The following is a 461,373-nucleotide window of genomic DNA, read 5'->3' on the forward strand; positions in this document are numbered from 1 at the left end:
TACATCCGCAGCGGCTACTTATCGCAGGATGAGCATGGGATGCTGTTTCTGGATTGGCGCACCCGCGCGGAAGTGGATGAGAAGAAGCTGATTGAGATGCTGCTGAGCGCGGAGAAACAGAAAGCGCTCGCAGAGTTGCCTGTGCAGGATAGCGAGGCTGAAGAGGCTTCTGGCACAGAAGAAGATAAAGAATAACCCTTCTGTTTGCCCAACTGTTATCTTAGGTTAATGCCCATTTGGGGTTTAGCTGCGCGTATGCTTGGTGATGCACACGGTATACGTCTCCGTTGCCAGCCCAGATTATGACTAAAAGCTCTGTGACGCTGCCGGGCCATGTTCCGTTAAGGGGCAGTGTAACGCTCCAAGCGGGACACAAAACATTGCCTTCCCTTACAGTGGGCCCCAAACTTGCGGTGATCTTGTTTTCTGTGACGTTAAAGCCCGATACCACCCAATCATCTGACATACGATAAGAATAGTTTTTTATGGCTTCCATCGCGATTGCTACGGCTTGCTCTTTCGAAACGTTCACCGTTGTGTCACCTATCTTGTCGCCTCGGCGGTCAATAAAGCCAGAAAATACGCCGTCAGTGAAGGCTGCGTTTATGACAAGGTATTCGCATCCGTTGATGACGCGGACCCAACGGAAGCCTACGGAGTCGCCGAACGCTGTGCCTGTGAGGTCTTTATGGGTAACGGTGAGTTTTAGGTCCCCTGCGGTTATGGTTGGATTCTGGGTTGGATCCACGTTTGCTAGCATGGCTATCATTTCTTTTGAATCTAAGTTAGAGTATGCTTGGTATTTTTCTAGGAAGCTTTGGGCTGCTTGGGTTATGTTGGGATACGTTTGGTCAGTTATGATTGAACCCTTGATGTCTAATTGGCAATGATAAACTACTCCGTTATCGAGCGTTAAAATGCAGGTTAAGGTGGAGTCTTTTGCTTCCAGAAGATATGTTTCTATCCCTGGATCGGAATCGGCGCCTATGACTCCGCCTAAGCTCTTGTTTGAGGAGAACGGAGGCTTAAACGTTATGTTATACTGTGAACTGTCGATTGGCAATACGTTTTCTATGAAAGCCAACGCTTCGCTATGCTCGATCGGAGCGGCTGATTGAACAGGGGACCTTTCGAACGAAAAAATTAAAGTGGCCACTAGGGTGCAAAGAGCCACTAAAGCCAAGAGTAATACAATAGCTCGTCTCACTCTAATTCGCCAATTTTGTATGAGCATAAATTTATGATAAAAGCGTTTTCGTCAAACTTTCTTGACTAACCCCGAAACCTTCAAGTCAAGATTTCTTGACCAGCAAAATCAGAAGCGACTACTTCAGACCGAATGAGCATGCATGCTGGGATTGGCGCAGCGCGTGGAAGTGGATGAGAAAAAACTGATTGATCGGCTGCTGTCGGCGGAGAAACAGAAGGCTGAAGCCGCTGCTGAGGCGATTGAACCCAAAGAAGAGGAATCTGAAACCAGTCAAGAAGAAAAAGATTAGCCTTAGTAGAAACTGCGGGGTTACTATTTTTCTTGTCTCTTGTTTGACCCAATCGTTAACCCGAAGAATCCGACAAAAAACATGTACAGCGACCAAAGCGACATTGCAAGGCACGGAAAAAGCAGTTGGGAAACGAAAACCTCTGGACTAGAAATATACCAGCCTAAATCGTAAGGGTAGATTAACTTGTGATATAGCAGAACAGACCCCATAACTCCCAGAAGGTAACCCACATACGTTACACCTATCCACAAGGCGATAAATCGCTTATGTTCCATGCTTATTTTTTTATTTTTTCCAATCCAGTAGAAATAGACAAGCGGAGTTACCGTTGAAAGCAAAATGGTAACTATTATTTCTGAAAAAAAGTATCCGTAGGTAACACCCCAAACGACCGTGTTGAGCCCCAATAAATCGATTATAAATTGCCAGTTTGCAGTAAACCCAACGGCAAACGAAACCAAAAAAGCAACTGATAAGATTTTTAGGTGCAGCTTCATGTTTTTTCTTCCTCGTTTGCAAATGTGTGAGTTTGCGAGGTTTGTTTGCGTTTTTTTCTTTGGGCGCCTAATACTAGGGCGCACATTCCGGCAAAGAACAGGTAGAGAAACGGCAGATAAAGAAACACATCTGGGAATACCTGCATGGGTGTAAATGATAACAAGCCGAGCGCAAAAGAATTGAGGGGTTCAGAAAAGAAGTACTCGTACAAAACTGCGGATAATGCTTCCCCAATAAAGTAACCTGCTATAGTGGCTAAGAAGAAACCCATCGCTACCGCCTTGAGTTGAGGCAAAGCATTCGACTTCCAGCCGATAAGATAGAAAACGCTGAATGCAACAAAATTGTTAACTGCAAAAATTACCAATCCCCCCGTTATCCAGCTACCTGAAAGGGCATTACTAATTAGCAGAGTATTAGAGAATAACCCTGCAATAAAGGAGAGTGACAGCCCAACAATCGCTGCTTTCACTGAGGTGCTTAACGCCAAACACCTGCTGTTCTTTATGGTTTTTGTTGGAAGCGCAATAACTACAACCAACAATGCCCCTATAGAAGCAAATATGCCTATTACCGCGATTTGAAATCTGGTTAAACCAAATAGAAGAATAACTGTGGGGTCAGATGGCGCTGGCGTCGGAGTGGGATTCTGCGGCGGCGGAGTAGGCGCGCTAAATTCGGGGTTACCTATTGCATAGAGTCCATCCGAAGTACCGATGTATAGTACTCCATAAGCCACCACAGGGTTTGAAGTTATGCCCCATTCCGTGTCAGCTAGCAGGGTGTAATTCCAGATTTTTGCACCGTTGGCTGCGTTCAAAGCATAAATGCTGCCGTCTCGCCCCCCGCAATAGATGATGTTGCCTAAGGCTGCGGGACTTGAAGTTAACCAACCATCGGCAGCAGCCCAAATTACTTCGCCATTACCCGCGTTTAAGGCATAGAAGGTCCCGTTTCTTGCGCATATATAGACTATTCCGCCAGAAACCGTCGGTGATATGATTGCCGAATACTCACTTCGATAGTCAACCGCGATCAAACTCCAAAGCGGCGCACCGTTATGCGCATTTAACGCATAAAACCCCTTCTCAAAGGCAATATATACCACCCCGTTAGCTACCGCCGGGTCGCCTGCAAACACTAGAATGTTGGACTCAAACATTTCATTAACCGTGTAGCTCCAAACAAGCGCTCCGGTATCCGCGTTTAGGGCGTAAACTCTGCCGTCGTCAGAGCCAATGAAGAGAATTCCTTCCACTACCGCTGGCGACGACTCAATCGTGTTCTCTGTACTGTACATCCAAACTCTTTCGCCCGTTGTTGCATTAAGTGCATAAACGTTCCCGTTTTTTGAGCCAACATACACAATGCCGTTAACCACAGCCGGCGAGGAATCTATTGCTTCAGAAAAGCCTTCCCCTTCATCTTTATATGATTGATAATCCCAAAGCAAAACTCCATTAGTTGCATCTACAGCCAAAACGTCGCCGATATAGGTGCCAACGTAAACAACCCCTTTTACTACCGCGGGCGAGGCAGGAAAGAATGAGTCTGTCCAGTAACTCCAAAGTAGCGATCCGTTAAGGGCGTTAAAAGCAGTCAAGTTCTCATTATCACAGATTACATAAACTACTCCATCGGCTACTACAGCAGAAGATGCTCCCTCAAGCATGGTATAATTCCAGATTAGGTTTGGCGAGATTGGGTCACCGCTTCCAAGCCCTGTTCGGGCGCTATTTTGATGAAACATAGGCCACTCGTTGGAGGATTCTTCTGCTTGAGCAGGCATGGTTTGGGTGATAAGTATAGCGGAAGTTAAAACTGATAGAATTAAAGTAAACACTATCAGGTTAGCCATTGTTGGCTTCATCAACTGATATTTTGCCGAGGCGGATATATAATTTTGTGAAAATGCGTTAGGCGGCTTTTTCTAGTGCATGGGAATGGTCTTGGCAAAACAAAGGTATACGGCGGGTGATGTTTTGGCTTGATGTGTCCTCAACAAACTGCATATTTAGTTGCCCTTATAGCGTTTCCGTCAATGTTTCTTGACTAACTCTGAGCCTTCAAATTTTTTTTTGACTTCGCCCGGGACTGCAAACCCGCCTGCGGCAAACATGCAGCCAAATCAAGCCGCAGCCAACAGTTTCCTAGAGAAGCGCGCCTCTGCTCTGCAGTTGTATATGGGGTTTGGCCTGTGGGCGGCAGATGTTGAGTCTATAAATAGAGGGGGGGTAGATTGGCGCAAGCAACAGACACTCGCCAAGGATATGGCAAACCTTAAAGCCTCAGAGCAGCAACTAAGCAAGCATGACCCAGAGCACGCCTAGAAAACGTGATAAGGCCTTAACTTTCTGGCTTATCCTAATTTTGGCTGGGAACATCCTGTTCTTGGTTTCTCAACTCGAGTATGTCTGGGAAGACTTCAGCTTCTTTTTTTGGCCCCTAAAACTAATTCTTTTTCCGTTCTCTGGGGTCTCCCCAAGTATCCCTATTTGGGGCACCGCACTCTTCCTCGTTTACTCATCAGTCAGCGTCGGCGCCGTTGCCGCGCTTTTCAGCTGGCGCAAATGGGGCTTTTACGTGCTTTCTGCGGTGGCGCTTGCCGCTTTAGTCACATGCCTTTTCATCGGCGTTTTAGACTTAGCCGTACTGGTTAACTTGGGCGGCATGCTTTTCCTTGGTTTTCTGCTGTACACAAGCGTCAATTCAAAAAACCCCTCCCAGACAAATTAGCGCCCTAAGAATGGTTATTACTAAGAGGTAAAGCCGCATAATCGGTATCTGAAAAAAGGGAAGGGTTAGGGTCGTTTTATGGGGGCAAAGCTGATTTCGATTTCGCCCCATCCTGCTTCTGATGCAGACTGAGTTGCTGTTTGGGCTCCACTTGTGTCTGTGGCTGTAGTTGGGGTTTTGGTTGTTGCTGCGGCTTCTTCTTGGGGGTTGAATGCAACGCGGACTTTGCTGGTTATGCTGAAGTTCTTGGGCAAATCCCGCTCGATCACAAAGCCTGTGCGGGTGGTGAGTGCTTTACGAATCTGCGTTTCAGTCAGTGGGGTTGTGGGCAGGGCTGTGAGTTTCTTTTTGTCTGCTTCTATGCTGACTTTGATGGGTAACTTTACACGGAGATGCTCGATGCTTAGCAGCGCGCTGCTTTTGCCCAGATCGGTGCCTTCGGTGCTTGCGACGCTGGTGATGTAGTCGAGTGCGCTCTGCACTTCGTTGTGGATGGCAAGTATGGCTTCGGTGAGGTAACTGGCGTTTTTCTCAGTTGCTTGACTCATGGAACCACCGTCTTGAAGGTTATTTCAACCTCGCTTAAAACGTCGGCTTTAAGCGTTAGAAACTCTGGTTTGCTGGCGCTTATGGGCTGAGCAAACACTCGTCTGATGCCTAACCCCGCGATTTTGGAGCCTGTTGTTGATGATGCTGTTTGGGTGCCTGCTTCAAAGCGTAGGTTTAGTTTTGATTTTATGTGGCCGTTGTCAACGTAGACGCGTGGAATGCCCCGAGCAACTACGGTTTTAATTATGTCAAGGTGCTGCTGCGCCAGTGTCAAACGGGTGGCAGCCAATATGTTGGCGTAGCCAGCGGTGCTGATGACTGTTTTGCCTTGGCTCAGCGTCAAGTCCCCTCGAGTCATTCGGTAGCCGACTGCGCTGAAAACCGCAGGTGACTCTACGCCTTCTTTGGTTCTGCTGTAGGCTTCACCTGCATCCACTGCGCTCTTCTCTGTGTTGTCGGCGCTGGCAGGGAAAAGCCTGATTACTTCTTGGCGGACAAGGTCGTCAGTGAGGTTTTCTTTGGCATACTGCTCTGCGGATTGCTGGGCCTGCTGCTGCATTTGTGCAGCCTGTTTTTCCTGTGTCAGGATGGATGTTACGACTGCGTTTAGGGTTTCGGAAATAAGGGTGGAGGCGAACTCAGCAAAGCCAAGTTCGGTGGAGGTAGCGTTGCTGGCTGCCATATCGATGCGCCTAGGAGGTCATGGGTTGATAGTCGGTTTTGAAGTCGATTTGGACGTGACCGTAGATTTGGACGCTGCTGCCGGAGATGTCGCGGTTGCTTTCTTTAGCCGTGGAGACATTAAGCGATGTAAAGCTTGTCGACGCAGACGCCTTAACCCAGAGACTGGCTAAGCCGCCTGTTTTCGCGGATGCACGGACTGAGAAGGCTTTGCTGTTGTAGTTGCTTTTGGTGGATTCATAGAAAGTTGAGCCGTAGGTGGTGAAGGTCAGCTTGGTTTCTATGACGCCATGCTCGACCACTAATCGAAGCACGCCCATTTTAACCATCTCTTTAAGCAGCGTGTACTTGTCCGCCGCGATTCTTTTAGCTACAGCCATAAGGATTGCATCTAAAGCGGTTTGGTCGCTGATGGCGGCTGCTGCTATGCCTGGGCTTTCCTGGACTTCGGGGACAGTTAAGGCTTTGTTTAGGGTTTCCGCTTCGGTTGAGGAAAGTGTTGCGCCGACACGTACCTTGGTTCCGCTTTTATCCTCAGCGTCGGGGAGGACTTTTGAGAGGAACTGAAGAATCATCTCGCCGCTGATGTCATCTTTGGTTTCGTTAACATATTCAGAGACCGATTTGGAGACCGCCTGTAGAAGCTCCACATATGCCTGTGTCTGGCGTATGTTGGCAGATATGAGTGCATCGAAGACGTCGGTGATGAGTTTGGCTGTGAATTCGGGGAATTGTATTTCGCCCAGTCTTGTGGCTTCGCTGACTGCAACTGAGGTGCCGCTCATTTAGTTCTCCTCCGGGCGATTGCTGTTTTTGCTGTCTGGATGGTGTTGATGATGCATGTTTTCTTTGATTGGGGAATATTTTTCATAATGAAGTCACTGTGCGCTTCTAAGGATTTTCGGTTAATAAGACTTGCTAAATAGCGTGGATTAAGGGGAATTGTTGGACAAATGGCGATCTGTTGCACAGTTAACTGTTCTGTTGTACAGTTCATCAGCAACGCCTCTGGAGCGAAGGGTCACTTGCCAAAATAACTCTTATGTACTTGTTTACGTCATACTGCAAAGCGATAACCATGTCAACTGAAGCTGAAGCCAAAATAAAACAGGACCTCCTCGCTGAGATCCAAGTACTGGAACAGAACTACCGCCTAATCAACCAGTTCGTAGCTGGAAAGGACTATGACCCCGCCACAGTCGGCAACAGCATCCAAGTCTTCAAAGACAGCCTCAGCCGCGCCAGCGCCTATGTGCTTGCCCTCTATAACCTCAAGGGCAAACGCGTCAACATACCCTGGGAGCCACTCTTCACCAGCCTAGACTATGCGTTGGCGACGCTGTCGGTCTCAGCTTCCGTTAAGCAGCGGGATGCAGTGCGCACGATTCTGGCGATGTCACATGAGCAGATGGGACAGGTCCTCTCTTATTTCGAGGCGCTCAAGGAATCCCTTAAGTAAACAGTTCACTCCTCTTTTTCTTGGTTAGCTCTGAAGAGCATTTTTTTATCTGACTAGACGTTATTGATACATGTTTTTCTCAATCTAATTTCTGGGTGAAAAGGTTTGAAGCGAAAAGTTCTTGCTTACGAGTTAGTAGGCATAGCCTTCATTGTTATCCTCGGAAGCCTCCTGCACTTCACCTACGAGTTGTCAAGTGACAACCTTTTAGTCGGGGTTTTCTCCGCGGTTAACGAAAGCGTCTGGGAACACCTTAAACTTGCGTTTTGGCCCGCTGTGCTCTTTTCCCTAATCGAGTTAGCGCCGCTTCGAGGTACCGCTAACAATTTCGTTTTAGCCAAAACCGTCGCAGTCTACGTCATGGTGGCGCTTATCCCCGCTATCTTCTATGCCTACACTGCATTTACAGGCGAGAGCATCTTTGCAGTGGATGTAGCATCCTTCGTGGTTGCGGTTATAGTTGGGCAACTGATAAGTTATAGGCTGTTGGTTTATCGACAGTTGTCTTCCAAATTGATGTGGCTTAGCTTGGTTTTTTTGGTTGCCTTAGCTGTTTTGTTTGCTATTTTCACATTTATGCCGCCGCAGACTGGATTATTTCAGGATTCCATCACTGGAAAATATGGGGCTGCCTGAGCCTTTAATAAAAAGAACGCAATCATTTGAATTTGCGTGTTAGACATATGGCGTATCTGCGTGATGAAAGCGACAAATTCGAGATCGATTATCCTTTGGAGAAGGTTTGGGCAGCCATACCTGGCGCCTTAAAGATGCTTGAGTGGACCATCGAGGAAAAAGACGATGCCGCCTACAAGCTCAAGTTCAAAACTAAAGGCGCCTTTCTTTCCTACAGCACCATGATGTTTGTGGAGGCTGAATTGGTAGATGAAAAAACCACGCGCCTCAAAGTTAAGGCTGAGACACCCGTAACCACCATAACATCCATGATTGATTTCGGCAGAACCCGCGACCGCGTCGACACCTTCCTCGAAGCTATAGCTAAACAGATGGAGAAAGGCAAAAAAACTAAGCCCAAGTAGCCTACTCGGAGATTTCCCAGCGCTTAAACATGATGAGCGCCACCATTAATAAAACCTCGATGTAGAGCACCGCCACCACTATGGAGCGCAGGGCAATGTTACCTATGGTTTCGGTGTATAGCAACTCTGGCATCGCGGTTAAGTTGAAGAGGTCTCGGTGGTAGAAGCTCACTGTTGAGTTGGGGTAGAGGATGGCTCGTATGATGTTGCCGCCTATGCCGTCGGTTCCCGTGGAAACCGAAGAGAACGTGTTCACGGTTACGTTGGCGATGGTTATGTTAGTTCCCCCCGCGATGTTCATGGTTCCGCTGGCGCCGCTGCCTGGAATATAGCTCAATCCCGCGGGGTTGGTGGAAAGCTGCGAGACAACTCCGCCGCCCACCAGCAGAGCAGCAAATAAGCCGAAGGCAATGATGATGGAGAGTATCGAGTTTTTTGTGATCGCGCTAGCTGCCAAAACCACACCGACCCAGATGAAGGTTGCCAGCAAATCGCCGATTAAGGATAGCGGCGCAAGGTAGAGGTCGTTTTGGGGTCCATAGACGAGTATGCCGCCGACGACGGTGTAGGTGAACAGTACCGTATAGGTGATTAGAAGCACCAAAAATATGGCGAAGAGTTTGCCTAGGAAAACCATTGTTCTTGAAACAGGTTTTGTTAGGAGGGGAACAAGTGTGCCTTTCTCGTATTCGCCTGAGAGACTATACATTGAGGTCACGATGGCGAAGAGCAGAAAAGTTATGCTTCCCGCGCTGAATGTCACGGCGAAGTAGGGGTTCTCTTGGACGCCTAGCGCGGCGGGCAAGGCAAGGTTCACTGTGGCAAGGATGAAGGCGATGACTAGCGCGCCTATGAACATTTTTTTGCGGATGTTCCAGAGCATCTCGTAGCGGACGACCGCCCAGAACCTTGTCAGCCAGCTTGGACGTTGGGTAACCATTACTGTTGGCCTCCTTGGGTTTGATTTTGGGGATTATTGATTAATTGGATAAACACGTCCTCGAGGCTATGGCCCTTCTGGCTCATGCCCACGATGACTCCTCCCGCCGATGTTATCGCCTGCGAAACCTCCGCTCGGACATCCTGGGGGGTTGCAACGGTAATGTTTAATGTGTTGCCGCTTTTGGTGGCTGACTTAAAGAAACTTAACCCCTTAACCGCAGCTATCACTTTATCGGTGAGTTTTGCAACTTCGACTTGGATGGTGGCTGGACCAGAAATCATGCCGGAGACCGCTTCAAGCGTGTCGGAGACGAGGGCTTGTCCCCGGTTCATGATGGTGACGTGGCTGCAGATTTGCTCGACCTCATAGAGCAGATGCGAAGACACAAGGACAGTCATGCCTTCTTTTGAGATGGCTTTAACGAGTTCGCGAACCTCCACCATACCCACGGGGTCTAACCCGATGCTTGGCTCATCGAGCACCACCAACTCGGGGGTGCCCAAAAGCGCCTGCGCGATGCCGATGCGTTGCTGCATGCCCTTACTGTATTTTCCAACTAAATCTTGTTCCCTGCCCTTTAAGCCCACAAGCTCGATAAGTCTGGGAATCTGCAGGGCCAAGTCCTCTTTGGATATGCCGTACATTCTGCCATAGACGTCGAGGAGCTCGGCGCCTTTAAGATGCTTAGGAAACCTTGGCAACTCGGGCATGTAACCGATTTTCAGGCGGGCATCTGCATCGTCCACGTGGACTTCTTGCCCCAAAACTTTAGCGGTGCCCTCAGTGGCTTTAAGCAGCCCCACGAGGATTTTGATGGTGGTGGATTTGCCTGCGCCGTTAGGACCCAGAAAACCATGGATGCTGCCCCGTTTAACTTGGATGTTAAGTTTGTTGACGGCAACCAATGAGCCGTACCGCTTGGTTAAGTCGATTGTCTCAACAGCATACTCCACGGTTAAGCGCCTCCCTGAGTGTTAGGGCGCGTTTTAATATAAGTTAATCGGCTTTCCGCCTGCAACCTCTGGCGCATAAATCTGGGAAGGAACCGTTGCTGCTGCATCCAACCACCTATCCCCCCTCTATTTATAGGAACACAGCATGGGCTTCTGCTGCTCAGAGCGACTCTCCCCTCCCTTATGTCAGTAAATCAAAAATTCTGCAGAACGGTTTTTGTGTAGTTGTTGCTGTGGGGACCCCTCTTTATTCAACAACAACCTGTGGTTTGCCTAAAACAACGATTTTTGGCGCATTGCAGACGGGTTGTGCAATCTGCAACAAGCCAAACAGACAAAAATTGACGTAACTGACAAGAACGGTGGCTGTAAACGGCTGCTTTGGGTTTGATTTTTTCTTTGCCTAGGGGGTGTGGAAGCGATTTTCTTTCAATTTACCCTGCACATGCCTTCATGCACTGGGATCCCGGCGGTGCTGGTGTGGATATAATAAAAGGGTGAAGCGGAAAAGAAGCTACTGCAGCCTTATTAGCTGTGTTTTTGAGATTCGGGCTCTGGCAACCTTATCGTTGCTATGATGCTTTTCTGCATGCAGCGTTAGGTGCAGTTTCGCATCTTCTTCTCCAAAGGGCGTTTTAACGGTAAAACCGCAAACAGGGCAGGTAACTGAAACGCTCATAGTATCAACCGCCCTTAGTTCGCAGTTTCCATCTAATATCGTTTATCCCTCAGACCCGTCAGCTTTGACTTGTAGATCAACTATACATCCAACTAGGCCACGGTTTGACGCTGATATGGTTTTTATTTGGGCTCGCCATCACCTTATAGCTACAGAGAGGCGTACTTTGGCTTGAATGGTAAACCACTGGTCAGCATAATCGGCGCTGGCATGAGCAAATTCGGCAAACAAGACGGTCTGCTTGGCAGAGAAATCTTCGGTCAAGCCGCCGCGGAAGCGTTTAGCCGCTGCCCCAAACTTGACCCCAAAACCGACGTTAAAGCCATGTTCATCGGGCACATGGGTGAATCCTACGAGCATCAAGGCCACATGGGCGCAACCATCGCTGACTGGATTGGCCTGCGAGGCATCGCCGCTACCCGCGTTGAAGCAGCATGCGGCAGCTCAGGCGCCGCGCTTCGCACAGGCATCTACGCGGTACTATCAGGCTTAACTGACGTGGTCATCGTGGGCGGCGTGGAGAAGATGACGCACCGCACCACCGCAGAAGTCACCGAGTACCTTGCCATGGCAGCGGATTACCCCTTTGAGCAATTCAACGGCATCACCTTCCCCGGCTTATTCGCCATGATGGCAACCGCACACATGAACGCCTACGGCACCACCGAGGCGCAGTTCGGCAAAGTAGCCGTCAAAAACCACCACCACGGCACATTAAACCCTAAAGCCCACATGCAAAAAGAGGTGCCTCTGGAAACCGTTTTGGGCTCAAAGTATGTGGCGTGGCCCCTGAAACTCTACGATTGCTCACTGATCACCGACGGCGCAAGCTGCATCATACTTACCACGCCTGAACTTGCCAAAAAATACACTGACCAACCAGTACACATAGTTGGAAGCGGTCAAGCTACCGATGCCATCGGGCTCTATGAACGCGACAGCTTTACTTCACTTAAATCCACAAAGATAGCGTCCAAAGCTGCCTACGAAATGGCAAACATCAAACCCGAACAGGTCAATCTGGCAGAAGTCCATGACTGCTTCACCATCGCCGAATTAATCGCTTACGAGGACCTTGGCTTCTGCAAAGCCGGCGAAGCAGGCAAACTCATAGACAGCGGCGCCACCACGCTGGGCGGATGCATCCCCGTTAACACCAGCGGCGGCTTGAAAGCCAAGGGGCACCCCGTCGGCGCAACAGGCACCGCTCAGGCATACGAGATGTATCTGCAACTCACCGACCAAGCTGACAGGCGCCAAGTTAAGGATGCGCAGGTCGGGTTAACCCATAACATCGGTGGCAGCGGCGCAACCGCGGCTGTGCACATCTACAGGAGAGACCAACCATGAGCACCCCACAACCATTCACTATCGAGCAATTCTACAAGTATCTATCACAGGGCAAACTGATGGGCGGCAAATGCGTAAAATGCGGCAAAATCCATCTTCCACCCCGCCCGCTATGCGATAACTGCTACTCCCAAGAGTTCAGCTGGGTTGAGGTTTCGGGCAAAGGCAAACTGCTCACCTACACCGTCATCAACGTGGCGCCCGCGCAATTCCAAAACCTCGCACCCTACGCTGTAGGAATCGTTGAATTCGAGGGTGGGTTGAAGATCCCCGGGATGATTCAGGCATCGCAGGAGCAACTGAAAATCGGCATGGAGCTAAAGCTGGATTTCGGCACATGCAGTGCGCCGCAGCAGTGGCCGGCTTGGCCAAGATACTGCTTTAAGCCCTCGTAGTTTTGCAGCTGTTCTCTTTTTTTATCTGCCCTTCTTTTTGGTGGTACCGAATGGTGAAGTTACTATGTGGTTTCATAGAAGCAGTATTCGTATGTCATGTCGCCTGAGAAGGTAGCTGTACCATACATGCCCTTTGACGCGTTGGTTCTAAGCGCCATTTCGTAGGTGCCGGGGTCAAGTGTTATCGTTACTCTGTTTGCTTGCTCACGTGCCTTCATTATACCCAGTAAATCATTTGGGTTTAGAATGTTTATCGAAGAATTCGGTGAAGCATCAATCACTACCATCTTTGTGACGGACCCCTTCAAATAAACTGTGAGCGGGTGAGGCGAGTCATTTATCACCGTAACCTGCGTCTTCCCATTCAGCTGCGTCGGAATAGTATGATATGCCGAGGAAGAAAAATCTATGAATTTTCCCTGCTGAGAAATCTTTTCCAATTCTAGATTTATTATCGTTGTTTCAGCCTCTGAAGTGTACTGGCTGTCGGGGTAGTATTTCACGAGCGCTCCATACACTCTTATTGATAAAGTTGCGTTTTGCGTCTCAAGGGTTTTTGCCCAAGCGTACAGGACCTCGGGGGGCATATCCTTAAGGACAATGTCTCGCTCCACTGTAGCTACGGCCACCGAGTAGCTGCTTAAAAGTTGTGTGTACTGTTGCTGGGCAGCGTCATAGTTTTTGTCGCTTATCGAACTTGAAATACAGAGGTAGCGGCAGTTAAGCACCTCATCATAAGAAATCACTGCATAGTAGCTGCTGGGGTAGTTGCTTTGGAGACTCTGATACTTCGTTAGGGCTTCGCTGTATTTGCCTTCGCTTTGCAGACGTTTGGCTTCATTGTAGAGGGTTTGGTCCGGATTTAGAAAGTAAGGCTCAATGACAAAAACAACGCCCACAAATACTATCGCTGCTACGAGGACTATAGTAACTATAGTGTACCTTTTTTTCACCTATATATCCTCAATAAATAGGGGGTCAAAGCAGCACTTTAGGTGTATGTGGGTGGCTCAATCCAGTCACGAAGAAACATAACATGCAGCCACCTAAAGAGACAAACCAAGTTTTGATTCACAGAACATCAAAACGCTCTATAAACGCAAAGGTGGTGAGGCTCAGCGTAACATGGAAAAAAACCTCTTATTCAGGAAGAGAGGAATCCTACATGAAACGCTGGAGCCGTCACCATCGAGTAATTGCTAGCTTGGTTGATTTAAGTTTTGGGTATGTACACTGCTTTGCTCGGCGGTTTTGGATGTTTGTCCAGAAAAAGCTATCTACTATCGTGGACACTTTTTTGGGTGTTGACGGCTATGGCGGCTCAAAAAACCAAGGTTTGCCTTATCAGCTGCAGTGTGCTTAAACGGGAGCTTAAAAAACTCAAAGCGGAGGGCAAACTTGACGCTGAACTGGTTTTGGTAAGCAAAAACTTCCATGTGGACTACAATCAGCTAGAGAATAACCTGCGCAAAGTTCTAGAACACACCAAAAAAAGGTTCAGGGGCAAAATCGTGTTGGTCTACGGCGACCTCTGCCTTGGACAAAGCGGCGAAATGAAGCAGTTGGCCGACGAATATGGCGTTGTAAAGGTGGATGCACTCAACTGCATCGACTGCCACCTCGGAGGAGGCGGCAAATCAGAAAGCGCCGACCCAGACCACAACCTGATGTTTATGGGTCCAGGCATGATAGAGTTCTTCGCTGACATGCGGGAACACCTGCGCCGCGAAGGCATCGATGAGGCGGCGTATGCTGGCATGTTCAGCGGAATCAAGGGATTTGTGGTTTTAGATACCTGCGGCGAGAAAGAGCGGCTTGTCGAGGCCCTAAAGCAACTGCAGATGGGTGTGGAGGTGCTGGAGACCCGCGAAATCGGCGTCGACAATGTGCTGCGGGTAGTTTTGGATGCAATCGAGCGCGCTGAGGGGTCGACTTAGCCTGTTTTGGTTTATTTGCTTGTGTATTTGATTGGTGAGTTTTTGGGGGCTTTACCGTAAGTATTAAAGAAGCAGACAGACAATAAGCTAAACGAACCTGATGCGGATGTGCCTTCGATGACTGAACAATATGAACCTACCCCTCCCTCCTCACCTATGAAGCGCGTGGACGATTGGAAATCGCGCCTCATCGATTTATCCAGAAAAAACAACCTGCTCTACTTCAAGAAAGCCAAACGCGGCAACCTCGCCATCACGGCGCCCGAGCCGCAGAGGATCTTTGAGCAGCTAGTCAACAAAAAGAACCGCCTCGAATTCTTCTCGCCCCCACAGGAACCCAAAGCGGAAGCCGAGGAACCCGCGGGTCAGGCGAAGGCTAAAGCCAAGGGCAAAAGCAAAGCCAAAGCCAAAACGGCTAAAACCGCCAAAGCCCCCCTCCAAACCGCAAAGGTGGAAGAACCCAAAACCCCCACCGCGAACCAGCTGGTCTGCGGCAAACTTACCCATGCGGAGCTGGAACGTAACCTAAAAGCGCTGGAGCGGCGTTCGCTGCTTGATTACCGCGAGCGGGGTGTGCGTATTCTCTACGCGGCGTTTGGCACCCTTAACTGGGTAGACTGGGAAACCAAGGAGGCCGTGCAGTCGCCGCTGGTGCTTGTGCCGCTGGAGCTTGGACGCGAAACGATTCGATCGCCATATGGCATCGAGGTGCCGCCTGTGGAGGATGAGGCGGTTCTGAATCCTGCCCTGCAGGCAAAGCTGCATAACGACTTCAAAATCAATCTTCCCGACTTGCCCGAGGATTGGGAGGAACATACCCTCGCCGAATACTACGGCCAAGTTGAAGAAGCCGTGGCGGAGATGGGCTGGAAAACGCAATCCACCGCTGATTTAGGCTTGTTTTCTTTCCAGAAGCTGGTTATCTACAAGGACCTTGAAGCCAACGCGCCGCTGGTCACCCAGCACTCCATAATCAAAGCCATCGCGGGCATCCGCGACGAAAACCTCATTGTTCCAAGCTTGCCTGAAGAAAAAGACGTTGACAAAGTCGAGTCACCCGCGAAAACCTATCAGGTGCTCGACGCCGACAGCAGCCAGCGCCTCAGCATCGAGTATGCGCTGCGTGGACAAAGCTTTGTGATGAAGGGTCCGCCGGGCACAGGCAAAAGCCAAACAATCGCCAACATAGTTGCGGAATGCATCGCTAACGGCAAATCCGTGCTTTTCGTCAGCGACAAAATGGCTGCACTCGAAGTCGTGTATAAGCGGCTAAGCGAAGTGGGGCTGGCGCATTTCTGCCTTGAATTACACAGCAGCAAAGCCAACAAGCAGCAGGTCGTGGCGGAGCTTAAACGCAGTTTAGACGAGAACATGGTGCCTCGCAAGTTACCCTCGACGCATGAGTTTGAGCGGCTAACTGAGTACCGCGATGGCTTAAACGGCTACGTCAATGCCCTCCATCAGAAGCGCCCCTATCTGCAGCGCAGCGTCTATGAGGTGCTCAGCATCATCTCGAGCCTTGAGCGGGTGCCTTTTGTGCCCGTGGGCTTAGCGGATGTGGGCACGCTTACGCCCCAGAAGATGCGGGAACTCGAAGAGCTTGTTTCGCATCTGAGCAAGGTCTGGATGGTTGTGGAGGAACCTGATTTTCCCTGGCTGGGCTACCGCGCAGACAAATACAACCTCGAAATCCGCAGTGAACTCCTCACCGCACTCGAAGGCATCAGCACAGCGCTGCGTGAACTGGAGAGGGAAAACGAGGATTTCTCCGCCCGACTCGGCGTGTTTCCCCCTGAGAACTTCACACGCATCCAGTGGCTGCTGGATGTAAGCGGCTTCCTATTTGAGAGTCCCATGCCCGAGCAGGCCTGGCTAACAAGCCCAAGCCTTGACAAGCTGCTAGCCGAAGCCAAGGCATACCTGGAGACTACCCAGTGGATAGAGCGGACCCGCAAGAGCCTTATGGAACGCTACCAGCCCGCCATTTTCGAGTTAGTTTTAACCCGCTCACAGGAGCTCAAGGAGGCATTAAACAGCCTCTCAAAAATCGTCGGAGAAGTCAACGTTTCCGAGGGCGAATTGCTCTCCAAACGCGAAAAATACCTGGCATACATCAAAGCAACGCAGCTTAACGCAAGGAAATGGGTGGAAACCTCTCAGGCGCTTGCGCCAATGCTGGGTTTGGATGGCCACGACTTAACTGTGACGCAGCTCCGTCAACTCTTGCGGATGGCGCTGCTTTGTTTTGCGGAGGATAAGCCTGAGCCGCAGTGGTTTGAAGCCAACTACCTAGAGCAGGTGAAGGAAACCGCCAGCAAAGCCAAGCAGCAATACCTCGACTACAACCTGCTAAAGAGCCGCCTAGACGAGACCTACAGCGACGAGTTCTTCCTGCTGCCCGACCTCGACGAGCTCATCGCCAACTACAGCGGACCCTACCAGAACGGCATAAAACTCTTCAACAGCAACTACCGCAGCGACCAAAAACGCCTCGCGAAACTAACCAACAACGGCAAAGTCCCCGACAGCATCCTCCAAGACCTCATCGACGCCCGCAAAGTAAACAAGCTTAAAGCCAAAATCGATGTCTCAGCCGAAACCGTCCGCACCCTGCTGGGCCACTACTACCATAAGAGCCGAACTGACTTTTCCGGGGCAGAAAAAGCCCTCTCCATAACTGAGGAAATCAAGAAGCTCTCGTGGGCAACTCAGGTTCCTGAGCAACTCATAAAGCTCCTCACGGCATCAGCCAGTCCCTCGCCGATGATAAAGAACCTCGGAGAGGAACTAAAAGGCAATGTGGAGAAATGGATAGGTCAAACAAGCGAGCTCGGAGCGCTTATCCCGGCGGCTATGCCTAAATCCGGCGAATCCATCCTATCGACGCCTCTTTTGCTGCTTGAGGAATGGGCCGCCGAAGTGGAGAAGCAGCTAACGCCCCTCTACAACCTCACCAAAGACACCCTCACAGTCGCCAAAACCGAGCCGCAGAACTACACGCAACTCATCGGCGACCTCAAAGACGCAGAGGAAATCCGCAAAAAAGAAGCCCAAATCGTCGGCGAAAAAGCCCTGCTGGCCGAGAAATATGGTCGACGCTTCGTGGAGTTGCAGACGGATTGGCAAGACATCGTGTCTGTGCTGGAGTGGACCCAAAAGGTGCAGCTTGCCTTCGGCGACATCCCCGTGCCCGAGGCCTTCGCGGAAATCGCATCTCAAGGCCCAGCTGCAGCGCCTCCTAACAGGGAACTGGTGGCAAAACGCGACATGGCCTTGACGGTTCTGTCTGGTTTGCAGACGCGTTTTGAATCAGAGATGCGCTACCAAAACCAGAAACTCGTCGACTTAGACATCCAAATCATCGACGAACGAATCTTGGCGCTGCGTGACCGCGTGGATGACTTGCAGGTGTGGATTGACTTTAAAGACGCTAAAAACCGCTTCACGCTGCGGGGACTCGACCCCTTCTTTGGGCGCCTAGTTGAGGCGAAGTTGCCTGCGGCGGATCTGGTGCCGCTGTTCCGCAAAAGCGTCTACCAGGAATGGATAAACAACCTCTACACTGAAGACATGCAGCTTGGCCGCTTCCGCCGAGAAAACCATGAGCAACTCATCGTGGACTTCCGCAGACTCGACCAGGACCTTATCCGCTTAACCTCCGGCATGGTTATCGACGCCGCGAACAGCCGCAAACCCCAAGACATCCTTATCCAAGCCGCCGACGCCGAAGCCGGTATCCTCAGCAAAGAAGCCGCTAAAAAACGGCGTCTCATGCCGCTACGGATGCTTTTCCAGAAAATCCCCAATTTGCTGGTTAAACTCAAGCCCTGCCTGCTCATGAGTCCCCTCTCTGTTAGCCAGTTTCTGCCGCCTGACACCAAGTTCGATCTGGTGCTCTTCGATGAAGCCTCACAGCTTGTGCCCGAGGATGCAATCGGAGCAATTTACCGGGGCAGAACCATCGTGGTTGCAGGAGACAACAAGCAGCTGCCGCCCACCTCGTTTTTCCAGAAGAACCTGCTCGATGACACCGACTGGGATGAACTCGCAGACGAGGACGTGGAGGTCTTCGACAGCATCCTTGACGAGTGCCTCGGCATAGGCTTGCCCGTTAAGACGCTGAAGTGGCATTACCGAAGCAAACACGAAGCATTGATTGCATTCTCAAACAAGCAGTTCTACGATGGCACCATGATTACGTTTCCCTCAGCCAAAGCCGACACCGACAGCTTAGGCGTCAAACTAGTCCATGTCCCCGACGCCATCTATGACCGAGGAGGCAAACGTGACAATCCCCTGGAAGCCGAAAAAGTCGCCGACCTCGTCTTTGAGCACTTCAAAAACTACCCCAAAAAAACCCTCGGCGTGGTCACCTTCAGCATCGCCCAGATGGACGCGGTGGAGGAAGCCATCGATCGCCGTCTTGAAGAGCACCCTGAATTCGACCAGTTCTTCAAAGAAGACCGCCTTGAAGGCTTCTTCGTCAAGAACCTTGAGAACGTCCAGGGTGACGAACGCGACGTCATATTCTTCAGCGTCGGCTACGGCTACGATGCACAGGGCCAAATCGCCATGAATTTTGGTCCCCTCAACAAACCCGGAGGCGAACGGCGCCTAAACGTGGCTGTGACGCGTGCCCGCGAAAAAGTTGTGCTTATCACCTCGATTAAGGGCTCAGACATTGACCCCGCCGCCCAAGCCCTAGGCGTTCAGACTCTTCGCACATACCTCGACTACGCTGAACACGGCACCGACTGGCTGAAAGGCAAATGCAAAGACGGCGGCGGCTTCGAATCCGCCCTAGACGAGGACGTGGCTAACGAAATCCGCAAACTCGGCTACCAAATCGTTCCGGAAGTTGGATGCAGCGGCTACAAAATCGACATAGGCGTTGTGGACCCAGTTAGCAAGGGCTGTTTCCTACTAGGCGTGGAATGCGACGGCGCCACCTATCAGTCCAGCAGCAGCGCACGCGACCGGGATAGACTCCGCGAGCAGGTGTTGCGGCAGCTGGGCTGGCGTATCCACCGCATCTGGGCGCCCGCGTGGGTTGCAAGACGCGACAGCGAAATCCGCCGCCTAAAAGACGCCCTTGAGCAAGCCAGCAAACAGCAAATCGAAAAGGACTCCCAAAAACCCCTCGCCGCCCCCGCCGCCGACGTCCAGAAGAACCAGTATGGCGGCATCGAGAAGATCGGTGTCCCCTACAAGGTCTATCCGCTACGCGCAACATATAACCCATACATCAAAGTTGCCACTGCCCGCGCCACCGTGGACTCGAAGCAGAAAAACGAGTTCCATTTCCCAGAGAACCGCGAAAACCAAACCAAACTGCTTGCTGACCTAATCGAAAACGAGGGGCCCGTCCACTTTGACTACGCCGTGGAACGCCTCGCTGCCACATGGGGCATAAAGACGGTTACGCCTAAAATCAGCCATGCCGTTAAAGAAGCCCTCAATAATCTTCTCCGGGAACAGAAAGTCGCCATAAAAGGAAGCTTCCTGTGGCCAACCGGACTTAAGCAGACCCCGATTCGAATCCCCACGCAGGGCGTACCCGAATCCAAACGCAAAGCCAAATACATCGCTCCTGAAGAAGCCGAAGCCGCCATGACTCAGGTGGCGCAGTACGCGCTTGGCATAAGTGATGAGTCCCTGATTTCTGAGACCGCCCGGGTGTTTGGCATAAATCATGGTGGAGAAGACGCAAAAGCGGTGTTCGCTGAAGTGCTCAAGCGATTAATTCGCGAGCGGAAGCTGGTCTGCAAAGACGACGGTGTAGTTACCGCCGCTTAAGCTTCCTCTTTGTTTTCTTTCTTTATCAAAACGGGCAAATCAACAAGCGATGTTATGAGGTAGTTGGCGCCGTGGCTCATCAGCTGCTTGGGCACAGAGAAACCTGTGGGTAACCCGACTGCGACGGCTTTTAGCTCCTTAGCGGATTCCATATCTACGGTGCTGTCGCCCACAATAACCGTGTTTTCCGCGTGGACACCCAATGTTTTGAGCGCCAGCATAAACTGTTCTGTGTCAGGTTTCACCCGTTTAACCTGCTCGCGAGGCACCACAACCCCAAAGTACTCGGCGATTTTGAAGCGTTCCAGAATATAATTCGCCGCCTTCTGGCTGCTGGTGGTGCATAACCCCAGCTTCAGGTCCATTTTTTTGAGTTCCTTTAGGGTTTCAACTGCACCGGGCAAAAGGCCTGTGGCTTGAGCTGCTTCCAACTCGTACTTCTCCGCGATTGACAAGGTGCGCTGGCGGATTTCGCTGAAGGTGCGTCCGGCTGGTTTGCTGCTTTTTTTGAAGTACAGCTCGGCTTTTGAGAGCATGTCAAAGATGCTTTCGTTGACTTTCAGAACTGAGGCGGGGACGCCGCTTTGCATGAGGTACTCTCGGACTTCAGAGCGCAGGGCTTTGTAGTCTAAGTTAAAGGTGGCTAGGGTTCCGTCTAAATCGAAGAGGACTGCTTCAATGGGCACAGTGATGGCTCCTTGTGAGTTTGGGGGTTTACACCTCGCGAGTAGAAATATACTTTGCGGTAAAAGCCGAATCTTAGCGCTTATGACGTTATTACCACTTTGAGTGTCCTCTCCGCGGGGTCTTCAATCGCCTCAAGCGCCTTCTCGAACTCACCAAATCTGAAGCGATGCGTAATCAGCCCTTTCACATCCACCAGTCCTCGGGCGATAAGCTCCACCGCCGACGGATACTCCACAGGCGAAATATACATCGTGAAAAACAGTGCTTCATCAGCATCCTCCAAATTCAAAAAGCCCTTCGATTCGCCCACGAGCGCCACTTTGCCGGCTTTACGCACCAGAAAAGGCGTCTGCTCCACCGTTGCCTGTGTCCCTGCGGCTTCAATCACGAAATCTGAGCCGTGTCTTGTGAGTTTGCGGACAGTTTTGGCTGCGTCCTCCTTTTTGGCGTTGATGGCGGCGTCGGCGCCGTATTTCTCGGAGAGCTCCAAGCGATAGTCTTCGATGTCGACGGCTATGACTCTGCAGCCCTTTAACTTGGCTACCTGCGTCATGAGCAAGCCGATGGCGCCTTGCCCCACCACGGTAACCCAGTCGCCCAAACTGGGCTGCAGCTGATCCAGCACACGCAGGGCAAGGGCCACAGGTTCCACTACTGCGGCTTCTTCATCACTCATGTTTGGCGGCACGGGAATGAGGCTGCGGGGCAGCATGGCTTTGCGTTCTGCAAAGAAGCCATCGCGGGTTAACCCGAAGAATTTGCCTCGGATACAGTAGGTTGGCAATCCACGCTGGCAGAAGTAGCAGTGGCCGCAGTTAACGAGGGGAACCATAACCACGCGTTCGCCAGTGTCATGTCGGATGCCGCAGGCGTCATGCCCGATGATTCTGCCCTTGCGCATCCATCGCCAGTCGCCACGGTAGAAGTGCATGTCGGTTCCGCAGATGCTGCCTGCCCTGAAGTCAACTATGGTTTGGCCTGGTTTAATTTTGGGTTCAGGGGCATCTTCGACTTTGATGCTGTGGGGTCCATGGTAGATGGCGGCTGTCAAAAAGGGTTCCTCAGCCTTTAGGTGAGCTGCTGGGCAGATTTATCTTTACTGTTTTTATCCAAGCGTGCAGTAAATAGGTGGCTGTCGGTGTTTGGAGTGAACCTGGAGGAATACAGTAAAGAAAGGCTTTGGCAGCTGCTGGTTGAGGCTGTCCACGTATCGGTTATGTATCCAACTCATAAAGCCTACACCCGAGATACCCTGCTGGCGGAGAAACCTGAGCTTTCAGCTGCTGAGCTTGCGGAGAGGCTGGGGCTGCCGCTGGGCGAAGCATTGGTTATCCTTGATGAGTTGGCAGAGGCAAAAAAGAACTCAGTTTAAGCTTGTTTTCCGTTTTTAGCTAAGTAGCAGGCTGTTACGGTTGCGCATATACAATTTTGTATATATATACATTTTTGTATATGCCAGCTTTTATGCCGCCCAAATCGGCGGGAAAAGAGAAGAAATTAAAAAATAGCCTAAAAATAGGCTTATTCGACAACGTATCGGTAAGTGACGTGTTCGCCTGCAGTCTGGCTCTTGCGCGTAATCTTGAGAATATCGCCTGGCTGCGCACCGATGGCTTTCACTGCGGGGTCACCGGATTTGATCTGGGGCATCTGATACGGCTTGACCTTAAACGCTGCGAGCAGTTCCTTCTTTTCTTTCTCGGTTAAAATCTCGTGGAAGGGCACTAGGGCATGCTCGAAGATGTTGAAGACGGGGAAGGATTTTGGCAGCAACTCGACGTTCTTCTTTTTTGCGCCCAGCTTCACGGCGTGGGTGTAGCGTCCCTCGGTGACAACGATGGCGCGTTCGAGTTCTTTCTCTTTCATGATTTTGTAGAGGGTATTCATGGCTGCAATGCCCACGGTTGCTTCGCCTAAAATGCACCAGACGATGGCGCGTTCTTTATCCTGTGGAATATCAATGATGAATGCGTATGCGCCTTCATACTTCTGTTTTTCCACAAGCTTGTATTTTCTTAGTTTAATGAGGACTTCTGCTTTACGTTCTTCAATCGTTAACATGTTAGTGCTCAAACCACAAACCCCGAATATACGGTACTCGCAACCCTAAAAATAATCATTCGCCCTTAAACTTTTCTCTTAAAAAAAGGGGCAAGCCAAAAGAAAAATGGCTTTCGCTACAAAAAACAAGTGCTAAAGCGAGGTTTCCTTAAAAATCCGTTGCTGAAAGATGTTTTTCGGGGTGGGGCTGCTTATAATTTCAGTTTTTTCTTAAGCTTACCCATTTCCTCTTCAGTTTTCCCTGCAGCCTGCTCCATTTTGCCCTTCGCCTGAGTTCCCGTGTCGCCAGTGACTTTGCCGCCTGTTTCCTGCATTTTTCCTTTGGCCTGTTTTGCTTTTCCTTCAATTTCCTCTTTTGTCATAGGATGGTTATGGTTCATGTAATATAGAAGATTAATGGCGGCTTAACGCAGGGCTTTTCAGGTGCCCAGCAGCCTGTAGCCGATGTTTGTGCCCCTGCCGAACTTGTAGGCAAGGTTAATGATGAGTATTCCCATTGCTTCAAGGTACCTTGCGGACTTCAATGAGCCACAGTCAACGGGGTCAAAACCCATGTCGCGGGTTAACTGCATCACGGTCTGTTTGGCTTGGGCGTCGTCGCCTGCGATGAAGGCGGTTAGCTGTTGGTTTCCTATTTTGGCGGTGGCTTGGTTGGGTGCAAACACGGTGTTGAAGGCTTTCACTACATGCGCCTTGGGCAGTTGCTTTTGGGTTTCTTCTGCGGTTGAGGTTGTGCAGCTGATGCCTAGGTCCATGTTCTCGCCGATTGCATTCATCACGTCGATAACTACTTTGCCGTCAACATAGGGTTTTATGGTTTCTCTTGCCTGCTCTGCGCTGCCGTGGGGGACGGCTAGGATGATGACTTCGCCCCATTCTGCTGCTTGCTCAACTGGCTCTTGGGGGTCTCGGTGACCAAATTTGGTTTGGTGCCCTGCACGGCTAAGTCCCTTCTGGAGCGCAGTGCCCACATGTCCTTTCCCGATGATTCCGACCTTCATGGTTTATCCTCAGGAGGGGAGTTTTTGGGAGGCTTTTATGGCGTTGTTGTTGTATATTGCCTACAACATGGGCTTCTATGGGAAGCATAGGGGTCAACGGGGTCTCTGACGTGCGATTCTTACTCTACCCCCCCTCTATTTATAGGCTCAACACCTGTTTAGTCCCGACGCATCTACGTAGGCGTTTGCTGGGTTTATCCGTACTGTTTGGCTGGTTGTAGGGGAACTCTTTTTTCTGCTGGGCGTTTGCCGCTTGAAAACGCTTATTTGCCCAGTTGCCTTTAGCTCTATGTGATATTTTGGTAGATGACAAACCTGGCGACAGCGCCCTCTCCGCCAGCAAATCCGCCCTATCCGTGCTTTTCTCCGTGGTTTTCCTCGATAACTTAGGCTACGCCATAGTGGTCCCCTACCTCTACTTCTACGTGCAGGCCCTGGGCGGCGACACCTTCCTCTACGGCATACTGCTGGGCGCCTACAGTCTGATGTCCTTTATCTTTACGCCTCTAGTCGCGAGGCTAAGTGACCGCTATGGCAGAAGAAAAATTCTCCTCGCCGCCTTGGCAGTGGCATGCTTTAGCTACTTCATCTTTGGCGTCGCCTCCTCGATTTGGGTGCTGTTTTTAGGCAGAATGCTTTCGGGAACCACCGCCGCCACCGTACCCGTCGCGCAAGCCTACGTTGCAGACGTAACCTCCAAGACGGCGCGGCTGCGTTACCTGGGCTTGCTGGGCGCCGCGGCGGGCATCGCGTTTGTCTTCGGCCCAGCCATCGGCGGAACCCTTAGCGCACTCTACGGGTATGGGGTGCCCTCGTTTTTGGCTTCTGGTCTCGCCCTCGGCAACTTGGTTTCTGCATATTTTCTGCTGCCTGAACCCACCAGCTTCAGCATAAAAAGAACCGTCGTCACCTCCAAAGCACTCCTCGACGCTCTAAAGCAACGCCGCATAGTGCTGCTTCTCTCGGTTTACTTTCTGTTCTTTGTAGCCTTCGTGTTTATGCAGTCGACGCTTTCGCCTTGGTTGCAGCTGGTTTTCGGTTTTGGCGCCTTCCAAACGGGCCTTGTCTTCTTTTTCTTCGGAGGCATCAGCGTCTTAACGCAGGGTGTGCTTTTGCCTGTTTTTAACAGAAAACTGGGTCAACTTGCCTTAACACTTCTGGGAGTAGCTATCTTTGTTGGGGGGATGCTGGTTTTGTCGGCTACATCTGATTTAGCGGTGCTTTTAGCCCTCGCCGCCGTTTTGTCAGTGGGTTTTGGAATCCAGTTCGCCAGCATTAACACTCTGATTTCGGTGAATACGCCTGAGGATGCGCAGGGCGGCGCGTTGGGGGTGGCTTGGGCGATTGCGGGGGCAGCGCAGACGGTGGCGCCCGTTTTGGCGGCGAGTGCCTTCACGTTTGGGGCTTCCGTGGGGTTTGCGGGGTTGGCTTTTCTGGTGTCGGGGCTGGTTTCGGCGGTGACGCTGCCGCTGCTCTGGGCATTTAAAAAATCTGCTTAGCTCTACCCAGAACCTTCTCTCGCTGAATTTTTTTGAGTAGTAAGAGGTACCCTGCTTTCTCCATTTCTTTGGGAAATAGGTGTTAGCTTTTTTGTGTAAGACGCGAATCAGGATTGATACGTTTAAAAACGCTCATTTCGTTCAAAATTCTGTTTTCGCTTTTGCATTTCAGAATATCTGATGAGATTTGCGATAATTATTATGATGAATCCGATTGTGTGAATAGGTATAAACAAGAAATAGCCTTGGCGTATATTCAAAAAAATGGTCATTCCCCAAAGTGACCATCCAACGATTAAAACTATTAGACCCATAATAATTATTTTCGTGTGCTTTGTCACCATATTGATCGCCCAATATGTGTTTGGCTGACCTAACTTTTAACCTTTTTGCATTTAAGGTAAATTTATGTTCAAATTGAATCGTTAACTTATATGTAATACCAAAAAGCGGGGTGGTTGCAAAAAGAAATAGGCTGTCCAAAGACGGAATAAAATTTATTCTTTTACCTCAGTCGGAGAAGATTCGGACGCTTCTTTTCAAGATATTGCTGAATTGTTGTAATTTATCGCCCTCTATAGCTATGAAAAAATGTCCGTGCAATTACCTTTAGAAGCGCGAGCTATGGCTGCTTGTATGTTACGTGGAAGTTTGCTGGTCCCCCTGGGGGCAGCACGAAGAATACTGTGTAGCTCTGCTGGGTTTCTTCGCCAAATGTTGCGGTGTAGGGTTGGCCGGCTTTTATGGCGAAGTCCGCGCTTTCGATTTCGGGCAATATCGTGTAGATGTCGCCTGCTTTGCAGGTGTGGTTTGCTCCGCCGTTCCAGTAGCCGCGGTAGAGGTAGACGTCGGTCCAGCCGTTGGCGCCGCCGGGCATCTTGGTGGCGTTGATGGTTAGCTGGCACTGCTCCCCTGCGGCGACTGTGAAGGGTACATAGACGGTTTGCACGGAGCTGTTGAGAAAGCGCAGGCAGTCGCTGGCGCCGCCGACGGTGAAGTCAAATTCGCCGGTGGGCGTCTGGGGCGTTTCTTCCTGTGGCAGTGGAGCCATAATTGAAGCTACTGCGAAAACGATGAGTGCACAGACAAAAACGGCGGTTACGATTAAACCTGCTAGTTTTGATTTATTCATCTGCCCCTTCCTCTGTCCTGATTGTTGATTGCGATGTGACTGCTAAGGCTATTATAGTTTACTGCAAATCACCTGTTTGGAACAGAAAACCTTCAATATCAGCCATCGAAAATTTAAAAAGCACACTAAGAAGTGTAGATGTATGAGGTATTCTTTCAAGATAGGGTCAGCATGGGGAATACCCATCGAGCTGCACTTCACCTTCCTGCTTCTCATAGTGGCGGTGCTGGCTCTCTCCATCTACAGCCTCAGCTTCTACACCTTCTTCATCGTGCTGTTCCTCTTCATATTCGTGTTTTTCCATGAACTAGCCCACTCAATCGTCGCCCGCCGCTACGGCATCAAAGTCCGCAAAATCGTCCTCTACCCCATCGGCGGCGTCTCGGAAATCGAGGAGATCCCCGATAATCCCTCGCAGGAATGGCGTATGGCAATAGCTGGGCCCCTGACTAGCCTGCTTCTCGGCTTAGCCCTGCTGACGGCTGCCCTGATTTTATCGCCTCAGCTTCTTCCCTACGTCGTCACTTTAAGGGTCACCGGCAGCTTCCTCTTTGACCTCGCCATCCTAAACGTGCTCTTGGGGCTATTCAACCTGATTCCAGCGTTCCCCATGGATGGCGGCAGGGTTTTCCGCGCGTTGCTGGCGGGGCGCATGAAGTACTCTGATGCTACCCGCTGGGCCGTCAACTTGGGCAGGGTGCTGGGAATCGCCATGGTTGTTGTCGGCTTCATCTTTCCCGATTACTTCCTGTTAATCATCGTTGGCTTATTCGTCTACATCGGCGCCAGCGAGGAAGGCGAACAAACCATCATATCCACCAAGCTGGCAGGCATCCGAGTGAAAGATGTTATGCAATCCGAAGTAGGCTACGTCTACCCCGAGCAAAGCATAGCTGAAGCCTTAGAAGTCATGTTTAAAAACCGCTACCACGACGTCCCCGTCATGAAAGACGGCGTCTTCATTGGCCTCGTCACATGGACCGAGCTTATGAAGGTGCAGACTCAGCAGCGGGAAAGCCTAAAAGTGGCGCAGATGCCGCTGATGAAAATCCATGTTTACCTTGACGACTCGATTCTGGAAGCCAACAAAATCATCATCCGCGAAAAAATCGACCTTATACCCGTCGTGGAGAGGGAGAACCCTGAGAAAGTGGTGGGTGCCCTGACAAGCGAAGCCATCGCCAACGCCTACGAGCAAGCCCGAAACCGCTAGGGCTTAGGCGCTTTAGCTGGAGTGCGTCACTTCTGCAATAGACAAACCCTCTTATCCGAAAAAGCCGCATCTCTATTCGTTCACGCGTTTAAGGTAACTAGTGATTATTCATCGAGGGACTGAGAAATTGGGAACTGAAATACGCACCTTCACATCCATCAAGGACATCGCCGAGTTCGTAGCGGGCCAAACCGTACAGTACAAGGCACTCTACGAGGATTACAGCCAATGGTTAGGCACCGTGCTAAGAGACTTCGAAAGCAAACATAAAGCAGAAGAATGGTTCCAGAAATCAGCTGCGCTCCAGAAAACCCTTAAAGCCCAAGCTAAAAAGCCCCCTGAACCCGACAAATCCAAAAAAGGCGGCAAGGGCGCTAAGGGAAAGCAGGAGGAGACCCCGTGGATTCAGACCGGTGATGTTTCGATTTCCTTCACCGAGCAGGGGGAAACCGAGATTCTTTTTGAAGCCATCGAGAAGATTCGAATCAAAATCTCCGAGTTCGACAAATTCAAGCTTACCGTCGCGCAGCTTACTCGGCTGGGTCTGGGTCAAACCGTCAACTACATCGTTTATCTCGAAGAGGATATTCCTAAGAAAATCGTGCTGAAACAGAAAGCCGACGCTAAGGGAGATGGTTCATTCAAGTTTAACACGGAGCTTTCGGTGCCTGCGTACTTCATGAGCCCCGAGACTCCGCTTCCACCGTAAACCGCCGTGGTCACATGATGGTTAGCTGTGGGGGATGCAATACAAAAGTTAAATATGAAATAACACTAAACACACATGATTAGAGAGGGATTAGCCGTCAACCCGCAGTATTCTGTTTCAGGAGTCAGCGTTTCGATAAGCCTAAACAGCCTGCAGGCTGAACGCAGCGGCATAATCGTTGCAGCCGACGACCTTTTCTTTGATGTGAACGCTAAAATTGAGGAGCAGAAAAAAGAAGCCAACCAGGTCACCTTGAGTTTTCAGCTGGCAATCTCCACTAAACCCAACGTCGTCAAATACGCCACGTCGGGAACCGTTGTTTTAGCAGGTAAAAGCGACGACATCAAAAAGAAGCTGGAGGTTAACCCTAAAACAAAGATACCCCAGATTCTCTTCACCATCTACCAGCATGTGTTCAGCTCCATCTACATGCTTTCCTCCAATCTAGGCACGCCCTATCCGCCGCCTGACCTGCTTCATCCGATGGCTGAGAAAATCCAGATACTGGCCAGCACCGCCGCCTCGGAGCAGGAGAAAGACCCGGCTGCACCTGAGGCCGCCCCCGCTCAGCCTGCATCTGGGCAGGGAACCGCTGAAAAGAAGGCTTAGGCAGTAGCGCATCGATAGGTTTTTTTGGGGACATGTGTCCAAGCCCGTAACGTTTCCTCCGCTGGAACTAACCACTTATACATTCCCGGCTATATGATGTCTCGAGAAAGAAGGAGGAATTTTTTTGCAATCAAGTGTAGCCGCGCTACTTTTAGTAACTTCAGCAGTTGTATTGTCATGTGTTACGGTCACCTACTCGGTGGAGTTGATGCAGCAGTCAATATCCGCTGACACCGCCCAGATGGATCTGTTAAACACCCTTCAGGATAGCCTCCTGAATCAAACCTCAATCATAAACGGCACCGTCCCCGGCTTACCCAGTGAACCCGCGCCAACGCCGCTGCCCGATGAGTTGCCTGATCAGTAACCTTCCCCTTTAATCGAGCGTCTGCTCTCTTGCGTTTTTAGGATTGTATACTGGTAATCTATTTTTTGGCTTCATAACCCCTAATAAGCATTTAAGCATCAATTCTGAGTGAAGATTCATGTCCCTGAGTGCCCCTGAGGTTTCACCAGAAATTTCACGCTTCGACGCGGAGAATGCGACCGCTTTGACAGCGGACTTCCTCAAGCGCCTAGGCTACAAGGGAACATGGCTGCCGATGAAGGTCTCACTAGACGGCGAAGTCTACGTGGTGGAGATGTCGATGCAGCGGAAAATGGCGAAGGTGCAGATTAACTCCTCCACCAAAGAGATCCGCGAGTACGAGTTTGAGGAAGAAGAGAAATCAGGCGGCGGAGTGCCGAAGGGCAAACTGGTGTTTTTGGTGGCGGCTATCTCGGTAGGTATCCTATTAACTAAGCTGATGGGCGTCTTTTAGGTATCCCTGGGCTCTGGGCCTCCTTAGAAGGGCAAGGGCAGGGCGAAGCTTGCAATTATGGTTATAGCGTAGATCAGCATGGAAAGATGCAGCATCGGCAACGCTTTAAGAGCAGACGCAGCGTCCTTGCCCCTTAAAACCAAAATGTTAGCCACCGTAAGCAAACCGAAACTTATTGCAAACCCGCCGACTGCAAGATAACTGCCCAAAAAGTAGAGGAAAACCACCGCGAAGGCAAAGTGGACCACGGTGAAGCCTAAAACCCAGTAGGCAGTCGCGTTCATGCCGTAGAGGGTAGGCGGCGTATTCATGCCTTTGGCTTTATCGTTGGCTACGTCGACGAGGTCGTTAACTCCCAGATGAGCCAGCGCCAGCGGATAGAAGAAGAGGAACAGCGCCAGCGCATAGACGTCGGGGGTGCCTACGACCAGGTAGCCTGCGACGAGGAAAAGCGCAAAATCCACGCGTCCAAGCAGCTGCGCAAAGGGGAACTGCTCGTTTCGCTTCTTTACCTGATAGAAAACCTCCAGTCCATAACAAGCTGCCATCAGGGCAAACACGTAGAGGCTATGCGGATAGGGCAAGGTGACTATGACGGCTATGGTGGCGGCGACGAGCACAAAGAAGAGCAACGCGGCGTTGCGGGGCGAAATCAATCCTTGAGCCAGCGGGCGCTCGCCGAAGGGACGCCAATACTTAGTTAACCGCTTATCCTCAGGCAACTCTTTCTTGTCAAGGTTAGCGTCTACGATGTCGTTGAGGACCAGCCCGGCTTCGAAGCCTAAGAAGGCAATCAGAACCGCCTGCAGAATCAGCGTCCAGCTAAAACCGCCATTAAAGGTGAAGCCCACAAAGAGCCCCGCTGAGAAGAGCACTGGCCAAACGAAAAAGAAGTGGAGCCGCAGCAAATCCACGTAAGCCCTGATTTTTTCGCTCATACTTCCACGCTTGTTTTATTTCGGCCATTTAAATAAATAAGCTTATGCGCCATAGAATAGCGATGAGAAGATAATTGTATGAGCCAAAATGCAGCTTTAAACCTGCTTAGGGTTATTCGGCTACATATCGTGGCGGGCGGAGCTTTAGCCTTCACGTTAGGGGCGCTTTTGGGGCTTGCAGGCGGAGGAAGCTTCAACCCCTATGTGGCGGTGCTCTTCTACTTGATGGTGCTTCTGGGGGATTTATCGACGCATTACAGCAACGACTACTTCGACGTCGAACAGGACAGAGCGGTCGAATCAAAAAAGTTTTTCATGGGAAAACGAATCCTCGTCAAACATCCCAGCCTGCTGCGTCAAGCACGCCAAATAGCCCTGGTTCTGCTTGCCGCCTCAATCCTGCTGGCTGCCCTCGCCTACGCCTTTAAAGTAGCCTCCGCGGAGCTGCTGCTTATCGTGGTTGCCGCGAATTTGTTGGGCTGGTTTTACTCTGCCACGCCGCTTAGGCTGGTCTGCAGGGGGTTAGGTGAAGCCGCGATTGCCCTAGCGGCGGGGTTTGCCATACCCGCCACCGGTTACCTTGCGACGCGGGGACAACTGGATGGGCTGTTCTGGCTCTTTGCGCTGCCCTTTGTGCTCTACGGATTCATGCTTGCCCTAAGCCTTGAAGCCCCCGATATAGAGGTTGACCGAAAAAACCATAGACGCAGCCTAGGCGCCCGAAGAGGCATACGCGTGGTTTACCTTGCGGTTTTAGCTGCTGCCGCCGGCGCGTTTCTGTGGCTGCTCTTCTGCGGCTACCTGCTGGGGGACGTGCAGCTTTGGTTTTGGGTGGCTGCGGCTCTTGCAGCTGTGCCCTTGGCCGCGGCGGCTATGGGATATTATGTTGGAATTAAAGCCAACAAACCAGATGCCTTTAGCGCAGTGTGCATCTTTTCGCTGTTCATCTTCAATGCATTGATGGTTGCTTATTTTGCCCTGGTTAGCTTGTAAACCCGGCGGCTTCTGGTGCAAAAATATGGATTGAAAGATAATACAGTTTAAAACGAATTTGCACCTGATTCAACACGGGTATGGCATATCCAAAACGGTGGGTCATGGGCATAACTGGAATTGCATCGAGGGGGGCACTTACGTGTCAATAATTGTTTTTTCGTTAATTTCGTTACTCTCAGCCATAATAAGTTTAGGCCTCGCCTTCTTTGTCCTCCACCTAAACCTCAGCAACCGCTTAAACCGTATCTTCTTCATGACGGCTCTGCTTGGATTTCTCTACTCCTTTACAACTGTGATAATGTGGATGTCACCCGACGCCTACACAGCGCTTGTATGGCATAAACTGGGGACTTTATGGCCGTTTTTTATTGCACTTGTGCTCCACTTCGCTTTGGTGTTCACGGGCAGCGGATGGCTCAAAAACAAGAGCCGCTACCTCATCCTCTACGGTCCCGCCGCCGCTTTCTTCTTAGTTGACCTATTCACCACATACATTAACACGGCTCCAACGCTGGAATACTGGGGATTCAACGACCAAGCCGGTGGAACATGGGTTTGCGGAGTATCGACGGTTTGGTCTGCTGGGTTGCCGCTTTTGGCGTTTGCCCTCTGCTTTAGGTATTATCGCAATGCCAAAGAGTACACGCAGCGGCAGCGGGGCAAATTTGTGACTATAGGCTTAAGCATCCCCATTATAGCGTTCATCGTCACTAACATGTTGGCGCGCCTTTTAGACATCGGCGTACCCAACCTTGGGGTATTCTCAACTTTATTTTTCAGCATATTCGTCGGTTATGCAGTGGCAAAATACGACCTTTTCACCATTGACGCAGCCCTAGCTGCAGAAAACCTCTTCGCCACGATCCCTGACCCGCTTATCCTGTCAGATATGAATACGAACATGATAAAGGTAAACGAGAGGCTGACTGAGTTTTCAGGGTACAATAAAGATGAGTTAATCGGTGAACCAATCAGCAAGCTCTGCGGTGAAAACCAAGAGCAATGCAATCGACTATTGGATTCCCTAGAAATGGAAAGGATTATCCGAAACCGGGAGATGCAGATCCGAACCAAACAGGGGGCAAGACGCCATGCACTTGTTTCGGGATCTATGGTGGAAAACAAAAAGGGGCGGCCTCTGGGGTTAACTTTTGTTATCCACGATATAACCGAACGCAAGATTGCTGAGGAGGAGTTGGCAACCACAAAAAGCTACCTTGAAACCATACTTAATTCTATGCTCTCTGCCATCGTCATAATAGACGCTGAAAGCCACATGGTTATCGATCTAAACAATGCTGCTCTTAGGATGCTGGGGACCCAGCGGGAAGAGGCAGTTGGCAAGGTCTGCCACAATTTCCTCTGCCCCACCGAAAAAGGAAGATGCCCCATCACAGACCTCGGCTTAACCATGGAGAGCCAAGAGAGAACCCTCACGAGAGCGAACGGAGAAAAAATTCAGATCCTGAAAAACGTGGTTAAACTTGATTCCCCCATAGGCTTGTTGCTTATCGAGAACTTCATCGACATAACTGAACGCAAAAAAATTGAGCAGCAACTGGTTAAAGCTCAGCGTTTGGCTTCGATTGGCGAGTTGGCGGGGCAGCTTGGGCATGACCTGCGTAACCCGCTTGCAGGCATAAAAAACGGGGTTTACTATGTCAAGAAAAAGGGGAATTCCATCTCGGCTGAGCAACGGGAAGAAATTTTGAAGATAATTGAGGTAGCTGTTGAGGATTCAAACCGCATAGTAACCAGCCTGATTGATTACTCAAGTGAACTGCATCTTTCCTTAGGCGAGACTACTCCCTGCTATATTGTAGCTAAGGCGCTGGCTAAGCTTGAAGTCCCACAGCGCATAACCATCCAAAACCAAGCAGCCGACGACACCGCCCTTCGGGTTGATGAGGCAAAAATCGAGGATACGGTGGCCCGAATCATACAGAACGCCATCCACGCTATCCCCGAGGAGGGAACCATCCGGATTTTGAGCCGACAAGAGGGCGCAAGCATCAAATTATCCTTCACCGATTCAGGCATAGGCATCCCCCAGAATGTAATACCTAAACTTTTCACGCCTCTGTTCACCACCAAAGCCAAGGGGATGGGGATGAGTTTAGCAATCTGCAAGCGGGTGGTGGAGGCGCATGGCGGCGCAATCACGGTTGAGAGCACCCTGGGAAAAGGCACCACAGTAGTGGTTTCTCTGCCGCACAAGCAGCAACTCCAGACTGAATTGGCGGCGGCTTTAATTGCAGTTTAAATATTCACTTTGAGGTTCTGCTTGACGCGGAACCGCACGATTTCCCCTATCAGCTCCAGCGGCAGCGGCTCAGAGAGGGGGAAGCGGATGGCTCCTTTGCTGGTTTTGTATGCCTGCAGCTTCTCTTTGAAGGCTTCTACGCCCTCTGGGGTGGGGAAAAAGCCGATGTGACTCTTGAAGGCGGCGAAGTAGACGAGGATGCCGTTTTGGCGGTAAGCGGGCATCTGGTAGCTGATGGTTTCCTCCGCTTCGGGTGCGGCCTTTCGGATGGTCTGGCGTATCTGCCGCAGGGGAACTTGTGTTTTCTCTGGAAAGAAAGCGATGTATTCATCGACTGTCTGGATTTGAGTTTTCATCTGAACTTCCTATTTCATAAGATAGTCGAGGTCATGTTTATGTTCTCCTCTACGATGCCTTCAGGGCCTGGCTTAGGCTAAAATCCGCGATACCTGCAGAAACTTGCGCTTCACTGCCTCTTTGTGGGCGGCGAGGGTATGTAACAATCACTTATACCCCGCCGAGGCGCTATAAACTGCGGAGAATGCTATGGTCGAAGTCATAGTTGAATGGTTTTCGAGCTTCCAAAACGTGCTGGGCCTAGTTTTAATCGCCGGTTCCATAGCGATACTGCTGGCGACGCTGCAGCTGTCCAGCAAAAACTTTGAAACTTACTGAGGGCCTCTTAGAGCCCCCAGGTTTGGGTAAGGGACTTTGTAGGCTGCTCCTTTTTGCTTTTCTCCTTCTTCTTCTCGTGGCTTTTGAAGCGGTTAATCTTCACGGTTGATGCTTCAATCGAAACATAGTGGGTGAGGTTTAAGTCGCGGTGGTAAATGTACTTCTTGACGGCGTGATGAAGCTCCGAAAGAGACGCCTCCTCAGTTTGCGCCACAATGAGTTTGCCTTTTTCTTGGTGGACCTCGGTTTTTAGGCGGGTTTGTAGAAATTTAGATAGATTATCTGCTTCTTCTTTTAGGTCTCCTGGGTCGACTTGGAGTTTCTCTTGGGGTTGTTCTTTATGTTTAAACAGCAAAGGGTTACCCCCATACAGCTTAGACGCTTATGATATTAAAGTCTTAAGCAAAAAAGCCCTCGCAGGCAGGTTTGGTGGGGCTTCCCGGATTTGAATGCGGTCAATTCCATGGCCGACAAACCTTAGCTTATACCACTGGTAATCTTTTTATTCCCTCTATCTTGCTAAAGTGATCGTCAAAGGAGTAAACTTCCGCAATACCGTTTTGGCGCATCACATCCAAGGCTAACGCGTCGTTGGGGTCAAAACTGTAATCCTCACTTAACTCGACAGCAGCAAAATAGCCGTCGCGTGTTACATCCACGATTTTGACGTTGTCAAGCATGAAGAGTCCCAGAATTACCCGTGTCAAAGAGTCTTTGGGCATACCATGTTTTAGGATGTTTACAACTTCGGACAGTTGAACGACGGTGGTTGTGATTTCTTCTTTGCCCTCAGAGACAGAGCGAATTATGTTTTGGGCCTGTTCTTTCATGGCTTGTTCTTTTTGGCTAAGCGGCTTTTTGGCCTTATAGTAGGCGTAGACAAAGATGTTGGCGTCTAGGAACCTCATGGGTGTCTGCCAGCGTTTTTCTTTTCAAACTCTGTCCAGTTGCCAATGGAATCGACGCCTAAGTCTGCTTTGTCGAAGAACTCGGTTAAGTTAACTTTGCGTTTGGGAATCAGTTTTAGGCAGCCTTTTCGTTTTACAACGTAGACTTCTTTGGTTTCGTTAACTTCGGATTCGCGCCAGTCAGCGGGTAGGATGATTCGGCCTTGTTGATCCAGTTTTTTGACTTCAACACCAGATTCCAATGTTTTCACCATAATATCGATGGATTAACCATAATTAAAATATTCCGACAATCAACAAGGTTTTCAATGTTACATGCAGACCAAGCCTATGCGAAAGTGGTGGGGCTTCCCGGATTTGAACCGGGGTCTACATGTTAAACCTCAATCGTTAGGCAGACGCTGCATAGTGCTGTCACTCAGTGTGTGGTCGATGAAAGAAGAATAATATTATGATAGTTTGCAGACTTGTTATATTCGATTTCTGTTTTTACTTTAAAAACCTGTAAAATATTCTCAGGCGTCAAGACCTCTTTTGGGGTGCCTGCCGCATAGATTTTGCCACAGTGCAATAGAAGCAATTTATCGCAATATCTTGAAGCGAAATTAAGTTCATGCGTAACCAACACGGTGATCAGTTTTTTTTCGCGGGTCAACTTTTGAATCAACGACAGCAGGTCCAATTGATGATTGACATCTAAGTGCAATGTAGGTTCATCAAGAAGAAGAATTTGCGGTTCTTGAGTAAGTGCACGCGCGATGATTACACGTTGCATCTCGCCCCCGCTTAATTCAGTCACTGGTCTTTCTGATAAGTGCTCTATGCCCATCTGCTGCATTGCTTCTTCTACCGCTTTCAAATCCGTCGAGGTTTCTCCGCCTAACCTTTCAATGTATGGGGTTCGCCCCATCAGTATAGTTTCAAATACACTAAATGGGTAGAGCGAGTTTTCTTTCTGGGGCACAAGACCAATCTGCTTTGCAATTTCTCGCCTATCACTTAAGAAAAGATTCGCTTCATTGAGAAGAATTGATCCCTTTTTTGGTTTAAGCAAAAGATCGATGCATTTGAGCAACGTGCTTTTTCCTGAACCGTTAGGTCCAAGTATCCCAAACAAGTTGCCTTCTGTTACGTCGAACGTCACATCTTGGAGGATTTCGCTACTTTCATAAGTGAAAGCCACATTTTTTACGCTTAGCTTCAATTTTTAAGCCACCTTTCTGTCTTTTTGAAGTATTATTGAGACGAAGAAGGGTGCGCCCACAAGGCCCATTATTACTCCTACGGGCACTTCTACAGGGTAGGTTATTGTTCGGGCTAATGTATCTGCTAACACAATCAGAATTGCGCCGCATAACCCTGATGCAGGCAACAAAACCCTATTGTCAGGTCCAACTAGTCTGCGTGTAATATGTGGTCCTACTAAACCTACAAACCCTATACAGCCACTTACAGAAACCGCTGCAGCGGTAATTAACGAAGCGGTGAACAGCAGTATTTTGGTTACATTTGAAACGTTTATGCCTAAACTCAGCGCCTGTTCTTCCCCGCTTAGAAAAACGTTGAGATCAAAACTAAAAATCATTGCCACAACGAATCCTATGGCAACCATTGGCAAGATTGTATAAAAGTCGGTCCATGTTGCAGACCATAACCCGCCAATTGTCCAAAAAACTATTGCGCGCAACTGTTCATCTGCTATATACATCAGCAAGGAGACAAGGGATGCAAAAAACAGGTTAATCGCCATGCCCACAAGCAGTACCGTGTTGATGCTCAATTTTCCTTTTTTCCGAGAAATCACGTAAACCAGAAGAGTAGTTAGTAACGCAAAAAGAAAAGCCATAATAGTTAACGTAAAAGTTCCAAACACAACAATGTTCAATACAATTGCCATTGCAGCGCCAAAAGATGCGCCAGACGATATCCCCAAAAAGTAGGGTCCCGCTATTGGATTTCTGAATAAACCCTGAAGGATGCAGCCTGCAGCAGCTAACGCAAAACCGACCGCTACACCCAGCAGTATCCTGGGCAACCGGACAGTTAGAATTATGGCTTCTTGAGTTGGTGTCCAATTCGGCTCTATTAAGTTTGAGATACCGGGAATTTTGCTCAAAACGATTTTTGCGGCGCTATCGATGGACACATCAGCAATTCCTATACCGATTGTCCCGATTATCACCACGAACAAAATTATGCATAAAAGGATTATTGTTGCTGATTGCTTATGACGTGTATTCAGATATTTCTGTCTACCATTAAGAGTCATTGTTAAACCTCAGTAAGCTATGTTTCCATTTTTCTGAACAGAACTCAACGCATACATTTTGTCCCCATTCCGAGCCAAGATCAGTTAACTCTATTGTATCGTTGTTAACAGCAATCAATTTCTTGTTCAGTAATCGGTTGAAAACTTTAGGTAATGCCTGTTCCGGAGAAACACCGAATCTCTGTTGAAAATCCCTTTTATCGATCTTCTGTAAGGCAAACCCTCTAGATAGGTACCTCCGTATCTCTTCTTGCGGAGACAACTCCACTACTTCAGTAATGGGACGTTTGTTTCCCTTTATCATTTCCATGTAAGTGTGGGTTTCACCCGTATTGCGGTAAACCAAGTTGCCTAGATTTCCATTGCTCGAAACCCCCAAAGCAAGACAATCCATAGGGCTTACTCGCAGTTGCTCGTAGATGCATTTAGCTGTGGGTCGGGTAAACTTGGCAATTATTGATTCTTGAATGTATCCTGCTTTGGTTAGTAATTCGACGGCCTTTTGATACATTGCCACCTCCATCGCAGGTTTGCCCACACTTAGGTTACCGGATTGAATTTGCGTTTGTAGGCGAGTATGAGGTTCAATGTGAAGTGCAAAGAAGCTGATGCTTTCAATTTCTAAATCTATAGCTGTTTGAACATCTTCCCCAAAGTCCTCAACTGTTTGACCGGGTAGATTATACATTAAATCTATGTCGATGTTCGTGAAACCGATTTGATGGGCAGAGTTTATCCTTGAAATAACTTGTTTTTTTGTATCGGTTAGATTTAGCAGGCGCCGAATTGAATCGTTGAATGTTTGAACACCAAAACTAATTCTGTTAACTCCGGCATTTTTGGTAGAATTAAGCTTTTTTTCATCATAATTATGCGTGCATCCTTCAAGGGTTATTTCTGCGTTTGGTAAAAGATCGAAAATGCCCTTTGAGTGGATCACTAAATTGCATAATTGCTTTTCATTCAGAACTGTCGGTGTACCTCCCCCAATGTAAAGTGCACCAAATTTGGTTGAACAAATATAGGGAGACTTCGCGTATTCAGTTAACTCGTTTGTTAATGCTGTCAGGTAAGCTTCAATATGTTTGTCAAGTTTGAAAATTTTTGGGATAGCGCAAAATGAACAGAAAGAATCACAAAAGGGTATGTGAATGTATATTGCAGATGGGTTTTCTGGAAATTGGTTTTTGGTTTCAAGTAGTTTGTCAATGCAAGAGGTTTTTTTTGTTTGTTGAATAGGTGAGGAAGTGAATGGTTCTAGGGGATATAAAGGAAAAAATGCGCCTTTAATTCGGCGCTTGTAGGGCAGTTTAGGGTTAGCCTGCAAGTCGGATTAAACCCCGAAGAGTTCAGGATGACACCATTTAGCGAAGGCATCTACACCGTCTGCTACCGAGGGGCCCCAACCGTATTTGTAGAATTCGATTACATAGATACGGTCGTTCTTTACTGCGTTTATGTTGCTCCAGCCGGGTCGCTCTTTTATTGTTTCGACCGTTGTTCCGTATTCTTCTTTGTTTAGGGCGTCGAGGATTATGACATCAGGATTTTTGTCAAGTACATATTCTGCGCTAACAACTGGGAAACGAATCGCGCTATCACCGTAAATGTTTATGCCGCCTGCCCAAGAAATCATTTGATTCTGCATTGCTTCCTGGCCTACGCTTACCATTTCTCCTTGCAGTGAACTTTCAAAATAGACTGTTGGGCGTTCGTCTGAACTGAGGTTTTCTGTTAACGATTTGACCTCGTTGAATTGTGTTTCAAGATCTGAAGCAAGCTGGTTTGCCTTGTCTGTTTTATCCATGATTAAGCCAATCTGTTGAATGTTTTTGGTAATGTCATAGAGGGTCTTTGTGTCGAGGGTTACGATGGTTATTCCTTTTTCTTCGATGGATTGTGTTACTTCAGGGAACAGCGGGAGTGTAAAAATTATATCGGGTTTTAAAGCGACTATTTGCTCTATGTTAACTTCCCACATGTAACCCACATCGGGTAAATTTCCTATTACTTTCCAGACTTCAGGGGTATAATGTACTGCTGTGAAATCTTTCCCTACTATGGTGTCTCCGCATCCTATTGCACATAGGATTTCGGCCATTCCAGGCTGCAATGCGATTGTGCGTTTGGGTGTTTGGGGTATTTCTACAACTCTTCCAGCAGCATCCACTACTGTTAACCCTTCCGAGTGGGCATTTACTGTTGAGTTTAGCGCTGCAAATAGCGCGTAGCTACTTCCAAATGTTATGGCTATCAAAAGAATGACGGTTAGGTAAAGTACATTTTTTTTCATTTTTTCTTTTTATCTCCTTTCTAGTAATACTTTTTCAAAAAAAAGTAACACTAGAATAAATCCCTTCCGCACCAACAAGCGCTATCTTCTGGTTCAACAGCTCAACTTCCGCAAAAAATAGATTAAAAATTCCATTCAAAAAAGCACGATCCTCTTACAGGATAACCGAAAATGAATGGTGGGGCTTCCCGGATTTGAACCGGGGTCTATAGCGCCCGAGGCTACAAGCCTGGACCAAGCTAGCCGAAAGCCCCATGCATCGGTGGACGCGGTTATTGTTATTTGTTGGGTTGGCTTTAACTTTAGCGGTCAAAACAGAGCCATGGCGCAAGCATGTTCTGGCGCCTTTAAATAAGGGGAGGGAGGCGGCGGCAGAGGGCAACGGCGCAGATGCGGGTTGCAAAATTTATATAACCGCATAGGGCATGGTTAATTGAGGAATCTCTTTGTCGCAGTCCACATGGAAAAAACCGGTAATTTGTATTTTCAGGGAACGCAACGTCAACCCCGAATCCGACCCCTTCGTGGTGATTATGGCACGCCAAATAACCCTCTCGGCGGGTGAGAACCCCAAATTCGCCGGCGCCATCGACGACTTCTTCACGCTCATGGGCGACACAGATTATCTGTCCTCCGTTGAGGGCAAAGCTGACCACTACGTGATGTGCTGGTTTGACAACGACGAACCCGACATGTCCAAGGACCTGCGGCGGCTAAGAGGCGTGCGCTTCACGGGGGACGTGGTTTGCAGCGAAAGCCCCAAAACCCACAAGCGAACCTACAACGCCACGTTTAGCGCTGAGCAGGGCAAAACAAAGTAGCCCCTTAACAGTTGCCACGCAGATGAGCGGTGGCTGAGGAATGCGGTATTTCCCTGTAATCTATTGAGTTTATGGGGAAAAACTCGGTTATTTTGAACTTACTCTTAAATATAACTGAATAAATTTCTATTGGATAAGGTCGTAGACCATGGTGGAGCAAAAAATACGGGCAACCCTCATTACTGGAAGAACTATCGATCAGGGTGTAGGAAAGGAACTGGGCAAGGGCTCAAAAGAATACTACGATAGCGCCGCAGTATGTTTTCTAGACAAAGCCGACATCGTCAAGCTCGGCTTGAAGGGCGGAGCAAAAGTTCGAGTGACCTCCAAATTCGGCTCGGTGGTTGTTAAAGCCAAAAAGTTCCCCAACACGATGACTAACATGGTTTTCATGCCCTGTGGCCTTTGGGCTAACGCAGTAACCGGCGACGACACCTACAGCATGGGTATGCCCCTCTTCAAAGGATTCCCCGTTGAAGTGGAACCAGCGCCCAACGAAGCGGTCTTGACCTTAGATGAGCTTTTACTCAAACAATTCGGAAAGAAGGGAATAACTAATGAGTAAAGTACATGAAAATGTCGTTTGTCCCATCTGCGGTTGCCTCTGCGACGACTTAGAAGTCACCGTGGAGAACAACGAAATCGTCAAAATGAAGAACGGATGCTCCGTCTGCGAAGCCAAAATGGTGCATGGCTACAAAAGCGAAGAACGCATCCTAAAACCCCACATCCGCAAAAACGGGGAACTCGTACCCGTCTCGATGGATGAAGCCATCAAGAAAGCCGCTCAAATCCTAACCGACGCCAAGTATCCGCTGCTGTTCGGCTGGAGCAGCACAGTCGGCGAAGCACAACGCATCGGCGTTGAATTAGCTGAGGAACTCGGTTCAGCGTTGGATAACTGCTGCAGCGTCTGCCATGGCCCCTCCGTTATGGCCACCCAAGAAATCGGTATACCCGCTGCTACTCTGGGCCAAATCAGGCACCGCGCAGACTTGATTGTTTACTGGGCATGCAACCCCTGGGCTAGCCACCCCCGCCATGTAGAGCGATACACAGCTTTCACTGACGGACGCTTCGAAGGAAGCGAATGGAAGGACTTCATGCAGAAAATGAAGGCCGGTGCAAGCCGCAAAAAAATGGAGGTTGCCTCCAAACGGATCGCCCGCACTGAACCGCCTATCCGCCCCGCCGTATGCTTCAATGGTCCGCCTCCACAGACCCTGCAGAAGCATGGACGCAAACTAATCGTGGTGGATGTCCGCAGAACCATGACTTCGGAGGCAGCTGACTACTTCCTGCAGATTGAACCCAACCGCGACTACGACGTCATCGAAGCCCTGCGATGTCTTGTTCAGGACCAAGAAATCGACGTTGACAAAGTCGGCGGCATACCCGTTGATTACCTGCGTGACGTCGCAGACGCCATGATGGGCTGCGAATTCGGCGTCATCTACTTCGGTTTAGGCATGACTCAGAGCCTGGGCAGATTCCGAAACATCGAAATCGCCATTGCCCTCGCACGTGACCTTAACCGCAAAACCAAATTCATCATCTCTCCGATGCGTGGCCACTTCAACGTTACAGGCGCCAACACTGTGTTTGCTTGGCAAACCGGTTACCCCTACGCAATCGACTTCTCACAGGGCTACCCCCAGTATAACCCCGGCGAAAACACCGCCATGGACCTGCTAAAACACGGCGACAACGACGCAACGATGGTTATCTCCGCTGACCCCGGCGCCCACTTCCCCAAAGTCGCCATACAGAACATGATGAAGCATCCACTCATCACCATAAACCCCGACTGGAACGCGATTAGCAGGCTAGGCGACGTGGTGTTTCCGACGCAGTGGTGCGGCATCGAATACGAAGGCACCGCTTACCGCATGGACTCGGTTCCCATAACGCTCAAGAAAGTGGTTGAGCCACCCAAGGGCGTGTTAACCGACGAGCAACTCCTAAACCGCATACTTGAAGAGGTCCGCGCCATCAAAGTTAAACGTGGCGAAATGGTTGAACAGGCCGAAGTGAAGGTTGCGCATAAAGAGGCAACTGAGGCGCCGATGGTCTGCAAGGCTCCGGTTAAACCTAGAAAAGCAGTGAAAAAGAAGGTGGCGGCTTAATGACTGAGGTTTTAATCAAAAACGGCTTCGTCGTCGATCCTCTGCAGAAAATTAACTGTGAAAAGATGGATATAGCCATCAAAGACGGCAAAATCGTCTCGAAAGTCAGCGGCAAAGCCAAAGTAATCGATGCATCAGGCATGACGGTTATGGCTGGCGGCGTAGATATCCACAGTCACGTAGCCGGTGCAGAAGTTAACATGGGCCGAATGATTCGCCCCGAAGACCACTACAAAGATGTCGTGGCAAAAACCGCCATCACCCGCGCGGGCACAGGTTACTCTATTCCCTCCACCTTCGTCACCGGCTACCGCTACAGCACCATGGGTTACACCTCGGTCTTTAACGGCTCCATCGCCCCGCTTAAAGCCAAACACTGCCACGAAGAACTAAACGATATTCCATTGATGGACAAAGCTACCTATGTTCTGATGGGTGACTGGTGGTTTGTTCTGGAGAACCTCGCTAAAGGCGACATCGACGAATGCGCCCGCCTCGTAGCTTGGCTTATGCATGCCTCAAGGGGATACGCCATCAAAGTCGTTAACCCCGGCGGATTGGAATCCTGGGGTTTTGGCCGCAACGTGCACAGCATCGACGATCAGGTGCCAAACTTCTGTATCACGCCCCGAGAGATCATGCGTGGCTTAGTTAAAGTCAACAAGAAACTCAACCTGCCCCACACCATTCACCTGCACACTAACAACCTCGGAGTCCCCGGCAACTACCAAACCACCCTTGACACCATGGCGGCGCTGGAGGACCTCTCAACCGACGGCAAACCAGTTGCCCATATTACCCATGTTCAATTCGCCGCGTTTAAAGGGGAAAACTGGGGTAAATTCAAGTCTGGCGCGGAAGAAATCGCCCGGTACATGAACGGCCACACCCATATGACTCTAGATATGGGTCAAGTAACCTTCGCCGACACCACCACCATGACAGCTGACGGACCCTTCGAATTCAGCCTCTACGAACTCGGCGGACACAACAAGTGGGTTAACAGCGACGTGGAAACCGAAAGCAGCGGCGGCATCATTCCCTTCCACTACAAGAAGAAAAGCCCCGTTAACGCGCTACAGTGGAGCATAGGCTTAGAAATTGCTCTCCTCATAAAGGACCCCTGGAAAATCTTCATGACCACCGACCACCCCAACGGCGGACCCTTCTACGATTACCCCAAAGTGCTGGCTTGGCTATACAGCAAAAAAGCCCGCGAAGCCACCCTGGCAAAGTGCCACAAGAGCGCCCGCAAAAAGAGCCTGCTTCCCTCCATAGATCGGGAGATGTCTCTCTACGAGATCGCCATCATGACCCGCGCTGGCACAGCAAAAGCCTTGGGCTTACCTAACAAGGGTCACCTCGGCGTAGGCGCAGACGCGGACGTAGCGGTCTTTAATATTAACCCTGAAACCTTAGATATCGCAAAGAAATTCCGAACCGCACGCAAAGCCCTCACCGACGCAGCCTACACCCTCAAAGACGGCGTAATCGTCGCTAAAGCAGGCCAAGTCGTCGACAGCACTGTGCCGGGTAAAACCATTTGGCTTGATGTCCAAACCAAAGACCCCTGCAGAATCGATGATGACATGAAACGCAAATTCAAAGAGTACTGGACTATCGAGTACGAAAACTACCCCGTCACGGACCATTACGTTAAGGTTCCAGACAAATTAACCATAAAGGCAAGTGTTTAGACATGATAACCCTAACACCCCTCAAAGCATTCGACGTTCCCATCCAAGCCCCCTGCATTACACCCGACAACTTTGCAGGCAAAACACCCGCGGAAATCGCCAAGCTCCCCCTCACCGAAGGCAACCGAAACCTCACAGTCGGCGACCTCTTCAAAGTCGAAGAGTCACCTCAAGCCTCCCCAAACATCACCTTAAACGGCGACTTCAGCAAAGTCAAACGCATCGGTCAACGCATGAAAACAGGCGAAATCCTCTGCAGCGGCAACATCGGCATGCACACGGGCGAAATGATGGCGGGCGGCAAAATCACAGTTAACGGCAGCGCAGGCGGCTGGACAGGCAGCGAAATGAAAAAAGGCTCCATCGAAATCCACGGTGACGGCGGAGACTACCTTGCTTCGCCATCCAGAGGCAACGATGCAGGCATGAAGGGCGGCTTAATCATCGTTGACGGCAACGTCGGCACCGATGTGGGCTGCTACCTTAAAGGCGGCATCATAAAAATCAAAGGCTCCGCAGGCAGATTCCTCGGCTACCACATGTCTGACGGCGCAATCTACGTTGAGAAAGACGCGGATGTCCGAACAGGCGCATGCATGAGCGGCGGAAAAATCGTGGTCGGCGGCAAACTCGAAGTACTGCCCTCTTTCACCATCGACAGCGTTAAACCCAAAGTCAAAGTCGACGACGCAACCAACGTGCCAGGTCCCTTCTACGTGTTTTTAGGCGACCTCAGCGAGCATGGCACAGGCAAAATCTTCGCCAACAAAGCCGCGAACACAGCCATGAAGTTCTACGAGAAATACCTCTAAAACAAGGGTTAACCCCCTGCTTTCCCTTTTGTTTACTTGCATGTTTAAGTCTTAGGTGTTCTGCCGAATCACTTATCAACTCCTAAGGATTCAAACCTCAAGGGCACAGGTGATGTTATGCGGCAGGTTGACATGACACGGCTTGACTTATCCGCGGGAGCAGCCACAGCGATGCGTGACTGGGTCGCCGAGGAGGTTCCGTTGAAAATCATCATAAACGATGCTTATACCTTCATTATCTGGTGCTCGCCCAGCCAGTATAAGGAACTTGCCGTTGGGCACCTCTACGCCGAAGATATTCTGCATTCAATAGACGAGTTAGAATCCATAACATCCGACCAAACACAAAACGTCTGCCATGTGCAATTCAAAGCTGACATCAACATAGACGAGCGCATGGAGAACCGCCGTCGGGGAGCCCGCATCGTGCCGCTTCTGAAAGCCAGCACCGCAGCTTACCAGAAAGACCACAAACTCGCGGTGGTAAACTCGGATTTAACCGTTAAAGCCCAGGTTATTTTGGATGCTGTAGCGCAGATGAACCAGAAAGCCACTGGGTTCCGGGAAACCGGCGGCTTGCATGACAGCGGCATCTTTACAGCCGACGGCACAATGGTTGCATTCTCCGAGGATGTGGGCAGACACAACACCGTCGACAAAGTCATCGGTGAAGCATTACTTAAACGCCTTGACTGTGGCGGATGCTTCTTGGTTATCACGGGCAGGGTGCCTGGCGACATGATTTTTAAGGCGGCTAAGGTGGGGTTGCCTATTTTGGCGTCGGTGGCGGCGGTGCTTAACTCAGGCGTCGCCTCAGCGGAGAAAGCCAACGTTTGCGTCGTGGGGTTTGTGCGGGGTAAACGCATGAACGTTTACACTTGCCCCCAGAGAATTCTGCTCTAAGTGGTTTGCTGCTGCTTTTCCAGCTCTGCTTCAATGAGCCCAATTAATTTCATGCCTTCCTGGGGAACCTTAATCAGTGGGATACCTTCAAAGCAGCCTTCGCTTGATGTCTGCGCAACCATTCCCGAGGCAGCTAGAATCGGCGGCACGGTTCTCTGGAGGGTTCTTTCCAGCTCCGCTGTGTCCTTCGCGGTTACGATTTTTAGGACGTCTCTGCGTTTAGCGATTAAGCTATGGAAGCCCTCGATGAAGATGATGTCGAGTTTTTCCCTCTCCAGTATCCCCAAGATGTTATCTAAATCCCTAAGTTCCCGCCGCGTTTTTCTGATGACGTCTATTTCGTGGGGTGAAATAGCTACGACGAATTCAGAGCCCGCCTGTGCATAACGCCATGTGTTGGAGCCTTCTTTATCCATCGAGAAGTTTTCGTGATGAATGTGCTTCACGGCGCCGACGACGCAGCCTTGGCCTGAAAAATGCGAAATCAAGTATTCTAATAGAGTTGTTTTCCCCGAGCCACTACAGCCAACCGCGGCAACTAATACGACCGTATGGTTTCCTCCGTCGGTGACTCAAGCACCCATGCTTATTATAAATTATGCTTCGCTGTTTATGTTTCCATTGAATATCATTAATACTCAAAAATTGAATATGAGTAGAAAAAAAGCTGCATATTTTAAGCAATCCCCCAACAGGCGGCCGCCGTCGCCCCGCAGAATTTCAGTCGTTTCCGCATCAATTACTATTTTTTATATATTAATCCAAGTGGCATCTGCCCGTTGCACCGCAAGCTAAAATTAGCAGTGCACCGTTACGCTGGGAAGGTAACTGGTACATCAGCATGGACTTAGAAAAGAAAAAACCTTTAGTGCTGCTCTTGGTGTTCGTTTTGCTATTTTCCGGAGTAAGCATCCTCGGCTTCGCCCTTAACGACTTGTCCCCTGATAACTTGCGTGTGGCATGCGTCGGCGACAGCATCACTGAGCGAAGTGGATACACCACCAAACTTCAAACGCTCCTCGGAAAAGACTATTTGGTAGGTAATTTCGGCGTGTCCGGCTCAGCAATCTGTGGCTGTTCCCGTTTGCCCTACATCAACCAGTTCCAGTTTAGCCGTGCTGTTGCTTTTAACCCAGACATAGTGTTGATTATGCTGGGCACCAACGATGCTAACCGCGAATTAACCGGCAGCGACCAGAGTTTAGAGGAAGACTACACACGGTTGATCCAATCCTTTCAGTCCTTGCCCAGCAGCCCCAAGGTGATAATTGTGAAGTCACCGCCGATTTTCACCAGCGAAGGCGACGCATACAACAACACCAACCTCGTCACGAACGTGAATCCGCGGGTTTCGGTTTTGGCTGCCCAGATGAATCTGCCCACGGTTGACATGTATGAAGCATTCGGTAATCACTCCGAGTTCTTCGCTGACGGTGTGCATCCCAACGATGACGGCGCGGCTCTTATCGCCTCGACAATCTGCGACGCCATAACTGATTATCCATACTAAGCTACCCTGTTCCTAGACTGAAAGTGTTATAAACGTAGAGGGGACATATCAGACTTAGCTAGTTATGTTAAGGGACCGATATGGATCCTGAGAGCTCGGGGACCTCTCTTCCGGTAGACCTGATACGAACCGTCGCCATAGTTCTAGTTATCTTACTCCATGCCGCCATCGAACCCAACCCTGCACTCAGCCAGATGTCACCGGAGGGTGTAGCGCTCTGGTGGACCTCAGACATCTACAATTCCATCGCAAGAGTCTGCGTTCCCCTCTTCATCATGCTGACCGGTGCGCTTCTGCTGCAGCCCAGCAAAACCAATGAGCCCCTGGGGGCATTCTTCAAGAAACGCTGGAACCGCATCGGCATACCAGTGCTGTTTTGGGCAGGGCTCTATTTTATCTGGGACTTTCTTGTCCGCGGAGAAGCCTTAACGCCCACTTCCTTTGTGCAGGGTCTCCTAGCTGGACCCTACGTTCATTTCTGGTTCATCTACATCCTAATCGGGCTGTACCTAATCACACCCTTGGTCCGCGTATTCGTCGCATACGCCAGCTGGAAAGTTATCCGGTACTTCTTTCTGCTCTGGATCGTGGGGACCGCGGTGATTCCGCTTCTAACCCTAATAGCAGACATCAGTCCGGCGGCCACGTGGTTTGGAGAAAGCGTCTTCCTCTTAACAGGATTAGTGGGCTACTTTATTTTAGGTGCTTTCTGGAGTAAACTTAAGCTGCGCATCTGGGTTTTAGCAGCGATGTTCACGTTAAGCACACTTTGGACGATTGTTGCCACCTATTTTCTGGTGGGCGCCCTAGGCGAGAGCTACAGCCAGTTTTTCCTAGGCGCCACCAGCTTCAGCGTAATCGTGGCTTCCGTGTCGCTGTTTGGCATCTTAGCCTCCACCTCCAACGTAGCCCTCCAAACACGCTATCCCAACGCCAGCCGCGTCTTGGCAGTCATCAGCGCAAACACCCTGCCGATTTACCTCCTCCACATCATGGTTCTGGAGACGCTTCAGAGGGGCTATTTGGGGTTCCAGCTTAGCGTCACCACCCTAAACCCAGTTATCGAGATTCCCCTGGTGACGGCGTTGACCCTGCTGATTTGCTTAGCCATAATTGTTCCGCTGAAAAAGCTGCCCTATGTCGGGCGAATTATAGGTTAGCAGGCTGGATAATGCAAAAATTTAAACCCCCAAGCGCTGCCTAAACAATAGAGACTTTTGACCACAAACGTCGTGTCCCCGCAAGTTTCCAAAAGATATCTGAGCAGACACACTTACAGCCGATCATCCCTGAAGGCGCTGCTAACCACGTATTATCCGCTCATATGCATCTGCGTCGGCTACCTTTTGGTTGCCTTCTCCACGGGGCCCTACCATAACGGCGACACCTCCTGGGAATACGACGCCGTAGCGGGGGTACGCCAATACGGCATGCCCTACGCCAACGGCATGTACCTGATGGATCAGCCGCCAGTTGGCTTCTACATCCAAGCTGCCTTCTTCGACTTGGTCGGCGCGTCTTTTGGCAACGGCGCCGCTTTGGTGACGCTGTTTGGTTTAGGCTGCGTGGCTCTGGTTTACTTCATCGGCAAAATCCTCTACAACCCCACAATGGGCTTTTTCGCCTCGCTGCTCTTCGCCTTCAGCCCCTGGCACCTTGTGCTTTCCCGTAGCTTCCTCATCGATGTCCCCTGCCTCTTCTTTAGTCTCCTCAGCCTAGCCGTAGCCACCGTTGCCGTCCGCCGAGGCTCTTTTTGGCTTTTCGCAGCCAGCGGAGTCATCTTCGCCGTGGCCTTCAACACCAAACTCTACGCCGTTTTCGTCATTATACCGTTGATAGCGGCGTTTCTGTATTGGCGCCGCGGAGGCATAGGACGCATGGCGGGTTGGCTAGCGGCGTTTTCTTTGCCTGTGCTTGCCTTCTCTTTTATCTGGTATAACTTAATCGCTAAAACGGGGTTAACCTCGATTTTTCTGCATTCCGACTTCTTCACGCAGAGCGTGGATTTGGTGCCCTCATACTTTTTTGTCCCTAACTTTCTGGTAAGCTACGGGCTAGGTTGGCTATTCATCGACGCCGCTTTGCTCTCGGTCTTTTTTAGTTTGGCGTGGCGGGGGGTGCTGCGTCGCTACCTGGTTTTTGATGCCGTATGCCTAGCTTTAATTGCCAGCGTAATCGGCGTTAACACGTTTCTGGGTACAACTCTGGACCTTCATGCCCCCTACATGAATGCAATTAAATATGATTATCAGGCGCTTCCTTTCTTTGCGCTTCTGGTGGCGGGGCTCGTGTCAAAGGGTATGGTACTGTATAACTTGTCTGCAAGCAAAGCAAAGTCTCTGCTGTTCAAGGCGGCTGCAATCATCGGCTTAGTTCTGGCGGCTGCCGCAGTCCTCTATAATATGCAGCGGACTAATTTGTTCTCGACTGTGGAATACCTGATTTTTCGTGTGGAGCCAACCGTGGATGCGGGTTACTCCCTCTTCAACTTCCACCCCACCGCCGCCGGCAGCGCTCTGATGGCTATGCAGTATCTGGGCTATGCAGTGGCGCTTTCGGGGCTGCTCTGGATAAGCAGACACAGAATAGGCGCTCTGGCGATGCGGCTGACAGGAAATAAACCGTGAGAAAACTTGCGCCTGGTCCAGCGGTTCTATGCTGTGAACGGCAGGAAATACACAATTAACGCTAACAGCACAAACAGCACCGCCAACATAATGATGGAGTATGTCGAGCGCCGTTTTGCCTCGCCCTTCTGGTAATATTTGCTCGGCGAGACCCCCAGAAGCCGCAGCATCAATGTGCAGCCGAATTCTAGCCCAAGCAGGTACACCAGCGTTAACACGAGGGCGCTGACAAAGAATATTTCGTTTGCCAATGCCAACTCGATGCCCGCGACGGTGGCGGGGGGAACAAGCGCCACCGAAATCACCACGCCAAAAAGGTTCTCCGGTAGCTCCGTGCGGAGTGCAAGCCCCGCTGCTATGCCGATTACCAACGCGATGAGCACGTCGAATATGCTTACGTGAACTTGGATGAGTATCTGCTGAGTGGTAGGCAGCGAGATAAATTGGGACGCGATGAAGGTGGTAAGCGCCGAAAGCAGAATCACCGCGGCGAGCAGCATCAGCACGATGGCTTGGCTGTTTAAGAGCTTTTTTGGATGCCCCAAATTCGCGTTCACCGCCAAGGCATTCACGGGTCCAAGCAGCGGAGGAATAAGCATACCGCCTATAATGATGATGACGTTGTCTAGGAAAAGCCCCGATAGAGCAATCAACGTTGCCAGAAGCGTCGTAGCCAGCAGGTCCCAGGTTAGATGGGTGTAGCGTTGGGTGCTCTCGACGAGTTCCTCGGTGGGGTTAAGGGCGGATTTGGCTTTCGATGCCTTTTCCTTGAGGCGCTCGATGAAACTCGACGTTACCCCCTCGACGACTAACATGCTGACCATGTTATTTTTATGCCGCAGGTCAATCACTGATGAAACCTTATCCATGGCTTTGGCGGCGAACTCGTCTGGTATCAGCGCGGAGTAGCTGCTGCATTCCTCATCTTCCACCAAAACCTTGCTGTGGACGTAGAGGAGCCCCATGTGTTTTAGGGCTTTTTCGCCGTCGGGGGCTTCCTTTGGGGTTACGATAACCTCGATTTTCTTCAAAAAACACCAGACCAGCTTGGAGAACAGCTAAAATACGCGTTATCTAGACTCTCAGGGAACCATAAAACGCTTTCCCATCTACAATCAGCCTAAACGCTGCTGCCGCGTTTGCCCTACCGAAAGAGGTTTTTCGACAAGAAACCTTGACTAACCCCGAAAAACCCAGTCAAAGAAATTTGACCCAACCACCGAAAAGACTGAAAAGCAAACAGGTTAATACAGAAACCCTGAAACTTTCCCCGGCAGATGCCTAGCCAAACCAGCCAGCAACCAACAAATAACCTCCCATAGCCGCCCTGACCCCGCAGCTGCACAGCCAAACCGCTGCGGCATCAGCAAGCGTTGAGCCTATAAATAGAGGGGGGTAGAGTTTGGCAAGCAACAGCGTGATTAGCTATTCCCAGGCTTCAATCAGCGCCGCCACCGCCTTTGCCTTCGCTGACTCGCCGAAGCGGTAAAGGTGCACGCGGCCATACACCCGAACCTCCAAGATGCCCTCTGCCTCCAGCAGCCGCAGGTGCTCTGCTGTCGCCGAGTAATTCATGTTTATTTGGCTGGCGATTTTCGAGACGTTTAGCTGCTGCATCTGATGGATGAGTTTGAGGATTTTCATGCGGGGTTTAGATGAGAAAACCTCTTCCAGCTCCACTAAGGCTGCCTCCGCATCGCCTCTATGCTGTCTGCCATCTGCCTCTCAAGTTCCTCCGCGGGGATGGTTGGCAGCGAAACCCTTGTGCTGCGTCCCCGAGATTCCCCAGACGCCACCTCCGCCTTAAGCACCCCCAGCCTGGAGAGGTACACGGTGTAGCTGTAGACTTGGGTGTGGCTGTTGGGTTGCTCATCGTATTCCTCGCACACCACCGCGTAGGCCCCTTCAAGCTCAGTTAAACTTGCGTAGACCTCCTCGTTTTCCTTAAAGTACCGCGCCACCGCCAACAGAAACATCTGCCCATGCAGCCCAAGCGAAGCAAGCTCGCTGCGACGCAGACTAGGCACGATGCTGGAAACCGCCTGCCGCACACACTCCGCCTCAACCGAACCCGTGTCCCCTGCGTCAGCGTATTTTCCGGCGCGCCAAAGCAGCTCGATGCCGAACCGCGCATTCCCCGTTTGGCTGTAGGCAAGTTCAGCGATTAAATCCACCACGTCCTCGCTTACCGCGCCCAACTCGAAGGCTAAGGCAACGCGGGCACAGAGGATGTCGATGAGTTCTGTTTTTCCGTAGCGTTGCAGGCTTATGATGCTGCGTTGAAGGGTGCTTTGGGCGCTTTCGTCGAGTTTTGCGGTGGCGTCGAGGTTGCGCATGATGAAGATGAATGAGAGTCGCTGTGACTGGCCCTGCCGCATCTCCTGCAGCCTAGTTAGTTTGTACACTGCATCGGAGCCCTCCTTCTCGATGAGGCTGTCGAATTCGTCGAGCGCCAGAATCATGGTGGCGTCTTCCTCGTCGAGCACCTGCATAAGCGCAGAGAGGATTTCTTCGGCGCCGTAGCCACGGGCGGGAAAGTTGGGGCGAAAAACCGAGACTGCACGATGCAAAATAGGCTGCAGCGCACCGCGGAACTCGCGGCAATTCACGTGAACATAACGGAATTTCAAGCCGCGCCTGTTAGCTTGAGAAGTCAGGTTGGCACCGAAATTCTGCGCCAACGCCGTTTTGCCCGTGCCCACGTCCCCAGTCAATATCACCCGCTGCGCCATCCGCTGGGGACACCGCAGCACAAACCCGAAAAACTCCATTAGCAACCGCTGTTCTTTTTCGCGGTGGGGCAGCTCCGCTGGGATATAGTTAATGTCCAGTTTGGATTCGTCTTTAAATACGGTATGCGCCGCCAATTGTTGCCCTTCGAATATGCCCAAATATGTTTTAGGGTTAATATTATGTTTTGCAGTCCCAGGCGCCTTTAGGTATCGTGGAGGTTGACTGGTAAGCTGTAAGATTTATAACTACTTCCTACACAATTCATTGAGCGTAACGCGCAACCGATAACCTGTGATGCCCTTGGTATATTCAGAGTGGGTTAGACGAAAACAAAGCGAAGTGTTAAACTGGCAAATCAACAAGCCAAATGACGATGACGATGGCGGTTTCTGCGCGGAAAAACCCCACGACGTCGGCGGCGTTTGGACCACCGCGGAAACCCTCTTCATTCTCCTAAAATACAAACTTCTCCCCCCACAAGACAGCCGCATCCAACGCGCCAAAAACTGGCTTCTGCGTCACCAAAATCTCGGTGGCGACTACGGTGATGGTTGGCCCCTGATTAACCGCGGCAACAGCTTCGTTGACACCACGGCACGTGCGGTTCTTGCGTTGTCGTTTTTTGCAGGCGAAATCGAAGTTAAAGAGGCGATTCGGCGCGCTAAAGATTGGCTCTTGGAGAACCAGAACGAGGATGGCGGCTGGAGCATCTGGAAATACGAAGACAGCCTCGTTTCAGCCACCAGCTTTGTGTTGGTGGCGCTGCGGCAGCTGGTTGATTTGTTCCCAGACGACCAAAACGCTAAACTCGCCACCTTAAACGGGGCTGCATGGCTTAAGGCGGCGCAGAACCCAAGCACGGGCCTTTGGGGCTTTGAACCCAACGGGCGCCTAGCGGAGTCGGAAACAAACAACGCCAGCACCCGCATGGCGGTTTACGCGCTTTTCATGTTAGGTGAGGATTTGGAGGAGTATTTGCCTGCGCTGAAATCCTTCATAGCAGAATTCGAAGCGGAGGGCAGATGGCGCACTATCCCCGAAACCTACACGCTCAAGTACTTTGGTGAAGGCCTTGATCAGCGGCTCTCATGGTTTAACGCGCCCTTTATGGTTATGATGCTGGTGACTTATGCACGCTGCGTGCCGGGATGCGTGGGCATTAAACCCATAATCGACGGTGCCGAGTCACTCAAGAAATTCGATGCAGTCTACCAGGGTATGGAAGTCACCGACATCTCCGTCGGCGGCAACCTCGACATCCGCCCCTGGGCGTCAGTGCAGTACCTTCGCGGCTTGCTTGAGGCAGAATCCTACCTTCAAGACCACCTCGACGAGTACGTGGAGGTTATGGGCAAAAAAGTCGCCGTCATCGAAAAAGCCGGGATGCTCAAGTCCATGCCGATTCTGATGCCTCATAAACGCACCAGCAGCGTGTATGCAAGCGGCAAATTCTACATTATGTTAGTGCCGCTTTTGGGTTTAAGCCTAATAGGCATCGCTTACTTGACGGCGCATGTGGGCTTTGAGGTTTCTGCAATCGTGGGGTTGTTTGCTGTTTACATCGTAACCTTTGGGATTCTGCTCACGGGCTTTAAGCAGAAAGTTATCTCTAAATCAAAATTCTGCTTCATGTACTTCCCCATCTGGGCGCTGGCAGTCGCGGGGACAGTGCTCCTGTTCCTCGGTGAACACATCGAGGGGCTTGTGGTGCTGCTGCTCATTGGGTTCCCTGAGTTGCTTTCGCTGGTTATGAATAAACTCGGCAAAGAAGAACACGACAACAAAGAATAGGTAGCTACAATTTGCCCTTTTTTTAATTTCTTAGTTTAATTTGTAAACAAAACCCTAATAAATGAATACTGCAATCCATATTTTCCGAAACCAAACATGATACCAAAGTACTTCTTCTTCACAAAAGGAGTTGGAAAACACAAAGAGCAACTCCAATCCTTCGAATTAGCCCTCCGAGACGCAGGCATCCAAATGTGCAACCTAGTCAGCGTGTCAAGCATCGTGCCCCCCGGCTGCGAGCAGCTTACACGCGAAAAAGGCTTAAAGATGATTCAGCCCGGAGAAATCACCTTCGTAGTCATCGCCCGCAACGCAACCAACGAGCCCCACCGCCTCGTCGCATCCAGCGTAGGCGTCGCCATCCCCAGCGGCAAAAACCAGTACGGCTACCTGAGCGAGCATCATAGCTTTGGGCAAACCGACGAAACCGCAGGCGACTACGCAGAGGACCTTGCCGCCACCATGCTTGCCACCACGATGGGTATACAGTTTGACCCCGAAACCGCCTGGGATGAACGCAAAAAAATCTTCAAAACCACCGGGCTCATCATAAAAACCGCTAACAGCACGCAGTCGGCGTCAGGCGACAAAAACGGGCTCTGGACCACCACAGTGTCTGCAGCGGTGTTTGTGCCCGAAGAAAACAGCAAATAACGCAAAAAATGAAAGTGAGCTAAGCAAGTTCCTTTATGGCTTGCTTCCCTAATTGTTTGAGGTTTTCTTTTAAGGCGTCGCCTTAGGCTCTGAGTTACTTGTGCAGAATTATGCCCATTTACTTCTTGAATTTAAAAAACAAAAATTGTGGCTAAGAGAGAAACGGTATGCTAACCTTTTGGGGTTGTAATAGGGGGAAGGGGGGAGTGTTTAGTATGGGTCTTTTTTGCCTGTCATGTATGCCCAGACGCCGACGAGCACGACGGTTAGGGCTGCTCCTGCGAATCCCGAGATCAGGTAGTTAGTTGCGCCGCCGAGCAGGGGCAGGACTGTTACGAGCCAGGGGATGACGATGGTGGCTGTGAGTTGTGCGATGATGCCTGCGAGGAATCCCAAAACGGCTATTATGCCAAATACTTTCAATCTACTGTTCATTATGTTCACCTTTGGTACTTGGTTGGTCAACGCATCATTTTAGTGTAACTAACACGTTTATGTATAAAACCATCAATCCGCAGTACCCCTTTTACTGGCAAATTTTAAACAAGCATGGACAATTGCTCACCACGTATATCCGTACATATATACGTACATATTTCCAACATATTAACAATGCATAATTCGTTTTCCAGCACTCTAACGCGGTATAGAGGTAATCAAATTGTCAGAACGATTCGCTAAAAAGTGGGAAGCAAAACGTGATGAGCAAGCATTCGGGGACCGCATAAAAGACGCAGTAAAACCGCCGGGACCACTCAAACCACGTCTTGACTTCGCAGTCAGACGCATTGAACTCCAAGTCCAAAAACTCGACCAGGCAAACGAAAGATTCAGCCAACGCGACAAAGCCATCTTCGCACGCATCGTCGACGCATACACAAAGCATGACAGTGCACGCGCAAACGTCTTCGCAAACGAACTTGCAGAAGTTAGAAAAATGTCCAAGTTAATCATGAATGCTAAACTTGCTCTCGAGCAGATTACATTAAGATTACGAACTGTATCAGAATTAGGCGACGTAGTCTCTACACTCGGCCCAGCTGTCGGTGTTCTACGCTCGGTCAGATCAGGCTTAGTCAGTGTATTTCCAGAGGCAGAAAATGAACTTGGCGAAATCGGTAACATGCTTAGCGGAATCATGATTGAAGCTGGCCAAGGCAGCGGCATGACCCTCAACTTCGACACAGTCAACGAGGACGCATCAAAGATCCTAACTGAAGCAGCAACTGTTGCAGAGCAGAAAATTAAAGACAAGTTCCCAGACCTACCCCCAGGAATGCCATCGACCCCTGCTTCTCAGGCAGAGAAAACAACATTCTAAGATAAGGAGGAAAACAAAAAATGTCCTACTCCAATCTTTTTCTCTCTATCGGTAAACCCATCAAGAACGAATACGGACGAGTAATCGGAAAAGTCGCATCATTTGCGCTCTCACCAAACGGCAAATTCGACGCAGCATACATCGAATTTGGCGACGGCCAATTCTCCAAGCAGCCCATGGAAAGCCTACGTTTCAGTGGCGCTGAAATCACATTCATCTCAAAAATCAAATCACAAGCAGGCATCCTTTGTGATCACATACCCCTCATCTGGCGCAAAGACGAAGCCCTAAAGGATCTGGTGGATAAAAAGAAAATCACCCCTGACGTTTACCAGGAACTCCACAGCAGCTTCGAAAGCGTCCTCTCCCAGCTTAAGAAGGAAGCGCAAGTAATCATCGACGAATCATCCATAGAAGTCGAGCGCTGCCAGGAAGAGATTTCCTCGCTAAGCTACGCGATTGCTAACTTGGAAATCGAGCATGAAATCGGCAAAGTCGACGATGAAAACTACAGTGCAGCCTTCGGGCTTTTGCAAGAAACCCTGCGGCGGGCAACCACCGAGAAAACTGACTATGAACTCACCAAGAGCCGCCTATCCAGTGTGCTATTGGGCGAGCAAAGCCAGCCCGCACCTAAGCCTCAGCCGGTTGCAAACAAGATTTACGCCGAGCAGGTTACTAACACAGCTACCAAGCTACCTGAGCCCCCTGTTGTCGTCTACGTGAAAGATATCGGAAAAACAAGCGCTTAAACGGGAATGGACTACACGGTAGGTTGTGGAGGGACAAGACATGAAAAGCTTCACTAACCAATCCCCTCCCCCTATTCGTGAAGTCGCCACTAAATCTATTTATACACTTAAAATCCAGCAGAACAAGCTGGAGCAAGCAAGTTTTCGCCTTAAAGAGCGGGATCGTGTTCTTTTTGAAACCTGCATGAGTGCACTTAAAAAGAACAACAAAGACAAAGCAGCGATTTGCGCCACCGAAATCGCTGAGGTCCGCAAGTTAATCAGCTTCATCGGTAACGTGCATTTAGCCATTGAACGGGTTGTTATGCGCCTTGAAACCATCAAGGAACTCGGTGACATAGTCACTGACCTTAAACCTGCACTTACCCTGCTTCAGGGTGTTTCCCAGCAGCTATTCCAGGTGCTTCCTGATGTAAGCAGCGAACTCAGTAACGTTAACTCAACTATTCAGGAAACCCTCCATGCTACCAAGCTCTCCGCCGACGAGAACCTGGTTCCAGTGGGCAAAAAAACCGAGGCGGGCGAAGAAATCCTAAAGGAGGTCTCCTGCTTTATGGAGCAAAAACTCTCCGAAGCCCTGCCTGAGCCGCCTGCTGCGGCGCCAGTCAAGGAGAAAGTAGCTAAAGAGCCTCAAACTCCCATCCGGGAATTGGTGGCTTTAACCGCGAGTTCCTCGCAGGTGTTTGGCAAGAAAACCGTTGAGGAAGCAGGGTTTGACCCCGAGAAATCCATGTTTACCTTCAAGAAATCCGAGATTAAAGAGTTCTCGCTTAAAGTTACCAAGCCAGCGTTGGAAGACGTGCTTTTAGAGTACGTGCGTAAAAGCAACGGCGAAATCGATTTAAGCCGATGTTCCAATGAACTGCAGACTTCCAACGAGGAAATTGAACGTGCCCTCGAAGCGTTAGGAACGCAGGGAAAAATCAAGATAGAGTTACGTTCGCCTGAATAAGCAAACGAGAAGGAGAGAGAAAAAATCAAATGAGTGCTTCAAACGAGTTAGAGAAAGCGGCAACAGCGTATGCTTTGGATGCTGTGCGCCTAGATAAGCAGGGGCAGAAAGGCAGAGCCATAACCCTCTACCAGAAAGCCATCGAGAGCCTCCTGCAGCTGGTGCAGCTTTATCCGGAGTATGGCCTCAATAAAGTTTACGTGCAACGCGCAATCGCCTACCAGGAGCGCATAAAGGCGCTTCAGGGAGCAGTTTCGCCGATGGAGATGAATCAAGCAGCCAACGAAGACGGCGAAGGAGGAGGAGCAGCAACCATGGATGGAAACGGATTAGCTAAACCCAACAATGAAGAGTTAGTGATCACCGAGAAACCTAAAGTTAACTGGGACGAAGTTGTCGGCTTAGACGTCGCTAAAAAAGCCGTTAAAGAAGCCATCGTTTACCCCGTGCAGCGCCCTGACTTGTTCCCGTTGGGGTGGCCAAGGGGCATCTTGCTGTTTGGTCCTCCGGGCTGCGGCAAAACCTTGCTGGCGGCTGCGGTGGCAACGGAGATCGAGGCGAATTTCTACTCGATTGATGCAGCTTCGATTATGTCTAAGTGGCTGGGCGAAGCCGAGCAGAACGTGGCAAAGCTGTTTGGTTCAGCACGCAAGAGCAGCAACGAGGGCAAACCCGCCATCGTATTCGTGGATGAATTGGACTCGCTTATGGGCGCTCACACTAACGAGGTCGGCGGCGAAATCCGCGTGCGCAACCAGTTCCTTAAGGAGATGGACGGCATCATGGATAAGGGCAAAGCGCTCCACGTCTACGTGATCGGCGCAACCAACAAGCCCTGGGACCTGGACTGGGCGTTTATTCGACGGTTCCAGAAACGCATCTTGGTTCCGCTGGCAGACCATGGTACACGCCTCAGCATGCTCAAGCTCTACTCGAGCAACCTGCAGATTAGCCCAGACGTGGACCTGCATGAACTCGCAAGGCTCGCCGAGGGCTTCTCGGGAAGCGACATACGCGATGTTTGCCAGTCTGCGCAGCTTAAACTCATCGGTGAATTCTTCGAGTCAGGCAAAGCCATGGACAAGGAAGCAAAGCCGCGTCCGTTGACGATGGCTGATTTCCGCCAGATACTGGAGGAACGCAAACCCAGCGTCTCGCTGGATATGCTTTCGATGTATAACCGATGGTTCGAGGCATTCAAGGCACTATAGGAGGCAAAGCAAAAGCAAGGGTACAGGCGGGTTGGGTGGAAAGGTTTGGAGAACAATAATTTTTGCACGCTCTCCCTTCTCCCCCCTCAAACTATCTCCAGGCCCCACAAACCCCAAAGGTCAACCCGCCTAAACCTCGCTTGCTTGCACAGACCTATCCCCCCTCTATATATAGCAATCAAAACCTGCGTTAGCTGTTTTTGTCTGGTTGTTTTGGGTGGGGCCGCTATTTTTTTGCTCATACTCACCTCTCTTAGTTTGAGGTTTGTTTTGAATAAAGTTTGCGTTAGAGCATCGCTGCTTCACTTTCGCTGTCCCCTCCACTGCCGCCGGGCGTCGTTTGGCTGATAATTTAAATAAGCAAAACCTGCCACAAAGGGGTTTTCGGGAGAAAAACATGCAGAACCTAACCTTTAAACCAGCCCTAACGCGGAACGAGCAACCAGCGCTTTCGCTGAATATGCCTCTTCTCGACGGGCTTTTCCCCGGGTTTAGCTGCGGCGACTTCGCTGTCCTCTATGGTTCCCGCTCCGTGACCTCGTTGACTTCCCTGCTTTGCGTGCGGGCGCAGTTGCCGGTGCAGCTGGGCGGCTTAGCAAGCAGCGTGGTCTTCATCGACGGCGGCGTCACCTTTCGCCTCTACAACGTAGCCCGCTTAGCCCAGCTCTACCAGCTTAACCCCGAGGGGGCGCTAAAGAAAATCTACATATCCCGAGCCTTCACCGCCTACCAGCTAACCGCCCTGATAATGGAGCGCCTCGAGCAAGCCGTGGCGGCATACAACGCCAAAGTCGTCGTTATCTCTGATTTAGCAGGCTTTTTCCTTGACAACAACATCGCCGCAGAGGAGGCTCAGCGCATCTACAGCCAACTCGCCACCTACCTCGCCAACTTCGCCCGCCAACACCAAATCGCCCTCATCGCCACGTATCTGCCTCATCAGGGCAGCAAACGGGAAAGCCTCCTCCAGGAAGTAACCGCCAAATACGCCAGCACCGTGCTGCGCTTCACCAAAACATCGCATGGCAAAGAAGTCGCCCTCGAAAAACACCCCACCTACAAGCTGGGCAGCGCTGACTTATCAGCCAAAAAACTCGCCTTAACAGATTTTATGGGTGGCGGCGTTGGGTAAAACCGTTGAATCCTACCGCATGGCAGTCGAGGATGAAATCCGCCGCTGGAGCGGCTTTGCCAAAGCCCTGCGCCGAGAAGACCGCGAAGCCTTCGACGCCCTCATGGATGCCTGCCGCAGCTACGCCTCAGCCGCCAGCAACGCCACCAAACCCATCCTCTTCGAACCCATGATGATGTCGATTGTGCTTTCCCAGCAAATCCGCATAGAGCATCTGCAGAGGGAAATCGATGACCTCAAAACCCACCGGTCCAGCAGCGCCCAGCAAGGTTAAGGGCTGGATTTTAGATGCTTACCCAACCGAAGCCGGACGCGTGGCGGTTTGGGTGATTTCTGAGTCGGGGCAACGCATCCGCCTAACCGACCGCTTCCAGCCCTGCATCTACGTCTCCGCTAAACAGGAGGACCTAGACGGGCTGCTAAGCAAACTCTGCAGCAACCAAAAAATCGCTTCGCTACGCTTCACCGAGAAGTATGCCCAGCCCATCGACAGCGAAAAAACGCGGGTTCTGGAGTTAACCGTTAGGGACTGCAGGCAGATTCCCCAGTTGACGCTGGAGGTTCTGCGTTTAGGCGATTATCTGCGTTATGAAGTCCACAACTGCGATGTCCACAGTGACCGCAGCTACTTTTTCAGCCGCGACCTGTTCCCCCTCGCCTACGTGGAGGTGGAGGCGGGCAAAGCGGGCTTAAGCTACAGGCTGCTGGACAGCGTGGAAAGCACCGACTATGCAGTGCCTGAGCTGCGTGTGCTGCGGCTAGCGGTGGATGTCGCCAAACAAGGTATCCTGCCCAGCTTTGATGATCCCATCGAGAAAATCCGCATCCAAACAGGCACCCGCGGGGAAATCGAGATAGACTACGGCGACGAAGCCACCAAGCTGCTGCAGCTCTCCTACGCCGTCGCCGAATTGGATCCCGACGTAATCCTCACCAGCTCAGGCGACTCCTTCCTGTTTCCCTACCTGATTCAACGCGCCACCGCAAACGGGGTCTTCGACGAGTTCCTCCTCAGCCGCGACAAGGTGCCCTTTAACCGCCGTTTAGCCGCGGGCAAAACCTACTTCTCCTACGGCCACACCTTCTACCGCGCCGGCGCCGTAAGGCTCTATGGGCGAATACACATCGACGAAGCCAACACCTTCATCATGAAGGAATCCAGCTTCCAAGGCCTCATCGAGATAGCCCGCACCTGCCGGGTGCCACTGCATACGGCGGCTAGGTTCTCCATCGGCTCAAGCATGTCCTCCATCCAGTTCTACCAAGCCCAAAAAGACGACGTATTGCTGCCCCGCAACAAAAAAATCCCCGAAGCCTTCAAGTCCGCGTTGGATTTGCTGGTGGGCGACCGAGGCGGCTTCGTCTTTGAACCCCGAGTGGGCCTCTACAGCAGCATAGGCGAGCTTGATTTCTCCTCGATGTATCCCTCGCTTATGCGCAAATACAATATATCCGCTGAAACGGTGCTCTGCAAATGCTGCCCGGATTCGCCGGTGCGGATTCCAGATTTGGATTATCACATCTGCACCAAACGCGTAGGCATGGTTCCTAAAACGGTGGATTTAGCGTTGACTAAACGCTTAACCTATAAGCGCCTAAGAGACGAAGCCTCCGATGGGCGGCAGCGGGAAATCTATGATGCACGCCAGACCGCGCTGAAGTGGATACTGGTCACCTGCTTTGGCTACTTGGGGTTTAGCAACTCCAAATTCGGCACCGTCGATGGGCACATCGGTGTCTGCGCGTTTGCCCGCGAAGTCTTCCTTAAAGCAGCGCATATCGCGGAGGACGCGGGGTTTGAGGTGATTCATGGCATAGTGGATTCGCTGTGGCTAAAAAAACCCGACGCTACAATGGAGGACTACCGTCTGCTATGCAGAAAAATCACAGAGGAAATCGGTGTGCCCATCAACTTTGAGGGACGCTACAAGTGGATAGCTTTCTTGCCCTCAAGACTGCATCCCCGCGTCGGCGTCCTCAACCGCTACTTCGGCGCCTTGGAGGGCGGCAAAGTCAAAGTCCGAGGTTTAGCTGTGCGCCGCCGCGACACCCCCAAATTTGTCTACGACGCCCAAACCGACATGATAGATGCGTTGTCCCCCGCCGGCGACGCCGACGAGGTTTACAGGCGCATCCCCCAAGCCATCGGGGTGCTGCGCAGCTATCGGCAGCGGCTCATAGACGGCGACGTGGCGCTCCCCGATTTAATCGTGACCAAGCATATGTCGCGCCCCATCAGCCAGTACCGCCAGCAAGTCAGCCAAGTCATCGTTGCCCAGCAGCTGGCCAGCTACGGCGTGGATTCGCAGGCAGGCAACAGCGTAAAGTTCCTCTTCACCAGCCATCAAAATAAGCGATTTATGCGCAGGGTCAAAGCGGCGCAGCTAATCGAGAAGGACACAAACCCCGATGTCAAAAAGTACCTGCTGCTCCTCTATGACTCCGCCGCTAACCTGCTGAGTTTTGCCGGCTACACCCCAGATAGCATGTATGAGGCAGTTATGGGGCAGCAGCAGAAGCGGCTTCTCTAAACTGGGGCCTTAGGTTTTTGGTTTGGAGACTTCGCATGTGACTTGGGCGGAGGAGGGCGGGGGCTGCGGCTGCGTTTTGGGCGAGGAAAGCTGTTTTCTAATTATCAGGGCAAGCGCGATGAAGAGGGCGGCGGCGACAACGGCGGCGGTGCCTCCGATGATGAACCATGCCTGCCACGAAGGAAGAAACGTCTGTAGATACCGCAGTGACCCGATGAGGAAAAACAGCGAAGCGGCACCCGCCATGGAAATCCCAATCGACATCAACACGGCGCCGGTTATGGAAAAGATGAGGATTCGTTTAAGCCGCTCCTTGACGGCTGCCTCCTGCTTGCTCAGGTACTCTTTGAGTGCTGCTTTAATCTGGTCTAGAAACGAGGTGAAAGCTTCTTTAATAGACATCTAAAAACCGACTGCCCACGACTGCCGCCGCATGGATTCACTACAGTTAACGGTCGAGAGTTAATATGGATGTGTGACTGCCCCGGTGAGGTTACAGCTAAGCAGTGCTCTTCATTTCTTCACGGAAGGTTTCCTCAAGCATCTTCTTGTTGATGCCGATTTCCTCCGCCAACCGCTTAACCTGCTTAACGTAGGTGCGAAACAGACTCTGCAAAATCTCGCTTTTCTCCTGCTCGGTGATCTCTGCCTCCTCCGCTAGGAGCAGCGCAAACCAGCGTCCAAGGTTGGTGAGTTGGTAGGCTTTGATCCAGATGATGCGGCCTTCCTTCTCGTTTTTCTCCATGCTCTCGTTGAGGACGCCAAGGGAGGTTAGGGTTTTGAGGTTTTCGATGATGGTTTTGTTGGAGTAGTTAAGTTTGGCGACGAGGTCTTTTTGGTAGATGTTTTTAGCTATGCCCTGCTTGAGTGAGAAGCGCAGAACGTCTACGCCTGCTTTGGAGCCAAATATGGCGGAGAGTATCTTATCTTTTTTTTCCACGGGAAGAAAAACTACATAGGGACGTAACTTTTCACTCAATGGTACCGCCGCTACATCCATAGGCAGCGACTCTACATTTAAAACTATTCCCCTGCCCGGCAGAGCCACAGACCCTAATTTGGAAAAACAATTTTATATCACCCCCGCATTGAACATCTAAAACAACCGCAACGGGGTATCCAAGCAATGAAAAAACTAACCGCATGTTTACTTGTCTTTTTTGTAGCCGCATCTTTGAGTATAACGCTGGTTCCAAATGGTGCCAGCCAAGCCAGCACTGTTAAAATCGTCAGTTACAGCTATTACGTAGACACTCTGGGCTACCTTGATGTCGTCGGCGAAATCCAGAACAATGGACCAAACACCCTTGACCAAGTAGTAGTCTCGGGTACAGTAACCACCACCGACGGCCAAGAACTCACCTCATCAATCAAGGCTTGGGGCTTCCAACTCAAACCCGGCCAGAAAGCACCCTTCTATCTGGAGTTCCACTCACAGGGCAGCACCGATGGAACCTTCACTGGAACCGTCGCGGATGTGTCCCTCTCGATAAGCGAGGCACCTGCAACCGCCAAGTATCAGTACCCAGACATAACCATAACCAGCCATCACCCAACCCTGACCGCGGTAGGCGAATACTTCGCTGATTGCCAGATTAAAAACACCGGCAGCCAAACCGCGACAAGCGTTATCGTTTCAGCCACCTTCTATAACTCCACCGGCCAAGTTGTGGCGGTAGGCTACTCCAACCAAACAGACCTTGCACCCGGCGCCACCGCTTTCCTTCGCGCGGGCGCATTTGACCTCAACCAAACCTCTGTACCCTCGGGCCAAAAAATCGACAGCTACAGCTTACGTCTCCAGCTAAGTGCTCCCCTGCTGGAGGGCTCCGCACCCGTAGATGTTCCTACCCCCACCCCCGGTCCCGCCGTCGTCGAGACACCTGGTCCAGACTCGGGTTCATCGGGCCCAGATAACAACAACGGCGGAGGCGACTCAACAGGCGTTATCGGCATCGACCAGAGCACGAATTTAGCAATCGGAATTGTGGTTGTCGTGGTTGTGGTGGTGGCTGCACTGCTGCTTCTTACACGGCGACGCAAACCCAAACCCGCCGCTACCCTGCCTGCTGCCAAATCAGCCGGCGGCAAAGCAAAAAGGAAACATAAGTAGCCATCGGTAGCTAAGAAAGTGGCAGTGGACTGTGCCACCCTTTAAATATTTCTTTATCCCACTGGTTTGATTATGAGCAATCGAACACCAAGAAGCCGAGCAGGCGCCAGCAAACATCCAACAAGCACCCGCCAGAAGAAAACCAAGGCCAAGAAGACACGGCAAGGCGCCAAGTACCTGCGTGAGGAAACACCGCAGGCTTCCCCACAGGAGGTCTCGCAGCGTGCCCTAGGCGGCATCACCCGATTAGGAAGCCAAATATTTGCGCTATCCCCTTTCAGCCAGTACTATGATGATTGGCTAATTAACCTGCGCCAGGTCGTAGGCGAATTTGAAAGCACCCCCGCCATAAAAGTTGATGAAACTTTCCAGAAAGCGCGGGAGCAGATTTTCCTTGACGTTGAAGCTGCCCTTGCGGAACAGCGAATTGCGGAGTCTCACTTATCTGAGGAAGCCAAAGCCTTAGCGGATAACAACCACAAAATCGCGGAGGCAGACAAAGAATACGCTGAGCAAACCCGCGACTTAAGCAACAAACGCAACAGCGACATACAGCGCCTAAGCAACAAAGTCCGCATGTTAGAAGACGATTTAGCAGCGCAGGAAGGCGTCAAACTGGGCTTTTTCAAATTCAAAGAGAAACGCTTAGCCGCAGAGAAACTCGCCAAAACAAACCAGGACCTTTCAGCTGCCAAAAACGAGCTTGAAGTCATCACATCGAATTTCAAAGCTGAGCAAGATAAACTCCATGACAACTACGAGAAGCACAAGCAGGAACTCTTCGAAACCTCCGACCGTCTCCACAAGGAACTCGAAAAACTCGAAACCGACTCCTCCGCCCAACCGCGACAAACCGCATGCAACGCACTCACCCAAGCCATAAACGCCCTCCTCCAGCGGTGCCCCCCAAGCTAAAATTGCCCTTTTCTTTTTTTATTCCAAAACTTCAGGTTCATCGGTGGTGGCTTCTTAAGGTATTTTCCACGCACATTCGCCGTGAAAAGGTAAGTTACCGCCAGGAGGCTGTAGGCTATCTCCGCAAACGCCGGTGCATATGGAATCCCCGGGATCGTCGGTAAACCAAGCACCCTTAAAGAGTCAGCGGCAAAGACAAACAAGCAAACCGCAACGGTTCCAGCCCACCCCCATCTTTTGATCTGCCAAAACCAAACCGCAAACAGCAGTGTCAGCAAACCATAGACCAGCGTGTAGACGTCATAGGCGGCGGTGGCGGGGAGCTTGGAGAAGTCCTCGGAGGCTAAAAGCAGCGCCCCTGCCCCAACGTGGATGACGCCAATGGATGCTTGGGCAGCTGTTAAGGCAGCGATGCCTAGGCTTCTGCCCTTAAATGTCGGTGGCGAAGGTTTGCTCATTTCTTTCCCATGTTGATTAGGGCGGGGCGGATTTAGCGTTTTGGTTTGTAGTGGCATAATTGGCGGCAACGCGATAAATTTACTAACCCCTGCTATCCAATACTTACCGATGATAGTATGACCTGTTATTTCCGCCACTTATACGGTGTCTTCGCCAAAGCTGGCATAGAAGTCACCAAAGAAAACAAGCGTGAACTCAACAGAACCATAAAGTCCATAGTGGGTGAGGGGGACTGCCCGCTTGTCTGGCGCCAACTAAAACAGCGCTTAGCCCAAGATGAAGAAGGCTTTGTTTTGGAGCTAAAAAACGCCTGGCAAAACCGCTCCGCCGCTATGACGTAAAGGCTTCAAGTAAATCGTTTAGCTGAGCGAATAACTCAAGGAAGCGGTAGCCCTTCTCGCTGGTAACATATTTGTTCTGTGCCTTTAGCAGCAGCCCCTGAGTGGTTAAGTTGTCCATGTGGTTTTTCAGCTGAGAATAGTTAAGGTTGGTGTTGTACATTATGCTGGTTTTGGTTTTCTGTTGCTCACAGAACAGCAATATCTCCGCGATTATGTCCAGTTTGCCCCGTCTTGACCCTTTAAGGATGCTTCTTTCTCCTTCATGACGTAGCAGCGCAAACTGGAGTTCATGCGAATTAAGCTTAACCATTCCAGGGGGGTTAATTGACAAAAAAGTTTCTTCCTTTTCGTTTTTTAGTAGGTTTAATTGGCTCTTAAACGAATGTGATTGTATACGCGCAGCAACAACCAACCTAGCCGCCGCTTGAAGATTAACTGTTTAAATAAATGGTGTAGGATAGACAGGTAAGTGATGCAATGGCAAAATTGATGATTTATACCGATGGCGGCGCAAGAGGCAACCCGGGTCCCTCTGCTATAGCGTTTATCGCCACTGACAGCCAGGGCGTAACCCTCCAGTTGGGTTCCCGCTACATCGGCATCCACACCAACAACCAAGCCGAGTACCTGGCGCTTCTCATGGCATTGCAGTACGCCCTCGACGTTAAAGCCACTGAAGTGCTCTGCCACCTAGACAGCGAGCTTGTGGCTAAGCAGCTAAACGGACAATATGCAGTTAAGAATCCCGAGTTACAGAAGCTTAACGTTCAAGTCAAAGCTTTGATGGGTGGCTTTAAAAAAATCGGTTTCGTAAACGTGCCAAGAGAGCATCCGCAGATAGCACGCGCGGACGGCTTAGTCAATAAGGTCCTCGATGAGCAAGCGCGGAAACGTTAGGTTACTCGTAGAATCTGGGTCGAGCCCGTTTACTGTATTCCTCGATGGCTTTGGCTCGCTCCTCTTCCTCTTTATCTTTCTCTTCCGCTTCTTCCTGGGCGGGTTTAGCGATGGTTTTGTCAAAGTCGCCGTCTACGTTACGGTAGCTGCCCTCCAAGGCGGTTATGTAGTTTTTGAAGTCATCTATGGTGCTTTCCGCTTGCCTATGGGAATTATGCACCTGCTCCGAGAGTAGAATTATGAGGTCAAGCATGCTGCGCAGGGTTTGCTTGTCGGCTTCCTCGGCGTGGTCGTAGTAGCGCTGGAATACGCTTAGCAAATCCATGAACATGTCATCTACCTCCTTGTTTTCCCGTTTGTAGAGATTCTGCGAGGTAAGCGACTTTGTTTTCAAATAGAGCATAAGATTCTTTAAAACTGCTGTGTCGGCATGTGCCAAAATTAAGACCCATCTTAGCTATTCGTGCTGGATGAATTATATTTTTTGGTTAAACTGCTGCCTTGTTCTTTTGGCTCCCAGACGCTGCATGCCTTGATGGTCAAAAAACCGCTTAGCTACTTGAATTGTTAGCGCTAATTTGCTTATAAAAATGCTTGGAGTAAATGTGTTATCCTCGCCACTTGATTAATAAGTATCGAAAACCCTGTTTGCATGAATACTGAATGGTAAACTAGAGCAGCAGTACCTTTTGGGCTTAAACCAAAAAGACGCGGTTGACGCGTTGAAGAACAATGCGCTTTGGAAACAAACAGTTCAGCAGCAGAGGTGGGAAAAAGACTGCGTTTAATAGGCGGAAAAACCCTTGCGTTCATGGCTATTGGTTTAGTAGCCTTCTTCCTATACCTGTACTTCTTCGTGGGCTTCGATAGTCTCATCACCCTTTTAAGCAGCCTCAACGTGTACCAGTACTCCCTCTTCTTTGCATTGGCGGTGGCTGCACTCTTCGCCGGTGTAGTGTTTGACTCGCTGATCTGGCATAGCCTGCTAGAATCCCTCTCAGTGAAAGTCAAATTCCGCAAACTGTTGCTCTTCAACTGGATTGGAAACTTTATCGAATTAATTATCCCCAGCGCCACCATAGGCGGAGAACTCGCCCGCATTGCGTTGGCACAGAAAGAAACCAAACATGACACTGGCATCGCCGCCGCCACCGTCATCGGCTCCCGATTAATCAGCACCTTCGTTTACTCGGGCGGGTTGCTGGTGGCGTTTACGCTTCTTTTGATTTCAGGCCAATTGCCCCTATACCTTGTTACCCCCGTAATCTTAGTTATGGCGGGAACCGGCGCTGCCGTAGGCTGCATCTTCCTCATAGCCTTTAGAGACGACGCCGTAGGCAAGCTTGTCTCCGTTGCCATGTGGGTAATAAAGCGGGTAATCAAGGATCCGGCTCGGCAGAAGTCGCTGGAAACCAAAATCAGCGGCGGCTTATCGTCTTTTAGCGGCGTGTTCCGCAGCTTCAAAGACCACCCCCGCCAACTCATCAAACCCGCCCTCTACGCCACGGTGGCATGGCTGTTTAACCTCGTCGTTTACTTGATGGTGTTCTACGCTCTTGACTTCACCGCGATCTCGCTGGTTGATTTGGCGACGGTGTACTGCATAATCACAACGGTGGAAACCCTAACCGCCGGCGTCCCCGTCGGCGCAGTTGAAGTCACCATGGTTAGCCTTTTTGCCCTCTACGGCGTGCCCTTAGTCATCGCGGGCGCCGCAACCACGATTGCGCGGCTGCTGACTTTCTGGGGACAAGTCATCGTCGGTTACCCCCTGGTGCAGTGGATAGGTGCCAAGTCGCTGGTGAAAGGCGGCAAGGCCAACCCGTTATCCATCAAGCCCCAGGTCTCCTCCGGAATCAACTAGACCTGCGCATAAGGGTAGGCGTCAAGTCTTAGGAGCCTTTGGAATTCTGATTCGGATATATCCCTTTTTAGGCTGCATCGGATCGTCTTTGGCTTGTTGGGCAGCAAATCAAAAAAGTTATCTGCAAACATGCCCTCCGCATCCCCGAGGCTTAACATTACCGCTTTGGCAAACAACTCAGAAGCTAACGTGACCGCGAATTCCCCGGGGGCTTTCTTTGCCGATTCAAGCCTAATCTGGCTATTTACAAGCTGCAGGTCTTTGGGTTCAGAAGCGGTTTTTGCGTCTTCAAAGAGGACTCCGCGGTTGCTTTCCAGAGTCGCTATGAAAACCGAGTTGCCCTCAATTGGTAAGCCACTCAAGGGCATCTCCAATACAAGCTGGGAGGTGAAAGTCGGCGCCTTCACAGCTACTTCTTGGCGATGCAGAACCTCCCCGCTTAGAGTCGCCAGCGTAAACTTCAAAGTCGCCGCCAACTCCGATGCCGACTCATTCACCACAAAAACCCGAGCCACCCCATCTTTAACAAGCAGCGGCGCAACAATCGGCTGAAGCATCCGCTTAACCGCGTAGTAGGCGGGCTTGGGGTTTAGGCCGTAGTCGATGAGGCTCCAGCTTATGGCGGGCCAGCAGTCGTTTAGCTGCCAGATGAGGCATCCGCTGGTTTTGGGCATGCGGCTGCGCCAATGCGCCACTGCGGTTTTGAGGGCGTCGGCTTGGTTGAGTTGGCTGTAGAGGACAAACCGCGTGAAATCGTTAGGCACCGGGTAATGTAGCGCAAGCAGCCTCTTCATAAGTTCCAATCCATCCGTCTGTTTTTGATGCGCCAAAAAGCCAGCGGAGTCAACCCGCAAATCAGCATCGCCCAGAGTCTGCTTTAGAAGCCCCAGCGTCGCCGGCGCCTGCCACCCAAACTCAGTTAAAAACCGCCCCCGATCCTCAAGGTAGCTTAGGTAATCCGCGCCTTTGCTCCACACCATCCAGTTGTGGCGTGTTCCCTGTGCTTCGCTGTTGGGGTCTTCTCCGCCTAGGGGGCTGCTGGCTCGGTAGGGCCTTGTGCCGTCCAGCCGGGCAAGAACCCGCGGAATCACCTCCTCAAAAATGGGCAGTCCCATAGGCTTCTCGCGGTCCCTCCAGACTTGATGGTGCTGCCAATGGATTTCGTTGTTGCCGCACCACACCACGATGCAGGGGTGCCCCCGTAGCCGCGTAGCCTCCAGTTCCGCCTCCTCCTCCGCTGCTTTAAGGAACCAATCGGTCTGGGGGTAGGCTGCGCAGGCATACATGAAGTCCTGCCAAACCATTAAGCCCAACTCGTCACATAGACTGTAGAATTCCTCGTCTTCGTAGACTCCGCCGCCCCAAACCCTCAGCATATTCATGTTAGCCTCAGATGCCAAAGTCAACAGGGCGCGGTAACGGTCAGCGGAGACTTTGGGCAGAAATGAATCAGCGGGCACCCAGTTGGCGCCGCGGCAAAACACTTCTCGCCCGTTAACCGCGAAGACGAAGCCTACTCCTTCATCGTCGGACTGCTGGAGCAGCTTTACGCTTCGGATGCCGCATTTTGCCTCTGCCCTATCCAGCAGCTTGCCTTGGGCGGTGATTTCCAGGGTGGCGGTGTATAGGTTTGGTTTGCCGTAGCCTTTGGGCCACCAAAGCTGTGGCTTTGAGATTTCAATTTGGGTTTCTATCAAGCTGTAACCCGCGGGGATGATGGCCGCATGCGTTTTTTCTTGTTTTTGCCCAAAGCCTTCAAACGTAAACTTTGCCTGCAACACGCAATCTTCAACGCAGTAAACTTCCCCAGACAACTTGACCGCTGCCTTCTCCTCTGAGACTTCAAGAGGCAAAACCGCCAAACCCCCCAGCGCTGCCACATCATAGCCCACCAGAGAAGCGCTGCGCCATATCCCCGCCGTCGGCAAAGTCGGAGCCCAATCCCAACCGAACATATACTGAGCTTTGCGGATGTAGGGGCGGCTTGAGCAGTTCTCGGCATGCAGGCAGCCGCATACTGCGCCGTATCGGCGTTCAAGTTCAGCGGCAACCCGGTAGATCGGCTTAAAGCACACCGCCAACACGTTTCGTCCCGGCAAAGCGGCTTCTTTTACGTTGAAGCGCCAGGGCCTAAACATGTTATCTGCTTTGCCCACGGCTACACCGTTAAGCCAGATTGAGGCAGCGGTGTCTAGCCCCTCGAAGACAAGCCAAAGCGCCTCTTTTTCGGCGAGGCCTTGGGGCAACTCAAATTCCCTGCGGTACCACCATTCCCTCTGGCTGACCCACTGTGCCGCTGATTCGTTTTCGTTCTGCAGCGGGTCGGCGATGCATCTGTTAGCCAGCAAATCCGTATGCACTACCCCGGGGACCTCGCCCAAGAGCCAGTCGCCATCCGGGTAGTTTGGCTTGTAGGCTTTTACTTGTTCTCCAGTGTCTTCCAAAAAACCGTTAAATCTCCATTTGCCGTTCAAAGAAAAATCCAAAAGAAGCCTCCACCTAAACATTTGGGCGGCGAGGCAAATATAACTTCAGCGTCTTAGCTGAGAAGGTAAATCCAGAGGCACCTGCATGTCGAGGCGGTTATGCGTAGGTTAGCGCGGAGGCTGCCGCCGATGCGTGGTCGGCTACGGCGCGGCGGAGCCTGATACTTCAATTCGCCTACTTTAAAGCCGCTTTTTTTAGCCGCAACCAACAGTTCACCCCCGAAGGTTTCGCCGCCCCGCAACTTGGCATCCACGATTGCTTCTCGCCTGAAAGCCCGGAAATTTGAGTAGAAATCAGAGACCCCTATTAATCTGCCTAAAGTTGCCGCTGCCCACCGCTCAGAAATTCTTGGCAGAACCCTGCGGGAAGCAACGGCTACGTCGCAGTCAGCGAGTTTTTCCAGCAGCGCCGGTATGGTTTCAGGGGGGTTTTCTAGGTCTGAGTCGATGGTGACTACGATAGGGTACCGGGCGTGTTTGGCAGCCAGCAGCAGCCCCTTGGTTTGTCCCTCGTGTGCTTTTCCGATGGCTACGTCGGCGAGTTGCTTGGCGATTTGGAGGGTTCCATCTGGCGAGCTATCATCCACCACCACGATTTCATGGGGGCGCCCCGCGAGCGTTTGGCGGATTCTGCGGATTAGCTCTGCAATGTTTTCTTGCTCGTTCCATGTGGTGGTGACCACGGATACGCCGTATGGGCTTGCGGTTTTAGGGCTCATCGATAGCCTATATGGCTGGACGTTGGTATTAAGCTCTGTTAGGCTGGGTTGATGCATTTGCTTTTGGCGGGTTTAGAGAATTTTTAGTCATAGCCTGAGGGTTGGTGACACAATAAGCTTTTAATAACTGGAGGACTGATGTGTTAACGAATTTCAAAATTAGGATAAGACTAATAGAAGGAAATGAACATGAGCAAAAGTGATAAACCCCACCTAAACATCATTATCATGGGGCACGTTGACAACGGCAAATCAACAACCACAGGCCACTTACTGTACTTGGCAGGCGTTATCGATCAGCGCACAATCGACGCATTCAAGGAAGAAGCCGAAAAAATGGGCAAAGGCACATTCCACTTCGCGTGGGTTCTCGACAACCTAAAGGAAGAGCGAGAACGCGGTGTCACCATCGATCTTCGATTCCTCCAGTTCCCAACAAAGAAATACAACATGACTGTCATCGATGCACCAGGCCACAGAGACTTTATCAAAAACATGATTACTGGCGCAAGCCAAGCCGACGCAGCTGTCCTCTTCAGTTCAGCTAAGAAAGGCGAGTTCGAGGCAGGCATCGGCGCAGGCGGCCAAACAAGAGAGCATGCATTCCTTGCTTTCACCCAAGGCATCCGCCAACTAATCGTTGCCATCAACAAGATGGATGACAACACCGTTAACTGGAGCCAAGAAAGATATACTGAAATGAAGAACGAAATTACAAGAATGCTCAAAACCATCGGCTACAAGATTGAAGCAATCAACTTCATTCCAGTTTCCGGCTGGACAGGCGACAACTTGATCAAGAAAAGCGACAAGATGCCCTGGTATAACGGTCCAACCTTGATGGAAGGATTCGACCTACTTGAGGTCCCAGCAAAACCAACCAACAAACCACTCCGCGTCCCAATCCAAGACGTTTACACCATCACAGGCATCGGCACAGTTCCAGTTGGCAGAGTCGAAACCGGCATCCTCAAACCAGGACAGAACCTAGTCTTCATGCCATCAAACAAAACCGCTGAAGTCAAATCCATCGAAATGCACCACACCTCTATCCCCTCAGCAGAGCCAGGCGACAACATCGGCATCAGCGTCAGAGGCATCGCAAAGAACGATGTCCACCGCGGAGACGTTGCAGGTCCAGTTGACAACCCGCCAACCGTAGCGAAAGAATTCATCGGACAAATCCTTGTCATCTACCACCCAACAGCCATCGCAGCAGGCTACACACCAGTCCTCCACTACCACACAGGACAGATCGCATGCAGATTCACCGAACTCATCAAGAAAATTGACCCAAGAACTGGTCAAGTATCCGAAGAGCACCCAAGCTTCCTAAAGACAGGCGACGCAGCTCAAGTACGCATGGAACCACTACACCCAATCGCGGTCGAAGCATTCAAGGACTTCCCAGAACTCGGCAGATTCGCAGTCCGAGACATGGGCACAACTGTTGCAGCAGGCGTAATCAAAGAAGTAACCAAGAAGGGTCCATAAGACCCCTTTTCAAATTTTTTTAGTATTTTTTAGTTCTCGTTGACTAGTTATTTTTTCGCTTGTTGTTGCAGCGATGCAGTCACAAGTCCATATATCCGTTGCTGCCGAGTGCCTACATAAGGTGTGGCAGAATGGAATACGTCATCGTTAAAGAAGTGGATTTCCCAAAAAAGCAACTTCAAGGCAAAGAACATGACTCTGATTACCCCTCACTTAAGGATGTGCCGCTTGAAGTTCGGCGCAGGGAAGCCAAAAAACCGCTCTATCTAATCCGCTACGAATAAGCCCTACCTGCAAGCATTGATCACGTTGCTGATTGAGGCAGGCAGCGGATAAGCTGGATCCTCGAAGACGACGTTGACTTTTAAGCCGTAATCTTTGAGTGTTTTCTGCATCGTGTCCCAGATTCGCAGGGTTTGCTCGTCCGCGGGGTAGATGCCCCAGATTTTATCTTGCGCCCAGCGGCTTCCCCACCCATAGTTTGGGGGCAGAACCAATGCGGCGTCGGCGACGATGGAGTTTGGGCTATGTTGTCCCTCTATGATTTCGTTTTTCCAAAACGTATGTAGCGCCTCGAAATGCTCCGTTTGCATGGTGCCGTATTCGCCGCTGTCTTGGCTGTAGTAGTTGAAGATAATCAGGTATTTGGCTCCGCATTGATATGCAGTTTCAAGTTGACCCAGTATTTCTGCGCCGCTGTCTAGATAAGGCGGCGATTGATACTTCCAGGTGATAACCGCTCCCCAATCTTTATGCTGCAGGTCCGCGGCCCCCCGCAGAAAAGCAATCTGCTGATTAACACTCAAATTCCAGCCCAGCTGCCCCAAAACCACGTCGTAGCCGGCTTGGTAATCAAACCAGTAAAGCTGGTAGTCGGAGGTGAACACTTGGGTTTGCTGTTTTAGGTAACTTATTTTGTCCTTGTCTTTATCTTGAAATCTTTGTGCTGTGTCGTCGATGTTTTGGAAGGGGCGACTGCTGTTTAGTTGCTGATAGGTTTGGTAACTGAATCCCTCTTGGGCTGACCTGATTGTTTGGATTGTGCCGTCGGGGTTAAACAGTGCTTCGCTGTTTATGCCAACGCCATCTTTTTGGGGTTCAGAGAGACGTATTGCACCATCAAACTGGTAGTTGATGACTACGCCGTTGGCCTTCTCCACCACAACGTCGCCGTACTTGGTTTTGGTTATGGTGTCGCCAGTGGCTTGGTCAGTATAGGTCACGTAGTCATCGAGCATTTTTCCCCCGGGTTCATCACCATAGTAGACGCCGACTAAGTGGCTACCCCACCGCTCCTTAGCCGCCGCTAGCCACTCCGAAAAGGATTCTTCCACAAAGTTGCCGAAGTAAGGAAGAAAATACATGCCTGCGTCCACCGCGTAATCGCCCAGTTCATTGACGCCCTCAAAGTCCCGCTGCAGCAGACCCGACTGCAAAACAAACAGGTTCGAGTAGTCTTTAACGTGGTCTATAAGCTGTTTGCCCTGCGCCACCGTGTCTCCGCAGTACGCGATTCCAACATATGCAGGCGGCGGCTCAGGCTTAGCGGGGGCTCTGTTTTGTGTGGCTAAGAATCCAGCCAGCGCTACCATAGCTATTATGATTACGCACAGGGCTGTGGTGTATGCTCTTCTCATTACCTACCCCTAGCCAATACTGCCTGCCGTTGAGATAAGATTTTCCCAGTTTCTTGATGTTTTTTGGAAGCGTTGGCTATGCAGACATATGTAAAAATTTATAACAGCCATGTTACCGTTGTATGATAAGAAAACAATTGGCGGTCGAGCGGATGAAAGTTAAACTGTTGGGTCTATTCACAGCCTTATTGATTGTATTATCCGGTTGCGTTACTCTTTCAGGTTCCATGGTGCTTGCCGCCGCTCAAAGCGGCGATGTTGCCTACACGTTGCTATTCGATCCTTTCGGTTCCCCTACCCCTACGCCCTCGCCTACAGCTGAACCAACTGTTACCCCCACACCAACACCCCGACCTGAACCCACTGAGAAACCAACATTGGACATGTACTGTTTAAGCACCGCCTCAGTAAGCAACCTTAAAGTTAACGTAACGGGATCTCTGACCTACAATAACACCGCAATACCCAACGCAAACATCTACCTCGGTTATAGCGCTGACAGCGGGGACACCTGGCAAAACTTTACGTTTGTGCAAACACGCGTTGACGGCTCTTTTGGTGCAGTTTGGATTCCCAACGCAACAGGGAACTATCTGATGTGTGCCTACTGGGAAGGTAACTGGACACTCCATTGGATGAACACCACCGCAGCTCTCGCGTTAGCCCATGATTCGGCAGGTAACGTTTTCTCGGTCACGTCGAACTCAACCGTATCTGGCTTCACCTACAATGAGGATACCCAAACAGTTAGCTTGGCTACGAATGGCACCTCTAGCACGCTGGGTTATCTGCAGGTTTCTATTCCAAAGACTCTGCTAAGCGATGTTGAGACGCTGGAGGTCAACATAGATGGGAAAACAATCGAGTTCACCAGTGTATCCCAAGACGAAACCTGGGTTATCTCATGCCTGTACAGTCAAAGCGCACACACATTCACCATGCAGATACCTTTCAAGCAAGTGTTGTCTGCAAACGAAACACCCTGGATAGCCATTGTCCTCATCATAATCTTAGTGTTAATCGCTCTTGCCGCATTAGTGGTGGTTAGACGTAGACGCAGAACAGCCGCAACCGTCGCAGCTATCCTGAAAGAGAATCGCCCAGTTAACTAACCTCTAAAGGAAAACAACTCAGCAGTTAGGCGCTTACATACAAAAACAAATCACCTAAGCCCCTTTGGGTTGTGCATACGTGCAAACATTTTGAAACGAAAACCACATTAAACCCAGTGCAGTAACCGCAATCAACAGTGTGACGGCTATGTCTGGAAGCGAAACCCTTGTGCCCTTCATCAAAGAAAAGAAACGCGGCGAAGAACCCACCATAATAGTGGATAGCCGCGAAGCAAGCAGCGCCAAAAAAATCGCCGGGGGCCTAGTCGAGCGAGGCGTTGAAGTTAAAACCCAGATGCTCGAGAAAGGCGACTACATCCTGAGCGACCAATGCGCGGTGGAACGCAAAACCGTCAACGACTTCGTTTACACGCTAACGCGGCGTTACCTCTTCGAGCAGCTTTTCCGCCTAAAAGACGTTTACCCCAAATCGCTCATCGTGCTGGAGGGATACTTGCCCATCATCTACAAGTACAGCAGCATCTCCCCAGCGTCAGTGTGGGGCGCCATGTTTAACCTCGCCAAAAACGGCATAGCCATCGTTAACACCGCCAGCCAGAAGGAAACCGTTGATTTCCTCTACACCGCCGCGCGGCAAGAGCAAATCGTGGAGAAACGCAGCGCCGTCGTGCATGCCTTCAAAAAATGCGATACTCTCTCTGATGCGCAGGTTTACTTCGTCGCGAGTTTACCGGCTATTGGACGCGAAAAAGCCACGGCTATTCTGGAGTCCTACCAGACGCCGATGAATGCACTCATCAACGTAGCTGACTGGGAATCCGCGGTGCATGGGCTTGGTCCAGTGATAACTAACCGCGTTAAGGACGTGCTTAACTCGCCCTACTGCCAAAAGGAACCCAAAGAGGAAACAGAACCCTGACCTGAGCCTCTGCTGCCTCCAAGCTACCTCCCCTCCCTATCGCTCAAGGCTGCCCTGACTCTATTCTTTAGTTAGCGCCTCGTAGACTGCGCTGGCGATCAGTCGGCTTCCCTGATCGTTAGGATGGACGCCGTCGAAGGGAAAAGCCTCGGGGTGGCTGAGCAGCGCAGAATACACGTCTATGGTGGGCAAGCCTGTTTTGGCGGCGACTTCACTGATGCCTGGAAGTATATGTTGCTCAAAGAATTCGGTGCTTAAGCCGGTGCCGTTGTTGAAGATCGGCGGGGGCAGCGCAAGCCAAACCTGCGGTTTACTCTCCAGTGACTGGAACTTATCGATGAGGGCCGAATAATCCTCGATGAAGTAGGCATTGTACTTTTGGACGTCGGGGTTAGCGTCGTTGGTGCCCAGCATGATAATGACGATGTCGGGTTTGAATTCGAGGGCTTGCCGGAAAACCTCCTCGTGCATATATGGCGTGGGTGCATCAAGGGAAACCGTGGTTCCATGCCAACCAAAGTTCGCAACATCGTAGCCTCCGCCAAGCATCATGTAGAGGTCATCGGGGTAGAGGGAGCCTTCGGTTAAGCTGTCGCCGACGCATGCCACGCGGATAGGCGCACTTTGGGGTTTACTGATGGCTTGCATGAGCAGGGCTCCTCCGATTATGATGATTACTGCGGCTGCGGCATATAGCAGTTTAGTTTGCCTCTTCATCGCAGATGCACTATCGGGCTTAAGTTAAAAGCGTAATGGCTGCTGCCTGCTGTTTAAGGTTTGGCTCCACCGCGGCATAGATGGTTTCCGCAATCACTACTGCGCCGGCTACCTTGGGGTGGATGCCATCGATGAAGTAGTCTTCATGCCCCAGAAGCGGCGTATGCACATCAATCACTGGCAAATCCATCTGCCCCGCTAGCTGCCGGATGCTGGGAATGATCTTCTGCGTTAAAATTGCTTCACTGAGGTCTCCTGGGTTATGGTAAATCGGCGGGGGCAAAACAAGCCAAACCTGCGGTTTACTGTCCAGCCCCTGGAAAGCCTCTATGAGGGCGGTGTAGTCAGCGATGAATGCGTCGGCGGTTTCGTTAAGTTCGGGGTTGGCATCGTTAGTGCCCAGCATGATGATGACAACGTCGGGGTTAAAAGTTAGGGCAACTTGGAAGGCGGTTTCGTTGATGTATCCGCTGCCTGAATGCGAATCCACCGTTGCTCCCCCGATGCCGAAGTCGCCTACTACGTAGCCGCTGCCCAGTTTGCTCCAGAGGTCAATGGTGTACTCGTTGCCCCTGGTGATACTGTCGCCGATGCATGCCACGCGGATGGGTTGAGCTAGGGCATTTTGCTGGGCGGTAAGCATGTAGGCTTCCGTGGCTGCCACGACAACTATCGCTATCAGGGCAAGTGATAGCAGCTTTACTTTGCGGTTCATAGGTTTGATTTACTCATGCTGCGGATTTAAGGCTTAGCAGATATGAAGGGGCGCCTCGGGGCGCAACTGTTTTGTTGTTGGACAAGTCTATGATGTATCAGGAAATGTAGTATGGGGTTTATAAAGAGGAAGCGAAAAACCCCCTGAGGAATCTTATTTTGACGGATAAAGACGTTTTTGATGCGGAATCAATTAAAGCAGAGTTTACCCGAAGGTTAGTTTCTAATCTTTTAGACATAATTCTTCTGGCACATTTTAAGGAGGAACCCTTCAGCGGCTACGACGCAACCCAGTACCTGCACCGAAGCCTAAACGTGTTGATGAGCCCCGGGACAGTCTACGCTAACCTCTACTCGATGGAGCGGCATGGACTGGTGGAAAGCTTCCGCGGACCTAACAAAACCCTCTTTAAAGCCACAGCTAAAGGCATCTTCACCAAAGACCTGCTCACTTCACCTATGGAAATCGCCGGTTTCTTCTCTAGAATTATGGAACAGTAAAACGGCAGCATAACCAATGTTTGGTGTGAACCGGTTGAACAGTGGCCTGTGGGTGATGGGGCAGGTCTTTTTGTGGTTTTGTTGCGTGGGGCGCTGGATGCATGTATCAACTGTGTTTAATGGGTCAATAAGTTAATATCGGGCAACTTTGATTTTGAGGTGAACGAAACGGGTAAACCTCTGGTTTGCCTGTCTACAAGTTGGAAAATGCCCAATTTTTGGACAAATAACGTTTACAAATTTACGGAAGAGACTAAAGTGAAAATCGAAGTGCTCGGTGGAGCCCGAGAAGTAGGTGGCTCCTGCATCTCAGTTGAAACAGATTCAGCTAAGATAGCATTAGACTACGGAATAAAACTTGACGGCGAAGTAAAAAAGCTGCCTAAGGATTTTGATGCGGTTATCATAAGCCATGCCCATCTGGACCACACAGGCAGTTTGCTCTCGTTAAGCAAAAACAACCCCATAATAATCGGCTCCGACATCAGCCGCGACGTAACCGTTGACCTCCTCCATGACATGGTGAAGATCCAGAATGGAAAAGGCAACTTTGAATACCAAGATGAACACGCGGAACGTGTAGGCGCGTGCTGGTGGAGCCGCGACTCCGCTGCATTGCCCGGCATGAACATTACGCTTCAATCCGCAGGGCACGTGGCGGGCGCAAAAATAACCACGCTTCAGGCGGAGAAGAAAAGGATCGTTTACACAGGCGATTTCTGTCTTCATGACACCGAGATTCTGCAGGGCGCCAAACTCGAGACGCTGCCTAAGAGGCCTGATGTCTTGATTTGCGAGTCCACATATGGGGGTAAAGTGCGTCCGCCCCGAGAACAGCTTGTTGACCAGTTCATGAATCAGGTGCGCCAAACTATGCAGCGCGGCGGCAACGTGTTGATTCCCACGTTTGCGTTTCACCGCAGCCAAGAGATGGCTAAAAGACTCGACACCGCCATCGCCAACGGGCATCTGCCACGCTACAACGTCTACACCATATCTAACCTTGCACACCGCATAAACGGCTACTTCAACAAGAACAAGCCGCTGTTCACCAAGGAAATCAGGCGCCAAAAGCAGCCCTTCAACTACCGATACGTCAAGCACATCTACCGAACCAGCCAAATCGAGGAACCCGCGGTGGTCATCTGCACCTCAGGCTTTGGACATGCAGGGGCAAGCCTTAACCTGCTGGAGCTGTGGGCAAAAGACAAAGACAACTCGGTCATCTTGACTTCGGGGTATCTGCCTCCTGATAGCCCCCTTAAGCTCGCCAAGGAAGAGGGCATCTTCAAAAGTGACGAGGAAGCCTTCGCGGTGGAAGCGGAGATTAAGCAGTTTGAACTCTCCGGGCACGCTGACCAAACCGAACTCAAGCAGCTTATAGGCAAACTTAAGCCCAAGCGGACCCTTCTGGTACACGGCGACCTCGAACAGGCAGAACTGCTCTCAGAGGAAATTTCAGCCATAACCGACGTCTGCATCCCCCAGCAAAACGAAGTCATAGACCTCTAAGCCGCAGACGCAAAACCCCCTTTACTTTTATAAATGGTCTAAGGCGTAGGATTTCGAATATCTAAAACGCTGGATACATCATTCAGCAAATCTCGCTTTCAATTTTTTTCAAGATAAACTATGGAAAGTATGAGATCGGAAGAAGCATAAGTGTCTATTAGCAGTGTTACCCACTTAGGGAAGCTTGTTGTCATGCATGATTTTAAAATATATGGTCGAATAATAAGAAAAGCAATGTAGTCAAATGAGTGAGGGATTACATGACAAACTACCAAATACTGCCGCGTTTTAGAGAGATATTTGCAAGAATTTACTGGAAAACTAGATGTCTAAAAAGATTACGTCTGGCTTTCATCATAATCACTATCTCAGCAATAGCTGCTTTCTGTGGGCTTGTGATACTTGAAACAATTTTTGCACCAAGAGTAATTGGCGATTCTGGGGACATACGGTTAAGCGTTCCCATAAATGTTTCATCATCTGGATATTTTGAGTACAATGAAACTGTTGATCCAGGCTATTTTTGGAGTTCAGCTAATGCCTATGTGTACATGTGTTCGCCATATGCAGGCATTTTCAATTTTACGTTGGAATATTCCGTGGATAATAGTTCCTCATGGATTGAAGTTCCAATTGCAAAAGGTCAAGCCATTCCACAAGACCTTAATCAATATACAACCGTGGGCAGCTTTTCAATAGATAAACCAACCACCCTACGGCTTTATGGAAGATACGAATTACCCTCACAAAATGTACCCCTCCCAGCAGGCGTGACTGCAAATCAAATATTAAGAAGCCTTCATGGACAAATAGTATTTGCGGCACCACGTAATGCTATGTTAGAGATTTTGGTATTCATAACACTTTTCTCGCTTTCATTGTCGATTATTAGGTTTTTAAAAGATGAATGGTGTAAGGAGACAAACAAGACAGGCCTTCAGTAGAAATGTACCTAATTAGGTTAATGATCTCATGTTAATGGTCCTTGTTATCGTTTCACCTGGACTAGTTTTTATCTCAGATTAAGCAACAACTCTTTGCTCTGCTTCGGTATTCCCGAACCTTCTCGATGATTTGTCCTCGTCAGCTAATTCAACTGGTAATTTACCGTTGACATAACGATCTCTCAAGGGTTAATATCTTAATTTATAGAATTTTTTGATGGTGCAGGGGGTGGGATTCGAACCCACGAACCCCTACAGGATAGGCTCCTGAAGCCTACGCCTTTGACCTGGCTCGGCGACCCCTGCACACTGTAGGCACTATCCCATCTGCATTTACTAATAAATACTTGCCGACCAAAAATGGTGCACTCAATCCTTTCTGTCTATTTTTTCGGCTGCCGCTTATTTGTTTTGGCTACCTGTACCTAAATCTTTGTGCATGTTGCTCGCGGGGTAAGCTTTCGTTGCTGGTTTGTTGGGGCTTGGAAAAAAGAAATTGTATCAAATGGTGCATAAATGTTATTATTTACACCAGTTTTGTCGCAAAACTTATAGCCTGCCATATACAATTAGCTTGTGTAGGTCAGGGAGCAAGCTTTAAACGCATGCACAGCCCACAGGAAACGCGTCACCAACCCGATGGCGCGTCAAAACTCTACCTCTGTAGGGTTGTCATGCATGTCGAAGCATCTGCCCATGAGCGGTAGGTTCATGCAGCGTCTTGAATCTGCTGCGTCAAAGACATGGGTTAGGTGGGCTGCCTTCCACATTAAGGCTCAGACCTGACCTACATCCTTCCCCACTTTTTGGCACCCGCTTTTGATCGACCGCACTCTCTGTTTGCGGAAGCGTCTGTGCCAGGTTCTAAAAAACGCATTTTTAACATGCTATCGCTATCTTTAATAGTTAATTTAAACAATAATTAGTTAGGGCAAAAATGAGTTAATCACTAAATATTGAAGTACTCTATTCCTGGAGGATAGAAAATAGTGAGACCATTAAAGCTCCCAGAAATAATCGGAATTGTCGGCTTATGTTTGGCTATAATAGTACCATACTCGATTTATTGGCAATCAACATCAAAGCCCCAAGTCACCTATAACTCGACAACTACACAGACTTTCACCCCCACTCCAAAGCCTGTGCAAATAATCCAAAACTTAACAACTCTTGAAATCGCCGCCCCCCAAAGCGAGACTTCGGTACCCCAGTATTGCACCGTCGAGGGCTCCGCTGACGGCCAATTACCACCCGACATGTACCTATACGTTGTCGTGCAGTACGCTAACGAATGGTGGCCGCAGGCAAGCAATCTGAGCGTTCGTTACTCTTCGGTTTCTCAGCGCTATGAGTTCTCCGCGCCTGTCCAGTTCGGTCTCCAAGCAGACTACGGCAAATCATTCACCGCGCATTCGGTGCTTGTAGATTCGGGTGTTCATCAGAGTTTTCAAAGCTGGTTCCAAAGCTACCGAAACATTGCCGACCGCCCAGGTATCCCATACACTGACATTGCCCAGTCCGGTCAAGCCTCAATTTACGACTCTGTCACTGTAATCCGGCAACCCTAAGTTAACTGGCATTTCAATTAACGCAAACGAACCCGCTTCCCAAATCTAACACAAAAACGCCGCAACCGCCAGAGATTCCAGCGGTCACAGCAGCCAAAAGCAGCGTTCCCAGGCGACGGGAATCTTCATCCCCCTTCTTTTTTGACTAAAACAGAGCCGACTGTATGCTGAACCGTTTTGCCTATATATAAGGGGGATAGAGGTTGGTGGAGCAACCGTGTCTTGCGCTATGTCTCTGGTAGCGAAACAATTTTTTGATTAGACGCCTTATCGTTTATTATTCGGTGTGCATCATGTTTTTCCAGCGGCTTTTAAGGGCATAAACGTGAAGTACCAAGAACTCAGAGGCGTTGCCAGACAAATCGACCATTTAATAGACCACAATCTGCCCCCCAAAACCGCAGGCTTCATCAGCCAAAGCACCCTTGAATCGCTGGTAACCCAAAGTTTCCCCGACTTCTACGTCATCGCCCACGGATGGCACAAAACAGTCTTCGGCACCCGAAGCCAAGACCACAGGGTAGTCCTCAAGGTGGGTCCCCAAAAAAGCATCGAAAACGACCACCGCGCCTACAGGCAAGTCCCTCATAGCCTGCGCCACCATCTTTTCGCCCGCATATTTTGGCACACCAAATACTGTCTGCTTCAAGAGTACGGTGCACCAGCCGACATTACGTCCCAGCAGCTTAAAGAGTTAAGAGACATCGTTAACCGCTATGGGATATTTGACGTGAAAGCCGATAACCTGCGGGTTATAGGCGGCGAAGTCAAAATCATCGATGCCAACGTCACACGCCTACGCCTGTCCAGGCTGCTTAGGGTTGCCGATGAGGTTAAAGCCAGGTTTCCGCAAAAACTGCAGCTATGGATCAAAAAGGCAACTAGGCAGCTCCATGACAGGTAAGCTTCAGCAAGGTCTCACGAGCTAAGATGATGCAAAAAAGGCATCTGCCAAATAGCCATTCAGGCACCCGTTTTTTATTTAAACATGTACAGAAAAGTTATGAAGCAAATATACCCCTCTACTTTAGAGATGACGCAAACCCAGACTCCGCCCTCTACGGGACAGAACAAAAGCAACTGGCTAGAGGACATCATAAGAAAAGTCAACAGCAGCGCCCTCGAGCAGCAAGTAGTCACCCGCACCAGCAACAGCCTCTGCGTTCTATGCAAGGGCTCAAGGTTTCTCTGCGGCAAAACCCGCTGCCCCATCATGGTTAAAGTCAACAGTTTCCTCAAAAGCGCCCCGTTGATGGAGAGCCAAGACATCGACGGCGCCTCCCCGCCCAGCGTCTTCATCGGCAGAATCGGCTACCCCAATGTCTACATTGGACCCCTGGTGCCGCCGGTGCATGAAAACACAGGCATCTATGACGCACCCGAGCAGTGGTTTGGCAAACCCATGGATGAAATTGTGGGGTTCCGCAGCCTGCTTATCCGCGGCAAACACCTTGTCAACGTAACAAAAATCAGCGCGGCAGGCAAAATCCTCGACCGCACCCGCGACTTGGCACTTGCCGACAGCAGCGTAGACACCGAACTTAACCTCACCAAGAAACCACGGGGCTCCATAACCCTTAGCGATGACGTGCAGCCCTTTGGTCCCTCAGCGCCCATCCGCGACCTTCACGTGGGCAACGCACCCTACAACCAGAAAATCGAGAAAGCCTACTATGACACCGACCTGAAAGCCACCGGCGCCGTGGTTGACCTCTACAACAGAGGAGTCACCGTAACCCAGATTCAGAAGGCATTCAGCGTCGGCGCATTCGGAGTGGAAAAAAACCGGCGCCTAGTTCCCACCCGCTGGAGCATAACTGCAGTCGACGACATCATCGGCAAAAAACTCCTCGAGAAAGTGAAGACCTTTCCCGAAATCAACGAGTACCGCATCTACGAATCCATCTACCTCGACAACGTCTTTGAGATCCTGATGATTCCCGCGCGGTGGAGCTACGAATCCATGGAGGCATGGTACCCCGGCACCGTCTGGAACCCCGCAGGTTCAAGCGTTGCCATCTACAGCGACTGGGAAGGCAACAGTGGACGCAGCACGTACGCCTCAATCGGAGGATGCTACTACAGTGCACGTCTGGCAATCTGTGAATTACTGCAGAAGGAGCGTCGCCAAGCCACCGCCATCGTGCTGCGGGAAGCCCGCCCAGGCTACATTATGCCCATAGGGGTTTGGCAGGTACGCGAGAACGTGCGCAACGCCATGCGCCAGAAACCCTACGTTTTTAGGAGTCTTGCGGAGTCGCTGCAGTTTCTGGGAGGAAAATTCGAGATTCCCATTTCAAGATGGATTCTGCAGAGTGAACTGCTTAAGAGGGCGCTGTTCCAGAGACGGATAAGCGATTTTTTCGCATAAAAAGCTAAACTTAGACATCCGGCATGGTTGGGGATAACGGGAAGGTTCAGCCTAGCGGGGTACTTGGATAATTCTTAAAAAGCATGCACTTTATACCTAGCTTGACGTTGAATGTTAACTCTGCCCGTTAAGCGCTTGATGCTGCCGTTTGCGTCGCGAAAAAACGGAAACCCCCAGCTGGAAGCAGCCACCGTTTTTTCCCTCGCGATGCTTCAGAGGAGCCGGGGCAAAGGATTATTTTCCCGGCAACCCCAAGAGAAACTTTCCTTCGTCACCAGCACCGCCTATCCGCTATGGCTGTTCCCAAGAAACAACTCGGGGTTGATTTTCGATGGGTTAAAACGCGTCAGCCACAGCGTTGCATACGAGGAGGCGCCCTCCGCGTTAGCGTTCATGGATAATCTGATGAAGAATCAGCGTCCCCGAGAAACCTTTGAGGCTTTCCTCTCAGATAACAACAGCTACTTCCAGCAGCCCCCTAGAGAGAAACGATTCATTTTTCAAGGCTTAATCGCCGACCCCTTCTTCAAGGTCGAATTCAACCTCTACCGCAAAGAAGCCACCGACCTTGCCGCCCCCATGACGGTGCTTACGCCCCTGCTTGTGGAAAAACACATAACCTCAACCCTAAGTGAACTCGACAAGCTGCAGGCGCTGTTCAGAGAGGACGCGGAGAAGCTGCCTGAATGCTCACGGTTCATAGCTAAAACAACCGGCCAGTACATGACTGAAATAGACTACGAAGCCGCAGCCGCTAAAGATGAAGCGGACGCAAAAATCAAGGCGCTGGAAGAATTTATCAATCCACAGGTAGCTAAACTCAGCAAGGAGTATCACCGTAAAATCAAGGACCTAACTGAGGGCTTTGATAGGGAAATTGAGAGGCTGCAGAAGCTTAAGACAAAAACCGAGAAAAGCATAGCGTCCTCGGAGGCGAAGATTCGTCAGTACGAGCGGGAGGCGAAGGCAAGCGGCAAGAAGGGACATGAATATTATGAGAGGCACTGGAAGGACAAAACCAAGGTAACCGAGAAGGAATTATCCGCCATCAAAAAGGAATACAAGAATTTTGAGAACGAAATCAAAGGTTTATCTAAACAAAAAGGCAAAGATGCCTCCGAACTTAATTTCGAGATGGATTCTAAAATCAGGCTGATGCGTCAACCCATCTTGGATCTTGAGCAAGCCCGGGACACAAAAATCCTGGCATGTAAACAGGAAAGCAGCCGATTGCTATCAATAGAGAGACCCCTGCTGGAGGGCATCAACCGAAGCATCAGGCTGCGGGAGAAGGCTAACGCGGTATTCGAGGACTTAGGCATCCATGACCCCCAATCCAAGAGCCCAACCCTCTTCTATGTGCCTTTCTATTTGGTCTGCTACGAAATGGATTCAGCAAGACGCTACGTTTGTATCTCACCCTCCACGTTCAGCGAAGCCAATCTATCATCAAAACTTAAGGCTGCATTGGGGAGATCTAAAATCAAAGATATCCTAACTCCACGCTACCCCGCAATCGCAACCCTCATCAGCAAAGTAGAAAAGCTGCCATACCAAGACAGCCTCTTTGAAGGAACGCTCTGGAGCCTGGGCGAAAAAAATAATCTGCTAAAAAACAAAGAGTTCCAAAGCGAAGCCTCGGAGGGCTTGCGGATTCTCCGAGGGGATAACTGGCTAACGGAGCAGGAAGCCTCGGAATTAAGAAGTCAGCTGTCCAGTTAAGCTCTGCCTCAAAAAACTTATTTGTAGCCACCCGTGAAGTACTATGTGTGTCTGCCATGGTTTGGCAGATGAAGTGGTTCTATGACAACTTTTGACGAGTACATTTTGAGGGTTTCTGATGTCGGCGTGAAGATGCAGAACCAAATCCTGCTAGAGCACATAAGCTTCAAAGTCAAAAAGGGAACCACCATGGCCATTTTGGGTCCAAACGGCGCCGGCAAAACACTGCTTTTCCGAACGCTTCTGGGGCTGATCCCGCATACTGGCTCGGTTGATTGGACGGAGAAAACCAAAATCGGCTACGTTCCCCAATACGTAACCGTAGCGGATGTTCCTATTTCTGTGAGGGAATTCCTCTCGATCGGTGAGGGCATACCTGTCGAGGATGCTTTGGCGCTTGTTAAATTGAAGGATAAAAACGTCGCAGATAAAAGGATAGGAGTGCTTTCAGGGGGACAACTGCGTCGGGTTCTGATTGCCGCGGCGCTGCGGGAAAACCCCAACGTGCTCTTTCTGGATGAACCCACCACCGGCGTTGACATGGACAGCGAAGAACCCATCTACCTAATGCTAAACGACATCAAAAAAACAAACAAAATAACCATCCTGCTGATCACCCATGACATCCACATCATCCAAGAATACGCCGACGACCTCTTAGCCATAAACAAATGCGTCACCTTCTTCGGAGCCGCCGTCGAAATCGGTAAACCCGAAACCCAGCGGGTAATCTATGGAGAACCTGTCTGCGTCGAAAGCATTAAGGGGAGAACGGTAAATGGTTGAAGTCTACAGTTTGGCGCTGTCAATCTTTGTAGGCGTCGCCGCAGGCTATCTGGGGTCACTTATGGTTTTGGAGAGGATGGCACTGGTAGGCGATGCACTCTCACATGTGGCGCTGCCCGGCTTGGCCATCGGGGTTACACTGAATTTTGACCCCGTTTTAGGCGCTTTTGTGTTCTTGTTTGCCTCTGCAGTCATCATTTGGCATGTTCAGAGGGTAACAAAAATCTCCTACGAAGCCCTCGTCGGCGCCATGTTCACGTTGGCGCTGGCGATTGGCATACTGCTCTTCGGAAATAACCTGGAGGCGCTGGAGGAGGCTTTCTTTGGCGACATCTCGCAGGTAACCGCCTTCAGTGCCTTAGCATCGATTGGCATCTGCGTCTTAGCGGTGCTTGCCACCAAAGTCATCTACAACAAACTGGTTTTAGCTATGATTTCGGAGGACCTAGCCATCGCGAAAGGCATCAAGGTGGCGCAGATAAATTTGCTTTATCTCTTCTTGGTTTCAGTGGTGGTTGCCATAAGTATCCTAATCGTCGGCACCCTGCTGGTGGGGTTCCTCGTCATCGTCCCCGCGATAGCAGCCAAAAACCTCAGCAACCACATGCGACGCTACTCCATGCTCAGCGCGTTGTTCGGCGCGGTTTCGGGGTTCACTGGAGTTCTGACGTGGGACCTTTTCAATTTCGGCTTGCCTTTTCCCAGCCCCGTGGTGGTTTTTGTGGGCATAATCATCTTTGCGGTGACCGTAATCATTAATTGGAGACGCAAGATAACATCTTAGAGCTGACTTGAAATGAAGAAGTACACGGGCAAAACCTCAACCGCCATAATCCCCTACCCCAGCGGCCAGATACTGCTGATTAAACGCAACACCCGCCCGTTTCTGGGCTACTGGGCGCTGCCCGGCGGCAGAATGGACCCCGGCGAAACCATAGAGCAAACCATAGTTCGAGAAGTCAAGGAGGAAACTGGGCTTGATGTAGCCGTTGAAAGCGTCCTGGGAGAATACGTTGAATGGGGCATAAAAGATGACATCGAATACGAATATTACCCCACATGCTTTGTCGTTAAAGTTTTAGGCGGCGACTTGAAAAAGCAGGATAGCGAAATCCAGCAGATCCAGCTCTTCAGCCTAAACGCGCTGCCGCATCCGCTGGCTTTTGAGCATGACCAGATGATAAAGGATTACCTAAAAAAAATAAAAGGGTAAGGTAGATTACTTGCTGGTTTTGGCTTGAGGCTGCGGAATCGGAATCACCGAACCCTTAGCGAGGTTCTCCTGCTCGTTTAGTATCAGCGAGATTGCCTTGCCCTCGGGCACGATGATTTTGGTGTTATTCATCAGCGAGTACATGACGGTTTCAAGCTGCTTGTGAGTTACAGCGGAATCCTTAAAGTAAGTCGTTAAAGCCTCGTTTCGCAGTTTCGTGGCTTCCGCATCACCCTCCGCGATGGCTATCGTGGCGGTTTTTTGGCCTTCCGCCTGCAAAATCGCCGACTGCTTCATACCCTCTGCACGCTGGATAGACGCGTTTTTCTCGCCGCTGGCTAATGTAGCTTGGGCGATGGCGGTTTTCTCTGCTGCCTGCCGTTCGTTGTCAGCTTTAAGCACCGACTCCATGGAACTCATTAAGCCGCGGGGGGGTTCGAGGTCTTTGATTTCGGCGCGGACGATTTCTATGCCCCAGTCTCTGGTTTGCTCGTCTAGGGCTTCTTTTAGTTTAGCGTTGATGGTGGGTCGGCTGGTGTTGGCGACGGTCATGTCCATGCCGCCGATGATGTCTCGTAGCACAGTGCGTGCTAGTGTGTCTATTTGGGATTCGTAGTTGTTGACGAAGTACTGTGAGGCCTTCACTGAGGTTTCGTCGGTTTTGACTTTGTAGAAGACCACGGCGTCTACGCCCATGAAGACTTTGTCGCGGGTGATGACATCTTGCCGCTGGACGGGGGTCATGCGTTCGGTTACGTTGACTCTGATGATTCGGTCAAGGAAGGGTAAAAGCAAGGTTATGCCGCCCTCCACGAAACGGTGGTATTTGCCAAGTCTCTCAACTAAGCCTCGGTCAGTTGGCCGAACAATACGCAGTGACGAAATCACTAACACCACAACTACAATTATTGGAACGAATATCGCTAATATCTCTATTATCTCAACCAATTTGATACACCCTCTCTATATTTTGTTCTTGCTTATTGACAAGCGGCGAGATTTAAAATTTGTTATTACAACAATATGTTATCGTTAGCAGAGTAACCCATACGTGAAGATAAGGGCTCAGCTAAAGAATTAGCCATGAAGCAAGCCTTCGAGAAAAACAGGCAAAGACCTAAACCGAAATCCACTTATTGGTTTGCCAGCCTCTTAAACATCAACTCTTGCCCCTGTTTTTCCCCCCGAAAACCACCCGGCGCTGAACCATACAGCTTGTATAGAACCGCCACGAGCCCCGTCCAGCCTGTCTGGTGGCTTGCGCCTAATCCAGCTCCGTTGTCGCCATGGAAGTACTCGTAGAATAAGATGTTGTCTTTCCAGTTGGGGTCGGTTTGGAACTTTTCTGATCCACCATAAACTGGGCGTTTCCCGTTGCTGTCCCTTAAAAATATGGTTCCCAGGCGCCGGGCAATTTCGCCGCTGACTTGGAGAAGATTCATTTCTTTTCCTGAGCCTGTGGGGCATTCAACCTTGAAGTCGTCGCCATAGTAGGCATACAAGTTTATCAGCGCTCGGATTATAAGCGCGTTTATCGGGAACCAGACGGGTCCACGCCAATTAGAGTTTCCGCCGAAGGCACCAGTGGTTGATTCAGCAGGGGCATACTGTATGCTGAAGGATTGCTCGCCTAAGGTGACGTCGTAGGGGTTATCTGCATAGACGTGGGAGAGGGAACGAATGCCGTGGGGACTGAGGAACTCGTTCTCATCAAGCATCCTTGCCAGTATACGCCGCAGTTGGTCATCGGTTAAGAGGCTAAGCAGAAAAGTGTTGTTTACGCCCCGCAATCCAGGCCGATGTATATGAGCAACCAATTCGGGGTGATTCTGCACAAACCATGTTACACGCTCAAGGAAATGCGGCATTTTCTCGACTGCATCTGCATTGAATACGCTGTTGGCGCAAAGCGAAATTAAACCCACCATCGAACGCACCTTCAACCTGACCTGTCGCCCATCGGTGTGCCGCAGTATGTCATAGTAGAAGCCGTCCTCCTCATCCCACAGGCCAAGCCGCTTCTCCGAGCCGCTGTTCATCGCATGGGCAATCCAGAGAAAGTGCTCGAAGAATTTTATTGCCTGCTCCTCGTAGGCTTGGTTGTCCTGCGCAAGAATCGTAGATAAAGTCAGCATGTTCTGACAGAACATCGCCATCCAAGCGGTTCCATCCGCCTGATCCAGCGTCACCCCCGCAGGAAACTTGGCGCTTCGGTCGAAGAGCCCAATGTTGTCTAGACCCAGAAAACCGCCCTGGAAGATGTTGTTGCCGGCGTTGTCTTTGCGGTTCACCCACCAGGTGAAGTTCATCAGCAGCTTCTGGAATGAGTTCTCAAGAAAAACCATGTCGCTCTTGCCATGCAGCGCCTGTTCGAGGTTGTTGTTGAATATTACTGCCCAGGCATGGACGGGCGGGTTGACGTCGTTGAAGTTCCATTCATAAGCGGGGAATTGGCCGTTGGGGTGCAGGTACCGCTCGTTTAACATCAGGTTAAGTTGCTGCTTGGCAAAGTCGGGGTCAACCATGGAGATGGCTATTGTGTGGAACGCCAAATCCCAGGCGGCGTACCAGGGGTACTCCCATTTATCCGGCATCGAGATGACGTCGCTGTTAACCATGTGGAACCAGTTTATGTTACGGATGTCTTTCTGTTCGGTGTAGTAGTCAACCTGGTGCTCGTTTAACCATTTAGATAGGTCATACTCGTAGTACTGTTTGCTCCAAAGCAGCCCTGAAAGCGCCTGCCGCAGCACATTTCGCTCATCATCAGTTAATGCTTTGGGGCTAAGGGAATCATAGAATATGTCTGCTTCTCTTCTGCGCTCCTCAAAGGTTTCGTCGAAGCCTTCATCGAAGAGGTCTTGGTCACCGAGTTTTTCAGGCGCCCTATCAGTTAGCTTCAGCTTCACCGTTCTTGACTGCTTAGCAGGAATCGTTAATTCGTAATTCGCCGATGCCTTGGTTCCAATATGAATGGGGTTCACGGCACTGTAGTCTTTGTTTACCACGAAGTTGTTGATACCGTCCTTTACGTACGGGGTAAGGTTTGTGGTTCCGAACAGACGTTTGTTGTTGTTCTCGTTTTCGGTGAAGAGCAACGGCGCTTGGGCTGCGCAGTACAGATAGCGTTTACCAAGGAATTGATGTTCAGCCTCCACTGCACTCACGTTAGGCATAGGAACTGACTCTATCTCACATATGGTGGGGCGCTCCATGGGGACTTTGCTGCCATACCAGATGTTGCGGAACCACAAGGTCGGCAGTATATTTAATGTTGCATCCTCGTTTCCCCTGTTAAAAGCGGTTATCTGTATCAGGATTTCTTCGGGGGACTCTTTAGCGTACTCGACGTAGACGTCGAAGTACTTGTCTTGGTTGAATATACCTGTATCTAACAATTCGTACTCGAGGTCAAAGCGGCTTCGCGAGCGGTTCGTGTTAACTAAGTCCAGGTAGGGATAGGCGTTTTGGGGGTACTTGTAGAGGTACTTCATGTAGGAATGCGTGGGGGTGCTGTCAAGGTAGAAGTAGTACTCTTTCACGTCCTCGCCGTGGTTACCTTCGCTGTTGGTTAAACCAAACAGCCGCTCCTTAAGAATCGGGTCCTTTCCATTCCAGAGGGCAACCGAGAAACACAGGTACTGTTTATCATCAGATATCCCCGCTATGCCGTCTTCGCCCCAATGGTAAGCTCTGGAGCGGGATTGATCATGAGAGAAATAGTCCCATGCGGACCCATCGTTGCTGTAGTCTTCCCTAACGGTTCCCCATTGCCGCTCGCTCAGGTATGGACCCCACTTACGCCAGGGGACATGCTCTTCGCGGGCTTGAATTAACCTATCTCTTTCAGTTGACAAACTCTTACCTCAAAACTAAAAATAGCACGCTGAAAAACAGTAATAGAGCCGATTTAATATGATTGTGTGACTTCAAAGCGAAGGCACAAGTCTCTGGTCAGCCCAACAGTGGCATGCGGCGAGAGGGTCAGGGGCCCTGTTTTTTGTTCGGTTCAGCTGTTTTGGGAATCAGGATAGCTGCAACCAAACCAACCATCGCAAATGTGACCATAACAATTAATGCTAACCCGAATGATTCATTATTTGGAAGAACCGAACTGATTAGAACCGAGCCGACAATTGACACACCCATCGACGAACCCAAATTTGAGATGCTTCTAGATAAGCCTGATATTTCGCCTTGATCTTTTTCGGGGAAAGCGGACTGGACAACGGTAACTGAGGAAGTAAGCATTATTCCCACGCCGGCGCCGATGAGAAATAACCCGGGCAGGAAATAGAAAATCGATGACACTGCACTGGCCAGTGCAAGCAGCAGAAGTATACCTATGATCGTTAAGATGAATCCTCCGCGTATGTTGAGGCGCTGAGAGCGTTTCTTTGCTAATCTTCCAGCTAAAGCGGAAGTAAATAGGACGCCGATGGTGGAGGCAGTTAAAATCAAACCTGTTTCGATGGCGTTGTATCCGCGTATTGTCTGCAGGAATACTGAAATAACAAAGAAGCTTCCCTGCAAAATCAGCCATTGAATGTTTTGGGTGACTAAACCCAGGTTGGATATTTTGTTGTGTAAAATATGGGTTTGAAGTAGGGGTTCTTTGCCGATTCTTTCCCTGTGCCGAATGGAGAGGTAGAATAATATGTTGGAGGCTATTCCCGCGATTAGGAAGATTAAGAAGGGAGATATGCTGCCGGCCGGGATTATTACCGTGTTGTTTATCGTCACGTTCGCGGAGGATACAAACCAGCCGTATGTAGAGGTGGTTTGAAGCCCTAAAATAATCAGCAGAAAACCCGCCGCCGAAAGAATAGCGCTAAGGAAATCAAAATGGTGCTTGGGCCCGGTTCTGGGCGGCTCCACAATCCGCAGGCTAAGAAAGATAATCGCTATCACAACTAGAACCTGCAAAATAAAGGAGGCGCGCCAGCTGATCGCGGTCGTGACTAAACCGCCGATGAGGGGACCCGCAGCCGAGCCGATTCCAGCTGCGGCGCTGACGATGCCGAAGTTTTTGGCCCTAGCCACCCCGCTGTAGGAGACAGTGACCAGTATGTACACGGGAGGGATTAGAAGCGCGGAGCCTAAGCCTTCAAGAAGCGAATAACCAAAGATGAGGACGCCTACTACAGGCGCCAGCGCCCCAATCAGCGCCCCAGCCGCGTAGATGCTTAAGCCAATCAGGAAAATCTTTTTGCGCCCAGCTATATCGGTGAGTTTGCTGCCTGGAATCATCAAAGCCGCCATGGTTAAGGTAAAGAAGGTTATGGCAACCTGCACGCCTGTAACGGTGGTGCCCAAATCGGTGGCTATGTCGCTTATGGCCACGTTCATGTTTGAGGCGGCGTAGCTGCAGATGAACTGCGCTAGGGCTAAGGGAAGAATAATTGAACTAAACAACCCAGCTTTTTTGGCGCTGCCCACGTCTGTTGCACTGTCCTAAAAAGTAAGTTATACCTCAAAGGCCCTTAATCACTTTCAAACTAGGGACTTAACTTCTTAAGCCTATGTGAGTGTGCCTACACAGCCACTTGCTAGCCGCCCAGAATCACTAAGGAACCGATAAGGCAAGTTTTTATTAGCCTACGAGTGAGTAGGCAACCAAAAGCAAAGTATACGATATTGCCCCCGCCAAAAAAAGAGCTAAAAACCTTTTTTGGCCCCTTGTGGGAATTTCATCTTTGATAGCCATGTAGAGAATGGACCCTGAAACGAAGGCTAAAAGCAGATATGCCGCGGCTGTTTTTTCGGGGAAAACAACAGATGCAGCCCAGCCAAATAGGGGGATAGCAGAGGCCAGATACCGCCCATTTCTGGTGATATATGAGCCATAGTTATCCGCCAGGGTGTTATCGGCGATGAAGAGATGCAGAGCAACCGCGAAGGTGAAGAGTACCCCGCCGATGACGCTTGCTTTGTACTCGAAAAGCAAGATATAACTCAGCACGAACTCTAAAAACGCTAAAGCTGCAAAGTGAACAACGTAAACGCCCTTTGAACTCTTACTTTTCTGGGATGCGCTATCGATGGTTTTCTGGGAGGTCACAGCCAAATATTCAAGCGAGAAAAAAATGAGAAAACCAACAAACACAACCAGGAACAGGGATTCTTCGTAAACATATCGGGTTTGGGAGTCCGCGATTTCTTTGATGAGTTCGTTGGAGGAGGCAATGTTTGGGATTAAATCGACGAAAACGTAAGCGGCGATTATGCCGCCGAAGACGGCGATGATTCTGTCTTTTCGGCGCCCCGCGTAGAGACGGATCTTGAAGGACAACACGGTTACAAAGGCAAAGGCTACTGCGGCGAAGAATGCGGGGATTTGAGCCCAATCAGCACCGGCTATAATGGTTAAAGGGGAAAATATGGTGGTTCACCGTCAAATAATCCGTTTAGCCTTCTAGAGTTTTGAGAGTATACCAAATATTGCTCCAACTACAATGAGCCAAGCCGCAAACCAGGCGCCAAGCAGCGAAGCCACTATGCCCACCAGTAAAAGCAACAGCGCGGTTCCTAGGTGCCGAACAAACTTTGCTCCTCCCGCGGCGATTAACCCCAGTACAAAGATGATTATTCCCCAGAACAGGGCTGTTAACGCAAATGCCGGATAGAAAATCAACCAAAAGATGCCTAGTGCCGCGGCGATTCCAATGAAGATTAGGAGCAGCCCGCCTATCAGGGCTAAAATGAAGCCTATAGTGGCAAAAATACGTATCATCAATTCACCTCCACAATCTGCAGAAAAATCAGCACTATTAGACTAGGATTCCTGTCTTTTTAAGGATTTTGACCTCTCAGCAGGGTAGCTGCAAGATGCCGAGTGCCAATGCATCTGAGCTTACAGCGAAAGAGCGCCTGAACATATGTTAAAAAATCCTCATTTGAACCTGACAACTTTGGTTGTGTTAACGTTGTGAAGCAAACAAATGTTTTTAAACCCACATGGGCTGAAAGGTTAATGGTGATTATGGTTGGTAAAGCCAGAGAAAATTTTGGGCAAAAAAGTCATTACCTTCAAAGGTATGCTGATGGGAGAAGTCGCAGGCATCGAAATCGATGAAAATAACTGGGCAATCACAGAAATCGAAGTTGCACTAGCAAAGGAAATGGAAAAAATCTTTGACATAAAAAGCGGCATGATGTCCAAGTCTGTTGTACCGTTGCCAGTTAGCATGATGGGTCCAATAGGCCCCGATAGCATCACGCTCAAACAAGAAATCTCCGACCCCAAGGAACTCCTAGAAAAAGTAACCTCGGAAAGACATAAACTAAGAAAATAAGATAGCCCAATTTCTGATTCAATTCCCTGTTTCTTTAGCGTTAGCTTTAGCTACAAAGATACGGCGGAGTAGCGTGCCGTTTTTTGACTGTTGTAGCTTAAAGATGCAAACAAAGATATTTAATAACTGTTAGGCTAATGGTAGTAGGTGATTTTTTGGTCTCAGCTGAAACATTGAAAGGCAAAAAGGTAATCGGTGTTAGAGGCAGCTTAATCGGTGAAGTAGAAGGAATAGAAATCAGCATGGATGATTGGAAAGTCTCTCATTTTCATGTTCAACTCTCTGATGAAGTTGCAAAGCAACTTGGTTTCAAAACGGGGTTGATCAGCGTCAGAACCAAACCGATCATTTCTTTGCCGGTAGAAGCGATTGATCATGTCGGAGACGTCGTTACCGTGAAGAATGAGATAAAGGAACTAAAGGATCTTGAGCATGCGGAAATGAGGGTCTCCGGTCCCCCACCCGTCTAACGAGAATTTTGCCTATCTTACTGAAATCAACCATTAGATAGGTCACAGTTTTTTTAGCATCAACCAATCAGCCCAACCCAGCGCGCCACGGCTTTCTTGAAGGCGTCAAGCGTTGATGGAGATTGGATTAATCAACTCATGTCCCCTTTCTTTAATATGGAAGGGTATTTCCTCATATTTCCCGCTTAACTTATCCCTCAGAGCTTCAACTGAACGGGGGTTATCGGAGAAAAAGAAAACCGCTCCGCCCCCTCCAGCACCCAACGGAAAAACCTCACAGCCCACGGTCTGCGCTTCATTGGCCATTTCCTCGGAGCCATCCATGTAATTAGCGCTGAGGATGGTTCGGATTTCACGGTAACTACGGATGCTGTTGGCTGCTTGTGTCCAGTTTCTCAGTCGCAGGGCCTCCCTAAACTCGTAAGCCAAATGCGGGGTCTTTTTTTGAAGCCCAAAACCTTCAGGGCTGGATAATGCCTCGCGCCAGACAGAGTTTACTTTGGAGCTGTTTCTTGTTTTTCCGCTGTGATAAATAGCCATATGTGACTCCAATTCCAGGTAGCTGCTTGGAGGTAAAAGTTCAGAGCGCAATGATGCTCCAAAACCCGTAGGTGACCGGTTAGGATACCCCCAGGGGAACCAAACGTAGTCGGTGACTCCGCCGAACAGGACATTAGACTGCTCCTGCGTGCCCACAATACTGACGCCTAAATCCTGCTCCATCCTTGAAGCCAAAGCGATAAGCTGAGTTCGACTAAACGGTTTGCCAGCTAAATCGTTTGCGAGGATACATAACCCGACGGCGGCGGTTGCGGAGCCGCCTAACCCTGAGGATTTAATGTTTGGGCGCAGATTTTCAAGAACGAACTTGACGCCGGAGAGGCTGAAGGTATCGGCGATTTTAAGCAGCCAACTCTCTTTGGTGGGCAGCACCTCGCCGGCTGCTGAGACCAATTCAAAGCCGTAGTCTCGGGATTCAACGCAAATCATGCCGGCTTCAAATGGATATGCAGTAACCTTTGTCCCCGTGTCGATAGAGATAGCTATGGTGCGGGGGAGATTTCTGGTCCAAGCTAAAGACGGATCCGCTCGGATGTTTTGGGGGATTCGAGGCAGACGCCATAGGGCTTGCTGGAATTCACGCAGGTCCAAACTTGAACCGGGGCCGTCGATGCGTTGGTAGGCAATAACCGCGGGTAATAAATCGTGTTCCTGCCGCTTCTTTAGCTGACTACATAAGTATGAATCAGGTTTAGTCTCCATAGCCTTCAAAAAACCGGATAAATCGATGTTTGTAATGCCGCATTTCGACATTAAAGGCTTACGTTTCTGGGGTTATGTTAATTTGGTAATTTAGCGTTTGTAATAGGCATTATTAATCTGTTTTTACATTTTCACTAGCGAGTTTTATGAAGGTAGTCGTTTTCTGCTGGGAGTATCCGCCGAATACTAGGGGGCAGTTAGCCAATTACGTAAAGGCGATTTCGAATCAGTTAGCCGCCCGCAACGTTGAAGTCGACGTTGTAACCTACACCGACGGCCCCTACAGCCAAACAGACGAAGCGGGCGTAAAAATAATCTATGTCCCAAACCCCATCCGAACTCACCCTGATCTATTAACATGGGTTTTAATGTTAAATCAAGAGATCGAAAAAGCCGCAGCCAACATATACTATGATACAGGCGGCGTAGATGTCATCGATGTTTTTGATTGGCACTTTGTTCCAGCAGCCACCACCCTTAAGCTGGGATTGGGCATACCGTTTCTTTTCTCAGTTGACAGCATAGAGTACCATCGTGCTGCAGGCGCAAGTTTGCCGTTTAACATGGCGATCGAAAGTTTAGAGTGGCTGGGCATGTATGAAGCCGGCTTAGTGGGGGTTAAATCCGATTTGATGCGTGATGAAATCGCAAGGTTCTATCATGTTCCCAAAATCAAAATCCGCGTTGCCGACGCCAGTGTCCCCGATGACGCGTGCGGCTACGTTAAGCTGCTGGAGGAAACCAAAAACGGCTGATAACTTGACGGTTATGATGCTTTCATGGGAGTTTCCGCCTCGAGTTATCGGAGGAATCTCGCCTCACGTGTACTTCTTAGCTAGGGACCTTGTTAAACAGGGCATCAATGTCCATGTGGTAACCTGCGATTTCCCCAACGCATCAACCGATGAGGTGATGGATGGAATCGAGGTGCACCGCATCTACTCTTACAGGAATCCATCCCCCGATTTTGCCTCATGGGTTTACCTGATGAATGTGAACATGCAAAAAGACGCCGCTCGTCTGGTGCGGGAGCTAGGGGGCAAAATCGACGTTTTCCATGCGCACGACTGGCTTGTAGCCGACGCCGCAGTGGGGCTTAAACATGTTTTTAGAAAACCCCTCCTTGTAACGATGCATTCCACCGAAATCGGGCGACGGGAGAGTTTGCATACCACAACCGAAAATATGATCCATGAAACCGAGAATTGGCTAACTTATGAAGCATGGCGGGTAATCTGCTGCAGCCACTACATGATTTCGCATGTTAAGTGGGCGTTCTCGCTGCCTGATAACAAGATGGTTATGATTCCAAACGGCGTTTACGCCAAAACCTACGAGGACCTCAAAGTGGAGGAGGAGTTTAGGAGCAATTTTGCGTTGCCTGAAGAAAAAATAGTTTTATTCGTGGGAAGGTTAGTTTACGAAAAGGGCATTCATGTGCTGGTTAATGCGATGCCCCAGGTTCTAAGCCAAGTCAACGCTAAATTCATCATAGTCGGCAGCGGCTACATGAAAGAGCAACTGCAAAGCATCGTCCATGGCCTCGGCTTGGACCATAAAGTCTTTTTCGAAGGCTTCATGGATGAGAATTCGCTGCTGAAACTACAGAAGATAGCGGACGTGACGGTTGTTCCGTCCCTGTTTGAACCGTTTGGAATCGTGGCGTTGGAGGCTATGGCTGCGGGGAGCCCGGTGGTGGTTTCTGACACGGGCGGCATGTCCGAAATCGTTGAACATGACGTTTCTGGAGTGAAGGTTTACCCTAATGATGCTTCATCGCTTGCATGGGGGATTAACAGGGTTCTGCTCGATGAGGGCTATCGGGGGCGCCTTAGGCAAGAAGCGTATAGGGTGGTTACGGAGAGGTATGGTTGGGACAGGATAGCTCAGCAGACGAAACGTGCCTACCACGAAGTCATGGAGGAATATGCAAGGAGCGGCTGGTCCCCGACGAAAAGTCAGCGAATTTAAGCTCATCGGAACAGTCTGTGCCAACATATTTTATTATTAACGAAGCGGAAAAGTACTTTGGAGAGTGAAAGCTTTGGAGCTGCCCTCGATAGTGTTTAGGCAAAACGACATTTCGCAGTTTGAACAAGCCATAAAAAAAGAGTGGCTGATAACCAATGGCTTAGGCGGATATGCCTCATCTACTGTTCTGGGATTAAACACCAGAAAATATCATGCGTTACTTGTGGCAGCTCTGCATCCGCCAGGCGACCGAACCGTCATCCTCTCGAAACTCGACGAGGACATCGACGTCGACGGTAAAATCTACCAGCTTGGCGCAAACGATTTCCGCCATGACATTTATCCTCAGGGATACAAGTACTTAACCCAGTTCCAGGTTTCTCCCCTTCCAATCTACATCTACCGAGCCGGCGAAGTGGAGATAGAGAAATCCCTCGTATTGCCCTACGCAAAAAACGCGGTCATTGCACATTACCATGTGACGAATTCAAGCCAAACCGACGCGGCGATCAAGGTTTATCCGCTTTTATCGTATAGGCACTATCATTACTCCATTAACAGAAAAGAGAAACCTGTTCTATTCGATCAGAACGCAACCGAGAACACGCTTGAATTAACATTTAAAGACCCGCCCGCGTGCGTGGCAATTAAAGCGGTTGGCGGCAGCTTTATGCAGCGGCCAGTGTGGGCTGACGGAGTCTTCTATCGGGAAGAAGAAAACCGGGGGGAATCAAGCAGCGACGAAAGCTACATTCCCGGCTTCTTTGAATTCCACGCCCCAAAAAACACTACAGCCAACTTCGCCATCGCCACCGCAGTTAACAGCAGCATGCAGGAAACCCAAACAACCCTAGCTGAATTCGGCTCAGATGTTGCTTCGATCCAAAAAGTCTTCAGTGAAGAACTGGAAAGGCGCCGAAAAATGCTTGGCAGCGTTTACTCGTCATTGGGAGAGTTCAAAGCCACCGATGGGTTAAATTGGCTTCTGCAGGCCGCCAACGATTTTAACGTTAGCGGAGATAAAGACAAACGCTTCATCATCGCGGGGTACCAGTGGTTTGGCTCATGGGGCCGAGACAGCTTTATTTCCCTGCCGGGTTTGCTGCTTGCCACCGCAAAGTTTGAGGATGCCCGAAGCGTGATTCTAGATTACACTCATTACTGCCGCCAAGGCTTGGTTCCGAATCTGATTGATGACAAAACCGGCGAGCCCCTCTACAACACCGTCGACGGCACCCTATGGTACGTTAACTCGATACTGCAGTACGTGAAATACACCGGCGGCTACGAGTTCGTGGCGAAGGCGCTGTGGGGCACCCTCAAAGATATTTTTGAGAACCACAAAAGAGGAACCCTAAACGGCATCCACGTGGATAACGATGGGCTGCTAGCGCATGGGCCCCAGTTGACGTGGATGGATGCGGTGGTAGGCGAGAGCCCGGTGACTCCGCGGGGGGGAAAAGCCGTGGAGGTTCAGGCTTTATGGTATAATGCATTGCGTGCCATGCAGCTGTTTGCCCTCAAGTACCATGAGAAACAAGCTGCCGAAGACTACGCGGAGATGGCTGAGCAGGCAAGGGAGAGTTTCTGCGAGAAATTCTGGAACCCTAAAAGTAATTCGCTCTATGACCTTATTGACGATGCCGGCGACGCGGACTGGTCAACTAGGCCTAATCAGGTGATTGCGGGGGCGCTGGATTTTTCGATAATTGATAAAGAAAAAATCGGTCAGGTGGTCGATTTTGTGCAATCAGAGCTTCTCACGCCGGTTGGGTTGCGGACGCTCTCGCCTAAGGATCCACGTTACAGAGGCAGATATGAGGGCGGCAGGGAAGCTAGAGATCAGGCGTATCACTGCGGCACTGTGTGGCCCTGGTTGACGGGTCCCTTCACGACGGCGTATCTTAGGGCTAAAGGATACGCTGACTTCAACCGAGAATCCGCCTACAGAACCTTCATAGAGCCCCTCTTCGATGCCGAGTTGAGCCGCGGCGGCTTAGGAACCATCAACGAGATATATGATGGGGATTCGCCGTTTCTGCCCCGAGGCTGCATAGCTCAAGCCTGGAGCGTCGCGGAGCCGCTTAGGGCATACATTGAAGATGTGCTGATGATTAGGCCAAAATACGAGAAACAAACGGTGCTGGACCTCTCGGTTCAGACCCAATAGCCCAAAAGGATGACGAGCGTCTACGTCAATGTGCCTGCTCGACCGAACATTGCCCGCATCGCAAAATCCTTGTACTCGATTAGCCCACAGCAGAGGCAAATCCACCGCTCGGGGCCATTGTGGACGCCGTTGGGGCGATGACCCACAAGGTTGAATTGGCGATGTAAATCACAGCAGGTTTTCATTTTGCTCCCACATTGAGGGCAGAAGCGTTTGCCCAAGTTTTCGGCTCGCTCCAGGGTCTGGATGTTTTTGGAGAGTGCATCAGTCATGCAGTATCGCCTCTCCCAAAAAATGGTCCATTTGATTTCCTTGCAGACCTAAACTAAAGTGTCTGCTGGCTACTTTTGTTTTCGTTATGGTTTTTCCCCTCTCCCTTCATAGGACCGTTTGGTCTGAATCTATGCTGGTTTCTACTCTGAAAATATGCGCTAATAAGTCTTGCTTATGTTGAAGCGTTTTATTCGGGCGCAACAAACGAGGATGTAACGCTAAAATGGCGGAAAAAGAATTGCTCTTCCCGCCCTGCTGTAATGGCTACACCGTAAGGTATCAGAGCTTATCAAGTACACATAGGGTTAAGATATTGGGAAAAGAGACAAGCAGCTATAAGACTACAAAATCACCCAAACTCAAGTTCAAGTTAGTCTTGTTTAATGCTCAACTTCGGATTTGTAGCAATCTACACACAACTGGCGGTCATCAAGAAGATACTCTGGATTATCTGCACCACAACCGGCACACGCCAGCGTAACAGTTCTTTTTTGGGGTTTACATTCATTATTTTTTTCCGTTTCTTTAAAAAAGTTTTGTGGCATACAGCAACCCTAACACCTTATGGCTAAAAATGGCTTAAAAATTTTGTGAAAATTAATTAGATGCAGGAATACGAAACATTTACCAAAAATTCCGCATTGCCCGGTTCCCAGCGGAAGTTAACCCTGAAATGCGGTCCTTACTCGTTTGTTTCTTGCGCAGCTATCTCTTCTAAATCCCTATTACCGATGAGTTTCGCAAAGACATCACTTACGTCATATTGATGTAGCAGCATGCATCTGCAAACGTGACCGTCTTCTTCATGTACTAGGCTGCCTTCTGCCGCGGGGCGTGTATCATAGACTGGGCCATAGAGGGGGTGGATAAGTTGCTTAGGATAAGGGTCACCAGGGTTTACTATCCAAGTGTAGCCCTCCAGCGCCTTGCATTTTGGGCACACCTGCGAATCATCCTGTGTTTTCCATGTTATCCTAAGGGTTATGGGCATAAGCGAAACCTTGCTTGTTTCTGATTATCCTCCGGCTAAATTATGCCTTGATCCACCATGGCATCTGCAACTTTAACAAAGCCGCCGATGTTTGCGCCTTTGACGTAGTTTACGTAGTCGCCTTCTTTGCCATACTTAACGCAGGTTGCATGAATTGACTTCATGATTTGACGTAAACGCGCATCCACCTCGTCTCGCGTCCAGGACAAACGCATGCTGTTCTGGGACATTTCCAGCCCCGAAGTAGCCACTCCGCCCGCGTTAGCCGCTTTACCTTGACCGTACAAGACTTCGTTTTCAAGGAAACATTTGACGCCCTGCGGTTCTGTTGGCATGTTAGCGCCCTCGCAAACGCAGATGCAATCGTTGCCCACAAGGGTTTTGGCATCTTGTCCGCAGATTTCGTTTTGGGTGGCGCATGGCAAGGCAACGTCGCATTCGATTTCCCAAGGCCGTTTACCCTCCAAGTACTCCGTATTTCGGTATTTGGAGACGTATTCCTTTATTCGCCCTCTCTTGTTGTTTTTTAAATCCATGACGTAGGCGAGTTTGGCTCCGGAGATGCCTTCGGGGTCATAGATGGCGCCGTCGCTGTCAGATAGGGTAACTACTTTTCCGCCGAGTTCAGAGACTTTCTCCACTGCATACTGGGCAACGTTACCTGAACCTGATATAGCCACGGTTTTGCCCTCGAAGCTTTCGTTTTTTTGTTTAAGCATTTCTTCCGCAAAGTAAGTTACGCCGTAGCCGGTTGCTTCAGGCCGGATTAAGCTGCCGCCCCAGTTGAGGCCTTTGCCAGTTAACACGCCGGTGAATTCATTGTGTATTTTCTTGTACATCCCAAACATAAAGCCGATTTCTCTGCCGCCGACGCCTATGTCGCCGGCGGGAACATCGGTGTCTGGACCAATATAGCGGGAGAGCTCCTGCATAAAGTTCTGGCAGAAACGCATGACTTCGGCGTCGCTTTTTCCTTTGGGGTCAAAATCTGAGCCGCCTTTAGCGCCGCCCATCGGCAGGGTGGTTAACGAGTTCTTAAACACTTGTTCGAAGGCTAAAAACTTGAGCACACTTAATGTGACGCTGGGGTGGAAACGCAGCCCACCCTTGTAGGGGCCTATGGCGCTGTTCATTTGAATTCGGTAGCCCTTGTTTACTTTGGTTTCGCCTTTATCGTTAACCCATGTTACCCTAAACATTACTGCTCGTTCAGGCTCGATTATGCGCTCTAAGACGTTGGCGTTTTGGTATTTTGGGTTGTTTTCGATAACTGGCCAAACGGAGTTTATGACTTCGTCTACTGCTTGGTGGAATTCGGGTTGGTTAGGATTTTTTTCTTTCACGTATGCCATGAAGGCTTCGGGGGATTCGTACATTTTTTCACGTCTTTTTGGTTTATTGGTTTTTGCTGATTATTCTTATGCGGTCAAAGCTTTGTGGTGAAGTGGTGGATTGAGCGGGTGGAAAATTGATTTCGTAGGTGTCTTTGGAGCCACATGTGGGGCATGTTCTGAGGTTGAATTTGCAGTTTTTGCATACTTCGGATTCTTTTCCTATTTGGAAGAAAAGGTCGTCTTGTCCGTCTATGGTTCCGGCGAATAACCCTACTATTTCTACCCATGTTTTGCCGCAGTGGGAGCACGCGAACCTTTTTTTGAGGTTGCTTTCAAGGTTTTGCTCGATGTCTTCAAGCATTTTACCCATTTGCATGTTTAGCACCACTGCCTTAAGATATTTGTAGTTGTATATAAGATTTTGTAGAGTAATGCCCAGCCTAAACTCTACATTTTAAGATAAACACGCATTAATTTTATGTTTTTTAGGGTCAATTCACCTACAATATTATATATCAAATCGAGCTTAACATAGACAATCAGGAGAAACTAAGAGTGGGAACCCAGCTCGACAAAATAGACACCGCCATCATAAGGGCTCTCCAAAAAGACGCCCGATTCAACTTTGCTTCAATCGCGAAAACCTGCAATGTCTCAGTAGACACCATCAGCAAACGATTCCATAAAATCGCAAACAACGGCGTGGCAAGGGGAACAACTGTTCTGTTAAACCCAAAAAGTTTCGGATGCGACTGCGTGGGCAGCTTTGGAATAAGAGCAGATTTCTCTCACATCGAGGCAATAAGGGAATTCCTTAAGGGTATGCCGGAGATAGTTTTTTCTGCCCGCACCATGGGAAGGCACAGCATCTTCGCGGTTGCCATCGTAAAAAACGTTACCAAACTCAACGAGTTAAAAGAGTTAATTAAAGCACACCCTATGGTTAGGGAGATAAACACCAGCATATGGGTTAATGATATTCTGTTATGCCCCGAAAACTTTGATTTACCTAAACCCCAAGGAGAGGACATCGCTGGACAATATTGACTTGGCAATTGTGGAGGCGTTAAGCAAAAACGCCCGGACATCCTTTCGCCAAATCGCCCAAGACCTAAACGTTTCGCCCGACACCATAATTGACCGATACAATGCCCTCCAAGAAAAAGGCGTCATCCGAGGCTCAACCATCGTCCTTAACCCAAAAGAAATCGGCTACCACGCCATGGCAGTTTTTATGATTGATGTATCTCCAAGGGATAATAGCCGAGAACCCTTTGACTCCACAGTTATCCTCGAGACCCTGATAAAACTAAAAGACATCATTGTGGCCTCGAAAACCGTTGGGGATTATGATCTTATGGCGATCGGGGTGATTAGGGATTTTAAGCATCTTTTTGACGTGCGAAACCAGATTGCTGCCATTCCAGGGGTAAAAGACATGGATGTTTCCTTCTGGAATGAGATAACTGAGCTTTGCCCAAAATACTTCGTGATATAACCGCGCAAAAACAGACAAACTGGCTGCTGGAGGAAAAAATTGGTTGGAAAGCGGGCCCGGAGGGATTTGAACCCTCGATCTCCGGCTCCGAAGGCCGACACCTTAATCCGTGCTAGGCTACGAGCCCCTATCCATACTTCTTGGATGGAATAATTACATTTCCGCATCTGTCTAATATGGGTTTATTTCGTTTTTTCGGCTAGAAGCACTACAAACGGTCGGTTGCTACCAGGCGTTTTTTTCCTTGCGTAAATAGTGCCTGCCAGTGGTTCGGTTGTAGTTGTATTCTTGGTATCCTTCCGGGCCGTAGCGGATCATCTTCTCGCTGTAGTCAGGCTCAGTCTCGCAGATTTCGATGGGTTCCCATTCTTTGTCGCTGCCGTAGAGTCGCTCAGATATTGAAGCGTAGACTTTAACGTACTTATCCGTTTTAGCCCAGCAGATTCGCGACGGCATCGGAGTTGCCTTTGAGGTATCTTTCAAGCACTGCTCGCCAGTGTCGGTTGCTGTAGAAAGTAATACTTTTAGTTCGGGTATGCCTAAGCGTTTAGCTGCTGCCGCTCTTGCTCGTTAAAAGTTTTGTCCAGCGGTATCTACGTTGCTGTAGGTGAAGGTGATGTTAAGGTTTCTTTGTTTTCGGTTTCGGGCAGGTAGCGATGTTAGTTGTCTGATTTTTAGTTCTGCGAGCATATCGATGACTCCTTTTTGGTTAGCAACGCGATACTCTAAACTGCTGACCTGTTACCCCAAATCTTATTGGCTTGGCACTTCATCTCAAGAAAATTTTAACCTAACATATAGATTATTTCTCTGTTGTTAATGTTGCAATCTAATTCAGCAACCGCTTATATCTATAAAGTATCTATTGATACTCAAAAGAACCGGCGCTAAGAACGGCTGCCTGTATAGGTTTTTTCACATTTAGCCTTTCTTAGTTCAGCTACATTCTTGTTATACTTTTTTGGGAGGTGAAAAAATGCGAAAGAAAAAACTGCTCGTTGCACTGTCGCTTCTAGCAGTCCTCATACCAACCGCCCTCGGGGCTCTGGCACTAAGCAACATTTTGTCGAGCACCTTTACGCTCGCTAACCAACCATTCGTTGTGGACTGGGTAGGCGCGAATCCCAATTCGGCAACCCTTCTCAAGAACAACCAATACATATACAACATATCAGTACACAACATCTCACAAGACACATACACTTACCAGAACAGCACCTTAAAGGTAAAGATAATTCCGCCATCGCCGATCAATAGTGCAGATTCTAGTATGTCATCCCCTATTTGGCTTTTGCAATGCGAACGTAATGGCCTCGGTTGCACTCCCGTAACACCCTCAACTACAGGAAGCGAGCTAACTTATTTGCTAACTCTTCCATCAGAACTCGGTTTTGGCGCCCCGATTAACCCTGGACAAACAATTTACGTAGTTATCAGATTGACGTTAAGAGATAGTGCTCCAATAGGTCAATACATAACCCAAGTATCAGTGTCATCATGGTAAGACCGAAAATTTTCTGGTTAATATGAGAGTTGCGAATGCAAAGACGGATGCGCCTCATGCATATACTCCCCAAAATGCGGCAACGAAAACAGCCCCCAGACAAGAAAGCGGCAGGCGCCGACCACTACCCCCTATTTTTTGCTAGCATTGAAAACCAAATAGTTTAGCTTAACAGTTTAATTGGTAGATTTTGACATATTGGTCAGCATAAACTTGGGTAAATATAGCTAAATTGGAATTCATGTATAGGGTGAGTGGGGAACTTGAGAGCCAAAAAGTCGCCTTGATTTGGGGTAAAATATTAATTGTTAATACCGCAATAACGTGGTGGGATTTGCTATGGAGAAGAAGTGTTCGGTTTGTAAGAAGTCGTATACTACGTTTGATGCCAAGTCGAAGTATTGTAGCAGTGCTTGTGCCAAGAAGGGCGGCAAAAAGTAGGGCCTCGCGCTGGGTTCCTTGATTTTGCTCTTCTGAGTCTTCTTTATTTTTGTTGTGGAATCTTAAGTGGGTTTGTTTGTTGTTTTGGGGGTCAGTTTTGTGATTGGAGGTTTTGGCGGGTCTTGGCGCTGCAGTTTGGTTTCACAACCCGCAGCCACAGGTAATGCAGCCCTCCAGACAGACCCAGAGAAACAATGCAACCCAAAAAAGCAGCTGTTTCCAGCTGCCGTTTTGCCTATATATAGAGGGGGGTAGAGGTTGCTGGAGCAACTGACGTATCGCGTTTTGCGGCATTTATGCGGTGTTGGATGTTTTCGCCTATTCCAGATAGGCATTGGCGTGTTTGCGGTTTCTAGAAAAAGTAATTATGCGGTTTGAATATCTTTTGGGTATGAAGTGGTTTAGGATTTTGGTCGGTGAGTTTGTTCTTCTGTTTGCTTCTGTTTTGGTTTTTAGAAGTGTCTGGATGCTTATGGATCAGTATTTGGGGTATGAGCACTTGGTTGTTTTTCTAGTTGCCGGGGTTGCGTTAACCGCTGTGGGTTTGTTTATTGTAAATCATGAGGTTAAATGTGAGCTCCAGAAAAAGAAAAACAGCCCTTAAACGCAGTCGATTTGCAGCAGACAACCCAGTCGAAAGCCACCTAAACAACCATAACGCCCATTGCAGCTTCATGAGCCGCAGAAACCGCTAAGCCTCTAGAGAGACCACTTGCTTGTTTTTTTTTTAAAAGAAAAGAGTAAAGAAATCAGGGAAAGGGGGTGTCCAGCTTTTAGGATGATCCTGTGCTGGCTGTAGTTGCGTATGCTTGGACGTTGGCTTCTCGATAGTACATTGCTTGCGCAGTGTAGAGGGTGATGCTGACGGTTAAGCCGATGTCGTTGATGGTGATTGAGTCTGGGTTAACGATGTAGAGTATCATGCTGCATCCTGAGGGAAGCACCAGGTCATTTTTCGCCACGGAAAGCGAGTATTCTTGGGAGCCGAAGGTTACTTTGTTATCGCCGTCGCCGGGTTTCTGTTTGAAGTCAGTGATGAACTGGAAGTCCGAGGATATGGGGTCAGTTGTGATTGTGTAGAGGACAAATTTGCCATTAGGATTGTCCCAGGGAGACTCTTGCCCTCTGACCGCCATTTTATCGATAACGATGTCTCTGCCACCAGTGTTAATGACCATCAATGTTGCAATCGAGTAATCAGAGGATCCAGGTGTAGCCTCGGGGTTTAGCCATATGTGCTGTTTTGTCAGCGTTAAGCTTTCTTCTTGAACACGGGTGCTGACGACGTTAATTGCGAAGTAAGTTACGACGCTTGCCAGCAACACTGAGATGACCAGAATGATCAAGGTTGTAACGACTGTGCTGAGTGCATACTTGTTTTTCATGAATCTTCGATAGTTGTTATAGTTCATTCTTTCATTTCACCTCCAATGGTTCGCCGTTTGTTTTGTTTTGGGTTTGTGTGTTGTTTATCATGCCACTTCATCTTGGAAACCAAGATAGCGTTTTTATTATAAATGCCTTCTGTAGTAAGATTTAATACATAATATACTGCTTGATGAGCCATTTTCTCAATATGAATTAAAAATAAACAACAAAACCAACCACACAGCAAAGTTTCTCAAAAACGGCAAGCGCGCCACACTCACGTTTGTTTGGAATATGAATTGGGGCTTCATAAGCGTTATCATATCTCCCTGTCATATGTGGGGTTGCAAGTTGGCTGGGCATAGCGCATGAAGATATTCCTCCCCCACAAAACCACGTTTGCAGTAGTGGTATTATTTTTAGTAATTTGCCCCCTCTTCCTCGCGCAAGCCGCCAACTTGCAATTAACCACCACCAGCGAATACAGCTCTTTTGTGCATATCGGCAGCGGCTGCACCCAAGTTGATAAACCCATCTTTCCCGTCTGCATCAACAGTTCGCAGGTTGCAGTGGGGAAAAACTGGACCATTACCTGTCCGCTGCAGGCAGGCCACAACTATCATGTTTACTGCTACGGCGCCTGGGTTAACACCTCCTCCGCGGCTAAAACCGACTATGACATCTACGTCTATAATCCCTCAGGTAATTTGGAGAGTTCCCACACTGAAGCCGCCGGGTTACCGGAGCATCTGGGCACCACCTCCAACGATGCGCTCTTTACGCCTGAGCAGTCGGGGAATTACTCGTTTGTCATAAAGAATGATGAGCGGGAAAGCAAGGGGGCTCAGCAGGCATCTTTTATGGTTATTGAAAACTTGGAGTGTGACCGATGGTACAGTAGCCAAGCGGAAGGGAAAGTAAGCGGCAACGAATCAGGGTTCTATACGTCTTGGGCTTATGAGTTTTTAACTAATGCTTCAAAGCTTGAATTATACGTTAATGTGCCGGGGTCGCTGGACATGTATGAGGCACGACTGTACCTTATGAATAATGCTAAATCGGTGAGTATCAACTCGTTTCCGCTGCCCTGGGAGGCAGGTTTGTATGGGAACGTAAGCAGCGGGGTTGGCGGCTACAACTTTGAAAATGAGGCTTACCGGGGTGTGGCATATGCAAGTTGTGAGCATTCCGGTCAAGACATGTTCCTGAATTATTCTTCCAGTGCGAAGGGGCTTAAGCTGTATCATTTGGTGCTCATAGGCGAGGAGGGTTCAGGTAACGTGGAGTTTATGCTCAAGACGCAGTTCGGCAAAACCTCGCTTACTGCGTTGTCAACTCAGAAGCATGTTCTGCCTCAGAGCTCGCAGACCATCTCCTATTCCGCCAACATTGCCAGCCTTGAAAGTGCACAGTTATCCTACACCACCAACAAGTGGAATACAACCTCCACCCTAACGATGGATATAAGCAACCGCACCTGCAACGTCACCATACCGGGGCAATCAGCAGGCAGCTTTGTCCAGTACAAAATAGATGCAAACGACACCCTCAAGAATAGCTACACTGCCAAAGGCAACTACACGGTAAAGGCGCAGCCTAAACTCCAGTTGACCATCGAGGAAAACACGGTTACTTTAGGAAAAAATGTCACTGTCTTGGGGTATTTGGAGCCCAGCTTTAACGATTCCACCGTTGAGGTACAATTTCTCGGCGTTAACGCCTCGGAAACTGTGATCTGTAAAGTTTTCGGCGACGGCTCGTTTAAGGGGTCCTTTGCACCCTCTGCCTCGGGGAACTGGAGCGTAGTGGCTAGTGCGCCTGAAACGGGCAAGGCATGGCGTTGTGATAGCGATCAGTTTTTGTTGACGGTGAATGAGCCGCCGTTTTATGTGAAGTATTCTCTCTACATCATGATTGGGTTGGTTGTGGCTTTGGCGGTGGGCGGAGTGGTTTATTATCTTAAGTTCAGGGGCAGCTAGTCTGCGGCGGATTAGTTAGCTGCGTTTCTGTTGTCGGTTGTGTGAATTATCTTTTTTAGCGCACGGTATATATTTGATGTCTGAGTGTATTAACAGTTAATACCGTTACGTTGGGAGATGGCTATGGAACGCAAAATAATGTCACTGGGCAAATCCTCGCTGGTTGTATCCTTGCCCAAAGAGTGGATGCAGCTAAACGACCTCAAAAAAGGCGAAACCGTCAGCTTCAACATCCAAAAAGACCGCTCACTGGTCATCTATCCCAGCGCACTCAAAAAAGCCGACCTTAAAGAAATCACTTTGGCGGTGGGGCAAAACGAGGAAGAAATCTACATCACCCAGAAAATCCTTGGCGCCTTCCTCAACGGCTACACAGGCATCATGCTCTCATCCGACAACGTTTTCACGGTGCCGCAGACCAAAGCCATCCGCAACATGGCGGGGCGACTTTACCTTCGGGTTATGGAGGCAGACGCCAAATGCGTGTACATCCAGAGCCTGATGGATGAATCTAAAGCGTCGCTTGAGCAGGCGCTGCAGCGGATGCATTTGATTTCCCGCAGCATGTGCGAGGGCGCCTTGACTGCGCTTAAAGATAATGATGTGGCGCTGGCTAAATCGGCTTATTCGCTTGACGATGACGTGGATCAATTCGCGTTTTTTATTGTTAGGATTTTGCGTAATGCTGGGCAGGATCCCCATTTAGCCAACGAACTCCACATTGACCCGTTGGATTGTATGGATCACCAGATGCTCGTCACACACATGGAGCATGCCTCTGACTACGCTGCCGACATCACCCGCCACATAATCATGCTTAACGGCGCAGCGCAAACTATCCCTCAGGACGTGTTGGCGCTTATGGTCAGCGCAGGCACCGAAGTCACAGGGCTATATGTGCAGGCAGTCGAAGCCTTCTTCTCCAAGGATGTAACCAACGCGGTCCGAATTATGAAGTTCCGCCAGAAAATGGATAAAATCGACGTGGAAATCACCTCACGCTCCTTTACGGGTCCACAGAAAAGCGCCGAGTTGGTCTGCGGCATCTGCTCGATCCGCGACAACATCAAACGCATCGCGCACTGCACATTTAACATCGCCGAAACCGCGGTGAACCGAGCCTTCAAAGAGCCCAGACCAGAAAACGATGACCTAAAAATCAAAACCGACCAATAAACGGCTTTTCCACTAATCCGCGGGTATAGCACTGGACACCATAACCCATGATAGGGCAGTCGCTGTTGCTCCCACACACCTATCCCCCCTCTATTTATAGGGTCATAGCTGCGGCGTCTGCTGCACCACCACTACCTCCCTCCCCTTATAAAAAGCCAAAGCGGATTTTGCCTCTAACCTAAATAATAGGGCACCACATGGCGGCAACTAAGACGGCTTCCTTGGCGGATCAGCACATAAACAGGGGGCAACCAGAAAAAGGCATATTAAAAGAGGATTAAGCAGTCACTTTTTTGCTTTTTTGACTAAAAAAACAGCGCCAACACAAGCCAGAGCGATTACCACAGCGCAAATAATAACAAGCTGCGTCACTGGAAAAGATGACGAAGAATCCAAAGCCGAAACTGCACTGGGACTGGGGGTAAACTCAGAGGGAACATACCCAAAAGGCGTGTACTGCAGGTTAGTAGCGTACCAAGTACGCTGCGGACCATAAATCCAGTCGTCAGGATAAGTCACATAAGCCTCCGAATAACCCCCAATCACATAGATTTGGTCGTTTACTACTGCGACCGCGGAGCAATCATACCGCAGGGGGTTGACCTCGCCAGACAACCAAGTACCAGTTTCTGATCTATAAACTTGGGTGATTGGGTCAAAAATGTAAACCCGTTTGGGAGCCATAAAGTCTGTTGTAGCGCCAATTCCAATTCCTATACCGCCAGACCCACCGGAGGTTGTAGGCGGAGGAACGCCATAAGTCCAATTATCTATCGAGGGCTCATAAATTATAGTCAAACCCCATATTACATAGATCTTTTCATCATAAACGCAGGATGGACCAAAAGGTTGGAAGTTGCCGGTGTTTTTCATAGACCAAGAATCAGTTGCGGGTTCATAGACCTCGAGTACTGTTGTGTTGGGGTATCCACCTAGAACGTATATTTTTTCGCTAATAGCGTTAGCGGTTGCCCAAACCTTGGTTATAAGTGGTGATGTTTTAATTTCCCATGTATCAGTTGCCGGATCATAAACTTGTGTTTTTCCATTGCCAAAGCAGTAGATTTTATTGTTATAAACCGTTATGGCAAAAGCGCTACAAGAGGTCGGCATTGATGCCTTATAGACCCATGTGTCCGTTGCGGGATCGTATTCTTCATTTGTAGCGACTTCGCCATTTTCGGTATTTCCCCCAATAGCATAGATTTTGCCATCCACTACGGCTACGCCCAAGTCGCATCTTGCTTGCTGCATGGGTGCTTTTTCTGTCCAAGTGTTTTCTTTTGATGCAGATGGGCCAGAGTCTGCGGGGTTGTTTATTGTTAGGCTGGAGAATAATAAAACAGCTACAAGAAGGAAAAGTATGGTTTTACGCATGTTTTATTTCCTTATACGTTACGTGTGCCCTGTTTATGCTTATATTTTTTTGTTTAAGGCTCTTAGCGAAAAAACTGTTGCCCCCTTTGAGCCAGAATAGCATGCATGAAGACGCATGGCAGGAGCAATAAAAAGTCTTTTCGCAAGCATCCTGCAGCGCAGATTTGCCTCTTCATCTGCCCTCATGCGGGGCGTTTATGTGGAGGTTGTAGCGCTGTGTGAAGATACTTGCCCACGGCAGAATACCGTACCCCGAATGCAAAAACTTAAAGATTGTTTGAAAGGAAAGGTTTGGGTGCTAACCTGTGGGTTAGCGGTTTACTGTTTTTTGTCTTGTTTTTGAAGGTACTCGTGTATGGCTTTGGCTGCGGTTTTGGCGGTGCCCATGGCGCTGATGACTGTTGCTTCGCCGGTTGCGATGTCGCCTCCGACGTAGACGCCGTCGATGCTGGTCTTAAAGTTCCCGTCGCTGGCTATGATGCCGCCGCGTTGGGTCTTAAGGCCCGTGGTGGTTGCCTGTATAATGGGGTTAGGCGTGCGTCCGATAGCCACGATTACCGTATCCACATCCATGGTTGCCTCTGAACCCTCGATGGGCGCAACCTGATGGCGTCCAGTGTCGTCTGCGTCACAGAGCCGCATCGAAAGCGTCTCCATGGCTTTAACGTTGCCCTGCTCGTCGCCAAAGAACTTTAGCGGCGCCGTAAGCCACCTAAAGATTATGCCTTCTTCCTCGGCGTTCTCGATTTCCTCTTGGCGTGCAGGCATCTCGCTTTTGGTTCTGCGATAAATGATGGAGACTTCATTGGCGCCTAAGCGTAGAGCGCAGCGTGCGGAGTCGAGTGCGACGTTGCCGCCGCCGATAACCGCCACTTTTTTGCCCACACGCAGGGGGGTTTTGCTTTGGGGGAAATCGTAGGCTTTCATGAGGTTGACGCGGATGAGGAATTCGTTGGCGCTGTAGATGCCGTTGAGGTTTTCGCCGGGCACGTTGAGGAACTTGGGGAGCCCTGCGCCTGTGCCGATGAAGACGGCGTTGAAGCCCTTCTGGAAGAGTTCGTCGACTGTGAAGATTCTGCCGATGAGGTAATCAGGCTGCAACTCGACGCCGAGGGTTTTGATGTAATCGATTTCTGATTGCACGATGCGTTTAGGCAAGCGGAACTCGGGGATACCGTAGACCAAGACGCCGCCGCCAGTGTGAAGCGCCTCGTAAATGGTGACTTTATAGCCCATTTTGGCAAGGTCAGCAGCAACCGTTAAACCGGCGGGGCCAGCGCCGACCACCGCGACTTTTTTGCCGTTCCACTCGGGAACCGCCTGCGCCTTAATGCCCTTTGCCTGCTCCATGTCAGCAACGAAACGTTCCAATCGCCCAATAGAAACCGCCTCGCCCCTCTTGCCGAGAATGCACATTTTTTGGCATTGCTCCTCTTGGGGGCAGACTCTGCCGCAGATGGCGGGTAGGCTGTTTTTCTCTTTTACTTTCTTGATGGCTGCATCGTAGTCTTTCTGCTTGAGTAACGCGATGAACTGGGGGATGGGTACGCTGACGGGGCAGCCTTCGACGCATTGGGGTTTGGGGCAGTTTAGGCACCGGGACGCTTCAGACTGCGCCTGCTCCTCGGTGTAGCCGAGCACGACTTCATGGAAGTTTTTGCTTCGGGCAGCCGCGTCCTGCTTGGGAACTTCAACTGCTTTTAGGCGGCTTGTGTGTTTTGGGGCTTCTTTTATTGGCTGTGACATTTGCATGCTCCTCCTAGATCATTAAGTGAGGGATTCTTTTCCTCGGTGCAGTAGCATTTGAGCCGCTGCATGAGCTCTTTAAAGTTAACTTGGTGAGCATCAAATTCGGGTCCATCCACGCATGCGAAATGGATTCGGTCGCCGACGGTGACGCGGCAGGCGCCGCACATGCCCATGCCGTCAACCATGATGGGGTTGAGGCTGGCGATGGTTTTAATGCGATAGGGGCGGGTAAGGTCGGCGATAACGCTCATCATTATTGGGGGGCCGATGGCGAAAACTATGTCGATGTAATAGTTTTTCAAGATAAGAGATTTGAGGACGTCGCTGACAAAGCCCTTCTGTCCTTTGGTGCCATCATCTGAGGCATACCAAACCTCGTCGGAGACCGCCTTCATCTCTTCTTCGAGGATGAAGAGATCGACGTTCCTTGCGCCTATGATGGATATGACTCTGTTTCCGGCTTCTTTGAGGGCTTTAGCCACGGGGTAAGCGACTGCTGTGCCTAAGCCACCGCAGACAACGGCGGCGGTTCCGAATTTCTTGATTTCGCTGGCGTTTCCTAGGGGTCCGGCGACGCTTTGGATTTTGTCTCCGGCTTTGAGTGCGCCGAGTTCTTTGGTGGAGTACCCGACTTCTTGGAATATGTGGGAGATGGTGCCTTTTTCTTTGTCCCAGGATGAGAGGGTGAGGGGGATGCGTTCGCTGTCTTGGTGGGTTTTGAAGATTACGAATTGGCCGGCTTTTGCTTTTGCGGCGATGTCTGGGGCGTAGACCGTGATTTTTTTGGTCACGGAGTTAAGTTGGGTTTTTTCAACTATTTGGTTGAGTTCAGGGTTTTGCATGGTTTTTTCTAGCCTTCCGTTCTCCCTTTGCATATATGTTCGGCAATAATATTAATCGTATATACAATATATATGCTATAAAAGGGTTGCTAGCTAAAGCAGGCAACCGCAACATCCAAAAACACCACTGCATCCACATATAAAAACCAGAAAAGCAAAGCTTAATTCCCCAAACACCCACTAAACCCTGGTGAAAACCAATGCAGCCCCTCACCTACCACTTCAAACTCTGGATAGTAAACGAAAAAGACGAAGCCGTCTTCGGCGACGGATTAGCACGGTTACTGGAAGCAATCGACAGGCACCACTCCATACTCGAAGCCGCCAAGGAACTCGGCATGTCCTATCGCTATGCGCTTCATCGGATAACGCTGGCTGAGGGACGGCTTGAGGAGCCGCTGGTTGTGCGGGTGCGGGGCGGCGCGAAGGGCGGCGGTTCCTCTGAGGTGACGGCGTTTGGGAAGGATTTGGTTTTGCGTTTCAGGAAGACCCAGGCGCTTGTGGAGTCCACGCTTAAAGAAAAACCCTAACTGGATTTTTTTATGGCAAAGGTTTAATTTTCCGACGTTATCAATTTAGAATATCGGAGCATTAGATGAACCGGCCAAACCAACCCCTGCGCAACAGCAACCTCAAAATCGCCACCATAGACCTAGTTCTTATGGCGCTTTTCGCCAGCATGGGCTTAGCAACCAAAAACCTACTCTACCCCATCCTGGGCCCCCTAATCGGAGCAGCCTACATCCCCACCGGCGCAGTAACCGGCGGATTATACATGATGTGGCCCGTGATGGCGTTTGGGCTCATACGCAAACCCGGCGCCGCCACCATGGTTTCGCTTATCCAAGCCTGCATAAGCCTAGTCATGCCCTTCGGTAACTTCGGGGTGCTCTCCTTTGTGATTTACCTCGGACCCGGATTAGCCATCGACGCCTTCTTTCTGTTGACCCGCCATAGAGCCTGCTGCCTTGGCTGCTGCATGGGCGCCTCAGCCCTCGCCAACGTGGTGGGAACCGTGCTTGTCGGCGCCACGGTGCTTTTTCTGCCATGGATTGTGCTGACGTTTTTAGCTGTGATCGCAGCCATAAGCGGCTGCATCGGCGGATTCATCGCTAATTTGCTCCTGGTCAGAACCGCAAAACTTGGAATCGGAGGAAAAAAAATTGGATAAAAACATGAAAATCATCTTTACCGCGATAACTTTGATTGTGATTGTTGTAGCCGCCGGCGCAGTCATCTTTTATTTACCCGGCAACAGCGGTGTCCCCGCAGCTAACCCCGCTCTTCCCCAAGGCAGTCCCCCGCAGGTAGAGCTAAAAATCACAGGCGACGTCGCCGCCGAAAAGACCTTGGGCATGGCGGAGTTGACTGGGATGCCGCTGATAAGCGTCACCGCCACCATAAAAGATGAAACAGCCACCTACCTGGGCGTGACCGTAACGCAGCTTCTCAACGAGACCGGTGCCTTGTGGGATGCGGGCAAAATAAACGTCATCGCAGCCGACGGCTTCAAGCGCAGCATAAACACGTATCAGGCCTTCAACAGCACCCAATATGAAGGCAACGAATTCATCTTGGCCGTAGCTAAAGATGGGCAATGGATGGATACATCCGAGGGACCCCTCAAACTCATCGTCCCCGGCTTAGAATCCAACTACAACGTCAAAAGCGTCGCGGAAATCAACCTGCAGCCCTGGATCCTCACCGTCAACGGCTCAGTAGCCCACTCCATGGTGCTCACCGGCACCAACATCACCAACTACGAGGTTAAAACCGTCACGGCAGCCTTTGTCCCCGGCGGAGAAGCCCAGCGGACCTCAGATTGGACAGGCGTCAGTGTGCAGAGCCTGCTGGATGCAGCCGGCGTTTCTTTGGGTGCAAGCAAAATCACTGTAACCGCCATCGACGGCTACAGCAGAGAATTCAGCCTATCTCAGGTGCAGAGCACCGGCATGATGGTCGGCACCCAAGAAAACGGCGTGTACCTCTCACCCGACGGCGGCGCACCCTTCCGCCTGTTCGTGCCCACCGAGGAGTTTAAGTGGGGACAGAACTGGGTCCGATGGGTCGCGGAGATAACGGTTTCGTAGGCGATGGGATGCAGAAGAGCACAAAAATTGTCCTCATCGTTTTTTTGGTTTTAGTCGTTGCAGCCGTGCCCCTCTACATCTACACGCGCCCCGACGCAGGCGTAGAGTCGAGTTCGCTGCAAATCAAAGGGGACGTAGCCGACCCGCAGACGCTCAGCCTCCTGGAGCTTGAGGCTTACCCAGAGGTGACGTTGCAGGTCACACTGACTTCTAGCAGCAGAACCCAAGACAACGGCAACTTCAGCTACACAGGCGTGCGGCTGGTGGATTTGCTCAGTGAAGCACAGATAAACGGCAACGCCACCTCAATCTTCATCCAAGCCCAAGACGGCTACGGCACCACCCTAACCATGCAGGAAGCCCAGAGCCAAAACACCATAATCGCCTACCAGAAAGACGGCTCAGCCCTCACCCAACTCAAAGACGGCGGCGAAGGCCCCCTGCGACTCATAATCGGCGACGACCAGTATGCACAGCGGTGGGTACGCGGCGTAGCAGCCATAGAAGTCAGCTAAACACAGCGGCTTTGTGCTCCACCGTATCTGCCAATTTTTCTATTTCTCTAAAACTGCTGAAAAGCGGGATTTTTAAGCTCTGAGCTTTGGCTGCTTCCTCGTTTGAGTCCGCGATGATGCCTGAAACCGCGATGGCGCGGTCGGCGGGGTAGCTTTGGGCTTCCAGGGAGGTTTTTGCAGCGACGATTTGGGGGATTGCATCCTCGGATTCAAAGCCCTCTAAAACCACAAAATCCATGCCCCCCAGATGCGGCAAAATCTCCTTCACCGACAGCCGCCGCTTGATGAAAACCACGGTTTCCTCCCGCGGCACCGCAACCACGGCTTCTGCGCCTGCCAGCGCATAGCGGTCGGTTTCCTTGGCGGGCGTGTCGACGCGGGCGATGCGTACCATTTCTTTGATGACTCCGACGTGGTAGCCGCGGCGTTTAAGCTCAGCGGTTAAGTGTTCGATGACTGTGGTTTTGCCGGAGTGTTTTGCGCCGACGACCGCGACAAGTTTAGGCATGGCATATCAGGAAGGGTATCGGTTAAGCCGCCATATATGGTTAATGCAGATGAGGCAAGGATTGGTTGCTTGTGGGAGCGGAAACCTTATTATCCTGTATTATACACGGATTATATTATATGAGTATAATATCGAACATGGAAACAGCCATACTAGGCCTCATCTGCGAAAAACCCATGCACGGCTACGAAATCGAAAAAACCATCGAAGAACGAAACATGCGCTACTGGACAGAAATCTCCCTCCCCTCAATCTACAAAGTCCTAACAAAACTCGAAAAAAAATCCCTCATCACCTCAGAAATAAAACTCTCCAAAAACAACATAGCCCAAAAAATCTACACCATCACCCCCCAGGGGCAACAAACCCTGAAAAGCAGCCTCATAGAAATCCTCTCAAACGTCGAAAAAACCATCTGGCGAGTGGATTTAGCCGTAGCCAACCTGTGCTTCTTAAGCAAGCAAGAAGTGCAAACGAGCCTACAGAAATACATAGCATCCATCGACGAAAGCATAGCCATCTACAGGCAGGTAGAAGCGTTTTTCCAACAGCGAAACTACCCGCCAAGCGACTATGCACTCGCGTTGAGGCCCATTATGCATTTGAAAGCCGAAAAGGAATGGGCGACAAACTTTATGGAAACAGTGACTAAAAATGAGTAAACCAAGAGCCTTTGAAATCTCCCCGATTGGAAAGATAGCGCAAACCCAAGAGGGATGGCAAATAAAAATCCTTGAACCCTACCGACCTGCTCTAAAGGAACTAGAAAGCTTTGGCCACGTTATGGTTTTGTGGTGGTGCCATATGGCGGATACTGCAGAGTGGCGACAGACCCTTGCGTGTAACAAGCCATACAGGAATGGACCTGAAAAAATCGGCGTATTCGCGACTCGCTCACCCGTTAGGCCAAACCCGATAGCGGTAAGCGTCACAGCCGTTTTAGGGGTCAACCAAGAAGAAGGCATAGTTTATGTTCCATGGATAGATGCAGCGCCAGATACGCCGATTATCGATTTAAAACCTTACCATCCCTCATCAGACAGGATACGCGATGTCTCTATGCCTCAGTGGTGTAGCCACTGGCCGAAATGGGCTGAGGATTCAGCAGATTTTGACTGGAGCAGAGAATTCCTCTAATGCCCTGAGGGCTTCCCCTAACTTTTTTTGAAGACGCCGTTTCCCCAGATGCAACTTTCAATAGCCGCCATGCCTCAGAAGCTCAAAAAACGGCGCCTGAGTTTTATGCGTTTGAGGCCGGGGTTTTTGCGTTATTGCGGCTTTGTGAGGCTAAAGGTTTAAAGGCAACGTTTCTGATGTACTCGTGTCAAGGTGTAATGTATGCCAACTCACGGATCACTCTCAAAAGCTGGGAAAGTCAGGTCTCAAACACCTAAAGTCCAAGCTCAAGAACGCACTGCTCCAAGCCCCAAAAACAGAACCAGACGCAACTACGAGAAGCGTGTGATTCTGCAGCGAAAAGCAGGCCAAAACTGGATGCAATAAACATCAGTTTTCTTTAACCATTTTAGGTTTTATCTCTTCTTGTTTTGATAGGTTATATACCGTAGCAGTACATTGTTTACCTGTATGGGGCTTTAGAGATGGCGTATCCTGCAGCTTGGGAAAAAACCTATACGGCAAAAAATGGTGCAAAAATCCTTTTTCGCCCCGAAAAAGCCGCTGACACCGAAATGCTCTGGGAAATGTACTCTTCGCTTTTGGATGCAACCACCGAAAATTTGGTTCCGCCCTTCACCCGCCAAAGAATAGAGGGCTGGACCCAAAACATCGACTACAGCAGTGTCTTAGCCATTGTTGCAGTTACAGAGGATGCTCACATCGTTGCGACGGCTTCGCTTAAGTTCAGTCCGCAGGAAGTTTTTAGGCACAAAGCCGAATTGGGCATAACGGTGCATGATAGCTACCAGAACTTAGGCATAGGCACCGAGCTGCTAATGCATCTATTGAGCATCGCTAAAGAAAAACAGCTTAAAAAAATATTTTTAACCGTAAACGTAAACAACGCTAAAGCACAACGGCTCTACCATAAAGCAGGCTTCACCCTTGAAGGAACCCTGCGCGGCGAGATGCAGCTCAACGGCAAATTCATCGATGAGTACCGTATGGCGCTTTTCCTCTGAATCATTTACTGATTTCTGTTGCTTTCCGTCTGCGTGTTGCCGTCAGCGGAGTTTATCTACCCCCAAACGAACTAAGGCTATGGACGAGACGCTTTGACTCAAACTGATGCCCTGCGTGAAATCATCCAGACCCTGCAGACTATGGAGTCGCCTACCCGAAATGACGTAAACAAGCTTAAAATCCGCACCGCAGCCAAATACCGCCTCCAAAAGGTTCCCTCAAACGCAGACCTCATCAGCCAACTCACACCAAAGGAAGCAAAGCAGCTTTTGCCCATTCTGAAACGAAAAGTCACCCGAACCATCAGCGGCGTAACCGTCGTCGCCACCATGACTAAACCTTACCCGTGCCCCCAGCCTGAACCCTGCGCCTACTGCCCCGGAGGACCAGCAACGGGGTCGCCTCAGAGCTACACAGGGCATGAACCAGCCGCGATGCGGGGCGCACAAAACAACTTCGACCCGTATTTGCAGGTGAAAAGCCGAATCGAGCAGCTCACCGCCATCGGGCATAAAGTCGATAAAATAGAGCTTATCGTGATGGGCGGAACCTTCCCCGCGACGCCGCCTGAGTATCAGGCATGGTTTATCCAGCGGGCACTCGACGCCATAACCGACATGCCCTCAAGCAGCCTTGCCCAGGCCAAAGCCAACGCGGAACAAAGCGCCATCCGCAACGTCGGCATAACCGTGGAGACAAGGCCTGACTGGGCAAAGCAGCCCCACATCGACGCGCTCCTCGATATGGGCGTGACTCGTATTGAGTTGGGCGTGCAGAATCCCGATGACGAAATCTACCGCTTAGTGGGCAGGACACATACGGTTGCCGATGTGGTGGAGGCAACACGCGTCGCCAAGGATGCGGGGCTCAAAATCGTCTACCACATGATGCCCGGCATGCCCGGCTCCGACTCACAAAAGGATATCGCGGCTTTTCAGCGCATCTTTTCTGACCCCGACTTCAAACCTGATATGATCAAAATTTACCCGTGCCTAGCCATCGCGGGCACCAAAGCCTACCAGTGGCATCAGCAGGGCAAATTTGAGCCCTACAGCACCGAGCAAGCCGCAGAAGTCATCGCACAAATCAAAAAAACCATACCTAAATGGGTCCGAATTATGCGTGTCCAACGTGATATCCCCGCTCGGCTCATCGATGCAGGCGTCAAGAAAAGCGACCTACGCGAGCTTGCACAGCGCAGACTCAAAGCGGAGGGGCTCCGTTGCCAGTGTATTCGCTGCCGCGAAGTGGGACACCGCCTCGAAGCCGACCACATCCAAGCGGACCCAGAAAAAGTCAGAATCCTAACCGAACGCTACATGGCATCGGAGGGCACCGAGTTCTTCATATCTGCTGAAGACACAGAGAACGATGTGCTGCTGGGTTACCTGCGGCTACGCATCCCATCCCCGCGGGCGCATCGAGTCGAAGTCGCCGAGGCAGCATCCGCCATCGTACGTGAGCTGCATGTTTATGGCCCCCTTGTCCCCGTCGGCGGCCACAGCAAGACCGCTTGGCAGCACCGCGGCTATGGCAGGGAGCTTTTGGCGTGGGCAGAGCAGATTGCCGCTGAGTGCGGGCGGGAAAAGCTTTTAGTTATCAGCGCGTTAGGAACAAGACGATACTACATGCGCTTGGGTTACAGGCGTGATGGAGTTTACGTTTCAAAGAGGCTTACAAAGCATGAGTGAACTTGAAGCATCAGGCTACCGGGGCAAAGCCCTTGAGTTGCTGACATCAGCGAACTGCAGCGTCGGCGACATCCTACGGGTCACCAGCAAAGCAAAAACCTACGAGGGCATCTTGATCCCCCGCTTCGGCGAAGGCCAAGCCATAATCATCAAAATGAAAAGCGGCTACAACATCGGCATAAAAGCCACCGCGGAAGTGGCCGTCGAGAAAGTCGGCGTCGGCGCCAAACCCAGCTTCGCCGCGCCCCCGCTGCCCAAACAAAACCCCACGTTGCCCCACGTCGTCATCATGAGCACCGGCGGAACCATCGCCAGCCGCGTGGATTACCGCACAGGAGCCGTCCGCAGCGCAATGTCGGCCAGCGACCTCTACGGCGTCGTGCCTGAACTGGCGGATCTTGCCCGCGTGGACACCGAAATCGTGTTTAGCATCTACAGCGAGAACATGCGTCCGCAGGACTGGACCGCGCTTGCAGAGAAGGTGACGCAGCGCATCGAGGAGGGCGTGGACGGCGTAGTCATCGCCCATGGCACCGACACCATGGCATACACCGCGGCGGCCTTGAGTTTTGCATTACAGAACCTCCCCGTCCCAGTCATTTTGGTGGGTGCTCAGCGTTCCTCAGACCGCCCCAGCAGCGACGCCGCAACCAACCTCATCGGCGCAGTCAAAGCCGCAGGTGAAGCCCCCTTCGCCGAGGTCGGCTTAGCCATGCATCAAACCGTCTCGGACGCAGCCATCGTGGTGCACCGCGGAGTTAAAGTCCGCAAATGCCACACCAGCCGCCGAGACACCTTCAAATCCATAAACGGTTTCCCCCTCGCCACCATCGAAAACCATCAAGTTACCATGACCGCAGAGAGCTTTCAGAAACGAGACCCCAACCGCAAGTTAACCCTCAAACCCAGCTTCTGCAGCAAAGTTGCCCTCGTCAAGTTCCATCCGGGACTTGACCCCGCAGTCATCGACTTCTACGCTGAACAGGGCTTCAAGGGCATCCTGCTGGAGGGCTCGGGGCTGGGGCATGTGAGCAAATTCTGTTTTGACGCAATCAAACGCGCCACCTCCAAAGGCGTGGTTGTAGCGCTTGCCTCCCAGTGCATCTGGGGACGCGTCAACATGAACGTGTATGATACAGGCCGCGACCTGCAAGGCATCGGCGTGGTGCCGCTAGAGGACATGTTCCCCGAAACCGCGCTTGTCAAACTCATGTGGGCGCTGGGGCAAACCGCCGACCCCAAAGAAGCCACCGTGCTGCTTAAAACCAACATTGCAGGCGAATACTCGCCTCGGACGCTTCCCCAGGAAGGCACACTTAACTATGGAGGAAAACAGTAATGGCGATCGACTACGCAAAAGCTGGCCTTAAAGTCGGCTTAGAAATCCACCAGCAACTCAACGTTAACAGCAAACTCTTCTGCTGCTGCCCCCCGGAGCTGTTTAAGGAAGAACCCGAAATCACTTTCCTGCGGCGACTACGCCCAACCCAGAGCGAGCTGGGGCAGGTGGATCCCGCAGCGTTCTTTGAGTTCCAAAAGGGCGTGCGCATCCTCTACGAAGCCAACCGCAAAAGCAGCTGCCTAGTCGAGATGGATGAGGAGCCCCCGCATCCCATCAACCTCGACGCCGTAAAAGTGGTTTTAACCGCCTCGCTTATGATGAACATGCAGCCCGTCGACGAAGTGCATGTTATGAGAAAAACCGTCATCGATGGCAGCAACACCACGGGGTTCCAGCGCACCTGCACCCTCGCATTGGATGGCTGGATAAAAGTCGGGGAAAAAGTCATCGCCATGCAGGCGGCTTTTCTCGAGGAGGACGCCGCAAGAAAAACAGGCACCCAAGACGAGGGCAAAACCATCCGCTACCGCATCGACAGATTAGGCATCCCCTTAATCGAAGTCGCAACCGCGCCGGTCATCTATTCACCAAAGGAAGCCGAGGAAGTGGCGTTTGCCATAGGCAGAATCCTACGTGACACAGGCAAAGTCATGCGTGGCTTAGGCACCATCCGCCAAGACCTCAACGTTTCAATCGCAGAGGGCACTCTCATCGAGATTAAGGGCGTGCAGGAACTCGAATTGATATCCACAGTCGTCGACTATGAGGTGCAACGCCAACTTAACCTGGTCGCAGTCAAGCAGGAACTTGCCAAACGAGGCATCACCCCCGAGTTGCTCAAGCCAGAATTCGTTGACGTCACCGGCCTGTTTAGATCCACCAAAAGCAAAGTCATCAAAAAAGCCATAGACAAAAATCAGAAGGTCCTCGCCGTTAAACTCCCCGGCTTTAACGGGTTAACGGGCAAGGAATTGATGCCTGGCTTCCGATTGGGCAGCGAGTTGTCGGATTACGCCAAGTTCTGGGGCAGAGTCGGAGGCATCTTCCACACCGACGAGGTGCTCGCAAACTACGGCATCACCGCCGAAGAAGTCGCCGCGTTGCGAGCCGCAGTGGACGCGGGGGAAGCGGACGCGGTGGTTTTTGTCGCTGACACCGCAGAAAACACCCATGACGCCCTCAAAGCAGTGGTTGACCGCGCACAGGTCGCCTGCACCCATATCCCCCAGGAAACCCGAACCGCCAAAGACGACGGCACCACCCGCTACATGCGTCCCCGCCCAGGCGCCGCCCGCATGTACCCCGAAACCGACATCCCACCCCAAGAAATCACCACTGAACTCATCGAAGAAATCAAAGCCCACCTGCCTGAATTCGCAGACAAAAAACTCGCCCGCCTAACCAAACAGTACAGCCTCAACGAGAAACTCGCCAAGCAACTCCTCGACTGTGAATACAACGCCATATTCGAAGAAACCGCCAAAGCCTGCCAAGTCGCAGCCTCAACAATCGCAGCGTTCCTCACTGAAACCGTCAAAGCCCTCCGACGCGAGGGCGTAGCAACCGAAAATGTTTCCGACGAGCAAATCGGAGCCATCTTTGGAGCCGTCGGCGCCGGCGAGTTAGCTAAAGAAGCCGTGGCTGACGTGTTTAGTTGGCTAGCTAAAAATGAGGGCAAAACCGTGCAGGATGCCATTGAGGCTTTGGGTTTAAAGATGCTCACTGAAGTCGAAGTGGCGCCGATTATCGACCGCATAATCGCAGCCAACAAGCTCCAAATTGAGAAGCTGGGCAAAAACGCGTTTGGCATGCTGATGGGCGCCGTCATGAAGGAGGTCCGCGGCAAAGCAAACCCGGAACTCGTCGGCAAGCTGCTGCGGCAACGCCTAAGCTAAACTCTCCTTTCTTTCTTTTAGCGCAAATCCTAAAAGGTTAGCTGCCATAGCTCATAGCGAGGCAACCCCAGTGAAGCATATTGAAGCCCGAGTTAAAACCGCGTTTGGCGAAGTCGTCATCCAAGCTGACACCCCTAAAGAAATCCTTGAAGTCCTCGCGGAGATGCCGGAGGATTTTGTGGAGAAACTCTCGGATTTTGTGGTTAACCGCCTCACCCCCTCGGGCGCGCAGCTTAAGGGCATCGTGGAAGCCACCACGGAGGGCCCGGTGATTGTGACGCGGGAGAACCTGACGCATTACGAGTCCGTGGGGCTGGTGCTGTATGCTTCGGGGGATAAGCGTAACACGGCTGCGCAGGTGCAGAAGCTGCTGGAGTCCAGCGGCATTAAAGTGATGGTGCCGGCGCGGCTTAACGAGATGACTAAGCGCGGGCAAGTTTTCAAGCCTGACCCCAGCAAACCCGACTTTAAACTCACCTTGCAGGGCGAGAAATGGGTGGAAGATGAGGTTCTCTCTAAGCTTCGGGGCAAAATGAGTTAGCGCTGCCTTAGGAAAAATATATTACCGCCGTCCACTGTTTTTGTTTTGAGGAGTAACTATGGATTTATCGGTTCTTTGGATGCTAATCTACTCGGTGCTGGAAAGCTTAAACATCACAGGCTTTGACTTAACCATCTTTGTCATACTCATCATCATCGGCTTAGTTATCATTATCCTCATCAAGCTGTTCCTGGTCTTGATCCCAGCCATAATCGTTGCGCTTATCGTGTACTTCCTAACCGGCGGCGACTTATTCTGGACAGGCATAGCGTTTCTGGTGATTGCGGCGCTCTCGCTTATAAGAAAACTATAGCACCCCCATCCACCCCCATTTTTAATTAATCCTCCCCTGTAACATCAATCTTGGAGCGGCTTAGCTGTGTGGCAGCGGCATATTTTTTCAAATTCAGCCTTTTGGCGCCATCGAGCCCTTTATCCTTTATAGTATGGGAGCGCGTTTTTCATAACCCTTTTATATCTGGTAGGGAGTTCATGGATAATACAAGTAAAGGACAGGGTCATCGACATGATGATGGAACCAAGTAAAAAACCCCTAAACGTACTGATTAAGCAGTTACACGGCAACATCGAAGTTGTTCTCAAAAACGGCTATGAATACAAAGGTAAAATGATAAAATGCGACGGGCACATGAACCTGCTCTTGGAAGGCGCCACCGAATGCAAAGAGGACCAGCTCATGACCAACTACGGTAATGTGCTGCTCCGCGGAAACAACATCCTCTACATCGTTCTAAACGCCAACATACACTAAACGGGTAGCTTTCTAGCTTCCCCAGTTACATATTCACAGGCTTCTTTCACAGTTAACTCTACGCGGAATTTGCGGCTGAAATAAACCAGCACATTGCGTAAATCCCGCTCCAGAAGCTCCGCTGCGTTAGCATGGTCAGTTTTGACGGCTTGGGGCCAATCGATAATGAGCACGCGTCCATCGGGCTGCAAAACAATATTGTATTCGCTTAAGTCAGCGTGGATTAAATGGGCTTTTGTGTAAGCTTTTTTGATGTTTAGCAGAATCTCCCGCAGCACCTTTTGGGGTTTACCGATGTCTCTGTAGCGGGACAATTCTCCGCCCTCAATCATGCCCATGGCGATGACATGGCGGTTTTGGCTAATCGGCTCCGGCACCGAAACCCCGCTGACGTAGGCAAGCTTTAGCGCTTCATATTCTTTTTCCGCCGCTAAATGCGACTGAAACAGCCAAGTTGAATGCTCTCGGATGTAGCCTCTTTTTCGGCGGGTCTGGCGGAAACTGATTCTGCCCAGCCGATGGAACTTGACGGCAATACGCTTCCCCGTGGGGCTGAGTGCGTCATACACGTCGGCTTCTTTGCCTACACCCAAAGTCTGCCCAAAAGAGGCAATGATGTCGGCTTTAACCAGGGCGTTTATGGCTAGGCAGTCGTATCCTGCATAGTTGAGGGTGTGGCCCACGTAGGCGCCGCGACTCTGGTAGATTAAACCCAGCTTGTTAAGTTTACCCAAAATGAAGGTGACGCGGTCAAGGGGCACCCGGGCGTAATTTTGGATTTGCTCGGTGGGGACAAATTCATGCTTTGCCATGGCTGCCTCGATGATGTTGAGGATTCGGAGGTCCTCGCTTTCAAGTTCCCGATAGACTTGCACGGCAATTTCGGCGCTCGACATATAAACCAATCGTTTAACGGACTGTTTTCTACTAGTATGGTTGGGTTCTGGTTTAATAGAGTTTATTGAGTGGTACTTATATGTAAGAAAAGTAATTGTAGGGGCAGTGTACCAGAAAACCTCCATAAAAATCATTAACAGGTTAACGCATGGTTTTAAACTATGGCAGTAAATGAAGAGAACGTCTCAAAGGTCCTCTCGGTCCTCTCACATCCGCTTAGAAGGGAAATCCTACTGGACCTCAGCAACAACGGCGAATCCTCCTTCACGGACCTGCTCAACCTCCTAAAAGTCGACACAGGCAAACTCAGCTTCCACCTCCGCTCGCTGGCACCCTTCATAGAGCAAACCCCAAGCGGCAAATACCGCCTCAGCAGGGCAGGCGAAAGCGCCGTCCGCGTCATCCATGACGTTGAAAGCTGGGCGGAAGTTGCTGATGTGCAGGGAAAAGCCTCTTCGCTTCCACTGGCATCCACTCGAAAGCGGGCAGCCGCATATGTCATTGACTTCTCATTAATCGCAGCCATATGCCTAGCAATCACCATTATCCCGCAGTTATTCTCGCTTTCTACCGCCTTTTTAGGCGGCGAAATCAGCACGGTGCTGTTCATCACGGTGGGGCTGCTTTGGCTCTACAGCACGCTGCTGGAGGGCTTTAACGGCCAAAGCCTCGGCAAACGGCTGCTTGGACTCAAAGTGGTGCGGACCGACGGCAAAAAAATGTCCTATGACCACGCTGCCGTACGCAACTTCGGGAAGGTTTTGCCTCTGCTACCCTTCGATTTACTCTTTGGCTGGCAGAAAAAAAACCCGACGTTCATCCGCTACTTTGACAAGTTCGCAGGCACAACCGTCATCACCCTGCGTTCCTAACCCTTTTTTGTTGTTTACAAGTAAATTCTTATTTGTTAGCGCCGCATAGCCTATTTTGGGATTGTCATGAGCGAGCGGGAACTGAGGGTTTCAAAGATTCGGGACGGCACAGTCATCGACCATGTCCGCGGCGGCTACGCTTTAGATGTGGTTAAGATTTTGGGGATAACCGGCAAAGAGAAGCGTGTGATGACTATAGCTATAAACGTGCCCAGCAAACGCTTCGGCGTTAAAGACATAGTAAAAATCGAGGGAAAAGCTCTCAGCCAACAGGAAGTGAACCGCATCGCTTTGGTTGCGCCCCATGCCTCCATAAACATCATTCGCAACTATCAGGTGGAACAGAAGCTTGAAGTGAAGCTGCCCCAAACCATCGAGGGCATAGTTAAATGCGCTAACCCAAACTGCGTAAGCAACAGCAACGAACCCATAAACTCCAAGTTCCACGTGAAAACCGAAGATCCCCTGCTGCTCAAATGCCACTACTGCGGCGTCACCCTCGAGCAAACCGACGTTTTAGGGCAGATTTAACGTAACCGCTGCTTAGCCAACAGATAAAGTGCCTCAAAATCTTTCTTGCCTAGAGTTTTGCCCTTGTTTATGGTTGGGCACTCCTGTGTGTAGCTGAAGACGTGGATGCCGCGGTCGGGGTCGAATCTGAGCTCGAAGGGGTAGAAGCGGCAGATAAGCGGACGCGCAGTGTATATGCTGCAGCGGTTATCTTTAAGGAAGAAGCATTTGCCGCCCTGGGGCTTTTTCATCTCGTAAATGTAGGGTGCGTTGCCGGCGATTTCAGCGGCGAAATCCTCGATGGGCAACCCAGTCTGCGCAGATATCTCTTCAGCTTCAGCCTCCAAAAGCAGAATGCGGCGTGTTTTCTCTTCGGTGTCGCCGCAGCATAAGCCGCAGCAGTTGCATGCAAAGCCAACGTTGTCGGGGTAAGTGTACTCCATTTGCCTCACAGCATCCATGGCGTCTGGGATAGAAATGTATGTTGCTACTTTTCGGTGTTTTGCGCCTGTTTTTGGCGGTGTCCCTCGCCGTACTGGAAGGGTCGCCCCAGGTTTTTTGCGAGTTTTGACGCGAAGACCTCATCCATATTCATGTCGGGGCATGCCAGTCGGCTGGCGTCAAGGATGTAGAAGATCACGTCGATTAGTTCCTCAGCTATTTTCTCCTGCGGCATCCCCTTCTTCCATGCGTCGCTGGCTTCGCCTAGCTCGATAAAGGCGAAAAGCAGCTTTTTTGGGATATCCTCGGGTCGATTGTAGAATCCTTTGGCGATGACGAGTTTCTCGATTTCGCTTTTCATTTCTTCCAGCTGCATTGTGAACACGTCCTTGCCAAATCTATAGGCCCCTTATTTATAGGCTAAGCGGCGGCTAAAAACAGCTGCTTTTTGGGTATGCTTTGTGTTTCTTTGTCTTTGGACCGCGGCAGTGGGGCGCCTGGGTTCTTTGGCGCTTGACGGGTTACGCGGCGGGTTATTTGCTATCTTTCGGCGCTGTAGACTTTGAAGGCATATTCGCCGCTTGCCATGTTATAGGTGGCTTCTAAGCGGCCATGCGTTGCCGCCAGATACGCCATCTTGGGTGATAGCGTCTGGAACGTTAGGTCCGCCTCGACTTTTATGGTGGGGGCTGAATCAACGATTTTGCCGTCGGCTCTGCCCTTAACCATGATGGGTTCTCCATCGCCAAAAATGACTGATTTTACGTCAAATCCAACGTTTCCATCCGGCTTCATCAGCATGTAATGGGTAGAGAAGGTTTGCCCCACTATTTTTCCGCTTGTTTTCCCAGACAAAGTGATTTCCAGCTGAATCCCCTGACTAAACTGGACTCCTCGAAGAGCAAAATCCACCACTTTAACTGAAGATGCGGTTTCAACTCCCTCGAAGAGCAAATTCCTTTCTAAGGTCAATTTCTGCATAATTTAACCTCAACTAAATTGGATTTGGCTGCTGAGTTAAAGTTTTTGTTGTCGCCGCCGGATGCTACAGAAAAAGTCGTTCGGACCCGTTTTTGTTGATGTTTTCTGCGGTTTCTTCTTGATGTATTTCTCTGGGAAGGTTAAGGTTTTTATGATGGCTTGCTGTGTTTCATTTAGCTCCCATCAAAAGCATGTATCCAAATGTGGGGCCGTCGTCTAGCATGGATTAGGATACATGCCTGGGGCGCATGCGATCCTGGGTTCAAATCCCAGCGGCCTCACCATCAAATAACTTTGATGGACTTACCAAGGTTTTTTAAGTAAGAAAGTTCTTACCTTCATACAGTGAACCTCTTTGGTCGAAGCATCAACAACCACAATCTCCTCCAAAGGACAAGTCGTAATACCCTCCAACGTCCGAAAAGCGGCCAACCTGAAAAAAGGCGAAAAAATCCTAGCCATAGCAATCGACGACACAGTGATTCTCAAAAAAATCGTTGACAAAAACTTCCAAGAAACCCTAAAACCAGTATGGGATAAAGCTAAGCAGTTGGGCTTAACCGAGGAAGATGTAAACGCCCTCGTCGAAGAAGCAAGAGCCTAAGATAGTTCTAGACACAAACGTCTGGGTTTCAGCGCTGCTCTGGGGCGGCAAACCCGCAGAGATAGTAGCGGCGGCTGAACAGGGAAAAGTAACTGTGTACATCTCTGAAGAAATAGTGGCAGAAATTAACCAGGTTTTATCTTACCCTAAAATCGCTCGCGTTTACCAAACGACCACAGTTGGCAAAGAAGAACTGATTCAGCAAGTGCTGCGAATCGGCAAGGTAGTGCAGGTAACAAGCGAAGTTGACGTTGTTACTGAGCATGCTTCAGATAACAGATTCTTGGAGTGTGCTCTGGATTCAAAGGCCCATTACGTGGTTAGCGGCGATAGGCACCTTCTTAATGTGGTTGCTTTTAGGAAAATCAAGATGGTGTCTGTAAGAGATTTTCTTGAGTTAATCCCGTAATTGAGGTTCAGCGTATCCCGACACCTCGGCAATCACTCTGGAGTCTGATGTAGCGTATAATCGACAGTTATGACCGGTAGGGCGCCGGAGAGGCTCTTTTGAAAATAAGCAGTATAGCCGTCAACGCTCCAAAAATCAACGCGAGCACTGTTATGCAGCCGCCTATTTCTGGCACGGACGGTGTCGGAGTAGCCGAAGCGGACGGATTGGGTGAGGAGGTTGCTGGTTCAGGTGTATTTGCAGTGGGTGTCGTTTTGGGGGAGGTTGTTTGGGTCGGGTTATGGGTGGGAGTGGGCGTTGGGTTTGTGGCTAGCTTAAAAATGGGGTTAACTGTCTTGTTTTCGTACATAGTTAAGTATGATGGGTTGTCTGTTGCTCCGCCAAAGCTGCTCCAGGTTACAAAGGACCATCCGTCTGCCGGAACCGCGGTGACGTTAGCAGTGTCTCCTGGGAGAAATGTCCAGTTCTGTTGATTGTAGACTGTTCCGTTGACAAGGACTACGCCGTTCCCCGACACCTCCCCAACTTTAAGGCAGTATTCCCCGGCCCCGAAGCCCTCAAGTCTTACACGAAGGGCGCGTTCACATACGGGGCAATATCCCCAGTAGCTTGTTGCCATTAGACAGCTATTGTTGGTGGGGCGAACGAGGTTTCTGTACCATGCGCCCTGGAATGCGCCTGTGCCGGGGACACCCGCCCATTTACTTCCATCCCAATCAACGTTTGGATAGGAAATGTTTCCTCCTGCAGGGTAGTCGCTGTCGTAGAGTACATATTCTTCTCCAAGCCCTCCGAAGCTGTGACCTAACTCGTGCATCATGACCTCTCTACCCCATTCCTCTCCGACATAGGTAACGGCGACATCAGAAGCCCCCGAGCCGCCATAGATTTGGGTGTTAACTAAAACTATCACTACGTCGTTGGGGGCGCTGCTTGCTAAATCAAAGTTGCCAAGGGCGCCTACGTACTGCTTGACTTTTGCGTTGTTTACCGTCAGTAACCTCTCCATCGTTGGGCTTCGAGAGGCACCAAAATCTTCAGTTGTGTCCACTCTCCAGATGTTTATGGAATTTTTATATTCGCTAAAGGGTGCAACGGTGAACAGGGCTGCGGAGTAGTTTTCAACAGTCTGGCTGAAATTGGCGAGTTCTTCTTGGGTGTAGTATTGAGGGAGAAAGATTATATCTAGGGTTTCGGGGGAGGGCAGATTGTATTGTAGCGGTACAAGTGTTGGGGAAGGAGCGGCTTTAGTGTTTACAAACGGCGCATTCAAAATCGCCAGGACGGCAGTGACCGCTAGGACCCATGCTAACAGTTTTCTTTTTCTTATCGCAGCGGCCAGCATTTTCAAGTATCCCTCACACGCTTAATCCTCTGACCTGCTTTTAGTTCTACTCAAGGAACAGGCTGTTCCAGCAAAGGAACAAGTTTTCCCACTCATATAGCCTGGATTCAACTACATGCCTGGGGCGCACGGGATCATGAATTCAACGCTGTGTCGATAGTTATTGGAGAAAAACAGGGTTACCCCAAGGAGCTTGTCTGCCCCAACGGCGGTGGCGTTGTGGTTTGGGGTGCCCCGCGTAGCGCTCTTGTCGTATACCATGCCACAAACACGGAGAGGGCAGCCAACGCGAATATCCCCACTTCGAAGAGCACCACGTTGCTTTGGGCGAAGGGCACAAAGAAGTCAACCAGCCCCATCGGTAAGGCGATGATGAAGAGACTTCTTCGGTGGTAAAGCGCAGCCATCACGCAGAGGTAACCCCATGCGACATGAATCAGCATCGAGGAGACCCGCTCAAAAACGCCTATACCGACTAATCCCAAAGCGGTTGCGTTTGAGGAGAACAGTGAGGGCGCAGCTGCGGTAAGTTGGTTGTAGGTAAAATCCGCGATGGCGCCGGGGCTGGAGAGTACATAGTAGTAGGCAACCAGGTTAACCAGCGAGAGGACACTTATGAAGCCCACGTTTTCCCAAAACGCCAAGCCCGAACCATACGCCTCTGCATCCCGCCTATCCATCTTGCCGCGTTTAACCGCGTAGAGCGCCACTGCAAAAGCCAAGCCTACCTCGAAAACCATCGTTTGCACCCCATAGTACAAGCCTAGGGCGATGCTGTGTTGTCCGAAGGCGCCGATGACAAGGTTGATGGTGGGCAGCTGCACCGCGTATTTGAGGCCGATGGCGACGGCGTAGGCGATTACTGAGTAAAGCCAGACGTTTTGGTGGAAGCGGCGTTTCTTGTACCAGTAAACCATCAGGGCAACGGAGAATGCGATGACGATTATGGGCTGCAGCATGAAGAGGGGGTTGATGTTTTCCATAGTTACCGTTAACTTGGTTTGACTTAAAAAGATTTTTTGTCTTGCGGGGCTGCCTAGCTATTGGCTGCTGCCCAAGAAAACTGTGCATCCACAGGCGCTGAGGTTAAAAGGGGGCTACTTCCAGCTGCCCTCAACCCACCGGTAAAAACTCGTCGGCGTAATCTTGATGATGGGCAAATCACCCTCTTTCCAGCCGCCATCCTCGGTCCGGTACTCAGGAAACTTTTCCTTAAGCAAATCATGAGCGTAACGGTATTCCTCGCCGTTCCACATAAGCTCCGCTTCGCCTTGGATGCGAATTCCCCGGATGATGGACCAGTTGTTTTTGTCGTAGTCGTCGATGACCAGTGACACCTGCGGGTTAGCTTCGATGTGCTCCAGCTTTGGGGTGTCGGGGTCAGAGGCGATGTAGAAGTAGACTCCGTCGAAGACCGGCCACACTGGACGTACGACGGGTTCACAGTCCTCGGTTGCTGTTGCTAATCGTCCAATTGGCAATTTTTGTATGAAGGCTTTGTCAGATTTCGAAATTTTAATTCCCATTTAACCACCGATTCAAGCGCAGCGCTCTGCAAAGAATACTAATTTGTCACCCTTTTAAAACTTAATGCTTCTGTGGCACTAAAAAGGTTCCAGCCGGGCCTATCCCATTCTTTAATGCCTCATTTTTGGCAGGTTGGGCACAGATAGACCTGTCCGCCGCCTAACCCGAGCTTCGCCACTTCTCCGCCGCAGGCTGGGCAGGCCCTACCCTTCATGTTGGCGCCCATAGCCGGAACATAGCCGCCCTGCCGCCCGTAGAGGTCCAGGAACTGGTTTTTGCCTCCCAGAAGGGTGCGCTGCGTCACCAGCATTTTAACGGCGTTGAAGAGCGATTGCATCTCGGCAACCGTAAGCTCGGAGGCTTTGCGTTTGGGGTGAATGCCCGCGCGGAAAACAATATCCATAAAAGCGCTGTTGCCTAAGCCAACCACCACCGCGTCTTTGCCCACCAGGGCAGCCTTCAAGTTAACGTTTTTCTCGGCTAGCCGAGCTGCAAAGAGTTCAGATGTGAAGTCTGTATCCAGCGGCGAAGCGGTGGAGGAGAAATCCCGCCGGTAAAGGTAGCTTGCGCTGAGTTCCTCATCCGTGAGCGCCTTGATTACCCCCATCCCCGTTAAGGTAACTGTCAGGAAGGATTGGTCGGCGAAGTCCAGTTTAAGGTGATATTTGGCGGGGGCGTCTTTGCCTTGGGGGTGAAAAAGTATATAGCCGCCATATTCAGGCGCTAAAAGCAGATTCAGGGTGTTGTCGAGTTTGACGCGGATGGTGTTGCCTCGGGAAGCCACGGATTGGATTTTGCCGCCGCAGAGCCGCTGGAAATCAGAGAGGTAGGTGTTTATGAAGCCCAGATTCTGGTAGCTTGTGCAGTTTCTGATTTGGGCGGCGGCGACTTGTCTGCCTGCGAGTTCATGGTTCATTTGGTCTGATAGCAGGTATGCTTCGGGAAGCTCGATGCTCAATGTTTCACCGGTAGGGTATTGCCTCAAAATGCACTTAACGTTTGCGATGATGCGAGTTACTGCCTAATGGGCTGGAGCTTGCATTTAGCTAATCGCCGGGGCATTTTGAGTCAACGCATATCACCACATTACATAAGCCGTCTCTATGCTCGAAAATTCGGTGCCGCCGCAGCTCCTCAGAATCTGAGCATAGACGCCCACAGATGGGGCATCGGTTAACCGAAAAAAGCCTTCTCAAAACAATCTCCACAAGAAAGACACCGACGGCTAATATTAAGCCATGTTGACGCCTCGACACTACAACAACCAGCACACACCTAATCCTGCAAGCCGGCAGCGGCTATCGTGGCAGGGGCGCCGTCGAGGCAAAGCAGGATGCGTTAGCCCCAAGGGTAGTTTACCTAAATTCCCTAAATCCAACCAGCGAACCCAACAGTGCTGGGAAAAGTTTAATTAAACAATGCATCAATGGTTGTGCTGAAGCTCACAGATGAAGGTGCCCAATTCAGGCGCCAAGGCTTCAAAAATCAGGTTAGGCGCATGCGGGATTCCCCAAGCCTGGTATGGGGCAGGCCTGCTAAGTCTGTGGTCGAAAGGCCGCGTGGGTTCAATTCCCACATCCCGCGCCACACTTATTTTAAGGGTGACTACAACCTGGAAAATGTAGTCACCTCGCCTCACTTTAGTATCCCTTTGAGTGCCCTATACTCTTTGAGAATCAAATCCAAGGTCGGGCGCAGGTCGTGGGCTTTCTCGTAGGCCTGCAACGCAGCATAGTATTCTCTTCTATTTCGAAGTTCTATGTTGAGGGGCGGAAGGTTATGTTTCAGCAGAATGTTGTTTAGCAAAATTCTACCCACTCTTCCGTTTCCATCTTGAAAAGGATGAATCATTTCGAATTGGTTGTGGACTACGGCGGCTAAAACAAGTGGCGGATACTCTGTCTTATTGTCGTTGTACCACTGTGTAAGCTCTTGAAGCATTCCTGGGACTAATTCGGCGGGGGCGCCGCGGTGTATCACGTTTCCATAGGCATCGGCAACCACCACTTCGACGCCTTTTTTTCTGAACCTGCCTGCGAAAGGCTTTGAATTCTTGAAAACTATGCGATGGATATCTTTTATAAGCCCAGGCGAGATGCGCTCTTCTGTTGCTCGGATGTAATCTATTGCTTCTGATACGCCGTAGGTTTCGGCTATGTCTTCTTTGCTTTTGCCTTCAGGCCATTTATCTTCTCTTAGAATATCTCGGACTTCTTTTGACTCGATGTAGGAGCCTTCTATAGCGTTGGTGTTGTAGGTGAAGGCTTCTTTGAATTTGTCCCAGTCCAGGTCTGAGAGGTGGAGTACTTGAAGTTCCCCGTGTGCTTGAAGCGTCTGCAGTTCTTCACATTCCATGGGGGAAAGGGCGGTAAAGTAGGGGTCACTTATGGCGCGGGCTGATCTGATTTTCTCTTTTAATTTTGCTTCGGCGGTAGCTCTCTTTAGTTCAATTTCCTGCGGTGTAAGGTTCATCCCTAAGTAAACGCTGGCTTTTTTTACTTTTTTTCCAGCTCGATAAGAATGTGCTAGATAAAACTTTTTTTGGCTATTTTTTTGTCTTGTTTCTATGTGCACAACTATTTAATGGGTGACTACAAACCTTAAGTTTTTCGGTAGCGGTGACTACAATTAAGAAGTGCCAACCGCAGGCGCAGCTTAACCCCCCATAACAAAATAGGCGGCTCCGGGATTCCCCAAGCCTGGTATGGGGCAGGCCTGCTAAGTCTGTGGTCGAAAGGCCGCGTGGGTTCAATTCCCACATCCCGCGAGCCAACCCCTGATTTTTATTGTTTTACGAAGCAGTTCTTCCCTCAAGATTATACGAACCCCATAGGCTGCAATTCTTTAGAAAATCTTAAAAAGAAAACACGCACATAAGCAAGCGATTGCGATGAAGAAACTAATTCACGTCATCACCATAATCTTTTTAGTATCGGCTATTTCAAGTTGTTTTTTGGTTACTTCACAAGCGGATACTGCTAATTGGTGGGATTCTTCATGGCAGTACAGAAGGCAAGTTACAATTTCTGAGCAAAGTAAAAATACTTTGAATCAATTCCCAATTTCCATAACTTTTGACAACCCAGGAAAAATTCAGGCTAACGGAAGTGATATTAGAATTGTTGATAGTAAGAACACGGAGATTCCATTTTCTATAGAAACTTTCGACCTGAATTCTGCAACCATCCTGTTGAATATTGATCTAAGTGCTCAGGAATCCAAGGCGATTTACATTTATTATGGAAATCCAGAAGCTGAAGCCCCAAATTATCCCTTGATACCCTTACAAATTGATGAGGGTAAAACTGGCAATGCAACAATAGATAACAGCCTATTCATAGGGTGGAATAAGGTACCCTAAGGAGTCAATCCTGGAAATTACTACGTAAATAATGAAATAGTACATTGGGAGGAGGTTTACATTGAGAATAACGCCGTTACCCTTTGGACTGACTTCAAGGTGGAACAGAGCGAAGATTTGTTAACGAATTATGACCAATGGATAGGAGGAATTGGGCGCTCTCATGTGGATTTAGGCAATTTTGTTGAACGCTCATATGGACTAGGAGATTATCAGACTTATGTAAGGACGCCTAACTATGTGGATTTAGTTTTTGCAGATGCTACACTCAGAGTCTATAAAGGACAAAATTTTGTAGAAACTACCCAAGCAGACCGGATGCAGGTAGAAGCAAATACATGGGATTACCCCAACTATAAAGGGTCAACAGAACAGAACATCATTGACGCAGCAAACACTAATGGGCCCTCAAATGACCGAACTTGGAACATAATTTACAGTTCGAAAACTAACCCGGGGTGGATGGCTTTTAGAAATAGCATTAATGGATATATTCTTGGCGGAATAGGGTTCAAAGTAGACCCAACTTATCAATTTCATTTTGCCGCAAAGGAATCACATGCCTTCGACAGACAGATATTCTTTGACCATACAAACTCACAAACACAAAGCCCCAACAACCAGCCCTCTTCATGTAAAATCTATTGGTATGCTGATACCTCAAACGCATATTCAAACATTAATACAGTAGCAGCAATCTTAGGCAAGCCACCGCAGGTCTCGGTGCTTCAAGAAGAGATAATCCAAAGTGTACCTAGCCCAACAATCCCAGAATTCCCGACAATAACACTTATTGCAGGAATGATGATAGCTTGCTCAGCTAGTGCATTGATGCTGAAAAGAAGACACAATGCAACTTTGGCTTAAGCTTTTAAGCACTATTCTGAATAGTGAATTAGAATGTTGTATGCAGTCATTGGAGCTTGAGGCGTAGACAATTAATATTAAAAAATGCCTTTTTAGGCGATTTATGTAAGGGCAATTTGGGATGCTGCTGCAATCGAAAAACCGCAGGGTTCATTCCGACGGCTCTGCCATAAAAATTACTGGTTGTTACTGGTTAAACTAAAGGAGACCCATTTTGTCTTTTTATAAGGGGAGGGAGGTAGTGGTGGAGCAGCAGACGCCGCATCTATGTCTCTATAAATAGAGGGGGGGTAGATAGTTGCAAGCAACAGCAGCTGTGTTGTCTAGTTAGGATTCGAGGGCTTTTTCTGAGGCATGGGCGTATGTTGGAGCGAATTTCTTCACCAGATCCTTAGGCGTATAGATGCTTGAGTGGAGATGGAAAAAGTTGCCCATACGCTCGGTTTCCACGCCGATGCCTAGGACAATCACGTTTTTGCGCACCAAATCATCGATGGTTTCTTTAAGTGCAATCGGCATGTTGGCGTATCCATAGGGCCACCCGTCAGATATCACCACCAGCACCCGCTGCTCCTCAAAGCGTTTCGCCAGCATTTTTCCCGCTATAGTTATGGCGTCGGGAATGTAGGTTAACCCCTCGAACCGTAATCCACCGATGCGGGCACGCACACGCTTCGAATACGACTCGTTACTGTCCTTAAGTACATAGAAGCGGTCGCTGAAGGCAAAAAACGTCCAGGAAGTCGGGTCAGTCATAAGTTCCCGAGCTGCCTCCGCAACCGCAATCGCTAATCCCCGGCCGAATTCGCCTCTCACCTGCATGCTGTTGGAGACATCGAATAGAAGAGACCAGGCAAAACTCGGATGCAGAAACTCGTCGAGGTTAAACACGTCGGTGGCGGGTTTGTTTGCAGCTAAAGACTGGATGACTGCGGCTAAGTCAAGCTGCCCCATCTCTTGGCGGGGGTCCTCATCGAGGTAATTGTAGGCTGAACGCAGAATATCCAGCACTCGCCTGCTGGTTCCTTGGATGTGGACTTTGGCGCGTAGGTACTGGGTGTAATCTTCCTCGGGGATGCTGATGCCTCGGAAACGGGTAAGCTCCAGGTAGGGCATGATTTTGGAGATGATCTTTTCTTCCCGTTGCTTTTGGTAACGGTCAGAATTAAACGCCTGCAGCGCCTCTGCTTCCTGCTCAGGACGCCACAGCTGCTCAATATGGTCAACCGAGGGCACGTCGCCGCCAAGAGCCATAAGCGACTGCACAAACAAGCCCTCAAAATCCTCAACGCCGGCTTCAACATCGCTGTAGATGCTGCATCGCCCTAAACTTTCCGTATGCTTAAACGAGGGCGCCTCCAGAAAAGGACCAAAAGGCTCCAGTGCCTCCTTAATCGCCTTCACTTTCTCATCGAATAAATCATCCAGTTTGATGTCCTCGCCGCCAATCGACATCATAAACGTCTCCTTAAGAGCCAACAAATCAGCATGCAGCTCACCCACAACCTTCTCTGCTTCTGCACCCGGGGAACCCTTAAAGGCGCCAACGTTAAGCTGACTTAACAGCGCAGACATCAACTTCGTGGAGACGGTGAAGATGCGTTCTGAGGCCTTTACTTTCTGGTAGGCATGTGCGTTTGCATATGCTAAGTCAAAGAAGCGGTCAGGGTACCATGCTTGAATGTAGGCGTTGGTGTAGACGTCGTTAACTATGGATTTTGCGTATGCCTCCAGTATGCCGTCGTTTAGGTTGGGGACAACGCGGCTTTTGGAGAACGGCGCCAAGGTATGGGTGGTTAAATGCATAACCGCTGCACGAAAAACGCGTCCAACCCGGGATTTGCCGGTGCTATCACCGCTGAATTTGAGGCCTAAAAACGCTATCGTGCCATCCTCCTGCATATGGACGGGCGGAAGCTTTATGGTGAAGCCAACAGCATCGCCAAGCAGAACCGGCTGCTCAATGGCGGGGTCATGGATTATTTTTACTTTGGTGTTGTCTTTCTGCAGGGAAGTCGCCCAAGCATAATCGATAAAACCCAAAGTTCAAGATCCACCTAGCTCTTAACAAAAACCGGCTCTAAAATTCTCCGCACATCCGCTTGAACTTCAACGTTATCGCTGGTTAACCCGATGATTGTCTCCTCCGCCGCATCCATAGGCGTCATGCCGTCAGAAACAAGCGTTGCCCAATTAATCAAGTCACCCAAAGAGGGACCATAAGGCAAATCACCCGCCTTGTACTGCCGACGAAGCTCCGCCCCCGCCTGAATGATGCCATACGCGACTTCCTGCGAAACTTTGGTTCGTTTACGCAGCATCTCCACCTCGTCAGGACTGATTTTTTCTCCGACGCTTAGAAAGTCAAAGTTAATCCACACGGCCATTCGTCGGCGCATGGCTGCGTTGAGGGGTTTGGTGCCGCTGAATTCGGCGGTGGCGGGGTTCATGCTGATGATCATGTAGCCGTATTTGTGGCGTTCGATGACTTCGCTGTCTTTCTCGTTTAAGACAAGGTGGCCTCTTGTGTCAAGGACGGGGTTGAGTCGTGTGGCGACGTCCTGCTTCATCATGTTGGCTTCGTCGAGGTACATGATGCCGCCTTTACGCAGCCACTGAGTAAGCAAACCATCCACCCAGTTCTCTTTCCCTAAACCGATGAATCGGCCGATCAAGTCAAAGCTGCTGGTGGATAAACCACAGTTCACTTCCCAAATCGGCAGCCCCGTAAGCTCCGCGACCAAGTACACGATGTGGGTTTTTCCTGTGCCGGATGGCCCAATGAGGCTGCACTGCTTGAAGTAGTAGAGGGCCCGCACGATGCGTTCAACATAGTTTAAGCCGTGGTCCAGATACTCAGGGGTGCCCTTGGGGATCATGCTGTCTAGGTGGCTAAAACTAAAGTTAGGGTGCAAATCGAAGCGCTGGATGTTGTATTTGTAGTAAAGCGGCGAAGTAGACATCGGACGCTCCTTATCTAAAGAAACCGTAACCTTATACCGGTCCTTCTTGAGCGAGGAAACCTCTTGGATACGACTCGCCGCCTCTTTCTCTTTCAAACCCTGATGGCCATAAACCATAAAGTTTCCTCAACCCTACAGGGGCAGCCTGCAGCATAATAAGTGTTGTTTAACACTACTCCATACATCAGCTTCACACAAACCCCCGGATAAGCGCCGATTTTGCGGTTTAGGAATATGTTCTTTTGCTACACAAGCCTTTTATATTGTTATCGTAAATGTTACGATAACAGAGGCAACGTGGAAAATGGGAAACATACTGATAGTGGATGACGCATCCTTCATGCGCGCAGTCCTCAAAAGGATTGTGCTGCAGGCCGGGCACGACGTAGTCGCTGAAGCAGGAAGCGGCGACGACGCTATAACCAAGTTTGAGCAGCTACATCCTGACTTGGTGTTAATGGACATAATTATGCCCCCTGGACCAAAAGCCAAAGATGGCATTGAAGCGTTAAAGCAGATAGTTGCCGCTAACCCGTCTGCAAAGGTAGTGATGTGCAGTTCGATGGGGCAGCAGGCGCTTATCGCTGAGGCTTTAAAGTCTGGTGCGAAGGATTTTGTCATTAAGCCCTTTCAACCCCAAAAAGTAATTGAAGTCCTTTCAAAGTACGCTTGAGGAAACAGTGGTGCTCTTGCTTCCTTTAGGCAGCAGCCTTAGAAGAGTAGGTTTAGCTATGCCGATCCAGGCGGTTGCCTACACGCAGCTTGAGTCACCCTTCATAGTGGAAACTGACACAAACACACATCCTCAGGTGGAAGAGGTTCGAGTGGACATGGCAGCGATGAAGGTGGATTGCAGACCTGTTGAGCTACTAACAAGTGTCGGGTCATGTGTAGGCATATGCCTCTATGACTCCAAACACAAATGTGGGGGGTTAGCTCACATTATGCTTCCACACACCCACCTTGGACCACAAGAACCTCTTCCATCAAAATTTGCCGACACCGCCGTCCCCGCGTTGATCCAAGCTATCCAGGAGGTAACGGGGAAGCAGGGTCGTATTTCCGCAAGGATTGCGGGGGGCGCAAACATGTTTGCTAACACCCTTGCAAAAGGTTTAGACATCGGCGCCAAGAACGTGGTGGCTGTCCGCGAAGCCCTAAATGCCCATCGGGTTCCCCTGGTCGGTGAAGACGTGGGTGGTTCACAGGGTAGACGAATAAGCTTTAACCTTGTTTCTGGTGCAATCACGGTTAGAACTCATAATGGAGAGATAAAGAAGTTATGAACATACAGTTAAACACAGAGCCAGCGATGAAGCTCCCGGTGCAAGAGGAGGAACAAGTGGACTTAAACATCCTGCTTGAACTGGGAAGCATCGGTTCAGGGCACGCTGCAACCTCGCTTTCAGATGTATTGCAGCAGCCGGTTTCCATCGATGTGCCACGCATCCACAACGTTGAGCCCCATTTGATTCCCGGATTCTACAATCTGCATGATTTACCCATGACGGCGGTGCATCTGGAACTCACCGACCGCTATGGCTGCGATATTCTGCTGCTTTTCGAGGTTGCAGAAGCCAAAAAAATTGCGGCTATGATGACTATGGCCAGCTCAGTTGACGACGTAGACGCGGAGCTAGAGGCCTCCGCACTGCAGGAGCTCGCCAACATCCTCATCGGGTCCTTCCTCACGGCGATCTCTGACTTTGTGGGCATCGAGTTGCTTCCTTCAACGCCCGCGATGGTGACCGACGGGTTTGATGCAATCGTCGATAATTTCCTCATCAAGCAATCCATGGCCTCCGAGAGCGCCTTGATCTTTGAGACCTCCTTTAAGCGGGGCGGAGAAGATGCCAAGTCGATTCTGATGATTTTCCCAACGATGGAGCTTAAGGGTTTACTGATTGAGAAAGCCAAAAGCATGGTGAGCGTTTAGGGGATTCTTTGTGGCTCAGGTTGAAGTGGGCTCCGTCGAGGCGTATCTGGAGAACAGCGCGTATTCGAAGGTTAAGCGGATGCTTTACGAGGCAGTGGGTCTTGACTGTTCAGGCTACCGCGATGAGTATCTGCGTCGCAGATTCGAGATTCGCCTGCGCGTAACGGGGTGCGTCAGCTTTGGCCGATACATCACTTACCTGAGGCATCACCCAGAAGAGTATGCTTGTTTACTTAATGATTTAACGGTGAATTTCACCAGTTTCTTCCGGGACTCCGATGTGTATGATTATCTGGAAAAGAAGATTCTGCCTGAACTGCTGTCGAAGGGTAAGCCAGTGCGGATTTGGAGCGCCGGCTGCGCAAGCGGCGAGGAACCTTACTCGTTGGCTATGCTTATCCACAGGGTTTTAGGCGGCAAAGTAACTGGGGGCGCCGCATCTATCTATGCCTCGGATATCGATGCAGACGCGTTATCTAAGGCTAAGCGGGGGGTCTACTCTACTAGGCAACTGGGCGGAGTGGACGCGGCATGTCTGGAACGGTTTTTTAAGCCGGAAGGAGAAGGCTTCTTTGAGGTACGCGACGAGGTTAAATCGCTTATTCGCTTTGGCAAGTTTGATTTGATGCAAAAGCCGCTGCAGATGAACCTGGATCTGATTCTGTGCCGTAACGTGATGATTTATTTTAGCCGCGAACGCCAGCAGCAGGTCCACATGAACTTCTTCCATGCCCTGCGCGAAGGCGGATACTTCATCACGGGCAAATCAGAGATCCTGCAGGGCCAGCCAGCACAGGTCTTCTCGGTGGTGGAGCCAGTGGTGCGGCTCTACCAGAAAAACACCAAAGCCAACCCATCATAACGGCGCTGGGTTTCCTGACCGGATTCTGTGGCGTAACGTGATGATTTATTTTAGCCGCCAAGTCCATCGCTGCTTCGCTTTCGCTGTTCCCTCTACTGCCGCCGGGCTTCGTTTGGCTGATATCTTAAATAGGCAAAACCTGCCACAAAGGGGTTTTCGTGTGCTTGCACAGACCTACCCCCCCTCTATATATAGCGATCAAAATCTGCGTTAACTGTTTTTCTTTAGCAGTTGTTGTAGGGGGGAGCCGCCTTTACACAACACAACCCGCGGACTGAGTAAGGCATCGGCTGCTGCTCAGGGCGCCTCTCCCTCCCCTACATAAAAAGACACATAAGCAAACGTCGTTGAAGCGCAATCTAAACCCATCGCTACCAAACAGAAACGGTTTCTCTATGTGTACTTTAACTCGTAGCTATGAAACGGCAGCATTCCATCCTGACTGGACTGCTGATGCGTCGAGAACTCAAAGCTCAAAGTAAAACTCGCCTGAGGATTAGCCTGGCTTACAGTCACAGAGCCCGCTTCCTTGGGATACGCCAGAGCGCTCTGCAAATAAATCGGGTAAGGCTCTAACCCGCCCCGCGAAGTCAAAATCGACAACACAAAACGATTATAGCTCAGCGTCACCGCTTCCCCCGCATACTGTGCCTCAACCGTTAGCACAACCGTTGTGGTATCCGCTGCCTCATTGGTTTGTCGGCTGTGCTCGCTGTAGGTGACGGTCACGTTGTTGTCTGGGACTGTAACATAGGCGCCAGGCGGAGGCGTAACGGCTTGTGTAGGTAACGGGGTTGGCGTGGGCGAAGGTCGGGTTGGAATAGGGCTTGGCGTGGAATTAGGCGAGGCGTTGCCCCCGGGCGGCTGCCCATTCAGCGTCAACCCAACGATAACACCGATCCCTAAAGCTAAGACGACAAGCAAAACAACAACCAAACCAACCCAAACCCTGCGCATACAAAAGAATGAACTCTGCCGCCTAATATCGTCTCCGAAAACCGTCTGCCCAAGTAGTATAAAGCCTACTTTAACTCTTAAAAAGACAAAAAACTTATTACGCATAAACCATCATTACCTAAAACAGTGACTGACGATGTTGCCCAAACACATGCCAACCTTGGAAGGCGAAGATGCAAAAAGATTCGCAGAGCAAGACAAAAAGCCGCTAAGTAGCCGGCAGAAGGAACATTTGCAGTCATGTTTGGAGCTTTATAAGAAAAATCCTATAAAGTAAAACCGCCAATTGTGTTGTATGGCTGCGGACTTGGATTTCAACCAAATAACTGTAAGGCAACTCGCTTTTGACGATGACCTATCCGCCTTTAAATTTGATCAAGAAGACCGCTTAGGATGCGACGATTTTATCCATAAAGAGGATGAAGGTAAACTCTTTCCAAAAACAAAGACAGGGAATAACCTATCTCTTTTCGTTCCATAAAAGTATAGTGGGCTATGTCACTTTAGCGATGTCAAGTATTTCTGAGAAACGAATGGGCAAGTTAAGGGATGATGTAAGCCTGAAATTCTATCCTAGTCTGCTTATTGGCAGATTAGCAGTGGAGAATGGTTGGCGCAGAAAGGGCGTCGGAAAATGCTTATGCGGTTGGTGCTTGGGTGTAGCCATTACATTATCCGAGAAAGTCGGTTGCCGTTATGTAATTGTTGAAACTGATGAAGCTAACCTACGCTTCTATGAAAGTTGTGATTTTCAGCTGGGAAAAGCGCTCGACGAGGATAAAGGCCGAGCTATGTGGATGTACCAGCGAATCATTGACTCAAGGTAGTCATGATTTTATAAAGGAAAAAAGAGAGCCTGACGCGATAGAAGAAAGAAACCCCCGACGCTGGAAAAAGGCGCGGCTAAGTGCCTGTCCGTTTTTTTCTCTTTCTTTAGCCACTTAAATGCCTACGCCGCGTGGTTTTCCTTCGTTTCCTTTAAATATTAGACTGTTGACTATGGATGTGCAAAAAGAAGGAATATCTTAAGTATGGGTTCCAAGTCACCACGAGGCGAATTCGCCGCAAGGCAACTGAAGAAGAAGCGGAAGAATTTCCGTTGGCACGATAGGTACTTTAACAGGCGCATGTTGATGCTCGACGAGAAAGTTGACCCTATGCAGGGCGCACCGCAGGCACGCGGGATTGTGCTCGAGAAGGTCGGTGTCGAGTCAAAGCAGCCAAACAGCGCCATCAGAAAATGTGTCCGCACACAACTTATTAAAAACGGCAGAACCATCAGTGCGTTCCTCCCCGGCGACGGCGCCTTAAACGTCATCGACGAACACGACGAAGTCGTGGTGGAGGGCATCGGCGGCACCCGCGGCGGCGCCATGGGCGACATCCCCGGTGTCAGATGGAAGGTCGTTAAAGTAAACGGCACAAGCCTAAACGAGCTTGTGTACGGTAGAAAAACTAAACCGGCAAGGTAATTGGTATGGCACAAGCAACAGTAGCTCAACCCCAAGAGATTCTGCTCTTCCAGAAATGGAGCTTCAAAGACATCACAGTCAAAGACATCGGCTTGCAGCGGTACCTCAACTTAACCCCGATGGTTGCGCCCCACAGCATGGGCCGCCACGAGCACCAACGCTTCCGAAAAGCCAAAGTCAACATCGTCGAGCGCCTCATCAACGGATTGATGCGCAGCGGCAAAAACGCAGGCAAAAAAGCCAAAGCAACCAACTTCGTTAAGGAAGCATTCGAAATCATCCATGTCCGCACAGGCAAAAACCCAATCGAGGTCCTAGTGCAGGCAGTTGAGAACAGCTCCCCCGCCGAGGACACTACACGTATCAGCTACGGTGGCGTTGTCTATCACCTCTCCGTAGACGTTGCTCCCCAGCGCCGCATTGACCTTGCAATCCGCCATATAACCGCGGGTGCACGGGCATCAAGCATCAACAACCCCCGCAGCATACAGGAAACCCTCGCAGACGAGCTTATCTTAGCCTCCGCCAAAGACATCAAATCCGCAGGCGTCGCTAAACGCAACGAAATCGAACGCGTCGCGCAGAGCAGCAGATAAACAGCCATTTTTCCTTTCTTTCTTTTATTTTTAAGTTTTAGTCAACTGCATTTTCTGCAGCGTGGAGCATGCTTGACGAGGTTGACTTCTTTGGCGTAGTCAAGCATTGCCCAACGCATCATCTCGCTTTCGCTGGTGCCCAACTTTTTGGATAGTGCCGCTAAAATGTTCTTCTGCTCTTTGCTGAGCACTACCTTTACTATGCATTTCTGCATCCTGCTGCCTTTCTCCCGTAGGCTCTTCTCCTTATGCCATCCCGCGAATTAACTGCCTGTACCAGCCGCTAGTAACCTATTGTATATAATGATTTCCCGCGCTGAATAACTCATATTAAACGTCCAACAAGACTACAGCATCTATCGGGTATGGATCTCCACGATGTCGCCGTCGCCCAGTACAAAGCTAAGCCCCACCTTCTTGGGACTAAACGGCAACCGCTTAGCCCAAACCATCGCAAACAAAAAATTAGACAGCAACTCCTTATGGATGTTTTTAGCCAACTCATTTACGGTGGCGCCCTTACGCAACGCAAAAGGCCGCTCACTATGCACCTTCGCGCCGGGTTCCTTGGTGTAGATGCGGATGATCCCCAGAGAATCAAACAATGCGGCGCCCAATTCGGCAAGTCCGCTTTTTTGTTCACAGGACATCGCCACAACCGGCAGCCGGTTCCCCACATGCCGCTTAAGCCTCGTCAGGTTAGCTGCAGCGCCCGGTAAATCCAGCTTGTTAGCCACCACCACCGCGGGTTTATAGATGGTGTTTGCGTAGATGGCGTCTTCGACGTCGTCAAGCGTGACTTCGCCGCTGATATGCACGATGGCGTCGCTGATGCGGTATGTATGCAGCAGCTCCTCCACATCGCGTACGCCGCAGCCCATCAGCCTGCCAACCACGATGATGCGCAGATGGGAACCTGCGGGGCGCCGCTCGATTTCTACGCGTCCACCGGTGGGTTTGCTGACTAAAACCCGGCTTTTCTCGAGTTCAGAAAGAATCAGCTCCAGCTGCTCCACGGGGTCGCGGCTTAAATCCAGCATCAGAATCATGCTGTCGGCGTTACGGGCTAATCCCAACGTGACGTTGCCGCCGGCTTTGCCCTCCGCGGCGCCCTCCATCACGGCGGGGGCTTCCACGATTTGGAACTGCACGTCTCGGAAGCTCATGATGCCCGGCACCGGTTCATGGGTGCTAAACGGAGTGGGAGTAACGAGGACTTTTGAGTTGGTGGTGGCGCACATCAGGCAGCTTTTACCCACGTTAGTCATGCCTATCAGTGCAACCTGCGCGGAGGCGCCTTTTTCGATGAAGAGTTTGGGTCCGCCGCTGCTTTTGCCGGTGCCCTTGCGTTTTTTGTCTTCAAGGTCTGCTTTGATGATGGCGATTTTGCGTTTGATTTCGCCGCGGAGCTTCATTGTGCCTTTATGCTGGGGAACGTACTTTAGAAACTCTATCATCGCATCCATTTTTTCGCGTGGCGTGTGGGCAGCCTCTACTAGCTCCCATTTGTCCATGGCTTCAGGCGGCAGGTTAGTCGGCATAACGAACTCGCAGAATCATACGTGGGTTCGTGTTTAAGTCTATTTCTGCAGCCAAACCCAAAACTGGGCTCGTCGGCGGCTTGTGTTTGTGGCGTTGCAGTCACACACCTTTAAAGCGGTAGGCTGAACTATCAATAGTTGGCAGTTTGGAGGTGAATTGTTGGTGGTTGAGATCGAAGTACGCAAAGCTGAGCCCCAATGCGAAAGCACCCAAAGCAGCATAGACATAAACGAGATTGTAGGTAAAGTCCGGGATTTAATCGGCAACATCCGCGAGATGGGCAGCAGCGGTGAACCCATGAGCGTAAACGTGGAGGGCTTCAACGTGGCTGTGAGCAAGGACCGCGGCGAATACGAGTTTGCCCTCAAACTGAACTTGGTTTTTAAGCCCAAAACAATCGTTGACGCTAAATGCCCCGGGTAAAGGGTTTTTCTTGCTTTAAGGAAATAAGAATATGCTGTCTTCGCTGATTCTTCTGTCGCTATGTGGGGCAATCTGGTTCGCGTTCATCAACTTTTTTTCCTACAAAATCAGCAAATACGTCGGGCGCCACAAAGCAAGTGTCCTCTCGCTCTTCGGCGGCGTAACCGCCACCTACGTGTTTCTAGATTTACTGCCCAGTCTTGAGCAGAGCAGCCAATACCTAAAGCAGATAGGCGGCAGCATCCCCCTGATTACCCTCTATGAAGACGCCATTTTTCTTGTGGTGCTGGTGGGGTTTCTGCTGTTTTTTGTCCTCGAGCATGCCGCCGTAAGGTCCCGCCGGAAAACCCAGATGGCAAGCGGCGAGGGGATAATGTATGCTCAAGCCTCAAGGCGCCTCTTTCTTCTGCACTTATTCACTGTGGCGTTTCCCTGCTTCATTTTTAGTTACCTGTTCATTTTTGAGCTCGAAGCGGGGGCGCTCTCAGCTGCCCTATATTTAACGGCGGTTTCTATGCACCTTTTTATCACCAGCGAAACCATGCTTGAGCATTATAAGCGTCTGCAGGCAACCTGGGGGCGATACGTGCTCTCCGCGGTCCCGCTGGTAGGCTGGGTTGCCTCCTTGTTTTTCCCTGAATCCATCGCTGAGGCATACGTGCTGCTGGCGTTTATTTCAGGGGTCATTCTCTATCATGCCATCCGCGGAGAATTGCCCACGACGCTCAGACGGACTAGTATCGTGTTTTTCTTGGTGGGCGCCTTGGTTTATGCGGCGATTCTAGTGGGGCATGCCATAATCAGCGCTTAAATCCCAAGAGGCTTGCCTTCAACTATGATGTAGACGCAATTTTGGTCTCAAAATAACAGAAAAGGACTAAGGGCTATGGCTTTCGCTGGTAAACGGGTAATGTCGGTTTATGGGAAAACTAGGCCGCGGCTAATTCTTGTGGGCGGAGCGCTTTTTTCTCTAATTCAAAGCATTCATCGCATAAGTCAGCGTCTGGTCGAACGAGGCGTCTTCGCATGATAACACGGGGATACTGCCTGCAGCTTCTAATCCAGTGCCACCTATCCGGCTCAGCTCCCTTTACAAACTCTTCAACCATGTATTTCTCCCAAAAAACACTATGTCAACAGCGGTATTTCTAATTTTTGCAGTCGAGCGGCAACTGCACTTGCATCACCGTGCCCTCGCCAAGCTTGCTTTCCACCGCGATTTTGCCGCCGTGCGCCTCCACGTTTCGCTTGCAAATCGCCAGCCCAAAACCCATGCCTTTGGCTTTGGTGGTGAATAGCGGCGACCAAAGCTTCTCTATGGTCTGCGCTGTCATGCCCTGCCCCGTGTCTTTAAAGCAGAAAATCACTGCTTCATCGATAACTTGGCTGGTTATGGTTAATTCGCCGCTGCTGGGCATGGCGTCGAAGGCGTTTTTTATGATGTTGGTGAAGCTGCGGCATATTTTCACCCTATCCACTATGATTCTAGGTGTATCTTGGGCTAGGTTCTTGACGGTTATGTGGGGGGGATGCTGTATCAGCGTCAGCGTCTCCACGATTAAGGCATGGGGGTTTGTTGGGTCAAGTTCTAGTCTGATTTCTTTTGAGTAATCCAGCAGGTCGTTGATGATTTTGTTTGAGTAGCTGATGCATTTGTCTATGCTTTCAAACATCGATAGGTCCTCGCTGTCGAGGCGGCTTAGATGTTTACGTTTAAGGTAGTAGGATGCGCCGCTGATGCCTGAGAGGGGATTGCGCAGGTCATGCCCCAGCATTCCCGCTAACTCGCCGATGGATGCTAACCGCTCGGAACGCAGAATCTTCTGTTCCAATTCCAGACGCTCCGTTAAATCATGAAGAATAAAGGCTGCTCCCACATCTTTTCCGTGGCTGTCAACCACAATTGAGCAGGATAGGGCACAGTGTTTCTGCTCTCCTGCTTTGGTTAAAAAGCGGATTTCATAGTTTCTTATCTCTCGGCAGCTTCTTAGTTGATTTAAAATACGCGGTGAAGCATCTGATTTGTCAACAAGCTTGCTTTGCCTCATTATGTCATAGATCGATTTACCTACCATTTCCGATTCAGTGTAGCCTGTTAATTCAGTGAGGGCGCGGTTAACCTTGACTATGTCGCCTTTAAGATTTAGTAGTATAACCGAATCTGGCATGGTTGAGAATATGTTTTCTGCAGCGATTTCGGGTTTAAAAACGAATAAATCATGCCTTATCATGCCGTAGATAACAAAGAGGCTTGTTATGCTGCCTGATATGCTGCCTAGCCCCGGAAGGCTGATCTGCATTGCTGGAAAAAGCGAGTCCGTTAATACAGCCAGGATGGTGGGTACGCCAAAGCCGATGGCTACAAACTTGGTTTGGTTTTTCCTTGTTTTATCATCTACTCGCCTGTAATAGTTGAGGTAGAGCAGAATTGCCATTAGCCCCGATGCGATTGCCCATATGCTGCCCATGGTTAAAGAAATCGAGTTGGTTGACAGCACCGTCACGTATCCCCATGGCGTAAGCTCAACGGTGCCCATCCAATCTGTTGTTAAAGTCGCCAGTGAAAACACCAGAGGCGGCAAATATAGCAGCATATAGGTGAGTTTTTTCTTTATCAAGGTGTTTTCGGTGAATACAAGCGCAAAATGAAGCATTAACGCTGGAAGAAACGGCCAAAACGCCAGCGCCTTTGTCCAAAGCAAGGCATCCGCCACGGAACCTGCCTGAGCTTTCATGAAGGTACATAACGCCCAGTATCCGTTGGCAAACATCGCCACCATGAATAATCTGTTGACGCCGGATTTGCGGTTAAGCAAATATACACTTAGCCCTAGCAGAAAGGAGATTTCAGTAGCACATAGGGTTAGCAGTGCATATAGGTTCATTAACGGTTGTCTCTGTAATCCAAAGATGCCTCTAAACGTAAAATAGCTTGTGTGTGAGCCAATAGGACTGACAGTAACTGCCTTGGGAAGTTGCCGCTTGCTGCATCTAATCAGCATGCTTTTTATTTGAGGCAAAAGAACTACTGTAACGGAATAAAAAACTCATAGTAGGCTGCATCGATATGGTTGAACTTAGAGCACAGGAACAGCAGTTGCTTGCTGCCATAGAACAACAGGGCGGAAGCGCCTCGGTGGAAAAACTGGTTGATGCCTGCGGCTTTCCAGATGCAGCCGTGATGCGCTCTGGGTTGACCCTTCAAGAAGGCGGCTTTTTAACCATACAAGCCACCACGCAGAGCATAATCAAACTTACTGCCGAGGGCAAAACCTACGCCCAAAATGGCTTGCCTGAAAGACGGCTAATCCAGAAAGTAGCGGAGATGGGCGGCAGCGGGGATTTGCGGTTGGCGGCGCAGCAGGCAGGGCTGGAGCAGCAGTTTATCCAAATCGCTTTAGGCTGGGTTATCAAAAAGAAATGGGCCAGCTACAACCCACAGGGTAACATCCTAAGAATCAACGAATCCCTTCTCCATCAACTCTCGGTGCCAATGGGCTGCGACGAAACCCTGCTTAAGTACCTCTGCGATAAAGAGCAAGCGGCGCTCGATGATTTAAGCAGCGAGCTCAAAGACGCCTCGGAGCAGCTTAAAAAACGCAAACTCGCCACCATCGAACCCAAAACCACCCGCATCCTCAAAATCACTGAGGATGGCAAAAAAGCTGCGCAAACCGCCGCAGTTGTCCCTGAAGTCACTAAACTCACGGCGGAGCTCCTCGTCACGGGCAAGTGGCGGGAAGCTAAACTGCAGAAATACAACATCCAAGCCCCCGTCGCAAGAACCTGGGGCGGCAAAAAGCATCCTTACCTAAGCTTCCTCGATGAAGTCCGCGCTAAGCTGGTGCAGCTGGGCTTCCAAGAGATGACAGGCACCGCGGTGGAAACCAGCTTCTTTAACTTCGACGCCCTCTACGTGCCACAGGACCACCCCGCGCGGGAACCCTCTGACATCTACTACATCAATGAACCCAAGTTCGGCGATGTTGAAAGCCACGCCAAAGCCCTAAAACGCGTGAAGGCCACCCATGAGAACGGCGATGAAACCGGCAGCACAGGCTGGGGCTACTGCTATTCTCTTGAGGCGGCTCAGCGGCTGATTCTGCGTGGACACGGCACCTGCCTTAGCGCCCGAACACTGGAAAGCGGCGCCTACTCGGTGCCCAGCCGCCACTTCAGCATCGCCCGAGTTTACCGCCCCGAAATCACCGACCGCACGCACCTATCCGAATTCAACCAGGTCGAGGGCATAATCATCGACGAAAACCTAACCCTAAAAGACCTCCTTGGTGTCCTAGGCAAATTCGCGGTTGAAATCGCCGGCGCCGACAAAGTGCGCTTTAAACCCGACTACTTCCCCTTCACTGAACCCAGCGTGGAACTCTCCGCGTATAAGGAGGGCTACGGCTGGATTGAATTCGGCGGCTCAGGCATTTTCCGCCCCGAGGTCACAAAGCCGCTGAATGTTAAGGTGCCCGTTATCGCCTGGGGCCTTGGCGTTGACCGCCTTTTTATGATGCGTAACGGCATCGAAGACATACGGATGATTTTTAGCCAGGACCTTGATTGGCTTCGGAGGACACAGGTGAGATAATATGCCCACAATCGATGTTGACTACGGTGAACTTGAGCGTTTGCTTAACGTAAAGTTAGGCGGGGACATGGAGAAACTCGACGATATCCTCTCCTACGTCAAGGCTGAAGTGAAAGGCTACGACCAAAAAGAGGGCTCGGTAAGCATCGAGATGAAGGACACCGCCCGCGCTGACCTCTGGAGCGTAGAGGGCCTATCACGGGCGCTCCGCGGATACATCGGGCAAGAAAAAGGCATAAAACCCTACAATCTCCAGAAATCCGACGTTGAAGTCCAAGTTGACCCCCGCCTCTATGGCATCCGCCCCTACATCTGCTGCGCAACCATCAAAGGCATCCACCTCTCCGACGGCGTCATCAAAGGCATCATGCACCTGCAGGATAAACTAGACCAAACCCACGGGCGCAGCCGACGCAAAACCAGCATCGGCATCTACAACCTTGACCTCATAGAGCCCCCCATTCAGTATCGGGCAGTGAAGCCTTCTGAGGTGCGGTTTGTGCCCTTGGGTTTTGAGGAGCCGATGGATCTGGATACGATTTTGGAGGTTCACCCCAAAGGCGTCGAGTACGGCCACATCGTCAAACGCAACCCCCTCTACCCGATGCTCTATGACAGCCAAGGCAAGGTCCTCTCGTTCCCCCCCATCATCAACAGCAACGATTTAGGCAAAATCACCCCGGACAGCCGTAACCTCCTTGTTGAAGTCACCGGCACCAGCCACAGCGCAGTGCTAAACACGCTTAACTTGGTTACTTTAGCGCTTATTGACCGCGGAGGCAGCGCCTACAGCACCACCATCCACTACCCCAAGGGCGCAGGCTACTGCCAAGACACCGTGGTTACACCTGACTTTAGCAGCCGCGTCTTTGAACTCAGTGTCTTTGAAACCAACAGGCTTTTGGGGCTCAAGCTTTCCTCTGTGGAGATTGCGGATTTGCTGGCAACCGCGGGGTTAGGCATAGAGTCAATGTCCTCTGAGGCTTTGGCGGTGCTGGTTCCCTGCTACCGCATAGACGTTATGCATCAAGTCGACATCATCGAAGACGTCGCCATCGCATATGGCTACAACAACATCGAGCCGCTTTGGCGTGAACTCCCCACCACAGGCAAAGCCAAAGCCAGCCAACACCAAATAAACCTCGCACGCGAATTGATGGTGGGTCTTGGCTACCAGGAAACCCTAAACACCACCCTCACCAACCAGGAGACCCTCTTCGGCAAGATGAATACGCCCCGGGCACCCCTCGTTGAACTCACTAACCCCAAAGTCAACACCATGACGTGCCTGCGCAGCCTGCTGCTACCCAGCCTCATGGAGTTCCTCTCGATGAATCAATCCGTCGAGTTCCCCCAACGCATCTTCGAACTCGGCAAAGTCACCCAGCTTGACCCCACCGCTGAAACCCGAACACGCGACGAAGACTGGCTTGCCGCGGCGACGTCGCATCCTAACGCCAACTTCACCGAAATCAAATCTGCCCTGGATTCTCTTCTAAGTAACTTGGGTTTTGAATGGCAGATAGCCGAAACCGCGCATCCCAGCTTCATCGAGGGCCGAGTGGGCACCGTAACGGTGGGCGGCATCGAGGTGGGTGTGGTGGGCGAAATCCATCCGCTGGTGCTGGAGGCCTGGAAGCTTGAGACACCCGTGGCTGCATTTGAGGTTAACTACCTAAAGCTCCTCTCATCTAAGCCCAAAAAGTAACCTCCGCTTAGTAGAGTGAGCTGCAGCAGCGTTTTCCTTTCGTTGTAAGTAGTCTAAAATATAGCCGCTGCCTTTTTTGTTTTAGTTAACTCTTTTTTGACGTAATGTCAAGGCGAGGTTTTTCCAAAGTGGCTACCTTGAAGGTTGTTAAATTCACTGTTTCTGGTTTGTTTGTAGCTGCCATTTTAAGCTGTTTGGTTGCAGGCGCATATTTTGCTAACCCCCTCGGAACCGCCGCCGCGGCCTCCGCAAGTAACTTCTACTCCATCTCCGCAGGCGCCCCCGCCGTCGTAGGCAACCCTAACCAACGCCACGCCTTCCAACCCGTCCACAGCGACGTCATCTTGGAACTTAACAAACCCATAAACGGCCACACCTGGAAGTACCTTGCCTACGACAGTGACGTAGAGGGCAGCCAGATTCGGCTCTACTACTCCAACGACTCCGCCGCCGGCTGGACCATGTATCCGACGCCGATTCTGGGCCCCAAAGCTAACTATTACCGCTGGCCCAGCACCACCTACATCAACGGGGTCTTCTACATGTTTCTGACGAATCGGGCAGGGGGAACGCTGGAGCGGTGGAGCAGCACTGATGGCATCCACTACAGCTTCCTTGAAAACGTCAAATCTGGCGGCAACGAATACAAGAACCCCTTCATTTGGTATAACTCCAACGATAAATGCTGGTACCTCTACACCCATGACGCCCAAGCCCCCGGGGTAAACGAGGCCATAAAGGTTCGCAGTGCAGCTAGCCTAGATGGCTTAAAGGGCGCGTCGGACTCTACCCTTGCCATGCGGAGCGGGTTCTTTGGCGCTCCAACCATGATTTGCCTTAACGGGGTTTACTGGTTGATTGCTGAGGTGCAGGTTTCTTATAATCGATGGGAGATTGTAGCGTACTATTCCTCTTCGCCGTCAGCTGGGTTTGTGGCCGCCGGCAACTCTCCCGTCGTTACAACCGATGAGTCCTGTCCCGTGATTTTGTTGACTCCTGACAGGGCAAAGGCTTATCTTTATACCATAGCGTCAACCTGGGTTTGGTACATCTACAGCCATGAAGTCATGATTAACTCGGTTCCCCCAACGTCAACACCGACAGCTGCTCCAACGACTTCTCCCACCTCCACGCCCACTTCGACTCCCACCGCAACTCCAACCTCAACGCCAACCGCAACTCCAAGCCCCACACCCACCGTCACCCCAACCCAAACGCCCACGCCGACCCCGACAGCAACACCCACACCCCCCCAAACCTCCGAACCCCTGCAGATTCACACACCCCTAACATCCACAGTAACAACCCAGAACAACCCAACCGCCACACCCAGCCCTAAACCCACCCCGCAAAACAGCAGCACCCTCCCTTCGCCCACACCGACTGCGATGCCGACAAGCAGCTTGGTTCCCTCGGAGGAATCCCAGTCCAGTAAGGCCCTGTTTGGTTTGGCGCTGGGAGTAATCGTTGTTGTCATCATCGTGGTTGCGCTGGTCGTATGGATGGGGCGTGATGGCAATGCAAGGCGGAAACGTGAGGAAGCAGGCTAAGCTTTTTTGTCTTGATTTTATGCATAGCCCAGTGCATATTACCCGTTGCTCCGTAGCGGAAAAAGATGTTTTTCGGCTAATCGGTGCCAAAAAAGCCTCAAATACCCAGTGCCCTAACCCCATGGTATGCTGCCGAAAGTAATTGTGTATAACACCGTCAGCGTTGACGGCGCCATCCGGGGCTTCGACGTAAACGTATCGCTGCACTATCAGGTGCTGGGCCAATTTGGCGCCGACGCTTTGCTTGCGGGGTCAGCCACCGCCAAATCAGGCATCGAGCTCTTCTACAAAACAGTGCCGCCTGAAGAAATCGGCGACCTCCAAAAACCCCCGCCGCAGCCCAACGACGCCCGCCCTCTCTGGGTCATCGCTGACAGCCACGGAAACCTAATGGGGCTCTTGCACGTGCACCGTAAATCAGGCTACGCTAAAGACATCGTTGTCTTAGTCTCGAAAGCAACCCCCCAAAGCTACCTTGACTATCTGGCCCACCGCAACTACGATTTCATCGTTGCAGGCGACGACCACGTCGACTACCACTTGGCACTCGAGGAACTCAGCAGGCGCTACCACATCGCCACAGTCGCCACGGATACCGGCGGGGTTTTAGCGGCTTATCTGCTGGAGGCGGAGTTAGTCGATGAGGTGCAATTGCTGGTTGCGCCCGAAATCGTCGGCGCGAAAGCCACGCATCTTTTCAGGAGCCTCAAACATCGGGTGCAGCTTGAGTTTGCTCAGTGCCGAGAGCTACAGGGCCATGTGCTCCTGAGTTTTCGGGTTAAAAAGTCCGGTGCACCTTAGGCTTAAGTGTGTGGTAAGCTTGCGGAGTCTATGGTTGCCATGATTTGGGCGCCGCTCTTTTTCACTAAATGCATCGATGCATAGACGTTGATGCCCAGCGACACCCACAGCGCCATGAGGGCGGGCATTATGATGTTTGGCATTTCCACTCCAAAAACTGTGCTGTCAAAGCTGCTAAATAAAACCGCGAAAAGCACAGGCGTCAAAATCAGGGTGGCCACAAAATGCGTTAGGGCAATCACGCGGTACTTCTTCATGGTTGATAGGAGTTTGAGGAGCGCCTGCTGGGTTTGGCTGTCCCCGATTTGTTTATGCTGCAGTTTCCTGTAGATGCCATGCGAGTAGCCGATGCAGCTCCACAGCGAAGCCGTGTCTTTTGAGGCGACTGCCGATAAAAAGTAGCCGACGTAATCGTCCACGTTGGAGCTGGGTCCAACCCAGTACTTGAAGCCGTAAACAAACCCATACACCAAAACATTGTTCTCTCTATCATACTTGTCAAATAAGTATCCGCTTGCCGCTAATTGGGTAATCATGAAGGGAAAGAACGCGAACAACCCAAACGGCACATACTCCCGGCCACCTAACGCCCAAACTAAAAGCAAGGGCACCCCAAACAAAACCAGCCCCGCCGCCTCCACTTGCCAAACGATTATTTCAGAATTCTTAGATAACTTGGAAAGCACAGTTTTTGTCTCCAACAACGCCAGCAGCAACCCTATACTGACGCCCAACACAACATAGCCCATCCGCATCGGGGTTAGCCACTGCATGTTGGTAACGGCTAAATACATGAAAACAGCAACGGGCACCGCTATGCATACGGCGCCGGCAAGGCGGGTTTTACCAATCGGCACACCCAACTTTCCCAGTGACATCTAATGGCAATCACTCAATGGGAGTAAACAGCTTTGCCATAAAAGATTTGCCCGAAAAAATTAGGCAATTTGGATTTTTTTATCGATTGCCGTAGCGACGTTTCGCTCGATGGTGCGTTTTTGGTTGCTGACTTTATCCTGTATTTCCTGGTAGGCGTTGCGTTTGACGGTTTCATGGGTTTCCACGCTGGTTTTGCGGGCTTTAAGCTGATCCGCCTGCGCTTGATACTCGGTTAAGTTGCGTTTTATCTCATCCATCTTGGACGATGAAATCAGCTGCTCCCTTGTAGTCGCCATCTCTTTGCAGCGGAACTGAAGATTATCAAGCGCGTTGCTTTTGATGATGTCGTTGGCTGACTGCTCGGCTTTGCGGGCTTTATCCGCCTTAAGCTTTAACGTATCCTTCTCGATCATGACAAGCAACTTCTCAAGTATCTCCCGCAGCTCAGGATACCCCGTTGGCTCAGAAACCAACGCGTCAAAGGGCGCATCCAAATACTGATTAATCTTCTTAAGCTCATCAGGGGTGACTCCGCCTCCGCCGCCTGAAGTTGCCATCGCCTGCATCTTAATGAAGGGCTTCTGGAGATGCCGCAGAGTGTTCTTAAGTTCGCCGCTTAAATTCTCGATTTCGACATTTACGAGGTTAAGCTTGTCAATGGGGCCCTTGCTCTGCAATTCCCCGATTTTCGCTTCGAGCTCCGCGATTTCCTGCTCCAGCGGCACACGCTCATTCTCCACGCTCTTTTTATCCTCTCCTAAACTGGCAAGCTGACGCTCCAGCCCCTGCAAATCGTTAAGCTGACTTAACGCTTCCTCCAGCGTCTTGGTTTTCACGTAATCTTTGGTGACGAAGTCGTTTAGGGAATTGTAGGATTGTTTGGCGCGTTCGTAGATGGCTAAGAATTTTCTGCGGTCCATAATGAAGAAGGGTGAGATGCGGGGGAACCAGTTTTTGATGTCGATTTCTGTAACCAAGAACACTTTCTGGGTTTCCTGTGTGTACTTGTTTAAGGCGTCATAGGACATCTGCTCGGGAGCCGCCAGTTTCTTGAATCTATCCAGGAATAACCGCGCGAGTTTGTTGAGGGCGCGTGCGCGGTTGTAGACTTTCATGTTGCGTTTTTCGATTTCTTTGTTGCTGATGTCGAAGAGCATTTTGCTTACGTCTACGACGGCTTGTATGGAGGCGTCCATGTCGTCTCGGAGTTTTTTGGCTTGGGCATGGACTGGGCTTAGGATGGTGCTGCTCTGTGTTTCAAGCCACTGTTTTGCCTCGCTTGAGGTTGAGAATTTGGTTGGTGCTTCCGTCAAGGCGCTTCACTTACCTATCTTTTGGGCGTACTTGTTTATCAATTTTAGCCAGAATTACCCACGCTTTTTCGGGTAGCTACTCTTAAATAGGTAGCCGCTGCATTTGGAACCAAACAGGTAACCAAACATGAGCACCTCCAAAAACAAAACCCGCTCACTCGCCCTAATAATAATCTTTATCGCGCTCGCCATAGCCCTAAACGTTTATGGACCAAAAATCCCCTACCCCTTCGCGCCCTTCCTATTCTTCCAACTCTGGGAAATCCCCATAGTAGTCGCTTTTCTGCTCATTGGACCCCGAACAGGCCTAGCCGTCAGCGTAATAAACACCCTGATATTATTCGCTGTTTTCCCCGGTGAACTCCCCACCGGACCCCTCTACAATCTTATAGCGGTGCTAGCTATGCTGCTGGGCATCTATTTACCCTACCGTTTAGCCACCCGCGGCTGTAAAGGCGAAAACATCGGCGCGTACCTCAAAAAACACGTTCTACTGCTTACTATATCTGCAACGATCCTTGGCGCAACCCTACGCGTGCTGGTAATGACAGTTGTGAACTTTTTTGCTCTACAGCAAACCTACCCCATCGGTCTTGGCCTCAACGAATCCGCAACCCTCGCTTTCCTGCCCCTAGGCGCAGTCTTCAACGCCATAATCGCAGTCTACACTATACCAGTATCCATCGCCATAACTGTAGCAATAGCTTCAAGAGCAAAATTCCAATAAAAAAGATTTTTTAATAAAATAGAAAAAATTAAAAGCCTAAGGCTTGCGCAAGCACCTTAGGATTAACCTGCCCCGCCTTGAAGGTTCTGCCTGTCTTAGCGTTGTTAATCATCAGCACCGCTGGGGCAAACAGGCCTGTGTCGATTTTGTAGAAGTCCTTGCCAGCGTTAAGGAAGATATCTATGAAGGGTTTGCCGTAGTCTTTAGAGTTAATCGAGGGCGCATCCTTGACTAGCTGCTGCAGTTTTGCCTCATCATCATAGTCCACGGTGAGGTAAACGGTGCCGCCGTAGAGGATAACGTCGTTGGTGCGTGCCATCGCTACCTCAAAGTCGGGTCCAACCGGTGGAATCGGCGCATACCCCATCGCATAGCGGATGCATTTAGGATCCAACCCGAGCGTGTGGAGTTTATGGATGCCTACTTCCACGACGCGTCCGGCAACTTGGGTGAGACCCGCAACGGAGGCGGTTGGGGCGACCACTGCGATGATGTTTTCCGCCGCCAAGTTAGTGTTTTTGACCACTTTCTCAAAGAGGGCGTCGGAGGGCAAAAAGTTGCTTTCTAGGCAGATAACTGCTTTGTCGTTTTGGTCGGTGTAGCCGATTTCCTCGTAGGTTTCTTTGGGTTTAAGCGCTATGGCCCGGATGGGTCCGCTGCCGATGGCTATGTTGTCGCCGTCTTTGATGCGCCAACCCGCAAACTGGCTGCCCAGCATAGCTACGGCAGGGTGGTCTGAGGTGATGGTTACGGAGGGAAAATCTATGTCGCCGTAGGTTCTGAATCCCAGTTCAGCTTTGCCTGCGCCGCCTAGGCAGAGTTCAGTGAGAATTTTTCCTGCTGCAAATCCGCCGGGGGCTTTGACGCCTGCATCGATGATGGTGGCGCCCGCCGTGGATTTCGTGATGGCGACGCCGTAGAGCTGGGGGTTATCGAGTAGTTTTTGGGCTTTTTTGTAAGCCATTTGGTTGACGCTTAACTTATCCATAACTGATTCACCAAAGATGCTTAGTGGTGAGGGTTTTTGAAATATTAAAGTTAACGCATCAAATGCAGCCCCTGTAAGGTCAATATAGGGTTTTCCACAGAGGCATCCTGCGCAGAAGACCAATCATCCAAGGTGCCGGTGCCATCGTCGAAGCAGATGCCTAGGGGGTTTAGTGAAAAAACAGCAGTATATCGCTTGGGGTTGCGGCGTTTAAGTGCTTATATGTTTTTGTTGTTGTACAATGACTGTCACATTTTTTAATAAACAACTGCCGCCAAATACTAATTTAATTCAGGAGTCAAAGTTTGAGGTGTTTTTGATGGAAGCATTGATGAAACAAATTTCTCTAAGAGAACATCCAGAACAAATCGTTAACACACACAAATACATGCCAAGGGTACATGAGGTCCGTGCCCCCTGCCAGTGGCTTGAGCACTGCCACGACGGAAAATGCCCTGCGTTTGTAAGACTCAACGGAAACTTTTACTGCGCAAAAATCCGGGCGCAAACCTAACCTTCCCCCTTTAGGGGTTAATTTTCAGTTCAGCGATAGCCTGCTTAACCGCGGCAACTGACCGCTCAAACTTCAACCGCGCATCGTTTGAGAGGTCAAGCTCGATAATTTTCTCCACTCCGTCTTTACCCAGAACCACCGGCACCCCAATCGAAACACACGACTGAGTATACTCATCCTCCAAGCAAGTTGAGACACTCATCACACGGTTTCTCCCCGTTAAAATCGCATCCGCCGTCACCGCAATCGCTGCACCCGGCGCATACACAGTTCCGCCTTTAAGCTTAATTACATCCGCACCCGAGGACACTGTGCGTTTAACGATGCCTTCTATCTGCGTGGGCGAAAGCAGCTTAGTTATAGGGATGCCTGAAACCGAAGCGTACTCCACCAGCGGCACCATCGAGTCCCCATGTTCCCCAATCACCAGCGCCCTAGTATCTTCCCGCGAAACCCCCAGTTCCTGGGCGATGTAGGTGCGGAAACGCATGCTATCAAGGATGTTGCCCATGCCGAAGAGGCGGCTGCGTGGAAAACCCGTTTCTTTAAAGCTAAGATAAGTCATGATGTCCACTGGGTTAGTGACTACCATCACGACCGTTTTAGGCGCATACTTGGCGACTTCATGGACCACGCCCCGCACGATTTCTGCATTGACGTTCATGAGGTCAAAACGCGTCATGTCAGGTCGCCTGCCCACCCCCGCCGTCACAATCACAAGCTCAGAATCCTTCATGGCGCTAAAATCGCTGGTTCCCCGGATGGTTCCATCGAACTCTATGGCTGGAGCAGCCTGCATCATATCCAGCGCTTCCCCCATCGCCGCCTTCTCGTTGGTGTCGATGAGGACAACATCGCTGATTCTGTAGCGTAGAATATCAAAAGCCGCTGCGCTGCCCACTTTGCCGGCGCCAATAACAGTAATCATAAATAAGGAAAAGCGGAAAACCAAATTTAAGGCTTACCGGAGCAGTTACCGAACCACGATTACGGTGCAGTCAAGCGAATGAATAACCTTCTCGCTGATGCTGCCTAAAAAGAGCTCCCGAACCTTGCTTGCCCCCCGATGCCCAACCACAACCGCGTCAAAGTTGCCTTCTTTGGCGGCTGCGATGATTTCTGTGGCGGGTTCGCCTTCCCGCAGCAGAGTTGAAACGTCCAAGGCGGGTTTAGCGGTTTTGGCTTTCTGCATTGTTTTCTCCAGCAGGTTCTCGTGGAATCTCCGCAGGTCCCTGGCTACCACCACCATTGTGCTGTCGCCTGTGTAAGCGGTCATGCCGGTGGGAACCGAAGCCATAGCGGCAGATTCTGTTACGTTAATGATGGTTAATGCTGCAGCGTATCTTTCCGCGAATTCAGCGGCGAAATCCAGTGCTCTCTCCGAGTTCTCTGAGCCGTCCACGGCTACCAAAACTTTCCCAATCACCATTTTGCATCCTGATGAATTATGCGTGGTTAGATGCATTAAACTGTTTCTGCCACCGCTTCTGCAGGCGCTTGGCTGACAGATTCACCGGGGGAATTACCTTTAGGCATATAAGCTTAAAGTGACAATTACTTACTAATCAACCAACGTGGGTGTCCCAGATAAATAAGCAACTTCAACTATTAGCCTTCACGCTTATTGCATTAACCCTTACCTCAACGTTTGCCCTAGCCCTAACCGAATCCACGGCGCAGGCTCAAAGCAGCACACCTGAGCCCGGATGGAGCACCCTGACACCTATGCCCACAGCACGAGGCAGCTTCGGAGTAGCGGTGGTGAACGCCAAAATCTACGCGGTAGGCGGCATAAACGGCAGCGCCAACCAGCCTCTGAGCGTAAACGAGGAATACAACCCCGCCACCGACACCTGGCGCACCCGGGCAAGCATGCCTACGCCCAGAAGCGGCTTTGCCATCGCGGTTTACAGCAACAGACTCTACGTGTTCGGCGGAACATTAGGCAACGGCTACGTTGGAAACAGCGAGGTGTATGATCCCCAAGCTAACTCTTGGCAAACCGTGGCTTCGATGCCTACGCCAAGGGCTGATTTATGCGCCTGCGTGGTCGGCGACAAAATCTACCTTATCGGCGGCAAATGCTACTCCAGCATCAGCCCCTACTACGTGGAAACCGACCTAATCGAGGTTTATGACCCCGCAACCGACACCTGGAGCACCGCCTCATCTATGCCTACGGCAGTTCAAGGATGCGCTTCAGCCGTGGCAGATGGCAGCATCTACGTTTTGGGTGGTTCCCGGCAGCCCGCAGCCTCATCGGAGGCAGCTGTCGTAAGCAACAATCAAGTCTACGATTCATCACGTGACAAGTGGAGCAGCGCAGCTCCCCTGAAAGCGGTTTCCAGCTATGGTGCCGCAGCCGCGACTGAAGGCTACATGTCTCCTCAACGGGTTTACTATGTTGGAGGCTACTCCGCCAGCCTCTACAGCAACCTAACGCAGGTCTACAACGCTGCCTCTAACTCTTGGAGCTACGCAGATCAGATGCCTACCAGCAGAGCATACCTGGGTTTAGCTGTAGTTAACGATATCCTCTATGCCATAGGCGGCTACAACGGCACAAACTGGCTGAGCAGCAACGAGCAGTATACACCGGTGGGTTTTAGCACTGTGGCGCCTAAGGTGCAGATTACTTCGCCGCAGAACAAAACCTACCAGCAGGTCACTTTGGATTTCACCGTTAACCGCGCGGTTAACTGGATGGGCTACAGTTTAGATGGACATGCAAACGTGACTTTGACTTCACCCCTTAAGCTGTATGGTCTTAGCCAGGGAAGCCACTCCGTAGTTATCTATGCTAATGATAGCCAAGCAAACATGGGCTCTTCAAACACGGTTTATTTCACGCTGGATACACTGGGGCCAAGCATAACTTTGCTTTCACCGAAAAATACAACCTATGATTCCACCGACATCCAGCTTCAATTCAAAACTGACGAAGCCGCCGAATATTTAGCCTACAGCTTAGACTCCCGTGACACAGTCACCATCCTTGGCAACGTAACCTTACCGGCGCTCACCGATGGTTCACATCACTTAACTGTCTACGCCACCGACGAGTTAGGCAACACCTCCGAGGTAAACGTGCACTTCACTGTGGCGCTGTTCCCCACGGTTTTGGTGGCTGCGGTTGTGGCGATTATAACTATAGCGGTGGCTGCAGCCTACATTTTCTTTAAAACCAAAAAGTAGGTTTACCTGAGAAAATTTAATTAAACAAGCCGCAACTCAAAAAATGGGAAAGCTATGGGCTACCAAATCAGTTACCCAGCAGGCGAAGAGATGGATTGCTCCTCGCAGATAGTGATTGCTGACAGAATCTTCTACGTCAAGCTCTTCGAAAAAACAGCCTCACGGTTCTTTTCCGGCGACCAAGAAGGCATCATCCAGAAGGAAATCTCCAAAAACGAATTTGACCTCTGGGTGGACGCGTTGGCGGACAACCAAGCCGAGGCAGCGGAAATCCAGCGGCAACTCAGGCTGGGCAAAAAGTATTAGCGGCAAACATAGCCGTTTCATTTACCTTTTGTTTTGGTGTTGTGCCGGCGGGGTTCTTGACTTATGTTCTCGTCCCAGTAGCGGTCGAATTCCTTTGGCGCCATCAAATTTGCACTGTGCAGCTGCTGGCTAAACAGGTCCAGCGCGCAGGGGTTGCTTAGGTGGGCACGGTAGATTTCGATAAGTAAATCCACCGCCATCGCGGCTGACACAGGCTTCTTCGCCATAAGCGTAAGTTCCTCAGAGACACGGTTTAGGTCCTCATAGACTCTTAGAGGCAAACTCAGATTCTTCGCCATACCCCTCGCCTACTGCAGCTTCTCCGCTAAGTCTTTGGCGTCCGAGGATACCTTAGCTAACTCGTTTGCGGTGGGTCTGCCGCGGATGTCGCCGAGCCTGCCTAAAGTACTCATGTCTAACCTTCCATGGAACTCCCCCACAACATACCACTCGCCCAGCACCGCAAAGCCCCAATGCTCAAAGTACTGCCGCATCACCTTACCCGCTGGGATGGCTTCGTCAATGCCGGTGTGGGGACCCGAGTAAGTGACGAAGACAAGCGCGTTTTTGCCGGCTACCTTTGGGGCTGAGGGCAAGATTTTTTCTTGGCCACGGTAAAGATTCATTTTTGCGTTAAGCAAGTCAGAAATGGGTTTTGCGGGTTGCCACTGAATCGAGGGGGAACCAACGCAGACCAAATCGTAGAGGAAAAAGTCTTCTTCGGCGGCATCTTGGGGCTTTTTGAGGTTCACCTTAAATCCGCCTGTTTCCAATCCTTCTTTTAGGGCTTGGGCGACTTTCTGGGTGTTTCCCGTGCTGGAAGTGTAAACTATCAACGCTGACTTCAAAGATATCACCACAGATACAAAAGGTAAACAACATAAAAGCCTAGCCGCCAGGGCAACAGCGTTAAGGTATAAAAGCGCCCAAACGCTAGTTACAATAGGTGAAGTTGTTGAGGATAGGTTTTTTTGTTTATGAATATCCGCCGCAGCTTGTCGGCGGCTTAGGCACATACGCTGAGTACATGACCCGAGAATACATCGACCTTGGACACGACGTCACCGTCTTCACCCTTAACAATAACGGATTAAAAACCAACGAGGTGCTCCGCGGAGTCGAAGTCCACCGCCCCCTGATTGCCGACGCCAGCAACGTTTGGCCCTTCTTCGTTGCAGATGACCTTAAAAAATGGGGAACCAACATCAAATTCTTCAACGACATATTCCTATACAACATACTTTCCGCCACCAAATTCATCAACAGCCTCATAAGAAAAGAAGGCTACAAATTCGATGTCGTCTGCGTCCATGACTGGCTCAGCAGCATCGCAGGGCTAATCGTAAAAAACGAAACAAACATCCCCGTTGTCTTCCACGTCCACAGCACCGAGTGGGGAAGAAGCGGCGGAGCAGGCAGCGAAGTAGTGACGCATTTTGAGCGTGCAATGGCGCAGAATAGCGACAAAAACATAACCGTTAGCTACGCCATGCAGGAAGACCTTACTCGCCACGGCTGGACATCGGGCAAAATAAGCGTCGTCTGGAACGGCGTTGACGCAGACCGATATGACCCCGCCAAAGTCTCTCAGCCAGAGGCAAAGAAGATAAGAGAACAATACGGCATCCCTGAAGGCTGGAATATGCTGCTGTTTGTGGGGCGGCTTGTGTGGGTGAAGGGCGTGCGCAATCTGCTACAGGCGTTGCCGCTTGTGCTAAAGGAGTACCCTAACACTAAACTGGTTATCCTAGGCAAAGGCGAAGAACAAGCCGACATCGAGGAAACCGCTGAGAGATTAAACATCAAAAACAACGTGGTTTACCGTTTCGACTTTGTGCCTGAAAGAGAACGGATACTTCACTACGTCGCCGCTGACGTATGCGTTTTTCCCTCCACCTATGAGCCCTTCGGCATAGTAAGCTTGGAAGCGATGTCGCTGGAGAAGCCCATTGTGGTCGGCGCCAGGGGCGTAGTGGGATTTAAAGAGCAGGTTGTCAACAGCGGACCCGACCAAACAGGCGTACATGTAAACGGCGAAGACCCCTCTGACATAGCCTGGGGAATCAAGGAAACCCTCAAAGACCCCGAACGAGCGCGGAACTGGGGCATAAACGGCAGAAGACGCGTGCTCGAATACTTCACATGGCGTAAAGTTGCGGAGCAGACGCTGAAAATCTACGAATCAGCCAAAAAATAGGCGTATCATGCATTAAATCGAGAGCATCTCGGCAACTTTGAGCAGCCGCAAATCCAGCGGTTTACGCTCCTTAGTTACCTTCTCCAACTCCACGGCGCTAACTACCCCATTCTGCAAGCCCACTGCCATGTTGCCTTTACCCTGGCAAATCAACTCTACTGCCCGCTCTGCGAACAGGCTTGCCAGCAAGCGGCTCCTTGCTGTTGGGCTGCCTCCCCGCTGGGCATAACCCAAAATCGAGAGACGCACCTCCGATTCGGTTTGCTGCTGAAGCTCTTTTGCCAGCTTACTTGAGTCACCAAACCCCTCTGCAGCCACGATGATGCCTGCGCGCTTGCCCTTTTTGGCGTTGTTCTCCATGACTTTCACGACGTCACATGCATTCATCGGGTTTTCTGGGATTAAGATGACTTCGGCGCCGATGCAAATGCCTACCTGCAACGCAAGAAAGCCCCTTTTGCGTCCCATCACTTCCACGATGAAGATGCGTTCGTGGCTTAGGGCGGTATCTCGGATTTTGTCGATGGCGTCCACGGCGGTGTTGACGGCGGTGTCAAAGCCGATGGTTTCATCTGTGCCGTATACGTCGTTGTCTATGGTGGCGGGGATGCCGACCATGCGGGTATCGCTGACTCGGCTAAGGTCCAGCGCGCCCCTAAAGGAGCCGTCGCCGCCGATAACAACTAAGCCATCCACGTTGTTTGTGCTCAGCGTCTCCGAGGCTTTCTCGACGCCGCCTGGCTGCTCAAAACCGGGGCAACGCAGGGTATGGAGGATGGTGCCGCCGAGCTGGATGATGCCGCCTACGCTTCGGGGAGTAAGCTTCCTAAAGGTGTTAGTGAGTAAACCGTCCCATCCCCGCTCGAACCCGATGACGTTAAATCCGTTAGAGTGGCCAACTCGGGTGACTGCGCGGATTGCTGCGTTCATGCCAGGGGCGTCTCCGCCTGAAGTGACGATGCCGATGGTTTTCGCCATAAGTAAATCCTCCCCTAAATCGTTCTTGCTAGCACATTAAAACGTTTAGTATGGTTTCTGGTGGCTAATAATCCAAAACACATAAATTCTTACTCATTGTCTTTATGGAAACTGTCGGGAGGTAGCTCAGCCTGGCAGAGCTCTCGAGCCCCTTGGCAGTACGCCAATGGACGGAGAAGCTGTAGAGGTCTACCCATGGTGGGCTTCATTCTAGCCTGTCTAGGCCACAGATACCGAGCTGTCGCAGGTTCAAATCCTGCTCTCCCGACCAAATTTATCTTTCAAAAGCGTTTGGCTGGTTTAGGGTGTTTTTATTTTTTTAGCGCGGTAACGGTGGCTTGATTTGACTTCTCGGCCTTTATCGGTGTAGCCGTCTTCAGCATGGTCAGAAGAATTGATTAGTTTTTTTAGTGGTTCAGATAAAAAAGTGCACATACGCCTACCTACGCAAGTCTAAAAGAGGCTTTTAATAAAAGCCTATGTGACTACCAAGTAGGACAATAAAGCAAGGGTTAATCGGTGGTTTGCTCCCTCTGCGCAAACTCGAATTACTCAACCGCTTGTTCCACGCGAAAACGCTCCAGTTACCACGCCTTCACACCCCACTGCCACACCCATCAGGCCGATGCAAACTTAAGAACCAGCCCTTTCCAACCGCCTTTTTTGTTTATTTATAAGGGGGATAGGGGTTGGTGGAGCAGCAGTGTCTTGGGCTATGTTGCTATAAATAGAGGGGGGATAGACCTGTGGAAGCAACAGCAACTGCCCTTCACTTTGCGCCACCGGAACCGCCTTATCTACACAAATGGAAAAAGATCCAAAGAGGTGGTTTAAGCTAAATCCTTCCAACGACGCCCTCAGGATCTTTCGGCTGTTTCTTCCGTAACCCATTTAACCTTCTGAGAGGATTCCTAAACGTCATGTCCGATTCAACTACGCCGCCGCAACCACAAAAAGCAAAGGGCTCAAAAAAGCAGATTCTACGGTTAACAATTCAAATCGTAGCTATGGTCGCGATTGTGGTGGCTTTGTTTTGGTACATCGGGACAACGGTTCCTGCTGATTTTAAACCCGGAGAACCAGACATTATAAGAGGTTTAGCGTACCTCGCAATGGAAATACCTAAAATCAACATATGGTATCTGCTCCTTGCTTTTCTGATGTACTTCGGCATCAACGTATTCTTCACCATCCGGCTAAGACGTGTCCTAGCCAAGGACAAGGTGAAAACCGTGTTTGGAAAAACGCTCCTTGCCCAATACGCAGGCATGCTTACAAGCGACGTAACCCCCGGACGCTCAGGCTACATATTAACCCCTGTTTATCTCAGAGACCAAAATGTGCCGGCGTCAAAGGGCCTTTCTTCTATCTTAGGAATACAAACTATTGAATTTCTGGTCAAAGTAGTCGGCGGATTAGGTGCAGTAATCTTCCTGGTCGAAACCGTGCCTGCTGCCACATGGAATGAACTTATTCCCTCGTCAATCATGGGAATAAACGTTGGCATACTTCTTGCGGCGCTAGGCATAGGTCTGATGCTGGTCGGCGCAATCGTGCTTGCCGCCTTCACGTGGTCACAGAGAGCCATCGGCTTTTTCGACCGCATAGCTAACTCGCGGTACCTTAAAAGATTCACCGGCGGATTAATGGGCAAACTAGAAGAATACAAAGCAAGCGCACATAGCACTCAACGGGCGATCCCCGAGATTTTGGCTTTAACGATGGTGTGCTGGGTTCTGAAGGGGTTTGAATGGTACTTTTTAGGCTATGCCTTAGGAATCACATCTGTGCCCTGGGAAGCCTACTTCCTCATTCACCCCCTGGTAACTGCCTTAGCGTTTGTACCCATAACCCCTGGCGGAATCGGCGTGCAGGAATTCGGAATAATCTGGGTTCTTGGCCTCCTAGGTGTTCCAGGCGGCACCGCAGCCTTATTCGCGTTACTTGCCCGCGGCTTACTCATCCTCGAAGACCTCATAGGCGTTCCACAGATCGTCAAAACCACCAGCCTAGTTTTCTCCCGCAAAAAACCCAAAGAAGAACCCGCGACGCCTCCACCAGCCCCCCTTTAACATACAGCTATAAACCATCTGCCCCCATCCATTAATGGAGGATTCTGCGTGGAAATAAAAAAAGCCACCTCAGCGATGCTGCCGCAGATCAAGCAAATCATCGATCACTCGTTCCCATGGTATTATCGCTACTTTGCATGGCGCAGCGTATCAGAACCCCAAGCGCCAGTGCTCACCGCCCAGACAAACGGCGAAACCGCCGGATTCGCCAAACTCACCGCCTTCAAGATCCGCCAAAACAGCTACGGCTGCATCCTATGGATAGCGGTTCACCCCAAACACCGCCGAAGAGGAGTTGGAGAAAACCTCGCTGAGGCCGCAGCAGAATGGTTTAGGCAACAGGGCGCCGCAGCAATCTTCGCCTCTACACAGCAAGGCAACCACGCTGCTCAGGCTACTTTGGGAAAAGCGGGGTTTGTGAGGGTGGGGTTTTGGGGGCTTTGGCGTTTGTTTGGGTGGGGGGTTTTTTGGTTTTATGTGGCGATTTGGTTTGTTCCTGGTGAGGTTGTGTTTTTGCGTTTGTTTGGTTGATGGATTTTGGGTTTTGTTTTTGGGTATTTACCAGAAATATTTATATTATGTAGCGATACTTAATACACACTACAGGTTTAAGGTCTGCTAACCATGAAGCCAACTACCCGACCAATACGCTACCTAAGAAAAAACGCAGCCATAAGTACACCTATCGGCAACTTGATAATACTGCTGGCAACCGTGGTTCTCTCCACCACCGTGGTGCTATTCGCCATCAACGTCACCTCCAACCAGGTCCAAAAAGAAAGCCTCTTCATCGCCGACGTCACCTTGACAACCGAGCAGGCGCAAATCACCATCGAAAACACGGGACCCACATCGATCAGGGTTTCCCAGGTTACCATAAAAGGAGAAAAATTCAGCAACTACACCAGCTCCCCTGAAATCGGCGCCGGCCTAGCCAAAGGCAACTCCACCACATTAACCGTCACCTTGCCCGCCGAACTCATCACCATCAACGACGTAGGTCGCCCCATCACCATAGTAATCACCACCACCCAAAACACCTACTTCACCGAAACCCTCGTCCAAGCCTCACTTGCCGACACCATACAGGATAACCCGACTCCAACGCCGGCTCCGTAAGTCTAACAACCGGCTTCGCTTCCTTTTTCTCAATCATTCGGGCACGGCGTTGTTGGGTGCACACACAAGCTGCGTTGCTGTTGCTTCCACAGGTCTATCCCCCCTCTATTTATAGGAAAAAAGCGTAAGACGTTGCTGCTCCACCCACCTCTATCCCCTTATAAATAGACAAACGGAGTGTGCTATCTGGCGAAGTCTCAACCTGCCTTAAGTAACGTGATGGGCAATTTTTCGTGGGGCACTGCTGGTTTAGGCTTTGAGCATGACTTGGGATGGGTTGGTTTGGTTTATCCTTGGTGTTAGGGTCGGACGCATTCGGCTTTTGGTCTATATGGCCGTTTGGTGGTTCTTCTGCGGTGATGGTGCTCACATTCGTTGACGCGTGTAAGCATCCAGCCGTTGTCCTGGTAGATGCAGCCGCAGGGCAACTTGACTTCCTTGCCAGCATCGGGCGCAATAGAGGATTTTTTTTGGCTCATGCATCGCCAGCCTAACAGTGTTCATGCAAGCTTACAGTATTAACTTAACGATAAATTTTAAAATAAAAATAGAGGAAAAAAATGGTGCGTTTTTACACGTTAGCTGCTACTGTTGAGATATCAGCGACGTCCACGCGGTAGTTGTTGTTGAAGTCCATGTCCATGTTGTAGTTGCCCCAGCCGGGCATGGCACCATAGCATTTGCCTACTGCTTTGATGTCTGCGGTTGTGACTATGCTGCTGGTCGCGTCGTCAGTTACCTTAAAAGGGTTATGCCATCCTCTTGTTATGGTACGATAAACTGAGCCTGTTAGGTCATTCATGCCATCGAGGCTTAGAGTGAATTTGTTGTCTGCGATTGTTAATGTGCCGCTGACTCTTTGGATTTGGCTGTCCTGGTCTCGGTGGACACGAACAACTGTTCCGTTCTCGTCAGTTACGACGGTGACTTGTGAGGTTATGTTTGCCACAGCCCACGTGCCCTGAATGGAGTAGGTTAATGGGTCAGTGTTAACGTCGGTTACCGAAACGTTGGCTAAGCGTGCAACATAGTAGGAGTATGTGAAGTTTTCTTTGCTTCTAACGGATTGAATTGGTCTGGAATCGTTTTCTGTCCAGATGGCGGTTGCGGCCGCGAAGTGGTTTGTGTTGTTGCTTTTTAGCGTGGCTGTCCGGGCTTGCGTTTGCAGGACGCCTCCAACTTGGGTGTCTCCCCATTGGTCAATGACGCCGTTTAGTTTAAGCCAGCTTGCAGAGGCAACTTTGTCGATTATTTTCTGCTTTACTTGGTCGATTGGTCTGGCTGCTGCGTATTCGACTGTGAGGGCTAGGCTGCTTACGAGGAGGACTGCAATGACTGCGAGTATAAGGGGTTTGGTTTTTTTACTCATTTTTTCACCTGATTTCTAATCACCCTTAATATGGAGAGAAAATAAAAGTGTTTCTGAGCTTGTTTTTCGAAAATAGCTTTAATTATCGTTCAATTTTGTTCATAACCGTTCAGTTGCGTCCAAATCAATAAAAGGCCGCGTTAAGTGTCTTTATAATCGACAAGCCGCCAGAAGTCCCGTCCCCACAGTTCCAAAGCCAAACCCTTATCCTTCAGCCGCGCGAAGGGAAAGCCTTAAAGTAGCATGGGGCAAAATAGAGCAAAGCAGCCAAAGGAGAACCCGCATGAGCAACCATCGCATAGCCACCTGCATAATCGCAGCCGCCCTACTGCTAACGCTGGTCCCTCTATATGCAGCCAAAGGCCAAGAGTACTACGAGTACAGCATCCAGTTACAAAGTGACGGCTCCGCCTACTGGACTATAACCCAGTTCTCCAGCGCCAACGCCACCGTCGAAACCTGGGAAGGCCTGCAGCAGAAAATCTTCACTCTTGTAGATGACGCCTCAGCGCTTACCCACCGGGATTTTGATGTAGATGAAAATTCTCTGCAGATAAACACCACCCTCTCGTTTGATTCCAAAACCACCGAGTACTCTTTTCTGTGGAGGAATTTTAGCGTAAAAGAAGGCGACCGCCTGGTATTCGGTGACGTCTTTGAAGTGCCTAACTTCTTCATTCGCCTCTTCGGAGATGCCTCCCTGCAAGCCACCTGCCCTGAAGGCTACACTGTGCAATCCGTCTATCCCACGCCCCGCGAGCAAACCGACCGCGCCCTAAAGTGGGCACGAACCCAAGACCTCGCAGGCGCCGACACCAAAGTGGTCCTAACCAAAAAAACTGGCGCAGCCGATACGGGCTCATTCGGAGGTGGCTTATTGGCGGTTGGGGCTTTGGCAGCTGGGTTAGTTGTTGCATTTCTGGTTTTCCGTCGGTACAGGCAACGCCTAAGCAGCGTAACCGCAGCGGCTGTGTCGTCTTCAGAGCCTTCAGCGCCTTACCTAATCGAAAGTGAGGCGGATAAGATTCTGCGACTGCTCCGGGGACAGGGCGGCGTGATGCGGCAATCTGATATTGCTGAGAAAACTCGCTTCTCGAAGGCTAAGACAAGTCAGCTTCTCTCTGAGATGGAGAGCCAGGGTATTCTGGCAAGGTATAAGAAGGGGCGAGATAAGATAGTGACGCTAAGTGAAGGGAGAAAAGGCGAAAAAAATGACTAGAACGTGTGTTTGTAGGCTTTTACTTTCATTTCTTCTATTATCCCTTATATCGTTATGTTTAGTGCTCTCTGTCTCAGCGGAGTCGACAGCGGTGAAGGCACAGGCTTCCCAAAGCCAACTCCATGTCGGCGACACTTTAACAGTTACCCTAAAAGTGAACAATGCCCAAGATCTCTACGGAATAGACGTTACCTTAACCTGGAACCCGCAGGTGCTCCAGATACAAAACGCAACCCCGATGCTGGGCGTTGAATCCAATCCCGACGGTGTCCTCCATGAATCAGGCACTTACCCCATCGATGTCGAAGATAACAGTCAATCTGCTGGGCAATATCATCTGCTGGCAACCTCCACAGGCTCAAATACGCCTTCGTTTAGCGGCAGCGGAACCATAGCCACCGTAACCTTCAACGTTACCAGCGCCGGCGATGCGGGTCTGCAGTTGGATGCGGAGCTTGCCGTACGCGGCTCCGATGGAAGCGTAAATTTAGCTGAACCCTCAACCTCGGTGGATTCAGTTGCGGTTATGGTGCCCGAGTTCCCCGTGGTTGCTTTAGTTTTAGGTCTGTTGGTTGCAGCAACAGCCACAGTGGGTCTGGCCACAAGACTTCAAAAGCGCAAATAAGCGTTTAATTTATCTAAAAATGGCTTTTAAATCTCGCTTTATTACGTTTTTGAGGCGATCGGATAATGGTCAAAAGGAATTGGTGGGGCCGACCGGATTTGAACCGATGACCTTTACCCAAGACGACGCAATGTCTGTCTTTGCGGGTTTCTCTAAGACAGCTCCAGAGATTCGTCATCCTCCACTGGAGTCAGCAAACCCGAGATTTGCTTTCTGGAGCCCGCCGTCTTAGCCTGTCTGGACTACGACCCCACCTAAGCCCCAAAAATAAACAAACAGGTATTAAAAGAATATGGCGTCCAAAGCAACATGGCCTTTGTTGGCAAGAAAAAGATGTTGTCTAAGTTGCCGTGCAGTCCCTCAAATCAGCCGGCTCTGCCGTGTGGTATCATTGAATTTGGGTACAATTCTGTGTATTTCTGGATGCAATGTTGGAAAATCCCTTAATTAGAATTCGCCTAAGAAGCAATTAACCCAAACCAATTGATGGGAGATACAACCATGGAACAACAAACACAAACCGAAAACGAGAACTCGCCGATTCAGCCCTTGACAAACCTACAGGTGCCCCCACCTCCACCCGAACAGCCCACTTTGCAATCAGCATCCGCTGGTTACCCGCCGCCTCCACCCCATCAAAACCACCCCAAACGATCCCGCAGAAATGTCCTGGCAACGGTTCTGATAGTGGCCATGTTAGCAACCAGCCTTGTCAGCGCCGCAGCCATCTACAGTGTAATCAGTTTAAACGTGGAGGTAACTTCGCTTCAAAACCAGATAAAAACGCTGCAATCCGCCTTGAACTCCGGTGGCACAACCTCCGCCAGCTACGTGGATAGCAGCGCCGATCTCTCCGCGTTATATGACGCAGTAGAAGACTCGGTTGTCACGATTGATTGCACCATAACCCAATACTACACTAATCCCTTTAGTCGCCAGCAGCAGAGCATAACCGCGCAAGCGCAAGGCTCAGGTTTCATCTACGACTACAACGGCCAAATGGTCATAATCACCAACAACCACGTAATCGAAGGCGCAACCACAATCGAGGTTACATTCGCAGACGGCAACACCTACACCGCAAAAGTCCTCGGCACCGACGCAGCCACTGATCTAGCAGTCCTCTCAACTAACGCCCCAGCAAGCGCATACGACCCCCTCGACATCATCAGTTCATCCGCCGTAAGCGTAGGCGACTCAGTCGTAGCCATCGGCAGCCCCTATGGCCTCTCCGGAACCATGACCACAGGCATCATCAGCGCACTTAACCGCACCATAACCGTCAGCGAATCCAGCAGCACAGCCACATCCCAAATCACCGGGCTCCTCCAGACCAGCGCGCCCATAAACAGCGGCAACTCAGGCGGACCACTCATGACCTACAGCGGCAAAGTCATCGGCATAACCACCGCAATCGTCAGCAACTCCGACGGACTCGGATTCGCAGTGCCATCCGACGCAATCCTATCCTTCCTCGATCAGGTGCTTGCATAACACAGAGATTGACGCCCTGCTTTCCCCACTTCTTTTTCCATTTTTGTTCAAGGATTTTATGATCCCTTAAAACGCCAACCTGCGGCTTTTTGACCAATTGATGCTTATGAGTCTGCTTAGAGCAGAAGCCCAGATAAAATCCTGTCCAACTCAGCCCTATCTTTGACGCCGCGAAAGATTACTCTGCCACTTACAAAAAGCCGAAACGTCACAGACTCGAACTCGAGCTCAAACATGTAATTAGAAAAGCTCCGCTTCAGAGTGCATCTCGCCAAAATGGTTGAGGTGGCAAGGTCTTTGGTGTCTTCTCGAAGGATCACAACTAATTCGGTTTCTCCACCGCATACGCCATGTATGACTTTGATGAATTCCGTAAGGGTGGACATTTAGGGTCACTTTAAGAGGCATCAACGGTGATGCGCACGTTATCGGCACGGAAGGTTAATTCGGTGTTTTTCGCTTAACACTTCTTGTGGCGGGCACTTCGAGTAGCTGCTTTTCCTTCGGTTTTTCTGTTTGGGGTTCAGCTTTGGCTGCTTCCGATTTGGCTTTTTCGGCTTTGATCAAGCGCACCTCAGTGAGAATCCTTGAAAGAATCTGCTCATCGTTAAGTATGCCTTTAGGTGCATCCACGACTTTGCGCAGCATAATAGGCACAGTATCCATGCGGTAAACGGTGCCTTCGTATTCGATGCCGCACCACTGCGTTGGAAACAACACATCCCCCACCATAGACGTCGCGTTCATGTCTGGGTTAATGACTATGAGGGGATGCTGAAGCATTTTCTGCATCGAAACCTTGGGGAAATGCGCGCCGGGGTCTGAGCCAATCACCAGGGTTGCGTCGTTGTCGCCGTTTTTGAGTAAATCTATGGTTGTGTATTCGCCGGGGTTGTATTGGGGGTAGCCCTGCGAGAAGTCGATGGCATACGGGTAGCCTGTGCGCCAGGTAAAGGCCACGTTGGCGCCGGTGATGTTGAAGTGGCCCCTCATGGGCATGATGACAAATTTGGTTCTCCGATTCAAGTCCCGAACCATCTTGATAGCTAGCTCTATGTTCCTGAACCTGCCCGCGGATGCTGTTAAACCTAACCCAAAAAAGATTGCGCCGAACTCGCAGTTCACCATCAAATCCGCGATTTCCTTTAGGTAATCCACGGGGACGCCGCCGACTTTATCCACATCGATTTCTTGGTCGTTGATAAGGCACCGCAGCACCTCCATGATTTCATAGTCCCTGTTAGGTTCAACCGCAACATAGTAGTCTGCGGCTTCAGCCGTCATGGTTTTAATCGGGTCAAAAACAATCAATTTACGCCCCGCCTTGTTAAGAAGCTGCGGCGGAGCATCAACGGTGCATGTTTGTGGCTGCGGTAAAACCTCTTCGCGGATAATTCGTTTAGCGGCCACCTCCATCTTTTTGCGGCTGGCCTTGCCTTTTACTTTTTGCATGTAGCTCTTCCATCCGCTTCCCTCAAAGCGTCCCTCTGGAAACGCAGTGTAACGTTCCACGTGACGCGGATGGGATGCCCAGGGGTTGCTGCCCCAGTAAACAATCAAGTCCGCGCGGTGCCTAACCTGCCCCAGTGTGCATCCGGGTATGCCGGCTTCCTGAGTCGCCATCATCGAGGGTCCATGACAGATGCTGCAAACGTTATCTAGAGTGGACCCTAACTCTTCGGCTAACTCTACGCCGATGCCCTGTGCTTCGCCAGTGCAGCATTCCCAGCCGAACAGCAGCGGGTACTTGGCGTCGGTGAGGATTTGGGCGGCTTTTTTGACGGCTTCATCCATCGGGACCTCAACCAACCTGCCGTTTTTGCGTATAAGAGGCTTGGTGATGCGTTCGCTTTTGTAGCCGTGGACCATTTTTGCTTCGCAGACTGCGCATCCGTTTTTCATCTTGACGATTTCGTTGTTTTCCACGGTGACTTCTAAATCGTCGCATACGCAGCCGCAGATGGGGCAGACGACTGATTTGATGATTTGTGAGGGGGTTTTTTTGGTGGTTGGGTTGGGTTTGTGGGCGTTAGGCATGTTTATCCAATATCAAAAAAATAAATAGATTGTATTAAATTTTTTGATAAGCTATGCATTTTAACCCCATCAACAACACCGCAAACCGCACTGCCCAAAACCAGTAACCCAAAAAAGGCAAGCACAAACATCTAAGCCCCGCCCAAGGCACCATCAAAACAACCGCGCGAGGTAGCGGCCATGTCCTTACTGTGGCTTTAGAAACTGCTCACTGACCGTCCGCACCACGTACCCGTTGTCTTTTAGGAACTGCATCTGCGCCTCAAACGCAGCCAACGATACCGCGTTGTCTTGGCTGTCGCCGACTTTGTGGTAGAACAGTACGGTGACATCGTTGCCGGCTGTACCCTCAAGGTAACCGGCGAACTCTTCCAGGGTGGTGGCTTGGTAGATGCTGTAGGATTCCACATTGTACCTATCCAACGTGTAGAGGTCGCATTTGCCCCAATCCGTACCCCTTGCCAGCAAATAATACTGCGCCACCGCCGCCCGAACAGTATCGTTGGTTGCCGCTTCACCATACGGATAAATCAGCACATCCGCCGCGTAGCCGTGGCTGCGCAGGGTTTCTTGGCTGCCTGCCAGCTCCGCCTGCAAAGTGGCGCTATCGGTGGCTGAGAGGTTGCAGTGGGTCTGGGTGTGGCTGACTATGTCGTTGCCTTTGCCTGCGAGCTCTCGAATTTGTGCCCAATCTAGGTAGGCGGGGTACCCCACGTAGGAGGTGATGATGGCGTAGGTGGCTTTATAGTTGTACTTGTCGAGGATGGCTGCGGCGTCAAGGTGGCTTTTCCAGCCGTCGTCGAAGGCTATGCAGACAACCTTCTGATCAGCCTCAGGCACTGTGGGCCCGTAGACCTGCGTGGGCGGGGCGGGAGCAAAAAGGGCATCCATATCGGCGGTTATCGTGTATGTCAGCGCCGCAAAAAAGCAGACCAGTACAATTATCAATATGGCGGTGCCCTTGTTCTTCACTTGTTTCTCTCTCCTCTCTACAGCTTAGTGAGGGTTCTCATGCAAGATATTGTTTTTTAGCAAATCTGCTTCGCTTGTTTTGAGAGAAAAAATTCGCAGGCTTGCCAAGCCAACTTGGCAGAGCTGTTTTCCCAGCTAAGCTTGGCTCTATGTTTCTTAGGTTGGGGTGAGGTTTCTATCGGCTTTATCCACGCGGTGGATACCCTTGATTATTTCCACAGAGTATCTTCAATTCTTTATGCTGCTTTAGGATATTTTGAATGTTCTGCGGCGGATTTATCGTTGGAGTTAAATGCCTGTTTATCAATAGCTAAAGCGGTTATGCCTAGTTGCTTTCGAGTCCAAACCTCAAAAGGTACGCTCCAATCCTAATTTGCTTAGCCATTGGCATAATTCTGGTGGCCTACGTGGTCTTGGAGGTTTTGGCGGATTCCTCAAATCACTCCGGCGGAGTATCACTGACACGTACGGTTGCATCTTGGGGATACAGCGGCGTCTTCTCTTTGATGCTGCTTGAAGCCAGCTCACTGCCCATCCCCAGCGAAATCATCTTACCCTTCGCAGGTTACCTTGTCTCAAGCGGGCACCTAGACTTCATCCTCACCTTGCTTGTCGCGACAGTAGCTGCCCTAGCCGGCTCATTAATCGATTACTACATTGGATTAAAAGGCGTGGAAGCCCTCACCAAGTACCGACTTTTGGGCAGAGCCGTCTTCTCTGAGAGCCAACTCAAAGTAGCCGCCAACTACTTCTACCGCTATGGCGCAGTTATGGTTTTTGTGGGCAGACTAATCCCCGTGGTACGCACCCTGATTTCTTTCCCCGCGGGCGCCGTGAAAATGCCCCTTGCCAAGTTTGTCGGCTACACTCTTGCCGGATGCCTCATCTGGAACAGTCTACTCATCTATGTGGGCTTCTATTTGGGGGGTAAATGGCATGAAGTCTCAGATTTCTCCCACTACATTGTCATAGCTGTTGCGGTGGCTGCGGTAGGGGTGTTTGTGTGGTATCTGCTTTGGAGAAGAAACAAAAGACGAAGGGCTCAAGAAGCCATAAAATATGTCACTTGAGCAAATCGATTCGGGGCGCATCTTCGCCTGATAACCCCAATGCCTTTGCCTCAGAAACCTGCACCATACAATCAACCTGTGACGCTTTGTTAAAAACTTCCATGTCTATCGAGTGCAGAAAAGCAGCGTCGATGGAGACCGCTGAATCCGAAGCAAAAACCCCCACGTCATGCTGCACCCTTGCGCCGGGGTTAGGCAGGCAATCGCAGCCCTCAGAGATGTCCTTGGCGAAGCTCACATAGGAAACCTTTTCCGGATTAAACGTCGAGAGCACACCGTATGCGGCTGAAGCGAGTGCCCGGCAGAGGTTTTCTTTATCGGTGAAGCGGATGGCGTTGGTGGGGCAGGCATCTATGCAGACGGGGCAGCGCATGCACTTACTGGAGGTGTTATGTGCTTTGCCCTCGATGATTTCTGGGATGCCGAAGGCGCAGGCTTCTCTGCATTTGCCGCAGCCAGTGCATTTGGAGAGGTCGATTTCCAAGCCGATGGCACGGTGCTGACGCAGCTTCCCTGCATGCGGCGTGCAGCCCATCGCCACGTTTTTTATGGCTCCGCCAAAGCCGCTCAGTTCATGTCCTTTGCAGTGGGAAACAACAATCATGGCGTCGGCCTCAGCGATGGCCCCTGAAACCTCGATTTCGCCGAGGACCCCTTTGGTTTTTACGGTTCGATAGTTTTCGCTCCGCAAGCCGTCTGCGACGATGAAGGGCGCGATGTTAAAGCCATTCATCAAGGCTGTATGCATGTGGTCGACGGCGTTGTGGCGCTGCGCTAAATAGTAGGTGTTAGAATCAGTCAAGAAGGGTTTGCCGCCCTGCTCTTTGATGCGGCGTACGATGTCGTGGATAAAGAAGGGCTGTACATAGTAGGGGTTGCCTAACTCGCCCACATGCAGCTTAACAGCGACTAAATCACCTTTTTCGATGCCGCTAAACGTCTGTGCTTTGTCATAGAGGCGGCTGGCTTCTTCAAGCAGGTTACGGCTGGTATCCCACGGTAAAAGATGAACAGTCATCGGATTTCCTCTTATTGATATCTAGCAGGCATAAAAACTATAAAAGCAGTGCCCCTGCCCATCTTTTCAGCCAACAAAACAGAAATAAGCGCCCAAACCCCTCTGATAAGCAGTGAAGGTTTTTCTGTTATGTATGATGGATACGTGTTTTTCTGTACAAAAGCCAGCCAACAGCAGTGCCTAAGCTCGAAGCATTACAGCTGCGCTGAAGACCAGCCTAAACCCGAGGGGGAAATCAAGGAGGGCTCAGTGATTTTCCTCTATAACACCGACGACAGAACCCTGCTTGGGCCATTCACCGCCCTCACCGAGGGCGCAACCGAGCTTGACGCTGGCACCTGGGCTATGGATGTTGATGAGCATGTTCCCTCTGAAGACCTCAAAGTCACATGGGAAGAGCTGCATGTAATCAAAAACGCCCCCGCTGAGCTGCCCTTTTTATCTACGCCTAAAACATGCAGGCTCTCCACCCTGGAGACCCAGCGGGTTTTAGATCTGCTAAAGCAGGGCGAACTCTACTTAACCGCCAAGGAAAAACAAGAGCCTTAGCCTTGGGTGAACCTTTTTGCGTCCAACCCCACGATTTTGTGGCAGTTTAGGCACCTGGTGAAAGTAAACTCTAACCCGTTTAAGACATCGAAACGCTTCTCAGTGTACCGTTGGGTTTTTTCATGTTTACAATTGAGTTGCTTAACGAAGTATACGCTGTCCTCGCTCATGTTCCCTTCTCCACTCTACCGATGAAGGGATTGGTTAAAAAAACTATTGGAAAAAAACAGGTTTACCCCTGCATCAACATAATGAGCAGCAAAAACCAGCTAGCCCTTGATTTTCTCTGGGAAAATGCCTCTTACAGCGTCTTGGCTATTTCGCTGAAAGGCACCACTTCCCGAAGCTCCACCTTCATGGGACCGAAAAAGTCAGATACGGCCTTGGCGCTCTCGCCGTCAACGATAAAGAACCCCTTATGTTCAACGCTTTCATCTTTAGGGCAGCTAACGTATGCGCCCTCGATTTTCATGCCTGCTTTCCTCACGTTCTCCTCTGAGAATAACTGCTTCACCATAGCTTTTCCCTGCTCAGTTTTTAATGGACACTGCGCTGCGGGGTGAGTATGCACTGCTACAAACAACAAAACATTCACCTCCTACAAAAATAAAAAAGGATAACACAGCTTATTCTGTGATGTCTACTTCTACTTTAACAGGGGTTTGTTCCTGGTAGATAAAGAATACGGGGCAGCTGGCTTCGGTTCGGCGCCAAGCAGCCTCTACGAGGGCTCTGCGTGCTTTGGCAGCGATTTTTACTTTCATGGTGACGTTTGCGATTTTGGGTGAGTCAGGGACTTTTTCAGCTTCAACCTTGACTTCGATGTCGCCGGGGTCAATTTTGCTGTTCTTGCACACGTCTGCGTAGATAATGACGCCGCAGCCTGCCAGAGACATCAAGGCAAGCTCCAGCGGGGTTGGACCCGCGTTTGTTCCACCTGAAGCTTCAGGCAAATCGCAGATTACGTTGTGTCCACGGCCATTCTCTGCTATTAAGCGGGTGTTTTCAAGAAGTTTTGCTCTTCCCTTGATGATTTTTGCCAAAATATATTCCTCAATAACTTTTGGTTACTAGATGATTTTAAGGTTGCTTTCGGGGTTTAGACGGGCCTTAGCTGATTTTGGGCAGATAGGGATTGGATGCCATCTTATCCCAGATTGCACGTATTGCTTTGGCCGCCCCGCTGTCGGGTGCATACTCCACGATGGTTTCTCCGTGGACCATGGCCTCAGTGACTTGTGGGTCAAAGGGGATTCTGCCCACCGCTTCCACGGCATGCCCGCGGCAGAACTGCTCGATTTTCTGGGTGTTCTGCAGGTTTATGTCGTACATGTTCACGCAGACGTAGGCGGGGACTTTAAAGTGCGCCAGCAGCTGAAGGCCACGGTCGAGGTCATGTATGCCTGATAGCGTGGGTTCCGTGACGATTAGGGCTGCGTCGACTCCTGAGATGGAGGCGATGACTGGGCAACCGATGCCGGGGGAACCGTCGATTATGACCCTTTCGATGCCTTCTTTTTGCGCTGTGACTTTAGCGTTTTGCCTCACCAGCGTTACGAGTTTGCCCGAGTTGGCTTCGCCTGGAAAAAGCATGGCATGAGACATGAAGCCCTGAGCAATCCTTGAGAAGTAAGCGTGACCCGCGATACGGTCTACCAAAGAAATCGCTTTCGAGGGGCAGACAAGGGTGCATACGCCGCATCCTTCACAGGCTACCGCATCGATTTCTGAGGCATCGGTTACGGCGTCAAATCGGCATGCTTGCTTGCAGGCGCCGCAGCTGATGCATTTGGCTTTATCGATTAAGGCTACTTTTGAGCCGCTGAAACTCTGGGTTTCCATGACTTTTGGATGCAACAGCATATGCAGGTCGGGCGCGTCCACATCGCAGTCCGCCACCACCGCCTTCTTTGCCAGGACCGCAAAGCAGGCTGTCAGCGAGGTTTTTCCTGTGCCGCCCTTGCCGCTTAGAACAGTGAGCTGCTTCATTGCTGCGTCAGCTCCCGTATCTGGTTGTAGAGTGCTTGGAACTTGTTTTTCCACTGCGGCATTTCGGCGCTGAAGGGGATCCCATTTGAATATAACTCGGCGATTCTGCGATCATAAGGAATCTCCAAAAGGATGGGGATATCCTGGTCTTTGCAGTACTGATAAATTTTGGTGTCGCCGATGCCTGCGCGGTTAACCACCACTCCCATGGGTACAGCCATTTTCCTGAGCACCTCAACCGCGATTGAGAGGTCATGGAGCCCAAACGGCGTAGGCTCCGTAACGAGGAGACAGAAATCGCTGCTCCTGACCGTCTCCACAAAGCTGCATGAGGTTCCCGGCGGCGAATCCACGATGGCATCCTGGTTCTTGTCGATTTGCCTCTTTACGGCTTTGATGACTGGAACCGCCAAGGGCTTGCCTACCTCGAGTTCACCGTAAATTAGCGATAAATCACCAGCCACATCAAAATGCATTGTTCCGATGCGGTGTTGCTCTTCTAGGATGGCTTTCTGGGGGCAGATCCTGATGCAGCCGCCGCAGCTATGGCAGAGCTCTTGGAAAACTAGGGTTTTTTCTTTGGTTGTAAACAGGGCGTTGTAGCGGCAGAATTTAGAGCAGGCTCCACAGTGGCTGCATAGCGCTTCGTTTATGATAGGGACTGCTGCGTGGACCGGCTGAGTCCTTATTTGAGTTGAATGTAAAAGTAGGTGCGCGTTTGGTTCCTCGACGTCGCAATCTAAGAACTGCACGCAGCCCACGCCGAGCGCCATGTTCACCGCTACGGATGTTTTGCCTGTGCCTCCTTTGCCGCTAGCAACTGTTACAATCATACCATTCACCATACCTTATTTTTTTTAAGAAAAGAGGAAGCCCCTGCGGGGTGAGATGCGTTTTTTCATACGTCTGCGTCTCTCTAATGGTGGTGTGCGTCCGGGCAGCCTTCGCTTAGCTCTTCAAGTTTGCCCTGCATGTATGCGTCTACGACTTCTTTGACGGTTGCGCCTACTGCCTTGAGGACCTCGATGCCTGAACTCTGGAAAGCCATGATTCCCCGTGGTCCCATGCCATAGACTATAACTGCCTTGGGCTGCAGTCTGGTGAGGGTGTCATGCGGAGAACCTGTTCCTCCAACGTGTTCGCTGGTGTTGGTGACTGCCATAACCATAGTTACTTTGCCTCCTTCAAGGTCGACGACGGTGAAGTAGGGCGCGCGTCCGAAATGCTGTGCGAGCGGTGCATTTATGCCATCGTGGGTTTCTGTTGGGATGATTATTTTTTCGGTCATTTCTTCACCTCCCAGGGTTCCAAGTCAGTTTGATGAGCGTTGATATTTTATTCCTCCCGTCTGATACCGCCACTGTGTTCGCCGACGGTGGCGGAATTTGCTTTCCTGAGCTGCCCCGCCTTAAATTTGGCAAGTACCTCTCCTATGCTGCCGGTAGCTTCGATGTAGATTTCGATGCCTGCGGCGCGTAGCGCTCTAAAAGCGTTGGGTCCAACGTTGCCGGTTATCAGCGCCTTTGCGCCTCTGTTTGCTATGGTTTGGGCTGCTTGTATTCCTGCTCCGCCGCCTGCCGATGCTGCCATGTTGGGGAGGGCTTCGTATTGATGGGTTTCTGTGTCGATGATTAGGAGGTAGGGGCATCTGCCGAAGCGGGGGTCAAGTTGGCCTTGTGGGCTGTTTGTTGTTGAGGTTAGACAGATCTTCATGTGCTGGTTTTCCTGTTACGGTTTGCGCGGTTGCGGGTGTTTTTCTCTACCGCGGAATTATGGAAAGTTTAATAACTAAAAAATATTAATATGTTTGGTTTAGAAACTAAACAGCATGCGTGTTTCCCCATGGATGAAACCGACAAGAAAATAATCACCCAGCTCCAAGCCGACGGACGAACAACCCTCCAAGAAATCGCCCAAAACATCGGACTCACCAGCATGGGCGCCAAAAAACGCCTCCAAAAACTCCAAAAAAACGGAACCATAAAAGTCACCGCCCTCATCAACCCCAACGCCCTCCAACTTCACCCCGCCCTAGTCATGCTGGAAATGGAAAGCGCCGAAGCCATGCAGAACCTGCTTGACCGCTTCAAAGAGTGCCCCCGAGTCGTGCAGATATTCAAAACCATCGGCGGCTACAACCTCATCGCGCTGGTCGTGGCTGAAAACAAAGAAACCCTCGAAAGCATCTCGATGGAGAAGTGCTCTCTACGGTGTAGCCAGGGCATACGGCGCTCCGAGTTCTATCCCGTCACTGACACTTTCTTTTCTCCTTTTCTGCAGATCCGTGAGGGGCTCACGCATAAACATAACAAACGTGCCCCCTGCAACGTTGAATGCGACCCCTGCAGGCGCTTTGAAACCAAGAAATGCGTTGGCTGCCCCACAACTGACCATTACCGCGGTACCCTCTGAGGCAGGCATATGGCAACAAATCCCCCTTTGAAAGCAGCCCAAAAAATCGAAGTCATCAGCCTAATGGATAACACCATCGATTTCCTATCCAGCAGCAGCAAACCTGAGGTGGTGCTTCTGTGGCGTTGGACCCAGCGTAGCCAGCCGCAGCTTCCAATCGCCGAGCATGGCTTCTCAGTGCTGGTGCGGGTTCACCTTGACGGGGAAGTTTCCACAGTGCTTTTTGATGCGGGCATGAGTGCGGAGGGCGTGGTTTTGAATGCGCAGCGTATGGGCGTAGATTTAACGACGGTGGATTGGGTGGTGCTCTCGCATGGGCACTACGATCACTTCGGCGGGTTATCCTCTGCGCTTAACGCCATCGGCAAGCAGAATTTGCCTTTAATCACCCATGACTACATGTTTAGGCCCCGTGGAACCGCGTCGGCATCGGGCACCGTGCGGGTGAATCTGCCGTTTCCAAGCCCCAGCCAGCTTGCCTCAGCCAAAATCATAAACACTACACAGCCCTACCTCATCGCAAATGGCGGCGTCTGCGTTACAGGAGAAATTCCAAGAGTCACCCGCTTTGAGATCGGTTACCCGCCTAATAGGGTGCAAGTACACGGCAAATGGATCCCTGACCCCGATATCCTTGATGACCGCGCTTTGGTGCTTCATCTGGCGGGGAAGGGGCTGGTGATTATTTCGGGGTGCGCGCACGCCGGCATCGTAAACACCGTGCGCTATGCACAGAAAATCAGCGGAGAGTCGAAGGTTTATGGGGTTTTAGGCGGTTTCCATTTAGCTGGAAAAGAGAACGAGCGGCGAATAGAAGCCACCATCGAGGAGTTCCGATGCTTCAGCCCCGAGTTGATTGCGCCTTGCCACTGCACTGGGTGGCGTGCGGTGCAGGCGTTTGCCCGCGAGTTCCCCGAGGCGTTTGCCCAAAACAGTGTGGGTCATCTTTATCGAGTAAATGGAGAAAAAACATGTACAAATGTAAAGTGTTAAATACCGATTCCCCTGCATTCAGAGGTAGCCAACGGCAACAGGAGACAAACTCGTGACAAAGAAAGGTCCCCTACTAATCGTTCCATGGCGCTGCACCTTTGCCTGCGATAGCAACTGTGCCCACTGCACCTCAGCAAAGAAACAAGCTTTTCCCGATGAAATAAACACCCAGACGGCCAAACAACTCGTCGATCAAGTCAGCGAGTTCGGCGCCAGCTTCTTTGGCGTCACTGGCGGGCAGCCGTTTCTGCGTAAAGACCTCTTTGAAGTGCTCGACTACGCCACCAGCCTGGGGTTAAACACCAGCATCATAACCGACGGGCGCATGCTGGATGAGAAAGCAATCAAGAACATCATTAAAAACAAAACTAAAATCTCCGTCAGCATAGACGGCGCCGAGCAAACCAACGATGCCATCCGTGGTAAAGGCGCCTACGCCGCCGCGATTAAGGCCATTGAAAGTTTTGCAAAGGCAGATTTGCTTAATGTTTTAGTCTATACTTTCGCTAACGCCGGCGATGTCACCAACGCCAACGAGGCCGATATGGTGCATGTGATTGAACTCGCCAAGAAATACGGGGCCCGCTGGGTGGTCTTCCATGGCTTTATCCCCTACAGCAGCGATGCCAGCAGCCTAAAAGCGGACCTTACGCCTGCACAGTATGAGTGGGCATGCAACAAACTCTACGATTTAACCCAGAAATACGATGGCAACCCCGGCATAAACGTCTACATTCCCTTCTACGCGCGGGTCGTCAAGCAGCGGGGCATGATTGACTTCGAAGGCTGGTACAACAGCTTCTTTTTAGGCCGCTGCTTCTTTGGCAAATTCATGAGTATAGCCGAAAACGGCGACGTCATCCCCTGCAGCTACAACGACGTCTACCACATCGGCAACATCAAAAACCGCCCCATCAAACAGATATGGCAAGACCTGCAGGACAGCGCCTTCTTTAACAAAGTCCAGGACAAAAATAACCTTAAGGGCAAATGCGGCGTCTGCGAATACAACGACATCTGCGGCGGATGCCGGTCTGCGGCGCTCTTCTACACCGGCGACATCTTCGGCTCGGACCCACGATGCGGCTATGTGCCACAGTCACTGCGGAAATAAAGCCTCCCCTCTGCTTTATTTTAGATTCTCTTTTCAATTCCCCCCATCTTCTAGTCAACTCAGAAGGCGATGTTTTCCTATCTGCACCAGAGCACAACCGACTATTTGGCGATTTGCCGACACATATTTAATAAAAACATGAATTATATTCTTTTTTAACCATGCATCTGTGTGTTGTTTGAATCTTTTTAATTGCCAAAGCGGCAGCGGCTGATTTTGGCGAAGGCAGCGCGTCTCCGAAACCTATAATTCCTTTGTTTTCCAAAAGTATCTGTGGCAGAGGCGAGAATATGAGTGAACAAGATTTGCCTCGATGCATGTACTGCGGAAACTTTATCGACGACTGCACCTGCGTGTGCCCTTACTGCGGAGAAACCGTTAAGTGCACCTGCTGCGTCGGCGTGGATAAGGCAACCGGCGGCGGATAAGCCACAACAAGGGTTTTCGAGACGTGACGCGATATGGTAATTGAGAGTTTAAACTGGATGGCAGGTGGACCGCAGGGCAGCGGAGTTGACACTGCATCCACCATCTTTGGCAGAGCCTGCGGATACGGAGGACTCTTCGTTTTTGGCAGACGCGAATACCACTCAAACATCAAAACAATGCATAGCTACTTCCATCAGCGCATCAGCAAGCAGCCCACGCTGGCTAATGTAAGCGATGTGGATTTGCTGGCGGCGTTTGATGCGGAGACGGTGGTGCGGCATGTCGGCGAAGTCGTGAATGAAGGCGGCATAATCGTTGATTCCCGCTACCTCGACGTGAATGTATTGGACATAATCACTTTCTCTGAGGAAGAAAAAGCCGTCGTTCGCCAATTCATCAAAGACAACAACGTAGCCGGCGAAACCATCCAAGACTTCCTCAACCACGCCAAAACAAAAAACATCCAGGTTTTCCCCGTCCCATACATGGACCTGCTAAAGCAAATCGGGCAGAAACTCAACATAGAAAAAATGAGCTTACTCACCAAAATGATAAACGTTCTAGCCATCGGCGTATCTTTTGCGCTTCTAAAATACGACCGCAAACTCGTAGAGGACGCCATCAAAGCCACCTTCCACGAGAAAATCGCCGCCATGAACATAGCCGCAGTCGACGCCGCCTACGACTACACAGAAAAAACCTTCAACACCGCCAACTTTAAGCGTAAACTCGAAAAGCAACCAACAAGTGAAGCAAGAATTTTCCTTTCCGGTAACCAGGCAGTCGGCATGGGTAAAGTGGTGGGTGGATGCCGCATACAAACCTACTATCCCATCACGCCTGCGGCGGATGAGAGCGAATACATCGAAGCCCACGAAATCCTTAAAACCAAAAAGGGCAGCAAAGAAGCCGTAATTGTCCTTCAAACCGAAGATGAAATCGCCGCCATAAACTCCGCGTCGGGGGCCTGTCTGGCGGGGGCGCGGGCGGCAACGAGCACCTCGGGGCCCGGCTTCTGCCTAATGGTGGAGGGGCTAGGCTGGGCAGGCAACAACGAAGTCCCAGTCGTTATCACTTACTACCAACGCGGGGGCCCCGCAACCGGGCAGCCTACGCGTCATAGCCAGCAGGACCTGCGTTTTGCGATGCATGCTGCACATGGAGAATTCGGAAGAATCATCGTTGCCTCCGGCGACATCGAAGAATGTTTCTACGATGCAGCCGGCGTCTTCAATTTAGCAGAGAAATACCAGATGCCCGTGATTCACCTGCTCGATAAAGCTATGGCGAATTCCTCGGCTACCTATCCTACGTTTGGCTACGGCAAAGTCAAAATCGACCGTGGACTTGTTGTGGGCGAAAAAGACCTTGAAGGCAAAACTTACAAGCGGTTCCAATTCACCCAAACCGGCATCTCGCCCCGGGCTTTTTTGGGTACAAAGAATGCGGTGCAGTGGTACAGCGGGGACGAACATAACGAGATGGGTAACATTAATGAGGAGCCCGAGAACCGCCGAAAGATGCTAGAGAAACGCATCGATAAGCTTGCGTTGGTGGACAAAGAGGTGCCTATTGAACTTAAAGTAAACGAGTTCGGCGACCTTGACTCCGAGAACATAGTTGTCAGTTGGGGTTCACCTAAAGGCGCCATCGTTGAAGCCCTCAATCAACTTAAAGACGAAGGCTACAGCTTGGGCTTTATACAAATCCGTATGCTTCACCCCTTGCCCTCTGCCTACCTGAACAAGAAACTCATGGGCAAAACCCGCATCATCGACATCGAAGATAACCATGATGCGCAGCTAGCCGGCGTCATCACCCAGTACGCGCTGGTTAAACCCAACTTCTACATCCTCAAATATACGGGGCGGCCCATGACGGTCACAGAGGTCTACGGTGCCCTCAAAAATATCTTAGATAACAAAGCAGCCGAACGGCAGGTGCTCACCTATGGCGCATAAACCCTCCGAATACAAATCCGACGTGTACGTTGACTGGTGCCCCGGATGCGGCGACCACGGCATACTCTCCGCTTTCCAGATGGCGCTTGCGGAACTTGCGCTTGAACCCCACAACGTCGTGGTGGTTTCAGGTGTCGGCAACGCATCAAAGCTTCCCCACTTCGTTAAAGCAAACGGCGTCCACACGCTGCATGGTAGGCTCTTGCCCTTTGCTATGGGTATAAAGATGGCTAATCCGGGCCTTGAAGTCATTGGTTTTGGCGGTGACGGAGATGGCCTTGGAATCGGCGCGGGGCATTTTGTTAATGCTGGCCGAAGAAACATTGACATGGCATATGTTATCCACAACAATGGCGTCTACGGATTAACCAAGGGTCAAGCTTCTCCAACCCTTCGCTTCGGCGTCAAAACCAAGGGGTTGCCTAAACCCAACATTAACGAGGCCATAAACGTGGTTTCGCTTGCCATCACCGCCGGATTCACCTTTGTCGCGCGGTCCTATGCCTTTGATGTAGTTCACCTAAAAGACATGATAGTGCAGGCCATAAAGCACAAGGGCTTGGCGCTGGTGGAGTGTTTGCAGCCCTGCCCCCCCTACAATGACATAAACACCAAAGACTGGTATGCAGGCGCCGACCGACTAGACGTCACTACGGGTAAACCGAAGTCGCGCCTCTACAAGCTGGCCCAAACCGGTTTTGACCCAGTCGTGCATGACCCCAGCGAGATCTTCAAGAAAAAGGTAGCTGGCATGGAGAAGGCACTGGAATGGGGCGACAGAATCCCCTTGGGCGTTTTCTACCAGAATCCCTTTGAACCCACCTTCGAGGAACGCTTCACAAGACGCATACCCTTCTACCAGCAGTATCCGCCGGCAAAGCAGCCGTTGAAAGACGAAACAGGCGCCTCAACAGTGGATTTAAGCGAATTCATGGATGACCTAAAAACAAGCTAAAAACAAGAAGAGGGCAAGGTAAGAAGCCTCTCCTTTCTCCTCGACACTCCTTATCTTACTCCTCAAACACATTATGTTGCTTCTGCCTATTTAATCCCTGTTTCCAAACCCGATATATTTCAGGGGCCAGTGGGTTCCTCGTCAACATAGCAGGCCTCCGTGAAGCGGGGCGTACAGATACAATAGAAAACCAGGTCGCCCCCGCCGATATTGGTTATCTTCTGGGAGGTGTGGGGCGGAATAACTACCACGTCGCCCACGCTGACCTCGGCGTCTTTTTGGTCTCCGACGCATACTCGTCCTGTTCCTTCGGTGATGAGGTAGATTTCTTGGACGTCTATGAGGTGGTGTGCCTTGGTGGTTACGCCCGGCTTGACGATGGCTTGGGCGATGGAAACAGCGCAATCACCATAGTTTTCAGCGACGTAACATCGTTCAGGCGTTAAATAGGGTTTTATGCTGGCGGCTTTTATGATTTTTGGCTGCATGTTTCTGACCGCTTTATGATTTCGGTCGATTGCTATAAAAGGTAACTGTGTATTTTGGCTTGTTTTGATTATATTGTTTTCGCAAGCCTTAACCGATGTGTGTATTTGTTTGGATAGGGCTGCTTTGGCGGATTGGGGGTTGTTTAGGGTTTTTTCTTGTTGAGGTTTTTGTGTATTTTTTACGGTGTGGCTTTGGGGGTATATGTGGTTTATTGTTGTTTTGATGTAAAAATAACTTATATAGGCGCTAACTGTAGTGTATCTAATTAGCTTGTAGGCACTACACATATAATGTGGCTTGAGTATGTATAACCTATGAGATGCCCCTACTGCAACTCGGAGAATTCCAAAACACTCGAAACACGAGATTCCCCAGAGAACACCACACGCCGCCGAAAAGAATGCATCAACTGCGGCAAACGCTACACTACATACGAGTACCTCGAAACCGTCGAACTCATGGTCCGCAAAAAAGACGGCGAACTCCAACGCTTCGACGTAAACAAAATCATCCGTGGACTCCAAAAAGCCTGCGAGAAGCGCCCCGTAGCCATGGCCCAAATCAACGAGTTAGCAGACAAAGTACGCCAGGACTTGATGCTGAAAGGCACCGAGGAAGTCGCCTCAGGGGAAATCGGCGATTTAATCATGACGTACCTCAAAAAAGTCGATCGCATCGCCTACATACGGTTCGCTTCGGTTTACAAGCAGTTTGAAGAGCCTGAAGACTTCAGAAAAGTCCTCTCGGAAGTGAAGAAACAATGAAGTTTGTCCTTAAACGTGATAGCAAATTAGAACCCTTCGATCAAGAACGGATTACAACCGCTATTTGGAAAGCCGTAAAAGCGGTAGGCGGCAAAGATAGAGAACAAGCAAAACACATCAGCGACGAAGTCGTTGCTGAACTTCAGCGGATCTACGGCGAAGACGGTGTGCCCACAGTTGAGGAAGTCCAAGACCTCGTCGAAAAACGCCTCATCGAAAACGGCCACGCTCAAACCGCCAAAGCCTACATCCTCTACCGCAAACAGCACAACGACATGCGTGAACTTGCCGCGCTGTTAAGCAGCTCCGACATGGTGGATCAGTACCTTGAGGTAGCGGATTGGCGCGTTAAAGAAAACAGCAACATGAGTTACTCGCTTCAGGGCCTCAACAACTACCTCTCATCAGCGGTCATCGCCAAGTACTGGATAGCCCGCATCTACCCCGAAAACATAGCCGCTGCACACTTCTCAGGTGACATCCATATCCATGACCTCGGCGTTCTTGGCCCCTACTGTGTCGGCTGGGACCTCAGCGACCTGTTGCTGTCGGGTTTTGGAGGGGTACATGGCAAAATCGAGAGCAAACCCGCCAAGCATCTGCGGACCGCGCTTGGGCAAATTGTTAACTTCTTCTACACTCTGCAGGGTGAAGCGGCGGGTGCGCAGGCGTTTAGCAACTTTGACACCTACCTTGCCCCATTAATCAAGTACGATAACCTTTCGCAGAAAGACGTGGAGCAGGCGATGCAGGAATTCTTCTTCAACATGAACGTGCCCACACGCGTTGGCTTCCAGACTCCCTTCACCAACCTCACCTTGGACTTGACGGTGCCGGACTTCATGAAGAACGAGGCAGTTATCTTCAACGGCAAAGTCACCCAGGACACCTACGGCGGCTTTACTAAGGAGATGGAGATGTTCAACCTTGCATTCGCTAAAGTCATGGCGCAGGGCGACGCTAAAGGCCGCGTCTTTACCTTCCCCATACCCACCTACAACGTCACCCGAGACTTCGACTGGGAATCTCCGGTTTCACAGGCAATCTTTGAAGTCACCGCCAAATATGGTGTACCCTACTTCAGCAACTTCATCAACAGCGACATGAAACCCGAAGACGTGCGCAGCATGTGCTGCCGCCTACGCATCGACAACCGTGAACTGCGTAAACGAGGCGGAGGCTTCTTCGGCGCTAACCCCCTCACCGGCAGCATCGGAGTCGTCACCCTCAACATCCCCCGCATCGGCTACCTCGCCAAGGATGAAGATGACTTCTTTGAGCGGCTGGAAACCCTGATGGAAACCGCCAAAGCCAGCCTTGAAATGAAGCGTAAAGTGCTGGAATCCTTCACAGAAAACGGCCTCTACCCCTACTCACGCCGCTACCTACGCCACGTTAAGGAGGGCTACGGTAAATTCTGGAAGAACCACTTCTCCACCATCGGCATAGTCGGAGTCAACGAGGCCATCCTTAATCTGCTGGGGCAAAACATCGCCTCTAAAGATGGACAAGCCTTCGCTGTGAAGATGCTTACGTTCATGCGTAGCCGCTTAGCTGATTATCAGGAGGAAACAAGCAGTATCTACAACCTCGAAGCTACCCCCGCAGAGGGTACCTCCTATCGGCTTGCACGCCTAGATCGGAAACGCTACCGCGACATCATCTTTGCCAACCAAAAACACATCGCAGCTGAACACGCCGAGCCCTTCTACACCAACTCATCGCAGTTGCCCGTTGACTTCTCCGGCGACCTCTTCGAAGCCCTTGAACACCAAGAAACATTGCAGTCCCTCTACACCGGCGGCACCGTCTTCCACATATTCCTAGGTGAGCGCCTCAACTCCTGGAAATCCGCGGCGGAACTCATCAAAAAAGTCAGCTGGAACTCAAAGTTGCCCTACTTCACGTTGACCCCGACCTTCAGCATCTGCCCAACCCATGGCTACACAAGCGGCGAACACAAGACCTGCCCCACCTGCGGCGGACGATGTGAAGTCTACTCCCGCGTCGTCGGCTATTTGCGCCCCGTTGACCAGTGGAACGACGGTAAACAAGCTGAATTCACCATACGCAAAACCTTTGACCGCTCAACGGTCATGGCGTCCGCGCCCCTAACGGCATAGGTGAAATGCAAAAGTGAAGTTTAGCGGTTTACAAAAAACTAGTCTAGTCGACTACCCTGACAGAGTCGCCTCTGTGCTGTTCACCCCCGGCTGCAACCTACGCTGCCCCTACTGCCACAACTGGAAAATCGCCGTCGACCCCCAGCCGCCGTTTCTGCAGGAAGGCGCTGCCCTCTCCATTTTGGAGAGCCGAAAAAAATACGTTGACTCCGTCGTTATCACGGGGGGCGAACCCTGCATGCATAAGGAGCTGCCGCGTTTCATCGCTAAACTCAAAGAGCGGGGCTTTATGGTTAAGCTCGACACAAACGGCTTCTCCCCCAGTGTTCTATCTGAATGCCTCGGCATGGTTGATTACGTTGCCATGGACCTCAAGGCCAGTCCCGAAAAATATGCGCTGCTGGGCGCTGCTGACACCGCCGATTTGAAGCGTTCCATAGAGCTGCTTAAGGCAGGCAGCGTGAACTATGAATTCCGCACCACTGTTGTCCCCGAAATCGTTACGGAGCAGGATTTAGCGGCTATGGGCGAGTTGATTCGGGGCGCTAAGCTTCTTGTGCTTCAGCAGTTTGTGCCCGACAGTACGCTGGATAAGCGGTTCCAGTCTCTGACGCCTTATACGCCTGAGCAGATTGTGGCGTTTGGGAAGGTGCTGGGCGGATTTGTCGAGAAGGTTATGTTTAGGGTTTAACCCCTTTTTATTTTAGATCATTTTTGGTTCTGCTTGTGGCAGCTTGCACAACCAATCTGGAATGTGCCTTAATCCCCGTTGCCAAAACGCGTTGTTTTCCCAAGTCCGCGGGTTGTTGTTGTGTAAAGGGGGGGGGGTTCTCCCGCAACAACAACTATAGAAGAAACGGTTAGCGCCAGATTTATTTACTGGTCAATTTAGCATTTCTTGCGGCGTATGCTCTAAGACATATTTTTAGTATTTACAATAAATGCATAACACATATTAAGTAAATTTCTGCTTTAATGAATGATCAATCATAAATTTCGAGATTTACAGAACAGAAAATGGAGAATCCGCTATGACTGAGGGTACAGCAATAAAAGAGCAAACAAAAATCAAAGTCCTACATGTAGATGACGACCCCGCCATCCTGTCCATCGCAAAAGAAATCCTTGAAGCCGAAGACAAATTCCAAGTTGAATCCGCCTCCTCCGTCGAGGAAGCCCAAAGAAAACTCAAAGAACAACCCTTCGAAGCGATAATCTCCGACTACGAAATGCCCAACAAAACCGGCTTGCAGTTCCTCGAGGAAATCCGTCAGCAAAAAAATGAAATAGCCTTCGTTATGTTTACGGGGCGAGGACGCGAGGAGGTCGCGGTTAGAGCCCTAAATCTGGGTGCTGACCGCTACATCAACAAAAACGGCGACCCCGAAGCTGTCTACTGTGAGTTGTCCTTTGCGGTGGCTAAGATTGTGGAGCGCAAGAGGGCACGCCGCATGTTGATTGCTGACGCCAAAAAGATTAATCAGCTCAACGAGAAGCTGCGGGTAGTAGGAAGCTTAACCCGTCATGACGTACGCAACAAGCTATCCGCCATAAACGCCCATGTTTACTTGCTTAAGAAGAAGCTAGCCCAAGACCCCGCTGCTATGAATCATTTGCTCGCCATCGATTTATCGTCTAAGCAGATCGTGGAGTTGCTGGAGTTCTCTCATCTCTACGAGAAGCTTGGCGTCGAAGAGCTTCAGGGTGTAGATGTTGGAAAATGCGTTAACGACGCCTTGGGGTTGTTTGTGGATTTGCGGGGTATACGGGTGGAAAACCAATGCTGCGGCTTAACGGTTATGGCGGATTCCCTGCTTCGCCAACTATTCTATAACCTCATCGATAACTCTTTAAAGCATGGACAGAAAATCGCCAGCATACGCATTTATGCTGAAGAAAACGAAGAAGAAACCTGCATCGTTTACCAGGATGACGGCGTAGGCATTGAGGATTGTAAGCGGGAGCATCTCTTTGAGGAGAAAAGCAGCCGCGGCATTAATCATGGCCTCTATGTGGTGCGCCGAATATGTGAAGCCTACGATTGGACCATCAGGGAAACGGGGCAGGCTGGGTTAGGCGCCAAATTTATTTTTCATGTGCCCAAGAGCATATAGTTCTATTCTTCCTTCATTTAGTTGCTTTTTTTCTTTTTTTCTAGCACTTTTTTGCTTTTTTCCTTAATTCTACTGCAAAAAATATACATCAAAAGGTTGACAAATCTTAAATTGTGATTGATTAATAATGGCGAGTATGCGCTCGGAAAGCGCTATAATTTTAGGAGAAAAAACATGCAAAAAATCCACAAAAAAAAGTCAGCGGCAATGGCAACGCTTCTAATAACAGTTTTTGTTGTCTCAATGCTCGCCACTCTACCCAACTCAACTTCACAAACCTCGAGTAAAACCAAAACAACCTATGCTGTATGCGGACTCATGCCAAATCCTGTAGGCGTTAACCAGGAAGTACTGGTCTGGTTAGGCGTCACTGATTATCTTGAGAACGAATCGCAAGGCTGGAAAGGCTTAACCGTGAGCGTAACGCGCCCAGACGGCACCAACGAAACCCTAGGGCCCTTCACTACCGATTCAACTGGTTCAACAGGCACCGTTTATATCCCCAACCAGGTAGGCAACTACACCTTCCAAACCCATTTTCCCGCGCAGTGGTTTAACTGGTCAGCAGCTTCAATGTTTGATCCAGCAATCAGCGGCAGAATATACTATAAAGCAAGTGACAGCGACGTAGTGACACTAGTCGTGCGGGAGGAACCCGTTCCAGACTACCCCTTCACTGCGCTTCCATCAGAATACTGGACACGCCCCATCGATGCTCAACATTACACTTGGTACACTGTTTCAGGTAACTGGCTAAGCATTCCCCCCAACAAAAACGCAGTAAACAACGACCTTGCACCCCAAAGTTCCCACATCCTTTGGACCAAACCGTTAGTTCTCGGCGGACTCTCAGGAGGATTCAACGAAATACAGGGACATGAAACAGGCGACGCATATGAAGGCAAATTCGCTAACTCCGTTATCATCGATGGACGACTATACTATAATCGGTATGCATCAGGCTTCGGTGGCGGATGGGCACAGCAGGGAATATTCTGCGTTGACTTGCGAACAGGCGAAGAAGTCTGGTTCAAGAACAATAGCAGGTTAGCTTTCGGTCAAACTCTCTACTGGGACGCTTGGAACATGCACGGCGTCTTCTCATACATATACACAACCACCTCCACCTTCGACATGGCAACCTTCACTTCAACAACTACTTGGAATGCCTACGACCCCTTGACAAGCGAGTACCAATTCAGCATAAGCAACATCCCCTCAACTGGCGCAATGTTCGGTGCAAGTACACAACTAACAGGATCCCATGGAGAATTCATAATCTACAACATCGACTTGGCACATGGGTGGGTTGCAAAGTGGAACTCAACAACTGCAGTCATCGGTCCCAAACAGGAAGGCGACATGAGCGGCGGCAGCTGGGGTTCAGCAGCCAACACACAGCAAACCTTCAACGGCAACCAAGGCTATGACTGGAACAAGACGCTTGCGGCAGGTGCAGGCAACTTACCCGGCTCCATCAGTGCAGTTCTAGAGGACCGCGTGATTGGTTCAACCGCTGGGGCCTGGGCAGGTATGGGTGACAACCCAATCGGCATATGGGCTTTCAGCTTGGACTCAACGGGCAGTACTCTGCAGACACTCTACAATACAACTTGGGCGCCTCCAAAAGGCGATTTAACCGTTAGCTTCGGTGACTCAAGCTTAGCTGACAAGGTCTTCACTTTGGAAATCAAGGAGAAGCGGACAATCTACGGGTTTAACATGGATACTGGCAAACAGATCTGGGGACCAACAGATCCACAGGCTCAGCTGCAAGTCTACGGCATGTCCGGATGCATCGTTGATGGGCGACTCTTCTCAACAGGCTACGGCGGCGTAGTGTATTGCTATAACGTCAGCAACGGCAACCCCCTCTGGACATACCAAGCTAGCGACCCCTACAACGAAATCCTCTGGAGCAGCGACTGGCCTTTGCAAGTCTGCTTTGTCGCAGCCGACAAAATTTACCTCTCCCACAACGAACACAGCCCAGTTAACCCACTGCCACGCGGTGCACCCTTCGTTTGCCTCGACGTAACAAACGGAACCAAACTCTGGGATATTCCGCTTCGTGGAACCAGCTGGGGCGGAAACGCCATAATCGGCGACAGCATCATCGCAACCTGGGATTCATACGATGGACAAGTATACGCGGTAGGTAAAGGCGAAAGCGCCATAACCGTCACTGGACCCGACATCGGCATACCCGCAGCTTCCTCGGCGATTATTCGCGGAACAGTCACTGATCAATCGCCAGGCGCGAAAGGAACACCCGCAATATCTGACGAATCCATGGATGCATGGATGATGTATCAGTACATGCAGTTTGAGAAACCCGTCAACGCAACAGGCGTTCCAGTCTCCATAGACACCATTGACCCCAACGGCAACTTCCTACACCTCGGCGACACAACAAGCGACACCAGCGGCACCTACAGCTTCCGATGGGTACCCCCCTCAGATGTCCCCGGCAAATACACCATCATCGCCTCCTTCGCAGGCTCCAATTCGTACTGGCCGTCAACGGCGATAACAGCGGTTTCCGTTGATCCAGCCGCGGAACCCACAGCAGCTCCAACACAGGCATCAGAATCGGTTGCAGACACCTATATCATCCCCATGGGCACCGCCATAATCGTTGTCATCATCATCGTGGGCGCAGTGCTTGCGTTATTGATGCGAAGACGACCATAAACTCTCTTTTCCCCTTCTTTTTCTTTTTTTGCAGTTACAACTAATTATTTGGCTATCAAAACAAGCTAAAGCCATTCTATCCTACCAGGTTGGTGACGCCAGTGAGGATGTATTGAACTGCGATGGCGGCTATGAAGAGAGCCATAACCCGCGCGATAACCAAAGCGCCTGTTTTGCCCAAAAGCCGATAGAATACACCGATAAACCGCAGAATAACCCATGTAATCGAGAGCACAATCAGCACAGCAAGAATGGTGGTTAAGGTGCCGTAGGCTTGCAGGTTAAAGATGGTGGTGGTTATTGCTCCGGGACCAACTAGCAGCGGGATAGCTATGGGCACGGCGCCGAGGCTTTCCGGAGGCTCCGTGCTTTCGGTTTTACTGCCTGAAACCAGGATCCGAATAGAGATAATTAGAAGCAGGATGCCGCCTGCTATGCCGAAACTGTAGATTGATAACCCAAAGATAGCCAGAATCTCCTGCCCCAAAAAAGAAAAAAATAAAAGCAGCACAAACCCCACAACCATCGCGACGTTTATTATTTTTCTGCGCTGTTTCGCATCGGTTTTCTCAGTTAAGCCCATGACGATGGGTAGGTTGCCGAGTGGATCAACGATGATGAAAAGCGCAATGGTGGCTCTGATTAAGTCCCCTGCAAAATCAACCGTGCAAAATCCGCTCTAAACTAAATGTCTCAGGGAGAAACAAAAACTTAGCGGAAACGCTACTGCTTCACCAATGCTTCCCAACCCGCAACCCTATCGAGGAACTCCTGCACAGGCTCCCCGCCGAAACTCCGCAGTCTCTGACGCAAATCCGCTTTCTCAACCGCGGCTTTCTGGAAATCAACCATTTGCTTCTCTCCATCGACTAGGTAGAGAAAACCCTCGACTCCCCCGACGCGTGCACATCGAGTGGTAACCGTGAGTAACTCGGCGGCGGGGGGCACATCTGCTGGTAAGTCGCCTGGACCGTAAACGTAGAGGCTGATGTAGAAGGGTTTTTTGAGGAGCCTCTTGAAGCCGCGGGTCAGCATCTCCCAGTACCAGGGGGTGGCATAGTTTTTGCTAAACATCACCACGTTGAAGGCGTCAGCGTATTTGGCGGAGTCGTCAAAGTCCACGCCGTAGCGCTCCAGTGAACTGACGGGGTCAGGCTGGAGACTTAGCACCAAATCGTTTTTTACGATATCGCGGATTTGGGCAATGTAGTCGGTGACTTCTTTTCGTCGCCACTCCACCCAGCCTAAACCGCTTTTCTGGTAGCGTTCCATGCAGCGCGGGCAGGTGCAGTGGCTATGCTCAGCGAAGTACTGGCTGTTTAACCAAATCCCCCTGGATTGGCGGTCGACTTGGGCGATGTAGCGGAGTTGCTCCTCGCGGTAATCCGGCTGAGTCGCGCACAGCACGCTCCAGTAAATGTTAAAGTTATTGTTGCCGAATTTTGCTGGTCCAAGAGGCGACTGAGAAATCCAGTCGGGATGTTCTTGCCCGGTTTGGGTGTCGGCGAATACGGCTATGTTGCTGTGCATGTCTGGTTGGGGTGTTAATCGGATGCCTGTTTCGGGTTTAACGCGGAAAACGTGGAAGTCTAAGCCCGCGGGTTTTTGAGGTTGGAAGATGAGTGAGCCGAACTTCATTTGGGTCGCCTATGGGGGCAAAGAAGCGTTGTTTCGTTATAAGGTTTTTTGCGGCGGAGCCTTTTTTGTGGGTTGCTGGGTTTGAGCTGTTTTCTGATCAGTTTGGATATGTGTTAAACAAGTGAGTAGTTGGTGCAATTTTTTCTGTCCACTTGGGTAGTTTTAAATAGTGGAATGCTATACCTGTGCAAATAAGACAAGTTTTGTCTTACAGTCGTGTAACGCAGAACGCCCCCATGAAAACTGAAACGTGCGCCACCCCTACCGCACAGTAGGTAACCAAATACAAGAAGGTCTACGGTGAGAAAAAAACAAAACCAAACCGAACTCGACAAAATAGACATTCAAATCCTGCGAGCCCTCCAAGAAGATTGCCATGTAAGCTACCGAAAACTAGCCCACAAAATGGGTGTCTCAGGCGTCATGGCGTCGGCACGCATCAAAAGCCTCGAAGAGAAAGGCTTACTTAAAGGGTACTCCACGCTGCTTGACCCCATCAAGTTAGGCTACGAGTTGACTGCGATTATTTTCATCCAAACCGAAGGTGACTATCTCGGGGAGCTTTCAACGGAGCTTTCCCAGATGGCTAATGTTATTGCGGTTTATACGATTACGGGGGAGTTTGATGTGGTGGCGGTTGTGAAGCTTAAGGGTCGGGATAGTTTGAATGCGTTGATTAAGGATTTGTTGGTGACTCCCCATATCAAGAAGACTTTGACTAGCATTGCGTTGAATGTTGTTAAAGAGGACTTTAGGGTCCAGCTATAATTTTTTCCTTTTTTAGGCTTGTTTGCTTTTCTCAGTATTTTTTTTATGTTTGTCTAAATATAGTGCAGTTTATTGTGCATTTATACACCACTTCATAAAAGTTATGAACAAATCACAACTACCCTTATATCGGCTACGCCACAAGCGTTTTGTAAAATGGTGAAATACATGAAAAACAAACGAATACTTAGCAAAGCATCAACCCTATTACAATCAGCAATAGAAAAGCACTCGACAGTATTCATGACGCGCAAATTCTACGTACTCGCAGGCATACTCGCAACATGCGTCGCCCTAAGCCTAGGCAGCACCTTTGCCCAAACAACGGAAATCTCCGTCAGCATCACAGCAATCAACATGGCATGGACCCTCGCTATGGGCGCACTCGTGTGGTTCATGCAGCTCGGCTTCGCCTACTTCGGTGCAGGCTTGCTTCGAACAAAGAACCAAGTGAACTACTGGACCAAAAGCTATCTTGACTTCAGTGTCGGCGTCGTTGTCTTCGCTTTAATCGGTTTCGGCTTAATGTTCGGCGGTTCAGGCGCTTCCTTCCCCACAGGAATCGACGCTGCAGGTGAGGTTGTCTGGTCAACCCTTCCAGGTCTTGCAAACGGCAACGCATTCATAGGCTATAGCGGCTTTGGTCTAGCCGGAGAAACCGCCAACCCGTTAACGTTAACCTTCTTCTTCTGGCAGGCAGTATTTGCGGCAACCACCGTCACAATCGTGGCAGGGATGGTTGCGGAACGCATGAAGATTCAGGCTTATCTCTTCTACACCGTCCTCATCAACATCCTCATCTACCCAATCTACGGTCACTGGATGTGGGGCGGCGGATGGCTAGCAACCCTTCCCTTCGGTGTCGGCGCAAGAGACTTTGCAGGTTCCAGTGTCGTCCACGCGGTCGGAGCGTTTACTGGTTTAGCAGGCGCTATGCTGCTGGGCCCAAGAATTGGCAAGTTTGGCAAAGATGGCAAACCCCGCACTTTCCCCTATACCAACATACCCTACATCGTTGCAGGCACCATGATTCTGTTCCTCGGCTGGTTCGGCTTCAACCCTGGCAGCACCTTAGGCACCTCTGACTTCCAAACCGCAACCATCGCAGTCAACACATACCTCGCAGGCGGCATTGCAGCGACTGTAGCGGCATTCATCACGCTCTTTGACAAGAAGCACTTCAAGGGACTTGACATTGCAGCCGTATGTACAGCCGCGCTCGGTGGCTTGGTAGCAATTACTGCGCCATGCGCTTTCGTTGCACCCTGGGCCGCCATGATCATCGGCATAATCGCTGCTCCAATCGCAATCTACGGCAACTTCTTCATCGAAAGAGTGCTGAAAGTTGACGACCCAGTCGGCGCATTCGGTGTTCACGGCTTCAACGGCCTCTTCGGCATGCTGGCAGTCGGTTTGTTTGCAGACGGAAGCTACGGTGGAGTTCAAGGCATACTGGTAAACGGCGCAGCTGGCGGTGGACAGTTGATTGCGCAGCTAATCGCTATGGGAACGGTGTCAGTCTTTGCTTTCGGTATGGGTCTGCTGGTCTTTGGCCTCATCAAGTACACCATCGGTTTGCGTGCACCGCCTAAGGATGAAATTGAAGGTCTTGACCGCAGCGAACACGGTTTCCCCGCCTATCCAGAGTTGCAGACGAAGTCTGAAGCTGAGATCGGCGAACCACAACCGTAGAATCAGTTGGCTAAAATTAGCCTTTCCTTCTTTTTTTGAATGTTCATGTTTACAAATTTCCAACTTATGGTTATTTTTATTTGCGATTGTTCATCTGACTGACATTTTGTTATCTAAGTCTTTTATTTTTCATAACAATTATGAACAAATCTTAACTACCTTTATATCCATTCGCGGAATACAGAAAAATAAAAACGAGGTCAAAGAAATGTCTGACGAACTACACAGCAAAACAATTCAAATCACCGACGAAGTCTTCGTAATAGAAAGCGCAACAGAACCCTCCGAAAACGAAACCCACATGGGTACAAAATTCTGCGCCATCGCCATGAGCCTAAACATTCTGGGGCTTGCTGCAGTCTCCTTTAGCGGCGCTTCTTTTTCTGGAAACGTCGTCGTTGCAGATATTGTCCTTGGTAGCTCGCTTGCGTGCTTAGCGGTTTCTCTGGTTCGTTCAACTTTTAAAAACGTAAAGTTAGGGCCAATTAGCAAACTATTTAGCTTCAGAAGCGCCCCGGCGACACTGTCAAGTGATTAAATCACGCTTGGCCTGATTCTGCCGCCGATAAACCCGGGCTGATTCAGATAACTTATCCTGCGTAAAAGCATGGTTTTATAGAACGATGAGGAGAGGAGGGGATAGCATTGGATGAAGCCATACGAGCCATAATAACCATCTGTATCTTGGTATTCTCAGCCAAGGTCCTCGGTGAAGTCTTCGCCAAAATCAAAATCCCCGCTGTCCTAGGCGAACTTACAGCAGGCATGATCCTTGGACCCTACGCGTTAGGTGCAATCCTCACCGTTAACGGCTCACCGGTAATCGAGATAAACGAGATCGTGAAAGCTTTCGGGGAAATCGGCGGCATACTCATCCTCTTTGCAGCCGGCTTAGAGATGACCTTCTCAGACTTCCGAAAAGTCGGCGCCACAGGCTTCACCGTGGGCACGATGGGCGTGGTTGTTCCCTTCATTTTAGGCTATGGTTTATCTTCCCTGCTGGGTTTAGGTATGGAGGCGAGTTTAGTTGTTGGAGCATCGCTTGTCGCCACGAGCATCTCTATTACTGCGGTGGTGCTCCAGGAGCTTAAAAAAATCCAAACCCCCGAAGCCAAAGTCATCGTTAGCGCCGCCGTAGTCGATGACGTGCTGGGGTTAGCCATTTTAGGCGTCATCGTCTCATTCATATCGACCGCGGGCAGCATCCTAAACCCCCTCAGCATCGTAATCGTGATAGTCGAATCCCTTGCCATCTGGCTGGCTATGGTCGTTTCAGCCTCCCTGGTCATTCCAAAACTCATCAACTTAACTGCCTCTAAAGGAAAATCAGAGGAAACCGTCGAAGCCGCCGCGACCGCCTCCTGCTTTGGCGCCGCCGCCCTAGCAGCCTACATTGGCTTATCGCCCATAGTGGGTGCCTACGCAGCGGGGATGGCTATGGCGAGTTCCAAACGGATAGATAAAATCCGCCACTATAGCAAAAAAATCACAGTTATCTTCTCGCCTGTATTCTTCGCTTTGGCAGGTGCGGCATTTAACATTCAAAGCTTCCTCACAACGGATGTTTTCTTCTATGTGTTCTTCATAGCCTTAGTTATAGTGGCTGTCGTGGGTAAAGTTGTTGGCTGTGGGGGTTCAGCGGCGCTTTTTCTGCGGGATAAGGATAAGTCCCTTAAAGTGGGCATCGGCATGATTTCGCGGGGAGAGGTAGGTTTGATTATTGCAGGCGTTGCGGTTGCTTCGGGTGCGGTTACTCAGAGTATCTATTCAGCTATTATCGGTATGATTATGATCACGACGGTTATCACGCCGCTTCTGCTAAAAGTGGCATATGATAGATCATCCAGAAAAAAAGACGCGAATTCAGACGTTTGATCCCTACCAAATTTGATGTAGGGATTAGCTTGCGGGTAAGAAAGCTGAGTTTTTAGTTTACATTTGACTATTTAATGAAGAACATGGTGCCTTTTAGAGGCGCCTGTTCCTTTGGATCCTAGTCTCTTGTCTGTTTGATTTTTTGATTGGTTGGCTTCTGTTTGTTTGTTGGTATTTTTGGCGGTCTTTTGGATGTTTTTTTAGTTTGTGTTTGTTTGCTTTGCTTCCTTTGAATGAATGCTTTGTTTTCAATCGTTTTTCTGGATATCTATTTAGTAAATTGATTATAATACAATCAAACGGATAGTTTTAAATAGTTGTATGTAATACATGCACAGATATTACCAGAAAAAGTAAACAAGTGTCAAGAGGAAAATGAAAAATGGCATCAGGAGATATAGCTTGGATAATAACTGCAACAGCCTTAGTCATGTTAATGACCCCCGCATTAGGATTCTTCTACGGAGGCCTAGTCCGCAAAAAGAACCTGGTATCGACAATCATACAGTGCTTCGTCATATTCGCAGTCATAAGTCTAGTCTGGGCACTCTGGGGCTACAGCCTAGTCTTCGGAGAATCCATCGGCGGCTTCATCGGCTTCAACCCCAGCCTGCTGGGCATGGGAGGCCTGACCATAAGCTACGTGAACCCGGTACTGGCACCTGAAATACCTGAATTGCTCTTCTTTGCTTTCCAACTCAAGTTCGCCGCCATCACTCCCGCACTCATCATCGGTGCCTGCGCGGAACGCATACGCTTCAAGTCACTACTAGTATTCATGGTCCTTTGGTCAACTCTCATCTATGTCCCCATCGCACATTGGGTCTGGAACCCCGACGGCTGGCTAAAAGGCATCGGAGCCATAGACTTCGCCGGCGGCATCGTGGTACACGTCGCCGCAGGCATCTCTGCTCTCGCTGCCGCATTGGTCGTGGGTCGACGAAAAGGCGAAGGCTGCCCAACCAACGGAGGCGGAGGCTCGATTCCATGGAAAAGCGCCATGGCAAAGCTGGATGCGCCACCCCCAACCTTCAAACCCACCAACATCCCCTACGTGCTGCTCGGAGCCGCTCTGCTGTGGTTTGGCTGGTTTGGCTTCAACGCTGGCAGCTCGCTTGCCGCAAACGATCTAGCTGTCTCAGCTCTGGTCACCACCAACCTTGCAGCTGCAGGAGCCGCTGTAAGCTGGATGTTAACTGACTGGGTCGTTAAAGGTAAGCCCTCTGCAGTCGGCATCGCCATCGGCGCAGTGGTTGGCTTAGTCGCCATCACTCCGGCAGCTGGATTCGTCAGTGTCCCAGCAGCGATGATTATCGGCTTATCCGCTGGTGTCATCTCTAACCTGGTGGCTAACTGGCGGGCAGGCAGATCAAGAATCGACGACACCCTCGACGTGTTCGCGTGCCATGGCGTTGGCGGCCTTTGGGGCTCCATCGCAACAGGCATCTTTGCGTCCGCAGCGATCGGCGGCGTCAACGGCTTGATCTTCGGCAACGTAGGCCAGTTGGTTGCGCAGCTTGAGGCTCTCGCGGTGGTTGTGCCGTTTGCGTTCTTCGGCTCATATGCCCTGCTTAGGGTCGTGAACGTGTTCTCGCCGCTGCGTGTGAGTGAGAAGGCTGAGGATGCAGGCTTGGACCTTAGTGAACACGGCGAAGAAGCCTACCAGCTTGATTAGGGCGTTTAGCCCTTCTATTTTTCCTTTTTTATTTTGCGATTCTTTTTGGCATTTCTTGATGAAGTGTATTTGGGTAATTTTTTGTAGTAGGTTCTTTGTCCGTGTTATCCCAATGAAGTTTAACCTCAGTCAATTGGTTTTGTAGGCATTTCTCTGTTTTTGCTACTGTTTATTTGGCTGCTTTTGGTGAATTTTTTGGACATTCATGCTGTCGAATGGCTTCAAGCCTTGATTTATAGTATGTTTGTATTGCTAATTAGTCTATACTTGGACGTTTATCAAAAATTGTGAACATATGCCTTGCGAATGTATAGTTTATATATTAGTTTGAACAAACCACAGCAATAACAAGCAGTAAACGGGGAAACAGATGGAGAACGCAGCAGACATCGCTTGGCTATTGATGTCCACGGCATTAGTTATGCTCATGACCCCCGCCTTGGCCTTCTTCTACGGCGGGTTAGTGCGCAGAAAAAACCTCGTCTCCACCCTAGTGCAATGCATCATAATCTTTGCAGTCGTAAGCCTCGTTTGGTTTTTCTGGGGATACAGCCTCGTTTTTGGATCCAGCGTCGGCGGCGTCATCGGCAACCTGTCTCTGGTAGGATTAAACGGCTTAACCATAAGCCACATAAACTCCCTCTACGCCCCGCAGATCCCCGAAGTGCTCTTCTTTGCTTTCCAACTCAAGTTCGCCGCGATTACCCCAGCACTCATCATCGGCGCTTGCGCGGAACGCATACGCTTCAAGTCACTGTTAGTCTTTGTTGTTCTCTGGTCAACCTTCATTTACTCACCCATAGCCCACTGGGTCTGGAACGCAGACGGCTGGCTGCACGTTTTGGGTGCAATGGACTTTGCAGGCGGCATAGTCGTGCATGTCGCGGCTGGGCTATCTGCTTTGGCGGCAGCGCTTATAGTTGGTAGACGAACCGGTTGCGTTTACTGGAAAGACCAGCTTAAAGCACTTAACCGTCAAGCCCCCACCCCCTCAGCGCCCGCCTTGGGAACAGAATTTAAACCCACCAACATCCCCTACGTTATACTGGGCGCTGGGCTACTGTGGTTTGGCTGGTTTGGCTTTAACGGCGGCAGCGCATTGGCAGCTGATAACATCGCGGTTTCCGCTGTTATCGCAACTAACTTGGCTGCGGCTGCGGCGGCGGTCAGCTGGATGATTCTGGATTGGGTAATCAAGGGTAAGCCTTCCGCGATCGGCATCTCTGTGGGTGCTGTCTCCGGTATGGCGGCGGTCACAGCTGCAGCCGGCTACATTAACTTCACCGCGGCAGTCATCATAGGCTTGGCAGCGGGCATAATCTCTAATTTAGTGGCAAACTGGCGGGCCGGACGCAGCCGCATCGACGACACACTTGACGTGTTTGCATGCCATGGCATCGGCGGCATAATCGGCGCCGTAGCAGTGGGTCTGTTTGCAACCGCCGCAGTGAACCCTGCGGTCCAGGGATTATTCTACGGTAACCCCGCTCAATTGGGCATTCAGGCACTTGCGGTGGTGGTGGTTGCGGCATTCGCGTTCTTCGGCTCTTATTTGCTGCTGAAACTAGTTGATTTGTTCTCGCCTCTACGCGTTAGCGCCAAAGAGGAAGACGAAGGCCTAGACCTAAGCCAACACGGCGAAGAAGCCTACCACCTAAACTAGCAGACCCAACTGTTTCTTTGACCTACGCAACAAATTGTAGAATCGGCGAAGAGACTATCCCTAAAAGACTGAGAGGTGCTTTTTGGGTTGTGTGGCGGCTTATTGCTGCTTTATATAGAGGGGGGAGGTAGTGGTTGAGCAGCAGAGACATAGCGTTTTAGGGTTTGGCAATTTGCTGGAGCGTAGGCGTTGATGTCGTTGTTGAAGTAGCACAATACCTTCTGCGGGTTTAGCAGGCGAATTCTATTTGCCCACTTCTGCAACTCAGCGTCCGGGTAGTTGCCTCCATACCAGCCGTCTACACCGTGAAAACGAACATAGAGCCCTCCGTTGGTCTGCACTATTTCATCAGGCAGATCCGTGACGGAGACACTGCAGAAGAGAAGTTGGTGCCTATCCAGAAAATCGTAGACTTCCCGGCTCCACCAGCTCCGATGACGAAACTCCAACGCGTTAAGCACCGAAGTATCCATCTGGTCCGCGATTGTTTCAAGAAGCGCCATGTCTTTTTGGATAGAGGGCGGCAACTGGAAGAGCACGCATAGCAGCTTCTCATCGAGGAGATGGGCGAGTCTGTAGAAGGTTTCTGTAAGCTGGGGGGTGCCGCGGAATCTGCGGGTGTGGGTGATGGCGCGGTTTGCTTTTAGGGTGAAGCGGAAATCAGCGGGGGTTCTCTGTTTCCAGGATAGCAGCAGCTTCTCGGTTGGGTAGCGGTAGAAGGTGTTGTTGATTTCCAGCGTGTTAAATTGGTCCGCGTAGAATTCTAGCCATTTAGCTTTAGCTAATTCGGTGGGGTAGAACCTGCCGCGCCAGTGGTTATAGTAGAAGCCTGAGCAGCCCAGAAAAAAACCAGTAGCCACGCAATGCCGCTCCACGGCAGGAGACTGCGCCGAGCTAATAGGAGTTTGTGGTCGCCAAACGCAGCTACAGCAACTTCACTTTCACCGACCCCTCCCCGCCTGCGGCGTGACGCTTGGGCAGCCCCCTTAAAAGCAGTTCCAGCATAAACGCTGCATGTGAAACAGAATGACTCAGACACAAACCACCGTAGAACAGGAAATGCTCCTATCGTTAACTCTGCATAATTTCCCAGCGGAGATGCTGCGGGAGTTTGCCAAGAACGTTGTGAAGCCCTACTTTAATGGTAACTTAAACGAAGCCATCCGCTGCCTAATGCAGAAGGCAGTAGAGGAAGAAACGCTGGTTAATCACGCCATAAGAAAAAACCCATAAACATTTTTGGGCTGTACAGACCAAGTTCTTATATTCTCCAAAGATGCCATATCTGCTTCGGTGTACATTTGCCTGGACTCTTAACGCCGCTAACGGTTAGAGGCATCACGTTGCGTAACCGTATAGTGTATCCTCCGATGCAGTCGGGCAGAGCCAGCTTTTTAGGCGAAGTCACCAATAGACTCGTCAACTTCTACGTTCGCCGCTCCGCGTACGTGGGCTTGCCGATTGTGGAGCACGCCTATGTTTCAGCGCTGGGTAAGATTGGGCCCCGGCAGCTAGGCATCTACAGTGACGCACTCATCGGCGGCTACGAAAAGCTTGTAAAGGGCCTTCACTCAGTGGGCGCCCCCGCGGTAGTGCAGATAAGCCATGCTGGAGCGGTTGCAACCAAAAAAGTCATCGGAGAAAAACCCGTTGGGCCCTCCGAGCGGGAAAAAAGCCGTATGCTCGAAAAAACCGAGTTGCAGGAGTTAGCAGAGGACTATGGGCTTGCCGCGGACCGCGCTGTTAAAGCTGGTTTTGACGGAGTAGAGCTTCATGGCGCCCATGCCTATTTGCTCAACCAGTTCTTTACGCCGCTGCTGAATAAGCGCATCGACGAGTTCGGGGGGTCGCTGGAGAATCGGATGCGGTTTCCTCTGATGGTCGTTGAGAAGGTGCGTAGGCGCATGGGCGGGGGGCTGCTGCTGTATCGTTTAGGAGCAGATGATTTGGCGCCGATGGGGACGCATATTGAGGAGGCGGTGGAGTTTGCTAAGTGCCTTGAGGCGGCGGGCGTGGATATTCTTGATGTTTCGGGGGGTATGTGTGGGGCGATGCCTAAGCAGCTTAAGGATGTGACGGGCTACTTTGTTGGGCAAGCAGCTGCAGTTAAAGCCGCGGTAGGGGTGCCTGTAGTTGGCGTCGGCGGCATATCCGACCCTGTCTATGCGGATGATTTGGTGCAGGCAGGTAAGGTGGATTTAGTGGCGGTTGGGCGGGCGCTTTGGCATAATCCCCTCTGGGCGCAAAACGCGGCTGAAGCCCTCGCAATCCGCTAGTTGGCGGCTGATTTTTCACAGGCCAGGTCACGTATTATCAGCGCAAAGGTGCCTTTTTCGGGGGAGTAAGCGCAAACCGACAGGTGCATGTTCAGAGGCTTGAATGTGAACTGCAAATCCTCTGATTTTCCAGTTAACCCGACCCTACCAAGAGTCTCTAAAAGCTCCGGGTGGATTTTGCCGAAATCTGGAAAAACATCGCTTGCCTTTTTGCCCAGTATGGCTTCCTTGGTTAATTGAGTGCTTTTCTGGAACGCATCGTTGACCTCAAGAAAAACAAAATCTGCAGGCATTCCCTTATCGTCAACGATTATCCGGCCGTAAATGAAGCCTTCTGAAATGTAGGCGAGCAATGCATGATGGTTTTCTGCGATTTTCTGCAGAGCTAACTGCGCACGTTTTCTTTCAGTGATGTCTATGAGGATAACGTAGGCGCGGTCGAGTTCTTGGTTGGTAAAAGTTAGCCTTGCATTAACAGTTACCCATCGTTTACTTCCCTCTTTGGTTAAGATTCCAAATTCCACTTCTTCGGGTACACGTTCACCAAGCCAGCTTTTCCTAATTATTTCCTGAAACCGCATCTTGCTATCGTCGTCTAGCAGGTCAAATGGGTTCATGGATAGAAATTCTTCTTTAGAGTAACCAGAGGCTTTACACATGAAATCATTGACACTTAGAAAATGCATTGTTTTGCAATCTATTTCAAAGAAGCCTATCGGCGATTGCGTGGTGAGGTACTCATATTTTCCTTGTGTTTCCTTTAGGGCTTTTTGCGCCGTTTTTAGCTCCGTTACATCCTCCAGAATAATTGCAAAATGCCCATGTTCTAGGCTGTAAACAAGTATAGATACAGTTCGACCGGTTGCTAGAAAAAATTGTTCAGCTTTGAAGGGCTTTCCTGAAAAGACGGCTTCACCGGTTTTTTTTATTATTTCAGGCAGAAATTTCTGGACGGACGCTGGAAGACTCTTAGTGGCTTTTTTACCCATAATGGTTTGGGATAGCCCTGTAATTTTTAGGAAGGCAAGGTTCGCGTCAAGGATTATGAAATCTTCAGGTTGGCCATCTTCTCCGAATACCAATCGGTTATATGAGAATCCGACGGTTGTATTTGGAAGAAGACCTTCGATTTGGCGGCTGCTTTGAGGGGGCTGATTTTGTGTGTCGACTGTAGTTAACCATTTTGAATTGAAATAGTTTTGCCCTAGCTCTGTTACGCTGGGGTTGCTGGAGAGGACCGCGAAGGGATTAGTCATACGGTAAATTTCAGGGTTAGTTATCACTATTTCTTTTCCATCGTATATTCTAAGCCAAACGTTGGGGGCATCGTCGATGTGTCGGATGTCAAAGTTTGGGTGGTTTTTGATGGCGGTATACTGTTTGGTTGCATTTTGATTGTTAGGGTGATTGGTTATTATTCTGATGTGGACGCCTCTGTTTAGGGCTTCTGAAATATCCGAATAAGCAGTTATCCACTGTTGCAGCCTATGCCAAGAAACCACTATGAATGCGCTGTCTTGGGTATTCTCAAGTAAGCCCCGAATTTTGTTATTGATGGCTTCTTTTCCTCTGATCACAATAAACTGTCCGGGTCCACCATTTTCATTTGTGACCTTTTTATCGAACAATTTTACAAGCTCAACTGACCGCTCTGACAAGTTAAGTTCTTGTTTTCTGCGGCGGGTTTGCAGGGTTTCTATGGCGTTTGTTATGTGTACGGGGCGGTATTTCGTTGGGGTGGTTATTATTTTTTCTGCCAGTCCAATTTCGAGTAGTGCCGCTATTGCGCGGTAGGTGTCTGGGCGCGCTACCTCTGAGGCGCCTGAGATTTCTTTAATGGAGCCGGTGCCTAGGTGTAGGAGGGCAAGGTAGATTTTTGCCTGTGCGTTACTTAATCCGTAGTCTATGAGTGTTTGGATGTTTCTTTCTTCGCCGTACATTGCTGATTAACCCTGTTTTTTTGCTGATAAGCCTTTAGGTGGGGTTAGAAAAATTTTGTAGGTTGTGCAAAGTTATCATCCATTATTTAACTGCTGGTAGAACCGCTACCACCAAAATCTTATAAGCAATGCAGATCATATTCTGATTCTGAGGCAGCAATGTTTCTCGATGATTTAGATAAACAAATTATCCAACATTTAAGCATCGGAACAAGCTCCTACGAAGAACTAGCACGCCAATGCAACGTTACACGAAACACCATCTACAGAAGAATAGCTGCCCTTGAAAAAAACGGCATAATAAAAAACATCCTTCGCTGCACAGTTGACCTATCAAAAATCAACCTAACCGCTATAATGATTGGAATCACAATTCCCCAATTCAACCTTGAGCAAGCCAAAAACCGCCTAGCAGCAAACAGAAACGTAAAGTGGCTATGGAAAACCTACGGCACCCACAACTTGACGCTTGTGGCTTTCTGTGATAAAGGCAACGAAGGCGAAACCATCCAAAACATCAAAGGAACCCTGGAGGAACTGAATGCTGAACAAGTTTGCATATCTGTCGGATTTGCTTGGGAAAAAATGAGTTATTCCCCCTTCCCAGAGCAGATGGAGATGGAAACGGGTCTGGCGCAGATGCTTCGGCCCCAGCAGGAACTGAAGGATGTTTAGTGCTTAGCGTTTGAGTGCTGCAGGGTGGCTTTGAGGTCTATGAGGACATAGTACTTGAGGTCCTTGTCCGCTGCCATTTTTCCGATGACATCCACAAATAAGTCCGGAAACGTCTCCAGCCACGCCCTATAGGACTTTCGTATGGTAACATCGGAGGTGCCTAAAAGGTCCGCGAGCTCTATCTGCCGCTTAACCACGTCATAGCGGAAGCTGAGCAGGTAGAATAAGCCGCCGACGACATGTCGCGAGCTTTTTCCGTTGTAGAATGCAAACCGGCGCTTGTAGGTTTGGTTTATAAGTTGGATAGCTTGTTCTGCAATTTGGTCTGCAAGGGCAGTTTGGGGCCATATGGCGTGGGCAGCAGCGAAAACCTCGCTGGCGGGTATGCGATTTAATACACTCATGTTAAGCCAACAATCAAGTAAGCCCATTTTCTCGGGTTATCATTACTGTCTGATGCAGGCAAACATCATCTTCTATGCGAATTTGCACTGTTGTATCAGATTAGGGCTAAAAACTGGGGATTCTTACTTTTGGATGGTGATCTATGTGCAGTTCCCAGAAACATGGGCTACAACCTCAAAGCGCCCAATGTTCACTTAGACGTGTTTAGAATGATAAAACCCCTATTCGTCGGCGAGATCAGCGGCAATTTTGAGTCCAATCGCCAAAAGCCGGTTGCCTATTCATGTGTAGCCAAAGCGTCGCACACATCGTTATTACATCTCGCAGGGAACTAAAAGTCAGCACGGTGGCCTAGATGAGCGCTCAAAACCTATCCCGTCTGGAAATCTGCATAGAAATCCTCAAATCACTAGAGGAACTTGGCTCCTCTGACCTGCGCTGCATCCAAAACAAAACAGGCATAGACCCAGCCACCCTGGCAGCAGCAGTCTACTTCTTAGAGAAACAGGGCCTAATCAAAAAAGACTACATCCAAGACACCGCTGTCTATTGCACCACAGTACGCGGCGAACGGGTAACAAGATACTTCTCAGAAGCCACCCCTCAAATCCAACCAGAAGAACTCACATATTAGTTACCCCAAACTCTGCAAACAACTTTATTATAGTTGTTGTTGTGGCAGACCCCCCTTTATTCAACAACAACCAGCGGCTTATGCAGACGACTGCTTTTTGCCTTCAGAAGATTTAGGCAACTGCAGATTGGTTGTGGCGATTTCCACAAGCTCCGGCAACGGAAACCAACCGCTTGGTAAAGAAATGTGCTTGCTGTGGCTGTGAAATAGCGGATAGATACGAGCTTGTCGGAATTAGTGCAAGGCTGAACTGCTGGACATTCAGCGGAGAAATGAGGTCGCTGGTTTGTAGTTTATCTTTCATGATTTCTGCGTCATTTCAAAATGAGAGCGAATGGGGCTATTGGTGGACCGAGCGGGGTCTGAACCCGCCTCAAATAGCCTATCTAATTTTTCAGAGGTTGGTTGTTTATTCATTTTAATCCCTATATTCGTATTGCACGTATCTAATAATAAGCTTTAAATCAAGGGGCTGTTGGCGCCTTTCAGTCTCAATGCTTCAGTAATTTGTTCCCTTCTCGTTTCAATTTATCCTATTCAACTGTTTTCTGTTAGAGACTTCATCAAAGCTGAGAGGCTGATTTTGCTAGTTTTTTATGTAGTTCAGGAACCAGTATTCGAAGAATTTCACAATAGATCGAAATAAATTCTTCAGGGATTTCATTCATTTTCTTAGCGATAGCTGGACCTTGAATTTTCTTATCTTTGGGGGGCACTGGATTCAAGTATTGCTCAATATTATCCTTAGAAAGTGCGTAGACAGGTATAACCTCCCCATGTGTTTCAGGTGAAAGCTCCATCTTATTTATAACTTTAAAAACAGGGAGGTTTCCAAGCCTATTTTGGTTATACGTTTCAATCGCCTTTTGAATTTTGGTCTTTTTATCTCCATCAAAAATCAACACTGAATTATAGGGCGTTTGTGGTATTGTGTGTAAAAGGTGTTCCCAAAAATCGCCACCTAGATGATAAATTTCTACTCTATTCAACACTTGAGAAAGAGTTTGTTCAACATATCCTTGTTGCTTTGTCAATTTATCTGAAATTTCATCAATAAATTTATTGAAAAATACTTGATGTATATACACGTCATATGTGCCTTCAACGTAGATATGATAATCTTTTATGCAAGTAGTATGGGGCAAATAACCGCCAAATGTATTAGGGTCTTGGGAATTTTGATCTAAACTAACTTTGACGAATTCTTGTGCTATAATTGAGTAAATAAATATGCTAAGTTTCTCGCGACCCCATAATTTTGGATTCACAAAAGTGGGGTCATGGGTCGATATGAAAAATTGTTTATCCTGCGTATTTTCCAGCAAAAAACTAATGAATTTTCTTTTCGCCGCTTGATTTAGTCCTAACTCGGGTTCGTCTATAAGAATTATCTGTTCCTTTGCTGAAACGATATCACAAATGAGGCAAATTAATGATCTAACACCAGAACCTTGGTCTTTAATGGGCGTTGAGAACCTACGTGGTCCTCGTAAGTAGTTTAATGATGTGGAAGTATAAGTTTTGAGTTCTGAATCAATTATATCTCGCATATAGTCCTGAACTTGTTTTAACTGGTCTGCATCCATATCCTTCTGCTTAATGTAATCTGAAATTGCCTTTTGCTTGTAATTTTGAAGTCTTTCCTCAGGGCACAGAAGTAGACGGCTACGCAAGAATTGGATAAGTTCCGGTTGTATAACCGTTCCATGTTCTAATTGATTTCCTTCTGCATTTAAGTAGAGTTTGTTTACACAATTCTCCTTTATGTGCTCCTTATAGAATTCAAACCTATCTTCTGGGCTTGACAGTTGACCTGAAGCGCGTAACCTTTCAATGTATGGATTTAAAATTGAAAAAAGGTTAATGATCGTATCGTTGAATTCTTTATTCTGCCTCAGATATTCTTCATTAAACTCAAACATAAGCCGAGGCTTCCCATTGTTTTCGTAGAAATCTTCTTTCGCTGTTGTCCATTGATACTGATTCAGTTTGGGCGGCTGCCCTAGCTGATAGCTTATAATTTCCCTACAAGTCTTACATTTCAGGGATTGATGGTTCCTTACATCGATGTTTACTAGTTTATCAATTGCTTGTAAGACATTTGATTTTCCGCTATTATTTGGTCCAATAATTACATTAACATGATTTAGGTCTCTAAAGGTTGAGTGGCTGATATTCCTGAAGTCACTAATTTCCAGCCTTTCGATTATTTTCATAATAGTTTGTTAGCCTTAACTCAATATAACTTTTATTATTTTTCTCATTTTAGTTCTTTGAATATTTAATCTTAAAAAGTCCCCTTTTTCCCTACGAATGCGGGGAAGGGGATTTAGGGGTGAAGAGGGGGAACTCGTCACTATCTGCATCTTTTCCTTAGAGACGGTGGGGGGTGCCCAAAGGCTGAAACTTTAGGGGGGAGTCGGAGGTTTGGCTCTTGGTTTGTGAGGTACTCTTGTACGATTTTGGCGCCATTACAAAATTGGGCGAATGGAGACAAGAGTGGACCGAGCGGGATTTGAACCCGCGGCTTCCGCGTTGCGAACGCGGCGATCATACCAGACTGATCTACCGGCCCGTGCTGCACACATACGGCGGCGTGGGCATTTAGAGCTTTCGGTGGCTCCGGCGCCCGTTTTTGCCTCTTAGGCTGCCTGCATGTTCTGTTTTGGAATGAATTGAAAGTTCATAAATTCTTTATAACAAAAAACACATCAAAGTAATCAATTTAGAGGTTGAATCATATGAGCGCTAACGAAACCTTACAAAAACAGCTAGATGAAGCATTAAACCAAAACCTTGAATTGGAGAAAGAAAACAAGAAACTCCGCGAAATGAACGATGGGCTTGTTAAAACGCAGCTGAAAATCCTGCAGAACGCCATCCGCGGCGACCAGGAAACAGTCAAGAGCAACGAGGAAACCATCAGCAACGGCAAAAAAATGTCTGAGCTGAGCTCCACGATGGAAAAGTATGCCCAAGAAGTAGTCAAGCTTGCCATGGAAGCAACCGATGCAATCGATAAGGTTAGCCAGAGCGCAAGGGCCGTCGAGCAGGTGGCAGGCATGGTTTTTGAGCAAGCCGACAACGCCACAAAGGGCACAGCTGAGGTCTTTGAGATGGGAAAACAAGCTGCAAGCGTCTCCAACCAGATGGCGCTGGGGATGCAGCAGGTCAGCACCGCCTCCCAGCAGGTCTCCATCGGAGCCCAGAAGCTGGCGAATTTGTCCCAGAATGCTGCGAGGAGCACCGAGGCCCTCAAGAAAGTCATGGATGAAGCAGGGATAATCGCCAGGGATACCTCTAACGTAACAGTGGAAGCCCTCAAGAAGTCCAAGGAAGCTAACGAGAAGAGTCAGCGGGGTCTGTTGGCTATCGAGAATATTAAGGCTGATATCACCCGGGTTTCCGACGCCGTCACTTCCATGGTTAACTCTGTGGATCAGGTTGGACTGATGACGAATTCGGTCTCCGACATCGCAAGCCAAACTAACATGCTTGCACTCAACGCAGCCATCGAGGCGGCTCGCGCAGGCGAAGCAGGACGCGGATTCGCAGTCGTTGCCGACGCAGTTAAGGGCTTAGCGGGCCAATCTAAAGAAGCCGCCGGCTCAGCCATAAAGCTGGTTAAAACCATCAAAGAAGCAGGCAACCAAACCAGCAGCATTTCCAAACAATCTCAAACCGGCGCTGCGGAAGGCGCCAAGGTGGTTTTAGGAGCCATCCAAGAATCCGAGGGCATAGCAAGCATTATGGAGAGCATGACGGGTAAAGTAGGTACGCTTGCAAGCGGTGTGGAGAAGGGCCTTTTGGAGGTTATTTCTGTGACTAAAGTCATCGATGAAGTCGCCAGCATCGCCGAGGAAAGCAGCTCAGCAACGGAGGAATCATCATCTGCCGTGGAGGAGCAAACCGCGGCTGCCCAGCAGATGGCAAGCATCGCAAAAGAGGTCTCGGCTGTTGCTGAAAGAGTCACTGAAGCCACAAAACAAGTCGTTGAAAGCGCGGGGGAAGTCACTAACTTGGCAATTAGCGTAGGCAACGATGCGGCAATCGTGGAGAAGTCCACCCGAGACATCGCCTCTCATGCGGAAAACGTTTTGGGGGCGACGCGGACAGTGGGTGAAAGCGCGCAGGCAGTGGTTATGGCGGCGGAGAAAACCAACGATCAAGTGCTAAAACTCATACAGTCAAGAACCAATATCATCGGCGCAATCAGCAAAAAATACAACATAAACCTGGAGCAAACATAAGCAACATATCCCAGCTTATGGGCAGCGAAGATTAAGCGCTTAACTGCCTATTACAAAACCCGCCAGTAAAATGTGCCCTTCATACTCCATGGGCAAAATCACCAACGTTGACTCCACTTTCTTTTCATCTTTTCTTCTCCAAGTAACCTGCACCGTTGAGGCACTCATGTTATTTATGGCTCCCCAGTAACCAGACATGAAGGCGTTTCTGCTGGCTTCGTCATCGACGAATTCCTCCAGAAAACCCGGATTACCCGACCAATCCTGTGGGGTCTTGTAGCCTAAAAGCTCCGCGAATCGCTGGTTACAGACTTTATGGTCGTCGTTGAGGTAGATGAAAACTGGCTGGGTGGAGGAATCTATGATTCGCCTCATCCGACTATATAATCCGCTGATAAGCAGTTGCTCCGAATCGATATGATGGGTTTCTTCAACCATTTTCCTCACTGCCAACTTCAAAGTTCAAGCAGCTGTGTGGCACTGTTAGATGCTAACATAAAAGTCCTCTACGCCACTGTTTAGCTTTTTGTGGTTGCCTACGCACTACTGCAAAACCAAAAAGGCTTCAGCCCAAAATTCATCGGGCGTACGTGTATACGGCAGGTTCTCTTATGCAACCGAGGAAGCCCGGTCAACAAGCGCATTAACGGCGTTTACCAGCGCCCTGCATGCCTGCTGCCTGCTCTCCATGGAAGTATCGGCTTCTATGCTTGATAGCTCCTTGCGTAAACTGTCCACCTGCAAGGTTAACTCCTGTTTTTTAGCATCCACTTCTACCTGCAGCTTATCTCGCTCAGAGGCATAATTTTGCTTAACCGTTTCCAGGCTGTTTCTTGCATCTTTAAGGTCCTGTTTGGCCTGAGGAAGCTTATCGTCGGTCCTCTTTTTAAGAAGCTTCCGTTTGCCGTTGGTGTCTTCGAGCTTCTCAACTTCACCCTCTAATTCATGGATAATCATCACCAGCTTTAGCGTCTCTGCATCGCGTTTGGCGGCTAACTCTTTTTCTTTTTCTACATATAACGCTTCGGCGTCTGCTAGAAGACGGCTGTTTTCAGCTAAGGCCGCGTTGAGGTCGCCTGCGTTTGCCTGCTCAGCTTTCTTCTTAGTTAAGGCACCTTCAACTTCAACAACGACGCGTGAGCAGTCACCGCGGAATTCTTCATCAACCATGCCTGCGCAGTTCTCCTCAAAGCTGGAAACCAGATGCCGAACCTCAGCGAGCCAGCCGTCATAGTTTTGGCTGAATGGGGCGTCGCTGAATATCTGGCTGCCCATCCGTTCGGAGTCGCCTACGAATTTATCCACGAATCCCTTCAGGCCTAAAAGGTTAGCTTCTTTAGAGTAGGGGCGCGAGGGGTTTTTTGGTGTTCCGACCAACGATTGAAGTGAAGATAACTCTTTTCTTAACGCTGCAATTTCATCCTCAAGTGTATCGGCTTTAGCATCAATAACCCGTTTGAGGTCCTCGACCTGCGATAAAAGGTTAATTTTTTCAGCTTCCAGCCCCTTCAACCTATCCACTGTATTCTTTAAACCACTCAACCCTCTCTTCCTCCTGATATCATACTTCATAACTGTCTTAGCACTTAAGATTTATGCAAAAAAAGCCTAAATTGCACTAAAAAACCACGCAAGCGGGAGGCGCCCGGTTAGGCGGGGAAGCATTTATGGCTTGATTGCCGCTGCTGCTACACGGCTAAGCCTAAAAAATCCGTCGACGTGGCCACTGCAGAATTGCCTTTCAGGTTCAGGTCGGTGGAGATAAATAGTTGAAGTGCAATCTCACTACCACAACGGAGAAATAAAAGTTGTCTGTAGCGCAAAGAAAATACTTCACTGAAGTGGCAGCGTTGGCAGATAAAGTCGTCGCTGTCGTCACCACTAACGGAAAAACCTTCAACGGCACCCTCGTCGGCATCAACCCCGATAACCTCAGCTTATCCTTAGCAGACGTTAAAGATGAATCTGGCAAACTCCTCAACCGACTTATCCTCAACGGCTCCAGTGTCGTCCAAATATCCAGCGCCGAAAAACCCTTTGACCTCAAAGCCCTCGCGGGACGCCTAGAGAAGGTTTTCCCCACGATGGTTAAACTCTATGAGGATAAGGGCTTCATCTGGGTTATGGATAAAGTGAAATTAACCGAGAAAGGCATCGCGGAGGGTTCCGGGCCAGCCGCTGATCGTGTACAGAAAGTCTACGATCAATTCATGAGCGAAGTCAAAGCCTAAATAAACCAGCGAAGCTGCTGCTCCTCTTTCTTCTTTTCTTCTGTTATACTTCGAATAATCCCAAAGGACTCAAGCATCTTTTTGATTTCTTCGCCGCTTGCCTCAAGCCCCGACAAATCCACTTCTAAGCTTAGATATTTGCCCAGCGTCATTAATGCGTAGCGTGCAGCGTTGACGTCGGGGTTCATACCGGGGGTATCCACCAGAAGCGAGAAACCCTTAAAGTCCCTGATACGCGCCAGACCAACCGATAAACCCGCGATCCCAAAGACATGTCCCACCATGACTTTGGTGCCTAAATCCAGCGCAGCCTGCATCGTCTCGGGGTCAGTGGCGGTGCTGTAGATTCCGGGTGCACCCTGCACCTCGTCTTTCTTAAAGCCGCCGATGGAAATTACGAAGCGGCAGCCCAAGTCAGCGGTTATGTCTAGGATTTTGCCGACGAGTTCATATTGCCCCACGGTGGTGAGGGCCTGGGTGTTGCCATACCAGATGATGAGGTCGCGTCCGCTGCCTGAGCATTTGGCGTAGTAGAGTTCGTTTATCGGGGAACGTGTTGCGCCGTCCTCGGTTGTTATGGCGAAGTCCTGGAAGCTGCTGGAGAAGATTTGAGCGAACTTTTTGGCTTTGAGTTCTTTGATGAGGTGGAGCGCTGCGATGTTGGCGACAAAGCCTATGCCGGGTAAGCCTTCGATGAGGATGGGGTCGTTAAGTTGGGGCTTTTCGAGTATGTGGACTGCGCAAACCATGACGTGTGACCTTCGTGCTGGATAGTAGACGGCATGCTGATATAAAGAGATGCCTCATATGCCAAACCGTTGCCGAAGAGCATTCTCAGCAGCGCGGTGGTTCCCCTAATTTTGGAATAACCTTAAATCCAGATAGGTCTCCCTGTATGCTGGTGTTAACCATGCGCAAGCAAGCCTGCATCGTTCTACTGCTCACATTGGCGGTAACCGGATTGTTTGTCTTCCCAAACATCGGCTCCGCATACACGATAAGCGGCCACATCCAAGCCAACACAACCTGGACTGCAGCCAACAGCCCCTACAACCTCAACAACAACGTTTTCGTCGACTCCGGCGTAACCTTAACCATCGAGCCCGGCGTAACCGTCAATTTAGGGCCCTACATGCTGCAGGTCAACGGCGCCTTAACCGCGCGGGGCACAAGCAGTAACAGAATCTACTTCACGGGGTCAGGAGCTGATTCAAAAATCGAGTTCACCCAAGCCAGCACCCCCTGGAGTGACTCCTCAAGTACAGGATGCATAATCGATTATGCCCTCATATCCTCGGTGTCTGCGGTTGTCACTTTTTCTTCGCCTAAAATAAGCAACAGCTACTTCGTCGCAAGCACAGTTCTGCCCATAGCCGTGAATGGCGGCAACCCCCGGATCGTGGGTAACGTCATAAACTTCGGCACCAACACCAACGGCATCCACATCTTCAACGGTAACCCCCGCATCTCCGACAACTACATCAAAGGCCAAAACGCCAACTATGGTATATTCATAGAGGGAACCTCCACCTCCACCATAAACAACAATGACATAACAAACTGCTACACGGGCATATATGCCGTGGGAGCCGCAACTATAACTAACAACCGCATCCAAAACAACCTTGGCGACGGCATCCGAAACGAGAACCCGACATCAACAATCCAATTCAACGCCTTGGTCTTTAACCTCTGCGGCCTAAGCGTGTCGGGCAACATCCAACATAACACAATCACAAATAACATCGTTGGCGTCTGGGGCCCCCATGCAGATGCCACCATCACCAACAACAACATCTACGGCAACTACAATGCCTCGGCGGGCGCAATCCAAAACGTCCACTTAACCGAAACCGACAACCTATCCCTCATAAACAACTGGTGGGGAACCACCGATGTAGACGCCATCAACCAGACGATTCTGGACCGCAAAGCAGACCCCGTCAATCTTGGCGTCGCCAATTTTGTGCCCTTCTTAACTTCAAAGGACGTGTCTGCGCCGGATGCTCCTGCCTCGATTCCGGTGCCCACGCAGCCGCCTACCCCTGCCCCCTACACTTCAGCGGCTCCCTCCGCGACGCCCACGGTTCAGCCCACGGCGCTGCCCTACCACACTGAGCAGCCAACCCCGACCACTACGCCCAGAATCATCCAGCCCAGCAGCATCCCAGTGAACCCCCTCTTGGGCGGCGACGACCTCGGAGACATAGCTAACGTAGTGGTGATTGTCCTTGCTACCCTAACTACGGTGCTTATCATCGTGGTGATTAACCGCAGATTCCACCGCAAACCCACGGCGCCTCCCCAGACAGATGGCTCCCCGGTCTCTGTTTAAACCAACCTTTTTTATAAGCGAGATACGCTTCAATTGTAGGTTTCACCATCTTGAGCTTTGAAATCAAAGAAAAAGATTTGCTGGGCAGAATCGGCAAACTCAAAACCAAAACCGCCACAGTGGAGACTCCGCTGCTTTTCCCAGTCATCAACCCAGTTAGCCAACCCATACCCTGCCGGCGGCTCAAGGAAACCTTCGGGGTCCAAGCCCTCATCACCAACAGCTACATCAACAAGAAACGCTTCGGCGAAAAAATAGTTGAAATGGGCGGGCTCCACAAGTTTCTCGACTACGACGGCGCAGTTATGACGGACAGCGGCGCCTACCAGATTCTTGTCTACGGCGAAGTCGAGGTTTCTCAGAAAGAAATCGTCGCTTACCAGGAAGCCATCGGAAGCGACATCGCCACCATCCTTGACATCCCCACCGGCTGGAAAGTCACCAAGGAGCAGGCGCAGGTCACGGTGGCTGAGACGCTGCGTCGAGCCAAAGCTTTCTTCCAAGAGAAAACCCGCGACGACATCCTCTGGGTGGGTCCAGTACAGGGCGGGAGGCATCTGGATTTGGTGGCGCAATCCGCGGTTGAGATGGGTAAACTCGACTTTCCCATCCATGCCCTGGGCAGCCCCACCGAAGTCATGGAGAACTACCGCTACGACGTCTTAGCTGATATGATAATTACCTGCCGAAAAGGCATCCCCATAGAGCGTCCCCTGCACCTCTTCGGCGCCGGCCACCCCAGCATGTTCGCGCTCGCAGTATCCTTAGGATGCGACCTCTTCGACAGCGCCGCCTACGCGCTTTATGCCCGTGAGGGACGCTACATGACTGAAAACGGCACTTGGCGCATCGATGAACTAGATTATTTCCCCTGCAGCTGCCCCAAATGCGCCTCTGAAACCCCCGAGGCACTAAGGCGCAAACCCGCCAAGGAACGCGAAGTCTTCCTGGCAGAGCACAACCTCCACGTCTGCTTATCTGAGCTCCGCCGCATTAAGCAGGCTATCCGCGACGGAAGACTCTGGGAACACACCGAAATGAGGCTACACGCCCACCCCGCCTTGCTCTCGGCGCTCAAACACATAAAAAGCCACAGTGACTTCATAGAAAAGTACAGTCCCTCCGTTAAAAGCAGCGGCTTTTTCTACTTTGACTCCGTGGGGCTGACGCGTCCCGAAATCACCCATTACCGCAACAGACTAACCGAACGCTACACTCCCCCCGCCCCGGCGAAGGTGCTTTTTTTGGTTCCTCAGACCCGCAGCAAACCCTTCCACAAGGCGCCGGAATTCAAAAAAATCCGCCATCTCCTCAGAAAAATAGGCCCCGACGCGGTGCGAGTGCACCTCTGCGTTTTCTGCGCGCCATTTGGCGTGGTTCCACTTGACCTCGACGAGGTTTATCCGCTCAGCCAGCATGAAACCGCCCTGCCGCTTGACGCTGAAACCATAGATTATGTTGCGTCGCAAGTCGCCGCCTATATCCAGCAAAACCGCTACCGCGGCGTTGTATTGCTTAACGATAGGAAACTTTGGGGCGGCACTGTTGCGGCTGCAAGCAAGGGTGCCTGTGAGGCTAAGGGGCTGCCGTTTGGTCTGGTTGAGGCGAACGTGACTGGGACAAAAGAGATGCTGCTGAGCCTAGAAGAGCTTTTGCGTAGGCAGCTTGGCCTGTAGAGGCAAGGGCGAAATTGAAAAGGAAAAGAAGGTTTATTCGGGTAGGTTAAAGCCCAGGTTTTTCTCAACTACTTTGACTTGTTCGCTTTGAGCGAATTCTTTGAGCACAGTTACCGCTGCCATTAGGGGGCATTCTTTGCAGTGGTCGCCTAGCTTTTTTTGGCTGCATAGGCGGATGTAGAGGTTTTCGATGTGCTCCATGGCCATTGCATATTCCTTGAGGTCTATTTTTACGGGCTGGAAGTTGTTTTCAATTTCTTGTTGCAAAATATCCTTTCGCCTCTCTTCTGAAGTATGAGTCAATACTCATTTCTCATACTTTGCTATATATAAGCTTTGAGACTCAGCTCCTGAATAACCAAACGCAAGAATTAGCGAGAAATGTAGATTTGTACAACGCAATCTCAAAAAAACCCCGAAAAAATTCTCAATCGATGCAACCCCAATAACAGCCACAAAAAGCCATCCGACCCCGTTTTTGCCTCGCCTAAACCTATGGAAAGCAAATAAAAACAGCAATGAAACACAAAAAAAGCATCTGCCCAACGCTAAACAACCACGCCAAAAACCAAAAATCGCCCGCAATTCACTGCATGTTAAGAAGCTTTTTTACTTCCAACCACCATAAGCCAACACATGACCCCGCTCTACGCTGATCTTCACATCCACACAGTCTACTCAGCCGACTCCCTCATCCAGCCAAAAACATTGGTGGATATGCTGGCGCGGCACAGCTACATCAAAGCCGCCGCAGTCACAGACCACGACAGCGTCCGAGGCTGCAAAGCAACCGTCGAACTCGCCCGCGCCTACCCCGACATCCTAATTATCCCCGGATGCGAAATCAGCACACCACAGGGAGACATGCTTGTTTTAGGCACCTACGAGTTGCCGCCAAAGCCCTGGTCACCGCAAAACGTGGCGGACTTTGCAAAATCCATCGGAGGCGTCTCCATCGTGGCGCATCCCTTCCGCACCTACGGCATGGGTGAAGGCGCACGCAACCTCAAAGTAGATGCCATCGAGGTGCTTAACGGCGGCAGCAGCAAACAAGCCAACGAGCAAGCCAAAGAACTCGCACGGGAACTGGGGTTGCCTGGAACAGCGGGCAGCGATGCACATGCGGTTTCGGAGCTTTTTGCCTTCTGCAACAGGATTGAGGCGGATTTAGATGTTGACTCGGTTTTGGCGGCGATAAAGAAGGGTGCAGTGAGGGCGCAGCTGCCGATGACTCCCAAATAGCCTCAGGCAACGATGGGGCAGTTGCCTAGAAAAACAGCTGGGCACACGGCATATGCTGCGGGTGGACCTTGAATTCTCAATGGACGCATAAAATCCCCACTGGGAAGCTAACATTTGCCTTAGTATAAATAGAGGGGGGAGGTAGAGAAAGCACGCCTAACTATTCAACCCAGCAAGCCTAGCCAGTATGCGCTTAAATGAAAGCTCAAATCCATTTCCCATACATTTTTAAAACAGCTCAGGCTCCTTTTTAGCTGTAAACATAGACGTTAGGACTGGTTTGTTTGCAGGTTGGGTTTTTAGGCGGCGCAAGGGAAGTTGGCAGAATCGGAATCACGGTTAAGTCAGCGAAGACTCAGGTAGTGCTTGACTATGGCGTGATGCTTGACAACGAACCGGGATTCCCCATGCATGTCCCCCCAAAAGACGTCGACGCCCTCATCCTTACGCACAGCCACCTCGACCACAGCGGTGCACTGCCGATTTTCTACATAAACGACCAAATCCCCCTCATCACAAACAAACTCAACCTCGAACTCAGCCAACTGCTAATCCAGGACTTCATCCACCTCTCCAGCTACTACCTGCCCTTCGAGTACCTGGAACTTAAAACCATGATGCGCAACAACCACCACCTCGAATTCGGAGAGTCAACAAATGTGGGTGACATGAAAATCACTCTCCTCAACGCAGGCCACACGCCTGGCAGCGCATCGGTGCTTATCGAGGCAGAAGGGAAACGGTTCCTCTATACAGGCGACTTCAACACTGAGGAAAGCAAGCTTTTAGCAGGCGCATCTATGGATTACGGTGACCTCGACGCAGTTGTCATCGAAAGCACCTACGCCGACAGCGACCACACCGAACGCAAAGAACTCGAGCGGCAATTCGTGGATGCCTGTAACGCAGTTGTGGAAGTCGGCGGAACCGTGCTTGTGCCCAGCTTCGGCGTAGGAAGATCACAGGAGATGGCATGCATCTTAGCCGCCAACCACTTCGAGTACCCCATCATCCTCGATGGTATGGCGCGGGAAGCCAGCCGAGTAATCATGAACTACAAGGAGTTCCTCAAGGACCCCCGACTTTTCATGAACGCCATGCATTCGGTGGAGTGGGTGGAAGGCTGGCGAGACCGCCGCAAAGCCATCAAAACCCCCTGCGTCATCATCAGCACCGCAGGCATGCTTAAAGGTGGACCAGCAGCATTCTACCTGTCTAAGCTGGCTAAAAAAGCCATAAACGCCGTGTATCTTGTCAGCTACCAAATCCCCGGCACACCTGGACGCGAACTCATGGAAAAAGGCGTCTGCACCATCGATGGACAAGTCCGAAAAATCAAAGCTGCCTACCGCCACTTTGACTTTTCAAGCCACTGCGGCGCAAGCCAACTTAAAGGAGCCCTAACTAAACTCGGCGGCAAACCCAAAGTTTTCGTGGTGCATGGCGCAGAGGGCAACTGTGAACTCTTTGCGAATTGGGCGCATACGGAGTTGGGGTTGGATGCGGTGGCTCCACGGACTGGTGACCGATTCGAGATTTAATGCTCCTAAACGGGTCAGCTGGGTTTACCTGGGATTCTGGCAAACCTTATTCTGTAAGTGTGTTATCTAAAAAGGCAAACGTGCAAAGGAAACTTTGAAATGACAGAGCAGACTCAACCGACAAATAATACAAGCGAGCAGGACAAGTTCAAATTTCAACTTGTCTATTTGCTGCCGATACTGGCAAGTATGCTCTTTGGATTAGCCTGCGCTGCCGTATTGCTGCCCAAATCGGTTCCCATTACGCCAGTCACACCTATCTCACCAGACACGCCTGGCGCCGATTGGGGCAACGCAGTTTACTTTCTGGTGCTTATCGCCGCCAGCGCCACCGTCTTCTATATCCTGCTTAAACGGAAAAGCAAACGCATCATCAAAGGCTTAATTATACTTGCGTTAACTACCGCGGCAATGCTGTTATCCATCGTTTATCTAATCGCGTTATCAGAGTATGTGCCCCTCATAGCTGACTGGCTAATTATTATCCCGCTTGCCTTGGTTTTCACGGCGCTTTTTGATTTAGCCATATTCCGCTTCGGATACATACCACGCAACGTCGCAGTAGTCATAATGGGTGGTGCGTTGGGCATGTTTTTTGGCTACAACATCGCCAGCATATCGCTTTGGAGCGCCGTGCTAATTTTGGTATTCTTAGCCATCTATGACATATTTGCGGTGTATAAGGGTCCAGTTGGCAAGATTGCGCAGTCAGGGCTTGATCAACTGCAGGGACTAAGCTTCTCGTTTAAGGATATCCAGATGGGCTTAGGCGACTTGGTGTTTTACTCTATGCTTACAGGCGCCATGATTTTCGGTTTCCCCTCATCATTATATCCGGCATTAGCGTCGCTTGTCGGCATCATGGCGGGTTCAGCAATAACCCTCTACATGCTGGAAAAGAAAGGGCTCTTCCCCGGTTTGCCGTTTCCGATAATGCTGGGCTTAGCGTTTGGGTTAACTGTGGGTTTTCTGGTTTAAGCCTCTTAAAAATTTAAGAGGCACCTAACCACTCTATAGAAAGGTGACTTTATGGTGCAATCCAAAGTAGCAATCGTCCATGGCGAACGCGGCCACCAACCGGTTTTTGACGCACTGGACCTAATCGACTACAAATCCGCGCTTGCAGGCTACAGCCGTGTACTCATAAAAGTCAACTTCATAACCACAATGACCTGGGACAGCGGCGCCACAACCGACCCCATGGTGGTGGAAGCCCTTATCCTGCGCTTAAAGCAGCTGCCCGTGGAGGTTGCAGTCGTGGAATCCGACGCCAGCATGACCAGCGCCGACAAAGCCTTCCAAGCCACAGGCATGGCGGACCTCTGCAGCCGCCACAACGTGCCCTACCTTAACCTGCGTTATCAAAAAGACAAAGTTAAACTCGCCATTCCCCAAGGCGACGCCCTCAAAGACATAACTGTGCCCCGCATAGTCACCGAATCCGCCATCATAAGCGCCGCCAAAATGAAAACCCACATGGCCACCAAGGTTACGCTTGGAATGAAGAACATGTTTGGGATGCTTCCTGACAAACTCAAATTCAAGTATCACGCTAAGGGCATAAGCAAAGTCGTCGTGGACATAAACACAGTGCTTAAGCCGCATCTAACAGTTATCGATGGCTTCGTCGCGATGGAGGGTAAGGGACCCAGCAACGGCACTCCCCTTAGGATGGATTTGATTTTGGCGGGCAAAGACCCCGTTGCCACAGACGCCACCGGCGCCAGAGTCATGGGCATCGACCCGCACCAAATCAGCCACATACGAGGCGCCAGCCAGAAGGGCATAGGCGAAATCGACGACATAGAGGTTGTGGGCTGCAGCATAGATGAGGTTAAGCGGGAATTCAAACAAAAATAGCTCATGGGTGACCTCGCTGTTGCTCCCACAGGTCTATCCCCCCTCTATTTATAGCAAATTAAACTCTTCTATGTTCTGCTTGTGGCAGCTTCCACAATCAGCCTGCAATGCGCCTCAGCGCCTGACGCCAAAATGCTTTTTGTTGCACAGTCCGCTGGTTGTTGTCAAGTAAAGAGGTGTCCCCACAGCAACAACTATAGATTTGTTGATTTAGACTGGAAAATCCTGAGGGTTTTGGGTTACAAGCTCACGCAGGGCAGACAAGTATCCTCCTGTTTGTCGTGTTTTTGCCTTGCAAGTTGCGTTGTTTTCTTTTGAGGGTGCAACGGTGGTTACCAATATTGATTATGGATTCATAACAGTTAAGTTCGGTTTCTGACTATTCAAGCCCAAGATATAACGAAGGAAATGAAATGAGACACATGAAACTATTCCGTAACAAGACAGCATTCTCAGCAGTCATAGCCGCATTAATCCTCATGCTCCTAGCAGTTGCAGCCGGCGCAGTCGTATACGCATACGTAATGGGCTGGATCGGAAACACACAACAAAGCTCAACAAACACAGGCATGCTTCAAGTTGATTCAGTCACTGCAAGCGTCACTGGCTCGAAAATACAACTTTACGTCCGGAACACAGGCGGTTCAGACCTTGTTCTCGATAAGTTCTATCTGGATGGAACAGCGGTAACTAACGCCACAGCCTTAACAGACACATCAAAAGCATTGGCAGTGCAAGGCACAGCATACCTCCAATTCAATTCGGTAACGCTATCGTCAAGTCACTTCTACGAAATCAAAGTTGTCTGTCTTGATGGAACAATAGTCAGTACTTCAGTAGAGGCAAAGTAAGCCTAAGCTGACCTTTCCTTTTTTTGTTAACGGAGGGCAAACAGTGTTAAGCAGGTTCATACGGTGCAAAAGAGCAGTTGCAGAGGTCGTAGGTAGCCTAATCATTATTCTAATCGTAACTATCGCCGGTGTTGGAGTATACGCTTACAGCGTAAACGCGATCTCCCAATCCAGCGATAATTTTAACCAAAAAACAACTTATTATGCTGAACAAGCCCAAGAAAGATTTGAGATTCTACGAACCTGGTCAGGAAACCAAATTGTCAACATCACAGTATACAATTTCGGCCAGACTGATCTCAGCATACAATCAGTTTACCTTAACGGAACCGCTGTCCAGAACTACATAAGCGGTAGAGCTCAAACAATCGGAACAGGACAAATAATAAATGTGAAGTTCACTTCACCGATTAATCTCCAAGATGCTTCCTGTATAGAAATCCTTGCAGTTTCAGAAAGGGGAGGAAAAAACTCTGTTCTTTACGAGACTTAGGCGCAGTAAAAGGGGCGCTGGCTCAGTAATTGGAGCAGTATTTGTTGTCCTGATAATTCTATCTGGTTTCACCTTCTATGAAGTGTCTTTGCTAAGTATGAACAAGTACACTTCCGCCACAGCATCCATGGATGAAGCAGACAGGGATCGAAGCAGCGAAAACCTCTCTATTTCCTCGGTTCAAATTACAGGCGACAGCAAGCTAAACATTACAGTAAGAAACCTGGGCAGTGTCCAGTCTAGAGTACTCTGGATAGGACTGTTCAATCAATCCACTACACCTGAAGAACAAGGTTTCTTCAGCGTGAGCGAATCCATCTCGGTTGGGGAAACCCAATGTTTTCTTTCTCCCTTCTATGTTACCTCTGACCAGAAATACGCTGTGCAGCTTGTAACCGAAAACGGAAACGTCTTTGATTATTACCTCTCCTCAGGTAACAAAGTTAAACTTGACTTATCACTAATAGCGGCTCCTCCCACCGTTTATCAAGGGAACAATATTACCCTGCTCCTAACAGTTACAAATAACAGCACAGAGGGGCAAGCGGCTGAAAACATAACTGTGAGCCTCTCAGCCATCCCAGGCACCCTTACATCGTCTCTTACAAGTCCTGCTTCACTCTACATCGGCTCATTAGCACCCGGCTCCAGCACATTCTTCACCTGGACCTTTGGAGCCCAAGCAACAGGAACAGTGGTCTTTGAAGCAACCTATAACCAAGCGCCGGCGGGGGCTTTTGCAACCGCAAGCGTTTCCATCTTATCAGCGCCGTCGGAAAGCCAAGGGGGAGGGCAAGGGCAAGTGCTCATAACCGGCGCCGCCAGCGGGTATGCAATCTACAATCCAAGTCAATGGAGCACACTTTCCGGAACAAGTTACGTCAGCGGAACAATCCCCAACGTAGCGTCAAACGATGGAAATTCAGCGGTTTTCAGGTCCTATTACTCCGGTAACTTTGCCAGCTACAACTATTTTGTGAATACGGCAGCGGCTGGAACCGGTACACACAGCAACTTTAACGCAATGAAAAATGGACCCGACAGCACCTATGATACATTAACGGAAGCAGACATCGGAGGCGGATTCGCAAACACTACATTGCTGGAGGATGGTTTTGAAGATGGAAACTATGATAACTGGAACGGTAATGGTGTGACTACCTGGTCAGACGGCTTTGGAGTGCCAGCAACGAACTCAACTTATGGCAGCCCATGGTTAACGCATAATGGTATGTATATGGCTGACGCCGATTCAAGCGACGACGGATATTTAACTTCAGATAACCTCGACACGTCCTCGGCAACCGCGATTTACATTAGCTTCTGGTTTATGGAAGACGATGTTGATAGCGACGATAGCTTTGCACTTCAATACTTCAATGGTTTCTCCTACATAACCATTCAGAATCTTAACAACCTCTCGCCAGTAGAGGACATATGGTACCAATACACGGCTAAAATAACCGATAGTCAATACTTAAAGAATAATTTTCGAATCCGGTTTTACTCTGGAACGCTTGATACCGGTGAAGCATGTTTCATCGATGATGTTGAAGTTAACCGGGAAGTAGCGGTTCCATCAGATTATCAACTTAACCTTGAAGTCCAATGGTCAAATGTGGATTACACGCAGTCAAATCAGGTTCTGGCGATTTACCTTGGTAGCTCAACGGGGTCTGATACACTTGCCGTAGATATCTGGGTTGGCGGATGGCATAATGTGTTTTCCAGTTTATCCGCAGGCTGGAACAATGCTTCAGTTTCATCATACTTATCTTCTTCAAGCTTCACCGTCAGGTTCAGAGATTCCCAAACAAATAACCTAGTTCGGAGCACCTGGAACATCGATGTTGCACTCCTGCATTCCTGGAGCGGCTCTGACCAATACACAGCACAAGTAGAGTTCAGCGGATCCTCCACTGCAAACAGCTGGTTAACGTTCGCAGGCAACATCAAGAGCTATCTGGATGTTGGCTCTGCCTCAGTGACGATTCAATTCTTCAACTATACAAGCGGCGCCTACATGACAAGCGGAGTCGGCTATGTAACGTATACCTCCAGCGCAGCACCCAGCACCAGCCAACTTCAAACACTATCTGTTGCCTCTGATGTCGAAGACTACGTCGATGGTTCGGGACACTGGAAAGTCAAGGTTACAGCAACCAAGGACACTGCAACACAGTTCAACGTTTACTTTGACTGGATACAAATCGACCTCTCTTACCAAGCAAGTGCCGGCAGCATCCCATATGGCGGGGTGCAAACCTACACGATACGGTCTCAATCCGCCAACGGAGAACCCACTCCCTACAGCTATGTTTCAATCTACATCAACGGAACAAACATAGCATTATTCGATGTTAGCGATTCACCCCTAGCTAACCCTGCTTGGGTTCGCCTAGACGCCAATGGAGCCATCCAGATAAAGCTTCAATCAACAAATAGTACAGGCCAAACAATCGGTATCTTCGCATCCGTAGGAACAACACTTGGAGAAAAGACCATAACCCAGGAGGCGCCGTAAGTGGGGCTGAAAAAACAGAAAAATGCAGCCGAGCAGGAATCAAGGCCAATGTTTTCTCTTGAGCTCTTCAAGAGACCAAAAAAGCAATGTGCCCCCCAATCCAACAGCAAGTCAAGCAGCTCTACCTTAAAAGAGACATATGATTCCCAGTTTAGAGACTTCTATACAGTTACACCGCCTTTTGGCAACGTCGGCATCCAATCGGATAAAACCTCAGGTAGGTTGCTGTATCGCGTTATTGAGCCAGCGATGACAACATGCGAACAAGATACATTGGCAAAACTAAAGAAGATGCTTCGGGAAGAAACCAACATTTCTCTCTCTGAGCTAAAGGATGAAACCAGGCTTGACGCGCATTTAATGGCTGAAGCAAAAAAAATCATTAAGCGATTTAAACTCGACGTAACCAGCAAATCCCTGGATAAATTCGATTACTTCATCAAGAGGGATTTTCTCGGTTATGGCCCAATTGATGTTTTAATCAGAGACCCAAACATCGAGGATATAAGCTGTAACGGCACAGGCATCCCCGTGTATGTCTGGCATCGACTCTACGAATCCTTGCCCTCCAACGTCCAGTTTGATACACGCGCAGAACTCGATGCCTTCATAACCCGGCTTGCTTACCGTTCAGGCCACCAGATTTCGATTTCTAACCCTATACTCGAAGGCGCGCTCCCCGAGGGCTTCCGAATCCACGTCACCCTAGAAGAAGTGTCAAAGAGAGGCGGCACCTTCACGATCCGTAAAGTACGCGCCAACCCCTTCAACATCATCGACCTCATCAACCTCGGAACGATGCCCACACTTATCGGCGCCTACTTCTGGATATTAGTAGAAAACAAACGGTCCATAATCGCTTCGGGCGCAACGGCATCTGGGAAAACGGCGCTTCTGAATTCAATCTGCACCTTTATTCCCCCCGAAATGAAGGTTGTCACAATAGAGGAAGTTCGGGAACTGCGTTTGCACGAAAACTGGATTCCCATGGTAACTCGCCCCTCTGTTCAATCGGGCATCAAGGAGGTTACGCTCTTTGATTTGCTAAAGTCCTCTCTTAGGCAAAGACCCGACTACATCATCGTCGGCGAAATAAGAGGCGAAGAAGCCTTTACGCTTTTCCAAAGCATCTCGGTTGGACACGGCGGCATGTGCACGATTCACGCGGAGGATGTGCCGGCTGTTAAGAAGCGTCTTTTAACTAAGCCCATGGATATTCCGCCGATGCTTATTCCAATGATGAACGTGGTTGCTCAGTTAAACAGAACTAAGTTCCATGACAAAATCGTCAGGAGAATCACTGAGGTATCTGAAATCGACGAGAATGGAGAATTCAAGAAGCTTTTCGAATGGGACCCTCGAGATGACACAATAAACCTGGCGGTTTCCAACATCAAAGAAAGCCTAGTTCTTGACAGAATCGCAAATGCCAAGCATATATCAATCGAGCAGGTAGTGGAGGACCTCAAAAAGCGGGATTTAATTTTAAAATGGATGGTTCAAAACCAGATTAGCTCCTACGAGGAAGTAGCCAGCCTCATCAGAAAATACTACGTGACCCCCAAAGACATCTTCAACCAAGTGAGGTTTGGGGCTTAATGTTTAACCAACGATTTTCAGGATTAATATTGAATGCAAGCTATCGGCTATTTGGCGGTTTTGTCCCTGAACTGCCAAAAATAAAGCGAGATTTTGATAAAAGCGGCATGAAGATCGCCTTTGAATCCTATGTTGCATTAACAATCTTTGTTGGTGTCGCCGTATTTGCCGTCTCCGCACCGGTGTCGTTATCGCTTCAGCTTCTCTTCAGCGTTCCACTATCTAAGGGCCTGATAGGCGCCGTAGTTTTGGCTTTCATCGCCTGCATGGTAGCCTTGATGGTTCTGGTTGCTTATCCACTAACACGCATCAACAAGAACAAAAACGAGATCGAGTCCAATCTTATTTACACCGTGGGCTACATGAGTGTTCTCTCAGCCGGCGGAGTAGCGATCGAGCGAATATTTGAGCGCGTAGTCGAGGTTGAACCCCACCGCGCAATCAAAGAGTTGGCGCTAAGATTTACAGTCAACATAAAACTCTTCGGCGCCGACATAGGCGCTTCACTTAAAGATATTCAAGGGCGAAGTGCCTCAGATACCTTCTCGAACCTTCTACTTAGCGTCTATAATACCTCTAAAACCAGCGGTGACCTGAAAGGTCTCTTGGCATTCGAAACTAACAATCTTTTGGCCTTGAAGCGTGAGCAGCTAAAGAAAAGACTGGCAAGTATGGTGGCACTCGCGGAACTCTACATCACCGCGATGGTTATGGCTCCGGTGACTTTCATCATAATGATTACTCTCCTCTCGGTTCTAGGTGGGGCCTCGATGAGTTTATCCCCCGTTAGCCAACTTAACCTGATTGTGTTCTTCGGTATACCCGTCATTTGTGTAGTGTTCATTTTGATCTTAGACAGCACTCTGCCAAGGGAGGACTAAAATGTTCTTTAACAAGCGCTTACGAACCGCAGTTTGGGTGACCTCCATAATCGTCGGCATCCTAGTTATCCTTTCTCCAATCATAGCGGGTTCATACGTGCCCACGCAGCCCTATCTAATTCCCCTCAGCCAACAAACAAACAACATCATCACCTTCGGTTTACTGATTGCCATATTGTTCCCTGCAGTCGTTGAATACATCAACCATCGCTGGGTCAGCCAGATTGAGCGGTCTATTCCCCGTTTGCTGCGCGATATTGCTGAGGCAGTAAATTCGGGGGTAACCCTGCCTAAAGCAGTCGAGGAAGCCACCGACAAAGGCTATGGGCCTCTATCAAAGGAGCTTACCCGGGTTATGGCTTCTTTTGCGTTAGGTAACAGCTGGGAAGACTCAGTTATGTCCTTAACTAAACGCGTCAGCAGCCCCTCGCTTGCACGGTTCGCCACGATACTTGTCGAGGCTAATCAGTCAGGCGGAAAAATAAGTGAGGTGCTCGACATGAGTGTGGGGCTCTTCTCAAACATCGAGCAGTACAAGCAGGAACAGCGCAACAACATGAAGCCTTACCTCTACACCGTATATGCGGCGATAGCTATCTTCTTGGTAATTGCAGTAATCGTGCTAAACCAATTTCTGATTCCTCTTGCAGCCTCATCTAAAACATCCGGGGGCCTAGGCAGCACCGTGAACGTCTTAGACACCAACTATTACGCCTCAATACTGTTTTGGGCATCGAATGTAGAGGCCCTGTTTGCCGGTTTAATCGCAGGTAAAATCGGAGACAACTGCTACCCCGCAGGGTTACGGCATTCAGTTGTTCTGTTAATCTTATCTCTGGTTTTCTTTAACATTGTAGGAGGATTAACTTGAAAGAATTAACCGCGAAAATACAGCCAATAATCACTGACTCAACCTCATCTGAAGATAAATCGACACGTGCCTTCGTAAGAAACCTAATTCGAAAAGGGGTCGTGGAAATCAGCCCCTATCTAGACAAGGCAGGAATACGTTACCCCGATGCAGAAGACTACTTTAAAGACCTAAACTATTCAGCGCTATCTTCAATTTTTGAATCGCTGGGCAAGCAGGGTGTGCTTAAAGAGTCAGCGTCTATACGCGTCTTGACCTGTCCCCACTGCAATAGCCCCGAGGTCCACTCAAAATTTGCGTGCCCCCGATGCGGCTCAGAAGATGTTTGGTTAACCCAGCTTATAGAGCACGGGGAATGCGGTTATATTGGTGCTCGCAAAGACTTCCTAAAGGACGAGGCCATGGTTTGTCCCCGCTGCGGAACCCGCCTCGCCAAGGACGGCGTGGATTATCGGCAGATTGGCAACTTTTATGAATGCGAGAAATGCTCTAACCGCTTCGATCGACCCGACGTTATTCATCAGTGCTTAAACTGCGGCAAGGTGTCAACATATGAGGACGCGAAATACATCAAGGTTTTAGCGTATAAAGTTAACAATGCCATCTTAAGTGAACTTACAAGCGAGTTTCCAATTCTTGAACGCTTGAATGAGTTTCTTGAGGAAAAAGGCTTCCGCGTTAGGTTACATGATATGGTGTCGGGGGTTTCTGGAACTAAGTCGCATTTTGATTTGATTGCTAACAAAGACGACCGCCTAATTGTTATAGATGTGTCGATAGAGGGAAAGAAGAGCGATATGGTTGCGTTCTTAGCCAAAAAAATCGATGTTAACCCAACTAAAGCGTTGCTTTTAGATCTATCAGGCGGTAACGAGTTGACAGTGCTGGGTAAAATCTACGGAATCGATGTTTTAGGCGCCAAAGTTGATCAGGATATTCCGGATGACTTCAAAGTTCTGGTTGATGCCTTGCTTGGCGATTTAAAAGTTAAGGGTCTGGAAAAGTGATGTCTTGATGTCTGCTGATTTGGTTGGTGTTCATCTTTACGTTGAAAGGATTGAATGTTTATTACGAAATATATAGGAGAATGCTTAATAATCTGAAATAAGGCTACACCATATGGGGACAGGTAATAATCTGCGTAACTTCGACGAAGTGCTGACCCAGGCGATAGATCAAGCGCTACTAGCCATAGGTGAACCCGTTAAAGAAATCATATGTTACCATATCCAGACCAAGTATTCTCTAAAGCCAGACGATATTTCAAAGCAACCTGACCTATTTGTTTGTGCTATGAGGAATCTCCTAGGCGCAGGCTCCACCTACATTGAGGAATTGATTTTGAAGAAGGTATGTGAAAGCTACGGGCTTGATTGCTGTTTCACCGTTGGCGAAAAGTTTGAGGATTCAATAAAGTTAATCCAGCAAAAAATCAGCAAATGATCGGTGGCCAAAAGTCTCCTAAATTGACTGAGTGAACCCTGACATGTTTTTTATGATTAGGAATCGCGTTTGAATCAGACTCGATTGGGGTAAGTGCCTTGCTTATTTGCTCGATTATTTTTATGTGCCTTGTGTGCCTAGCGGCTGGTCTCTGCTTGGAATCTAAGCCTGATTGCCGCCGAGGCATTGGTGGTTGATTTAATAGCCAGTATGCAAGCACAAGGATAATATAGATAGACTTCAACACTGTTTGAACGGGACAGTGGCGCACCAGATGAAAAGCAGAATCAGCAGCATCGGATACGTAAATCGCATCCAAGAAAACATACTCTCCATAAAAAAGAAAGAACTTGCTCCTCTCTACGAGGAACTTAAAGCCGCAGACTGCGTGATTTGCGGGGGCTCCGGCCGCTCGCTTTACTCGCTTAACGCCGCCATGAGTCAAATAGCTCTTGCCCAAGCAGGCTGGCGCAACAAAGTTGTGCTTACACCTGATGACCCCGGCTTTCCAGGCAAAAGTATGTTTGATGCTGCGCCTGATTTGGAGAGGCGCTACAAGAAGACTTTGCTTTTGATGAATTCAGGCAGCGGCTATAGCGATGACCCACTGGTTATGGCACAGGACCTTGCCAAGTACATTGAAGAAACAAAAAGTACCCACTTCTCTATGGGGCTGCTGACTTCGGCTGCGGAGTCGCCGCTGGCAGAAATCAGCGGACGATACGGCAACGTAGTTTTGCTTAAAGGCCGAGGCAAACTGAAACCCAGCTTCGAATATGCCGAGACCGGAATGATGGGCGACATCTTTGAACTTGGCACCCTTGAACTTCTCAACAGCATGATTGAAGCCATCTACCGCAACCTAGAAGTCGACGAGGTTTTCCGGCTCTGCGTCGACGAATTCGAACGCATCGGCGACATGATTGACTGCAACGTTAACTCCGACACCTACACTCAGCTTGTGGATCTGCTTGAGAAGCGCACGAACCTGTTTTTGGGCGGACGCGGCACAGCCAACGAAATCGCCAAGATGACGGGAGTGCGGCTTTTCCACATCAAAAGCTTTCTAGGCGACAACGTTTACATCACTCGAGGCGTCAACACTCCGCATCCACGTGCAGGCGACCTTGAAATTCTGCTCTCCTGCTCCGGTGAGACCCGCCCCGTGATTTTGTGGGCGGATGTGCTTAAGAAATTCGCCGGCACAGTCTTCGCAATCACAAGCGATGCAGATTCCACATTGGCAAAGAAAGCTGATCTAAAAATAATCCTCCCTGAAGAGGCCAAACCCACTTTCCCACGGCGCTTCTACACTCGGGCTGCTTATGTGCTGAGTCCGTTGCCTGTAAAGCTGGCGGAGAGGCTGGGTGAGAGGGGCCTAAATCTGCCTGAATACATCATCAGCTGGTACCACAGCGTCACCCAGTAGGTTACCTTAAAAGCCGCCGAATCCATCCAGATACAGCGATACCTCATGAATCTGCTCCAAGCCATAACTTTAGGGTTAATTCAGGGCACTACAGAGTGGCTGCCAATCAGCAGCACGGGGCACCTTCGAGTCGCCGAGTACTTCTTTGGCTTAAGCGTGCCGTTGCTCTTTGACGTATTGCTGCATGCGGGCACACTGCTGGTTATCCTAGTTTACTTCCGAGTCGCCATCAAAAACGTGCTCTTGGCGCTTTGGCACCGTGACCTCAGCAGCGGCGACGGCAAACTCATCATCCCCATAATCGTCGGCAGCATACCTACAGCCGCCATAGCTGTGTTGATTGGCGACTGGATGGATGCATACTTTAGCAGCTTATTGTGGCTAGGCATATGGTTCATCATAAGCGGCTTGCTGCTGCTTGCCACAAAATTCAGCAAAGAACGCACCGACAAAATCAGTGTACGCGCGGCTTTGCTGGTGGGTGTTATGCAGGGATTAGCCATAATTCCCAGTGCATCACGCAGCGGCTTCACCATCGCCGCCATGCTACTTTTGGGCATAAAACAGGAGGTTGCATTCAAATTTTCATTTTTGCTCTCCATACCCGCAGTCATCGGCGCCTTAGGCTTAACCCTCTACCAGCAACACGACTCCCTTACCGGCGCCGGCATCGGAGGCTTGGAGATATTTGCTGCACTTGCCATTACGGTCGCTATTAGTTTTGCGGCGCTTAAAATCCTGCAGGTGAGTTTAGCTGCCCGAAAGTTCTACCTGTTCTCAATTTACTGCTTTGCAATGGGCGCAATTATGCTGGCTTTGAGTTCAATGGGCTTTTAGCCAAGATGGCTTACCCACCAAAAACTCAGTTAAAAACACGGCGAAGTCCGAGTGCTCAGTATAGAGCTTAAGAATTCCCCTATCAACCAAGACATTGCCGCCTTGAGATAGCGCCCCAGTCACCAAATCTGCCACCCCTGCCTCTTTGCCTCCGCCGACAAGTTTCTCCGCTAAAAGGGCGGCGGCGTCGGTGTATTTCCTTGGAACCTCGACTATCCAGCGTCCGTCTTCCACGTAGGGGCCAGCTATCACCTTTTGGTCGCCGACATATTTGGAAAGGAATCTGTCGCATTCTGCTACGCGTTCAAGCTGTGGTCCAAGATGCTTTTTTACGTTGGGCAAATGGCTCTGCGCAAGTTCGAAGACGATAATGCTGAAGGATTTTTCGTTGCTCCATGCCTCACTGCGTAGCACTTGAAAATCGTTGGTTTCTAGCAGCCGTTTCAGCGCGCGTTTGGTGCGGTAAAGTTGCCCCCAAAGCACGTCTGGAACCGCCTCTAGTTCCCCTATGGCGAGGTAGAGATGGGAGGTGTTTTCGCCTGAGAGGTGGCTTTCAACGATGTTAGGCGCCAGTGCATGGGTAGGCGGCGGATAGAAGAATTCTATGCTGGGGGCTGATAGGAACGCTCTTGAGGCTGCGATGAATTCGTAGAGTTTTTGGCTTTGCACCGCAGAGGCAACGTTTCTGCCTGCGTCCACGGGATCCACGATGACGAGGGGTTCGGGGAAAAGCAACTCCAGCTCCCCCGCACGTTGGCTGTAGTGGCCCTCTATGTCAACTATAACCCGTCTGCTGTAGTGGGCGAATGCTTCAACGACTCCCCTAAAGGAGCCATACTTCATAACTAAAAGTTCACAGAGGTAACCACTAAACCCCCCCACCTTAATCTCTGCGCCATACACGCCTACGCCCTGCATAAAACGCTTAAGCAGTCGAACCTGCCCATGCAGCTCCGGGCTTAGGTGAGTTTGGATGTAATTTGTATGGTAGGGGGTTCGGTCCGTTGCGCTCTGCCACTGACCAGGCTTTGCATCATAGCATGGCACAATGTCCACTCGGTAACCATCCTGGAAGATTTCAAGGTAAGGGTGCTCAGCGAAGCGTTCAAGCTGCTCGGCGTCTTGGGCGGCGGCGCGGGCGATTTTTAAGCCGACTTCACCTAGGTTTTTTCGGGGGATGCTGGTTGGTAAGCGAAGAAAAATGTCGATGTCAGGGTTCTCGGATAGCCATGTGTCTTTGGCAACTGAGCCTTCCACGCGGACTGTGGCTGTGACGCCTTCGGCTTGGGCGGCGGCTTGGATTTGAGCGGTGAGTTTTTTGCTTAAAGCATCAACTTTTCTGTACTCTTCGATTTTAGGTGTGATTCTGTCAAGAACCTGCTGGGTTAACGCTTCAAGCTCCATCTTGCTCGCCTATGGGCAATACTCTTTAAGGGTCGAGTACGTGGGTCCTCTAGGCGAAAGCTGGCTTTTCTTAAGACGTAGGCAATCGGCGCGTATGTTACCGAAGTCGTAGTTTTCTTGGCGCTGCACCAAATCCACCAACCGCTGCTTGTTGGCGCCCGATCGGACCCGTGCGATGGTTAGGTGGGGGCTAAAACCGTTGGGGTCAGGCGCGAATCCGAGGTCATGTATCTGCGGCTCAAGCTGCTCAAAAATACTTTTAAGCTGCCCTGCGCCGTCGGTGATTCCCGCCCAGACCACTCGTGGGTAATTAACCGTGGGAAAAACGCCTAGACCCGTTAACTGGATGTTGAAGGGAGTGAATTTCACGTTTCTCATCGCCTCGTAGACCTTCTCGACCATGTCGGGGTTGATGTCGCCGAGGAATCGGATGGTAACGTGGATGTTTTTGGGCTCGACCAGCTTTAGGTCGGCGTTGGTTTGGATGAGGGATTTCTGGATTGTGGCAATCCTGTTTAGGATGTTATCGTTGTTTATGTCAAAAGCTACAAAGCTTCTTATCTGTTCGGACATATGCTATCTTCGTATCTTAGAAACAGAAATCTTACATAAACCTTTTACGGTGCCTCAAATCCCCTGAGATGGTGCAGGCTGCTCGGTTTTTTCGTGGATTATGTTGGTTAAGGTTGCTTTTATGCTGCTTAGTTTCCTTATTTGCCAGGTGACTATCCGCTTGAGGTCCTCTGCGTTTTCCGAGGATACCTTCACTACAATGTCGTATGCCCCATAGACCGGCGATACTTCTTTGACGCCCTCGATTCTTCTAAGCTCTCTGGCAACATCAAACTCTAAGCCCGTTTCCGTGTTAATCAAGATATATGCAGTAGGCACAGATAACCCTCGGTTAATAATGACATGATGGCTTTAAAAAATTTGGGGCAAAATTCGACACATGTCTAATCCTGAGGCCGCAGCATGCGGTAATTTGGACAGATGCAAACAATCCACATAGGCTTCTGCTGCCACACCCCAACTCCAAACCTATTTCGGTGCAATGTAAATGCTTTTTAACAAAGGATGATATACAACCAAAAAAGGGTACGTTATGGTAGACGCTGACAAACTTGTTGTGGGGCTGGGCGGTATGCCGGGCTCAGGCAAATCATTAGTTGTAGAAACCGCAAAGCAACTTGGCTACGACGTGGTGGCGATGGGTGATGTAGTCCGCGAGCAAACCCGCCTACGCGGCTTAGAACCGACCCCGCAGAACGTGGGCAAAGTCATGCTGGAGCTACGCGCTCAGGAAGGTAATTATGTTATCGCCAAAAAGTGCATTCCCAAAATCGAGCAGCAACAAAGCAGCCGCGTCATCATCGACGGCTTACGCAGCCTCTTTGAAGCAGACATTTTCCGAGAGCACTTCCCCAGCTTCACCCTCGTCGCCGTCCATGCGCCCCCAGAGGTGCGGTTTATGCGGCTGCGGCAGCGCGGCAGAAGCGACGATCCGCAAACCTGGGAGGTTTTTCATGAACGGGACATGCGGGAGCTCGGCGTGGGGTTAGGAAACGTTATAGCGATGGCTGAGAAGATACTTATCAACGATAACAGCGTAGAAGGCTTTAAGGCTCTAGTTAAGGAGAACTTTAACAGGATTGAGCAAGCATGGTTGAAGTAGAAGTTTTTGCGGAGGCAGAAGTTAACCCCACCGAAGACGAAGCCAAAGTCCGATTGGCAATCAGCAACGTGCTGGGCGGCGCAGAATTCACATCTAAACCCGCCGCAAGAGGCAGCGTCCTTGTTGCGCATGCAAAAGGACAAGCATCCCTCATCAAGCTCCGTAACCTGATGCGCAGCGACCGCATCCGCGACGCCGCAAGAAGAGTGCTCTTCAAATCCATCCGCGGCAACACACTGCTTTTTTTCCTCAACAAGCAAGTTGCCTTTGCCGGGCACGTTTCCTTTTCGGAGGAAACCGCTGAGTCGCCCCTTGGACCCATAAGGTTCACTGTGGAAACAGATGATGCCCAGCAGCTTGTCGAGTGGCTGGCAGAGAAAACAGAAAAAGCATAGTTGAGCGATGAGTGTTGGCTGAGCGGGCGATGGTAACCAAGAATGGCGCGATTCTGCTAGGGGACTCTGTTGCCTGCGACGCATTCTGCGCTGAGCGTCCCCTGCGGGTTGTGACCCATGCCCACGCAGACCACCTCTACGGCATACGCAAAAGCGTAAAGTCCTGCGAGAAGGTCCTGATGACAAAAGCCACCCGGGACCTCACCGAAACCCTCAACGACAACCTCAAACTCCAAGACGAAAACGTCAAAATTCTCCAATACGGCAAACCCTTCCGCTACAGGGACGAAAAAATCACGTTACTCCACGCCGACCACATCTTGGGCGCCTGCCAGGTTCTTGTCGAAGACGCAGGCGGCATCCGCATTGCCTGGTCAGGGGACTTCCGCTTGGAGGGCACCGAGGCAGTGGACTGCGATGTGCTGGTGGTGGAAGCCACTTATGGGAGTCCGTCTTGCCGACGCAACTTCGATGTGGATCCGCGGTCGCTGCTGGTGGATATGGTGGAGAAGCGGCTGCGGGGCGGGGCGGTCTATGTTTTCGGTTACCACGGCAAGATCCAGGAGGTCATGCAGATTCTTCGTAACGCCGACGTAGCGGTGCCTTTTGTTATGCCTGAGCGTGTCTATGAGGTCACCCGGGTCTGTGAGCGTCACGGCATGAACTTGGGTTGCATTTCGCTTTCCAGCAGCAGTGAGGGCCATGAGCTTTTGGATGGTAACTTGCCCTGCGTGGCATTCTATCATATGAATCAGCGTTCGCATGTGGGTCTGCGTAACGCGCGTATCTGCGTGAGCGGCTGGGAATTCCAGAAGCCCTGCCGGCAAATCGGCGACCGCGAACACCTCATCGCCCTTAGCGACCACAGCGACTTCGACGGCCTCCTCGAGTACGTTAAACGCACACGCGCCAAGCAGGTTATCACCGATAACTACCGCAGCAACGGCGACGTCCTCGCTAAAGAAATCCGTCGGCGCCTCGGCATATCCGCGGTGGCACAACCTAAGCCCCTCGGAGTACCCACACAGACAACCCTCTAAGCAAGCTGCCTGCTGCCTGCCATTGCCTGATGCTTCTTTATAATAACGATTATTAGTTGGAAGCCCGCTTTGGTGGTGCAAGAGGAGAGGGCTTGGTTGCCTAGGGTTGTTTTAGTTACTGGCGCCACAGGTTTTATCGGCGGGCAGGTTTCTAGACGCCTAGCTATGCATGATGATGTACGGTTGGTTCTGCTTGTTCGCTCATCCAGCATAGATGAAGCTGTTCTGCGGGTCAAGCGATCATGGCATGAGCAGCCCAATCTGGCACGAGACGTAGGCGGCAAAATCAAAGTAATCAGAGGCGACCTAACCCAGTCCAAACTCGGCCTAGCACCAGAAGACTACCGCTGGCTTACCCTCCGCCTCACCCACATTATCCACTGCGCAGCCGACACCACACCGAACATGCCCCTCCCCCTGCTTCGTAAAATAAATGTGGAAGGCACCGCCAACGTCATCGAACTTGCCCGCGCCGTTCACCGTGACCATGGCTTGGAACGGCTGGGTCTGGTTTCAACGGCTTTTGTAGCTGGAAAACGCCGAGGCAGCATAGACGAAGAGGACCTCACCGACGCCTTTGGCTTCTCAAGCCTCTATGAGCAAACCAAGTATGAAAGCGAGAAGCTAGCCTCCAAAGCCAAAGCAGAGTTGCCGCTAACGGTTTTCCGACCCAGCTTAGTGGTGGGCGACTCAGAAACCGGCGAAGTCAAAACCTTCAACACCATTTACTACCTTCTCAGGCTCTACCTGACCGGTCAACTGCGCATTGCTCCCGCCTCTGCCAAGATGAAGCTCAATATCGTTCCCATAGACTACGTCGCCGATGCCATCATCAAGTTAACCTTCGACGAGGCAGCGGCGGGTCTGACGCTGCATTTAACTGCGCCTAACGAAAAATCTCCCTCTGCCGGGGAACTTGTTGAAGCCGTCCGGCTATGGGCTGCCCAAAGCATGGGTTTGCATCTGCCCAAAACACGATTTGTTTCCCTCTCCACCCGGACGTTGCGGGCTGGGCTTAAACTGCAGCAGGCGCTTGTGCCCTCAAACCGAAACGCCGCCGCACTTCAGACGCTGGCACCCTATTTTAGCCAAAACCAAACATTCAGCCGCAAAAACACAGACCGCCTCCTGGGCAGCTACAGCCCAGACTGGCAACGATACCTCCCCCGCCTGCTCCAGTACGCGGTCTACTATAGCTTTTTCCATCGCTCCGAACGCACGGTGCATGAGCAGATCCTGTTTCGGCTACAGAACAAATCCAAGCCAGTGCGCTACCACGAAATCGTCGGCGAGAAGGTGGTGGACTTTAGCACCGAGCAGGTACGGCAGGAGATGCTTAGGACTGCCGCCGCGCTGCGGGCGTTGGGGGTGGGTCGGGGCGATGTGGTGGCGGTGGTGGGTAACAATTGCCTGCGTTACTTGATGGTGGATGTTGCCGCTGGACTGGTGGGCGCTGTTTTATGTCCACTCTACGTTACCAGCCCCGTGGCTGACATTAACCGGGTGCTCTTGGAAGCAGAAGCCAGGGTGCTGTTTGTGGGTGCACCTAATCTGCTGGCTGAAGTCAACGCCATCTCATCTGGCGTTCCCGTCGTCAGCTTCTGCCCCGGTGTCCCCGGAGCCCCGGAGGGGGTTATGTCCTGGGAAACTTTTCTGGCTAAGGCAGTGCATACCAAGCCTCCTGCTTATTCACCCGTTGACTTTAGCGACGTAGCTACCATACGCCACACCTACGGCTCCACAGGTGAACCCAAGGGCGCCTGTCTTAGCCATGGCAGCCTACGCTACATCGCCGAAGCCCTTGCCTCCAATTTTCCCTGGAAAACCCGCACCACTCAAGCCTCCTACCTGTCCTTTCTTCCCCTAAACCACGTTGCCGAAGGCATAACTGCTGCCTACTCGCCCTACTTTTTCCCTGCAACAATGGACATCTACTATCTTGCAGACTACCAAAACCTCCCCTGTGCCCTCGCATTGGCTAAGCCATCCGTGGTGTTCTCTATCCCTCGTTTCTATGAAAAACTATGGTCCAATGTCGCGGCGTCTAGTTTGGGGCGTCAGTACCTTGCGGCCGAAGTCGGCATAAAGAAGCGGATGCTGGGGAGAATTCTGCGCTCAGCAGCCCTTAGAAAAGCAGGGTTAAACCATTGTAGCCAATTCATCGTTGGCGCAGCCTGCTCAAGCGAAGTGCTTTTGCGCAGTTTCCATGAGTTAGGCATCGAAATCTACAATGCCTATGGCTTGTCTGAGGCGCCTCTTGTAGCTATGAATCCCCTGGGCAAAAACACCTTTGACACCGTCGGTTATCCCCTCAAGCAAACAGAGCTCCGGATCGACGAGGATGGGGAAGTGATGGTTAAGGGGCCGCAGGTCATGACTGGCTATTTTAACCGTGGCGGCTTGCAGTCTTTCAGAGGCGACTGGTTAGCCACAGGCGACATAGGCGAATTAACAGCGGAGGGACGGCTGAGGATTTTAGGCAGAAAAAAACATGTCATCGTGACTTCCTATGGCAAGAAGGTTCCTGTCGAGCGGATAGAAGCCTCCTTTAAGGCGCTGCCCTTTGTCAGGGAATGCCTGGTGGTGGGGGAGAATAAACCGTTCTGCAGCGCGGTGTTTTGGGTGGATGAGCAAAAAGAAGAACATAAAACCGAAATCGAGGAGGCTCTGGCGAGGATTAACTTGGAACTGGAGGGTCCCGCCCAGATTAAACGCTGCGTTGTGCTTGTAGGGGACATCGAGGCGGCGGGTTCAGCTGAGGCACTCAAACGCAAGCGCCAAGACCTGCTCAGTGTCGCCGAAGAAGCCACCGCATTCATCTACCAAAAAGCCCAATAGCCCCTGCTCCTGTGGACACAGTTACCGACGAGTTTGTGGCGGGCTAAGTTAAAGTTTAAAAGCCCATAATCGAACACTTCTGCAAGTGAATAATATGGCTAAGTCATCGGTTATCTCAGGCTTCTACAAGCTTACACCCAAACAGCGACTTGACCTCGTCGCGGACTTCGCAGGTTTATCCATGGAGGAAGTGGCGCTTCTCCAGCAGTCCTCATCGTTGCCTATTGAGGTGGCTGACCACATGGTGGAGAACCTCATCGGCGTCTTCCCTGAACCGATGGGTATCGCAGTGAATTTTCTAATAAACGGCAAAGACTACCTCGTTCCCATGGCGACCGAGGAGCCTAGCGTAATCGCCGCTGCCAGCTACGCAGCAAAGATGGTGCGGGACGGAGGAGGATTCAAAACGTCTTCGACTTCACCGGTGATGATTGGGCAAATCCAAGTTGTCAAACTCGAGGACCCCGAATCTGCGCAGATGAAAATTTTGACTTCGCACTTACAGATTCTCAAGAAAGCTAACGAGCAGGACCCGGTGCTTAACTCGTTTGGCGGCGGCGCAAAGGATCTGGGCGCCAAAGTCATTGATACACCAATGGGGCGCATGCTCATTGTCGAGTTATACGTTGACTGCCGCGACGCCATGGGCGCCAACGCCGTTAATACCATGTGCGAAGCCGTCGCGCCCCTCATCGAGGAACTCATAGGCGGCCAAGTCATTTTACGCATAATCTCCAACTTAGCCACACGGCGCCTCGCCAAAGCCACCTGCATTGTGCCCAAGGAAGCCGTGGGGGGAGCAGCAGTCGTGGACGGCATCGCTTACGCCAGCGCATTCGCGGTCGCTGATCCATACCGGGCCGCAACCCACAACAAAGGAGCCCTCAACGGCATATCAGCGGTGATTTTGGCGACGGGCAACGATCACCGTGCCATCGAAGCCGGGGCACACGCATACGCCGCACTTAGGGGACCCTACACCGCTTTTTCTACCTGGACCAAAAATGGCAGCGGCGACTTGGAAGGCACGATAGAGTTGCCTATGGCTGTGGGGCTTATCGGCGGCGCAGTAAAAACTCATCCTATCGCAAAAATCGCCATGAAAATCCTAAACGTTAAATCCGCCAACGAATTCGCTGAGGTGCTTGTCGCAGTGGGTTTAGCACAGAATCTTGCTGCACTCCGCGCGCTCTCCAGCGAGGGTATCCAGCGGGGGCACATGTCGCTTCATGCACGCAACATTGCGGTGAATGCAGGCGCAAAGGGCGAGCAGGTTGAGTTGGTTGCGGAGCGGATGGTAAAGGAACGCAAAGTCAGAGTGGATCGAGCTAAAGAGATACTTGACGAGTTAGCAAAAAAGTAGTTTTGCACTTTTTCTTTTTGTAATCCGCGAAAACGCAACAACGAGAGTCAACTCGCAAGTGCACCCAAATTCTAATTATGCCGCGAAAAGGTTCGTCAGTTCCGCCCGAGTTGTTCTTCGCCTAAACCTCTATGGCTTTCCAATATTTGCTTTTGCGCTGAAATTTCCCGCGTTTTTTTGGCAATTAACATTGCACTGTTTGCTTTCAAAACTATTTTGCGGAGATAACTCAGGGGTGTGTAGACTCTTGAATCATTAACGTAGTGTGGTATGATTTGAACCTCAAAACCCTTTTCGTTTAGTAAATGAGTTATCGCAGCCCAATCCAATTTCAAATGGACATCCGCTAATGAGTAATCAATCTGGGGCAAGTTGAGCCCATGAAATTTTTTGTAGACCGCGCTTGTCTGTTCATCGGTGAAGTAATACAGGCGCAAAATAAGTTTACCTGCTGCGTTAAGCGAACTATCAGCGTCGGGTTGTTCATGGTCAAAGTAAAGAATTCCCCCGGGCTTAACTAAGTCTGCAAGTTTTTCGATGGTTTTTAGGTAGTTGGGTAGGTGATGGATGACGGAGTAGCTTGTTACAAGATCAAAATCGCCTGCTATCTCTGCTTTGTCGATGTTCAAGTTTAATATCTCTAAGCGTTTGGTGTCTACCATATGGTGTTCTTTTTTCTTTAGTCTTTCACACATGTCAGGTGAGATATCTATTGCTGTCACTGAATATCCAATATTCAACAGTTTCTGTGTGATGTTCCCTGTGCCTGCGCCGAAGTCTAACGCCCTGAAATTAGGTTTTTCTATTTGCGAGGTCAAAATCCTCAACAGTTTGTGTAGCCTTTTTTGCTCGCTTCGGTTCCAAATTTCGTTGTGTATTAAATCATAATATTGGGCTTCTTTCTGATGAACAGCAATATTTCCTTTTATCACTGTTTCATAATCTAACAAAAATGCTGACTCCTTTTTTCAAATCACTCTGATAGAAGTGAATCTGCATTGCGCTTATATGCCTTTCCCCTCCGAGTGCCCGAGGCTCTTAGAAAGGCAAAGGCCCCGATGGAAACGGGGAAACCAAAAAACCGCATTCAGAGAACCCCCAAAAACAAGCCCAACAGTGGCGGCCTCAAAATGAATGCATGAGGGGTTATACTGGAAATCGCCTAACCCCCACCCGAATCAAAAGTAAAAAAGCCCCCAGCAACAGTGCCCCTGCCCTATACTATCAGATAAAGAAACGCAATGCAAACCAAAGAAGCAGCCGTTTCCAGCCGCCGTTTTGCCTATATATAGAGGGGGGGTAGAGCTGGTGGAGCAACAGTGTCTTAGGCAAGGTCTGGATTTGAGACAAAAGAACCCCGCCCCTAACGAAAGAAAAGTGGGGTGGATGCTGTGGTTACTCGAGGATTATTCGTGCATCGACGGTTTTGGCGCCCTGCGGATAGGCCATGATGGGGTTGAGGTCAAGTTCCTTGATTTCGGGGTGATCCATGACCAGCCGCGAGGTGTTGCAGAGAATCGCTACGAGCGCCTCTTGGTCTGCGGGGGCTGCGCCGCGGTAACCATTAAGCAGCGGGTAAGCTTTAAGCTGCGTGATCATTTCGCGGGCGTCCTGATCGGTGAGGGGTGCCACGCGGAAGTTAACGTCTTTTAGCAGCTCCACAAAGATGCCGCCGAGCCCAAACATGAGGGTCTGGCCAAACTGGGGATCCTTAACTGCCCCCACGATGACCTCTATGCCCTGCGGCGCCATCTCCGCCACCAAAACCCCCTCGATTCGCGCGTCAGCTTTGTATTTTTTGGCGTTTGCCAGAATTCTGCGGAAGCCCTCCTCCACTTCGGCGGCGGATTTGAGGTTAACTAGTACTCCTCCAGCGTCGGATTTGTGGATGATGTCCTGTGAAACAACCTTTAAAACAACGGGGTAACCGAACTTTTCAGCCTGCAAGGACGCTTCCCGCTCGGTGGTGGCGAGGCTGAACTTGTTAACTGAGATGCCATATTCGGCGCAGATGGTCTTAGCTTCAGTTTCCAAAAGCGCGTGTCTGCCTTCTTTTTTGGCTTGATTGATGATTTTTACAGTTTGATTCATGGATAGTCTCTGCCTGATTTTCAGTGTAGAGTGTGGTATGTGGGTTTTAAAACGGTTTCGCTGCCACAGACAAAAATCGCTGCAAGCTGAGCGTTCTGTCGTTGTGTATTTTTGTTGTACACTTGATCAATATGTTGTAGTGAGACATAATACTTAATAGGTTTTGCTTGATGAAATCAATACAGCCTAAATCAACAATCATCCATCATAAAAGGTCCAGGAAAAATAACCATGATAAAAAAAGCCCTAGCGATGACAGCAATACTCCTCATCGCCATATCAACATTTGTTAGCTTCAACCTAACCACAAACGCATTAACTGCAAACCCCACCACCCTCAAACTCTACGTCAGCCCAACAAGCGTACTCGCAGACAACACCACATATACCTGCATATTTGTCCAATTAACCGACCAAAGCGGAAATCCAACCCGAGCCCAACAAGACATCACAATCAGCCTCTCCTCGAGTGCCCCCGGCATAGGAACAGTAGACCCAACCATAACCATACCCATAAACGCAACCTATGCATCCGCCAATTTCTCCTCCACCTACCTCCCAGGGACCACAACAATCACAGCCACAGCGCCTAACTACGCAACCGTAACCTCAACCCTGACCACCATCGGACCCTACCCCTACAAGACAACCGTCTACGGGTTCCCAACTGTCCTGCCCGCCGACGAAGGAACATACGCTGCAGTAATGGTTCAGCTGCAGGATTCAAGCGGTTATCCTGCCCGTGCACCAAGCAATGTAACTGTATCGCTTTTCAGCTCAAACAACGTCACTGGCTCCGTGACTCCAACCATAACAATTCTTCAAGGTCAAACCTTTGCCATCGCAAACTTTACATCTACAAATTCGGTTGGAGAGACCAATATTACTGCAGTGGGACATGGATATGCTTCTACAAAGCAACTGTTTACGACAAAAGCCCTTGCACCTCCTCAAGCAGCACAGAAGCTCATGATTTTCAAGGGCCCCTCGCAAGTCCTCGCAGATAATAATGCGTATCCACAGGTCGCCGTCCAAATGCAGGACGATTTAGGAAACCCTGTAGCGCTGCCTTCAAACACAACGGTGACCATAGCATCAGCTGATAACCTGATAGCCACAATAGACGATGAAATAACGGTACTGGCTGGCTCCTCCTATGCCGTAGCCACGCTTAAAACAACCTATAGGGCTGGTGATATTACATTGACTGCGGCAACAAACGGATTAGAAGCCGCTACAGAATATTTGTCTGCAGTCGGCTATACTCCGTCAAAGCTAGTTGTCTTCTGTGCTCCATCAGGTTTGCCTGCGGATCTCTCTACTTACCCGGTGATTCAGGTTCAACTTCAAGATAACCAAGGCCGACCCGCCAGAAACCCCGATTCAAACACGACTCTTAAGCTGTTCTCTTCTGATCTAACCGTTGGGGACGTTGATTCATCAATCATGATTCCTTTCGGCCGTACACTTGCAAGGGGAAACTTTACTTTCACTAACAGCTCGGGCACCTCAACAATCACTGCTATGGGATCCAACTACTCCACAGGACAAGCCATCATAACAGGCTACATAATTGATTTCTTCCCAATGCAGGCAACCCTGACCGTTAACCCAAGTGCCATCAGCGCTGGCGGGCAAGTTGCAGTATCCGCCTATGTATCTGACGGCGATGAACCGGTAACTGAGGTCGAGGTGACCTTCTCATCCAATAACGGCGGAACCTTCACAGCGATACAGCAAGGCGAAGGATACTACAACACAACCTTTACGGCTCCAAACCTATCCCAAACAGGTACATGCACTGTAACGGTTGAGGCTTCTAAAATCGGATGGCTCGACAGCGAGGATTCCGCACAAATAACGGTTAACCCCATAGCTACTCCTACGCCGACGCCCTCTCCAACAGCGACGCCCTCCTCTACCCCCACGCCAACTCCAACTCCCGCCCTATCAGCAACCTCCTCTACCCCTACGCCTACTCCCCAACCATCCGCTGCCCCAACCAGTGACAGCCAGACGACATTGCAGTTATGCATTAAAGATATCGAGGGTAACCCCCTTAGTGGTGCAAGTGTTTCTTCGATAGCGCAGCCTGAAGGGGCAAAAACTTTGTCCGGTGTAACCAACAAGACCGGCTACGTCAGCTTTAAGGATGCTACCAACGGATCGTACACGTTTGAATTGACTAAGGCAGGCTTTGAACAGGCCAACCGAACGATCACTTTCAATGGTCGACTCTTAGCGTATACGCTCTATTTATCAAACGGTGTGTCCGACTCTAGCGTCACCAACCCTGGCGATAATACTCCGATTTTGGTGGTGGTCGTTGTGTTGGTGGTTGTGGTTGCGGTTGTGGCTGGCGTCCTTTTGGTGCGGCGACGTTGGGAGATAAAGTTAACTTCTTAGTTTCTTTTTTTGTTTTTTCTTTTTGTATTTTTGTTGTACATATTAACAATATTGTGTAGTGTGACATAATACTTAATAGTATTATTCCGTGAGTGAATACTGCGGGTCAAAAGATGCAAAAAAAACCAGCGAAAAAGTCCTTCAAAGAACCAATCAACAAAGCAATAGCCAAAATAGAACAAACACGCAACTCCCTAAACAAGAGACTAAAAATAAAAAGACCCAAAATCAAAACTTCAAACCCTATTAAAAAAATCAAACTTCCAAAAATCTCACTTCCAAAACTTGTCGTGACCCCCAAACAAAAAACGGAAACCGACAAGCCATCCAAATCAAAGTTTCCGAAAATTGGCTTCAGAAAGAAAACAAAAGAGCAGCAAACCACCATCCAACCTGTTCCACTTCTCCCCAAGAACGTAAAAATCGTCGATAAATATCCCCTTAACGAACCTTTCTCTCAGGTCGTCATCGTGCAGGACCCCAAAACGGGCGAGCACAAATACATCCTCGATGAACTCCAGTTGGACCCAATGGAACGAGGCATATACAACCGTATCCTCGAGATATTGTTGGCTGAAATCCAGTCTCCTAAGGAAGAAATCATGGATCCTCGAAAGTTCTTCGCTGAAGAAGCCAAAAAAATCGTGGATCAATACCGCATCAGCTTAGGTTGGCTGCCCGACGTTTCATGGTATAAGATTCTTTATCATGCAGAGCGGGATCTGGTCGGCTTTGGCAAGATCGATTCGTTGATGCGTGATCCTAACATAGAAGACATTAGCTGTGACGGTGTTAATAAGCCCGTTTACATCTGGCACCGCACGTTTGAAAGTATAGAAACAAACCTGCAGTTCGAAAGTGATGAGGACCTCGATAACCTAGTCGTAAAACTCGTCCACATGGCGGGCAAGCACGTTAGCAGCGCCTTCCCGATTGTGGATGCCTCTCTACCCGGCAAACACCGCCTCGCCATCGCCTACCGACGAGAAATCACCCCGTTCGGCACTGCCTTTACCATACGCAAATTCCGTGATGACCCCTACTCGATAATCGACCTCATCAACATCGGAACCTTCACCGAAGAAATGGCTGCTTACCTTTGGATTTGCCTCGAAAACCGCGCTTCCGTGATGGTTTTAGGTGGCACAGCTGCAGGAAAAACCACGGCGCTAAACGCCCTAGGATGCCTCATCAAGCCAGGCAGCAAAATCATGACTATCGAGGAAACTGCTGAACTCAACCTTTCCCATGAGAACTGGGTGTCGCTGATTGCGCGGCAGAGTTACGGTTTAGGCGGCAGTACGGTGGGTGAAGTGGCGCTTTTCGATTTGGTTAAAACTTGTATGCGGCATCGCCCCGACCTGATGATTGTGGGCGAGGTGCGTGGTCAGGAGGCTTATGTGCTGTTTCAGGCTTTGGCCACTGGTCACGGCGGCATGTGCACGATGCACGCTGAGAACGTGGAGTCAGCTGTGAAGCGTCTCACTCAGAAACCGATGGATATTTCACCTGCATATATTCCGCTGATGAACATAGTCATGTCGGTTCAGCGTGTACATCTCATTAAAAACGGCGAGAAACGTGCTTTCCGACGTGTCCTCGCAGTTAACGAGATCGTTGACTTCGAGAATTACGTCAACCCCTTCAAGTGGGACCCTATTAAAGATAAGCAAATTATCGATTTGGACTCGAGCTTTTTGTTTACAAGCATCTCTGAGCGGCTGGGTCTTAGCCGCGAACGGCTCTTAGAGGAGATGAAGCGTCGTAGTGATGTCTTGCGGTGGATGCGAGAGAAGAACATTCGCAGCTACAAGGAAGTTGCCACGATAATTGCTGAGTACTATGCGAGACCAGATGAGATACTCGCGAAGATAGCGCCTCCGGAAATGAACGTGGCTGTGGGATTGGAGGTTGAAACCATTGACGTTTCTAAGTAAGTACCAAACGCTGAGTTTCCGTCTCTTCGGTAGGTTTGCCCCCTATTTGCTTACGAAGGTGTTTTCTTCAACTAAGGGTGCGTTGGAGCGGGGCCGCGTCAGAATATACCCTGAAACCTACATATCCATGATGCTCTTTACGGCGCTGCTAAGTGTACCCGTCTCTGTTGCCGCTGCAGCTATTGCCGTTGTGTCTGGTGTGCTGCCCCTGCTTATCCTGACGATGCTGCCTCTCTTCGTCGTCGCCGGCTTTATGGTTGTGCCTCTCAACAACGCCAGCGATCGCTCCATCGGGTTGGAACGTGAATTGCCCTTTGCAGCCGCATATATCAGCATCATGTCCTCTGGAGGCATTGCACCCTATGACAGCTTCAAACGCCTTACCGAAATTAACCTGATGCCCGCCATGAGCCGTGAAGCCCGCGATGTGGTTAAAGACGTTGAAATCTTCGGTGTCGACCCTCTCTCTGCGCTGGAGACAGCGGCCAAAAAAACGCCCCTTGACCTTTTCAAGGATTTCTTAGGCGGCTACGCATCCACAGTCATCATCGGCGGCGACATAGGGCATTTCTTGGAGCGCAAAGCTGAAGATATTTTCAAAGCTCGTGCCCTGCGTGTCAAAGCTGCAGCTGAGCGGTTAGGCATGCTTCTTGAAACCTTCATCATCGTTGAGGTGATGATGTCTCTTTGCTTCTACATCCTTTTTGCCGTAAACAATCTCCAAACGGGCACAACCGCCACCGTAGCTTCCTCCTCCGACCTATCCCAATATTCGGGTATGCTGCTATACACCTTCATCTTCACACCTATGCTTTCAGCCATGTTCATCTATTTGGCCCATAGTATGCAGACCAAAACACCCCTCACTGATATGCGCCCCTACAAGGTCCTGGCGTTTAGCAGCGTAATCGCCATCTTCACGTTTGCTCTGTTAACCAACCTATTTGGTGCAGCGCAGCTTCCAGTAATCACTCAGCTGCAAGCCATAGGCATGGATTTGCCTGTTGCCACGGCGGTCTCAATGTTTATCTGCGCTGCTCCACCAGCCATCGTACATATTAAACTGTCAAAAACCAGATCAAGCATGGAGCAGGGCGTCGCAAGTTTCCTACGCGACCTTACGGAAGTGCGCAAGACAGGGCTCTCGCCGGAGAAATGCATCGAATCCCTCTCCAGACGCGACTACGGTTCCTTCAGCAAGGAGCTTAGGAAAATCAGCTCTGACATTTCATGGGGGGTCCCCATCAAGAAAGTCCTGAATGATTTTCTGCATCGCACCCGAAGCTGGCTGGTTCAAATCGTGATGTTTCTGCTGGTAGAAACCATCGATGTGGGCGGCGGCACAATCGCAATGATTGATTCGCTTGCGCGATTCAACAACATGACCCAGGAAGTTGAAAAGGAGAAGAAGATGAGTGTGCGCCCATACGTTATGATGCCTTATCTGGCTTCGATACTGCTGGTGGCCACCACCGTCATGATGATGGGGCTCACAACAGGCATCTCAGTGCCCGGAGTGGAAGCAGCTGGACCCGACCCGCTGATGGAAACCATATTCATCACCTCAGTGATTTTCCATAGCTTCCTCATCGGCGTCGTTGCAGGCAAAATCAGCGACGACTCCGTCGCGTCAGGACTAAAACATGCAGCGATCTTGGTTATCATAGCAGTGGTTGCGGCCAAGCTGATTCCGCAGTTCATACACCTAACGTAGGGGGATAAAAAACGAAACTCTTCCATCGTCATGGTATTCGCAGGAACAGTCGTGCAGTCAGCCCCGCCTTCTCCACGATGATCCTAACTGCTGGAGTCATCGTTATGATATTGGTGGCTATGAGCTACGCTGGCAACATAATGAATTACAAGCTGGCGCAGAACGAGTTTGGCCAAACCAAACAGTTCATGCAGACTACCGCCCAGCAGCTAGATGACATCGCTTGGACGATTGGGCGCACCCAAACCGTCACGTACTCCAGCAGATTCGGGGCCCTCCAGTATAAGCCTCAAGTTCTCACCTACACCGTTAGCGTCCGCTCCAATGGGGTTTGGGATAACCAATCTCTATCCGTACAAAGCGGTATCTTACTCTATAACTTGCCCGTGAGCTCCTACTCCATGGAAGATAACTACTTCGAACGAGTTCCCTACACGGCAAGCGGAGCTTTTCTGCTATTCGGATCCTCTATGCCCGTCGCACAGGTTTTCTGCATAGAGAAGCTATCGATGAATGATGGCAGTTACCTCAGAGTCGCATTAGTCCCCACTATGAGGGTGCTTTCCGCCACTGGCGCCAACGGACAGAACTACCTTAAATTTTATTTGCCTAACCTTGCTGAGGCAAGCCGCTCCCACGGCTCCCAAGCCCTAACCTTGACGGGTGATGGCATATCGAAGATGACGCGTAGCGGCGTTGACTGCGTAGTCTTAACTGTAACTTATCCGCAGGCGGCTTCGCTTGGATTTAACCGCGAATTCTTCAACTTTGATTCTTCCTCAATTATCTTGGATTCATCATCTACACCTGCAGTTACCTCAAATTCGGTTGTAGAGATCTATGTTGGCAATGTGCAGATGACAATCGGAGCGTCTTGAGCATGCGGGAGGCAAAGGCTTGGCTCATATAACAATCGAGTACATGATTATGGTTCCGCTGCTTATTTTGCAGATTTTCCTCTTCCCCCTAGTCGCAACCGCCGTCATGGACAACTACACAGACTCCCGCCGCAGTATGCAGCTACAGGAAACCGCCTCGCATCTAGCAAGCACGATTCAACAACTCTACTACACCATCAACCATGCCTCCATGAATGGCTCTTTAACTATCAACGTTGATTTACCCTACACGATAGAGCAGTACTCCTATGGGGTAACGCTGACTCATTCCGCGGCGTTTAGCGGCGGATATAAGGTTATGAACGTAACGCTGAGCTTTCATTCAGCTGGCGGCTCAGCTTCCACGCTGGTAACACTAGGAAACAACGTAGACTGGCAGCCCATCGCCTTCAACAGCACCCAAACTAACCTCTGTTTGACGGCCTCCAAAACCGCGGATAGCATCGAGCTAAGCATCGGAGGCAGCTAGAATGGCAAACGCCACAATGGACCATATGCTTTCTCTGGTCATCTTTATAGCGGCTTTGCTTGTGTTCATTGGACTCTTCGGTAACACCATCCAAACCGGCATCGCGTATCAGCAGCACACGGCACTCTCCACCAAAACCAGCGATCTACTCGACACAATGCTGCTTAACCCCGGCTTACCAGTCACTTGGTCCATGCGTGACGATGCGCCCGTAGGCTTTGGGCTGCAGGACCCCGAATTTAGCCAGTATAAACTCAGCTCCTACTCTCCTATTCGTCTCGCCAGCAATACGCAGTCGGTGTATTACTCCGCGACCGGCAGCTACTATGGTAATCTTACCGCTGGTTTCGGCAGCTGCCTCCTTGTTCCCGAAGCCAAGACACTTAGCTACTCTGATGCGTCGAAGCTTTTAGGCATTAATGGCACCTATGGTTTTCAACTTAAACTCAATCCAACGGTAACGGTCGATATTGAAAAGATCAGTACGGGTTCTCCTCTGCGCTTTGAGGTTAGCGCATCCGGGACCGGGTTTGTGATGGCACAAGCCAATATCACCTACAGCCTAATTCTGGTTAATTCCGTGGGCGATTATCCTTCCTACTCAATTATAAGCAACAGCACCCAGGCGGATTCTGCGGGATATGCAACCATCTCGTTTAGTGGTGTTAACGGCGAAACCCGCGGCTATGCACTCATAGTCTACAGTTACCTCTATGGACTTAAGGGCATGGGCTACTACGTGCATACGCCAGCTGGCTCCATCGATTCTGTCGTGCCCCTGGTGGATAGTTTTGTAAACCGCACTATCCGCTTAGCCCACAGCAGTTCAGTAGGTAACATCCAAAACCCCATCTATCCTCCGCTTCGCTACAACAGCACCTTCGCAATCCTGACTGAAGAATACACGCTGCGCCAAGTTGTCCTAGACCAGCCCAGCGCCAAAGGAGAACTCGACGCCAGCCACCAATACAGCGCAGTGGCGGTGCCCGACAACGCAGGCATCCTAATCGTAGCCTACAAGGACGCATCTACCGGCGATTGCGGGGTGGTTTTGGCGCCCTGGGGTCTAGGCGCAATTTCATATCCAGTGACCTTCGGCGGCGACCCCACCGGGCAAACCTGGGTTACAACTGACATACGCCAAGTCACCATCGGCGGCTTAGCCTATCAGGCGCAGCTGGCGCTGTGGAACCTGCAGGGGGCGGTTGTATGATCCGCACCGTCGAGGTCCTTTTTGTCATAATTATCCTTTCAGGCGCCTTCATCGCCGCAAGCTACTTCGCTGTTTTGCCTTCCCCCCGGGAGGTCTCTCCCATTAACTTGAGGCGGCTCTCTTTTACTACTCTTCAGATGCTTGACACGGACTTTGACCTCAGCCGCGCTACCTTCGAAACCGACGACCCCCAGATTTGGGGACGGTTGCAGGTGGCTTTGGCTGCTTCGTTGCCGCCCAACATCGTCTATAACCTGACTGTCTACGACATAAACGACCAAGGAGGAGAACTCTACCAGTACGTGGACTCCTTCTCCAACGCCCAAGGCCTTGCTGCAACAAACGACGTTTCCTCATACACTGTGGCTTCTTCAAACGTGACCTTCAACGTGACACCGCAGAAAATCGGTGAAGGCAGCGGCAGCACCCTGTATATTCTCAACTGCAGTGACGCCAACGGCTGGTGGATTACTGGCTACACGGCATATACGCTGGCGCAGGACCTGTACGATTTGCTTTCGCCCTACTTTGTGAACACTGTTATGGTGCAGAGTACAAGCCAGCTTGGTCAACTCTTAAGCGGTTCGGCGCTGGGAAATGAATCCTTGAGGAATGCGGTGATAATTAACACCTTCGGAGAAGCTGTGCCGATACCAACATCCTACTGTGTTGCCCCCTACAGCCAAAACAACTATGCTTACTACAGCTATTATCTGGGGCAGCGGGTTAACCAGTACAATTGGACCTGGGCAAGCATAGTAGGATACCCCTTCTACTACGTTAGCAACACGGTGACGTTCGAGAATCAACAGAACGAATGGGGCATATATGGTATGAAAAGAACTGAAGGCGTCGGCGTAATAGCGTTTCTAAGAGGCTTAGATAGCCAAACTTACAGTACGACTGGAACAGCTGTTGATAGCACTTCTAGGCAGGCTGCCCTTTCTCAAACAGCTTTAGATGCCTGCAACTACTATGGGATCTATCCGTCCGCAAGTCAAACGGCCACCCGAACGGTTGTGGCATCTGTCCTTACAAATTATCATCTTTCATTGGGCATAAACATACTTAACCCGATATCTGCTAGTGGCTCAACCTACTATCCCGGCAGCCTCTATACCCACGGCACTGCCACAATCACGGGGTCATTTCTGGCGCTGGGTCTCACCCGAACCCCCGATATCCGCATAACCGCCCTGGGGCTTCTATCCTACTATCATCCCAGAGTCTACGCCTCTGAATACACCGCAACGGGCACATCACGCATGGTCGTGCTGCAGCTGGGTTTGGCAGGAGGCGCCTAAATGAACCAGAAAGGCCAGTTCTCCGTTATCGCCGCGCTGCTGGTTGCGGTTGTCCTAGTCGCCGCAGTCGTTACCACCTACTCCGCCATCCGCTACGGAAACTCGCAGGAGCAGCCGCAGATCCTAAGCGCCATAGACGAAACCAACCTTGGAATTAAAGAAATCCTGGGGTTCACTGTGGGCTATTATGGTTCAGTGCTTAAAGTCACGGGCAACAACACCTACGCCAAGCAACTCGCCACCAGTTATCTCAAAAGCGGCTTAGATAACATAGGCGATGTTCGGCCCGAATGGGGCGCCGTCTTCAAATTAACAAACCTAGAGCTTTCAGCAAGCTGGTTTACTAACAACAGCTACAGCCAAGGCAGCCTAAACGTAAACTACAATCTCACCGGGCTGGGAATTAAAGGGATAAGCTATGCAACCTCAACGCGGCTAAATGTGCAGCTCCAGACCTCCTCCAGCACAACCCAAGCCCAACTGATCATTCTCCGAGATGAGGCTGAACCGCTTATTAATCTGGGCAAATCAAACCTCAAACTCTACAGCTACAACTACCAAACCTCATCTTGGAACCTAACTGCCCCCGCCAGCATAGCCTCCTACGCCAACGGCACCTACGTGCTGGACTTGCCCTCAGGTGTAGATGGCAGCGGCTATATCCTTCAAGTCGAGGATTCGCGCGGACTTATGGTGGTTGCAGCCTCCTACACAAAATTAACCTCCACATTAACATGGAACAGTAGCGCCTACCGCCAAGGCGTAGATTACGTTGACGTGGCAAATCAGAATATCGTTGGCTCCCACAGCAACTTTGCGGCGCAGCAGAGTGGCCCCGACGGCGTTTATGACACTTTAACGGAGCAGGCGTCTGGTATGGCTTCGCTTAACTACTACCCCGTGAGCGTTAATTTGCTGGGGTCAACCAAGATCAGCCAGAGTTCAGGCAACATAACTGTCGATACGCAGAGTAACGACGGCAGCTACCTGTATCTTCGCTCGTATCCCTCGGCGTTTTCTTCGCAAACAAGCACTTTAGGATACACAACAAAAGGGGCTTCTACCCAAAATATTGAGGATACAATAACGGGTTCAATGTTTTCCTCTGATACTGGTGGGCAACTTCAATCCATCAGTGTTTATCTTTATTCAACCGCTGGGTCTAACCGAAACGCCAAAGTCGCAATTTACTCTGCTTCAGACGATGCTTTAGTTGCAGGCAGCGGTTCACAAACTGTCTATCCGGGCGACAACGGCTGGGTAACCTTCAGCTTCAGTAACCCAAAACCGGTGCTAACCGCTAACACAAACTATGTTTTGGTAGCTTGGTCTAGCAGTGGAAGTGGAAGCGTGAACATATATTATAACAGCGGTTCAAGCAATCAGGGATATTCAGATTCAGAAACTTTTGGTACCTGGCCTAACCCGGACCCTAACCTTACTCCCTATACATCGAGGCGATACAGCATCTACTGCACCTACACCTTAGCCACTCAGTACACGGTGCAAGCTGAGTTAATGGGCAACTCTGATTCCATTAGCTGGCAGCAGCTAACATGGGCGGTAGACAGCGCCGTATCCGCCGGCACCGCAAGCTGCACCCTAAAACTCTACAACAGCGCAACAGGAACATATCCCTCAAGCGGCGACGGCTACCTATCTGCCTCACTGGGCACCAGCGATAACCTTCAAACCCAAACCATCACCACCAACCCCACCAACTACCGCAACGCAACAACCGGCTGGAAAATACTATTAACCGCCCAGAACACCTCCGCCAGCCCATTTGACCTAAAAATAGACTTGACACGCCTCACCAGCCAGTTCCCTAACTATGCAGTTAACCTCCAGGAACAGTGGCTTTCGGTGAACGCTTCGATCCTCCGTCAGGCGCTTTGCATAAAAACAGGCAGCCTTGGCTCTGAGCCGTTGCTTGTGCAGGTTCTGCGTGGCGGCTCCTGGACCACGGTGATGACGCTTGTGCCTAACTACTTCAACAACGTTTCGCTGGCAGGGTACATAGATTCCTCGACGTTAACGATTCGTTTTGTAGGCAGCAACGATGCCGCCGATCCAGCGCCGGATAGCTACCAAATTGACTGTGTCTACATAAAGGATGAACCCGACATCGCCTATTTCATCCGCAACCAACAATCCAGCTTTACCCTTGAGGTCCTTCAGAATGGTACTATGCGTTGGCTGGGGCAGAACCTGGAGGTAACCACCCATACCCTGCCTATGCCGCCTATAGCCGTTAAAACAATACATGTTAACCAAACCATAGGCGGTGTAAGCCGCGAGGTGCCCTTCCAAATCGAGGACTGGGCATCCAACTACCAGATTCCACTGGGCTTAACCGCCAACACCACCGTGTTTAGCAACCGCCAGATGTTAGTGTTTCAACTGAACAGCTCAATAACTGATTTCACGATTTGGTGGGGTGGAATCGACGCTTCAAATCAAACAGCTATGGCATACATAAACAGGTACTTCAGCGATACAGACACCACTTTAAACAACAGTAATATACGTTTGCAGTTTGGAACCACTGGTTTTGTTTTAACTTCAACTGCTGGAACTGTAACCACCACTTCAACTCTGATGAGGATTAACGGTCAAAGCGACACTACGGATCCAGAATACGCCTACGTGATAACGAATGGTACAGTTAGGGATATTGTTCTTGGAGAAGCAGAATACAGCGGCGGCATCACTAACTGTTCAAACACCTACACGAGCATAATTATCACACTGCCTGCGGGGGTCACATACTACACCTACCAAGCCAGGTTGATGTTCCAAGAAACGACTCGTGCAAGAAACATCTCAGATTTGTGTCCAGTAAGAGTATCGACCAGTATCAGTTCACCGCAAACTCAAACCGAAAACGGCACACTCGCAGGCTTTCCAATTCTTGATAATTCCACTACAGCCTTCCTAAACTATACAAGCAGCGGGTGGACACCGCATCACTTTAGTCAACTCACAAACGGCGTAAAAGGCACAGGATTAATCTTTACAGACACCGCCAATCAGAGACTATACAGTTTTAACGCCTTTAGCGGAAGCACATCTAGGGGCTCGATCAGGACTAGCACCAACTTGATTGAATTGCTACCCGTTAGTTCGTCGCGTGTTGACTTCAAATATGCTTACGACATTACTTGGGTGGGTGCTGTGGCGACTTTCGATGGTACAACACCAATCTGCAGCCTCTATCAGGACACAACGCCTATGGGGCTCTGGATTTTAGCGGAGTACCCGCCGACGTTAACGGTGACGCCTAGGAGCTAGCGCTGTTAGGTTTTGAAGTTACCGACAAAATCTTATATGAACCAACTCATAAGCTACCTGTAAAAGAGGAGGAGCAACGCATAGAAACCCTGCAGGCAGTTCTGATGGCGTCAAGCATCGCTGTTTCCTTAGCGGTGCTCATTTACGCATCATGGCGGGACTATGTGTGCCGAGAAGTAAGCAACAAGGTCTGGGCAATCTACGCGCCCATAGCATTGGCGTTAACCCTGCCTGAACTGGTGCTCTTCGACTCCAGCCAACTGCTCCTCTACGGCATATGCTTCGCCGTAACATCCGGCATCGCCCTGCTGCTTTTCTACACCGGCGGATTCGGTGGCGCAGACTCCAAAGCCTTCATGTGCATCGCTCTTGCCTTGCCGTTTGCGCCAATCGCCCTCTTTACACCCATGATTGCCGACGCCATCTCGCCCCAGTCAACGGTGATTTTTCCCCTAACCATATTCAGTAACTCAGTGTTGTTTGCTGCTGCAAGCGGCGTGTATATGGTGCTGCGAAACATCATTTGGCACCGAAAAAACAAAACGACCCTGTTCGCGGGGTCGCTGGCTTCTGAGTCATGGGGCAAAAAAATCCTTATCCTCCTAACGGGATACAAGATGACGGTGGATAGCCTTAAGGATAAATGGCACATCTTCCCCATGGAAGACATCGATGACCAGGACACAGAAAAAAACCGGCGCTTAGTCGTGGTTCCAAGAGATGAGGGCCGGGACAAAATCGTGGAGCGACTCTCCGACGCGACAGAAGCGGGCAAAATCGACGGTTATATCTGGGCTACGCCGGGGTTGCCTATGCTGATTTTCGTTACGTTGGGATTAATTGTGGCGCTGGTTTTCGGCGATGTCGTTTGGCTTTTGGTGCGGCTGCTGATCGGCTGAGCTTACTGCAACATGTGTTTGGTTTTTTTCTGGTAGGAAACCGAGGCGGTAACCATTGAGACTGAGCCGACCCCAACGAAGGCAAGTGCGAGTCCCCTGTATGGGGAAGCCGCTGTTAAGCTTAATGCGGCGTCGGCGGGTTGGTAAGTATAGAAGAACATCGCTGCAGCAAACAATGCGATGGATAAAGCCAGTAGGCAAACTTCAACTTTAAACTTCAATTGCCACATCCTCCTCCTCTACGAGCTAACATTCATCAACAAAAGCTTATTTTAGCTTTTTGGAAGATACATCTAGGAGCCTCGGTATGTCTACAGCGTGCAAACATGAACTTGAAAATTTCCTATCTCAGTCCACGCAGAAAGAATGCGCCGTAGTGGTTGCGCCGGATTTTTTTCTCGACCGCCTCATTAACCTGCCTTGGACTGCATCGGAGTTCTCCGGTTTAGTGGCGAAGGTTACTCTGCGCAAGGGCGGCAGCTTAGACGGGATACCCCAAAGCGACCTTAAGGGCGGAAACGCCATAAACGTGGCTTCGGCGCTTGCCCGCTTAGGTGTCTCCGTGACGCCGATTGTATGCACCAGCCACCATGGGCTAGAGAGAATCAGATACTACTTCAAGCATAACCCAATCAACCTCGACCACATCAAAATCCGCGAGAAAGCCTCCATAACTACTGCGCTGGAGTTCAATGAGCAAGAAGGAAAAACAAACGTTATGCTCCGAGAGTTAGGCAGCTTAGCGGATTTCGGGCCTATTGACCTCGAAGAATCTGACTATGAGCTTTTGGAGACGGCGGATTATGTGTGTCTCTTTAATTGGGCGGGTACGCTTAGGCATGGCACGGAGCTTGCGGAATCCGTTTTTGGGCGTGCTAAGCGGGGCAGAGCCAAGACGTTCTGCGACACCGCCGACCCCACCCCCAACAGGCACGGTATAGCTGACTTGATAGCAAATGTGCTTAAAACCTCCAAAATCGACATTCTGAGCCTAAACGAGAACGAAGCAGTCACCTACGCAAGCTTTCTTGATTCCGAATTCGCTTCAAAGCGTATGCGGCTGGGCGTTGCGGAGCTGGCAATGGATGCAGCGCGGATTTTAGCCGCTCACTTCTCGGCACGCATCGACCTGCATACCACAGCCTTCTCTGCCAGCATTAAAGGCGGAAGCGAAGTTGTGGTGCCCACATTTAAAGTTAAAGCGTTGCGTGCAACAGGCGCTGGCGACTCTTGGTGTGCAGGCAACCTCTTAGGCGACCACAGCAACCTTTCCGATGAATGCCGCCTGATGTTGGCCAACGCGGTTTCCGCCTGCTACCTCTCAGGCGAGGACGGCATGCACGCCACCAAAGAAAAGCTGTTGGGCTTCCTAAAGGCACAGGTCTAGCGCAGTTATTTAAGCGGTAAATGCTTTTCTATAGTCGTGAGTTAGCTTGCTTGAAATTAGCATCCCTGAATTTGGGCACCTGCAACTTCGATACCTCGTGCTAGATTACAATGGCACCCTTGGGTTCGACGGAAAACTATCCTCTGAGGTTAAAGAGAAGTTGACGAAGTTGTCTGAGAAACTTAAAATCCACGTTTTAACCGCCGATACCTTCGGTACTGCCCGCTCCGAGCTAACGGATGTGCCATGCGAAGTGCATGTTATAGTGGACGCAGAGCAGGATGAGCAAAAAGAACTCTACGTTCACGGCCTTGGCGCCATGGAAGTGGTGGCCTATGGGAATGGGCGAAATGACAGGCGCATGCTCAACGCGGCAGGGCTGGGCATCGCTGTCTTGGGCAGGGAGGGTTGTGCGGTGGATGCGTTGCAGGCGGCGGATGTTTGCATATTCGATATTGTGGATGGTTTAGATCTGCTGCTAAATCCCACTAGGCTCAAAGCCACCCTTAAAATCTAAGTTGCCCAAACCGTTTTAAGGTAACTTGCCCTTTAACCATGAATTGATAGGTGAATTCAGTGGCTAAACTATTCGGCAGTTCAGGAGTACGTGGATTAGCAAACGTTGAATTAACCCCTGCTTTGGCCTGTAAGGTGGCATCGGCAGTGGCCACCCACGCGAAGGCGAAGCGGGCGGTTGTGGCTAAGGACACACGGGTGTCAGGGGACATGATTGAATCCGCTTTGGTCGCGGGCTTGGTTAGCTGCGGCGTGGAGGTTTCTCTTTTGGGGATGGTGCCTACGCCCGTCTGCGCATACGCCACTAAAGCGCTGGGCGCCGACGTTGGCTTCATGATTACTGCCTCTCATAATCCGCCCCAGTACAACGGAATTAAAGTCTTCGATTCCCAAGGGCTCTCCTACGCGGACGCTGATCAAGATGCCGTGGAAAAAATTGTTGCGGCTGGAAAATACCGTTTGGCGGATTGGCGTCAACTTGGATCTACCCAAGCCGTAGATGCCGTGGATATTTACCTTAAGATGGCGCAGGAAGCAGTCCAGCTTAAAAAGGCCTGGCGGGTAGTGGTTGACCCCGGATGCGGCGCCGCCTTCGATATTGGGCCCTCTTTACTTGGGGCGCTGGGCTGCAAAGTAACCGCTCTTAACGCTCAGCCCGACGGGCATTTTCCTGCCCGCAAATCCGAGCCCAACGCAGAAACCCTAAAGGACCTCTCATCCACAGTAAAGGCGCTTGGCGCTGACATTGGTATTGCATTCGACGGCGACGCTGACCGCGTGGCTTTTGTAGACGAGCATGGGGTGTTTGTGAATTTTGACCGCTCCCTAGCTGCTTATGGCGCATACCTTCTGAAGCGCAGGGGCGGGGGAGTAATTGTGACGACGATTGAGGCTTCTATGGCGGTGGAGACGATGGCGCAGAAATACGCTGGCAAAGTCATGCGGACCAGAGTCGGCGACATCTACGTTTCTGAAGTAATCAACCGCGATGGCGCAGTCTTCGGCGGCGAACCCTGCGGCGCCTGGATACAGCCTCAACTCCACCTCTGCCCCGACGGCCCCCTCTCAGCAGCCATGTTCTTGTTGGCGTTGGAGGCTGAGGGCAAAACTGTATCGGAATTCGTCGGAGAAGTGCCCGAGTACATAACCAAGCGGGTGAATTTCACCGTTAAAAACGACCAGAAGCACCGGTTGATCAATAAGCTGGGCGAGCAGTTAAAAGCGGCTTTCCCTGCCTACATTGATTTCTCGACGGTGGATGGCGCACGGCTGGCGCTGAAAGAGGGTTGGCTGCTGGTTCGGGCTTCAGGAACCGAGCCGCTTATTCGCTTAACCGTTGAGGGTGAATCTGCGGCGGCGGCGAAAGATATAACCGCCGAGGCAACAGCACTAATACAGAAGATGATTGAGGCATAACCATGAAAGCGGTACTTTTAGCGGCGGGTGCAGGCGAGCGGCTCCAGCCCATAACGGCAACTCGTCCAAAACACATAATCAAAGTCGGCGGCAAACCGATTCTGCAGTTCTGTCTTGAAGCAGTTAAGGCAGCAGGTATAGAGGAAGCCATAATCATCACGCATTACATGGGAGACGTAATCCGAAGCTACTTCGGCGACGGTGAAGCGCTGGGACTCAAACTCTGCTATGTGGAGCAACCCCAGATTTTGGGCACAGGCAACGCTGCAGCCATCGCTGAGCCCCATCTCGATGGCGACTTTGTGCTGATCTACGGTGATTTGCTTTTTGGGCAAACCGCAGTTAAGGAGGTGCTTTCAAAATTCAAGGCGGGCCAGACAGCTGCAGTGATGGCTGTTGTGCCTGTGGAGCATCCGGAAAGCTACGGCATAATCGAGCAGACTCCCGATGGACACGTTAAACGTATAGTCGAAAAACCCGCAACTGGAAAAGCGCCCTCAAACCTTGCCAACGCAGGCATATATGTTTTCAGCAAACAGGTTTTCGACAAAATCAAGCAGACTAAAGCCTCCGTGCGGGGCGAATGGGAACTCACCGACGCCATAACCATGCTTGCCGAAGAAGGCAAAACCGTGCTGGCGGCACAGCTCCGCAAGGAGGACTGGTTTGATGTGGGCCGACCCTGGGATCTGCTGGATGCTAACGTTTGGGCGCTTGGCCGCATGAATCACCGCCTCCTAGGGACCGTTGAGCCGGGCGCGCATCTATTCGGGCCCGTGACAGTTGCGCGGACAGCGAGGATACGCAGTGGAGTCTACATCGAAGGACCAGCCTTCATCGATGAAGAAGCCGATGTTGGACCCAACTGCTATATTCGAAGCGGAACAAGCTTGGGCAAAAAAACACGCGTCGGAAATGCCTGCGAAATCAAAAACTGCCTCATCATGGACGGCACCCACATTGGGCACCTCAGCTACGTCGGCGACAGCGTTTTAGGCGAAAAATGCAACCTCGGCGCAGGCACCATAACCGCTAATCTGCGCTTCGATGATGGACAAGTCAAGATGGCGATTAAGGACAAGGTGGTGGATAGTGGGCGGCGCAAACTCGGCATGATTTTAGGGGACGGAGTGAAGACGGGTATCAAAGCTTCCTTTATGCCTGGAGTCAAGGTTGGCGCTGGCACCTGGGTGGGAGCGAACGTGATGGTGGAACGCGATTTGCCTGCTGGACAGGTGGTTCTGTTAAAGCAGTCCACTGAGGTGAAGCCTCGCATTCGGGCAAAATAATTATATGATTTTCTTTCTTTCATGCGAAGCAAATATCGTTGGTTTTTTGGAATTACCGCTTTTTTTCATTAAAAAACATCTTTAACTTGGTTTTTGAGGGAAAAGCCTAAATAGTTACTCATCCGAGCCACCTATTGAGGGTTTGGAGTGCAGTTAGGTAACCGAAAGACTGTAGTTGTAGCTTTGTTGTTTTTACTAATTTCCGTTCAATTTACATCTCTTGTTAATGCACAAACACAGGATAGTTATGAACCAGACGATAGCTTCACACAATACAGCACCCTTACCCCATCGACATTAATTCAGGAACAAATCCGAAGCATCATGCCCGCGGGCGACAATGACTACATCCGCTTTTACGCAACCCCGGGAAACTATACCTTCTACACCAGCGGTTCAACAGACACCTACGGTTACCTCTATGATCAAAACCAAACCCAGCTGATAAGCGACGATGACAGCGGCGACGGTGTACAGTTCAAATTCACCTACAACATCACCCTCTCAGGAAACTATTATCTGAGGGTCAGAGGGTACAGCAATGAGACCATCGGGGACTACGCCCTCAACTACTACTATGAGCTTGGCTCCCTAAGGATCACGCCGAATTCGGGTGCAGGCGGAGTCTCGGTGGCCTTTACCGGCGAAGGTTTCCCCGCTTCTTCATCGGTAACTATCCAGTACTACGATTCATTTACCGCCTCATGGATGGCCTTCCAAACCGTGACCGCAAACGGCAGCGGATCCATCGTTTTCAATACCCAGATGCCTGACCTAAGACATGCAATGCCCTCTGGCGATAACTATGAAAACTCCGAAATCATACAGTTCCGAGCTGTAGTAAGCAGTACACCCTACTGCTATGCCGAATACACCCAATATCTACGGGGCATAAAAAGCGTCGGCGACCAAGCAGCATCGGGGCTATACGGCAACGGCACCGACTTATCCCAATCAGTCACGGTTAAAGCCGGAGAAATAATCACCATCGCCGGCAACTGGTTCCATGCAAACAGCCCCATCTACATCCGATGGGACAACACTTCCGTCGTTGGCACCGTAACCAGCGATCAATGGAGCAGCGCAACCGTAATTGGCAACTCAATCGCCAGCGCCTCAGGTTCATTTGAAGTCAACGTAACCATTCCATCAGCTGAAGTGGGAAACCACTACATAGCCATCGAGGACTCCCAAGGACGCGTCATCATCACTGTTCTCTATGCCCTTGGGTCATTGAAGCTTTCCTCCACTTCGGGCCCCGGAGGCGCCATGGTCCAGTTTACCGGTCAAGGGTTCACGCCTTCAACCCCCGTTGCCATATCCTATTACGACCCCACTTTGGGTTACTGGAATTTCTTCCAGTATGTTACAGCTGATTCAAACGGAAAAGTTGCCTTCTCAACTGAGATGCCTGACTTAAGACGCTCACTGACTACAGGTGATAACTATGATTCTTATGATGCGCTCTCTTTCCGTGCCCAAGTTAACAGTGTGACATACTGCTATGCTGAATACGACGAGTACATGAGAGGAATAAAGGTCGTGGACTCCCAGACGGCGTCTGGGCTATTTGGAAACGGCACCAACCTCGCCGAGGTCGTCAGCGTTTTACCCGGTGACAGTGTTCCTATAATTGGTAAATGGTTCCATGCAGGCAGCCCCATCTACATACGCTGGGACGGAGCCTCCGTGGTGGGCACCGTAACTGGAGCGGAATGGAACACTGCAACCATAGTGGGAAACACGATAGCTAGCCCCGAGGGGTCTTTTGAAACCACGATTACTATTCCCTCGGCTGAACCCGGCGAGCACTACGTAGCCATCGAGGACTCGCAAACCCGAGTTATAATCAAGGTTCTGCTTAATTCACCGGTGGATTGGAGCTACACCTACGGAACAACAGGCAGTGACGTGTTTATGTCAGGGATAAAAACATCCGACGGCGGATACGCCTTCGTAGGCAGTACGGTAGTGTCGTCTTCAAGTGATGTTTGGCTGGTGAAAACTGACCTCAGCGGAAAAGTCCAGTGGAATAAAACCTATGGTGGATCGGGAAGCGAATGCGGAAACAGTATCATCCAGCTACCTGACGGTAGCTTCGTTATAGCCGGCTACACATCCTCGTATAGCGGAACCAATGACATGTATCTGCTCCGCACAAATTCCACGGGTCACCTGCAAAATTTCAATGTCTTCGGGGGCAACGGAACAGACACTGCTAACAGCGTAATCGTCGATTACGACGGCAACTTCTTGTTAGCCGGCTCCACCACCTCCTATGGAGGCGGCACCAAAGCCTTCCTAGTTAAAACGAATTACACATGCAGTCCAATTTGGACAAAAACTTATGGCTTTAGCAGCGCAGATATTGCCAACTGTGTTATTCAATCAAATAACGGTTACTATGTCCTTGCAGGGCAAACCAATAACGGCACATCCAATGACTTTAGCTTGATATTAATAGATTATAACGGTAACATGGTTTATTTCAGAAGTTACGGCAGTCAAAACACCCCCGAAACGGCCTATAACCTGATTCAGACATCCGACGGCGGCTACTTGCTTTCCGGAACTAGGGGTGTTCTCTTCAACTCTTCAGTTGCCTATATAGTAAGGCTAAATTCGAATTTCGACACCACTTGGGAAACCACCTATGGCACGCCATATTATGGTATTGGATTTTCAGCGCGTGAAACATCCAGCAACGAATTTGTGGTCGGCGGAGGCATCGCCGCCCTAGGTCAAAATGCCTCTGATGTTTTGTTGCTGAAGCTTAACTCGAATGGAGCCGTTATTGCCAGCCAATCTTACGGAAGCTCCGGCCTTGACCTATGTCGTGCTGTCATAAAGAACGCTGATGAAAGTTTCGTTCTGGTAGGTGCCACCAACTCGTATGGCGCAGGCGGTCTTGATGGCTTGGCATTCAAGGTGTCTGCCCTAAGTGTTCCCCGAGTCCATAACCTCAACTCAGGCATAAGCTATAATTCCATCCAAAAAGCCATTGATTCAAGCAGCACCCACAGCGGCGACACCATACTGGTTGACAGCGGCTATTTCAGAGAAAACGTGATTATCCATAAACCTGTTCATTTGCAGAGCAACAATGGCTCCGCCATAATTGACAATGGCGGTATAGGCAGCGGAGTATACGTTATGGCTGACAACGTAGAAGTTTCCGGCTTCACCATCCAAGGCACGGGTTGGTACAGCGGCGTTTGCGGCATCACTATTGGCGCTGTCAGTGGCGCTAACATCAACTCCAACTACCTCCAGCTTAACGACTACGGAATCAAAGTAATGCACGCACGGAATTGCCAAATCACCAGCAACCACATTCAAGGTTGCACTGCTTACGGTATCCACCTCGACGGTTCTTCCCAGATTGCGTGTGCCAACAACTACCTGAGCTCCAACCTCAATGGGGGAGCAGACATGGGGGTATATGATTCCGCAGGCGTAACCATAACTAACCACGCAGCCAAAGATTCTTCACTGTATGTCAACGGCAACTCAACAGTACCCCTCTCAAATTCAGCGTTTAATTACCTGTCATCTGCTGGCTCTGCGGTGGTAACGATGCAGAATAGCATTTTAACCAACATCCTGACAGCAGGCAACTCAGTTTTAACGGTGCAGAATAGCCGTGCTAACTGGGTAAGTTGCTATGACGCCGCAGCCGTTAACCTCGTTGCCTCGAACGTATCGAGTATACAGGTAGACGGAACTGTTAATCTGCATGTTCAGGACCCAACCGCAGTAATCTCCCAATTATACGCCAATGGCAACTCAACGGTAAATGTCAATAAGGGAACCCTCTACGATCTAATCGCCTACTGCGATACTAAACTCTCCATAAGTGACGCTTCAGTAAACTGGCTTGAAGCCTACAACTTGAGCAAAACCATTTCTATGTCAAACGTCACGATCGGTACCTTTTACTTAGTGAATTCAAACACTTATTTGCTCGGCAACTTTACCGTACTCAGCCAACTCTACCTGGAAAAGAGCACCGTGGTCCGCCCATACATTGTAACCGTTAAAGACCAATCCGGCAGCCCCGTGGCGGGTATAGCATTAACCCTAAACCGGCAAGGCAGCACCTTCTGGAGCGGCACAACCAACGCTACCGGCTCTTTAGCCTTCAACATTACTTACACCGAGGCTAACTATAACTTGCCTACAACGCTTAAGGCGGGGGGCGGCGACACCTTTGCTTTGCAACAGTTTTCTTTGGTCACTAACTCTCCAATTCTGCTGACGTTACAGCAGCACACCGCCCAAGTCCACAACTTAAACACAGGCTTAAACTACTATACAATTCAAGATGCCTTAGATGCAACTCAAACCCTCAACGGACACGTTATAAAAGCAGATTCAGGCGTCTATTCTGAATGCCCAATCATAAATAAGTCCGTTAAACTGAGGGGCGCAGGTAACGCTTCAACCATTATTGCAGCAGGCAACTCGGTAAACGTAACTTCAATACGGGCAGATAACGTAGAAGTCAGCGGATTTACCATTCAGGGCATCGTTGACCCATACGTTGGCTCTTATGGCGGCGCTTACGGAATCGTCGCTGACAGATACAGTGGTGCAAACATAAGCTACAATGTTCTGGTAAACCTGCAGTATGGTGTAGCAGTCATAAACGCCACGTCTGTTAACATTTCACATAACACCTTTAAAAACAACCAGCTCGGCACCGTTCTATATTACACCAACAATAGCCAATTCACCCAAAACGAATTAACCAACAACACCCTCGGCTTTGGTTCAATATACGGCGTCTCCAACACAATCGCAGGCAACAACATACAGGGTAACTCTACCTTTTCAGCGGAGGGCTTAGTTGTGTACTTATCCACTAACAACTTAATAACCGCTAACACAGTGACAGGAAACCAAATAGGCATCTACATGTTATCAAACCAGAACAGTCAACTAACCTATAACCGAGTGGGCAACAACACTATCGGGCTTGGAATATTAAGCGCATCAACTGACATTGTCCATCATAACTTTTTCTTAAACAACGAATTACAAGCCATAACTCAATCTGGGGCCCCGGCGGCGGTCTGGGATAACGGATACCCAAGCGGAGGCAACTACTGGAGCGACTATAACGGAACCGACAGCAACCACGACGGCATCGGCGACACGGCATACACCATCGACTCAAACAACACCGACCGCTACCCAATAGTTTACTCAACAGCAACCTTCGATGCAGGCACAGTCAACGGTACACAATGCAGCGTGGAGACCCTCTCAAACTCTACAGTTGCCAACCTAAACATCCAAACCCAAAACAAAATCCTCAGCCTCGAAGTCTCTGGTACATCTGGGACAGCTGGCTTCACGTTAATCACTTTACCCAATAACCTCATGCAATCCGTCTACCGAGGCATCTTCACGGTTTACCTCGACGGCGTCGTCTGTGATTATACAAGCTGGTCAGATGCGAACTACACCTACATCTACCTTAACTACACGCATTCCCAGCATACCATACAAATCCAAGGAGACACAACCCCGCCGTCAACCGTCACCGACTATGATAACCTCTGGCACAGCACCTCTCTTGCGATAACCCTGACTGCAACCGACGCGGTTGGCATCGACCAAACATACTACAGAATCAACGGCGGCGCAACAAAAAACGTTGGCGTAGACGGACAACCCATCATAACCACGGAGGGCGCCACTAACACCTTAGAGTACTGGAGCACCGATTTAGCGGGCAACACAGAATCGCATCACACCCTTTCAAACATCAAACTTGACAAAACCGCCCCCACCGGTTCCATCCAGATAAACAGCGGCGCAGCCACAACCACCTCAACCTCCGTTAATCTTGCCGTCACCGCCCAAGATCTCCTCTCGGGCGTGGATAAGGTCAGATTCAGAACGATGGCGTTTGGGATACTGAGGCATGGGAAACCTTCACGGCAACCCGCGCATGGACTTTAACCTCGGGCGACGGCTCAAAGACGGTTTACTATCAAATCCGCGATAACTCCGGATTAACCTTTGACTTGACAGCAACGATACTGCTTCAATCAAGCAGCTCCACTCCTACACCCACCCCAGGCGGCGGTGGAAGCGGCGGAGGTTCAAGCGGAGGCGGCTCATCAAGTGGCGGGTCATCAAGCGGCGGAGGAACCCCGACCCCGACATCTAACCCCACAGCTACCCCTGCGCCCACACCAAAAGTCCCCGAGTTCAACTTGGTCATGGCGCTGCTGATCGTTGCCTTGGCAACTTTGGCTATGCTGGCGGCTTCAAAAAGAAAAGTCGCCGCGTTCAAGCCAAACCCCTAAGCTTTCGCTTGAGCCATTGCATGCTGACTCGGTTCGCCGCCAAGCCAGCGCCCTCTTTTTTGCTCTAATATCAATAAATCTGCGCAACTTTTTCTTTAGTTGTTGTTGCAGGGAACCTGCCTTTATTCAACAACAACCTATGCTTTGTGTTTAACAACGCATTTTGGCATCGGGCTTGGGGGCGCGTTGTAGACTGGGTGTGGCGAATTCTACAAGCAGAGCAGGCAGCTTTCCTGATGCTATATAAAAGGGGCCTATAGAAAGTGCATACGCGGCTATCTCCACTGCATCCTCAAGCCGCCGCAAAGAGTGCTGATTAGCTGATTGTGGTTCCTACGTTCTCGCCTGCAACCGCCAAAAGCATGTTTTGCGGCTCAAACCCGCTGACAACCACCGTTTTGATGTGGCTGCGCATAAGCACTTTAACTGCTTCAGGATCGATGATTTGGTGGATACCGGCTTTATGCTCGTTTTGCTCAAAGACCTTGGCGAGCTCCGCAAAGCTCAAGCGGTCAAGCATCACTGCGTCGGGGTGTCTGCGGGGATCTTTGTTGTAGACGCCGTTTTGGTCGGAGCCCTTGAGCAGCAGATCCGCCCCGATTTTCTCCGCCACCAAAGTGGCGACGGTATCGGTGGTTATGCCCGGTCGAAGTCCCCCCATCACGGCGATTTTGCCCTCAGATAAGCAGGATGCTGCCTCGTCAGGGGACACAGCGACCCTGCTGCATGCAACCTCGCCTAGGCGCTTAAGGAAAAGCTGCGCAAACAGCCGCGAGCAGCTAATCGCCACCTCATCCTGCGCATCCATATCCAACCCCAACTCCTTGGCTAACCCAATAAACTGCCTTGCCAGTGCGCCGCCGCCCACAACCACCGCGACCTCGTGGCCCTGCTGCTTGAGGGTTTTGATGGTGTCCGCGTATTTTCCGATGAGTTCCGTGTTGATTGGGTTCGCTACGACGCTTCCGCCTATCCGAACAACTATGCGCATATCTGTGCCTCTTGTTGTGGTGATATGGCATATGAGGGTTAAAAATCTTTAATACCTCATAAGCTGCTCTTAGCCAACCTGTAGGATTGGCTTACATGGCATTCGCTGAAGCGTTCACCTTTGAGGTTCGTGCACCGTTTAGTTTAGCGTTGTCTGCACTGGTTTTCTCAAGCGGCGACTCCCATGTCCGCGGATACGCAAACGGCGCCTTCAGCCAAGTGCTAAGCCTCAGTGAAGGGTTAGTTTGGGCTAAAGTCACTTCCTCCGGCACAGAAAAACAGCCCAGGCTGCATGTTGAGTTAAAGTCAAACAAGCCCATCACCGCCCAAACCAAGCGGGAGGCGCAGCAGGCGTTAACCTACATTTTCAGCTTAGACTTCGACTTAGCGGACTTCTACCGGGAAACAGAAACTGACCCAGTTATGAAGCGGGTTGCGGCTGCTCTCTGCGGCTTCAAGTTCCCAGTCACCCCAACCGCCTTTGAGGGCTTAGTGGACGCAATCGTGGAGCAGCAAATCTCCATAAAAGTAGCCCGAACCATCGAGGAACGGTTAGCCCTAAAACTCGGCGAGCATATAGAAATCGAGGGGGAAACCTACAGTGCCTTTCCAACGCCTCAGCAGGTTGCATCTGCAAGCATCAGCGATATCCAGGGCTGCGGGTTGAGCCTGCGCAAAGCCCAATACATCCATGGCGCCGCCAAAATGATCGCTGAAGGCAAATTGGACCTTGAAGGCATGAAGCAGAACCCCAATGCGGAAGAAATCGTTGTGGAGCTTGATGCACTCAAAGGCATCGGTGTTTGGACCGCGGAACTCACTGTTCTGCGTGGTATGCAACGCTACGATGTGCTTCCCGCTGATGATTTTGGAATAAGACGTGTAATCTCAACGTATTACTGCAGCGGCAAACCCATCCAAGCCGCGGAGGCGCGGGAAGTAGCTAAGGCATGGGGCAGATGGAAGGGGCTGGCGGCGTTTTATCTGATGGCCGCTGAAGTTAAGGGCGTAGATGCTTAGCTTGTTAGGCGCTTCTTTATCAGGTTAATACTTAAGGTAAAGAAAACAACCGTCGCCACCGACAGCCACACCAAACTTATCACAACCAACATACCTGAGCTTAAACCCAAAATCGGCTCTACGCTGCCTGCTATTGCGCCACGGGTTAGAGTAACCACCTGAGTTAGAGGCAGGAACACTAAAGCTAAACCCTGCAGGGCTTGGGGAAGCGTTGAAAGGGGGAAGAAGGTTCCTGACAGAAACAGCATGGGCGTCACGAAGAGGAATAAGGGGTAGTTGAAGAAGTCAATTGAGGGTGAAGCCGCGGTGAAGCACATGGCGATGGAGGAGAATAGCAAGCCGCCAAAGAACGCGATTATGGGGATTAGCAGGAAAAGCGGTGTAGTTATGATGGGCTCTGCAGTGAAGAGGCCTGCGGCGCCGATTACGGCAAGCACGATGGTTGTGTTTATCGTTGCCCTTGTTGCGCCCCAAAGCAGCTCGCCTGCCACAACTTCTTCGATGCTGATCGGCGTGGCGACTATGGCGTCGAAGGTTTTTTGGAAGTACATGCGTACAAACGAGGCAAAGGTGCACTCGAAGAAGGAACCGTTCATTATGGCAATCGCCACCAATGCGGGCGCGATGAAGTTCACGTAGGGCATTCCCTGTATGCTGGGGATGAATCCGCCTAAGCCGAAGCCGAAGGCAGCAAGGTAAATGATGGGTTCAAGTAGCGAGGGGAAAAAGTTTACTTTAACAGTTTTTAGGAAAACGTCGAGGTTGCGTCGCCAAACCTTCCATGCCCTATAGCTGAGGTGGGGAAGCGAGAACTTCGCTGGTGACCTGCGGATGTTAGGCTGAGTCATTCCTCGCGAAGTCCCCTTCCGGTTAATTTAAGGAAAACATCCTCTAGGTTTGCGCTGCGGATAGAAACGTTCTGGAGGTGGTGCTCTCGGAGGAATCCTTCGAAGACTCCGTGGGGTTTATCGGTGAAGATTTGCATGCGATCGCCCAGATGCTCTATCCGCGCTTCTGGAAAAGCCTCCTGAATAAGCTGGACGAGTGCTTGGTTGTAGTCAACCTCTAAAACCTCATGTCCCACGTGTTTGCGGATAAGCTCGCTTGGGCTGCCTTCCTCGATGATTTTGCCGTGGTCAACGATTAAGATGCGGTCGCAGAGGATTTGGGCTTCATCCATGTAATGCGTGGTTAGGATGATGGTGACTTGCTGCTTTTTGAGGTGCCGCACTTCATCCCAGACCAGATGCCTTGCCTGCGGATCCAGTCCAACGGTGGGTTCGTCGAGGAGCAGAATCGGCGGCTTATTGATTAATGCGCGGGCAAAGATGAGTCTGCGCTTCATGCCTGTGGACAGCGCCAAAATCGGCAGGTCCTTTTTTTCTTCCAGCTGAAAGAACTTTAGTTGCTCTGCTGCCCTTTTTTGCGCTTCCTCTTTTTCGATGTCATAGTAGCGTGCATAAACCGTTAGGTTCTCCATGACGGTGAAGTCTGGGTCAAGGTTGTCCTCTTGGGGCGACACGCCGACTTTGGCTTTGATTTCCCGGCACCTGTTTTTTACGCTTAGCCCTGCAACGGTTAATTCACCTGAGGTTGGCAGAAGAAAACAGTACATCATCCGCACAGTCGTGGTTTTGCCTGCTCCGTTTGGCCCCAGGAAACCGACGCATTCGCCGCGGTAAACTTTGAAGTCTATGCCGTCGACGGCTACGAATTCGCCGTATTTTTTGGTTAATGCCTTGGCTTCGATGAGGACTTCTCTGTCATCCATAAACGTTCACGTAAAGATTCACATGGGGCACTTTAACTGTTGCTTACTGTTTCCCCGCAAGGTACATGCAGTAGCCGTAGCTTATGGGGCCCTGCTTGGTGGTTTCACAGGGGAACTCTTTACATTCAAAGCAATACGCTACACCTTTTTGGTGGGCGCAATTGCAGATTTGACAGAACCTGTTTTCCCTTGCCACGCAGCCTACAGTCCCGTTTGGGCATGTGCCGCTGGTCATTTTTGGGCATTTCTCGCATGCGATACCGCAGACACCAACTTTCATGTCTTTGTCTCCTTTAGCTGTGAAAAAAACTATAGGCCCCTTATATAAAGGCGCATCGGCCCTCGGTTGCTAGCCGAAGATGCTTGTGTAGAGGGCAAGAAAACTCAGGATCCCCGCGATATAGGAAAGCACCCATAGAACCCAGGTTAACTTAGCCAGTCTCTTTGTTTTGGCTTCAAATGTTGTGGAGCTCGGTCGCCAGAGCAGTACCATCCACACCGCGAAGGCGATGGCGGGAATCGAGAGTACGCCATGGGAGACAAACGCGAAGATATGCATCGGCTCGTTGAAGTAGAGCTCCATGGAGCCCTCGGTGGGCGGCGTCATGACGATGACTGAGCTGAAGGTAACCAATGTGGCGCAGACCACCACGATTAAGGTGACGCCATGCAGAAGCATATTGCCCTTGCGCCTAAACCACATGCTCAAAAGAATCAGCGCGGTCCAAAGCGTCTGCATCGAGAGGTTGATGGCATGGTAGCTTGAGCTGATTTCGCCCGAGAAGTAGGTGAGGGCGGCGATGAAGCCGAGCATCACGGCAAAGACGACGGCGATTGCGAGGATTGCAAGTTTTCCTTCTGAGAGGCGAGGTTTTTTGGATGCGGGTTGGGTGGTCATATCCATCACTTTGCGTTTAGGTTTTAGCGTTAAAGGCTTTTTGGTCAAGAAAGTTTGACTGAAACTTTGGGGGCTGGTCAAACTTTTTTGACTGCGCATTACCCTAAATTTAAGCCCTAAATGTGGAGACTTCTGGGTTAAACTGCCCCAAGATTGGTCAAGGTTAAATAATCAATCATACAAAGAGAAGAAGGAAAACAAATGAGCCTGCGCCTAAACCCCATCTACGATAAACTGCTTCCCCGAATGACTGAGGAAGAGTTCACAGAACTCAAAAAGTCAATCGAAACCGAGGGGCAGCATTACCCCATCATCGTCAACGAAGACCTTGAAGTCCTCGACGGTCACCACCGCTTCCGCGCCTGCCAAGAACTCGGAGTCGAACCCGACTTCGAAGTTAAGCGCTTCGAAGATAAGCTGCTGGAGAAAAAATTCGTCATAGAAGCCAACCTGCGGCGCCGTCACCTCAACAATTTTCAGCTCGTTGAGCTTGCGGTACCATTGCTGGAAATCGAGAAGGCACTGGCTAGGCAGCGGCAATCCGTGGGCGGCAAGAATGGGCGGAACCTGCAGCTGGGGTTAGCGTCAGATGACGCGGAGCCCGAGCCGGTTTTCAAAGCCAAAGCAGCCGAGGTGGTAGCCAAAAAAGCCGGGCTGTCCACGCGGACTTTTGAGCGGGGCAAAAAAATTGTTGAGGAAGCCAGCGAAGATGACAAGCAGAAGCTCCGCGAAGGCAAAACCAGTATATCCCACGTGTACCAGGAAATCGTGGAGAGCCAAAAGCCCCCGGAGCCCGAACGTGAACTTAAAGCGCCCTCGCCATATGACCTGCAAAACCTCGCTAACCTAAAAACGCTCCTTGAACAGATGGAGCGTCATCAGCTGTTCTGTCCCGAATGCGGAGCGGCGATGTTTGAATGCAGCAAATGCCACAAGACCCTCAAGTCCCTTCTGAGAGCCGCGCCGGAGACGGAAACAGGAGCAGACACGGATTTCCAGGGCTAAATATGGCATTTGGGGTTTCTGCAAATGAATATCGCAGCCCTACCGGAGGAGTTTAATGAAAGCGGTTATTGACGCGTCCAAATGTATCTGCTGCAAAAAATGCCACGTTGCCAAAGCCTGCCCCATAAAAGCGGTTTTCCGCATCAGCAGCGACGAAGTCGCCTTCATAGACATGCACCTCTGCCACGGCTGCGGACTCTGCGCCACCGCATGCCCCGCAGGCGCCGTTGTCATGAGAGAAAGCTAACTTACTGCTCCATTAACTGCCGGATTAACCGGCGTTCTGCCTTGCGCAGGTGCTCAACCACCGTTGAATCCGCCAAATCAAGCTTTCGCGCCAGCTCCTCAGTGGTTATTTTCCTTGGGATATCATAGTAACCCATTTTGTATGCGGCAAGCAGAACCTCGCGTTGCTTCTCGGTTAACTGGTTAAGGGGGGAGGTGGGGGAAAAACTGGCGTCTGCAAGCAGCACCACTCGGTAGCGGATGCCTAAAACGCTGACTTTCTCCATGAAATCCTTGATTTGTTGCTCGCTGCCCAGAAAGGAGAACCGGATTTTTCCCTCTCCAATGCCTATGGGTGTGAAGAGGTACCCGCTTTCTATGCCAATCGCCGAGAGCAGCGACGATAAACTGGGGCCCCCCCGCATAAACATGATGCAGGCGCCGTTTTTTTGTCTCTCAAGTATTTGGGCTTCAACTAAAAAGCCGCCTTTTAGGAGCGTTTCAACTTTTAGGTCCAGGTCTGATTCAGGGTCTTTGAATTCAACTTGGGAGATGGCGGCGAATTCGTTTTGGTCCTGCCGGAGGAAATAGAGAAGTTCGAGTGATTTGATGGGTCGGAATTCTGGGAATTCGATGCCTATTTTGGCGAGTTCTTTCTCGAAGACCTCAAGGATTAGCCGTCGCATACCGAAACGGTCATTTGGTCGATGATATACTTTTCCATGAACCGAGTATATTCGGTGCAACCTTAAAGAGAAGCCGAATCATCCATACTAAGGTCAAAATTACGATAGATAACCGACTAAACAGGAGACAACCAATTTGGCTAATCATAAAGTTAATCTCTTCGGAAAGCTTGGGCGCGTAATCACCAAACGCAAGTTCTCAATAATCGCTGTTTGGCTTCTGCTTCTGGCAATCGTGCTACCCATTGTGCTGACTGCCAGCGGAGTCTCTTCACTTACCATGAACTCCTCCACGGACAACAGCATAGAATCCGCCAAAGCCAACGACATAATAAAAACCCAGTTTCAAAAGAGCGTTTCAAACGACTCCCTCATAATTGTAATTTCAACCAGTGATGCTTCATCGCTAAGCACACAGGACTTCATCGATGAACTCACACGGCAAATTAACGAATCCTCCACCATAAAGGGCGTCGAAAACATAACCAGCGTCTACTCGATTCTTATCCCCGCCCTAAACCAGACTAATCAGGCTCTTTATCTAGCCTATGATGGCGGCAACTTGACCTATAGTCTCCTCTACAGTGTCCCCACCATCTACTCAAATGTTTGGTACCAAGCCTACAACACCACCAAGGCGTCGCAGTTGATGCCGGGTCTTAACCAGACCAATCAGGGCGTTTACTCGGTCTATGACAACGCCAACATGACTTACTATATGCTCTACAGTGTCCCCGCCACGTACTCCGGCATCTGGGCAGGCGCCTACACGGCACTGGAGAACGCCAACTTAACCTACAACCTGCTCTACAGCATACCCGCAATTTATCTTAACGCTTGGCAGCAGGCGATGACCTCCACTTTGGGCAACGTAGACCAATCCAACGTAATCGCGAACCAAACCACCGCGCAGATGCTCTACGCCGCTGACCCCGCCGCGTATGCCCAGTACACCTCTCATCTGCTCCAAGCTTTCCATGGCGCATGGACCCAAAGCTACCTTAACCCCTCCACAGCGGCATGGACGCCTCTTGAACGCGCCACCTTTGCCTCAGACCAAACCAACCAGCTCTACATCAACACGTTCCTAGCCGGCGACGTCACCGCCCAAGCATTCACAAACGCACTCGCCAACACCCTTACCCTTCAAGATTACCTAACTAACACCCAAACAGAAAACAACATCGCACTCACCGACTTCATCATCCAAATATTAAACAGCATGTCAAGCGGCAGCGGCATGTCCCTTAGCGACATCCAAGCGGCGCCCGCAGCCTCCTACAGCCTAGACCCCTACACCATCGCCGCCTTCAACACGGTAGCTTATAGTCAAACTGCTGCGCTGCTTTCTCAAGCTGACCCAGCCGCCTACACAGAGTACCTTGCACCGCTGCTCTACGGGTTTAATGCCACTTGGGCAATGAGTTTCCAGAATCCCGCAACCCAAACCTTCACCTCAACCGATCGGGCATCGCTGGCAGCCAACATAACAGTGCAGAACTACATCAGCACTGCCTTAGCTGGCAACGCAACGATGCAGGGGTTTGTGAAGGCATTAACGCAGACTTTCTCACTCAACAGCTTCCTCACCAACACTGCCCAACAAAACAATGAGCAACTCCGCAGCTTCGCCATCGAGTACGTTGCCAATCAGTCGAACACCGCTAAATCTTTTGTTGCGGCAGCCTTTAATTTGGGCAGAGCCCCCTCCAGCAGCGCATTGGCTGCTTTAGCTGACAACGTGATTTGGTACTCGCCTAATTATGGTTTAGACAGTTTCATTTCGCTGTTTAACGGGATCTCCTATAACCAGACGCGTAGCATCCTAAAAGACATCGATGAATCCGCCTACACTGACTACACCTCGCATCTGCTGGACATGTTCAATGCGTCGTGGAGCCAGCGTGTTCCCTCTCAGCCTACGGCAAGTTGGATTAACCAGACTGCCTCCGCTGCCTCAAACGCCATAAACGGCAAGTTCATAGACACTTACCTAAGCGACGGCGCAGACTTCTCCAAGCAGATAGCAGCGTCCCTTACCTTGCAGGATTTCCTTAACGCCAACAGCACCTACACCAACGCCAAAATTGAGACTTTGACCCTCGACTACGTTGCCAACGAATCGGGTTTATCGAGGCAGCTTATCTCAGCGGTCTATAACATGGGCGAGAACGCATCCGAAAGCGCCCTTAAAACTTTGGCGTCAAGCGTCATCTCGGACCCTGATGCTTACAATTTAGGCGAAGAATTCAACACGCTACTTACCTCGTTTGTTTCGCCCAACAACGATGTAACGCTTGTATCAGTAACCTTTGACGGCTCACATGACGGTAACCTGCTTGCCATCCGCGGCATCATCGCTGATCTCCTCGCCCAGAATCCCAGCGACATCCAGGACGCTCAAGTCACAGGCGCCGACGCCCTCAACTATGACTTTATGCAGTCAACCTTCCAGGACCTCGAGCTTATCCTCCCCGTCACCATCGCGCTGCTTGTCATAGCGACGGCGCTGTTCTTCCGCTCCATCGTTACCCCCATCATCACTTTAGGCACCATCGGAATCGGCCTTGGCGTCTCGCAGATTTTCCCCTATCTAGTCGGCACCTACATCAACCAGGTAGACTACACTGTAAACACGATTCTTTTAACCGTGCTCATTGGGGTCGGAACCGACTATAGCATCTTTGTGCTCGCGCGGCACCGCGAGGAACGCATCAACGGCCTTCCACTCTTTGAAGCCATCAAAAAATCCATCACCTGGGCAGGCGAAAGCATCGTTACCAGCGGCGCCACCGTCATCATTTCCTTCCTGGCGCTGTCGGCAACCTCCATGATTTTCCTTCAAACCATGGGGTTAATCGTGGGCTGCGGCGTCATTGTTACGCTTCTGGCATCGCTGACTTTCGCGCCTGCCTTAGCCGCGATTCTGGGCGACCGCATATTCTGGCCCAACTCAGGCGAGCGCTTTGCACGCTACGCCGCAGGCATCACCGAGAAGAACCAGCGCAGAGGCGGCTACTTTGCCCGAAGCGGCTCCTTCTCAGTGAAACATGGCAAAGTCATCATACTCTTAGCGGTGCTTGTCACGGTGCCTGCCTTCTATGTCTACGCGTCCACCACGCCTACCTATGACATGATAGGAAGCGCCTCAAGCAGCCTGGAATCCATCTCAGCCTCGACAACGCTTACGGATTCGTTTGGTGGCGGCAGAATGTTGCCGACTTACGCGGTGGTGACGTTCTCAAGCCCGATTGTAACTAATGGCAGCTTCAACATGGGCGAGATGGCGACGCTTCAAGCCATCACCGAAAGCATCACAGGCGACGACGGCCTACAGGAAGTCACCGGACCCACCATGCCCTTCGGCGACCCCGTTGACTACCAAACAATCACTAACCAATCCGACTCCACCACCTACAATGCCATGCTAAGCGCCATAGGCGACGATAACCAATCCGCATTGATAACGATAAAATTCAACGTTGACCCCTACTCCACCGAAGCCATGGATTATGCCAAAGAAATCCGCAGCAGCCTCCACGCAAACTTCGACGACGCAGCAAACGTCACCGGCATCTATCTAGGCGGCACCACCGGCGAAACCCTTGACATGCGCAACACCTTTGAGAACCAATTTGCCCAGATATTGCCCATAGTCGCGTTGGGCGTCGGCATCGTCCTCTTCATCGTGCTGGGCTCGCTGATACTGCCCGTCTTTGCTATCCTCTCGGTGTTGATGAGCATCGTTTGGACGCTGGCAGTCACTGTGGTGGTGTTCCAAGCTGCATTCGGCTACGGACTGCTCTTCATTACGCCGCTGATACTCTTCGTGCTGCTGCTGGGGCTAGGCATGGACTACAACATCTTCATCCTCACCCGCATCCGTGAAGAAGCCAGCAAAGGCCAGCATCTAAACGACGCTATCGTGCATGCGATTCAGCAGACAGGCGGCATCATCACAGCCGCAGCCATCATACTGGCGGGTTCACTGGGCGCTATGATGCTTTCCAGCAACATGATGCTGCGTGAAATGGGCTTCGCATTCGCCTTTAGCATCCTCATCGATGCCCTCGTGGTACGCACCTACATTGTGCCCGCTGTTATGGCGACGTTTGGCAAATGGAACTGGTATAACCCCATCAAGCGGCTGCAGCGAATCAAAGGCTTAGACGGCAACGGCAAAACCAGCGTATCCACCGAGCAAAACGGCGGCGAAACGAAAACCCAGTAGAAACCTATGGGAACCACCTGGTTCCCCCAACAATCTTTTTATAAGCCATTCCACCCAATCCAAAAGATTTTGTTAAAACAAACCATCAGATGACCCGTTTATGGTTCAGTACAAGTGGGTTGCACTCTCCAACACAACTCTTGGCATGCTCATGGCATCCATCGACATGACCATCGTGCTTATCGCTTTGCCATCGATTTTCAGGGGCATCCAAATCGACCCCTTCACCAGCTTCCAGTACCTGCTCTGGGTGATGTTCGGCTACAGCATCGTCACCGCAGTGCTTCTGGTGACCTTCGGCAGACTCAGTGACATGTTCGGCAGGGTTAAACTCTACAATTTAGGTTTCCTCATATTCACCATCGGCTCCATCTTGCTCTCGATTACCCCTAGCACCGGCGATGCAGGCGCAATAGAGCTGATTATCTTCAGAATCGTCCAGGGCGTGGGCGCAGCGTTTCTGTTCTCCAACAGCGGCGCCATCATCACCGACGCCTTTCCCGAGAACGAACGCGGTAAAGCCCTCGGCATAAACCAGCTTGCCTTCCTTGCAGGCTCCTTAATCGGGCTGGTTCTAGGCGGCGTTTTAGCAGTTTACGATTGGCGTTTGGTCTTCTTGGTCAGTGTTCCCGTGGGCATCGCGGGCACCGTGTGGTCCTATTGGAAACTTAAAGAGCAGCATGTGGTGCGCCGCAAGCAGAAGCTCGATGTGTGGGGCAACATATGCTTCGGCGGCGGCTTAACCCTGATATTGCTCGGCATAACCTATGGTTTAACCCCCTACGGCGGCTCCTCGATGGGCTGGGCTAACCCCATGGTAATTGCCTTCTTCGCCATAGGCGCCGCGTTACTGTTTGCTTTTCCCTTTGTCGAACGCAAAGCAGCTGACCCCATGTTTAGGCTTGAACTCTTCAAAAACCGCACCTTCGCCGCAGGTAACATCGCCACCTTCTTGAGTTCCATGTCGCGGGGCGGCGTGATGATTATGCTGGTGGTGCTGCTTCAAGGCATCTGGCTGCCCCTGCATGGCTACAGCTACGAGGACGCGCCGTTCTGGGCAGGCATATTTATGATACCCATGTCCATCGGCATCGCCATTACGGGTCCCCTAAGCGGCTACCTCAGCGACAAGCATGGCGCCCGCACCTTCGCAACCGTCGGCATGATAATTACGGGCCTGACCTTTCTGATGTTCACGCTTTTACCCGCCAACTTCGAGTACCTGCCCTTCGCGCTTATACTGCTGGTTATGGGCTTGGGCAACGGCATCTTCATGTCGCCTAACATGGCGTCTGTGATGAACAGCTGCCCCGCTGAGCACCGAGGCGCCGCATCCGGCATGCGCTCGACGCTGCAGAACTGCGGTCAAACCATCAGCCAAGCCATATTCTTCTCGATAATCATCATCAGCCTCAACGCCAACCTCCCCGCGGCGTTATCCAGTGCGGCAGCGGATGCAGGGGCTTCACCTCAGCTTGCCGCAGCCTTCAGCGTTACACCTGCCTCAGGCGCCCTCTTCGCGGCCTTCCTAGGCTACAACCCCATCGGTACCCTGCTGCAGTCAATGGGCTCAGTTGCCTCTGGGCTGCCTGCCTCCACGTTAAATGTCCTGCAGGGACAAACCTTCTTCCCCAACGCCATAGCCGCCCCCTTCATGTCCGCGCTAACCGTGGCGTTCATTCTTGCGGCGGTACTGTGCTTTTTGGCTGCGTTGTTCTCGGCGATGCGGGGATCCAAGAGCAAAAGCGGCGCCTAAGCCCCCGTGTCAGGGCTTGATGGCGAGGAAAAGGTTTTTGCAGGCACAAATAATATAGCATAAAGGCGCCCACAGTATCCACAGTGAAATCCATGCCAGGCACCTATTCACGATTACTGGGCGTAGTAGGCAAACCTAATACGGGTAAATCCACGTTCTTCAGCGCCGCCACCCTAGCCGCGGCGGAAATCGCCAACTACCCCTTCACAACCATCAAACCTAACCGCGGCGTCGGCTACGTCCGCAGCCCCTGCGTCCACCCTGACTTCGGCGTGCAGGATAACCCAAAAAACAGCCTCTGCCTAGACGGCGTCCGATTGGTACCTGTCGAGATCATCGACATCGCAGGCATCGTGCCTGGCGCATGGGAAGGACGAGGATTAGGCAACCAGTTCCTCGACGAAATCCGCCGCGCCGACGCCTTGGTGCATATCGTGGATGCCAGCGGCGGCACCGACTGCGAGGGCAAAAGCTGCAAGCCCGGCGAACATGATCCCGTCGAGGATGTGGCGTTTTTGGAGAAGGAAATCACGATGTGGATGGTCACGATTCTCAAAAAGGACTGGGCACGTATTTCACGCACCGCTGAGCAGGACAAAAAAGGCATCGCCCATCACCTTGAAGACCGCCTCAACGGGCTGAGCATCCGCAAAACCTGCGTGAACGAAGCCATCCGCAAAGCCGGCTTAAACATCGATAAACCCGCGACGTGGAGCGATGAGGATTTCTACCGCTTCATCGACCAGCTCCGATGCATCTCCAAGCCCCTGCTTATCGTTGCCAACAAAATCGATTTGCCCACCGCTCAGGCTAACGTGGAGCGCCTCAAAAAGCTGGGGCACATCGTTATTCCAGCTTCAGCCGAAGCCGAGCTGGTGCTAAGACGCGCCGCCGAGAAGGGCCTAATCGAATACAAACCCGGCGATGGCGACTTCAAAATCCTGCAGCCTGAAAAGCTCTCATTGGGGCAGATACGTGCGCTTGAGGCAGTTAAGGAGAAAATCCTGCGGCCTAACGGCAGCACGGGCGTGCAAGCAGCCCTAAACACTGCCTACCAGAAGCTGCTGGACATGATTGTGGTGTACCCTGTCGAGGACATCGAGCACCTCAGCGACCATGGCGGACGGGTGTTGCCTGATGCATATTTGGTTCCTAGAGGCACAACCGCGCATCAATTCGCCTATGTCATCCACACCGAGCTGGGCGATAATTTCCTCTATGCAGTCGACGCTAGGGATAAACGGCGAATCGGCGAAGAAACAGTGCTAAAGGACCGCGATGTCATCTCGATTGTCAGCACCAAAAAACGCTCGTAGAAGACGATTTGGGGCTTATTCTTGCTCCTATTCTTTGCCTTCTTCGGCTCAGTCGAGTTCTCTGGAGCGCCTTTTTACGCGGGCCAATCATCTGCATGTTTTTTGTAGTGCTCTGTTTACAGCGTCATCTCTGCGAGTTTTAATGAACTGTCAACTTGGATGCCTTTTGTGCCGGTGACAAAACGTGTCAGCTTCGAATCTGCCTCCGCGCCTATGGTGAGGGCTCGGTCGCCCTTGTAGGAGACAGTTATTGTTACGCCTTCTCGACATAGATCCTCCACTATTTCCTTAACAAGGGGTCTTGAATCTCCCGCTGCTTTGATGTTATCGATGCCTTTCTTTAGGGTCTCTTTGAGGCCTCCGCTTGTTGCGCCTTCACGTGTACTGCTGATCACGTCATGGATCAATTCTTTATCGGTGATGTTAACGTCGACTTTTTTGTTATTCACGTTAATTTCCATCTGGGGAACGTTGCCTTCACTGATGGTTATTTTTCCAGTTTTCAGCATCTCAATTAAAAAAGTGGGTAATTGCATCTTTGGCGCCTACACCGTGGCTAACTCATAGAGGTTTGGGCTTCTTTGGCTAACTCTACATCGAGCACAACTGAACCGTTTAGTCTTGCCTTAAAGAATTGCGCATCAAGAGTCAGGTCTTCAAAGGTCAGCTTCAGGTCCGATTTGGTTCCCGCAAGCTTGTCTAGCACTTCCACAATTGTGTCGCCTACCGTTTCAGCGGTCTCTTGCATGACATGGGAGCCTTTTTCCATTGCCTCTGACATGTTTGATTTATTCTGCATTTAAAACACCATATCTTTATGAAGCTAAAAAGGATAAATACCAATGTGATTGCAGGATTGCAGCAACATTTCTGGCATATAGGTGCTTGTTTTATTGTATCTGCGCTGGCAACATGCGGTTGATGCTACAATAAAACACGAACATAAGTTTAATTGCCCATCAATGTCTTTTTTATTAAGTTAAGATGGATGTCTACTTTTATGGTTAGCCCTAATCGCGATTCCAATTGGTTTTATGGGTGGCTGCTTATTTCCGCAATCGGTTTTCTGATACATATGCTTGTGAATGCGGTAATCAATGGGCCGACCCCTAGCAAATCAGGCAACAAAGCATAATGGAGTGAGTGTTGACTTTGCGTTATTTGCCCATTCTGGGTAAAGCCCTTGGTCTTGCATTGATCTTTAATTCACTGCTCACGGCTGCATACGGCGTCACCCTCTTCAATATGTTCGGGCGGTTTTTTCCAGCTGGACAAGAATATTATCCCCTTTTGCTTTCAGGAAACATATTTCTGGTCGTGGCGCTTGTGGGGTTGCTTAACGTTGTGCCCTGCACGTTGCTTAGCCGAACCTTTGAAACCGGCAGGTTCCTCTTCCACCATTATGTCTACGGTGCATTGGTGATTGCTGCAGCAACCATTTACCTAATTTTTTTACCGTTTGATGTATGGACAACTTTTCTAGTCTACAATACCCAGCCTACCGTAAACGTTGCCCGCGTCCTGATTCTGGTGGGCGCCGCCATGATCGTGGATGATTTACCCGACGTGCATCCCTCCATAAACACGGCTCTGATGTGGACTAAACAGAAGGCTGCCCCCACATCAGGCGTCCTCTCTGTTCTCCATCTTGTCGCAGCCGGTGCCTCAGTATACGTTGCCGCCGTCATGGCGTTTTTGATGATTCAGCACCCATCCATGGCTAACACGGCCAACCTGATTTTAACCTTGAATCTGACCCTAACATGCATCATAGCTTTTGTTGCGCTGAAGAAGGATGCGTGGACCAAACTGAAAGACTAAAGGTGTCGTTCAGTAATCCAATAACTATTAGACTGAGGCAGATTTGAAAGCAAATGGTTAAATTGTTTAAGAGATGCAAGGAGGTGTGGATTCTTATGAATGAATATAAAGTGGTTTACTGGGAGGACGATACAGGGGAGTTTTGTTTTGGAGCATCCGTGAAATCGAGGTTCCAACAGGAAATAAATGATTTATCCCAGGAAGGTTGGGTTGTAAAATCCTCCAACATAGCCTCGCTACCCCCTACGAATACGGAAATAAGGCGAATTAGCGTATATGCCCTGCTTGAGAGAGAAAAAATTCCTGCACCTTTTAGGGGACGTTCAAAAAATAGTCTGTAGAAGCACTTAATCTTAGTTATCTACGCCTTTCTTAATAGCTCAATTGATATTTGTTCATTTTTTCCAAATGTTTAATGTGCATTGATTCCAGCAGTAAGGGCTTTCTTTGTACATACAGCCCCTGCATTCTGCCCTGTCAAAGCGTTTCTGGTTAGGTCTACTCATGAAAGCACCCTAAAAAAAGCGGGGCGGCTTAGGCTTCCTTCTTTCTAACTGTGTTTGAGAACACCTTTTTGCTTGTTTTCTTTCTGTATTCACAGTGGGGACGAACTGAAGATTTGCATCTTCGACAATTTTTAACTAAACCAACTCTTAACATACACATAGTTGATATGCCTCGTTTTTGTATAGAAAAGAATCAGTTATACAATCAGGCGATTCCAAGAGGATAAAAGAGACTCTTCATCAGTCATATCGACGCTTCATACTAATAAAGGTTGAATGTGCAGGTTTTAATATGTAAAATATCCGTGCATGCATGTTATAAGGTAAAAAATTTTTTAGCACAGAATTTTAAATGCAAAAATGAGCTGTAATGAGGCGAGAAGAATGGCATCTAAAAACAATACCCGCTGAGAGGCATTTAACGAATTGAAAAACAACCGAACGGAAACACGAGAGCATTCATCCTGAAAAAATGAGTCAAATTTGGGTTGGTGCGTAAAACGTATTGCCGTTGCGTTTTGCGTGTTTTATGATGCGTTTTCGCCAACCTATTAAGATGCTATTAGTTGATTTATATTGAATCCTATAGGGGTGGAAGATGCCCGCTGGGACAGTGCGTTTTCTGCAGTCGGAGGCGGCTTAGGTGCCGTAGCGGCGTTTACGTTTCTGGAACGTGCGGATGGCACGCAGCATGTCGATGAGTCGGAAGTCAGGCCAGTACACGTCGAGGAAAACAAGTTCGCTGTAGGCGGATTGCCAGACTAGAAAGCCGCTGAGGCGCTCCTCGCCGGATGTGCGGATAATCAGGTCAGGATCCTGCTTGGTCATATGTGAGGTATAGAGGTACTTTTCGATGGTGCTCTCGTCGATGTCGTCGGGTTCAAGCTCGCCGGCTTTCACCCGCTCAGCTACGACGCGCACCGCATCTACGATTTCGGCTCGTCCGCCATAGGCGAAGGCGAAGTTTAGGAATTGGTTATCATAGGTGGCGGTTGCCTGTTCCACGTCGGTTATAAGCTGCTGGAGGCTAGGCGGCAGCATGTTGGTTCGGCCGATGACTTTGACGTGCACGCGGTTTCTGTGGATGCGCTCATCCGTTAGGAGTTTACGGAATTCTCCCTCAGCGATCTGCATGATTTGCTCGATTTCCTTGGTGTTGCGGGCAAAGTTCTCGGTGGAAAAGCTGTAGAGCGTGACGAATTTGACGTTGAGTTTAAGGCACCAGTCTAGAAGCTGCTCGACGGTTTCGGCGCCTTTTTTGTGTCCCAGCCACGGATTCATCTCTTTTGAGCTGGCCCAGCGGCGGTTGCCGTCCAGAATTATGGCGATGTGCTCGACGGGGACACCGTTTTTCACCTGCTGCCAAAGCCACTCCTCGTATACCTTGTAGATACCAAGAAAATAGAGGATTCTTTTAAGCACCAAGTGAGCCTCGCATCGTAAAGGTCAACGTAGCGTAGTTGATATTAAGGTTAAATCTTTGCTGCTTCAATTAAAGCTTCCCCCGTCGCCCAACAACAGCTGTCTATAGCTCCTCGGCTTTTTCGCCTTTCTGTTTAAAGAAATCCCGTGAGGATTTGTTGACGATGTAGATGAGTAAAACCGAGGCTACACCGATGAGTATCCCAACGATGATCGAGAAGAGGAAATTGGCAAACATCGGGTCCGCTAAACCGATAACCGTGGATTCTTTAGTGTAATATGAGTAAATCACGTTGGCGGTGCTTTCAAGAATCCATCTAGACCACGCCACAGTCACAATCAACGCCACGTTCCGAAGCAGCCGCGAGTCCCTGTCAATGTAGAGCCGAATGCAGCGTCCCAGCAATACAATGATTATGCCCACTACCAAAAGATCCATGATGCCTTTGATGAAGTAGGTAGCGATGACGGGGGATATGGCGAGCCAACCTGCAAGATTCGCCGCGGGGGCAACGTTGATGTTTACGCTGGCTATGCCAAGATAAGCGCTGACAGCGACACAGAGGATGCCTGCGATGACGGTGTAGTTGGATATCTGCATGGGCAGCGGCGGCGGCTCGTAGTCTTTTGCCCAGTGATAGAAGTCGCGGGTGGCTTTATCGACGCCAAAGCCTTTGAGCAGCAGAAACCCACCGACCACGATGACTATGGCGATGCCGTACCAGAGGATGGCGCCTGGAATGTAAAAGTTAATGCCCCAAAGCACACCGAAAATCAAAACCAAAATCCCCGGCAACCCCAAAGCGATGCGGGCATAGCGGGGATTATCTACCAGCAGCCGAATGTACTTGGTGAAGACTGCAGCAGTTTCCTCGATGGATTCACTGTGCTTAATCACGATGCGACGCACCGAAGAAACGGGCACGCGGGATTCAACCAGTGGCAAAACCGCCTCATCCGAGAAGCCATCAGAAACCAATATGACCTCGTTGGCGCCGAAAGCCTCCTGCAGCTTATTAATTTCCCCGACGAGTTTGCGGTCCGCGCTCACCCCGCCTAAATCGGTGCCTGAGATGGTTGCCACCTCAAAGATTTCGTCGGGCTGCTTTTCTTTATCTAAGCGGTCGTAGAGCCGCACTGCCTCAAACATGGCGTTGGCGTCGGGTTCCTCGGGGTCTTTGAGGGCAAGGGAAACGGCGCCGTCGAGGTTGGCGCCTCGGCCAAGAAGCGGCGTTTTGACGGCTGCTTTGGCTTCTATATCGCCATCTCTGTCAACACATAAAATGAGGATGCGCTTTTGCGTCTGGGGCTGCGTTTCCCTTTTAGCCATCGAAATCTCTAACTCATTATTACAGGTTCTGAACTTTAAGCTTGCGTTTCTGCCTCGTCTTCATCTTCGTCTCCGAGCATCAACGCATACTCGTCCCAGTTGACTTTTTCTCCGCGGTTAAGTTTCTCGCGGGCTTCAGTGCCGATTTTCTCCTTCATGGCCTGCTCCTTCACTGCACGCTCAGCCTGCTCCGCTTTACGTTTCACTTCGTCCTCTTTGCGTCTGACATCGTCTTCTCTGCGGCGAGCCTGGTACTGCTCACGCATGCCAACGCGGATACCGGTGGATTGGGCGATTAAAACGCGGATTTGCTCGTAGGTCTGGTTGTTTTGTTCCTTGGCTTTGATGAAAGATTGGTGGAGGCTGTCGGCTTCGGCGCGGTCGCGTTTGATGGTTTCGATTTTCTCCATCATAACCGCGTGTAGGTCTTGGCTTTTTTTGGCAAGCTCAGTTAACTCTTTATGGTAAACGTCGGCTTGCTCATCGAAGACTTTGCGGTGCGCGATTAGTTCCTTGATTTTTTTGTGCTGGTTATCGATTTTTTTGTAGCCGCTGAGCTGGGTCTCTAGTTCCTTAACGTTCCCGATGAGGCGCTTTTCCTCCTGCAGATCCAAGGAGGTGGTGGCGATTTTCCATTCTATCGCTTCGAGTTCCTGCTTGAGGTCCCGTTGGCTGATGCGGGGCAGGTTCTTTTTTAGCGCCTCGATTTTCTCGTTTAAGGCGTTAACTTCATCCATGATGGGGGCTACGTTAACTCGGACTGCATCTCGCTGCGCCTTGAGCTCTTTAACCTTCTCGTTTAGAGCATCCCGCTCGACTTTAAGCTGATTGACTTCTTCACGGGTTTTACGAACCTTCTCGTGAAGCTGGTCTCTTTTCTCTATGAACTTTTTGATCTGTTCGTTAGTCTCTCGGGTATTCTCTTTAAGCTTATCGATCTGGACGTTGATGTTGCTTATTTGGCTGGGATTTTGTTTCTCGGTCAAACGTTAGCCTTCTAATTGGGAAGTTATTACTATGGTTGTTACACTCGAATTTATATTGGTTGCTTTTGTATGCTAAGTAAAACCCATAGTAACATGGTTTGCAGAGTCTATAAATCTTAAAATAGCTGCTCTAACCATGATTGGGGTGAAGTGGAAACATGACGTATAATTACGATGACCTGCTTAAACGCGCCTGCGAGCAGATGCCCGAGGTACAGGCTAAAAAAGAGCGGCTTGAGTTACCCCGCATAATGATTCAAACCGTCGGGATGCGTACAATTATCAACAACTTCAAGGAAATATCCGATGCTCTTGACCGTGACCCCCAGCACCTACTCAAGTTCCTCACCCGTGAGATGGCCACCGCTGCAACCTTCCATGATTCACGCGCCATTTTCCAAGGGAAATTCAGAGCCGACAGCTTTGAGCGTCTACTGCAAAGATACATGGAAGGCTATGTTGTCTGCCCCGTCTGCAAACGCCCAGACACCAAGATCGTCAAGGAGAAACGCCTTGCCTTTCTAGTCTGCAACGCCTGCGGCGCAAAATCCGCCATTAAACAGTTGTGAGCGAACCAACGATGGATGTGTACCTAAACGTCCGCAAGGTAGGCGAGAACGTGGTTTTAGCGGTTTGCGACTGTGACCTTCTGGGGCGGACGCTTCGGGAGGGCAAAATCGTTTTCCACATAAAAGAGGAATTCTACAAGGGACGCCAAGCAGACCTCGACGAGGCAGTGGGTTTGATAAGCAACTCCACCATCGTTAACCTCGTCGGCAAAGCCTGCGTGGAGGGCGCCATCGCCAAGGGCTATGTGCATCCTGACGCTGTGCTGGAAATCGAAGGCGTACCCCATGCGCAGATTGTTAAGCTTTAGCCAGCGCTTCAGGCTGGTTTATAATTAAGGCTTCGCTGAGGTTTAACTGGGGGTCTATTTTTTCAGAGATGTTTCCGCCTTTGAGGAGTATTTCTTTTGATTCAGCGCCATGGTTGAAGAGCAAATCAACGATGGACATGTTGGGCTGGAAGCCCTCATAGCGTTGCCTATACGTAGGATGCTCATAGCTGTGCCATTGAAGGGTAATTTTCGACGCCTCAAACTGTGCTTGGTCAACGTAGTTTCTTCCTCCTGACCCACAGAGGTAGGTGTCGGCGCCAAGAAAGCGGCACATCGAGACGAGTTTTTCGTTTTTTTCTTTGCCGCAATAGGGAAACTCTGAACTTCGCATCATCTTCGCTTTAATATCCAATAGTTCGGCAACAGCTTTTATAAGATGCAAATTTAGGCCGATTAGGAGTTCATGGTTAAAGGTTATGGCTTCTTTTATGATCGGGAAGTAATCTTTGAAGTAGGGTGTTTTCTTGTAGTTGTCGGTGAGTAATGCAAGCTGCCTGGTTTTCCATTGTTCACCCGCGATTTTGGTGTCTTTGATGGTTTGGGGGTGATTGTGGATGATGGGGACGGTGAGCCAATTCCATCCCCCTGTGGTTCGGATGCGGTTACGGTTGTGAAATCCTCCATGCTGGTATTGGGCGTCGTCGTAGATAACGTAGGTGTCGCATCGTGCAAGCTTATCAAAGAAGCCAAGCCACGGGATATACTCGGGTTGGTGAACGAAAACTATCATGCATACTCCTCAAAGCGAGAAGCTGCCTGTTCTTGCCGTTGCCTCAGCTTTTTATGCAAAGAATAGACTGGGATAGCGTGTTTCCAAGTAGGCTCGGCTACCTGAAAACATAAACTTTCAAAACAGTGCAGCCTCTAAAACAAAGAGGACATTTCACAATAATAAGCACTAGTTGCATAGAGGTGTAACTACAACACCTCCCTGCTTTAGGATGAAAGCGGCTTTTGAATGAAACTTTTCTGATGAATTCGGCGGTTTCAAGGGCCATTTGCATGTGCGGTAGTCGGCTAGTCTTATTTGCTCCATTCGCTGTTCGAGGTTTTTGGCTTTTTCTTTTGTTGTGCTGTATCGGGTTACTGAGACAAGAGAACCATAATTTAAATCGCGGCCAAAGCATGATCAAGCCGCATAGCTTATAGGGCAATTGGGTTAGCTTGAACGTGAAAACAGCGTTTTCTTCCTTTAGCCATAGGCGAATGCTGATTGTAGTTACAGACCTGTAGACACTACCCTTTATTACTTACCGCTAATACCAATTAGCAAGACTTCCCAGTGACCAAAAAAATCACCCATAAACTAACCATCCTTGCATCAATACTACTTCTGGCAACGATCCTCTCCAGCGTCGCCGCCAACAATCTGGATGCCCAACCAAACCCCCCGCATAACACCGGGGCCCAGCAAAGTCTGGGTTCATTAAATATTACTCAGCGTGAAATGACCGCGGAGGAGTTGGCGCAGTACCAGAGTAGCGTAGGAGAATACAATTCAACCGATAACTACAACCAGCCGGTTAATGGGTACGGTACAGGTCTGGCTCCGCCGACGCAGGAAGCATGGAGCAGCATCGCCGAGAACGCCTATGTGATCGAAAAGATATCTTCAGTTTATTCCGTGTCTCCTCAAGTAGATTTATCGAAGTCAGCTTTCTTCCCGCCTATTGGTAACCAAGGCTCACAGGGAAGCTGCACCGCTTTTGCCATCGGCTACTACTGCAAAACCTATCAGGAAGCAAAAGAGCATAACTGGAACCTGACTGCCGCCAAATGGACCGGTGGATACTATACTGGCAATATATCTCTGGCATATCAGGGCATGGTTATGAGCCCCGCGTTCGTCTACAACCTAATTAACAAAGGCCGCGATAAAGGCTCAAGTTTTGAGGATGCCGTAAACTTGGTCTGTAACGTGGGGATCAGTTCATGGCAGAAAATGCCCTATTACTTGCAGGATTATCAACGGTGGCCCTCGGAGTCAGCGTGGACTGAAGCTCCCCTATACCGCTCTAACAGCACCTATGGCAGCCATTACCTTTACGCTAACACCCCAACCGCTATTGAAAGCCTTAAGAACTGGTTATCCGCAGGCAACTTGGCAGTCATCGCAGTGGACGCCACAGATAACCTTTATACGCTAAAAACCAACTCGAACCTTGACCTAATAACAACAGATACCCTTATTTTAGGGGAATTAGACCATGCCGGCACCATAGTGGGCTACGACGACTCCTTCAACTATACCGAAGGAGGCGTGACGCATTATGGCGCCTTTAAAATCGCCAACAGCTGGGGCGTGGGAAGCTGGGAAGACGTTTCCGACGGCTGCTACTGGATATCCTACGATGCCATGATGGAACTCTCCGACATCGGCAACCCCGTTATACTTTTCCAGAATTTAGACAACTATCAGCCCCAGCTTCTTGTCGCATTCAAAATAACCCATGATAGCCGAAGTCAATGCACCATCACTTTGGGTCTTGGAGCCCCCGACGCCGCAGTTGCCTCAAAGAGCTTCAGCAGCTACATTCTCTCGGGCTCACAGGCCTTTCCGGATAGCAACATAGTGTTTGATATTACCGAATTTTTAGGTTACATGACAAGCCAATATAATCAAACTTTTTTCCTTACCGTGAAAGATTCCATAGCGCCCGGAAATGGAACCATAAACTATTTCGCAGTCGATAGCGTCCCTTCAAATCAAACCCCCGTCTCAATCCTTAATGGTCAATCAGTAAGCGTCACAGTAACTACTTCTCTAGCGGAGCCAACTCTGACTGTTTCGCCCTCTTCGGGTCCAGCCGGCGGAGACATCACGCTCATCGGCGAGGGCTTCGCAGGCAAAACCGTTAACATTTCCTATCTCAATCCCGTCAGTCAAAGCTGGGTATGCATCGACCCCGCCTTCTATGTTTCGTCAATGAACTTCAGCTTTGCCACCGCGGCGCCTGAAGTAAACCAAAACAACCCCGCAGGAGACGGCGCAGCCCAGTATGACAGCATCCTGTATCGGGTACAGGACACTGGCGACGGCAAAGCCTACAACAGCTCCACGCCCTACCAGATGTGGCGCAGGGGCCTGTTGCAGGTCGCCAACCAAACCGCCTCTGGGTTATTTGGCAACGGCACAGATTTCTCGACGGCGGTTTTTGTGGCGAATTCGCAATCCATAGATGTCTCGGGGGCATGGTTCACGCCGGGCTCGGTGACGTTGCTCTGGGACAGCGCCGTTATTGGAACGGCAACCGTGGACCAGACGGGTTGCTTTAGCACATCCGTTACCGTGCCCTCGACGGCGGCTGGTAAGCATCTGCTCTGGGTCAGCGACGGCGCCTCCAACGTATCCGCTGCGGTAACCCGTCTCCCCGTGGTTACCGACAACTACGTTGGCGGCTGGCACACAGAGGATTTCCCCATAATCGTAACCTCCGACTATGCTGCAGTACAAACATACTATAGGATTAACGATGGGGCAACCCGCAGCCTCGATGTGGATGGGCAGCCAATCATAAATAGCGAAGGCGCCAGCAACAAACTGGTGTACTGGAGCTTCTGGGACGTCTACGGCTCGGGTAACCGCACAATATGCAACGTGACCCTTACAGGTATAAAGCTCGATAAAACCGCGCCCTCAGCTACTCTTCTGATAAACGGCGGCGCAAGCCAAACCACCGTCACCAACGTAGCCTTAACCATAAACGCAACGGATTCTGCCTCCGGCGTTTTGGAGATGCGGTTTAGCAACGACGTCAACTTCAGCCAAACTTCTTGGGAGCCATACAACAGCAGCAGAACTTGGCAGTTAACAAGCGGCGAGGGCACAAAAACCGTTTATCTTCAGGTGCGCAACAACGCTTTTCAAACTACCTCCGTGAACACCTCCATTATCCTCCAAGCGCCAGATGCCTCAGCTTCACCGTCGCCCACATCTGCCCCCACACAGTCAACATCAACGGCAAATCCCACCCAATCTCCCACCACCAACCCAACCTCAGCTCCCACCGAATCCCAGCCTCCCCAGCCTACCCCTTCGATACCTGAATTCAATACGCTGCTCCTAGTTGCCCTTGGGGTACTGGTAGCCACAGGGATGCTTGTCATACTAAAAAAGCCTCTGTCCACCCCGCGGCTGCCCTAAACTGTAACCATCAACGAGGGCAGTTCGAAGTCTGGGCATGCGCAAGGTTTGTTGCCAAGCATCTGGCAGCTTGTACAACGAGCCATACATGGCATGTTTTGGAAAATCGCTACGCTATCAGACAAAGAAACACAAATCAAATCCAAAAAAACCGTCATAAGCTGCCCTGTAGTGCGCAAAACTGCCCGTTCCCATAAGATAATCAGGAACCCGCTGTTATGCTTTGTGAAGCCAGCCTCTTCCGCCCTTCTTTGGCTGCTGAACCACCCGTTTAGGCTGGTCGTAGCTGCGCGTGTAGGTTTGCTGGCGCTTCTGAGAGGTGATTTCGGTTTTGACGAATTTGGTCCATCCGCCCTGACTGGGGTTTGGCTGGATGTATCGATCGGGGTTCTCGACCATGTGTTCTTCGAGGATTTCTTTAAAGTTAAGCGGTTTAAAATCGCGGGATGCATGAATGACGGTGCCTCGTTCCACACGCAGAACCTCGTAGTCCTGTTTGGAGATGTCTTCGGCTTTAACGCGGTCGTTTAGGCGGTCGCTCCAAAGCTGCTTCCACTCTACCTTGATTTCTTCAACCAGCTTCTTTTGTGCCCTAACTTTGCTTTCAGTGTCGTTCACTGGGCCTGTGGCTGATTTATCGGTGGTCTGCAAACTCCTCTTTCCCTCTCTCGCTTCTCTTTCCTATTATTTTCCCTGATATTTAACTCTATTAACCTAAACCCTGCAAAGCCCAAGGGGGCTTAGCCTGAACCGGAAACCTTGATATCTAAACTAAAGTTTTCCAGCGCGCCAGTGTCCGATGAGGCATGCAAAGTAAACGTGGCTGTCACAGTTGCGCCCGGCGCCAAGACTTCGCCTTCCCGGTTCCACGAAAACGACAGAACCGAATCTGCGCCAGATGGGCTCCACGATGAGGCTGAAGCACTCAACTTCAACGTGGAGGTGCCTGTGTTCTTAACAAAGACCGAACGCGAAACCGAACCGCCTGCAACAATTTCCCCCCAATCGATGCTTGCGCATCTAGTCGTGGCTAAAGCATCCGAGTAAACTCCGATGTTCACGGTGCCCGACACCCCTCCCCCGCTGTCTCCATCGCTCACCCCGCCTCCCCCGCCGCCATTTTTGATGGATCCGGAGGCATCGATGGTTTGCTGCGAAATCAAAACGCCTGCCGTGACCGCGCTAAACAGGATTCCGACTGCTACCGCTGCTATAAGGGGGGCTAAAAGTTTCCGTTTAGTTGTCATTGTGCTCAAACAAATGCTATAGTGCATATTAATAAATAAGACATACTTATAATTCAGACCGCCAACTGTACAACAACAATACACAAACCCTATTTTGCTGCCTGCTAAACACCAACACCCTTCGGGTGCTGAAGGCAAAAGCAGCCGCCGACATTGTCCCCGGCAATGAAGACTGGACAACGCAATGCTTCAATCCAAAAATGGGGATAAAGAATTGTGTAAATAAGTTCTGCAACTGTACGCAGATGCAATGTGTTATTTGGGGGGTTTGTCCCAGAGTTCCAGTTTTTCTTTTTTGAGTTCAGTGCGTTTACGTTGCAGGTACTTGTAGACTGTATGGTGCTGGCAGCCCTCCACTATCATCTGCACCGCGTTGCGGGCGATGTCGGCTTGTTCAAAGCTGCCTATGATGCCTACGGTGTGGCCGTATACCACCACGTCGGCTTCGCTGAGCTCCTCGATGAGCTTGCGGGTTTTCCCGTCGGCGCCGATGATTCTGCCTTTGATGCGTTTTATGTCTGATTCGCTTCGTCCAAAAATCAAGCGCAAATCCACCATGTCAAATATGTCTTCTTCGTTGCGGATGAGGCGAAAAGCGGTTTCAGGGGCAAAGCCGCGTCCGATGGCGGTCACGATGTCTTTGCTGCGTAGCAGAATGGAGGGGTCAGCGGCGTTCTCATTGAGGATGATGGTGATGCTGCCTTCCGTGTCTATGGTAAGCTTCACTGGTAGTGTGTTTTCTATATACTGTTTTGTTTTGCCGTCGGGACCTATCAGTATGCCAACGCGCTCTTTAGGAATTCTCACAAACATGTCTGGACCAGGCATTATTTACCAACAACCAACTTGTATAATTCTTCATCTGGAATAACATCTACGTTTTGGCGACTAAAGAATCTATTCACGTTCATCAGGTCTCGCTTCAACATAAAATCCGCCAAGGGATGTTGAATGGAAACGGATTGCGAAACATCAAAAACCACGGGTTTACCCTTCCAAATCATGATATTGTATTCGCTCAAATCGCCGTGGACGAGCTTAGCTTTTTGATAGAGCCGCTTAAGAAAAATTACGATTGCTTTGTAAACTTTCTCGGCGTCCTCGGGCGCCTGCTCTTTTAACGAAGGCGCACTTACCCCTTTTTCCCCGATGAACTCCATAATTACAACATTGCTTTTAACGGCTATGGGCTTTGGAACCCGCACCTTTGCCGCGTATGCTTCCCCTAAATTGCGGAATTCTTTCTGCGCCCAGACAGCAATCAACGAGCGGGTATCATGTTTAACGTCTTTGAAGCGGGGGTCGCCTTCGATGTATTTGTGCATGCCCCGCTTGAACTCAGCTGAAGAGGTTAAATAAATCTTTACTGCTAAATCAACGCCTTCTTTGGTGGTGCCCCAGTACACCCGTGCCTCCTTCCCTGAACTGACGACGCCGTTGAGTTCGTATAATATGCCACTGTTCATTAAATCAAAAACCACCATTCGAGTGGCATGGTCAAAGACTTCTTCGACGGTGGCGCGTTCGTCGGCTCGGTTATGGATGAGCATTTTGTCGCGGCGCTCCACAAATTTTTCGCGGTGATTAAGGCGTTCTCGGGCTTTATGGGACATAACAGTCAACCATGCATACTCGTCAGTGGGCTATTAAAAGCAATCGAAGAGCGCTAAACTTTGCATTTCCGCATCGGTTTCGTTGGAGGGTCCTGAATCAAGCGGCGCTAATTCTTCAGTTCTACCCACATTATTTTTTGCTTCTTCTGGCGTTGCCTTCTCTGCCTATATGGCAAGTAGGCGCTAAAGCCTAGCAGAAATGCGCCCGCAAACACCTGAACAGCCATCCATACGTCGAACATAGCCCCCCATTTTGCGGGATAGGCTTATCTATTTTTCGCATCAACAGTTAAAATCTGCCCCGCTGCACAAAGGTTTATCTCACTGCATGTACCTTTGATGTGAAATTGCAGGCGGACAAACCTGTCCGTTGGGATGTGGCCGAAAGGCTGAACCGCAAACAAACACAATCGGAGAAAACATAAATGGCATACAAATACATCGCCGAAGAATGGGCATCGCCCGAGAAAAGCTTCGTCGAAGAACTCATGCGCCAACGCCTAGTACAATGGCGCAAGCAACCATCTACCCTTAGAATAGAAAACCCCACCCGCCTAGACAAGGCACGTAAACTCGGCTACAAAGCCAAACAGGGCTTTGTCGTTGCACGAACCAAGGTGCGCCGAGGAGGCTTACGTAAGATTCGCCCCAGATCTGGACGACGCCCCAAACGTATGGGTGTGGCTAAATTTAAACCGGCGAAAAGCCTCCGTTTAATCGCGGAAGAACGCACCGCTAAGAAATTCCCTAACCTAGAAGTGCTCAACAGCTACTGGGTAGGCGAAGATGGACGTCACAAGTGGTTTGAAGTTATCCTTGTTGACCCTAACGCGCCCACCATCAAGACTGACAAGGACATCAGTTGGATAACCCAGAAGCAGCATACAAGCCGCGTGTTCCGCAGCTTAACCAGTGCGGGCAAGAACATCCGTGGCTTACACCATAAAGGTGCAGGCGCCGAGAAGATGCGACCCAGCCACCGCAGAGGTGCAAGGAAGCATGGCGGCGTAAAGTTACAGCGCAAGGGAGACGGACCGTATTAATGCACCACATAAAAGCATCTATACAAAAGCCTAATGGCAAACAGAAACCCGGCAAGGGCTTCAGCGTAAATGAGCTCAAAGCAGCGGGCGTAAGCAGGCAGCAGGCAAAACAGGCCAAGCTACCTGTTGACTTGCGCCGCAAGAGCCAGCATGACGTAAACGTGGAAGCCATCAAAGCCCACGCCAAAAAGGCATAGTGAAGCCTCCTCTTCCCCAATTATTTTCTTTTGTTTATTTGTTTTCGCTGTTTTCCATGGATGATTTCTCAAGGCGCAGCTGTTTTTTCCTAAAACCCCATTCAATTAGGCAGCGGATACTTCTCAGTCAGCTAAGGGAAAAACCGTTTTTGAAACTTATCTTTTTATAGCCGATACGTGGCTATTGCCGCGATAACCTTGACTTACCGCTCCAAAGACAACTGCGGCGCAAGCCCCCAATATAACTCAAGTGGCAGCGTGGATGCTGCGCCCCAAATTACAGTCTCATCTTTGGATGCGCCTAAACCTAAGGGCTCCCGCAAAAAAGCCGCTGCTGCAAAAACCGCTGAGAAACCGGTGCTGTGCGAGTTTGATTCTGGCGCTATAAATAGAGGGGGGGTAGAGAGCCGGCAAGCAACAGAGCAGTCAAACAGTAAGCACAAGTATTTTCTATCCCAAACTGACCCCTTCAACATAAAAGGGCAGGTGCAAACAAGCAACTACGCGTCTTACCAGCGATTTAGGCTTAACCTTGAGGCGCTGCAAATAAAGCAAACCCGCAAAATCGACCGCCTAATCGCGTTAGATGCTATCCGAACAAAACTAACCCCCTACAATTTCCAGATGAAAACTGCCCTGCAGGTAAGTAGCGAAATGAACGCCAACGCCATACTCGCCGACGAAGTGGGGCTTGGCAAAACCATCGAGGCAGGACTCATCATCAAAGAGCTGCTGCTGCGCGAAGAAATCAACTCCATACTGATTGTGTCACCTAAAAGCCTGCTTTACCAGTGGAAATCGGAGATGGCAGAAAAATTCGGCGAAGCCTTCGCCATAGCCAACAACCCCCAAGAACGCGTGGATTTCGAGTGCGACGACAGAATTATCTGTTCGCATAATCTTTTGGCAAGAAAATTCGAAAAGATCGCGGGTCGAACCTGGGATTTGGTGGTGGTGGATGAGGCGCATGCGTTTAGGAACACGCATAGCAAGGGCAGGGCTTGCCTGGGTAATTTGCGGAAAAATCATCTGTTGCTGCTCACCGCCACGCCGCTGTGTAACCGCCTCAGTGACCTCTACAGCATCGTGGATTTGATTCAACCGGGCATCTTGGGCAGTGAACGCGCCTTTATCTCACGCTTTGCTGAGGATTCCAGGTGCCGTGTTGTGCGGCAAGATGAAGCAGCTTATCTGCGTCAGATTCTGCGGGATGTAATGTGCCGTACACGCCGGGAACAAACAGGTATCCCCTTCACCAAACGCATCGTAGAATCCCGAACGCTTGAAGCGAACCTGGAAGAGCGAGAATTCATCGATGAAGCCACCCAGTACCTGCGTGACGTAAGCCAAAACCGCTTCAAAACCATCGAGGCCTTAATCGCCGAAAATCCCTCCCGCAAATTCACCGCCTCGCAGAGCAACGCAATCCTTGTTTTCCAGGCAATAACCCTCCAGCAGTCCTTCTCCAGCTCACCGGATGCCTCTATAGAATCGCTGACTCGCCGACAGCAACGTTTTCCAATGGAGAAAGACGCCACAGACAAACTCCTTGAGATGGCAAAAAAAGTGCGCAGCGCAAAAATGGAACTGCTGAGAAGCGTTCTTCGGGACGCCCCAAAGGAGCAGGCGCTGATTTTCTGCCTCCGCAAAGTCACTGCCCGCAAAATAAAGGAGCTACTCGACGCCGAGTTTGGGCGCGCGGCGGTTTATTTAGGCGACATGAATCAGGCCGAGAGGGAAACGGTGATTGAGCAGTTTAAAAGCGGCGAGGTCCGCTATCTTGTCGCCACCGACGCAGCCGCGGAGGGCTTGAACTTGCAGAATTGCGCTGTCATGTTCAATTACGATTTGCATTGGAACCCCATGAAAATCGAGCAGCGCATCGGCCGCATCCACCGCTTCAAGCAGGACCGCGACGTCACCGTCTTTAACCTCTGCGTCAAAGACACCATCGACGACTATGTCCTGCATATCCTCTACCAGAAAATCGATTTGTTCACCATGACTGTGGGCAAAATGGAAACGGTGCTGGCGGAGCTCAAGGAAGGTTCACAGGACATCCAGAAAACCATCGGGGAAATTCTGCTGCGAAGCAGCAGCCGCTTAGATATCAAAAAGGAACTTGAGAAACTTGCCGCTGACCTGAATGTGTCGCGGGAAACTGAGGAGTTAGCTGAGAAATTCACAGAGGGGGTTATTGATTGAGCGCGAAGGCCGCTGACCCGCAGATACGTCGCCTCATCGGAGCCTACGTGGAAGCTAAAAAAGGTACAGTAACCGAGCAGTCAAACCAGACCCTTAAAGCATATTACCCCAACAGCGACACCTCCGAAGAATACACCTACAACCCCGCCCTAGCAAAAGAGAAAAAAATCCCCCTAATCGCACCCGGCAGCCCAACTTTTCAGCGGATAATGCATGAGTGCCTCACCCAAGGCATACTCTGCCAGGTCGCGGTTAAGCCTAAGCCTGATTTTGAGGCGTTTCTTAGGCGACGCTTCAGAGAGGGCGCTTTTGCCTGCGTTGACTGCGAAAAGGTGCATGTCGGCGGCGGAGTGGTGAACGTCTGCGTTAAGCCTTCACCCTGTTATCACCGAGTAAACAACGCTAAAATCGCCTCTATAGATGCGGTTAAAAAGGAACCTGCACGGTACTACCAGTTCTATTTCTCAATTATCCTCCAAAACAAGCTGCGACCAAAAAGCGAAGAAATCCTGACTTTGCTGCTTGACGAAAAATACAACGTTATAGCAGTCGGGGATTTCGGCGACAAGAATCCACTGGATGATGAGGCTTTAGCGGCTGAAGATGTCAAGGTCAAGCTCAGAGCGGATGTCTTTGAAAAACTCAAGGCGACGGCTGATGAACACATCGCGGGTCTTTTGCGCAGCAAACTGGTGCTCTATGATTTTCAACTTGTCAGGGATAAGAAGGCTAAGCTGCGGAGCTACGAAAAACGTCTCAAGCGGGAACGCCGCGAACAAGTGATTTCCAAGAAGCTGGCGCTGGATTTTGATCCTTTGAAGTGGCAGGCTAACTGTGAAGCGCTGCTGCAGCGGGAGGAAGAATCCTACCTCACCCATGTCACCGTCAAGTTCCTAAACTTGCTTGTAATCAACACCTCCAAAGTCAAGTTCGAAGTCACCCTCGACAACCACGCAACCATACAGTCCACGATAACCCCCGGAGTTAACCATGACATAGAAGTCGCTTGCCCGGTTTGCAAAAAACCCTTTGCGGAAGGCTTTGCCACCGAAGATGGTCTTTATGTATGCGGAGGATGCATCCGCCAATCTGTCGATACAGCCAAAATCTACTCCAAAAAGGCTTCGTTGGCGATGGATGAGACCATCCGTGAGTTCTTTGAATCGGATTCGGGTTTCGTTTGCTCGGTCTGCGGAAAAAAACACAGCCGCCTCCTCGAATTCAAATGCAGCCACGATAACTCCAGCGTATGCATCAACCACTATGACGTATGCGATGTCTGCGGAGCGGTCTTCTCTAAACTTAACCTCACCCCAACCGACGAGTTCCGCCGCCTGCTCTGTCCAAAACACGCCAAAAACAAGAAGGAGACCGCTTAACTTGACCTATGTAAAGCTTAATGGGTTAATCGAAGAGATTTTGACGCGTTACCCCGACATTGACATCGGAGAATTTTTGCAGGATAACCTGCAGCTTCCGCCCTTTAAAGCTGAAGCGTTAGCTGCCCGAATAGAAAAACAAATCTGCCCCCAAACCAGCCAAACCCCAAAGCTGACCCGAAACCTCCTGCAGAAACCCATCGACACACAGGCGCCTGCCGCGGGCTGCGACTACGCGGTTGATTCCCTCTCACCGGGGGAATTTGAGCGCTTCATCCGCTGGCTCTTAGAGACGCTGGGTTACTGCATCGAAGCTGAATCGTTTCCTGCTACATCAGGCATGGATTTAGTTGCTGACAAAGACGGCACACGCGTGGCGGTTATGGCGCGCAGATACCCCCGAAACCTCGAGGTAACCGATGCAATCATCTTAAATGCCAACGACGAAAAACGCATCTACCAATGCAGCAAAACCCTAGTCATAGCCACCGCATCCTTCACCTCCCAAGCCGCGCTTGACGCCCAAAACGGCGACATAGAGCTCTGGGACCTAGCCGCCCTCGCCGAAAAGATAGCACAGGCAGCCCAAAACGCCCAAGATAACCCGCAGTTCAGCTTTCCGCCCTTCAACGGTTCACTTCTGCAAAGCCTCCGCAAACTGGGGGAAACCAAAACCTTCCGCATCGAGTCACGTGGCCCAGAAAAATATGATTTGTACTTGCCGGGCGTGAGGTATCCGCTTTTAACCTTCCAAGTTTCTGAGGGCGCTGTGTCGAGCTGTGTTTTTCGAATTCGCTACAATGAGCCAGTGGTGGAATCCGCCGGTGAAGTGTTGATTGGCGGCGTCGGCGACGGCAGGGTGGAGCCCGATGAGGCTGATGCTTACGCTTTAATCGTTGAGTACCTTGAACACTTCATCAACTAAGCGTTTTTTTGACCCAAAAAACAAAACTTCTAAATGGTTGAGAAATAGAAGTAACAGCAGAAAGGGAACTTTATGGAGAAAACCGTTGACGCTGCCAAATCAATCGGCTACATAGATATCCGTGTCTTTGCACACGCAACCGAAAACCACGAGAAGGTCCAAGCAGCCACCAGAAACCTTTTTCCTGAAAAACTCCAAGAAACCCTGCTCTTCCAGAAAACCGCCTTAACTGGGCACTACTCCAACCCCATTACCCTCTTCACCGCCAAACTCACAGACCGCAGCCTGTTACCCTCTGCACTGGACAAGCTTGGCCAAGGCCTAAGTGTTCTTGACCGTGAGCAGCTTGCCGAGGAGATTAAGCTGCATCTGGAAAAGGGCAACCTGTACCTGCGTTTTGATAAGCAAGCTGCCTATTTAGGCTCAATAAAGTTTACCCAAACCGACCCCATTCACCTAAAAATCCACTTCAAGGACAAGACCGCTGAGCAAATCACTCAAATAGCAAAACAAGCTGGGTTGCTGCCATGACCCGCATCTTCGCGGATTTGCACCTCAACGTCAACCCAGCGGACGTAAACCTTACAACGCAGGCTATCCAAAAGGCTGCAAAGCTGGGTTACCGCGCCGTCAGCATATGCTTCACTGGGCAACCTAACGATGCTCAAGCTCAAGCCTTGAAAGCCGCCTGCACCCAATCTGGCCTCGACTATGTTTCGCGTCTGGACTGCAAGCCCCGTAACCAAGAGGACCTGATGCGTTTTCTTCGTAAGTTCCGCCGCAAAGTCGAAGTTATCGGTGTAATCTGCGACCAGAAAGAGGTTGCAAGGCAAGCCGCCAAGGACCACCGCGTTGACCTCCTTAACTTCCCCAGCCTCGATTACCATAAGCGCTTCTTTGACCGAGCCGAAGCTGAACTTGCCAGCTGCTCCCAAGCCTCGCTGGAAGTGACAACTAAATCGCTGCTTGTCCTGGAGGGTCCTGCCCGGGTGAGGTTTCTGTCGAGTTTACGCCGGGAAGTTGCGCTTGCCCGGGAATTTCATGTGCCCGTGGTGGTTTCAAGCGGCGCTGGGGAACTTCGGTATATGCGTATGCCCCGTGACTTGGCGAGTCTAGCCTACCTGTTTGGCATGGATGAGTCTGAGGCGCTTGACGCTGTTTCCTCTGCTCCAATGGCGATTGTGGATCGTAACAGGGCAAAGTTAAGCTCCGGTTTTGTTGCTCCTGGGATAAGTCTTGTCAGGGAGGGCAACGCTGTTTGAAGCGGGCTAAGCGGCGCTATTTAGCGGTGCAGCTTGAATGCGACGGGTTGCCTAGTGAACGCGAGTTTATGGATGCGGTTTGGGATTCGGTGACTGATCTCTTTGGGGAAGTGGGTGCGAGTTTAACTGGGCTGGCGTTGATTGAGGTTGATGTGGAGCGTAAGGTGTTTGTGCTTCGCACTTCTCTTGTGTCTTTGCCGTCGGTGCGGGCTTCTCTATCCGCGGTGACTTCTGTGGCTGGGGCTGGGGCATCGCTGCATGTTTTGGCTGTTTCGGGGACGCTTAAGGCGCTTTTCTCCAACTTTTAATTTTTGCTATGTAAAGGTTATATTTACATTGTGACAATACAGACCGGAGTTAAGTCACATATTCTATTGGACAATCTTACAAAAGTATTGCAGAAACGTTTATCAACATCATGTAAGCGTTAGTTAGCGTTGCAAAAACGCGTTGGGAGAAACGCAAAAACAAGACAGAGAAGAGCATAAAATGGACATAAGCGAATACTTCTTCAAAATGCCCCCTCTGAAAACAGAGGCCCTAATAGACGACACCACCCTTCGAGACGGCTTACAAATGCCCGGCTTAGCCGCAGCACCTAAAGACGCAGCCAAAATCGCGCAGCTGCTAAGCGAAGTCGGCGTTGAACGCATCGAACTATTCCACTACCAGGAACCAGACAAAAAAGCCGCTAAACTCATCAGCGACCTCAACTTGAACCTGCGGGTCGCCGGTTGGTGCCGAGCAGTCAAAGAAGACATCGATAGCGCCGTAAAATGCGGGTTCAAAGAAGTCGGCATCTCTCATCCCGTATCAGACATACACTTCAAAGCTAAATGGCCAGAAAAAACCCGCGAGCAAATACTCGCCAACGTCGTGGACGTAACCGAGTACGCGGCTAAAACCTGTGGCCTGCGTACCTTTGTCCATGGGGAAGACAGCACCCGTGCTGACTGGGCCTTTGAATGCGACTTCATCAACGCCATCGCTGATGCAGGCGCGGAATGCTACCGAATCTGCGACACCGTCGGCATCGGCTTATCTGACCCCGCTGCGCCCCTGCCCCACGGTATCCCCGCGAAGGTTCTGGCGATAAAGAAGCAAACCCGCATAGGCGCCATAGAGGTGCATGCCCACGACGACTTTGGCAACGCCGTCGAAAACACGATGGCAGCGATCAAGGCGGCTTCGGGTGTGTGGGATAAAATCTACGCCAGCACCACCTATCTGGGCATTGGCGAGCGCGCTGGGAACGCGGAGACCGAAAAAGTCATCCTTAACCTTTACCTGCACTATGGCGACAGAAAGTTCGAGGGCAAAACCCAAAAGCTCAAGGCAGCCGCTGACTACATTGGCAAAGCCACGGGGTTTGTGGTTCCGCCTAACAAGGCAATCGTGGGCGACTACGGGTTTGCGCATGAAAGCGGCATTCACACCCATGGCGTCCTCAACGACCCCTGGACCTATGAGCCTTATCCACCCGAGCTTGTCGGCAACATTCGCCGCTTAACCATAGGCAAGCAGTCTGGCAAGGGCATAATTAAACATAAAATCGCTGAGCTTGCAGGCAGCCAACCAAGCGACGAAACCGTGGCAGCGGTGGTGGAGCGCGTTAAAGCAATCTATGCCAACGGTCGTCGTGCCTCGCTTAAGGATGAGGAGTTCAAGAAGATCCTGAGGCTCCAGGGCGTTCTGCCGGAGACCAACGGTTGCCGCTGAGAAGCGAAAAAGAAAATAACCTATCCCTTCTTTTTTAGGGGCTGGGAAGCTCTATGGTGGATATTTCCTTAATCGTGATTGTCAGCAACACGCTGGTTGTTTTCGCTACTTTCGTAGCTACGCTTTATCGTATAAAGATTGAACGTGACCAAGTCCGGACGTTTAAAGAAAACGTGAATTCCAACCAGTGCCTAGACTTTTTTCGCAAATATGTTCGGGCAGAGAGGTCAGCGATTTTAAAGATGGATAAGGCTGAACTGGAGAATTTTATAGATTACCTAGAGAAGCTCGGCGAAAAGTAGCCTTGGCTTTTTCTGTTGCCTCCAGCGTTACCCTGTTGTGCCGTAGCCGCTCACAGTCACCTTCGCGCCACTTGAGCCAGATGCTGTTTTTGCGTCGACGATGATTGCCCAAACGATGCTCTGTGAGGGAAACAGGCTCTGCATTTCATCGTCGCTAAGCCACATTGAGGTGCTGTTGGTGAAGGTTTTGGTGAGCGGCGCCGAGAGGACGTTGTCGATGTATTCGATGCGTATTCGCACCACCACCGATTCGCCGTTTTGGAGGTTGCCGCTGACGGTTATTTTTGGTTTGAAGCTGTGGACGTTGCAGGCGTAGGTTTCTATGGTTGCGTTTTTGCCGAATTGTCCGCTGGTGCCCACTGGCACGTTGGTGCTTTCAAGGTTAAAGACGCTGCCGGCGCCGCTGACCCAGACAGCATAGGGATTATGCACCCGCGCGGTCCAGTTGCCAAGAAAACTCACGCCGTCATCTATGATGGGGGCTCCTTCGCATGATTCGCCCAGATCGATGGCGAAGATGTCCACGGGGTTATCGGTGAAGGATTCAAAGACCACGCCCAAGAGCAGCGTCTGCTTCATGGTGCCGTCTACGCGCATCGCAACTTGGTTGGTGTGGGGTCCTTCGCCTAGCCAGAAGCGTACGTTCTGGATTTGGCTGTCGGAGAATTCTGCGAGTTCCTCAACTTTTATGCCTACGGCGTTGTCTTGGAGGTTAAAGGAGCATCGTGTGATGGTTGAGCTGGCATAGGAGCCTGTGGCGTTTTCTCCTTCGGGAGTGCGGAAAGCGACGCCTTGGGTGCAGTTGATGAATTGGCAGTTTTCGATTTTGTTGTATTCGCTCCATGTGTTGGTGTTGGCGAATTCCAGCCCCACGCTGCAGTTGATGAATTTCGTGTCAGAAATGGTGGTGGCGAACGAGTTTTCCACGTGCACGGAGCCGCTGATGAGGGTTAAACCCGAAATCTGCATGTACTGCGAGGCGGTGTAGTCATCGCCACCAACCACGATTCGGTGGCCATTGCCGTAAATGACTGCGCCGTCGCCACAGATTTTGGCGTTAAGCTTGTTTGTGACATAGATGTCGCTTGTGAACTGGTAGGTTCCTGAGTTAAGGTAGATGGATTTGCCTTCCCTGAGCGCCGAGTTTAGAGTGTCTGAGGCGCTTTGGGTTTGCTGGGACACATAGCCTGTGAGCATGTTTTTGAGTTTGTAGCCATCGCCATCTGGGGAGAGCACAAAGTCGTAGTTCACCACGCTGGTTATCATGGATGTGCGGGTTCCCTCCAGAATAAGGTAGGTGTTTAGGATGGTGAGGACAAGCACTGCTGCCACGACGATGGTGAGAGCGCGTTTGGAGTAGATTTTTTTTAGGGTTTGCTTCATAGGGGCAGCTCAGAGGGTTTGCTAGCCATGGTGTTAGGCAACGTTAATTAAATTTGTTGAAAAAAACCATTTTGCCTTTGGGGCGGCATGGTTGCTGGCGGGTTTGGGTTGTCGCTGTTGCTCTGCCGCGTCTACCCCCCCTCTATTTATAGGCTCAACGGGTGGGGGTGTGTTTGGTTGGGTGTCTGCGTTTGCTGTGTGGTTTTGGGTTTTTGTGGGCGTTTGTTTTGTTTTTTGTTTTTCTGTTGGTTGGTTGCCGCGGGCTTGTTTTGGGTTTGTGCTTTGGTTGTTGGGTTTTTTTGTTGTTTTGGGGCAAGTTTAAATATCGCTAGTGATATCGTTGGTGATAATCAAATGTGATATCGATATTGATATCGGAATTGATATTAATGAACGACCAAGAAAAACAAGACCTAAACGAACTCAAACACCAAATGCGCGCACAAAAACACCTCATGTTCCACCGCCGCAACTGGCTCCGCCACAACGCCATGGTCCCCAAAGGCTTCCTACGCTACCACGTCCTAGAAGCCCTCAGCGACAAACCCATGTCAGGCAGCGAACTCATGGAAGAAATCCAGAAACGCGCCGGCGGACACTGGAAACCCAGCCCCGGCTCCATCTACCCCCTGCTCGCATGGCTCCAAGACAACAGATACATAGCTGAATTGCCCCATGAAAACGGGCTTAAACGCTACCAGCTAACCGCAAGCGGCAAAGAATTCTTCGAGGAACAAAGCAAAGCACGCGAAAAATTCCGCGAAGACGCCGGCTTTATGGCTTACCCCTTCTTTGGCCGCTCCTTAGGAAAGATACCTGAAGAGAAAACCAACGAGATTCGCCAATCCATGAAGCGGCTGCTTGTAGCCTCGCTTAAGCTGGGCAAAACCTTCAAGGAAAACTACTCTGAGCAGGACCTTAACGAAGCCCTCAAAACCCTAAATGAAGCCTCCGACAAGCTCGAGGCACTCAACGCAAAGCGGCAGGGCGAGAAAGCATGAGCCAAAACCGCAGCGAAGACGTCATTGTAGTTGAGGGCTTAACTAAGGTCTTCAACGGCAACCTCACCGCAGTTGACCACATAGACTTCAGTGTGAAGCGGGGCGAAATCTTTGGTTTTCTGGGCCCCAACGGCGCGGGCAAAACCACCACCATCAAGATGCTAATCACGGTGCTTAGGCCCACTGAGGGAAAAGCCTCGATTCTAGGCGGTGACATCGCTAAGCAAAGCATGGCGGTGCGCTCAGGCATAGGTGTGGTTCCCCAAGAATACACCGCCGACGAGGATTTGACTGCTATGGAGAATATTTTGCTTTGCGCTGACCTCTACGGTATCCCCCGCGCTGTCTCCAAGAAGCGCTCGCTTGACCTGCTTAACCTTGTCGAGTTGACGGCTTTTAAGGATAAGCGTGTTCAAACCTTTTCGGGTGGTATGCGTAGGCGGCTGGAGCTGGCATGCGGCTTAATCAACCGCCCCAAAGTGCTCTTCCTCGACGAGCCAACCTTGGGTTTGGATGTTCAGACCAGAGCCGCCACATGGAATTATGTGAAGATGCTCAAGAAGGAATTCGGCATGACCTTGTTTCTCACCACCCACTACCTTGAAGAGGCAGATGCCCTCTGCGACCGCATCGCCATCATTGACCACGGCAAAATCGTTGTGGTGGGAAGCCCCAGCGAGCTTAAAGACAGCTTAGGCGGAGACATAATCACGCTCTCTATACAGAAAGAACAAGAAGACATTACTGAGTTCATCGGCAAAGTGGAGCATGTTAAAGAGGTTAAACGGGAAAACGGCAGCTACACCATCACTTCAAGCAACGGAGAATTAACCGCGCCGCTTATCATCGAAGCACTCAGAAAAAGCGGACATGTAGTCACCAAGCTGGCGTTGGCAAAGCCCAGTTTAAACGAGGTCTACATGCAGTACACAGGCAAATCTATGCGCGACGAGGAGTCACATGAAGGAGTTATGTCTCAGCGGATAGCTATGCGGAGGGCACACCGATGAGCCAAGCTAATGAAACACAGGTTTCCACCAGCCGCTTCCATGGGCTTTGGGCGCTCACTAACCGGGAACTTAAGAAATGGTATCAGCAGCCCTTCGTCTTTGCCATGGGGATAATTCAGCCGGTTCTCTGGCTGGCTCTTTTAGGCAAAGCCATGAACCTGAGCTCCATGATACCCACCAGCATCCCCGGGGTAAGCTCCGATGCAATCATGATGGCGACGTTTGGCACCACCGACTACTTCAGCTTTATGGCTATGGGGATGGTGGCGTTCACCACTGTCTTCACAACCGCCTTCACGGGCATGTCGGTTGTGTGGGATAAACGATTGGGCTTCATGAACAAGGTGCTCAGTACACCCGTCTCGCGCTCCTCGATTATCCTCTCCAAGGTGTTCTCGGCTAGCATACGCGCCATATTCCAAGCAGGCATCGTTGCACTCGTCGCCTTCGCGTTGGGGCTTGTAACAGGCACCAACTTTGCATGGTGGAGCATACTGGGTGTCTTCGCGATTGTGTTCCTCATAAGCGTTGGGTTATCCTCGATGTTCACTGCTCTGACGCTGCGTGCCACCCGAATGGAGATGCCTCAGGCGCTCTTCCAGCTGATCACGTTGCCCTTGATGTTTGCCAGCAGCGCCTACTTCCCCATCGACAAGATGCCAGGGTGGCTCCAGGCCATAGCCAGCGTCAACCCCATCAGCTACACCATCGACGCAGTCAGACGCCTGATGATCTTCAGCGACGGATATGGTCCGCTGGTGCTGGATTTCGCTTTCGTCGGCGTATTCGCCGCCGTCGTCACCGTCATCTGCGTAGTGCTCTCTTGGCGCTACCTCAACAAGTAAGGCACCCCTCCCCTTTTTTGGGTATTCACCTTTTTTGTTTCACTTTTTGGCTGCTTTGTGGTTGCTGATGCATAGAGGTTTTAAGGGGGAAGCGCCATTAACCCCACGGTGTTCTAACTGAAGCGGCTCTACCCTGACCAGCCAATCGTAGGCGTCGGCATAGTCATCCTAAAAGATGGAGAAATCGCCCTGATTAAACGGGGCAATCAGCCGGCGCTGGGCAAATGGACAGTTCCGGGTGGGCTTGTCGAGCTAGGCGAGTCGCTGGAGGATGCAGCGATCAGGGAAGCAAAAGAGGAAACCTGCCTCATCGTGGAGAAGCCTCGTCTGCTGGGGGTAGTGGATCAAATCGACCGCGATGAAGACGGCAAAATCAAGTACCACTACGTCATCATAGACTATCTTGTGCGGGTGGTCAGCGGGAACATTGCGGCGGCAAGCGACGCAGCAGAACTGCGCTGGGTGACGCTATCCGAAGTGGAAAATTATGATTTGACTGCATCTTTTAGACGGTTCTTTAGGCAGAACCGAAAGAGCTTGGCTGAAGTCAGTTCTTTTTAGGTGCTTTAGGCAGGTCTTCGTGATGTTGGTTTATTTTCTCTAAAACTCTTTTCGCGGATTCGTACGTTGTGCTCACAAGAGCAGGGCCCTCGTAAGGGTCATTTTGTCTATTCGCATAATTGGTTACTGTTTTTAGAAGGTCAGGGTAAAGTTTAACCAACTCGTAGGCGACATTAATTTTTCGGTCCCAGAGCGCAGAGTAAAGCCGCGCTAATGGCTCTGAGCCGCCGCGTATCCTTTTTTCTGCAGTTTCTCGCTTTCCAGCATCCCAATCCTTTATGCTAAACATGCTTTCAATCGCAAAATCTTCTATGGCAGCGTTATATTTCATAACGTTCCGCTGAATAACACTTGTCACTTCCAGCGCAAACTCGGAGACCGCGGCATTGGAATCTATAGTGAAAGCTTTTAATTTTTTGATGGCGGAATCGCCATTTTTAGATAAAACGGCTCCTGCGGCTTCGTATAAAGCATTTTTATTTTTAAAGCTTAAGGGGTCTTTTCTCAACGTTGCAATAACGGCATCCACCGCGTATTCAGCTCCTAGGCTTTCTATCAAAAAAGACGTCTCCTGAATGCTTGTCGAAGCTTTCATTAAATCCCATATGTCCTCAGTCGCGGTGGAGAGCCCTATTTTGCTTAATATTTCAATGATGCCGTTGCGGACGGATGGGGACTTTTCAATTTTTAAGGTCGCTATTAATCTATTCAGGGTGTACCCGCCATCAATGTTAGACAATGCCTCAGACGCGCTTTTGCGTACGACCCAGTCGGAGTCTTGGAGCACCCCAATCAGGTCATCTACTGCGCGGTTGCCCCCGATTTTCCCCAGCGCCGCCGCTGCATTCATGCGGACGTAGGGGTCGGGGTCTTTTAGGGTAACCCGAAGTTTATCTGCAACCAAGTTACCGCCGATTGTGCTTAGTGCATCTCGAGCAGCAAATCGCACGGATGAATCTTCATGTTTGAGGGCATTAATCAAGCCATCTGCAGCGTGTTCATCGCCCATTTTGCCTAACACATGGGCAGCCTTTACACGCCTCTCAGGGAGCTTGCTGTTGTTAAGGATAAAGAGTACTCCGTCAGCCGAACCCGCAACCGATAGCGCGTTAATTGCCTCAGGTGTGTCACTCTTTCCCAACGATAGGGCAGCTGCTTTGCGAACGGATTCTTCAGAGTCAACAAGCGCTGCTACTAAGCCATCAAAAGAGTGCTCGCCGCCGATTTCTCCGAGAGCTGCGGCAGCTGATTCTCGAACTTTAAAATCGTCCCTGTAGGTTAAGGCTTTAAGTAAACCCTTTACGTCGCTTTTTAAAAGTAATTTTTCTACATCTGGCTTTTTAGAACCAAATAAGGGCATGATTGTTCACTATCAATAACGCGAAGTTAAAAAATAAAAGGGTTGAGGAACGTTGTTCGTTAATCGCCAATACTGGAGAAAACACAAGCTGTCAAATCTTAAATATGTGGCCCGCTAACTGGGTTCCATGCAGGTTGCCGATTTAATCCGCTACAACCACATCGTCCGCAAATCCTACCTCGACGCCTTTGCCAAGTTGCCCTGGAGCGAAGTCGCCGTTAACCGCGGCTTAAGCTGGGACAGCATGCGGGATGTGTTTGTGCATCTCACTTTGGTGGAGGACCGCTGGGTCAACTACATCATCCCGGGCCGCTTCGAAGAATGGGCAGACCCCGACTTTTCCAGCTTCACCTGCCTTGAGGACCTGCGCGTCTACATGAAGCGAGTGCATGCCGCCACCGACACCTATCTTCTTAAACTCTCCGCCGAGGACCTGGAGAGGAAAATCGAGGTTCCATGGGGTGAGCCACCGTACACAAAACTCCCCGTTGAAGCAGTCTTAACCCACATGGTGCTGGAGGACATGGTGCATTACGGCGAGTTATCAGCGGCGCTCTGGGGGATGGGGCAGCAAGCACCCTACAGAGCCTACTGGCGCTTTAAAACACAAGATCGCTAAGGCTTTGGGTTGTTGCGTTTGGGCTTTAGTTTCTTTATGCCGCCAAGAAGGCTGCCGGTGACGCCTGGTTTATGTTTCTCCTTTGCCTGCTCGTCTATGTTTTTTTCGTTTGCAGCCGACGGCTTCTTGTTGCCAATCAGCATGGTGCCAACCGTCGCCATGATGGCGGTGCTCACGATGACCACGACCGCTATGTCCACGAAGAGGTCCGAGTAGGGCAGATTGTACTGCGCAGGCAAAGTAGCTAGGACAGCGGCGGCTAACCCGCGGGTCAGCACAATCGTCATGATTTGTTGGTCGCCCTTCAACGCGGATTTCTGTGTGGAAACCCATACGGCGCCAAACCGCGTCACAAACAGGATAACCGAGAGCGTGATGCCCGCTAGAAGAAGACTTATGCTGGAAATCGACGCGATTATGCCTAAGAACACAAAGAAGAATGTCCGTATGAGGAAGGCGATTTCAGCTTGGAACCGCCTAAGACCCTTGCTTACGGTAAAGGGGACTTTCTCGTCTTCGTTTCGGTCCTCGTTTATCCGAAAGACCTTGAAGAGTTCCCGCTCGTTACCCAAGATTAAGCCGAACAGCAACGCAGCCAACGCGCCGCTTCCACCCATGCTTTCAGTGGCGGCGTAGCCAAGCAGAACCATGCCTAAAGTTAGCATGTAGGAGAAGGGCATATGGGCTACTTTTCGCAGGGCAAACAGCCAGGCAACCCCCATAGCTACACCGATTAGGATTCCGATTAAGAATTTCGCCGCTATCCCCCCAATGATGCCGCCGAAATCCGCGTGCCCCGTCACAATAACATCGATGAGTGAGAGAGTTATGACGATGCAGAGGATGTCGGTGATGGCGGATTCTAAAATCAATATGATGGCGCCTTTCTGGCTAATTTTAATCCTGCTGGCCAGCGAAATCACCACGACCGAGCTGCTGCCGCCCACGATGCTGCCGAAGAGTAAACCATACACCAGCGGCACGCCAAACACCACCACGGTGAAGGCGCAGACGCCCAGGAGGCTGAAGATGAAACCTAAAACCGCCAGCGTCACAGCGCGGGGGCTGTTATGCAGGACCCGTTTAATGTCAAGGCCCATGCCGCCGTCGAAGAGGATGAATGCGAGGGCTAAGGCTGCGATGTAGGGCGCGAAGTCTTTAACGGTGGTGGGGCTGAATATCCCCAGGATTGGGCCGAAGAGCACACCCAGAAAGATGAGGATGAGCATGTCGGGCAACCCGGTTTTCTTGAATAGGTAGTTGCCTAGAAAGCCAATTAACACGATTAGTGCACTGATTATTAGGGCTACTGAGACGCTGTCGACCAAGGGGCATCAACAAAGCTATGCCCCGTGTTGTTTTTAATGTTTTTCAAAGAATCAGCCCTAACTTCCTATGGCACGGCGCCAAAGCCACCCCAGGACTGAAGAGAGTTGGGGAGAAGAACTCAAAGCTGCCCTAATAACTGTAAATTAACTTTATAACTAAGATTATGGGGTTTGGTTAAAAATCAAATTGACTCTGTCAACCGATGAGGTGCAAACCTTGCGGATGCCTCTTTTTCCACGCTCATATGTCACGGTGATCAGGTTTAAGTCCTCAAGCTGGCGTACCTGCTCGCTGATGTAGGCTTCACTTAACTCAAGCCGTTTGGATATTGTGGTGACGTCTAGGTGCTCTGTGCAAAGCATCTGCATCATCCTAAAGGTTGTTGCGTTGAGGGCATCAGCAATTTTCAGGGCTTTTTCGCCGGAAGCGGAAATTTCTCTAGGCAGCAAGGTTTTAACCACCCCTCCGTAAAATCAATAGGGGATATTAATCTTTTACTATAATGCTTATCTACAAAAGAATATAATAAATCAGTTTTTCGCTTGGTTGTTTCTGTCACATGGCACCTATTGTGGTTAAAATAAACAGGATATATATGAAGAGGAAAACTGCTCCTTCCCGATGGCCGATTTGCCCGCGTGAGAGGAAGTACCAGAAGAACATGTTGGTGATTATCGAAAACAGGACTAGATTCTGGAAAATGCCTGTATTCATCTCTATGGGGGTGCCTAAAAGCCCCGGAATAAAGAGGGTTACCCCAAGGATTAAAGTGATGTTTACGAAGCTGCTGCCGATGACGTCGCCGAAGGCAAGTCCCGAGTGCCCCCGAAGCATCGCCCGTATATCCAGCGATAACTCAGGCAGGCTTGTGCCGATGGCGATGATGGTTGCGCCGATTATCTGCTGAGACAGCCCCGCGGCTTGAGCTATGCTAACAGCTGCCTCAACAAGGAAGTACGCGCTTACAACAACCCCCAGTGCCCCCGCCACGGTTAAGAGTATGTAGCGTTTCAGCCGGTTTTTATCTTCCTGGGTGACGGGGTCGGTTTCCTCTTGGGGTATGCGGACCTTGGAAAGCTGGTACATGTAGCCGATGAATATCCCGATTAGAACGAGCCCCACCAGCCAGGTTGCGGTGGTGAAGAAAATCAGGGCAACGGGTATGATGGAGGAGATGAAGAGACCGAAGTATATGCTGCTGAGTTCGGATTTGGCGAAGGATGGGATGATGTTGCAGTCGGGGGGATTGGGTTGACCCGCCTTTTTGGCTCTTCGGCGGCAGGTGAAGTAGATGATGACGCTGGCTAACCCCACCACAAGGCAGATGTTGACGATGTTGGAACCCACCACGTTTCCGATTGAGAGCGCGGCGCCGCCGGAAAAGGCTGCGGTGAACGCCACCGTTAACTCAGGCAGGGAAGTGGAGAACGCTAAAAGGCTAAAGCCCACTGCTGTTTTGCCCAGGCGGGTAACGTTTGAAACTTTTACTGCGTGATTGATGGTGACGCTGCTTGCGTAGTTGAGGACGACAAAGGAGACGCCTATGATTACTATGTTGATTATCATTTGGGTTGCAGCGTCTACCATAAGGTAAGCCTCCTCAAAACTGCCAGATTATACGCTTGCCACTAAATAAAACTATCATTGTATGGGATAAAACGTTTAGCTTACAATGTGTCGCCTCAGCCCTTGAAACAGACGTGTACTCAGAGCACAGCCAAAACAGCTATTACCGCTGAGGCAACAAACGGCAGCAGCATCAGTAAATCAACACTGAAAAACCCCGGCAGAACAAAACACAGCGATGCGCTTACCACAAAAACCAAAATCGCCAAGCTCTTTGCTCTGTTCCATGAAGGCACCGTGGCTACGCCTAAAAGGTCTTGGTAGAGGAGTTTGCGGTGGCTGAAAAAGCCGTAGCCTAGCGCCAGCAGGATTGCGCCTAAAACAATCGCCCATAACGCGTCGGAGGCAATTATCATGAAGCTGGTCATAACAAACGGCAGCGAATACAGCCAGAGCAATCCGTAGCCGATGATTAAGCCGCAGATGGTACACGCTAAAACAGCAAGGGCCACAAACAAGCCTATTTTTTTGGGGCTTTTCAGGTCAGGCTTTTGGTTTGTCATTGCTGCCCAGAGCTTGTAGGGTAAATATGCGATTAGGAAGTTGCCGACGAACCCAAACACGCTTATTGGGTTTAATCCACCTGTTGAGGCGTCATAGATGAGGTTGCCCACTGCGGTGCCCCAGGCTGCTGCCGGACCGAAGAGAAAAGAAAAAGCCATCGGAATACCCATGCCTAAACGGAGATAGTCGGCGTCTCCAGCGAAGACGTTGAAGTTCTGGAAGGGATAAATCAGGGCGGGATACAGCACCGCGGTAACTGCGAAGTAACTGATCATTTTGGGGTTTTTCCACATTGAAACTAAATCCAGCATACCCGTTGCCCAGAACAAGCAATGGCTGTGCAGCTTAAAAATTTTAATGCCCTCCGCGGGGTTGTGAAGGTTTGATGTAGGTTTAAATGTTAATTAAAAATAATACCTCATGGAGGCTAAGCGCTGTGTCATATGTGTTTAATATTCCCTATCGAAGCAACCTTAAACTCAAGGCGGTTATGGATAAAGTGAAGGATAACCGTAAACTCCAAACCTACTGGAGGTGCTCCAACGTCATGGCGATCGAGCGGATGGGCTACACCGACCACGGCCCCACCCATGTGAAGATAGTGGCTAACCTCTCGCTGATGCTTCTGCGTATCCTTGTGGAAAAGAAGCTGATTACCCCCAGCGTCGTGGAGAATTATAAACTCAAAAACGATGATGCAGAAGTGGTGGTGGTTCTCGGCTCTATACTGCATGATTTAGGCATGATTGTTCAGCGGCAAAATCACGAGCAATACAGCGCCTTTTTGGCTTTAGATATAATTGAAGACCTCCTCCAACCCAGCTACAACGAAGAGGAACGCGCCATACTCACCTCGGAGGTGCTCCACACCATCGTCACCCATGAGCAGCCGCCTAACCACCAAGCCGCCAACCGCGTCTTAACCAAGGAAGCAGGCATAGTCGGCATCGCAGACGCCTTAGACATGGAGTCTGGACGAGCACGCATTCCCTTCCAAGCCGGCAAAATCGACATTCACGCCGTTTCGGCGTTAAGCATAGAGAAGGTGGAGGTTGAAACATCCGAGTCGGGTCCCAAACCCATAACAATAAAAATCAAGATGTCTAATTCTGCTGGTGTCTTCCAAATCGACGAGCTCCTAAAGCCCCGTATAGTTAATTCTGGGCTGGAGCAGTTTTTCCATGTGATTGCTGAAATCACCGGCGAGAAGGAGACGCGTATTATCGAGAAATTCGAGATTTAGAGCCTTGGAGGCGCATTGGTGAATTATCAGTATGATGTTGTAGTTGTCGGCGGCGGCATCTCAGGGTTATATGCTGCCTACACCGCTGCACAGGGCGGCTTGCGGGTTGCCGTAGTAAGCAAGGTACACGTCGCCCGTTCGCATTCGGTGGCGGCGCAGGGAGGCATAGCAGCGAGCCTTGGCAACGAGGAAATGGACCGCTGGGAATGGCACTTCTATGACACCGTAAAAGGCAGCGATTTCCTAGCCGACCAAGACGCCGCTGAAGTCCTCGCAAAAGAAGCGCCCGCGGCGGTTTATGCGCTTGAGCATCTGGGTGTGCCCTTTAGCCGTGACGGCGCAGGCAAAATCGATCAGCGCCGCTTCGGCGGACACACCAAAAACTTCGGCGAAGCCCCCATCCAGCGTGCCTGCTACGTTTCCGACCGCACTGGCAGAGCCATCATGGATACCCTCTACGACCACTGCCTCCAAGCCAACGTCGTCTTCCACAACGAAGTCTACATTCACCAGCTGCTCTTTTCCCCTGACAGCTGCTGCGGCGCCGCCGGCTACGACCTGCAAACCACCACAACCCAGGTGTTCCATGCTAAGGCCGTTGTGTTGGCGACGGGCGGCTGCGGAAAAATCTACCAAACCACCAGCAACGGCTTCGCATCCACCGGCGACGGCTTGGCTTTGGCGCTTGATGCGCATGTGCCGCTCCAGGATATGGAGTTTATGCAGTTTCACCCCACCGGCATCTATGGCTTAGGCATCCTGATCAGTGAGGCAGCAAGGGCGGAAGGCGGGGTACTCCGCAATAGGCTGGGCGAGCGCTTCATGGAGCGGTATGCGCCGACGCTTCTGGATTTGGCTCCCCGAGACATCGTTTCACGCGCCATTCTCTGTGAAGTCGCTGAGGGCAGAGGCATAGACGGCAAAGACTACGTGTATTTGGATCTGCGGGGTATAGGCAAAGAACGCCTATCCCTTAAGTTGCCTGAAATACTCAGTTTCGTAAAAACCTATTTAGGCATTGACGCCGCTGAGGCTCCGATACCGGTTGCGCCGACCTGCCATTACATGATGGGCGGCATCCCAACTGACACATATGGGCATGTGCTGATGGATAGTTCAGGCAAAATCCTGCCGAGCCTTTATGCAGTGGGCGAATGCGGCTGCGTAAGCGTGCATGGCGCTAACCGGTTAGGCTGCAACTCACTCATCGACCTAGTTGTGTTCGGTAACCGGGCGGGGCAGGCGCTCATAGAGGACCTTAAAGGCAAAGCGTTTGCGCCGCTTCCCTATCAGGCAGAAAATGTTGTGGCTGACCGAATCAGCGGTCTTCTTGATGCCCAGGGTTTTGAGCGGGTTTCGATCCTTCGGGAAAGCATGCAGAAACTCATGACTGCAAACGTTAGCGTTTTTAGGGACAAACAAGGCCTCATAGCGGCGCTAAAGAAGATTCGCCAGCTAAAGAAGCGCAGTTTACACGTTGGCTTAACCGATAAGGGCACCGTTTTTAACTACGAGCTAGCAGAGGCTTTAGAGTTCAGTAACATGCTGAGGGTTGCCGAATGCATCGTTGCCTGCGCGATTTCCCGCACCGAAAGCCGCGGAGCACATTTCCGAAGCGACTACCCCAAACGCAACGACAATGAATGGCTCATGCATACCCTAATCGGCGAAACCGCCTCGGGGCTCATGGTAAACTACAAGCCCGTTTCCATCACGCAGTTTACGCCCCAACCCAGGAGGTACTAAAGTGGAAATAACCCTTAAAATCCGCCGCTTCAACCCCCAAACCGACAGCCACCCCCACTACGACAGCTTCCAAATATCGGCGGAGCCCACTGAGCGGCTGCTGGATTGCCTAAACCGCATCCGCCAAACCCAAGATAGCACCCTGGCGTTTCGCATGTCCTGTGCCCATGGCGTCTGCGGCAGCGACGGCTTAACCGTTAACGGGCAAGCGGTGCTGGCATGCCAAAAACTCGTCAGGGACTTCGATTACAGCAAAGAAATCCTCATCGAGCCGCTGCGTTACTTTGAGGTTGTTAAGGATTTAGTGGTTGACCTTGACCCCTTCTTTGAACGCATCAAATCCATCGCGCCTACTCCGCTACATGGCTCCGAGCCCATTTTCCCCGCCGCTGAGAGGCTCCAAAGCGTCGAGGAACGCAGCCGATACGACGATGCCCTCAAATGTATCCTCTGCGGCTGCTGCTACAGCGCCTGTCCCGTGCTGACTGAGCAGGATGAGGAGTTTTTGGGTCCGGCGGCTGTGCTGCGAGCGCAACGCTACATCTACGACACACGCACCGCCGACGCCTCGGAGCGCTTGGCGATACTGCAGAGGCCTCATGGCATTTGGGGCTGCAAAAGCTACTATATGTGCACGCTTGTTTGTCCAAAGAACATTAAAGTAACTGCCTCCATAGTTAGAACCAAAAAGAAAATAATAGCTAACAAACAAGCCAGTGAGACGAAAGAGCCATGAGTACACGCAGAGAAATCGACCCCTTAGGCGAGCGGTATATCCCCAAAGACGCCTACTACGGAATACAGACGCTTCGGGCAACAGAGAATTTCCCCGTCAGCGGCGTCAAAGCACCCCTCCAAATCATCAAAGCCTATGTTCTCATAAAGAAAGCTGCTGCCACAGCCAACATGCAGGTAGGCTGGCTGGATAAGAAAATCGGCGGCGCAATCGTGGCGGCCTGCGACGAGGTTCTTGAAGGCAAACTCATCGACCAATTCGTCATCGACGTGTTCCAGGCGGGCGCAGGCACCAGCTTCAACATGAACACAAACGAAGTCCTAGCCAACCGTGCCTTGGAAATTTTGGGCAAGCCGCGGGGCGACTACAAAAGCGTAAGCCCCAACGACCACGTGAACATGGCGCAGTCAACCAACGACACCTACCCCACCGCCCTGCATGTTTCAGTGCTTCTTGCACTTCAGCCGCTGCTCTCCGCACTCGACGAGCTTTCAGACGCCTTTTTTGAGCTGGGCGAAAAATACGCTCATGTCCTCAAATCGGGCAGGACACACCTTCAGGATGCCGTTCCGGTTACGGTTGGGCAGGAGTTTAGCGCTTACGGCGCAAGCATTCATCACGCCGCCGCTGAACTACGCAAGAGGCAAGAAAATCTCTATGCGGTTGCTTTGGGCGCTACGGCAACGGGGACGGGAGCTAACAGCCACCCTGACTATGAGGAGCTTGCAGTAGCGGAGCTAGCGAAGCTTTCGGGTTTTCCTCTGCATCTGGCATGCAACAGCTTTGAGGCGCTGCAGAGCCATCGGAGGGCACAGACGGTTTCCAGCGGATTAAAAGAGCTTGCGCTCGAGCTTATCCGCATCGCTAATGATTTGCGGCTGCTTGCCTCTGGCCCCACAACGGGGCTGGCTGAAATCGTGTTGCCGCCCGTGCAGCCCGGCTCGTCGATTATGCCCGGCAAAGTTAACCCCGTTATGGCGGAATGCCTCGACATGGTCGCTTACCAGGTGGTCGGCTGCGACGCCGCGGTGGGTTTAGCAGTGCAGGCTGGGCAACTGGACCTAAACGTGATGACGCCCGCCATAGCTTACAACATGCTCTTCTCAATCCAAATCCTGAGCAATTACCTGCCTGTCTTCACCGAGAAATGCGTCAAGGGCATAACGGTGGATGAGAAACGCTGCGAAATGTATCTGGAGAAGAATCCGTCTCTTGCGACGCTTCTGGCGCCTAAAATCGGGTATCTGGAAGCCGCCAAAGTCGCCAAGCAGGCGCAGGCAGAGAACCGCACCGTCAAGGAGGTCGCGCTTGAAAGGGGCTTGCTTAGCAGGGAGGAGCTGGAGAGGATTTTCAGCCGCAGAAACCTCCTAAACGAGCCCTAGGCTACTGTGCCTATTTCTTTTTTGTTCTGTTTGAGTACAAGCAGCCACAACCAGAAAGCAGATGCCGCCGCAGCCCAAACAGAAAAGCTGCCGCCCACAAACCCCGCAGGTAGTTGTTGTGTAAAGGCAGATTGCCACAGCAACAACTATAGAAAAAGAACCGTCAATCCCGATTTCACCCTATATTTTTTGTCGCGTCCTTTCCTATGGGTTTAAAGGACAGTTGTTCTTTGATAATTTTGGCGAATGCTCTGTGAAATTGGCGTTTTGGCTTCTTGACATCAACCCCAAGGTGGACAAGGATGCAGTGGAGCTTTGGCTTTGGGGCATCACCGACTCAGGCGAGCGCATATTGGTAGTTGAACGCAACTTTTCTGCCTACTTCTACGCGGTCGTCGCCGAGAACGCGGATGCCCAGCGGGCGGCGGATGAGATCATGCGAATCCAAGGCGAGGCAGTTGCCAAAACCGAGGTGGTCAACCGCCGCTTCTTCGGCAAACCCGTGGAGGCCATAAAAGTCAGCCTCAAAGACGCCACCGCAGCAGGCAAAATCGCTAGGCAGCTCCGCCAAATCGAGGGAGTAGCAGACTGCCTTGAAGATGACATACGCGCCGCCATGCGTTACCTCATCGACTGCAATGTGGTGCCCTGCAGCTGGGTCGAACTCGACGCCTCCCAAGCAGAGAACACCTGCGGCGCTCGGGTTTCCAAGGTTTATGTTGCCCATTCGCTGCCCCGCCAACTCGACCGAGCCGATGTGCCGCCCCTTCGGGTTCTGGGTTTTAGCTTGATCTGCTACAGCCGCGAGGGCTCCCCAAGACCCGACCGCAACCCCATCCTTTTGCTCTCCACAGATGCAGGCAACGGCGAAACCCGCCAGTTCATCGTGGGTGAGGACCGAAACGACCGGCCAGTCCTCGAAGAATTCATCGGGTACATCGCCGGCTTTGACCCCGACGTCATCGCCAGCTACGGCGGCAACGCCGTGGATTGGGCCTATCTGCGGGGCAGAGCCAAAAAACATGGCTTAAAACTCAGCTTTGACCGCGCCGGCGTCGAACCCCACAGTAGCCTCTACGGGCACGTCTCCACGACGGGTGTAGTGAATGTGGATTTAGCGGATTTCATGGATGTTTTTCCCCAAGTTAAGGTTAAGACGCTCTACAACCTAGCTGACCACTTAGGCGTACTCAAAGACAGCGGCGCTTTGGTGGAGGATGTGGAGTACGCTGATTACTGGGATAGCCCAGCAAGCCGAGGCGATTTGGTAAGGTTTGGGCTGGATAACGCACGCAAAGTCGCCGCTTTGGCGGGGCTGCTTTTGGGCTTTGCTATGCAGCTCTCAAACCTGACCAGTCTGCCGCTGGATCATGTGATGACGGCGGCGCCGGGTTTCCGCATAGAATGGTACCTCATAGGGCGCGCCCAGAAAATTGGCGAGTTGGTTCCCAAGAGGCTTGAGCAGCCATATGTGCCCTACACCGGCGGCCTGGTGCTTTCGCCCAAACCTGGCTTGCACGAGAACATCGCGGTTTTAGACTTCAAATCCATGTACCCCAACATCATGATAACCTACAACCTTTCCCCCGACACCTACATCGCCCCCGAGCAGCCTGAGCCGCCGGAGGATGTCTATGTGGCTCCTGAAGTGGGATACCGCTTCCGCCGCTCACCGCCCGGATTCTACAAGGAAGCCCTCAGCCACCTCATCATGGTCCGAGGCGAGATACGGCAGAGAATGCGCCAGCTCAATGGGCAAACAGTGGAGTACCGCATTTTGGATGCACGCCAGAAAGCCGTTAAAATCATCACAAACGCAGCCTACGGCTATGCGGGGTGGGTGGGGGCACGCTGGTACATTAAGCCGGTAGCGGAGGCCGCGTCGGCTTGGGGCAGGCACATTGTTTTGGCTGCTTCGCAGATGGCAAAGCAGGCGGGTTTGGAGGTGGTGTACGGTGACACAGACAGCTTATTTGTCAGCTACGATCAGGCTAAGGCTATGCAGCTACGAGCAGACATTGAGCATCAGCAGAAGCTGGAAGTGGAAATCGGCGAGGTTTACCAGCGTATATTCTTCACTGAAGCCAAAAAACGCTATGCGGGTCTGCGCAGGGACGGCAGCCTAGACATCGTGGGTTTGGAGGTTATCCGCGGGGACTGGGCGGAAGTCGCAAAAACCGTGCAGGAGCATGTGCTTGAAATCATCCTGCGCGAGCAGTCACCCTCCAAAGCGGCGCAGTACGTGCGAGACGTCGTTGCTGATTTGCGCAAAAGAAAAGTGCCCCTCCATGACCTGATTATCTGGAAAACCCTCACCAAGCCCCCCGAGCAGTACGCCATAAAAGCGCCCCATGTGGAAGCGGCAAAGATGCTAAAGCAGCAGGGCTGGCGGCTAACGGGCGGCGACAAAGTCGGCTACGTGGTTCTGTCGGGGAAGGGGCGCCTCTACAGCCGCGTGAAACCCTACGTGTTCGCTAAACCCGCCGAAGTCGACGTCGAATATTATGTGACTCATCAGGTGCTTCCTGCGGCAACAAGGATTCTGGGTATGTTTAATGTGACAGAAAAGGAATTGCTCAAAAAAGAAGCAAAAGAAAGTGAAGAAATCCGCAGCCTAATGGATTATGTTTAGGCAGACGGCATAAAGCTCTGGAAGGTAACCAGTTCCACGTTGAGTGCGGGTTTAACGGCTTCGCTTATGCGTTGGGCCACGATGCGCTTGATGTTTTTGTCGCCTGCGATGTCAACTATGCGCTGTGTAATGATGCCGTCGAATACCACGGTGTCCACGCCGCCGACCTGCTGAAGCTTCTCGGCAAGCTGACTGACTGGCAACCGCTCGATAAGCTCAAGTTTATCGTTTAGCAGAACCGCTTCAAGGGTGCCGACGAGGGCTTTAGCCGCTTGGACTATTGTATCTGGAACTTCAACCTTGGGGCGCTCGGGCACAACTGGTTTTTTGGGTACAGGCGCCGGTGCAGGTTGGGGCGCTGGTTGCTGCTGTTGAGGTCTACCCCCGCCTTCTTTAAGTTCTGAGACGGGCACGCGTCCCTCAAGAGCCTCAGTGATTTCTTTGCAGTTGCATTCCTCGATTTCTTTGCCCCTTGGTGCGCGGCCGATGAATTTGACGTTGGTGACCTGCAGAAGCTCTTTCTGGATTAGGTCGCCGCCTCGGTCGCCGTCAAGCAGGGCGGTTGCGTTGCGTTCTTTGGTGATTTTGCGGATTGAATCAGGCACCTTGGCGCCTTCCAGCGCGACGGTGTTGAATATGCCGCAGCGCATCAAGTTGATGACGTCTGCTCTGCCCTCGACCACGATGATGTCTTTGGAGCCTTCAAGTCCGGGTCCCGCTGGGAGATCTTCGGGGCCGTATTTCTCGACTTTACCGACCTTCATGGTGTCGCTGATTTCCTTGTAGACCTCATCTACGCTGGGCATGGATTCGATGTTCCATCGGTGCAGGATTTCTTTGGCTCTGTCGATGATGATTTTTCGGCGGGCTTCACGGATGTCTTCTATTCTTTCAAGTGTGACTCTGGCGCCGCAGGGGCCGACGCGGTTTATGCTCTCGACGCTTGCCGCGATTAGCGCGGTTGAGACTCGATCGAGGCTGGTGGGGATGGTTATGGCGCCGTTGGTGCGGTCGTTTTTAGAATGCAGATCGATTTCTATTCTGCCGATTCGACCGGTTTTTTGCAGTTCTCGCAGGTCCAGTTCGGGACCAAAAAGTCCCTCTGTTTGCCCAAAAACTGCGCCTATAACATCGGGTTTTTCAACGACTCCTTCAATTTCAAATTTAGCGTGTACAACGTACTTTATAGTAAAGGTTTGGGATGCTCCCGTAAGTGTGCAACTCCTATTGTAAGTTTATTTTTTTGGTTATTTTGTAATCGCATAATGCGAGTGTTCTCGCAATGATGAGATTAAATTTTATTCTAATCATAAATTAGGGGACATGCCATCTAATAATACTTGTGGTGCCCTGATACAGTACCTCACTGCAAAGCCGACACCATGATCGCGGAAGACCCATGAGCCTGCCCAAGCTTTGTTAACAGAAGAGTTTGGCAAAGCAGCCGTAACGGCGGCGGTAAACATGAAACCTTACAGGAAGAGAGGGAAGAGAGAGCAGCCGCACACCAAAACCTCCACTTTGCCAAACAGCGCGGTTCACGCATAATCTATACCGTTCCGGAAAAAAATAAAAGGGTATGTGACTGCAGCTGCGAAGTCACAGAGAATTCGAGCAGAACACTCCACGCTCCCGCATTTAGCCCTGAAAGCGAGCAGTTGAACCTGCAACCTTCAATGAACAGCCTTTTAAGCAAGAAAAAACTATTGTACACAAATCCGATTAATTGAGGCATACATTTGGGCAAGAAAAAAGTGTTAAATGAAGGCGCAATCAGCGAGATGGTTTTTCCCTCACAGGGCGAAATTCTCGGCGTAGTGACAAAGCTGCTTGGATTCGACCGCATCATGGTGAAATGCCAAGACGGCGCAGAACGCCTCTGCCGTATCCGCGGAAAAATGAAGCGGCGCGTCTGGATACGCGAAGGCGACATCGTAATTGTGTCTCCATGGGACTTCCAAACTGACACGCGAGGAGACGTTGTGTGGCGCTATACACATGCACAGGCAGAGAACCTGCGTAGAAAGGGGCTCTTAACCCTCTAACAAGCCGTTTTTCTATCGGCGGCAGTGGCTTGCCCCCTACATTAAGCCACATCTTTTTATTCTAAAAAAGCCGATACAAGTACCAGAGTGCACCCTAAATGGCCAAACCCCGCTTAGCTGTCTTTAACACTCAGCCCCCCCACCTCTACTTTGGAGGTGTCGAGCGGCGCATAATGGAAACAGCCAAGCGGCTTCAAAGTAGCGCTGAAATCACCGTTTACTGCGGCACCAAAGCAGGCTTTAGGCAACCCACAGTCGTTGACGGCGCAAGGCTGACTCCGATTCATTCAACCGACCGGGCATTCCCCATCGATAACTGGTTTTTCAACCGCAGCCTCACCAAAAAAGCCCGTGAAATCCAAGCTGACGTCTATGAAGCCCACGCCGTCAGCGGCTACTGTTTCGCCAGAAAACTTGTGCAGTTAGGCATCCAAAAGCCCTTCATCCACACTGTGCACGGAGTACTCGCCGACGAGTATGAGCAGGCAAAACTGGCCGGGTATCCCACGCTTAAAGCCCACGTGGCCAACCGCTTCATGGCTTATCTTGCCAAGCTGGAAAAGCAAACCGCCCACCAAGCCACCACAATAGTGACTATTAGCCGCTATTCACTAAAAAAACTAGAAAGCTGCTATGGTATCGACGCAGGCAAAGTTCGGATTGTCCCCAACGGAGTGGACCTGAAACGCTTCAAGCCGGCGGCGGATAAGGCAGCGGCGAGGCGGCAGTTCGGTTTAGGCGATGACCCCTGTGTGCTGTTTGTAGGCAGCTTGATTGCACGCAAAGGCTTACCGTATCTTGTTGAGGCAGCAAAACAAGTAGTCAAAGAGCGTGCAGACACAAAATTTTTAATCGTTGGAGAAGGGCCTCTTCGTCTACAGCTCGACGCATCCATAAAAGACGCAGGCTTAACCCGTAGCTTCCGTTTTCTGGGAAACCTAAACGAGGAAACGTTGGCTGCGGTGTACGGGTGCGCCGACGTCTTTGTTTTGCCTTCTATTCAGGAGGGACAGGGAATTGTTCTGCTGGAGGCGCAGGCATGTGGCGTGCCCGTGGTGGCCTTCGGAGTCGGCGGAGTTAACGAGGCAGTACATGGCGGGGAAACGGCTTTGTTGGCTGAAGTTGGCGATTGTGGCGAGTTGGCGGATTTTTTGCTTAGGCTGCTCTGCGATGGGGATTTGCGCGATAAGATGGGGGCTGCGGGGAGAAAGCTTGTTTGTGAGCATTTCAGCTGGGATTTATGTGCCCAAGGGATGCTGGATGTTTACCGTGATTGTGGATTGTAGATTTTGCTGGCAAGTTCATAAAGGATATACTTACAACGGGCAATTATTCTTCGAGGGACATGGGTGGGGTTATCGTTTAAGGGGTATCTTCTCTTTGCGGGTTTAGCGCTGCTGTTCCTGGGCGGCTACGTTGCGTTCTCAGCAAGCAATATGCCAACCCATTTTGACGCGCCCCCAAACCTGACAAACCCCGCTGTTGCTCTTTTAGCAGGCTCATTAACCGCGGTCGTGGGGGCTTTTGCTGCTGTTCATATCCTGCACTTCGATTCTAAGAAAAAACCCCTATAGCTACTATTAGGCGCTTATGATAATCGAGATGTGTTTGCACAAGCGCTGGGTATCTTTTTTACAAGCAATCTCAGGAAAACGGGAACAAAAAAAGAAAGGATAGATTTGTTTGTTAGCCCTCTACTTTTTTCTGAGGACGAGAATAGTGACAACGAAGCCTATAGCGATAACAACGATGATTGCTGCGATTCCGGGTAGCAGGTACATGTCAGCTGCGTTTGCTGGTGCTTGCGTTGCTGGTGGCTGTGTCGGCGCTGCGGGGTCAACTGCAAAGCCTGTCTCTGCGTACGCTGGCCAGTAGCCGTTGGTGCCCTGGAAGCTTGCGATAACGGTGTATGCTCCTTCTATGTCGGGCGTCCATGGTAGTAGGTATGTGCCGCTTGCATCGGTTTTTGCTGTTCCAATGTTTCGGTAGTTCCCATTGGCATCAATGACATCGATTACCACATCGACACCTGTGAAGTTCGTCGGCAACGGTTTTTGCTGGTAGATATAGCTCATCCAATCAGTCATACTCTCATCCGATACGACTGGAACGCCATGTGGGAAGCGTGCTGCTTGCTCATCCTGTTGTGTGCCTGCGGAGATGTCGGTGACTGTGCCTTTAATTACGAGACCAGAGCCGAGGGCAACATTTGCCAATGGTGCATCCACTGTTAGGGCACTTGGGCCTCTGCCTAAAGTGTAGATTTGGTTGTCGTAGCCGTTGAAGTAGTTGCAGTAGCCATCTGCGATGGCATAGCTGTAGGAGTGGAATTCACCAGTGTAAGCTGAAAGCTGCCAAAGTTCGGAGCCGTCAGTTGCATTGATTGCTCTGACTGTTGCGCCTTTGTAGATGGGTGTGTTGACGGTGTGTTCGGTGGTGACAGTGTAGATGACGCCGTTTCCGATAGCATTAATCGCCATTGGATAGTTGCCTGGGACTGCAAAGCCACTGTTGGTGCTGTTGCCTTCGCCTCCGTTACCATAAGTCCACAGTAAGTCGCCGGTGAATTCGTCGTAACAATAGACTATGCCAGAGAATTCTGAGCTATAGACTTTGCCGTATGCTATGGAGCAGACGCGGTCTTCAATGCCGGGGATGCCGTAATAGTCCAGTGCTGCTTGAGAGTCTGTTGGACCCCACATCTTCTTGCCAGTGTCAAGGTTGTATGCGTTCCACTGCATTGTTTCTTTGTATCCTTCCAGGAAAACGCGCCCGATGGGGTCAGCCCCGCTTTGTACAACGGTGATGTTGCCAGATGGCGGTTGGATTGTGTTCTGCCATAGGATAGAACCAACAGTGCCCTTTGAGGAGTTTAGGTTAACAGCGAAGTAGGTGAAAGGTGTCCAGCTAGTCATAGAGGGTAAGGTGCCATTGTAGCAAAGCATTACGTCTTCAGGCCATGCAGCAACTACTGTAGTTTGCGTCATTGTGCTGCGCCAAGTTATAGGAATGTCGTAGTCATAGCGTGCGGGGGAGCTTGCGTTTACTGTGCCAGTGTTTGGGTTAATGTCAATTGCGGGTGTGATGCCGAAGCCAGATCCCAGGCTCTTAAAGCCAACGCCAGTCCACATGTTAGTTGAATTCCACTGCATTAATCGCCAGTTCGGCTCGCTTGTTGTGCCTGCATTGGTTATTACATAGCGTATTATTTCGCCGTTTGGACCCATCGCTGATGTAACTGCGTTTGGAAGCTGTGTAACATTGAATAACAATAGACCTGTGTCTGCATCATATGCCTGCGCAAAGTTGGCTGTAAAGAGAATTGCCGGTAGGACACCGTGCTGCTGGGGGTCTTGTAGGTCATAGATCAATGCGAAGGACAACGCTGGAATGTTCTTGGACCATATGAGTTTACCCGTGTGTAAATCAACGCAGTTAGTCGCGCCATAGCTAGCACCGCCAAGCATTGAGAATTCCGAATTGATTCCCTTGGGATCAGTGTAGTAGAGTTTCCCGTTAACGATTATGGGGTTGGTGTATCGGGGGATGTATGCTGAACCATCAAAGTAGGTGTCGCCAATGATTTCAAAGTCGTCTCCGCCCACTACACCACCGTTCTGGAGGGGTTTAGTCCACATAACGTGTGACGTTAATGAGCCGACGCCGTCAGGTAGAAAACGCGAACTGTATACTCCGAACATGTTGTTTATCTTAGGCGAGCCGTTACCAAGCCAGTTGGATGAAACTGTATACCAATAAGGATTTTCGCCGTAGATTGGTCGTGTCCAGTATTCAGATGGAAGCGGGTAACTATCTGGATAAGATGCGATTGGTTCTTCTTGGACGATGAGAAGAGTTGTTGCCCTGCTGGCTAGGTAGGTGTCATTTACATAATCGCCACTAGTACCTGCATAATTTTGCCCTGGAAAGTTGAAGGTTAAGTTGTAGGTGCCGGTCTGCGTTGGAGTAAATGAGAAACCTTGGCTGGAGGTTGTGTCTTCGATTGTGGCAAATGTTTCAGTTGTCACTTCGCCGTTTGGCGCAGTGATTGTTAATTGATAGTCATGGAATCGGATGTCGTTTCCGATAGCTGAGCCGGTTTGCACTTTATCGAGCCACATGTAGATGTATGCTGCTTGGTTGACGCCGATTGGGTTAGGTACTGCCTGGATGTAAGCGTAGGTTGGTATTTGCCAACCTGGGGTATGTGCTGTGGTGCTTGGTAGAAGTACCATTGAGGCACCCATTGAGATTATCAGGAATGTCGCTAGAAAAATGGCGTATGTTTTGGTGTTTGAAGATTTCATTTTGTTTTTTCTCCTTTAATTGTAAGCTCTTTCTTGCTTGCTTTTAGTATTTAACATTTTCCTAGAATACAGTAAAAAATCGGAAAAAGTAGTTATTAGCAGTTTGATGATAATCGTTTTTTACGAAATTTTGATTTGTAAATACGAAAGAAAAAAGCGAAGCGATTAATATAGTACCGCTCAAAATATCTCATGAGATGTCATCAAGTATAGACCTAATCGACGCAGCCATCCTAAAAGAACTCCTCATCGATGGACGCCAGAGTTTCACCCAGATTGCGATTAAAAACGGCACAACGAAAGAGGTCATTGCCAATCGATACAAAAAACTAAATAAAAACGGAGTTATAGTGGGCTCAACAGTACAAACAAGCCCTGTTTGTTCTGGAAACCAATTTGTCGCTGACTTCTTTACCGTCACGAACTTTCAGAATCTAAATCAACTAATGAACCTTGCATCAAAAATCCCCAACGTAATTGCTGCGATACCAATTAGAATAAAACGTACCATCATTGTGATCGCTGCCCTGAAGGATATGCAGCAGTTAGAGGCTGTTAGGGGGCAGCTTAAGAAATTGCCTTTGGTTGAAGATATTGATGTTAGAATCATAATGGGGGTGAGAACCATGCCGCACAACCTTTCAGTACTATCAGCCATTAAGGCACCCGAGGTTAAATTTAGGCGTACTGCGGAAACCGATATAGACGAATTGGACACACGAATTGTAAATAAGCTTCTAGTTGACTGTAGGGTGCCGTTTTACAAGATTGCCAAAGAGTTTGGTGTTTCAACCGACACAATAACCCGGAGGTACCAGCGGCTAAAACGCAACTGGCTCATTAAGCCGATCATTCAAATTAACGCTACTAAAATTGGTTATTTTGCCTTCGCAACGTTTAATCTATCGGTTTCAGAAAAAAACATGCAGGAAGCTATCGATCTCGTAACACACATTGAGAACGTTAACTTACTTGAGAAAACAAGTGGAAAATTTGACCTCTACTTTACTTTAATGATTAAAGACATTGAACAATTCACAACTGTGCAGGAGAAAATTGTGAATCTACCGGGCTTAACCAACCTAGAAGTGTACGTTATGAAGATGTTTGAAATTTGGCCGCCGGTTGGGGAGCTCATTTCGAACTTCTGACCTCTACTGGCTAGATGAAACACGGCCGTGTACACCATCCTTAGCGAGAGAGAATCGTTATTCTAAAAAGCTTCAATTTTGCTTGATTGCTACATCCCGACTATCTTGTACTTCGAATTGGATCCGGTGCAAAAGGGCAAGCGTTAGACTTTCCCGGAAGAAAAGGCGGCTTCTATTAAATAGTAAAATACCCTGTTTTAACTGCTATACGCAAAAGAGGTGGTGGCGCCGCCGAAAGGACTCGAACCTTTGACCTACTGATTAACAGTCAGTTGCACTACCGGGCTGTGCAACGGCGGCAAACCATCGGTGCTTCTGCCACTTTCACATCAAAATAAGTATTTAAGCTTAGTCGTTGCATCGCAGAATTATGCCCTATTCTACTTGCCGTACTTTGTGTTTTGCAATCGCCGAGAAGCCCTTGTAGAATTCCTTCATGATGCTCTGGTACCATTTGCCTTGGAAGGACATGTCGATGAGGCTGTCGACCCAGCGGAAATCATGTTCTGCGCATTGAATTAGCAGCTGCTTGTGGCGTTCGCCAAGTTGGGTTTTGTTAAACCAGTCTCTGGATTTAAGGTGCCCCAGCGGAACAAAGAACAGCGGCACGATGAGGCTGCGCATCTCCTTGAGGTCGTCGACCAGATCCATTGTTTGGGTAATGTCCTCCTCGGTTTCCTCGGGTAACCCCACGATGAGGGTGCATGCTGGAACCAGCTTGTTATCATGCATCAACCCCATACCATCCACGACCACGTCATGCCAGTTGTCAGCGCTAAACGGATGCGCTTTTGCAGGCATAATTTTCTTCGCGACCTTTGCTGAGCCGGTTTCGATGCCGATTTCTGCGCCCCACCAAGCTTGCTTTTGTAGAATAATTTGGGAGATTTGATTAAAAAGCTTAGGTGCTGCTGCGACGGCGGCGAGGGAGCAGTGGCTCCAGCTTATGCTTTCAATGGGTGCCATCACGGTCTGGTGGAGTTTTAGTAGTTTCTCCGGGTTGGGTATGGTGTCTTTTGAGCCGTATAACATGACGTCTTCGGCGTGGAGGCAGGCGCCTTTCACTCTGCCCGAGGATAGGTTAACGGTTAATTCATGCTGGATTTTCTCGATGGGGTACCATCTTAATGGACGTAGGGTAACGTTGCAGAATTGGCAGCCTCTACAGCAGCCGCGGCCGATTTCAAGCAATCCGTTGATGGATGGCCCCACAATATCTGGGATTTCCTCAACAGTAGGCACTTCTCCAAAGTTCACTTCGTAGTGGCGGGGTAATTCCTGCCCCTCCAGCGCAGCGCGGAAAAGTTTACCGATGACGTTTTCGCCTTCGCCCTCCACAACGCAGTCTATGCCTAACTCTTTGATGGCTTTTTCTCTGTACTTAAACTGCCAGGCGCCGGGTCCGCCGACGATGATTTTTAAGCCGTTCTGTTTAGCCTGCTGTATCTCTTGGCTTGTCAGCATGGCATGGAAGTACTTGGCTAGGTAGGGTTCTTTTTTAAATAGGGCTGCCAAGGTGGTGGATGCGGGGCCCAGGCCAAAGGGATCCATGGCGTGTATGCCTAGCACTTTGGCGTCTTTGAGTTTATATTTCAGGTGGTTGGGGCTTACTGTGTCGACGTTAAAACCCTCTTTTATTAGCTGCGCTTCGGTTTTCCGCAGTCCATAGGGCACCGTTTCGGGGTTTTCGCTGGTGACGTCAAGCGGTGGAAAAAACAGGTAACTGTAGAGCCATTCGGGGATGAAGTTTGGGGGTGCGCAGGTGCCGAAGCCGAGGAATTCGTTATGGTGGTAATTACTCATTAGGGTTCGGTCGGCGGTTAAAATTATGTCAGCCTGCTTTTGATATTCCATAAGCTTGCCTCCTCTAACTGCACTTTTTAGAGGAAAATCTAGTCATTCAAAGAGGGATATAACTTTATTGCTTGCTCGCTATGTAACAACTTCTCTGCGTATAAATAGGCAGACTTTCAGGTTTAGGGACAAGTTACCCTGAAGCTAACAGTATCTATGTCAAAGCGCAAGCTAGGAAATTTTACATTAACGGAGATGTTTTTGCGTTTTGACTAGAAAAATGTATATCAAGGGATTCGTCATTTTTACTGAGACACACTTTAGAGAAGGGACTGCTTTGAACACAATGGTAGAGTTTAGATGGCACGGTAGAGGCGGTCAGGGCGCTTGGACGGCCAGTGAACTTTTGGCCAGAACTGCCCTCGACGAAGGCAAATATATTCAGTCGTTCCCCGAGTTCGGTCCTGAACGGATGGGGGCGCCTGTGACTGCGTTTACCCGAATCAGCACACAACCAATACGGTTGCACTGCGCAATCTATGACCCCGACGTTGTCGTGGTACTGGACAACACGCTTTTGAAAACGGTACCTGTAACGGCCGGATTAAACCGCGATGACGATTGTCTAATCATAAACTCAAGTGAAGACCCCCGAGAATTAAAGGAGCACCTGCGGGTTGTGAAAGGCAAAGTATGGACTGTTCCCGCAACCGAAATTGCCCTAAAGATTCTGGGAGCACCGATAACCAACACTGCCCTGCTGGGAGCAGTTGCCAAAGCCACCGATATAGTGAGTCTCTCCGGCATCGAGAAGACACTGGGGGGTCGTTTCCGCAAGGATTTGGCAGAGAAGAACTTTGCCGTTATCCAGGAAGCATACAAGGAGGCAAAATCCAGTGAGTAAAGAGAAAGGTTGGAAGGAAATCGCGTTGGCAGGCGTCTGCCCTAAATCCAGCATCGGATTCATGACAGGCGACTGGAAAACATTCATGCCTATACGAGACCTCGAAAAATGCAGCGTCTGCTTGACCTGCGTGATGATGTGCCCCGAAGGAGCAATTCGGCATCGTCCCGAGGCGGGTAAGGTAGAGTTTGATATGACCTTCTGCAAGGGCTGCGGCATATGCGCTAACGTCTGCCCCACGAAGGCAATAACCATGAAAATAGAGGAGGAAGAATAGTTGGCACAGCAAACTAAGCAGGAAACAATGGCTCTTAACGGCGACGAAGCAGTAGCCCATGCAGCTAAACAATGTAACGTCGATGTCGTCGCAGCCTACCCCATTACTCCCCAGACCATTATGGTTGAGAAATTCAGCGAATACGTCGCCAACGGCGAAGTCCAAACGCAATTCGTCTGCACCGAATCCGAACACAGCGCCATGACCGCATGCATCGCTGCCGCAGCGACGGGTGTACGCACCTTCACGGCAAGCGCCTCAGCTGGGTTGGCTTTGATGAATGAAATGCTCTTTGTCGCCTCAGGCTGCCGCACACCCATTGTTATGGCGATTGCAAACCGCGCGTTATCTGCGCCGCTCAACATTCACGGCGACCAATCTGACAGCATGGCGGCACGTGACAGCGGCTGGATGCATGTTTACGTTGAGAACGCACAGGAAGCCTACGACTCCATCATTCAAGCCTTCAAGATTGCCGAGGACCTTGATGTGTCTTTGCCGATGCTTGTGGGTTTAGACGGCTTCACTTTGAGTCACTCGCTGGAAAACGTCAACGTCTTGCCGGACGATGTGGTTGCCAAATTCGTTGGAGACCGGCAACTGCCCAAGGTGTTGACCCACGAGGGGAAAACTGTGCCGTTTAAGCTTGACCCCGCCAACCCCATGACTATGGGGCCCGTTGCGTTCCAGAACTACTATTTCGAGTTCAAGCGGCAACAGGAAGAAGGCATGGCGAACGCGCTCAAGAAGATCCGACAAGTCCACGATGAATACGCTAAGCTCAGCGGACGAAGCTACGGCAACGGGCTAGTTGACCGCTACCGCCTCGACGACGCCGAAGTCATCGTTGTCTGTGTTGGCTCAACCGCAGGCACCCTTAAAGTCATCGTGGATGAACTTCGCGGCGAAGGCATCAAAGCTGGATTGCTGCGGCTACGCACTTTCCGTCCGCTGCCTGTTGAGGAACTGCAGAATGCACTAAAGAACGCTAAAGCCATCGCCGTTATGGATAAAAGCATGAGTTTCGGTGGATTCGGAGGCGCAGTTTTCCATGAAGTCCGCCATGTACTCTACGACACCGGCGCACGGATGCCCGTCGTTAACTTCATCTATGGCCTTGGCGGCAGAGACTACAGCACCCGTGAACTCCGCAAAGTCTTCGAGTACCTAACCACCATTGCAAAGTCAGGTAATGCCGAAACCAAAGTGCATTATCTGGGACTCAGGGAGTAAGGAGGAAAAAAACCATGACTACACAAGAATGGAAATTCACCGCAAAAGACATCGCGGCAAAACCCGACCTGTTCCTTTCTGGTCACCGGGCCTGCGCAGGCTGCGGACCTGCTTCTGCACTGCGTCTGGTCATGAAAGCCACCCGTGGACCAACCATCGTCACTCAAGCAACCGGCTGCATGGAGGTTGTCTCCTCGATTTACCCCTACACTTCATGGGCTGTTCCCTGGCTGCACACTGCATTCGAGAACGCTGCGGCGAACGCCTCAGGCATCGCGGCGGCGCTTAAAGCCCTCGAGCAGAAGGGCCAACTCAAAGAGCATGTTGACGTCATCGCCATCGCCGGCGACGGCGGCACCTTTGACATCGGATTGCAGGCTCTCTCAGGCGCTGTGGAGCGGGGACATGACTTCCTTTTTGTACTCTACGATAACGAAGGCTACATGAACACTGGCATCCAGCGCAGCGGCGGCACCCCCACGGGCGCAGCCACCACCACAACCCCCGCGGGCAAAGTGATACCTGGCAAACTGGAAAAGAAAAAACCCATCGCTGAAATCATGCTGGCGCACGAAATGGAATACGTTGCTACAGCCTCGCCTTACTACTGGAAGGATATGCTGACAAAAATCCGCAAGGGCCTAGAAGTGGAGGGACCCGCGTTTGTGCATCTGTTTGCTCCTTGTCCCCGAGGCTGGAGAAGCGACCCTGCAAAAACGATGGAGTACGCTAAGCTCGCAGTGGAGTCCTGTGTGTTTCCGCTTTGGGAAGCAGTTAACGGGAAACGGCAGCTCTCGATCCCCAGCAAAGTAATCTCTATGGCGCCCCAGAAGAAGCGGCCTGTCAAAGATTACCTGGAGGGTCAGGGTCGGTTCCGTCACCTCTTTACCCCGCAGTTCAGCCACGTCCTGCAGGAGATTCAGCAGGTGACTGATGAGCGCTGGGCAAAGCTGCTGCAGAAATGTGATGGATCAGTTCCCTAAACCTTTCCCTTTTTTGTTTTCCCGATATATTATCGGTTGGTTAGCTGCTTATCGTTACCCTACACGCTTGTTTCTACTATTTGCCCCTGTGATATCTGAGGTTTACGATTTTTTACAGTGATTATTTAACTAGGAGAAACACAGCTTTCTGATTGACCGTGATGTAGTGAGCCAAAAAAACATCCTGCAGCTAAACCTCGCCAACGTCGAACAATCCCTCCTCGACGTCCAAACAAACTGGAAGAACATCGACGATGAGTTAGCCCGCAGAAAAATCGGTCGCCGCGACACCGCCTTCGATGGGGTAGTCCGAGGCAGAATGATGGCTGCCTACCGTCACCTCGACGTGCAGCTACGGCGGGGGGTTGAGCCGTTTTCGCAGGCAAGCATCCCTGAGATGCTGGAGCTCAACTGCCTGGTGCATTACGGCGTTGACTGGGACCTGCGGCTGGAGTACCACAAGGCAATAATGGCGACGTCTGAGAAATTCTACAGCCAAATCATCCCCCTCCAGAAATGGTACAGAAAACACATGAAGGGCGAACCGCATCCGCTTAAAGTCGCCGCGGAAATCTACGTGGCAATACTTGGTCACCCCCAGCTGTTCATAGAGGGCAACCACCGCACCGGCAGCATAATCTCAAGCTGGATAAGCATGTACCATGGCCGCCCACCTTTCGTGCTCAGCGTAGATAACGCAGTCGCGTACTTTAAGCCCTCTGCGGAAATCAAAAAGTTCGCTGACAAAGCCACCTGGCGTGGACGACAGCGTCTGCCCAAGTACCGCCGAAGCTTCAAGGAGTTCTGGGAAGCAAACATCGACGCCAAATACGTCGAGGGCGCCAAACCTAAAAAGTAGCTTCTGAGAGGGTCACCTTTTCGAAAGGGACGCCCTTGAAAAGGACTCAAATGAGTTTTGCCATCGGGAAATTTTTAAAGTACAAGGCAGGGATAGTAATCGGTGTGTTGTAGTACGCAGGCCATCGCTTTCCTGACTGCAGAGGTAATTATTACCTTACTCTTTGCTTTGTTTATCTCAGACTTTAGAAGCAAAAAGGGGACCGCTCCCTTAGTGAATCAGAAATTTATCACCCTAATGAAGCTTCTTTACCTGTTTCCCCTTTGCATTTCTTTCTATGCCCTCTTGTCTCTCTCATGGATATCGCTCCTAGACGTTATCGGTCTAGCAATTACAGCTTTAGGAACAGGGCTTGTTATAAAAGCAAAGATTGACTTGGGAAAATGCCATTCCTGGACGGGGTATTGCTTCAAAAATTCAAGCCTAAAATTTCACGGAGTCTACGCTTACATTAGGCATCCCCTATACACGGGTATATTTCTTTATGCCCTGGGCGGTTTGGTTATATTGATTCCGCATGTCGCATGGTATTTTTCCGCAATCGTGCTTTTTTCTTTGGCGTATATACTGCCCTTTATTGCTTATTTGGCTCGCAAAGAAACCCTCTATCTTACTGAAGCATTCGGAGCCTCTTTTTTGGACTACAAAAGTCAAGTTCACGCCTTTTTACCACTGCGAAAATATTCAACCAAACCGCCATCAACTGTTGTAGGTGGGCTCTTAGGTGGCAAATCATCTGTATAGCTAGGGACAAGCCCTAAACTTGTCATTTTCGCCACCTCACACTCAAGATCCACATCATCTTTGTGTCTGCGGGGCCAGACTCGTCATCGCCCACCCAACCCAAAACAGCCCCATCAGCCTTTAAATGTTCAGGTAGCCCCCGAAGAATCCGTTTTTCTGCATCAAAGTTTAAAGGGCGCCGAATCATCAATCATTTAAAAAATAAAGTGACCTTATGCCGTTTTGCCGAAAATGCGGACGCCGCCTCGTCGAGTACAGCGAGTGCTGCCCAGACTGCGGAACCTCCACCACCGCCCCCATGGTGAACTTCAAAAAAGCTAGCAGAAGCCATAACTTCAAGGCGCCCGAAAAAGGCAAAGTCATCAGGGCAGTTCTTCCCCCCGCCTCGCCCGTGGTCATAAAAGTAAAATCCCCCTCCAAAGCCTCCGCACCCACCGAAAAGCATGAGATAGCAGCGGAAATCCTCATTCCACCCCAAGCAAAAGCCCCCGCCCCAGCTAAACGACCCGTAAAGATTGCGCCGCCGGCGGAGGATGCGCCCATCAAGATTTTCGTTCCGCCTAAGGCATCAGCGGCGGCTAAACCTATTTTCTCCACTAAACATAAGCTAACAACTAAACGCAAAGTTACCCTGCCCCCCCGGGTCGTAATAAGACCCACTGAGGTAACCACGGAACCCCCCCTTGCGCGTCAGCCGCCTAAACCTGCAGCTCAAATCCAAAAGCCAAAACCTGAAAAGCCCCCGGCACCACCCAAACCCGCCGAAGCATCTAAACCGGTTGTCCCGCCTAAACCCGTCACGCCTGCCCCCGTTTATCCACCTCACAAAATCATAAAGAGCAACGTGTCGGTTAAAGAGGACATCTTAGCTAACCCCCATGACTACGAGTCGGAGAGCTTCGAGTTTGACCTCACATGCGAAAACGGGCACTTCTTTGCCGAGGGAACTTCTCTTCCGGTTTCTAAGGGTAAAGCGTACTGTCCCCAATGCGGCGAGCAACTGCGAAAGCCTAAGCCTAAACATGGCAGGCGCCGATACCACCGCTACTAACAGGCAGAGCGCTAGATTTTGACGCTGATTTCCACGCCGTCCCCAGCTAATTCAACGTAGCGGCTTTGGTAGTTGCCGCTGGTCCGCACGTAGCTAAGGTAATCCGCCATTTGGTCAGCGAAGACCCCTGCGTTATCCGCGAAGATTACGGCGCCGCTGCTCAGCAAAGGCTCAGCGAGCTTGAGGTATTGTAGGTACTCGGCTTTTTCTGCGTCGATAAAGGCGAAGTCGAAGGGTCCATGTAGCGTAGCTATAACGTCGAGGGCGTCTCCTACGATGACGTTGATTTTAGGGGGCACGTTGGCTCTCTGGATATTCAGGTTTGCCAGTTCTGCTTCGTCCTCGTGGATTTCTATGGTTATCATCTCTGAGTCCGCAGCCATTTCCCTGCCCATCAAAATCGCTGAGTAGCCAATCAAGGTGCCTACCTCCAGCACATGCTTAGGCTGGGCTTTGTGCACTTCCTCCGCTAGCAGCTTGCCCTTGACGGGTCCGATGATGGGTAGAAAACTCTTCTGCGAAGCCTCCTCAATCTGCCCAAGCACCCCCTCCGCCCCGCTAAGCATCGATTCTGCTGTCATAGCGGCACCTTCATTTTATCTAGAAACTTTGCTTGCAGCTTAGCCACTTTGGGTGCGATGACGGCTTGGCAGTAGGGTTCTTTGGGATGCAGCTTGTAGTAGTCTTTATGGTAGGTTTCAGCCCTGTAGAAGTGGGTGAGGGGCACCACTTCGGTGACGATGGGGCGGCTCCAGATGTCCTCGTCGTTAAGTTCATCGATAAGCTCCACCGCGATTCTCCGCTGTTGCTCGTTCTGGTAGAATATGGCGCTGCGGTACTGTGTGCCCACGTCGGCGCCTTGGCGGTTAAGCGAGGTGGGATCATGCATGGTGAAGAAGATTTCGAGGATTTCGCGGTAGCTGACGGCTTTGGGGTCAAAGTAGATTTGCGCTGCCTCCGCATGCCCCGTTTCGCCCGTGGAAACCTGCTCGTAGCTGGGGTTAGGCACGACGCCGCCGGTGTAGCCGGGCATGATGAATTCGACGCCCCGGATGATGCCAAACGCCGCTTCAGTGCACCAAAAGCACCCTGCCGCCAACGTGGCAACCTCGAGGTTCTTAGCTTCGCTTGATTTGTCACTCATACAAAACACGCCTACACCTTTAATGCTAGCAGCGGGGGCATTAATGGTTTGTGGCAGAGGGCTGGGAATGTTTTTACCCGTCAAGCTGCATCCAAATAGGCATGGCGAAGGCAATGGCTACTCCACTGAGTAAAATCAAAGTTACGCCGCTGGCATCGGAGAGCTTCGGCGTGCGCTCCATGTGCACACTGGTGCAGACCCCCGACGTAGCCGTGCTCCTCGACGCAGGCATCTCGCTTTGTCCCTACCGCTTCAATTTGCCCCCCCATCCCATCGAATTCCAAACTATCCAGCGCCTGCGCCAAACCATCGCAGCCGCCGCCGACCACGCCTCCGTCGTCACCATCAGCCACTACCACTTCGACCACCACACCCCCAGCTACACGGATTGGGTCGTAAACTGGACCGAGGATGGCGAGACAGCGCGGCAAATCTATGGGGGCAAGGTGGTGCTGGCAAAAAACGCCAAGGAGAACATTAATGCGAGTCAGCGGCAGCGGGCATGGATGTTCCAGAAGACAGGCGGCAAGTACGCGGCGTCTGTTGAAGCGGCAGACGGCAAAACCTTCCGCTTCGGCGAAACGGAGCTGCAGTTTTCGGTGGCGGTGCCGCATGGCGCCGAGGATGGCATGCTGGGCTGGGTCATCATGACGTCGGTGCAATGCGGCGGGGAACGGTTTATGCATGCCCCCGACGTACAGGGCCCCATGTCCACAGGCACAGCCAACTTGATTCTGCAAGCTAAACCAGATGTGCTCATGCTTGGGGGACCGCCGCTGTATCTGGCGGGGTTCCGCGTTGAGCAGAGCCAGCTTGATTTGGCGCAGAGAAACCTTGAGCGCCTCGCCGAGGCGGTGCCAGTTGTGGTTTTGGAGCATCATGCGCTTCGGGATGAGTTCTGGCGAAGCAAAATGGATGCGATTTACCAGAAAGCCCAAGATGCGGGACACCAAATCATAACTGCCGCCGAGTACGCAGGCAAAGAAAACCTGTTCTTGGAAGCTAAACGGAGGCAGCTCTACCATGACTATCCGCCTTCGGAGGAATTCAAGCAGTGGACTAAGACGCTAAACCGCAAAGAAATCGCCAAACCCCCCCTCTAGATGCAGCTACATTTGCCGCCGCAGAGTCTGGCTGTTAACTGCAACGATAACCGTGCTTAAAGTCATCAAAACCGCGCCTACCGCCGGGTCGACAACTATGCCCAATCCCGCAAAGACCCCTGCAGCAAGGGGCAGAGCAAAAATGTTGTACCCCGCCGCCCACCAGAGATTCTGCACCATCTTGCGGTAGGTCTTCCGCGAAAAACAGATGGCGCATGCGACGTCTTTGGGGTTGCTCTTCACCAAGATTACATCTGCGCTCTCTATTGCCACATCGGTTCCCGCGCCAATAGCTATACCTACATCGGCGCTTGCCAACGCAGGGGCATCGTTGATTCCGTCGCCCACCATAGCCACACGGTACCCCCGCTGCTTAAGCTCCACTATTTTCTGGGCTTTCTGCTCCGGCAGCACACCCGCAAAATAATCCTCGATGCCAAGCTCCACTGCAACCCTGCCCGCAACCGCCTCGGAATCCCCCGTTAACATGAAAACTTTGATGCCCTGCGCCTTCAACTCCGCCACTGCAGCCCGCGACTCAGCTCTCACTTGATCAGCCAAAGCAAAAGCCCCCGCCAATCGACCCTCAACAACCGTGAAGACAACGGTTTTCCCCGTCTGAGCAAGAGCCAAAATCTTCTCGTCGGTTACCGATATGTCCAGCTCCGACAGCAGACTGGGGCCGCCCACATAGACGGTTTTGCCCATGACAACTGCTTTGGCTCCTCTGCCTGGCAGCGCTTGGAAACTGCTGCTTTGGGGTATAGAGGTTTTTTTGACTTTCGCGTTCTCAACGATTGCTTTGGCGATGACGTGCTCGGAGTTCTGCTCCACCGCCGCCGTCAACTCCAAAAGCTCGCCCTCAGCAATCAAAGAAGCCGTGTCGGTGACGCCGAATTTACCTAAAGTCAAGGTGCCTGTTTTGTCAAAAATAACCGCGTCGATGCCTCGGGCGTCCTCGAATGCTTTTCGGTCACGGATCAAAATCCCGCTTTTAGCAGTAAGCGAAGTGGATAATGCAACCACCAAGGGAATAGCTAAACCCAACGCATGGGGGCAAGCTATCACCAGCACCGTGACGGTTCGGGTTAACGCAAACTCGACGTTACCGAGCAGTGACCAGACAGCAAACGTAACCATCCCCAAAGCTACGGCAACATAGAAGAGCAATGCGGCGGCTCGGCTAGCAAGGTCTTGTGTGCGGGATCTGCTTTGCTGAGCTTGCTGGACAAGCAAAATAACCTGGGCAAGATAGGTTTCTTTTCCTGTCCTCTCAATCTGTAGCTTCAGCGAGCCCTCACCGTTCACTGCGCCGCCCACCACCCTATCGGGTGCCCGTTTCTGCACGGGAGCAGATTCACCGGTGATTAGCGCCTCGTTCACGGTAGATATTCCCTCAACAACTATACCGTCAGACGGCACTTTCTCGCCGGGTCGAACCAGCACCAAGTTGCCGACCTGGAGCTCCGAAACCGGCATATCCATAACTTCACCGTTCATTTCCACATGCGCCACCGTCGGCATAACCTTCACCAGCTCCTCAAGCGCCCGCGAGGCCCCCATGACGCTTCGGGCTTCAACCCAATGCCCCAACAGCATAACATCGATTAAAGTGGCAAGTTCCCAAAAGAAATCCATCCCGACCGGAAAGAACACAGTGGCTGCAGAAAAAAAGAAAGCAACCGAAATCGCGGTGCCAATCAGCGTCATCATTCCTGGCTGGCGAGCTTTCGCTTCGCCGATTAATCCGATGAGGAAAGGCCAGCCACCGTAGATGTAGATGGCAAACGCTAAAGCCAGCAGGATAAAGTTTTGGTAGGGCACCATTAGCGTGAAGCCAAACCAGGTTTGAATGGTTTGGGACAACACCAATACCGGTATGGTGAGGATGAGGCAAAAGATGAAACGTGTTTTGAGGGTTTTATTACGCATGCTATGCATCATGGGCGCTTCATGGTTCATCTCGCGCCTGCTCTCTTTTTGGTGCATGCTATGGTTGTTGTGGTTCAAAAACAGGTGACCTCGCGCCTGCTGCCTTGAGTGCGCGTAAGCGGCCTAGAGCAGACCCAACACATCTATGAGTGCGCCGTTGATAATAGCTATTGCCCAGAGTAACCAGAAAAATACGCCTCAGATACCTCTTGGGATTGGTTCTGGATTAGCGCGCATGCCTTAAACATTTACCGGTGCCATCCCCATCAGGCAGGCAGATTTTGGACCCAGAGCCTGAATAACTCCCCCATAAACTGTGCTTTAACAAGTTATTTTAAGGGGTGCATCGCAAAAACCTTAACTTGCACCCTACAGCTAGATGTTCCAGTGAATGATTATGGATCGCTCAGCGGTTATTTTGGCGGGAGGACTTTCAACGCGGTTCGGCGGAGAAGACAAAGGCCTGTCCACCCTCGACGGCAAACCCATGCTTAACTATGTGGTAGACGCCGTGAAGGGTCTGGTAGATGAAATCATCGTAGTTACAAGCTCGCAGGAACGCGCGGATGCCTACAGTAAAATCGTTTCTGCCCCCGTCCGCTTCGCAGTCGACATCGAGCAGCAGAAGGGCCCCCTGATCGGTGCCTTAACAGGTTTTGAAGCCGCCGCCGGCACCTACACGCTGCTTTTACCTTACGATAGCCCATTCCCCAACCGCGAGGTCCTTGCGTTGATGCTGGATTTATGCATCGGCAAATCCGCGGTGGTGCCACGGTACACTGACCAAGAAATTGAGCCGCTGCACGCCGTCTACAACACCAAGCTGGCGCTGCAGGCTGCAAAAGAGGAGGCGGCGGAGGGCACATATGACATGCATACGCTGGTGGAGAAGCTGCACGGTGTACGTTACCTCTCCACGCTGGTTATCGAGCAGTTGGATCCGGATTTTAAAACCTTCCTCAACGTCAACCGCCCATTGGACCTTAAAACTGCGCAGGCCCTAAGCAAGCCCCGGCCAACCAAAGCCAAGAAGCGACGTTAGCGGGTTTAGGCGCCTGCTCGGTTAGCTGTGGTAGTTTGGGTGCAGTCACAAGATTATTTATGACTCCGCGCCTCCTATGGGTAATAACCGCTTTAAGATGTGATAGCATCCAAGGGCGGCAAGCAAGCAACGGTTTACCCGCCGCTTAATGGGGCAACCGATGCCTGCGAAAAATTATCTTTGGAGGAAGCAATATGGAGTTTTGTAGTCAATGCGGTTCTGTTCTAAAACCCGCCAAGATACGCGTTGGAAACCAAGTTATGTTGATGCTTGCCTGCAGTAAATGTGGGCAGAAAAAACCTGAAGCGGAAGCCAACCGCAAAGTTAACGGAAAATACATCGAGCATACCCCCAAGCAGTTTGTAGCCGTCATAGGCAGAGAAGAGCAGGAACTCACTACGATGCCTACGATTCATATGGATTGCCCCCGACGCGGAAACAACACCGCTAACGTTTGGCTGGTGCAAACCCGCGGCAGCGACGAATCCTCCACGCAGTTTCTGCGGTGCATTCGATGCGGCTACACCTTCAGAGAATACACCTAGCTCCCTAGCACTAACGGCGACGGCTTGGCGGTTGTCACAGCCATCAGCAAAGAAACGTTGCAAACCCAAAAAGCAGCCGTTCCCAGACGCATTTTGGCCTATATATAAGGGGGATAGAGGTTGATGGAGCAGCCGACGTTTGCGCTATGTTGCTATAAATAGAGGGGGGATAGAGCTTTGCAAGCAACAGCAACCGTCTCTATAACGGTTTATGTGCCGAAGAAAAAGCCACTCCAAAGAGGCGATATCAAAAACCGGGGTTAGGAAAGTTGCTGCGGATTATTGGGTAAACCCTCTTTTTCCATGTCTAGGCGCAGAAAGCGGTGTTTGCATTTGGTGTCTTTGCAGCCGTAGAGGAGCAGGTTGGGGTTGCTCTGGTTTAAAGCCAGAATCTCCGCTGCTGATTTACAGTTGAAGCAGCGTTGCCCCCGAACTTGCCCGTTAAGCATAAAGCCTTCCTCGAGCAAAACGCTCCATGATTTCTCCTTAATTGTGCTAAGCAAAAAACCGCATTCCTGATGTATATGTGCAAATGCCTTGGCGACTTAAAACATTTTGTTGGTTACCCGCAACAACCACATCAACCGCTTCAACATGGTTTTTTGAGAAGAAAACCAAGGCCCAACACAACCAAACTGGAGGCCCAGAAATCAGTCAACCAAAGATAACTGAGGTAGCCACCGCTAAAAGCAGCAACCAGCAGGTAAACCAGAAAATACGCGCCTACAAAACACAGCCCAACACCTAAAACTCGGCGGTGATAACCGGCTTTGCCTTTCATCGTTGGGAAGAGGGCAAAGAGCACAAGCAGGGCGCCTACAAGCAGGGTAATTATGGAGTTAGCTGAGCCTATAAGCAAAATGGGACTGGCTGAATCGGCGGGAAGGGCGTAGAGGCTAAAGAGGAAATGCTTGATCCACAAGGCAAAGGTGAAGGTGACGGCGCAGAGGGCAAACCATTTTTTTATGCCAAGGTTCAGTTGTGGGCTGCGGAGTTTAATGTAGAGGGCAAGGAAGGCAGGGGTGATTAGGAGGGCTTGCAGGATGTAGGAGGAAGCGGCAAGGTGATAGGCCATTGAGGCATTAGGCGAGAAAAGCTCCAAGCCTATAAATGGAATAAAGAAGAGATAGTAGAGACCTTCAAGCAGAATGGCTTTACGCAGCAGGGCAAACCGCGGAGTTCTCCGCCACAGCAGCCACATAGTAAAAGCCAAAAGCAGGCAAGCCCCGCTGAACCGCACAAACAACCCGACCTCACCCACCAACTCGGAGAATAACCAGTAAACCTTCCAAAAATCAAACCCGTGCTCGGAAACGTAGGCGGCGACAGTTTGATAAATCCGGTAATCAGCAGAAAAAGAATTCAACAGCAAGCAGAGAAGGTACACAAAAAATGCGCCGACAACAACGCATAGGAAGGGAGCTAGTTGCCTTGTGGCTTTGGTTATCGTCTGTGTGCTTTCCATAAATTGATTTTTGTGTTCTTAATATTATTATTTTTGGTTTTGAAATTGTACAGTTATTTTGCAACATACATCAAGTTATCTGTAACTTAGCCTACTATAGATTCGATGATGGGTATCAGGCGAATCAGAGGTAAATACCGCGTCTTCGAGGGTTTGCGTTAGGTTTAGAACTACTTATTTATGATTCAGAGGTTGCCTTCATAAGTCAGTTATATGGCTTGCACATATTTGGAGTACGTTAATAATTTGAGGATGTGTGTGAGTATGAAGCAATTTGCGGAAAAAAACAGAAAAGAACTTGAGGCAAAATTCGCCAACGTTTTCGATGAACAAATCAATTATTTGTCAACCGAATTGCGTGATATATTGCTAGATGACATGGTGACTGCCTTCGAAAATAGATTAAACGTGTTAAACAACATCATAGAAAAATCAGCCAACTAAACGCCACCATGGTTAATAATACTGATTACCAATCCATAAACGATAAATATAAAGAAACAAGAAAATAGACAAAAGAGGAAACACAAGTGCGCCGATCAAAACTGGAAATGTATGTCGACATTCTGACGGTACTCGCTCACCGAGGACCCTTAAAGCTAACACACGTAATGTACAAAGCCAACGTCAACTGCAGCGTACTCAAAGAATACCTCGACTTCCTAATGAAACAAGGTCTAGTCGAGGAACGTACCATCGGCAAACGCCGAGTAGTCTTCGCCATCACCCAACGCGGCATTACAGTTCTAAAGTACTTCAAGGAACTAAAACAGGTCTTGCCTATCGTCGAAGAAGCACGAAACCAAGCACCAGTTCCCTTCTAAACCCCCATCTTCCCAACAACATTTTCCTTTACTGCTTTTCAAACTAATTCCCTTCTTAACCGTCACAGTGTTTTTCTGGTTAACTTTTTTTGGTTTCATCCATCTGTAGTTCAGTATCGCAAGACTTAATAAACAGTAATGGTTTTAGTATACAACAATAGTACAGATGAAATACAATTCAGGGATAATGCGTGATAAGAAACGACCTGTCTAGTAAAAAGCCGCTGAGCATACTTGAGAAGATAGAAGAAAATCTTGTCAAGCTTAACGAGAAGATGGAAGTCATGATTGAGATTCAGAAAAACGGATCCGGGGAGACTTCTCGGGTTATGCCTAGCGTGCCTGATGCATCCTTGGATGTTATGACTCTGCTTTCTATGCCTGATCATCTGCGAAAGACCGCCATGACTATTTGTCGATGCAGCCGCGCGACTGCAGAGGAAGTTGCGGGTCAGACGCAGCGTGCCAGGGCGGTTGAGAGTGCGTATCTTAATCAGCTGGTCATTATGGGTTATGTAAAGAAGGAACGTAGGGGTAGAAAGGCATACTTTTACATAGATAGGGAAACACAGAGTTGAGTTTATGAGCAAAATCATTGCTGTTCACAGCTACAAGGGCGGTACCGGTAAAACCTCGATGTCAGTTAACTTGGCGGCGACATTTGCCAAGATGGGGAAACGAGTTTGCCTCTTTGATTTGGACTTCCGTGCACCCAGCTTGTTTGCTATCCTTAAAGCCCAAAACATCGAACACTGGTTTAACGATTACCTAAACAGCACCTGCGAAATCAACCAAGCCATAGTGGACCTTAGCAGCAGACTTACGGGCACCGGAAAATTCTATGCTTGCCTTGCCAACCCATCCACCGAAGCCATCCGCGACATGTCCAGCAAAGACCGCAAATGGGAAATGCGGGCGCTCGGACGGCTCTTGGCGCTGCGGGAAGTGCTGCTTCGGGACCAAAAATTCGATTACCTAGTCTTTGACACCAGCCCAGGTCTTCAGTACTCCTCAATTAACGCCATTGTAGCCGCAGACTTCGTGGTGGTGGCGACAACCGGCGACCGCAGCGATGTAGACGGCACCAAACGCATGCTAGCAGAACTCTACAACCTCTTCGAGAAGAAAACCGGGTTGGTACTAAACAAGGTTCTTGACCCCTCCGCGACTTCACGCAAAGCCGAAATGGCCGCAAAAATCAAAACCGACTACCAAGTTCCACTGCTAGGCATAATGCCCTGCTTCTGCGAGGTTCTACGTGCCGAAGGCAACTTCATCTTCGTCCAAGACAAACCCGATCACCCCTTCACAAAAATCGTTTCAGAGATGGCTAAAAAAATCGACACCGACCAAGTCAACTAAATTCCCGCTTGACGCTACATTCCTTTCTTTTCTGAAAAGGGCTTTTTCTTTACTATCTACTGTAGCTACATAGCGTAGTCACTGTTGCTCTGCTGCCTCTATCCCCCCTCTATTTATAGTCAAAAAAGCGGGTGGAAAAGGCTGCTTTTTTCGTTTACATTGTTTCTCTATACCTGAAAGGAAGCGGCAGAGATTTTCTAAATGCTTGTCGCTTAATTAGATAAGGTTTTTTATGTTTTATTAAAGTGGTTTCAACGGGTCGCTTGATGGCTTGGCGGCGGCATGCGGTTTAGCGGTTCATGATGTCTGCGAGGGCTAAAACGAAATCTTCGATGCAGTCGAAGGTTTGCCCAAACTGCAGCGTCGAGGTTATCGTGGTAACGGGGGTTTCTCCGCTGACGAGCATATGTGTGGCGTTCTGGTTATGTTTTAGATTCACTTTCAGGGTCGAGCCATATGATGTGAGGGTGTCTGCTGTTTTAATGGTTATTTGATGGGTGGCTACGTCTTGGCCCAGGATTTCCCAGTCGAATTCATCGACTGCTTTGTGTATCGCTTTCCACACTGAATCGAGGGGGAAATCAATGTCGACTTCCTTTGTTTGTTCCCTAAGATAAGCCATACTTATCCAGCAGAACTCTGTTTGCCCAATGTAATATCTTTTATTTCAATCCAGCCTTCGCAGCCAAATACGGCTAACCCTGTATGCATGTTGCCATTTGCCATTAGATTTTGGACACTTGTTCATACAGCATGTTGCCACATACTGCTATAAACTCCTGCCTTCCACGGTATAGTGGTGATTTTCTTGGTAGTCGAACATATGATGGAAAAAGCAAGCGGCAGAACTATGGGACCCGTGGACTATCTAATTGTGGGGTTCCCGGGAAACAAATTCAACGGCAAAATCGTGCCTGAAATGGTGGATCTGGAGAGGCGCGGCATAATTCGTGTAATCGACTTAGTCTTCGTTACAAAAGACGCCAACGGAGCAATCTTTGTTACTGAAGCAAGAGACCTGCAGGGTGATGAGGGTAGAGCGTTTGAGAAGTTAGCTGGTAACCTTAAGGAGTGGTTCTATGAAGGTGACATAAACGCGTTGGGCGAGTCGTTGCCTAATGAGAGTTCAGCGGCTTTGTTGTTGTTCGAGAACCTTTGGGCTATACGCTTTAAAGAGGCATTGATTGATTCGGATGCTGTCTTAATCGATATGGGCCGTATTCCCCCGGAGAATCTGGACAAAGTCAGAGCGTTATTCGATGAAGGAGGCGACTAATCTTGCGCGGTAGAGGATTAATGCTTGTGGGCGGAATGGCTATGGGACGAGCTTCTGCCCAGCGACAAGCTCAAGCACAGCAGCAGGCGTATAATCAGGGCGCACAGGCGCAGCAACAGCAAAGCCAGCAGGCACAGCAAGTTCCACCTGCACAACCCGCTCAGCAGACTGCACCCCAACAGGAAGATACCATTGCTCAACTGCAGAAACTAGGTGAACTGCACAGCTCCGGTGTACTGTCAGATGAAGAATTCGCTGCGGCAAAAAAGAAACTGATAGGTTAGCGCCCCAGAAGCTTGCATTATCGCCTTGTTCTGCGCAAGCTCCCTTGTTTATTTCCATTAATTTGATTTTGAAAAACGCGGAGGTGAATTTATTGACTGAACCATCGTATGAAACTACATCCACAACAACTTCTTCTGGCCGCAACATTGGCTCAGCTATGGCTTTCATCGGTAGCATAATTTTGATTATCGTCGGCGGCTTAGCGATGCTTGGGATTTTTGCTTTGATATGGTATCCGTTGTATGCTTTGGCTGCGTTCTGGTGGGGACTTGCCATTCTGATCATTGGTTTTCTGGCGCTTGGCGCGTCGAGGTGGGTTAATAATGTCGGCGCTGCGCTTTGGCTGATTCTTCTTGCTATAATCGCGGGCATTTTTGGGGCATGGTGGGGCTCATGGCTCATCGGTCTTGGAGCCATCATCGGCTTGGTGACAAGAAGATAACGCCGCCAAGCCCCCATAATCATTAACTCCCGATTTATTGATCTCAAAATTTCCTGCAGCCGGCACCTGCAACTTTTTTTGGAATTCTAGTTTTGGAAGCAAAGTATCGTTTTAACTCGTCTAATTCCCAGATGGTATGCTGCGTTTGGCAGGCGCTGGAAAACTGCTTTTTTGGGGTGGGACGGCTTTTTTGTGGTCTGTAGCTTGCTTTGGAAATGTAGAGTTTATTAGGTAGTTTTTAGTTTGTTCGTTGCGCTATACGCGGTAATAGTACAGCTTGGTTAGTACATAGGCTTGCCAAGTCTAGGACCCGGGTTCAAATCCCGGTTACCGCACTTCCATTCTTAACTCGATTTGAGTCGTTGTCTCTTTTGTCTGGCTAATGGAGAGTGGAAATCAACCAGATTTTTTTTAGTTTAGTCAAAAATGGCTATGCCTGGAAGCTTTTATCTTGGTTTAAACAAAAAAAAGAAAAGGGAAGGAAATTTTAGGGCTTTTTTCTTGTAACCAGCAATGCCAGAATAGCGCCGACCACGATTATGGTCACGATGATTCCAGCTATTCCGGGTAGCAGGTAGGTTTCGGAAGCTGTAGCAACGGGTATTGGGCTTGGTGTCGGTGTTGCTGGTGCGGGGTCCACTGCAAATGCTGTTTCTGCCTGTGAGGGCCAATAGGATTCGCTGCCTGCGAATGAGGCGTATACTACGAATTTGCCTTCTATGTCTGGTGTCCACTGGTAGCTGTATGCTCCGTTAGAGTCTGTTGTTGTAACGCCGATTTCTCGGTAGTTGCCGTTGTCATCTACGACGCTTAACGTCACTGGAACGCCTGTTGTATTGGCTGGCCGTGGCTTCTGCATGTAGACGTATTCCATCCATTCGCCCATGCTTTCGTCGGATACTGCTGGTACGCCGTTGGGGAATCTGGCTGCCTGTTCATTCTGCTTTGTGCCTGCTGCAATATCAGTTACTGTTCCGCTGATAACCAGTGATCTGCCGAATTCTATGGATGCTTTAGGTGCATCTACCGTCATTTGGCTGGGTCCTTTGCCGACACAGTATATCTGTGAGTCATAGCAGTTGAGGTAGACGAAGAAGCCGTCTGCGACAAGGTCACTTTGGCCCACGTACATACCTGTGCCCCAACCCATCATAGTCCAGATTTCTTCACCTGTGGTAGCGTTGATGCATCGGTATTGCGCGTCTTTGTAGAAGGGTGAGTCAGGCGAGTGCTCGGTTGTGCCTAAAATGATTTTTCCGTCAGCCACAACGTCCGCGAAGATCGGGTACACTCCCCAGGCTGTTTCCAGACCCGAGTAGGTTGTGTTGCCTGGTCCGCCGTTGCCGTATGTCCAAATTAAATCTCCCGTTTTAATGTCGTAGCAGTGCATTATGCCATCAAAGCCAGAAACGTAGAGGTTTCCGTAAGCCGCAATAGTGGTGCTTCGCATGGTGTCCCATTTTGCATCTTCAGGTTGCACATCCCATATCATGCTTCCATCGGTGAGGCTGTAGCCGGTGAGCCTTAGGTTCTCTTTGTCCTGCATGGTAAATACGCCTGCGTCTCCATCGATTGCCATGATTTTCCTTGTTGCGTTGTCTGGTGCTGCCTTGTAGAACTTGTTCCACAGGATTTGTCCTTGGGAGCCTTCCTTTATGCTGATTGCGGTTACGTTCATGCCTGCCTGCGGGTCTCTTGGGCCGCCCATGCTTCCTTGTGTGAGCAGCAGAAGCTGTCCTGGAACTAAATGTCTGTTCACGGTCCATGTGCCTGAACTCAGTGACGGGATCGTAACGTTCCAGTCATAACGTGCTGCGGTTCCTGCATCTATGGTTCCTGTGTTTTCCACTGTGAATACTTTGGATGAGTTCCATTGGCCTAACCATTTTCCCGCGGAGTTATAGATGTATCGTAGGACTTCTCCCTGTGATCCAGCAGCTGCAGCTAAGCTTGAGGGCACGTTTGTTATGTTAAGTCCCATGACTCTGCCCGTTGCCGGGTCGTATGCTCTGGCAAAGTTCAACGTGAATAGATAACCATTGGGTGGAACGCCGTGTTGATTCATCATGTCGTATGAGTAGAGGTAGCCAGCAACTGGTTTTCCAACTGAGGCTATTGTGGTGTAGTTAACTCGCCAAATTTCTTCTCCTGTGCGTAAGTCAACGCATATGTAGTCGCCGCCGCTGCCTGAGTTGCCCCATGGTTCAAGATAGGATAGTCTTCCGTTCATAACGACTGCTTCAGTGAATCTTACGTTGTAGGAGCCGCCCATGTAGTAAGTTTTGCCTAAGACATCATAGCTGCCACCGCCGACGACGCCGCCGTCCTGTATGGGGCGTGTCCACATTATGTGTGGGCTGTTTGGTAATGTGCCGTCTGGTTGGTATCTGCCGTAGCCGCCTTGGGTGTCGCATGTCGAGGTTGCGCCTTGTGTGCCGCTGTCTCCGATGCGGATGAATGGGGGATTAAGCCAGTTAGAGGAGATCTTCCACCAGTCAGTGTTTTGTCCTTCTATGGGCCGCGTCCAGTATTCAGTGGGTAAGGGGAAGCCTAGAATGGGTGCAGTAACGGGGTCCTCTTGTACTGTTATTGTCGTTGTGTCGTTGGCCGGCTTGAAGTAATCGTTTGTCCAGCTGCTTACCGCTGTAGCATTCCATGTGAACTTTTGGCCTTTGTATTGGAATAGCAGAGTATAGTTGCCTACTTGGGTGGGTGTGAAGAAATATGATTGTACGCCAGTTGTATCCACGACTACTGGCCACTCGGTTACTTCGGTGGTGCCGTCTGGCTTTGTAATCGTGAGTACATAGTCGTGTCGTCGGTAATCGTTGCCTTCAGCTGAGGAGGGCATGGGTGCATCGACCCACATGAAGACACTCACTTGTTGTCCTGCGCCGACTAGTGTAGGCTGTGCTACTACGAACGCAAAGGATGGGATCTCCCAGGCGGGTGAGTGCGCGTTTGTGGCTGGGAACTGTATTATTTGAACGCTGATTGTTACGATTAGAATTGTTGCAATTACTGTAGCTATTGCTCTTTTATTCGAGAATTTCTTCAATTATTTTTTCTCCTTTTATTTTTCGGTGTATCGTTGTTAGTTGATTATGTTTATAAAAAACACTCACCTAAAGTGATTCATTAAATGGTGCTATTTCGATTGGTTTATGAATATTTTTGACCATATTTTTAGATAGGTTTATGTAAAAAAAATAACGTTTTAGTTATATGAATAAAACATTAGCTGCTATAACCAGAAAACCATAAAAACAACCAAGCCAACCCCACAAACTCTGCCTGGACACCCTCCAGGTTTCAGCCTGACGCTAGACGTGGGCGACCCGCAAAGCAGCATATTTTCAAAGGCAAAATCAGTCCCAAAAATGTGTTTCTTAAGCCCGGGTTTAAATATAATCCGCGCTCAGCCTACATGATTTCCATACAAACCCACGTATCCCAACCATCAAAACCGCCAAGCTCTTTAAAGAATAATATAAAAACCATCCAGGTGGGCAAGTGCGGTTTTAACTATTTTGAGCGAACACTCTTTTATGCAAGGCGCCTCAGTGGAGTGCTGAGGAATAGCTTTGGTTAGACGTTTTGTTGACCGATGGAGTAAACCAAAAGAGGACTCGATAACTTCCAAAATAGCCAATGTTGGCAAGCCATCGGAGAACATAAAGGACCAAATCGCGCAGGTCACACAGCGCTTAGATATGCAAACAAAAACGCTTGACAGCGCAGTTCTGCGTTTCCAGAGCCGAGATGCGGAAATCTTTAATCGCGTCGTCAAAGCCATGGCTATGCATGATGGAGCAAGAGCTAACATCCTTGCCACGGAGCTGGCTGAGATTCGCAAAGTCGAGAAAATGCTCACGAATGCCTCGCTTGCCCTGCAAAGCGTTTCCATGCGGCTGCGTACGGTGTCTGAACTGGGGGACTTAGTTACGGTGCTTGCCCCCGCAAAAAGCATGCTAAACAACATACGTGGCGAGATGTGCGGCATCATGCCTGAGGCAAGCCAGGAACTGGGCAACATCGGTAATTTGCTAACCGACATAGTTGGCTCCACTAACCAAAGCAACGATATTTCTGTAAACACGATTACGGCAAACGCCGATGCCCTGCAGATTTTGGAAGAAGCCGAAGTTGCCGCGGAAAGCCGACTTAGAGACCAACTGCCCGATGTGTCCGCTGAAAAGGAAATTCGGAGACGAAGCAGCTTAGGCGCCTAAGTTTTCTATGGCTCTGACTGCTTCATCTGACGTTTTCTGCTATTTTTTCGATGATTTGCAGGATAAAATCGTCGATGCATTCCTCGGATTTGATGCATGCGCTGCAGGACTTAGGAACCACTAGTACAGCTGCATCTTCTGAGATGATATACTCTATTCTGAGTTTTCGTATTCTGCAACGCTTAATCGCTTTGTTGGGTTCAACTGTTATGATGCCTAAGATTGGTTTATCGCAGCTGACACCCTTGGTTGATTCGCCAAAAACTTTGCTACACCTACATCACTAGCTGTCATTGAATTATTTATACCCTTATTTAGGCGGTTGCACAGCGCACCCAGATAACCCAGATATGTTGAACCATAATTATACGCGGTTTATCATACAAGCATTGTCACTTAAGTTGCTGTTTGCCTACAATCACATACCGTTATCTCCCAATGTCCACTACTAACCATTTGACTTAGATGCCCGATATCATCACGGTAAAAAACTTGGTTGAAGTATACTCAGACGGTACCAAAGCAGTGGACGACATATCCTTCAACGTCAAAGAAGGCGAATTCTTCGGTTTCCTGGGACCCAACGGCGCCGGAAAAAGCACCACCATAAAAATCCTCACAACTCTGCTCCACAAAACCCTTGGCACAGTTAAGATAGCGGGATATGACATCGAATCAGGCGCCAATTCTATTCGAAAAGTAATAGGTGTTCAAAGCCAGGATACAACTGTCGATGGCGACTTAACGGGCAGAGAAAACCTTGCTTTGCAGGGGCACTTCCAGCAGATGGACGGCATTAAACTCAAAGCACGCATAGCTGAGCTTCTGCGGTTGGTGGGGCTGGAATCAGTTGCGGATAAGCGAGCCCGCAACTACAGCGGCGGCATGAAGAAGCGGCTGGATTTGGCGACTGCGCTGGTCCATGAACCCAGAATCGTTTTTCTCGATGAGCCAACCACGGGGCTAGACCCGCAGTCAAGGCTGGCTATCTGGTCGTACCTTGAAGAAATCAACAAGGCAGGCACAACGATTTTCCTAACAACCCAGTATCTTGAGGAAGCCGACCGCCTCTGCAAACGATTAGCCATAATTGATTTCGGCAAAATCGTCACCAGCGGCTCCCCAGCTGAGTTGAAACGGGAAATCGGCGCGGATTCCATCAGGATTTCGATTGATAACTGTCAGCGTGATAAAGCCCGTGCCAAGGATCTTTTGAAGTCTCTTTCAGGCGTCAACAACGTGGAGGAATTAGGGGGCGAGGAATGCCTAAACGTCTACGCTAAGAACGCTGGGCCACTGGTAGCAGATATTGTCCGCGCCTTCGACAGCAGCGACATCCGATTGCTCTCCGTGACTTTTTCGTCGCCGTCGCTTGATGACGTTTTCCTCAAACACACGGGCAGGCGAATACGCACCGAAGATCTAGTGAAGGCACCAAGCAGCAGCACCTTTGGAGGACGCCCAAGATGACCCTGCTTGCCGACACATGGTACATTTTTGTTAGATACATGAAGAAGCTAATCCGAACCCCTATCCTGCTCTTTTTTTCGCTTTTTCAACCCATCATTTTCCTGCTTCTCTTCACCCAGCTTCTAGGCAGCTTCTCAGATATACCCGGGTTTGAACAAGCCACCGGCACAAGCAGCTACGCAGTTTTCGCCGCCGCTGGGATTCTGCTTCAAAACGCCTTTGGAAGTGCTTTGCAGTCGGGCAACTCGATTGTCGCCGACATCGATTCGGGTTATCTGCAGAAGATGCTGGTTACTCCAGTGAGCCGCTACGCTATTCTGCTGGGACGGCTACTCAGCGATGCATTCCGCGTAACCATTCAATCCACGATTATAATTGCGCTTTCATTTTTGCCCTTCATCGGCGTCACATACGTTACGGGGCTGCCTGGTATTCTGCTGATTTTGTTGACGATAGCGTTTTTTGGGTTAGCATGGTCGGGGATTTCGTTGGCAATCGGCATGAAGACCCGCAACTCCGAAACGGTTTTTGCCATCGGCGGCTTCATCACTTTTCCGCTACTTTTCTTAAGCACGGCTTTGGTGCCGCAAAGTTTCCAGCCGCCCTGGATACAGACAATCTCCATGTTTAACCCCATAACCTACGCTGTGAATGCATGCCGTGTGTTGATGATAAATGGGTTTGATTGGCCCACGATTCTGCAGGCGTATGGCGTTATCGCGCTTGTGGGCATTGTGACGTTGAGTGCGACGCTTTATCAGTTCCGAAAAGTGGTCAGTTAGGAAGCGTCGGCGGCCTTAGCGCTCTCGATAATTATCGCCGTTTCCCCTATACTATATATTCTAAGCTTGAACTACGGGAAAAACTGCCCTGCCTATATAACTCTAATATACTTGAATGTCAACTATCTTTCCCCCTTGAGCAATAACCACCCTTGAAGTCAGGAGCGGCACCTTGCTAGATAAACTCTGGAACACACTCAATGGCTTATCTTCTAAAAAATCCATAAAATACACCCTCTACCTCTCAGCTGTTATCTTGTTCTTCGCCCTGATTCTCATCCCGCCCATCATCGGCATCCTAACCAAGGCGGGATCTCTTCAAAACGTCTTGGATAACCCTGAATTGATGAATGTCGCGTTGGGGGCAATCTCCGCCTCCTTCATCATTGGCCTCGTAGTCGCTGGCTTGGATTTGTTGGCTGGCGTTCCCTTGGCGTGGCTCATCGTCCGGGGAAAATCCCGTTGGTTAACCGTGCTCGATACGCTGGCTGATCTGCCCTTTGTGGTTCCAACGGCCGCTCTGGGTTACTCTCTGCTGCTTTTTTGGAGTTCCAGCGGCGGAATCTCTGATCTTTTCGGTACACCCTTCGTTTCGCCTGGTTGGATGCTGGTTATGCTTTTGCATTTCACGTTTTCGTACCCCGTTGTCGTCCGTGTTCTAGTGGGGGCATTGCTGGATTACAAAATGGAGTATGAACGTGCCTCCCGAACGCTTGGAGCGCCCCCTCTTACGGCTTCCCGGACAGTAACTTTCCCAATAATTAAGCCCTCCCTGATCGCAGCCTACACCCTTGCCTTTGCCCGCTCGCTCTCTGAAACAGGCGCCACCTTCATCGTTGCCGCCGGCGTTTTCCTTAATGGACCCGTATTCATTCAAACGGTAAGTAACCAATTTAAAAGCGGAGCCATCTCTCAAGCAACCTATGAGGGCGCCACAGTTTTTGCCAGTATAATTCTCATCACGGTGTCTTTGGCGATTTTTGCGTGTATACGCATATTAGGGCAGCGACTAAAGCTTCCCTTCGGCCATGGCTTGCCAAGCTTTGAGAAGAAGCTAAGCTACAAGAAAGGCGTTTGGACCCGTAACGGCGTCGCTTTAGCAGTCTTCTTTTTCCTCGTACTGATCCCCTCCATGTTTGTTGCGTTGCCTGCATTCCAAGCAATAACCACCGGAACAACCCTCACCGACGCATTTTCGGCCTCAGGCGTCTGGGCAAGTTTCTGGCAAAGCCTCGCCCTCTCATATGGACTGGCGGCTATAGTAACGGTGCTAGGCATCGCAACCGGTTTACCCATGGCTATCCTTATTTCTAGAAAAACCTTCGGCAAATGGATATCCGCGGCGCTTGACACCCTGATTAACATCCCCATAATCGTTCCCTCCATTGCCCTGGGCATTTCCTTAAAGTTCTTCTGGACCGGCGTGCCGGGTATCCCTGAGCTTCTTCTGCTAATCTTTGCGCATTTAGCCATTACTTATCCCTACTTCGTGCGTTCCATGTCCGCTGCCATGGAGCGTATAAGCGTAGAGATGGAGGAAGCCTCTAAAACTTTAGGTGCAAAACCCATGACTGTTTTCCGCACCATCGTGTGGCCCATAACTAAATACTCGATTTTTTCAGGCGCAATCATCGTCTTTACACGCAGCGTCAGCGAAACAGGCGCCTCTTTGGCGGTGGCATCGCAGCTACAAACAGCCCCGGTTTTGATAGTTAACTGGGTTAACTCCGTTCGGGGCGCCATTTCACCTATTGCTGGGGTGAATGCGTTAACGGTTAGTTTAGGCTGCGGTTTACTTATCCTGTTTAGCTTCATCATACTGCTGGTGCTCAGGCTTATAACCCGAAAAGGAAAAGCATAGAATGATAACCTACAAAACAATCATAAACATCACAGGAGAAAAAAGAAGCTATGCCCGACGTTAAAGTCCTAAACGTTACAAAACAATATGGCAAAGTCTACGCTTTAGACCATGTCAGCTTAACCATCCATGACCAAGAATACTTCTCGCTGCTGGGACCAAGCGGCTGCGGCAAAACCACGCTTCTGCGCCTCATCGCCGGCTTGATTGACCCTGACAGCGGTGAAATCCACATCGGAGACCGTCGAGTCGACAAGGATCCCCCTGAAGACCGTGAGATCGGTTTTGTCTTCCAAACCTTCGCGCTTTTTCCCCACATGACCGCTTGGAGCAACGTTCTTTATGGCCCAAAAGTCAAAAACTACGATGCCAAAAAAGCGGAAACCATCGGTCACGAGGTGCTTGAACTCGTTAAGCTTAGCGAGCGGCTAGATGCCTACCCCAGCGAGCTCAGCGGCGGTATGATGCAGCGTATAGCGGTTGCACGCGCGCTGGCGGCAGGCGGCAAAATATTGCTTTTGGATGAACCGTTGGGGCAGCTTGACGCTAAGGTCCGAAATGAAATTCGATACGAAATCCGCCGGATGGCAAAAGACCTCAAGTTAACGGCGATTCATGTGACTCATGACCAGGCTGAAGCCATGTCTATCTCGGATCGAATTGCCGTCATGAAGAAGGGCAAAATCGTTCAAATCGGCTCCCCAAAAGAGCTCTACATGAACCCCAACAGCCTTTTTGTGGCGCATTTCATCGGGGAATCCAACTTTTTGGAGGGCTACATAACTAAGGTTGATGGCGGCATGGCTGAAATTGAACTCAGAGAGGGTCTTAAAATCAACGCTTTCAATGAGCGTGGGATTGAGGGGGAGGAGCGGGTTGTTTTGGCTATCCGCCCTGAGACCTGTGAGATGCATCGGGGGCATAATGCTGTGGCTAATGCTCTTTTTGGGAAGGTTGATAAGACGACCTTTGAGGGTACGGTTGTGCGTTATGAGATTCGTCTTGATAATGGGGATCGCTTTGTGATTAATCGTCCTTCTTTGACTGAGGATTGGGTTAGTATCGGTGAGGAAGTGACGATTACTTATCCGCTTGATAAGGCTCATCTGTTTCCGTATCCGGCGAATGGACTTAGCGATGAGGTAGCCGTATAAATGCGATATTACTGGGCGGTAACATCAAGATTTGTGTGAAAAATCATGAAATTTCGCATAATCTGACGCTTAAAATTTAAATGCAAGTGTAGTACCTTTACTGAACTATCTCGGGGCGTATAGGAGAGAAAAAACCAATGGGAGAGACGACACTAGGATACCTAAGTGAAACCGGCTGCTCTGCACCCGCAACATATCTGTCTTTCTCCAGCAAACCTGCGCATTTGGCTAGTCACCATGTCGATAACCTTAAATACGGTTACACCGACGCTTTTGGATATAACAAGCGCCGATTCGGCTCAACCCTTGAGGTCGCCTTGATGGAAAAAATCATTAATGGAGAGAAAACCGCATGATTGTTGAAGCCCTCATCGCCTTCTTACTAATATTCATCGTAACTCTCGGAATCTATGTTATAGGAAAACGGGCCGCCCCTAAAACCGCCATAAGCGAAAACGAGCAGGCTGCCTACGCATGCGGAGAACAAGTTAATTTTCAAGGACTAAAAATAAACGTGTCCCTCTACAAGTACATCATCTACTTCGTAGTATTCGACGCCTCCGTACTTGTATTAGCCTTCGCATCAATCGCGTTGGCAAGCACCAATTGGCTTCTTTTAATCCTGTACCTGGGCATAATCCTCGCCGCAGGTGTCGCGCTTCTTGAAGGAGGAGGAAAAGATTAATGACCGATACAAAAACTTGGGCCCGCGTAAAATCCCCTTGGGTATTGCATTTTAACTCAGGCGCCTGCAACGGCTGCGACATCGAAGTCGTCGCGTTGTTAACGCCTAAATATGACGTTGAACGCTTCGGCGTAAAACTCGAGCCGTCCCCACGTCATGCTGATGTATTGCTGGTTACGGGGGCTGTTACTCACCAATGCGCCGAACGTCTCAAACGCGTCTACGACCAGATGCCTCAGCCTAAATTCGTCGTCGCCATCGGCGCATGTGCCTGCGGCGGAGGCGTCTTCGATGGTTCATATGGCGTATTGGGCGGCGTTGACAAGGTTATTCCAGTTACAGCTTACATTCCGGGTTGTGCTCCGCGCCCCGAAGCAATCATAGATGGTGTCGTGAAGCTTCTAAACGCTCTCAACCCGCCAAAACAGAAAAAACCAAAGGCTGAAGCCGCCCAAGCAGTGGCTCCAGTAGCAAAGGAGGCATAAAGATGTCAAACAGTAAGGTTGATGTCATAGGCTTAGTTGAATCTAAATTCGGCGACAAAATCCAAGTGAAACGTGGAGAATTGGAAGCAGCCGCCATAATCGCCAACAACGGCTTACACTACGATGTCCTTAAAGCCATGATAGATGCCGACGAAAAAACCGGCATAACCGCCATCACCGGCATTGACTTCGGCGAAACCATAGGCGTATACTACCATGTACATACCGCCGCTCCATTCCTCACCATCAAAGCATTTGTGCGCAAAGAAAACCCGCGGCTAAAAACAATCGTTGACATCCACCCAGGCGCCGCATTCCATGAACTCGAAGTAACAGACTTAGTCGGCGTGATATTTGAGGGCAATGAGTTCCAGGGGCACTTTGTGCTCTCTGAGAACTGGCCCGACGGTGTTTATCCGCTACGCAGAGACGTCGACGCAACCAAAGTTAAGCTTGTTCCCACACCTGAACGGGAAGCCAATGTCCCCGCAGAGGGCAGACAAGTAAAAATAATCATCGGTCCCCAGCACCCCGCGCTTTTGGAGCCCGAAAAATTCTCCGTAACCGTAGACGGCGAAACCGTCACGAAAGTTGAACCCCGCATCGGTTATGTGCACCGCGGCATCGAGAAAACCTCTGAGTCCCGCACTTACCTGCAGGACACTTATCTGGTTGAGCGTGTCTGCGGCATCTGCAACGCCTGCCATGCCTACGCCTTCGTGGCTACTGTGGAAAAAATCCTTAAAGCCTCCATTCCTGAGCGCGCTGAGTATCTGCGGGTCGTAGCCTTAGAACTCAACAGGCTGCACAGTCACCTCTTAACTTTAGGCCACGCTGGGCTCGAAATCGGCTATGAAACCCTCTTCCAGTACTTCTGGAGAGACCGAGAACCCATCATGGACCTCATCGAGTTAACCAGCGGCAACCGCGTCTACGGTTCCTTGATGACGGTGGGCGGTGTTAGACGTGACCTTAACCCAGAGAACATACCCAAAATCAAATCGGTTCTCTCTGATTTAATGTCAAAGATGCCCTTCTACCGCAAAATGTACCAAGAAGAGCCAACGCTGCGTCTGCGCATGAAGGATGTGGGAACCCTCAGCCGAGCCGACGCACTCAAACTCTCCGTTGTCGGACCCGTCGCAAGAGCCTCGAATGTCGACATGGATATTCGCTTCACTCAACCCTACTCTGCCTACGGTGAAATCCCCTTCAAACAAATCGTTTACACTGACGGCGACACCTGGGCAAGAATGAATGTGCGCCTTGATGAGGTTGAGGAAAGCGTCAAAATCATCGAGTATGCACTGGATCATTTGCCATCGGGTCCAATCAAGGTGGATTTGCCCCGAAGTGTCCCTGAAGGCGAAGCAGTAACCTGCATTGAAGCGCCCCGAGGCGAACTCTTTTACTTCGTTCGAAGCAACGGAACCGACATGCCTTACCGCGTTAAAATCCGAACACCGACGTTCGCTAACATCCCCTCGTTCCTGCAGACAGCCATAGGTGAAAGCATCGCTGATGTTCCGCCGAACTTTGTTAGCTTAGATCCATGCTTCTCATGTACGGACCGGTGATAAATTATGATCGACTATTTCCTGCTGATCTTCCGAATACTCGTCTTTCCAGGCTTCACCTTCATATTATTCCTGACTTTGTTCTGCGACTGGGTAGAGCGCAAGCTCGAAGCCCGAATCCAGAACCGAGTTGGACCCATGGTTGCTGGACCCGCAGGAATCCTGCAGCCCCTCGCCGATATAATTAAACTCTTAACCAAAGAAGACATCGAACCACGCGACACCAAAAAATTCGTGTTTCGATTTGCGCCTCTGGCAGCATTCGCCGTCATGGTGTTTGCCATGTGCTTCTTGCCCATCGACGGAGCAAGTGTCCTCTCAATAGGCGGCTTTAACGGTGACTTAATCATTATCTTGGCGTTCTCCACGATTGCTAACTTCCTATTGTTCCTCGCAGGCTGGGCATCATCTAACCCCTACGGCACCATAGGCTCCGCCCGAGTTTTAACCCAGTTCCTCGGATACGACATCCCACTGTTCCTCCTTGCGTTGTCTCCAGCATTCATCGTGGGCAGCATAACCGTCTCCCAAATCGCCAATGCCCCCTTGCCCCTGATACTGCTGGCGCCCTGGGCGTTTGTATTGTTTATAATAACCCTTCAAGCAGAACTTGAAAAAGACCCCTTCGATGTGCCCCACTCAGAATCCGAGCTGGTCGGAGGCTTAGAAACCGAGTACACAGGCGCCAAACTGGCGTTTCTGCACTTAACCCGCGACGTCCAAGTTGTGTTTGGCTCAGCGCTGGTTGTCACGCTCTTTTTGGGCGGATCCAACGGGCCAGTGCTGTTTGGTCCAGCCTGGATCTGGTACACGCTATGGTTTGTGCTAAAGCTGCTGGTGGTAGTTGTTATCAGCGAGTACATCACAACCGTGGTTGCCCGCCTACGCATCGACCAGGTGCTTTCAGGCAACTGGAAGATACTCTTGCCGGCGGCTTTGATCTCGCTAATGGTTACCCTTGCGTTGGTAACTTGGGTGTATAACCCATTGTTGGGTATAGGAGTGTAAAAAGATGGCAAACAAGAAGTCACGCATATCCCCCATATTCAAACGAGCAGTATCGCATCTATTCACTAAACCCGCCACAACCAAGTATCCCTTCGTGAAGCCCACGCTCCCCGAGGACAGCCGAGGCAAACTAGTCTACGAAATCAAATCCTGCAACTGCGTTGACTTCGCAGCTGGCCCCGACTTCGTCTTGGATGTCAAAGCAGTTACGGGTTCAAACTGCCGCGTCTGTGAACGCGATTGCCCCGCCGGCGCCATCGAAATTGTCGAGGTGGACGGCAAGATGCGCCCGCAGATTAACCTCAACAAATGCATCTTCTGCTATCAATGCGTAGAGACCTGCCCCCGAGCAGCCATCAAGCAATCTGAACTCTACGAGTTAGCCACAACCGACAAGGCAACGTTGATTATGAAACCGGAATTCAAAACCAAAGGTGACGCCCAATGATCTTTGACGTAACAATCATTTTTGACATCCTCGCAGTAGGCTTAATCATCTCAGCGGTCCTCGCGTTGTTCCTCGACGAAGTCGTCTACTCCGTCGCGGCGCTATCAGGAACATTCCTCTTCACCGCGCTGATTTACTTCCTCAACGGCGCCATCTACGCTGCAATTTTCCAGTTCGTCGTAGGCGTAGGCACTTTAGCAGTGCTGTTTCTCTCAGGCGAAATGCTCGGTGAGAAACCAACCAAAAAAGCCTCTCCGACACGCGTCGGCGGCTTAGTGGGGGCAGGCTTTGCGCTTTCGCTTCCCGCAATTTTCCTCTCAGTATCCGGTTCCCCCGCAGCGGGGGCTGATGTATCCTTCGGCGATGCCCTCTGGAACCTGCGCGGCGTCGATGTGCTGCTGCAGGCAATCGTAATTTTGACGGTGGCGGTTGGAATCGCCATTGTGCTTTATGAGAAACGCAAGGGGGCTAAATGATGGACTTTGTCATATTATCTGTTGTGATGTTGGCAATCGGCATCTATGGCCTGTTAACTAACCGCCAGCTCCTCAAAGTTTTCATATCCATTGAGCTCATCGCCACCGCAGCCACGCTTAACTTCGTGATGCTGTCCTCGGCTATGGGCATCGGTCTAGGCGAGGCCTTCCTGGTTTTAGCCTTCGCAACCGACACCGCAGTAAGCGGCGTAATCTTAGCTCTGATGGTTATCGTGTCTAAGCGATACGGCACAAGCGACATCAGCAAAATAATCAAGCAAATGCAGGAAAAAAGCGAAACCGAGGTTGAAGAACAATGATACTACAACAGTTCTCTGCATGGTTCGTCTGGATAATTCCCCTTATAGCAAGCTTATTTGTCCCCGTAATTGCTAAGTACAGCGAAAAAGCCCGCAACTACTATGTCATAGCCATCGCTTCGGTAGTAGCGGTTTTGGCGGTCAGCCTTGTGCCCAGCGTCTGGGGCAACCTTGAATCAGTCACCTCCTACACGGTAACTTGGATTCCAGGCATTGATGCAGGCGTTTACCTTGACTCGCTCAGCGTCATATTTACCTGTCTGGTAGCCTTTTTTGCACTCATCATCGCGGTTTACTCTCAGGGCTACATGAAGGGCGAAGAAGGCTTAACCCGCTACTACTATTTGCTGCTGCTCTTCATCGGCTCCATGATCGGCTTAGTTATCTCCGATAACATGCTCCAGATGTTCATCTTCTGGGAAATGGTGGGCCTATGCAGCTATGCCCTGATTAGCTTCTGGTACAAAAAACCCGAATCCATCCGCGCCGGCGTCAAAGTTTTCCTGATGACCCGCATCGGCGACATCTGCATGCTCGCCGCCATCGGTATCCTATTCATGCTGTTTGGCACCTTCAGCTTCCACGGCACCATCGCCGGCATCGAGGAAGCAGCCACAGCCGGAACCCTCAACACAGGGCTACTGGTTATCACGGCGTTTCTGATTTTGGGCGCAGCAATCTCGAAATCCGCGCAGTTCCCCCTCTTCACCTGGCTCTACAGCGCCATGGAAGCACCTACCTCGGTCAGCGCGTTGCTCCACGCCGCCACCATGGTTAAGGCAGGTATCTATCTGCTTTCAAGATTCATCCTCATCTTTGCAGCTGCACCTATGCTTATCCTGGCACTGCAGGACTACTGGTTCCCAACCATCGCCTGGGTCGGCGTCATAACCGCATTCATCGGCGCATCTTTAGCCTTAAAGACCACCGACATCAAAGGAGTCCTCGCCTACTCCACCATCAGCCAAATCGGCTTCATGATGGCGGGCTTAGGCACCGGCATGGCACACACCACCGACGTGGCACTGTCCACCGGCTGGTTTGCAAGCATCTTCCACATGGTCAGCCACGCCTTCTTCGAAGGCCTCGGATTCCTCTTGGCAGGCGGCATCATCCACGCCTTGGGCACCCGCGACATGCGCCTTATGGGTGGACTTAAAAAATCCATGACCATAACCTTCGCATTAATGGTCATCATGATCATCACCACAAGCGGCCTGCCGCCGTTTGCAGCCTTCTTTAGCAAAGGCTTAATCTTGACCAGCGTAGCCGAAGTCGGCACCACCGCAGGCCTCATCCAAACCATCATCCTCTACGCCTCCGCCGCCATCACCTTCGCTTACTGTCTACGCATGTTCAGCTTGGTCTTCATGGGCAAACCCAGCGAGCACATCGAGAAAGGCCATGTTCATGAAGCACCCAAAATCATGCTGGTTCCAGCCGCAATCCTCGCCGGTCTCTGCATTGTCTGGGGTCTATCGCAGCCGCTGGTCACAAGCTTCATGGGCGTCGAAATCGAGCAGACCCTGCTAAGCGCATTCACTTCGCTTGAGTTCCCGATCTTTATGTCTATACTGCTGCCGGTGTTTCTGCTGGCGTACTGGAGCTACTACAAGAACTTCATGGGCATACGCAACTTTGCAGCAAGCAAAAACCCACTCACCACCCTGCTGGGCCACGCCTACTTCGTCGATGACGCCTACAACGCCGTCGCCCGCGGCATAACCGCATTCTCCAACGGCTTAACCCGCGTTGAAAACGCACTGTTCTCACGCATACCCGACAAGGCAGGCAAAGACATCGGCGACGCCGCAGAGCCAGGCAAAGCCTTAACGCTCAAGAAGGGACCCTCGGATTCCTTCAGAAACTACGTAGCCGCAGCCGTGCTGGGCTTTATACTCATAATGATACTGGTAATCTTGACTTTAGGAGGAGCATAAAATGGAGTTCCCCGCGTTACTCTTGGTATTTCTGATAACAAGCTTAAGCATACCCTTCGTTTACTGGACTGGAAAGAAATCAATCAAGGGCGCAGCAGCGTTTGTTGCTTCAATCGCAGCAGTAAACATGGCTCTAGTCGCCTCCACCATCCCCACCGTCATGAACAGCGCGGAACACCAATACTTTGAAACTTACACGTGGATACCAGACATCATCAACACAGAGTTCACCTTATTTGTGGACGGCATAAGCGTTTCAATTGCCCTCATCAGCCTGGCACTCATCTTCGTAGCCTCCATATACTCCATCAACTACATGGCAGGCAAAAAGAACCTCCCCGCCTACTACGCCCTACTCACCATGCTCAGCGTAGGCTTGATCGGCGTGTTCCTAACCAGCAACATGATCCTGTTCTACTTCTGCTGGGAACTCATGCTGGTCCCCGCCTACTTCATAGTCGGCGAATGGGGCTACCGCAACAGCTACAAATCCGCGTTGAAACTCTTCATATTCACCCATGCAGGTGCAGTCTTTGTGCTGCTGGGCATCGGAGCACTCTACTGGCTAACAGGCTCCACAGATATGTTCACTGCACAAAGGGGTTTGTTAACATCAACTGTACCTGACGCCGTCAACATCGCTAAATACGTCCTTATCGCTTTAACCGCGGGCTTTGCCGTAAAGATGGCTGTGTTTCCAGTGCACCTCTGGCTCCCCGACGCCCACTCAGAAGCACCCGCACCCATGTCTGCCCTGCTCAGCGGCGTCATCATCAGCGCCGGAGCTTACGCGATACTACGTCTCTCCTTCGGCGTCGTGTTCCCCGCCGTCGGCGTGGCATTCGGCACAAATTTCCTCCATGTCCTGACAATCTTTGGCATAGTAACCGCCTTCTTTGGCTCACTGCTCTCGCTGGTCGCAACCGACATTAAACGAGTCATCGCGTACTCCTCAATCGCGCATATGGGCTACATTATGTTCGGCCTCTCACTGTTCCCAGTGGCGCTGGCAAGCGGCAACCAAGTGCTTCTGGCATCGGCAACCTCAATCGCAATCGTCGGCACCGTCCTGCACATAGTCACCCACGCAGCAAGCAAGGGGCTTTTCTTCCTCACCGCAGGAGGCGTCATGCACCAAACCGAAAAACGCGACATCCGCGAAATGGGCGGCCTCGCCAGCAAAATGCCCTTCTCCGCGGTCTCAGGAACCATCGCAGCCCTCAGCATCGCAGGTGCCCCGCCGCTGGCATGCTTCATCAGCGAATTCCTCATCTTCGTAGGCGCATTCCAAATCATCAACACACCCGGCGGCAGCTTCTACATCTGGCCCACAGCAATCATGCTCATCGCAACCGTGTTCTCCTTGGCGTACTCGCTAAGATTCATCTCCAAAGTATTCCTGGGACAATCCAAGGACGAAATGGGCCTGGTTGAAGTTGCCCACGACGCACATGGCAGCCAAAGCCCCGCAGAAGCCAAACCTGAGGGACATGGCCACAAAATCATCGATATACCCAACTACATGAAGGCGGCTCTGGCAATCTTGGCGGTGCTGGTTGTGTTAATCGGCATTTACCCAACCTTCTTCATGCAACTAATACAGACGGTGACATTTGGTTAGGTGAAAATGTATGGTTACACTAATTGACGTCATATTACCCATCTTCACTCTGATAATCGCAGCGCTACTAACCATCCCCATCTATAAGGTAATCCGCAAAAGCAGCACCCACCGAACAGCGTTGACGCTGGCATGGGTCCTCGCTGTCTTTGCCATAGCCTGCTTAACCGTCGCTAACCTTACGCTCAGCTACTACAGCGTATCCAACCCCGGCGCCATAACCTTAACTTTGGATGGCTCAGCTGACGCCGCAATCAGCACCTCCTTCCTAGTCGACGCCATATCCATCTACATGGCCATCATAATGGTCGCCGTCGCCGCAGTCGTAGTCATCTACACCGTGTTCTTCATGAACACCAACGAGCGCCCCTCAGACCGCTACCTCGCCATCATGCTCATACTCACCGCCACACTCATAGGCGCAGTCCTCGCAGGTGACCTGTTAACCTTCTTCATCTTCTGGGAAGCCGCCACCGCAGGCGCAGCGTTCTTGATGATGTACCGCAAAAACGCCTTCAGCCTAAACGCGACCCTCAAGTACCTGGTTATGGTCATCATTGCCTCAGCGTTTGTGCTGCTGGGCTTATCCATCGTTTACGGCATCACGGGCACACTCAACTACATCGCGCTCCGCGACGCCTTAGGCACAATATCATCAGCTAACATGAACTTGCTCCTAATCGCCTTCGTCTTCGTTGCCGCCGGCTACGCGATTGAAGCAGCAATCGTTCCCTTCCACTTCTGGCTCCCCGACGCATACACCGCCGCCCCCGCGCCCTCAGCCGCGTTCCTCTCAGCGCTTGTGGACCAGGGCAGCTACTACATCCTCATCCGCATCCTACTCTACATCGTGCTTCCACCCAGCCAAGGACCCATCGACTGGACAATAATGCTGGCTATACTGGCAGCGTTAACCATGATTGTAGGCAACATCTTTGCGCTTATCCAAAACAACATCAAACGCCTCATCGCATACATCTGCGTCGCAGACGTCGGCTACAACCTCGTCGCCATCACCAGCGCAACCAGCCTCGGATTAGCAGGCAACCTCTACTTCTTCCTAATCGGCGCCTTAACCACCGCAGCAGCCTTCATGGCAGTCGGTATCATGAACCGCCATGGCTTCCACACACTCGAGGACTTCCAGGGACTCGGCAAAAAGATGCCCTACTCAAGCATCGCCCTGGTTTTGGCGGGCCTTAGCTTCGCGGGTGTTCCGCCTCTAGCGGGCTTTATCGCTAAATACTTCGTGTTCACCGCAGCCATCACCGTAGACCTCACATGGCTAGCCGTCATCGGCGTCTTAACCAGCGTGCTGCAAACCGCATACATATTCCGCCTCATCAACATCATGTACGGCAAACCATCAAAAATCACCACCGACATCAAAGAAAACAAATACGTGCTCATCCCCGTCTTCATACTCGTCATCGCCATCTTCATCCTGGGCCTCTTCCCCAACACGGTGCTCCAGCTAATCCAGCCAGCAACAACACAGCTACCCTTCATAACACCATAAACCCCCGCCCTCCTTTTCTGTGGGCACCGGGCTTTCTTAATTTTCATAAACTCAAAAATGTGGGTCTAAGCCATACAGCAACCACATCGCCTATAGCAACCTCCAAGAAAGCAATAATAATGCTTTAAAAAAATCGGCTTTAAGTTGAACTATTAGTTGACTCTATATATAGAGGGGGGGTAGAGCTGGCAGAGCAACAGTTACTTCCTGATCTGTCCCTCGCCCACAACCACATACTTGGTGGTGGTCAAGTGGCGGATGCTCATGGGCCCCCGAGCATGCAGCTTCTGAGTGGAGATGCCGATTTCAGCGCCCAGCCCAAACTGGTTACCATCCGTGAAGCGCGTTGAAGCATTCCAATAAACCGCGGCGGAATCCACCTCGTGCAGAAACCGCTGCGCTTTGCTAAAGCTGCGGGTTATGATGCTGTCGCTGTGGTGGGTGCCGTATTTGTTTATGTGGGCTATGGCTTCGTCGAGTCCGCCGACGACTTTGACGCCGATTTTAAGGTCCAAGTATTCGGTGCCCCAGTCCTCTTCAGTGGCGGCTAAAACGTCGGGCACGATTCTTTGGGTTTCTGCATCGCCCCTAACTTCCACGCCGTTTCTGCGTAGCTCAGCAATCACCACTGACAGGTAGCTTGCGGCGATTTTTCTGTCCACAATTAGCTTTTCGGCGGCGTTGCAGACGCCGGGCCGCTGCACCTTCGCGTTAATCACAATCGGCGTAGCCATGGCAAGGTCGGCTTCTTCTTCCACGTAGATATGGCAGTTGCCTGTGCCGGTTTCGATAACGGGAATCCGCGACTTCTCCACAACCGTGTTAATGAGGTCTGCGCCGCCCCTTGGAACCAGCACATCAATGTACTTGCGCATACCCATCAGTTCCTCCGCGACTTTTCGGTCAGGCGAATTTATGATTTGAATCGCATCCACAGGCACACCGGTACCCGAGACCGCACCACGCAGAACCTCGCCTATGGCAACGTTGCTGTTTAGGGCATCTGAGCCGCCCCGCAGAATCACGGCGTTGCCTGATTTAATGCAGATGCCGGCGGAATCGGAGGTGACGTTGGGGCGGGATTCATAGATGACGCCGACAACGCCCATGGGAACACGGATTTGGCTGATTATCAAGCCGTTGGGGCGCGTCCAAGTGGCGAGGACTTCACCTATGGGGTCAGCTAAAGCGGCGACTTCACGGAGCTCCTTTGCCATGGTGACGATTTTCTTGTGGTCCAGCGCCAACCGATCCAGCAATGAAGCTTTAACTCCCCGCGACCGCGCGGCTTCCACATCGAGTTTGTTGGCAGCCAAAACCTTCTCCTCAGATGCCTCCAACGCGTCTGCCATGCGGCACAACGCAAGGTTTTTGGTGTCGGCGGAGAGCTTGCCCATCTCGAAGGCGGCGGCTTTGGCTTTTATGCAGATTTCCTCTATCATTTGGCTTCCTCGCTTAAGTGTATGTTTTTGTGCTCTATTACCTCTTTGGGTTTATCCGCGCCGAGTCTGCGTTGGACCTCCGATACCTGCAGCCCCTTTATGAGGTTTAGCTCTGCGCTGCTATAGTTGGGGTTGCCCCGAGCGAATCCGACGCCCCTCTCGTCTGCAAGCACCACCACGTCGCCTTCATTGAAGGTTCCGAGGACACCCACAACGCCTACGGGGAGCAGACTGGCGCCTTCCAGTATGGCTTTTTTTGCGCCCTCATTCACCTGTATGGTGCCTTTCACTGCGGCGCCAAAGGCTATCCAGCGCTTAACAGCAGGCATTCTCTGCTGAGGCTTAAAGTAGGTGCCTACCTCTTTGCCTGCTAAGATATCCACAATCACGTTTATGCGGCGGCTGTTAGCGATGACCAGGGGGATGCCGCAGGAAGTGGCGATTTCGGCGGCTTTAAGTTTGCTTTGGATGCCGCCTCTGCCCCGTTTACTTTTGCCTTTAAGCCTTGTTTTAAGGTCATCGCTGACCATATCAACGGTTTTAATTAACTGGGCGCCCGGCTCCGAAGGGTCAGCAGTGTAGAGTCCCTCCACATCGGAGAGGATAATCACCAAATCAGCGCAGATGGCGCCTGCCACAAGCACTGCGAGGTTGTCATTATCGCTAAAATTTACCCTATAGCCCTCCGCATGCAGCAATTCATCAACGGAGGTTACATCGTTTTCGTTAATAATCGGGATTACTCCCACTTTAAGTAGCAATCCAAGCACATCGCATGTGTGCACGTATGAGGCGCGGTTGGAGAGGTCCTCGGCGGTGAGCAGAATCTGCGCCACCTTCAAGTCATGTTTCTGGAAGAGCTTACGGTAAAGCGCCATCAGTACGCTTTGCCCCGTGGCTGCGGCGGCTTGCTGAAACGTCACATCCTTGGGTTTAGGGGGAATGCCTAGTTCCTCTATGCCTGCGGCGACTGCGCCTGAGCTGACCAGCACGATTTTGTCGCCTTGCCTGTTGGCTGCTTCAATTTGGGCGGCGAGGTTTGCCATTTGATCCTGGTCAAGTTTGCCGTCGCGGGTGGTTATTCCGCCGGTTCCGACTTTGACTACGATTAATCTTTGAGGCATATTTTTCACGTTTGGGGGTTCGTATTTGGTATATGTGGGGCTTGCTTAAAAATGCAATCAAGTCCCCCTCCAAAAGAATCGCTGATTATGCATCCGAGCTAGAGATTTTATCATAATTTAGCATTAAAAATGCTAGCAAATTTTATAAGGAAAATGGGCATGCGTTCATGTCCATGTACATACCCCTACAAACACTAACCTTTCTGGATAATCCAAACGTATTCTGGATTGCCCCGATAGCTGGCATAATCGCAATAATAACATCCCTTTTACTCATGCGGAAAATCAACAAAATAAGCCCCGGATCACCAAAAGCCATCGAAGTAGGCAACGCTATCCGCGAAGGCGCATATGCGTTCCTAAAGCGACAGTACAAGACCATCACTGCAATTATCGTGATACTGTTTGCTTTGATTGCGGTGGCCCTCGGCATTGGAACCGCGGTTGCTTTTCTCATAGGCGCAGTTTTCTCGTTAGCTGCAGGTTACATCGCCATGGATAACGCAACCAAAGCCAACGTCCGAACGGTTTCTGCAGCCAAAAACGGACCCAACGCTGCCCTCCAAACAGCATTTTATGGCGGCGCAACGATGGGTTTTGCTGTAGTCGGTTTATCCTTGTTGGGTGTAAGTTTACTGTTTTTAGCTTATGGCGGCTGGGATGTCCTTTTTAGCGGAACATTCCAAGTTGGCTCACAGACCGGTATTGAAGTTGCAAGCGCCATAGTCGGTATGGGTTTTGGCGCCTCGCTTGTTGCCCTATTCGCACAGTTAGGCGGCGGAATCTACACTAAGGCCGCTGACGTCGGCGCAGACCTAGTCGGGAAAGTCGAAGCCGGAATCCCCGAAGACGACCCCCGTAACCCCGCAGTCATCGCAGACAACGTCGGCGACAACGTGGGAGATAGCGCTGGACGCGGAGCAGACCTCTTCGAATCCGCGGTGGGCGAAAACATCGGTGGCATGGTTATCGGTGGACTCGTCAGCGCAGTAACAGGAAACATACTCTTCTTGATATTCCCACTGGTTGTCCGCGCCTTAGGCATCTTTGGAACCCTAATCGCCATGCCCTTCGTAAAGCTAAAGCCCAACGAAGTGCACACCCCAATGAAAGCCCTCCGCAAAGGACTCAACGCAGCCACCATCGTTTCAGGCATCATGTTCCTAGCCGCTTCCATAGCGTTCTTTGGAGAAAACTGGTACTACATCTTCGGATGCTTGCTAACTGGCCTAATTTCAAGCGTGTTAATCGACCAGATCACAGATTACTACACAGGACGCGACAGAAAGCCAGTTAAATCCATCGCTGAAGCAAGCCAAACCGGAAGTGCAACCAACATCATCACAGGCTTCGCAGTCGGATTAGAAACAACGGCATTGCCAATCATAACCCTAGTCATCGCATTACTGGTATCCTACGTGTTAGGTTCCCAGTTTGGAGCAGCCGTCGGCATTGACCCCTACACAGGCGGAGTCTACGGAACGGCACTGGCAACAATGGGTCTGCTTGCAGTCATGGGCACAGTATTAGCCCTCGACGGCTTTGGTCCGATCGCTGACAACGCAGCCGGCATCGCAGAAATGGCAGGCGAAACCTCCGGCATAGAAACCATGGAAGCCCTAGACGCAGTCGGCAACACAACCAAAGCGTTAACCAAAGGCTTCGCGTTGGGTTCAGCATTACTTGCAGCGCAGCTACTCTTCCAGACTTATGCAACCGAAGCCATGGCTAAGCTGAATCTATCAAGCTTTGTTGTCAACATCGCCGAACCAACAGTTCTAGTCGCAGGTTTCATCGGCGCAATGATACCCTTCCTCTTCAGTGCACAGGCAATCAGCGCAGTAGGCAAAGCCGCATCACAAATGGTCGCCGAAGTTAGACGCCAATTCAAAGAAATCCCCGGAATCATGGAAGGCACCGGCAAACCAGACTATGGCAAAGCAGTTGACATCAGCACCAAAGCAGCCCTCAAAGGCATGGTTATACCCGGCGTAATCGTGGTGGCAGTTCCAATCATCGTCGGTATCCTCTTAGGGCCAATTGCGGTCGGAGCACTCGTCATCGGAGCAACAATCAGCGCGGTACCACTGGCACTATTCATGAACACAGGCGGCGGCGCATGGGATAACGCAAAGAAATACATCGAGGCAGGCCACTTCGGCGGCAAAAACAGCCCCGCTCACGGCGCAGCAGTAGTCGGCGACACAGTCGGCGACCCACTTAAAGACACAGCTGGACCAAGCCTACACGTGCTCATAAAGCTCCTCAGCACCCTAAGCATCGTGTTCATCCCGCTGTTCCTTAACCTGCTACACCTGATCTAAGCAGCCAAAAGGGAAGTTTCTTTTCTTCCCACCCTTCTTTTGTTTCTGTCTCTATACGTTATCTAATGGTGTACTCTGTGGCACGGCGCCGCTGTAGCCTTCTGCTTTGGTTTTTTTTGCAATCTCCATGCCTGCGTCGGTGAGGTAGAAGAGTTTATAGCGGTTGCGTCCATCCCTTGTCGCCTTTACTTCCTCCCGAAGCAGACCCGCATTAACTAATACCTCGCATTGCAGGATATCCTTTGACCCCGTTGGAGTCCCTAAACTCTCATCCAGCAAGCTTAGGTAATGTCGCCTGCTGTCATAAACCGCGATTAAGCAGCCCTTAAGCGCTTCAGTTTGGGTTCTCATGTACCCGCAGATATAATCCTCTAAAGTTTCAACCATAAAAAACACCTAAAAACCGACATTAAGTCTAGGATAAGAAAGGATTTAAGGTTTTGTCCACTCCTGTTGTGGCAACAAAGAAGTGGATCAGCTTGAAAATCGTCGAGAAAAACCTCCATCAGGGCTTCGTTAAAGTCGTCGCGGACACCTCAGATGACCTCTGGCACCTCTACAACGTCATCTACAGAGGCGACGAAGTCTACGCTATGAGCAGCCGCGCCATCAAAACCGACAGTGAAAGCAGCCGCCCCAAAAGTGCTGAACGCGTCACCGCATTCATGGGTGTTAAGGTGGAGTCGGTGGGCTGGGACAAGTTCCTGGGGAAACTGCGTGTCCACGGCTTAATCATCCATGCCCCCGATATCATCCCCACGGGCGCCCATCATACCTTAGCCATCGCGCTTAATCAGCAGATGACCATCGTCAAAAAAGAGTGGCCCAAGCATCTTCTGGACCGATTAACTAGAGCCAGCGAAGTCGAGAAGCCCCTTTTGATTATATCCATAGACGATGAGGGCTTTGCCATAGCCGAAACCAAGCAGTACGGCTACGAAACCCGCGTGGAACAGCGTATGCGGCTGCCCGGTAAACAGGACGCTGATAAACGCGTCGAAGCCACCAAAGCCTACTTCCGGCTGGGACTTGACAGCCTCGAGAAGCTCTGGCGCGTCAAATGCAACCCCATAGTGGTCATAGGCGCTGGATACGTCAAAAACGACTTTGTGAATTATCTGCAGGACGAATCCAAGGAGCTCTTCAAATCCGTGGTGGACATCAAAAGCGTCAACAATGGCGGCACCGCAGGCATCGATGAGGCACTGCGTTCGGGTGTTCTGCTTAAGACCGCGCATGATTTGCGTATTGTGGAGGAAACCGAGGTTATGGAGGAAGTTATGAAGCGCCTAGGCAAGGGCGAGGGCACCGTAACCTATGGCCTTGAACCCGTCGAGAACGCGGTGTTGATGGGGGCCGTGGAGAAACTCATCGTCGCTGACACCACATTGCGCGACGCCGACGAGGAGATGCGGGTTAAACTCGAGGATTTGATGCGTCAAGTGGAGAAACGCAACGCCTCCGTAACCGTGGTAAGCACCGAGCATGAAGCGGGTTCTAAGCTGCTTTCTCTGGGCGGCATCGTTGGTCTGCTACGTTACCCCCTCTACCGTGAGGCAACAAGCTAAAATGGAAGCATGCCTTCAGATGGGTGATTGCCATGATGTCTCCTGACTGGAAATACGCTGAAACCGTCCAGAAACGCATAAGGATAACCCGCGTTGACCCCAAAAGCCACCACGTCGACGCATCTGACCTTGACTTCGGCGGGCACCTCTGCCTAGACGCCGACGCAGCGCTGGATCTGGGTAAGGTTAAGCGGGCAAAAATCTATGTCGCCACCATCAAGGTTTACCATGCCGAATTCACCGATGACCTGGAGCGGCAAATGACCGAGTCCGCGCTGGGCGACATAGAGCATCTGCGGGCAATCCAAGCCATGAAGGCGACGGGTTCAGCCTTAACTAAGCTGCAGTTGACGGCTCTTAAGCACTAGCCCATCCACTGCCTGCACCTCTGCCGCTTACGCACAGACCTCCCTCCCCTTACATAAAGCAGCAAGCCGTTTTTCTATAGTTGTTGTTGTGGGAGACCCCCCTTTACACAACAACAACCCAAGGTTTGTGCCAAACAATCCGATTTGGCTTCAGGCTTTAGGGCGCACTGCAGGCTGGTTGTGCAATTTGCCACAAGCAGAACACCCAAACACCACCCACCCCTCTCTCTTCCTCGAACCACTAATAGAAGCCAAATATGCCTGAACCGATCTTCCCCGCTATAGGTGAAATCAGTCATAGTAAAACTCGTTTTATGTTTAAGTAACAAACTTGGAAGAGTCTGCACGCTGAGATTTAAGGAAATGTTATATGCACAAGGGACAACAAGCCTGTATGGCTGCTTTACTTTCAAGCAAACGGAAAAAAAGCTTTATCGCTATCGCAGTTATCCTGCTTGCTTTCTCTATCCTCGTTATCGGCGGGATAGTTTTAAGTCAGTTATCCAATGCTAACTCGGAGCCTAAACCGCTTGAAATGGAGGATTCCACCTCATTTCAAGTGATTCTGCTGATAAATCAAACAAATGCATTGCAAGACGGCTATTTGCCCGCCCAGGTAACCGTAATAACCTCCGAGGAAAACGAAAACTCCTCCTTAATCTTTGAATCAAACTTGCCCGATTTAGAGTGCCAATTCAGTCCTCCAATAATTAGCTCTAACGGCACAAGCACTCTGTGGATACATGTACCCGAATCTACACCGACGGGCAACTACACCTTAACCATCACTGGCCAAAGCAATCAAAGGGCAGATAACGATTCCTGCGTCCTCTCAGTGGTTGACACGTCTGTTCTGAACCGCGCTGTCACTGTCCACGGGTTTGCCATCGATGCACGGAACCCTCATGCCGTCTTAGATTCGATACTGTTTGTAGATACTGAAACTGGTCAAGGAGAAATCCGACAAGCTATAAGTGGCAATTACGGCGCTGCCCTGTTAAATCAGCACATATACAATGTTACAATAAAAGCAACCCGAATGGATATAACGCCGCATCAACCACTCACCTATAAAACAGTGCTGTATGTTTATGCTCCCGAAGGCGAAAACTCAATGTATTCAAGCTGGTGTATCCCAGATTAGAGGATAAATTATAACGAAGCGGATAACTCACCAATCACTTTAACAACTCTCTCGTCGCCAGCTTCATTTGCATAACTACGTTTTTGTATCTCTTCGCTCTTTTGCGTTGGTGTGGTAGCTTTGAAGGTTATTCCGGTACTTGACCTCTTAAACGGCTCCGTCGTGCATGCAGTGAGGGGGCAGCGCAGCCAATACATGCCCATCAAAAGCGTGCTCAGCAAATCCGCCGACCCAGCCGAGGTTGCAGCATCATTCAAGGCGCTGGGCTTTTCGGAGCTCTACGTCGCCGATTTAGACGCCATCATCGACTGTACCCTCGCCTTCCCCGTAGTCAAACGCATCGCCGCGCAAACCGGACTCTCGCTGATGGTGGATGCTGGCGTAACCAGCCTCGACCGCGCCCAGCGGCTGCTCAGCGGCGGCGCTTCCAAACTCGTCGTCGGAACCGAGACGCTGCAAAGCAAAAGCTTCATTTCAGAAGCCATCAAGCGTTTTGGGGCAAACCGCGTCGTGGTCAGTTTAGACATGAAGGGCACTCAGGTAGTGGCTAAAGCGGGGTTTGACGGCAGCAAAGAGCCCCTGGCGCTGCTGGAGGAATTCCGTGCGCTGGGCGTGGAGGAGGTTATTGTGCTGGATTTGCTGCGCGTGGGCAGCGGCGAAGGCGTCAACGTCGAATTCATCCGCCAAGCCATCGGCGTCGGCGTTAAGGTTGTTGTGGGCGGGGGCGTCCGCGGCATAGAAGATTTAGTTGAACTCAGACAGCTGGGGGCGTCTGGGGCGCTGGTGGCCTCGGCGCTTCACAGCGGCAAAATTACGGTTGCAGACCTCAAAGCAGCCGGTATGCTGCCCTAAACCCGCCTCAAAAGGCACACGATGCCGCCAAGCTGCGTTAACCGTGCGCCGGCTCCGGATTCAGCATCTATCACGCGGGTTTTAACTTGGCGGTTTTGGGCAACCTGCATGAGGCGGTGCACCCGGTTTTTCTGGCGGCTCTCGCTCAGGTACTGGTTGGTGAGGAGCAGGTAGTCGGGCTGGGGTTTGCCGGGGAGCTGCTGGTCAAAAATGAGGTTTTCGGCTTCAACCAGCGAGAAAGAAACCAAATTCTCGTTTAATCTGCGCTCCAAAAGCTCAAGCAGATTCTCCGTTTCCTCCGCGGCGTTCTGGGCGATGAGCTCTTTGAAGCTGGGTTTCTGGGTTAACGCGGCGACCTGCGGCGGCGCCGAGGCTGAGCCGGCTATCAGGGCAATGGATACTTTGTTTGTACCCGAAAAAAGCCATGCATGATGCCCCGATAGGTGGTTTTGGAGTTCCTGCCCAAAGCTGCTGCGGGGCGGCGAGGCAATGATGATGCTTCGTACGCCTTCTTTTAGGGTGGGGCGCAGGGCGTTGATGATGGCTTCGTGGAAGTTGTAGAGGCCTTTTTGGTCGCGGCGGTCGGGCAGGGGGATTTGCTGTTGGTGTTTGGCGACTTGGCTGAAGATTTGCCAGATTGATGCGTGGTCAGCTTCGACGCCCACGAGGACCGCGACGGGGTAGCCGCGTCTGTAGCTTTTAGGTTTCATAGTTTTCAGCTTACTCTCTGTGTATGGGCTATTTTAGATGTTGCCCTGTGCATGGAACGGCACGTTTATGAAAGCCAACGCCGCCTAGTAAATGGATGCTTATGGTTAAAATCTCAACGCAGCCAGAGCTCAAAGAAGAACTCTCCAAAACCAAGACGGCGATGGCGCTCTTCTACGCCAACTGGTGCGGATACTGCATGCGTTTCCTGCCCAGCTTCCAGCAGTGGGTAGACGGGCAGAAATTCGAAGCCGTCATCTACGTGGTCCTCGACGACTACGATAGCCCACTCTGGGACGACTTCCAAATCTCAGCGGCGCCATCGGTGATCTATTTTGTCGACGGCAAAGTCAGCAGGCGCCTAGACGCCAAACTGGGCAGAGGCATAACCCAAGCTGACTTTGAAGCTTGGATAAAAGACTTCAAGCTGCAGCGTTAAGCCCTATAGCCCGAGAGCAACGCAACCTCGAGCCATTTCCAGCTGCAGTCCACATCGACGTAGCCTATTTCGCGGAGCCACCCAAGTTGCGTTTCCACATTCTGCAGCCGATTGGATGGGTCTTCGGTTTGGGGGGTTTGCCCTATTTTGGCTATGAAGCGGCTGTGCAGCGTCGGCGTGGGGGAGCTGACGTGTTCGAGGTTGCAGAAGACGCCGCCCGCGTTTAGGATGCGGTGGATTTCGCTGTAAAGCTGCTTTTTGCGTGGGTCCTCAAGGTGATGGATGGCGAGGCTGGAAACGACGGCGTCAAAGCAGCCCAGATCCGGCAGCGGCTCGCTGAAATCGTGCCTAACGATGGTTACGCGGGGTTTGTCTTTGAAGTTTGCTTTAGCCTCCGCTAGCATTGGCATGGAGAAATCCAGCGCCACCCCCTCCGCCTCAGGGTACTTAAGCAGCACCAGGGAAAGCAACCTGCCGTTGCCGGTTCCTAAATCCAAAACGCGCCTGCAGTTGGCGGGAAGCAACTCCAGCAGAACTCCCTCGCCCTCGACGCGGTGCGGCAGCTTATCTGCCCGGGAAAGATACTCTAATGCATGGTTGACGTTTTGCCATTCGCTTCCGTTGTGAGCCATAGGTTTTGCCTCAATGGTGCTTGCTGCACCTGTTTTATTATAGGTTCCCCCGTTTATCTCCTGAATTTATGATGCAGCAAAAACAAACCTTATATTTCCAGGCAGAGTTTTTATGGGGAAATATAGAGAGGGATTTTGAAGAGATGGAATTTTGTCCCAATTGCGGTTCACGCCTCGAAATCAGAAAAACCGGCGTCGGCACCAACTTTGTGCTCTGCTGCGCAAAATGCAACTACACCAAGCAGCCAGAGGACAAAAAGGTTGAGGCACGCACCGGCGCAGTCATCCAGCCTAAGCCAAAGCCCTTCATGACGGTTGTCGGCAACGAAGACGAAGTTAACACGATGAGCAAAATCAAAAAGCAATGCGAGAAATGCGGCAACTGGGAGGTCTACGTGTGGATGGTTCAGACGCGGGGCGGAGACGAAGCCATGACGCAGTTCATGCGGTGCACTAAATGCGGTCACACCTTTAGGGAATACGCCTAAAAAACGCTTATTCGTCTGCATCTTTAGAAAGATATTAAAGGCTAACTGACATAAAATCTGTACTGATGATTATGCCCAGCAAGCAAGGTAAACCTCTAACTAAAAAAGAGAAAGACGAGAAAAGAAAGGCCAAGAAAGCAAAAGGAAGCAAAACCGAGAAAAGCTAAATTAGCCTTTAAGTTAGCTTTTCCCTTGTTTTTATTTTTTTTAACCTCCAGTGATAACTCGCCTCTTTTTATGTTGTGTTTGCGGAAGACTTTTTACTAAAGCAGCCTATCATGCAAGCAACCCATAACAGGCATGTGACAGGGCATGAAGACAAAAACCAAATGGCTCCTCTCAACCGCAGCAATCCTATTTATCCTTATCAGCGCATTCTACGTGGCATGGCAAAACCAAGCCAGCGCATCCTCCGCCCCCGAGAAGGACATGCTTTTTCAGCTCTCAGCCTTCAACACCTTCTCGGCTGGCAAATACTCGGGTTTCATGAACTACTCCGATTTGGCGCAGCACGGCGACTTTGGCATCGGAACCTTCGATAGCTTAGACGGCGAAATGCTTGCCCTCGACGGCGTCTTCTACCAGATCCCCCACAGCGGCGTCCCCCGCCAAGCCGACCCCGCCCAAACCGCGCCCTACGCCACCATCACCTACTTCGATGTCGACCAAACCTACACCCTTTCAGGCGTAAACTACACGGGTCTTAAGGCTTTTCTCGACGAGAAATTAACCGATAAAGACGCGATTTACGCCCTCAAAGTCAGCGGCGACTACAGCTTTGTGCAGGCTCGCAGCCCCCAAAAGCAAAATGAGCCTTACCCCGATTTAACTGGCGCCCTCAAAGACCAAGCTGTCTTCAACTTCACCAGCGTCAAGGCAACCGCGGTGGGCTTCTGGTTTCCCCAATGCATGGATGGCGTCGACTACGTGGGCTACCACCTTCACGTAATAACCGCGGACCACGCTGCAGGCGGACACCTGCTTGACTGCGTCATAGAGAACGCATCCGTCGAGGTCGATATCATCAAAAGCTACCAGCTTATTCTGCCTCCGGCTACTGCTTGATTTTTAGGCTGGACTTAATTTTGGTTGCCAGCCAACGGTGCCTTTTCTCCCCTACATATGCCAAGCAGAATGCAACCTCGTTGGCTAAAAGCAGTATCAGCGGAAACATCACAAGGCGATCCACATCCATGTTTAATCCGTTGAGGAACAGAATCAGCGGGTAATGTATCAGGAAAAGGGTGTAGGAGAAAGCTGCTATGCCATGGCTGGTTTGGGCGACGCGTTTTCTTAGAAGCACCCCTGAGATATGGGGCAAATGGGCGTTGTTGAGCAGCAAAAGCCCCAGAAAGACGCAGCCGGACACCAGCAGCCCAAAGAGCAGGTTGAAGGATTCATGGGACACCGCATAGATTACATAGCCCTCCCAAACCACAGCGGCAAAAACCAAAACTAGAAGCGCCGCCAACACCTTGCCCGCAACGGGATTTTTAAGCTTGCTCTGCACGGCTGGGCTGCTGGCTGCAACCATCACCAAAGCCCCCAAAAACCACACAAGGATAAAGGCACTGTACTCCCAGGCTAAAACCGCCAAAACCACTCCGAAAGCACCCCCAAAGGCCAAAAACATCGCCTTCTTTGCTCTTGTCTTATCTGAGCCGGAAAGCCCCACTCCGCCAAGGATAAGCCAGCCGATGAACATGTAAATCCACCATTCCACCACCAGCGTCCAGAGCACAGCGTTAAAACCGAAGGGCCCCACATTCTGCGGCGCAACGGCACCGCCGAAGAGCACGTGGGTTGTCACGTTGAATGGGCCGCTTGGGAAGTCTTCAACCATCACTGCGGTGGCCAGGAAGCTTTGAAGCGTCGGTGCAGATTCAATTTCGCTTAGATGATTGAAGTACACGTTGTTGCTCAGGTAGATGGCGCCTGCTATGGCGGCGGTGAAGAGCATACAGGGCAGCAGGCCCGAGTAGATGCGGCTGAAGCGGTCGACAAGATAGTTGCGGAATCGGTACTGGCGGTTCTGCATCTTCTGCAGCAGCGAATACGAGATTAAAAAACCGGAGATGGCAAAGAAAACAAACACGCCTACGCCGCCGAGCATGCCGCCTAGGAAAAAAGACGTTAACGCCATGGGGCGGTAGCTGGTTATGAAGTGGCTTACAACCACGAGCTCCGCGGCGAATAAGCGTAGCACGTTGAGGTACACTGAAGCCTGCGGTGAGAGGGCATTTAGGGTGAGCTTCAACGGATTCGCCTATCAAAGCTTTGTTGCAGGCGGTTATCAAGCTTACGCAAATTCTGGGGCTTGGCGAACAGTTTTATGTTAGGCTACGCAACTTTCAGTTGCGCCGATGAAGATAATTGCACGTAAGCACTGGACTCTGTCCAGAGTGGCTGAAAATTTTAATCGGTACGGAGGCGCATCGCAGGGCTGGGGCAACGTTAATTAGTGCTCATTGGCGGTTAATGCTGTGATTGCCATGCCCAAGAACCCCACAGGTCCCTTCTGGTTCATCAAAGAAGGCAGCAGATTCATCCAAACCAGCAAAGAAGCCTTCGACCAAGCTATCCGCGAAGGCAAAAGCATCAAGTACAACGGCTACCCCAACCGGCGGACAGAAAAAATCGCGGAGCACCTTGAAGAAGCACGCGTAGCCTTTCTGGCTCAACCTGACTTGCCAACCAAATTCCGCTCATTACTAACCAACCCCCAATCAGTGATTCAAATCCAAATCATAGAGGCAAACGACCCCGAATTCTGGACTCGCGAATCAAAGGAGCCCAAGTACCAAAAATAGGGTTGGCTAACCAACTGCCGACGACTTCGCCATAATTTTCAGCTGCCTCCAAACAGCCTAAGGGTAGTGTTTAAAGCTTAAGCGGAAGCATATACACTGGGTTAGATTATGCGTGCTATTGTGCTGTATGCTTCTAAAAGCGGTAACACCAAAAAAATCGCGGACTCCATATCTGACCAAACAGGCGCTCCATCCATAAGAATCACTAAAGATTCATGTGCTTCCTCGAAGGATTTAGAGGGCTACGACCTGATTTTTCTGGGCACAGGACTATACGCGGGCACACCCAACGAAGACCTCGTAGCATACCTTAAAAACCTAAAGTTAGAAAGCACCGCGCTGTTTGCGCTTTTCATCACCTGGGGCGGCGCACCCCGAAGCGACAAGATGGCGCTGACAAAGCTTAGGGCGCTGCTGGAAAGCAAAAAGCAGAGGGTGCTTGAGGAGCATTTTGCCGCATATGGCGGATGGAAAGGTATTTTGATGAAGCGCGGTCACCCTAAAAGCGACGAGGTTGCCGCTGCGGGCGTCTGGGGAAAAAAGGTTTTCGGGGAAGTTGAGAAACAAGTAAAGCTTAAAGCGTAAGCTATCTTTTGTGCCTGGCTGTTTTAAGTTAGGCTTATCGAGCTATTTTTTATCTGTTTCTTGGCGTCGTTCGGATTCAATGAAGGCTTCCCACTTTAAGCGTTCATTGGCGATTTCTAGGGGGCAAATAACTTGGGCGATTCCTTCAACGACCCCTTCGTTGCTGCCGTGCCTGCAGACTAGGTGCCCGCCGTCGTTTATGCGTATATCGCAGGGTTTAGTGTCAAAGCAGAGGCACTCTATCTCCATTGTAGGTTTGGGTAACAAGCAAACTATCTCAGTCATGTGTCCTCCTACCTGCAACCATAATTTATCGGAGAATGCTTATAACAATTTGCTTTATCCCTCACGCAGTCACATCACACTAAAGAAAGCACCAGCTTCTCTGCTTAATCACCCCCTCAAATGCATATAAAGCCACTTTGCAAGCTTTGCGAAGTCTGCTTCGCAAGAGCTTGTTAGACTTTGCAAATTAGCGTTAATGGAGTTTTCAAAAAACCATAAAATAGATTCAGTTAATATCTGACGCAGATTCAGGAAGAGAGAAAAATGCAGAAACATATCTCCTTAACAAAAACAACGCAATTCCTCAAAAGCAGAAAAAACACCAAATCAATCGCTATTTGCCTCTGTGCACTCTTCTTGGTCAGCGCGTTGACGACGTTGGTGATGGCGCAAGCCGCATCAACACCGCTCAGCGGCGGATACTGGATCATGCCAGTTCCAGCTGACCAGAGCACAGGCAAAGTAACCCAGACAGAGCTTTCCAACGGTGTCACCGGCTACATTCCCGGCGACTGCTATGGCGCATACCCCACCATCGCAAACAAAAACGGCTACCCCTACTGGGACTTAACAAACACACCTTACCTGTCCTTTGACATCTATATCAACGAATTCTGGCAAGGCGACCTAAAAGACCACACTGGACTCTCAGTAATCATATTGGATGCAACCAACAACGGATGGAACCCCTCGCTGGAATCACGCTGCGACCTATCAACCACCTACGGCCACGCGGTCACACTCAAAGACGGCTCCGTTATGCGCGTCGCTGACTCCTCTTCACCTACACACTACACTATTGATCTTAGAAATCTAGGTGTTCCATTGAACCACATTGCCCAACTCGTCTTCAGTGTCCGTCCCGGCATGAAAGGAATCGGATTAAGTTACGAAATCACTAACGTACAATTATCCAGCAGCGGCGGCGTATCGAACCCTGCCCCAACACCTACTGCAACTGCCACACCCACACCGGCCCCAACAGCCACAGCAACTCCTAAACCCACTGTAACCCCAACAAAAACCCCCACAGCAACCCCAACCGCAACCCCCTCGCCGACCGAAGCCCCGACCCCCACACCTACCTCAGCGCAACCACCCGTCACCCGGCCTCCACACTGGCATTACCCAACCCCGACAGCTGCGCCAACCACAGCGCCAACGTCATCACCAACTCAGCAGCCTACATCTTCGCCGACACCGTCAAACACAAATCAGCCGTCTGCTCCCCAGTATAGCTGGTGGTGGAACATCTTTAGCTGGAACCGCTTTAACCTGTGGTTCCTGCGTATGTACTAAAAAACCAATCCAACTCCCCTTTTTAATTTTCTTTATCTCGACAGCGGATGCCTCAGATACATTAGCGGTTTCTTGTTGCAGATGCCTTCTCCGTTTAACCAGGCGGTGACATCGAAATATTTCTCGTACACACGGCTCTTTGTAGAATCCCAAACGCATTCGTGACCCTTAAATTCCTCAACTAATACTGCGCAGCCTTCTCGGGGCTTGGCTGAAAAAAAGACCTTGTTTTTATAAGGAAGTTTCAGGAAGCGCTGGAAATATTCTTCTTTAAAGTCATATTCTGCACCTGCCGCGACGCCGGCGCCATCTGAGTAAATGATGAATAAATCATCCCAGTTTATCCTCTTTACCCGCCGCATCCACTTATCCATGGCCTCTTGAGCTGTTGTATAATGTAGGAAATGAACTTCTATATCGCCCACGGTGGCTACGGGGTAAACATGTGTTTTTGCCATTAACTCGTTCGCTGAGGGATGCAGCACTGAAGAATTGCTGAACTTGAAAGGCTGATTAAGGTACCAGCGGGGGTTCTCTAGAAATTTTATGTAATCTTCTGAAAAAAAGAACAAGCCAATCGTGGGCGTGGTGTATTTTAAGCCAAACTTGTGGTAAATGCCGCTTGCTACACAGTTGTTACAGAGGATCGTGAAATTCCTGTTTTTCAGTTTAGCTCGCGCATTTAGTGAAAAATACTTATCAGTGAAGTTCCATGTAAACTCCTGCTTTTGAGCATTAGCAAACGCAAAAAAATCCATTCAGCATATCCCTTCGATTCTTTAGAAGTTATGGAACGTCTAGAAGTAGCCTTAATACTTTATGCCAAAAAAGTACGGTTAAACCTAATGCTTATTTTAATTTCAAAGCATAAAAGGGTCCAACAGTTGTTGCAGTATCTGGATGCTAAAGAGGTCTTCTGCCTATCCGCCTGAGCAGCAGATTGGCAACGCCAGCGACCACCAAATCGGCAAGGATCCACACCAAAAAGTCAATATATTGCAGAATGGCAAGCACAGTGAAAATTAACAGGAGTACAATCGCCGCTGCGCCGACGGCTCGTTTTTTGTTGCGTACGCTCTCGGGTAAATCAGAGGCTGACATCTCCGCTTAAGTAGGTGCTTTATAATTTTAAGGTTACCGTGAGAAGCTGCATTAATCCAACTGTTTACCTAACCAGCCTACTTCGCGGAGGTATGCTTGGAGATTTGGGAATCGATAAACGCCTGTGGCGCTTATGCCTCAGCCAAAACACAACTGACACTACCGAGGAAGCAGCCATTACTATGTAGAAGGGTGCTGAACCAAACCCAAAGAGTGCACTGCCACACACAGCCGCGATCAAGATGTCGTCTAGGGGGCTTAAGACAAATATGGCGACGACCACAGCCATGTATGATGATAGGCGCCTGTTTTTGCTTTCTTTTAACAATTTCTCAATCTGCCTATCTGGTTCTGCTGCACACTTTAGGTGGGGCAGAAGGCTTTGTTACGGGTTTCCCCGCGTCGCCTAGGGGTGGACTGAATCTTGTCTAAATCAGTTAAGTGAATGAAGCTTGTGCATCTTTTGCAGTAAAGCACCAATTCTGCAAGCTTATCGCCATGCGTGTTGACTTCCCAAATCATGTAGGTTTCTTCGGAGTGGTCGTCGGGTGAAATTTTTGCGCCGCAGCCTGGGCAAAGTAGGGTGCCGCTTGGGGTTGTTTGGGTTATATTGATCTTGTAGGCGTTGGCTTGTTGAGTTGTTTTTTGTTTCATGTTTATTCCTCGATTAGCTGGTTGCTGGGATAATATTAATTGATTTTTCAGATTTACCACAACATTGTGCCCAAATTTAGCCCAACTCGGCGGAAAGAGCTGGTTCTTCATCCAGGTTGGCTTCTGGCAGGATTCGATTTCTGTACATTTGTCCATATTGTTCTCGTTTAAAAGTAAATATTTAAACTATTGTCGTAATTTTAGGTAAAAAATGAACAAACGACAATTATTTAAGAGAGGGGCACGTATCCTAAAATGGGGATAATGAATGGAAAACAAGCATTGGGGTCCAATTCCCCACTGGAACAACTTCACCCTCGCAGACCTAAAACAAATCCTGCTGCACTGCCAAGCCCTCGAGGAACTCGGCATCGCCCAAGACACTGAACTGATGGAGTCCATCCGGCGAGACATAGCCCTGAGAAGTTAAACTGCAGTCATCACCGTAAACTCCAAGAGCAATCCTTCTTATCATAAACAGTAAAGCTTTAAAGTAAAAACCTAAGATACAGTTTCATAGGTAAACGGTGTCCTCGCAAAATTTTTCAATCGAAGTGCTAAGTAAGCTTAAAGACCCAGTAATATCTTTAGACGAGCAGTTCCGCATCGTTTTCGTCAACGAAACCCAACCGCAGATTTTTGGAATAACAAAAAACGAAATGCTCGGCAAGAGCCTCTGGCAAGTTGCCCCTAAAACCGCTGGCACCCTTATGGAGCATAAACTAAGGGAAGCTCAGCTTACCCGAAAAATCATTACGTTCCAATGGGTCGGCGCGTACACAGGAAACATTCTTGACTCAACAATTTATCCCTCCGGCTCTGGATTAACCATTATCAGCGTTGACGTCACCGAAAGCCGAAATGCCCAAGCCGCCCTTAAACAGCGAACCGAGAAGCTTGAGCAGACACAAAGAGAGCTTGAGGCATATGCCAGCCAGATGGAGCAGCTTGCCAATGAAAGAGCTAAGCAACTGCAGGAAAAAGAGCGTCTTGCCGCTATCGGCGCCACGGCGGGTATGGTGGGGCATGACATCCGCAACCCGTTGCAGGCAATCATCGGCGACGTGTTTCTTCTAAGAGATGCCTTAACCGCAATGCCTGAGCAAACCAAGCCTGAAGTCAGCGAAAGCCTGGATAGTATCGAAAAAAACATCGGGTACATCAACAAGATTGTCGCTGACCTGCAGGATTATGCTAGACCCCTAAAACCCGAGTACTCCTATGTTGACCTCTCGGAGATTATGACCTGCATCGTTGGGGACATAAGGGTTCCTGGCAACATCAACGTTATTGTAAGCTCTAATTCTTTTCAGAAGATAAAAACTGAACCGACCTTCATTCGGCGCATACTCACCAACCTCGTTATTAATGCGGTTCAGGCGATGCCGGAGGGCGGAAACCTGGAGCTGTCCAGCCTCATCGGCGAAAAAGTATGCATCACGGTTGCAGACACGGGTCTTGGCATCCCTGACAGCGTTAAACCCCGATTGTTCGCGCCGATGGTGACGACGAAGTCTAAGGGGCAGGGTTTAGGCTTAGCTGTTGCCAAGCGCCTCGCTGAGGCTCTTAGTGGCAAAATCAGTTTTGAAAGTCAAGTTGGGAAAGGCACCAAATTCACTATAGAGCTGCCCCTCCAGCAATAGGTCCTAACGGGGCATTGATGTATTAGCAAGGATGTTTGGTTGCACCCTTAGAGTTAGTCTTTCAAGGCGATTATTTCAGGCTGAGCGTCCGTTTATTCCCAACTAGCGGTCTGCCTGTCAGCTATATTGGTCGGTAGTTCAATTAGGAATTTTGTTCCAGCCCCCACTTGGCTCTCAAAACTGATTTTCCCGCCAAGTGCCTCAACTAACCTTTTCACCACCGCTAAACCTAACCCCTGACCCTTAGCTTTAGTGGTCATCATGGGCGTAAACAGTTTCGGCTGGACATCTTCAGGAATCCCCACCCCTGAATCTGAGACATAAATAACAACAGAGTCCTGTTTTGCTAGGCTTGCCAACTCTAATGTTCCTCCTTTAGGCATTGCTTGAATGGCGTTGTTGATGAGGTTGGTTAAGATTCGCCGGATAAACGTGGGGTCTGTTTTTAGCTTTCTAAAGGTGTTGGTGCTAATTGAAACCTCAATTTCTTTTGGAACCGCCAGTTCTTCAACCACGGTAGCCATAACTTCGGAGATTTCAACCTCGCTATACTCGGGCCTTAGGGGTTTTGCGTAGTCTTGGAGGTCAGCGACGATTTTATTGATGTAGGATATGCTTTTTTCTATGTTTCCGATTTCCTCCAGAAGGCTCTCTTTCTGAAACAGAGGTGAATCTAGTTCCATTCTCATAAGGTACAGGTCGCCGATGATGGCTTGCAGTGGATTACGGATATCATGCCCTACCATGCCGGCTGTTGAGCCAATGGCGGCGAGTCGTTCTTGGTCTTGTAGTTGCTTCTCTAGTTGTCTGCGTTCTGTAATATCTGTGGCTATAAGCACAATGCCTTCTGCTGAGGGGTAGGTGGTTATTAGCTTGTATCTTTCTGAGTATTGACCTAATAATTCAAAACGCTTGATTTCTCCTTTATCCATCGCTTCCCTTAGGCTTGTTTCGATGTATGTGCCTTTGTTTTGCGGGTACAGTTCCCAGAAGTTTCTGCCAACTATCTCTTTAGGTTCCAGCCCGAGTATTTTTCCGGCTTGACTGTTCGCGTAGAGATAGTTCCAGTTGTGGTCAAGCACCATCAGATCATCCGATATGCTCTCCACAATCTCATTTAGCCTCTGCTTGCTTAATCTGAGTGCCTCTTCGGTTTTTTTCCGCTCAGTTACATCCCTAAATAATATACCTACTTTCCCTTGGGCATAGGGGAAAAAGTAGGAGTCAAACCACTTATTGGAGTACCTGTTAAACGCTTCATGACGAATGGATCGGCCGGTTTCACATACCTCGCCGCTTAACGCGATTACCTCGCGTTCAAGGTCTGGAGCGGCTTGGCTTGCCCGTTTCCCTAAAACATCATCTGCCTTAGAGCCCGTCATGCGTTCATATGCAGAGTTAAGTTTGAGGAACAGAAAATCGCATGGGGTGCCCTTTTCGTCGAATATGGGTTCAAGCAGCATAAAGCCGTCTTCGCTGTTATCAAAGAGGGTGCGATAGAGTTTCTCGCTTTCTTTAAGGGCTTCTTCAGCATTCTTGCGTTCTGTAATATCGGTTAGGATAGATAGGAGATATTTTTCTCCATGAATAATAATGATTGAACTTGACATGTCCGCGGGAAAGCTGGTTCCGTCTTTTTTGAGAAAAAATATCTCTCGATTGTGAATTGAACCTTTTTGGGATAGTTCAATCATAAACTCCGTTCGGTCGCGGGGGTCTGCCCAGAAACCAAGCGATTCTTTTCCGATTGCCTCCTCGGGATTAGTGCCGAAAAGGCGGATGGCGGATTCATTAGCCTCCATGACCCTGCCGTCGCTTAGGCGTGTTAACGTGACTGCGTAGGGGCTGTTTAGGAATGCCTTAGCGAACTTGTCTTCGGATAGTCTTAGGGCATCTTCCAATTTTTTCCGGCGGGTTATGTCCTGAGCGAAAACCAGCACTGCGGAGGGTTTTCCCGCGGCAAATATTACCTTTGAATTAAATAGCCCCCATAAGGTGGAGCCATTTTTTGTTTTTACCTGCACTTCTGAGCTGAAATGTGTCTGCTTAGATGTAATTGCCTTTTGGATGTTGGCTTGGAAAACCTCCTTGCTGTCTCCGCAGAGCAGGTCAGTTACTTTTAGCTCTGACAGCTCCGTTTCAGAGTAGCCCAGCAGGCTGCTGACGTATCGGTTTGCCCATTTCAGTTTAAGGGTGGACAGGTCGAGTTCATAGATTGCAATCGGTACATCGCTGGGAATAATTAAGTTCTGATCATTGCTGAGATTATCCATAAGTATTCAGCCTTTGAACAGTTAAATAATTAACCCGTAACTGAATTTAAAAAGTATTCTATCGGAATTCTTATCCACAATTCAGTTATCGGAGTTAACGCAGTGTTTTAAAGAATAAACCTGATTTTTTGGCAAAACAGGCCCCCTTATTTTTATTAAAAAATGCAAGAAGTTACCTCCGTTGCCTTTTGAGGTTTTCAGTTAAACCTTTTAAAGAGATACATACAATTCAGCGGTTGGAGCAATAAAATGAAAAATCGGTTTGGCATATTCCTGCTGTTTCTCGCTTGCGGCATAAGCTTGCCTTCCCTTTCAGGGTTGCTTGTTTTCCCCTTTTCAACGGTTCCTTCCCAGTTCATATTGGCATACACATTGGCTCTATCGCTTATCTTCCTATCATTAGCTCTCCTCGCACGTTCCCGTAAATCCCTCAGATGCTATTGGCAAATCTTCTTTGCCTTCTTTGTTGCAGCCCTTGCCCTCTTTATTGATTTCCTATTTAACTTTCCAGCTAACACTCTGGGCGGATTTCTAATAGATATGCTGGCCAGCGCCTCGATAATAATCACCGTAATTGTCCTATTAACAAAGCTATCGGGCAACCCGGTCGGTTCCATTTTCCTAAAAAAGGGCAAATTCCGCTTAGGCGTCTTAATAGGTCTGGTCGGCTTTTTCGTTTTCGCCCTTACAGCTATCCCTGTAGCCCAGTCAATGTTCAATGGACAGAACCTCAGTACTGACCGGGTTATTGCTTGGCTGCCTTGGCTAATACCTATTGTTCTACTAAACGGAGCAAGGGAAGAACTACTCTATCGGGGGCTTTTTTTAAAGAAATACGAAGTTAAGCTTGGAGCAAAAACATCTAACCTGCTACAAGCCATAATTTTTTCGTTAAGTCACTCCGTCGCGGGGGTAATGCTCAGTACTTATACACCTTTCATTTGGGCGCTAGTCATCTTTACTTTTGCTCTTGGGCTGGCCTGGGGCTACATCATGCAACGCACCGATAGCATAATAGGGTCAGTTTTGTTCCACGCGGGAACAGACATGCCCGTTTTTATTGGTATATTCTCAAATATTTTCTAGCCCTAAAAAAGAAAGGTAAGCCGGGACTCCTCCGCTTAGATTGAAAGCAGGGCTAGTGTGTTGGTTGTATATCGCCTTTGGGCTTAGTAATTTTTTAGACTAAAAAACACCAGGCATAATCTGCCAATGGTTGAGGATTGATGATTAGAAATTGGGCATAGCGGGTTAGCTCTTGCAGGCAGGAAGTGATGTTCCAAGTAAGGAACAATTCGTTCCAGCAGTAGAACTAACAACGAGGTCACGTATAAGTGACTTGAGGGCGAATTTCCGTGAGCATCATGAAATTATCGCTAATTATCATTGCGACGGCTCTGATACTATTGACCGCGACATTTTATTTTGAATCCGCTCCACATTCCTTTTCCCCAAAACCTGTTCCGTTCGATTACAATTTGACTGTTGCAGTACCAGAAAGCAACGTGAGGCAGGGCGCTGAAATGCATACTTATCTCACCGCAACCTACATTCAAGGGAACCCTGAAAATGTAACTTTTAATATAACTGGACTTCCTGACGACGCAAGCTTTGAATTAACAACCCTACAAGGGCTACTAGCCAATAATACCGTTTTAAACAGTAATTTGACTATCCATGTTCCCACAAATGTTCCGCTTGGGAATTACACCGTATTAGTGAGCTCTGCAGCGGCGAATGGAGCAACCCATAATTTCGCATTCAATTTAACTGTTACAGACAACATCGTAGTTTCGGGCGTGATTACTACCAATTCATGGATTAATGTTACCGGAGTAGTCTTTGAGATGCAAAAGCCTGACTATACCGGTGGCGAAAAATATTATGGAACGGTTCTGTCAAGTAGCGAATTCACAGTTTATGTTCCAAACAACCATTTTTACTACGTTGGATACACTTATACAACCGCATTAAGTTCAGGAACTAGATGGTTCATATTGCCTATCTCAATTTTTGCCGCAAGTGACAAAACCGAAATCACTGGAGAACAATTCAGCATGATGTGGAATGATGACAATCCATTTTAAAATTTTTTTGATCGAACAGGCTTGCTTTTTGAATGCACGTTTTTTTCGAGTCGTGGATGCAAAAAGGCATTATGAAAAAATAAATGTGTTTGCGATGACCCTTGTGGTTGCTCAGTCTCGATTCTTTCTAAGCTCAAAGCGTTTTTTATCTGGGTAAAGAATTGGCTGGTGTGCTGGTTGTAACCCGCTTTCTGTTAACTGTGACCTTCGGCTAATCAGGGGTAAGTTATTTCTAGATGAAGCTTTTTTTGCAGTGGAACCACTTAGGAAAACGATGCGTCTTTTACTTTTTAGCTCATTTTTTTAGCTGTCTATGTACTTTAAAAATTAGCAGAACAGCCAGCAGAACTATAGCAACAGCGAAAGGTGCCAGCCCAAGGTCAGTTGAATCTACGGGGGAGGTCTCTAGCCATTCAGGCGCCTGAGTTTGAACCTGAGGGATCTCTACTGGTTTGACGAGGGGGTGATTATCATAGAAGTCGTGTTTATAGAATCGGGGACCATAAATTTCGGTAATTGTATATGGGGTATCGTAGGTTCCCGTACTGGCGTTTATTCGGGCTGCTGGATTCTGGGTTAAGTAATCGTTGTAGTAGTTGCCGACTGTCCCATTATCCCAGCTTGGACCAGTGGGGTCATAAGAAATATGCGCTGCCCTATCAAGATAAGAATTGTTGATAAAATTGTTGCAATAAAACACGTTGCTTAGGTCGACAGCTGCGGAATAGACGACCGCATGATTTTTGGTGAAATTATTCTCGGTGAAAGTACAGTTACTTCCGAGTAGCCACACGGCTTCACCGCAATCATAGAAGACATTTTTTGTGATATTGTTAAAGTTGCCGTAGTCCTCAAAGCGCGCGTTAGCGATGTAGTTCCCAACTATGTTTACATACGATGCTTGGACGCCTATGTTGTCATAGGAGACGTCGGGGCTTCGAGAATTATTCACCAGCAAGTTCCCCGAGATAACGCAGCCAGATTTGATTGAATTACTGGAGACATCAAACATCACGCCGGCGCCAAAGTTGTCTCGTATGGCGTTGTCAGAAATCAAAATATTTCTTGAACCACTTGAATGTACTGCCATGTAACTGGTTGTTGTGATGAGGTTTTGTGCTACCCATATGTATTGGCAATTGTTGAACAATATTCCTTTCTCTGCGTTGCGAATGGTGTTATTGGAGAAGGTGCAGTAGAGGGAACTATTTGATTCGATAGCGTGGCAAAAAGCATCTATTACAAAGCCCGTGACTACAACGTGGGTTTTGCGCTCAAAGGAAATCGCGGATTGATTCCTAGTTAGATCATTCAAAGCTAAAATGCTGTAACCGTTTCCCACTAAAACAACATTATCCCGCTCTATAACAATGGGGGAGGTTAGGTTTGCAGTCAGCGTGTAAGTGTCGCCATCACGGCTAATTTTGTCAGTGCCGACCACAGAGCCATCGGCGGCTATAGTTATCACCGGAACACCAAGTTGAGCGTTTATAGGCGGCAATAAAAAGGGTAAAAACGTAAAAAACACCAGCAGTAACGCATAACTTTTGTATTTTCTGTGCATAGTTACCCCGTGTAAATCTGCTGATATATAATTTACGTTGTTTTCTTTCCCTTGACAAAACAAGAATGCAAACGATTGGGCATGGTGTGTTGGTTGTAACCCGCCTTTTGTTGTCTGTGGCATTCGGCTAATCGGGCTACCCGCGCCTTCCGGTAGAGTCTTCATCGGCGTCTGTTTGCCCTTTCCACTTGCAGGACGGCCGTTTCACCGTTTCCCACTCGGCGGACTCTGCATCACAAATGCGTCATAGCCAAATTCCGGGGGGACGTTTCGTTTCTGCTCCGTTGCCAAGCCTTTAGGCCTGTACCCTGTGGGCACTGCAATTCTACATGTGGGCGGAGTTTCCTCAGTCCCCAAAGGGACCGATAGCCACACACCAACCCACCAGCCCATGTGAAAAAGCGGGGAGGATGGCAATAAAGGTACCTTATAGATGGCTTCAAATGGTTGCATTATTCTCGCCAATGCTCAGGCTTCCTTAATGCCTCGCAGGGTATCACTTTACCTGAAACCGAGCCAATTATGTTTGGGCGAAGTTGTTGAACCATCCATGCATCAGCGTCTTTTTCAGGAATCGGGTAGAAGGCTTCAAAGCCCAATTCTCCAGCGCGCATGAACCCACACCGGGGATAATAGGTTGGATGCCCAAGCACAAAAACCAAATCTACCTCGCATTGTTGGATTATTTCTAATCCTTTTTTGATTAATGCAGCGCCGACGCCTTGTCTTTGAAATTTTGGAACCACAGCAAGGGGGGCCAAGATAGAGACCTTAACGTGGGGGTTGCCTGTGAGGTGGGCAGATGTGAATAATATGTGCCCTGCAGGTTGGTTGTCTATATATGCTAACAATGAGGTAAGGGGTTGGGCAGTAGGGTCAAATAGCATATCTTTGGTCAGGTCTGCTTCTTCGTTTTTGTTGAATGCTTCACGCTCAACTAGTAGTATGTCGTTTAGATCAGCGTCGGTGGTTTGTTTAATTTGCATATATGATGCACTGTCCAATGATCGTTTTTCTCCTATATAAAAGGCAGAAAGATCGCAGGCTATCAAAACAATAAGCAAACATCCACACACTAACCCACCAGCCCCTTAGGCTGATTCAGGGGGGCAGACAATAAAGCGACCCCCCGCGCTTGCCTTATTCACAAAAAATCTCTTACTTTCAGCGTAGTAGATTTGAACGATAATAAATTAATAATATCAAGTCTATGTTTAGCCATCAAAGACTTAAGGTGTTAAACCTGTTATCAGCGGAAAAACCAAACCCGTGCAAACACTCAACCACTCGCTCCATGGAGAAGGATTGATTATGTCGGTTTTCGTGTTTGACAAAGACACCCTAGACATGCTACGTTACCTGTTAGCGATGAAGCATTTTAAAGAGTATTCCATTGGTCCACAAGGCATAGATTTGCATCTCTGCGCCCTCACGCTGGAAAGAGTATTGATCCAAACGGGGCTAAATTACCCGAAATTCCAAAAGGAAAAACCAAGCGACCTAAAAATCTTCGACATCGCCAAGTTCCTATCCCAGAAAAACATCGTTAACCCCTCAGTAGCCAGCGAGCTTATTGATTATGTAAACTTCCATGACGCCATAATGCGCACAGGAGCCCAAATCACCAACGAGGCAGCCCAGACAAGGGCCAGTCAGCTTCTGCGATTCCTCTGCACTGAAGCAGGCATAAACATCGAGAAAGAAAGTAACCGCGCCGCCTTCGAAGAGATTGTTAACCTCAGAGTTGGGTTGCCTCTTAAAGACCAGACTTTTGGAATAGACGAAACTGACTTTGACTGCCTGGATAGGCTTTTCCTTAAATCAGGTTTTATCCAGAAAGAAATCGCTAAGAAACTCGTGGTGCGTTTGAAGCCTGCGAAGGCGTCAGGTTTTACGCCATATACGGGTGGAATTCTGCTTCCATTCGTTACGGAGCAAGTTTCCGATATGCGGGGGCACATTGATAACGTGTATCTGGGGGTTATTTTTACGCCGGGCAGCATCAGAATCGGATTGGACTTCGGAGCGCAGGCCCACAAGTTCAGGGTAAAGTATTACGAGATGCTTCTAAACGGGAACTTGACCGGGGAAATTGAAACTTTAAGGCGAAAAGCCGCTGACTACTGCTTCTGCGACACCTACTGGTATTACCATACAAGGAATCTTCAGTCGCTCCAATGGGGCCTAACAGTGTATGGGTCTACAAGGTTAGCTATCGAAAACGCTATTGAAGAAACCAAGCAGATGGAGGGCACTGCCTTGTCTGGGCACAGGTACTTAATCAGCAGGGTGATTCAGAGAAGACCCGAAGACTTCACCTACATCGCAAAAGGGATAATAAACGATGCCGCACGGAACCTAAACGAGCTCTACCCAATACTAGAGTTGATCGATAAACCGCAGGTAACATAAACGAAGGCTCCCTGCCCCCCTCCGCCCCCAAACACTCGATTCCATCCCCTGTTTAGGTACCGTCCCAAAACAACTGCATACAAAACCAGCGCAGAACCCAACAAACCCACAGCCAAACAAAACCAAAACCGGCAAACAAGCAAACTTCGCTAGGGCCAATCAGCAACTGTTAAGCCTATAAATAGAGGGGGGGTAGAGATAAAATCGCACATCAGAGCCCTCCAAAACCGATAATTACCCCATGCACCCCATGTAGCCCTATGAAACGTGTTATCCTCATCACTGGCACACCCTGCGTGGGCAAAACCACCGTTGCCAAAGCCTTAGCCGCCAAACTCAACGCGCAATACATAAACCTCACCGAATTCGCCAAAGCAAATGGCCTTATTGAAAGCGAAGACAAAGAGCGATGCACCCTTGTCATCAAAGAGGAGCAGATGCAGCAGCAACTAGGCAAAGCCATAGATGATTCAGAAAGCAGCATCATCATCGTTGATGGACACTACGCAAGCGCCATAGCCCCCACTGAGCATGTTGCAAACGTTTTTGTCCTAAGAAGAAACCCCAAAGAACTCAAAGCCTTCATGCAAAAACGCGGCTACAGCGGCACCAAGCTCTGGGAGAACCTGCAGGCAGAAATCATCGACGTATGCCTAGGCGAAGCTGTACAGGTGCATGCGGGAAGAGTCTGTGAACTCGACGTAACCGGCAAACCCGTCGAGGTGGTTGTGGAGGAAATCGTTGAGGTGCTTGAGAAACATCGAACATGCATGGTTGGCGCCATCGATTGGATGGGACTGCTTGAGGCAGAAGGCATCCTTGATGAGTACCTAAAAGTTGATGTTACCTGAAGCTGCCGATTTTCTGTTTCGTGAGCAGGCTGATTTTGCGGCGGTTACTGTAGGATTTGGCGTGGTCGCTGAATTTCTCGCCGATCATAATGGGGTTTGAGAGATCCACATCTTCAGAGGCACTGTCAAGGTTTATGATGACGTTGACGCCGATGGTGCGGTTCCAATCTCGGACCCAAACGCCCTGCTCCATCCGCCCCTTCTGAACGACTAAATCGAAGTGCCGCAGAACCCCGCTGTGGCCCTCCATCCGCACGTTTTCGCCGTTGACCTTGTAGCCTTCTTTTTTGAAGTACTGCAAGGATAACTCTAACAAACGTGACCGTGGCTTCTGCTCGTCTGCGCTCATGCTCGCTCCCTACTTACCGTTTACTCCTAAACTGTTATCTGAGTGTGTGTGGAAAAGGCTTTCGGAAGCCGACCCATAAAATGGCGCCAACCACCATAGTGAAATGCCCAAAATGCAGCAGCTACATGCTTACAGGAGCAAAACAGAAAACCAAAAGCTGCCCCAGCTGCGGCGCAACCGTAAAGCTCCAAAATGCCCCTAAGATTGCATCGGCAAACAGCGCCTTTGAAGCCTCCGAGATGCTCAAAAAACTCAAAAGCGAACGAGGCTTTAGCCGCTAACGGATACTCTGCAGCAGCTCGCAGGTCTTGCATAGCTTGGTTGCAGAGGGCTCCCCGCATTCACTGCAGGTTTGATATGCATCTTTTTTGATGGTTTCCTCTATTGCTGGGCGCAGACGCTGCATCGTGCGGAAAACCGTGAATTTGGTTCCAGCATGCTTCTGCTCCATGCGGTTAAGCATCCCGCGAATATCGTTGCGTAACGCTTCACCAGCGTAGGGGCAAGGGGTATCCTGGAAAACGATTTTCTTGACGTAAGCATAAAGCGCGGATTCCCGTTCAGGGATCTCGCAGAAAGGCTTGATTTTCTGCACAAACAGCGGATGCACCTCACCCGACACAGGGTTCTCCTTAGCCAGCCGCATGATGTCGCCGCGCAGAATATTCATAAGAGCCGTTTGGGCTTCATCGTCAAGCGTATGCCCCGTGGCAACCTTATCTGCACCTACCTCCCGTGCACCAGCATTTATGGCACGACGCCGCAGAACCCCACAATACGCGCAGGCAGTCAACTCGCTTTTACCTTCCCTTCGGCTGCGAGCAATGATTTCATCGAGGCTAAAACCGTAGAGCAATCGAAAAGACACCACATGATGAGGCACACCAAGCTTACTGCAGGCATCAGCGGCGATCTCCAACGCCTCATCGCGGTAGCCCCGGATTCCCTCGTCAACGGTGACTGCGGTCAGGGTGGTTTGGGGGCGATGCTTCCTGATTTTCGCCATGATATGGAGCAGGGCAAGGCTGTCTTTGCCGCCGCTGACTGCCACAGCGAGGTGATCGTTGAATTTTAGCATGCGGTAGCGGGTTATGGTGCCACGGACTTTATCTTCGACGGATTGGGCAAAGCAGCGTTTGCAGAGGCGCTCGCCGCTGTATTGCCGATAGAAGAAGGCGATTCGGCTGTGGCATTTGCTGCAAACCACTTCAGTCATGGCAGATTCCCTGTAGCAGAGTGCTGTGTTAAACTAAATAAACGATGCCACATTAAAGCATACTTTGGCGGGCAAAATGACAGTGAAACCCCAACGGAAACAGGACCAAAAAGCAGTGGCATACACCCAAGAGCATTGGCAACAGCTCAAGCTGCTACGTGAGAAAGCCCGCATGGTTATGGCGGCGCTGCAAAAAAATCACCTGAACTGCTCAGTGCATGGCAGCGTGGCACGCGGCGATGTAAAAGCCAAAAGCGACGTGGATGTTTTCGTCTGGGAAATCCAAAGCGGTTTTAGGGTAGAATCCGCCCTGGAAGCCTCAGGTTACGCCATAGACCGCCGTATGCTGGTGCAGGCAACACCTAACTACGCCATGAAAGCCCACATAGCCCTCGATGAGCAAACCACCGTTACGTTCCCGCTTATGGAGATGCGGCGTGTGGAACGCGAGTTTTATCGTTTCGGAGGAGAAGCCACGCTCCGACTGCTTGAGGCAGATACGCGTGTGGCAGGGGTGGATAAGCGGCTTATGCTTATTGAGCCCACAGAGGCTGGCCACGTTGAAAGCAGCATAGCCGGTAGAGAGGAAAGCGTTGCTAGATTGCTTGGGATTTCATCTGCGACGGTGCTGGATAGAGTTCATGCGTTAACGCGGCGGGATGAGGTGGGCAGAACAGGGGTTTTTGTTAAAAAGGAGCTTGCGCCCGAGGACACTTTTGAGTTGGCGCTAAAAAGGTTGGCTGAGGCAAACCCTGCGGTTCGCCGCCGAATAAAGGGTTAAAAAGGGTTTAAGAGGGGTAATAGATGAGTTCTTTTTCTTCGAGAAGCTGCTGGATCTTGTCGACTGCCTCATAGACCTGCTCTTCCTTCTTTGCGCCGACACAGACCAGTTTGCCTGCGCTGAAGATAAGGAAGACCACTTTGGGTTCATCCATGCGGTAGACTGCACCCGGGAACTGCTCAGGTTCATACATGACTCGGCTGAGTTTGTACACTAAGCTTTCAAGGTCGATTTCTCCGCCCAGTTCCGCTGACGCCACGATGTTTTGGATGTTAACGATTGGTTTCTCGGTGATTTGGATGCCTTCGCCGCGTAGTTCCTTAACGACTTTCTCGACTGCGCTACGGCTTTCTTTTTCTGATTTTGCGCCTGTGCAGACCATTTTGCCTGTGCCGAAGATGAGGGTGGCGGTTTTGGGTTTTTTTAGTCGGAAGACAAGGCCTGGGAAAACAGAGGGGTTGTACTCTGTCTGGGGGAATTTCTCGACGATTTTCTGTAAGTCAATTTTCTGGTTAAGTGACACTGAAGCGACAATGTTTTGGATGCTTATGATGGGTTTTCGTTTACTCATGTCAACTCACATGCTTCCCTATTTAAATACTAAAGGGAGTATATAAAGCATCTATTTATAAATGACGATTAATGGCTAACCTGATTGAAATTTTGCACAATTTTCCAAATCCGCCGTTGACCATCCTTCCCTTTTTGCAACTTCAGTTGGGTTTGTTTTTCTATAGTTGTTGCTGTGGCAAAGCGCCTTTACACAACAACTACCTGTGGCGATTGTGGGCTGCTGCTTTTCCGTTTCAGGCATGGCAGGCAGTTGCTGGCGGGTTGTGCAGTATGCCACAAGCTGAAGGGGCTCTTGTATGGGAAAGAAGGCGTGCCCTGTAGCTTTTATCGTGGCTCTTTGGCTGGTTTCTTATGGGATGGATGCACATGATTGATGCCGATGTACATGGCTACGATGAAGAGCGAAACGAAAACAACCACGACCACCAGCACGATTGTTAGGCTGATGCGGCTCTGATCTGCCTGCTGAGGCGAGGGAAAAACAGTTACGTTGCCCCCTGTCTCCATGCCCGTGGGGTTCTGGATAACAATATTACCTAAAGGCCCCCCCGCCAACGTAAAATACACCAGGGGCACCACAAAGGCAACCGCCAAAAACACGCCTGCCAACGCAAAAACAGCCTTATTATGCAGAAAAAAATCCTCCACCATATACTTTCTCAGCCACGGTAATAAGGATAAAGGCAGACTGGTGGGCCGTACCGGATTTGAACCGGTGATCTTCGCCGCGTGAGGGCGACGTCCTAGCCAGCTAGACTAACGGCCCAGTGTGGATTCCAAATAAATAGTGTGCTTTCATAAAACCTTTCCCTCTACACCGCATAAAGATCAGGTAGGCGAAACACAAAATGATAAACCTCACACGATTAAGCGAACATAAACACGACGACCTCATAGTCCTACTGTGCTTTCTAGGCGGAGCACTCGCAGGCTTTGTCTTCATGCATCACACCGCGATTTTCGGCATCTAGCCAAACCGCGAAAGCCAGAGAAAGATTCAAAATAATAGGCATCATGTATGATGCGGTATCCCAGGCTTACGAGCCAAGGTAGCTCAGCTTGGAGAATGCTCTTTTTCTTACGTAGATTTAAAAATAGTACAGCATAATTGAAAATGTGCATATTGACGATAAAGCGCTCACATCTGGTCTTTGTGAGTTCGTTGGTTCTGTGATTGGTAATGGTAATCTATGGACAGATGGGTCACGATATAGAGTGGAAATAACTGGTGATCCCAAGTTAGACCTTCAATACTTTAATCATCTTTCGGTTCTTTGCGGCAGTTTATTTTCCAAAAAACCTTATCCAATGCGCATCCACCAAAGAGGTTTGAGATTAAGGCTGCAATCAAAGGAAGCATATAGTCTCCTCAGTGCCCTTGGGATTCCCGCTGGAAAAGCTAAATCCCACAAAGTGACAATTCCCAATCTGATATTAGAAAAGGGATGGGCTTTTTCCAAATGGACATTACGGGGAATAATGGACACTGATGGCACGGTGTTCTACAGCAAGAAAACATACGAGAAACCAGTTTATCCCACAATTGAAGTTAGAACTTGCAGCAAACCCCTTGCAATTCAAATCAATGAATTATTGCAGCAACAGACTTTTAGGCCTCGATTAAGAGGCGATGCTAACGAAGGGTACCATGTGGCTTTGTATGGAAATAATATGCTTAATCGTTGGGTTAAAGAAATCAGTTTCTCGAATTCTAAACATCTAAACAAGATACACCCGCCCCAATCAGAAAACTTTAAAATACCCTAACTTCATTTCATGTTGGTCACCCAGGATAAGTGCCGAGGTAGCTCAGCCTGGGAGAGCGCTCGACTTAGTTACTTCTCGTAACTAGGGGCGAAGCTGAAGACCGAGTCGTCGCATGTTCAAACCCTGCCCTCGGCACCACCATATTTACATTTACCTACCAAGGTGCTGGCTTTTGGAGCTCTTCTAAAAATTTTTTAGAGGTTGACTTTACCGACACGATATATCGAGAATTATAGGTATTGATCTTCGTCCATTGCCAGTTTTATTATTTTTTGGCGTGTTTTAGAGAGAACCACTGGGTCATCTAGCGGTAAGTGTTCTTGTTGTGCGGTGGCTTTTTGTGTGTCGTGGACGTATGTTTGGGCTGCTCTGCTTATGGCTTCAAGCGGTAGTTGGCCGGTGCCGTTGATGCCTGGGCAGTCGCAGTCAGCTGGCAGGTCCACTTCGATCTGGTTTTTGGTGTAGTCCCAATCTGTAACGATGAAGGGCACTATGTGGCAGATTGCGGGTTTTACGCCCTGTATTTTGCATTGGTTGGCTTGGGTTAGGAAGTAGCATCCGCCTTGTTTGCGGCTGCGGATTAAACGGGGCTCAGACAGGTCGCATAGGTCGAGGAAATCGGTGAATCCCCTTTTTTCGATGCGTTGGCGTTCCTCGCCGGTGACGTCGGCGGGTTGCTCTCTGCAGCATCGGCCGCATCCTTTACATCTAAAACCTACGCCACCGGGGAAAACAACGTTCTCGAACTGCAAACAATCGCCAAATAGGAACATAAAAGGATTGTATTTAACCTTCATCTATAGGGATTTGAAAAATCAAGTCTTCAATGCGTTTGATTTCTTTATGCCCTCGGCACCCCTCACTAATTGCTTGTTTGGCAAGCGTTAATCCCTAAAATTTTATTAGATATCCACAGGTAATTTACTTGTGGAGACGTCAATTTTGGAGACTCTTTTGTTGACCGATAACCAAGTAAAAGACCTTCTTACGATGCCCGAAGTAATCAGTCAAGTCGAGTCAGCGTTTAAGCAAAAGGCAAGCGGGCACGTGCAGATGCCGGCAAAAGCTTACCTTACCTACAGAAAATACAATGGCGACCTACGCACTATGCCAAGCTATCTTGAAGAACTCGACGTATCAGCCGTCAAACTGGTAAACGTTCACCCTGACAATCACTCCAAGTTTAATTTGCCCACAGTCATGGCTACAGTTACACTGTTTGATCCTGCAAACGGCTTTCCCCTGGCTATAATGGGTGGAACAACCCTGACTGATATGCGAACAGGCGCAGCGGGGGGTGTAGCCGCTAAATTCCTTGCCAAGAAGAACTCTAAAACCGTTGCGTTAATTGGGGCGGGCGCTCAATCACGAACTCAGTTGATGGCTCTGTTTGAAGTATTCAAGAAATTCGAGGAAATAAGAATCTGGAGCCGACATACTGCAACCGAACAGGTTTTTTTGGCAGATGCCGAGAAAAAATACGGTCACTTATGCAAGTTCATTTTGGAAAAAAATGTAGACAAAACAGTGGAGGGGGCAGACATCGTCGTCACAGCCACTCCTTCGAGGGAGCCCCTGGTTTCAGACGACATGATAGCGGAGGGAACACATATTAACACCATCGGCGCAGACGCCTTCGGCAAAGAAGAACTCGATCCGCTTATTTTGAAACGCAGCAAATTCGTAATCGACGATTGGGAGCAAATATCCCATACCGGTCAAATCGATGTGCCGCTGATGCTTAGAGATAACATAATCACACGGGAGGATGTGTGGGCTGAAATCGGCGAAGTAGTCTCAGGGATGAAGGCAGGAAGAACCTCCGATGAGGAAATCACAGTTTTTGTCTCCACCGGCTTGGCGGTTCAGGATGCAGTTACGGCTAAAATCGCTTATGATAAAGCATTAAAGAAGGGAATCGGCAGCTTCGTAAAGATAGTGTAACTGCCGTTAGCTGGATTAATGCATAAGTAAGTCATCGAATAGCCGCAGGTAGTCATGCAGGTGGCTGATTATCAGAAAGTTCTTGCGCACCCACTCCTTACCATGCAGCCCCATCTGCTTAGCTGCCCCATGGTTTCTGAGCAGATAAAGCGTCCGCTCCGCTGCCTGCTCCACCGAATCGACCAAGAACCCGTTTTGGCCATCGGAGATTTGAAGCGGAATCCCCCCTGCTTTTCGCCCCACCACCGGCACGCCCTTCCAGAGTGCCTCAGCCACCGTTAAACCGAAGCCCTCCCGCGTGGACATCTGCAGCACCACCTGGGAAGCCCGCTGCAAAGCGTTAACCTCCAAATCAGTTATGCCCCTGGAGTCAGTCAGCAGCAGGTGCACATCGGGGTCTTCGCCGGCGTGCCGCGCGGTTTTCTCGAAATAAAGCAGCGCTTCGGGGTCATCAGATGCCATGCCGCCGATAAGCAGCAGCTGAGCGGTCGGAAACATACTTTTCACTTGGCGGTAGACGTCTATGGCGGCGGAGGGGTTCTTCCAGGGGTCAAAGCGGCCCACCTGCGTGATGATGGGCTGGTCAGCTTTGATGTCGAAGCGGTCAAGGACGGCTTTTACCTCGGAGTCGGTGAGGTCGCGGTTTTTTTCGCTCAGCGGGTTAATGGAGGGGGGACGTATTGCTACTTTGGGCACGGCTAGCGAGGATATGACGTATTGTTTGGCGGTGAAGACGGCGGCGTTGTAGCCTGCGATGTAGGGTTCAATGAAGTCCCAGACGGCTAGGTTGGGGGTGGAGAGGTCGATGTGGCACTGCCAAATCCACTGGTTGCATCTGTGGGGGTAAAACTTGATGAGCGCGGCAGGTTGAGCATCATGCACCATCACGATGTCGCTGTCAAGGCTTGCTTTTTCGCTGTTACGCCTGTTGCCCTCCAAGTAGGTTTGCATTTCCGAATGGCTAAGCGCAAGGTGAGCGCCCTGCAATCCGTTGTGGATTTTTTTGGTGACGTTAAAGAAGCCCAGATCACCCCGGATGACTTCCCACCTCACATCCAAACCCGCATCCGCCATCAGGGGAACCATGCTGTGGAGGATTTCAGCTACGCCCCCGCCATACGCCGTTGAGTTCACATGGGTCACTGATTTGCCCTTTAAATGCTCACCGAGGGCACGTACACTCTGGATTTGTTCCTCCCCGACGATTGAGGTAAAATCGGATAGTTCGATTCTGCCCGTTAACCCAACATCCAACATGCAAAACACCAAAAACAGGTTCCTAAATGTAAAACTGGGACAATATTATGGAGCTGCTGCTTCAATAATAATCCTTTGATACCCCGGTGTATCTGGCGATTGCACTCTTTGGCTTTTAATCGCCTAAACCCTTGATTTAAACAACAGATAAATATGATAAACACCTATGGAAAATGGATTGAAGATGAGAGTGGGACTTTTTGGATTTGGACGAGCAGGCAAAGCGGTCGCAACGGTGCTCCTGCAGAACGAAGAAGTGTTCCTCTGCTGGGTAATTAGGAAAACAAAGAATCTGCAGCATAGATCTGTCCCTGAATTTTTAGGGATCAACAGAGACGAGGAGGAACAAGGGTTAATCTTCTCAAAAGACGAGTGGACCCCCGAGCGACTCTTCGATGAGCACCCCGTCGACGCCATAATCGACTTCTCCTCCGCAGACGCCATACACTACTATGGACCGGAAGCAGCTAAACGAGGCATAGCAATCGTAACTGCAATCTCAGCGTACCCCGCTGACACAGTGCCATTTATCAAAAAATTAGGGCAAAAAACAAAGGTTCTATGGTCCCCAAACATCACCGTGGGCATCAATTTTCTGATGCTGGCAGCTAAAATCCTAAAAGCCATCGCGCCATACACAGACGTGGAGCTGATTGAAGAACACTTCAAAACAAAAAAAGAGGTTTCTGGCACCGCCATAAAAATCTCTGAAACCCTGGATTTGCCGCCAGCCGACATAAAGTCAATTCGGGCAGGCGGAATCGTGGGAAGACACGAAATCATCTTCGGATTCCCCCATCAGACCGTCCGCTTAATCCATGAATCCATCCAAAGAGAAGCCTTCGGCAACGGAGCCCTATTTGCCGCCAAAAACTTGGTATGCCGAGAAAAAAGGGGCTTCTACACCATGGAGGACCTGCTGCTTCCCTACTTTAACCTAAAATAAACGACATTCCCGCACACCTAGCAGGTTACATGGATAATAGCCACAAACTTTCCCGTTTCCCCATTTATTTTCTCTACCAGTTCAGGCGTGGACATTATCTGGGCGTTTTTTTCCGCAAGTAGTTTCTGTGCCTGAGGCGTTAGGGGCAAAGCCGCTTGATGTCCGGTGCCGATGTATAGGGCATCATATTTTTCCTGTTCCAGAAAGGACAGTTCATGTTCTGAGAGGGGCGTGTGGCCGTAGAGGGCTTTTAGGTCTTTGGATAGCTTCTTTTTCCGCTTGGTCACTGTTCCGTCATCATGGATGATGATGTCGTTTTCGTATTTTTCGCCGTTTACCTCTATGGAGCCGAACTCTGATTCCAATACCAACGTTTTCATTATGTCCCCGTAATGATTAGGTTAAACCATAATTTTGCCTTATCCCACAATACACTGGTATAAAAAAGCAGATTCCTTTATAGCCTAAAGCCGCCACTTGCTTGATGAGGAATCCACATGGAACTTGATGTCTGTATTAAGGGACGAAGAAGCGTTCGAGCCTACACCGACCAACCCGTTTCCAAGGAGCATCTGGACGCGGTTTTAGAGGCAGGTGTCTGGGCGCCAACCGGCATGGGACGCCAACCCTGGCGCTTCATCGTAATAGAAAACAAAGAGCTAATCAGGTACATATCAGACCAAACTAAGCAGGCAGTTAAAAAGAATATGCCGTCGCTTGCTGCCCAGTACTCAACAGATAAGGATATAATATGTTACAACGCACCCATGCTGGTGCTGGTATGCGTCGAGAAGGATGCCCAGTGGGCAAGCGTGGACCTGCTGGACTGCGTTTTAGCCGCGCAGAACATGTTCCTTAAAGCCTACGAGCTCGATTTGGGCACATGCTACATGGGCTTTATCAACTTACTAAGCAGCCAACCCGAGGTCCTGCGCAGGATGGGTGTTCCAGAAAACTACACGATGATGGTTCCCTTCATCACTGGGCACCCTAAAGCTAAGCAGGGCAGCGGCAAACGAAACAAACCCAGCATCCTGAAATGGACAAAATAAGCTACACTTTTCTTTTCGGCAGCACAATGCCGTCTTTGGAGCCGCCGTAAACCACGGCATCCCCCTCCAAAAACAGCTTGCCAACATATGCGCAGGTCACCGCGTCAAGTTCATGGTCGCTGCGGCAGCCCTCCAGCCCCAAGATACCCAGCGCCTCAAGACCCGCCCGAAGCCTCTCTATGCCCCGCTGCTTACGCGCAATCCCTAAAACATCCTGTGCACCACCCGGATACGCCTCGATAACCCTAAAACCCCCTGCCTCAAAGACCCCCCGCAGCCTGATGCCTCGGACGGTTAATTTACGCATGGGACCCAAGGTAAGGGGGAAAAGTTTTATGCCCATCTTCAGCAGTGCGCGGTCGCTTTCGCGGAGGTGACTGCCGGTGCGGTCTTCGATAGTTTTTCGGTCTGCCGGCAGGGAAAGCGGGGCATCGATGGCTATGATTTTTGGGTTGGCTGCGATGGTTTTTTGGATGATTTCTTGGTCACTGTATAGGTCGCAGGTCTGGGCTTGCATATCTTGGAGGATGCAGAAGCCTGTTGGCCGATGCTCTGCGCCCGCTAAATCTAACCCGACAACTGACATTTAGAGTCAATGTAGGCATGCCGTTTTGGCTAATATTGTTTGCTTTGACTGCCCACGCAATTTGTTTAGTTACTAACATTGCTGATTTTAATTCATGATTTGTCGAGAAAAAAGAGCCTCAATTTAGCCGTATTCCAAGCAAGCGATAGAAAATGTTTTATTCTCATACATACGATACCATGACAGAGGAATAATTATGGCGAAATGCCCCACATGCGGAAAAGAAGTCAAGAACGCAAAGAAAACTTGGAAGATGGCTGGCAAACCAGACAAGAAAGGAAAACGCACACAATTAACCATTGCATTGTATGATTGCTGCGGCAAAACCTTCCGTGAAGTTTTAGAGAAGAAAAAAATCTAAACTGCCCCTTTCCTTTTTTTATTTTTTTTAGGGCTTGTGGTTGTATGTTTGCTACCACAAACTTTAAAGGCTCGGTTGCTATGTATAATGTGTAGTTTTTAATAGAGAGAGGAGTAGTAAATTTTGTCTTTTAATAGGAAACGCGATAGAATACAGATTATAGCCGAGATTTTAGGTCAATGCCGCAGCCCTCAAACGCAAACCTACGTTAGACGACAAACCAACCTATCCTACGATGTCCTTCAAAGCTGCATCATGCAACTGTTAGTGAGACAGTGGCTAAGGCAGGTAGAGGATGAGAACGGCCAAAAAAGGTACGTGACAACCCCCAAGGGCATGGTTTTTCTGGAAAAATGGTTTGAGCTCTTGCAGCTTGCAGGAGTCAGTAAAAGACCAAAGCTTTCTGTGCCGCTGCCTGATTTAGCAGCCATCAATGCGTCTTTCCGCTGATTTTCGTGTAGATGCCCTCTTGTTTCTGCAGCACCGCGGCGACTCGTTCGGGGTATAATCCGTTAACGACATAGCAGTCTATCTGTGTCTGAACGATAAGTTTGGGCAGGTACCTATCTACGCTTGTCCGCTGCTTAAAATCCGACAACTCATCAGCTGAAAGCTTGCCGATTAGCTCTGCATCCGCATGTACCTTAGGGTCAGCAGTGTAAACGCCATCTACATCGGTGAGCAGCAGCAATCTGCTTGCGCCAAGCCGCCCAGCAACATAGAGCGCTATCGAATCTGAGGTGACGTCCCAGGAATTCTCCAGTGGATCCAACCTGAACAGCATAGTTGAAGGCAAAAAAACAGGCAACCCCCCCTTATCTAGCACATCCAAGGTTTCCTCTATGCTGCCTGTGACTACTGCATTGGGAATAATATCCGCCAGCAGCAAACCATACTGATCCATACCCAAAATCGCCATCCGATGCGACGCACAATCTGAGAGCCCAAAGCGCCCGTCAAGCTGCCGCACAACATCCGCGAATTCTCCGCCTCCCCCCACCACAACTAACCTGTGATTAACCGATAATTCCCCTATCTTCTGGGCTAAAAGCCGCAGTTTCAATGGATACTCGGCTAGGCTGCCGCCGACCTTCAAAACCGCGATGTCCATGCCAAGTTAGCCCCAACAGTTTTGTTCGCAGCCATCAAAGCCACAGCAACGGCGGGAGACGCATACACAGCCTGCCTGGGTACAAGCGCGTCTAAATCGAGGATTTCATCGACCTCCAATTCCTCGGCGGCTCGGCGAGCTAAAAACTCCTTTCCAAGCCCCGTAACCACCACCGCAACCGGCTCCTGCGTTAACGTTTTAACGCGTTCAATGGATCTTTTAAGGTCATCTGCAATTTGGCGGATTTGCTCACGGTAAATGTAGACGGCTATGTCGTGGATTTCATCTTCTGAGAGCATGTCGATGTCTGCGCAGACAACCCGGGCAAGCCGCGCCATGGCTTCAGGAACCGTTTTTCCCCGTCCATCCGCCGTCTCCGAAGTGTAATCTGCCTCTGCTATGTTGCCTAAGACCACATGGACATCGCCGGAGAGCGCAAAAAGCTCCGAGGAAACCCCTGCCACGCCGCTTTCAAGAGGAATCGACTGCACGATAGCGGCGACATTGGTGCGCAGGCTACCGGTGTAGACGAGTTCGCCGCAGACCAGCTTATTAACGTCTGTTTTGCCCTGCGCTGCCAATTTGCCGTTAACTATCGGGATTATGCTTGTGCTGGTGCTGCCGACGTCAACGACCACAGCGTTGCTCTTTTGCTGTGCCACCAGCCAGCCTGTAGCAGCCCAATTCGCCGACGCAACATCTAGAGGTGACTCCAAAGCCGCTTCAATCGAGAGCAGCTCCGCGTTTGTGCTTAAGACTTCGATGGGGCTTGTGGGAAAGGCTTCTTTAACGCAGCTAAGGATATGGTGGACGCCTTCCCGTTTGGTCTGATAAGCATCGGAGAGCTCAGCAGTCATAGTTACGCCAACAGCGTCGGGGCTGGCGATTTTCAGCCGCTCTTTTAAGGCAAGAAGCACCGACGATAATTCTTTAGATTGCTTCCAAACAGGAAAATACTCTGCCTCCACCGTCACAGTTTGCACTTTGTCGTCATCTACATGCACCACTGCGGCTTTGGTGTTTGCGCCACCTATATCGTAGCCTAACACGGCAACCAAGACGTTCGCCTCATCACAATATGCCCAGCAGGCTCTTATTAGCTTCACTCAACTGCAACTGGGCCTCCGCCAAACTTGCCCCATACCCCATAACTAAGGCAGTGGCGGCTCCATTGTCATCTATGGAGAATGGGGGCGCAACAACACCGCTAATTGAAAGGCTTTTCTGGTAAGCGTTCTTGCTGGACCGGCGCGTTGAGGTTTTTTGGAAGCAGGCAAAGCCGCTGGTTTCTGGGTTCACAGGAAGTTTGCCTGCAGTCACAGATTGAATGATAGCTTCTGCAACGTTTAGGTTCGCGACGCGGCGCAGCCCCACATAGGAGGTTGTTAACCGCGCATTTACATCCACCACAAATACCGTCCCCTCACCCAAAATAACATCAACTCCTATATACCCCCGAAGGCCCCCAAACGCTTCAACAGACCGTGCTGCCAATGCAAACGCATCTGCCCTACGCGGATGCTCAAAGGGAACCGCGCCTCCCCCATAGCATGAATCGCAAGTTGCGTTTGAAAGGTTAATCTGCTGCCGGTTAAGAGTAAGAGCCACCGCTTTTTTGCCATCCGCAATCAAGCTGACACTCGCGGATTCGCCCTTGATGTATTGCTGGGCGATGAAGAGATGGCTTGATGACTCTGACTTGACCTTGTATAGGGCACCGGCGATGTCGGATGGGTTTTGAAGCAGGGATATTCCGCTGCATCCTGTTCCGTCGATGGGTTTGAAGACAGCGGGGTAACCGAGTTCCCCGTTAACGGCACGCTCAGCTGCGTGGGGGTCGTTGACGTTCAGAATCAGGGTTTTAGGGGTTGGGATGAGGCTTCTTTTCAGGGCAGCATAGAGTAGGGCTTTATTTGCCACTTCCGCAATGGCTTTGGAGCTGCTGTTTAGCACCACTTTTTTGGTTTCCTCAGCCGCTTGTACCATGCTTTGGAGGGTCTGGTTGGTTTCGGGCGCTACAACTAAAACGGCGTCGTTTATCTGTGCAGCAACTTTAAGGATACTTCTGTATTCACCTGCATAACCCGTTGGGATGGTGCAGTCGGCTGCAAGCGGGGGGTTAAGTTTGGAAATGCGGCTGTCAAGCATCACCGTAACTTCATGGCCTGCTGCCTTCAAATCCTCCGCGACGCTCCGCAGCATCCCGTATCCCTCAGCTAATACGCCCATGGGCAAAGGCTGACCTGCATATCCGCCGCCGCATACATGCTCATACAACAGAACCTTCAAGCCCTCAAACCTCCCTTGAGGGTGTTTGGAGGTTTTCTTTTTTTAGTGCCTCAAGAAAAGCCCGTATATGCCTTGCTTTAACATGCGGCATAACGACGACCCGTATGCAGTCATAGCGTGGAATATAGGAGATAAACCAGCCCTGCTTCCAGAGCCGCTGCGCCAGCTGTTTGGTGGCGCCGCTTCGGAAGGCCACGACGTTGAGGTCGGGTTCACAGACAAGACTCAGCCCCAACATATGTATACCCGTAGCGAGCAATGCCGTGTTTTTTATGCAACCAGCCACTATCTTGCGGTACCCTTCCTGTCCCAGAAACCTAAAAACGGCCCATGCAGAAGCCGCTGACGCGCCGGACCGTGTACCTACAAACGTGTATTGGGCAGCGTCGGAGAGGTAGGGGGTGTGGACTTTTAGGGTTTCAAGCATTTCGGGGTTGCGGAAGAGGATTCCGCCTGCGGGGATCGCCGCTAATCCCATCTTATGAGGATCCACCGTAACTGAAGCGACGCCTTTTAGCTGAAAATCAAAAAGGGCACGTTTAGCTTTCAGGAATGGAATCACTAAGCCGCCGAATGCCGCGTCAACATGCAAATGCACCCCATGCGCCAACGCAACCTCGGAGAGGGCATCGATCGGATCGACTGCGCCCATCTCAGCGGAGCCCGCGGTGCCCACGATTGCAACCGTGTTTTTGTTAATTAGCTCTTCCACGGCGGATGCATCTGCCCTGAAGGCGTCGTCGAGGGGTGCATAGATGGGTTTTAGGTTGGTTAGTTTGCAGATTTTTGTAAAGGAGAAATGGGCTGATTGCGGCAAAACCACCTCTGGCTCAGATAAGCCCGCTACGGTTTTGGCTGCTTGCAACGCGAGCAGGTTAGCTTCGGTTCCCCCTGAAACCACAAACCCCCCAGCGCCGCTGCAGTGAAGCAGTGAAGCAAGGTCAGCGATGACTTCGCGTTCCAGCTGTGCTGCGGCAGGGAAAAGTCCGCTGTCGCCTAGGTTTGAATCAAAGAAGAGGCGGTAGGCTTTTTTGGCTACGGAATGCGGTTTGGTGCACATGGAACAGAGAATTCTGCCCTCGTCATAGCGTGTGTCGGCTTTGCCGCGTTTTCTTAGTTCAGCAAGGACTTTACTTTTACTTTGGCCATTTTCCTGCACATCTACGCCCTCTTCAGCTTATGGGCCGCTTCAACCAGCTCGGCTACGAGTTGACGGGTTACGCCGCCGTTGTTACGGTCGCTGTCCGTGCAGACGGCACCTCGGAAACCTGCAATGTCCACGCCTAAACCGTAGAGCACAGCCAAATCCTGCTTTTGCAGCGATCCTGCCAAGGCAGCTTGCAAACCGTAGCTGTGGGCGGATTTCACGAAGGCTTCAAGCTGTTCCCTTGTCTGATAAGTGAAGAGGCTAGTGCCGTTTTTGGTGGCGGTGTCCAGCATAGCTACATCGGCGCCGGCTCTGTGAGTGACTTCGGGGATAAGGGCGGCGTCCACAGCGCCGATTAAAGAGGCGTCCGCGTAGCCGGAGGCAACCACCTTTACCTTTGGGTTGCAGTCCTTGGCCGCGCGGGTTACCTGCGTGACCAAAAAAACGGCTTCAGTGAGGTTTTTGACGCCGAAAAGCCCCACCTTAACGTAATCTACCCCCAGCGAAACCGCGCCTAAAGCCGACAACGAAACCGAGCCGGGCAGGTTAGGGGCGTCGCCGATTGCGCAGCTTACCTCCATACCCCTCGCGAGGTCCCTGATTTCCTTGATAACCCAGGGGAAATTTGCGCCTAACGCGCCCTCCTTGGGGTTTTTAACGTCAATTATGTCTGCGCCGCCCGCGATGGCTTCTTGGGCTTCCTCCGCGTTTTTTGGGCTTATGAGCAGCTTCAAGTGGCATCACAAACATGCGGCGGCTGGATGCCTTTAAAGTTTTCCCGTTGCAGCGGCGGGTTTTCAAACTGGACCGTTCATTTAAGGCGGTTATATGTGGCCAAAGCGAAAAGGGGCTCAGCGGTACGCCTAGGGAAAACGCCGTAGACCGCCCAAGTCTCTATATATAGAGGGGGGATAGGCGCTCAGAGCAGCAACGGCTACGCTTGATGCTTGTTGTGGATGCAAAAAGGTATGTTAGGAAAAAGGTTAGTCTTTTTCTTCTTCTTTGATTTCGCACTGAAGCTTCTTTATGACTTCGTCAGCTCTTAGGGTCTCGATTTTAAGGGTGTAGAGCTGGCTGGGGGTGCGAAGCTTGAGTTTTACGCCGTCTTTGAGGCGTTTGACTTGGCATTGCTTGGCTTTGGCGCTCATCGCCACGAACTTATCAACATCAGTAATTTCAGAGGGCATATCTAGTCATTCCGGTTTGGTTCGCTGTGATGGATAGCGGAGCAAGTTTTTATCTGTTTTGGTTCAACACAGCTTATATTCAATCAACCCGAAATAATACTGTGAAAGGCCAGTTGAACGCGTAAGCTGGAGAGCAAACTGGATGAAAAAAACCAGCGTCCTCGCATTTATCCTCATCGCAGTAATCTTAGCTGCCTCGGGCACGATGCTGCTTGCTCAGAACGGCAACGGCGAAAAAGCCCCCTCCGTCTATGTAGGAGTTGCCTACGGCGGCGAAACCGTTGAGGCTGCCAAACTAATCATAGATCGAACCAAAAGCTACACTAACCTCTTTATCCTTAACTCGGGATTAAATGCTATAAGCAGCAACGAAACCGCAGTTAGGGAAATCTGCGACTACGCCACCGAAGCGGGATTAAGCATTATTGTGAATTTGGGCACGCGGGAACCTCAAGTCTGGGCTTGGAAACTTGAGTTCTACCGGTCAGCAGGGGAAATCTACGGTGACAAGTTTTTAGGCGCCTACTACGACGACGAGGTCGGTGGTATCCCGCTGGATTGGGATTGGCCAACCTACTTCACCACCAACAGCTCCCTCTTCCAAGGCGCCAGCCCCTTGGACCTCACAGAAATCCACTATCGAATGCAGATGACCGAATTAACCGGCGTGGAACCCGCCAACTACACGTTGGAGGCACAGTGGGTTGTAGATGACCTTTTGGGGCGTAACCGTGGACACAACAGCCTCATCGAAAACAGCATCCCTACCTTCACCTCCGATTATGCCCTCTACTGGTTTGATTACCTGGGCAAGTACGATGTGCTCTTAGCCCAAATCGGTTGGAACCAGAGCATAAACCTGCATATATCCCAAATCCGTGGCGCAGCAACCATGCAGAACCGCGATTGGGGCGCCATCATAACTTGGAAGTACATGCAGCCGCCTTATCTTGATTCGGGACAAAACATCTATAACCAGATGAAAACCGCCTACAACGCCGGCGCAAAATACATCGCCATCTTCGATTACCCCTACAACGACACCGCCAACCCCTACGGCATAATGAAAACCGAGCATTTCCAGGCGCTTCAAACCTTCTGGACGCAAGTCGCCACTAAATATCCACCCAGCCTACCCCATGCGGAGGCAGCGCTGGTTTTGCCTAAGGATTACGGGTGGGGCATGCGTAGTGTCGACGATAAAATCTGGGGTTTCTATGGGCCAGACAGCAAATCCCCCCTTATCTGGAGTAGTCTGCAGAAGCTTCAAACCCGCTACGGTTTAGCTTTGGATATAATATATGATGATCCCAAATATCCAACAATGGGAAATTACAGTGCAGTTTACAGCTGGAACCAAACCAGCTGAAATAGCTTGAAAGAAAAGAGAAGAATGCCCTCTTAGGCTTTCTTGGAGCGGATGCCGAGTTTTAGGTTAATTTCAACCGTATATTCCTTCTCGTTTTTTCCGACCGCGAAGTTCCAATCCTTCACTTCCACTTCCATATCCTTGAATTGCTTGATGATGGCTTCTTTGTATTCCTGCGCGGTCTCACCGATTTTCTGTAGTTTCTCAGTAATGTTCACTGATTCAGGCACAAATACACCTCCTTAAGTTGAGTCAACTGTTGCTAGGAGCATGAGAGGGGTAACTGCTTTTAAGAATTTGTGGCTGCATCTATACACCAGCAAACCCTCATTAACACAAAAAGGCCAAAGGAAATTTCCTTATATGGTAGATTCCACATGAAAGTTATGGACGATGTTTTTGGCAAAGTATAAAGTTGGCATATCTGGTTCCTATGGCGGCTTAAACCTGGGCGATGAAGCCATTCTGCAGAGCATCATCGAGCAGCTACGCAAAACCGTTGATGTCGATGTGACCGTTTTTACTCGTAATGCCCAAGATACCAAGGCAAGGCATAACGTTGAGCATGTGGTTGAGGTCCGTAACTTAACCAAAGTTGAAATTACCCCTGAAATTGAAAGGTTAGATCTTTTTATTTTGGGCGGCGGAGGCATATTCTTTGATAAAGAAGCCGAAATTTTCTTGCGTGAACTAGAAATCGCCTACCAGACCAGCGTAACATCGATGGTTTATGCAGTGGGCGCGGGGCCCCTTAACAGCGAAATCAGTCGTAAACGCGTTAAGGAAGCTCTCAGCCACGCCGACGTTATAACGGTTCGGGAACGTGAAGCCAAAAAGATCTTCGAGGAAATCGGGGTTGACAACCAAATCATAGTGACCGCTGACCCTGCTTTTCTGTTAACGCCAAGGCCGCTGCCTAACAATGCCGTGGATCTAGAGGTACCGCATGGCTCTCGCAAGTTAGTGGGGATTTCGGTTCGTGAACCGGGCCCGGCGGCGCCTGACATTGACCCTAATTTTTATCATGGATTGCTGGCGAACGCTGCTGACTTTGTTATCAGTCGCTTAGATGCTGACGTTATTTTTGTCCCTATGGAGCGGCAAGTGTTTGATGTGCAGCATTCTCATGCCGTGATCTCCAAGATGCTTCAGCCTCAACATGCCTGGGTGCTAAAGGGCGAGTATTCAGCGGGGCAGCTGCTTACCTTAACCGAGCAGTTCGCCTTCACCATCGGCATGAGGCTACATTTTCTTATTTTTTCTGCATTGCAGGGTGTGCCGTTTGTGGCTTTGCCCTACGCAACAAAAGTCAGCGGCCTTTTAGATTCGCTGGGGGTGCCTATGCCGCCGCTAAACCGCGTTGACTCAGGGTTAGTTAACGCCTACATCGATAAAGCCTGGGATGAACGCAGCAAAACCAAGGAGAAAATCATCCAGTTGCTGCCTAAACTAAAGGCGCTGGCAGAGGAGAACAACCGTTTAGCCATCGATTTACTTCGAGGCGTGCGTTCTGAGGCAGCCATAACGGAGACCTACGGAGGCTAACCAGGGAGGATCAGGTTTGCCGCTGGCAAAACGAGCCATAACCGAGATAACTCTGCCCCCCAGAAACGCAAAAGTGCTTCCTCCCATCGACGTTTTGGTGGTGGGCGGTGGACCAGCAGGTATTGGTGCAGCGCTGGGAGCAGCCAAAACCGGCGCAGAAGTCCTGCTTGTTGAGCAATACGGCTTTTTAGGCGGCAGCGCAACCGCCGGGTTAGTTTTAACGCTGGCTTCATACCATACATCCGCTGACACACCCTTGAAACGTACCTGCGATTTAACAATGTTCCCAATCGATCATGGTGCTGGAAAACCAGTTATAGGCGGCGTTTTAGGGAAACTGGTGGAGCGGATGGTTTTAGCCGGCGGCGCCTTTGCTCCCTCTGCGGACACGGGGTTCATGGTGCCTTTTGACCCCGAGGTTTTCAAGGCGGTGGCTCTTGACATGATGGAGGAAGCCGGTGTGGAGCTGCTATTCCACGCCTTTGCCAGCGGAGTTATCTGTGACGATGATGGCAGGCTGGGGGTGGTTTTGGAATCCAAGTCGGGTCCACTGTTTATCCAATCTAAAGTTATCGTGGACTGCACCGGCGATGGGGATATAGCAGCGTTTGCCGGCGCCAGATACGAGGTGGGCCGAGGCATGGACCGCATGGTGCAGCCGATGACGCTTATGTTCGCGCTTGAAGGCTTCATGTTCGAGCGGTTCCGCGGATTCGTGGAGGCACATCCTGATGCCTGGAGGGGCGTAGAGGGCCTAAACGAGCTTATGGAAAAAGCCCATGCTGCTGGAGACCTGCATGTGCCCCGGGAAAAAGCTCTGATTTTTGGCAGCGTACATGAAGGCCATGTTTTGGTGAACAGCAGCCGTATTCTAAACACGCTGGGCACGGATGTCTGGGATTTAACCCGTGCAGAGCTTGTGGGGCGACGCCAGATTCTGGAGCTCACAAAGTTCTTTCGGAAATACGTGCCGGGTTTCGAGGAGACCTATGTGGAGCAAAGCGGCATTTTAACCAACGTGCGCGAGTCCAGACGCATAATCGGCGAGTACCTGCTGACGGCTAAGGATGTTTTGGAGGCGCATAAATTCGAGGACACCATCGCCCTAGCCACCTACCCCATCGACCTGCATAACCCCAAAGGAAAAGGCACCATTCTAAGGAAAATCAAGCCCGGACAAGCCTATGCGATTCCGCTGCGAAGCCTTATCCCCATCGGCGTGGAGTACCTGCTTGTGGCGGGACGCTGTATCTCAGGAACCCACGTGGCCAATGCATCCTACCGCACGATGCCCGTTTGCGTAGCCACGGGGCAAGCGGCGGGGGTCTGCGCGGCGCTTGCAGCCAGAAAACACCAAAGCCCACGACTGATACCCGCGGGTCTTGTGCAGTCTGAGCTCCGCCGACAGGGCGCTATCTTGGAAGTTCCCAAGTAGTCTCTGCTGCTCTGGGCGCCTATCCCCCCTCTATTTATAGGGACTTGTGCGGCTTTCTTTATCTTCATAGGATCGGCTGCCTGATGCTTTCGGAAGGGAAAGTGGCGGCTAAAGTAAACTATCCGTTAGCTCTTGGCGCTTGCCTTAATATCGCCATAGGCAACCATCAAACACGCCCGTATACAAAAGCATCAACAAAACACATTTTCGCCAAACCCCACAAAGCAACCCGCAAAACCGAAAACAAGCGAACCTTATATAATCATGGCGCCCCAAGTCCCGACAAATCAGCGCCGGCAAAACAAAATCATATTAATCCAATAAAAAACCTCTTCAGCAAGGCCCAAACCACCTCCAAAAAACGACGACAGCGCAACTAGAGCCACATAAACCCCTCTGGAGGTGAAATATTCTACGCTTAACCGTGAACCGTTCCACCTGAGCGCTGCTTTGGGGTTGGCGACTGCCTTTAGGCCTGTTTGTCGACCGATTTTTTTCATGTAATAAGGGCTTTTTCTTGGTTTTACCGTTGAGGCTAAGGCCTGCTTTCATGACGATTAGACGACATCAGATGTTTTTGGTCAAAGTTTGCTTTTCGGCTGAGCGAAATTAATTCGAACGGTCACTTTTTACATTAAACAGTTAAAAATTGATTGCTGCGTTATTGATAAGAGATAGTAAAAACGCATTTTTCCCATGCGGGACGCAAATATAGGCACTACGATTGGCGAAAGGGGCATCGGGCGACAAAAATTTTTTTAACTGTTTGGGCACTGAAGGTTTATGCCATGGTTTCCCATAAGGGGATGGAGGGCTCGATGAAATTGCAGGTGCATCTTGGCGAATGCTCTGGGGACCGGATCAAAAACTGTGTTTGGGAGATGCTTCTGTATACGGAGCAGCGCATATTGCTTTTTAGGCTGGGCAGCAAACCGTTTTTGCAGATACTTGCGTGGAAAACAACAAATATTTGGGGGCGTAACCGTGAGTGTTGAGCGCAACCTGCTAATTTCGCTGCTAAAATGCACCCAAAACCAGGCAGCTTTAATCGAAGATGTCAACAAACACTCGCACCTGCCCACGGCACTATGCCGAGAATTGCTGCAGACACTGCAAAATCAAAACATCATTTACCTCAAAGACGGCTCCGTCGAAATCGACAGCGAAAACCGCCTCAAAATCGCCCTCAAAGCCATCACACAAGGCGCCGACATCCAAGCCATCAGCAACCTGCTCTGCTGGCAAGAATTCGAGGAAATCACCGCCCAAGCCCTCAAAGCCAACGGATACACAGTAACCAAAAACGTCCGCTTCAAACACGGAGGCAGACGCTGGGAAATCGATGTGGTCGGATGCAGAAAACCGCTGGTCGTCTGCGTCGACTGCAAACGATGGCAACATGCCATTTCCCCTTCAGCGCTCAAGCGGATGGTCGAATCGCAGACGCAGCGCACCGTGGCACTGGCGGATTGTTTGCCTAACCCAGCCTTAAACTTGGAATGTGGCCTCTGGGAAAAAGCACGCTTTGTCCCCGCTGTGCTCTCGCTGACACAGAACGCCTACAAATACGTCTATGATGTGCCCGTGGTGCCGGTTCTGTCCCTGCAGGACTTCATCTGTCAGTTGCCCATCCACATCTGCGACGTAAAATTTTACGGCAAAACCTTCCCCAAACTAAGCCATGATGTTTAGGATCCCTGATTTTGCGAGTTTGAAGGCGGGGTAGATGCTGAAAAGAAACATTGCAGCCAAAGCAGAGCCTAAATAGAACGCAATCGCCAGCAGGGTTGCTGTTGTTATGAGGGGATTTTCCATAAGAATCAACACAGTAGCAATCACTCCAAAACTTAAACCAACTCCGAAGCTGCTCAGAAGCACCAAGCCACTTTGTATAGCGCAGGTGTGTATGATGAGGCGGGGCTTGGCACCCACCGCACGCAGCATACCAAACTCGGCCCGCTGCTCATTAACTGAAAGCATCATGTAACTCACCAGACACAGGGCAGCCGACGCCAGCGATAACAGGGGCAGAAGCATGATTGTCTGCCAGGTTCCGCCCAAAAAGGCCTGGTTCTGGTTCATAACGCCTTGGAGGTCAAAAACATCAAGGTCCGAATCAGCCTGCTTTACTATGCTGCGTATTTCGGCTATGGCGGCTTCGCGGTTCACGGTGCCGTTAAGGTCTATTATCAGCAGGTTTGGGTCACTGGTTTCTGTGGCGTTTAGCATTTTATCAATAGGCACATAGGCTACTAAACCGTTGTTTATGGGGTCAACGCAGACACCCACAATCCGGAAGGGGACGTCGGCGAATCCGAGGCTTTCAACCAAAGGATCCGACAGGTTGATTTGGTGGCGGCGGTCTGGAACATACATAGTTAGGGATAGGGAATCTCCGATGACAGCTTCAAAAGCGCCCTCCTCGAGGTCTCTGCCCTTGACTGCAACAGCGCTCTGCAGGGGGTCCACTCCGATCACAAGCACATCAGCTTCTCGTCTGCCACCAACCGATGCTTCTTTACCGTCGATAACGGTGAAATTGCTGATTTCCCGAATGTGCTCATAGCGGACAAGGCGTCTATCGAGGGAATCCACTGTGGGCAGAGCCTTCAACTTCTCTACCAGGGCTTGGGGAACCCCATAATCTGGGTTAGAGTAGTCAAAGTTGCCTTTTTCCTGGGCACCTACAAACTTTGAAAGCAACAACTGGTACTGCTCCGCTAGGTCAGGGTGGGCTATGGCGATGGCGTCGGCGTCGACGCTTCTTGACATCCACGACGTCGTTGTGTCTTTGGCTATGATTCCTCCGGCAACCGAAACAGTCAACAAAACAAAAACAATCGAGAGCAAAAACACCAAGCGTGCAATCGGAGATAGCCGCCGCGCCATGCTTCTCTGCGCAATTCTCCAGGTTAACGCGGAATGCGACAGCGCTTTCGATGCGCCGGTGACGGTTGATCCGTAGTAGCTGATGGGGGAAAGGGCTTCGATAGCAGTCATTTTTGCAGCTTTAAGCATGGGCTGCAAACCAAAAAACAGCGCCAACACGAAAAACGCCACGGCAACAATGGGGGCATACCACCAGTTTCCCAGGGTATAGCTGCCTAAAACCGTGCTTGAAGCGGCGAAGTCGGCGATAAACCCGAAAGCCACGCCTAAACCGCAGGCTAAAGTCGTCACGGTTAAGAGTTCCGTTAGGAAGTATCCGCCGATTAGGCTATTGGGGCATCCTGCGGCTTTGATTAAGCCGAAGTCGCGTGTCCGCTGAGCCATCATTACATAGACGCTAAATGAGGTTAGAATTGCGCCTACCACAAACACGAGGACGCCTATGAAGAGTATGAATTGGCTAAACACCGAAGTTAACCCCATCGTGTATGCGTTGGTGGAGGCCGCTAAACCCACGCCTATGCGGCTGCTGAAAAGCAGCAGAAACAACGTGGAAGCAACCGACAACGTGAGAGTCGCGGTCACTAAGCCTGTTTGATAGCGCCGCCTCAGCAGGTCATTAACGGGGAAACCTGCGCCGCTACTCATGCCCATTCTCCATGCGGCCGTCTTTAAGCTCGAAAACCTGGTCTGCAAGACTGCGGATAGCTAAGTCATGAGTTGAGACCACGACGGTTTTACCCTGGCTTTTAAGAAACTGGAGCACCTGCAGGATTTTCTGGGCATTTTTGCTATCTAGGTTGCCGGTGGGTTCGTCAGCGAGAATTAACTCGGGGTCGTTGGCAAGTGCCCTTGCGAAGGCGACGCGTTGCTGCTCGCCGCCGCTGAGTTGGGAAGGAAAATGGGTTTGGCGATGCTCCAAGCCCACTGTCGCAAGCAGCTCAGAGACGCGTTTCTCGATTTCGCTGGGGGGCTTTCGCAGCCACTCCATCGGGAAAGCCACGTTCTCCGCCACCGTCAAGGTGGAAACAAGGTTGTAGGCCTGAAAGACAAAACCCACATGCAAGCATCGGAAATCCGAGAGTTCATCCTCATTCTTGCCCGTCAACTCTTCGCCTGCGACCGTGACTGTGCCTTTGGTGGGGCGATCGATGCCGCTGATGATGTTAAGCAGGGTCGTTTTGCCGCTGCCCGAAGCCCCCGTGAGCACGGCGAACTTCGCGGGTGAAATGGCGAGGTTAATGTTTTGTAAAACGGAAAGTTTGCTGTTGCCGATCAGGTAAGTTTTCTCCAAAGCATGGGTTAAGACCATGGGCGCGGCGTCTTGTGTAGCCATCAATTTTACCTCACTGTCAAGTGTGGGGATTTAGATAATAACTTTGAGGTACACTCGCTTACTCGTCGCTTTCAAGGTAGCAGGTGTCGATGTTGAGGTTGCCGCGGTCACGCTTCAGAATGCGGACTTTCTCGGGGATCTTGTTTTTTTGCCAGTCTGCCCAGCTGACTTCGCGGAAAAGCCACCTTTTGCCCAGATGCGCGGCGACGACGGCGTGCTTGGTTTCGTTGCCGGTGGGGATGAATTGGTCTAGGAAGCGGAAGAGCTTGTCGATTTGGGGCAGCGGGAAGTAGGCGTAGTAGGTGGCGTTTTTGACTTCAAACGCGTAGGTGTGTTTGCCGCGTCGGGCCATGAGGTCAGGGAGCGGGTTGAGGCTGGGGTTGCTTACGGGCACGCGGACGGCGTGGTAGCCTTTTTTTTGGAGTAGTTTGACTAGGACGGTTTCGCTGTAGAAGCCGCGTTTGCGCCAGCGGCGGAGTTTGATGCGGTCGATTTCGGTTGCCAAGTTTTCCCCTCTCTGCTTGTTATGGGCGTTTGGGATAAAAAATGTTCCCTTCATGGCTGGGCCTGTGGGTTTGGGGGATGCTTTTGTATCCGGTGGCTTTGTCCTGGTGGGGCTGGCGCATGCTGGTGCATGGAAAGCCGACAAGTAATACCTAATCAACCAGCACCACAGACAAAGGATTATCCAACATCAACACACACAAAATATAGCCACTATAGCCACGTCTAACAACAACAAAAATGCAGCTCCGCAGCCAAGCCCCCGAAAACCACAACCACCCAAACACAACAAAAACGGCGCCAACACCCGCCCGTATACAGAAGCATCAACCAAACACACTTTTGTACCCACTCACCGCTGGCGGCAACACAAAAGGTCCACCAAAAGCCCAAAACAGCAAGCCCCGAAAACTTTAACGAAAAACAGCCAAGTTTCCGCAAACGGCTGCAAAACAGGAAAAAAGGCTCTTGGAACTCGAAGGCTACCCGAAAAACCCCAGTTATGCTTCGCATGGAGATTTTCGCAGGTACTTATATGAGGCCCCGATATTCTCCATGCCAAGCTCCCCTAGGGAAGCCGATGGAGGATGATTCAGGGGTATTTTGGGTTTAAAGGCTGTTTTTGAGGTTATTGTTTTGATGTTTGGTGAAAAAACCTGCGCCCATTTTCCCCCGAGGGGGTTTCGCAGGCAAACAACATTGAATAGGGCCTTTTACTGCAAAAAAAGCCGTTTTTAGGGGTTTTTGGGCTAAAAGAGCCATGCGGTCTACCGAAGATATTGTTGATTACTCAGGCGTTTTTTTCGGGTGATTCTGCAGCAGCTTTTCATCTGAGCCACTGCGAAAAGAGCAACAGCGTGTAAAGCCGCCGCATGCATGGCTACAGAGAGGGCTTGGATACTGAAGCGGTGTACCGGCTGGTCTAAGCGAGAACTGGGGTGGGAGGCGGCGGATTTGGGGTTTGGGGTCGGCTGATTTTGCCGTTTTGGCAGGTGATGCATGCGGGTGGGGGGTTGGGTCTGGTGAGGCAATGGTGGTGTCTGGGCAACTATGAGCTTAGCAATAGCTGTTCAGCTAAGAAAAAAGGGCAGAAGAAGGAAGAGGGCTTAGCGTTCCCTGTAGCGTTCTTCCACTGCTTCTGAGGGAACCCCGCCTGCGTTGACGGTGGATTGGTAGCCGAAGGATTTCCAGTTTGATGGCAACTGGTCTTCGCCCACAAAGTGCTTGTCGAGGGGACGCAAGTTAACCTGCTGCGCTAAAACTTTGTTTACGTATTCCTTGTTGGGTTCAAACACGATCAGCGGCTCGATCTTTTCGACTTTAAGTATATCGCGGATGTCTTTTTTCTCGTATTTTAGCAGCAGGTCATTGCATGTGTTGAAGTGGTCGATTTCGTGGCTGAGAAACTCTGCCCAGACGCTACGGATGCGTTCGTTGGGTTCGGTCTGCATGCAGCTGAAATAGTTGTAGGCTTCGTTTAGCTGCAGAAGCGTCATCTGCTCAAGCGCGGTTGCGTTGGGGTCGCCCACTGCCTCATACTGCGATACATGCTGCTCCTCGATTTCCGCAATCTCAGCGTAGAGTCTTCGGCCTAAATCATCATTGAGCATGCCTCCGTGGCCACGGTAGTAGAGCATAGTCTGCTGCTCACCGGAAACGATGGTGAAGTAGTTCATCCACGACTTGGCAGCAGTGTCGGCTTTGTCAACGTGAAGGCGCATTTCATCGTCGGGGTGACGGTGCTCAACGCTGGTTGGGCGCCCCGGCTTGATTTCGGTGTTACCCTGAACGATGGCTTCAGCATTTTTCTTCTCTAAAAGCGCCATTAGCATGCTGTAGCGGTAAAGATGGTCAAAGTCCTCCAGTAACGCGAAATCTAGAACCTGCCTGAAATAGTCGTTTGGCTCGTTTTTCGCCAGATTTGCGGTGAGGTCTACGGCGACCTGCTCGTAGCCTATGGTGGTTTCTATTATGCTCTGGTTGGGTGGGTTAAGCCAATCCACCGTCATCTGATGCTGCGAGTCGGCGCGGCGGATACCAGCGAGTTTTCGGTTGATTTCGTCGTTGTCAGTCATGCGGGCGATGGCGTGGGATGTTATTACGCTGTTGTTTTCGATGCCATTCATCAGAATTACCCGGGTTCGTGTGTAGGCATCCACGCGGTCTTTGTCATATGGGGTTTTTATGAGTGCAGTCCAGTTCATGAATTGTTGCTCAAGGGGGGTGCTTTTGAATTCGAATGGTCTGAAATCTTTTTGCCCTGTTGCGGTCTTGATGGTTTCCTGTACTGTGTTTCGTATTTTTTCCATTCTTTCCATGGTGCATCAAGGCAAAATGACCAATAGCGTTATTATCGATATGTGGTTCCGAACTGAAGCCACAGTTTTACCGATTACCCTTGCATGCCAGATATCGCTAGCGGTTGGTTTAATCCGTGGACTCGGCGGTGATGCCGGTCATGTTCCTCTAAGGTGTCAAAGAGCAGCCCGCAGTCGCGGCATCTGTAGTGATTACTGTCAAATGCTTGGGAGGCATCCGTGTAATCTTGAAGCGCATTTTCTACATCTTCACCTATCACTTCACGGTATCCAACGTGGGTTTTAGGTTTCATCTCAAAGTCACCTTCAATGGAGAACGCGTGCACACTTGATGAAGCGTTTAAAACTTTAAGCCTATGTGAGTGGCGCAAGACTGCAACGAGAAGACCAGCCGCGTAGCCACGGGTTTGTATACAAAAGCATCGCCCAAAACAGTTCTAGAAAGGTTTTTCAGCAAAGCTATCCGAGTAAATCATGTGATGCCTCGATGTCGGGTTTTAGAGTGGCAAGCAAAACCGTCAAGTTCACCACTAAAAACGCAATTGACTTTGTGAATCTTTCAGACAAAATCCAGGAAACTGTGACTGCATCCGAAATCAGAAACGGCATCGTACATGTCTTTGCGCCCCACGCAACAGGCATCTGCATTTTAACTGAAAACGACGCCCCCCTGCTTGAAGACATCAAAGCCTTCCTCGAGGAACTGGCGCCAAGGCAAGGACATTATTATCACCCATCAAATGCCCATGCGCATCTACGTTCGATGCTGCTGCCGCCGGATAAAACCTTGCCCGTGATGAATGGGCAAGTGATGTTTGGAACTTGGCAGTCGCTGTTTTTTGTGGAAACTGATGTGTATCCGAGGGAGCGGACCGTGATTATTCAAGTCATGGGCGAATGAGTAGCTGCGTCGGTTTTCGTTTTTCGTAGCTTTAGAAATCAGGTGCTTCCGTGAAATTATGCCATTTGAGTGCAATATCGCCTATGCCAAGAAGAAAATTTTAACTGTTTTATGTTAAAATTGTGGATTCGATTGCTTTTCGCACCATTCACCAAAGACAAATAATATCCACCGCAGCTAAAAACAGCAAAAAACCAAACCTCAAATTGACTAGACAGACCAAAACAGTCTAAAAACCCCACTTAAACCCTCTCAGACCAGCCTCAAATCAACCAAAACAGCCTCAGGAAAGCAGAAAAGAAGCCGCAGCAGAGCATTTGCTGCCCTGCCCAAGCATGATTATATAAGGTTCGTGCCCCTTCGAAAAATCAACTAATGCTCTGAAGGCAACCGCTTATTAGCTCCCCTTGACCGCATCCGCGCATGCTTCTTCTCCGCAGCCATACCCGTTGCTTGGTCAGCTAACTGGTCTGGCTCCGATTCCTCCAAAGAGAGGTCATCTGCCACCGTAAGGAAATCGGCTTCAGTAGCTAACTCTGCGCCGCTCTCCTGCATCGCCTCAACAGCGCGGTCAACATCGCCGGACTGCACATTGATGCCTAAAGTAGCATCCATCAAAACAACCGCGCCAAAACCCAGCTTGCAGGCGTCAAGCACCGTGTTCACCACGCAATAATCCGTAGCCAACCCCGCCACAAAAAGCCGCGTAACCCTCAGTTGACTTAGCTTGTCTGCCAAGAGGGTGCCGTCGAAGACAGAGTATGCTTCGCGGTTGGGGTCGGTAGCTTTGGAGATAATGAGGACGTTTTGGGGAAGGGTTAGGGCGGGGCTGAATTTTGCGCCGGCGGTGTTTTGGATGCAGTGGGGTGGCCAGGGTCCACCTTGGGCTTCAAAGGACACATGATTTTTGGGGTGCCAGTCGCGTGAGGCAATGATGGGGGCATTTGCCTTCTCAAACCGTTTGGTGTAATTGTTGATTACGGGGATTATTTCGTCTCCGCCTGCCACGGGCAGGGCGCCGCCGGGCAGAAAATCAATCTGGATGTCTGTGATGAGGAAGGCGTCTGTTCCGGTTAAGATGTAGGTTTTATCCACAGAGGTCACCATCATAGAATCAAGCGTTTGCCAATTTAAAATTGTCTACAAGAAACATAAGGTTAACCGTGGTCGGGGGAATAAACCTTTACACAGCCAAGCATTGCGTCGTGAAAAACGTAATAAGCCATCAATGAGATAATTTATTGTGGTGAAGCCGAGTTGGCAATTCTGGCATATGTCCTTTTTAAAGTGGCTTCCGGAACCGAGCGTGAAGTTGCACAGAAGCTGGTTGAATTCAGCGAGGTTTTAGAGGCCGATATTTTGTTTGGCGAATATGATGTTGTGGCTAGGCTATCGGTGGCGGATTTGTCTAAGCTGGAGGGATTTGTATCTGAGACTATCCGCACGGTAAGTAATGTGTTGGTTACGTCCACGATGATTATCTCTCGGGAGTACAAGGGAAAAAGCAGCCGATCCCCAGGCGCTTGAGTCGCGGTTTTTGATGCTGTCTTTCAGCGTAGCTTATCCTTCGCTGTTTGCAGCCGCCAAAATGCCTCTTGATGGTGAAAATTTACAGCAACCATCAACTTTACAGACTGAACACAGGGCGTTTTTAACTTTTAAATGTAAAAAGCGACCATTCGAAACTATTTCGTTCAAGCAAAACAGCAGAAAATCCGCTAACAGGAAAACTCTGCCGCCAAACCAACAAAAAACCCGCGACAACCAGCCAACCGCAGCACAAGAACTCCTCACAAGGTAACCCCAAACCCCAATTAGCCCTGCCGAACCCGCCAAAACGCCCTAAAAACCAACCGATTCAGCACCCAAACGGCAAGGAACCATCGCAAAGAAGCTCGGAGAGACGAAATCTTGCGAAAAAGGGTCAGGCAGCGTCTTCTGTGAGCCTCAGAGGACAGCGTTAAGCCGCCGGCAGGAACCTACAGCAGCACTTTTCCCTTCAGGCACCGCTCAAAAGTTTTTCAAGCGCTCTTAAGGGTTGATGATTATATAAGGTTCGCCCCGCTTCGAGGAAAAACGCCTTTTTGGCCCGTGTGAAATGGCCCGTGAGGAAAAACTGTGTTGTGGCGATGCTTTTGTATACGGCTCACGATAGCCTTATCTTGAAAGCCCAACAATACTAAAGCGGCGTCAAATATGCAAAACAGCCAGTTCATCAGCAGCCGCAACATGCGAGCCCTAGAACTTAACGCAGAATACTATGGTTTCAGCCTGCTACAGCTAATGGAGCTTGCGGGGCAAAACGTAGCTGCCACAGTGAGCAGCCGCTTCTCCAAAGACAAATCCGTCGTCATCTTCTGCGGGTTAGGCGGCAACGGGGGCGATGGCTTCGTGGCGGCGCGGCATCTTTCGGCGGCTGGTTTTAGGGTATCGGTGGTTTTGGTGGGCAGAGGCAGAGACATCAGCCACCCATCAGCGCTTAGCAACTATCAGATCCTCCAAGCCCTAAACGGAAAAATCCCCCTCGTTCAAGCATCCGACAGCTCAGATATCCCCCAAGTCTCCGCCGACGTCGTCGTAGACGCGTTGCTGGGAACAGGCACCAAAGGAAAACTCAAAGCCCCCATCGCTCAGGTAGTCGAATGCATCAACGCCATGGGGGGCTTCAAAGTCGCCGTTGACGTGCCCACAGGCATCGATTCAGACAGCGGCGAGGTTTTAGGCTGCGCGGTTAAGGCGGATTTAACGGTTACTTTCCACCGAGCCAAGCAGGGGCTGGAAAAAGCCAAGGCTTATTCCGGCGAGGTGGTGGTGGGCGGCATCGGTTTACCCCTCGAACTGGAAGGGTTTGCGGGTCCAGGCGATGTGCACTTAGCCTCTAAACCCCGTGGCTCAGCGGCGCATAAAGGCGATTTTGGGCGGCTGCTGGTCGTGGGCGGAAGCGAAGTGTTCTCGGGTGCACCCACACTGGTTGCTCTGGCGGCTCTGCGAACCGGCGTGGACATCGTTTACCTTGCCGCTCCAGCCAAGACGGCGGCGGCTATTTCCTCGATTTCACCGGACCTGATAACCATAAAACTCGTCGGCGACAACCTAAACCCCGCCAATGCCGAAACACTCCGGCCCTACTTGGGCAGCGTCGATGCAGTCGTAATGGGACCGGGGCTGGGCGTAGAAGCCGAAACAGAAAAATTCGTTGAAGCCTTCGTCTCTGAGGTGGAGGCGGCTGGGAAACCGCTGCTTTTGGATGCTGACGGCCTCAAAGCCTTCGCTAAATTCAAGCGTCCCCTCAAGGTGCCACTTGTGCTAACGCCCCATGCAGGCGAATACGCCATCCTCACAGGAGCGAAACTGCCCGAAGACCAGCCTGACCGCGTCGCGGCAATCCAGAAAACCGCCAAAAAACTCGAGGCAACCCTGCTGGTGAAGGGCAAAGTCGACATCATCGCAGGCCCCAAACAGGCAAAGCTGAATTTCACAGGTAACCCCGGCATGACTGTAGGCGGCACCGGCGACGTTTTAAGCGGCGTCGTAGGCGGCTTGCTGGCGCAGCATGCAGACAGCTTTGAGGCTGCCGTAGCAGGAGCTTATGTTAATGGCGCGGCAGGGGACTTCGTGGCGGCAGAGGTGGGTTTCCATATGGTTGCTTCTGATCTGCTGGATTGGATTCCCCAGGTGCTAAACGAGCCCATGAGCCATTTGAAGGTGCAAAAGGTCAGTGGACACTGAATCTGAGGTGCAGCCGCAGGCGCTGCCGGTTCGACTCACCATTTACCATGCGGCTCAGGATGATCCTAAAAAGAACACGGCGCTTCGGCTTAAACGGCGGGGCCTAGCCCGAATCGTCACCAGCGTGAGGTTTCTGCCTAAAAGAGCCATCGTGCTTAACCCGTTTAGCCAAATAGCGTTTTCACCCTCAGATCATGATCGGCTGGAGCAGTTTGGGTTGGCAGCGCTGGATTGCAGCTGGGAACACGCCCAGAAAGTCATGGGTGAACATGTGCGTGGAACCAGCCGCTGCCTGCCGGTTCTGATTGCAGGCAACCCCGTGAACTATGGGAAGCTAACTAAACTCTCCACTGCCGAAGCCATAGCCGCGGCGCTCTACGTCGGCGGCTTCCAGGAGGAGGCACATGCGGTTTTAGATATTTTTCCATGGGGCCACACCTTCTTTGAGCTCAACCAGATGCTTCTTGACAGCTACATCACCGCCAAGGACAGCGCCGAAATCGTGGAGATGCAGGCTAAATTGCTTGCAACCAAAAAACGCGAGTAACCTCTGGGTGATTGGGCTAATCAGAAACGTTAACGCTTATAGCTGACTTGCCCTTTTGATGGAGCGATGGCGAAGAAAGCTTGGTGTACATAACAGATTTCTACATGTTCCTCGCTTCGGTTCTACTGATTTCGCTAAGTGGCGTGCTTATGCCAGGTCCCCTCTTCGCCGCCACAATCCAGAAAGCCGCTAAAAGCAAAATCTCAGGCGCCCTCATCGCAGTCGGACACGGCATAATCGAGTTTCCCCTGATGTTTGCCATCTTCTTTCTGCTAAGCGAATTCCAGGTTCCCGTCACAGTGCAGGTGGCGGTGGGTTTAGTCGGCGGAGCCCTGATGGTTTTCATGGGGGCGCAGACTTATCGCAGCCGACACACAGTACAGGACGCTGCGGTGAGTCCTAAACGGGACTCGGTGCTCGCCGGCGCCTACACTACCGCAGCCAACGCGGGGTTTATCCTGTGGTGGCTAACCATCGGTACAACCCTGATTTTTAACGCTAAAATCTTCGGGCTGCTTGGCTTCTCCATTTTTGCAGGCGTGCACTGGTTTGTTGACTTCGCATGGTACACGGCAGCGGCGTTTCTGATTTTCAAGTCCCAGCGCTTCTGGAACGAGAGGGTCCGCATGGGAATAACCTTGTTCTGTGTGGCGGTGTTTGTGGGCTTTGGCTTGTTCTTCATGGCGTCGGCGCTCTGGACGCTGCTGGCATAGTTAAATAGCAAAAAAGCGTAGAAGTACCTATGGAATTTAACGTTGGAAACGCAACCCTACAGCTCATAGAGGGCGACATCACAGACGTAGAAGCAGACGCAATCGTTAACGCAGCTAACCAGACGCTTCTGGGCGGAGCCGGAGTAGACGGCGCCATCCACAGCCGAGGTGGACCCAAAATCCTTGAGGAATGCAAACGCATCCGCGACAAGGAGTGGCCCGACGGGTTGCCCACGGGAAACGCCGTCATCACCTCAGGCGGCAACCTCAAAGCCAAACATGTTATCCACACCGTCGGTCCAGTTTGGAGAGGCGGAGTCTACGATGAGGAGAAACTGCTTCGGAGGGCATACTGGAATTCGCTTAAGCTGGCTGCAGCAAACGGATTGAAATCTGTGGCGTTTCCTTCGGTTAGCACGGGCGCCTATGGGTACCCGACGCAGCAAGCCAGTGTCGTCGCGGTTTCAGCGATTAGGGATTACCTGCAAAAAGAAGACAAAATAGAGCGGGTTGTGATGGTGCTGTTTTCTAAGCGGGACTTTGACATCTACGCTAAAGCAGCAGAGGAAATCCTTGGCTAAGTGACTTCCTGCACTTCGGTAATCGACGCCACGGGGATATCGAGTTGCTCCTGCACAACCGCAAGCACCGCGTCTTCACTTGGGCCTTCGATGATGAATGCCGCTCGGTTCTCGCCGGTGCAGCAGTAGCAGGCTTTGGCTTCAACATCCTTGATTTTTCCTCTCGCAAGCATCTTGGCGGCGCCTTCCGCGCAGCTTTTGGGGTCTTTTCCAGAACGTAGGATGGCTGAATTTACTAAATATCTTGCCAAAAAATCCACTCCTACTATTCTAGTTGCGAGGCAAAGTTATAAAGCCTTACGGAGGCAAGTGTTGTTGAGGTTTGTAGCCACATACGAATATAACCCGAGAAACCAACGGGATAGATAAGGAGTCAATATGCAACAAGCAAACTATAAGTGTCCCTTCTGCGATGAGGCGCCGGCTTGGCGAACCCGCTACATGCTCTGGAAGCATATGCATCAGTGCCTGCAAAGGCTAAAGCAGGTTATGGAAGGTCCAGCGCCGATTGTGCCCGGTTACACAAAGGAGTTTGGCGCCGATGCCGGCAGCCCGGCGGTAGCTTCCCTCTAAAAAACCTGCTAAGAACAGCGATGGGTCTAACTAATCAAATGGAGAATAAATCAAGCCTAAATTACAGTTAAAGTCAACGTAGACTTAATGCTGCTAAGGCTGCGTATCCGCCGCAAAGCATCCTCACGCAAATCCTCCAGTGAGTCCCCGCTTATTTTAGCGACAAGGTCATAGGCTCCACGTGCAAGATACACCTCTTGGACCGCATCGATTTTCCTTAAATCCTCAAGTGCAGCGTGGGTTGAGCCAGATTCGGCGGTGATAAAAACAAAAGCGCTTCTCTGCAGCTTCAAAAGCGACGGCTGCGCATCCATTACAGAGGCGTCTATTTGGGCGCCTACGTTATCAAAAACAGATTCCATACATTATCTTCCTCAGGGTACTTTAATTTCCCAGAAACACCCTATTAAAGCCTAGTTGCTGTAGCGCTACAACAACAAACTGATATACAATTCGCTTCGGTAGCTTATTCTGCAGCTCAGATTGAGCTGGGGCTTGGCGAAAAACCGCTTTTAGCGACGTCAGAGGGCGCGACGATAGCTGGAGGCCATTCGAGTAATATTTTTCGCTGTGTCTGGGAGGAAGTGGAGGAATGGGGGCTTAACTTGCGCCGTCTATAAGCCAAGCCCAAACAAAAATTAGATATCAGAGGGCGTTTTGTAGTTAACCAGCGAGAAAACCTCGACTTTATCGCCAACGAATTTTCTGCCGCCTAAATACTCCAGCTCAATCAAAAAGCCTAAGCCCACGACTTTCCCGCCTAATTTCTCAACAAGGTCAATGTTGGCTTTGGCTGTTCCGCCTGTCGCCAGTAAATCATCGATGATTAGAACGTTTTGGCCTTTCTCTATGGCGTCCTGATGGATTTGTATGCAGTCGCTGCTATACTCGGTCTGGTAGGTAAAGTCCAGGCACTTGTAGGGCAATTTACCTTTTTTGCGGACTGGAACAAAAGCAACACCCAACTCGTAGGCTAAGGGGGCGCCAACGATGAATCCCCGGGCCTCGTTGGAGACGATGACGTCGATTTTTTTGCCCCGGTAATGGTCGGCGAGACGCTTTATTGTTTCTCTGAAGGCAGGGGGGTCTTTTAGGAGTGTGGTTATGTCCCAGAAGACTACGCCTTTAAACTCGGGGATTCTTCGGATTTTGCTTTTTAAATTGATTTTTTCACTCATAGCTCTCTCTCCTTACTATGCAAAGGCTCCCTCTAGAGCGCTGTGGCATTTGCAGCCGCAGACACTAGGGGTTTTGGCGATGGTTTCTGCGATGATGCGTTTAACGTTTTCAACGTTGCTTCGCATCGTCGTCACGATGTCCTCGACGCAGACCGCATGTTCTTTCCAGCAGTCATAGTCGGTGACTGTGGATATGTTGGTGTAGCAGATTTCAGCTTCCCTTGCCAGCACCACCTCGGGAACTAGGGTCATGCCGATTATGTCGGCGCCCCATTTCTGGTACATCCGTGACTCAGCTTTGGTGGAGAAGCGTGGACCCTCGATGCAGACGTAAGTGCCTGTTTCATGCATCTTGATGCCTAAGCCTTTGGCGACCCCAACCACGGTTCTGTGCAATTCAGGACACATGGGCTCGGCGACTGAGATGTGGCATACTTTACCTTCGGCAACGCTGTAGAAGGATTGCTCGCGCCTTGTGGTTCTGTCGATGAATTGGTCGCAGAACACGATTTCTCCAGGTGCATAATCCTCACGCAAAGAACCAACCGTGGAGGCAGCTAAAATTCGGCGTACACCTAGGCGTTTGAACGCCCAGATGTTGGCGCGAACGTTAAGGTCGGTGGGGCGTATGGTGTGCAGTTTGCCATGTCGGGGCAGAAACGCAACGGATCGGCCGCCGAGTTCGCCGACTGTGAAGGCATCCGAGGGTTTACCATAGGGCGTATCTATGGTTATTTCCTGTATGTTTTTGAGAAGGTTAGGGTCATATAGACCGGTTCCGCCGATTACTCCAAATTCAACTTGCATACCATCTAACAGCAAGCGTTTGGCTTATAAAAATAGCGAAAGCAGCCCTGTGGAAGAAGCACCGACCAATGTAATTTAGAAGCTGATAAGGAATCGTACCATAAACTCTATTTTACCAAGCTCTAGTCCGCGAAATTTCGGTCCGGAAAAAAGAGAAAATGGTTTTGTCTTTTATGTAAGGACAGGGAGGTAGTTGTGGAGCAGCAGACGCCCGCTTATGTCACTATAAATAGAGGGGGGCTAGGTCTCTGGATGCAACAGCAACTGCCCCTTAGAAGCTCAATATGCCAAAGAAAGCAATATCCAAAGTAGAGAAACGCCAAAAACGCTTTAGCATTCAAAAAAAGAAAAGAGAGGGAGTTTAAACGGGGGTAGGCTGTGATGGCGGAGGCGGATAAACTGGGGGCGGGGGAGTCTGCTCAGTAGGTTTTAGCTGCAAGAAAGCGATCATCAAAAGCACAACCGCTATCCACATCAAGATTACTCCGATGCCAATAATGGTTAAGAATGCGCCGATTAGCAGTAGTAAGCCAGCGGTTCCGAACATGCCTACCTGTGATTTTACTGAAACCTGTTTTAGAGAGCGCCGCATGAAGAAGCTTGCGATTATGGAGAATATCCACATTACAACTAGAACAGCTATGATTATGGCTACGATGCTCCCGATTATTGGAAGCATATCAGCGGGTTCGATGGTTGTGTTAGGAGTCATGTTTGATAGGTTTGGAAGCGATGACCATTCTCCATCCCAACCGGGATAGAGGAGTTGAATGAAGTCTTTGATGTTAGAGATGTTTGCGAGCAGAGCAGCAAAGAAAACCGCTGCAGTAACTATAGCGCCGACAATAGCAACGATGAAGGCTAAGAGCGCATTTTTAAAGATGCCCGCATCAGCATAGATTTTGCCTAAGCCATACAGAGCGATAAGCACCATGATTACGCCGACAAAGCCAACGATGCCTCCACCGACGGGGTGAAGAAACCCGGAAACCAGAGAACCAACGAGAATTAGCAGAGCGCCGATAAAGCCTAAGTATTTACTTGAATCTAAAGTCATAAGTTTTTCCTCAAAGCTTTCTCAGGAGACTAAACATAAAAGCTTTTGCATCCAAGCCGAACAGGCAAGCAACAACATACATGCCAAACAGAAAAAGTGCTGTTTTACTGGGCTTTAGAGATGCCGTCTAGCTGCCCCTGCAGGATGCTATAGTAGGTCTGCAGGTAAAGGCTGCCATCCGCAGTTATCACATACACTTTACGGGCACGCCCATCCTTTTGCTGTTTGCTGCTACAAACAAACCCTTTCTCCTCAAGGCTGTTTAGCGTCGGATAAAGTGCGCCATGACGCAGTCTAATGTTAAATTCACCTTCAACCTGCTTTTTTATTTTGTAGCCCCAAGTTGGCTGCGCGCTGATTATGCGTAGAAGCTGGATGTCTAGGAGGTTTCTGATGATGTGTTGAACAATTTCTTTGCGGTATGCTTCAGCCATTGTTTTTCCCTGCGGGGGGTCTGTTGGTAGTGTTTGATGATTGGATTTATTTAGGTTATGCATGGTTTTGGGTTGTATCGTATGTTATGTTATGTCTTGATATGTTGTTGATATGCAGGGAGATTTATATCGGGCTCTGGAATACATATGATTCAAGATATGTCCGATTAAAGACATATTGTACACAAGTGCAACAGCAACACTGTTGAACAAAAAAACACAAGGAGAAAAAGAAAATGTTCAAAGCATCCGAACAAAAAGAGGTTTCAACCAAACTAATGAAAGGTCTACTCGACACCGTCATCCTCCAATTCCTCAACACCGAACCAATGCACGGCTACCAAGTCATCACAAAAATCCGCAAAAACTTCGGCGTATACTTCGGGCCATCAACAATCTATCCGCTACTCGGCACCCTAGAAAAGAAGGGCTACGTCGCAGGCACCTGGAACATGGACTCTGAGCGCCCACGAAAAATCTACAGCCTCACCAACGAAGGACAAAGCATACTAAACTTCACCGAAGAATCCCTCAACATGATCTGCAGAAGAATAGCCGTAGTCAACCCAGAAGCTGAGGCCACCATCGGCATCATCGCCCCGAAAAGCCGAAGCCGCTGCGCCATAACGCTCTCCTAAAAAGGGTTAAGTAAATTTAGGCTTGATGAATACCCGAACTCTCAGCGCATTATGGGCAATATTTGCTGCTTTAAAATTCAGGTTAGTTTTAGGTTTCGGGATATCTCTTTTAAATATCCAGTTGTGTTGCTCTACGGAGGGTGATTGCCTTCAACGCCTCAAGCAAAACAGAAAATGCAGAGTTCACGGCGCAGATTTTAGAGTTCTGTCGACATGTAGCGGGGCAATCAAAAATCGCAGCGATCGCGCAGTTGGATCACCTCTCCACTAAACCCATAGAGCGCAGCACACATGAAGTCGTGGTGGTTATCCGTGATTTTCAGCCTAGACTTCTAAGCTTCCTTAAACCTGTCAAGAACAAAACCGTCTTTGTTTTTGCGGTGGACCAGTGGGTTTTTGAGCGGGACATCGATAGGGGCCTTTTAGGCGAAGCCTTAGCCAGTAAACTTATTTTTCCCCATACAGCCCTCGAAGGCCAAGCCTACCTGTACGAACGGGAGGTAGAGCTTAAGCAGCGGCTGATTCTGGAGATGCTTGAGAATTTAATCATCAACTTCCCCGAGCTTGCCCACCATATCCAGATTCAACCCCAATACTTCATGTACGAGGTGCTTCTGAATCGTCTCCGAGTTTTTCCGCTGCTTGCCTATAACCTCGGAGACTTAACCAACTACCTAAAACACAACGAAACCCAAGCGCTTGACTGCTACACGCAGGCTTTAATCCAGCTTGAAGCCCAAGGCAAAGTCAACCTTCACAATGGATATGTCTGCATCACCAAAAACTTCATTTCAAAATGTCAGGACCCGAAACTGCGGCTAATCAACTTTTCAAAGAATGCCCCCAGAAGAATCTTCACCTCGTTTTTAGGGGTACTGCCACAGATGATGGGGATCATTTCGCAGAACACTGAAGAGTTCCTGCGTACCCAGAAAATTAATTGGGCGCGGCCCTTCGAGGAAGCAGCGGATTTTGTTGACCCCCAGAAATACGTGTTCTTCCCGACTGCTCAAGGAATGGTTTCGCTTTCAGAAAAAATCGACATCAAAGGCTACACACAAAGGATGTTCCTTAAAAACGAAAGCGTCGACCTTGAGGTTAAGCATATCGGCAGCATGCTAAACGACGTTTACCTCATAAATGCGGGGGAACGCAAGGTTTTGGCTAAGCGGTTTAAGGATTGGTCAGGGTTTAAGTGGTTTCCGTTGACACTTTGGTCTGTTGGAGCGCGTTCGTTTGCGGTTTCGGGGCAGGCGCGGCTGGCAAAGGAATGCGCCATCAGCGAGTACCTGCTCAGCGAGGGCTTTAACGTCCCTAAGATACTGCATGTGAGTAACGCTGAACGCATCGTGTTTATGGAGTTTATAGAGGGAACAGACCTTAGCAGCTTCATCAAGGCTTACTCCACCTCATTAGACATCACCGTAGCGGCTAACATGCTGGATATGGTGAGAAGAGTAGGCGAAACCCTAGCGAAGGTTCATGTTCATGGCGTCACGTTAGGCGACACCAAACCCGACAATGTCCTCCTCAAACCCAGCGGCGAGGTTTTCCTCATCGATTTTGAGCAGGCATCGCAGGGCGGCGATAAAACATGGGATATAGCGGTGTTTCTCTACTACTGCGGGCACTATTTGCAGCCCTTTGACAGCACCGAAAAAGCCGAAAAAATAACCCAAGCCTTCATCGGGGGGTACCTTGCAGGCGGCGGAGAAGCTGAGGATATCCGCAAAGTGGGGTTAACCAAGTACAGGCGGGTGTTTAGCATCTTCACCATGCCATCGATTATGATTGCAATATCGAAAGCCTGCAAAAAAACCTCTGACCGATGAAGTTATCTATTAAACCACGAATATGTTATTGTGGCTTTTATGAGTGAACTCTACTTCTACAGAGGCCTCTACAAAGTTAAGGTCCTGACTAAAAGCGAGGGGTACTGGATTGTGGAGGCACAGGAGCCTTTTGAGGATTATTTGAATGACAAAAGAGTCGCGGTGGAGGTGGGTGAACAGCGGATTGTGCCGCCCAGTGAATTGCACCGCAAAAAGGTGCTTTCTCCGCCGATCCCCGAGCATGTGTATGAGCGGCAGCTGGAAAAGAAAGTGAAACGGCTCGTGGAGGAATATGACCAGAATCAGAAAAGCCCCGGAAAGTAGCTGTTGGCGTATTGGAGTAGCCACATAGGTTAAAGTGATTATTTCCGACTTCTGTTTTGGTGATGTTGTGTTAGGAGAAAAACTCTTTGAAGGCAAGGGCAAAAGCGGAGCAAGCTTCATCAAATCCGTAAATATGGAGGGCGTAAAACAAATTTACTCCTGGAGCGCTCAAGTTAAAGGGGCTGGGCGAGCAGCGGGTGCAGATTGCTTTATTGCAATAACAGCAAAGGGGCATACTCCACCGAAAGGGTTGGGTGCCGCGAAGGATCAGGGCATTTTTAGACTTGCAAGCGGCGAGATGGGTGTCATCAAAGGTTTTGATGTTTCAAAGATGGTTGAGGGCAAAGGCGTAAGCGTGGGCTTGTGGACGTTTATGACGATGACGGAGAATCTTGGCTGGCTAAACGAGTTGATGGCGATAGTAACCTTTGAAGCACTTGATCCGATGTGGCAGGAATTTAACATCACAATTTATGAGTGGACATAGGCTCACTCCATCAGCCCATATTAAATGCAGCATAACATAGGATGCGCGGCAAAAAGACAGACAGTCCACAGTTATGAAAAATACCGATTCCGCCTGCTCGTTTGCATGTGGAGGAGGCGAAATACAAAAAATGGGTTGATGGGGCTCCAGACTATGCAGGCTTAGCTGGAGAAAATCTCGTCTGTTGCCACCAAAGGTTTCTTGCAGTCCGAGCAGACCTGATCAGCTATGTTGATGCTTGCGCCGCAGTGGGGACATTTATTCTGTTTCTTTGCAAGATGTAAGCCCTGTTTTTCCTTGACTATTTTCCCATCTTTAAGTAGAAGCATGCGTTCAGTGTTGCTTGCCGCTTGAGTATCATGAGTTACCATGATGATGGTGGTTCCCTGCGTCAAGTTAAGGTTCGCCAGCAGCTTGATGATTTCCTGCTTGTTTTGGCTGTCGAGGTTACCGGTGGGTTCATCCGCCAAAATGATGGCGGGGTCATTAGCCAACGCTCTTGCAATGGCGACACGTTGCTGTTCTCCTTGACTGAGACGTTGGGGACGATGGTTTTCTCTGCCTGAGAGCCCGACTAGATTAAGCAGTTCACTTGCACGTTTCTTGCGTTCTGCGCGGGATTTTATTTTGCCCTCCATGGGTAACTCGACGTTTTCCCTTGCATTCAAGTAGGGCAGCAGATTGAAGGATTGGAAGATAAAGCCCATTTTGTCCCGCCTCAGCTTGTAGAGCTTGTTCTCAGGGGTTTTACCTACATCCACACCGTCAAGGATCACTGTGCCGCCAGTGGGTTTATCGATGCAACCGATGACGTTGAGCAGGGTGGTTTTGCCGCTGCCTGATGGTCCCATGATGGCTATGAATTCGCCTTGGTTAACTTGCAGGCTAAGGTTGGATAGGGCTTTAACTGGGCGTTTGCCCAGCATGTAGGTTTTTTCTAGGTTTTCAATCTGTAGTACGGGTTTACTCATATTTCATCGCCTCTGCGGGTCGTATTTTTGCTGCTCTCCACGCCGGATACAGTGTGCCTACCACGCCAAGTGCAACCGCGGCACCCAGCGCCTCCAAAACTAGCTCAGTGCTTAGTGAGACCGCGCTTGCAGCGGCGTTTCCCATCTGCATAAAGCCCATGGTGTTTCCAACGGTGGGCAGCAGCAGAGAGGAAAGGGTGGGCGCTGCGAAGCTTGCTATGGCAATGCCGACGACGCCGGCGATGGTGCTCAGCAGGATTCCCTCGATTAGGAACTGCCCCATCACGGCTTTGTTGCTAAAGCCGATGGCTTTGAGTGTTCCAATTTCCTTGGTGCGTTCCCTAACGGTATACAGCATCACAAACAGCACAATTAGGCTGGTTGCGGCGACGACCACGATGATTTCTTGGGTTGCCGTTGCCTGAGTGGAGGCTATGGATGCTTCCGCGCTTGATAGTGCTTCACTATATCTGGATTGTTGCTCTTGTAGCTGAGTTAGTAGATCCTGTTGCGTTGTGACCGTTAACTCCGAATGCAGCGATGAGATTTTTGAAGCTACAGCGTCCACTACATCTGCGTTTGTTGTGAAGACTCTCATACTTGTTATGTAGTCGGTGTTGTTGGTTATTCTCTGTGCGTCAGAAAGGCTCATGTAGAGGGTTTGGATGTCCTCAGTTGATGCTGGCGAATAGATGCCGACTACCGTGAAGGTTTCGTTAACTATTTCAACGCTATCTCCTACGCCTACGTCAAAGAATTTAGAGTTGTTCTGGCTTAGCAGGACAACATTGGTTTCTCCAGCCAGAAGGGTTCTGCCTGAAGTGATGTTTGACGGCAATATGTCATAGGAAAGCAAATCTGAATCTAACGGGATTCCTTCAATCGTATAATCCGTTATCAGCGTTGTGAAACTTCGCCCCATAAAAGTGATTGTCTGGTTGGTGCTGCCTTGAGAGGCCGTCAGGATATGTTCGACAGCCGCTACATCAGTTATGTAATCGATATCCTCATATAAAGTTGCATTCATGGGTGTAGATGACCCACGAGCCCCGCCGAATTGTCCACCAGTCATGCCGCCGCCGAAACCGCCGAAATTCTGAGGTATATTGGATGTGTCACCTGAAGAACTAGAGTCAGAGTTACTTGAGCCACCCGGGAAGCCGCCTCCTGATTGCTGATTAGGTATTGACGTACTGTCGGGTCTAAAGCCAAAGCCCGCGAAATTCTGCGACATACTGACATCGATTTGGCTCAATGTGGAGTTAATAGATTCGCTTGTTTGGGTGATAGTGTTTCCCAAGTTATTTGCCATTAAGCTGGTTGATTCTTGATTAGCCATCAGTCCAGCTGGAATGGAAACCATGATGGATAAAGAAACGCTTAATGCGACGATAACGAGAAGTGAACGGACTTTACGTCTTGAAAGATTCCTTATTGCTCGACTCAGTATTCCCTAGAGTTCCATGTAATTTTTAGCGCAACCAAGAAGGGACTTGAAGGGGTATTTGGGCAGTTTCTGGGCTTATGGCCAAGATTTGTTGGTTTCAAATCCCTTCTTGGCTGTCGTGCGTCTTTTAGCTTGAAGGCTTATTAAACAATTTTTCAGAATATTACCCAAATCGTACCCCAATTGCTCATTACAAAAACATTTAGCATAATAGAGAAACAGTTCGCTTAATTGTAGGCATATTGTGACAGGGGTTAGCGTGTTGCCTCTGGATTCTATTGAATACTAAAAAGCGCACATTTATTACTTAAACAAGACAAACACAGAGCAAGTAACCTTATACGCGGAGAGGTGGGAAGATGTCTACAAATGCACGTTCACTGAAATACCTGCTTGGCTGGCTAATAGCAGGTACCCGTGGAGGACCTACCCGCGCAAAAATAATCGAAGCCCTCAAGGAGACACCTCAAAACGCCAATCAGCTAGCGACGCAGCTCCAGATGGATTACAAAACTATGCGACATCACCTTGAAGTCCTCGAGAAAAACAGAATCATAACCTCCGTGGGTGACAGGTACGGCGCCACCTACTTTCTCTCTCAAGCCCTTGAAGACAACTATTGCGTGTTTGAGGAGATTGTGAAGAAAATCGGGAAAAAGTAGAAAAGGGAGAAAACAAGAATGGAATCTCAAATGAATGGAAGTAGACTGAAAATCGCTTTAATTTTCACTATCTTGATAGCGGTTGCTTTAATCACGATTTTCTGGGTCAGCACTGTCTTAAACCAGATGCCATTCGATATACGCCGCGAGCCACCGCAGGGAGGATTTGTCGCAGGCGATTTTGAATTCTTTTATCTTGCCCTCGCCGTCATCTCAACCATAAACATAGCATTGCTGGTCATAGTGCTATTCACATACATCAACATCTACCATAAAACCCGCTCACCCTTCACGGTTGGCCTTATAATTTTCGCTTTAGCGTTTCTGCTAAAAGACATCGCGTCTAGCCCATTCGTCGCGGGGCTCTTCAGTTTCAGGGCATATGGACTTGGACCCTTCGCGTTTCTCCCCGGAGTCTTCGAGTTCACAGCGCTTTCGGTCCTGCTGTATCTAAGCGTCAAATATTAGCCCTCATCAGGTGTTGACAAGTAAATAAGGGGGCGAATTCACATTACTGTGGAGACTATCTTTTATGCAGAACCCTGACCCCCAAAGGAAACCTAACCGCTTAATCAACCAGAAAAGCCCCTACCTCCAGCAGCACGCCTACAACCCAGTAGACTGGTACCCCTGGGGCGAGGAGGCATTCAAAAAGGCGGAAGAGGAGGATAAACCAGTTTTTGTCTCTATCGGCTACTCCACCTGCCACTGGTGCCACGTCATGGAGAAGGAATCCTTCGAAAACGAGCGGGTTGCGGCGGCGATGAACCGCTACTTTGTCTGCATAAAGGTGGATCGGGAGGAACGCCCTGACCTAGACGCGGCTTACATGGCTGTGTGTCAATCTATGGGTCGCAGCTGCGGCTGGCCACTCAACGTCGTAATGACGCCTAAGAAAAACCCGTTCTACGTCGCCAGTTACATTCCAGCGGATAGCCGATTTGGCAATGTTGGAATGTTGGATTTGGCGCCTCAGCTGGCACAGATTTACCGTAGCCGCCGCAGCGAAATGGAGCAGATAGGCGTTGAACTCAAGGAGCAAATTATGCCTCGGCGTCCAGCGCCCAAAGAGAGTGAACTAGGAAAAGATGAATTAGATGAGGCGTTTGATCAGCTATTCCTAGTTTTTGACCATGAAAACGCAGGGTTTGGAAACGCACCCAAATTCCCCTCGCCCCACAACCTGCTGTTTCTGATGCGCTACTACAAACGCACGGGACAAAAAGAGGCATGGAGTATGGTGGAGCGGACGCTGAGGGCGATGCGCAGAGGCGGCATCTTTGACCAGGTCGGCTTGGGTTTCCATAGGTACTCAACCGATGCTCGGTGGCTGGTGCCGCATTTCGAGAAGATGCTCTATGACCAGGCGATGCTGGCATTGGCTTACCTGGAGGGATACCAGCTTTCGGGTCAGCTAAAGTTCAAGGTCACAGCCAAAGAAACCCTCGATTATGTCCTGAGGGATCTTGCCGCATCTGAAGGCGGCTTTTACTCTGCTGAGGACGCGGATAGCGAAGGGGAAGAGGGCAAATTTTATCTTTGGACAGCCGACGAACTCAAGCAGGCGTTGCCGGAGGATCATGTGGATTTCGCCTTCAAACTCTTCGGTGTACGCTTGCAGGGTAACTATATGGAGCCCAACATGACTAAAAGCGGCAGAAACATCCTGCACTTGGAATTGACCCCTGACCAGGTTGCTTCTGAATTCAACATGACAGTGGATCAAGTCATAGCAAAGCTCGCAAAAACGGTTAGTTTGCTCTATCAGGCAAGGCAAAAACGGGTTCACCCCGGTAAAGACACAAAAATATTGGTGGATTGGAACGGCTTAACCATTGCTGCATTGGCACGGGCAAGCCGCGTATTGGGCGAAAAAAGATATTTGGAGGCGGCAGAGCAAGCAGCTGATTTCATCTTAGACAACATGTTGACTGCTGAGATGCAACTGTTTCACCGCTACGCCGAGAAAGAGCGGGCAGTTGGGGGCTTTCTTGATGATTACGCCTTCCTAATTTGGGGCCTAGTCCAGCTCTATCAGGCAGATTTCGATGAGAAGTACCTGCAAACGGCAATGTCGCTTGCTAGAGTTATGATAGCGCAGTTCGGGGATAAAGAAAACGGCGGATTCTACTTCTCAGGCAGCGCTGCAGAGACGGCGGTGCCCCAAATCAAACAGAACAGCGATGGCGCGTACCCCTCGGGCAACTCGGTGGCGCTTTGGGATTTGCTTTTGCTGGCGCGTTTAAGCGGCGAGGTCACCTTTGAACGGACTGCTCAGAAGCTGCTGGATGCCTCCGCAGGCGACATTAAGGGCTACCCGATGGGTCGCACCTTTATGCTGGCGGGTCTGGATTATGCGATGGGTCCCAGCTACAGCGTCGTTTTGGCAGGCGAGAAGCAAGCATCCGACACAGAACAGTTCCTTGAGGCGATAGCGAAAAAATATGTCCCCAACCTAACAGTAAAACTCTGGACCGCCAAAGACGCCAAAACAGCGTCGCCAAGGATTTCCTATGAGCGAATCGGCGGCAAAGCCACCGCTTATGTTTGCCAGAACCAAACATGCATGCCGCCCACCGCAGATGTCGCCAAGATGCTTGAGTACTTAGAGGCGGCTAAGTCAAGTGGATGATGGATACTTAAGGGATAAATAGCAAGTTCCCTTCTTCTGCTTCCATGAACAATTCGGCGACTCCAAAAGGGAAAGTCAGCATTGAAGTAATGACTGAGCAGGAAGTAGCGTTGGCCCTCGACTGGGCACGGATGGAGGGCTGGAACCCCGGAGTCCACGACGCAGCATGCTTCTACCAGGCGGATCCAACCGGATTCTACGCGGCTAAACTGGACGGCGAAATCGTAGGCACCATATCACTTGTCAAATACTCCCCTGACTTCTGCTTTGAAGGACTCTACATTGTGAAACCTGAGTTCCGGGGCAGAGGCATCGGCCGGCAAATACAGAAGTTTGCTTTGGATGCTTGCCGAACAAGCAATTTGGGGTTGGATGGGGTAGTATCGATGCAGCATCGATATGAACAGTATGGGTTCAAGTTTGCCTACGGCAACACACGCTATGCCGGCACCGCCCAAGCTGACGTCACAGACAGATGCTTGCCCATAAAAAGGCAGGATGTGGATTCAATCTACGCGTACGACCGGGGCGTCTTTGGTTTGGATCGTTCAGGCTTTCTAGGTTGCTGGCTTATGCAAAGCGACGCTGCCAGCATGATGGTTAAGGATGCACCGGGCGGAATATGCGGTTACGGCGTAATCCGCAAATGCACGCAGGGACACAAAATCGGCCCGCTCTTCGCCGACGACGCTGCGACTGCAGATGCATTGTTTGATGGTTTAGCCGCAACCGTAAAGGGTGAAACCATCTTTTTGGATACTCCTCAAATTAACGATGCTGCGGTAGCGCTTGCAGAAAAGAAGAAAATGACCGCAGTTTTCAGTACAGTCAGGATGTATAGCAAAAATCAGCCTGATGTTCCGCTCAATAAGGTGTTTGGGGTCACTACTTTTGAGTTAGGTTAGTTACCCAAAATGGGTCAAAATCTAGTTTTTTGGTAGCGAATATTATTTTTTCGTAAATTATAAATCCAAGTAGCAGGGCTAAGCTAGCATTTCGGGCGAAATGAACATGGATGGCGCAAAAGAAAAAGCAAAGAAATTACCTTGCGGGTACGGCCCCAAGGACATCGAAACCCGCGTTGTAAAAAACTTCCTTGACATCTTGATCCTAATCGAGCTTAAAAAGCAAACTAACCTCAGCGGCTATGACGTCACAGCGTTTGTCAACGGAAAATTCGGCGGCATCCTAAGCCCAGGCACCGTCTACGCAACCATCTATTCTATAGAGCGCAAGGGACTAATTGTGGGAGAGATTAATGGCAGAAAAACAGTTTACAGATTAACTGAAACAGGCGTAGAGGTAATCGAGGCTATGATGACGACTTTTAATAAGCAGATGACGGATTTCGTCCGCAAGTTTTTTATGATTTAAATAAAACGGGGGCCTCGGTTAATCGAGGCTGTCTTTTAACTGTTTAAGCGGTGTCTTTTGCCTTGGCGATTGTCTTTGCAATGTCTAATATGATTGTTAAGTGGTTTCCCTGTTTTCCCACGCCGATTATTGATTCGTCCAGTGTTGAGGCAACGGAGTTTTTTTCGATGTCTGGTTCCCTGATCGTTGAAACCTCAGTGACTGAGTCAACTACCACTCCGACTGCATTGTTGCCTAAGTCGATGATGATTATCTTTTCACCCGCGTTTGCTCCTAAAGATAGGCCTAGTCGTTTACGCAGATCCATCACTGTAATTATCTGTCCACGCAGATTGGTGACGCCCTCCACAAAAGCGGGGGCTCCCGGAACGGGCGTAACCGTCTGCATGTCTCGAACTTCCCGTACTTGCTCGACGGGCACACCATAGTTGACTTCGCCGATGGTAAAGTTAACGATCTGGATGTCGCCTGTATGCATTACAGTCTGCATGGTATTCGCCTGGCTAGTTCACGTTGTATTTGGATTTGAGTTCGCTGAGCAGGTTAGTGCGGAAGGCAATGAGTTTTTGCAGGTCCACGTTTGTTTTTTCTGCTGCTCCGACTGAGGCTAACGCTTGCTCGCGCACTTTTTCGGTTGCAGAAGAAACCTTTGCTATCTGCGAAGCGATTTCTTTTGCTGATTTCTCCACACTTGAAGCATCGTTACTTACGCCGACTGCAAGCTTCTCCATTTCCTCTGCGCTGCTAACCACGTTTTTGGAGATGTTCTCTAGGTTTTCTGCGGTTTCCGAGACTTCTTTAACGATTCCGGCCATCTGCTGTGCTGCGGCAGTTTGTTCCTCCACGGCGGATGATGCTTCCTCCGATGCTGAACTGCTTTCCTCGGCGATGCTGGCGACTTCATCGATGGTTTTTGTCACTGAAGTAATTGCATCAAGGCCTCTTTCTACACCGTTAGTTAGATTGCTGACTTTAACGGTCATTTCACCCATAACTTTGGCAATACCTTCGGATTCCTTAATGGCGCTCAAAACTATGCTTGCGCCTTGCTCTGCGCCTACTTGAGACTGCTTTGAGATGTCTGTGGTTTGGCTGCCTGCTTCTTTGATGGTTTTGACCAGCGTTATGGCTGAACCAGCGGCTTCTTTAGATTGACCCGCTAAACCCTTAACTGCGTCGGCGACCACCGCAAATCCGCGTCCTGCTTCGCCTGCGCGTGCGGCTTCAATGGCGGCGTTCAACGCCAGCATGTTGG

The 461,373-nt window shown here is 50.3% G+C and carries 475 protein-coding genes, 13 tRNA genes, 1 other RNA gene and 4 pseudogenes (2 of these 493 running past the window's edge); 294 read left to right on the forward strand and 199 right to left on the reverse strand.

What is annotated here, in order from left to right:
- Positions 1-195, forward strand: partial view of a hypothetical protein gene (locus tag NWE93_02035; protein MCW3999002.1) — the final stretch only. Its footprint begins 438 nt before the window's first position; the window shows 195 of its 633 coding nt (coding positions 439-633); its start codon lies off the left edge, out of view; it ends in the stop codon at positions 193-195.
- A gap of 25 nt (positions 196-220) precedes the next feature.
- Here the strand turns inward: NWE93_02035 and NWE93_02040 are convergent, their stop codons facing one another.
- Positions 221-1,084: a hypothetical protein gene (locus tag NWE93_02040; GenBank protein ID MCW3999003.1), complete on the reverse strand. Its 864-nt coding sequence runs from the start codon at positions 1,082-1,084 to the stop codon at positions 221-223.
- Positions 1,085-1,376: 292 nt separating this feature from the next.
- On the opposite strand from NWE93_02040, the gene NWE93_02045 reads away from it, so the two are divergent.
- Positions 1,377-1,499: a hypothetical protein gene (locus NWE93_02045; GenBank protein MCW3999004.1), complete on the forward strand. Its 123-nt coding sequence runs from the start codon at positions 1,377-1,379 to the stop codon at positions 1,497-1,499.
- 23 nt (positions 1,500-1,522) lie between these two features.
- On the opposite strand, the gene NWE93_02050 is transcribed toward NWE93_02045, so the two are convergent.
- Positions 1,523-1,999: a hypothetical protein gene (locus tag NWE93_02050; GenBank protein MCW3999005.1), complete on the reverse strand. Its 477-nt coding sequence runs from the start codon at positions 1,997-1,999 to the stop codon at positions 1,523-1,525.
- Positions 1,996-3,858, reverse strand: coding sequence for a PQQ-binding-like beta-propeller repeat protein (locus NWE93_02055; protein MCW3999006.1), 1,863 nt, complete (start codon positions 3,856-3,858; stop codon positions 1,996-1,998). The genes NWE93_02050 and NWE93_02055 overlap by 4 nt, the downstream gene beginning before the upstream one ends.
- Positions 3,859-4,117: 259 nt before the next feature.
- On the opposite strand from NWE93_02055, the gene NWE93_02060 reads away from it, so the two are divergent.
- Positions 4,118-4,330 carry a hypothetical protein gene (locus NWE93_02060; protein ID MCW3999007.1) on the forward strand — a complete coding sequence of 71 codons (213 nt, stop codon included), beginning with the start codon at positions 4,118-4,120 and terminating at the stop codon, positions 4,328-4,330.
- The gene (locus NWE93_02065; protein ID MCW3999008.1) at positions 4,311-4,736 is read left to right on the forward strand and encodes a hypothetical protein; all 426 of its coding nucleotides are present in this window, start codon (positions 4,311-4,313) and stop codon (positions 4,734-4,736) included. Before NWE93_02060 ends, NWE93_02065 begins: the two co-directional genes overlap by 20 nt.
- 65 nt (positions 4,737-4,801) lie before the next feature.
- Here NWE93_02065 and NWE93_02070 read toward each other — a convergent pair whose 3' ends face one another.
- Genes NWE93_02070 through NWE93_02080 form a run of 3 tightly spaced genes read right to left on the reverse strand, consistent with a single transcriptional unit; the run spans position 4,802 to position 6,751 of the window.
- A complete protein-coding gene (locus NWE93_02070; GenBank protein MCW3999009.1) occupies positions 4,802-5,284 on the reverse strand; it encodes a hypothetical protein in 483 nt (160 codons plus the stop codon).
- Entirely contained in the window at positions 5,281-5,967 is a 687-nt protein-coding gene (locus tag NWE93_02075) for a hypothetical protein (protein ID MCW3999010.1), read from the reverse strand. The genes NWE93_02070 and NWE93_02075 overlap by 4 nt, the downstream gene beginning before the upstream one ends.
- Positions 5,968-5,977: 10 nt before the next feature.
- A complete protein-coding gene (locus NWE93_02080; GenBank protein ID MCW3999011.1) occupies positions 5,978-6,751 on the reverse strand; it encodes a hypothetical protein in 774 nt (257 codons plus the stop codon).
- Between the two features lie 293 nt (positions 6,752-7,044).
- Between NWE93_02080 and NWE93_02085 the strand changes: the two genes are divergently transcribed.
- From NWE93_02085 to NWE93_02095, 3 genes are all read left to right on the forward strand, one after another.
- Positions 7,045-7,425, forward strand: coding sequence for a hypothetical protein (locus tag NWE93_02085; protein MCW3999012.1), 381 nt, complete (start codon positions 7,045-7,047; stop codon positions 7,423-7,425).
- Between the two features lie 105 nt (positions 7,426-7,530).
- Positions 7,531-8,061 carry a DUF6512 family protein gene (locus NWE93_02090; protein ID MCW3999013.1) on the forward strand — a complete coding sequence of 177 codons (531 nt, stop codon included), beginning with the start codon at positions 7,531-7,533 and terminating at the stop codon, positions 8,059-8,061.
- 47 nt (positions 8,062-8,108) lie between these two features.
- Positions 8,109-8,465, forward strand: coding sequence for a hypothetical protein (locus tag NWE93_02095; protein MCW3999014.1), 357 nt, complete (start codon positions 8,109-8,111; stop codon positions 8,463-8,465).
- A 1-nt stretch (position 8,466) separates the two neighbouring features.
- Here NWE93_02095 and NWE93_02100 read toward each other — a convergent pair whose 3' ends face one another.
- Together NWE93_02100 and NWE93_02105 are read right to left on the reverse strand one after the other, a co-directional pair.
- Positions 8,467-9,405: an ABC transporter permease subunit gene (locus tag NWE93_02100; protein MCW3999015.1), complete on the reverse strand. Its 939-nt coding sequence runs from the start codon at positions 9,403-9,405 to the stop codon at positions 8,467-8,469.
- Complete coding sequence (locus NWE93_02105) at positions 9,405-10,361, reverse strand: ABC transporter ATP-binding protein (GenBank protein ID MCW3999016.1); 957 nt, start codon at positions 10,359-10,361, stop codon at positions 9,405-9,407. The genes NWE93_02100 and NWE93_02105 overlap by 1 nt, the downstream gene beginning before the upstream one ends.
- An 850-nt stretch (positions 10,362-11,211) precedes the next feature.
- Between NWE93_02105 and NWE93_02110 the strand changes: the two genes are divergently transcribed.
- On the forward strand, positions 11,212-12,390 hold the full coding sequence (locus NWE93_02110; protein MCW3999017.1) for a thiolase domain-containing protein: 1,179 nt from the start codon (positions 11,212-11,214) through the stop codon (positions 12,388-12,390).
- The gene (locus tag NWE93_02115) at positions 12,387-12,785 is read left to right on the forward strand and encodes a Zn-ribbon domain-containing OB-fold protein (GenBank protein MCW3999018.1); all 399 of its coding nucleotides are present in this window, start codon (positions 12,387-12,389) and stop codon (positions 12,783-12,785) included. Before NWE93_02110 ends, NWE93_02115 begins: the two co-directional genes overlap by 4 nt.
- A gap of 62 nt (positions 12,786-12,847) precedes the next feature.
- Here the strand turns inward: NWE93_02115 and NWE93_02120 are convergent, their stop codons facing one another.
- On the reverse strand, positions 12,848-13,738 hold the full coding sequence (locus NWE93_02120; protein ID MCW3999019.1) for an outer membrane protein assembly factor BamD: 891 nt from the start codon (positions 13,736-13,738) through the stop codon (positions 12,848-12,850).
- A 360-nt stretch (positions 13,739-14,098) separates the two neighbouring features.
- On the opposite strand from NWE93_02120, the gene NWE93_02125 reads away from it, so the two are divergent.
- Both NWE93_02125 and NWE93_02130 read left to right on the forward strand, forming a co-directional pair.
- Positions 14,099-14,722 (forward strand): DUF1638 domain-containing protein, encoded by a 624-nt coding sequence (locus NWE93_02125; protein ID MCW3999020.1) that lies wholly within the window; start codon positions 14,099-14,101, stop codon positions 14,720-14,722.
- A 117-nt stretch (positions 14,723-14,839) separates the two neighbouring features.
- Positions 14,840-20,518: a DUF3320 domain-containing protein gene (locus NWE93_02130; protein ID MCW3999021.1), complete on the forward strand. Its 5,679-nt coding sequence runs from the start codon at positions 14,840-14,842 to the stop codon at positions 20,516-20,518.
- On the opposite strand, the gene NWE93_02135 is transcribed toward NWE93_02130, so the two are convergent.
- Positions 20,515-21,204: an HAD family hydrolase gene (locus NWE93_02135; GenBank protein ID MCW3999022.1), complete on the reverse strand. Its 690-nt coding sequence runs from the start codon at positions 21,202-21,204 to the stop codon at positions 20,515-20,517. The two genes, NWE93_02130 and NWE93_02135, sit on opposite strands and share 4 nt — an antisense overlap.
- Before the next feature lie 80 nt (positions 21,205-21,284).
- Positions 21,285-22,256, reverse strand: coding sequence for a zinc-binding dehydrogenase (locus NWE93_02140; GenBank protein ID MCW3999023.1), 972 nt, complete (start codon positions 22,254-22,256; stop codon positions 21,285-21,287).
- A gap of 87 nt (positions 22,257-22,343) precedes the next feature.
- Here NWE93_02140 and NWE93_02145 point away from each other — a divergent pair, with 87 nt between their 5' ends.
- Positions 22,344-22,577, forward strand: coding sequence for a winged helix-turn-helix domain-containing protein (locus NWE93_02145; GenBank protein MCW3999024.1), 234 nt, complete (start codon positions 22,344-22,346; stop codon positions 22,575-22,577).
- Positions 22,578-22,726: 149 nt separating this feature from the next.
- Here NWE93_02145 and NWE93_02150 read toward each other — a convergent pair whose 3' ends face one another.
- The 4 genes and pseudogenes from NWE93_02150 to NWE93_02165 all read right to left on the reverse strand — a co-directional run bounded on the left by NWE93_02150 (position 22,727) and on the right by NWE93_02165 (position 24,267).
- The gene (locus tag NWE93_02150) at positions 22,727-22,975 is read right to left on the reverse strand and encodes a DNA-directed RNA polymerase subunit H (GenBank protein ID MCW3999025.1); all 249 of its coding nucleotides are present in this window, start codon (positions 22,973-22,975) and stop codon (positions 22,727-22,729) included.
- Positions 22,976-22,984: 9 nt separating this feature from the next.
- Positions 22,985-23,266 (reverse strand): annotated as a pseudogene (locus NWE93_02155) (hypothetical protein).
- 191 nt (positions 23,267-23,457) lie between these two features.
- A complete protein-coding gene (locus NWE93_02160) occupies positions 23,458-23,628 on the reverse strand; it encodes a CsbD family protein (protein MCW3999026.1) in 171 nt (56 codons plus the stop codon).
- 57 nt (positions 23,629-23,685) lie between these two features.
- Positions 23,686-24,267, reverse strand: a complete 582-nt coding sequence (locus NWE93_02165) for an NADPH-dependent F420 reductase (protein ID MCW3999027.1) — start codon at positions 24,265-24,267, stop codon at positions 23,686-23,688.
- A 299-nt stretch (positions 24,268-24,566) separates the two neighbouring features.
- On the opposite strand from NWE93_02165, the gene NWE93_02170 reads away from it, so the two are divergent.
- Positions 24,567-25,766, forward strand: a complete 1,200-nt coding sequence (locus tag NWE93_02170; protein ID MCW3999028.1) for an MFS transporter — start codon at positions 24,567-24,569, stop codon at positions 25,764-25,766.
- Positions 25,767-26,388: 622 nt separating this feature from the next.
- Here the strand turns inward: NWE93_02170 and NWE93_02175 are convergent.
- On the reverse strand, positions 26,389-26,898 hold the full coding sequence (locus NWE93_02175) for a hypothetical protein (GenBank protein MCW3999029.1): 510 nt from the start codon (positions 26,896-26,898) through the stop codon (positions 26,389-26,391).
- Between the two features lie 142 nt (positions 26,899-27,040).
- Between NWE93_02175 and NWE93_02180 the strand changes: the two genes are divergently transcribed.
- The 5 genes from NWE93_02180 to NWE93_02200 all read left to right on the forward strand — a co-directional run bounded on the left by NWE93_02180 (position 27,041) and on the right by NWE93_02200 (position 30,250).
- A complete protein-coding gene (locus NWE93_02180) occupies positions 27,041-28,111 on the forward strand; it encodes a site-2 protease family protein (protein MCW3999030.1) in 1,071 nt (356 codons plus the stop codon).
- 127 nt (positions 28,112-28,238) lie between these two features.
- Positions 28,239-28,820 carry a hypothetical protein gene (locus tag NWE93_02185; GenBank protein ID MCW3999031.1) on the forward strand — a complete coding sequence of 194 codons (582 nt, stop codon included), beginning with the start codon at positions 28,239-28,241 and terminating at the stop codon, positions 28,818-28,820.
- 75 nt (positions 28,821-28,895) lie between these two features.
- Positions 28,896-29,429: a hypothetical protein gene (locus tag NWE93_02190; protein MCW3999032.1), complete on the forward strand. Its 534-nt coding sequence runs from the start codon at positions 28,896-28,898 to the stop codon at positions 29,427-29,429.
- Between the two features lie 124 nt (positions 29,430-29,553).
- Positions 29,554-29,796, forward strand: a complete 243-nt coding sequence (locus NWE93_02195) for a hypothetical protein (protein MCW3999033.1) — start codon at positions 29,554-29,556, stop codon at positions 29,794-29,796.
- 118 nt (positions 29,797-29,914) lie between these two features.
- Positions 29,915-30,250, forward strand: coding sequence for a hypothetical protein (locus NWE93_02200; GenBank protein MCW3999034.1), 336 nt, complete (start codon positions 29,915-29,917; stop codon positions 30,248-30,250).
- A gap of 23 nt (positions 30,251-30,273) precedes the next feature.
- On the opposite strand, the gene NWE93_02205 is transcribed toward NWE93_02200, so the two are convergent.
- Positions 30,274-31,188, reverse strand: a complete 915-nt coding sequence (locus NWE93_02205; GenBank protein MCW3999035.1) for a UbiA family prenyltransferase — start codon at positions 31,186-31,188, stop codon at positions 30,274-30,276.
- A gap of 78 nt (positions 31,189-31,266) precedes the next feature.
- On the opposite strand from NWE93_02205, the gene NWE93_02210 reads away from it, so the two are divergent.
- Positions 31,267-32,181, forward strand: coding sequence for a prenyltransferase (locus tag NWE93_02210; protein ID MCW3999036.1), 915 nt, complete (start codon positions 31,267-31,269; stop codon positions 32,179-32,181).
- A 142-nt stretch (positions 32,182-32,323) separates the two neighbouring features.
- Positions 32,324-34,447, forward strand: coding sequence for a PAS domain S-box protein (locus tag NWE93_02215; GenBank protein ID MCW3999037.1), 2,124 nt, complete (start codon positions 32,324-32,326; stop codon positions 34,445-34,447).
- On the opposite strand, the gene NWE93_02220 is transcribed toward NWE93_02215, so the two are convergent.
- Positions 34,444-34,803 (reverse strand): DUF1801 domain-containing protein, encoded by a 360-nt coding sequence (locus tag NWE93_02220; GenBank protein ID MCW3999038.1) that lies wholly within the window; start codon positions 34,801-34,803, stop codon positions 34,444-34,446. The genes NWE93_02215 and NWE93_02220 overlap by 4 nt on opposite strands.
- 190 nt (positions 34,804-34,993) lie before the next feature.
- Here NWE93_02220 and NWE93_02225 point away from each other — a divergent pair, with 190 nt between their 5' ends.
- A complete protein-coding gene (locus NWE93_02225) occupies positions 34,994-35,122 on the forward strand; it encodes a hypothetical protein (protein MCW3999039.1) in 129 nt (42 codons plus the stop codon).
- 7 nt (positions 35,123-35,129) lie between these two features.
- Here the strand turns inward: NWE93_02225 and NWE93_02230 are convergent, their stop codons facing one another.
- From NWE93_02230 to NWE93_02265, 8 genes are all read right to left on the reverse strand, one after another.
- Positions 35,130-35,477, reverse strand: a complete 348-nt coding sequence (locus NWE93_02230) for a hypothetical protein (protein MCW3999040.1) — start codon at positions 35,475-35,477, stop codon at positions 35,130-35,132.
- A gap of 127 nt (positions 35,478-35,604) precedes the next feature.
- On the reverse strand, positions 35,605-36,030 hold the full coding sequence (locus NWE93_02235) for a type II toxin-antitoxin system VapC family toxin (GenBank protein ID MCW3999041.1): 426 nt from the start codon (positions 36,028-36,030) through the stop codon (positions 35,605-35,607).
- On the reverse strand, positions 36,027-36,272 hold the full coding sequence (locus tag NWE93_02240; protein MCW3999042.1) for an MraZ N-terminal domain containing protein: 246 nt from the start codon (positions 36,270-36,272) through the stop codon (positions 36,027-36,029). Before NWE93_02240 ends, NWE93_02235 begins: the two co-directional genes overlap by 4 nt.
- Positions 36,273-36,448: 176 nt before the next feature.
- The gene (locus tag NWE93_02245; GenBank protein MCW3999043.1) at positions 36,449-37,234 is read right to left on the reverse strand and encodes an ABC transporter ATP-binding protein; all 786 of its coding nucleotides are present in this window, start codon (positions 37,232-37,234) and stop codon (positions 36,449-36,451) included.
- A gap of 3 nt (positions 37,235-37,237) precedes the next feature.
- The gene (locus NWE93_02250) at positions 37,238-38,299 is read right to left on the reverse strand and encodes an iron chelate uptake ABC transporter family permease subunit (GenBank protein MCW3999044.1); all 1,062 of its coding nucleotides are present in this window, start codon (positions 38,297-38,299) and stop codon (positions 37,238-37,240) included.
- A complete protein-coding gene (locus tag NWE93_02255) occupies positions 38,289-39,626 on the reverse strand; it encodes a coproporphyrinogen III oxidase family protein (GenBank protein ID MCW3999045.1) in 1,338 nt (445 codons plus the stop codon). Before NWE93_02255 ends, NWE93_02250 begins: the two co-directional genes overlap by 11 nt.
- 6 nt (positions 39,627-39,632) lie before the next feature.
- Positions 39,633-40,592, reverse strand: coding sequence for an ABC transporter substrate-binding protein (locus tag NWE93_02260; GenBank protein ID MCW3999046.1), 960 nt, complete (start codon positions 40,590-40,592; stop codon positions 39,633-39,635).
- A gap of 176 nt (positions 40,593-40,768) precedes the next feature.
- Positions 40,769-40,846 (reverse strand) — tRNA-Pro (locus tag NWE93_02265).
- A gap of 192 nt (positions 40,847-41,038) precedes the next feature.
- Between NWE93_02265 and NWE93_02270 the strand changes: the two genes are divergently transcribed.
- The 6 genes from NWE93_02270 (at position 41,039) to fdhD (ending at position 46,951) form a co-directional block, all read left to right on the forward strand.
- Entirely contained in the window at positions 41,039-41,413 is a 375-nt protein-coding gene (locus NWE93_02270; GenBank protein MCW3999047.1) for a hypothetical protein, read from the forward strand.
- Positions 41,414-41,561: 148 nt separating this feature from the next.
- On the forward strand, positions 41,562-41,978 hold the full coding sequence (locus NWE93_02275; protein MCW3999048.1) for a molybdopterin dinucleotide-binding protein: 417 nt from the start codon (positions 41,562-41,564) through the stop codon (positions 41,976-41,978).
- Positions 41,971-43,539: a formylmethanofuran dehydrogenase subunit B gene (locus NWE93_02280; protein ID MCW3999049.1), complete on the forward strand. Its 1,569-nt coding sequence runs from the start codon at positions 41,971-41,973 to the stop codon at positions 43,537-43,539. The genes NWE93_02275 and NWE93_02280 overlap by 8 nt, the downstream gene beginning before the upstream one ends.
- Positions 43,539-45,236: a formylmethanofuran dehydrogenase subunit A gene (locus NWE93_02285; protein MCW3999050.1), complete on the forward strand. Its 1,698-nt coding sequence runs from the start codon at positions 43,539-43,541 to the stop codon at positions 45,234-45,236. Before NWE93_02280 ends, NWE93_02285 begins: the two co-directional genes overlap by 1 nt.
- A gap of 2 nt (positions 45,237-45,238) precedes the next feature.
- The gene (locus NWE93_02290; protein MCW3999051.1) at positions 45,239-46,048 is read left to right on the forward strand and encodes a formylmethanofuran dehydrogenase subunit C; all 810 of its coding nucleotides are present in this window, start codon (positions 45,239-45,241) and stop codon (positions 46,046-46,048) included.
- Between the two features lie 117 nt (positions 46,049-46,165).
- The gene (gene fdhD, locus NWE93_02295) at positions 46,166-46,951 is read left to right on the forward strand and encodes a formate dehydrogenase accessory sulfurtransferase FdhD (GenBank protein ID MCW3999052.1); all 786 of its coding nucleotides are present in this window, start codon (positions 46,166-46,168) and stop codon (positions 46,949-46,951) included.
- On the opposite strand, the pseudogene mobB (NWE93_02300) reads toward fdhD, so the two are convergent.
- Positions 46,948-47,478, reverse strand: a pseudogene (gene mobB / locus NWE93_02300) (molybdopterin-guanine dinucleotide biosynthesis protein B). The gene fdhD and the pseudogene mobB (NWE93_02300) sit on opposite strands and share 4 nt — an antisense overlap.
- 314 nt (positions 47,479-47,792) lie before the next feature.
- On the opposite strand from mobB (NWE93_02300), the gene NWE93_02305 reads away from it, so the two are divergent.
- The 3 genes from NWE93_02305 (at position 47,793) to NWE93_02315 (ending at position 51,088) form a co-directional block, all read left to right on the forward strand.
- Entirely contained in the window at positions 47,793-48,461 is a 669-nt protein-coding gene (locus NWE93_02305) for a GDSL-type esterase/lipase family protein (GenBank protein ID MCW3999053.1), read from the forward strand.
- Between the two features lie 80 nt (positions 48,462-48,541).
- Positions 48,542-49,621: an acyltransferase family protein gene (locus NWE93_02310; protein MCW3999054.1), complete on the forward strand. Its 1,080-nt coding sequence runs from the start codon at positions 48,542-48,544 to the stop codon at positions 49,619-49,621.
- A gap of 57 nt (positions 49,622-49,678) precedes the next feature.
- The gene (locus NWE93_02315; GenBank protein MCW3999055.1) at positions 49,679-51,088 is read left to right on the forward strand and encodes a glycosyltransferase family 39 protein; all 1,410 of its coding nucleotides are present in this window, start codon (positions 49,679-49,681) and stop codon (positions 51,086-51,088) included.
- A 26-nt stretch (positions 51,089-51,114) separates the two neighbouring features.
- Here the strand turns inward: NWE93_02315 and NWE93_02320 are convergent, their stop codons facing one another.
- The 3 genes from NWE93_02320 to NWE93_02330 form a co-directional block, all read right to left on the reverse strand.
- The gene (locus NWE93_02320) at positions 51,115-52,119 is read right to left on the reverse strand and encodes a TIGR00341 family protein (protein ID MCW3999056.1); all 1,005 of its coding nucleotides are present in this window, start codon (positions 52,117-52,119) and stop codon (positions 51,115-51,117) included.
- A 394-nt stretch (positions 52,120-52,513) separates the two neighbouring features.
- A complete protein-coding gene (locus NWE93_02325) occupies positions 52,514-52,768 on the reverse strand; it encodes a winged helix-turn-helix domain-containing protein (GenBank protein ID MCW3999057.1) in 255 nt (84 codons plus the stop codon).
- On the reverse strand, positions 52,768-53,955 hold the full coding sequence (locus NWE93_02330; GenBank protein MCW3999058.1) for an ORC1-type DNA replication protein: 1,188 nt from the start codon (positions 53,953-53,955) through the stop codon (positions 52,768-52,770). Before NWE93_02330 ends, NWE93_02325 begins: the two co-directional genes overlap by 1 nt.
- A gap of 166 nt (positions 53,956-54,121) precedes the next feature.
- Between NWE93_02330 and NWE93_02335 the strand changes: the two genes are divergently transcribed.
- Both NWE93_02335 and NWE93_02340 read left to right on the forward strand, forming a co-directional pair.
- On the forward strand, positions 54,122-55,612 hold the full coding sequence (locus NWE93_02335; GenBank protein ID MCW3999059.1) for a terpene cyclase/mutase family protein: 1,491 nt from the start codon (positions 54,122-54,124) through the stop codon (positions 55,610-55,612).
- A gap of 96 nt (positions 55,613-55,708) precedes the next feature.
- Positions 55,709-56,266: an arginine decarboxylase, pyruvoyl-dependent gene (locus tag NWE93_02340; GenBank protein MCW3999060.1), complete on the forward strand. Its 558-nt coding sequence runs from the start codon at positions 55,709-55,711 to the stop codon at positions 56,264-56,266.
- 210 nt (positions 56,267-56,476) lie between these two features.
- On the opposite strand, the gene NWE93_02345 is transcribed toward NWE93_02340, so the two are convergent.
- Positions 56,477-56,701 carry a hypothetical protein gene (locus tag NWE93_02345; protein MCW3999061.1) on the reverse strand — a complete coding sequence of 75 codons (225 nt, stop codon included), beginning with the start codon at positions 56,699-56,701 and terminating at the stop codon, positions 56,477-56,479.
- 226 nt (positions 56,702-56,927) lie between these two features.
- Between NWE93_02345 and NWE93_02350 the strand changes: the two genes are divergently transcribed.
- The 7 genes from NWE93_02350 to NWE93_02380 all read left to right on the forward strand — a co-directional run bounded on the left by NWE93_02350 (position 56,928) and on the right by NWE93_02380 (position 64,165).
- Positions 56,928-57,587, forward strand: coding sequence for a Snf7 family protein (locus NWE93_02350; protein MCW3999062.1), 660 nt, complete (start codon positions 56,928-56,930; stop codon positions 57,585-57,587).
- A gap of 20 nt (positions 57,588-57,607) precedes the next feature.
- The gene (locus NWE93_02355) at positions 57,608-58,339 is read left to right on the forward strand and encodes a CdvA-like protein (GenBank protein MCW3999063.1); all 732 of its coding nucleotides are present in this window, start codon (positions 57,608-57,610) and stop codon (positions 58,337-58,339) included.
- 40 nt (positions 58,340-58,379) lie between these two features.
- A complete protein-coding gene (locus NWE93_02360) occupies positions 58,380-59,291 on the forward strand; it encodes a Snf7 family protein (GenBank protein ID MCW3999064.1) in 912 nt (303 codons plus the stop codon).
- Positions 59,292-59,320: 29 nt separating this feature from the next.
- Positions 59,321-60,502 carry an AAA family ATPase gene (locus tag NWE93_02365; GenBank protein ID MCW3999065.1) on the forward strand — a complete coding sequence of 394 codons (1,182 nt, stop codon included), beginning with the start codon at positions 59,321-59,323 and terminating at the stop codon, positions 60,500-60,502.
- Between the two features lie 397 nt (positions 60,503-60,899).
- The gene (locus NWE93_02370) at positions 60,900-61,634 is read left to right on the forward strand and encodes a hypothetical protein (GenBank protein MCW3999066.1); all 735 of its coding nucleotides are present in this window, start codon (positions 60,900-60,902) and stop codon (positions 61,632-61,634) included.
- Positions 61,627-61,908 carry a hypothetical protein gene (locus tag NWE93_02375; GenBank protein MCW3999067.1) on the forward strand — a complete coding sequence of 94 codons (282 nt, stop codon included), beginning with the start codon at positions 61,627-61,629 and terminating at the stop codon, positions 61,906-61,908. The genes NWE93_02370 and NWE93_02375 overlap by 8 nt, the downstream gene beginning before the upstream one ends.
- Positions 61,865-64,165, forward strand: a complete 2,301-nt coding sequence (locus NWE93_02380) for a hypothetical protein (protein ID MCW3999068.1) — start codon at positions 61,865-61,867, stop codon at positions 64,163-64,165. The genes NWE93_02375 and NWE93_02380 overlap by 44 nt, the downstream gene beginning before the upstream one ends.
- Positions 64,166-64,174: 9 nt before the next feature.
- Here the strand turns inward: NWE93_02380 and NWE93_02385 are convergent, their stop codons facing one another.
- Together NWE93_02385 and NWE93_02390 are read right to left on the reverse strand one after the other, a co-directional pair.
- Positions 64,175-64,567, reverse strand: a complete 393-nt coding sequence (locus NWE93_02385) for a hypothetical protein (protein ID MCW3999069.1) — start codon at positions 64,565-64,567, stop codon at positions 64,175-64,177.
- A 97-nt stretch (positions 64,568-64,664) separates the two neighbouring features.
- Complete coding sequence (locus NWE93_02390) at positions 64,665-65,144, reverse strand: hypothetical protein (protein ID MCW3999070.1); 480 nt, start codon at positions 65,142-65,144, stop codon at positions 64,665-64,667.
- Positions 65,145-65,291: 147 nt separating this feature from the next.
- On the opposite strand from NWE93_02390, the gene NWE93_02395 reads away from it, so the two are divergent.
- Both NWE93_02395 and NWE93_02400 read left to right on the forward strand, forming a co-directional pair.
- A complete protein-coding gene (locus NWE93_02395; GenBank protein MCW3999071.1) occupies positions 65,292-66,278 on the forward strand; it encodes an FxLYD domain-containing protein in 987 nt (328 codons plus the stop codon).
- A 72-nt stretch (positions 66,279-66,350) separates the two neighbouring features.
- Positions 66,351-67,193, forward strand: a complete 843-nt coding sequence (locus NWE93_02400) for a hypothetical protein (protein MCW3999072.1) — start codon at positions 66,351-66,353, stop codon at positions 67,191-67,193.
- Here the strand turns inward: NWE93_02400 and NWE93_02405 are convergent.
- The gene (locus NWE93_02405; GenBank protein MCW3999073.1) at positions 67,190-67,651 is read right to left on the reverse strand and encodes a hypothetical protein; all 462 of its coding nucleotides are present in this window, start codon (positions 67,649-67,651) and stop codon (positions 67,190-67,192) included. The two genes, NWE93_02400 and NWE93_02405, sit on opposite strands and share 4 nt — an antisense overlap.
- Before the next feature lie 117 nt (positions 67,652-67,768).
- Here NWE93_02405 and NWE93_02410 point away from each other — a divergent pair, with 117 nt between their 5' ends.
- Positions 67,769-67,993 (forward strand): hypothetical protein, encoded by a 225-nt coding sequence (locus NWE93_02410; protein MCW3999074.1) that lies wholly within the window; start codon positions 67,769-67,771, stop codon positions 67,991-67,993.
- Here the strand turns inward: NWE93_02410 and NWE93_02415 are convergent.
- A complete protein-coding gene (locus tag NWE93_02415; GenBank protein MCW3999075.1) occupies positions 67,983-68,324 on the reverse strand; it encodes a winged helix-turn-helix domain-containing protein in 342 nt (113 codons plus the stop codon). The two genes, NWE93_02410 and NWE93_02415, sit on opposite strands and share 11 nt — an antisense overlap.
- A 158-nt stretch (positions 68,325-68,482) precedes the next feature.
- Here NWE93_02415 and NWE93_02420 point away from each other — a divergent pair, with 158 nt between their 5' ends.
- Positions 68,483-68,890, forward strand: a complete 408-nt coding sequence (locus tag NWE93_02420) for a ribonuclease HI family protein (protein MCW3999076.1) — start codon at positions 68,483-68,485, stop codon at positions 68,888-68,890.
- A 1-nt stretch (position 68,891) separates the two neighbouring features.
- On the opposite strand, the gene NWE93_02425 is transcribed toward NWE93_02420, so the two are convergent.
- Positions 68,892-69,329, reverse strand: coding sequence for a hypothetical protein (locus tag NWE93_02425; GenBank protein ID MCW3999077.1), 438 nt, complete (start codon positions 69,327-69,329; stop codon positions 68,892-68,894).
- A gap of 300 nt (positions 69,330-69,629) precedes the next feature.
- Here NWE93_02425 and NWE93_02430 point away from each other — a divergent pair, with 300 nt between their 5' ends.
- Positions 69,630-70,754: a flippase-like domain-containing protein gene (locus tag NWE93_02430; GenBank protein ID MCW3999078.1), complete on the forward strand. Its 1,125-nt coding sequence runs from the start codon at positions 69,630-69,632 to the stop codon at positions 70,752-70,754.
- Here the strand turns inward: NWE93_02430 and NWE93_02435 are convergent.
- Entirely contained in the window at positions 70,751-73,240 is a 2,490-nt protein-coding gene (locus NWE93_02435; GenBank protein ID MCW3999079.1) for a hypothetical protein, read from the reverse strand. The two genes, NWE93_02430 and NWE93_02435, sit on opposite strands and share 4 nt — an antisense overlap.
- Before the next feature lie 53 nt (positions 73,241-73,293).
- A complete protein-coding gene (locus NWE93_02440) occupies positions 73,294-73,959 on the reverse strand; it encodes a glycosyltransferase (GenBank protein ID MCW3999080.1) in 666 nt (221 codons plus the stop codon).
- 189 nt (positions 73,960-74,148) lie between these two features.
- Here NWE93_02440 and tuf point away from each other — a divergent pair, with 189 nt between their 5' ends.
- Both tuf and NWE93_02450 read left to right on the forward strand, forming a co-directional pair.
- Positions 74,149-75,453: a translation elongation factor EF-1 subunit alpha gene (gene tuf / locus NWE93_02445; GenBank protein ID MCW3999081.1), complete on the forward strand. Its 1,305-nt coding sequence runs from the start codon at positions 74,149-74,151 to the stop codon at positions 75,451-75,453.
- Between the two features lie 131 nt (positions 75,454-75,584).
- Positions 75,585-75,737, forward strand: a complete 153-nt coding sequence (locus tag NWE93_02450) for a hypothetical protein (protein ID MCW3999082.1) — start codon at positions 75,585-75,587, stop codon at positions 75,735-75,737.
- Between the two features lie 3 nt (positions 75,738-75,740).
- On the opposite strand, the gene NWE93_02455 is transcribed toward NWE93_02450, so the two are convergent.
- Positions 75,741-77,090, reverse strand: a complete 1,350-nt coding sequence (locus NWE93_02455) for a hypothetical protein (GenBank protein ID MCW3999083.1) — start codon at positions 77,088-77,090, stop codon at positions 75,741-75,743.
- Positions 77,091-77,242: 152 nt separating this feature from the next.
- Here NWE93_02455 and NWE93_02460 point away from each other — a divergent pair, with 152 nt between their 5' ends.
- Both NWE93_02460 and NWE93_02465 read left to right on the forward strand, forming a co-directional pair.
- Positions 77,243-78,202: a hypothetical protein gene (locus tag NWE93_02460; GenBank protein MCW3999084.1), complete on the forward strand. Its 960-nt coding sequence runs from the start codon at positions 77,243-77,245 to the stop codon at positions 78,200-78,202.
- Positions 78,203-78,350: 148 nt separating this feature from the next.
- The gene (locus NWE93_02465) at positions 78,351-79,082 is read left to right on the forward strand and encodes a hypothetical protein (GenBank protein MCW3999085.1); all 732 of its coding nucleotides are present in this window, start codon (positions 78,351-78,353) and stop codon (positions 79,080-79,082) included.
- Positions 79,083-79,142: 60 nt separating this feature from the next.
- On the opposite strand, the gene NWE93_02470 is transcribed toward NWE93_02465, so the two are convergent.
- On the reverse strand, positions 79,143-79,799 hold the full coding sequence (locus NWE93_02470) for a GDSL-type esterase/lipase family protein (GenBank protein MCW3999086.1): 657 nt from the start codon (positions 79,797-79,799) through the stop codon (positions 79,143-79,145).
- A 19-nt stretch (positions 79,800-79,818) separates the two neighbouring features.
- Positions 79,819-80,514 (reverse strand): GDSL-type esterase/lipase family protein, encoded by a 696-nt coding sequence (locus NWE93_02475; protein MCW3999087.1) that lies wholly within the window; start codon positions 80,512-80,514, stop codon positions 79,819-79,821.
- Between the two features lie 158 nt (positions 80,515-80,672).
- Here NWE93_02475 and NWE93_02480 point away from each other — a divergent pair, with 158 nt between their 5' ends.
- The 3 genes from NWE93_02480 to NWE93_02490 all read left to right on the forward strand — a co-directional run bounded on the left by NWE93_02480 (position 80,673) and on the right by NWE93_02490 (position 83,470).
- A complete protein-coding gene (locus tag NWE93_02480; protein MCW3999088.1) occupies positions 80,673-81,014 on the forward strand; it encodes a PadR family transcriptional regulator in 342 nt (113 codons plus the stop codon).
- Between the two features lie 258 nt (positions 81,015-81,272).
- A complete protein-coding gene (locus NWE93_02485) occupies positions 81,273-82,526 on the forward strand; it encodes an MBL fold metallo-hydrolase (protein ID MCW3999089.1) in 1,254 nt (417 codons plus the stop codon).
- Positions 82,527-82,786: 260 nt separating this feature from the next.
- On the forward strand, positions 82,787-83,470 hold the full coding sequence (locus tag NWE93_02490) for a hypothetical protein (protein ID MCW3999090.1): 684 nt from the start codon (positions 82,787-82,789) through the stop codon (positions 83,468-83,470).
- 218 nt (positions 83,471-83,688) lie between these two features.
- On the opposite strand, the gene NWE93_02495 is transcribed toward NWE93_02490, so the two are convergent.
- A tRNA-Leu gene (locus NWE93_02495) sits at positions 83,689-83,776 on the reverse strand.
- A gap of 731 nt (positions 83,777-84,507) precedes the next feature.
- Between NWE93_02495 and NWE93_02500 the strand changes: the two genes are divergently transcribed.
- From NWE93_02500 to NWE93_02530, 7 genes are all read left to right on the forward strand, one after another.
- Positions 84,508-85,038 carry a hypothetical protein gene (locus tag NWE93_02500; GenBank protein ID MCW3999091.1) on the forward strand — a complete coding sequence of 177 codons (531 nt, stop codon included), beginning with the start codon at positions 84,508-84,510 and terminating at the stop codon, positions 85,036-85,038.
- 325 nt (positions 85,039-85,363) lie between these two features.
- Positions 85,364-85,942, forward strand: a complete 579-nt coding sequence (locus tag NWE93_02505) for a hypothetical protein (GenBank protein ID MCW3999092.1) — start codon at positions 85,364-85,366, stop codon at positions 85,940-85,942.
- Between the two features lie 99 nt (positions 85,943-86,041).
- Entirely contained in the window at positions 86,042-87,409 is a 1,368-nt protein-coding gene (locus tag NWE93_02510) for an Nre family DNA repair protein (protein ID MCW3999093.1), read from the forward strand.
- A gap of 111 nt (positions 87,410-87,520) precedes the next feature.
- The gene (locus NWE93_02515) at positions 87,521-89,131 is read left to right on the forward strand and encodes a hypothetical protein (GenBank protein MCW3999094.1); all 1,611 of its coding nucleotides are present in this window, start codon (positions 87,521-87,523) and stop codon (positions 89,129-89,131) included.
- A gap of 81 nt (positions 89,132-89,212) precedes the next feature.
- Positions 89,213-89,917 (forward strand): metal ABC transporter ATP-binding protein, encoded by a 705-nt coding sequence (locus NWE93_02520; GenBank protein ID MCW3999095.1) that lies wholly within the window; start codon positions 89,213-89,215, stop codon positions 89,915-89,917.
- Positions 89,910-90,701 (forward strand): metal ABC transporter permease, encoded by a 792-nt coding sequence (locus tag NWE93_02525; GenBank protein ID MCW3999096.1) that lies wholly within the window; start codon positions 89,910-89,912, stop codon positions 90,699-90,701. The genes NWE93_02520 and NWE93_02525 overlap by 8 nt, the downstream gene beginning before the upstream one ends.
- A 12-nt stretch (positions 90,702-90,713) precedes the next feature.
- The gene (locus NWE93_02530; protein MCW3999097.1) at positions 90,714-91,130 is read left to right on the forward strand and encodes an NUDIX hydrolase; all 417 of its coding nucleotides are present in this window, start codon (positions 90,714-90,716) and stop codon (positions 91,128-91,130) included.
- A 6-nt stretch (positions 91,131-91,136) separates the two neighbouring features.
- On the opposite strand, the gene NWE93_02535 is transcribed toward NWE93_02530, so the two are convergent.
- From NWE93_02535 to NWE93_02555, 5 genes are all read right to left on the reverse strand, one after another.
- Complete coding sequence (locus NWE93_02535; GenBank protein ID MCW3999098.1) at positions 91,137-92,078, reverse strand: SPFH/Band 7/PHB domain protein; 942 nt, start codon at positions 92,076-92,078, stop codon at positions 91,137-91,139.
- A 185-nt stretch (positions 92,079-92,263) separates the two neighbouring features.
- Positions 92,264-94,987 (reverse strand): glucosidase, encoded by a 2,724-nt coding sequence (locus NWE93_02540; GenBank protein MCW3999099.1) that lies wholly within the window; start codon positions 94,985-94,987, stop codon positions 92,264-92,266.
- Positions 94,988-95,114: 127 nt separating this feature from the next.
- Positions 95,115-96,569, reverse strand: coding sequence for an MFS transporter (locus NWE93_02545; GenBank protein MCW3999100.1), 1,455 nt, complete (start codon positions 96,567-96,569; stop codon positions 95,115-95,117).
- 154 nt (positions 96,570-96,723) lie between these two features.
- Positions 96,724-97,422, reverse strand: a complete 699-nt coding sequence (locus tag NWE93_02550) for a hypothetical protein (GenBank protein ID MCW3999101.1) — start codon at positions 97,420-97,422, stop codon at positions 96,724-96,726.
- A gap of 123 nt (positions 97,423-97,545) precedes the next feature.
- Positions 97,546-97,863 carry a hypothetical protein gene (locus tag NWE93_02555; protein MCW3999102.1) on the reverse strand — a complete coding sequence of 106 codons (318 nt, stop codon included), beginning with the start codon at positions 97,861-97,863 and terminating at the stop codon, positions 97,546-97,548.
- Positions 97,864-98,116: 253 nt separating this feature from the next.
- On the opposite strand from NWE93_02555, the gene NWE93_02560 reads away from it, so the two are divergent.
- A complete protein-coding gene (locus NWE93_02560) occupies positions 98,117-98,425 on the forward strand; it encodes a hypothetical protein (GenBank protein ID MCW3999103.1) in 309 nt (102 codons plus the stop codon).
- A 155-nt stretch (positions 98,426-98,580) separates the two neighbouring features.
- On the forward strand, positions 98,581-98,895 hold the full coding sequence (locus NWE93_02565) for a hypothetical protein (GenBank protein ID MCW3999104.1): 315 nt from the start codon (positions 98,581-98,583) through the stop codon (positions 98,893-98,895).
- Between the two features lie 105 nt (positions 98,896-99,000).
- Here the strand turns inward: NWE93_02565 and NWE93_02570 are convergent, their stop codons facing one another.
- Positions 99,001-100,158 carry a GHMP kinase gene (locus NWE93_02570; protein MCW3999105.1) on the reverse strand — a complete coding sequence of 386 codons (1,158 nt, stop codon included), beginning with the start codon at positions 100,156-100,158 and terminating at the stop codon, positions 99,001-99,003.
- 146 nt (positions 100,159-100,304) lie between these two features.
- Between NWE93_02570 and NWE93_02575 the strand changes: the two genes are divergently transcribed.
- The 3 genes from NWE93_02575 (at position 100,305) to NWE93_02585 (ending at position 104,299) form a co-directional block, all read left to right on the forward strand.
- Positions 100,305-100,913, forward strand: coding sequence for a glycosyltransferase (locus NWE93_02575; protein ID MCW3999106.1), 609 nt, complete (start codon positions 100,305-100,307; stop codon positions 100,911-100,913).
- Positions 100,819-102,129 carry a glycosyltransferase family 4 protein gene (locus tag NWE93_02580; protein ID MCW3999107.1) on the forward strand — a complete coding sequence of 437 codons (1,311 nt, stop codon included), beginning with the start codon at positions 100,819-100,821 and terminating at the stop codon, positions 102,127-102,129. Before NWE93_02575 ends, NWE93_02580 begins: the two co-directional genes overlap by 95 nt.
- Positions 102,130-102,202: 73 nt before the next feature.
- Positions 102,203-104,299: a glycogen debranching enzyme N-terminal domain-containing protein gene (locus NWE93_02585; GenBank protein ID MCW3999108.1), complete on the forward strand. Its 2,097-nt coding sequence runs from the start codon at positions 102,203-102,205 to the stop codon at positions 104,297-104,299.
- A 20-nt stretch (positions 104,300-104,319) separates the two neighbouring features.
- On the opposite strand, the gene NWE93_02590 is transcribed toward NWE93_02585, so the two are convergent.
- The 5 genes from NWE93_02590 to NWE93_02610 all read right to left on the reverse strand — a co-directional run bounded on the left by NWE93_02590 (position 104,320) and on the right by NWE93_02610 (position 107,273).
- Positions 104,320-104,571, reverse strand: coding sequence for a hypothetical protein (locus NWE93_02590; GenBank protein MCW3999109.1), 252 nt, complete (start codon positions 104,569-104,571; stop codon positions 104,320-104,322).
- A gap of 381 nt (positions 104,572-104,952) precedes the next feature.
- Complete coding sequence (locus NWE93_02595) at positions 104,953-105,117, reverse strand: hypothetical protein (protein MCW3999110.1); 165 nt, start codon at positions 105,115-105,117, stop codon at positions 104,953-104,955.
- Positions 105,118-105,254: 137 nt separating this feature from the next.
- Positions 105,255-105,563: a hypothetical protein gene (locus tag NWE93_02600; protein ID MCW3999111.1), complete on the reverse strand. Its 309-nt coding sequence runs from the start codon at positions 105,561-105,563 to the stop codon at positions 105,255-105,257.
- Positions 105,564-105,598: 35 nt separating this feature from the next.
- A complete protein-coding gene (gene gdhA, locus NWE93_02605) occupies positions 105,599-106,939 on the reverse strand; it encodes an NADP-specific glutamate dehydrogenase (protein MCW3999112.1) in 1,341 nt (446 codons plus the stop codon).
- Between the two features lie 19 nt (positions 106,940-106,958).
- A complete protein-coding gene (locus NWE93_02610) occupies positions 106,959-107,273 on the reverse strand; it encodes a hypothetical protein (GenBank protein MCW3999113.1) in 315 nt (104 codons plus the stop codon).
- 179 nt (positions 107,274-107,452) lie between these two features.
- On the opposite strand from NWE93_02610, the gene NWE93_02615 reads away from it, so the two are divergent.
- Both NWE93_02615 and NWE93_02620 read left to right on the forward strand, forming a co-directional pair.
- Positions 107,453-107,944, forward strand: a complete 492-nt coding sequence (locus tag NWE93_02615; GenBank protein ID MCW3999114.1) for an Lrp/AsnC family transcriptional regulator — start codon at positions 107,453-107,455, stop codon at positions 107,942-107,944.
- Entirely contained in the window at positions 107,898-108,395 is a 498-nt protein-coding gene (locus NWE93_02620) for an Lrp/AsnC family transcriptional regulator (protein MCW3999115.1), read from the forward strand. Before NWE93_02615 ends, NWE93_02620 begins: the two co-directional genes overlap by 47 nt.
- Positions 108,396-108,446: 51 nt before the next feature.
- On the opposite strand, the gene NWE93_02625 is transcribed toward NWE93_02620, so the two are convergent.
- From NWE93_02625 to NWE93_02635, 3 genes are all read right to left on the reverse strand, one after another.
- Positions 108,447-108,522 (reverse strand) — tRNA-Arg (locus NWE93_02625).
- Between the two features lie 98 nt (positions 108,523-108,620).
- Positions 108,621-108,851, reverse strand: coding sequence for a hypothetical protein (locus NWE93_02630; protein MCW3999116.1), 231 nt, complete (start codon positions 108,849-108,851; stop codon positions 108,621-108,623).
- 2,262 nt (positions 108,852-111,113) lie between these two features.
- Positions 111,114-111,752, reverse strand: coding sequence for a hypothetical protein (locus NWE93_02635; protein MCW3999117.1), 639 nt, complete (start codon positions 111,750-111,752; stop codon positions 111,114-111,116).
- Positions 111,753-112,076: 324 nt separating this feature from the next.
- On the opposite strand from NWE93_02635, the gene NWE93_02640 reads away from it, so the two are divergent.
- Positions 112,077-113,687 carry a hypothetical protein gene (locus NWE93_02640; GenBank protein ID MCW3999118.1) on the forward strand — a complete coding sequence of 537 codons (1,611 nt, stop codon included), beginning with the start codon at positions 112,077-112,079 and terminating at the stop codon, positions 113,685-113,687.
- A gap of 123 nt (positions 113,688-113,810) precedes the next feature.
- Entirely contained in the window at positions 113,811-114,863 is a 1,053-nt protein-coding gene (locus NWE93_02645; GenBank protein ID MCW3999119.1) for a phosphate uptake regulator PhoU, read from the forward strand.
- A gap of 285 nt (positions 114,864-115,148) precedes the next feature.
- Here the strand turns inward: NWE93_02645 and NWE93_02650 are convergent, their stop codons facing one another.
- From NWE93_02650 to NWE93_02660, 3 genes are all read right to left on the reverse strand, one after another.
- Positions 115,149-116,240, reverse strand: a complete 1,092-nt coding sequence (locus tag NWE93_02650; protein MCW3999120.1) for a hypothetical protein — start codon at positions 116,238-116,240, stop codon at positions 115,149-115,151.
- 318 nt (positions 116,241-116,558) lie between these two features.
- Positions 116,559-117,986, reverse strand: coding sequence for an NADPH-dependent glutamate synthase (gene gltA / locus NWE93_02655; GenBank protein ID MCW3999121.1), 1,428 nt, complete (start codon positions 117,984-117,986; stop codon positions 116,559-116,561).
- Positions 117,971-118,831, reverse strand: a complete 861-nt coding sequence (locus NWE93_02660; protein MCW3999122.1) for a sulfide/dihydroorotate dehydrogenase-like FAD/NAD-binding protein — start codon at positions 118,829-118,831, stop codon at positions 117,971-117,973. The genes gltA and NWE93_02660 overlap by 16 nt, the downstream gene beginning before the upstream one ends.
- Before the next feature lie 200 nt (positions 118,832-119,031).
- Here NWE93_02660 and NWE93_02665 point away from each other — a divergent pair, with 200 nt between their 5' ends.
- The 4 genes from NWE93_02665 (at position 119,032) to NWE93_02680 (ending at position 121,436) form a co-directional block, all read left to right on the forward strand.
- A complete protein-coding gene (locus NWE93_02665) occupies positions 119,032-119,361 on the forward strand; it encodes a LysR family transcriptional regulator (protein MCW3999123.1) in 330 nt (109 codons plus the stop codon).
- A 65-nt stretch (positions 119,362-119,426) separates the two neighbouring features.
- Positions 119,427-120,002: an ECF transporter S component gene (locus NWE93_02670; GenBank protein ID MCW3999124.1), complete on the forward strand. Its 576-nt coding sequence runs from the start codon at positions 119,427-119,429 to the stop codon at positions 120,000-120,002.
- Positions 119,995-120,921: a molybdopterin-dependent oxidoreductase gene (locus NWE93_02675; GenBank protein MCW3999125.1), complete on the forward strand. Its 927-nt coding sequence runs from the start codon at positions 119,995-119,997 to the stop codon at positions 120,919-120,921. Before NWE93_02670 ends, NWE93_02675 begins: the two co-directional genes overlap by 8 nt.
- Before the next feature lie 8 nt (positions 120,922-120,929).
- Entirely contained in the window at positions 120,930-121,436 is a 507-nt protein-coding gene (locus tag NWE93_02680; protein MCW3999126.1) for a molybdopterin-dependent oxidoreductase, read from the forward strand.
- Here NWE93_02680 and mobB (NWE93_02685) read toward each other — a convergent pair.
- A complete protein-coding gene (mobB, locus tag NWE93_02685; protein MCW3999127.1) occupies positions 121,429-121,944 on the reverse strand; it encodes a molybdopterin-guanine dinucleotide biosynthesis protein B in 516 nt (171 codons plus the stop codon). The two genes, NWE93_02680 and mobB (NWE93_02685), sit on opposite strands and share 8 nt — an antisense overlap.
- 119 nt (positions 121,945-122,063) lie before the next feature.
- Here mobB (NWE93_02685) and NWE93_02690 point away from each other — a divergent pair, with 119 nt between their 5' ends.
- From NWE93_02690 to NWE93_02735, 10 genes are all read left to right on the forward strand, one after another.
- Positions 122,064-122,606, forward strand: coding sequence for a PadR family transcriptional regulator (locus NWE93_02690; GenBank protein ID MCW3999128.1), 543 nt, complete (start codon positions 122,064-122,066; stop codon positions 122,604-122,606).
- On the forward strand, positions 122,599-123,081 hold the full coding sequence (locus tag NWE93_02695; GenBank protein MCW3999129.1) for an SAM-dependent methyltransferase: 483 nt from the start codon (positions 122,599-122,601) through the stop codon (positions 123,079-123,081). The genes NWE93_02690 and NWE93_02695 overlap by 8 nt, the downstream gene beginning before the upstream one ends.
- Before the next feature lie 201 nt (positions 123,082-123,282).
- Positions 123,283-123,447 carry a 30S ribosomal protein S30e gene (locus tag NWE93_02700; protein ID MCW3999130.1) on the forward strand — a complete coding sequence of 55 codons (165 nt, stop codon included), beginning with the start codon at positions 123,283-123,285 and terminating at the stop codon, positions 123,445-123,447.
- A gap of 98 nt (positions 123,448-123,545) precedes the next feature.
- Positions 123,546-124,085, forward strand: coding sequence for a GNAT family N-acetyltransferase (locus tag NWE93_02705; protein ID MCW3999131.1), 540 nt, complete (start codon positions 123,546-123,548; stop codon positions 124,083-124,085).
- Positions 124,086-124,178: 93 nt separating this feature from the next.
- The gene (locus NWE93_02710) at positions 124,179-125,777 is read left to right on the forward strand and encodes a tRNA uridine(34) 5-carboxymethylaminomethyl modification radical SAM/GNAT enzyme Elp3 (protein ID MCW3999132.1); all 1,599 of its coding nucleotides are present in this window, start codon (positions 124,179-124,181) and stop codon (positions 125,775-125,777) included.
- Positions 125,770-127,116: a Glu-tRNA(Gln) amidotransferase subunit GatD gene (gene gatD / locus NWE93_02715; protein ID MCW3999133.1), complete on the forward strand. Its 1,347-nt coding sequence runs from the start codon at positions 125,770-125,772 to the stop codon at positions 127,114-127,116. Before NWE93_02710 ends, gatD begins: the two co-directional genes overlap by 8 nt.
- Positions 127,116-129,014 carry a Glu-tRNA(Gln) amidotransferase subunit GatE gene (gatE, locus tag NWE93_02720; protein ID MCW3999134.1) on the forward strand — a complete coding sequence of 633 codons (1,899 nt, stop codon included), beginning with the start codon at positions 127,116-127,118 and terminating at the stop codon, positions 129,012-129,014. The genes gatD and gatE overlap by 1 nt, the downstream gene beginning before the upstream one ends.
- Before the next feature lie 70 nt (positions 129,015-129,084).
- The gene (locus NWE93_02725; GenBank protein MCW3999135.1) at positions 129,085-129,555 is read left to right on the forward strand and encodes a hypothetical protein; all 471 of its coding nucleotides are present in this window, start codon (positions 129,085-129,087) and stop codon (positions 129,553-129,555) included.
- A gap of 58 nt (positions 129,556-129,613) precedes the next feature.
- Positions 129,614-129,868: a hypothetical protein gene (locus NWE93_02730; GenBank protein ID MCW3999136.1), complete on the forward strand. Its 255-nt coding sequence runs from the start codon at positions 129,614-129,616 to the stop codon at positions 129,866-129,868.
- Between the two features lie 213 nt (positions 129,869-130,081).
- Positions 130,082-130,327, forward strand: coding sequence for a ribonucleoprotein (locus tag NWE93_02735; GenBank protein ID MCW3999137.1), 246 nt, complete (start codon positions 130,082-130,084; stop codon positions 130,325-130,327).
- On the opposite strand, the gene NWE93_02740 is transcribed toward NWE93_02735, so the two are convergent.
- On the reverse strand, positions 130,324-131,223 hold the full coding sequence (locus tag NWE93_02740) for a serine/threonine protein kinase (GenBank protein ID MCW3999138.1): 900 nt from the start codon (positions 131,221-131,223) through the stop codon (positions 130,324-130,326). The two genes, NWE93_02735 and NWE93_02740, sit on opposite strands and share 4 nt — an antisense overlap.
- Positions 131,224-131,385: 162 nt before the next feature.
- Between NWE93_02740 and NWE93_02745 the strand changes: the two genes are divergently transcribed.
- Together NWE93_02745 and pyrI are read left to right on the forward strand one after the other, a co-directional pair.
- Entirely contained in the window at positions 131,386-132,096 is a 711-nt protein-coding gene (locus NWE93_02745) for an RDD family protein (protein MCW3999139.1), read from the forward strand.
- 66 nt (positions 132,097-132,162) lie between these two features.
- Entirely contained in the window at positions 132,163-132,627 is a 465-nt protein-coding gene (gene pyrI / locus NWE93_02750) for an aspartate carbamoyltransferase regulatory subunit (protein MCW3999140.1), read from the forward strand.
- Here the strand turns inward: pyrI and NWE93_02755 are convergent.
- The 3 genes from NWE93_02755 to NWE93_02765 all read right to left on the reverse strand — a co-directional run bounded on the left by NWE93_02755 (position 132,624) and on the right by NWE93_02765 (position 134,028).
- A complete protein-coding gene (locus NWE93_02755) occupies positions 132,624-133,049 on the reverse strand; it encodes a YkgJ family cysteine cluster protein (protein ID MCW3999141.1) in 426 nt (141 codons plus the stop codon). The two genes, pyrI and NWE93_02755, sit on opposite strands and share 4 nt — an antisense overlap.
- A 44-nt stretch (positions 133,050-133,093) precedes the next feature.
- Entirely contained in the window at positions 133,094-133,423 is a 330-nt protein-coding gene (locus NWE93_02760; protein ID MCW3999142.1) for a hypothetical protein, read from the reverse strand.
- A gap of 164 nt (positions 133,424-133,587) precedes the next feature.
- Complete coding sequence (locus tag NWE93_02765; protein MCW3999143.1) at positions 133,588-134,028, reverse strand: hypothetical protein; 441 nt, start codon at positions 134,026-134,028, stop codon at positions 133,588-133,590.
- A 205-nt stretch (positions 134,029-134,233) separates the two neighbouring features.
- Here NWE93_02765 and NWE93_02770 point away from each other — a divergent pair.
- The 3 genes from NWE93_02770 to NWE93_02780 all read left to right on the forward strand — a co-directional run bounded on the left by NWE93_02770 (position 134,234) and on the right by NWE93_02780 (position 135,041).
- A tRNA-Pro gene (locus tag NWE93_02770) sits at positions 134,234-134,312 on the forward strand.
- Positions 134,313-134,383: 71 nt separating this feature from the next.
- Positions 134,384-134,632 carry an AbrB/MazE/SpoVT family DNA-binding domain-containing protein gene (locus NWE93_02775; GenBank protein ID MCW3999144.1) on the forward strand — a complete coding sequence of 83 codons (249 nt, stop codon included), beginning with the start codon at positions 134,384-134,386 and terminating at the stop codon, positions 134,630-134,632.
- A gap of 1 nt (position 134,633) precedes the next feature.
- Positions 134,634-135,041: a putative toxin-antitoxin system toxin component, PIN family gene (locus NWE93_02780; protein ID MCW3999145.1), complete on the forward strand. Its 408-nt coding sequence runs from the start codon at positions 134,634-134,636 to the stop codon at positions 135,039-135,041.
- Positions 135,042-135,108: 67 nt separating this feature from the next.
- On the opposite strand, the gene NWE93_02785 is transcribed toward NWE93_02780, so the two are convergent.
- From NWE93_02785 to NWE93_02805, 5 genes are all read right to left on the reverse strand, one after another.
- Complete coding sequence (locus tag NWE93_02785) at positions 135,109-136,386, reverse strand: M64 family metallo-endopeptidase (GenBank protein MCW3999146.1); 1,278 nt, start codon at positions 136,384-136,386, stop codon at positions 135,109-135,111.
- A 179-nt stretch (positions 136,387-136,565) separates the two neighbouring features.
- The gene (locus NWE93_02790; GenBank protein MCW3999147.1) at positions 136,566-137,369 is read right to left on the reverse strand and encodes a YhfC family intramembrane metalloprotease; all 804 of its coding nucleotides are present in this window, start codon (positions 137,367-137,369) and stop codon (positions 136,566-136,568) included.
- Between the two features lie 114 nt (positions 137,370-137,483).
- On the reverse strand, positions 137,484-137,912 hold the full coding sequence (locus NWE93_02795; GenBank protein MCW3999148.1) for a pyridoxamine 5'-phosphate oxidase family protein: 429 nt from the start codon (positions 137,910-137,912) through the stop codon (positions 137,484-137,486).
- A gap of 119 nt (positions 137,913-138,031) precedes the next feature.
- Positions 138,032-138,871 (reverse strand): hypothetical protein, encoded by an 840-nt coding sequence (locus NWE93_02800; protein ID MCW3999149.1) that lies wholly within the window; start codon positions 138,869-138,871, stop codon positions 138,032-138,034.
- An 88-nt stretch (positions 138,872-138,959) separates the two neighbouring features.
- Complete coding sequence (locus NWE93_02805) at positions 138,960-139,184, reverse strand: hypothetical protein (GenBank protein ID MCW3999150.1); 225 nt, start codon at positions 139,182-139,184, stop codon at positions 138,960-138,962.
- Between the two features lie 229 nt (positions 139,185-139,413).
- Here NWE93_02805 and NWE93_02810 point away from each other — a divergent pair.
- Positions 139,414-139,500, forward strand: a tRNA-Ser gene (locus NWE93_02810).
- Between the two features lie 48 nt (positions 139,501-139,548).
- On the opposite strand, the gene NWE93_02815 is transcribed toward NWE93_02810, so the two are convergent.
- Positions 139,549-140,385, reverse strand: coding sequence for a Fic family protein (locus tag NWE93_02815; GenBank protein ID MCW3999151.1), 837 nt, complete (start codon positions 140,383-140,385; stop codon positions 139,549-139,551).
- Positions 140,386-140,596: 211 nt separating this feature from the next.
- Here NWE93_02815 and NWE93_02820 point away from each other — a divergent pair.
- The 3 genes from NWE93_02820 to NWE93_02830 all read left to right on the forward strand — a co-directional run bounded on the left by NWE93_02820 (position 140,597) and on the right by NWE93_02830 (position 142,141).
- Positions 140,597-140,680, forward strand: a tRNA-Ser gene (locus NWE93_02820).
- 123 nt (positions 140,681-140,803) lie between these two features.
- A complete protein-coding gene (locus NWE93_02825; GenBank protein ID MCW3999152.1) occupies positions 140,804-141,274 on the forward strand; it encodes a DUF2341 domain-containing protein in 471 nt (156 codons plus the stop codon).
- 99 nt (positions 141,275-141,373) lie between these two features.
- Positions 141,374-142,141, forward strand: coding sequence for a hypothetical protein (locus NWE93_02830; GenBank protein ID MCW3999153.1), 768 nt, complete (start codon positions 141,374-141,376; stop codon positions 142,139-142,141).
- A gap of 327 nt (positions 142,142-142,468) precedes the next feature.
- On the opposite strand, the gene NWE93_02835 is transcribed toward NWE93_02830, so the two are convergent.
- Positions 142,469-144,184, reverse strand: coding sequence for a hypothetical protein (locus NWE93_02835; GenBank protein MCW3999154.1), 1,716 nt, complete (start codon positions 144,182-144,184; stop codon positions 142,469-142,471).
- A 14-nt stretch (positions 144,185-144,198) separates the two neighbouring features.
- Positions 144,199-145,221 carry a CbbQ/NirQ/NorQ/GpvN family protein gene (locus NWE93_02840; GenBank protein MCW3999155.1) on the reverse strand — a complete coding sequence of 341 codons (1,023 nt, stop codon included), beginning with the start codon at positions 145,219-145,221 and terminating at the stop codon, positions 144,199-144,201.
- Between the two features lie 187 nt (positions 145,222-145,408).
- Between NWE93_02840 and NWE93_02845 the strand changes: the two genes are divergently transcribed.
- The 4 genes from NWE93_02845 to NWE93_02860 are packed head-to-tail and all read left to right on the forward strand — an operon-like array spanning position 145,409 to position 147,902.
- The gene (locus NWE93_02845; protein MCW3999156.1) at positions 145,409-145,777 is read left to right on the forward strand and encodes a response regulator; all 369 of its coding nucleotides are present in this window, start codon (positions 145,409-145,411) and stop codon (positions 145,775-145,777) included.
- Positions 145,778-145,787: 10 nt separating this feature from the next.
- Positions 145,788-146,390: a chemotaxis protein CheD gene (locus NWE93_02850; GenBank protein MCW3999157.1), complete on the forward strand. Its 603-nt coding sequence runs from the start codon at positions 145,788-145,790 to the stop codon at positions 146,388-146,390.
- A 26-nt stretch (positions 146,391-146,416) separates the two neighbouring features.
- Positions 146,417-147,040, forward strand: a complete 624-nt coding sequence (locus NWE93_02855; GenBank protein MCW3999158.1) for a chemotaxis protein CheC — start codon at positions 146,417-146,419, stop codon at positions 147,038-147,040.
- A gap of 10 nt (positions 147,041-147,050) precedes the next feature.
- Complete coding sequence (locus NWE93_02860) at positions 147,051-147,902, forward strand: protein-glutamate O-methyltransferase CheR (GenBank protein MCW3999159.1); 852 nt, start codon at positions 147,051-147,053, stop codon at positions 147,900-147,902.
- 393 nt (positions 147,903-148,295) lie between these two features.
- Here the strand turns inward: NWE93_02860 and NWE93_02865 are convergent, their stop codons facing one another.
- Complete coding sequence (locus tag NWE93_02865) at positions 148,296-148,838, reverse strand: hypothetical protein (protein MCW3999160.1); 543 nt, start codon at positions 148,836-148,838, stop codon at positions 148,296-148,298.
- 316 nt (positions 148,839-149,154) lie between these two features.
- Between NWE93_02865 and NWE93_02870 the strand changes: the two genes are divergently transcribed.
- From NWE93_02870 to NWE93_02885, 4 genes are all read left to right on the forward strand, one after another.
- The gene (locus NWE93_02870; protein ID MCW3999161.1) at positions 149,155-149,340 is read left to right on the forward strand and encodes a hypothetical protein; all 186 of its coding nucleotides are present in this window, start codon (positions 149,155-149,157) and stop codon (positions 149,338-149,340) included.
- Between the two features lie 28 nt (positions 149,341-149,368).
- On the forward strand, positions 149,369-149,686 hold the full coding sequence (locus NWE93_02875) for a GNAT family N-acetyltransferase (GenBank protein ID MCW3999162.1): 318 nt from the start codon (positions 149,369-149,371) through the stop codon (positions 149,684-149,686).
- A 204-nt stretch (positions 149,687-149,890) separates the two neighbouring features.
- A complete protein-coding gene (locus NWE93_02880; GenBank protein ID MCW3999163.1) occupies positions 149,891-150,331 on the forward strand; it encodes a 30S ribosomal protein S12 in 441 nt (146 codons plus the stop codon).
- A gap of 5 nt (positions 150,332-150,336) precedes the next feature.
- Positions 150,337-150,927, forward strand: a complete 591-nt coding sequence (locus tag NWE93_02885; GenBank protein MCW3999164.1) for a 30S ribosomal protein S7 — start codon at positions 150,337-150,339, stop codon at positions 150,925-150,927.
- Between the two features lie 41 nt (positions 150,928-150,968).
- On the opposite strand, the gene NWE93_02890 is transcribed toward NWE93_02885, so the two are convergent.
- Positions 150,969-151,142 carry a hypothetical protein gene (locus NWE93_02890; GenBank protein MCW3999165.1) on the reverse strand — a complete coding sequence of 58 codons (174 nt, stop codon included), beginning with the start codon at positions 151,140-151,142 and terminating at the stop codon, positions 150,969-150,971.
- A 141-nt stretch (positions 151,143-151,283) separates the two neighbouring features.
- Entirely contained in the window at positions 151,284-152,468 is a 1,185-nt protein-coding gene (locus tag NWE93_02895; protein MCW3999166.1) for a TGS domain-containing protein, read from the reverse strand.
- 163 nt (positions 152,469-152,631) lie between these two features.
- Between NWE93_02895 and NWE93_02900 the strand changes: the two genes are divergently transcribed.
- Positions 152,632-152,892: a hypothetical protein gene (locus NWE93_02900; protein MCW3999167.1), complete on the forward strand. Its 261-nt coding sequence runs from the start codon at positions 152,632-152,634 to the stop codon at positions 152,890-152,892.
- Between the two features lie 31 nt (positions 152,893-152,923).
- Positions 152,924-153,703 carry a hypothetical protein gene (locus NWE93_02905; GenBank protein ID MCW3999168.1) on the forward strand — a complete coding sequence of 260 codons (780 nt, stop codon included), beginning with the start codon at positions 152,924-152,926 and terminating at the stop codon, positions 153,701-153,703.
- Between the two features lie 337 nt (positions 153,704-154,040).
- On the opposite strand, the gene NWE93_02910 is transcribed toward NWE93_02905, so the two are convergent.
- Positions 154,041-155,777, reverse strand: a complete 1,737-nt coding sequence (locus NWE93_02910; protein ID MCW3999169.1) for a PAS domain S-box protein — start codon at positions 155,775-155,777, stop codon at positions 154,041-154,043.
- 182 nt (positions 155,778-155,959) lie between these two features.
- Between NWE93_02910 and NWE93_02915 the strand changes: the two genes are divergently transcribed.
- The 4 genes from NWE93_02915 to NWE93_02930 all read left to right on the forward strand — a co-directional run bounded on the left by NWE93_02915 (position 155,960) and on the right by NWE93_02930 (position 161,545).
- Positions 155,960-157,486 (forward strand): phenylalanine--tRNA ligase subunit alpha, encoded by a 1,527-nt coding sequence (locus NWE93_02915; GenBank protein ID MCW3999170.1) that lies wholly within the window; start codon positions 155,960-155,962, stop codon positions 157,484-157,486.
- Position 157,487: 1 nt separating this feature from the next.
- Positions 157,488-159,194: a phenylalanine--tRNA ligase subunit beta gene (gene pheT / locus NWE93_02920; GenBank protein MCW3999171.1), complete on the forward strand. Its 1,707-nt coding sequence runs from the start codon at positions 157,488-157,490 to the stop codon at positions 159,192-159,194.
- Between the two features lie 137 nt (positions 159,195-159,331).
- Positions 159,332-160,744, forward strand: coding sequence for a hypothetical protein (locus NWE93_02925; protein MCW3999172.1), 1,413 nt, complete (start codon positions 159,332-159,334; stop codon positions 160,742-160,744).
- 126 nt (positions 160,745-160,870) lie between these two features.
- The gene (locus NWE93_02930) at positions 160,871-161,545 is read left to right on the forward strand and encodes a RibD family protein (protein MCW3999173.1); all 675 of its coding nucleotides are present in this window, start codon (positions 160,871-160,873) and stop codon (positions 161,543-161,545) included.
- Between the two features lie 2 nt (positions 161,546-161,547).
- Here the strand turns inward: NWE93_02930 and NWE93_02935 are convergent, their stop codons facing one another.
- Positions 161,548-162,423 carry a hypothetical protein gene (locus NWE93_02935; protein MCW3999174.1) on the reverse strand — a complete coding sequence of 292 codons (876 nt, stop codon included), beginning with the start codon at positions 162,421-162,423 and terminating at the stop codon, positions 161,548-161,550.
- Positions 162,424-162,483: 60 nt separating this feature from the next.
- Positions 162,484-163,737, reverse strand: a complete 1,254-nt coding sequence (locus NWE93_02940) for a hypothetical protein (GenBank protein MCW3999175.1) — start codon at positions 163,735-163,737, stop codon at positions 162,484-162,486.
- Positions 163,738-163,864: 127 nt separating this feature from the next.
- Here NWE93_02940 and NWE93_02945 point away from each other — a divergent pair, with 127 nt between their 5' ends.
- Positions 163,865-164,464 (forward strand): hypothetical protein, encoded by a 600-nt coding sequence (locus NWE93_02945; protein MCW3999176.1) that lies wholly within the window; start codon positions 163,865-163,867, stop codon positions 164,462-164,464.
- Positions 164,465-164,492: 28 nt separating this feature from the next.
- Here the strand turns inward: NWE93_02945 and mch are convergent, their stop codons facing one another.
- Entirely contained in the window at positions 164,493-165,452 is a 960-nt protein-coding gene (gene mch / locus NWE93_02950; GenBank protein MCW3999177.1) for a methenyltetrahydromethanopterin cyclohydrolase, read from the reverse strand.
- A 319-nt stretch (positions 165,453-165,771) separates the two neighbouring features.
- On the opposite strand from mch, the gene NWE93_02955 reads away from it, so the two are divergent.
- Positions 165,772-165,966 carry a hypothetical protein gene (locus NWE93_02955; GenBank protein ID MCW3999178.1) on the forward strand — a complete coding sequence of 65 codons (195 nt, stop codon included), beginning with the start codon at positions 165,772-165,774 and terminating at the stop codon, positions 165,964-165,966.
- A gap of 10 nt (positions 165,967-165,976) precedes the next feature.
- Here the strand turns inward: NWE93_02955 and NWE93_02960 are convergent, their stop codons facing one another.
- On the reverse strand, positions 165,977-166,894 hold the full coding sequence (locus NWE93_02960; GenBank protein ID MCW3999179.1) for a malate dehydrogenase: 918 nt from the start codon (positions 166,892-166,894) through the stop codon (positions 165,977-165,979).
- 45 nt (positions 166,895-166,939) lie between these two features.
- Entirely contained in the window at positions 166,940-167,395 is a 456-nt protein-coding gene (locus NWE93_02965; protein ID MCW3999180.1) for a universal stress protein, read from the reverse strand.
- 149 nt (positions 167,396-167,544) lie between these two features.
- Here NWE93_02965 and NWE93_02970 point away from each other — a divergent pair, with 149 nt between their 5' ends.
- Together NWE93_02970 and NWE93_02975 are read left to right on the forward strand one after the other, a co-directional pair.
- A complete protein-coding gene (locus tag NWE93_02970) occupies positions 167,545-169,161 on the forward strand; it encodes a hypothetical protein (GenBank protein ID MCW3999181.1) in 1,617 nt (538 codons plus the stop codon).
- Between the two features lie 54 nt (positions 169,162-169,215).
- Positions 169,216-169,467 carry a hypothetical protein gene (locus tag NWE93_02975; GenBank protein ID MCW3999182.1) on the forward strand — a complete coding sequence of 84 codons (252 nt, stop codon included), beginning with the start codon at positions 169,216-169,218 and terminating at the stop codon, positions 169,465-169,467.
- Positions 169,468-169,484: 17 nt separating this feature from the next.
- Here NWE93_02975 and NWE93_02980 read toward each other — a convergent pair whose 3' ends face one another.
- Both NWE93_02980 and NWE93_02985 read right to left on the reverse strand, forming a co-directional pair.
- Positions 169,485-169,766: a hypothetical protein gene (locus NWE93_02980; protein ID MCW3999183.1), complete on the reverse strand. Its 282-nt coding sequence runs from the start codon at positions 169,764-169,766 to the stop codon at positions 169,485-169,487.
- A 9-nt stretch (positions 169,767-169,775) separates the two neighbouring features.
- Positions 169,776-170,315: a flavodoxin domain-containing protein gene (locus NWE93_02985; protein ID MCW3999184.1), complete on the reverse strand. Its 540-nt coding sequence runs from the start codon at positions 170,313-170,315 to the stop codon at positions 169,776-169,778.
- A 107-nt stretch (positions 170,316-170,422) separates the two neighbouring features.
- Between NWE93_02985 and NWE93_02990 the strand changes: the two genes are divergently transcribed.
- Positions 170,423-171,664, forward strand: a complete 1,242-nt coding sequence (locus NWE93_02990) for a glycosyltransferase family 4 protein (GenBank protein MCW3999185.1) — start codon at positions 170,423-170,425, stop codon at positions 171,662-171,664.
- A 12-nt stretch (positions 171,665-171,676) separates the two neighbouring features.
- Here NWE93_02990 and NWE93_02995 read toward each other — a convergent pair whose 3' ends face one another.
- Complete coding sequence (locus NWE93_02995; protein ID MCW3999186.1) at positions 171,677-172,642, reverse strand: 6-phosphofructokinase; 966 nt, start codon at positions 172,640-172,642, stop codon at positions 171,677-171,679.
- 115 nt (positions 172,643-172,757) lie between these two features.
- Here NWE93_02995 and NWE93_03000 point away from each other — a divergent pair.
- The 4 genes from NWE93_03000 (at position 172,758) to NWE93_03015 (ending at position 175,833) form a co-directional block, all read left to right on the forward strand.
- Positions 172,758-172,913, forward strand: a tRNA-Tyr gene (locus NWE93_03000).
- A gap of 649 nt (positions 172,914-173,562) precedes the next feature.
- Entirely contained in the window at positions 173,563-174,714 is a 1,152-nt protein-coding gene (locus NWE93_03005) for a flippase-like domain-containing protein (protein ID MCW3999187.1), read from the forward strand.
- Positions 174,715-174,762: 48 nt separating this feature from the next.
- Positions 174,763-175,245, forward strand: coding sequence for a GNAT family N-acetyltransferase (locus NWE93_03010; GenBank protein MCW3999188.1), 483 nt, complete (start codon positions 174,763-174,765; stop codon positions 175,243-175,245).
- 93 nt (positions 175,246-175,338) lie between these two features.
- Complete coding sequence (locus NWE93_03015; protein MCW3999189.1) at positions 175,339-175,833, forward strand: hypothetical protein; 495 nt, start codon at positions 175,339-175,341, stop codon at positions 175,831-175,833.
- 299 nt (positions 175,834-176,132) lie between these two features.
- On the opposite strand, the gene NWE93_03020 is transcribed toward NWE93_03015, so the two are convergent.
- On the reverse strand, positions 176,133-176,312 hold the full coding sequence (locus NWE93_03020; protein ID MCW3999190.1) for a hypothetical protein: 180 nt from the start codon (positions 176,310-176,312) through the stop codon (positions 176,133-176,135).
- A gap of 92 nt (positions 176,313-176,404) precedes the next feature.
- Positions 176,405-177,202 (reverse strand): hypothetical protein, encoded by a 798-nt coding sequence (locus tag NWE93_03025; GenBank protein MCW3999191.1) that lies wholly within the window; start codon positions 177,200-177,202, stop codon positions 176,405-176,407.
- A 283-nt stretch (positions 177,203-177,485) separates the two neighbouring features.
- On the opposite strand from NWE93_03025, the gene NWE93_03030 reads away from it, so the two are divergent.
- Both NWE93_03030 and NWE93_03035 read left to right on the forward strand, forming a co-directional pair.
- Positions 177,486-178,421, forward strand: a complete 936-nt coding sequence (locus NWE93_03030; protein ID MCW3999192.1) for a helix-turn-helix domain-containing protein — start codon at positions 177,486-177,488, stop codon at positions 178,419-178,421.
- A gap of 61 nt (positions 178,422-178,482) precedes the next feature.
- Positions 178,483-179,046 (forward strand): cohesin domain-containing protein, encoded by a 564-nt coding sequence (locus tag NWE93_03035; GenBank protein ID MCW3999193.1) that lies wholly within the window; start codon positions 178,483-178,485, stop codon positions 179,044-179,046.
- 80 nt (positions 179,047-179,126) lie between these two features.
- Here NWE93_03035 and NWE93_03040 read toward each other — a convergent pair.
- A tRNA-Trp gene (locus tag NWE93_03040) sits at positions 179,127-179,298 on the reverse strand.
- 249 nt (positions 179,299-179,547) lie between these two features.
- On the opposite strand from NWE93_03040, the gene NWE93_03045 reads away from it, so the two are divergent.
- On the forward strand, positions 179,548-180,540 hold the full coding sequence (locus NWE93_03045) for a S1C family serine protease (protein MCW3999194.1): 993 nt from the start codon (positions 179,548-179,550) through the stop codon (positions 180,538-180,540).
- Positions 180,541-180,656: 116 nt separating this feature from the next.
- Here NWE93_03045 and NWE93_03050 read toward each other — a convergent pair whose 3' ends face one another.
- From NWE93_03050 to NWE93_03065, 4 genes are read right to left on the reverse strand one after another with little or no spacing between them, the layout of a single operon-like run.
- Positions 180,657-180,926, reverse strand: coding sequence for a hypothetical protein (locus NWE93_03050; protein ID MCW3999195.1), 270 nt, complete (start codon positions 180,924-180,926; stop codon positions 180,657-180,659).
- Positions 180,927-180,981: 55 nt separating this feature from the next.
- Complete coding sequence (locus NWE93_03055) at positions 180,982-182,577, reverse strand: formylmethanofuran dehydrogenase subunit B (protein MCW3999196.1); 1,596 nt, start codon at positions 182,575-182,577, stop codon at positions 180,982-180,984.
- Between the two features lie 2 nt (positions 182,578-182,579).
- Positions 182,580-182,708 carry a hypothetical protein gene (locus NWE93_03060; protein MCW3999197.1) on the reverse strand — a complete coding sequence of 43 codons (129 nt, stop codon included), beginning with the start codon at positions 182,706-182,708 and terminating at the stop codon, positions 182,580-182,582.
- 55 nt (positions 182,709-182,763) lie between these two features.
- Positions 182,764-183,549: a polysaccharide deacetylase family protein gene (locus tag NWE93_03065; protein MCW3999198.1), complete on the reverse strand. Its 786-nt coding sequence runs from the start codon at positions 183,547-183,549 to the stop codon at positions 182,764-182,766.
- Between the two features lie 329 nt (positions 183,550-183,878).
- On the opposite strand from NWE93_03065, the gene NWE93_03070 reads away from it, so the two are divergent.
- Positions 183,879-184,619: a DedA family protein gene (locus tag NWE93_03070; protein ID MCW3999199.1), complete on the forward strand. Its 741-nt coding sequence runs from the start codon at positions 183,879-183,881 to the stop codon at positions 184,617-184,619.
- On the opposite strand, the gene NWE93_03075 is transcribed toward NWE93_03070, so the two are convergent.
- Entirely contained in the window at positions 184,612-185,637 is a 1,026-nt protein-coding gene (locus NWE93_03075; protein MCW3999200.1) for a DUF362 domain-containing protein, read from the reverse strand. The genes NWE93_03070 and NWE93_03075 overlap by 8 nt on opposite strands.
- Before the next feature lie 129 nt (positions 185,638-185,766).
- Here NWE93_03075 and NWE93_03080 point away from each other — a divergent pair, with 129 nt between their 5' ends.
- Positions 185,767-186,186, forward strand: a complete 420-nt coding sequence (locus tag NWE93_03080) for a hypothetical protein (GenBank protein ID MCW3999201.1) — start codon at positions 185,767-185,769, stop codon at positions 186,184-186,186.
- Here NWE93_03080 and NWE93_03085 read toward each other — a convergent pair.
- From NWE93_03085 to NWE93_03115, 7 genes are all read right to left on the reverse strand, one after another.
- A complete protein-coding gene (locus tag NWE93_03085; protein MCW3999202.1) occupies positions 186,183-186,356 on the reverse strand; it encodes a hypothetical protein in 174 nt (57 codons plus the stop codon). The genes NWE93_03080 and NWE93_03085 overlap by 4 nt on opposite strands.
- Before the next feature lie 131 nt (positions 186,357-186,487).
- Complete coding sequence (locus NWE93_03090; GenBank protein ID MCW3999203.1) at positions 186,488-186,772, reverse strand: hypothetical protein; 285 nt, start codon at positions 186,770-186,772, stop codon at positions 186,488-186,490.
- A 40-nt stretch (positions 186,773-186,812) separates the two neighbouring features.
- Entirely contained in the window at positions 186,813-187,229 is a 417-nt protein-coding gene (locus NWE93_03095; GenBank protein MCW3999204.1) for an OsmC family protein, read from the reverse strand.
- Between the two features lie 67 nt (positions 187,230-187,296).
- Positions 187,297-188,175, reverse strand: coding sequence for a P-loop NTPase (locus tag NWE93_03100; GenBank protein ID MCW3999205.1), 879 nt, complete (start codon positions 188,173-188,175; stop codon positions 187,297-187,299).
- Positions 188,172-189,008: an ATP-binding protein gene (locus NWE93_03105; GenBank protein ID MCW3999206.1), complete on the reverse strand. Its 837-nt coding sequence runs from the start codon at positions 189,006-189,008 to the stop codon at positions 188,172-188,174. The genes NWE93_03100 and NWE93_03105 overlap by 4 nt, the downstream gene beginning before the upstream one ends.
- 83 nt (positions 189,009-189,091) lie before the next feature.
- Entirely contained in the window at positions 189,092-189,463 is a 372-nt protein-coding gene (locus tag NWE93_03110; protein ID MCW3999207.1) for a NifB/NifX family molybdenum-iron cluster-binding protein, read from the reverse strand.
- 47 nt (positions 189,464-189,510) lie between these two features.
- Positions 189,511-189,888, reverse strand: a complete 378-nt coding sequence (locus tag NWE93_03115; GenBank protein ID MCW3999208.1) for a NifB/NifX family molybdenum-iron cluster-binding protein — start codon at positions 189,886-189,888, stop codon at positions 189,511-189,513.
- A 129-nt stretch (positions 189,889-190,017) separates the two neighbouring features.
- Here NWE93_03115 and NWE93_03120 point away from each other — a divergent pair, with 129 nt between their 5' ends.
- The 6 genes from NWE93_03120 to NWE93_03145 all read left to right on the forward strand — a co-directional run bounded on the left by NWE93_03120 (position 190,018) and on the right by NWE93_03145 (position 196,039).
- Entirely contained in the window at positions 190,018-190,587 is a 570-nt protein-coding gene (locus NWE93_03120; GenBank protein ID MCW3999209.1) for an Lrp/AsnC family transcriptional regulator, read from the forward strand.
- Between the two features lie 9 nt (positions 190,588-190,596).
- Complete coding sequence (locus tag NWE93_03125) at positions 190,597-191,580, forward strand: MBL fold metallo-hydrolase (protein ID MCW3999210.1); 984 nt, start codon at positions 190,597-190,599, stop codon at positions 191,578-191,580.
- 52 nt (positions 191,581-191,632) lie between these two features.
- Positions 191,633-192,694 (forward strand): radical SAM protein, encoded by a 1,062-nt coding sequence (locus NWE93_03130; protein MCW3999211.1) that lies wholly within the window; start codon positions 191,633-191,635, stop codon positions 192,692-192,694.
- 290 nt (positions 192,695-192,984) lie between these two features.
- A complete protein-coding gene (locus tag NWE93_03135) occupies positions 192,985-193,122 on the forward strand; it encodes a hypothetical protein (GenBank protein ID MCW3999212.1) in 138 nt (45 codons plus the stop codon).
- Positions 193,123-193,155: 33 nt separating this feature from the next.
- Positions 193,156-195,084, forward strand: a complete 1,929-nt coding sequence (locus tag NWE93_03140; protein ID MCW3999213.1) for a 2-oxoacid:ferredoxin oxidoreductase subunit alpha — start codon at positions 193,156-193,158, stop codon at positions 195,082-195,084.
- Positions 195,074-196,039 carry a 2-oxoacid:ferredoxin oxidoreductase subunit beta gene (locus NWE93_03145; protein MCW3999214.1) on the forward strand — a complete coding sequence of 322 codons (966 nt, stop codon included), beginning with the start codon at positions 195,074-195,076 and terminating at the stop codon, positions 196,037-196,039. The genes NWE93_03140 and NWE93_03145 overlap by 11 nt, the downstream gene beginning before the upstream one ends.
- A 119-nt stretch (positions 196,040-196,158) precedes the next feature.
- Here NWE93_03145 and NWE93_03150 read toward each other — a convergent pair whose 3' ends face one another.
- The gene (locus NWE93_03150) at positions 196,159-196,527 is read right to left on the reverse strand and encodes a cupin domain-containing protein (GenBank protein MCW3999215.1); all 369 of its coding nucleotides are present in this window, start codon (positions 196,525-196,527) and stop codon (positions 196,159-196,161) included.
- Between the two features lie 315 nt (positions 196,528-196,842).
- Between NWE93_03150 and nrdR the strand changes: the two genes are divergently transcribed.
- From nrdR to NWE93_03175, 5 genes are all read left to right on the forward strand, one after another.
- Entirely contained in the window at positions 196,843-197,292 is a 450-nt protein-coding gene (gene nrdR / locus NWE93_03155; protein MCW3999216.1) for a transcriptional regulator NrdR, read from the forward strand.
- On the forward strand, positions 197,289-199,415 hold the full coding sequence (locus tag NWE93_03160; protein ID MCW3999217.1) for a ribonucleoside triphosphate reductase: 2,127 nt from the start codon (positions 197,289-197,291) through the stop codon (positions 199,413-199,415). The genes nrdR and NWE93_03160 overlap by 4 nt, the downstream gene beginning before the upstream one ends.
- Before the next feature lie 13 nt (positions 199,416-199,428).
- Complete coding sequence (locus tag NWE93_03165) at positions 199,429-200,106, forward strand: anaerobic ribonucleoside-triphosphate reductase activating protein (GenBank protein MCW3999218.1); 678 nt, start codon at positions 199,429-199,431, stop codon at positions 200,104-200,106.
- 340 nt (positions 200,107-200,446) lie between these two features.
- On the forward strand, positions 200,447-201,529 hold the full coding sequence (locus tag NWE93_03170; GenBank protein ID MCW3999219.1) for a hybrid sensor histidine kinase/response regulator: 1,083 nt from the start codon (positions 200,447-200,449) through the stop codon (positions 201,527-201,529).
- Between the two features lie 318 nt (positions 201,530-201,847).
- Positions 201,848-204,223: a PQQ-binding-like beta-propeller repeat protein gene (locus tag NWE93_03175; GenBank protein ID MCW3999220.1), complete on the forward strand. Its 2,376-nt coding sequence runs from the start codon at positions 201,848-201,850 to the stop codon at positions 204,221-204,223.
- Between the two features lie 76 nt (positions 204,224-204,299).
- On the opposite strand, the gene NWE93_03180 is transcribed toward NWE93_03175, so the two are convergent.
- Together NWE93_03180 and NWE93_03185 are read right to left on the reverse strand one after the other, a co-directional pair.
- Positions 204,300-204,866: a MarC family protein gene (locus tag NWE93_03180; GenBank protein MCW3999221.1), complete on the reverse strand. Its 567-nt coding sequence runs from the start codon at positions 204,864-204,866 to the stop codon at positions 204,300-204,302.
- 80 nt (positions 204,867-204,946) lie between these two features.
- Complete coding sequence (locus NWE93_03185) at positions 204,947-205,861, reverse strand: hypothetical protein (protein MCW3999222.1); 915 nt, start codon at positions 205,859-205,861, stop codon at positions 204,947-204,949.
- A gap of 300 nt (positions 205,862-206,161) precedes the next feature.
- On the opposite strand from NWE93_03185, the gene NWE93_03190 reads away from it, so the two are divergent.
- The 6 genes from NWE93_03190 (at position 206,162) to NWE93_03215 (ending at position 213,534) form a co-directional block, all read left to right on the forward strand.
- Entirely contained in the window at positions 206,162-206,629 is a 468-nt protein-coding gene (locus NWE93_03190) for an Lrp/AsnC family transcriptional regulator (GenBank protein MCW3999223.1), read from the forward strand.
- Positions 206,630-206,797: 168 nt separating this feature from the next.
- Positions 206,798-208,321, forward strand: a complete 1,524-nt coding sequence (locus tag NWE93_03195) for an ammonium transporter (protein ID MCW3999224.1) — start codon at positions 206,798-206,800, stop codon at positions 208,319-208,321.
- 208 nt (positions 208,322-208,529) lie between these two features.
- On the forward strand, positions 208,530-208,859 hold the full coding sequence (locus tag NWE93_03200) for a hypothetical protein (GenBank protein ID MCW3999225.1): 330 nt from the start codon (positions 208,530-208,532) through the stop codon (positions 208,857-208,859).
- A gap of 107 nt (positions 208,860-208,966) precedes the next feature.
- On the forward strand, positions 208,967-210,196 hold the full coding sequence (locus tag NWE93_03205) for a cation:proton antiporter (GenBank protein MCW3999226.1): 1,230 nt from the start codon (positions 208,967-208,969) through the stop codon (positions 210,194-210,196).
- Positions 210,197-210,578: 382 nt separating this feature from the next.
- Positions 210,579-211,871 (forward strand): ammonium transporter, encoded by a 1,293-nt coding sequence (locus NWE93_03210; protein MCW3999227.1) that lies wholly within the window; start codon positions 210,579-210,581, stop codon positions 211,869-211,871.
- 370 nt (positions 211,872-212,241) lie between these two features.
- Entirely contained in the window at positions 212,242-213,534 is a 1,293-nt protein-coding gene (locus tag NWE93_03215; protein MCW3999228.1) for an ammonium transporter, read from the forward strand.
- 110 nt (positions 213,535-213,644) lie between these two features.
- On the opposite strand, the gene NWE93_03220 is transcribed toward NWE93_03215, so the two are convergent.
- Entirely contained in the window at positions 213,645-214,394 is a 750-nt protein-coding gene (locus tag NWE93_03220; protein ID MCW3999229.1) for a DUF72 domain-containing protein, read from the reverse strand.
- Positions 214,395-214,560: 166 nt separating this feature from the next.
- Here NWE93_03220 and NWE93_03225 point away from each other — a divergent pair, with 166 nt between their 5' ends.
- Together NWE93_03225 and NWE93_03230 are read left to right on the forward strand one after the other, a co-directional pair.
- Positions 214,561-214,767: a hypothetical protein gene (locus NWE93_03225; GenBank protein ID MCW3999230.1), complete on the forward strand. Its 207-nt coding sequence runs from the start codon at positions 214,561-214,563 to the stop codon at positions 214,765-214,767.
- Positions 214,768-214,835: 68 nt separating this feature from the next.
- Positions 214,836-215,810, forward strand: a complete 975-nt coding sequence (locus tag NWE93_03230) for an NADH:flavin oxidoreductase (GenBank protein MCW3999231.1) — start codon at positions 214,836-214,838, stop codon at positions 215,808-215,810.
- Here the strand turns inward: NWE93_03230 and NWE93_03235 are convergent.
- Positions 215,807-217,750: a PAS domain S-box protein gene (locus NWE93_03235; protein MCW3999232.1), complete on the reverse strand. Its 1,944-nt coding sequence runs from the start codon at positions 217,748-217,750 to the stop codon at positions 215,807-215,809. The two genes, NWE93_03230 and NWE93_03235, sit on opposite strands and share 4 nt — an antisense overlap.
- 159 nt (positions 217,751-217,909) lie before the next feature.
- On the opposite strand from NWE93_03235, the gene NWE93_03240 reads away from it, so the two are divergent.
- Positions 217,910-218,425, forward strand: a complete 516-nt coding sequence (locus NWE93_03240; GenBank protein ID MCW3999233.1) for an AsnC family transcriptional regulator — start codon at positions 217,910-217,912, stop codon at positions 218,423-218,425.
- Here NWE93_03240 and NWE93_03245 read toward each other — a convergent pair.
- Positions 218,422-218,829, reverse strand: a complete 408-nt coding sequence (locus NWE93_03245) for a hypothetical protein (GenBank protein MCW3999234.1) — start codon at positions 218,827-218,829, stop codon at positions 218,422-218,424. The genes NWE93_03240 and NWE93_03245 overlap by 4 nt on opposite strands.
- A 356-nt stretch (positions 218,830-219,185) precedes the next feature.
- On the opposite strand from NWE93_03245, the gene NWE93_03250 reads away from it, so the two are divergent.
- Positions 219,186-219,464, forward strand: coding sequence for a hypothetical protein (locus NWE93_03250; protein ID MCW3999235.1), 279 nt, complete (start codon positions 219,186-219,188; stop codon positions 219,462-219,464).
- A 112-nt stretch (positions 219,465-219,576) separates the two neighbouring features.
- Here the strand turns inward: NWE93_03250 and NWE93_03255 are convergent, their stop codons facing one another.
- The 3 genes from NWE93_03255 to NWE93_03265 all read right to left on the reverse strand — a co-directional run bounded on the left by NWE93_03255 (position 219,577) and on the right by NWE93_03265 (position 222,039).
- Positions 219,577-219,768, reverse strand: a complete 192-nt coding sequence (locus tag NWE93_03255) for a hypothetical protein (protein MCW3999236.1) — start codon at positions 219,766-219,768, stop codon at positions 219,577-219,579.
- A gap of 259 nt (positions 219,769-220,027) precedes the next feature.
- Positions 220,028-221,680, reverse strand: a complete 1,653-nt coding sequence (locus tag NWE93_03260) for an AAA family ATPase (protein ID MCW3999237.1) — start codon at positions 221,678-221,680, stop codon at positions 220,028-220,030.
- A 284-nt stretch (positions 221,681-221,964) separates the two neighbouring features.
- A tRNA-Ala gene (locus tag NWE93_03265) sits at positions 221,965-222,039 on the reverse strand.
- 166 nt (positions 222,040-222,205) lie between these two features.
- Here NWE93_03265 and NWE93_03270 point away from each other — a divergent pair.
- Entirely contained in the window at positions 222,206-223,714 is a 1,509-nt protein-coding gene (locus tag NWE93_03270) for a methyl-accepting chemotaxis protein (GenBank protein ID MCW3999238.1), read from the forward strand.
- Between the two features lie 39 nt (positions 223,715-223,753).
- Here NWE93_03270 and NWE93_03275 read toward each other — a convergent pair whose 3' ends face one another.
- Positions 223,754-224,152: a PAS domain-containing protein gene (locus tag NWE93_03275; GenBank protein ID MCW3999239.1), complete on the reverse strand. Its 399-nt coding sequence runs from the start codon at positions 224,150-224,152 to the stop codon at positions 223,754-223,756.
- A 171-nt stretch (positions 224,153-224,323) separates the two neighbouring features.
- Positions 224,324-225,256, reverse strand: coding sequence for a hypothetical protein (locus NWE93_03280; GenBank protein MCW3999240.1), 933 nt, complete (start codon positions 225,254-225,256; stop codon positions 224,324-224,326).
- Positions 225,257-225,522: 266 nt separating this feature from the next.
- Between NWE93_03280 and NWE93_03285 the strand changes: the two genes are divergently transcribed.
- Complete coding sequence (locus tag NWE93_03285; protein MCW3999241.1) at positions 225,523-225,945, forward strand: Lsm family RNA-binding protein; 423 nt, start codon at positions 225,523-225,525, stop codon at positions 225,943-225,945.
- Here NWE93_03285 and NWE93_03290 read toward each other — a convergent pair.
- Complete coding sequence (locus tag NWE93_03290; protein ID MCW3999242.1) at positions 225,942-226,694, reverse strand: PAC2 family protein; 753 nt, start codon at positions 226,692-226,694, stop codon at positions 225,942-225,944. The two genes, NWE93_03285 and NWE93_03290, sit on opposite strands and share 4 nt — an antisense overlap.
- A gap of 161 nt (positions 226,695-226,855) precedes the next feature.
- Here NWE93_03290 and NWE93_03295 point away from each other — a divergent pair, with 161 nt between their 5' ends.
- Together NWE93_03295 and tgtA are read left to right on the forward strand one after the other, a co-directional pair.
- Positions 226,856-228,280, forward strand: a complete 1,425-nt coding sequence (locus NWE93_03295; GenBank protein ID MCW3999243.1) for a right-handed parallel beta-helix repeat-containing protein — start codon at positions 226,856-226,858, stop codon at positions 228,278-228,280.
- A 50-nt stretch (positions 228,281-228,330) separates the two neighbouring features.
- Positions 228,331-229,956 (forward strand): tRNA guanosine(15) transglycosylase TgtA, encoded by a 1,626-nt coding sequence (gene tgtA / locus NWE93_03300; GenBank protein MCW3999244.1) that lies wholly within the window; start codon positions 228,331-228,333, stop codon positions 229,954-229,956.
- Between the two features lie 33 nt (positions 229,957-229,989).
- Here tgtA and NWE93_03305 read toward each other — a convergent pair whose 3' ends face one another.
- Positions 229,990-230,223 (reverse strand): hypothetical protein, encoded by a 234-nt coding sequence (locus NWE93_03305; protein MCW3999245.1) that lies wholly within the window; start codon positions 230,221-230,223, stop codon positions 229,990-229,992.
- Between the two features lie 369 nt (positions 230,224-230,592).
- Here NWE93_03305 and NWE93_03310 point away from each other — a divergent pair, with 369 nt between their 5' ends.
- The 14 genes from NWE93_03310 to NWE93_03375 all read left to right on the forward strand — a co-directional run bounded on the left by NWE93_03310 (position 230,593) and on the right by NWE93_03375 (position 245,527).
- Positions 230,593-231,198 (forward strand): PHP domain-containing protein, encoded by a 606-nt coding sequence (locus NWE93_03310; protein ID MCW3999246.1) that lies wholly within the window; start codon positions 230,593-230,595, stop codon positions 231,196-231,198.
- 284 nt (positions 231,199-231,482) lie between these two features.
- A complete protein-coding gene (locus tag NWE93_03315) occupies positions 231,483-232,739 on the forward strand; it encodes an MBL fold metallo-hydrolase (GenBank protein ID MCW3999247.1) in 1,257 nt (418 codons plus the stop codon).
- A gap of 99 nt (positions 232,740-232,838) precedes the next feature.
- The gene (locus NWE93_03320) at positions 232,839-233,717 is read left to right on the forward strand and encodes a presenilin family intramembrane aspartyl protease (GenBank protein ID MCW3999248.1); all 879 of its coding nucleotides are present in this window, start codon (positions 232,839-232,841) and stop codon (positions 233,715-233,717) included.
- 51 nt (positions 233,718-233,768) lie between these two features.
- On the forward strand, positions 233,769-234,599 hold the full coding sequence (locus NWE93_03325; GenBank protein ID MCW3999249.1) for a DUF362 domain-containing protein: 831 nt from the start codon (positions 233,769-233,771) through the stop codon (positions 234,597-234,599).
- A 413-nt stretch (positions 234,600-235,012) separates the two neighbouring features.
- Positions 235,013-235,450: a hypothetical protein gene (locus tag NWE93_03330; protein MCW3999250.1), complete on the forward strand. Its 438-nt coding sequence runs from the start codon at positions 235,013-235,015 to the stop codon at positions 235,448-235,450.
- Positions 235,451-235,493: 43 nt separating this feature from the next.
- On the forward strand, positions 235,494-235,943 hold the full coding sequence (locus tag NWE93_03335; protein ID MCW3999251.1) for a hypothetical protein: 450 nt from the start codon (positions 235,494-235,496) through the stop codon (positions 235,941-235,943).
- A gap of 97 nt (positions 235,944-236,040) precedes the next feature.
- Complete coding sequence (locus tag NWE93_03340) at positions 236,041-238,467, forward strand: hypothetical protein (GenBank protein MCW3999252.1); 2,427 nt, start codon at positions 236,041-236,043, stop codon at positions 238,465-238,467.
- A complete protein-coding gene (locus NWE93_03345; GenBank protein MCW3999253.1) occupies positions 238,468-240,066 on the forward strand; it encodes a type II/IV secretion system ATPase subunit in 1,599 nt (532 codons plus the stop codon).
- Positions 240,066-240,947: a type II secretion system F family protein gene (locus NWE93_03350; protein MCW3999254.1), complete on the forward strand. Its 882-nt coding sequence runs from the start codon at positions 240,066-240,068 to the stop codon at positions 240,945-240,947. The genes NWE93_03345 and NWE93_03350 overlap by 1 nt, the downstream gene beginning before the upstream one ends.
- A gap of 1 nt (position 240,948) precedes the next feature.
- Entirely contained in the window at positions 240,949-241,818 is an 870-nt protein-coding gene (locus NWE93_03355; protein MCW3999255.1) for a type II secretion system F family protein, read from the forward strand.
- Positions 241,815-242,825, forward strand: coding sequence for a hypothetical protein (locus NWE93_03360; GenBank protein ID MCW3999256.1), 1,011 nt, complete (start codon positions 241,815-241,817; stop codon positions 242,823-242,825). The genes NWE93_03355 and NWE93_03360 overlap by 4 nt, the downstream gene beginning before the upstream one ends.
- Before the next feature lie 112 nt (positions 242,826-242,937).
- Positions 242,938-243,261 carry a hypothetical protein gene (locus tag NWE93_03365; GenBank protein ID MCW3999257.1) on the forward strand — a complete coding sequence of 108 codons (324 nt, stop codon included), beginning with the start codon at positions 242,938-242,940 and terminating at the stop codon, positions 243,259-243,261.
- 274 nt (positions 243,262-243,535) lie between these two features.
- Positions 243,536-244,690 carry an SIS domain-containing protein gene (locus NWE93_03370; GenBank protein ID MCW3999258.1) on the forward strand — a complete coding sequence of 385 codons (1,155 nt, stop codon included), beginning with the start codon at positions 243,536-243,538 and terminating at the stop codon, positions 244,688-244,690.
- 45 nt (positions 244,691-244,735) lie between these two features.
- The gene (locus tag NWE93_03375) at positions 244,736-245,527 is read left to right on the forward strand and encodes an undecaprenyl-diphosphate phosphatase (protein MCW3999259.1); all 792 of its coding nucleotides are present in this window, start codon (positions 244,736-244,738) and stop codon (positions 245,525-245,527) included.
- Here NWE93_03375 and cca read toward each other — a convergent pair.
- Genes cca through NWE93_03390 form a run of 3 tightly spaced genes read right to left on the reverse strand, consistent with a single transcriptional unit; the run spans position 245,513 to position 247,822 of the window.
- Positions 245,513-246,931, reverse strand: coding sequence for a CCA tRNA nucleotidyltransferase (gene cca / locus NWE93_03380; protein ID MCW3999260.1), 1,419 nt, complete (start codon positions 246,929-246,931; stop codon positions 245,513-245,515). The two genes, NWE93_03375 and cca, sit on opposite strands and share 15 nt — an antisense overlap.
- A gap of 9 nt (positions 246,932-246,940) precedes the next feature.
- Positions 246,941-247,504 (reverse strand): RNA 2',3'-cyclic phosphodiesterase, encoded by a 564-nt coding sequence (gene thpR, locus NWE93_03385; GenBank protein MCW3999261.1) that lies wholly within the window; start codon positions 247,502-247,504, stop codon positions 246,941-246,943.
- Between the two features lie 54 nt (positions 247,505-247,558).
- Positions 247,559-247,822 carry an Lrp/AsnC ligand binding domain-containing protein gene (locus tag NWE93_03390; protein MCW3999262.1) on the reverse strand — a complete coding sequence of 88 codons (264 nt, stop codon included), beginning with the start codon at positions 247,820-247,822 and terminating at the stop codon, positions 247,559-247,561.
- A gap of 214 nt (positions 247,823-248,036) precedes the next feature.
- On the opposite strand from NWE93_03390, the gene NWE93_03395 reads away from it, so the two are divergent.
- The 5 genes from NWE93_03395 (at position 248,037) to NWE93_03415 (ending at position 254,242) form a co-directional block, all read left to right on the forward strand.
- Positions 248,037-248,606, forward strand: coding sequence for an AAA family ATPase (locus tag NWE93_03395; protein ID MCW3999263.1), 570 nt, complete (start codon positions 248,037-248,039; stop codon positions 248,604-248,606).
- A complete protein-coding gene (locus NWE93_03400) occupies positions 248,594-249,001 on the forward strand; it encodes a hypothetical protein (protein MCW3999264.1) in 408 nt (135 codons plus the stop codon). Before NWE93_03395 ends, NWE93_03400 begins: the two co-directional genes overlap by 13 nt.
- 29 nt (positions 249,002-249,030) lie before the next feature.
- The gene (locus NWE93_03405; GenBank protein ID MCW3999265.1) at positions 249,031-250,041 is read left to right on the forward strand and encodes an MBL fold metallo-hydrolase; all 1,011 of its coding nucleotides are present in this window, start codon (positions 249,031-249,033) and stop codon (positions 250,039-250,041) included.
- Between the two features lie 96 nt (positions 250,042-250,137).
- The gene (locus tag NWE93_03410) at positions 250,138-252,879 is read left to right on the forward strand and encodes an AMP-binding protein (protein ID MCW3999266.1); all 2,742 of its coding nucleotides are present in this window, start codon (positions 250,138-250,140) and stop codon (positions 252,877-252,879) included.
- Between the two features lie 94 nt (positions 252,880-252,973).
- On the forward strand, positions 252,974-254,242 hold the full coding sequence (locus tag NWE93_03415) for a hydroxymethylglutaryl-CoA reductase, degradative (GenBank protein ID MCW3999267.1): 1,269 nt from the start codon (positions 252,974-252,976) through the stop codon (positions 254,240-254,242).
- Positions 254,243-254,337: 95 nt separating this feature from the next.
- On the opposite strand, the gene NWE93_03420 is transcribed toward NWE93_03415, so the two are convergent.
- On the reverse strand, positions 254,338-255,192 hold the full coding sequence (locus NWE93_03420) for a class I SAM-dependent methyltransferase (GenBank protein ID MCW3999268.1): 855 nt from the start codon (positions 255,190-255,192) through the stop codon (positions 254,338-254,340).
- 445 nt (positions 255,193-255,637) lie between these two features.
- Positions 255,638-256,333, reverse strand: a complete 696-nt coding sequence (locus NWE93_03425) for an acetate--CoA ligase family protein (GenBank protein MCW3999269.1) — start codon at positions 256,331-256,333, stop codon at positions 255,638-255,640.
- Between the two features lie 231 nt (positions 256,334-256,564).
- On the opposite strand from NWE93_03425, the gene NWE93_03430 reads away from it, so the two are divergent.
- The 9 genes from NWE93_03430 to NWE93_03470 all read left to right on the forward strand — a co-directional run bounded on the left by NWE93_03430 (position 256,565) and on the right by NWE93_03470 (position 270,468).
- Positions 256,565-258,739 carry a hypothetical protein gene (locus tag NWE93_03430; protein ID MCW3999270.1) on the forward strand — a complete coding sequence of 725 codons (2,175 nt, stop codon included), beginning with the start codon at positions 256,565-256,567 and terminating at the stop codon, positions 258,737-258,739.
- Between the two features lie 290 nt (positions 258,740-259,029).
- Entirely contained in the window at positions 259,030-260,676 is a 1,647-nt protein-coding gene (locus NWE93_03435; GenBank protein MCW3999271.1) for a type II/IV secretion system ATPase subunit, read from the forward strand.
- A complete protein-coding gene (locus tag NWE93_03440; protein MCW3999272.1) occupies positions 260,660-262,390 on the forward strand; it encodes a type II secretion system F family protein in 1,731 nt (576 codons plus the stop codon). Before NWE93_03435 ends, NWE93_03440 begins: the two co-directional genes overlap by 17 nt.
- Before the next feature lie 77 nt (positions 262,391-262,467).
- On the forward strand, positions 262,468-263,268 hold the full coding sequence (locus NWE93_03445; GenBank protein MCW3999273.1) for a hypothetical protein: 801 nt from the start codon (positions 262,468-262,470) through the stop codon (positions 263,266-263,268).
- A 19-nt stretch (positions 263,269-263,287) separates the two neighbouring features.
- On the forward strand, positions 263,288-263,758 hold the full coding sequence (locus NWE93_03450) for a hypothetical protein (protein ID MCW3999274.1): 471 nt from the start codon (positions 263,288-263,290) through the stop codon (positions 263,756-263,758).
- Position 263,759: 1 nt separating this feature from the next.
- Positions 263,760-264,971, forward strand: coding sequence for a hypothetical protein (locus NWE93_03455; GenBank protein ID MCW3999275.1), 1,212 nt, complete (start codon positions 263,760-263,762; stop codon positions 264,969-264,971).
- Positions 264,968-266,275, forward strand: a complete 1,308-nt coding sequence (locus NWE93_03460) for a hypothetical protein (protein ID MCW3999276.1) — start codon at positions 264,968-264,970, stop codon at positions 266,273-266,275. Before NWE93_03455 ends, NWE93_03460 begins: the two co-directional genes overlap by 4 nt.
- On the forward strand, positions 266,276-269,569 hold the full coding sequence (locus tag NWE93_03465) for a hypothetical protein (protein MCW3999277.1): 3,294 nt from the start codon (positions 266,276-266,278) through the stop codon (positions 269,567-269,569).
- Between the two features lie 104 nt (positions 269,570-269,673).
- Complete coding sequence (locus tag NWE93_03470) at positions 269,674-270,468, forward strand: prepilin peptidase (protein ID MCW3999278.1); 795 nt, start codon at positions 269,674-269,676, stop codon at positions 270,466-270,468.
- Between the two features lie 2 nt (positions 270,469-270,470).
- Here the strand turns inward: NWE93_03470 and NWE93_03475 are convergent, their stop codons facing one another.
- Positions 270,471-270,689, reverse strand: a complete 219-nt coding sequence (locus tag NWE93_03475) for a hypothetical protein (GenBank protein ID MCW3999279.1) — start codon at positions 270,687-270,689, stop codon at positions 270,471-270,473.
- Positions 270,690-270,775: 86 nt separating this feature from the next.
- On the opposite strand from NWE93_03475, the gene NWE93_03480 reads away from it, so the two are divergent.
- From NWE93_03480 to NWE93_03505, 6 genes are all read left to right on the forward strand, one after another.
- The gene (locus NWE93_03480) at positions 270,776-271,855 is read left to right on the forward strand and encodes a carbohydrate kinase family protein (GenBank protein ID MCW3999280.1); all 1,080 of its coding nucleotides are present in this window, start codon (positions 270,776-270,778) and stop codon (positions 271,853-271,855) included.
- 46 nt (positions 271,856-271,901) lie between these two features.
- Positions 271,902-272,372: an ATPase P gene (locus tag NWE93_03485; protein MCW3999281.1), complete on the forward strand. Its 471-nt coding sequence runs from the start codon at positions 271,902-271,904 to the stop codon at positions 272,370-272,372.
- Between the two features lie 59 nt (positions 272,373-272,431).
- A complete protein-coding gene (gene glmM / locus NWE93_03490) occupies positions 272,432-273,787 on the forward strand; it encodes a phosphoglucosamine mutase (GenBank protein MCW3999282.1) in 1,356 nt (451 codons plus the stop codon).
- 2 nt (positions 273,788-273,789) lie between these two features.
- Entirely contained in the window at positions 273,790-275,076 is a 1,287-nt protein-coding gene (locus NWE93_03495) for a sugar phosphate nucleotidyltransferase (GenBank protein ID MCW3999283.1), read from the forward strand.
- Between the two features lie 186 nt (positions 275,077-275,262).
- Positions 275,263-281,046, forward strand: coding sequence for a right-handed parallel beta-helix repeat-containing protein (locus NWE93_03500; GenBank protein ID MCW3999284.1), 5,784 nt, complete (start codon positions 275,263-275,265; stop codon positions 281,044-281,046).
- 65 nt (positions 281,047-281,111) lie between these two features.
- Positions 281,112-281,396: a hypothetical protein gene (locus NWE93_03505; protein MCW3999285.1), complete on the forward strand. Its 285-nt coding sequence runs from the start codon at positions 281,112-281,114 to the stop codon at positions 281,394-281,396.
- A 316-nt stretch (positions 281,397-281,712) separates the two neighbouring features.
- Here NWE93_03505 and pyrH read toward each other — a convergent pair whose 3' ends face one another.
- Positions 281,713-282,387 carry a UMP kinase gene (gene pyrH, locus NWE93_03510; protein MCW3999286.1) on the reverse strand — a complete coding sequence of 225 codons (675 nt, stop codon included), beginning with the start codon at positions 282,385-282,387 and terminating at the stop codon, positions 281,713-281,715.
- Positions 282,388-282,482: 95 nt separating this feature from the next.
- Between pyrH and NWE93_03515 the strand changes: the two genes are divergently transcribed.
- Entirely contained in the window at positions 282,483-283,406 is a 924-nt protein-coding gene (locus NWE93_03515) for a DNA-3-methyladenine glycosylase (protein MCW3999287.1), read from the forward strand.
- On the opposite strand, the gene NWE93_03520 is transcribed toward NWE93_03515, so the two are convergent.
- From NWE93_03520 to NWE93_03535, 4 genes are all read right to left on the reverse strand, one after another.
- The gene (locus NWE93_03520; GenBank protein ID MCW3999288.1) at positions 283,403-284,254 is read right to left on the reverse strand and encodes an ABC transporter permease; all 852 of its coding nucleotides are present in this window, start codon (positions 284,252-284,254) and stop codon (positions 283,403-283,405) included. The genes NWE93_03515 and NWE93_03520 overlap by 4 nt on opposite strands.
- Positions 284,251-285,177, reverse strand: coding sequence for an ABC transporter ATP-binding protein (locus tag NWE93_03525; protein MCW3999289.1), 927 nt, complete (start codon positions 285,175-285,177; stop codon positions 284,251-284,253). The genes NWE93_03520 and NWE93_03525 overlap by 4 nt, the downstream gene beginning before the upstream one ends.
- Positions 285,178-285,220: 43 nt before the next feature.
- Positions 285,221-285,457 (reverse strand): DUF3795 domain-containing protein, encoded by a 237-nt coding sequence (locus tag NWE93_03530; GenBank protein MCW3999290.1) that lies wholly within the window; start codon positions 285,455-285,457, stop codon positions 285,221-285,223.
- Between the two features lie 69 nt (positions 285,458-285,526).
- Positions 285,527-286,075, reverse strand: coding sequence for a hypothetical protein (locus NWE93_03535; GenBank protein ID MCW3999291.1), 549 nt, complete (start codon positions 286,073-286,075; stop codon positions 285,527-285,529).
- Between the two features lie 201 nt (positions 286,076-286,276).
- Between NWE93_03535 and NWE93_03540 the strand changes: the two genes are divergently transcribed.
- Both NWE93_03540 and NWE93_03545 read left to right on the forward strand, forming a co-directional pair.
- Entirely contained in the window at positions 286,277-287,080 is an 804-nt protein-coding gene (locus NWE93_03540; protein MCW3999292.1) for a ParB N-terminal domain-containing protein, read from the forward strand.
- 55 nt (positions 287,081-287,135) lie between these two features.
- Complete coding sequence (locus NWE93_03545) at positions 287,136-287,327, forward strand: 4Fe-4S dicluster domain-containing protein (GenBank protein MCW3999293.1); 192 nt, start codon at positions 287,136-287,138, stop codon at positions 287,325-287,327.
- 1 nt (position 287,328) lies between these two features.
- Here the strand turns inward: NWE93_03545 and NWE93_03550 are convergent, their stop codons facing one another.
- Positions 287,329-287,991, reverse strand: a complete 663-nt coding sequence (locus NWE93_03550) for a helix-turn-helix domain-containing protein (GenBank protein ID MCW3999294.1) — start codon at positions 287,989-287,991, stop codon at positions 287,329-287,331.
- A 136-nt stretch (positions 287,992-288,127) separates the two neighbouring features.
- On the opposite strand from NWE93_03550, the gene NWE93_03555 reads away from it, so the two are divergent.
- The 3 genes from NWE93_03555 to NWE93_03565 all read left to right on the forward strand — a co-directional run bounded on the left by NWE93_03555 (position 288,128) and on the right by NWE93_03565 (position 295,294).
- Positions 288,128-292,222 carry an MMPL family transporter gene (locus NWE93_03555; protein ID MCW3999295.1) on the forward strand — a complete coding sequence of 1,365 codons (4,095 nt, stop codon included), beginning with the start codon at positions 288,128-288,130 and terminating at the stop codon, positions 292,220-292,222.
- A 100-nt stretch (positions 292,223-292,322) separates the two neighbouring features.
- Positions 292,323-293,978, forward strand: coding sequence for an MFS transporter (locus NWE93_03560; GenBank protein MCW3999296.1), 1,656 nt, complete (start codon positions 292,323-292,325; stop codon positions 293,976-293,978).
- A gap of 92 nt (positions 293,979-294,070) precedes the next feature.
- Positions 294,071-295,294, forward strand: a complete 1,224-nt coding sequence (locus NWE93_03565; GenBank protein MCW3999297.1) for a redox-regulated ATPase YchF — start codon at positions 294,071-294,073, stop codon at positions 295,292-295,294.
- Positions 295,295-295,410: 116 nt separating this feature from the next.
- Here the strand turns inward: NWE93_03565 and NWE93_03570 are convergent, their stop codons facing one another.
- A complete protein-coding gene (locus tag NWE93_03570; protein ID MCW3999298.1) occupies positions 295,411-295,830 on the reverse strand; it encodes a hypothetical protein in 420 nt (139 codons plus the stop codon).
- A 20-nt stretch (positions 295,831-295,850) separates the two neighbouring features.
- Positions 295,851-296,093: a hypothetical protein gene (locus NWE93_03575; protein MCW3999299.1), complete on the reverse strand. Its 243-nt coding sequence runs from the start codon at positions 296,091-296,093 to the stop codon at positions 295,851-295,853.
- 347 nt (positions 296,094-296,440) lie between these two features.
- Between NWE93_03575 and NWE93_03580 the strand changes: the two genes are divergently transcribed.
- A complete protein-coding gene (locus NWE93_03580; protein ID MCW3999300.1) occupies positions 296,441-297,115 on the forward strand; it encodes a hypothetical protein in 675 nt (224 codons plus the stop codon).
- A 95-nt stretch (positions 297,116-297,210) separates the two neighbouring features.
- The gene (locus NWE93_03585; protein MCW3999301.1) at positions 297,211-297,456 is read left to right on the forward strand and encodes a hypothetical protein; all 246 of its coding nucleotides are present in this window, start codon (positions 297,211-297,213) and stop codon (positions 297,454-297,456) included.
- Between the two features lie 804 nt (positions 297,457-298,260).
- Here the strand turns inward: NWE93_03585 and uppS are convergent.
- The 3 genes from uppS to NWE93_03600 all read right to left on the reverse strand — a co-directional run bounded on the left by uppS (position 298,261) and on the right by NWE93_03600 (position 301,359).
- Entirely contained in the window at positions 298,261-299,043 is a 783-nt protein-coding gene (uppS, locus tag NWE93_03590; GenBank protein ID MCW3999302.1) for a polyprenyl diphosphate synthase, read from the reverse strand.
- A 103-nt stretch (positions 299,044-299,146) separates the two neighbouring features.
- A complete protein-coding gene (locus NWE93_03595) occupies positions 299,147-300,373 on the reverse strand; it encodes a DUF373 family protein (GenBank protein MCW3999303.1) in 1,227 nt (408 codons plus the stop codon).
- Between the two features lie 35 nt (positions 300,374-300,408).
- Positions 300,409-301,359: a hypothetical protein gene (locus NWE93_03600; GenBank protein ID MCW3999304.1), complete on the reverse strand. Its 951-nt coding sequence runs from the start codon at positions 301,357-301,359 to the stop codon at positions 300,409-300,411.
- 158 nt (positions 301,360-301,517) lie between these two features.
- On the opposite strand from NWE93_03600, the gene NWE93_03605 reads away from it, so the two are divergent.
- Both NWE93_03605 and NWE93_03610 read left to right on the forward strand, forming a co-directional pair.
- The gene (locus NWE93_03605) at positions 301,518-301,928 is read left to right on the forward strand and encodes a translation initiation factor IF-2 subunit beta (protein MCW3999305.1); all 411 of its coding nucleotides are present in this window, start codon (positions 301,518-301,520) and stop codon (positions 301,926-301,928) included.
- Complete coding sequence (locus tag NWE93_03610) at positions 301,925-302,236, forward strand: DUF424 family protein (GenBank protein MCW3999306.1); 312 nt, start codon at positions 301,925-301,927, stop codon at positions 302,234-302,236. Before NWE93_03605 ends, NWE93_03610 begins: the two co-directional genes overlap by 4 nt.
- Here the strand turns inward: NWE93_03610 and NWE93_03615 are convergent.
- Positions 302,226-302,987 carry a WbqC family protein gene (locus NWE93_03615; GenBank protein ID MCW3999307.1) on the reverse strand — a complete coding sequence of 254 codons (762 nt, stop codon included), beginning with the start codon at positions 302,985-302,987 and terminating at the stop codon, positions 302,226-302,228. The genes NWE93_03610 and NWE93_03615 overlap by 11 nt on opposite strands.
- Positions 302,988-303,539: 552 nt before the next feature.
- Here NWE93_03615 and NWE93_03620 point away from each other — a divergent pair.
- Positions 303,540-306,401 (forward strand): hypothetical protein, encoded by a 2,862-nt coding sequence (locus NWE93_03620; GenBank protein ID MCW3999308.1) that lies wholly within the window; start codon positions 303,540-303,542, stop codon positions 306,399-306,401.
- A 216-nt stretch (positions 306,402-306,617) separates the two neighbouring features.
- Here NWE93_03620 and NWE93_03625 read toward each other — a convergent pair whose 3' ends face one another.
- The 4 genes from NWE93_03625 to NWE93_03640 form a co-directional block, all read right to left on the reverse strand.
- Entirely contained in the window at positions 306,618-307,052 is a 435-nt protein-coding gene (locus NWE93_03625) for a hypothetical protein (GenBank protein MCW3999309.1), read from the reverse strand.
- Positions 307,053-307,141: 89 nt separating this feature from the next.
- Positions 307,142-307,657, reverse strand: coding sequence for a hypothetical protein (locus NWE93_03630; protein ID MCW3999310.1), 516 nt, complete (start codon positions 307,655-307,657; stop codon positions 307,142-307,144).
- A 246-nt stretch (positions 307,658-307,903) separates the two neighbouring features.
- Positions 307,904-308,476, reverse strand: a complete 573-nt coding sequence (locus NWE93_03635) for a KH domain-containing protein (GenBank protein MCW3999311.1) — start codon at positions 308,474-308,476, stop codon at positions 307,904-307,906.
- On the reverse strand, positions 308,476-309,261 hold the full coding sequence (locus NWE93_03640; GenBank protein ID MCW3999312.1) for a serine protein kinase RIO: 786 nt from the start codon (positions 309,259-309,261) through the stop codon (positions 308,476-308,478). Before NWE93_03640 ends, NWE93_03635 begins: the two co-directional genes overlap by 1 nt.
- Before the next feature lie 425 nt (positions 309,262-309,686).
- On the opposite strand from NWE93_03640, the gene NWE93_03645 reads away from it, so the two are divergent.
- The 10 genes from NWE93_03645 to NWE93_03690 all read left to right on the forward strand — a co-directional run bounded on the left by NWE93_03645 (position 309,687) and on the right by NWE93_03690 (position 318,293).
- Entirely contained in the window at positions 309,687-310,304 is a 618-nt protein-coding gene (locus NWE93_03645) for a 50S ribosomal protein L15e (GenBank protein ID MCW3999313.1), read from the forward strand.
- Entirely contained in the window at positions 310,304-310,501 is a 198-nt protein-coding gene (locus tag NWE93_03650; protein ID MCW3999314.1) for a ribosomal protein L13e, read from the forward strand. The genes NWE93_03645 and NWE93_03650 overlap by 1 nt, the downstream gene beginning before the upstream one ends.
- Before the next feature lie 177 nt (positions 310,502-310,678).
- Positions 310,679-312,706, forward strand: a complete 2,028-nt coding sequence (locus NWE93_03655; GenBank protein MCW3999315.1) for a DEAD/DEAH box helicase — start codon at positions 310,679-310,681, stop codon at positions 312,704-312,706.
- Positions 312,703-314,085: a hypothetical protein gene (locus NWE93_03660; GenBank protein MCW3999316.1), complete on the forward strand. Its 1,383-nt coding sequence runs from the start codon at positions 312,703-312,705 to the stop codon at positions 314,083-314,085. Before NWE93_03655 ends, NWE93_03660 begins: the two co-directional genes overlap by 4 nt.
- A gap of 1 nt (position 314,086) precedes the next feature.
- Positions 314,087-315,010, forward strand: coding sequence for a restriction endonuclease (locus NWE93_03665; protein MCW3999317.1), 924 nt, complete (start codon positions 314,087-314,089; stop codon positions 315,008-315,010).
- A 72-nt stretch (positions 315,011-315,082) separates the two neighbouring features.
- Positions 315,083-315,541, forward strand: a complete 459-nt coding sequence (locus NWE93_03670) for a hypothetical protein (GenBank protein ID MCW3999318.1) — start codon at positions 315,083-315,085, stop codon at positions 315,539-315,541.
- Positions 315,538-316,272 carry a hypothetical protein gene (locus NWE93_03675; protein MCW3999319.1) on the forward strand — a complete coding sequence of 245 codons (735 nt, stop codon included), beginning with the start codon at positions 315,538-315,540 and terminating at the stop codon, positions 316,270-316,272. Before NWE93_03670 ends, NWE93_03675 begins: the two co-directional genes overlap by 4 nt.
- A complete protein-coding gene (locus NWE93_03680; protein MCW3999320.1) occupies positions 316,269-316,580 on the forward strand; it encodes an Rpp14/Pop5 family protein in 312 nt (103 codons plus the stop codon). Before NWE93_03675 ends, NWE93_03680 begins: the two co-directional genes overlap by 4 nt.
- Before the next feature lie 181 nt (positions 316,581-316,761).
- The gene (locus NWE93_03685) at positions 316,762-317,991 is read left to right on the forward strand and encodes a hypothetical protein (protein MCW3999321.1); all 1,230 of its coding nucleotides are present in this window, start codon (positions 316,762-316,764) and stop codon (positions 317,989-317,991) included.
- Positions 317,992-318,044: 53 nt separating this feature from the next.
- A complete protein-coding gene (locus NWE93_03690) occupies positions 318,045-318,293 on the forward strand; it encodes a hypothetical protein (GenBank protein MCW3999322.1) in 249 nt (82 codons plus the stop codon).
- 27 nt (positions 318,294-318,320) lie between these two features.
- On the opposite strand, the gene NWE93_03695 is transcribed toward NWE93_03690, so the two are convergent.
- Positions 318,321-319,676 carry a hypothetical protein gene (locus NWE93_03695; protein ID MCW3999323.1) on the reverse strand — a complete coding sequence of 452 codons (1,356 nt, stop codon included), beginning with the start codon at positions 319,674-319,676 and terminating at the stop codon, positions 318,321-318,323.
- Positions 319,677-320,065: 389 nt separating this feature from the next.
- Here NWE93_03695 and NWE93_03700 point away from each other — a divergent pair, with 389 nt between their 5' ends.
- The 4 genes from NWE93_03700 to NWE93_03715 all read left to right on the forward strand — a co-directional run bounded on the left by NWE93_03700 (position 320,066) and on the right by NWE93_03715 (position 323,093).
- Entirely contained in the window at positions 320,066-320,677 is a 612-nt protein-coding gene (locus NWE93_03700) for a PadR family transcriptional regulator (protein ID MCW3999324.1), read from the forward strand.
- Positions 320,674-321,687: an ATP-binding cassette domain-containing protein gene (locus tag NWE93_03705; GenBank protein ID MCW3999325.1), complete on the forward strand. Its 1,014-nt coding sequence runs from the start codon at positions 320,674-320,676 to the stop codon at positions 321,685-321,687. Before NWE93_03700 ends, NWE93_03705 begins: the two co-directional genes overlap by 4 nt.
- Entirely contained in the window at positions 321,684-322,532 is an 849-nt protein-coding gene (locus NWE93_03710) for an ABC transporter permease (protein MCW3999326.1), read from the forward strand. The genes NWE93_03705 and NWE93_03710 overlap by 4 nt, the downstream gene beginning before the upstream one ends.
- Positions 322,533-322,691: 159 nt before the next feature.
- The gene (locus NWE93_03715) at positions 322,692-323,093 is read left to right on the forward strand and encodes an NUDIX hydrolase (protein MCW3999327.1); all 402 of its coding nucleotides are present in this window, start codon (positions 322,692-322,694) and stop codon (positions 323,091-323,093) included.
- Here the strand turns inward: NWE93_03715 and NWE93_03720 are convergent.
- Positions 323,080-324,453: a HEAT repeat domain-containing protein gene (locus NWE93_03720; GenBank protein MCW3999328.1), complete on the reverse strand. Its 1,374-nt coding sequence runs from the start codon at positions 324,451-324,453 to the stop codon at positions 323,080-323,082. The genes NWE93_03715 and NWE93_03720 overlap by 14 nt on opposite strands.
- Positions 324,454-324,580: 127 nt before the next feature.
- On the opposite strand from NWE93_03720, the gene NWE93_03725 reads away from it, so the two are divergent.
- Positions 324,581-325,072: a DinB family protein gene (locus tag NWE93_03725; GenBank protein MCW3999329.1), complete on the forward strand. Its 492-nt coding sequence runs from the start codon at positions 324,581-324,583 to the stop codon at positions 325,070-325,072.
- Here NWE93_03725 and NWE93_03730 read toward each other — a convergent pair.
- The 4 genes from NWE93_03730 to NWE93_03745 form a co-directional block, all read right to left on the reverse strand.
- Entirely contained in the window at positions 325,069-326,400 is a 1,332-nt protein-coding gene (locus tag NWE93_03730; protein ID MCW3999330.1) for a cation:proton antiporter, read from the reverse strand. The genes NWE93_03725 and NWE93_03730 overlap by 4 nt on opposite strands.
- A gap of 162 nt (positions 326,401-326,562) precedes the next feature.
- Positions 326,563-326,850: an ArsR family transcriptional regulator gene (locus NWE93_03735; GenBank protein ID MCW3999331.1), complete on the reverse strand. Its 288-nt coding sequence runs from the start codon at positions 326,848-326,850 to the stop codon at positions 326,563-326,565.
- A 106-nt stretch (positions 326,851-326,956) separates the two neighbouring features.
- Positions 326,957-327,988, reverse strand: coding sequence for a hypothetical protein (locus tag NWE93_03740; GenBank protein MCW3999332.1), 1,032 nt, complete (start codon positions 327,986-327,988; stop codon positions 326,957-326,959).
- 119 nt (positions 327,989-328,107) lie between these two features.
- On the reverse strand, positions 328,108-328,842 hold the full coding sequence (locus NWE93_03745; GenBank protein MCW3999333.1) for a QueT transporter family protein: 735 nt from the start codon (positions 328,840-328,842) through the stop codon (positions 328,108-328,110).
- Between the two features lie 125 nt (positions 328,843-328,967).
- Between NWE93_03745 and NWE93_03750 the strand changes: the two genes are divergently transcribed.
- The 5 genes from NWE93_03750 to NWE93_03770 all read left to right on the forward strand — a co-directional run bounded on the left by NWE93_03750 (position 328,968) and on the right by NWE93_03770 (position 336,270).
- Positions 328,968-329,774 (forward strand): HD domain-containing protein, encoded by an 807-nt coding sequence (locus tag NWE93_03750; protein MCW3999334.1) that lies wholly within the window; start codon positions 328,968-328,970, stop codon positions 329,772-329,774.
- Positions 329,775-329,792: 18 nt separating this feature from the next.
- On the forward strand, positions 329,793-331,520 hold the full coding sequence (gene sdhA / locus NWE93_03755) for a succinate dehydrogenase flavoprotein subunit (protein MCW3999335.1): 1,728 nt from the start codon (positions 329,793-329,795) through the stop codon (positions 331,518-331,520).
- Between the two features lies 1 nt (position 331,521).
- Positions 331,522-332,256, forward strand: coding sequence for a succinate dehydrogenase iron-sulfur subunit (gene sdhB, locus NWE93_03760; GenBank protein ID MCW3999336.1), 735 nt, complete (start codon positions 331,522-331,524; stop codon positions 332,254-332,256).
- On the forward strand, positions 332,253-333,638 hold the full coding sequence (locus tag NWE93_03765) for an aspartate ammonia-lyase (protein ID MCW3999337.1): 1,386 nt from the start codon (positions 332,253-332,255) through the stop codon (positions 333,636-333,638). Before sdhB ends, NWE93_03765 begins: the two co-directional genes overlap by 4 nt.
- 253 nt (positions 333,639-333,891) lie before the next feature.
- Positions 333,892-336,270: a DNA polymerase II gene (locus NWE93_03770; protein MCW3999338.1), complete on the forward strand. Its 2,379-nt coding sequence runs from the start codon at positions 333,892-333,894 to the stop codon at positions 336,268-336,270.
- Here NWE93_03770 and dnaG read toward each other — a convergent pair.
- Positions 336,267-337,457 (reverse strand): DNA primase DnaG, encoded by a 1,191-nt coding sequence (dnaG, locus tag NWE93_03775; GenBank protein ID MCW3999339.1) that lies wholly within the window; start codon positions 337,455-337,457, stop codon positions 336,267-336,269. The two genes, NWE93_03770 and dnaG, sit on opposite strands and share 4 nt — an antisense overlap.
- A 552-nt stretch (positions 337,458-338,009) precedes the next feature.
- On the opposite strand from dnaG, the gene eif1A reads away from it, so the two are divergent.
- The 3 genes from eif1A to NWE93_03790 all read left to right on the forward strand — a co-directional run bounded on the left by eif1A (position 338,010) and on the right by NWE93_03790 (position 339,889).
- Positions 338,010-338,315 (forward strand): translation initiation factor eIF-1A, encoded by a 306-nt coding sequence (eif1A, locus tag NWE93_03780; protein ID MCW3999340.1) that lies wholly within the window; start codon positions 338,010-338,012, stop codon positions 338,313-338,315.
- 98 nt (positions 338,316-338,413) lie between these two features.
- A complete protein-coding gene (locus NWE93_03785; GenBank protein ID MCW3999341.1) occupies positions 338,414-339,601 on the forward strand; it encodes a glycosyltransferase family 4 protein in 1,188 nt (395 codons plus the stop codon).
- 63 nt (positions 339,602-339,664) lie between these two features.
- Positions 339,665-339,889 carry a hypothetical protein gene (locus NWE93_03790; protein ID MCW3999342.1) on the forward strand — a complete coding sequence of 75 codons (225 nt, stop codon included), beginning with the start codon at positions 339,665-339,667 and terminating at the stop codon, positions 339,887-339,889.
- 120 nt (positions 339,890-340,009) lie between these two features.
- On the opposite strand, the gene NWE93_03795 is transcribed toward NWE93_03790, so the two are convergent.
- Entirely contained in the window at positions 340,010-342,550 is a 2,541-nt protein-coding gene (locus NWE93_03795) for a PQQ-binding-like beta-propeller repeat protein (protein ID MCW3999343.1), read from the reverse strand.
- Between the two features lie 269 nt (positions 342,551-342,819).
- Here NWE93_03795 and NWE93_03800 point away from each other — a divergent pair, with 269 nt between their 5' ends.
- The gene (locus NWE93_03800) at positions 342,820-343,773 is read left to right on the forward strand and encodes an Lrp/AsnC family transcriptional regulator (GenBank protein MCW3999344.1); all 954 of its coding nucleotides are present in this window, start codon (positions 342,820-342,822) and stop codon (positions 343,771-343,773) included.
- A gap of 223 nt (positions 343,774-343,996) precedes the next feature.
- Here the strand turns inward: NWE93_03800 and NWE93_03805 are convergent.
- Positions 343,997-344,073, reverse strand: a tRNA-Asn gene (locus NWE93_03805).
- Between the two features lie 75 nt (positions 344,074-344,148).
- On the reverse strand, positions 344,149-345,627 hold the full coding sequence (locus NWE93_03810) for a B12-binding domain-containing radical SAM protein (GenBank protein ID MCW3999345.1): 1,479 nt from the start codon (positions 345,625-345,627) through the stop codon (positions 344,149-344,151).
- Positions 345,628-345,913: 286 nt separating this feature from the next.
- Here NWE93_03810 and NWE93_03815 point away from each other — a divergent pair, with 286 nt between their 5' ends.
- The 7 genes from NWE93_03815 to NWE93_03845 all read left to right on the forward strand — a co-directional run bounded on the left by NWE93_03815 (position 345,914) and on the right by NWE93_03845 (position 351,618).
- Positions 345,914-346,471, forward strand: a complete 558-nt coding sequence (locus tag NWE93_03815; GenBank protein ID MCW3999346.1) for a 2-oxoacid:acceptor oxidoreductase family protein — start codon at positions 345,914-345,916, stop codon at positions 346,469-346,471.
- Complete coding sequence (locus NWE93_03820) at positions 346,464-346,748, forward strand: 4Fe-4S binding protein (protein ID MCW3999347.1); 285 nt, start codon at positions 346,464-346,466, stop codon at positions 346,746-346,748. Before NWE93_03815 ends, NWE93_03820 begins: the two co-directional genes overlap by 8 nt.
- Before the next feature lie 27 nt (positions 346,749-346,775).
- Positions 346,776-347,981: a pyruvate ferredoxin oxidoreductase gene (gene porA, locus NWE93_03825; protein ID MCW3999348.1), complete on the forward strand. Its 1,206-nt coding sequence runs from the start codon at positions 346,776-346,778 to the stop codon at positions 347,979-347,981.
- 14 nt (positions 347,982-347,995) lie between these two features.
- Positions 347,996-348,964 carry a thiamine pyrophosphate-dependent enzyme gene (locus tag NWE93_03830; GenBank protein MCW3999349.1) on the forward strand — a complete coding sequence of 323 codons (969 nt, stop codon included), beginning with the start codon at positions 347,996-347,998 and terminating at the stop codon, positions 348,962-348,964.
- A 166-nt stretch (positions 348,965-349,130) separates the two neighbouring features.
- The gene (locus tag NWE93_03835; protein ID MCW3999350.1) at positions 349,131-349,823 is read left to right on the forward strand and encodes a hypothetical protein; all 693 of its coding nucleotides are present in this window, start codon (positions 349,131-349,133) and stop codon (positions 349,821-349,823) included.
- A gap of 213 nt (positions 349,824-350,036) precedes the next feature.
- Positions 350,037-350,567: a hypothetical protein gene (locus NWE93_03840; GenBank protein ID MCW3999351.1), complete on the forward strand. Its 531-nt coding sequence runs from the start codon at positions 350,037-350,039 to the stop codon at positions 350,565-350,567.
- 214 nt (positions 350,568-350,781) lie between these two features.
- The gene (locus NWE93_03845; protein MCW3999352.1) at positions 350,782-351,618 is read left to right on the forward strand and encodes a hypothetical protein; all 837 of its coding nucleotides are present in this window, start codon (positions 350,782-350,784) and stop codon (positions 351,616-351,618) included.
- Between the two features lie 11 nt (positions 351,619-351,629).
- Here NWE93_03845 and NWE93_03850 read toward each other — a convergent pair whose 3' ends face one another.
- A complete protein-coding gene (locus NWE93_03850; protein ID MCW3999353.1) occupies positions 351,630-352,199 on the reverse strand; it encodes an O-methyltransferase in 570 nt (189 codons plus the stop codon).
- Positions 352,196-352,762 carry a peptide-methionine (S)-S-oxide reductase MsrA gene (msrA, locus tag NWE93_03855; GenBank protein ID MCW3999354.1) on the reverse strand — a complete coding sequence of 189 codons (567 nt, stop codon included), beginning with the start codon at positions 352,760-352,762 and terminating at the stop codon, positions 352,196-352,198. Before msrA ends, NWE93_03850 begins: the two co-directional genes overlap by 4 nt.
- 113 nt (positions 352,763-352,875) lie before the next feature.
- On the opposite strand from msrA, the gene NWE93_03860 reads away from it, so the two are divergent.
- Positions 352,876-353,865 (forward strand): hypothetical protein, encoded by a 990-nt coding sequence (locus NWE93_03860; protein ID MCW3999355.1) that lies wholly within the window; start codon positions 352,876-352,878, stop codon positions 353,863-353,865.
- 6 nt (positions 353,866-353,871) lie between these two features.
- Here NWE93_03860 and NWE93_03865 read toward each other — a convergent pair whose 3' ends face one another.
- Positions 353,872-355,827, reverse strand: coding sequence for a copper-translocating P-type ATPase (locus NWE93_03865; protein ID MCW3999356.1), 1,956 nt, complete (start codon positions 355,825-355,827; stop codon positions 353,872-353,874).
- Between the two features lie 367 nt (positions 355,828-356,194).
- On the opposite strand from NWE93_03865, the gene NWE93_03870 reads away from it, so the two are divergent.
- Positions 356,195-356,839 (forward strand): molybdenum cofactor guanylyltransferase, encoded by a 645-nt coding sequence (locus NWE93_03870; protein MCW3999357.1) that lies wholly within the window; start codon positions 356,195-356,197, stop codon positions 356,837-356,839.
- Positions 356,840-357,033: 194 nt separating this feature from the next.
- Positions 357,034-357,384, forward strand: a complete 351-nt coding sequence (locus tag NWE93_03875) for an RPA12/RPB9/RPC11 RNA polymerase family protein (GenBank protein ID MCW3999358.1) — start codon at positions 357,034-357,036, stop codon at positions 357,382-357,384.
- A 260-nt stretch (positions 357,385-357,644) separates the two neighbouring features.
- Here NWE93_03875 and NWE93_03880 read toward each other — a convergent pair whose 3' ends face one another.
- Positions 357,645-357,887, reverse strand: coding sequence for a hypothetical protein (locus NWE93_03880; GenBank protein ID MCW3999359.1), 243 nt, complete (start codon positions 357,885-357,887; stop codon positions 357,645-357,647).
- An 86-nt stretch (positions 357,888-357,973) separates the two neighbouring features.
- Positions 357,974-358,849 carry a hypothetical protein gene (locus NWE93_03885; GenBank protein MCW3999360.1) on the reverse strand — a complete coding sequence of 292 codons (876 nt, stop codon included), beginning with the start codon at positions 358,847-358,849 and terminating at the stop codon, positions 357,974-357,976.
- A gap of 264 nt (positions 358,850-359,113) precedes the next feature.
- On the opposite strand from NWE93_03885, the gene NWE93_03890 reads away from it, so the two are divergent.
- The 4 genes from NWE93_03890 to NWE93_03905 all read left to right on the forward strand — a co-directional run bounded on the left by NWE93_03890 (position 359,114) and on the right by NWE93_03905 (position 361,035).
- Positions 359,114-359,293 carry a hypothetical protein gene (locus NWE93_03890; GenBank protein ID MCW3999361.1) on the forward strand — a complete coding sequence of 60 codons (180 nt, stop codon included), beginning with the start codon at positions 359,114-359,116 and terminating at the stop codon, positions 359,291-359,293.
- An 86-nt stretch (positions 359,294-359,379) separates the two neighbouring features.
- A complete protein-coding gene (locus NWE93_03895; GenBank protein MCW3999362.1) occupies positions 359,380-359,673 on the forward strand; it encodes a hypothetical protein in 294 nt (97 codons plus the stop codon).
- 191 nt (positions 359,674-359,864) lie between these two features.
- Complete coding sequence (locus NWE93_03900) at positions 359,865-360,251, forward strand: transcriptional regulator (GenBank protein ID MCW3999363.1); 387 nt, start codon at positions 359,865-359,867, stop codon at positions 360,249-360,251.
- Positions 360,252-360,255: 4 nt separating this feature from the next.
- Positions 360,256-361,035, forward strand: a complete 780-nt coding sequence (locus NWE93_03905) for a MinD/ParA family protein (protein MCW3999364.1) — start codon at positions 360,256-360,258, stop codon at positions 361,033-361,035.
- Between the two features lie 289 nt (positions 361,036-361,324).
- On the opposite strand, the gene NWE93_03910 is transcribed toward NWE93_03905, so the two are convergent.
- The gene (locus tag NWE93_03910; protein MCW3999365.1) at positions 361,325-361,657 is read right to left on the reverse strand and encodes a hypothetical protein; all 333 of its coding nucleotides are present in this window, start codon (positions 361,655-361,657) and stop codon (positions 361,325-361,327) included.
- 186 nt (positions 361,658-361,843) lie between these two features.
- On the opposite strand from NWE93_03910, the gene NWE93_03915 reads away from it, so the two are divergent.
- The 4 genes from NWE93_03915 (at position 361,844) to NWE93_03930 (ending at position 363,373) form a co-directional block, all read left to right on the forward strand.
- A complete protein-coding gene (locus NWE93_03915; GenBank protein MCW3999366.1) occupies positions 361,844-362,311 on the forward strand; it encodes a DUF6325 family protein in 468 nt (155 codons plus the stop codon).
- Positions 362,312-362,352: 41 nt separating this feature from the next.
- A complete protein-coding gene (locus NWE93_03920; protein MCW3999367.1) occupies positions 362,353-362,595 on the forward strand; it encodes an SHOCT domain-containing protein in 243 nt (80 codons plus the stop codon).
- 92 nt (positions 362,596-362,687) lie between these two features.
- Complete coding sequence (locus NWE93_03925; protein ID MCW3999368.1) at positions 362,688-363,038, forward strand: hypothetical protein; 351 nt, start codon at positions 362,688-362,690, stop codon at positions 363,036-363,038.
- A 261-nt stretch (positions 363,039-363,299) separates the two neighbouring features.
- A tRNA-Gly gene (locus tag NWE93_03930) sits at positions 363,300-363,373 on the forward strand.
- A 152-nt stretch (positions 363,374-363,525) separates the two neighbouring features.
- Here NWE93_03930 and NWE93_03935 read toward each other — a convergent pair.
- Entirely contained in the window at positions 363,526-366,096 is a 2,571-nt protein-coding gene (locus NWE93_03935; protein MCW3999369.1) for a PQQ-binding-like beta-propeller repeat protein, read from the reverse strand.
- Positions 366,097-366,622: 526 nt separating this feature from the next.
- Between NWE93_03935 and NWE93_03940 the strand changes: the two genes are divergently transcribed.
- From NWE93_03940 to NWE93_04015, 16 genes are all read left to right on the forward strand, one after another.
- On the forward strand, positions 366,623-367,270 hold the full coding sequence (locus NWE93_03940; GenBank protein ID MCW3999370.1) for a Snf7 family protein: 648 nt from the start codon (positions 366,623-366,625) through the stop codon (positions 367,268-367,270).
- Between the two features lie 492 nt (positions 367,271-367,762).
- Positions 367,763-368,740, forward strand: coding sequence for an ATP-binding cassette domain-containing protein (locus tag NWE93_03945; GenBank protein MCW3999371.1), 978 nt, complete (start codon positions 367,763-367,765; stop codon positions 368,738-368,740).
- The gene (locus NWE93_03950) at positions 368,737-369,522 is read left to right on the forward strand and encodes an ABC transporter permease (protein ID MCW3999372.1); all 786 of its coding nucleotides are present in this window, start codon (positions 368,737-368,739) and stop codon (positions 369,520-369,522) included. The genes NWE93_03945 and NWE93_03950 overlap by 4 nt, the downstream gene beginning before the upstream one ends.
- A gap of 172 nt (positions 369,523-369,694) precedes the next feature.
- Positions 369,695-371,383, forward strand: a complete 1,689-nt coding sequence (locus tag NWE93_03955; GenBank protein MCW3999373.1) for an ABC transporter permease subunit — start codon at positions 369,695-369,697, stop codon at positions 371,381-371,383.
- 50 nt (positions 371,384-371,433) lie between these two features.
- Positions 371,434-372,537 carry an ABC transporter ATP-binding protein gene (locus NWE93_03960; GenBank protein ID MCW3999374.1) on the forward strand — a complete coding sequence of 368 codons (1,104 nt, stop codon included), beginning with the start codon at positions 371,434-371,436 and terminating at the stop codon, positions 372,535-372,537.
- A gap of 137 nt (positions 372,538-372,674) precedes the next feature.
- Complete coding sequence (locus NWE93_03965; protein ID MCW3999375.1) at positions 372,675-372,893, forward strand: hypothetical protein; 219 nt, start codon at positions 372,675-372,677, stop codon at positions 372,891-372,893.
- The gene (ndhC, locus tag NWE93_03970; GenBank protein MCW3999376.1) at positions 372,890-373,222 is read left to right on the forward strand and encodes an NADH-quinone oxidoreductase subunit A; all 333 of its coding nucleotides are present in this window, start codon (positions 372,890-372,892) and stop codon (positions 373,220-373,222) included. Before NWE93_03965 ends, ndhC begins: the two co-directional genes overlap by 4 nt.
- A complete protein-coding gene (locus tag NWE93_03975) occupies positions 373,222-373,707 on the forward strand; it encodes an NADH-quinone oxidoreductase subunit B family protein (GenBank protein MCW3999377.1) in 486 nt (161 codons plus the stop codon). Before ndhC ends, NWE93_03975 begins: the two co-directional genes overlap by 1 nt.
- A 2-nt stretch (positions 373,708-373,709) precedes the next feature.
- A complete protein-coding gene (locus NWE93_03980; GenBank protein ID MCW3999378.1) occupies positions 373,710-375,284 on the forward strand; it encodes an NADH-quinone oxidoreductase subunit C in 1,575 nt (524 codons plus the stop codon).
- Positions 375,285-375,290: 6 nt separating this feature from the next.
- The gene (locus NWE93_03985; GenBank protein MCW3999379.1) at positions 375,291-376,292 is read left to right on the forward strand and encodes an NADH-quinone oxidoreductase subunit H; all 1,002 of its coding nucleotides are present in this window, start codon (positions 375,291-375,293) and stop codon (positions 376,290-376,292) included.
- A 4-nt stretch (positions 376,293-376,296) separates the two neighbouring features.
- Positions 376,297-376,740, forward strand: coding sequence for a 4Fe-4S binding protein (locus tag NWE93_03990; protein MCW3999380.1), 444 nt, complete (start codon positions 376,297-376,299; stop codon positions 376,738-376,740).
- Positions 376,737-377,216 (forward strand): NADH-quinone oxidoreductase subunit J, encoded by a 480-nt coding sequence (locus NWE93_03995; protein MCW3999381.1) that lies wholly within the window; start codon positions 376,737-376,739, stop codon positions 377,214-377,216. Before NWE93_03990 ends, NWE93_03995 begins: the two co-directional genes overlap by 4 nt.
- Positions 377,213-377,536, forward strand: coding sequence for an NADH-quinone oxidoreductase subunit K (locus NWE93_04000; GenBank protein MCW3999382.1), 324 nt, complete (start codon positions 377,213-377,215; stop codon positions 377,534-377,536). Before NWE93_03995 ends, NWE93_04000 begins: the two co-directional genes overlap by 4 nt.
- On the forward strand, positions 377,533-379,476 hold the full coding sequence (locus NWE93_04005) for an NADH-quinone oxidoreductase subunit L (GenBank protein MCW3999383.1): 1,944 nt from the start codon (positions 377,533-377,535) through the stop codon (positions 379,474-379,476). The genes NWE93_04000 and NWE93_04005 overlap by 4 nt, the downstream gene beginning before the upstream one ends.
- 1 nt (position 379,477) lies before the next feature.
- Positions 379,478-381,097, forward strand: coding sequence for an NADH-quinone oxidoreductase subunit M (locus tag NWE93_04010; GenBank protein ID MCW3999384.1), 1,620 nt, complete (start codon positions 379,478-379,480; stop codon positions 381,095-381,097).
- Between the two features lie 10 nt (positions 381,098-381,107).
- Positions 381,108-382,616 (forward strand): NADH-quinone oxidoreductase subunit N, encoded by a 1,509-nt coding sequence (locus NWE93_04015; protein ID MCW3999385.1) that lies wholly within the window; start codon positions 381,108-381,110, stop codon positions 382,614-382,616.
- A gap of 200 nt (positions 382,617-382,816) precedes the next feature.
- On the opposite strand, the gene NWE93_04020 is transcribed toward NWE93_04015, so the two are convergent.
- Together NWE93_04020 and proB are read right to left on the reverse strand one after the other, a co-directional pair.
- Complete coding sequence (locus NWE93_04020; protein MCW3999386.1) at positions 382,817-384,058, reverse strand: glutamate-5-semialdehyde dehydrogenase; 1,242 nt, start codon at positions 384,056-384,058, stop codon at positions 382,817-382,819.
- Positions 384,055-385,182 (reverse strand): glutamate 5-kinase, encoded by a 1,128-nt coding sequence (gene proB / locus NWE93_04025; protein ID MCW3999387.1) that lies wholly within the window; start codon positions 385,180-385,182, stop codon positions 384,055-384,057. The genes NWE93_04020 and proB overlap by 4 nt, the downstream gene beginning before the upstream one ends.
- Positions 385,183-385,349: 167 nt before the next feature.
- On the opposite strand from proB, the gene NWE93_04030 reads away from it, so the two are divergent.
- Positions 385,350-387,506 (forward strand): sodium-translocating pyrophosphatase, encoded by a 2,157-nt coding sequence (locus tag NWE93_04030; protein ID MCW3999388.1) that lies wholly within the window; start codon positions 385,350-385,352, stop codon positions 387,504-387,506.
- Between the two features lie 51 nt (positions 387,507-387,557).
- On the opposite strand, the gene NWE93_04035 is transcribed toward NWE93_04030, so the two are convergent.
- Positions 387,558-387,893, reverse strand: coding sequence for a hypothetical protein (locus tag NWE93_04035; protein ID MCW3999389.1), 336 nt, complete (start codon positions 387,891-387,893; stop codon positions 387,558-387,560).
- Between the two features lie 53 nt (positions 387,894-387,946).
- Here NWE93_04035 and NWE93_04040 point away from each other — a divergent pair, with 53 nt between their 5' ends.
- The 4 genes from NWE93_04040 to NWE93_04055 all read left to right on the forward strand — a co-directional run bounded on the left by NWE93_04040 (position 387,947) and on the right by NWE93_04055 (position 391,438).
- Positions 387,947-389,074, forward strand: coding sequence for an mRNA surveillance protein pelota (locus NWE93_04040; GenBank protein ID MCW3999390.1), 1,128 nt, complete (start codon positions 387,947-387,949; stop codon positions 389,072-389,074).
- Positions 389,075-389,106: 32 nt separating this feature from the next.
- Positions 389,107-389,442 carry a hypothetical protein gene (locus tag NWE93_04045; GenBank protein ID MCW3999391.1) on the forward strand — a complete coding sequence of 112 codons (336 nt, stop codon included), beginning with the start codon at positions 389,107-389,109 and terminating at the stop codon, positions 389,440-389,442.
- Positions 389,443-389,836: 394 nt separating this feature from the next.
- Positions 389,837-390,586 (forward strand): hypothetical protein, encoded by a 750-nt coding sequence (locus NWE93_04050; protein MCW3999392.1) that lies wholly within the window; start codon positions 389,837-389,839, stop codon positions 390,584-390,586.
- 120 nt (positions 390,587-390,706) lie between these two features.
- Complete coding sequence (locus NWE93_04055) at positions 390,707-391,438, forward strand: HisA/HisF-related TIM barrel protein (GenBank protein ID MCW3999393.1); 732 nt, start codon at positions 390,707-390,709, stop codon at positions 391,436-391,438.
- On the opposite strand, the gene NWE93_04060 is transcribed toward NWE93_04055, so the two are convergent.
- A complete protein-coding gene (locus tag NWE93_04060) occupies positions 391,435-392,148 on the reverse strand; it encodes a hypothetical protein (GenBank protein MCW3999394.1) in 714 nt (237 codons plus the stop codon). The genes NWE93_04055 and NWE93_04060 overlap by 4 nt on opposite strands.
- 101 nt (positions 392,149-392,249) lie before the next feature.
- Between NWE93_04060 and NWE93_04065 the strand changes: the two genes are divergently transcribed.
- Positions 392,250-392,585 (forward strand): thioredoxin family protein, encoded by a 336-nt coding sequence (locus NWE93_04065; protein MCW3999395.1) that lies wholly within the window; start codon positions 392,250-392,252, stop codon positions 392,583-392,585.
- On the opposite strand, the gene NWE93_04070 is transcribed toward NWE93_04065, so the two are convergent.
- The gene (locus tag NWE93_04070; protein ID MCW3999396.1) at positions 392,582-393,217 is read right to left on the reverse strand and encodes a class I SAM-dependent methyltransferase; all 636 of its coding nucleotides are present in this window, start codon (positions 393,215-393,217) and stop codon (positions 392,582-392,584) included. The two genes, NWE93_04065 and NWE93_04070, sit on opposite strands and share 4 nt — an antisense overlap.
- Positions 393,218-393,360: 143 nt before the next feature.
- Here NWE93_04070 and NWE93_04075 point away from each other — a divergent pair, with 143 nt between their 5' ends.
- A complete protein-coding gene (locus NWE93_04075) occupies positions 393,361-393,705 on the forward strand; it encodes an RPA12/RPB9/RPC11 RNA polymerase family protein (protein ID MCW3999397.1) in 345 nt (114 codons plus the stop codon).
- 312 nt (positions 393,706-394,017) lie between these two features.
- Entirely contained in the window at positions 394,018-394,770 is a 753-nt protein-coding gene (budA, locus tag NWE93_04080) for an acetolactate decarboxylase (protein ID MCW3999398.1), read from the forward strand.
- Here the strand turns inward: budA and NWE93_04085 are convergent.
- The gene (locus tag NWE93_04085; protein MCW3999399.1) at positions 394,760-395,962 is read right to left on the reverse strand and encodes an acyltransferase; all 1,203 of its coding nucleotides are present in this window, start codon (positions 395,960-395,962) and stop codon (positions 394,760-394,762) included. The two genes, budA and NWE93_04085, sit on opposite strands and share 11 nt — an antisense overlap.
- A 235-nt stretch (positions 395,963-396,197) precedes the next feature.
- On the opposite strand from NWE93_04085, the gene NWE93_04090 reads away from it, so the two are divergent.
- Together NWE93_04090 and NWE93_04095 are read left to right on the forward strand one after the other, a co-directional pair.
- Positions 396,198-396,515 carry a hypothetical protein gene (locus NWE93_04090; protein MCW3999400.1) on the forward strand — a complete coding sequence of 106 codons (318 nt, stop codon included), beginning with the start codon at positions 396,198-396,200 and terminating at the stop codon, positions 396,513-396,515.
- Positions 396,516-396,623: 108 nt separating this feature from the next.
- Positions 396,624-397,100 (forward strand): hypothetical protein, encoded by a 477-nt coding sequence (locus NWE93_04095; protein MCW3999401.1) that lies wholly within the window; start codon positions 396,624-396,626, stop codon positions 397,098-397,100.
- 42 nt (positions 397,101-397,142) lie between these two features.
- Here the strand turns inward: NWE93_04095 and NWE93_04100 are convergent, their stop codons facing one another.
- Positions 397,143-397,385 carry a hypothetical protein gene (locus tag NWE93_04100; GenBank protein ID MCW3999402.1) on the reverse strand — a complete coding sequence of 81 codons (243 nt, stop codon included), beginning with the start codon at positions 397,383-397,385 and terminating at the stop codon, positions 397,143-397,145.
- Between the two features lie 264 nt (positions 397,386-397,649).
- Here NWE93_04100 and NWE93_04105 point away from each other — a divergent pair, with 264 nt between their 5' ends.
- The gene (locus tag NWE93_04105) at positions 397,650-398,684 is read left to right on the forward strand and encodes a hypothetical protein (GenBank protein MCW3999403.1); all 1,035 of its coding nucleotides are present in this window, start codon (positions 397,650-397,652) and stop codon (positions 398,682-398,684) included.
- A gap of 32 nt (positions 398,685-398,716) precedes the next feature.
- Here the strand turns inward: NWE93_04105 and NWE93_04110 are convergent, their stop codons facing one another.
- The 4 genes from NWE93_04110 to NWE93_04125 form a co-directional block, all read right to left on the reverse strand.
- Positions 398,717-399,442, reverse strand: a complete 726-nt coding sequence (locus tag NWE93_04110) for a DUF1919 domain-containing protein (GenBank protein ID MCW3999404.1) — start codon at positions 399,440-399,442, stop codon at positions 398,717-398,719.
- A gap of 145 nt (positions 399,443-399,587) precedes the next feature.
- Complete coding sequence (locus tag NWE93_04115; GenBank protein MCW3999405.1) at positions 399,588-399,785, reverse strand: hypothetical protein; 198 nt, start codon at positions 399,783-399,785, stop codon at positions 399,588-399,590.
- 64 nt (positions 399,786-399,849) lie between these two features.
- Positions 399,850-400,113 carry a hypothetical protein gene (locus tag NWE93_04120; protein ID MCW3999406.1) on the reverse strand — a complete coding sequence of 88 codons (264 nt, stop codon included), beginning with the start codon at positions 400,111-400,113 and terminating at the stop codon, positions 399,850-399,852.
- Positions 400,114-400,148: 35 nt separating this feature from the next.
- Complete coding sequence (locus NWE93_04125; protein ID MCW3999407.1) at positions 400,149-400,439, reverse strand: hypothetical protein; 291 nt, start codon at positions 400,437-400,439, stop codon at positions 400,149-400,151.
- Between the two features lie 268 nt (positions 400,440-400,707).
- On the opposite strand from NWE93_04125, the gene NWE93_04130 reads away from it, so the two are divergent.
- Complete coding sequence (locus NWE93_04130) at positions 400,708-400,869, forward strand: hypothetical protein (protein MCW3999408.1); 162 nt, start codon at positions 400,708-400,710, stop codon at positions 400,867-400,869.
- A 97-nt stretch (positions 400,870-400,966) separates the two neighbouring features.
- Positions 400,967-402,082: an ATP-binding protein gene (locus NWE93_04135; protein MCW3999409.1), complete on the forward strand. Its 1,116-nt coding sequence runs from the start codon at positions 400,967-400,969 to the stop codon at positions 402,080-402,082.
- A 92-nt stretch (positions 402,083-402,174) separates the two neighbouring features.
- Here the strand turns inward: NWE93_04135 and NWE93_04140 are convergent, their stop codons facing one another.
- Positions 402,175-404,355, reverse strand: a complete 2,181-nt coding sequence (locus tag NWE93_04140) for a PAS domain S-box protein (protein ID MCW3999410.1) — start codon at positions 404,353-404,355, stop codon at positions 402,175-402,177.
- 249 nt (positions 404,356-404,604) lie between these two features.
- Here NWE93_04140 and NWE93_04145 point away from each other — a divergent pair, with 249 nt between their 5' ends.
- Positions 404,605-405,441, forward strand: coding sequence for a CPBP family intramembrane metalloprotease (locus tag NWE93_04145; protein MCW3999411.1), 837 nt, complete (start codon positions 404,605-404,607; stop codon positions 405,439-405,441).
- Positions 405,442-405,710: 269 nt separating this feature from the next.
- Positions 405,711-406,442: a hypothetical protein gene (locus NWE93_04150; GenBank protein ID MCW3999412.1), complete on the forward strand. Its 732-nt coding sequence runs from the start codon at positions 405,711-405,713 to the stop codon at positions 406,440-406,442.
- Between the two features lie 295 nt (positions 406,443-406,737).
- Here NWE93_04150 and NWE93_04155 read toward each other — a convergent pair whose 3' ends face one another.
- The 3 genes from NWE93_04155 to NWE93_04165 form a co-directional block, all read right to left on the reverse strand.
- Positions 406,738-407,910, reverse strand: a complete 1,173-nt coding sequence (locus tag NWE93_04155) for a right-handed parallel beta-helix repeat-containing protein (GenBank protein MCW3999413.1) — start codon at positions 407,908-407,910, stop codon at positions 406,738-406,740.
- A 180-nt stretch (positions 407,911-408,090) separates the two neighbouring features.
- Positions 408,091-408,391: RNase P RNA component (gene rnpB, locus NWE93_04160), an RNA gene on the reverse strand.
- 67 nt (positions 408,392-408,458) lie between these two features.
- Positions 408,459-408,992 carry an N-acetyltransferase gene (locus NWE93_04165; GenBank protein MCW3999414.1) on the reverse strand — a complete coding sequence of 178 codons (534 nt, stop codon included), beginning with the start codon at positions 408,990-408,992 and terminating at the stop codon, positions 408,459-408,461.
- 325 nt (positions 408,993-409,317) lie between these two features.
- On the opposite strand from NWE93_04165, the gene NWE93_04170 reads away from it, so the two are divergent.
- Positions 409,318-410,418: a hypothetical protein gene (locus NWE93_04170; protein MCW3999415.1), complete on the forward strand. Its 1,101-nt coding sequence runs from the start codon at positions 409,318-409,320 to the stop codon at positions 410,416-410,418.
- Positions 410,419-410,678: 260 nt separating this feature from the next.
- The gene (locus tag NWE93_04175; protein MCW3999416.1) at positions 410,679-411,269 is read left to right on the forward strand and encodes an AAA family ATPase; all 591 of its coding nucleotides are present in this window, start codon (positions 410,679-410,681) and stop codon (positions 411,267-411,269) included.
- Here the strand turns inward: NWE93_04175 and NWE93_04180 are convergent.
- Complete coding sequence (locus NWE93_04180) at positions 411,262-411,618, reverse strand: hypothetical protein (GenBank protein MCW3999417.1); 357 nt, start codon at positions 411,616-411,618, stop codon at positions 411,262-411,264. The two genes, NWE93_04175 and NWE93_04180, sit on opposite strands and share 8 nt — an antisense overlap.
- 80 nt (positions 411,619-411,698) lie before the next feature.
- On the opposite strand from NWE93_04180, the gene NWE93_04185 reads away from it, so the two are divergent.
- Positions 411,699-411,899 carry a DUF1922 domain-containing protein gene (locus NWE93_04185; GenBank protein MCW3999418.1) on the forward strand — a complete coding sequence of 67 codons (201 nt, stop codon included), beginning with the start codon at positions 411,699-411,701 and terminating at the stop codon, positions 411,897-411,899.
- Here the strand turns inward: NWE93_04185 and NWE93_04190 are convergent.
- The gene (locus NWE93_04190) at positions 411,896-412,834 is read right to left on the reverse strand and encodes a TIGR00269 family protein (GenBank protein ID MCW3999419.1); all 939 of its coding nucleotides are present in this window, start codon (positions 412,832-412,834) and stop codon (positions 411,896-411,898) included. The two genes, NWE93_04185 and NWE93_04190, sit on opposite strands and share 4 nt — an antisense overlap.
- 76 nt (positions 412,835-412,910) lie before the next feature.
- Here NWE93_04190 and NWE93_04195 point away from each other — a divergent pair, with 76 nt between their 5' ends.
- Positions 412,911-413,615, forward strand: coding sequence for a DNA polymerase subunit beta (locus NWE93_04195; GenBank protein MCW3999420.1), 705 nt, complete (start codon positions 412,911-412,913; stop codon positions 413,613-413,615).
- Between the two features lie 7 nt (positions 413,616-413,622).
- Here the strand turns inward: NWE93_04195 and NWE93_04200 are convergent, their stop codons facing one another.
- The 4 genes from NWE93_04200 to NWE93_04215 form a co-directional block, all read right to left on the reverse strand.
- Positions 413,623-414,186, reverse strand: coding sequence for a TATA-box-binding protein (locus NWE93_04200; GenBank protein ID MCW3999421.1), 564 nt, complete (start codon positions 414,184-414,186; stop codon positions 413,623-413,625).
- Between the two features lie 75 nt (positions 414,187-414,261).
- On the reverse strand, positions 414,262-414,429 hold the full coding sequence (locus NWE93_04205; protein ID MCW3999422.1) for a hypothetical protein: 168 nt from the start codon (positions 414,427-414,429) through the stop codon (positions 414,262-414,264).
- Between the two features lie 83 nt (positions 414,430-414,512).
- The gene (locus tag NWE93_04210) at positions 414,513-414,839 is read right to left on the reverse strand and encodes a hypothetical protein (protein ID MCW3999423.1); all 327 of its coding nucleotides are present in this window, start codon (positions 414,837-414,839) and stop codon (positions 414,513-414,515) included.
- A 38-nt stretch (positions 414,840-414,877) separates the two neighbouring features.
- Positions 414,878-414,954: transfer RNA gene (locus NWE93_04215), tRNA-Val, on the reverse strand.
- Positions 414,955-415,036: 82 nt separating this feature from the next.
- Between NWE93_04215 and NWE93_04220 the strand changes: the two genes are divergently transcribed.
- The 3 genes from NWE93_04220 to NWE93_04230 all read left to right on the forward strand — a co-directional run bounded on the left by NWE93_04220 (position 415,037) and on the right by NWE93_04230 (position 416,093).
- Complete coding sequence (locus NWE93_04220; GenBank protein MCW3999424.1) at positions 415,037-415,159, forward strand: hypothetical protein; 123 nt, start codon at positions 415,037-415,039, stop codon at positions 415,157-415,159.
- A 145-nt stretch (positions 415,160-415,304) separates the two neighbouring features.
- On the forward strand, positions 415,305-415,955 hold the full coding sequence (locus tag NWE93_04225; GenBank protein MCW3999425.1) for a hypothetical protein: 651 nt from the start codon (positions 415,305-415,307) through the stop codon (positions 415,953-415,955).
- 31 nt (positions 415,956-415,986) lie between these two features.
- Positions 415,987-416,093 (forward strand) — tRNA-Phe (locus NWE93_04230).
- 92 nt (positions 416,094-416,185) lie between these two features.
- Here the strand turns inward: NWE93_04230 and NWE93_04235 are convergent.
- Complete coding sequence (locus tag NWE93_04235) at positions 416,186-416,707, reverse strand: YkgJ family cysteine cluster protein (protein MCW3999426.1); 522 nt, start codon at positions 416,705-416,707, stop codon at positions 416,186-416,188.
- A gap of 205 nt (positions 416,708-416,912) precedes the next feature.
- Here NWE93_04235 and NWE93_04240 point away from each other — a divergent pair, with 205 nt between their 5' ends.
- Positions 416,913-417,899, forward strand: coding sequence for an ornithine cyclodeaminase family protein (locus NWE93_04240; protein ID MCW3999427.1), 987 nt, complete (start codon positions 416,913-416,915; stop codon positions 417,897-417,899).
- Between the two features lie 15 nt (positions 417,900-417,914).
- Here NWE93_04240 and NWE93_04245 read toward each other — a convergent pair whose 3' ends face one another.
- A complete protein-coding gene (locus NWE93_04245) occupies positions 417,915-419,156 on the reverse strand; it encodes a glycosyltransferase (protein ID MCW3999428.1) in 1,242 nt (413 codons plus the stop codon).
- Positions 419,157-419,340: 184 nt separating this feature from the next.
- Here NWE93_04245 and NWE93_04250 point away from each other — a divergent pair, with 184 nt between their 5' ends.
- A complete protein-coding gene (locus NWE93_04250; GenBank protein MCW3999429.1) occupies positions 419,341-420,102 on the forward strand; it encodes a dihydrodipicolinate reductase in 762 nt (253 codons plus the stop codon).
- 17 nt (positions 420,103-420,119) lie between these two features.
- Here the strand turns inward: NWE93_04250 and NWE93_04255 are convergent, their stop codons facing one another.
- Positions 420,120-420,482 carry an MTH938/NDUFAF3 family protein gene (locus tag NWE93_04255; GenBank protein MCW3999430.1) on the reverse strand — a complete coding sequence of 121 codons (363 nt, stop codon included), beginning with the start codon at positions 420,480-420,482 and terminating at the stop codon, positions 420,120-420,122.
- A gap of 117 nt (positions 420,483-420,599) precedes the next feature.
- Between NWE93_04255 and NWE93_04260 the strand changes: the two genes are divergently transcribed.
- Positions 420,600-421,154, forward strand: coding sequence for a nitroreductase family protein (locus NWE93_04260; GenBank protein ID MCW3999431.1), 555 nt, complete (start codon positions 420,600-420,602; stop codon positions 421,152-421,154).
- Position 421,155: 1 nt separating this feature from the next.
- Here the strand turns inward: NWE93_04260 and NWE93_04265 are convergent, their stop codons facing one another.
- On the reverse strand, positions 421,156-421,740 hold the full coding sequence (locus tag NWE93_04265) for a DUF429 domain-containing protein (protein MCW3999432.1): 585 nt from the start codon (positions 421,738-421,740) through the stop codon (positions 421,156-421,158).
- Between the two features lie 196 nt (positions 421,741-421,936).
- Here NWE93_04265 and NWE93_04270 point away from each other — a divergent pair, with 196 nt between their 5' ends.
- Both NWE93_04270 and NWE93_04275 read left to right on the forward strand, forming a co-directional pair.
- The gene (locus NWE93_04270) at positions 421,937-422,101 is read left to right on the forward strand and encodes a chorismate-binding protein (GenBank protein MCW3999433.1); all 165 of its coding nucleotides are present in this window, start codon (positions 421,937-421,939) and stop codon (positions 422,099-422,101) included.
- Between the two features lie 123 nt (positions 422,102-422,224).
- The gene (locus NWE93_04275) at positions 422,225-422,551 is read left to right on the forward strand and encodes a winged helix-turn-helix domain-containing protein (GenBank protein MCW3999434.1); all 327 of its coding nucleotides are present in this window, start codon (positions 422,225-422,227) and stop codon (positions 422,549-422,551) included.
- Here the strand turns inward: NWE93_04275 and NWE93_04280 are convergent.
- The 6 genes from NWE93_04280 to NWE93_04305 form a co-directional block, all read right to left on the reverse strand.
- Positions 422,532-423,212 (reverse strand): delta 1-pyrroline-5-carboxylate synthetase, encoded by a 681-nt coding sequence (locus NWE93_04280; protein MCW3999435.1) that lies wholly within the window; start codon positions 423,210-423,212, stop codon positions 422,532-422,534. The two genes, NWE93_04275 and NWE93_04280, sit on opposite strands and share 20 nt — an antisense overlap.
- Positions 423,194-424,318 carry a H4MPT-linked C1 transfer pathway protein gene (locus NWE93_04285; GenBank protein ID MCW3999436.1) on the reverse strand — a complete coding sequence of 375 codons (1,125 nt, stop codon included), beginning with the start codon at positions 424,316-424,318 and terminating at the stop codon, positions 423,194-423,196. Before NWE93_04285 ends, NWE93_04280 begins: the two co-directional genes overlap by 19 nt.
- Entirely contained in the window at positions 424,284-425,501 is a 1,218-nt protein-coding gene (locus NWE93_04290; GenBank protein MCW3999437.1) for an ATP-grasp domain-containing protein, read from the reverse strand. Before NWE93_04290 ends, NWE93_04285 begins: the two co-directional genes overlap by 35 nt.
- 4 nt (positions 425,502-425,505) lie before the next feature.
- Positions 425,506-426,660 carry a tyrosine decarboxylase MfnA gene (mfnA, locus tag NWE93_04295; protein ID MCW3999438.1) on the reverse strand — a complete coding sequence of 385 codons (1,155 nt, stop codon included), beginning with the start codon at positions 426,658-426,660 and terminating at the stop codon, positions 425,506-425,508.
- Between the two features lie 2 nt (positions 426,661-426,662).
- Positions 426,663-427,382 carry a hypothetical protein gene (locus NWE93_04300; GenBank protein MCW3999439.1) on the reverse strand — a complete coding sequence of 240 codons (720 nt, stop codon included), beginning with the start codon at positions 427,380-427,382 and terminating at the stop codon, positions 426,663-426,665.
- Between the two features lie 249 nt (positions 427,383-427,631).
- Positions 427,632-427,835: a hypothetical protein gene (locus tag NWE93_04305; protein MCW3999440.1), complete on the reverse strand. Its 204-nt coding sequence runs from the start codon at positions 427,833-427,835 to the stop codon at positions 427,632-427,634.
- A gap of 142 nt (positions 427,836-427,977) precedes the next feature.
- Here NWE93_04305 and NWE93_04310 point away from each other — a divergent pair, with 142 nt between their 5' ends.
- Positions 427,978-429,204, forward strand: coding sequence for a hypothetical protein (locus tag NWE93_04310; GenBank protein MCW3999441.1), 1,227 nt, complete (start codon positions 427,978-427,980; stop codon positions 429,202-429,204).
- Between the two features lie 32 nt (positions 429,205-429,236).
- Here the strand turns inward: NWE93_04310 and NWE93_04315 are convergent, their stop codons facing one another.
- Positions 429,237-429,434, reverse strand: coding sequence for a hypothetical protein (locus NWE93_04315; protein ID MCW3999442.1), 198 nt, complete (start codon positions 429,432-429,434; stop codon positions 429,237-429,239).
- Between the two features lie 169 nt (positions 429,435-429,603).
- On the opposite strand from NWE93_04315, the gene NWE93_04320 reads away from it, so the two are divergent.
- The 3 genes from NWE93_04320 to NWE93_04330 all read left to right on the forward strand — a co-directional run bounded on the left by NWE93_04320 (position 429,604) and on the right by NWE93_04330 (position 433,876).
- On the forward strand, positions 429,604-430,749 hold the full coding sequence (locus NWE93_04320) for a polysaccharide pyruvyl transferase family protein (GenBank protein MCW3999443.1): 1,146 nt from the start codon (positions 429,604-429,606) through the stop codon (positions 430,747-430,749).
- A 16-nt stretch (positions 430,750-430,765) separates the two neighbouring features.
- Complete coding sequence (locus NWE93_04325; GenBank protein ID MCW3999444.1) at positions 430,766-432,184, forward strand: FAD-dependent oxidoreductase; 1,419 nt, start codon at positions 430,766-430,768, stop codon at positions 432,182-432,184.
- A gap of 984 nt (positions 432,185-433,168) precedes the next feature.
- The gene (locus NWE93_04330; protein ID MCW3999445.1) at positions 433,169-433,876 is read left to right on the forward strand and encodes a restriction endonuclease; all 708 of its coding nucleotides are present in this window, start codon (positions 433,169-433,171) and stop codon (positions 433,874-433,876) included.
- Here NWE93_04330 and NWE93_04335 read toward each other — a convergent pair.
- The 5 genes from NWE93_04335 to NWE93_04355 form a co-directional block, all read right to left on the reverse strand.
- Positions 433,859-435,721, reverse strand: a complete 1,863-nt coding sequence (locus tag NWE93_04335; protein ID MCW3999446.1) for an ABC transporter permease — start codon at positions 435,719-435,721, stop codon at positions 433,859-433,861. The genes NWE93_04330 and NWE93_04335 overlap by 18 nt on opposite strands.
- Entirely contained in the window at positions 435,714-436,409 is a 696-nt protein-coding gene (locus NWE93_04340) for an ABC transporter ATP-binding protein (protein MCW3999447.1), read from the reverse strand. The genes NWE93_04335 and NWE93_04340 overlap by 8 nt, the downstream gene beginning before the upstream one ends.
- 58 nt (positions 436,410-436,467) lie before the next feature.
- On the reverse strand, positions 436,468-436,914 hold the full coding sequence (locus tag NWE93_04345) for a hypothetical protein (GenBank protein ID MCW3999448.1): 447 nt from the start codon (positions 436,912-436,914) through the stop codon (positions 436,468-436,470).
- 1,105 nt (positions 436,915-438,019) lie between these two features.
- Positions 438,020-439,222, reverse strand: coding sequence for a hypothetical protein (locus NWE93_04350; GenBank protein ID MCW3999449.1), 1,203 nt, complete (start codon positions 439,220-439,222; stop codon positions 438,020-438,022).
- 83 nt (positions 439,223-439,305) lie between these two features.
- Positions 439,306-439,524, reverse strand: a complete 219-nt coding sequence (locus tag NWE93_04355) for a hypothetical protein (GenBank protein ID MCW3999450.1) — start codon at positions 439,522-439,524, stop codon at positions 439,306-439,308.
- 194 nt (positions 439,525-439,718) lie between these two features.
- Here NWE93_04355 and NWE93_04360 point away from each other — a divergent pair, with 194 nt between their 5' ends.
- On the forward strand, positions 439,719-440,132 hold the full coding sequence (locus NWE93_04360; protein MCW3999451.1) for a secondary thiamine-phosphate synthase enzyme YjbQ: 414 nt from the start codon (positions 439,719-439,721) through the stop codon (positions 440,130-440,132).
- A gap of 531 nt (positions 440,133-440,663) precedes the next feature.
- Here the strand turns inward: NWE93_04360 and NWE93_04365 are convergent.
- Positions 440,664-441,239: pseudogene (locus tag NWE93_04365) on the reverse strand (isochorismatase family protein).
- A gap of 150 nt (positions 441,240-441,389) precedes the next feature.
- Here NWE93_04365 and NWE93_04370 point away from each other — a divergent pair.
- The 6 genes from NWE93_04370 to NWE93_04395 all read left to right on the forward strand — a co-directional run bounded on the left by NWE93_04370 (position 441,390) and on the right by NWE93_04395 (position 445,702).
- Positions 441,390-441,659, forward strand: a complete 270-nt coding sequence (locus NWE93_04370; GenBank protein MCW3999452.1) for an Lrp/AsnC family transcriptional regulator — start codon at positions 441,390-441,392, stop codon at positions 441,657-441,659.
- A 10-nt stretch (positions 441,660-441,669) separates the two neighbouring features.
- Positions 441,670-441,933: a hypothetical protein gene (locus tag NWE93_04375; GenBank protein MCW3999453.1), complete on the forward strand. Its 264-nt coding sequence runs from the start codon at positions 441,670-441,672 to the stop codon at positions 441,931-441,933.
- A 395-nt stretch (positions 441,934-442,328) separates the two neighbouring features.
- On the forward strand, positions 442,329-443,861 hold the full coding sequence (locus NWE93_04380; GenBank protein ID MCW3999454.1) for an NAD(P)H-hydrate dehydratase: 1,533 nt from the start codon (positions 442,329-442,331) through the stop codon (positions 443,859-443,861).
- Positions 443,851-444,408 (forward strand): DUF367 family protein, encoded by a 558-nt coding sequence (locus NWE93_04385; protein ID MCW3999455.1) that lies wholly within the window; start codon positions 443,851-443,853, stop codon positions 444,406-444,408. The genes NWE93_04380 and NWE93_04385 overlap by 11 nt, the downstream gene beginning before the upstream one ends.
- Before the next feature lie 83 nt (positions 444,409-444,491).
- Positions 444,492-445,121, forward strand: coding sequence for a LysE family translocator (locus tag NWE93_04390; protein MCW3999456.1), 630 nt, complete (start codon positions 444,492-444,494; stop codon positions 445,119-445,121).
- A 29-nt stretch (positions 445,122-445,150) separates the two neighbouring features.
- Entirely contained in the window at positions 445,151-445,702 is a 552-nt protein-coding gene (locus NWE93_04395; protein MCW3999457.1) for an O-acetyl-ADP-ribose deacetylase, read from the forward strand.
- Here NWE93_04395 and NWE93_04400 read toward each other — a convergent pair.
- Positions 445,699-445,953, reverse strand: a complete 255-nt coding sequence (locus tag NWE93_04400; protein MCW3999458.1) for a hypothetical protein — start codon at positions 445,951-445,953, stop codon at positions 445,699-445,701. The two genes, NWE93_04395 and NWE93_04400, sit on opposite strands and share 4 nt — an antisense overlap.
- Before the next feature lie 127 nt (positions 445,954-446,080).
- On the opposite strand from NWE93_04400, the gene NWE93_04405 reads away from it, so the two are divergent.
- Positions 446,081-446,275: a hypothetical protein gene (locus NWE93_04405; GenBank protein MCW3999459.1), complete on the forward strand. Its 195-nt coding sequence runs from the start codon at positions 446,081-446,083 to the stop codon at positions 446,273-446,275.
- 56 nt (positions 446,276-446,331) lie between these two features.
- On the opposite strand, the gene NWE93_04410 is transcribed toward NWE93_04405, so the two are convergent.
- The 5 genes from NWE93_04410 to NWE93_04430 form a co-directional block, all read right to left on the reverse strand.
- Positions 446,332-446,637 carry an Lrp/AsnC ligand binding domain-containing protein gene (locus tag NWE93_04410; protein MCW3999460.1) on the reverse strand — a complete coding sequence of 102 codons (306 nt, stop codon included), beginning with the start codon at positions 446,635-446,637 and terminating at the stop codon, positions 446,332-446,334.
- Between the two features lie 276 nt (positions 446,638-446,913).
- On the reverse strand, positions 446,914-447,453 hold the full coding sequence (gene apt, locus NWE93_04415; protein ID MCW3999461.1) for an adenine phosphoribosyltransferase: 540 nt from the start codon (positions 447,451-447,453) through the stop codon (positions 446,914-446,916).
- A 15-nt stretch (positions 447,454-447,468) separates the two neighbouring features.
- Positions 447,469-448,260, reverse strand: coding sequence for an S-methyl-5'-thioadenosine phosphorylase (gene mtnP / locus NWE93_04420; GenBank protein MCW3999462.1), 792 nt, complete (start codon positions 448,258-448,260; stop codon positions 447,469-447,471).
- Positions 448,261-448,621: 361 nt separating this feature from the next.
- On the reverse strand, positions 448,622-449,317 hold the full coding sequence (locus NWE93_04425; GenBank protein MCW3999463.1) for a DUF996 domain-containing protein: 696 nt from the start codon (positions 449,315-449,317) through the stop codon (positions 448,622-448,624).
- A 104-nt stretch (positions 449,318-449,421) separates the two neighbouring features.
- Positions 449,422-449,751: a PadR family transcriptional regulator gene (locus NWE93_04430; GenBank protein ID MCW3999464.1), complete on the reverse strand. Its 330-nt coding sequence runs from the start codon at positions 449,749-449,751 to the stop codon at positions 449,422-449,424.
- Positions 449,752-449,987: 236 nt separating this feature from the next.
- Here NWE93_04430 and NWE93_04435 point away from each other — a divergent pair, with 236 nt between their 5' ends.
- From NWE93_04435 to NWE93_04450, 4 genes are all read left to right on the forward strand, one after another.
- Entirely contained in the window at positions 449,988-450,389 is a 402-nt protein-coding gene (locus NWE93_04435) for a PadR family transcriptional regulator (GenBank protein ID MCW3999465.1), read from the forward strand.
- Between the two features lie 140 nt (positions 450,390-450,529).
- On the forward strand, positions 450,530-452,221 hold the full coding sequence (locus tag NWE93_04440) for a hypothetical protein (protein ID MCW3999466.1): 1,692 nt from the start codon (positions 450,530-450,532) through the stop codon (positions 452,219-452,221).
- 39 nt (positions 452,222-452,260) lie between these two features.
- Positions 452,261-452,545, forward strand: a complete 285-nt coding sequence (locus NWE93_04445; protein MCW3999467.1) for a hypothetical protein — start codon at positions 452,261-452,263, stop codon at positions 452,543-452,545.
- A 67-nt stretch (positions 452,546-452,612) separates the two neighbouring features.
- On the forward strand, positions 452,613-453,032 hold the full coding sequence (locus NWE93_04450; GenBank protein ID MCW3999468.1) for a hypothetical protein: 420 nt from the start codon (positions 452,613-452,615) through the stop codon (positions 453,030-453,032).
- A 299-nt stretch (positions 453,033-453,331) separates the two neighbouring features.
- Here the strand turns inward: NWE93_04450 and NWE93_04455 are convergent.
- Both NWE93_04455 and NWE93_04460 read right to left on the reverse strand, forming a co-directional pair.
- Positions 453,332-454,003, reverse strand: a pseudogene (locus tag NWE93_04455) (ABC transporter ATP-binding protein).
- Positions 453,996-455,342, reverse strand: coding sequence for an FtsX-like permease family protein (locus tag NWE93_04460; GenBank protein MCW3999469.1), 1,347 nt, complete (start codon positions 455,340-455,342; stop codon positions 453,996-453,998). Before NWE93_04460 ends, NWE93_04455 begins: the two are co-directional and overlap by 8 nt.
- Positions 455,343-455,809: 467 nt before the next feature.
- On the opposite strand from NWE93_04460, the gene NWE93_04465 reads away from it, so the two are divergent.
- The 5 genes from NWE93_04465 to NWE93_04485 all read left to right on the forward strand — a co-directional run bounded on the left by NWE93_04465 (position 455,810) and on the right by NWE93_04485 (position 460,118).
- Positions 455,810-456,112, forward strand: coding sequence for a winged helix-turn-helix domain-containing protein (locus NWE93_04465; GenBank protein MCW3999470.1), 303 nt, complete (start codon positions 455,810-455,812; stop codon positions 456,110-456,112).
- Positions 456,113-456,142: 30 nt separating this feature from the next.
- Positions 456,143-456,580 (forward strand): hypothetical protein, encoded by a 438-nt coding sequence (locus NWE93_04470; protein ID MCW3999471.1) that lies wholly within the window; start codon positions 456,143-456,145, stop codon positions 456,578-456,580.
- Positions 456,581-456,644: 64 nt separating this feature from the next.
- Positions 456,645-458,744 carry a thioredoxin domain-containing protein gene (locus NWE93_04475; protein ID MCW3999472.1) on the forward strand — a complete coding sequence of 700 codons (2,100 nt, stop codon included), beginning with the start codon at positions 456,645-456,647 and terminating at the stop codon, positions 458,742-458,744.
- Between the two features lie 89 nt (positions 458,745-458,833).
- Complete coding sequence (locus NWE93_04480; GenBank protein MCW3999473.1) at positions 458,834-459,649, forward strand: GNAT family N-acetyltransferase; 816 nt, start codon at positions 458,834-458,836, stop codon at positions 459,647-459,649.
- Positions 459,650-459,755: 106 nt separating this feature from the next.
- A complete protein-coding gene (locus tag NWE93_04485) occupies positions 459,756-460,118 on the forward strand; it encodes a PadR family transcriptional regulator (GenBank protein ID MCW3999474.1) in 363 nt (120 codons plus the stop codon).
- 43 nt (positions 460,119-460,161) lie between these two features.
- On the opposite strand, the gene NWE93_04490 is transcribed toward NWE93_04485, so the two are convergent.
- The gene (locus tag NWE93_04490; protein MCW3999475.1) at positions 460,162-460,608 is read right to left on the reverse strand and encodes a chemotaxis protein CheW; all 447 of its coding nucleotides are present in this window, start codon (positions 460,606-460,608) and stop codon (positions 460,162-460,164) included.
- Between the two features lie 13 nt (positions 460,609-460,621).
- Positions 460,622-461,373, reverse strand: the 3' portion of a protein-coding gene (locus NWE93_04495; protein MCW3999476.1) for a methyl-accepting chemotaxis protein. It continues 742 nt past the right edge of the window; 752 of the gene's 1,494 nt are visible here — the last part of the coding sequence; its start codon lies beyond the right edge, outside the window; it ends in the stop codon at positions 460,622-460,624.

The sequence above is a fragment of the Candidatus Bathyarchaeota archaeon genome (genome assembly GCA_026014735.1).
Lineage (GTDB): Archaea > Thermoproteota > Bathyarchaeia > Bathyarchaeales > Bathycorpusculaceae > Bathycorpusculum.

Excerpts from the sequence above, each read along its gene's own strand:
- NWE93_04050 (MCW3999392.1), top strand. The coding sequence starts at position 389,837 with ATGGCTGCTTTACTTTCAAGCAAACGGAAAAAAAGCTTTATCGCTATC.
- NWE93_03255 (MCW3999236.1), bottom strand. The coding sequence starts at position 219,768 with ATGAAAGATAAACTACAAACCAGCGACCTCATTTCTCCGCTGAATGTC.
- budA (MCW3999398.1), top strand. The coding sequence starts at position 394,018 with ATGAAGACAAAAACCAAATGGCTCCTCTCAACCGCAGCAATCCTATTT.
- NWE93_03370 (MCW3999258.1), top strand. The coding sequence starts at position 243,536 with ATGAAAAGCAGAATCAGCAGCATCGGATACGTAAATCGCATCCAAGAA.
- NWE93_03465 (MCW3999277.1), top strand. The coding sequence starts at position 266,276 with ATGAACCAGAAAGGCCAGTTCTCCGTTATCGCCGCGCTGCTGGTTGCG.
- NWE93_03055 (MCW3999196.1), bottom strand. The coding sequence starts at position 182,577 with ATGCCTAACGCCCACAAACCCAACCCAACCACCAAAAAAACCCCCTCA.
- NWE93_03960 (MCW3999374.1), top strand. The coding sequence starts at position 371,434 with ATGCCCGACGTTAAAGTCCTAAACGTTACAAAACAATATGGCAAAGTC.
- NWE93_02440 (MCW3999080.1), bottom strand. The coding sequence starts at position 73,959 with ATGAGCCCTAAAACCGCAAGCCCATACGGCGTATCCGTGGTCACCACC.
- NWE93_03515 (MCW3999287.1), top strand. The coding sequence starts at position 282,483 with ATGGCATTCGCTGAAGCGTTCACCTTTGAGGTTCGTGCACCGTTTAGT.
- NWE93_04130 (MCW3999408.1), top strand. The coding sequence starts at position 400,708 with ATGGAAAACAAGCATTGGGGTCCAATTCCCCACTGGAACAACTTCACC.
- NWE93_04075 (MCW3999397.1), top strand. The coding sequence starts at position 393,361 with ATGGAATTTTGTCCCAATTGCGGTTCACGCCTCGAAATCAGAAAAACC.
- NWE93_03570 (MCW3999298.1), bottom strand. The coding sequence starts at position 295,830 with ATGCAATTACCCACTTTTTTAATTGAGATGCTGAAAACTGGAAAAATA.
- NWE93_04380 (MCW3999454.1), top strand. The coding sequence starts at position 442,329 with ATGCAAAACAGCCAGTTCATCAGCAGCCGCAACATGCGAGCCCTAGAA.
- NWE93_02740 (MCW3999138.1), bottom strand. The coding sequence starts at position 131,223 with ATGTCGAGCGCCGAAATTGCCGTGCAAGTCTATCGGGAACTTGAAAGC.
- NWE93_03295 (MCW3999243.1), top strand. The coding sequence starts at position 226,856 with ATGCGCAAGCAAGCCTGCATCGTTCTACTGCTCACATTGGCGGTAACC.
- NWE93_03550 (MCW3999294.1), bottom strand. The coding sequence starts at position 287,991 with ATGCGACGGCTAATCCTTGAGGTCTTCGAGAAAGAACTCGCCAAAATA.
- pyrH (MCW3999286.1), bottom strand. The coding sequence starts at position 282,387 with ATGCGCATAGTTGTTCGGATAGGCGGAAGCGTCGTAGCGAACCCAATC.
- NWE93_04015 (MCW3999385.1), top strand. The coding sequence starts at position 381,108 with ATGGTTACACTAATTGACGTCATATTACCCATCTTCACTCTGATAATC.
- NWE93_03740 (MCW3999332.1), bottom strand. The coding sequence starts at position 327,988 with ATGGTAGACGCTGCAACCCAAATGATAATCAACATAGTAATCATAGGC.
- cca (MCW3999260.1), bottom strand. The coding sequence starts at position 246,931 with ATGGAGCTTGAAGCGTTAACCCAGCAGGTTCTTGACAGAATCACACCT.
- NWE93_03810 (MCW3999345.1), bottom strand. The coding sequence starts at position 345,627 with ATGGAATATCAAAAGCAGGCTGACATAATTTTAACCGCCGACCGAACC.
- NWE93_03870 (MCW3999357.1), top strand. The coding sequence starts at position 356,195 with ATGGATCGCTCAGCGGTTATTTTGGCGGGAGGACTTTCAACGCGGTTC.
- NWE93_02380 (MCW3999068.1), top strand. The coding sequence starts at position 61,865 with ATGACCTCAAAACCCACCGGTCCAGCAGCGCCCAGCAAGGTTAAGGGC.
- NWE93_02370 (MCW3999066.1), top strand. The coding sequence starts at position 60,900 with ATGCAGAACCTAACCTTTAAACCAGCCCTAACGCGGAACGAGCAACCA.
- NWE93_03565 (MCW3999297.1), top strand. The coding sequence starts at position 294,071 with ATGCCAGGCACCTATTCACGATTACTGGGCGTAGTAGGCAAACCTAAT.
- NWE93_02160 (MCW3999026.1), bottom strand. The coding sequence starts at position 23,628 with ATGACAAAAGAGGAAATTGAAGGAAAAGCAAAACAGGCCAAAGGAAAA.
- NWE93_02220 (MCW3999038.1), bottom strand. The coding sequence starts at position 34,803 with ATGAAAACTCAAATCCAGACAGTCGATGAATACATCGCTTTCTTTCCA.
- NWE93_03605 (MCW3999305.1), top strand. The coding sequence starts at position 301,518 with ATGACGTATAATTACGATGACCTGCTTAAACGCGCCTGCGAGCAGATG.
- NWE93_03445 (MCW3999273.1), top strand. The coding sequence starts at position 262,468 with ATGATCCTAACTGCTGGAGTCATCGTTATGATATTGGTGGCTATGAGC.
- NWE93_02880 (MCW3999163.1), top strand. The coding sequence starts at position 149,891 with ATGGGTTCCAAGTCACCACGAGGCGAATTCGCCGCAAGGCAACTGAAG.
- ndhC (MCW3999376.1), top strand. The coding sequence starts at position 372,890 with ATGATTGTTGAAGCCCTCATCGCCTTCTTACTAATATTCATCGTAACT.
- NWE93_04260 (MCW3999431.1), top strand. The coding sequence starts at position 420,600 with ATGGAACTTGATGTCTGTATTAAGGGACGAAGAAGCGTTCGAGCCTAC.
- gatE (MCW3999134.1), top strand. The coding sequence starts at position 127,116 with ATGGCGATCGACTACGCAAAAGCTGGCCTTAAAGTCGGCTTAGAAATC.
- NWE93_04210 (MCW3999423.1), bottom strand. The coding sequence starts at position 414,839 with ATGGTGGAGGATTTTTTTCTGCATAATAAGGCTGTTTTTGCGTTGGCA.
- NWE93_04435 (MCW3999465.1), top strand. The coding sequence starts at position 449,988 with ATGTTCAAAGCATCCGAACAAAAAGAGGTTTCAACCAAACTAATGAAA.
- NWE93_03135 (MCW3999212.1), top strand. The coding sequence starts at position 192,985 with ATGAGTGAACAAGATTTGCCTCGATGCATGTACTGCGGAAACTTTATC.
- NWE93_03670 (MCW3999318.1), top strand. The coding sequence starts at position 315,083 with ATGGAGAAAACCGTTGACGCTGCCAAATCAATCGGCTACATAGATATC.
- NWE93_03850 (MCW3999353.1), bottom strand. The coding sequence starts at position 352,199 with ATGACAGCAGAATCGATGCTTAGCGGGGCGGAGGGGGTGCTTGGGCAG.
- NWE93_04305 (MCW3999440.1), bottom strand. The coding sequence starts at position 427,835 with ATGCCCTCTGAAATTACTGATGTTGATAAGTTCGTGGCGATGAGCGCC.
- NWE93_03115 (MCW3999208.1), bottom strand. The coding sequence starts at position 189,888 with ATGAAGATCTGTCTAACCTCAACAACAAACAGCCCACAAGGCCAACTT.
- NWE93_03080 (MCW3999201.1), top strand. The coding sequence starts at position 185,767 with ATGTATGATGGATACGTGTTTTTCTGTACAAAAGCCAGCCAACAGCAG.
- NWE93_02825 (MCW3999152.1), top strand. The coding sequence starts at position 140,804 with ATGAAGAAACTAATTCACGTCATCACCATAATCTTTTTAGTATCGGCT.
- NWE93_03885 (MCW3999360.1), bottom strand. The coding sequence starts at position 358,849 with ATGGAAAGCACACAGACGATAACCAAAGCCACAAGGCAACTAGCTCCC.
- NWE93_02475 (MCW3999087.1), bottom strand. The coding sequence starts at position 80,514 with ATGAACCGCAAAGTAAAGCTGCTATCACTTGCCCTGATAGCGATAGTT.
- NWE93_02705 (MCW3999131.1), top strand. The coding sequence starts at position 123,546 with ATGGCGTATCCTGCAGCTTGGGAAAAAACCTATACGGCAAAAAATGGT.
- NWE93_02460 (MCW3999084.1), top strand. The coding sequence starts at position 77,243 with ATGAAAGTTAAACTGTTGGGTCTATTCACAGCCTTATTGATTGTATTA.
- NWE93_04405 (MCW3999459.1), top strand. The coding sequence starts at position 446,081 with ATGCAACAAGCAAACTATAAGTGTCCCTTCTGCGATGAGGCGCCGGCT.
- NWE93_02365 (MCW3999065.1), top strand. The coding sequence starts at position 59,321 with ATGAGTGCTTCAAACGAGTTAGAGAAAGCGGCAACAGCGTATGCTTTG.
- NWE93_03480 (MCW3999280.1), top strand. The coding sequence starts at position 270,776 with ATGTCTACAGCGTGCAAACATGAACTTGAAAATTTCCTATCTCAGTCC.
- NWE93_02450 (MCW3999082.1), top strand. The coding sequence starts at position 75,585 with ATGGAATACGTCATCGTTAAAGAAGTGGATTTCCCAAAAAAGCAACTT.
- NWE93_03275 (MCW3999239.1), bottom strand. The coding sequence starts at position 224,152 with ATGGTTGAAGAAACCCATCATATCGATTCGGAGCAACTGCTTATCAGC.
- NWE93_04470 (MCW3999471.1), top strand. The coding sequence starts at position 456,143 with ATGAATGGAAGTAGACTGAAAATCGCTTTAATTTTCACTATCTTGATA.
- NWE93_04140 (MCW3999410.1), bottom strand. The coding sequence starts at position 404,355 with ATGGATAATCTCAGCAATGATCAGAACTTAATTATTCCCAGCGATGTA.
- NWE93_03320 (MCW3999248.1), top strand. The coding sequence starts at position 232,839 with ATGACAGAGCAGACTCAACCGACAAATAATACAAGCGAGCAGGACAAG.
- NWE93_02510 (MCW3999093.1), top strand. The coding sequence starts at position 86,042 with ATGAAGCAAATATACCCCTCTACTTTAGAGATGACGCAAACCCAGACT.
- NWE93_03540 (MCW3999292.1), top strand. The coding sequence starts at position 286,277 with ATGAGCCTGCGCCTAAACCCCATCTACGATAAACTGCTTCCCCGAATG.
- NWE93_03640 (MCW3999312.1), bottom strand. The coding sequence starts at position 309,261 with ATGTCCCATAAAGCCCGAGAACGCCTTAATCACCGCGAAAAATTTGTG.
- NWE93_03860 (MCW3999355.1), top strand. The coding sequence starts at position 352,876 with ATGGCTACTCCACTGAGTAAAATCAAAGTTACGCCGCTGGCATCGGAG.
- NWE93_02345 (MCW3999061.1), bottom strand. The coding sequence starts at position 56,701 with ATGAACAGTAGATTGAAAGTATTTGGCATAATAGCCGTTTTGGGATTC.
- NWE93_02520 (MCW3999095.1), top strand. The coding sequence starts at position 89,213 with ATGACAACTTTTGACGAGTACATTTTGAGGGTTTCTGATGTCGGCGTG.
- NWE93_02080 (MCW3999011.1), bottom strand. The coding sequence starts at position 6,751 with ATGAGCGGCACCTCAGTTGCAGTCAGCGAAGCCACAAGACTGGGCGAA.
- NWE93_04010 (MCW3999384.1), top strand. The coding sequence starts at position 379,478 with ATGGAGTTCCCCGCGTTACTCTTGGTATTTCTGATAACAAGCTTAAGC.
- NWE93_03650 (MCW3999314.1), top strand. The coding sequence starts at position 310,304 with ATGCACCACATAAAAGCATCTATACAAAAGCCTAATGGCAAACAGAAA.
- NWE93_03530 (MCW3999290.1), bottom strand. The coding sequence starts at position 285,457 with ATGAAAGTTGGTGTCTGCGGTATCGCATGCGAGAAATGCCCAAAAATG.
- NWE93_03310 (MCW3999246.1), top strand. The coding sequence starts at position 230,593 with ATGACCCCGCTCTACGCTGATCTTCACATCCACACAGTCTACTCAGCC.
- NWE93_02310 (MCW3999054.1), top strand. The coding sequence starts at position 48,542 with ATGGATCCTGAGAGCTCGGGGACCTCTCTTCCGGTAGACCTGATACGA.
- NWE93_03170 (MCW3999219.1), top strand. The coding sequence starts at position 200,447 with ATGACTGAGGGTACAGCAATAAAAGAGCAAACAAAAATCAAAGTCCTA.
- NWE93_03585 (MCW3999301.1), top strand. The coding sequence starts at position 297,211 with ATGAATGAATATAAAGTGGTTTACTGGGAGGACGATACAGGGGAGTTT.
- gdhA (MCW3999112.1), bottom strand. The coding sequence starts at position 106,939 with ATGTACGAATCCCCCGAAGCCTTCATGGCATACGTGAAAGAAAAAAAT.
- NWE93_03395 (MCW3999263.1), top strand. The coding sequence starts at position 248,037 with ATGGTAGACGCTGACAAACTTGTTGTGGGGCTGGGCGGTATGCCGGGC.
- NWE93_04265 (MCW3999432.1), bottom strand. The coding sequence starts at position 421,740 with ATGTCAGTTGTCGGGTTAGATTTAGCGGGCGCAGAGCATCGGCCAACA.
- NWE93_02275 (MCW3999048.1), top strand. The coding sequence starts at position 41,562 with ATGGTGGAGCAAAAAATACGGGCAACCCTCATTACTGGAAGAACTATC.
- NWE93_03725 (MCW3999329.1), top strand. The coding sequence starts at position 324,581 with ATGCAGGTTGCCGATTTAATCCGCTACAACCACATCGTCCGCAAATCC.
- NWE93_02640 (MCW3999118.1), top strand. The coding sequence starts at position 112,077 with ATGAAGATATTCCTCCCCCACAAAACCACGTTTGCAGTAGTGGTATTA.
- NWE93_02250 (MCW3999044.1), bottom strand. The coding sequence starts at position 38,299 with ATGACTCTTAATGGTAGACAGAAATATCTGAATACACGTCATAAGCAA.
- NWE93_04220 (MCW3999424.1), top strand. The coding sequence starts at position 415,037 with ATGATAAACCTCACACGATTAAGCGAACATAAACACGACGACCTCATA.
- NWE93_03210 (MCW3999227.1), top strand. The coding sequence starts at position 210,579 with ATGGCATCAGGAGATATAGCTTGGATAATAACTGCAACAGCCTTAGTC.
- NWE93_02965 (MCW3999180.1), bottom strand. The coding sequence starts at position 167,395 with ATGGTGATTGGGAAAGTTTTGGTAGCCGTGGACGGCTCAGAGAACTCG.
- NWE93_04100 (MCW3999402.1), bottom strand. The coding sequence starts at position 397,385 with ATGACTGAGATAGTTTGCTTGTTACCCAAACCTACAATGGAGATAGAG.
- NWE93_02570 (MCW3999105.1), bottom strand. The coding sequence starts at position 100,158 with ATGGAGACTAAACCTGATTCATACTTATGTAGTCAGCTAAAGAAGCGG.
- NWE93_02405 (MCW3999073.1), bottom strand. The coding sequence starts at position 67,651 with ATGAGCAAACCTTCGCCACCGACATTTAAGGGCAGAAGCCTAGGCATC.
- tuf (MCW3999081.1), top strand. The coding sequence starts at position 74,149 with ATGAGCAAAAGTGATAAACCCCACCTAAACATCATTATCATGGGGCAC.
- NWE93_04445 (MCW3999467.1), top strand. The coding sequence starts at position 452,261 with ATGAGTGAACTCTACTTCTACAGAGGCCTCTACAAAGTTAAGGTCCTG.
- NWE93_02115 (MCW3999018.1), top strand. The coding sequence starts at position 12,387 with ATGAGCACCCCACAACCATTCACTATCGAGCAATTCTACAAGTATCTA.
- NWE93_03455 (MCW3999275.1), top strand. The coding sequence starts at position 263,760 with ATGGCAAACGCCACAATGGACCATATGCTTTCTCTGGTCATCTTTATA.
- NWE93_02070 (MCW3999009.1), bottom strand. The coding sequence starts at position 5,284 with ATGAGTCAAGCAACTGAGAAAAACGCCAGTTACCTCACCGAAGCCATA.
- NWE93_02600 (MCW3999111.1), bottom strand. The coding sequence starts at position 105,563 with ATGCCCATAACCCTTAGGATAACATGGAAAACACAGGATGATTCGCAG.
- NWE93_02975 (MCW3999182.1), top strand. The coding sequence starts at position 169,216 with ATGGGCTACCAAATCAGTTACCCAGCAGGCGAAGAGATGGATTGCTCC.
- NWE93_03795 (MCW3999343.1), bottom strand. The coding sequence starts at position 342,550 with ATGGTACTTCTACCAAGCACCACAGCACATACCCCAGGTTGGCAAATA.
- NWE93_03005 (MCW3999187.1), top strand. The coding sequence starts at position 173,563 with ATGTCCGATTCAACTACGCCGCCGCAACCACAAAAAGCAAAGGGCTCA.
- NWE93_03100 (MCW3999205.1), bottom strand. The coding sequence starts at position 188,175 with ATGAAGCAGCTCACTGTTCTAAGCGGCAAGGGCGGCACAGGAAAAACC.
- NWE93_03460 (MCW3999276.1), top strand. The coding sequence starts at position 264,968 with ATGATCCGCACCGTCGAGGTCCTTTTTGTCATAATTATCCTTTCAGGC.
- NWE93_04460 (MCW3999469.1), bottom strand. The coding sequence starts at position 455,342 with ATGGCTAATCAAGAATCAACCAGCTTAATGGCAAATAACTTGGGAAAC.
- NWE93_02700 (MCW3999130.1), top strand. The coding sequence starts at position 123,283 with ATGCCAACTCACGGATCACTCTCAAAAGCTGGGAAAGTCAGGTCTCAA.
- NWE93_02210 (MCW3999036.1), top strand. The coding sequence starts at position 31,267 with ATGAGCCAAAATGCAGCTTTAAACCTGCTTAGGGTTATTCGGCTACAT.
- NWE93_02095 (MCW3999014.1), top strand. The coding sequence starts at position 8,109 with ATGGCGTATCTGCGTGATGAAAGCGACAAATTCGAGATCGATTATCCT.
- NWE93_04030 (MCW3999388.1), top strand. The coding sequence starts at position 385,350 with ATGTCCATGTACATACCCCTACAAACACTAACCTTTCTGGATAATCCA.
- apt (MCW3999461.1), bottom strand. The coding sequence starts at position 447,453 with ATGAGTGAAAAAATCAATTTAAAAAGCAAAATCCGAAGAATCCCCGAG.
- NWE93_03705 (MCW3999325.1), top strand. The coding sequence starts at position 320,674 with ATGAGCCAAAACCGCAGCGAAGACGTCATTGTAGTTGAGGGCTTAACT.
- NWE93_03260 (MCW3999237.1), bottom strand. The coding sequence starts at position 221,680 with ATGAAAATAATCGAAAGGCTGGAAATTAGTGACTTCAGGAATATCAGC.
- msrA (MCW3999354.1), bottom strand. The coding sequence starts at position 352,762 with ATGAGTGACAAATCAAGCGAAGCTAAGAACCTCGAGGTTGCCACGTTG.
- NWE93_03325 (MCW3999249.1), top strand. The coding sequence starts at position 233,769 with ATGGTGCAATCCAAAGTAGCAATCGTCCATGGCGAACGCGGCCACCAA.
- NWE93_04125 (MCW3999407.1), bottom strand. The coding sequence starts at position 400,439 with ATGAAACAAAAAACAACTCAACAAGCCAACGCCTACAAGATCAATATA.
- NWE93_02165 (MCW3999027.1), bottom strand. The coding sequence starts at position 24,267 with ATGAAGGTCGGAATCATCGGGAAAGGACATGTGGGCACTGCGCTCCAG.
- NWE93_03525 (MCW3999289.1), bottom strand. The coding sequence starts at position 285,177 with ATGGATGACAGAGAAGTCCTCATCGAAGCCAAGGCATTAACCAAAAAA.
- NWE93_03535 (MCW3999291.1), bottom strand. The coding sequence starts at position 286,075 with ATGACCACCCAACCCGCATCCAAAAAACCTCGCCTCTCAGAAGGAAAA.
- NWE93_03800 (MCW3999344.1), top strand. The coding sequence starts at position 342,820 with ATGTCATCAAGTATAGACCTAATCGACGCAGCCATCCTAAAAGAACTC.
- NWE93_03920 (MCW3999367.1), top strand. The coding sequence starts at position 362,353 with ATGGGACGAGCTTCTGCCCAGCGACAAGCTCAAGCACAGCAGCAGGCG.
- fdhD (MCW3999052.1), top strand. The coding sequence starts at position 46,166 with ATGCGGCAGGTTGACATGACACGGCTTGACTTATCCGCGGGAGCAGCC.
- NWE93_03720 (MCW3999328.1), bottom strand. The coding sequence starts at position 324,453 with ATGCCCTTATTTGGTTCTAAAAAGCCAGATGTAGAAAAATTACTTTTA.
- NWE93_04430 (MCW3999464.1), bottom strand. The coding sequence starts at position 449,751 with ATGGCTGAAGCATACCGCAAAGAAATTGTTCAACACATCATCAGAAAC.
- NWE93_02085 (MCW3999012.1), top strand. The coding sequence starts at position 7,045 with ATGTCAACTGAAGCTGAAGCCAAAATAAAACAGGACCTCCTCGCTGAG.
- NWE93_03545 (MCW3999293.1), top strand. The coding sequence starts at position 287,136 with ATGAAAGCGGTTATTGACGCGTCCAAATGTATCTGCTGCAAAAAATGC.
- NWE93_02745 (MCW3999139.1), top strand. The coding sequence starts at position 131,386 with ATGGCAGTAAATGAAGAGAACGTCTCAAAGGTCCTCTCGGTCCTCTCA.
- NWE93_02055 (MCW3999006.1), bottom strand. The coding sequence starts at position 3,858 with ATGGCTAACCTGATAGTGTTTACTTTAATTCTATCAGTTTTAACTTCC.
- NWE93_02060 (MCW3999007.1), top strand. The coding sequence starts at position 4,118 with ATGCAGCCAAATCAAGCCGCAGCCAACAGTTTCCTAGAGAAGCGCGCC.
- NWE93_04410 (MCW3999460.1), bottom strand. The coding sequence starts at position 446,637 with ATGGAATCTGTTTTTGATAACGTAGGCGCCCAAATAGACGCCTCTGTA.
- NWE93_04245 (MCW3999428.1), bottom strand. The coding sequence starts at position 419,156 with ATGTTGGATGTTGGGTTAACGGGCAGAATCGAACTATCCGATTTTACC.
- NWE93_03215 (MCW3999228.1), top strand. The coding sequence starts at position 212,242 with ATGGAGAACGCAGCAGACATCGCTTGGCTATTGATGTCCACGGCATTA.
- NWE93_02905 (MCW3999168.1), top strand. The coding sequence starts at position 152,924 with ATGCTGTCTTCGCTGATTCTTCTGTCGCTATGTGGGGCAATCTGGTTC.
- NWE93_02260 (MCW3999046.1), bottom strand. The coding sequence starts at position 40,592 with ATGAAAAAAAATGTACTTTACCTAACCGTCATTCTTTTGATAGCCATA.
- NWE93_03050 (MCW3999195.1), bottom strand. The coding sequence starts at position 180,926 with ATGTCCACCCTTACGGAATTCATCAAAGTCATACATGGCGTATGCGGT.
- NWE93_03560 (MCW3999296.1), top strand. The coding sequence starts at position 292,323 with ATGGTTCAGTACAAGTGGGTTGCACTCTCCAACACAACTCTTGGCATG.
- NWE93_02930 (MCW3999173.1), top strand. The coding sequence starts at position 160,871 with ATGCTGCCGAAAGTAATTGTGTATAACACCGTCAGCGTTGACGGCGCC.
- NWE93_02455 (MCW3999083.1), bottom strand. The coding sequence starts at position 77,090 with ATGAGAAGAGCATACACCACAGCCCTGTGCGTAATCATAATAGCTATG.
- NWE93_03430 (MCW3999270.1), top strand. The coding sequence starts at position 256,565 with ATGATAAAAAAAGCCCTAGCGATGACAGCAATACTCCTCATCGCCATA.
- NWE93_03405 (MCW3999265.1), top strand. The coding sequence starts at position 249,031 with ATGGTAACCAAGAATGGCGCGATTCTGCTAGGGGACTCTGTTGCCTGC.
- pyrI (MCW3999140.1), top strand. The coding sequence starts at position 132,163 with ATGAGCGAGCGGGAACTGAGGGTTTCAAAGATTCGGGACGGCACAGTC.
- NWE93_04165 (MCW3999414.1), bottom strand. The coding sequence starts at position 408,992 with ATGCAAATTAAACAAACCACCGACGCTGATCTAAACGACATACTACTA.
- NWE93_04465 (MCW3999470.1), top strand. The coding sequence starts at position 455,810 with ATGTCTACAAATGCACGTTCACTGAAATACCTGCTTGGCTGGCTAATA.
- mch (MCW3999177.1), bottom strand. The coding sequence starts at position 165,452 with ATGGATAAGTTAAGCGTCAACCAAATGGCTTACAAAAAAGCCCAAAAA.
- porA (MCW3999348.1), top strand. The coding sequence starts at position 346,776 with ATGGCTCTTAACGGCGACGAAGCAGTAGCCCATGCAGCTAAACAATGT.
- NWE93_04395 (MCW3999457.1), top strand. The coding sequence starts at position 445,151 with ATGGAATTTAACGTTGGAAACGCAACCCTACAGCTCATAGAGGGCGAC.
- NWE93_02660 (MCW3999122.1), bottom strand. The coding sequence starts at position 118,831 with ATGCAAAACCCTGAACTCAACCAAATAGTTGAAAAAACCCAACTTAAC.
- NWE93_03355 (MCW3999255.1), top strand. The coding sequence starts at position 240,949 with ATGTTCTTTAACAAGCGCTTACGAACCGCAGTTTGGGTGACCTCCATA.
- NWE93_02180 (MCW3999030.1), top strand. The coding sequence starts at position 27,041 with ATGAGGTATTCTTTCAAGATAGGGTCAGCATGGGGAATACCCATCGAG.
- NWE93_04335 (MCW3999446.1), bottom strand. The coding sequence starts at position 435,721 with ATGAGTAGCGGCGCAGGTTTCCCCGTTAATGACCTGCTGAGGCGGCGC.
- NWE93_02815 (MCW3999151.1), bottom strand. The coding sequence starts at position 140,385 with ATGAACCTTACACCGCAGGAAATTGAACTAAAGAGAGCTACCGCCGAA.
- NWE93_03765 (MCW3999337.1), top strand. The coding sequence starts at position 332,253 with ATGAGTACACGCAGAGAAATCGACCCCTTAGGCGAGCGGTATATCCCC.
- NWE93_03330 (MCW3999250.1), top strand. The coding sequence starts at position 235,013 with ATGAGACACATGAAACTATTCCGTAACAAGACAGCATTCTCAGCAGTC.
- NWE93_02465 (MCW3999085.1), top strand. The coding sequence starts at position 78,351 with ATGTCTGGAAGCGAAACCCTTGTGCCCTTCATCAAAGAAAAGAAACGC.
- NWE93_03635 (MCW3999311.1), bottom strand. The coding sequence starts at position 308,476 with ATGCCTGGTCCAGACATGTTTGTGAGAATTCCTAAAGAGCGCGTTGGC.
- NWE93_02765 (MCW3999143.1), bottom strand. The coding sequence starts at position 134,028 with ATGCAGAAATTGACCTTAGAAAGGAATTTGCTCTTCGAGGGAGTTGAA.
- NWE93_02490 (MCW3999090.1), top strand. The coding sequence starts at position 82,787 with ATGACAAACTACCAAATACTGCCGCGTTTTAGAGAGATATTTGCAAGA.
- NWE93_03375 (MCW3999259.1), top strand. The coding sequence starts at position 244,736 with ATGAATCTGCTCCAAGCCATAACTTTAGGGTTAATTCAGGGCACTACA.
- NWE93_02935 (MCW3999174.1), bottom strand. The coding sequence starts at position 162,423 with ATGTCACTGGGAAAGTTGGGTGTGCCGATTGGTAAAACCCGCCTTGCC.
- NWE93_02555 (MCW3999102.1), bottom strand. The coding sequence starts at position 97,863 with ATGATACGTATTTTTGCCACTATAGGCTTCATTTTAGCCCTGATAGGC.
- NWE93_04115 (MCW3999405.1), bottom strand. The coding sequence starts at position 399,785 with ATGTCAGCCTCTGATTTACCCGAGAGCGTACGCAACAAAAAACGAGCC.
- NWE93_02385 (MCW3999069.1), bottom strand. The coding sequence starts at position 64,567 with ATGTCTATTAAAGAAGCTTTCACCTCGTTTCTAGACCAGATTAAAGCA.
- NWE93_02075 (MCW3999010.1), bottom strand. The coding sequence starts at position 5,967 with ATGGCAGCCAGCAACGCTACCTCCACCGAACTTGGCTTTGCTGAGTTC.
- NWE93_02645 (MCW3999119.1), top strand. The coding sequence starts at position 113,811 with ATGGAACGCAAAATAATGTCACTGGGCAAATCCTCGCTGGTTGTATCC.
- NWE93_02575 (MCW3999106.1), top strand. The coding sequence starts at position 100,305 with ATGAAGGTAGTCGTTTTCTGCTGGGAGTATCCGCCGAATACTAGGGGG.
- NWE93_02875 (MCW3999162.1), top strand. The coding sequence starts at position 149,369 with ATGTCAAGTATTTCTGAGAAACGAATGGGCAAGTTAAGGGATGATGTA.
- NWE93_04190 (MCW3999419.1), bottom strand. The coding sequence starts at position 412,834 with ATGACTGAAGTGGTTTGCAGCAAATGCCACAGCCGAATCGCCTTCTTC.
- NWE93_03075 (MCW3999200.1), bottom strand. The coding sequence starts at position 185,637 with ATGACTGTTCATCTTTTACCGTGGGATACCAGCCGTAACCTGCTTGAA.
- NWE93_04095 (MCW3999401.1), top strand. The coding sequence starts at position 396,624 with ATGCGTGCTATTGTGCTGTATGCTTCTAAAAGCGGTAACACCAAAAAA.
- NWE93_02995 (MCW3999186.1), bottom strand. The coding sequence starts at position 172,642 with ATGGCGAAAACCATCGGCATCGTCACTTCAGGCGGAGACGCCCCTGGC.
- NWE93_02845 (MCW3999156.1), top strand. The coding sequence starts at position 145,409 with ATGGGAAACATACTGATAGTGGATGACGCATCCTTCATGCGCGCAGTC.
- NWE93_02525 (MCW3999096.1), top strand. The coding sequence starts at position 89,910 with ATGGTTGAAGTCTACAGTTTGGCGCTGTCAATCTTTGTAGGCGTCGCC.
- NWE93_03495 (MCW3999283.1), top strand. The coding sequence starts at position 273,790 with ATGAAAGCGGTACTTTTAGCGGCGGGTGCAGGCGAGCGGCTCCAGCCC.
- NWE93_03175 (MCW3999220.1), top strand. The coding sequence starts at position 201,848 with ATGCCAAATCCTGTAGGCGTTAACCAGGAAGTACTGGTCTGGTTAGGC.
- NWE93_04485 (MCW3999474.1), top strand. The coding sequence starts at position 459,756 with ATGGATGGCGCAAAAGAAAAAGCAAAGAAATTACCTTGCGGGTACGGC.
- NWE93_02305 (MCW3999053.1), top strand. The coding sequence starts at position 47,793 with ATGGACTTAGAAAAGAAAAAACCTTTAGTGCTGCTCTTGGTGTTCGTT.
- NWE93_03125 (MCW3999210.1), top strand. The coding sequence starts at position 190,597 with ATGGCAACAAATCCCCCTTTGAAAGCAGCCCAAAAAATCGAAGTCATC.
- NWE93_02065 (MCW3999008.1), top strand. The coding sequence starts at position 4,311 with ATGACCCAGAGCACGCCTAGAAAACGTGATAAGGCCTTAACTTTCTGG.
- NWE93_03845 (MCW3999352.1), top strand. The coding sequence starts at position 350,782 with ATGCCGTTTTGCCGAAAATGCGGACGCCGCCTCGTCGAGTACAGCGAG.
- NWE93_04175 (MCW3999416.1), top strand. The coding sequence starts at position 410,679 with ATGAAACGTGTTATCCTCATCACTGGCACACCCTGCGTGGGCAAAACC.
- NWE93_02590 (MCW3999109.1), bottom strand. The coding sequence starts at position 104,571 with ATGACTGATGCACTCTCCAAAAACATCCAGACCCTGGAGCGAGCCGAA.
- NWE93_04340 (MCW3999447.1), bottom strand. The coding sequence starts at position 436,409 with ATGGCTACACAAGACGCCGCGCCCATGGTCTTAACCCATGCTTTGGAG.
- NWE93_02785 (MCW3999146.1), bottom strand. The coding sequence starts at position 136,386 with ATGCTGGCCGCTGCGATAAGAAAAAGAAAACTGTTAGCATGGGTCCTA.
- NWE93_02400 (MCW3999072.1), top strand. The coding sequence starts at position 66,351 with ATGAGCAATCGAACACCAAGAAGCCGAGCAGGCGCCAGCAAACATCCA.
- NWE93_03985 (MCW3999379.1), top strand. The coding sequence starts at position 375,291 with ATGATCGACTATTTCCTGCTGATCTTCCGAATACTCGTCTTTCCAGGC.
- NWE93_03195 (MCW3999224.1), top strand. The coding sequence starts at position 206,798 with ATGAAAAACAAACGAATACTTAGCAAAGCATCAACCCTATTACAATCA.
- NWE93_03690 (MCW3999322.1), top strand. The coding sequence starts at position 318,045 with ATGGTGGATATTTCCTTAATCGTGATTGTCAGCAACACGCTGGTTGTT.
- NWE93_04145 (MCW3999411.1), top strand. The coding sequence starts at position 404,605 with ATGAAAAATCGGTTTGGCATATTCCTGCTGTTTCTCGCTTGCGGCATA.
- NWE93_03240 (MCW3999233.1), top strand. The coding sequence starts at position 217,910 with ATGTTTCTCGATGATTTAGATAAACAAATTATCCAACATTTAAGCATC.
- mobB (MCW3999127.1), bottom strand. The coding sequence starts at position 121,944 with ATGCCTAAACTTGTCGCGGTCGTCGGCGCAAAACACTCCGGCAAAACC.
- NWE93_03695 (MCW3999323.1), bottom strand. The coding sequence starts at position 319,676 with ATGAAGCAAACCCTAAAAAAAATCTACTCCAAACGCGCTCTCACCATC.
- NWE93_02980 (MCW3999183.1), bottom strand. The coding sequence starts at position 169,766 with ATGGCGAAGAATCTGAGTTTGCCTCTAAGAGTCTATGAGGACCTAAAC.
- NWE93_04070 (MCW3999396.1), bottom strand. The coding sequence starts at position 393,217 with ATGGCTCACAACGGAAGCGAATGGCAAAACGTCAACCATGCATTAGAG.
- NWE93_03185 (MCW3999222.1), bottom strand. The coding sequence starts at position 205,861 with ATGAAGTTCGGCTCACTCATCTTCCAACCTCAAAAACCCGCGGGCTTA.
- NWE93_02470 (MCW3999086.1), bottom strand. The coding sequence starts at position 79,799 with ATGAAGAGGCAAACTAAACTGCTATATGCCGCAGCCGCAGTAATCATC.
- NWE93_02175 (MCW3999029.1), bottom strand. The coding sequence starts at position 26,898 with ATGAATAAATCAAAACTAGCAGGTTTAATCGTAACCGCCGTTTTTGTC.
- NWE93_03995 (MCW3999381.1), top strand. The coding sequence starts at position 376,737 with ATGATCTTTGACGTAACAATCATTTTTGACATCCTCGCAGTAGGCTTA.
- NWE93_03875 (MCW3999358.1), top strand. The coding sequence starts at position 357,034 with ATGGAGTTTTGTAGTCAATGCGGTTCTGTTCTAAAACCCGCCAAGATA.
- NWE93_03905 (MCW3999364.1), top strand. The coding sequence starts at position 360,256 with ATGAGCAAAATCATTGCTGTTCACAGCTACAAGGGCGGTACCGGTAAA.
- thpR (MCW3999261.1), bottom strand. The coding sequence starts at position 247,504 with ATGTCCGAACAGATAAGAAGCTTTGTAGCTTTTGACATAAACAACGAT.
- NWE93_03045 (MCW3999194.1), top strand. The coding sequence starts at position 179,548 with ATGGAACAACAAACACAAACCGAAAACGAGAACTCGCCGATTCAGCCC.
- NWE93_02760 (MCW3999142.1), bottom strand. The coding sequence starts at position 133,423 with ATGCAGCTGGAAGAAATGAAAAGCGAAATCGAGAAACTCGTCATCGCC.
- NWE93_03990 (MCW3999380.1), top strand. The coding sequence starts at position 376,297 with ATGGCAAACAAGAAGTCACGCATATCCCCCATATTCAAACGAGCAGTA.
- NWE93_02515 (MCW3999094.1), top strand. The coding sequence starts at position 87,521 with ATGTTAACTCTGCCCGTTAAGCGCTTGATGCTGCCGTTTGCGTCGCGA.
- NWE93_02595 (MCW3999110.1), bottom strand. The coding sequence starts at position 105,117 with ATGCCACAAAACTTTTTTAAAGAAACGGAAAAAAATAATGAATGTAAA.
- NWE93_02650 (MCW3999120.1), bottom strand. The coding sequence starts at position 116,240 with ATGCGTAAAACCATACTTTTCCTTCTTGTAGCTGTTTTATTATTCTCC.
- proB (MCW3999387.1), bottom strand. The coding sequence starts at position 385,182 with ATGCCTCAAAGATTAATCGTAGTCAAAGTCGGAACCGGCGGAATAACC.
- NWE93_04310 (MCW3999441.1), top strand. The coding sequence starts at position 427,978 with ATGAAAAAAACCAGCGTCCTCGCATTTATCCTCATCGCAGTAATCTTA.
- NWE93_02670 (MCW3999124.1), top strand. The coding sequence starts at position 119,427 with ATGAACCGGCCAAACCAACCCCTGCGCAACAGCAACCTCAAAATCGCC.
- NWE93_03425 (MCW3999269.1), bottom strand. The coding sequence starts at position 256,333 with ATGAATCAAACTGTAAAAATCATCAATCAAGCCAAAAAAGAAGGCAGA.
- NWE93_02235 (MCW3999041.1), bottom strand. The coding sequence starts at position 36,030 with ATGAGGTTCCTAGACGCCAACATCTTTGTCTACGCCTACTATAAGGCC.
- NWE93_03200 (MCW3999225.1), top strand. The coding sequence starts at position 208,530 with ATGTCTGACGAACTACACAGCAAAACAATTCAAATCACCGACGAAGTC.
- NWE93_02340 (MCW3999060.1), top strand. The coding sequence starts at position 55,709 with ATGATACCAAAGTACTTCTTCTTCACAAAAGGAGTTGGAAAACACAAA.
- NWE93_04000 (MCW3999382.1), top strand. The coding sequence starts at position 377,213 with ATGATGGACTTTGTCATATTATCTGTTGTGATGTTGGCAATCGGCATC.
- NWE93_02130 (MCW3999021.1), top strand. The coding sequence starts at position 14,840 with ATGACTGAACAATATGAACCTACCCCTCCCTCCTCACCTATGAAGCGC.
- NWE93_03245 (MCW3999234.1), bottom strand. The coding sequence starts at position 218,829 with ATGAGTGTATTAAATCGCATACCCGCCAGCGAGGTTTTCGCTGCTGCC.
- NWE93_02895 (MCW3999166.1), bottom strand. The coding sequence starts at position 152,468 with ATGCCGACTAACCTGCCGCCTGAAGCCATGGACAAATGGGAGCTAGTA.
- NWE93_02665 (MCW3999123.1), top strand. The coding sequence starts at position 119,032 with ATGCAGCCCCTCACCTACCACTTCAAACTCTGGATAGTAAACGAAAAA.
- NWE93_02580 (MCW3999107.1), top strand. The coding sequence starts at position 100,819 with ATGTTCCCAAAATCAAAATCCGCGTTGCCGACGCCAGTGTCCCCGATG.
- nrdR (MCW3999216.1), top strand. The coding sequence starts at position 196,843 with ATGAGATGCCCCTACTGCAACTCGGAGAATTCCAAAACACTCGAAACA.
- NWE93_02205 (MCW3999035.1), bottom strand. The coding sequence starts at position 31,188 with ATGAGCGAAAAAATCAGGGCTTACGTGGATTTGCTGCGGCTCCACTTC.
- NWE93_02955 (MCW3999178.1), top strand. The coding sequence starts at position 165,772 with ATGGAAGCATTGATGAAACAAATTTCTCTAAGAGAACATCCAGAACAA.
- NWE93_03745 (MCW3999333.1), bottom strand. The coding sequence starts at position 328,842 with ATGCTGGATTTAGTTTCAATGTGGAAAAACCCCAAAATGATCAGTTAC.
- NWE93_02200 (MCW3999034.1), top strand. The coding sequence starts at position 29,915 with ATGTCCCTGAGTGCCCCTGAGGTTTCACCAGAAATTTCACGCTTCGAC.
- NWE93_04020 (MCW3999386.1), bottom strand. The coding sequence starts at position 384,058 with ATGATAGAGGAAATCTGCATAAAAGCCAAAGCCGCCGCCTTCGAGATG.
- NWE93_02280 (MCW3999049.1), top strand. The coding sequence starts at position 41,971 with ATGAGTAAAGTACATGAAAATGTCGTTTGTCCCATCTGCGGTTGCCTC.
- NWE93_04350 (MCW3999449.1), bottom strand. The coding sequence starts at position 439,222 with ATGGAAAAAATACGAAACACAGTACAGGAAACCATCAAGACCGCAACA.
- NWE93_04180 (MCW3999417.1), bottom strand. The coding sequence starts at position 411,618 with ATGAGCGCAGACGAGCAGAAGCCACGGTCACGTTTGTTAGAGTTATCC.
- NWE93_03890 (MCW3999361.1), top strand. The coding sequence starts at position 359,114 with ATGAAGCAATTTGCGGAAAAAAACAGAAAAGAACTTGAGGCAAAATTC.
- NWE93_02690 (MCW3999128.1), top strand. The coding sequence starts at position 122,064 with ATGAGTATAATATCGAACATGGAAACAGCCATACTAGGCCTCATCTGC.
- pheT (MCW3999171.1), top strand. The coding sequence starts at position 157,488 with ATGCCCACAATCGATGTTGACTACGGTGAACTTGAGCGTTTGCTTAAC.
- NWE93_02225 (MCW3999039.1), top strand. The coding sequence starts at position 34,994 with ATGGTCGAAGTCATAGTTGAATGGTTTTCGAGCTTCCAAAACGTGCTG.
- NWE93_02395 (MCW3999071.1), top strand. The coding sequence starts at position 65,292 with ATGAAAAAACTAACCGCATGTTTACTTGTCTTTTTTGTAGCCGCATCT.
- NWE93_02050 (MCW3999005.1), bottom strand. The coding sequence starts at position 1,999 with ATGAAGCTGCACCTAAAAATCTTATCAGTTGCTTTTTTGGTTTCGTTT.
- NWE93_03270 (MCW3999238.1), top strand. The coding sequence starts at position 222,206 with ATGAGCGCTAACGAAACCTTACAAAAACAGCTAGATGAAGCATTAAAC.
- NWE93_02755 (MCW3999141.1), bottom strand. The coding sequence starts at position 133,049 with ATGGAGTACACTTACCCCGACAACGTTGGCTTTGCATGCAACTGCTGC.
- NWE93_02630 (MCW3999116.1), bottom strand. The coding sequence starts at position 108,851 with ATGCCGTCGCGAATCTGCTGGGCTAAAACGGATAAGTACGTTAAAGTC.
- NWE93_03025 (MCW3999191.1), bottom strand. The coding sequence starts at position 177,202 with ATGAGTAAAAAAACCAAACCCCTTATACTCGCAGTCATTGCAGTCCTC.
- NWE93_03700 (MCW3999324.1), top strand. The coding sequence starts at position 320,066 with ATGAACGACCAAGAAAAACAAGACCTAAACGAACTCAAACACCAAATG.
- NWE93_03865 (MCW3999356.1), bottom strand. The coding sequence starts at position 355,827 with ATGAACCATGAAGCGCCCATGATGCATAGCATGCGTAATAAAACCCTC.
- NWE93_02285 (MCW3999050.1), top strand. The coding sequence starts at position 43,539 with ATGACTGAGGTTTTAATCAAAAACGGCTTCGTCGTCGATCCTCTGCAG.
- NWE93_02870 (MCW3999161.1), top strand. The coding sequence starts at position 149,155 with ATGGCTGCGGACTTGGATTTCAACCAAATAACTGTAAGGCAACTCGCT.
- NWE93_02695 (MCW3999129.1), top strand. The coding sequence starts at position 122,599 with ATGAGTAAACCAAGAGCCTTTGAAATCTCCCCGATTGGAAAGATAGCG.
- NWE93_03470 (MCW3999278.1), top strand. The coding sequence starts at position 269,674 with ATGGCGTCAAGCATCGCTGTTTCCTTAGCGGTGCTCATTTACGCATCA.
- NWE93_04035 (MCW3999389.1), bottom strand. The coding sequence starts at position 387,893 with ATGGTTGAAACTTTAGAGGATTATATCTGCGGGTACATGAGAACCCAA.
- NWE93_02190 (MCW3999032.1), top strand. The coding sequence starts at position 28,896 with ATGATTAGAGAGGGATTAGCCGTCAACCCGCAGTATTCTGTTTCAGGA.
- NWE93_03400 (MCW3999264.1), top strand. The coding sequence starts at position 248,594 with ATGGTTGAAGTAGAAGTTTTTGCGGAGGCAGAAGTTAACCCCACCGAA.
- gatD (MCW3999133.1), top strand. The coding sequence starts at position 125,770 with ATGAGTGAACTTGAAGCATCAGGCTACCGGGGCAAAGCCCTTGAGTTG.
- NWE93_03675 (MCW3999319.1), top strand. The coding sequence starts at position 315,538 with ATGACCCGCATCTTCGCGGATTTGCACCTCAACGTCAACCCAGCGGAC.
- NWE93_04270 (MCW3999433.1), top strand. The coding sequence starts at position 421,937 with ATGGCGAAATGCCCCACATGCGGAAAAGAAGTCAAGAACGCAAAGAAA.
- NWE93_02855 (MCW3999158.1), top strand. The coding sequence starts at position 146,417 with ATGAAGCTCCCGGTGCAAGAGGAGGAACAAGTGGACTTAAACATCCTG.
- NWE93_03595 (MCW3999303.1), bottom strand. The coding sequence starts at position 300,373 with ATGGCTAAAAGGGAAACGCAGCCCCAGACGCAAAAGCGCATCCTCATT.
- NWE93_03150 (MCW3999215.1), bottom strand. The coding sequence starts at position 196,527 with ATGCAGCCAAAAATCATAAAAGCCGCCAGCATAAAACCCTATTTAACG.
- NWE93_03020 (MCW3999190.1), bottom strand. The coding sequence starts at position 176,312 with ATGAGCCAAAAAAAATCCTCTATTGCGCCCGATGCTGGCAAGGAAGTC.
- NWE93_04110 (MCW3999404.1), bottom strand. The coding sequence starts at position 399,442 with ATGGATTTTTTTGCGTTTGCTAATGCTCAAAAGCAGGAGTTTACATGG.
- NWE93_04005 (MCW3999383.1), top strand. The coding sequence starts at position 377,533 with ATGATACTACAACAGTTCTCTGCATGGTTCGTCTGGATAATTCCCCTT.
- NWE93_03120 (MCW3999209.1), top strand. The coding sequence starts at position 190,018 with ATGGATGAAACCGACAAGAAAATAATCACCCAGCTCCAAGCCGACGGA.
- NWE93_02960 (MCW3999179.1), bottom strand. The coding sequence starts at position 166,894 with ATGATTACTGTTATTGGCGCCGGCAAAGTGGGCAGCGCAGCGGCTTTT.
- mtnP (MCW3999462.1), bottom strand. The coding sequence starts at position 448,260 with ATGCAAGTTGAATTTGGAGTAATCGGCGGAACCGGTCTATATGACCCT.
- NWE93_03830 (MCW3999349.1), top strand. The coding sequence starts at position 347,996 with ATGACTACACAAGAATGGAAATTCACCGCAAAAGACATCGCGGCAAAA.
- NWE93_04205 (MCW3999422.1), bottom strand. The coding sequence starts at position 414,429 with ATGCCTGAAACGGAAAAGCAGCAGCCCACAATCGCCACAGGTAGTTGT.
- NWE93_04065 (MCW3999395.1), top strand. The coding sequence starts at position 392,250 with ATGGTTAAAATCTCAACGCAGCCAGAGCTCAAAGAAGAACTCTCCAAA.
- NWE93_02840 (MCW3999155.1), bottom strand. The coding sequence starts at position 145,221 with ATGGTTTATGGCCATCAGGGTTTGAAAGAGAAAGAGGCGGCGAGTCGT.
- NWE93_02790 (MCW3999147.1), bottom strand. The coding sequence starts at position 137,369 with ATGGAAAACATCAACCCCCTCTTCATGCTGCAGCCCATAATCGTCATC.
- gltA (MCW3999121.1), bottom strand. The coding sequence starts at position 117,986 with ATGTCACAGCCAATAAAAGAAGCCCCAAAACACACAAGCCGCCTAAAA.
- NWE93_03950 (MCW3999372.1), top strand. The coding sequence starts at position 368,737 with ATGACCCTGCTTGCCGACACATGGTACATTTTTGTTAGATACATGAAG.
- NWE93_04355 (MCW3999450.1), bottom strand. The coding sequence starts at position 439,524 with ATGAAACCTAAAACCCACGTTGGATACCGTGAAGTGATAGGTGAAGAT.
- NWE93_02290 (MCW3999051.1), top strand. The coding sequence starts at position 45,239 with ATGATAACCCTAACACCCCTCAAAGCATTCGACGTTCCCATCCAAGCC.
- NWE93_03060 (MCW3999197.1), bottom strand. The coding sequence starts at position 182,708 with ATGTTTGTGCTTGCCTTTTTTGGGTTACTGGTTTTGGGCAGTGCGGTT.
- NWE93_04105 (MCW3999403.1), top strand. The coding sequence starts at position 397,650 with ATGCAGAAACATATCTCCTTAACAAAAACAACGCAATTCCTCAAAAGC.
- NWE93_04200 (MCW3999421.1), bottom strand. The coding sequence starts at position 414,186 with ATGAGTAAACGAAAACCCATCATAAGCATCCAAAACATTGTCGCTTCA.
- NWE93_02355 (MCW3999063.1), top strand. The coding sequence starts at position 57,608 with ATGTCCTACTCCAATCTTTTTCTCTCTATCGGTAAACCCATCAAGAAC.
- NWE93_03030 (MCW3999192.1), top strand. The coding sequence starts at position 177,486 with ATGAGCAACCATCGCATAGCCACCTGCATAATCGCAGCCGCCCTACTG.
- NWE93_03015 (MCW3999189.1), top strand. The coding sequence starts at position 175,339 with ATGAAGCCAACTACCCGACCAATACGCTACCTAAGAAAAAACGCAGCC.
- NWE93_03140 (MCW3999213.1), top strand. The coding sequence starts at position 193,156 with ATGGTAATTGAGAGTTTAAACTGGATGGCAGGTGGACCGCAGGGCAGC.
- NWE93_02420 (MCW3999076.1), top strand. The coding sequence starts at position 68,483 with ATGATTTATACCGATGGCGGCGCAAGAGGCAACCCGGGTCCCTCTGCT.
- NWE93_04255 (MCW3999430.1), bottom strand. The coding sequence starts at position 420,482 with ATGAAAACGTTGGTATTGGAATCAGAGTTCGGCTCCATAGAGGTAAAC.
- NWE93_03415 (MCW3999267.1), top strand. The coding sequence starts at position 252,974 with ATGGCTAAGTCATCGGTTATCTCAGGCTTCTACAAGCTTACACCCAAA.
- NWE93_04425 (MCW3999463.1), bottom strand. The coding sequence starts at position 449,317 with ATGACTTTAGATTCAAGTAAATACTTAGGCTTTATCGGCGCTCTGCTA.
- NWE93_04045 (MCW3999391.1), top strand. The coding sequence starts at position 389,107 with ATGATGTCTCCTGACTGGAAATACGCTGAAACCGTCCAGAAACGCATA.
- NWE93_04250 (MCW3999429.1), top strand. The coding sequence starts at position 419,341 with ATGAGAGTGGGACTTTTTGGATTTGGACGAGCAGGCAAAGCGGTCGCA.
- NWE93_02635 (MCW3999117.1), bottom strand. The coding sequence starts at position 111,752 with ATGAACTATAACAACTATCGAAGATTCATGAAAAACAAGTATGCACTC.
- NWE93_04090 (MCW3999400.1), top strand. The coding sequence starts at position 396,198 with ATGCCCAAGAACCCCACAGGTCCCTTCTGGTTCATCAAAGAAGGCAGC.
- NWE93_03105 (MCW3999206.1), bottom strand. The coding sequence starts at position 189,008 with ATGATTGTAACAGTTGCTAGCGGCAAAGGAGGCACAGGCAAAACATCC.
- NWE93_03290 (MCW3999242.1), bottom strand. The coding sequence starts at position 226,694 with ATGGTTTGCGCAGTCCACATACTCGAAAAGCCCCAACTTAACGACCCC.
- NWE93_04475 (MCW3999472.1), top strand. The coding sequence starts at position 456,645 with ATGCAGAACCCTGACCCCCAAAGGAAACCTAACCGCTTAATCAACCAG.
- NWE93_02680 (MCW3999126.1), top strand. The coding sequence starts at position 120,930 with ATGCAGAAGAGCACAAAAATTGTCCTCATCGTTTTTTTGGTTTTAGTC.
- NWE93_03250 (MCW3999235.1), top strand. The coding sequence starts at position 219,186 with ATGAGCGCTCAAAACCTATCCCGTCTGGAAATCTGCATAGAAATCCTC.
- NWE93_02100 (MCW3999015.1), bottom strand. The coding sequence starts at position 9,405 with ATGGTTACCCAACGTCCAAGCTGGCTGACAAGGTTCTGGGCGGTCGTC.
- NWE93_03615 (MCW3999307.1), bottom strand. The coding sequence starts at position 302,987 with ATGATAGTTTTCGTTCACCAACCCGAGTATATCCCGTGGCTTGGCTTC.
- NWE93_03145 (MCW3999214.1), top strand. The coding sequence starts at position 195,074 with ATGGCGCATAAACCCTCCGAATACAAATCCGACGTGTACGTTGACTGG.
- NWE93_03980 (MCW3999378.1), top strand. The coding sequence starts at position 373,710 with ATGTCAAACAGTAAGGTTGATGTCATAGGCTTAGTTGAATCTAAATTC.
- NWE93_04170 (MCW3999415.1), top strand. The coding sequence starts at position 409,318 with ATGTCGGTTTTCGTGTTTGACAAAGACACCCTAGACATGCTACGTTAC.
- NWE93_03350 (MCW3999254.1), top strand. The coding sequence starts at position 240,066 with ATGTTTAACCAACGATTTTCAGGATTAATATTGAATGCAAGCTATCGG.
- NWE93_03785 (MCW3999341.1), top strand. The coding sequence starts at position 338,414 with ATGGCCAAACCCCGCTTAGCTGTCTTTAACACTCAGCCCCCCCACCTC.
- NWE93_03575 (MCW3999299.1), bottom strand. The coding sequence starts at position 296,093 with ATGCAGAATAAATCAAACATGTCAGAGGCAATGGAAAAAGGCTCCCAT.
- NWE93_03685 (MCW3999321.1), top strand. The coding sequence starts at position 316,762 with ATGGACATAAGCGAATACTTCTTCAAAATGCCCCCTCTGAAAACAGAG.
- NWE93_04195 (MCW3999420.1), top strand. The coding sequence starts at position 412,911 with ATGACAGTGAAACCCCAACGGAAACAGGACCAAAAAGCAGTGGCATAC.
- NWE93_02360 (MCW3999064.1), top strand. The coding sequence starts at position 58,380 with ATGAAAAGCTTCACTAACCAATCCCCTCCCCCTATTCGTGAAGTCGCC.
- NWE93_04480 (MCW3999473.1), top strand. The coding sequence starts at position 458,834 with ATGACTGAGCAGGAAGTAGCGTTGGCCCTCGACTGGGCACGGATGGAG.
- NWE93_03645 (MCW3999313.1), top strand. The coding sequence starts at position 309,687 with ATGGCATACAAATACATCGCCGAAGAATGGGCATCGCCCGAGAAAAGC.
- NWE93_02890 (MCW3999165.1), bottom strand. The coding sequence starts at position 151,142 with ATGCAGAAATGCATAGTAAAGGTAGTGCTCAGCAAAGAGCAGAAGAAC.
- NWE93_04185 (MCW3999418.1), top strand. The coding sequence starts at position 411,699 with ATGGCGCCAACCACCATAGTGAAATGCCCAAAATGCAGCAGCTACATG.
- NWE93_03710 (MCW3999326.1), top strand. The coding sequence starts at position 321,684 with ATGAGCCAAGCTAATGAAACACAGGTTTCCACCAGCCGCTTCCATGGG.
- NWE93_02610 (MCW3999113.1), bottom strand. The coding sequence starts at position 107,273 with ATGCAAATGGGTAAAATGCTTGAAGACATCGAGCAAAACCTTGAAAGC.
- NWE93_02530 (MCW3999097.1), top strand. The coding sequence starts at position 90,714 with ATGAAGAAGTACACGGGCAAAACCTCAACCGCCATAATCCCCTACCCC.
- NWE93_02795 (MCW3999148.1), bottom strand. The coding sequence starts at position 137,912 with ATGGGAATTAAAATTTCGAAATCTGACAAAGCCTTCATACAAAAATTG.
- NWE93_02125 (MCW3999020.1), top strand. The coding sequence starts at position 14,099 with ATGGCGGCTCAAAAAACCAAGGTTTGCCTTATCAGCTGCAGTGTGCTT.
- NWE93_04280 (MCW3999435.1), bottom strand. The coding sequence starts at position 423,212 with ATGGACATCGCGGTTTTGAAGGTCGGCGGCAGCCTAGCCGAGTATCCA.
- NWE93_02735 (MCW3999137.1), top strand. The coding sequence starts at position 130,082 with ATGATGATGGAACCAAGTAAAAAACCCCTAAACGTACTGATTAAGCAG.
- NWE93_02730 (MCW3999136.1), top strand. The coding sequence starts at position 129,614 with ATGGATTTATCGGTTCTTTGGATGCTAATCTACTCGGTGCTGGAAAGC.
- NWE93_03520 (MCW3999288.1), bottom strand. The coding sequence starts at position 284,254 with ATGACTCAGCCTAACATCCGCAGGTCACCAGCGAAGTTCTCGCTTCCC.
- NWE93_02915 (MCW3999170.1), top strand. The coding sequence starts at position 155,960 with ATGGTTGAACTTAGAGCACAGGAACAGCAGTTGCTTGCTGCCATAGAA.
- NWE93_03085 (MCW3999202.1), bottom strand. The coding sequence starts at position 186,356 with ATGAGCGAGGACAGCGTATACTTCGTTAAGCAACTCAATTGTAAACAT.
- NWE93_02910 (MCW3999169.1), bottom strand. The coding sequence starts at position 155,777 with ATGAACCTATATGCACTGCTAACCCTATGTGCTACTGAAATCTCCTTT.
- NWE93_03365 (MCW3999257.1), top strand. The coding sequence starts at position 242,938 with ATGGGGACAGGTAATAATCTGCGTAACTTCGACGAAGTGCTGACCCAG.
- NWE93_03340 (MCW3999252.1), top strand. The coding sequence starts at position 236,041 with ATGAACAAGTACACTTCCGCCACAGCATCCATGGATGAAGCAGACAGG.
- NWE93_03815 (MCW3999346.1), top strand. The coding sequence starts at position 345,914 with ATGGTAGAGTTTAGATGGCACGGTAGAGGCGGTCAGGGCGCTTGGACG.
- NWE93_04360 (MCW3999451.1), top strand. The coding sequence starts at position 439,719 with ATGTCGGGTTTTAGAGTGGCAAGCAAAACCGTCAAGTTCACCACTAAA.
- NWE93_03965 (MCW3999375.1), top strand. The coding sequence starts at position 372,675 with ATGGGAGAGACGACACTAGGATACCTAAGTGAAACCGGCTGCTCTGCA.
- NWE93_03110 (MCW3999207.1), bottom strand. The coding sequence starts at position 189,463 with ATGACCGAAAAAATAATCATCCCAACAGAAACCCACGATGGCATAAAT.
- NWE93_03160 (MCW3999217.1), top strand. The coding sequence starts at position 197,289 with ATGAAGTTTGTCCTTAAACGTGATAGCAAATTAGAACCCTTCGATCAA.
- NWE93_02945 (MCW3999176.1), top strand. The coding sequence starts at position 163,865 with ATGAGCACCTCCAAAAACAAAACCCGCTCACTCGCCCTAATAATAATC.
- NWE93_04060 (MCW3999394.1), bottom strand. The coding sequence starts at position 392,148 with ATGAAACCTAAAAGCTACAGACGCGGCTACCCCGTCGCGGTCCTCGTG.
- NWE93_03975 (MCW3999377.1), top strand. The coding sequence starts at position 373,222 with ATGACCGATACAAAAACTTGGGCCCGCGTAAAATCCCCTTGGGTATTG.
- NWE93_03225 (MCW3999230.1), top strand. The coding sequence starts at position 214,561 with ATGACTCAGACACAAACCACCGTAGAACAGGAAATGCTCCTATCGTTA.
- NWE93_02885 (MCW3999164.1), top strand. The coding sequence starts at position 150,337 with ATGGCACAAGCAACAGTAGCTCAACCCCAAGAGATTCTGCTCTTCCAG.
- NWE93_03235 (MCW3999232.1), bottom strand. The coding sequence starts at position 217,750 with ATGTACGGCGAAGAAAGAAACATCCAAACACTCATAGACTACGGATTA.
- NWE93_03910 (MCW3999365.1), bottom strand. The coding sequence starts at position 361,657 with ATGGCTTATCTTAGGGAACAAACAAAGGAAGTCGACATTGATTTCCCC.
- NWE93_04490 (MCW3999475.1), bottom strand. The coding sequence starts at position 460,608 with ATGCAGACTGTAATGCATACAGGCGACATCCAGATCGTTAACTTTACC.
- NWE93_02410 (MCW3999074.1), top strand. The coding sequence starts at position 67,769 with ATGACCTGTTATTTCCGCCACTTATACGGTGTCTTCGCCAAAGCTGGC.